General features: G+C 69.7%; 312 protein-coding genes and 13 pseudogenes. 147 read left to right on the forward strand and 178 right to left on the reverse strand.

Features of this window, described 5'->3' with window-relative positions; translation table 11 throughout:
* Positions 1–1,582: 1,582 nt before the first annotated feature.
* Both ACH4DZ_RS33930 and ACH4DZ_RS33935 read right to left on the reverse strand, forming a co-directional pair.
* On the reverse strand, positions 1,583–2,371 hold the full coding sequence (locus tag ACH4DZ_RS33930; protein ID WP_398291689.1) for an SDR family oxidoreductase: 789 nt from the start codon (positions 2,369–2,371) through the stop codon (positions 1,583–1,585).
* A gap of 36 nt (positions 2,372–2,407) precedes the next feature.
* A complete protein-coding gene (locus ACH4DZ_RS33935) occupies positions 2,408–2,770 on the reverse strand; it encodes a nuclear transport factor 2 family protein (protein WP_398291691.1) in 363 nt (120 codons plus the stop codon).
* A 78-nt stretch (positions 2,771–2,848) separates the two neighbouring features.
* Here ACH4DZ_RS33935 and ACH4DZ_RS33940 point away from each other — a divergent pair, with 78 nt between their 5' ends.
* Both ACH4DZ_RS33940 and ACH4DZ_RS33945 read left to right on the forward strand, forming a co-directional pair.
* Entirely contained in the window at positions 2,849–3,643 is a 795-nt protein-coding gene (locus ACH4DZ_RS33940) for a MerR family transcriptional regulator (protein ID WP_398291693.1), read from the forward strand.
* A 228-nt stretch (positions 3,644–3,871) separates the two neighbouring features.
* Entirely contained in the window at positions 3,872–5,614 is a 1,743-nt protein-coding gene (locus ACH4DZ_RS33945) for an endo-1,4-beta-xylanase (RefSeq protein ID WP_398291695.1), read from the forward strand.
* A gap of 291 nt (positions 5,615–5,905) precedes the next feature.
* Here the strand turns inward: ACH4DZ_RS33945 and ACH4DZ_RS33950 are convergent, their stop codons facing one another.
* Positions 5,906–6,064 carry a transposase gene (locus ACH4DZ_RS33950; protein ID WP_398291697.1) on the reverse strand — a complete coding sequence of 53 codons (159 nt, stop codon included), beginning with the start codon at positions 6,062–6,064 and terminating at the stop codon, positions 5,906–5,908.
* A 133-nt stretch (positions 6,065–6,197) separates the two neighbouring features.
* Here ACH4DZ_RS33950 and ACH4DZ_RS33955 point away from each other — a divergent pair.
* A pseudogene (locus tag ACH4DZ_RS33955) lies at positions 6,198–6,464 on the forward strand (methyltransferase type 11); the annotation flags it as partial.
* A 142-nt stretch (positions 6,465–6,606) separates the two neighbouring features.
* Here ACH4DZ_RS33955 and htpG read toward each other — a convergent pair.
* Positions 6,607–8,520 (reverse strand): molecular chaperone HtpG, encoded by a 1,914-nt coding sequence (htpG, locus tag ACH4DZ_RS33960; RefSeq protein ID WP_398291699.1) that lies wholly within the window; start codon positions 8,518–8,520, stop codon positions 6,607–6,609.
* 614 nt (positions 8,521–9,134) lie between these two features.
* Entirely contained in the window at positions 9,135–10,589 is a 1,455-nt protein-coding gene (locus ACH4DZ_RS33965) for an MFS transporter (protein WP_398291701.1), read from the reverse strand.
* Between the two features lie 212 nt (positions 10,590–10,801).
* Here ACH4DZ_RS33965 and ACH4DZ_RS33970 point away from each other — a divergent pair, with 212 nt between their 5' ends.
* Positions 10,802–11,464: a TetR/AcrR family transcriptional regulator gene (locus tag ACH4DZ_RS33970; protein ID WP_398291703.1), complete on the forward strand. Its 663-nt coding sequence runs from the start codon at positions 10,802–10,804 to the stop codon at positions 11,462–11,464.
* A 98-nt stretch (positions 11,465–11,562) separates the two neighbouring features.
* Here the strand turns inward: ACH4DZ_RS33970 and ACH4DZ_RS33975 are convergent.
* Positions 11,563–12,741, reverse strand: a pseudogene (locus ACH4DZ_RS33975) (SMI1/KNR4 family protein); the annotation flags it as partial.
* Between the two features lie 474 nt (positions 12,742–13,215).
* Between ACH4DZ_RS33975 and ACH4DZ_RS33980 the strand changes: the two are divergent.
* Positions 13,216–13,461: a hypothetical protein gene (locus ACH4DZ_RS33980; protein ID WP_398291705.1), complete on the forward strand. Its 246-nt coding sequence runs from the start codon at positions 13,216–13,218 to the stop codon at positions 13,459–13,461.
* 303 nt (positions 13,462–13,764) lie between these two features.
* Here the strand turns inward: ACH4DZ_RS33980 and ACH4DZ_RS33985 are convergent, their stop codons facing one another.
* Both ACH4DZ_RS33985 and ACH4DZ_RS33990 read right to left on the reverse strand, forming a co-directional pair.
* Positions 13,765–14,139, reverse strand: a complete 375-nt coding sequence (locus tag ACH4DZ_RS33985) for a DUF5980 family protein (protein ID WP_398291707.1) — start codon at positions 14,137–14,139, stop codon at positions 13,765–13,767.
* Between the two features lie 497 nt (positions 14,140–14,636).
* Positions 14,637–14,813 carry a hypothetical protein gene (locus ACH4DZ_RS33990; protein ID WP_398291709.1) on the reverse strand — a complete coding sequence of 59 codons (177 nt, stop codon included), beginning with the start codon at positions 14,811–14,813 and terminating at the stop codon, positions 14,637–14,639.
* A 59-nt stretch (positions 14,814–14,872) separates the two neighbouring features.
* Between ACH4DZ_RS33990 and ACH4DZ_RS33995 the strand changes: the two genes are divergently transcribed.
* Both ACH4DZ_RS33995 and ACH4DZ_RS34000 read left to right on the forward strand, forming a co-directional pair.
* Positions 14,873–15,304: a hypothetical protein gene (locus ACH4DZ_RS33995; protein WP_398291711.1), complete on the forward strand. Its 432-nt coding sequence runs from the start codon at positions 14,873–14,875 to the stop codon at positions 15,302–15,304.
* A 316-nt stretch (positions 15,305–15,620) separates the two neighbouring features.
* Positions 15,621–15,727, forward strand: a pseudogene (locus tag ACH4DZ_RS34000) (IS5/IS1182 family transposase); the annotation flags it as partial.
* Between the two features lie 13 nt (positions 15,728–15,740).
* On the opposite strand, the gene ACH4DZ_RS34005 reads toward ACH4DZ_RS34000, so the two are convergent.
* The gene (locus ACH4DZ_RS34005; protein WP_398291713.1) at positions 15,741–16,121 is read right to left on the reverse strand and encodes a helix-turn-helix domain-containing protein; all 381 of its coding nucleotides are present in this window, start codon (positions 16,119–16,121) and stop codon (positions 15,741–15,743) included.
* Between the two features lie 537 nt (positions 16,122–16,658).
* On the opposite strand from ACH4DZ_RS34005, the gene ACH4DZ_RS34010 reads away from it, so the two are divergent.
* On the forward strand, positions 16,659–16,955 hold the full coding sequence (locus ACH4DZ_RS34010) for a hypothetical protein (protein WP_398291715.1): 297 nt from the start codon (positions 16,659–16,661) through the stop codon (positions 16,953–16,955).
* A gap of 86 nt (positions 16,956–17,041) precedes the next feature.
* Positions 17,042–19,189, forward strand: coding sequence for an MMPL family transporter (locus ACH4DZ_RS34015; RefSeq protein ID WP_398291717.1), 2,148 nt, complete (start codon positions 17,042–17,044; stop codon positions 19,187–19,189).
* Between the two features lie 212 nt (positions 19,190–19,401).
* Here ACH4DZ_RS34015 and ACH4DZ_RS34020 read toward each other — a convergent pair whose 3' ends face one another.
* Positions 19,402–20,853 (reverse strand): ATP-binding protein, encoded by a 1,452-nt coding sequence (locus ACH4DZ_RS34020; protein ID WP_398291719.1) that lies wholly within the window; start codon positions 20,851–20,853, stop codon positions 19,402–19,404.
* Positions 20,850–21,533: a response regulator transcription factor gene (locus ACH4DZ_RS34025; protein ID WP_398291721.1), complete on the reverse strand. Its 684-nt coding sequence runs from the start codon at positions 21,531–21,533 to the stop codon at positions 20,850–20,852. Before ACH4DZ_RS34025 ends, ACH4DZ_RS34020 begins: the two co-directional genes overlap by 4 nt.
* Before the next feature lie 445 nt (positions 21,534–21,978).
* Between ACH4DZ_RS34025 and ACH4DZ_RS34030 the strand changes: the two are divergent.
* A pseudogene (locus ACH4DZ_RS34030) lies at positions 21,979–22,338 on the forward strand (transposase); the annotation flags it as partial.
* Positions 22,339–22,590: 252 nt separating this feature from the next.
* Positions 22,591–23,718 carry an amidohydrolase family protein gene (locus ACH4DZ_RS34035; RefSeq protein WP_398291723.1) on the forward strand — a complete coding sequence of 376 codons (1,128 nt, stop codon included), beginning with the start codon at positions 22,591–22,593 and terminating at the stop codon, positions 23,716–23,718.
* A gap of 276 nt (positions 23,719–23,994) precedes the next feature.
* On the opposite strand, the gene ACH4DZ_RS34040 is transcribed toward ACH4DZ_RS34035, so the two are convergent.
* Together ACH4DZ_RS34040 and ACH4DZ_RS34045 are read right to left on the reverse strand one after the other, a co-directional pair.
* Complete coding sequence (locus ACH4DZ_RS34040; RefSeq protein ID WP_398291725.1) at positions 23,995–24,360, reverse strand: hypothetical protein; 366 nt, start codon at positions 24,358–24,360, stop codon at positions 23,995–23,997.
* A gap of 37 nt (positions 24,361–24,397) precedes the next feature.
* Positions 24,398–25,093, reverse strand: coding sequence for a phosphotransferase (locus tag ACH4DZ_RS34045; RefSeq protein WP_398291726.1), 696 nt, complete (start codon positions 25,091–25,093; stop codon positions 24,398–24,400).
* 544 nt (positions 25,094–25,637) lie between these two features.
* Here ACH4DZ_RS34045 and ACH4DZ_RS34050 point away from each other — a divergent pair.
* On the forward strand, positions 25,638–26,015 hold the full coding sequence (locus ACH4DZ_RS34050) for a hypothetical protein (protein WP_398291728.1): 378 nt from the start codon (positions 25,638–25,640) through the stop codon (positions 26,013–26,015).
* A gap of 93 nt (positions 26,016–26,108) precedes the next feature.
* Here the strand turns inward: ACH4DZ_RS34050 and ACH4DZ_RS34055 are convergent, their stop codons facing one another.
* On the reverse strand, positions 26,109–26,768 hold the full coding sequence (locus ACH4DZ_RS34055) for a lysophospholipid acyltransferase family protein (RefSeq protein WP_398291730.1): 660 nt from the start codon (positions 26,766–26,768) through the stop codon (positions 26,109–26,111).
* 607 nt (positions 26,769–27,375) lie between these two features.
* Between ACH4DZ_RS34055 and ACH4DZ_RS34060 the strand changes: the two are divergent.
* Positions 27,376–27,906, forward strand: a pseudogene (locus ACH4DZ_RS34060) (hypothetical protein); the annotation flags it as partial.
* 81 nt (positions 27,907–27,987) lie between these two features.
* On the opposite strand, the gene ACH4DZ_RS34065 reads toward ACH4DZ_RS34060, so the two are convergent.
* The gene (locus ACH4DZ_RS34065; protein ID WP_398291732.1) at positions 27,988–28,860 is read right to left on the reverse strand and encodes an SDR family NAD(P)-dependent oxidoreductase; all 873 of its coding nucleotides are present in this window, start codon (positions 28,858–28,860) and stop codon (positions 27,988–27,990) included.
* A 58-nt stretch (positions 28,861–28,918) separates the two neighbouring features.
* On the opposite strand from ACH4DZ_RS34065, the gene ACH4DZ_RS34070 reads away from it, so the two are divergent.
* Positions 28,919–29,584 carry a TetR family transcriptional regulator gene (locus ACH4DZ_RS34070; protein WP_398291734.1) on the forward strand — a complete coding sequence of 222 codons (666 nt, stop codon included), beginning with the start codon at positions 28,919–28,921 and terminating at the stop codon, positions 29,582–29,584.
* A gap of 76 nt (positions 29,585–29,660) precedes the next feature.
* On the opposite strand, the gene ACH4DZ_RS34075 is transcribed toward ACH4DZ_RS34070, so the two are convergent.
* Complete coding sequence (locus ACH4DZ_RS34075) at positions 29,661–31,598, reverse strand: helix-turn-helix domain-containing protein (RefSeq protein ID WP_398291736.1); 1,938 nt, start codon at positions 31,596–31,598, stop codon at positions 29,661–29,663.
* A gap of 174 nt (positions 31,599–31,772) precedes the next feature.
* Between ACH4DZ_RS34075 and ACH4DZ_RS34080 the strand changes: the two genes are divergently transcribed.
* Genes ACH4DZ_RS34080 through ACH4DZ_RS34090 form a run of 3 tightly spaced genes read left to right on the forward strand, consistent with a single transcriptional unit; the run spans position 31,773 to position 36,297 of the window.
* Positions 31,773–33,119: an MFS transporter gene (locus ACH4DZ_RS34080; RefSeq protein WP_398291738.1), complete on the forward strand. Its 1,347-nt coding sequence runs from the start codon at positions 31,773–31,775 to the stop codon at positions 33,117–33,119.
* A complete protein-coding gene (locus ACH4DZ_RS34085) occupies positions 33,116–34,618 on the forward strand; it encodes an AMP-binding protein (protein ID WP_398291740.1) in 1,503 nt (500 codons plus the stop codon). The genes ACH4DZ_RS34080 and ACH4DZ_RS34085 overlap by 4 nt, the downstream gene beginning before the upstream one ends.
* A 2-nt stretch (positions 34,619–34,620) precedes the next feature.
* Positions 34,621–36,297 carry a tannase/feruloyl esterase family alpha/beta hydrolase gene (locus ACH4DZ_RS34090; protein ID WP_398291742.1) on the forward strand — a complete coding sequence of 559 codons (1,677 nt, stop codon included), beginning with the start codon at positions 34,621–34,623 and terminating at the stop codon, positions 36,295–36,297.
* A 16-nt stretch (positions 36,298–36,313) separates the two neighbouring features.
* On the opposite strand, the gene ACH4DZ_RS34095 is transcribed toward ACH4DZ_RS34090, so the two are convergent.
* Complete coding sequence (locus tag ACH4DZ_RS34095) at positions 36,314–36,931, reverse strand: TetR/AcrR family transcriptional regulator (protein ID WP_398291744.1); 618 nt, start codon at positions 36,929–36,931, stop codon at positions 36,314–36,316.
* Between the two features lie 104 nt (positions 36,932–37,035).
* Between ACH4DZ_RS34095 and ACH4DZ_RS34100 the strand changes: the two genes are divergently transcribed.
* From ACH4DZ_RS34100 to ACH4DZ_RS34120, 5 genes are all read left to right on the forward strand, one after another.
* Entirely contained in the window at positions 37,036–37,998 is a 963-nt protein-coding gene (locus tag ACH4DZ_RS34100; RefSeq protein ID WP_398291746.1) for an NADP-dependent oxidoreductase, read from the forward strand.
* A 240-nt stretch (positions 37,999–38,238) separates the two neighbouring features.
* On the forward strand, positions 38,239–39,432 hold the full coding sequence (locus tag ACH4DZ_RS34105) for a serine hydrolase domain-containing protein (RefSeq protein ID WP_398291748.1): 1,194 nt from the start codon (positions 38,239–38,241) through the stop codon (positions 39,430–39,432).
* Between the two features lie 84 nt (positions 39,433–39,516).
* Entirely contained in the window at positions 39,517–40,104 is a 588-nt protein-coding gene (locus ACH4DZ_RS34110) for a hypothetical protein (RefSeq protein WP_398291750.1), read from the forward strand.
* A gap of 598 nt (positions 40,105–40,702) precedes the next feature.
* Positions 40,703–41,167: a hypothetical protein gene (locus ACH4DZ_RS34115; protein ID WP_398291752.1), complete on the forward strand. Its 465-nt coding sequence runs from the start codon at positions 40,703–40,705 to the stop codon at positions 41,165–41,167.
* Between the two features lie 618 nt (positions 41,168–41,785).
* Positions 41,786–42,118 carry a hypothetical protein gene (locus ACH4DZ_RS34120; RefSeq protein ID WP_398291754.1) on the forward strand — a complete coding sequence of 111 codons (333 nt, stop codon included), beginning with the start codon at positions 41,786–41,788 and terminating at the stop codon, positions 42,116–42,118.
* A 381-nt stretch (positions 42,119–42,499) separates the two neighbouring features.
* Here ACH4DZ_RS34120 and ACH4DZ_RS34125 read toward each other — a convergent pair whose 3' ends face one another.
* Entirely contained in the window at positions 42,500–43,216 is a 717-nt protein-coding gene (locus ACH4DZ_RS34125) for an NADPH-dependent F420 reductase (protein ID WP_398291756.1), read from the reverse strand.
* Between the two features lie 222 nt (positions 43,217–43,438).
* Between ACH4DZ_RS34125 and ACH4DZ_RS34130 the strand changes: the two genes are divergently transcribed.
* Entirely contained in the window at positions 43,439–44,098 is a 660-nt protein-coding gene (locus ACH4DZ_RS34130) for a TetR family transcriptional regulator (protein ID WP_398291758.1), read from the forward strand.
* Positions 44,099–45,078: 980 nt separating this feature from the next.
* Here ACH4DZ_RS34130 and ACH4DZ_RS34135 read toward each other — a convergent pair.
* Complete coding sequence (locus ACH4DZ_RS34135) at positions 45,079–45,531, reverse strand: ATP-binding protein (RefSeq protein ID WP_398291759.1); 453 nt, start codon at positions 45,529–45,531, stop codon at positions 45,079–45,081.
* 149 nt (positions 45,532–45,680) lie between these two features.
* Between ACH4DZ_RS34135 and ACH4DZ_RS34140 the strand changes: the two genes are divergently transcribed.
* The gene (locus tag ACH4DZ_RS34140; RefSeq protein WP_398291761.1) at positions 45,681–46,055 is read left to right on the forward strand and encodes an STAS domain-containing protein; all 375 of its coding nucleotides are present in this window, start codon (positions 45,681–45,683) and stop codon (positions 46,053–46,055) included.
* A gap of 266 nt (positions 46,056–46,321) precedes the next feature.
* The gene (locus ACH4DZ_RS34145) at positions 46,322–46,789 is read left to right on the forward strand and encodes an SRPBCC family protein (protein ID WP_398291763.1); all 468 of its coding nucleotides are present in this window, start codon (positions 46,322–46,324) and stop codon (positions 46,787–46,789) included.
* Between the two features lie 398 nt (positions 46,790–47,187).
* Here ACH4DZ_RS34145 and ACH4DZ_RS34150 read toward each other — a convergent pair whose 3' ends face one another.
* From ACH4DZ_RS34150 to ACH4DZ_RS34165, 4 genes are all read right to left on the reverse strand, one after another.
* Entirely contained in the window at positions 47,188–47,337 is a 150-nt protein-coding gene (locus ACH4DZ_RS34150; protein ID WP_398291765.1) for a hypothetical protein, read from the reverse strand.
* A gap of 1,384 nt (positions 47,338–48,721) precedes the next feature.
* Positions 48,722–48,877, reverse strand: coding sequence for a hypothetical protein (locus ACH4DZ_RS34155; RefSeq protein WP_189594521.1), 156 nt, complete (start codon positions 48,875–48,877; stop codon positions 48,722–48,724).
* A gap of 487 nt (positions 48,878–49,364) precedes the next feature.
* Positions 49,365–49,958 carry a hypothetical protein gene (locus ACH4DZ_RS34160; RefSeq protein ID WP_398291767.1) on the reverse strand — a complete coding sequence of 198 codons (594 nt, stop codon included), beginning with the start codon at positions 49,956–49,958 and terminating at the stop codon, positions 49,365–49,367.
* Between the two features lie 189 nt (positions 49,959–50,147).
* Complete coding sequence (locus tag ACH4DZ_RS34165) at positions 50,148–51,107, reverse strand: NADP-dependent oxidoreductase (protein WP_398291769.1); 960 nt, start codon at positions 51,105–51,107, stop codon at positions 50,148–50,150.
* Positions 51,108–51,238: 131 nt separating this feature from the next.
* Between ACH4DZ_RS34165 and ACH4DZ_RS34170 the strand changes: the two genes are divergently transcribed.
* On the forward strand, positions 51,239–52,102 hold the full coding sequence (locus ACH4DZ_RS34170; RefSeq protein WP_398291771.1) for a helix-turn-helix transcriptional regulator: 864 nt from the start codon (positions 51,239–51,241) through the stop codon (positions 52,100–52,102).
* Positions 52,103–52,145: 43 nt separating this feature from the next.
* Here the strand turns inward: ACH4DZ_RS34170 and ACH4DZ_RS34175 are convergent, their stop codons facing one another.
* Together ACH4DZ_RS34175 and ACH4DZ_RS34180 are read right to left on the reverse strand one after the other, a co-directional pair.
* Positions 52,146–52,394, reverse strand: a complete 249-nt coding sequence (locus ACH4DZ_RS34175) for a hypothetical protein (protein ID WP_398291773.1) — start codon at positions 52,392–52,394, stop codon at positions 52,146–52,148.
* Between the two features lie 229 nt (positions 52,395–52,623).
* Positions 52,624–53,019: a hypothetical protein gene (locus tag ACH4DZ_RS34180; protein WP_398291775.1), complete on the reverse strand. Its 396-nt coding sequence runs from the start codon at positions 53,017–53,019 to the stop codon at positions 52,624–52,626.
* A 593-nt stretch (positions 53,020–53,612) separates the two neighbouring features.
* Here ACH4DZ_RS34180 and ACH4DZ_RS34185 point away from each other — a divergent pair.
* Positions 53,613–54,044, forward strand: a pseudogene (locus ACH4DZ_RS34185) (response regulator); the annotation flags it as partial.
* Positions 54,045–54,206: 162 nt separating this feature from the next.
* Here the strand turns inward: ACH4DZ_RS34185 and ACH4DZ_RS34190 are convergent.
* The 17 genes and pseudogenes from ACH4DZ_RS34190 to ACH4DZ_RS34270 form a co-directional block, all read right to left on the reverse strand.
* Positions 54,207–55,023, reverse strand: a pseudogene (locus tag ACH4DZ_RS34190) (ABC transporter ATP-binding protein).
* Positions 55,024–55,369: 346 nt separating this feature from the next.
* Positions 55,370–57,250, reverse strand: coding sequence for a hypothetical protein (locus tag ACH4DZ_RS34195; RefSeq protein WP_398291778.1), 1,881 nt, complete (start codon positions 57,248–57,250; stop codon positions 55,370–55,372).
* Between the two features lies 1 nt (position 57,251).
* Positions 57,252–58,532 carry a lactonase family protein gene (locus ACH4DZ_RS34200; protein ID WP_398291780.1) on the reverse strand — a complete coding sequence of 427 codons (1,281 nt, stop codon included), beginning with the start codon at positions 58,530–58,532 and terminating at the stop codon, positions 57,252–57,254.
* A gap of 60 nt (positions 58,533–58,592) precedes the next feature.
* On the reverse strand, positions 58,593–59,459 hold the full coding sequence (locus ACH4DZ_RS34205) for an ABC transporter permease (RefSeq protein WP_398291782.1): 867 nt from the start codon (positions 59,457–59,459) through the stop codon (positions 58,593–58,595).
* A 32-nt stretch (positions 59,460–59,491) separates the two neighbouring features.
* A complete protein-coding gene (locus ACH4DZ_RS34210; protein ID WP_398291784.1) occupies positions 59,492–60,547 on the reverse strand; it encodes an ABC transporter substrate-binding protein in 1,056 nt (351 codons plus the stop codon).
* A 14-nt stretch (positions 60,548–60,561) separates the two neighbouring features.
* The gene (locus tag ACH4DZ_RS34215) at positions 60,562–62,148 is read right to left on the reverse strand and encodes a carboxylesterase/lipase family protein (protein WP_398291786.1); all 1,587 of its coding nucleotides are present in this window, start codon (positions 62,146–62,148) and stop codon (positions 60,562–60,564) included.
* A gap of 35 nt (positions 62,149–62,183) precedes the next feature.
* Positions 62,184–62,867 carry a GntR family transcriptional regulator gene (locus ACH4DZ_RS34220; RefSeq protein WP_398291788.1) on the reverse strand — a complete coding sequence of 228 codons (684 nt, stop codon included), beginning with the start codon at positions 62,865–62,867 and terminating at the stop codon, positions 62,184–62,186.
* A 67-nt stretch (positions 62,868–62,934) separates the two neighbouring features.
* A complete protein-coding gene (locus ACH4DZ_RS34225) occupies positions 62,935–63,795 on the reverse strand; it encodes an amidohydrolase family protein (RefSeq protein WP_398291790.1) in 861 nt (286 codons plus the stop codon).
* A 43-nt stretch (positions 63,796–63,838) separates the two neighbouring features.
* Complete coding sequence (locus ACH4DZ_RS34230) at positions 63,839–64,822, reverse strand: ABC transporter substrate-binding protein (RefSeq protein ID WP_398291793.1); 984 nt, start codon at positions 64,820–64,822, stop codon at positions 63,839–63,841.
* 69 nt (positions 64,823–64,891) lie between these two features.
* The gene (locus ACH4DZ_RS34235) at positions 64,892–65,770 is read right to left on the reverse strand and encodes a hypothetical protein (RefSeq protein WP_398291795.1); all 879 of its coding nucleotides are present in this window, start codon (positions 65,768–65,770) and stop codon (positions 64,892–64,894) included.
* Positions 65,767–66,963 (reverse strand): DUF3500 domain-containing protein, encoded by a 1,197-nt coding sequence (locus tag ACH4DZ_RS34240; protein WP_398291797.1) that lies wholly within the window; start codon positions 66,961–66,963, stop codon positions 65,767–65,769. The genes ACH4DZ_RS34235 and ACH4DZ_RS34240 overlap by 4 nt, the downstream gene beginning before the upstream one ends.
* 69 nt (positions 66,964–67,032) lie before the next feature.
* On the reverse strand, positions 67,033–67,944 hold the full coding sequence (locus ACH4DZ_RS34245) for a hypothetical protein (RefSeq protein WP_398291799.1): 912 nt from the start codon (positions 67,942–67,944) through the stop codon (positions 67,033–67,035).
* A 5-nt stretch (positions 67,945–67,949) separates the two neighbouring features.
* Positions 67,950–69,602 carry a thiamine pyrophosphate-binding protein gene (locus tag ACH4DZ_RS34250; RefSeq protein ID WP_398291801.1) on the reverse strand — a complete coding sequence of 551 codons (1,653 nt, stop codon included), beginning with the start codon at positions 69,600–69,602 and terminating at the stop codon, positions 67,950–67,952.
* On the reverse strand, positions 69,599–70,669 hold the full coding sequence (locus tag ACH4DZ_RS34255; protein WP_398291803.1) for an amidohydrolase family protein: 1,071 nt from the start codon (positions 70,667–70,669) through the stop codon (positions 69,599–69,601). The genes ACH4DZ_RS34250 and ACH4DZ_RS34255 overlap by 4 nt, the downstream gene beginning before the upstream one ends.
* Positions 70,670–70,732: 63 nt before the next feature.
* Positions 70,733–71,593, reverse strand: coding sequence for an HpcH/HpaI aldolase/citrate lyase family protein (locus ACH4DZ_RS34260; RefSeq protein WP_398291805.1), 861 nt, complete (start codon positions 71,591–71,593; stop codon positions 70,733–70,735).
* Positions 71,590–72,309, reverse strand: coding sequence for an SRPBCC domain-containing protein (locus tag ACH4DZ_RS34265; RefSeq protein ID WP_398291807.1), 720 nt, complete (start codon positions 72,307–72,309; stop codon positions 71,590–71,592). Before ACH4DZ_RS34265 ends, ACH4DZ_RS34260 begins: the two co-directional genes overlap by 4 nt.
* Before the next feature lie 106 nt (positions 72,310–72,415).
* Positions 72,416–73,210 carry an ABC transporter ATP-binding protein gene (locus ACH4DZ_RS34270; protein WP_398291809.1) on the reverse strand — a complete coding sequence of 265 codons (795 nt, stop codon included), beginning with the start codon at positions 73,208–73,210 and terminating at the stop codon, positions 72,416–72,418.
* A gap of 828 nt (positions 73,211–74,038) precedes the next feature.
* Here ACH4DZ_RS34270 and ACH4DZ_RS34275 point away from each other — a divergent pair.
* A complete protein-coding gene (locus ACH4DZ_RS34275) occupies positions 74,039–75,406 on the forward strand; it encodes an alpha/beta hydrolase-fold protein (protein ID WP_398291811.1) in 1,368 nt (455 codons plus the stop codon).
* Between the two features lie 92 nt (positions 75,407–75,498).
* Complete coding sequence (locus ACH4DZ_RS34280) at positions 75,499–77,250, forward strand: carboxylesterase/lipase family protein (RefSeq protein ID WP_398291813.1); 1,752 nt, start codon at positions 75,499–75,501, stop codon at positions 77,248–77,250.
* A gap of 57 nt (positions 77,251–77,307) precedes the next feature.
* On the opposite strand, the gene ACH4DZ_RS34285 is transcribed toward ACH4DZ_RS34280, so the two are convergent.
* Positions 77,308–78,180: a helix-turn-helix domain-containing protein gene (locus ACH4DZ_RS34285; RefSeq protein WP_398291815.1), complete on the reverse strand. Its 873-nt coding sequence runs from the start codon at positions 78,178–78,180 to the stop codon at positions 77,308–77,310.
* Positions 78,181–78,356: 176 nt separating this feature from the next.
* On the opposite strand from ACH4DZ_RS34285, the gene ACH4DZ_RS34290 reads away from it, so the two are divergent.
* Positions 78,357–79,814: an aldehyde dehydrogenase family protein gene (locus tag ACH4DZ_RS34290; protein WP_398291817.1), complete on the forward strand. Its 1,458-nt coding sequence runs from the start codon at positions 78,357–78,359 to the stop codon at positions 79,812–79,814.
* 124 nt (positions 79,815–79,938) lie between these two features.
* Positions 79,939–80,847: an SDR family oxidoreductase gene (locus tag ACH4DZ_RS34295; RefSeq protein ID WP_398291818.1), complete on the forward strand. Its 909-nt coding sequence runs from the start codon at positions 79,939–79,941 to the stop codon at positions 80,845–80,847.
* Positions 80,848–80,989: 142 nt separating this feature from the next.
* Here ACH4DZ_RS34295 and ACH4DZ_RS34300 read toward each other — a convergent pair whose 3' ends face one another.
* Positions 80,990–81,670 carry a nitroreductase family protein gene (locus ACH4DZ_RS34300; protein ID WP_398291820.1) on the reverse strand — a complete coding sequence of 227 codons (681 nt, stop codon included), beginning with the start codon at positions 81,668–81,670 and terminating at the stop codon, positions 80,990–80,992.
* Positions 81,671–81,851: 181 nt separating this feature from the next.
* Here ACH4DZ_RS34300 and ACH4DZ_RS34305 point away from each other — a divergent pair, with 181 nt between their 5' ends.
* Entirely contained in the window at positions 81,852–83,162 is a 1,311-nt protein-coding gene (locus tag ACH4DZ_RS34305; RefSeq protein ID WP_398291822.1) for an MFS transporter, read from the forward strand.
* Positions 83,163–83,172: 10 nt separating this feature from the next.
* Positions 83,173–83,745, forward strand: a complete 573-nt coding sequence (locus tag ACH4DZ_RS34310; RefSeq protein WP_398291824.1) for a TetR/AcrR family transcriptional regulator — start codon at positions 83,173–83,175, stop codon at positions 83,743–83,745.
* A gap of 155 nt (positions 83,746–83,900) precedes the next feature.
* Here the strand turns inward: ACH4DZ_RS34310 and ACH4DZ_RS34315 are convergent, their stop codons facing one another.
* A complete protein-coding gene (locus tag ACH4DZ_RS34315; RefSeq protein ID WP_398291826.1) occupies positions 83,901–84,503 on the reverse strand; it encodes a TetR/AcrR family transcriptional regulator in 603 nt (200 codons plus the stop codon).
* 114 nt (positions 84,504–84,617) lie between these two features.
* Here ACH4DZ_RS34315 and ACH4DZ_RS34320 point away from each other — a divergent pair, with 114 nt between their 5' ends.
* Positions 84,618–85,472, forward strand: a complete 855-nt coding sequence (locus tag ACH4DZ_RS34320; RefSeq protein WP_398291828.1) for an alpha/beta fold hydrolase — start codon at positions 84,618–84,620, stop codon at positions 85,470–85,472.
* A gap of 201 nt (positions 85,473–85,673) precedes the next feature.
* A complete protein-coding gene (locus ACH4DZ_RS34325) occupies positions 85,674–86,858 on the forward strand; it encodes a M20 family metallopeptidase (protein WP_398291829.1) in 1,185 nt (394 codons plus the stop codon).
* Between the two features lie 153 nt (positions 86,859–87,011).
* Here the strand turns inward: ACH4DZ_RS34325 and ACH4DZ_RS34330 are convergent, their stop codons facing one another.
* Entirely contained in the window at positions 87,012–87,500 is a 489-nt protein-coding gene (locus ACH4DZ_RS34330; RefSeq protein WP_398291831.1) for a nuclear transport factor 2 family protein, read from the reverse strand.
* A 322-nt stretch (positions 87,501–87,822) separates the two neighbouring features.
* Between ACH4DZ_RS34330 and ACH4DZ_RS34335 the strand changes: the two genes are divergently transcribed.
* Complete coding sequence (locus ACH4DZ_RS34335) at positions 87,823–88,506, forward strand: TetR/AcrR family transcriptional regulator (RefSeq protein WP_398291833.1); 684 nt, start codon at positions 87,823–87,825, stop codon at positions 88,504–88,506.
* 102 nt (positions 88,507–88,608) lie between these two features.
* Here the strand turns inward: ACH4DZ_RS34335 and ACH4DZ_RS34340 are convergent, their stop codons facing one another.
* From ACH4DZ_RS34340 to ACH4DZ_RS34365, 6 genes are all read right to left on the reverse strand, one after another.
* Complete coding sequence (locus ACH4DZ_RS34340) at positions 88,609–89,931, reverse strand: cation:dicarboxylate symporter family transporter (RefSeq protein ID WP_398291835.1); 1,323 nt, start codon at positions 89,929–89,931, stop codon at positions 88,609–88,611.
* A 62-nt stretch (positions 89,932–89,993) separates the two neighbouring features.
* Complete coding sequence (locus ACH4DZ_RS34345; protein ID WP_398291837.1) at positions 89,994–90,890, reverse strand: hypothetical protein; 897 nt, start codon at positions 90,888–90,890, stop codon at positions 89,994–89,996.
* A complete protein-coding gene (locus tag ACH4DZ_RS34350; RefSeq protein WP_398291839.1) occupies positions 90,883–91,749 on the reverse strand; it encodes an amidohydrolase family protein in 867 nt (288 codons plus the stop codon). Before ACH4DZ_RS34350 ends, ACH4DZ_RS34345 begins: the two co-directional genes overlap by 8 nt.
* A 17-nt stretch (positions 91,750–91,766) precedes the next feature.
* Positions 91,767–91,985 (reverse strand): hypothetical protein, encoded by a 219-nt coding sequence (locus tag ACH4DZ_RS34355; RefSeq protein ID WP_398291842.1) that lies wholly within the window; start codon positions 91,983–91,985, stop codon positions 91,767–91,769.
* Between the two features lie 29 nt (positions 91,986–92,014).
* On the reverse strand, positions 92,015–93,040 hold the full coding sequence (locus ACH4DZ_RS34360; RefSeq protein WP_398291844.1) for an amidohydrolase family protein: 1,026 nt from the start codon (positions 93,038–93,040) through the stop codon (positions 92,015–92,017).
* A 63-nt stretch (positions 93,041–93,103) separates the two neighbouring features.
* A complete protein-coding gene (locus tag ACH4DZ_RS34365; RefSeq protein ID WP_398291846.1) occupies positions 93,104–93,292 on the reverse strand; it encodes a hypothetical protein in 189 nt (62 codons plus the stop codon).
* Between the two features lie 52 nt (positions 93,293–93,344).
* On the opposite strand from ACH4DZ_RS34365, the gene ACH4DZ_RS34370 reads away from it, so the two are divergent.
* Entirely contained in the window at positions 93,345–94,010 is a 666-nt protein-coding gene (locus ACH4DZ_RS34370) for a GntR family transcriptional regulator (protein ID WP_398292272.1), read from the forward strand.
* Between the two features lie 306 nt (positions 94,011–94,316).
* On the opposite strand, the gene ACH4DZ_RS34375 is transcribed toward ACH4DZ_RS34370, so the two are convergent.
* The 3 genes from ACH4DZ_RS34375 to ACH4DZ_RS34385 are packed head-to-tail and all read right to left on the reverse strand — an operon-like array spanning position 94,317 to position 95,739.
* The gene (locus ACH4DZ_RS34375) at positions 94,317–94,688 is read right to left on the reverse strand and encodes an antibiotic biosynthesis monooxygenase family protein (RefSeq protein ID WP_398291848.1); all 372 of its coding nucleotides are present in this window, start codon (positions 94,686–94,688) and stop codon (positions 94,317–94,319) included.
* A gap of 20 nt (positions 94,689–94,708) precedes the next feature.
* A complete protein-coding gene (locus tag ACH4DZ_RS34380; RefSeq protein WP_398291851.1) occupies positions 94,709–95,278 on the reverse strand; it encodes an NADPH-dependent FMN reductase in 570 nt (189 codons plus the stop codon).
* Entirely contained in the window at positions 95,275–95,739 is a 465-nt protein-coding gene (locus tag ACH4DZ_RS34385; RefSeq protein ID WP_398291854.1) for a VOC family protein, read from the reverse strand. The genes ACH4DZ_RS34380 and ACH4DZ_RS34385 overlap by 4 nt, the downstream gene beginning before the upstream one ends.
* 99 nt (positions 95,740–95,838) lie before the next feature.
* Between ACH4DZ_RS34385 and ACH4DZ_RS34390 the strand changes: the two genes are divergently transcribed.
* The 6 genes from ACH4DZ_RS34390 to ACH4DZ_RS34415 all read left to right on the forward strand — a co-directional run bounded on the left by ACH4DZ_RS34390 (position 95,839) and on the right by ACH4DZ_RS34415 (position 101,439).
* The gene (locus ACH4DZ_RS34390; protein ID WP_398291856.1) at positions 95,839–96,858 is read left to right on the forward strand and encodes an Lrp/AsnC family transcriptional regulator; all 1,020 of its coding nucleotides are present in this window, start codon (positions 95,839–95,841) and stop codon (positions 96,856–96,858) included.
* A gap of 283 nt (positions 96,859–97,141) precedes the next feature.
* On the forward strand, positions 97,142–97,339 hold the full coding sequence (locus ACH4DZ_RS34395; protein WP_398291858.1) for a hypothetical protein: 198 nt from the start codon (positions 97,142–97,144) through the stop codon (positions 97,337–97,339).
* A gap of 82 nt (positions 97,340–97,421) precedes the next feature.
* Positions 97,422–99,068, forward strand: a complete 1,647-nt coding sequence (locus ACH4DZ_RS34400) for a LuxR C-terminal-related transcriptional regulator (protein ID WP_398291860.1) — start codon at positions 97,422–97,424, stop codon at positions 99,066–99,068.
* Between the two features lie 78 nt (positions 99,069–99,146).
* Positions 99,147–99,359, forward strand: a complete 213-nt coding sequence (locus ACH4DZ_RS34405; RefSeq protein ID WP_398291862.1) for a tetratricopeptide repeat protein — start codon at positions 99,147–99,149, stop codon at positions 99,357–99,359.
* Positions 99,356–100,477 (forward strand): flavin-containing monooxygenase, encoded by a 1,122-nt coding sequence (locus ACH4DZ_RS34410; RefSeq protein WP_398291865.1) that lies wholly within the window; start codon positions 99,356–99,358, stop codon positions 100,475–100,477. Before ACH4DZ_RS34405 ends, ACH4DZ_RS34410 begins: the two co-directional genes overlap by 4 nt.
* A gap of 113 nt (positions 100,478–100,590) precedes the next feature.
* Positions 100,591–101,439: an alpha/beta fold hydrolase gene (locus ACH4DZ_RS34415; RefSeq protein WP_398291867.1), complete on the forward strand. Its 849-nt coding sequence runs from the start codon at positions 100,591–100,593 to the stop codon at positions 101,437–101,439.
* A gap of 119 nt (positions 101,440–101,558) precedes the next feature.
* On the opposite strand, the gene ACH4DZ_RS34420 is transcribed toward ACH4DZ_RS34415, so the two are convergent.
* From ACH4DZ_RS34420 to ACH4DZ_RS34450, 7 genes and pseudogenes are all read right to left on the reverse strand, one after another.
* Positions 101,559–101,936, reverse strand: a complete 378-nt coding sequence (locus ACH4DZ_RS34420; RefSeq protein ID WP_398291869.1) for a DUF4259 domain-containing protein — start codon at positions 101,934–101,936, stop codon at positions 101,559–101,561.
* A gap of 122 nt (positions 101,937–102,058) precedes the next feature.
* Positions 102,059–102,236, reverse strand: a pseudogene (locus tag ACH4DZ_RS34425) (dioxygenase); the annotation flags it as partial.
* A gap of 148 nt (positions 102,237–102,384) precedes the next feature.
* Positions 102,385–103,191 (reverse strand): antibiotic biosynthesis monooxygenase family protein, encoded by an 807-nt coding sequence (locus tag ACH4DZ_RS34430; RefSeq protein ID WP_398291871.1) that lies wholly within the window; start codon positions 103,189–103,191, stop codon positions 102,385–102,387.
* Between the two features lie 28 nt (positions 103,192–103,219).
* Positions 103,220–103,894, reverse strand: coding sequence for an MBL fold metallo-hydrolase (locus tag ACH4DZ_RS34435; protein WP_398291873.1), 675 nt, complete (start codon positions 103,892–103,894; stop codon positions 103,220–103,222).
* Between the two features lie 25 nt (positions 103,895–103,919).
* Positions 103,920–105,026: an alcohol dehydrogenase catalytic domain-containing protein gene (locus tag ACH4DZ_RS34440; RefSeq protein ID WP_398291875.1), complete on the reverse strand. Its 1,107-nt coding sequence runs from the start codon at positions 105,024–105,026 to the stop codon at positions 103,920–103,922.
* Positions 105,023–106,018, reverse strand: a complete 996-nt coding sequence (locus tag ACH4DZ_RS34445; RefSeq protein ID WP_398291877.1) for a hypothetical protein — start codon at positions 106,016–106,018, stop codon at positions 105,023–105,025. Before ACH4DZ_RS34445 ends, ACH4DZ_RS34440 begins: the two co-directional genes overlap by 4 nt.
* Positions 106,019–106,325: 307 nt before the next feature.
* On the reverse strand, positions 106,326–106,991 hold the full coding sequence (locus tag ACH4DZ_RS34450; RefSeq protein ID WP_398291879.1) for a class II aldolase/adducin family protein: 666 nt from the start codon (positions 106,989–106,991) through the stop codon (positions 106,326–106,328).
* Positions 106,992–107,273: 282 nt separating this feature from the next.
* Between ACH4DZ_RS34450 and ACH4DZ_RS34455 the strand changes: the two genes are divergently transcribed.
* Positions 107,274–108,515, forward strand: a complete 1,242-nt coding sequence (locus ACH4DZ_RS34455; RefSeq protein ID WP_398291881.1) for a M24 family metallopeptidase — start codon at positions 107,274–107,276, stop codon at positions 108,513–108,515.
* Between the two features lie 107 nt (positions 108,516–108,622).
* On the opposite strand, the gene ACH4DZ_RS34460 is transcribed toward ACH4DZ_RS34455, so the two are convergent.
* From ACH4DZ_RS34460 to ACH4DZ_RS34505, 10 genes are all read right to left on the reverse strand, one after another.
* Positions 108,623–109,093 carry a MarR family winged helix-turn-helix transcriptional regulator gene (locus tag ACH4DZ_RS34460; RefSeq protein WP_398291883.1) on the reverse strand — a complete coding sequence of 157 codons (471 nt, stop codon included), beginning with the start codon at positions 109,091–109,093 and terminating at the stop codon, positions 108,623–108,625.
* Between the two features lie 125 nt (positions 109,094–109,218).
* Positions 109,219–109,887 (reverse strand): response regulator, encoded by a 669-nt coding sequence (locus ACH4DZ_RS34465; RefSeq protein WP_398291885.1) that lies wholly within the window; start codon positions 109,885–109,887, stop codon positions 109,219–109,221.
* Complete coding sequence (locus tag ACH4DZ_RS34470; protein WP_398291887.1) at positions 109,884–111,242, reverse strand: sensor histidine kinase; 1,359 nt, start codon at positions 111,240–111,242, stop codon at positions 109,884–109,886. Before ACH4DZ_RS34470 ends, ACH4DZ_RS34465 begins: the two co-directional genes overlap by 4 nt.
* Positions 111,243–111,494: 252 nt before the next feature.
* A complete protein-coding gene (locus tag ACH4DZ_RS34475; RefSeq protein ID WP_398291889.1) occupies positions 111,495–112,322 on the reverse strand; it encodes an ABC transporter permease in 828 nt (275 codons plus the stop codon).
* The gene (locus ACH4DZ_RS34480; protein WP_398292274.1) at positions 112,319–113,248 is read right to left on the reverse strand and encodes an ABC transporter ATP-binding protein; all 930 of its coding nucleotides are present in this window, start codon (positions 113,246–113,248) and stop codon (positions 112,319–112,321) included. The genes ACH4DZ_RS34475 and ACH4DZ_RS34480 overlap by 4 nt, the downstream gene beginning before the upstream one ends.
* A 359-nt stretch (positions 113,249–113,607) precedes the next feature.
* On the reverse strand, positions 113,608–114,432 hold the full coding sequence (locus tag ACH4DZ_RS34485; protein WP_398291891.1) for a GNAT family N-acetyltransferase: 825 nt from the start codon (positions 114,430–114,432) through the stop codon (positions 113,608–113,610).
* Between the two features lie 337 nt (positions 114,433–114,769).
* Positions 114,770–115,042: a hypothetical protein gene (locus ACH4DZ_RS34490; protein ID WP_398291893.1), complete on the reverse strand. Its 273-nt coding sequence runs from the start codon at positions 115,040–115,042 to the stop codon at positions 114,770–114,772.
* 141 nt (positions 115,043–115,183) lie between these two features.
* Positions 115,184–115,984 carry a hypothetical protein gene (locus tag ACH4DZ_RS34495; protein ID WP_398291896.1) on the reverse strand — a complete coding sequence of 267 codons (801 nt, stop codon included), beginning with the start codon at positions 115,982–115,984 and terminating at the stop codon, positions 115,184–115,186.
* A gap of 1,117 nt (positions 115,985–117,101) precedes the next feature.
* Positions 117,102–117,461, reverse strand: a complete 360-nt coding sequence (locus ACH4DZ_RS34500; RefSeq protein WP_398291898.1) for a hypothetical protein — start codon at positions 117,459–117,461, stop codon at positions 117,102–117,104.
* A 125-nt stretch (positions 117,462–117,586) separates the two neighbouring features.
* Positions 117,587–117,994: a nuclear transport factor 2 family protein gene (locus ACH4DZ_RS34505; RefSeq protein ID WP_398291900.1), complete on the reverse strand. Its 408-nt coding sequence runs from the start codon at positions 117,992–117,994 to the stop codon at positions 117,587–117,589.
* Positions 117,995–118,079: 85 nt separating this feature from the next.
* Between ACH4DZ_RS34505 and ACH4DZ_RS34510 the strand changes: the two genes are divergently transcribed.
* Positions 118,080–118,625 carry a TetR/AcrR family transcriptional regulator gene (locus ACH4DZ_RS34510; RefSeq protein WP_398291902.1) on the forward strand — a complete coding sequence of 182 codons (546 nt, stop codon included), beginning with the start codon at positions 118,080–118,082 and terminating at the stop codon, positions 118,623–118,625.
* A 340-nt stretch (positions 118,626–118,965) separates the two neighbouring features.
* Here ACH4DZ_RS34510 and ACH4DZ_RS34515 read toward each other — a convergent pair whose 3' ends face one another.
* Positions 118,966–119,337 (reverse strand): fic family toxin-antitoxin system, toxin component, encoded by a 372-nt coding sequence (locus tag ACH4DZ_RS34515; RefSeq protein WP_398291903.1) that lies wholly within the window; start codon positions 119,335–119,337, stop codon positions 118,966–118,968.
* A complete protein-coding gene (locus ACH4DZ_RS34520; protein ID WP_398292276.1) occupies positions 119,334–119,603 on the reverse strand; it encodes a hypothetical protein in 270 nt (89 codons plus the stop codon). Before ACH4DZ_RS34520 ends, ACH4DZ_RS34515 begins: the two co-directional genes overlap by 4 nt.
* Positions 119,604–119,786: 183 nt before the next feature.
* Here ACH4DZ_RS34520 and ACH4DZ_RS34525 point away from each other — a divergent pair, with 183 nt between their 5' ends.
* Together ACH4DZ_RS34525 and ACH4DZ_RS34530 are read left to right on the forward strand one after the other, a co-directional pair.
* Positions 119,787–120,479, forward strand: coding sequence for a TetR/AcrR family transcriptional regulator (locus ACH4DZ_RS34525; protein ID WP_398291905.1), 693 nt, complete (start codon positions 119,787–119,789; stop codon positions 120,477–120,479).
* A gap of 55 nt (positions 120,480–120,534) precedes the next feature.
* The gene (locus tag ACH4DZ_RS34530; RefSeq protein ID WP_398291907.1) at positions 120,535–122,094 is read left to right on the forward strand and encodes an FAD-dependent monooxygenase; all 1,560 of its coding nucleotides are present in this window, start codon (positions 120,535–120,537) and stop codon (positions 122,092–122,094) included.
* Positions 122,095–122,283: 189 nt separating this feature from the next.
* On the opposite strand, the gene ACH4DZ_RS34535 is transcribed toward ACH4DZ_RS34530, so the two are convergent.
* From ACH4DZ_RS34535 to ACH4DZ_RS34565, 7 genes are all read right to left on the reverse strand, one after another.
* On the reverse strand, positions 122,284–123,558 hold the full coding sequence (locus ACH4DZ_RS34535; RefSeq protein ID WP_398292278.1) for a UDP-glucose dehydrogenase family protein: 1,275 nt from the start codon (positions 123,556–123,558) through the stop codon (positions 122,284–122,286).
* 144 nt (positions 123,559–123,702) lie between these two features.
* On the reverse strand, positions 123,703–124,656 hold the full coding sequence (gene rarD, locus ACH4DZ_RS34540) for an EamA family transporter RarD (RefSeq protein ID WP_398291909.1): 954 nt from the start codon (positions 124,654–124,656) through the stop codon (positions 123,703–123,705).
* The gene (locus ACH4DZ_RS34545) at positions 124,653–125,798 is read right to left on the reverse strand and encodes a pyridoxal phosphate-dependent aminotransferase (RefSeq protein WP_398291911.1); all 1,146 of its coding nucleotides are present in this window, start codon (positions 125,796–125,798) and stop codon (positions 124,653–124,655) included. The genes rarD and ACH4DZ_RS34545 overlap by 4 nt, the downstream gene beginning before the upstream one ends.
* An 80-nt stretch (positions 125,799–125,878) precedes the next feature.
* The gene (locus ACH4DZ_RS34550) at positions 125,879–126,868 is read right to left on the reverse strand and encodes a UDP-glucuronic acid decarboxylase family protein (RefSeq protein WP_398291913.1); all 990 of its coding nucleotides are present in this window, start codon (positions 126,866–126,868) and stop codon (positions 125,879–125,881) included.
* Positions 126,869–126,932: 64 nt separating this feature from the next.
* On the reverse strand, positions 126,933–127,670 hold the full coding sequence (locus ACH4DZ_RS34555; RefSeq protein WP_398291915.1) for an SDR family NAD(P)-dependent oxidoreductase: 738 nt from the start codon (positions 127,668–127,670) through the stop codon (positions 126,933–126,935).
* A 73-nt stretch (positions 127,671–127,743) separates the two neighbouring features.
* Complete coding sequence (locus ACH4DZ_RS34560; protein ID WP_398291917.1) at positions 127,744–129,168, reverse strand: FAD-dependent oxidoreductase; 1,425 nt, start codon at positions 129,166–129,168, stop codon at positions 127,744–127,746.
* Positions 129,165–130,433, reverse strand: a complete 1,269-nt coding sequence (locus ACH4DZ_RS34565) for an aminotransferase class I/II-fold pyridoxal phosphate-dependent enzyme (RefSeq protein ID WP_398291919.1) — start codon at positions 130,431–130,433, stop codon at positions 129,165–129,167. Before ACH4DZ_RS34565 ends, ACH4DZ_RS34560 begins: the two co-directional genes overlap by 4 nt.
* A 1,387-nt stretch (positions 130,434–131,820) precedes the next feature.
* Between ACH4DZ_RS34565 and ACH4DZ_RS34570 the strand changes: the two genes are divergently transcribed.
* The gene (locus ACH4DZ_RS34570) at positions 131,821–133,035 is read left to right on the forward strand and encodes a cytochrome P450 (RefSeq protein WP_398291921.1); all 1,215 of its coding nucleotides are present in this window, start codon (positions 131,821–131,823) and stop codon (positions 133,033–133,035) included.
* A gap of 19 nt (positions 133,036–133,054) precedes the next feature.
* Here ACH4DZ_RS34570 and ACH4DZ_RS34575 read toward each other — a convergent pair whose 3' ends face one another.
* The 3 genes from ACH4DZ_RS34575 to ACH4DZ_RS34585 form a co-directional block, all read right to left on the reverse strand.
* Complete coding sequence (locus ACH4DZ_RS34575) at positions 133,055–133,669, reverse strand: DUF305 domain-containing protein (protein WP_398291923.1); 615 nt, start codon at positions 133,667–133,669, stop codon at positions 133,055–133,057.
* Complete coding sequence (locus tag ACH4DZ_RS34580) at positions 133,645–134,979, reverse strand: DUF1996 domain-containing protein (protein WP_398291925.1); 1,335 nt, start codon at positions 134,977–134,979, stop codon at positions 133,645–133,647. The genes ACH4DZ_RS34575 and ACH4DZ_RS34580 overlap by 25 nt, the downstream gene beginning before the upstream one ends.
* A gap of 257 nt (positions 134,980–135,236) precedes the next feature.
* Entirely contained in the window at positions 135,237–136,952 is a 1,716-nt protein-coding gene (locus ACH4DZ_RS34585; RefSeq protein WP_398291926.1) for a discoidin domain-containing protein, read from the reverse strand.
* Positions 136,953–137,292: 340 nt separating this feature from the next.
* Here ACH4DZ_RS34585 and ACH4DZ_RS34590 point away from each other — a divergent pair, with 340 nt between their 5' ends.
* Positions 137,293–138,285 carry a LacI family DNA-binding transcriptional regulator gene (locus tag ACH4DZ_RS34590; protein WP_398291928.1) on the forward strand — a complete coding sequence of 331 codons (993 nt, stop codon included), beginning with the start codon at positions 137,293–137,295 and terminating at the stop codon, positions 138,283–138,285.
* 194 nt (positions 138,286–138,479) lie between these two features.
* Here ACH4DZ_RS34590 and ACH4DZ_RS34595 read toward each other — a convergent pair whose 3' ends face one another.
* Positions 138,480–138,833 (reverse strand): hypothetical protein, encoded by a 354-nt coding sequence (locus tag ACH4DZ_RS34595; protein ID WP_398291930.1) that lies wholly within the window; start codon positions 138,831–138,833, stop codon positions 138,480–138,482.
* 309 nt (positions 138,834–139,142) lie between these two features.
* Here ACH4DZ_RS34595 and ACH4DZ_RS34600 point away from each other — a divergent pair, with 309 nt between their 5' ends.
* The gene (locus ACH4DZ_RS34600; RefSeq protein WP_398291932.1) at positions 139,143–140,060 is read left to right on the forward strand and encodes an endo-beta-N-acetylglucosaminidase H; all 918 of its coding nucleotides are present in this window, start codon (positions 139,143–139,145) and stop codon (positions 140,058–140,060) included.
* A gap of 91 nt (positions 140,061–140,151) precedes the next feature.
* Here ACH4DZ_RS34600 and ACH4DZ_RS34605 read toward each other — a convergent pair whose 3' ends face one another.
* The 3 genes from ACH4DZ_RS34605 to ACH4DZ_RS34615 all read right to left on the reverse strand — a co-directional run bounded on the left by ACH4DZ_RS34605 (position 140,152) and on the right by ACH4DZ_RS34615 (position 142,725).
* Entirely contained in the window at positions 140,152–141,288 is a 1,137-nt protein-coding gene (locus tag ACH4DZ_RS34605; RefSeq protein ID WP_398291934.1) for a PQQ-dependent sugar dehydrogenase, read from the reverse strand.
* A 206-nt stretch (positions 141,289–141,494) separates the two neighbouring features.
* Entirely contained in the window at positions 141,495–141,710 is a 216-nt protein-coding gene (locus tag ACH4DZ_RS34610) for a hypothetical protein (RefSeq protein ID WP_398291936.1), read from the reverse strand.
* 556 nt (positions 141,711–142,266) lie between these two features.
* Positions 142,267–142,725 (reverse strand): peptidoglycan-binding protein, encoded by a 459-nt coding sequence (locus ACH4DZ_RS34615; protein WP_398291938.1) that lies wholly within the window; start codon positions 142,723–142,725, stop codon positions 142,267–142,269.
* A gap of 469 nt (positions 142,726–143,194) precedes the next feature.
* Here ACH4DZ_RS34615 and ACH4DZ_RS34620 point away from each other — a divergent pair, with 469 nt between their 5' ends.
* Entirely contained in the window at positions 143,195–143,992 is a 798-nt protein-coding gene (locus ACH4DZ_RS34620; protein ID WP_398291940.1) for a helix-turn-helix domain-containing protein, read from the forward strand.
* A 14-nt stretch (positions 143,993–144,006) separates the two neighbouring features.
* Positions 144,007–144,909 (forward strand): helix-turn-helix domain-containing protein, encoded by a 903-nt coding sequence (locus ACH4DZ_RS34625; RefSeq protein WP_398291942.1) that lies wholly within the window; start codon positions 144,007–144,009, stop codon positions 144,907–144,909.
* A gap of 85 nt (positions 144,910–144,994) precedes the next feature.
* On the opposite strand, the gene ACH4DZ_RS34630 is transcribed toward ACH4DZ_RS34625, so the two are convergent.
* A complete protein-coding gene (locus ACH4DZ_RS34630) occupies positions 144,995–146,845 on the reverse strand; it encodes an acyl-CoA dehydrogenase (RefSeq protein ID WP_398291944.1) in 1,851 nt (616 codons plus the stop codon).
* Positions 146,846–147,423: 578 nt separating this feature from the next.
* On the opposite strand from ACH4DZ_RS34630, the gene ACH4DZ_RS34635 reads away from it, so the two are divergent.
* Together ACH4DZ_RS34635 and ACH4DZ_RS34640 are read left to right on the forward strand one after the other, a co-directional pair.
* Positions 147,424–147,816 (forward strand): VOC family protein, encoded by a 393-nt coding sequence (locus ACH4DZ_RS34635; protein ID WP_398291946.1) that lies wholly within the window; start codon positions 147,424–147,426, stop codon positions 147,814–147,816.
* A gap of 735 nt (positions 147,817–148,551) precedes the next feature.
* On the forward strand, positions 148,552–149,277 hold the full coding sequence (locus ACH4DZ_RS34640; protein WP_398291948.1) for a GAF domain-containing protein: 726 nt from the start codon (positions 148,552–148,554) through the stop codon (positions 149,275–149,277).
* Positions 149,278–149,497: 220 nt separating this feature from the next.
* Here ACH4DZ_RS34640 and ACH4DZ_RS34645 read toward each other — a convergent pair whose 3' ends face one another.
* Together ACH4DZ_RS34645 and ACH4DZ_RS34650 are read right to left on the reverse strand one after the other, a co-directional pair.
* The gene (locus tag ACH4DZ_RS34645; RefSeq protein ID WP_398291950.1) at positions 149,498–150,199 is read right to left on the reverse strand and encodes a response regulator; all 702 of its coding nucleotides are present in this window, start codon (positions 150,197–150,199) and stop codon (positions 149,498–149,500) included.
* Positions 150,196–151,335, reverse strand: coding sequence for a sensor histidine kinase (locus ACH4DZ_RS34650; RefSeq protein ID WP_398292280.1), 1,140 nt, complete (start codon positions 151,333–151,335; stop codon positions 150,196–150,198). The genes ACH4DZ_RS34645 and ACH4DZ_RS34650 overlap by 4 nt, the downstream gene beginning before the upstream one ends.
* 240 nt (positions 151,336–151,575) lie before the next feature.
* Here ACH4DZ_RS34650 and ACH4DZ_RS34655 point away from each other — a divergent pair, with 240 nt between their 5' ends.
* Complete coding sequence (locus ACH4DZ_RS34655; RefSeq protein ID WP_398291952.1) at positions 151,576–153,087, forward strand: alpha/beta hydrolase; 1,512 nt, start codon at positions 151,576–151,578, stop codon at positions 153,085–153,087.
* Between the two features lie 14 nt (positions 153,088–153,101).
* Entirely contained in the window at positions 153,102–153,755 is a 654-nt protein-coding gene (locus ACH4DZ_RS34660) for a hypothetical protein (protein WP_398292282.1), read from the forward strand.
* 58 nt (positions 153,756–153,813) lie between these two features.
* On the opposite strand, the gene ACH4DZ_RS34665 is transcribed toward ACH4DZ_RS34660, so the two are convergent.
* The 5 genes from ACH4DZ_RS34665 to ACH4DZ_RS34685 form a co-directional block, all read right to left on the reverse strand.
* On the reverse strand, positions 153,814–154,506 hold the full coding sequence (locus ACH4DZ_RS34665) for a hypothetical protein (RefSeq protein ID WP_398292284.1): 693 nt from the start codon (positions 154,504–154,506) through the stop codon (positions 153,814–153,816).
* 313 nt (positions 154,507–154,819) lie between these two features.
* Complete coding sequence (locus ACH4DZ_RS34670; RefSeq protein ID WP_398291954.1) at positions 154,820–156,481, reverse strand: PucR family transcriptional regulator; 1,662 nt, start codon at positions 156,479–156,481, stop codon at positions 154,820–154,822.
* Positions 156,482–156,588: 107 nt separating this feature from the next.
* On the reverse strand, positions 156,589–157,929 hold the full coding sequence (locus ACH4DZ_RS34675) for an MFS transporter (RefSeq protein ID WP_398291956.1): 1,341 nt from the start codon (positions 157,927–157,929) through the stop codon (positions 156,589–156,591).
* 269 nt (positions 157,930–158,198) lie between these two features.
* Positions 158,199–159,059: an oxidoreductase gene (locus ACH4DZ_RS34680; protein WP_398291958.1), complete on the reverse strand. Its 861-nt coding sequence runs from the start codon at positions 159,057–159,059 to the stop codon at positions 158,199–158,201.
* Complete coding sequence (locus ACH4DZ_RS34685) at positions 159,056–159,277, reverse strand: Atu4866 domain-containing protein (protein WP_398292286.1); 222 nt, start codon at positions 159,275–159,277, stop codon at positions 159,056–159,058. Before ACH4DZ_RS34685 ends, ACH4DZ_RS34680 begins: the two co-directional genes overlap by 4 nt.
* 235 nt (positions 159,278–159,512) lie before the next feature.
* On the opposite strand from ACH4DZ_RS34685, the gene ACH4DZ_RS34690 reads away from it, so the two are divergent.
* On the forward strand, positions 159,513–160,355 hold the full coding sequence (locus ACH4DZ_RS34690; protein ID WP_398291960.1) for a helix-turn-helix transcriptional regulator: 843 nt from the start codon (positions 159,513–159,515) through the stop codon (positions 160,353–160,355).
* Positions 160,356–160,941: 586 nt separating this feature from the next.
* Here ACH4DZ_RS34690 and ACH4DZ_RS34695 read toward each other — a convergent pair.
* A complete protein-coding gene (locus tag ACH4DZ_RS34695) occupies positions 160,942–161,352 on the reverse strand; it encodes a RidA family protein (RefSeq protein WP_398291962.1) in 411 nt (136 codons plus the stop codon).
* Positions 161,353–161,429: 77 nt separating this feature from the next.
* Here ACH4DZ_RS34695 and ACH4DZ_RS34700 point away from each other — a divergent pair, with 77 nt between their 5' ends.
* Complete coding sequence (locus ACH4DZ_RS34700; RefSeq protein WP_398291964.1) at positions 161,430–161,837, forward strand: winged helix-turn-helix transcriptional regulator; 408 nt, start codon at positions 161,430–161,432, stop codon at positions 161,835–161,837.
* Between the two features lie 149 nt (positions 161,838–161,986).
* On the opposite strand, the gene ACH4DZ_RS34705 is transcribed toward ACH4DZ_RS34700, so the two are convergent.
* Positions 161,987–162,499, reverse strand: a complete 513-nt coding sequence (locus ACH4DZ_RS34705) for a hypothetical protein (protein ID WP_398291966.1) — start codon at positions 162,497–162,499, stop codon at positions 161,987–161,989.
* Here ACH4DZ_RS34705 and ACH4DZ_RS34710 point away from each other — a divergent pair.
* Positions 162,498–163,790: a serine hydrolase domain-containing protein gene (locus tag ACH4DZ_RS34710; RefSeq protein WP_398291968.1), complete on the forward strand. Its 1,293-nt coding sequence runs from the start codon at positions 162,498–162,500 to the stop codon at positions 163,788–163,790. The genes ACH4DZ_RS34705 and ACH4DZ_RS34710 overlap by 2 nt on opposite strands.
* A gap of 189 nt (positions 163,791–163,979) precedes the next feature.
* Positions 163,980–164,738, forward strand: coding sequence for an alpha/beta fold hydrolase (locus tag ACH4DZ_RS34715; protein WP_398291970.1), 759 nt, complete (start codon positions 163,980–163,982; stop codon positions 164,736–164,738).
* Between the two features lie 238 nt (positions 164,739–164,976).
* On the opposite strand, the gene ACH4DZ_RS34720 is transcribed toward ACH4DZ_RS34715, so the two are convergent.
* Positions 164,977–165,552 (reverse strand): hypothetical protein, encoded by a 576-nt coding sequence (locus ACH4DZ_RS34720; protein ID WP_398291972.1) that lies wholly within the window; start codon positions 165,550–165,552, stop codon positions 164,977–164,979.
* A gap of 191 nt (positions 165,553–165,743) precedes the next feature.
* On the opposite strand from ACH4DZ_RS34720, the gene ACH4DZ_RS34725 reads away from it, so the two are divergent.
* The 3 genes from ACH4DZ_RS34725 to ACH4DZ_RS34735 all read left to right on the forward strand — a co-directional run bounded on the left by ACH4DZ_RS34725 (position 165,744) and on the right by ACH4DZ_RS34735 (position 168,180).
* Complete coding sequence (locus ACH4DZ_RS34725; protein ID WP_398291974.1) at positions 165,744–166,784, forward strand: ArsR/SmtB family transcription factor; 1,041 nt, start codon at positions 165,744–165,746, stop codon at positions 166,782–166,784.
* A 113-nt stretch (positions 166,785–166,897) separates the two neighbouring features.
* Positions 166,898–167,809: a hypothetical protein gene (locus ACH4DZ_RS34730; RefSeq protein WP_398291977.1), complete on the forward strand. Its 912-nt coding sequence runs from the start codon at positions 166,898–166,900 to the stop codon at positions 167,807–167,809.
* 104 nt (positions 167,810–167,913) lie between these two features.
* The gene (locus ACH4DZ_RS34735) at positions 167,914–168,180 is read left to right on the forward strand and encodes a DNA gyrase subunit A (protein WP_398291980.1); all 267 of its coding nucleotides are present in this window, start codon (positions 167,914–167,916) and stop codon (positions 168,178–168,180) included.
* A 71-nt stretch (positions 168,181–168,251) separates the two neighbouring features.
* On the opposite strand, the gene ACH4DZ_RS34740 is transcribed toward ACH4DZ_RS34735, so the two are convergent.
* Entirely contained in the window at positions 168,252–168,695 is a 444-nt protein-coding gene (locus tag ACH4DZ_RS34740; RefSeq protein ID WP_398291982.1) for a hypothetical protein, read from the reverse strand.
* A 408-nt stretch (positions 168,696–169,103) separates the two neighbouring features.
* Between ACH4DZ_RS34740 and ACH4DZ_RS34745 the strand changes: the two genes are divergently transcribed.
* From ACH4DZ_RS34745 to ACH4DZ_RS34760, 4 genes and pseudogenes are all read left to right on the forward strand, one after another.
* Positions 169,104–170,324 (forward strand): metallophosphoesterase, encoded by a 1,221-nt coding sequence (locus tag ACH4DZ_RS34745; RefSeq protein ID WP_398291984.1) that lies wholly within the window; start codon positions 169,104–169,106, stop codon positions 170,322–170,324.
* A 587-nt stretch (positions 170,325–170,911) separates the two neighbouring features.
* Positions 170,912–171,397 (forward strand): annotated as a pseudogene (locus tag ACH4DZ_RS34750) (DUF4334 domain-containing protein); the annotation flags it as partial.
* An 83-nt stretch (positions 171,398–171,480) separates the two neighbouring features.
* On the forward strand, positions 171,481–172,572 hold the full coding sequence (locus ACH4DZ_RS34755; RefSeq protein ID WP_398291986.1) for an NAD(P)-dependent alcohol dehydrogenase: 1,092 nt from the start codon (positions 171,481–171,483) through the stop codon (positions 172,570–172,572).
* 249 nt (positions 172,573–172,821) lie between these two features.
* Positions 172,822–174,018 (forward strand): TetR/AcrR family transcriptional regulator, encoded by a 1,197-nt coding sequence (locus ACH4DZ_RS34760; RefSeq protein WP_398291988.1) that lies wholly within the window; start codon positions 172,822–172,824, stop codon positions 174,016–174,018.
* A gap of 13 nt (positions 174,019–174,031) precedes the next feature.
* On the opposite strand, the gene ACH4DZ_RS34765 is transcribed toward ACH4DZ_RS34760, so the two are convergent.
* A complete protein-coding gene (locus ACH4DZ_RS34765; RefSeq protein ID WP_398291990.1) occupies positions 174,032–175,231 on the reverse strand; it encodes an oxygenase MpaB family protein in 1,200 nt (399 codons plus the stop codon).
* Positions 175,232–175,650: 419 nt separating this feature from the next.
* On the opposite strand from ACH4DZ_RS34765, the gene ACH4DZ_RS34770 reads away from it, so the two are divergent.
* Positions 175,651–176,991 carry an FG-GAP repeat domain-containing protein gene (locus tag ACH4DZ_RS34770; protein WP_398291992.1) on the forward strand — a complete coding sequence of 447 codons (1,341 nt, stop codon included), beginning with the start codon at positions 175,651–175,653 and terminating at the stop codon, positions 176,989–176,991.
* 236 nt (positions 176,992–177,227) lie between these two features.
* Positions 177,228–177,494 (forward strand): hypothetical protein, encoded by a 267-nt coding sequence (locus tag ACH4DZ_RS34775; RefSeq protein ID WP_398291994.1) that lies wholly within the window; start codon positions 177,228–177,230, stop codon positions 177,492–177,494.
* Positions 177,495–177,907: 413 nt separating this feature from the next.
* Here ACH4DZ_RS34775 and ACH4DZ_RS34780 read toward each other — a convergent pair whose 3' ends face one another.
* Positions 177,908–178,159, reverse strand: a complete 252-nt coding sequence (locus ACH4DZ_RS34780) for a hypothetical protein (RefSeq protein ID WP_398291995.1) — start codon at positions 178,157–178,159, stop codon at positions 177,908–177,910.
* 281 nt (positions 178,160–178,440) lie between these two features.
* On the opposite strand from ACH4DZ_RS34780, the gene ACH4DZ_RS34785 reads away from it, so the two are divergent.
* Entirely contained in the window at positions 178,441–179,769 is a 1,329-nt protein-coding gene (locus ACH4DZ_RS34785; RefSeq protein WP_398291997.1) for an aspartate aminotransferase family protein, read from the forward strand.
* A 65-nt stretch (positions 179,770–179,834) separates the two neighbouring features.
* Here ACH4DZ_RS34785 and ACH4DZ_RS34790 read toward each other — a convergent pair whose 3' ends face one another.
* Both ACH4DZ_RS34790 and ACH4DZ_RS34795 read right to left on the reverse strand, forming a co-directional pair.
* On the reverse strand, positions 179,835–180,707 hold the full coding sequence (locus tag ACH4DZ_RS34790) for an ABC transporter permease (protein ID WP_398291999.1): 873 nt from the start codon (positions 180,705–180,707) through the stop codon (positions 179,835–179,837).
* A gap of 145 nt (positions 180,708–180,852) precedes the next feature.
* Positions 180,853–181,461 carry a TetR family transcriptional regulator gene (locus tag ACH4DZ_RS34795; protein WP_398292001.1) on the reverse strand — a complete coding sequence of 203 codons (609 nt, stop codon included), beginning with the start codon at positions 181,459–181,461 and terminating at the stop codon, positions 180,853–180,855.
* A gap of 107 nt (positions 181,462–181,568) precedes the next feature.
* Between ACH4DZ_RS34795 and ACH4DZ_RS34800 the strand changes: the two genes are divergently transcribed.
* From ACH4DZ_RS34800 to ACH4DZ_RS34815, 4 genes are all read left to right on the forward strand, one after another.
* Positions 181,569–182,576 carry an alcohol dehydrogenase catalytic domain-containing protein gene (locus ACH4DZ_RS34800; protein ID WP_398292003.1) on the forward strand — a complete coding sequence of 336 codons (1,008 nt, stop codon included), beginning with the start codon at positions 181,569–181,571 and terminating at the stop codon, positions 182,574–182,576.
* Positions 182,577–182,596: 20 nt separating this feature from the next.
* Positions 182,597–183,199 (forward strand): NADPH-dependent F420 reductase, encoded by a 603-nt coding sequence (locus tag ACH4DZ_RS34805; RefSeq protein WP_398292004.1) that lies wholly within the window; start codon positions 182,597–182,599, stop codon positions 183,197–183,199.
* 62 nt (positions 183,200–183,261) lie between these two features.
* Complete coding sequence (locus tag ACH4DZ_RS34810) at positions 183,262–184,347, forward strand: alkene reductase (protein ID WP_398292006.1); 1,086 nt, start codon at positions 183,262–183,264, stop codon at positions 184,345–184,347.
* A gap of 365 nt (positions 184,348–184,712) precedes the next feature.
* A complete protein-coding gene (locus ACH4DZ_RS34815) occupies positions 184,713–185,531 on the forward strand; it encodes an endo alpha-1,4 polygalactosaminidase (RefSeq protein ID WP_398292008.1) in 819 nt (272 codons plus the stop codon).
* An 84-nt stretch (positions 185,532–185,615) separates the two neighbouring features.
* Here ACH4DZ_RS34815 and ACH4DZ_RS34820 read toward each other — a convergent pair whose 3' ends face one another.
* The 6 genes from ACH4DZ_RS34820 to ACH4DZ_RS34845 all read right to left on the reverse strand — a co-directional run bounded on the left by ACH4DZ_RS34820 (position 185,616) and on the right by ACH4DZ_RS34845 (position 191,893).
* The gene (locus tag ACH4DZ_RS34820) at positions 185,616–186,821 is read right to left on the reverse strand and encodes an ROK family protein (protein WP_398292010.1); all 1,206 of its coding nucleotides are present in this window, start codon (positions 186,819–186,821) and stop codon (positions 185,616–185,618) included.
* A 13-nt stretch (positions 186,822–186,834) separates the two neighbouring features.
* Positions 186,835–188,115 (reverse strand): sugar ABC transporter permease, encoded by a 1,281-nt coding sequence (locus tag ACH4DZ_RS34825; RefSeq protein ID WP_398292012.1) that lies wholly within the window; start codon positions 188,113–188,115, stop codon positions 186,835–186,837.
* Positions 188,112–188,897, reverse strand: a complete 786-nt coding sequence (locus tag ACH4DZ_RS34830; RefSeq protein ID WP_398292014.1) for an ATP-binding cassette domain-containing protein — start codon at positions 188,895–188,897, stop codon at positions 188,112–188,114. The genes ACH4DZ_RS34825 and ACH4DZ_RS34830 overlap by 4 nt, the downstream gene beginning before the upstream one ends.
* Positions 188,898–189,041: 144 nt before the next feature.
* A complete protein-coding gene (locus ACH4DZ_RS34835) occupies positions 189,042–190,148 on the reverse strand; it encodes a sugar ABC transporter substrate-binding protein (protein WP_398292016.1) in 1,107 nt (368 codons plus the stop codon).
* Between the two features lie 878 nt (positions 190,149–191,026).
* The gene (locus ACH4DZ_RS34840; RefSeq protein WP_398292018.1) at positions 191,027–191,290 is read right to left on the reverse strand and encodes a hypothetical protein; all 264 of its coding nucleotides are present in this window, start codon (positions 191,288–191,290) and stop codon (positions 191,027–191,029) included.
* Between the two features lie 27 nt (positions 191,291–191,317).
* Positions 191,318–191,893, reverse strand: coding sequence for a hypothetical protein (locus tag ACH4DZ_RS34845; protein WP_398292020.1), 576 nt, complete (start codon positions 191,891–191,893; stop codon positions 191,318–191,320).
* Positions 191,894–192,200: 307 nt separating this feature from the next.
* On the opposite strand from ACH4DZ_RS34845, the gene ACH4DZ_RS34850 reads away from it, so the two are divergent.
* On the forward strand, positions 192,201–192,374 hold the full coding sequence (locus tag ACH4DZ_RS34850; RefSeq protein ID WP_398292023.1) for a hypothetical protein: 174 nt from the start codon (positions 192,201–192,203) through the stop codon (positions 192,372–192,374).
* On the opposite strand, the gene ACH4DZ_RS34855 is transcribed toward ACH4DZ_RS34850, so the two are convergent.
* A complete protein-coding gene (locus ACH4DZ_RS34855) occupies positions 192,365–193,522 on the reverse strand; it encodes a hypothetical protein (protein WP_398292025.1) in 1,158 nt (385 codons plus the stop codon). The two genes, ACH4DZ_RS34850 and ACH4DZ_RS34855, sit on opposite strands and share 10 nt — an antisense overlap.
* A gap of 753 nt (positions 193,523–194,275) precedes the next feature.
* On the opposite strand from ACH4DZ_RS34855, the gene ACH4DZ_RS34860 reads away from it, so the two are divergent.
* Together ACH4DZ_RS34860 and ACH4DZ_RS34865 are read left to right on the forward strand one after the other, a co-directional pair.
* Positions 194,276–194,419 carry a hypothetical protein gene (locus ACH4DZ_RS34860; protein WP_398292027.1) on the forward strand — a complete coding sequence of 48 codons (144 nt, stop codon included), beginning with the start codon at positions 194,276–194,278 and terminating at the stop codon, positions 194,417–194,419.
* A gap of 404 nt (positions 194,420–194,823) precedes the next feature.
* The gene (locus tag ACH4DZ_RS34865; RefSeq protein ID WP_398292029.1) at positions 194,824–195,006 is read left to right on the forward strand and encodes a hypothetical protein; all 183 of its coding nucleotides are present in this window, start codon (positions 194,824–194,826) and stop codon (positions 195,004–195,006) included.
* A 232-nt stretch (positions 195,007–195,238) separates the two neighbouring features.
* Here the strand turns inward: ACH4DZ_RS34865 and ACH4DZ_RS34870 are convergent, their stop codons facing one another.
* A complete protein-coding gene (locus tag ACH4DZ_RS34870; protein ID WP_398292288.1) occupies positions 195,239–195,559 on the reverse strand; it encodes a winged helix-turn-helix transcriptional regulator in 321 nt (106 codons plus the stop codon).
* Between the two features lie 333 nt (positions 195,560–195,892).
* On the opposite strand from ACH4DZ_RS34870, the gene ACH4DZ_RS34875 reads away from it, so the two are divergent.
* The 7 genes from ACH4DZ_RS34875 (at position 195,893) to ACH4DZ_RS34905 (ending at position 201,427) form a co-directional block, all read left to right on the forward strand.
* Positions 195,893–196,627: an alpha/beta fold hydrolase gene (locus ACH4DZ_RS34875; RefSeq protein ID WP_398292031.1), complete on the forward strand. Its 735-nt coding sequence runs from the start codon at positions 195,893–195,895 to the stop codon at positions 196,625–196,627.
* A 76-nt stretch (positions 196,628–196,703) separates the two neighbouring features.
* Positions 196,704–197,054 (forward strand): DoxX family protein, encoded by a 351-nt coding sequence (locus ACH4DZ_RS34880; RefSeq protein ID WP_398292033.1) that lies wholly within the window; start codon positions 196,704–196,706, stop codon positions 197,052–197,054.
* 192 nt (positions 197,055–197,246) lie between these two features.
* A complete protein-coding gene (locus ACH4DZ_RS34885) occupies positions 197,247–197,807 on the forward strand; it encodes an RNA polymerase sigma factor (protein WP_398292035.1) in 561 nt (186 codons plus the stop codon).
* Complete coding sequence (locus ACH4DZ_RS34890) at positions 197,804–198,631, forward strand: zf-HC2 domain-containing protein (protein ID WP_398292037.1); 828 nt, start codon at positions 197,804–197,806, stop codon at positions 198,629–198,631. The genes ACH4DZ_RS34885 and ACH4DZ_RS34890 overlap by 4 nt, the downstream gene beginning before the upstream one ends.
* Before the next feature lie 23 nt (positions 198,632–198,654).
* Positions 198,655–199,464 carry an ABC transporter ATP-binding protein gene (locus ACH4DZ_RS34895; protein WP_398292039.1) on the forward strand — a complete coding sequence of 270 codons (810 nt, stop codon included), beginning with the start codon at positions 198,655–198,657 and terminating at the stop codon, positions 199,462–199,464.
* Complete coding sequence (locus ACH4DZ_RS34900; protein WP_398292041.1) at positions 199,461–200,849, forward strand: hypothetical protein; 1,389 nt, start codon at positions 199,461–199,463, stop codon at positions 200,847–200,849. The genes ACH4DZ_RS34895 and ACH4DZ_RS34900 overlap by 4 nt, the downstream gene beginning before the upstream one ends.
* Positions 200,846–201,427 carry a hypothetical protein gene (locus tag ACH4DZ_RS34905; protein WP_398292043.1) on the forward strand — a complete coding sequence of 194 codons (582 nt, stop codon included), beginning with the start codon at positions 200,846–200,848 and terminating at the stop codon, positions 201,425–201,427. The genes ACH4DZ_RS34900 and ACH4DZ_RS34905 overlap by 4 nt, the downstream gene beginning before the upstream one ends.
* Before the next feature lie 265 nt (positions 201,428–201,692).
* Here ACH4DZ_RS34905 and ACH4DZ_RS34910 read toward each other — a convergent pair whose 3' ends face one another.
* Complete coding sequence (locus ACH4DZ_RS34910) at positions 201,693–202,958, reverse strand: cytochrome P450 (protein ID WP_398292045.1); 1,266 nt, start codon at positions 202,956–202,958, stop codon at positions 201,693–201,695.
* Positions 202,959–203,506: 548 nt separating this feature from the next.
* On the opposite strand from ACH4DZ_RS34910, the gene ACH4DZ_RS34915 reads away from it, so the two are divergent.
* The 3 genes from ACH4DZ_RS34915 to ACH4DZ_RS34925 all read left to right on the forward strand — a co-directional run bounded on the left by ACH4DZ_RS34915 (position 203,507) and on the right by ACH4DZ_RS34925 (position 205,795).
* Entirely contained in the window at positions 203,507–203,731 is a 225-nt protein-coding gene (locus ACH4DZ_RS34915) for a hypothetical protein (RefSeq protein ID WP_398292047.1), read from the forward strand.
* A gap of 123 nt (positions 203,732–203,854) precedes the next feature.
* Complete coding sequence (locus ACH4DZ_RS34920) at positions 203,855–204,151, forward strand: antibiotic biosynthesis monooxygenase (RefSeq protein WP_398292049.1); 297 nt, start codon at positions 203,855–203,857, stop codon at positions 204,149–204,151.
* A gap of 207 nt (positions 204,152–204,358) precedes the next feature.
* Complete coding sequence (locus ACH4DZ_RS34925) at positions 204,359–205,795, forward strand: FG-GAP and VCBS repeat-containing protein (protein WP_398292051.1); 1,437 nt, start codon at positions 204,359–204,361, stop codon at positions 205,793–205,795.
* Between the two features lie 346 nt (positions 205,796–206,141).
* Here the strand turns inward: ACH4DZ_RS34925 and ACH4DZ_RS34930 are convergent, their stop codons facing one another.
* On the reverse strand, positions 206,142–206,846 hold the full coding sequence (locus ACH4DZ_RS34930; protein ID WP_398292290.1) for a S1 family peptidase: 705 nt from the start codon (positions 206,844–206,846) through the stop codon (positions 206,142–206,144).
* Between the two features lie 447 nt (positions 206,847–207,293).
* Between ACH4DZ_RS34930 and ACH4DZ_RS34935 the strand changes: the two genes are divergently transcribed.
* Positions 207,294–207,941 carry a dihydrofolate reductase family protein gene (locus ACH4DZ_RS34935; protein ID WP_398292293.1) on the forward strand — a complete coding sequence of 216 codons (648 nt, stop codon included), beginning with the start codon at positions 207,294–207,296 and terminating at the stop codon, positions 207,939–207,941.
* Between the two features lie 172 nt (positions 207,942–208,113).
* Here the strand turns inward: ACH4DZ_RS34935 and ACH4DZ_RS34940 are convergent, their stop codons facing one another.
* Positions 208,114–208,407 carry a hypothetical protein gene (locus ACH4DZ_RS34940; protein ID WP_398292053.1) on the reverse strand — a complete coding sequence of 98 codons (294 nt, stop codon included), beginning with the start codon at positions 208,405–208,407 and terminating at the stop codon, positions 208,114–208,116.
* Between the two features lie 272 nt (positions 208,408–208,679).
* On the opposite strand from ACH4DZ_RS34940, the gene ACH4DZ_RS34945 reads away from it, so the two are divergent.
* Positions 208,680–209,642: a hypothetical protein gene (locus ACH4DZ_RS34945; protein ID WP_398292055.1), complete on the forward strand. Its 963-nt coding sequence runs from the start codon at positions 208,680–208,682 to the stop codon at positions 209,640–209,642.
* 189 nt (positions 209,643–209,831) lie between these two features.
* On the opposite strand, the gene ACH4DZ_RS34950 is transcribed toward ACH4DZ_RS34945, so the two are convergent.
* Positions 209,832–210,800, reverse strand: coding sequence for a hypothetical protein (locus ACH4DZ_RS34950; RefSeq protein ID WP_398292057.1), 969 nt, complete (start codon positions 210,798–210,800; stop codon positions 209,832–209,834).
* A gap of 154 nt (positions 210,801–210,954) precedes the next feature.
* Here ACH4DZ_RS34950 and ACH4DZ_RS34955 point away from each other — a divergent pair, with 154 nt between their 5' ends.
* From ACH4DZ_RS34955 to ACH4DZ_RS34965, 3 genes are read left to right on the forward strand one after another with little or no spacing between them, the layout of a single operon-like run.
* Positions 210,955–211,755 carry an alpha/beta fold hydrolase gene (locus ACH4DZ_RS34955; protein WP_398292059.1) on the forward strand — a complete coding sequence of 267 codons (801 nt, stop codon included), beginning with the start codon at positions 210,955–210,957 and terminating at the stop codon, positions 211,753–211,755.
* A gap of 2 nt (positions 211,756–211,757) precedes the next feature.
* Positions 211,758–213,044: a PP2C family protein-serine/threonine phosphatase gene (locus ACH4DZ_RS34960; RefSeq protein ID WP_398292295.1), complete on the forward strand. Its 1,287-nt coding sequence runs from the start codon at positions 211,758–211,760 to the stop codon at positions 213,042–213,044.
* Positions 213,041–213,394, forward strand: coding sequence for an STAS domain-containing protein (locus ACH4DZ_RS34965; protein WP_398292061.1), 354 nt, complete (start codon positions 213,041–213,043; stop codon positions 213,392–213,394). The genes ACH4DZ_RS34960 and ACH4DZ_RS34965 overlap by 4 nt, the downstream gene beginning before the upstream one ends.
* Before the next feature lie 118 nt (positions 213,395–213,512).
* Here the strand turns inward: ACH4DZ_RS34965 and ACH4DZ_RS34970 are convergent, their stop codons facing one another.
* From ACH4DZ_RS34970 to ACH4DZ_RS35005, 8 genes and pseudogenes are all read right to left on the reverse strand, one after another.
* Positions 213,513–214,289, reverse strand: coding sequence for a polysaccharide lyase family 7 protein (locus ACH4DZ_RS34970; protein WP_398292063.1), 777 nt, complete (start codon positions 214,287–214,289; stop codon positions 213,513–213,515).
* A 34-nt stretch (positions 214,290–214,323) separates the two neighbouring features.
* A pseudogene (locus ACH4DZ_RS34975) lies at positions 214,324–215,187 on the reverse strand (chitinase); the annotation flags it as partial.
* Between the two features lie 461 nt (positions 215,188–215,648).
* On the reverse strand, positions 215,649–216,881 hold the full coding sequence (locus ACH4DZ_RS34980; RefSeq protein ID WP_398292297.1) for a glycosyltransferase: 1,233 nt from the start codon (positions 216,879–216,881) through the stop codon (positions 215,649–215,651).
* A gap of 188 nt (positions 216,882–217,069) precedes the next feature.
* Entirely contained in the window at positions 217,070–217,831 is a 762-nt protein-coding gene (locus tag ACH4DZ_RS34985; RefSeq protein ID WP_398292065.1) for an isocitrate lyase/phosphoenolpyruvate mutase family protein, read from the reverse strand.
* Between the two features lie 217 nt (positions 217,832–218,048).
* Positions 218,049–219,377: a glycoside hydrolase family 125 protein gene (locus tag ACH4DZ_RS34990; RefSeq protein WP_398292067.1), complete on the reverse strand. Its 1,329-nt coding sequence runs from the start codon at positions 219,375–219,377 to the stop codon at positions 218,049–218,051.
* 76 nt (positions 219,378–219,453) lie between these two features.
* A complete protein-coding gene (locus tag ACH4DZ_RS34995; RefSeq protein WP_398292069.1) occupies positions 219,454–220,497 on the reverse strand; it encodes a LacI family DNA-binding transcriptional regulator in 1,044 nt (347 codons plus the stop codon).
* Positions 220,498–220,552: 55 nt separating this feature from the next.
* Positions 220,553–221,506, reverse strand: a complete 954-nt coding sequence (locus ACH4DZ_RS35000; protein WP_398292071.1) for an ROK family protein — start codon at positions 221,504–221,506, stop codon at positions 220,553–220,555.
* Entirely contained in the window at positions 221,503–223,224 is a 1,722-nt protein-coding gene (locus ACH4DZ_RS35005; RefSeq protein ID WP_398292073.1) for a class I mannose-6-phosphate isomerase, read from the reverse strand. Before ACH4DZ_RS35005 ends, ACH4DZ_RS35000 begins: the two co-directional genes overlap by 4 nt.
* A gap of 292 nt (positions 223,225–223,516) precedes the next feature.
* On the opposite strand from ACH4DZ_RS35005, the gene ACH4DZ_RS35010 reads away from it, so the two are divergent.
* The 5 genes from ACH4DZ_RS35010 to ACH4DZ_RS35030 all read left to right on the forward strand — a co-directional run bounded on the left by ACH4DZ_RS35010 (position 223,517) and on the right by ACH4DZ_RS35030 (position 231,167).
* Positions 223,517–224,830 carry an ABC transporter substrate-binding protein gene (locus ACH4DZ_RS35010; protein WP_398292075.1) on the forward strand — a complete coding sequence of 438 codons (1,314 nt, stop codon included), beginning with the start codon at positions 223,517–223,519 and terminating at the stop codon, positions 224,828–224,830.
* A gap of 128 nt (positions 224,831–224,958) precedes the next feature.
* Positions 224,959–225,783, forward strand: coding sequence for a carbohydrate ABC transporter permease (locus ACH4DZ_RS35015; RefSeq protein ID WP_398292299.1), 825 nt, complete (start codon positions 224,959–224,961; stop codon positions 225,781–225,783).
* On the forward strand, positions 225,780–226,601 hold the full coding sequence (locus tag ACH4DZ_RS35020) for a carbohydrate ABC transporter permease (RefSeq protein ID WP_398292077.1): 822 nt from the start codon (positions 225,780–225,782) through the stop codon (positions 226,599–226,601). The genes ACH4DZ_RS35015 and ACH4DZ_RS35020 overlap by 4 nt, the downstream gene beginning before the upstream one ends.
* A 44-nt stretch (positions 226,602–226,645) precedes the next feature.
* A complete protein-coding gene (locus tag ACH4DZ_RS35025; protein ID WP_398292080.1) occupies positions 226,646–227,884 on the forward strand; it encodes a glycoside hydrolase family 76 protein in 1,239 nt (412 codons plus the stop codon).
* 61 nt (positions 227,885–227,945) lie between these two features.
* Positions 227,946–231,167, forward strand: a complete 3,222-nt coding sequence (locus ACH4DZ_RS35030; protein ID WP_398292083.1) for a glycoside hydrolase family 38 C-terminal domain-containing protein — start codon at positions 227,946–227,948, stop codon at positions 231,165–231,167.
* A gap of 53 nt (positions 231,168–231,220) precedes the next feature.
* Here the strand turns inward: ACH4DZ_RS35030 and ACH4DZ_RS35035 are convergent, their stop codons facing one another.
* Positions 231,221–232,048, reverse strand: coding sequence for a siderophore-interacting protein (locus tag ACH4DZ_RS35035; RefSeq protein ID WP_398292086.1), 828 nt, complete (start codon positions 232,046–232,048; stop codon positions 231,221–231,223).
* Positions 232,049–232,156: 108 nt separating this feature from the next.
* On the opposite strand from ACH4DZ_RS35035, the gene denD reads away from it, so the two are divergent.
* Positions 232,157–233,191 (forward strand): D-erythronate dehydrogenase, encoded by a 1,035-nt coding sequence (gene denD, locus ACH4DZ_RS35040; protein WP_398292088.1) that lies wholly within the window; start codon positions 232,157–232,159, stop codon positions 233,189–233,191.
* A gap of 147 nt (positions 233,192–233,338) precedes the next feature.
* Here denD and ACH4DZ_RS35045 read toward each other — a convergent pair whose 3' ends face one another.
* Complete coding sequence (locus ACH4DZ_RS35045) at positions 233,339–233,815, reverse strand: hypothetical protein (protein ID WP_398292090.1); 477 nt, start codon at positions 233,813–233,815, stop codon at positions 233,339–233,341.
* A gap of 604 nt (positions 233,816–234,419) precedes the next feature.
* Entirely contained in the window at positions 234,420–235,244 is an 825-nt protein-coding gene (locus ACH4DZ_RS35050; RefSeq protein WP_398292091.1) for an SDR family oxidoreductase, read from the reverse strand.
* Positions 235,245–235,786: 542 nt separating this feature from the next.
* Between ACH4DZ_RS35050 and ACH4DZ_RS35055 the strand changes: the two genes are divergently transcribed.
* The 3 genes from ACH4DZ_RS35055 to ACH4DZ_RS35065 all read left to right on the forward strand — a co-directional run bounded on the left by ACH4DZ_RS35055 (position 235,787) and on the right by ACH4DZ_RS35065 (position 238,163).
* Positions 235,787–236,407, forward strand: coding sequence for a bacteriocin fulvocin C-related protein (locus ACH4DZ_RS35055; RefSeq protein WP_398292093.1), 621 nt, complete (start codon positions 235,787–235,789; stop codon positions 236,405–236,407).
* A 171-nt stretch (positions 236,408–236,578) separates the two neighbouring features.
* Positions 236,579–237,052 carry a hypothetical protein gene (locus ACH4DZ_RS35060; protein ID WP_398292095.1) on the forward strand — a complete coding sequence of 158 codons (474 nt, stop codon included), beginning with the start codon at positions 236,579–236,581 and terminating at the stop codon, positions 237,050–237,052.
* Positions 237,053–237,269: 217 nt separating this feature from the next.
* Entirely contained in the window at positions 237,270–238,163 is an 894-nt protein-coding gene (locus ACH4DZ_RS35065) for a family 1 glycosylhydrolase (RefSeq protein ID WP_398292097.1), read from the forward strand.
* 107 nt (positions 238,164–238,270) lie between these two features.
* Here the strand turns inward: ACH4DZ_RS35065 and ACH4DZ_RS35070 are convergent, their stop codons facing one another.
* Together ACH4DZ_RS35070 and ACH4DZ_RS35075 are read right to left on the reverse strand one after the other, a co-directional pair.
* A complete protein-coding gene (locus ACH4DZ_RS35070; protein WP_398292099.1) occupies positions 238,271–239,206 on the reverse strand; it encodes an SDR family oxidoreductase in 936 nt (311 codons plus the stop codon).
* Positions 239,207–239,258: 52 nt separating this feature from the next.
* Positions 239,259–239,891, reverse strand: coding sequence for an NADPH-dependent F420 reductase (locus tag ACH4DZ_RS35075; RefSeq protein ID WP_398292101.1), 633 nt, complete (start codon positions 239,889–239,891; stop codon positions 239,259–239,261).
* 292 nt (positions 239,892–240,183) lie between these two features.
* On the opposite strand from ACH4DZ_RS35075, the gene ACH4DZ_RS35080 reads away from it, so the two are divergent.
* From ACH4DZ_RS35080 to ACH4DZ_RS35100, 5 genes are all read left to right on the forward strand, one after another.
* Complete coding sequence (locus ACH4DZ_RS35080) at positions 240,184–241,095, forward strand: LysR family transcriptional regulator (RefSeq protein ID WP_398292103.1); 912 nt, start codon at positions 240,184–240,186, stop codon at positions 241,093–241,095.
* Between the two features lie 157 nt (positions 241,096–241,252).
* The gene (locus ACH4DZ_RS35085) at positions 241,253–241,399 is read left to right on the forward strand and encodes a hypothetical protein (protein WP_398292105.1); all 147 of its coding nucleotides are present in this window, start codon (positions 241,253–241,255) and stop codon (positions 241,397–241,399) included.
* A 385-nt stretch (positions 241,400–241,784) separates the two neighbouring features.
* Complete coding sequence (locus ACH4DZ_RS35090; protein ID WP_398292107.1) at positions 241,785–242,249, forward strand: hypothetical protein; 465 nt, start codon at positions 241,785–241,787, stop codon at positions 242,247–242,249.
* 4 nt (positions 242,250–242,253) lie between these two features.
* On the forward strand, positions 242,254–243,111 hold the full coding sequence (locus ACH4DZ_RS35095; protein WP_398292109.1) for a hypothetical protein: 858 nt from the start codon (positions 242,254–242,256) through the stop codon (positions 243,109–243,111).
* Positions 243,112–243,332: 221 nt separating this feature from the next.
* Entirely contained in the window at positions 243,333–243,890 is a 558-nt protein-coding gene (locus ACH4DZ_RS35100; RefSeq protein ID WP_398292111.1) for a hypothetical protein, read from the forward strand.
* A 380-nt stretch (positions 243,891–244,270) separates the two neighbouring features.
* Here the strand turns inward: ACH4DZ_RS35100 and ACH4DZ_RS35105 are convergent, their stop codons facing one another.
* From ACH4DZ_RS35105 to ACH4DZ_RS35130, 6 genes and pseudogenes are all read right to left on the reverse strand, one after another.
* Positions 244,271–244,576, reverse strand: a complete 306-nt coding sequence (locus tag ACH4DZ_RS35105; protein WP_398292113.1) for a hypothetical protein — start codon at positions 244,574–244,576, stop codon at positions 244,271–244,273.
* Between the two features lie 68 nt (positions 244,577–244,644).
* Entirely contained in the window at positions 244,645–245,019 is a 375-nt protein-coding gene (locus tag ACH4DZ_RS35110; protein ID WP_398292115.1) for a hypothetical protein, read from the reverse strand.
* A gap of 286 nt (positions 245,020–245,305) precedes the next feature.
* Positions 245,306–245,380, reverse strand: a pseudogene (locus tag ACH4DZ_RS35115) (XRE family transcriptional regulator); the annotation flags it as partial.
* Positions 245,381–245,665: 285 nt separating this feature from the next.
* Positions 245,666–245,878, reverse strand: a complete 213-nt coding sequence (locus ACH4DZ_RS35120) for a hypothetical protein (protein WP_398292117.1) — start codon at positions 245,876–245,878, stop codon at positions 245,666–245,668.
* Positions 245,879–245,937: 59 nt separating this feature from the next.
* Positions 245,938–247,152, reverse strand: coding sequence for a M20 family metallopeptidase (locus tag ACH4DZ_RS35125; protein ID WP_398292119.1), 1,215 nt, complete (start codon positions 247,150–247,152; stop codon positions 245,938–245,940).
* Positions 247,149–248,474: an MFS transporter gene (locus tag ACH4DZ_RS35130; RefSeq protein ID WP_398292121.1), complete on the reverse strand. Its 1,326-nt coding sequence runs from the start codon at positions 248,472–248,474 to the stop codon at positions 247,149–247,151. The genes ACH4DZ_RS35125 and ACH4DZ_RS35130 overlap by 4 nt, the downstream gene beginning before the upstream one ends.
* A 200-nt stretch (positions 248,475–248,674) precedes the next feature.
* Here ACH4DZ_RS35130 and ACH4DZ_RS35135 point away from each other — a divergent pair, with 200 nt between their 5' ends.
* Positions 248,675–249,631: a LysR substrate-binding domain-containing protein gene (locus tag ACH4DZ_RS35135; protein ID WP_398292123.1), complete on the forward strand. Its 957-nt coding sequence runs from the start codon at positions 248,675–248,677 to the stop codon at positions 249,629–249,631.
* Between the two features lie 151 nt (positions 249,632–249,782).
* A complete protein-coding gene (locus tag ACH4DZ_RS35140; RefSeq protein WP_398292125.1) occupies positions 249,783–249,923 on the forward strand; it encodes a hypothetical protein in 141 nt (46 codons plus the stop codon).
* Positions 249,924–249,956: 33 nt separating this feature from the next.
* Here the strand turns inward: ACH4DZ_RS35140 and ACH4DZ_RS35145 are convergent, their stop codons facing one another.
* A complete protein-coding gene (locus tag ACH4DZ_RS35145) occupies positions 249,957–250,304 on the reverse strand; it encodes a VOC family protein (protein ID WP_398292127.1) in 348 nt (115 codons plus the stop codon).
* Between the two features lie 465 nt (positions 250,305–250,769).
* Here ACH4DZ_RS35145 and ACH4DZ_RS35150 point away from each other — a divergent pair, with 465 nt between their 5' ends.
* Positions 250,770–251,699, forward strand: a complete 930-nt coding sequence (locus tag ACH4DZ_RS35150) for an alpha/beta hydrolase family protein (RefSeq protein ID WP_398292128.1) — start codon at positions 250,770–250,772, stop codon at positions 251,697–251,699.
* A gap of 184 nt (positions 251,700–251,883) precedes the next feature.
* Here the strand turns inward: ACH4DZ_RS35150 and ACH4DZ_RS35155 are convergent, their stop codons facing one another.
* The 3 genes from ACH4DZ_RS35155 to ACH4DZ_RS35165 form a co-directional block, all read right to left on the reverse strand.
* The gene (locus ACH4DZ_RS35155; RefSeq protein ID WP_398292130.1) at positions 251,884–252,045 is read right to left on the reverse strand and encodes a hypothetical protein; all 162 of its coding nucleotides are present in this window, start codon (positions 252,043–252,045) and stop codon (positions 251,884–251,886) included.
* A gap of 95 nt (positions 252,046–252,140) precedes the next feature.
* On the reverse strand, positions 252,141–252,857 hold the full coding sequence (locus ACH4DZ_RS35160; protein ID WP_398292132.1) for a hypothetical protein: 717 nt from the start codon (positions 252,855–252,857) through the stop codon (positions 252,141–252,143).
* Positions 252,858–253,370, reverse strand: a complete 513-nt coding sequence (locus tag ACH4DZ_RS35165) for a sigma-70 family RNA polymerase sigma factor (protein WP_398292134.1) — start codon at positions 253,368–253,370, stop codon at positions 252,858–252,860.
* 847 nt (positions 253,371–254,217) lie between these two features.
* Between ACH4DZ_RS35165 and ACH4DZ_RS35170 the strand changes: the two genes are divergently transcribed.
* The gene (locus ACH4DZ_RS35170; protein WP_398292136.1) at positions 254,218–255,492 is read left to right on the forward strand and encodes a PHB depolymerase family esterase; all 1,275 of its coding nucleotides are present in this window, start codon (positions 254,218–254,220) and stop codon (positions 255,490–255,492) included.
* Positions 255,493–255,785: 293 nt separating this feature from the next.
* Here ACH4DZ_RS35170 and ACH4DZ_RS35175 read toward each other — a convergent pair whose 3' ends face one another.
* Positions 255,786–256,565 carry an inositol monophosphatase family protein gene (locus ACH4DZ_RS35175; protein ID WP_398292138.1) on the reverse strand — a complete coding sequence of 260 codons (780 nt, stop codon included), beginning with the start codon at positions 256,563–256,565 and terminating at the stop codon, positions 255,786–255,788.
* A 55-nt stretch (positions 256,566–256,620) separates the two neighbouring features.
* Between ACH4DZ_RS35175 and ACH4DZ_RS35180 the strand changes: the two are divergent.
* Positions 256,621–256,746 (forward strand): annotated as a pseudogene (locus ACH4DZ_RS35180) (LysR family transcriptional regulator); the annotation flags it as partial.
* 225 nt (positions 256,747–256,971) lie between these two features.
* Here the strand turns inward: ACH4DZ_RS35180 and ACH4DZ_RS35185 are convergent.
* Positions 256,972–257,580: an NAD(P)-dependent oxidoreductase gene (locus ACH4DZ_RS35185; RefSeq protein ID WP_398292140.1), complete on the reverse strand. Its 609-nt coding sequence runs from the start codon at positions 257,578–257,580 to the stop codon at positions 256,972–256,974.
* A 196-nt stretch (positions 257,581–257,776) separates the two neighbouring features.
* Between ACH4DZ_RS35185 and ACH4DZ_RS35190 the strand changes: the two genes are divergently transcribed.
* A complete protein-coding gene (locus ACH4DZ_RS35190; RefSeq protein ID WP_398292142.1) occupies positions 257,777–258,805 on the forward strand; it encodes an RNA polymerase subunit sigma-70 in 1,029 nt (342 codons plus the stop codon).
* Positions 258,806–258,901: 96 nt separating this feature from the next.
* On the opposite strand, the gene ACH4DZ_RS35195 is transcribed toward ACH4DZ_RS35190, so the two are convergent.
* On the reverse strand, positions 258,902–259,204 hold the full coding sequence (locus tag ACH4DZ_RS35195) for an FAD-dependent oxidoreductase (RefSeq protein ID WP_398292301.1): 303 nt from the start codon (positions 259,202–259,204) through the stop codon (positions 258,902–258,904).
* 272 nt (positions 259,205–259,476) lie between these two features.
* Here ACH4DZ_RS35195 and ACH4DZ_RS35200 point away from each other — a divergent pair, with 272 nt between their 5' ends.
* Positions 259,477–260,223: a DUF3626 domain-containing protein gene (locus tag ACH4DZ_RS35200; RefSeq protein ID WP_398292303.1), complete on the forward strand. Its 747-nt coding sequence runs from the start codon at positions 259,477–259,479 to the stop codon at positions 260,221–260,223.
* Here the strand turns inward: ACH4DZ_RS35200 and ACH4DZ_RS35205 are convergent.
* The 3 genes from ACH4DZ_RS35205 to ACH4DZ_RS35215 all read right to left on the reverse strand — a co-directional run bounded on the left by ACH4DZ_RS35205 (position 260,163) and on the right by ACH4DZ_RS35215 (position 262,404).
* Positions 260,163–260,510 (reverse strand): GNAT family N-acetyltransferase, encoded by a 348-nt coding sequence (locus ACH4DZ_RS35205; RefSeq protein ID WP_398292144.1) that lies wholly within the window; start codon positions 260,508–260,510, stop codon positions 260,163–260,165. The two genes, ACH4DZ_RS35200 and ACH4DZ_RS35205, sit on opposite strands and share 61 nt — an antisense overlap.
* 290 nt (positions 260,511–260,800) lie before the next feature.
* A complete protein-coding gene (locus tag ACH4DZ_RS35210) occupies positions 260,801–261,529 on the reverse strand; it encodes an SDR family NAD(P)-dependent oxidoreductase (RefSeq protein ID WP_398292146.1) in 729 nt (242 codons plus the stop codon).
* 32 nt (positions 261,530–261,561) lie between these two features.
* Positions 261,562–262,404: an NmrA family NAD(P)-binding protein gene (locus tag ACH4DZ_RS35215; protein ID WP_398292148.1), complete on the reverse strand. Its 843-nt coding sequence runs from the start codon at positions 262,402–262,404 to the stop codon at positions 261,562–261,564.
* A 109-nt stretch (positions 262,405–262,513) separates the two neighbouring features.
* Between ACH4DZ_RS35215 and ACH4DZ_RS35220 the strand changes: the two genes are divergently transcribed.
* Positions 262,514–263,146: a TetR/AcrR family transcriptional regulator gene (locus tag ACH4DZ_RS35220; protein WP_398292150.1), complete on the forward strand. Its 633-nt coding sequence runs from the start codon at positions 262,514–262,516 to the stop codon at positions 263,144–263,146.
* A gap of 437 nt (positions 263,147–263,583) precedes the next feature.
* Positions 263,584–264,744, forward strand: a complete 1,161-nt coding sequence (locus ACH4DZ_RS35225) for a hypothetical protein (RefSeq protein WP_398292152.1) — start codon at positions 263,584–263,586, stop codon at positions 264,742–264,744.
* Between the two features lie 142 nt (positions 264,745–264,886).
* Here the strand turns inward: ACH4DZ_RS35225 and ACH4DZ_RS35230 are convergent, their stop codons facing one another.
* The 4 genes from ACH4DZ_RS35230 to ACH4DZ_RS35245 all read right to left on the reverse strand — a co-directional run bounded on the left by ACH4DZ_RS35230 (position 264,887) and on the right by ACH4DZ_RS35245 (position 270,585).
* Positions 264,887–266,362, reverse strand: coding sequence for an FG-GAP and VCBS repeat-containing protein (locus ACH4DZ_RS35230; protein WP_398292154.1), 1,476 nt, complete (start codon positions 266,360–266,362; stop codon positions 264,887–264,889).
* Positions 266,363–266,602: 240 nt separating this feature from the next.
* Positions 266,603–268,756: a DUF4157 domain-containing protein gene (locus tag ACH4DZ_RS35235; RefSeq protein ID WP_398292156.1), complete on the reverse strand. Its 2,154-nt coding sequence runs from the start codon at positions 268,754–268,756 to the stop codon at positions 266,603–266,605.
* 134 nt (positions 268,757–268,890) lie between these two features.
* The gene (locus ACH4DZ_RS35240) at positions 268,891–269,283 is read right to left on the reverse strand and encodes a signal peptidase I (protein WP_398292158.1); all 393 of its coding nucleotides are present in this window, start codon (positions 269,281–269,283) and stop codon (positions 268,891–268,893) included.
* A 96-nt stretch (positions 269,284–269,379) separates the two neighbouring features.
* Complete coding sequence (locus ACH4DZ_RS35245) at positions 269,380–270,585, reverse strand: glycosyltransferase (RefSeq protein ID WP_398292160.1); 1,206 nt, start codon at positions 270,583–270,585, stop codon at positions 269,380–269,382.
* A gap of 357 nt (positions 270,586–270,942) precedes the next feature.
* Here ACH4DZ_RS35245 and ACH4DZ_RS35250 point away from each other — a divergent pair, with 357 nt between their 5' ends.
* On the forward strand, positions 270,943–271,647 hold the full coding sequence (locus ACH4DZ_RS35250) for a hypothetical protein (protein ID WP_398292162.1): 705 nt from the start codon (positions 270,943–270,945) through the stop codon (positions 271,645–271,647).
* Between the two features lie 58 nt (positions 271,648–271,705).
* On the opposite strand, the gene ACH4DZ_RS35255 is transcribed toward ACH4DZ_RS35250, so the two are convergent.
* Together ACH4DZ_RS35255 and ACH4DZ_RS35260 are read right to left on the reverse strand one after the other, a co-directional pair.
* Positions 271,706–274,483 (reverse strand): glycosyl hydrolase, encoded by a 2,778-nt coding sequence (locus tag ACH4DZ_RS35255; RefSeq protein WP_398292163.1) that lies wholly within the window; start codon positions 274,481–274,483, stop codon positions 271,706–271,708.
* Between the two features lie 206 nt (positions 274,484–274,689).
* Entirely contained in the window at positions 274,690–275,574 is an 885-nt protein-coding gene (locus ACH4DZ_RS35260; protein WP_398292165.1) for an endonuclease/exonuclease/phosphatase family protein, read from the reverse strand.
* A gap of 367 nt (positions 275,575–275,941) precedes the next feature.
* Here ACH4DZ_RS35260 and ACH4DZ_RS35265 point away from each other — a divergent pair, with 367 nt between their 5' ends.
* The gene (locus ACH4DZ_RS35265; RefSeq protein WP_398292167.1) at positions 275,942–279,235 is read left to right on the forward strand and encodes a LamG-like jellyroll fold domain-containing protein; all 3,294 of its coding nucleotides are present in this window, start codon (positions 275,942–275,944) and stop codon (positions 279,233–279,235) included.
* A gap of 114 nt (positions 279,236–279,349) precedes the next feature.
* Here ACH4DZ_RS35265 and ACH4DZ_RS35270 read toward each other — a convergent pair whose 3' ends face one another.
* On the reverse strand, positions 279,350–279,778 hold the full coding sequence (locus ACH4DZ_RS35270; protein ID WP_398292169.1) for a hypothetical protein: 429 nt from the start codon (positions 279,776–279,778) through the stop codon (positions 279,350–279,352).
* 108 nt (positions 279,779–279,886) lie between these two features.
* Here ACH4DZ_RS35270 and ACH4DZ_RS35275 point away from each other — a divergent pair, with 108 nt between their 5' ends.
* Genes ACH4DZ_RS35275 through ACH4DZ_RS35290 form a run of 4 tightly spaced genes read left to right on the forward strand, consistent with a single transcriptional unit; the run spans position 279,887 to position 285,737 of the window.
* Positions 279,887–281,317, forward strand: coding sequence for a hypothetical protein (locus ACH4DZ_RS35275; protein ID WP_398292171.1), 1,431 nt, complete (start codon positions 279,887–279,889; stop codon positions 281,315–281,317).
* The gene (locus ACH4DZ_RS35280) at positions 281,317–282,642 is read left to right on the forward strand and encodes a hypothetical protein (protein ID WP_398292174.1); all 1,326 of its coding nucleotides are present in this window, start codon (positions 281,317–281,319) and stop codon (positions 282,640–282,642) included. The genes ACH4DZ_RS35275 and ACH4DZ_RS35280 overlap by 1 nt, the downstream gene beginning before the upstream one ends.
* A 3-nt stretch (positions 282,643–282,645) precedes the next feature.
* Complete coding sequence (locus ACH4DZ_RS35285) at positions 282,646–284,349, forward strand: hypothetical protein (protein WP_398292176.1); 1,704 nt, start codon at positions 282,646–282,648, stop codon at positions 284,347–284,349.
* A 56-nt stretch (positions 284,350–284,405) separates the two neighbouring features.
* Complete coding sequence (locus ACH4DZ_RS35290; RefSeq protein ID WP_398292178.1) at positions 284,406–285,737, forward strand: CHAT domain-containing protein; 1,332 nt, start codon at positions 284,406–284,408, stop codon at positions 285,735–285,737.
* Positions 285,738–285,758: 21 nt separating this feature from the next.
* Here the strand turns inward: ACH4DZ_RS35290 and ACH4DZ_RS35295 are convergent, their stop codons facing one another.
* Positions 285,759–286,634, reverse strand: a complete 876-nt coding sequence (locus ACH4DZ_RS35295) for a DUF3592 domain-containing protein (RefSeq protein ID WP_398292180.1) — start codon at positions 286,632–286,634, stop codon at positions 285,759–285,761.
* Positions 286,635–286,850: 216 nt separating this feature from the next.
* Here ACH4DZ_RS35295 and ACH4DZ_RS35300 point away from each other — a divergent pair, with 216 nt between their 5' ends.
* Genes ACH4DZ_RS35300 through ACH4DZ_RS35310 form a run of 3 tightly spaced genes read left to right on the forward strand, consistent with a single transcriptional unit; the run spans position 286,851 to position 289,358 of the window.
* Positions 286,851–287,129, forward strand: a complete 279-nt coding sequence (locus ACH4DZ_RS35300; RefSeq protein WP_398292182.1) for a polyprenyl synthetase — start codon at positions 286,851–286,853, stop codon at positions 287,127–287,129.
* Complete coding sequence (locus tag ACH4DZ_RS35305) at positions 287,119–288,174, forward strand: polyprenyl synthetase family protein (RefSeq protein ID WP_398292184.1); 1,056 nt, start codon at positions 287,119–287,121, stop codon at positions 288,172–288,174. The genes ACH4DZ_RS35300 and ACH4DZ_RS35305 overlap by 11 nt, the downstream gene beginning before the upstream one ends.
* Positions 288,175–288,194: 20 nt before the next feature.
* Positions 288,195–289,358, forward strand: coding sequence for an oxygenase MpaB family protein (locus ACH4DZ_RS35310; RefSeq protein ID WP_398292186.1), 1,164 nt, complete (start codon positions 288,195–288,197; stop codon positions 289,356–289,358).
* Here ACH4DZ_RS35310 and ACH4DZ_RS35315 read toward each other — a convergent pair.
* The 10 genes from ACH4DZ_RS35315 to ACH4DZ_RS35360 are packed head-to-tail and all read right to left on the reverse strand — an operon-like array spanning position 289,352 to position 299,307.
* Positions 289,352–290,197: an SDR family NAD(P)-dependent oxidoreductase gene (locus ACH4DZ_RS35315; RefSeq protein ID WP_398292188.1), complete on the reverse strand. Its 846-nt coding sequence runs from the start codon at positions 290,195–290,197 to the stop codon at positions 289,352–289,354. The genes ACH4DZ_RS35310 and ACH4DZ_RS35315 overlap by 7 nt on opposite strands.
* A gap of 4 nt (positions 290,198–290,201) precedes the next feature.
* Entirely contained in the window at positions 290,202–290,609 is a 408-nt protein-coding gene (locus ACH4DZ_RS35320; protein ID WP_398292190.1) for an aconitase X swivel domain-containing protein, read from the reverse strand.
* Positions 290,602–291,882: an aconitase X gene (locus ACH4DZ_RS35325; RefSeq protein ID WP_398292192.1), complete on the reverse strand. Its 1,281-nt coding sequence runs from the start codon at positions 291,880–291,882 to the stop codon at positions 290,602–290,604. Before ACH4DZ_RS35325 ends, ACH4DZ_RS35320 begins: the two co-directional genes overlap by 8 nt.
* 7 nt (positions 291,883–291,889) lie before the next feature.
* Positions 291,890–293,233 carry an FAD-dependent oxidoreductase gene (locus ACH4DZ_RS35330; protein WP_398292194.1) on the reverse strand — a complete coding sequence of 448 codons (1,344 nt, stop codon included), beginning with the start codon at positions 293,231–293,233 and terminating at the stop codon, positions 291,890–291,892.
* Entirely contained in the window at positions 293,230–294,066 is an 837-nt protein-coding gene (locus ACH4DZ_RS35335; protein ID WP_398292196.1) for an alpha/beta fold hydrolase, read from the reverse strand. The genes ACH4DZ_RS35330 and ACH4DZ_RS35335 overlap by 4 nt, the downstream gene beginning before the upstream one ends.
* A complete protein-coding gene (locus ACH4DZ_RS35340) occupies positions 294,063–294,851 on the reverse strand; it encodes an ABC transporter ATP-binding protein (RefSeq protein ID WP_398292305.1) in 789 nt (262 codons plus the stop codon). The genes ACH4DZ_RS35335 and ACH4DZ_RS35340 overlap by 4 nt, the downstream gene beginning before the upstream one ends.
* Before the next feature lie 53 nt (positions 294,852–294,904).
* Positions 294,905–295,690 carry an ABC transporter permease gene (locus ACH4DZ_RS35345; RefSeq protein ID WP_398292198.1) on the reverse strand — a complete coding sequence of 262 codons (786 nt, stop codon included), beginning with the start codon at positions 295,688–295,690 and terminating at the stop codon, positions 294,905–294,907.
* A complete protein-coding gene (locus tag ACH4DZ_RS35350) occupies positions 295,687–296,523 on the reverse strand; it encodes an ABC transporter permease (protein ID WP_398292200.1) in 837 nt (278 codons plus the stop codon). The genes ACH4DZ_RS35345 and ACH4DZ_RS35350 overlap by 4 nt, the downstream gene beginning before the upstream one ends.
* Positions 296,520–298,322: a dihydroxy-acid dehydratase gene (locus ACH4DZ_RS35355; protein WP_398292202.1), complete on the reverse strand. Its 1,803-nt coding sequence runs from the start codon at positions 298,320–298,322 to the stop codon at positions 296,520–296,522. Before ACH4DZ_RS35355 ends, ACH4DZ_RS35350 begins: the two co-directional genes overlap by 4 nt.
* 1 nt (position 298,323) lies before the next feature.
* Positions 298,324–299,307 (reverse strand): ABC transporter substrate-binding protein, encoded by a 984-nt coding sequence (locus ACH4DZ_RS35360; RefSeq protein WP_398292204.1) that lies wholly within the window; start codon positions 299,305–299,307, stop codon positions 298,324–298,326.
* 213 nt (positions 299,308–299,520) lie between these two features.
* Between ACH4DZ_RS35360 and ACH4DZ_RS35365 the strand changes: the two genes are divergently transcribed.
* The gene (locus tag ACH4DZ_RS35365) at positions 299,521–300,309 is read left to right on the forward strand and encodes an IclR family transcriptional regulator C-terminal domain-containing protein (RefSeq protein WP_398292206.1); all 789 of its coding nucleotides are present in this window, start codon (positions 299,521–299,523) and stop codon (positions 300,307–300,309) included.
* A gap of 78 nt (positions 300,310–300,387) precedes the next feature.
* Here the strand turns inward: ACH4DZ_RS35365 and ACH4DZ_RS35370 are convergent, their stop codons facing one another.
* Positions 300,388–303,372, reverse strand: coding sequence for an AfsR/SARP family transcriptional regulator (locus tag ACH4DZ_RS35370; protein WP_398292208.1), 2,985 nt, complete (start codon positions 303,370–303,372; stop codon positions 300,388–300,390).
* Between the two features lie 172 nt (positions 303,373–303,544).
* Between ACH4DZ_RS35370 and ACH4DZ_RS35375 the strand changes: the two genes are divergently transcribed.
* From ACH4DZ_RS35375 to ACH4DZ_RS35385, 3 genes are all read left to right on the forward strand, one after another.
* On the forward strand, positions 303,545–310,780 hold the full coding sequence (locus ACH4DZ_RS35375) for a SpvB/TcaC N-terminal domain-containing protein (protein WP_398292210.1): 7,236 nt from the start codon (positions 303,545–303,547) through the stop codon (positions 310,778–310,780).
* 71 nt (positions 310,781–310,851) lie between these two features.
* Positions 310,852–316,167: a hypothetical protein gene (locus ACH4DZ_RS35380; protein ID WP_398292212.1), complete on the forward strand. Its 5,316-nt coding sequence runs from the start codon at positions 310,852–310,854 to the stop codon at positions 316,165–316,167.
* 66 nt (positions 316,168–316,233) lie between these two features.
* Positions 316,234–316,587 carry a VOC family protein gene (locus ACH4DZ_RS35385; protein WP_398292214.1) on the forward strand — a complete coding sequence of 118 codons (354 nt, stop codon included), beginning with the start codon at positions 316,234–316,236 and terminating at the stop codon, positions 316,585–316,587.
* A 44-nt stretch (positions 316,588–316,631) separates the two neighbouring features.
* Here the strand turns inward: ACH4DZ_RS35385 and ACH4DZ_RS35390 are convergent, their stop codons facing one another.
* Entirely contained in the window at positions 316,632–317,513 is an 882-nt protein-coding gene (locus tag ACH4DZ_RS35390; RefSeq protein ID WP_398292216.1) for an SDR family oxidoreductase, read from the reverse strand.
* An 84-nt stretch (positions 317,514–317,597) separates the two neighbouring features.
* Between ACH4DZ_RS35390 and ACH4DZ_RS35395 the strand changes: the two genes are divergently transcribed.
* On the forward strand, positions 317,598–318,176 hold the full coding sequence (locus tag ACH4DZ_RS35395) for a TetR/AcrR family transcriptional regulator (protein WP_398292218.1): 579 nt from the start codon (positions 317,598–317,600) through the stop codon (positions 318,174–318,176).
* 146 nt (positions 318,177–318,322) lie between these two features.
* Here the strand turns inward: ACH4DZ_RS35395 and ACH4DZ_RS35400 are convergent, their stop codons facing one another.
* Positions 318,323–318,859, reverse strand: a complete 537-nt coding sequence (locus ACH4DZ_RS35400) for a TetR/AcrR family transcriptional regulator (protein WP_398292307.1) — start codon at positions 318,857–318,859, stop codon at positions 318,323–318,325.
* Positions 318,860–319,240: 381 nt separating this feature from the next.
* On the opposite strand from ACH4DZ_RS35400, the gene ACH4DZ_RS35405 reads away from it, so the two are divergent.
* The gene (locus ACH4DZ_RS35405; RefSeq protein WP_398292309.1) at positions 319,241–321,106 is read left to right on the forward strand and encodes an RICIN domain-containing protein; all 1,866 of its coding nucleotides are present in this window, start codon (positions 319,241–319,243) and stop codon (positions 321,104–321,106) included.
* Positions 321,107–321,235: 129 nt separating this feature from the next.
* A complete protein-coding gene (locus tag ACH4DZ_RS35410) occupies positions 321,236–321,577 on the forward strand; it encodes a hypothetical protein (RefSeq protein ID WP_398292220.1) in 342 nt (113 codons plus the stop codon).
* Between the two features lies 1 nt (position 321,578).
* Here ACH4DZ_RS35410 and ACH4DZ_RS35415 read toward each other — a convergent pair whose 3' ends face one another.
* A complete protein-coding gene (locus ACH4DZ_RS35415; protein WP_398292222.1) occupies positions 321,579–322,238 on the reverse strand; it encodes a lysophospholipid acyltransferase family protein in 660 nt (219 codons plus the stop codon).
* A gap of 276 nt (positions 322,239–322,514) precedes the next feature.
* On the opposite strand from ACH4DZ_RS35415, the gene ACH4DZ_RS35420 reads away from it, so the two are divergent.
* The 9 genes from ACH4DZ_RS35420 to ACH4DZ_RS35460 all read left to right on the forward strand — a co-directional run bounded on the left by ACH4DZ_RS35420 (position 322,515) and on the right by ACH4DZ_RS35460 (position 332,209).
* Positions 322,515–323,114, forward strand: coding sequence for a DUF4140 domain-containing protein (locus tag ACH4DZ_RS35420; protein WP_398292224.1), 600 nt, complete (start codon positions 322,515–322,517; stop codon positions 323,112–323,114).
* Positions 323,087–323,899, forward strand: a complete 813-nt coding sequence (locus tag ACH4DZ_RS35425) for a DUF4139 domain-containing protein (protein ID WP_398292226.1) — start codon at positions 323,087–323,089, stop codon at positions 323,897–323,899. The genes ACH4DZ_RS35420 and ACH4DZ_RS35425 overlap by 28 nt, the downstream gene beginning before the upstream one ends.
* Before the next feature lie 72 nt (positions 323,900–323,971).
* Positions 323,972–325,102 (forward strand): substrate-binding domain-containing protein, encoded by a 1,131-nt coding sequence (locus tag ACH4DZ_RS35430; protein ID WP_398292228.1) that lies wholly within the window; start codon positions 323,972–323,974, stop codon positions 325,100–325,102.
* Positions 325,103–325,244: 142 nt separating this feature from the next.
* Positions 325,245–326,576, forward strand: coding sequence for an ABC transporter substrate-binding protein (locus ACH4DZ_RS35435; RefSeq protein WP_398292230.1), 1,332 nt, complete (start codon positions 325,245–325,247; stop codon positions 326,574–326,576).
* A 26-nt stretch (positions 326,577–326,602) separates the two neighbouring features.
* Positions 326,603–327,589: a carbohydrate ABC transporter permease gene (locus ACH4DZ_RS35440; RefSeq protein WP_398292232.1), complete on the forward strand. Its 987-nt coding sequence runs from the start codon at positions 326,603–326,605 to the stop codon at positions 327,587–327,589.
* Positions 327,586–328,449 carry a carbohydrate ABC transporter permease gene (locus tag ACH4DZ_RS35445; RefSeq protein WP_398292234.1) on the forward strand — a complete coding sequence of 288 codons (864 nt, stop codon included), beginning with the start codon at positions 327,586–327,588 and terminating at the stop codon, positions 328,447–328,449. The genes ACH4DZ_RS35440 and ACH4DZ_RS35445 overlap by 4 nt, the downstream gene beginning before the upstream one ends.
* A gap of 62 nt (positions 328,450–328,511) precedes the next feature.
* The gene (locus ACH4DZ_RS35450; RefSeq protein ID WP_398292311.1) at positions 328,512–329,492 is read left to right on the forward strand and encodes a hydroxyacid dehydrogenase; all 981 of its coding nucleotides are present in this window, start codon (positions 328,512–328,514) and stop codon (positions 329,490–329,492) included.
* Positions 329,489–331,390: a DUF2264 domain-containing protein gene (locus tag ACH4DZ_RS35455; RefSeq protein WP_398292236.1), complete on the forward strand. Its 1,902-nt coding sequence runs from the start codon at positions 329,489–329,491 to the stop codon at positions 331,388–331,390. The genes ACH4DZ_RS35450 and ACH4DZ_RS35455 overlap by 4 nt, the downstream gene beginning before the upstream one ends.
* Before the next feature lie 138 nt (positions 331,391–331,528).
* The gene (locus tag ACH4DZ_RS35460; RefSeq protein ID WP_398292238.1) at positions 331,529–332,209 is read left to right on the forward strand and encodes a hypothetical protein; all 681 of its coding nucleotides are present in this window, start codon (positions 331,529–331,531) and stop codon (positions 332,207–332,209) included.
* Positions 332,210–332,367: 158 nt separating this feature from the next.
* Here ACH4DZ_RS35460 and ACH4DZ_RS35465 read toward each other — a convergent pair whose 3' ends face one another.
* Positions 332,368–333,264, reverse strand: a complete 897-nt coding sequence (locus ACH4DZ_RS35465; protein WP_398292240.1) for a LysR family transcriptional regulator — start codon at positions 333,262–333,264, stop codon at positions 332,368–332,370.
* A gap of 95 nt (positions 333,265–333,359) precedes the next feature.
* Here ACH4DZ_RS35465 and ACH4DZ_RS35470 point away from each other — a divergent pair, with 95 nt between their 5' ends.
* Complete coding sequence (locus tag ACH4DZ_RS35470) at positions 333,360–334,565, forward strand: nuclear transport factor 2 family protein (protein ID WP_398292242.1); 1,206 nt, start codon at positions 333,360–333,362, stop codon at positions 334,563–334,565.
* Positions 334,566–334,585: 20 nt separating this feature from the next.
* Here the strand turns inward: ACH4DZ_RS35470 and ACH4DZ_RS35475 are convergent, their stop codons facing one another.
* Positions 334,586–335,896: an alginate lyase family protein gene (locus tag ACH4DZ_RS35475; protein ID WP_398292244.1), complete on the reverse strand. Its 1,311-nt coding sequence runs from the start codon at positions 335,894–335,896 to the stop codon at positions 334,586–334,588.
* Between the two features lie 311 nt (positions 335,897–336,207).
* On the opposite strand from ACH4DZ_RS35475, the gene ACH4DZ_RS35480 reads away from it, so the two are divergent.
* The 3 genes from ACH4DZ_RS35480 (at position 336,208) to ACH4DZ_RS35490 (ending at position 340,280) form a co-directional block, all read left to right on the forward strand.
* Entirely contained in the window at positions 336,208–337,311 is a 1,104-nt protein-coding gene (locus tag ACH4DZ_RS35480) for a DUF1996 domain-containing protein (RefSeq protein WP_398292246.1), read from the forward strand.
* A 93-nt stretch (positions 337,312–337,404) separates the two neighbouring features.
* The gene (locus tag ACH4DZ_RS35485) at positions 337,405–339,153 is read left to right on the forward strand and encodes a discoidin domain-containing protein (RefSeq protein WP_398292248.1); all 1,749 of its coding nucleotides are present in this window, start codon (positions 337,405–337,407) and stop codon (positions 339,151–339,153) included.
* An 86-nt stretch (positions 339,154–339,239) separates the two neighbouring features.
* The gene (locus ACH4DZ_RS35490) at positions 339,240–340,280 is read left to right on the forward strand and encodes a LacI family DNA-binding transcriptional regulator (protein WP_398292250.1); all 1,041 of its coding nucleotides are present in this window, start codon (positions 339,240–339,242) and stop codon (positions 340,278–340,280) included.
* Positions 340,281–340,520: 240 nt separating this feature from the next.
* On the opposite strand, the gene ACH4DZ_RS35495 is transcribed toward ACH4DZ_RS35490, so the two are convergent.
* Both ACH4DZ_RS35495 and ACH4DZ_RS35500 read right to left on the reverse strand, forming a co-directional pair.
* Positions 340,521–341,591: a hypothetical protein gene (locus ACH4DZ_RS35495; RefSeq protein WP_398292313.1), complete on the reverse strand. Its 1,071-nt coding sequence runs from the start codon at positions 341,589–341,591 to the stop codon at positions 340,521–340,523.
* Positions 341,592–341,707: 116 nt separating this feature from the next.
* Positions 341,708–342,775: a hypothetical protein gene (locus ACH4DZ_RS35500; RefSeq protein ID WP_398292252.1), complete on the reverse strand. Its 1,068-nt coding sequence runs from the start codon at positions 342,773–342,775 to the stop codon at positions 341,708–341,710.
* A gap of 217 nt (positions 342,776–342,992) precedes the next feature.
* Here ACH4DZ_RS35500 and ACH4DZ_RS35505 point away from each other — a divergent pair, with 217 nt between their 5' ends.
* On the forward strand, positions 342,993–343,490 hold the full coding sequence (locus ACH4DZ_RS35505) for a peptidylprolyl isomerase (RefSeq protein ID WP_398292254.1): 498 nt from the start codon (positions 342,993–342,995) through the stop codon (positions 343,488–343,490).
* 230 nt (positions 343,491–343,720) lie between these two features.
* Here ACH4DZ_RS35505 and ACH4DZ_RS35510 read toward each other — a convergent pair whose 3' ends face one another.
* From ACH4DZ_RS35510 to ACH4DZ_RS35540, 7 genes and pseudogenes are all read right to left on the reverse strand, one after another.
* Entirely contained in the window at positions 343,721–343,954 is a 234-nt protein-coding gene (locus ACH4DZ_RS35510; protein ID WP_398292256.1) for a hypothetical protein, read from the reverse strand.
* A 1-nt stretch (position 343,955) separates the two neighbouring features.
* Complete coding sequence (locus ACH4DZ_RS35515; protein ID WP_398292258.1) at positions 343,956–344,540, reverse strand: hypothetical protein; 585 nt, start codon at positions 344,538–344,540, stop codon at positions 343,956–343,958.
* The gene (locus tag ACH4DZ_RS35520) at positions 344,537–345,208 is read right to left on the reverse strand and encodes an RNA polymerase sigma factor (RefSeq protein ID WP_398292260.1); all 672 of its coding nucleotides are present in this window, start codon (positions 345,206–345,208) and stop codon (positions 344,537–344,539) included. The genes ACH4DZ_RS35515 and ACH4DZ_RS35520 overlap by 4 nt, the downstream gene beginning before the upstream one ends.
* Before the next feature lie 242 nt (positions 345,209–345,450).
* Entirely contained in the window at positions 345,451–346,089 is a 639-nt protein-coding gene (locus ACH4DZ_RS35525; protein WP_398292262.1) for a dihydrofolate reductase family protein, read from the reverse strand.
* A gap of 183 nt (positions 346,090–346,272) precedes the next feature.
* A pseudogene (locus ACH4DZ_RS35530) lies at positions 346,273–346,839 on the reverse strand (dihydrofolate reductase family protein); the annotation flags it as partial.
* Positions 346,840–347,004: 165 nt separating this feature from the next.
* The gene (locus ACH4DZ_RS35535) at positions 347,005–348,453 is read right to left on the reverse strand and encodes a WGR domain-containing protein (RefSeq protein WP_398292264.1); all 1,449 of its coding nucleotides are present in this window, start codon (positions 348,451–348,453) and stop codon (positions 347,005–347,007) included.
* A gap of 147 nt (positions 348,454–348,600) precedes the next feature.
* The gene (locus tag ACH4DZ_RS35540) at positions 348,601–348,936 is read right to left on the reverse strand and encodes a hypothetical protein (protein ID WP_398292266.1); all 336 of its coding nucleotides are present in this window, start codon (positions 348,934–348,936) and stop codon (positions 348,601–348,603) included.
* A gap of 105 nt (positions 348,937–349,041) precedes the next feature.
* On the opposite strand from ACH4DZ_RS35540, the gene ACH4DZ_RS35545 reads away from it, so the two are divergent.
* Both ACH4DZ_RS35545 and ACH4DZ_RS35550 read left to right on the forward strand, forming a co-directional pair.
* Positions 349,042–349,371: an antibiotic biosynthesis monooxygenase family protein gene (locus ACH4DZ_RS35545; protein ID WP_398292268.1), complete on the forward strand. Its 330-nt coding sequence runs from the start codon at positions 349,042–349,044 to the stop codon at positions 349,369–349,371.
* A 250-nt stretch (positions 349,372–349,621) separates the two neighbouring features.
* Positions 349,622–351,694: an NAD-binding lipoprotein gene (locus ACH4DZ_RS35550; protein WP_398292270.1), complete on the forward strand. Its 2,073-nt coding sequence runs from the start codon at positions 349,622–349,624 to the stop codon at positions 351,692–351,694.
* Positions 351,695–351,875: the final 181 nt, after the last annotated feature.

Genomic DNA, 351,875 nt, shown 5'->3' on the forward strand with positions numbered 1-351,875 from the left:
CGGTCGCATCCGTACCGCAGGAGAACTTCGGTGCCATCGGCCCGATCTTCGCCATGGACCAACCCGCGTCCAGCGACCACACCCGCACCGCCCTCGGCTGGCGCCCCACCCGCCCGAGCCTCCTCGCCGACCTGGAGAACATCGCACCCTGACACCGTCGCCGGTCCGGCGTGGACAGGGCCGGTCAAACCGGCCGACCGACCGGTCCGGCGTGGGCGCGGACCGGTTCGGCCGTTGCTCTCGCGATCATCGGCGATCTGGCGCGTTCCGGTTGTCCTGCTCGGGGAACTTGCCCACCAAGGGCGCCGGCGGCCGGACCCTTGGCCTGCGCTTTCACGGGCGACGTGCAGGACGTGGCCGGGTACGCGGGCGGGGCTCACGGGGAGTCGCCCGCCCGGTAGGCCACACAATCACACGCCGCGGACGCCGAGTTGAACTCCACCGGCGCGGGCACGTACCAGTGCGGCAGCAGGGTCTCCTGGGGCTCGGTCGGCTTCGCACGCCCGAGCTACCAAGAGGCCCTGCCTTCATGCCCGCGGCCAGCAGCGATCACCGGACCGAGACTCCCGTTCGACGAACACTCCTCAAGCTCGGAACGACACCAGCCACTCAGATTGCCCGGAGGAGGTAACTGGTGCTGAGTCCGCTGGTGGAGCAGACGATGGTGCTGGAGGTTGCGGTGTAAGTGAAGCCCCGTGGGACGGTGCAGGCCCACAGGCCTGTCCTGGGCTGCACTACGTTGTAGAGCGGGGCAAAGCCGCTGGTGGAGCAGGTCGTGGTGTTCGTAACCGAGGTGTAGGTGTAGCCGGCCGGAACCGTACAGGACAAGTAGGCGGGGGACACGTCCGACGAAGGTGAAGCCGACACTTCAGCCGCCGTGGCCGGTGCCTGGGCGGTGCCCACGGCGCTGGCGCCCCCTGCCATACAGACCTGGAACACGAGCCCGCAGACCAGAGCGACAACCGCCACCATGGCCCCGCGCAGCCGGGTTATCTGTAACCTCATCTGTTCTCCCTCCCGATGGCCGTCTCCGTGGTGGACGGCTACCGGGAAGAGCCTCCTTCACAGCAGATACTCATGTCTTCGTCATTCCCAGTGAAAACCCCGTTCCACGGGCATGCCATTTCACCCGGATTGACAAGAGGAGTCAGATCGCGGGGCGTGGACGGAGATGCGCGAAGGCCCGCCGACGCGCGAGCCACCGGCACCCGATCCCATGAAGCGCGCCCGTACGCCGGGGCTGTAACGCGAGCGGCTCTTCCAAGACTTTCGTAGGTGTTGATCGGCTCTGTGAGCCGGGACCGATTGGGGCGTTGTGGGCGCGGCTGGTGCTGTGTCGTATTGAGCTGGCGGATCTTCTTCCTTACCTGGCCGGGGTACGGATCAAGAAGGTGGAGCTGGGCCGGAGCCTGGTCAGGATCACGGTGCGGACCTCTGATGGAGTGGCGGTGCGATGTCCAGGCTGTGGGCATGAGTCGGTTTGGGAACACAGTCGGTATGTCCGGTGCGTCGCCGACGAGGAAACCGGTGGTAGGCCGGTGGCGACTGTCGTGTCCCTGTGCCCTCGGAGCCGGTGCCTGGCTCAGACGGTCGGGACGGTGCCGCCGTCGATCACGAACTCGGCACCTACGATTGCCGAGGCGCGGTCCGAGACCAGGAACCCGACCAGGTCCGCGACTTCCTCGGTGTTCGCGAATCGTCCCAGGGGTACCCCTCCGAGGGAGTCATAGATGGTCTGCTTGGCTGATTCACGGGTGAGTCCGTTGCCCTCGGCGATCCGGTCCACGAATCTTTCGTAGGCTTCGGTCTCGATTCCGCCGGGGCTGATTGCGTTGACCCGTACGCCGCGCGGCGCGAGTTCATTGGCAAGTCCCTTGCTGTATGTGCGCAGCGCGGCCTTCGCTGCCGCGTAAGCCAAGGACGCGTCGTATTGGGGCAGCTCACGCTGGATCGAGGTGAAGTGCAGCACCACGCCCGACCCGGACCCGATCATTGCCGGGAGAAGGGCTCGGTCCAGCCGCACCGCTCCAAGAAGGTTGAGGTTCAGCTCGGTGAGCCATTGGTCATTGGTGATGACCGCGAATCCACCGGACGGCGTCGACGCCCCTCCGACGACGTGCACCAGGATGTCGAGTGTGCCGCCGGCCTCTGCGATGCGAGCGGCCACGGCGTTGGTGCCTTCTGTCGTCAATATGTCCGCTTCGATGAATCGGTCAGGTTGCTCGTATCCGTCGGGCATCGTTCGCGCCGTCACGTACACGTCGGCACCCATCTCTCGCAGTCTCTCTGCGACGGCCTTGCCGGAGCCCTTCGACCCGCCCGTGACCAGCGCCCGGCGACCGTCGAGACGATCGCGATCTGAACTAGACATTTCTCTCCACTGAAGATCGAGGTGACGCGGGTTCGGTCAGGCTGAGTGGTTGGCGATGACGAGTTCGGCGACGAGGTCACCCCGCAACGCGAACCGGTAGTCGAGCTCGGCGACGCCACCCGGGAAGGTGCCCTCAAGGCGCACGGTCACGACCCAGTGGGCGTCATCGACGCGGTGAGCGCCGATCTGCTCGGTTGTGTACTCGAACTCGGACCCGGCGTCCCGCAGGAACGCGTGGGCCTCCTCTCGGCCGCGGACGGTCTCACCCTGGTCGACGACCACCGCGTCATCGGCGAGGAACGACGAGGCCGTGTCGGCGTCGCGGACGACGTGGGCGGCCAGGAACTCGCGCACGGTGGTCGGGAGCAGATCGGACGGTGGATCGGTGTGCTGTGTCATGAGTCCACCGTGTGACCTCAGGGAGCGGGAGGGTCAAGCCGTGAACTCTCCCCCAGGGGGAGCGTTTAGCATGTGAACGTGCTGACCATCGGGGAGTTCTCGCGGCTGACCCACTTGAGCGTGCGGACCCTGCGTCGCTATCACGAGACGGCCTTGCTGGAACCCGCTGTGGTGGACGAGACCACCGGTTACCGCTACTACGGCGTCGACCAGATCCCGACCGCGCAGGTCATCCACCGGCTCCGCGAGCTCGACGTCCCCCTGAGCGATGTGCAGCGGATCCTGCGAACCCCCGACCCCGGTGTCCGGGCGGCCCTGGTCGCGGACCACCTGCAACGCCTTGAGGACGTGCTCGACCGCACCCGGGCTGCGGTCGTGTCGCTGCGCCGCCTGCTCCAGCCCGACCCCGCACCGATCGACGTCGAGCTGCGTGCGGAGCCCGCCCAAACGGTCGCGGCGGTGGAGGCCGTGGTCGAGCATCGCGATGTCGCGACCTGGTACGCAGGCGCGATGGCCGAATTGGAGGCGGTCATCGGCGCCGCCGTGACCGGACCGCCGGGCGGCAGCTACGACAACGCTCTCTTCGAGCAGGAGCGCGGTCACGCGGTCGTCTACCTGCCGACCGATGCGCCACCTCGCAGCGGACGCGTGCACCCCGCGACTCTGCCGGCCGCGGAACTGGTCGTCACCACCCACGTCGGCGAGCACGACGGCATCGAGGTCACGTACGGCAAACTCGGGACCTGGGTGATGGAGAACGCGATGTCGGTGGCCGGGCCGGTGCGGGAGGTCTACGTCGCCGGCCCTCGTGACACAAGCGATCCCGCTGCGTGGCGCACCGAGATCGGCTGGCCGGTCTTTCGTGTCACCTGAGGCGGTCTGTGCGGTGCTGTGTGTTGCAACGACGGGGCGCATGCCTTGCTGGCTCCAACAAGGCTGTTGATCAGACGACTGTTGGCTTGTCTGCTCGTTGGTGTGGTCGTGGGGAAACGTCAGGAACTGCGAATGATCGCTGACAAGGCCTCCGTACCTCATGTCCGATGAACTGTGGCCCGGTTTCGAGACGTTGATCTCGTCTCGAACAAGAGAGTGGGAGAGACCGTGGACCTTGGTGGGGGGACGTGGCGGCGACTGACCGCCGTGGTGCTCGTCATGGCGGTGGCGACCGGGTGTACGGGGCAGGGCGAAGGCGCGGGCGGCGGAAACGACGAAGACCTGTTGCGGAACCACGACTGGACGCAGATACCGGGCACCACCGCGCGGAACGACATCCTGCGGGTCAGCGCATTAGATCGGCACATCGTGGAGCAGGACTCCTCCGGCGGCCAGCCCAACGCTCCGCTGAATCTGACCGGCCCGCATCTCAGGTCCGGCGGCGACTTCACCGTCACCGCGCGCATGTCCGGTGTGGGTGACGATGCCGGTGCCTCATGGCTGCGGCTGTACGGACGGGTACCGGTCATCTACGACGAGTGGCGGCAGGAGCGGCCCTCACTCCGCGTCGGCGTGACCGCCGACGGACAAGTGAAGGTACAGATATGGGACGGCGAGGGCGATGAGCCGGCCACCTCCAAGGATTTCGACTGCGGCTGCTCCGGGACGGTGACGCTCTCCGTGTCGAGCATCGGTGACACCTTCCGCGTGGAAGCCGACGGGCGGCGGCTGGGAACCGTGCAGGACCCGGGGGTGTTCGCCGAGGGCACTGTCTGGTTCGGTCTGGAGGCGGACGCGGGCGAAGACGAGCGCCGTGAGGGATGGCGTCTGACGCAGCTGCTCGCGCGGGCAGAGAGCGGTGACTCGCTCCGCGTGATCAAGGCGCCGCAGCTACGCCAGGAGCAGTCCGACGACTCGCTGCGTGCGCGAGCCGCAGCCGTGGGGCGGCCGTTCGACGTCGGAGCCGCCCTGGCCGAGAACCCGCTGCTCACCGACTCACGCTACCGGGCGCTCGCGGGGAGCCAGTTCTCCGTGCTCACTCCGGAGAACGCGTTCAAGCCACAGTTCCTCCACCCACGCCGGGGCGTCTACGACTTCCGCGACGCGGACCTGCTCGTACGCTTCGCCCGCGCAAACGACATGAAGGTGCACGCGCACACCCTCGTCTGGCACGAGGCTCTGCCCAACTGGATGCGGGAGAACGACGACCCCGAAGAGGTGCGCCGGACCATGCTGCGGCACATCGCCATGGTCGCCGGGCACTTCGAGGGAAAGGTCGCGGAATGGGATGTGGTCAACGAGCCCATGTCCGACGACGAGAAGAGCTACACCAACGGAAATCTCGGTCTGCGCTCCGAGCAGAGCCCGTGGTTCGAGGCCATGGGTGAGGAGTACATCGACGAGGCGTTCAGGGCCGCCCACCGGGCCGATCCGAAGGCACGGCTGTTCCTCAACGAGTACGGGGTCGAGGAGGAAGGCGAGCGGTGGGACGCCCTTTACGATCTGGTCGAGCGGCTCAAGGAACGCGGCGTACCGATCGACGGCGTGGGTTTCCAGAACCATGAGTACGAACCCGGCGACCGCATCGACCCGGAGACCTTCCGCAGCCATGTGCGGGATCTGGCGGAGCTCGGGGTTCAGGCGCGGGTGTCGGAGATGGACGTCCCCATAGGTGAGGACGAGGAGGACGGGCGGCAGACCCAGGCTGATGAGATGGCGGGCAAGCTGCGGGTCTGCCTGGAGGAGCCGAACTGCACATCGTTCTCCACATGGGGATTCACCGACCGGTACGGTTCCACCGCCGACACCAGGATCTATCCTCCGCGCACGGCCGATTCCCTGCCGTGGGACGCGGCCCTGCGGCCGAAGCCGGCGTACGAGCGTTTGCTTGAGGCCTTTGACGAGGCATGAGGAATCAAGGTGCGATTTCTCGGTTCGGTGTCGGTGGTAGTAAGAGTGATGCTGTCTCAGGTTCGAGAGTTTCTGATGCAGCCCCGGTCGTGGTCATTGTCGAGCATCGGAGTATGCGCGGGAGCCGTCAGGTCTTGGGCGCGGCGACGGTGGGTCGGGCCAAGACCCGGATCTTGGCACGGCGGCGGTTCACGGCCCGCTGCCCCTCGGTAACCCTGGTCCGCTCACACGTGCCGAAGGCCCGGAAAGGCATCGGCAGCCTGGGAGAACAGCACTGCGGCGCCGTCGCGATCACTGATGCCCGCCGAGCTCACGCAGGCCCACCATGATGGTCCCGCGGGTATCGACGAGCAGGTGGCGCTTGATGCAGATGACCCTCTTGCCGCCGTCGTGCCCTTGCGGGCAACCGCGTTCGCCGACCCTCACGCCCTGACTGTCCACCATGGCCACGCTGGGAGTGGGATCCCGGCCGAACTGCACCCGCTAGCCTTCGCGCAGCACCGTCAACATCCCCTCCCTCACGCCTTCTTGCCGCCAACGCCGCCAGTAGTGATAGACCGTCTGCCACGGCGGCAAGTCATGCGACGCCGCAGCCGAGCGAGCCCTGCTCGCGGCTGTCGCCCCCGGCGGCGTGCTGCTGCTCGTGCATCATGCGGGGATGGACGCCCCGCAGGCGGACAACAGTGGGTTCGACCCGGCCGACTACGTCTGGCCCTCGATGGTCGCCGCCCTGTTCGACGATGACTGGAAGGTGGAGGTGGACGAACAGCGGCCACGGACGGCACCTGACGGTGGCGCCGGCGCTCACCACACCGACGACGTGGTGCTACGGGCGCGTCGCATGCGCTGACGGCCCCGTACGCGGGGACGATCCGGCCCGGCCCCGCCGGTGAGCAGGGGTAACAGCGTTGCGCGGCCCGGCACCCCACGCCGGGGTGCCGGGCCGACAGGCAGGAAGCGGCCGGCGGACTGCGCCCGGCCGTGTCCGTGGGCTACAGAGCGTGGGTCAGTCGGTCGTTCAGCAGGCGGGTGAAGCGGGCCGGATCGGGCAGGTCCCCGCCTTCGGCGAGCAGTGCGCTGCCGTAGATGACCTCGGCGATCTCCGCCAAGGCGGGATCGTCGGCGTTGGCCTCGTGCGCCGTACGCAGAGCGGTGATCAGCGCATGTGCGGGATTGAGTTCCAGGGTCCGCTTGACGGGAGGCAACTGCTGTCCCATCGCGCGGTACATCTTCTCCAGGGTCGGGGTCATGTCGTGCGCGTCCCCGACGATGCAGGCCGCCGAGGTGGTCAGACGCGACGACAGGCGCACCTGCTTGACGTACTCGGACAACGTGGTGGTCAGCCATGGCAGCAGGGCGGCGTACTCCTGCTCGCGCTGGGCCTGTTCGGCGGACCTGTCCCCTTCGGCCGGCTCGTCGAGGTCTACCTGGCCCTTGGCGATGGACTGGAGAGGGTGCCCGTCGAAGGCCGGAACCCGGTCGGCCCAGACCTCGTCGACGGGGTCGGTGAGGATCAGGACCTCGTAGCCCTTGGCTGCGAGAGCCTCCATGTGGGGGGAGTTCTCCACCGCCGCGCGGGTTTCGCCCGTCAGGTAGTAGATCGCCTCCTGGCCGTCCTTCATGCGCTCGACGTATTCACGCAGGGTGGTGGTCCTCTGCGGATCGTCCGTTGAGGCGGCCGATACCAGTTCCAGCAGCGCCTCGGTGTTGTCCGTGTCCTCGATCAGTCCTTCCTTCAGCACCCGTCCGAACTGCGCCCAGAGTTTCGTGTAGCGCTCGCCGTCGTTCGCCTGCATGCTTTTGATCGCGCCGAGGACCTTCTTGACCAGGCGTCGACGTACGCCGCGGATCTGGCGGTCCTGCTGCAGGATTTCGCGGGAGACGTTCAACGACAGGTCGTGGGCGTCCACGACGCCCTTGACGAAGCGCAGGTAGTTCGGCATCAGCGCTTCGCAGTCGTCCATGATGAACACACGTTTGACGTACAGCTGCACCCCGCGCTTGGTCTCCTGCGAGAACAGGTCGAACGGTGCCTGGGAGGGGAGGAACAGGAGCGCCTCGTACTCGAAGGTTCCTTCGGCGCGCATGTGGATGGTTTCGGCAGGGTCGAGCCAGTCCTGGCTGATCTGCTTGTAGAACTCGTTGTACTCCTCCTGGGTGACCTCGGCGCGCGGTCGTGCCCACAGGGCCTTCATCGAGTTGAGGGTGTCGCCACCGGGGGCGGCGGATCCGTCGGTGTCCGTGCGCTCGCCGGCCATCCGGATCGGCCAGCGGATGAAGTCCGAGTACCGCTTGACGATCTGGCGGATCTTCGCCTCGGACAGGTAGTCGGCCAGGTCGTCCTCGCTGTCGGCGGGCTTGAGGTGCACAGTGACGGCGGTGCCCACGGGAAGGCCGTCGACGCTCTGGATCGTGTAGGCGCCCTCGCCGTCGGACTCCCACCGGGTGCCGATGTCGGTGCCTGCCCGCCGGGTGAGCAGGGTGACCTTGTCGGCAACCATGAAGGCTGAGTAGAAGCCGACACCGAACTGCCCGATCAGGCTCTCGGCGGTGGCCGCGTCCTTGGACTGCTTGATCTTCTCCATCAGGCCGGCGGTGCCGGACTTGGCGATCGTGCCGATCAGCTCCACGAGATCGTCCCGGCTCATGCCGATCCCGTTGTCACGGACGGTGAGTGTGCGGGCCTCTTTGTCGGCCTCCAGCGAGATGTGCAGGTCGGCGGGGCCGGCCTCGGTGAGGCTGGAGTCGGTCAGCGATTCCAGCCGCAGCTTGTCCAGTGCGTCCGAGGCGTTCGAGATCAGCTCGCGCAGGAAGATGTCCTTGTTCGAGTAGATCGAATGAATGACCAGTCGGAGCAACTGGCGTGTCTCGGCCTGGAATTCCAGCGTCTCGACACTGCTGTCCATACGGGGACCTCTCCATGGGGATCAACAGGAACCTCATGAAAATACGGGACGATGCCGGGGTGGATCGCAGCGCCTCGGCGGCGTGGTTCGCAGCCGGCCCTGCTGCATCCATGCCCGTGGCTCTCGGTGATGGGGTCAGGCATCGTCCGTTACTGGCACTGTGAGCAGTTCGTCGAGGGTGTCCGGGACGTGACCGGGGCGGTGCGGCGGTCATCGAGGTAGCGGCGGAAGCCCGCGAGGTGCCGATGAGCTCGGCAGCGTCGTTGGCGTACAGGGCGGCGTGCAGGCGGTCCGGGCCGGGTGCGCTTCGGGCGCGAGTCGGGCGAGCGACCTGATCGCGGTCGGTGACGGCGCAATGCACCGCGATCGCGCCCGAGAGTTCCGCAGCCGACTCCTTGATCCTCTTTCCACGGTGGGCGGCCGGACGACCCGGACACCCGCGCGCGGTCGCCCGGGCTGTCGCAGCGCCGATGCCGGCTGAGGCTCCAGAGCAGGACCACCGCTCCGGCGATGTGCGTGGGCTCTCCTTCAGGCGGCGCACGTCGTCCGCGCGCCGCGTCCGCTGGTACGGGCTGTCTGGTTCTGCCGCTCTGAGAGGTTTCGCCGAGGGTTGCTCAGGCGGGCTCTTCGGCGGAGTGCGAGTCGGTGAGGGTTGCGGCGCCTCCCGCCGCGACCACGCCGACGATCACTGCCAGTACGGCGTAGGTGATCCGCTCGCCGTGGAAGAACGAGTGCACGAGGCTGCTGCTCCACACGCCTGCGGGCAGCCGGGTGGTGACCAGGGCGGCGATCATGGTGCCGACCACGGCCGTGCCGACGCTGGTTCCGACTTCCTGGGCGGTGTCGTTGAGCGCCGTGCCGATCGAGGTGCGGTTCTCCGGCATCGCCTCGACCAGGGCGATGGCGCAGATCGTCATGACGGTGCGCAGCCCGATGGTCATCACGACCATGCACACGGCGATGGCCGCGTACCCGTGGTCGACGCCCCAGGCGAGGCCGGCCAGCGCGCCGGCCAGACAGGCCGCGCCGACCAGGCAGGCCATGCGGTGACCGAACCTCTTCGCGAGCCATTCCGACAGAGGTGTCGAGACGATCATGGTCACGATGATCGGCAGGTTCGCCAGTCCTGCCCGAACGGGACTCCATCCGTAGGCGTACTGGAAGTGGAGGATGAGCCCGAACATCACGCCCGCCATCGCGATGGACGTGCCGATCTGCGCGATGGCCGCGCCGCGGACAGTTCCACTGGAAAAGATCTTGAGATCCAGCATGGGTGCTTTGCTGCGGCGCTCGTGCCGGACGAACGCGATACCCGCGGCGACGGCGCCGAGGCTCGACACGATCGTGGTGGCGGAGAGCCATCCGTGCTCGACGCCGCTGGTCAGCGTGTAACAGGCCAGGCCGATGGCGAGCACGCTCAGGACGGCGGCCGGCAGATCGAGCCGGTCCTTGGTCAGGTCGTCGGGCCTGTCGGCGGCGACGCCGAGTCGCACGCCGATGGCCGCGATCAGGGCGATCGGCGCGTTGACGAGCAGGAGCCACTGCCAGCCGGCGTGGGCGAGCGCGGTACCACCCAGCAGAGGTCCGAGGACGAACCCGGACATGCCGACGACGATCATCAAGGTCATCGCACGCATGCGCAGCGCCTGGTCGTCGAACAACCTGAAGACGAGCGAGTTGGTGATGGGCGCCATGGCCGCGGCGGCGATGCCGAGTCCGGCCCTCAGGGCGATGAGCTGCCCGGCGGAGTCGACGGCGACGACGCACAGGCTCAGCAGGCCGAACACGGCGAGGCCGATCAGCAGCACGCGTCGGCGTCCGAAGCGATCGGCTATGGATCCCGCCGTCAGCAGGAGGCCGCCGAACGTCAGCGAATAGGCGCCGGTGACCCATTGCAGGGCGGTGGTGCCACTGCCCAGATCACGGCCGATCGTGGGCAGCGCGATCGACAGCAGCGTGTTGTCGACCATTTCGACGAAGAAGGCCAGGCAGAGTGCGGCCAGCGGGATCCATGCCGCGCGGAGCGACGGATAGGTACGAGAGATAGCGGGCTCGGTGGTCGCGGTCATGACTGCCTCCTTGCAGAGCGTCGCCGCACATCGGGCGACGCCCGATGTGGCACGCGATTCGTCGAACGAACGTTGTTCGATGATGGAACGTTGTTCTACCGTAGAACGCCGTTCGATGTCACGCAAGCTGTGATTGGATGAGAGCCATGACACCCCCGCGAACACGTTCCGCCGAAGGACCTCCCCGAGGACGCAGGCGCGCTTCGCATTCGATGGAGGCCGTCCTCACCGCGGCCGTGGCCCTGCTCGACGAGGCAGGCGGATCGGCGTTGACGTTCCGCGCCCTCGCCACCCGGCTCGGCACGGGCGTCGGCACCATCTACTGGTACGTCTCGAACAAGGACGAACTCCTCGACCGCGCCACCGACCACGCGATCGGCGGGGTCCTGACGGCCGTCGAGGAGCAGCCCGACGGCGAGGATCCGATCGCTGACCTGCGCGCGATGGCCATCACCCTGTTCGACGCGATCGTGGATCGGCCGTGGCTGTCGGCCTACTTCATGCGCAACACCGACATCCAGGGCAACTCGTTGCGGTTGTACGAGAAGCTCGGTGAGCAGACCCTCCGCCTGGACCTCACACCCCGGCAGCGGTTCCACGCCGTCTCGGCGATCACGGGCGTCGTGGTCGGCACAGCAGCGGACCTGGGCGTGGAGGTGCCGCAGGAGCTGCTCGACGGTTCCGTGGACCGCGACGCGTTCCTCCACCGCTTCGCCGAGACATGGCGCTCACTCGACGCCACGAACTTCCCGTTCGTGCACCAGATCGCCGACGAGTTCGCGGAGCACGACGACCGAGACCAGTTCATCGCCGCTCTGGACCTGACCCTTGAAGGCCTCCGCCTTCAAGCCGGAAGCCGACCTCGAAACTGCTGACACCAGCGGCTTCAGTCATCCGCCGCACATCCCGAACCGCCGTTGGAAAGACGCGCGAACGAAGCATCGCACTGCGTGCTGCGCACCCAGGTTTCCCGGCCGCGTGGAATCGACAGCAGTTCGCGGCCCCGCTCCGGTGTCAGCAGCGGACGGAGGAGGGGATCGGCCACCCAACCCAGCGGCGCGAGATGATCCGGCCCCAGCGGCTCCCACAAGGGCAGCGCGTTCCGCAGCGTGTTCCACCCCTCATCGGTGTCCGCCCGTCGCGCCTGCTCCCGTGCCCGCTCGACCGCCTCCCCGAACGGCCCGGCCGCCGTGTACCGGTACGTACCGTCCCGCACCTGTTCCAGCGTCGCGTACGCCAGTGACACCAGATCGTCGTCGGCCCCCCGCAGGTGGAACATCAGCGTGGAGTCGTCCCGGTACGTGTGCTCCGCATGCTCGGCGACCAGCACCGGCAGCAACTCGGGCGCGTACTGCGGATCCGTCACCAAATCCTGGAAGTACACCGTGTAGGTCTGCCCGAGGAGTCGGCGTATCTGATCCCCCAGGCCGGTGGCACGGGGTCTGCCGTACGCCCTGGCCTCATCCAGTGCTTTCACGGCCCGTTCCCAGTCGCCGCTCAGCGCGTCGAGACGGGCCTGCTCCACGACGGCGTCCATCTCTCGCGTGGTGTCATTGGCGAACACCGGCGCCTCGTCAGTCGGCTTCGCGTGCAGGCTGTGGAACTCCCGGAACATGTCGCGCATGAACTCGTAGAAGCTCGTGTACCGTTCGGGCGCTTCCGCTCGCCAGCTCGCCCACGTGTACACAGCCCACTCAGCGTCCTCCCCCACTTCCTCGGGGTCCAGGAGGACGTACGTGATGTCGGATTCAACGTCGAGTTGCAGCCCCCGCCGCCAGATGTCGGCCTCCTGCCGTTCCTCGGGGCCGGCGTCCTCGTCCTGGTATTCCTCGAACATGTCGGCGAGGCCCGACTCGTTGTCGTGCCAGTGCGCGGCCGTCGTCCCCGCCAACAGGGACACGAAGCCGCCGGCATGCCGCCACCCGTCGCTCACCGTGAGGAACTCCCGGTACGAAGGGGGCATACGCCGTCCCAGACGCTCCTCCATGGCCACGATGAGCTCCTCGGACGCGGGCGGGAATCCCAGCCACCGTCCCTGCCGAGCGGCTTCGTCGCCCGCGCTCCGCGCCTTGCCGCTCGGCACGGAATCCGCCCACTCTCCGCTCCATCTGAGCAGAAAGGGACGCCAGTTGAACGTTATGGGGACCGTCATGCGTCTGATGCTGCCATCCGCCACTGACAGTGCCGTGTGACCCGCACCCGGGAGGACAACGCGCCACTGTGCAGCTCGCACTGGCACCTTCGACATGCGCGACCTGGCGAGTGTTCCTTGACGGGCTCGTCCCGAGCTGGGTTCACTGCGGAACCCACATTCCCATCCGGGCACGCGCCACGCGGATCGGCTCATCCCTCCGGACGGCCTCTGGGAACGCTGGATCGATGCGCTCGCGCACACTCGGCGGATCTGCCCCCGAGCGCACCCGCCGACGCGCAGCCCGCTCCCCCCTCTGAGGCGGACGGCTGCCGTACACGGCAACCAACTGCTCCCGGGTGGAGAGGTTAAAGACGGGCAGAGGCATGCCCCGTACGGATGACTTGCCACGGGTTCGACCTCGGTGATCATTCGGACGCCCCTATGGTGCGTCTCGCTCTCCCACACCCAGCCTCATCAAGGAGCCGATGCAGTATGGCGACACCGCCCGGTCAGCAGCCTGCCCAGCCGTACGGGCAGCCTCCGACGATCATCATCAACAACAGCAGTTCCGCCGTGGCCGCTTCAGCGTCCTTTATCGGCGGGACGGGCCTGCGGCGACGGCGCCAGTCGCTGTGGGTCCACTTCTGGCTGTTCATGTTCACTGCGGGCATCGGCAACGTCTTGTACGGGATGTACGTGAACCGCTGGAACCGGGATCGGGGCCTCTACCACCGATAGAAAGAGCTGGCTGTTCGGGCTCGGGACCATCTACCGCCACCTCGACCCGACCCGGCAGGGGCGCGCAGCGAGCTGCACATCGGCCTGTTTCCGCTGCTGACCGACGACATTTCACTGCGCTTGTGTACTCGGCGGCCAGCCACCCCTCAGCGGTGTGAACAACGCTACGGCTCAGTACACCCGGGCCGCGTCCGGCGTCATCCCGAACTCATCGATGGCTGCCCGGTCGGCACCGGATTCAGCCGCACCCACGGTGTGGCGCCCGGTCGTCGGTGCCGGCCGTCCGGGCGCCATGGCTGGTGTTCAGCATCCGTCGCGGAAGACGAGCAGCAGGGGGTCGGATTCGGTGTGCCGGCCGTCGGTGGCCCAGATCTCGGCGGTGTACTCGCCTGCCGGTGCCGGTGCGAACGACAGCCCGACGAAGCCGTTGATGACGAGGGAGCCGTCGGGGAGGTGGTGGTTGGTCCCGGGGTAGATGGCGCCGCCCGTGCTGGACGAGCCGGGGGGCAGGTTCCTGACCTCAAGGTGGATCACACTCGACCAGCTCCCGGTGACGGGGGCGAACGCGTAGGTGTTGGGCCACCCGTACTGCGGAGAGATGCATATCCGCTGGCCTTCGGCCTCCAACGTCCAGGCCGAGGTCGAGGCCGAGGCGGGGGACGTGCCGACGAGCGTCAAGGTGAGAGCCGATAGGAGACCAAGGAGCAACCCGGCCCCATGATGGTTTTTCTTCATCGATACCTCCTGGTTGGGGGCGCCTGAGGTAGTACGAAAGGGTCTGTCGGCCGACTCCGCCAACCGGCAGCCGCCCACGAGTGTTACCCGGGCAGCAGCTTGGAACAAGGTTGGTTTCACTCTCAAATACCCATGCTGCGGCGGGCCGTACCCACGGCGGTACTCAGACCGACCTGGAACTCCGCTCGGAGGTACGGCGCAGCAAAGGCGGCCAAGGCCTCGCCTTCTCAGCTGTGGGCGCGTTCGATGAGTGCGGTCGCCGCCGACCGCACGTGCCGCCCACCGGCGTTCATTCTGTCTGTGGGCCCGGCCGCGAAGCGTCGGTCACCCAAAGCGGTCCTGGCACCGCCGGCCGTTGGCCGATATCCGCCGATCGCTGAGGAACTCGCGGTCGTACGAGTCGGGCCCCTCCGCCGGATCCGGTTCCATACCCGCGACGATCACGAAGTTCCCAGTACGCCCCCGTCCGGTACACATGTGGTCACTGTGACGATGCCGTTGGCCGTCCGGTCCAGCCGGCCCAGCCACTGCCTGCCCACGTCGGCGGCGGCCGTGCCGGCCTTCGTTCCCCGGAAGTCGTCGATCTCCGCATCGGCCACCAGCTGGTCCGCATCCACCCGCAGTGCATCCCGTTGCGGTGTGGACGGCGGGCGGGTGAGCGGTCAGGGTTCACGAGGTGACATTCCAGGCCCCGCTCGCCGATCTGCTGGTTCGTCGCCAGGTGTTGCGCGGTTATCCCTGCGCGCGATGCTCAGGCGGCGACGGCCGCAGCGTGCAGGGCAGTGTCGGCCTTGGGCGACTGCGGGTTCTGTCCATCACGCCGGTTGCGGTCGGGCGTTCATGCTGGCCAACCGCCAGCGGCAGCAGCGGACCTGGCGAATTCGACGAAGGTCCGCGGCGGGCGGCCAAGGACACGCTGCACGCCGTCGGAGACGTATTCGTCCCTACCCTCCCTGAGTGGCTCGATGACGTCCGCGAAGGCTTCGGCGTCCGTGGGCGGCAATCCCTGCTGAACGAGTTCCGCGACGTAACCCTCGACGGACAGGGGCCGGATGAGTCCCGCCGTTGTGTCCCGCAAAGCATGAAGGCGAGACGAACAGATCCGTGAATACCTCAACCGGTCACCCCGACGTGCTCGCCGGGAAGTTCGGCAATGCACCCGTCGAAGCCCGCGATCAGAGTCTTGCAGTGGCCTCGTCGACGTGACAACAACTGTGAAGGCGTAGTGCGTGGCGCGTGGCGCGTGGTGAAGTCCACGTCCAAGCCCTCGATCAGTGCCGGAACTTTGACTCGCGCCTTGCCCACGGTGATGTCGGCCAGACATCAGGGTCCAGTTGGAGGCATGGCCGGCCCGGATCAGTTGGCCCTTTCGAGGTAGGAGGCCAGGTTGGCCGGTGTCTCGGGCTGAAACCCTGACTGGCTGACGCCGCCTCAGCCCCCGCTATGAGCACAACCCCCGCAACACCTGGCCTTCGTCGGCCTCGCCGCAAGCCTCTGCTGCTACAAACGCCTTCCTGAACTGACCATGTAGGACACGGTGTTGTTCACAGGGTCAGAAAGGGGGCCTTCGTGAGGGGCTTGCCGTTCAGGGCCAGACGCAGTTGGAGCACGGCGGCGAGTCGCTGATCCGGGTCGTCGATGCTGATCCCGCTCAGAGCGATCGCCTTACGGACCCGGTAGCGGAGGGTATTGGGGTGACCGTTGAGCGCTTCGGCTGTCCGTGTCACGTCTCCGAATCCGTCGAGGTGGCCGAGCAAGGACCTTGAGAGTTCGGATCCCTGCTCGGCATCGTGCGTGGCGAGCGCCTCAAGGCCCGCGTGACGAGCGTCGGGGCGCTCGTCGAGCAACCGCATCACGTCCCGCAGGAGCAGAGATTCATGGAGCTCCGTATAGCCGGCCACCGCATGCTCCGGATTGCGTGCCATCAGTTGCAGGGCCTGATAGCCGCGCCCCTTCACCGCGGGAACCACTTCGAGGTGCGGTGCCGTGCCGGCGAGAGCCGCTTGAACGGGCGTACCGGTCTGCCGCCGGAGGAGGGCGACGAGTTCGGTGGCCCAGCGGCCGAACGTGGTGTCGTCGGTCGGGCCGTCCTTGGCCGAGTATCACGTAGATCTGGCCGCAGGCCTGGGTGACCAGGGCGTCGCGGCGAAACGCGGAGGCGTGCAGCGAGTTGATGCCGGCGGCCTCCTCGCGCTGCGGGTCCCGAAGCCGTGGCAGCGTCCAGCCGAAGGACTGCTCGAACAAGCGGAAGGTGTGCTCCAGGTCGAACCTGCGCAAGTAGCACGACCGGACGAAGCCGATTCCGTCCGGGCAGGCGCCGGTGGCCGAGGACCACAGCGAGACCGGTGGGGCGTCCGCCGTCAGACCACGACCAGACGCTCGGCCACGCCCCGTAGCTGGCCTGTGGTGACGGCCTCGGCGTTGTCCGCCGGCTCGTCGACACCCTGTGCCCGGACAGGAAGTTGACGCTCGGGCGGCCCTACCCGGACGTCGTCACCGCGGTGACCCGGTCGGCGGACCTGCTGCGTGAGCGTCGTGGGCTCCTGGGTGACCTCGTCGACCGCGCGGAGGGCCGCGACTCCGCGGCCGCGTGGACCGCACAGGTCAACACCGTCACCGCCCGCACGGACCGGATGGATGGCGACGCGTTACTCATCCGGCCCGACGGCTGTGCCGCCCGGGCCTTGCCCACCGGGCAGGACCTCGACGCCACCACGCCGGTGTGTGCACCGGCCGCATGGTTCGGCCAACCGGCATGAGCACCGTATTAACAGTCGTCTCAGGTTCGCTCAGTAGGAAGTAGCCATCCAGATAAGCGATGCAACTCGTATGCAGGAGGCTATTGATGGCAGTCGACGCAGCGCCGTCCGGGAAAGCGCCGGCCGGTCGGTTGGCAGGCCGGTGGGTGCCCTGGTTGGTGATCGGCCTGTGGTTGGTGCTGGCGGCGGGCATGGTGCCGCTGAGCGGAAAGTTGAGCTCGGTCACCACCGACAGCGCAGTAGACACCCTGCCGGCCGGTGCCGAGTCCACCAAGGTGGCGGCGCTGGACGACAGTCTCCCCGGCGGTGAGGACAGCATGTTCGTCCTCGTGTACCACCGGGCCGACGGCATGACAGCCGCCGACCGCGCGACGGTCGAGCGCCACTACGACACCCTTGCCAAGCGGTACCCGCCGAAGACGACGGCGGCCGACGAGGACGACGAGGGCTCACCGACGAGCCTCTCCACCGACCGCAAGGCGATGACGTTCACCCTCCAGGTGAGCACTGCCTACGGCCCACCGGAGGACATCGTCGGCCCGTTGCGTGAAGCCGCGCAGGACCGCCCCTCCGGCCTGGAACTCGACGTGACCGGCCCCGGCGCGATCGACGGCGACATGGATGCCGTCTTCGACGGCATCGACGTGCAGGTCCTCCTCACCACCATCGTCGTCGTCACGCTCCTGCTCATCCTCACCTACCGCAGCCCGGTGTTGTGGATCATCCCGCTGGTGGCCGTCGGCGCGGCCGCACTGACCTCGATGGGGACCGTCTACCTGCTCGTCAAGGGCTTCGGCATCGTGGTCAACGACCAGAACTCGGCACTGCTGACGATCCTGGTGTTCGGCGTCGGCACGGACTACGCGCTGCTGCTCATCGCTCGATATCGGGAGGCACTGCACCACCATGAGAACGTCCGGGTCGCGATGGTCCACGCGCTACGCGGCGCGGCGCCGGCCATCGTCGCGTCCGCTGCCACCGTGGTCGCCGGCCTGCTCTGCCTGCTCGTCGCTGACCTGAACAGCACCAGCGGGTTGGGCCCGATCGGTGCGGCCGGCATCCTGTGCGCGCTGGTGGCCATGCTGACGCTGTTCCCGGCGGTGCTCGTGGTGCTCGGCAGGCGAATCTTCTGGCCGGCCATCCCGCGGTTCAGCACGGCCGTGGAGGCGAAGCCGGGGCTGTGGGGACGGCTCGGCACCGCCATCAGCCGCCGTCGATGGGTGGCGGCGCTCGGCTCGCTCGGAGTCCTCGGCGTGCTCGCCCTCGGGCTGGCAGGCAACACCGGCGCCCTGCGGGAGCAGGACCAGTTCCTGTCCGCGCCGGAGTCGGTCACCGGCTTCACCGTTCTTCGCGAGCACTTCCCGGAGCTCGGCGGCCAGCCGATGACGGTCTTCACGCGGCCGGCGCACCAGGAGCGGGTGCTCGACGCCGTCAAGGACACTCGCGGTGTGGCCCTGGCCATCCCGGAGCAGACCAGCGGTGGCTGGGCCAACATCTCGGTGTTCCCGAAGGACGCGCCGGACACCGTCGCGGAGTACGACACGATCAAGCGGGTACGCACCGCCGTGCACGCGGTGAGCGGGGCGGAGGCGATCGTCGGCGGGCCGAGTGCGGAGAACCTCGATACCGAGGTGACCACCAAGCGCGACGAGAAGCTGGTGATCCCGCTGGTGCTCGCCGTCGTCCTGATCGTTCTGGGGCTGCTGCTGCGCGCGATCCTGGCCCCGCTGGTCCTGATGGCCACCGTGATCGTCTCATTCGCCGCGGCCTTCGGCGGCAGCGTGTTCGTCTTCGACACGATCCTCGGGTTCAAGGGAATCGACTATTCGGTGCCACTGCTGGCATTCCTGTTCCTGGTGGCACTCGGCGTCGACTACAACATCTTTCTGGCCAGCCGGGCCCGGGAGGAGACCGTGCGTCTCGGCACCAAGGAGGGCATGCTCAAAGCCCTCTCCGCCACCGGTGGCGTCATCACCTCGGCAGGCCTGGTCCTGGCGGCCACGTTCGCGGTCCTCGCCACACTTCCGCTGGTGATGCTGATCGAGGTCGGGTTCCTGGTCGCCTTCGGCGTGCTGCTCGACGCCCTGCTGGTGCGGTCGGTCCTGGTGCCCGCCCTCACCTTGCTGATCGGCCGCCGGATCTGGTGGCCGAGCCGGCTGTCCCGTCCAGCGGCGGAGCTGCCGGACGGTCAACAGCCGCTCGCCTACGAGGAGGAGCCCGCGCTGCAACGGTGAGCGCGGCGGCACGGACGAGATCCGGGACGGGCCCCAGGCCCGTCCCGGATTTCTTTCATGGTCCCGACGGCCGCCCCCCTTGGTCCTGCGCCACACACCGCGGCCGGGGTCGGGGTCGGCGCGTCACGGTGTCCTGCCCCGACCATGAGGCACGCGGGGCCATGTCCGAGGGCCGCCGCCCTTTGTCCTGCGTCGCGCCGCCGCCGGGCGGGTCAGGGCACCGCACTGTCCTCCCCGGCGGCCCGGCGCCCGAACGGGGCGGGTGGGGCCGCGGCCGGAAGGTCGACCCGAAGCAGCGCGCCACCGCGTGCGGAGCGGGCGACGGTGGCCCGGCCGCCGTGGGCGTCGACGACCCGCTGCACGATCGACAGCCCCAGACCGGATCCCGGCAACGCCCGGGCGCTGTCGGCACGGTAGAACCGGTCGAACACCCGCGGTACGTCAACGGCGTCGATGCCCGGCCCGGCGTCGTCGACCTCGAGCACCGCCGACGCGCTCTCGGCACGGAGCCGGACCTGGACCGGCTGATCCGCGGGGGACCACTTACCGGCGTTGTCGATGAGGTTGAGCACCGCCCGCTCAAGCGCAGCGGGACGCCCGCTCACCCACACGGAGGTCACGTCGAGCACCACCTCGATGTCAGGCACGCGGGAACCCGCCCGGGTCGCGGCGGCCGCCACCACGTCGGCGAGGTCGAGCACCTCGGTGCTCTCGTCGCTGACGTCACCGCGCGCCAGGTCGGTCAGCTCGGCGACAAGGGTGCTCAACTCGGCCACCTGGGCGCCGAGATCATTGAGCAGCCGGGTCCGGCTCTCCGCCGGCAATGCGCTGTCCAGGGTGCCGCGCCGATCGAGCCGGATCAGCAGCTCGGCGTTGAGGCGCAGGCTGGTGAGCGGGGTCTTGAGCTCGTGGGCGGCGTCCTCGGCGAGCAGCCGCTGGGCCAGCCGGGAGTCCCGGAGCGCGGCGAGCATGTCGTTGATCGACTGGATCAGCCGCCGGATCTCCCCACCGCCCTCATCCGGGATGTCGGCGTCGAGATCCCGGGTGTTCGCGACATGTACCGCGGCGGCGGCCAGCCGGTCGATCGGGGCCAGCCCGGTCCGCGCCACGGTCCGCCCGACAAGGGCGCCGCCGACCACGCAGAGCAGCCCGATCAGCAGCATGCCGAACCCGAACTGGTTGATCGGGCTGTCGTCGACGACGCGGGCCACCTGGACCGCGCCGTCGCCCGCCCGCAGCGTGTAGATGACGTAGCCGTCCTCGTCGCTGCCGTTCGACTCCATCAGGTCAGCCGACGTGCCCTGCGCCACGCGCCCGGCGTCCTCGCTGACCGGGGGCAGCGCGGGTTGGCCGGCCGGCGTGCGGATCGAGCCGTCGGGCAGGATGACCCGCACCAGCCGACCGGATCCGGGATACGGCGGTAGCTGGACCTGCGCCGGACCGGCGCGCTCCGCGTCCGTCGCCAGGACGCGGGAGTCGGCGCGCAGCTGGTTCTCGGCGGTGTCCTGCAGCTCCCAGTCCAGTAGCTCGCTGGCCACCTGGAAGGCCATGAACACGCTGACCGCGATGGCCGTCGCCGCGATCACCGTCAGCCTGGCCCGCAGGGACCGCCGGCGCCACCATCGGGTCAGCCGGCGCGGTTCCCGGCCGGCGCGCCTGCTCACGGAGGAGTCTCCCGCAACGTGTATCCCAGGCCGCGCAGCGTGTAGATCAATCGCGGCTCACCCTCGGCCTCCATCTTGCGGCGCAGGTAACTCACGTACACCTGGAGGTTGTTGGCGGTGGAGCTCATGCCGAAGCCCCAGATGGCCTCGAACAGTGCGTCGCGGGTCACGATCCGGGTCGCGTTGCTCACGAGGACCTGCAGGAGGGAGAACTCGGTCCGGGTCAGGCGTAGCGGCCGCTCGCCCCGCCACGCCTCGAACCTGTCGGGATCGAGCCGGACGTCGGCGAACGACAGGATCTGCGACTCCTCGTCGGCCGGCGCGCGCCGGCGCAGCAGGGCCCGCACCCGGGCCAGTAACTCCTCGGTGGCGAACGGCTTGGGCAGGTAGTCGTCGGCGCCCGCGTCCAGCCCCGCGACCCGGTCGGAGACCTGGTCACGGGCGGTCAGCATCAGCACCGGCAGATCCCGGCCCGCGGCCCGCAACCGCCGGCAGGTCTCCAACCCGCCGAGGCGGGGCATCATCACGTCGAGGAGCAACAGATCCGGCGCGTCGCCACCGACCCCGTCGAGCACGGCGAAACCGTTGGCGACGGTGCTGGTGTCGTAACCCTCGACCTGGAGCACCCGCTCCAGCGACTCACGGATGGCCGCCTCGTCATCCGCGATCATGATCCGCACGCCGGCCCGCCCCCCTCCAGTCGATACTTTTTCCGCTCATTGTCCCCGATCAACCTGAGGCCAGGATTAGAGCGTCGCCGCCCGGGGACTGAGTCTGCCGTAATCGGACAGCCGTGACATCGTGCGCTCGATCGCCCACCTCCGACGCCCTCATCTACGTAGGTCGGCTCGGTCGTAGGCTTTGTCTGCGTGTAGGCGCTGGGGCTTGAAGTACCGGCCGCGGCAAGGGTCGTGTCTCCAGCCCAGTGGTGGCTTCAAACGATGGGCCGCCCGGCATCCCGCGACGACCCGGCCACTCATTGGGATGCGCTGCAAAGATCGTTTGGTGAGGACACGCCTGCGAGGTCGTCCTAGGACAGATACAGGAACGACTTCGAAGGCGGCCGTGCCCCAACTGTTGGCTGGTATGGATGCAGGCAGGCAAGGCCGAGCACCACTGCGTGGTGCATTGCTCAAACTGGTCAGCGAGGTACTGGAGTTGAGCGGCGGTCATCCGGTGACATGGGCGATCGACCTCAACGCCGGCGGAGCTGCCCTGGTGAGCACGCTGCTGACCGACCACGGGCAAGAGGTCCTCTACTCCCCCGGCCGCACCGTCCATCACGCCTCCGGATCCTACTGGGGCGATGGGAAGACGGACACGAAGGATGCCTTCGTGATTGCGGATCAGGCACGCGCGCGATGGACCCTTCAGTCGGTTCACCGCGGCGACGACATCGCGGTCGACCTGCCGTTTCTCACCTCGCGTCGCCGACACCCGGCTGCGGACTCCTGCTGGGCCTCGTCGACCGCGCGGAGGTCCGCGAGGCCGCGGCCGCGTGGACCGGACGTGTCGACTCCGTCATCGCCCGCATGGACCGGGTGGCCGTCGACGCCACCGCGCTGGTGCGTGCGCTGGGCACCTCGTTCGCCAACCGGCCTGAGTGGCCGCATTAACGTTCGTCTCAGGTTCGCTCGGTAGGAAGTATGCATCCGGATAGGCGCGGTAACCCGTCGTGTCTTGCAGACGGATGCCGCGGGGATACCGCACCACCCAAACACCTGAGGAGAAACCGACATGAAGTCCAACGCAAACCCTCTGAAGAACCTCACGGCTGGACGCCGCGGCTTCCTAGCCGGCACGGCAGCACTTGGCATTGGCGCAGGCTTGTCCACGCATGCCATTGCCTCCCACGTGGCAGCGGACGAGACTACGGATTTTTCACAGCGAGACAAGGACCTGCCCTTCATCGGCACGGAAGAGACCTTTTCCACCCATGAGTTGATGGTGCTGAACGACAGGCTGTTCCTCGAGGACACTGGTCTTGCCGAGCTCGGCCCGCGCCGCATCGGTGCAATGGATAAGGCAGGGCTCAACATTCAGATCCTCTCCGCACATACGCCAGGTGTGCAGAATGTCAGAGGTCAGAAGGGCATCGATTTCGCGTATCGCCTCAACAAGTTGCTCGTCGATGGACCGATGGCCACCTATCCGGGGCGGTTCAAGGCATTCGCAACCTTACCTCTGCAGAATCCGGAGGCCTCGGCGGACGAGCTGGAACGCACCGTTCGGGAAGATGGCTTCCTGGGATGCTTGACCAATGGAATCATCGGGAAGAAATTCCTCGACCATCCCGACTTCGAGCCCCTGCTGTCGCGCGCCGAAGCCCTTGACGTGCCGATATACATCCATCCGGGCCTGCCGCCTGACGAGGTCTTCGAAATCTACTACAGCAATATGCGGCCGGAGTATCAGAAGGAGTTCCAGGACCAGGTTCTCAGCATCTCCGCATATGGATGGCACCAGGAAGTCGTCACCCAGTGCCTCCGAATGATCACCTCAGGAGTATTCGACAGGCACCCCAAGCTCCAGATCATCATCGGCCATATGGGAGAGGGCCTTCCGTTCTTCTACGAACGCGTCTTGGAGAAGATGAGCGAAGTGACCAGGAAGAGCCTGGACAAGCCGTTCGAGCAGTATTTCCATGAAAATTTCTGGTTCACAACCAGCGCATTTCCTCAGACTGAACTGCTCGATCTCCTGCTGAAATACATAAATGTGGATCGAGTGATGTTTGCAACCGACTACCCGTTTGCAGACATGAAAACTCAAACTGACTGGTTCCGGGGAGTCGCTTTGTCACGCGAAGCCAAGGAAAAAATCGCGTTCCGAAACGCGGAGAAACTTTTCGGCATCAAAGTCTGACACGTCCCGACGGGCAGAATGATGCCCGTGAACTGACGCGCCTGTGTCGGCAGAAGTGCAGAATACTTTGGCTGTAAGGCGAGAGTGCAGCCAGAGTATGCGATGCGCGGCTGCCGCATCACGCGGTCTTTATACAACGTAGATCGCATGCTCTGCTAGAGAGATCACAGTGTCATGCCAGTTCGCCCAGCGGCGGGCTACGCAGAGGTTGTTGGCAGTGGTACTGCAGGTTGTATCCGGGCAGCAGTGCCAGCTCCGGCAGGGCATGCCCGAGTGCTACCAGTAGGTCAGGTCGAACACGTCCGAGCAATATGGGTCCACCGCGTCAGAGCGGTTGTATTTCAGCTGATCGTCGGTGATGAGGGAGGGCAGGGCGGCAGCCAGACCGGTGAGGCCCACTGCCACAGCTCCTTCTTCATCGCGAAGAGACACGTCGAGACCGACCACGCCCGACAACCCCTCACCTGCCACGTAGAGACGCGCACTGCGCTGGACAGGGAGAAGAAAACCGCACACGTCCAGCCTCCCGGCGGGTTCGGACTCTCCGAGTGGGACGATCCCTGCGACGGCTGCGTGAAGAGCGTCCGTGAGGTCGAGCTCCGGACCAGCCTCCAAGAGCCGCGCCACCTCCTGCGTACCCACGACGGGAATACCGTGCCCGTCGCGGTCGCCATCACAATCATGGTCGGGGTCCGCTGCCGTCCGCGGAACGTCGGGCTCCTGCCGCATCCGCACGGCTTGCCGCAGAGCAGCAGCCAGCACGGAGGCCGGCCGAGTCCGCACCGTAGGCGTCGCAGAGCAACCGCAGCCGTCGCGCCAACGGCGCGCCGACTGCGCCGTAGCCGACCCTGCGCTGACGGTCGGGAAGCCGCAAAGGCACGCTGTACCAGGCCAGTTGTGCGAGGTCGTCCAACGCATCGCCGGGAATGGCCAGGTCCCAGTCAATGACGCCCACTAGACGGTCGTCCGCCCAGACCGTGTTCCAGCTCGTGAGGTCGCCGTGACGCATGATCAACCCGGGACGCCAGCGGGCGCCCGGGTCGCACCAGACGGCCTGATCTGAGGGACGGAAGTCGCGTACGGCCTCGTGGTAATCGCGCAGCCACCGGCCGAGCGCAGTGATGCACTCGTCCGCGAGAAGCGCTGGTGGCCATGGAGACAGCCCGACTTCGCCACGCAGCAGCGACACCACCTCGTGGCCGTCCACGGGACCGTCACCAAGGGCGCGCGGCACGCCGGCGAATCCCACCTGCTCCAGGTGGGGCAGTAGTTCCCGTACCGCAGGGGTCCACACGCGCCACGGCCTAAGAATGGTCTCGCCCTCACGGCGCACCGTCGACAGACCGCCGCGCATCGATTCACCGTCCTGGATCATGGAGGGACCCTGGTGCGCGGCGGAATCCCGGGCTCCGGGGCGCGGTGCCCTTCCGGCAGTCTCGTGCGGGAGCCGGATCGGGCCGAGCTCCTCGGTACCTACCATCCGGAGCACCAGGGCTCACTGACGTGGTGCGGTGCCTTCCTCGGCTTCGTAGGTTCGTAGGCTTCGTAGCCCAGGTGTTCGTGGGTGAGCAGCTCGGGCGGGTGTCGACCGAGGATGGCTGATCGGCCATGGTGGCGATTCGAGTCGGCGACACCGTCGTGCTGGCCTTCGACCGACTCGCGGACTGGCCCAGCGTTCCGAGCCTGCTGCGCGTGTTTGTTGCCGGTGCGGACGAAACGTTCTCACCGGCTGTCGGATGGGCCATCCCGGTGCAGTCGAGGACGAGTTCCTTGGAGAGCTGCCGTCACCCGCCCCCTCCTCGCCCGTCGGCCCCGCCCACGCCACCGACGCCTCCGACGCCTCCGACTGAGTACACCGACCGAGTGGGCTGAGTAGGTCATCCGATGCCCTGCCGCACGGCGGCTGCTGGACTGCCGTCATGACCAAGGACATGCCGCCTGCCCGTCCCCTGCGCTCCGCCACCCGCACCGCCGCCACCACCGGTTCGGCGCTCGCAGTCGTGATCCTTCCCCTGGTGGTCGGCGCCCTCGCCTCGCGGGCCATCGGGGGTGACCCGATGGCGTCGGTCAACGCCATGATCACGGGTGGGGGAGAACGCGCCCGGCTTTCCCGCTGCCAACTCCGCGGCTATCGCGGCCGCGCGCTCACGACAGCGCGGCACGCATGGGACCGCTCTTCCCGGTTGACCGGTGGAAAGCCGCTCCGGGCCACTCTCACCGAGGCGGGCCACCGCATCGAGCGCCTGCGCACGGCTTCGCCGCGCCATGGGGCACCGGGCGCGGCGGACCGCTCGTAGCGAAGGTCGCGGACCGGTCGCGCCGAAGGTCGCGGACCGGTCGTAGTTGAGCTCGCGTCCGGTCGTAGCCAAGCTCGCCAGCCTGTCAGCCTGTCAGCGAGTGAACGCCGCCGGTTCGCGCAGCTGTCCGGCCGCGACGCGCCAGGCCGACACGACGGCCTGGCGCGTGGCCGCGCTCGCCGCCTCGACCCCCGCGGGCGGGCGGAGCGGTGCGCCCACATGGACGTGGAGGCGCGGACGACGGGCCGGTGCCGTCAGGAAACCCGCGAGCTGTTTGGCACGACTGCCGGACGCGACCCGGCGCGCTCCGGCCTGCCCGATCGGAACGACAGGGGCGCCGGAGGTCAGGGAGAGTCGCGCGGGGCCGCTGCGGAAGGATTCGGGCGCGGCTTCGGCGGCGTCCGTCCGGCGCGGAAGCCGCCCCTCGCCGTAGATGAGGACGTGGCGGCCCGCATCGAGCGCTGCCACGGCAGCGTCCAGGGAGTCGGCCGCTCGCGAGGTACGGCGGTGTACGGGGACATGGCCGTCGCGGTCCAGGAGGTACCGCAGGACGGGTACGCGCCACAGTCCGGCGGTGGCGAGGACGACCGGTTCGATGTCCATACGGCGCAGCGCGGCCAGCACAATGCCGGGGTCTGCCAGGGATGTGTGGTTGGCGACGAGGACGGCCGGCGCCGGGAGGGTGGTGACCTCCGCGGAGGTCGTCAGATGCCCGAGGGCGGGGACGACGGCGGCTGCTACGCGACTGAACACGCGACTCCTGCTTTCGGGCGAGTGGATCGATGGCGAAGCGACGAATTCATCATCGCCTCAGGACCGTCCGAAGCCCTGAGTCGACGTACTCATCCGGTCCATCGCTGCCGTACTCACCTGCGCACATGCTCACGTCCCGGGTCGGCCCGAGCGGGCCCGGCAGCACATGGACACGTACATCGCCGGCCGTCTCAAGGCGCGTTCATCGTCAGGCATACGCTGTCAGCCCGGCAGACACGGTCGGCCGTACGAACACAGCCGGGAACGCCAGTCAGGAACGTAGTCAGGAACGTAGTCAGGAATGCAGCCAGCAATACTGCCAGGGGAAGCACTTGAAGGCTGAGGCGACGCACGTCTGGGACTCGGCACTCGACTCTGTCGTGGTCTACGCCCAGGGCCCGGTCTGTCGACGAGTCGCGCGGGGCAGCGTGCCGCCGGACGGCAGGCTGCGGATCACCGGGCTGCCCCGGACGCCGGGGCCCGGCTCTCTGACGGCCCGCGTCGTCGGTACCTCCGGGGTGCGGGTGGTCGAGGCGCGGGTCGAGGTCGACTCCGTACCGAACGACCCTGCCACACCTCATGAGTTGGGGCGCGAGGTCGAGCGGCTGCGGCCGGCACCGAGTACGCCTGCTCGCCCGAACTCTCCCCCCTGGTCACCCAGGTGGTGCGGTTCGACAACCGGTCCGGGCACGCGCTGCTCGCGGGCCCCGTCGACCTGGTCCGCGGCAGCGGCTTCGTCGGCCGCGCGACGCTGGAGTTCGCGGCGCCCGGGGCACCCGTCGAGCTGGCCTTCGGCAGCCGTGACGACCACCGGGTGGTCCGGCACATTGAGGAGTCCCGTACCTCCGCCGGACTGTCCCAGCGCACGCTGGTCACCCGCACGGTGCGCCTGCACCTGTCCCGATTCGCCGCCCCTGGAGAGCACGAGGAGCGAGTCGTCGTCCTGCGGGAACGCGTGCCCGTCTCCGAGGTCTCGGGAGTGGAGATCCGCGTACGTACGGAAGGGTGCTCCCCCGTGCCCGACGCCGTCGACGCCGAGGGCATCGCCCGCCTGGACGTCACGGTCCCTCCGGGCGGCCGACGCATGGTGACCTTGGAGTACGAGATCTCGGCGAGCAGCAAGGTGACGGGGATCTGACCGGGCCCATCTCGCCGCGCTTCCGTACCGGCCCGCAGGGAGGTGGCACCGGGCAAGCGGCCGTCCTGTGCTGGTCGGCGCTCAGGCCGCCGCCCGGTCGGGCGGGAAGGGCACGGGGTAGGGCTCGGCGAAGTCCGCGGAACGGCTGACCTCGCGCCACCTCTGATCCTCCTGGAGAAGCTGCCTGTCGAGCCGGATGGAGCCTTCGGCCGCGTTCACACCGAGCGGCAGATGGTCGGGGATGTCCTGGCGCCTGGCCATCCGGACCAGGATCTCAGCGGCTCGGACCGGGTCGCCCGCCGGCCCTTCGGCGGTCTGGCGGACACGTGTGTTCATGGCTCCGACCGTCTCCGCGTACGCCTCGGGGACCGCGTGGACGGCCATCGAGGAACCAGCCCAGTCGGTCTTGAAGCCGCTCGGCTCGACGACCAGCACCCTGATCCCGAACGGGGCCGTCTCGGTGCGCAGCACACGGCTGAAGCCGTCGATCGCGAACTTCGCCGCCTGGTAGGAAGCGATCCCCGGACTGCCTCCCACCCGGCCGCCCATGGAGGAGATCTGGACGACCAGGCCTGCCTTCTGCTCGCGCAGGATCGGCAGGGCCGCCTTGGTGACGTTGTACACACCCCAGAAGTTCGTCTCGAACTGGGTACGGAAGTCGGTGTCCTCCGTGGTCTCGATGGGCGACACATTGGCGTAGCCGGCGTTGTTCACCAGTACGTCGATGTGGCCGAAGTGCTGCTTCGCCTCGGCGAGAGCCGTACGCGCGGCTTCGGGATCGGTCACGTCCAGTCGTATCGGCCGTATCCGGTCGCCGAACTCCGCGACGAGGTCGGCCAGTTGCTCGGTGTTGCGGGCGCTCGCGGCGACGAGGTCGCCGGCTTCGAGTGCCGCACGGACGAGGGCACGGCCGAGGCCGCGCGAGGAACCAGTGATGAACCAGGTCTGCTGCATGCACTTAGCAAAACACTGTTGCGCTAATAACGCAACCGCGTTCCGCTAGGATCGTGTGATGACCCCGTCGGAGTTCCAGCGCGCACGCTCACCCGAAGCCAAGCGGCTGCGTGAGGCCGCCATCCTCGATGCGGCCCGCGCTCTCGGGGCCGAGCACGGCATCAGGCAGGTGACCCTCACGGACATCGCCGCCAGGGCCGGGATGCACAAGTCGGCACTGCTTCGGTACTTCGAGACGCGCGAGGAGATCTTCCTGCGGCTCACCGCGGCAGGCTGGCAGGAATGGTCGCCCGCCCTGGCCGCGAGGCTCCGCGAGATCAAGGAACCCGGCCCGGCAACCGTGGCGCAGGCGTTCGCGGCAACACTGGCGGAGCGCGGGATGTTCTGCGACCTGCTCGCCCAAGCACCGCTCAATCTGGAACGCAACGTGTCGGTCGCCGCGGTACGCGACTTCAAGCTCGCCACACTCGCCGCCCGCGAGGACATCTTCACCGCCCTGGACGAGCAGTTCCCCCGGCTCGACCGCGACAGCGCCCTCGACGTGATCGCCACCGCCGTCGCACTCGCCGGCGCGTTCTGGCAGATCGCGACCCCGGGCCCGGAGATCGCCGAGCTCTACCGCAGTGATCCCCGCCTCGCCCACGCGGTGGTCGAGGTCGAACCCCGCCTCGCCCGCATCCTCACCGCGACCATCAGCGGCATGACACCGACACCCGCCGCATAAGGCTTCCGGCAGGGCTGTTGGCCGGCTCGCGCCGGTGCCTCGACCGGCCGCTTCGGCTCACCTCGTACGGCTCGGATCAACCGCCGGTGTCCGGCGCGCTCTCATCGACTGCGGCCCTCAACTCGTGCAGTCGCAGGGCCAGTTGGAGGCGCAACGCCGAGTCCGGCGAGCGCCAGTCCTCGCCGAGCAGGGAGCCGATACGGTCCAGGCGCTTCAGCAACGTGTTCAGGTGCACGTGCAGGGCGCGGGCCGTCCGGCTCAGGTTCCCGGAGTGGGCGAAGTAGGCGGACGCCGTGGCCACGAGGCCGGTGGACCGTCGTCGGTCGTACTCCAGCAGCATGCCGATGCTGTCGGCGAGGAACCGGTCGAGGTCGCCCGAGCGGTCGGGGTCGAAGGCGAGCGCGTACATCCCGTACCGCTGAGCGCTTGCCCCACGGTCGTTCTCCCCCAGGGAGCGGATCACCTTGACGCAGCGCTGTGTCAGCGTGAACGTGCGGGACCGCTCCCCCGCGATCCGGTCGGCGACCACGAGTACGGGCACACCGAGCGTGCGGCGCAGCCTGCGGTGCAGGGTGCGTGCGACATCCTCCACATCGTCGGCGTGCAGCAGCATCGTCGGCCGGCCCAGATATTCGCCCGCCAGTCCTGACCGCTCGGTCGACAGGGGTTTCAACTGCCGGACGACTTCGCCCGCGGTCCTCTCAGGGCAGTCGACCACGACGAGGACGTCGAGGTGGTCCACGTCGACGCCACGGGCGAGGGCCCGGTCGCGCTGAGCCGGATGCAGAGGCGAGCGGGACATGAGTTCCATGAGCAGCTCGCCCCGGACCCGCTCCTCCGCTTCGGCACGGGCATCGCGCATGAGGAACAGCAGGCCCATGATCTGAGCCGAGCGCTCCAGCATGCGGACATCCGCGGGCTCCGGCGCGGCGCGGCGCGCCAGGGACAGGAAGCCGAAATGGTTTCCGCCGGGCCGGACGGCCACCACGCTGCGGAAGTACCCGTCCGCACCTTGCGTCGAGACACACCGCCCGGTGTCGCGCGCCTCCTCGCACACGTCCCGGGGCACGTCCGAAGGCATGTCCCGCGCCGCGTCCCGAGACACGTCAGGAGGCACGTCGGGAGGCACGTCAGCAGGCGTACCAGGAGGCACGTTCTGGTCGGCGTCGCCGTCGCCGTCCCGTCCTCGGGGGAAGCGGATCGCGCGGACCTCGTCGTCCCGGCCCCGGACCGTCACCGTGCCCCGCAGATGCTCGACCAGAAGCTGCGCGATGTCTCCGGGCCCGCCACCGGTCAACACCGCGTGCGTCAGCGCCTCGTGGACGGCCGCCGCCCGTTCCATGGTGGTGACCTGGTCCTCGATCGTGCGGTACGCGTCCTCAAGGCGCCGCAGCGAGACGCGGCTCTCCTCGTAGAGCCGCGCGTTGTTCAGGGCGACCGCGGCATGGCCGGCGAAAGCGCTGAAGAGGGCCACTTCGTCCTTCTCGAAGGGACGTTCGGTGCGGTCGGCGGCGAAGAGGGCTCCGATGGCCCGCTCCCCCACCATGAGCGGGACGCCCAACAGCGCCATGAGTCCTTCGCGGGGCACGAGCAGGTCGAACACGGGGTCGTGCGGAAGTCCTTGGGCTTCCCGGTAGTTGCTGACCCAGAAGGGAGCTCCGGACTCGATGACACGACCACCCAGGCCCGTTCCGGGCGGCATCCGGCCCGACGAGAACTCCGACGAGATCGTCCCGGCGGACGCTCTCACGGTGAGGTAGCCCTCCGCGTCCAGAAGCGACAGGTACGCGAAGTCGCTGCCGATCAGCTCGTGGGCGTGCCGCACGATCGAATGCAGGACCTCGTCGACCTCGCCGAGCGCCGTCAGGGACCGGGCCGTCGTGTACAGGCTGTTGAGTTCGCGCTCGCGGCGCAGCCGGTAGGCGGCCAGTTCGCCTTCGGCGGTGACGTCGACCGCGTCGGAACCGGTCCGTGCCGTCGACGACTCCGCGGAGGACTGAGGTGGTGGATTCATACACCCCGGCTTCGTGATGAGTGGAGGAGCTTTCCATCATATGGCGGGCGCGCGTGGCTTTAACCTCGCCCCACGCCACATCGTTGTGACTCGAACTCCCGGCTTCTCCACCGCTCGACCGCTCGACCACGCAAGCGCCCACGTCCGGGCCCGATCCCCTGGGGAGTGACAAGGATGTCGATTCCTGCCGTCGGCGGTCTGTACACCGTCGCCGTCCGCAAGGCGATGCTGCGCCTGCTGCCCGTCCTGTGCCTCGCCTACTTCATGTCCTACGTCGACCGGACGAACATCGCTCTGGCGAAGACCCACCTGCGGGCGGACGTGGACATCAGCGCGGCCGCCTTCGGCCTCGGCGCGGGTCTGTTCTTCCTGACCTACGCGCTCTTCGAGGTCCCAAGCAACCTGGTCATGTACCGGATCGGGCCACGACGCTGGATCGCGCGGATCGCTCTGAGCTGGGGCGCCGTCACCTCGCTCATGATGTTCATCCAGGGCGATGTCACCTTCTACATCGGGCGGATGGCACTCGGTGCGGCCGAGGCCGGTCTCTATCCGGCGATGATGTACATGGTGACCCAGTGGTTCGGTCAGAAGGACCGTGCCACCGCGATCGGGTTCATCTACCTCGCGCCCACGCTCGGTCTGCTCCTGGGCGGTCCGCTCGGCGGCGCGCTGATGGAACTGGACGACCTGGGTGGACTCCACGGCTGGCAGTGGATGTTCCTGACCGAGGGACTGATCACCATGGTCATCGGATTGGCCGTCCTGGCCTACCTGCCAGAGGTGCCCGCCGACGCGACATGGCTGACCGCGGACGAGGCGGCGGCGCTGAGCGAGCAGGCCGGCCGGGGATCCGGTCCGGACCCCGGGCACGCCCTCAGAGGCAACATGGGGCAGGCGTTCGGGCGGCCGTTCATCCTCCTCATCGGGATCATCTACTTTCTCAACCAGGTCACGATGAACGGCGTGACGTTCAACGTGCCCTCGATCATCGAGTCGTTGGACGTCAGCGGATCGTTCCTGATCGGCCTGCTCAGCGGAGTGACAGGGATCGGAGGCACGATCGGCGTGCTGGTGATGCCGCTGGTCTTCCGCCGGATCCCGCGCGAGTCCCTCACCATCGGCGTCCTCGCCGCGGCGCCCGCTCTGGTCGCGGCGGTCTTCCTGGCGGTTTCCTCGCCCGGCGTGCGTATCGCCCTGATCGGTGTCATGTCCGCCTTCACGTTCGCCACCCTGCCGATCTTCTGGTCCGTGGCCATGGCCCGGATGTCGGGAATCGTGGCGGCGGCCGGGCTGGCCTTCATCAACACGGTCGGTCTGACCGGCGGGTTCGTGGGTCCGTACCTGTTCGGGCTGGCCGAGGCGGACTCCGGAGATCCGACCTCCGGCTTCCCCATCGTCATCGCCACGTCCCTCGTCGGCGGCGCACTCGCGGTGGCCCTGCGCTGGGCGCTGCGGAAAGAGGACAGGAAGACCGCCCGGACCACAACGGTCGAGCCCGACCTGGAGGTACTTCCGTGACTTTCCTGCCTCAGGACGGATTCCCCCTGTCCGAGATCCCCGGAGCGTACGCCGCCGAGATCGGGGACACCGTGGTGATACGCGCCGGCACCGAAACACTGACCTGGACAGGCTTGCACCGCGCGAGCAACAGGGTCGCGCGCGGGCTGCTGGCCGCCGGGGCCACCACCGGCCGGATCGTGTCCCTGCTGCTGCCCAACTCGACGGATCTCGTACTGGCCGTGTTCGCGTGCTACAAGGCCGGGGCCACCCCTCAGGTGCTGTCCACGCGGATGAGGCCCGCGGAACTCGACGCGGTCCTCGAACTCGGTGACCCCGCCGTGGTCGTGACGGAACCCGGCGGTACGCTCGCCGACCGCCCGAAGGTCGTGTCCCTGGACGACCTGAGGAGGCGACAGCCCGACGACGACCTGGAACCGGCGGTCGCCACGTCGTGGAAGGCCCCGACCTCCGGCGGATCGACCGGCCGCCCGAAGATCATCCTGTCCGGCAGACCGGCGGTGACGTCAAGCTTCGACACCGACATGTGGGGAATCGAGGCCGGGGCACAGGCGTTGATCACCGCACCGCTGCACCACAACGCCCCTTTCGTGACCGCTCTTTCGACGATCTTCCTCGGCGGATCGGTGACCCTGCTGACACGGTTCGACGCCGAGCGCACCCTGTCCGCGATCGACGATCACGGTGTGGACTGGGTGTATCTGGTTCCCACGATGATGCGCCGGATCGTGGCGCTCCCGGACGAGGTCCGGGGCCGGTACACGCTCGCCTCCCTGCGTTCGGTCTGGCACTGCGCCGAACCGTGCCCGGTCTGGCTGAAGCGGAAATGGATCGAGTGGCTGGGTCCCGAGCGGGTCCGGGAGTTGTACGGGGGCACGGAGGCCGAGGCGGGATGCACCCTCGGCGGCGACGAATGGCTTGAGCACGTCGGATCGGTGGGGCGGGTGACGTGGGGTGAGATGAAGCTGCTCGACCCTGACGGCGCCGAGATCACGGAGCCGGGTACCCCGGGTGAGATCTACATGCGGGTGACTCCGGGGACCGATGCCACGTACCACTACATCGGCGCCGAGCCGACCGTACGTGACGGCTGGTCGTCCCTCGGGGACATGGGGCGGTTCGACGCCGACGGCTACCTGTACCTCCTCGACCGGCGGTCGGACATGATCACCGTGGGCGGGGTCAACGTGTATCCGGCGGAGATCGAGGCCGCGCTGGTCGAACACGAGCAGGTGATGACCGCGGTCGTGATCGGCCTTCCCGATGGCGACACCGGAAATCGGCTGCACGCGATCGTCCATACGCCGGAAAGGGCCGACGTCACGGCGGACGACATCCGGGGCTTTCTCGACGGGCGGCTTTCCCGGTACAAACTGCCGAAGTCGATCGAACTGGTCCACGACTCGTTGCGCGACGCGGCGGGCAAGGTACGGCGTTCGGAATTGCGCGCCCAGAGACTGGCCGAGCCGACCCATGCCGGTCGACCAGGACGGGAATAGCCATGAACCCCAGGACCACCCGGAAAACGGGGGTGCGTGTGGCCGTCACGCTCGCCGCCGTCGCCGCGCTTGTCGGCACCACGCCGAACGCACGACCGGCCACGGCTGATTCCGCCGTCGACGCGGTGCGATGCGAGGCGCTGGCAGGGTTTCGTATCCCCGCCTCCGTAATCTCTCTGCCCACCGGAGGCGGCCGGGTGAACGCCGCGTCCGAGATGACGGAGACCATCGGCGGTACGAGCGTCACGTACTGCCGTGTCGACGCGGCACTCCTACCCGTCGACCCCACAGCACCCGATATCCACATGCGCGTCGCCCTGCCTCTGGAGTGGAACCGCAGATCCATGATGTTCGGCGGTGGCGGCTACAACGGCACCATTCCCGAAATTCGCGCGGACGCCCCCTTCGGGCTCGCGAACACCCCCACCCCACTGGCGCGCGGATATGCGACGTACGGAAGCGATTCCGGGCACCAGGCGGACCCCGCCAAGCATCCCATTTCGTCGCTGGACGGCTCTTTCGCCCTCAACGACGAAGCACTCAGGAATTTCTCCGCGGGCGACGCGCTCAAGAAGACCCACGACGCGGCCCAGTTCCTGATCCGACGGGGATACGGGGCGCAACCCGAGCACGTGTACTTCGCGGGCGGATCGACCGGCGGCCGCGAGGCGCTGGCCGTGGTGCAGCGCTGGCCCCGCGCCTTCGACGGCGTGATCTCGGCATTCCCGGCGTGGAACAACCTCGCCGAAATCCTCTACCTGGGACATGCGACGCAGTTGTCGGCGCGGCCCGGCGCCTTCCCCGGACCCGAAAAGCAGGCGCTCCTGTACGACAGCGTCATTCAGGCCTGCGACGCCCAGGACGGACTGGCCGACAGGATCGTGTCGAACCCGGATGCCTGCCGTTTCAGACCTGAGAAGCTGCGATGCCCCGACGGCGGCGACACCGGCTCGTCATGTCTCTCGGACCGCCAGATCACCTCGGTCACGGCCATCTCGTCCCCGTGGAAATGGCCGTACAAGGTGGCCAGTGGCGAAAAGGGCTACCCCGGTTTTCCTTTCCTCTCCGGTGCCGACATGCGCACACCGCTGCTGGGTTTCGGAACCACCGCACCCACACACCCGATGCCTCTCACCAGCGGATACGGAATGCAGTACTGGGACCAGTGGGTCAAGTACTTCCTGACACGCGACCCCGGCCACAGCCCCTTGGCCGTCGAACCGGGGAAGCCGGGAAAGTGGCTCTCCCGCATCAGCCGGTTGTCCGAGATCCAGGACCTCAACGACGCGGACCTTCGACCGTTCGCGCGGTCCGGCGGAAAGCTCCTGCTCCTCCATGGCGCTGCCGACGAACTCGTCTCGCACCGTTCGACGAACGACTACTACGAGCGGGTGACCGTTACCTTGGGGCCGGGTAAGACACGGGAATTCATGCGGTACTACCTCGTGCCGGGCGCCAATCACGCGAACTTCGGCAATCCCGCGTTCGCCCCCGGCTGGGACTCGGTCACCGCGATCGAGCAGTGGTCCGAACAGCAGCGTAAACCTGTTTCTCCGGTCGCGACCGACGCACGTGACGGCAGGACCCGGCCGCTGTGCGAATACCCCCGCTGGCCGAGGTACAAGGCAGGGAATCCCGAGAGCGCCGACAGTTTCGTGTGCGGCGGGGATGCGGCGTGAGGCGGCCTTGGGCGCGCTACGGCCGCACGGGTGGGGTCCGTACGGTGCCCGCGGGAAAGCGCTGGTCCGCGGGGAGTTGGTGGTCGGCGGTCAGACCGGTCAGGAGGAGGTCGACGAGGCGGTGGAGGCCTGCGGCGGGTCGGGTGGTGAGGCGGTAGGAGGCGATGGCCGCAAGGCAGATGCGTACGTCGTCCACGCCGATGTCGTCCCGGACGACGCTGGCGGCGCGGGCCCGGTCGACGAGGCGGCGCAGCGCCCGTGCCTGTTCGCGGCGGTCCGCGGCGAAGGCGGCGGCCGCCGGATGGGAGCCGAACAGGGCCTCGTTCAGCCCGCGGTCCCGTAGCCGGTGCTCGGCGAAGCGGCGGACGACACCGCTGAGCGCACGCCATGGGTCGGGATCGTCGAGGGCGGCCTTCATGTCCGCGCGGCAGGCCGCGACGTGCTCGGTGAGCGCCGCGGTGACCAGGTCGGCGCGTGAGGGGAAGTGCCGGTGGACGGTGGCGATACCCAGGCCGACGCGGCGGGCGATCTCCCGCATCGGCAGGTCGAGCCCTTCGGCAGCGAAGGAGGCGCGGGCCACCGAGAGGATGCGGCGACGGTTGTCCTCCGCGTCCGTGCGTGTTTTCCGAGTCACTGTGCTTGCCGCGCCTCTCACTTCGACCTGATCCGGATCAGCCGCTCCACCTCCATGTCTACCGTGTGCCGACGCCCGGACGGTCCGGGCAGGGAAGGTGCACCATGCGCGCAGTACGGTTCGAGCGGTTCGGTCCCCCTGAGGTACTCGGCGTCGGATCCGTGCCCGAGCCACACGCGGGTCCGGGCGAGGTACGAATCGCCGTCCGCACGGCGGGAGTGTCTCCGGTCGACCTGGCGCTGCGGGCCGGCGACTCGCCCTCGCGTGACGGTCTCGCCCTGCCGCACGTCCCCGGGGTGGACGCGGCCGGGGTGATCGACGAGGTCGGTCCGGGCGTCACGGGCTTCCGGGTCGGCGACGAGGTGTTCGGAGCGGTCGACGTCGCCCGGCTGGGCGGAGCGAGCGCGCAGTTCGCGGTGCTCGCGTTCTGGGCGGCGAAGCCGGACGCCTGGTCCTGGGAGGAGGCGGGCGCCGCGGCGACGGGTGTCGAGACGGCGACCCGCGCCCTTGACCTGCTCGGCCTCAACGGGGAACAGGACACGACACTTCTGATCGACGGGGCGTCGGGCGGTGTCGGAAGCATCGCCGTGCAGCTGGCGGTGGCGCGAGGAGCCCGCGTGCTTGCCACGGGCCGACCCGCCGGCCACGCCTTCCTGACCTCTCTCGGCGCGACGCCGGTCGCCTACGGTCCCGGCCTGGCCGAACGGGTCCACGCCCTCGGCATCGCGCGTATCGACCCTGTCGACCGTGCCCTCGACGTGGCTGGGAAAGGCTCACTGGACGAACTCGTCGCGCTCACCGGCAGCCCGGACTCCGTGGTCACCCTCGCCGACTTCACGGGTCCCGGCCGCGGGGTGCGCCTCTCGCTCGGCCGCTACGGAAGTCAGCCGGACGGGTGCCACGGGCTGGCGTCGGCCGCCGAGCAGGCGGTGCGGGGGCGGTTCCGTGTACCGGTCCAGGCGGTGTTCCCGGCCGACCGCGCGGCGGAGGCACACGCGGCGGTGGCGACGGGCCCTCGCCGCGGGAAGACCGTCCTCGACCTCACGACGCTCGCGTCCGGCACGTGATGCGGTCGGCCGGCTCCGGGCCGCGTGGCCTTGTCACTCGTTGAGGTGCAGTACGGCCGCGTCGCCTAGGTCTTCGGTCGGGGCTTTGTTTCTGTACATCCTGTTATGGGATGAGTCGGAAGGAGCCCTGGTGAGAAGCACGTGGACACTGCTCGAAGATCTCCAGGCCCAGCCGACCAGGTGTCCTGGCGGCAGTTGGTCGCTCTGACGTCCCGCCGCGCTCACCGTCAGGAGTTCCCCGTGCCAGTCCCCCGTTCCGTACCGGTGCCCCGCTCCGCGCAGCTCCGCCTCCCTCTGGTCGCTCTGCTGAGCGCTGCCTGTCTGACCGGTCTGGTACAGGCCGCCCCGACCCACGCCTCGGACGCTCCGGCGAACGACGACCGCGCCCTGCGGCGGCAGTTGCAGACACTGACGGACGCACCCGGCGGACCTCCCGGGGCGATCGCCGTCCTCAAGCGTGGGTCCCACACCCAGGTCTTCCGGGCCGGCGTCGCCAAGGTCGGCACCGATCGTCCGATCCAGGTCACCGACCACATGCGCATCGCCAGTACGGCCAAGGCGTTCAGCGGCGCGGTCGCTCTGCGCCTCGTCGACTCCGGGGACCTGCGGCTGAACGACACCCTCGGCAAGGTGCTCCCCCGGCTGCCACGCGCATGGCATCGGGTCACCCTCCGGCAGCTCCTGAACCACACCAGCGGACTGCCCGACTTCAGCGCCGCCCCCGAGTTCCTGGCCTTGGTGACCGAGAATCCGCGCCGCCACTTCGACTCGCGTCGGCTGCTGGAGTTCGTGGCCGATGAACCGCTGGCTTTCCGCCCCGGGTCCCGGTACGAGTACTCCAACTCCGACAACATCGCCGTGGCGCTGATGGCGGAGGCCGTGACGGACCGACGGTACGAGGACCTGCTCGACGAACTCGTCTACCGCCCGTTGGAACTGCGCAGCACCAGCCTCCCGCAGGGCTTCCGGATGCCCAGGCCGTACATGCACGGCTACGACGTCACCGGGCAGAACCCGCCCGAGGATGTCAGCGAAGTGCTGAGCGCGTCCGGCGTATGGGCATCGGGCGGGATCATCTCCACCCCGAAGGACATGACGGCCTTCATCCGTGGCTACGCCGGCGGCAAGCTGATCGCCGACCGGACACGTCACCAGCAGCGCAACTGGGTCGACGGCGCTTCCGAACCCGCGGGCCCCGGCAAGAACAAGGCCGGTCTCGCCATCTTCCGGTACGCCACCCGCTGCGGCGTTGTCCACGGCCACACGGGCAACTTCCCCGGCTACACACAACTCATCGCGGCCACCCCGGACGGCACGCGGTCCCTGACCGTCTCCCTCACCACTCAGGTCAACAAGACCAACAAGCCGGAACTCCTGAAGCGCCTGCGGACCGTCCAGGAGAACCTCGTCTGCGCACTGCTGCGCAAGCGGTGAGTGACAGACACCGAATGACAGCCCCTGACGACTGCGGAACCGTGCACATGGACAAGTCCGAGGCAGCTCTGTGATAGTTCAGAAATGTTCCCCCTGCGGTTGCTGATCGCGTTGTGCGCGGCTCCGCTGGTCATGGCCACGTTCACCGGTGTCGCTTATCTGGGTCTGCGCGGCAACCCGCTGTTCCTTCTGCTCGCTCTCGCCGGCATCATGCTGGCACTGGTGGTCGGCTGGGACATCCACAACCACTGCGAGGCCAAGAACGCCACCGTCCTGATGTTCGCAGGCGGCATCGTCCTGACGACCACGATCTTCGCCGCGTACGTGGCGACGATCAGCTCGGCCGCCCCACGGCACATGTGCACCGTGGTCGAGTCACGTACCTTGCACCGGCTCAGTCCAGGCGGGGAGGCTACCTACAACTACCGGCGGCTGGACTGCGAGGACGGGCGCACCGACCATCTCGGGAACGAGCTGGCGGCCGAGAAAGGGACCGACACCACCGATCGGTACAAGGGAACCCGGCTCCTGGTGGCCTACGACCCGAATGGATGGCTCCCCTCGATGGTGGTGGATGACCAGGTCTTGTGGAGTGTCGGCGCCGGTATCGGGATGACTGTCGTCCTCACGTTGCACACGGGAGTCGTCATCGCCGACCAGCGTCGACGGTGACCCTCGCCGCCTCATCACGAGGCGTCTCGCAAAACTGGACGTTGACCGAGAGGGCGCTGCTTCACTGCATGCACGTGCAGCTCAGCGAGGAAGGGGCGTACGTTTGCGGCCGTTTGCCTCGGAGTGGGTATGTGACCGGAGCTGACGACCGGCTGAGTGGTCACGAGGGCCGTGCCATTGCCCCAGACGCAGCGGGAACTGGGGATTCACCGGGGCCGGCGAGGCGATAGTCACCGAACGCGGCGGCATCTCGGCCGTGTACCGGGCCGGCGGCTTCTCCTCGCCCCGGGTGGCGATCCAGACCCCGATGGACACCGCGGCGGGTATCGCGACCCCGACCACTCCGCCGATCCTTCTGCGTCGCGCGCGACGACGCTCGTGTCTGTGCCTGACGGCCGCCCAGTCGATGGGTGGCAGCGACCCGTTCACCGGATCCCGCTGACGTACTCGCCGGCGGCGTTGCATCAGCGGGGCGCGGGTCGTTCGACATTCTTCGGAATCCCCTCGACTTGCAGCGGTGGGTGAGCGGGGCGTTCGCGGTGCCGAGCCGCTGCCCAGGGCAACAGGGGACCCTCGCCGCTCCGCAACACCCTGCCGTTTGCCCGGCGTTGCGGGCAAACGGCTGGGTGTGGTCTTGAGGGTCGGCCGGGCTTTCCGTCTGATCGTTACGGGTGTTCGTGGCGACCGCCAAGGCGACGGGCAAAATCCGCGGCAACTGGTTGTGGTTCCGCGCGCGGCCGGGTTGCCAAAGAACCGGGAGTGCCATCCCACGGCCAACGACCGCGGCTACGCCGTGACATCGAGCTTCACCAGCATGCCGCTGACATCCCTGCCCGCCCTCGGCGCACTCCGCACCAACGGCACCCAGGCACCCGCCGCAGCCGCCGAACACATCAAAGCGGAAGACCCGGACCCACCCATCAACACCCGGCCGGCCCACCACAGCGAACAACTGATCCACCTCACCAACAGCAGCACACTCAAAGAACCCGCCCAAGAATCCACACTAAAACCGCAGGAACCAACCAGAGGCGCAGGCTGCGGGCACCGTACAAACGGCTGAACCGGCTTCAGGACGCCGCGACGACCACGACCTAACAGGCACCCACCCTGTCATCAATGTCCGCCGCGCGACCTGGACCCCGCAGCACCCCTGAACGGCAGAACGACAACCGCGCACTGCACTCACCGGCGCAGCACGCCGACACCCGCGCCACCGGCACGGCCGACATACCGCCAGCCCCCACTCCGTGACGAAGAGCAGCGCGAGCGCCTGGCCCTGCTCAGGGTTAACCACGTGCCGCCGGCCGGCCGTGCCCGCCTGGCCGCGCGGGACCAACTGCCCTTACCCGCACGGTCCCCACCCTTCTACCGCATTCCACCGCACCCCCCGCTGCCCTCACCCACACGCGCGACATCACCGTGGCGGGGCCGCGCACAGGGATGCTCCGGCGTACGCGATGTACGGGCGTTTACGTCGGCGCGCCCGCTCCACTTTCATGACTCTGTGTGCATGCGCGAACTCGGAGGGTAATTGACATGTGTCGGCGTCAACTGCCGTCTGCGAGACGGGCGCCCCTCCTGCAGACGACGAGGACCGCTCCACGCACCCGGGAGTACGCGACCCCACACGCGACGCCGGCGCCACACCCAAGCGGAATCACACAGAAGGGACACTGGCATGGCCACGTACTGGGAGTTCGTCAGGCTGGAGTGCGTCAAGCCGTCCGAGCCCTACGGGGACGAGCTGTACATGCTGCAGAACGGCAAGAAGATCTGGAACACCACCGACGACAACGAGGGCCAGGCCGGGAAGGTCTGGGAACCCGGGACACTGTTCAGGCTGACCAGCGACGTCGACATCCAGCTCTGGGAGTACGACCCGGACACCGCCGACGACCTCCTCGGGCAGACGGTCATCATGCCGTCCGAAGTCGGACTGGGACACAAGACCCGTGAGTTCACCGGCGACGGCGGCTTCTACAAGTTCACCTACCAGGTGATCAGCCACTGACACACGGCCGCCCCGGCAGGCAAAGCCGCCGGGGCGGCCGGCATGCCGCCGCTGCCATGACGAGTGGCAAACACGCCCAGCAGTCCGGCACGGAGATCTGGCTTCCGGCCGGCCGCAGGACGACTCGAAGCAGGTGGTACTGCGCTCACGCCGCAGCAGCCAGATGGGGCATGCCTTGCCCGAAATCGCAGCCGAAGTCGCGGCCGAGGCGTGCAGCCGCCGGACGCCACCGCCCCGGACGGCGTCATGTGACCTGTACAGGTGCCTCAGGTGCACGGTGCCTCAGGCGACTTGGACGCCGCCTCAAACCTACGGCCCCCCGGAGTCAGGGCCGCATGGCGCATTGGCTTCGCCCTGGCGGACACGTGGTTTGTGGGGCTTTCAGAAGGTGCGCTCGGCCACCTTCGCCCGTTTGCTGGTTTGCAGTGTGGTGCGCAGTGCGGCGGCGGGCAGGGGTGTCGCGGGGGCTTGGAGCATGTTTTCCGCGGCTGTGTTGGGGTCGGAGAGGTAGATGCGGGTGTAGGCACCGGACTCGGGTTCGAAACGCCAGCTCTCGCTGAGGGTTCCGGCGTCGACAGTGTCGTAGCCGAGACGGTGGATCAGCTGTTCTGCCCGGGACTTGGCGGCAGGGTCGTCGCCGGCGACGGGAAGGGCCGTGCGGTCGGGAGCTCCGGCGGGCCGGGCGAGCTGGGGGATGTGGTGGGCGAGGATATTGTTGAAGGCTTTCACCAGCTGGGCGCCGGGCAGCCACCGCCGGGCGAGTTCACTGGTGGTCAGATCCTCGGAGTCGAGTTCGGCGATCCGGCCGTCGCGGTAGGGATAGTAATTGCCGGTGTCCACCACAATGCGGCCGCTCAGCAACCCGCCGGGCAAGTGGACGTAAGCGGTGAGCGGGATGCTTAGCAAGGTCACCTCTCCAGCCCGGGCAGCCTGTTCGACCGTGCCCGCCGAGGCGCGCGGTCCGAGTTCCTCGACGAGTTCAGTCAGGCTCCGCGGGCCGCGAGAATTGGCGAACACCACGTTGATGTCCGCGGCAACGGCCAGCCGTGCGACGGCGCTGCCGATGTTGCCGCTTCCGATGATTCCCAGCGTCGTCATTGCTGTTCCGCCTTCTTTCGTAAGAGGGGTGCCCCGGGGTGAGGCCGGGCGCGTTTGGTGGTCGGGGGTGGTTACCGACCGTGAAGCGGGTCAAGCCGTGGGGCAGTGGGGCCGGAGGCGACGGTGGACAGTTCGGCGAGGGAGCGCTTCACGGAGTCAATAAATGCAACGGTAACCCAAACTGGGACTCCGTTCCACTTTGGGCCTGTGTACACTCACCTCATGGCTGGCCCCGCGAAGACTTCCTCCACCCCCGCACCGCCCAAGCGCGCCTCACTGCGTGAGCGGACGCGTGCCGCGATGCGCACGGAGGTCAGCGACGTCGCCTTCCGGCTCTTCGCCGAGCAGGGATACGAGAACACGACCGTGGAGCAGATCGCCGCCGCGGCCGGCCTGTCGCGCACCACCTTCTTCCGATACTTCGGCACCAAGGAGGAGGTGGTCCTCGGCCGGGTCGGCGAGTACGGCCGCCAGGTAGCCGACGCCCTCGCCGCCCGCCCCGCCGAGGAAAGCCCCTGGTACGCGCTGCGCCGCGCCTTCGACGTGATCACCGAGGCCGGTCCCGGCAGGCCCGGATCACCCGGATCACCCGGATCACCCGCGGACATGATGCGACTCCTCAGTCAGGCGTGCGTGCTGATGACACGGCACTGGGAAAAGACCCAGGGCTGGCAGAGCATGATCGCCCCGGAGGTGGCCCGCCGACTCGGCGGCCCCGACCCGGTCACCGACATGCGGGCGAACGCACTCACCGCGGCGGCGATCGCCTGCCTGGACGCGGCCACAGACGCCTGGATCACCACCGGCGGGACCGCCTCCCTGCCCGATCTCGCGGACCAGGCGATGGGATGCCTGCACGAGACGGGTGACACGCCCGGATAGCCGCACCGGGCGACGGCGCCCGCCATCCGCTCCCATGTCCCCGGCACGGCCACCGGCCCGCTGACGGCTCCGCGCTCGCCGCTCGTCGAATACGAAACCGCCGGGCGTCTGCAGCACACGGCCGCACCACCCCCTCCCCCGCATGGCCACGCGCAGCATCGCCGGCCGGCTCGCCCCGGCAGCCCCCGGCCGACATCCGTGGACGGGCCGGTCATTCTCCGTAGGAAGGGGTGGAGCACCCGTGAGACGCTGGACGTCACCCTCGTCCGGCCCGAACTGATCGTGGAAGTCGCAGTCGACGTCGCCCGTGACACCTCCGGCCGATGGCGCCACCCCGCCGGCGGCACCGACCACGCCCCGGCCTCACACCCCCCGCCGACGTCCCGCGCGAGCGCATCGTACTGACCTGCCGTGGTCTGGTCTGCGACCACGGTACGCACCTCCGTGGTCGGGCCCGCAGGCGAGGGCGCAGCACCGAGGGCCGTTGCCCGGTGAGCAAGCCTCGTCCTTTCGGCTGTTCAGCGGCAAGCGAACAGCCGCTGCCGGGAGGGAAGTCCCGTACAGCGGCTGTCACGAAGAGCGTGGTTGTGGAGGGGCGGTCGCCTACGCGGCGAAAGGCTCCATGAGGCTTCAGCCGAACGATCGTCCTCATGGGCTATAGGTGAGGCCCGGGGACACTGTCCCCTCCATAACCACACCTGCTGTAACCAGCACCCTCCGGCAGATGTTCCCGGCCCGGACGTGCGTTGCGCCCGGGCCGGCCCGGGCAGGTTCGTTTCTCGGCGAGCCGTACACCGATTTGTTGCGCTGCACCCGCCGCCAGTACCGGCTGCAGCACGTCGTACCGCAGGAACGCAGTACCGCAGTACCGCAGTACCGCAGTACCGCAGTACCGCAGACAGGGAACCGTATCCCCGGGCAGCAGCCGGCACTGTGCTCAGCGCCGTAGAGGCTTCCTTGGCACCTCGCCGGGGTTCCGCTCACGCCAGCGGGTCGGGCAAGGTGATGCGAGCGGTGACGCGTTTGCCGACCGGCTCCTGCCGCACCGACAGGTGCTCGCTCACGGCCTCGACGATCTCCAGACCGTGCTGGCCGATACGGCCCGGATCAGCCGCCCGAACCACCGGCACCAGCGGCGCGCTGTCCCACACGGTGACCTCGACCCGCTCCACCGTGATGCCCAGCTCCATCAAAACGGGGCCCGGGGCGTACTTGAGGGCGTTGGTGACCAGCTCGCTGACAACGATCTGGGTAAGATCCCTCGCGCGCACCGACACCACCAGACAATGGTCGGTGACAGCCCGCTCAAGGAAAGCCAGAGCGTGGTGGCGGGCCCGGGAGATACACCCCTCTCTCCCGTCCAGGGCATAACCGGCCCGTATGAGCCGGGACCCGGGCCCCGTACGGCCGCCAGTGTCGCCCTGGAACTCCAACTACCTTCGTCCCCTCAAAACTTTGGGCCGACATCGGCTGGTACCCGCTTGCGGCCTGCCCACCCGCCTGCAGGGGTGCCCGTCACCCATTCGAATGTTCAGCCGCGAGTTAGGGCAGAATCGCCGTGCACCCCCCGCACTCTAAGATAGTGCAACAGTTTGAAGAGACGGTGACCACCATCCACAGCAATGGGCTCTCCATCGAAGACCACACCCAGGACGGCGTCCGTGTCCTGACGGTCCGGGGCGAGATCGACGACGACGTCTGCCCTCAACTCAGCGCAGCCCTGCACGTCGAGCCCGGCGCTCAGCGGCCGCGTATCGTCGTCGACCTCAGCGGCGTCACCTTCATGGACTCCAGCGGCATCAACACCTTCGTCATCGCCTACCACGCGGTGCACACGGCCGGAGGATGGCTGCGCATCGCCGCCCCCTCCCCCGCCGTCGACCGCGTCCTGAATCTGGTCGGACTCGACACCCTCATCGGCTGCCACCCCAACCTCGAACGAGCCCTCACAGCCTGACCACACCCCACCCGCCCCGCTCAACCAGCCGCTGGCGCGGACCGGCCGGCGCCCGCCCACCCCGGCCGACCGGCCCACCCAGATGACGCAGCGACCGCGGGGAAGGCCTGACAGGTCCTTCCCCAATTGTGGCGGGCGCTGTGCAACTGCCGGACGCCACCGCCCTGGACGGCGAACTCTCGTGTGGGACACCAGCGGGCGCGCTTGCATTCGACCAACTGATGAGGATGGGTTCAATGGAACCTCGTCGGTTCTAGAATCGGGCCATGGACAGGACCGACCGCGCCAGCCGGGTGATCGCCGCACCACCAGCGACTGTCTACGGTGCCCTTCTCGACCGGGAGTCCCTTGAGACCTGGATGCCGCCGGACGGCATGCGCGGGCGGATCGAGCGGTGGGATCCCCGGTCAGGTGGCGGGTTCCGGATGGTCCTCACCTACCTCGACCCCTCCGGCAGCCCTGGCAAGACTTCAGATGCGACGGATGTCGTCGATGTCGAATTCGCCGACCTGATGCCACTGGAACGTGTGGTGCAGCGGGCGGTGTTCGAGGCCGACGACCCGTCGTACGCGGGCACTATGACGCTGACCTGGCACTTCGGCGCCACCGGTGACGGGACCGAAGTGACCGTCACCGCCACGGACGTGCCACCCGGCATCGACCAAGCGGTCCACGAGGCCGGAATCGCCTCCTCGCTGGCCAACCTGGCGTCGTACGTCGAAGCGGCCGACTAACTCAGATCGACAGCACCCCGGGCCCGGCCGCCACCGCGCCCCCCATGTCGCTCCTACTCCTCAACTCCAGCCAAGACATAGGCAAAGCGGCCTCAATGGGGATGTCAGAACCCCGGCCACGCTCGTACACCCGTGGTGCCCCGCCGACCACCGCACCCGCCCACGCGCCACAGCGGTACTTGTACCCCTCGCCCGCCGTACGGCGGGCTGAGCATGCCTGATCCGGGTTATCCACAGGCCGGAATGTGATCGGCGATTCCTTCGTACGCTACTGCCCGAGTCGATCACATGGGGGTGTGCGGGATGCGGTACGGCGTGGGGATGGCGGACCTTGCGGAGGAGGTCATGGCGCAGCTGCCGGACGACCAGGCCCGGTGGGAGGCGATAGCGCTTGTAGATCAGCGGCGGCGGAGTTCGTCGGTCCAGTCCCGGAGATGGACTTCGAGGGTGAGGTTGTCGCCCGCACTCCAGTCCCAGTCATCCAGCTCCACCTGCAGGCCGGCATCAAGCAGCTGCCAGGCCACCCACTCCGCCCGCACGGTCCGCATCCGTATGACTGACGAACCACGGCCTGTCGGGCGATCTTGTGCCGCTCGTCGCTGTCCCCCGCGCCCCGCGTACCGCGCCCCGTCGTACGTTCTCGGAGCGGACAGCGTAGAGCTGACCGGCCCAAACCGTCCCCGCTTCAGGGACAGTCATCCAGCGGGCAACTGTGGCGGGGCCATAGTGCGTTCGGTATCTGTCCGGGCGCAGAGCCGGGTAGGTTGCGACTTGGGGCCGTGCCGTGTCAACGCAACCGGCCCGGCCCCACCAGATCCCGTTCGCCGGTGCCGGGTCGATGGACAGACCCACGTACTCCGTCCCCGCCGTGAGCGGCTTCGGCGGGCGTCGGGGGTGCGCGGTGCGGTGGCTGCCGTCCTGGTGGTGGCCGGTGTGGGCGCCCTCGGGGCCAGGCGCGAGGAGCGCTTCGGGCCCAGGGATGCGGGACCAGCGGCGGGCGACGTCGTGCGTGCGTGCTTTGAACCGCGGATGAGGGTCCGGGACATAGCCGCCCGAGGGCCGCTGCAGCGTCAACGGCTGCGACGGACGTGCCTCCCTAGCTCTGAATCAGGTATCCGTCGTAGCCGCCGCAGGGCGCGATGGCCGTCGACCACAACTCCCTGGCGGATAAGGGAATCCCTGTCTGGAAAGTCCAGATCGAATTCGCTAACCATCGATCTCTTGTTACGTTCTGTAGCGACCCTGACTACTTGAAACCCCGCTGGGGTGTTGGTTCTGGCCGCTGTCTCGGCTGCCGCGAACGTCTTGCGACTACTGCGCGAGCTCCTGATCCACCGCTGAGAAGGAGTACTCGTTCCCGTGGCCTGCCTACCACATTCTCCCCGCCCTGCGGCGGGGAGAAGGCGGGCAGATGTAATGTTCAGGGCTGCCGACTTGGACACTCAGTCACTTGAATCCGCGGTATCTGGGCTGCGCTCTCGTTCTTCTTCAAGGTGGCGTTCTCGAACGTCACCGGTCCCAAGCCAAGACAGCTCGCTCGTAGAGCAGCGGGACGCGCCGTATTTCCCACTCCCCCGCGTCCTGGCCCGGGGGTCGGGGGCCGGGGTGCAGCTGGCTCGCCGGATCATCCGGGAGTTGCCGGATCGGGTCGGGTGCGGGAGTGGGCGGGTGGTCCCGGACAGGGAGGTCTGACAGGTCCCACCAGGCGATATAGAGGCGGTAGCCGGACTGCAGGCCGCGTACGGTCTTGGTCTCACTGATGTCCAGGCAATGGGTGGAAATGGCGGCGGCCACGATCTTCTCGTCTAGGCCCGACTCACGGCTGCACCAGCTTCGCCGCCGCCACCTGGCCTCCTACGCCAGCCTCGCCCCCGGCCACGACGTCATCCGAGACGTCGAGCCACGGCGAACACGCCGCGAGGTGCCCTACCCCTAGAAGAAGTGCTTGCGGCCACCGACCGCGCGGCCGGTCGCACCCAGGATCCACAGGATGGCACCCACCAGAATGAGGATGCCGCCGATCGTTGTCAGCAGCCCCATGCCGACAAGCAAGCCGATGAGCAGCAGAATAAGCCCAAGAATGATCATTTCAAGCTCCTGTCGTCAGGTCCGACTCAGACGTGTGTACGTATGAGCTTCACAACGGCCTAAATTCCCGTCGACCGGTAGGCACCGGCTCCGAACTACACCAGAACCTCGGTGCGATAGCCCTAGTGCCCGGCGACACGGTATCCACGCACGTCCTCGAAAATTTGTTAGGCGCTGTTCTCGGATCTGCTGACGTGCCTACAGTGTGGGGCCAGGGTGGCAGCGCGGCGCAGGTGGCGCTCTCCCCTCTGAAGGCCGGCGTCGGGTTCCCGGCGAGGTGGGCGAGACGGTTGTGCAGAGCGCCCTGCCGCCCGACTGGGTGGGACACATCCGGAATAGCATGGACTTTGCCGGGACTAATACTCACCGACACAGTGCGCAGCCCCGCTCTGCCAGCGCGGTCGGCCGCGAAACCGAAGTGGGGCGGCCTCCGTGCTGCCCTGTCCGTCGAGGGCGACCAGGTGGCGCTGCGCTCGCGGCGCGGCACTCAGATGGGGTCCACGTTCCCGAAGGTCGTGGCCGGGGTCGCGCAGCTCCGGATTGCCAAGCGTGGTATCAGGGTGGCCCGTGCAGCGCTGGAGTGGCCAGCCCACTTCGTCGCGTTCGTTCTGCTCAGGCTGTCCGGGACGGACCCGACCGGGTGGACTTGCCGGCGGCACAGGGCCGCTTCCGCGGCCAGGCCGATGGGGCCAGGGTGGAAGTAGGTGTCGCCCAGGCGGTGGCGTTCGCTGGAGTCGTACTCACCCGAGTCGGTCTTGTCGGCGACGGTGAGGGAGGTGAGCCGGGAGAAGTCCGACCACGTCTCCGCCGTACGCGTGCCTTCCGGAGTCGAGGCGCCGGCGGTCTCGTTGCCGGCCTGGTCGTAGGACCAGTTCGCCGTGGAGCCGTTCTTCGACGTGAGCTGCTGGGCGTCGTTGTAGGTGTAGAGGGTGCCGCGGGGGCAGCCCTTGTCGACGCCCTGGGAGGTGAGGTTGCCCGCGAGGTCGTAGCAGTACTGCCAGGACGAGTTGAGGGTGGTGCCCTTCTTCTCCTTGACGTAGGAGAAATGGCCGGCCTTGGTCTGGCGTCGAACGTTTTCCACCGCTTGCGGCTCAGACCCGACCGGGCTTTGATCGATGTCGGTGCGATGCCCGTACTGCCGGTGCCGTCGGTCGACGTTGCCCGAAACCGACCGGCCGGCAGCGGTTGTCCCGCGTGGCAGACCGGTTCGTGACCGCCGCCCGTTACCGTGGCGTCGACCTGCGCACCGCACCCCGCTGACCGGGCTCCGTCAGAGGGAGCTGCGCGGCACTGTCACCACGTGCTTGCCCACGACGCCGCCGCGCTCGAACGCCTCGTGCGCGGCGGCGATGTCCGCAAGCGGGTACACGCTGTCGATCACCGGGCGCAGCGCACCCGACGTGACGTAGCCGGCCACGTCGCGCAGGAGGGGGGTTTCGGGGTTGGCACTGAAGGTGCGGATGCGGCGGGTGCCGTGCACGCTGGAGGCTGCGATCGCGGCCAGCGCCGACGGGGACAGTCCGACGGTGACCATCCGGCCCCCCTTGGCCAACCGCCCGCGGTAGCAGTGCAATTCCGCGCCGACGGTGTCGACGATGACGTCGAACGGCCCGATCTGCTCCGAGGCGGTGGAGCGGTAGTCCAGGACCTCGTCAGCGCCGAGGTCGGTCAGGAGGTCGGCGTGGCGCTCACGGGCCAGCGCGGTGACGTGACCGCCCATGGCGTGTGCCAACTGCACCGCGGCCGTGCCGACTCCGCCGGCCGCGCCCCGCACCAGGACCCGTTCCCCGTCCGCGAGGTGCACGCTGTCACGCAGCGCGATGAGCGCTGTGGAACCGGCGACCACCAGGGCTGCCGCCTCGACCGACGAGAGGTCCGCCGGGGCGTGCGCGACCCGTTCCGTGGAGACCACGACGTACTCGGCCGCCCCGGCGACGGAGTGCCGCCGGCGGGGATGCACCATGCCCCACACACGGTCCCCGACCCGGTAGCCCTCGACACCGGCGCCGGTCGCGGCGACGGTGCCCGCGAAGTCCAGTCCCACGCCGATCGGGAAGCGGCGTCCCGACACCATCTTCAGCTCTCCCGAGCGGACGATCACATCGTGCCCGTTCACGCTGGATGCCTCTACCGACACCAGCACCTCACCCGCACCGGGTGCGGGGTGCTCGACGTCGTTGACCCGCAGGACGTCCGCCCTGCCGAAACCCGTGATCTGAACGGCCTTCATGTCATTCTTCCTTCCGTGACCGGCTGTGGTGGATCCGATGTTGGACCCCACAAGCGACATCACGGTCGTTCTCCCTTTCCTGGGTCTGGCAGACCCACCCTCGCGGGCCGCGCCGACGGCATACTGGCGCCGTGACCGACTCCTCCCATTCCCTGAGTGACGATCCCCGGCGCGAGCTCGCCGATTTCCTGCGTACCCGCCGAACTCGGCTTCGGCCAGAGGACATTGGACTGGAGCCCGGCCCGCGACGGCGCGTCGCCGGACTGCGGCGGGAGGAACTGGCCCTGCTGGCGGGGGTGAGTTCGGACTACTACCAGCGCATGGAGCAGGGACGCGACGTCCGGCCCTCCGAGCAGGTTCTGGACGCCCTCGCGCGCGCTCTGAACTTCTCCGCCGAGGAGTCCCGGCACCTGCACAGCCTCGCTGCCGCCGCGCGTACACCCAGCCGCCTGCCTCGCTCGTACGAGCCGGAGGAAGTCCGGGACACCACACAGCGGTTGCTGCACACCATGACCTCGCCCGCTCTGGTCGTCGGCCGATTCCTGGACGTCCTGGCCTGGAACCCGCTCGGCGGCGCCCTACTGGGGGCGTTCACCCGACAGCCGCAGAGGGAGCGGAACATGCTGGCGCTGTTCCTGCGTCCCGAGGCCGACCGGGCATGCCCGAACCGGGCGGCCACCGCCGCTGAGCTTATCGGGATGCTGCGTACGCAGGTCGCCGTCGATCCCGGCCACCCGCGCGCGGTCGAGCTGGTGGGCGAACTCGCGGTCCGGAGCGACGAGTTCCCGGCGCTGTGGGCCCTCCACGATGTGGAGGAACCGACCCGCGGCCAGATGCGCCTCACCCATCCGCAGGTCGGCGAACTGAACCTGGACTGGGACGCCTACCCGATACCGGGCAACCCCGGCCCCGCACTCATGGTCTGCACCACCGCCGAAGGCAGCCCCGACGCGGAACGACTCCAACGGCTCGCCGACCTCCTGGGCGCCCCTTGACCCACCACAGCAATCCATCCTGCGGATCAGCGCAAGACCTTGGTCACGCGCTGGGATGTGCCGCAGCCGTGTCTTCGAGCAGGAGCTTGCCGCCGGTCGTGTCCTGCACGGTCGCGGCGGCGACAAGGACGGCCAGCACCAGACCGAGCGTGCCCGGGCCGCCGTGCCGGGGCCGGTGTGTCTCCCCCGCCGAGCGGTGAAGACCGGTTCGATCTCGGGGCGGATGGGTGGTGTAGCCGTCCCGGCCCGAGTGGCGGGGCCGCCGTACGTTCAAAATCAGCGTATGGGCCATATTTGCGAGATACCTTGCGAACGCTCCTCTGAGTGCGTCCTTCGGGGCGACAAGGCTGCCACTGGGTACTGCTATTGGGTGCACAGATTTCGCAGGTTGGTTCGTGGAGTCAGCATGCTCTTTACCCAAATGTTCGAGCAAACATACCAGGCAGAAAGCTCGTCACCAGGATTACCGTGACGAGCCTTCTGCGCTACCGCGAATCACCTACTGTCGTACGCCCCCTACCTCAGGGAAGGTTGACGCCCACGGTGTAATTGCCGGTGACATCGGCGCTGACGTGGACCACGTAGCCGCTGACCGGTCCCACGTATGAAAGCGTCTTGTCAGCTCCGCTGTCTGTCGCAGTGGCAACAGTTTCCGCGCCGCCCGGAACGAGGCGGAGAAGAGTCAGGCTGGAGTCGCTGTCGTCGGGGCCGTCTAGGCAAACTTCGATCGGGCCTTTTTCGAGAGAGATCAGGTACTGCCAGGGTACTGACGTCTGGCCTGCGGTCACACGGCTGGTTCGCGTGTATTCGTACGCTCCACAGTCCTGCGTGGACGCGGCGGCCGGTTGCGCAATGGCGGCCGATCCGGCGACCAATACAGCAGTGATGACCATGGTGGGGAAAGTTATTTTCTTCATTCCGGCCCTCCATTTAGTGGCGCTGGTTGCTTGAAACTTATAGCACCACTTTGCGATGGGCTTCAACACCGAGTCGCCACGATGCCGGGGATCGATAGGTTATTGACAGGAACCGTTGATGGGAGGCGGCGGGCACTCGTGCGATGGCCGGTGCTTTGACCTGCAGCTCGTTGGTTGTTTGGCGGATGTTTAGTCCTATGTCCCGCTTCGTCGATGTGTGGGCATATAGGTGTGACTAGGTGAGCTTTCCATAAGATGACTCGAAGGCATTCTGCGATTCTGGGTAGACGCACGATGGACCCCCTGCACGCGCATGCCAAGCTCATCGAGCGCCGCTCGGCGTTCCGGGGCAAAGCAGGCGCGGGCGGCCTTGGCGAGGTCCTGGTCGTCGAGGGCGGTGCGGGCCGCCCGCAGCCAGACGTCGTGGGGGGGCGATGAGTCGCTGCGAGTCCGGGCAGAGTGGCTCGGTTACCGCGTAGGCGATTGCCGCGTAGGCGGAATCGGCCGCCTCCGTGTCGTTCAGCGGCGTCGCGGCCAGCACGGTCGGCACGACCCAGTCGTCGCCGTTCTGCGCGTAACAGGCGGGGTATGACGCCGTCACCGTCACTGACGGCGTGCAGGCGCTGGCCGGGGCCGAGCGTGACTCCTTCGGCACGCTGGTGGTCGATGTGGCGATGCCTCATGTCGACGGCGTGGCCGTGTGCCGAGTGCTGCGCGCCTGCGGCGACCTCACACCGGTCCTCATGCTCACCGCCCGGTTCGGCCTCGCGGACCGGGTCACCAGGCTGGACGCCGGTGCCGACGACCAACTCGTCGAACTGGCCCTGGCCGGTGCCAGCGAGGAGGCCGAGGAACTGTCGCGGCGGGCGCGACAGCGTCGCCCTGCGGTCAGCCGTTCCCCGCCGGGCGCGCTCGCCGATCCGCTGGGCAGCCCCGATGTGCGGCGGGCCGCGGCTCCGCCGACGCCCTTCCTCCGTCACAGGGATCGGTCCCGCGTCGCCGACTTGCCGACTTGCCGACAGTGATCGCCCCGGGCCACCGGGGGCTTCTGGCAGCCGAACACGGTAGCGTGGAGGCCGCCATCGGCGTCACGCAACGGCGGGTGCACCGTTCCGCGCCTCAGCCGCACGTCCGATGTCCCGGCCGATCGGCGCGGCACGGCACGGCGAACGTGGTCCGGTGGTCGTTCAGCGGCTCTCTGCCCCCGCGGCCGACCCGTCATGGCCCGCGCCACGGCGGACGCGCGGTACGACGATCGGCGACGCGTCGCCGGGGCGCTGACCATGTCGGCGTCCACCTCGCACAGCTTTCTTCACGAGAGCTGCGTCGATCGTGTCGCGGGGCGTTCCGCGCGCGACGACGCGGCCGTCCTTCATGGCGACCACGATGTCGGCGTAACGCGCGGCGGCGGCCAGGTCGTGCTGGACCATGACGACGGTGTGGCCGGACGCGGCGACCACGCGGACCAGTTCGAGCACGTCGACGGCGTGGCCGAGGTCCAGCGCGCTGGTGGGTTCGTCGAGCAGTACGACCGGCGTCCCCTGGGTGAGCACCATCGCGAGCCAGCACCGCTGCCGCTGGCCGCCGGAGAGCCGGTCGAGTCGCTCGCCGGCCAGTTCGGCGGTGCCGGTCGCCTTTAACGCCTCGCGCACGGCGCGCTCGTCCTCGCGCGACCACTGGCGCAGCAGGCCCCGGTGCGGATGACGGCCGTAGCGGACGAGTCCGGCCACGGTCACCTCCTCGGGAGCGCGGCGACTGAGGGAGCAGGGCTGTTATCCGGTGGACGGTTTCGCGCCTGCCCAGGCCCCAGCCGTCGGCGCCGACGCCGACGGCGACGGCGACGGCGTGAACCGTACCGGCGTCGGGCCGGTGCAGCCGGGCGACGACACGCGACAGGGTCGACTTGCCGCAGCCGTTGGGTCCGACGACCGCGGCGACCTGCCCGACGGGCACTGTGAGCTGGACGTCCTTGACCACGGCGCGTCCGGGGTACCCGGCGTGCAGCCCGCGTACCTACAGACCGGGAGGGGTGGGCGACGCGGCGGTTGTCACAGGAACCGTCACGGCCGCGCCGGCACGACGGCCGCCGTGTCGGTCGTCGACCCGCGCAAGGGCACCGTGACGGAGTCCCTGGCCACGGGCGGCAGACCCCAACCACGTCGAGGTGGCGGACGGCACCGCCGACGTGGTCGACAAGTCCGGGTCCGGCGCAGGCGGCGAGGAGCAGGTCAACCGGATCGGCCTCGCCGCTGAGAGAGGGCCGACGGCCCTCCCCGGGCGACGGCAACCGCACAGACCGATGTGCCCGCGCACTGCAGCGTGCGGGCACATCGCCTCGTTCTCGCTCAGGTCACCCGGACAGGACATCCTGGGTGAGGAAGAGCGGCATCGAGTCCTCCCACTGGCTGTCGGTCAGCATCTTCTTGTCGGAACCGTCCGCCTTCATGCTGAAGATCTGGCCGTACGGCTGGAAGGTGTCGTCGTACAGCGCCGCTTCTTCCCGGAAGCCGTACATGCCGCTGCTGTACAGGATGCGGCCGTCGTGGTTCCAGACCGCGTGGGCGTCGTTGGCACCGCTGCTCGTCAGGACCTTGAGGCCGCTTCCGTCGGGCCTGATGGTGCATACGTCGAAGTTGGTAGGGCTCGTCCTCCGGGTGAACAGGATGAGCTTGCCGTCCCAGGACCAGTCGGGCAGGTTGTCGGACTCGGTGGTGAGGACAGTCGTCGCGCCGGTCCCGAGGTCGAGGATGCGCAGGCCCATCTCCTTGCCCCACACGCGGTAGACGATCCGCTTGCCGTCCTGCGCGTAGCTGGGGAAGCCGGCGTTGACCGTGCCGTCCGTGAGCACCTGGTGCGAGGAGCCGTCGCTGGGCACCCGCACGAGCACGGCACCACTGGTCGCACGGGTCTGGAACCAGCCGCCCACGCCGAACGCGATCCACTTGCCGTCGTGCGACCAGGCGGGCCGGAAGGCGCCGGCCAGCCCCTTCGCGACCATCGCCGGGTCGAGGCCCGAGGTGGCGCTGTCGAAGACGACCTTCTGGTCCGAACCGTCGACGCGCATGGTGACGATCGAGGAGGTGCCGACCTGCTTGTCGGTGATCGCGAGGCGCCCGTCCTTGGACAGCGCGGGGAACACATCACAGAAGCGGTAGTCCCAGTCCTGGTCCCAGCTGTACAGCGGCGCGTCGAGCGCGCGTGTCGTGTAGTCCGGCTTCTCGTAGATCACCGATGTCCCGTCCGGCGACCAGACCGGAGAGCGCAGCGCCCGCTTGACGGACGGCCGCGTGCCCGAGACGTAGGCCAGGCCTTCGTCGGGTCCGCCCTTGACGAGGTAACCGATCTCCGTCCCGCCCACGTACTGGGGCGCCACCTTCAGGCCGGGGCCCGAGGTGTGCTCGACACGCGCGCCCGTCGCCACGTCGACCGAGACGATCTGGGATTCCACGGTCCCGATGGCCTCCGGGCGGTGCGCGCCCCAGGTTCCTTCGACGGTGATCTCGTAGAAGACGATCCGGGAACCGTCGGGTGACCACTTCGGCGAGCCCAGGCAGTATCCGTCGCGGGTCGCGACCTGCCGGAAGCCGGTGCCGTTCGGCCGGACGACGTAGACGCTCAGCTCCTGCGTGTGCTCCCAGCCGGTGCCGTTGCCGTGCCCACGCCATGTGGTGTTGCGGTCGCTGGAGAAGGCGATCCACTGGCTGTCGGGCGACCAGGAGGGCCGGAAGTGACCGTCCGGGCTCGCGGGATCACCGGCGAGCGCGGCGGTGCCGGTCAGGTTGGTCCGCTTCCTCGTGGTGAGGTCCAGCAGCCAGATGTGGGTTCTGTGGTCCCCGCTCGTGGAGACGAAGGCCACCTTCGTGCCGTCGGGCGACGGCACGGCCCAGTCGTTCATCGCCGAGTCGGCCACCAGAGGCCGGACGTCCGATCCGTCGGCCCTGGCCCGGTAGAGACATGAGTTGCCGTCGCCCGTCCGCTCCGACGTGAAGAACACCGAAGCGCCGTCGGCTGAGAAGCCCGCATGGTATTCGAACGCGGCGTTCTCCAGCAGCACCCGCTCGTTGGCACCGTCGGCGTCGGAGACGTACAGGGTGGACGAGGACGGACCTATACGGTTCATCAGCATCACCCCCTTCTTGCCGGAGGCCGCCGCCGCCACGGCGAACGGGATGGGCAGCAGCGCGCCGCCGGCGACGCCCGCGCCGGCTGCGAGAAACGCTCGACGCTTCATGTCAGGTGACATCGCTGTCCGAGTCCTTTCGTTGTGCTTCCTGTCGTCCGCCGACCGAGCGGACACCGATGCAGTCGGGAGAGGGGACGGCCACGGAGGTACCGGCGTCCGTGAGGTGCCCGGATTTCGGGTCCACATGGAAGAGGTCGACCGTGCTGCTCGCCTCGTTCGCGACGAACAGCCATCGCCCACCGGGATGCAGGGAGAAGCTCCACGGTGTGACGCCGCCGCAGGGCAGGCGCTGCGACTCGGTGAGCAGGCCGGTGTCCGGGTCGGCCGAGAAGACGACCAGGGCGTTGTCACCGCGGTTGGAGACGTAGACGTGGCGGCCGTCCCGGCTGATCGCCAGTTCGGCGGCGCTCGTGGTGCCGGTGTGACCCGGCGCGTTGGTCGTCAGGAGCCGGCGGGGTGTCAGGACGCCCGCACCGGCGTCCCACCGCAGGACCTGGATGTCCGCGGTGAGCTCGTTCAGCAGGTACACCGTCCGCCCGTTCGGGTGGAAGGCCAGCCGTCGTGGGCCCGACCCGGGTGCCGTCGCGAAGGAGCCGGGGCCGTCGGGCGTTCGGGCGGACAGCCGGTGCGAGGCCCGGTCGTAGGCGTGGACGAACACCCGGTCGGCGCCGAAATCCGCGACCAGGGCGAACCTGCGGCTCGGGTCGACGACCACGTGGTGCGGATGCGGTCCGGCCTGTCGCGGACTGGGCCCCGACCCGGTGTCCTGCACTCTGGAGGCGACGGCACCGAGCCGCCCGTCGCGGCCGGCCGGAACGGTCACGGCGGTGCCGGTCGCGAAGTCGGCGACCAGCAGTGTGTCCGCGTCCGCGGTCAGCCCGATGTACGACAGGCCGCCGCTGCCGCCCGGGACGGTCTCGGTCGCGAGCTCCCCGGTCCGGTCGAGGGCTCCCGAGGCGTCGTCGATACGGAAGGTGCGGACGAACCCGCCCGGTTCGCCGCCGGCGACGTACAGGACGGGGCGGGTCGGATGCACCGTGACCCAGTTCGAACTGACCTGCGCCACGGGTCCGAGGGGGGTCATGGTGCCGTGGACGGGGTCGAACCGGACGGCGTGCACCTGGTTCCGGCCCCAGGTGCCGATGTAGAGCAGGTCGCCGTGTCTGTCCGGGGCGGCGGCGGCCGAGGTGGCGGAGAGCAGTGGTGCGGCGGTCGCGGCCGAAGCCGTGGCCGCTGCCAGCAGCACCGCTCTGCGGGAGGGCCACCGGGATGACGACGGTGGCCGCTCTCCCCCGGTGGCGGACGGTGAGGTGTGCGGGTGTTCTTTCATCGGTGGAGCTGTCCTTTCCCGTTGCTGGGGCGTGTGCGCTCTGCCGACGCGCTGTGCGGTTCAGCCCTTGGGCTGTGGCCTGCGGCGGGCCGCGAGACCGAGCCGTTTCAGGGCGTACGAGTCCAGGGCGGTCAGCACACCGTTGAGAGCGAGCGTCAGCGCCACGAGGACGATGAGGCCGGCGAACTCGGCGGCAGCGTCGAGATTCTGGGCCGCGGTGAACAGCTCATGGCCGACGCCCTCGGAGGAGGCGATGAACTCTCCGCCGATGACGCCGAGGATGGCCAGCGGCCCGCCGGTCTTGAGAGCGGCGAAGAACGGCGCGGCGAGCGTCGGGATCGTCACATAGCCCAGGACATGGTGCCTGCGCCCGCCCATCACCTGGACGACCTCGACGAGTTCACGTTCGCGCAGCCGCAGGCCGAGATAGATGTTGTAGAAGACCACGAAGGCGACACCGGTCATGGCGATGGTGATCTTCGACCAGGGCCCGATGCCGAAGAACAGCAGGAACAGCGGGGCGAGTGCGATCTTCGGGATGCCGTTGACGGCTGCGACGAGCGGTTCGAGCACGCGTCCCAGGAGCGGGAAGGAGCCCAGTACGAGGCCCATCACGGTCCCCGCGGCGACGCCGAGACCGAAGCCCGCCAGCACTTCGGTGGTGGTGACCTTGACGTCGGTCCAGCCCGAGGCAGAGCTGAACATGGTGATGAGCGCGTCGTACACGTCGGTGGGCTTGCTGACCGCGTACTCGGGTACGACGGGTCCGCTCATCACCTGCCACAGAACCAGGGCGGCCACGATCACCAGGATGCGCAGCGCGATGACGGAGCCCGTGCTCTGCCAGCCGGCGCGTGCGTTCCTGGCGGGCCGTCCCGCCGTGTCGGGCTCGGGCTCGGTCACGGCTTTGTCGGTGACGATTGCCATGGTCTTCTCCCTTCCGGTCGGGTTCGGCCGTGTCACGGCAGGTACGTGTTGGTCCAGTTGTCGGCGGACACGCTCGCGTCCGGCACGGCGCCTATGCCGTCCTTCACGAAGGCGACGGTCCTCTTCCATCCGGCGGCGTCCTGCTTGGCGGTCTCGGGCCAGTCCACCTGCGAGACGGCTTCGCTCAGCACGTCGTCGGGCACGCCCGGCAGGCTCGCGCGCGCCGCCGCCAGGACGACCTTGTCGTCGGCGGCGTGGGTGTCCAGGTAGGTGGTGGCCTGCTGTACGGCGGTGGCGAACCCCTCGACCGTGGCGGAGTTGCCCTTCGCGTAGGCCTCCTTCACGACCACGACCTGGCCGTATCCGGCCTGCCCGTAGGCCCACTCGGGAACCTTGTCCGGGTCGGCCACCACGATGCCGTCGCCCTCGTGCTGGACCTGCAGCGGGATCGGCTCCGAGGTGATGAACCAGTCGACCTCGCCCTTGGTGAGGGCGGCCTTGTCGGCGGCCGGGCTCGGCAGCGAGACCCACTTCAGCTTGTCGGGGTCGACACCGTGGGCCTTGAGGAAGATGCCCGCCTCGGCCTTGGTGTTGGCGGAACTGGCGCCGGCCGTCGAGTCGGCCAGGGCCTTGGCCACTTCGGCCGCCGGTGTCTTGGCGGTCAGGTTGTGCTTCTTCGCGAACGCGGTGCTGACGACGATGCCGAGCGGGTTGCCTCCCCCGTTGGTGGCGACCGAGAGCTCCGGCAGGCCCTTGGAGAGGCCGGCCAGGTAGCTGGTCGGGCTGGAGTTGAGGAACTGCACCGAGCCCGACTGCAGCGCCGAGGTGCCCGTCGCGGCGGTCAGCGTCACGTACTTGATCTTGATGTTCTGCTTGGCGAAGTAGCCGTTCTCCTCCGCGAGGCGGATGGACAGGTCGAAGACGTTACCGCTCACTCCCACCGAGACGGTGGTCTTGCCGTCCGCGCCGACCGACGACGAGCCGTCGTTGCCGCAGGCGGTCAGCAGTGCGGCGGAGAGCACCACGGAGGCGGACAGTGCGAAGAGTGGGCGGTTCCTGCGGTGCGTCGTGCGCTTCGTGTCTTTCATGGGAACTCCTTTGTTCACCAGGGCTGTTGGGTGGAGAAGAAACGGGTCCAGAAGTCGGTGTGCGCCGGATCGGCGAGGGGGACGGGCCCGAAGGCGGCGCCGATCTCCATGACGCTGCCGGTGTCCGCCGAGAAAGCGGGCCAGTGGGGCAGTCCGGCGCCGTTGGGGTCACCGGTGGCGACGAAGTTGGCCCAGTAGGAGGAGAGAGTGCGCGCGATCTCGTGGTCCGCCTCGGTCCATGTCCCGGTACCGCCCGCCGGGTTGCCGAAGACGTAGTCGATCTCGGAGCCGTGGGATGCCCGCCGGGGGCCGGTGTCCGCCGGCGTGCGGTGGGTCCAGAAGTAGGTGTGCAGTCTGCCGGTGGCCCGGCGGGTCCAGTCGGTGCCCCACAGCCAGGTGGAGATGCGGGAGTTGTCACGCGCCGCGCGGCTGCTCGCACGGGCCGCCTCGTCGTCCGTGCGGGCCGGGTAGAGCCGCAGGAATTCTTCGGCGAGGGGCCCGAACTTACGCCGCGCCGCCGCGACATGCTGGTCGAGCGTCACGTTCACGGGCGGCGATCCGGGCCGCACCGTTCGTCTCCCGGTTCGCAGGTTCGCGACCATGCTCCGCGGGACGGCCCCGCTCTCGTCGAGGTTGTTCCCGGTCAGGTAGTCGACATCGTTCTGCAGACCCTGGGTGTACGTCTCGTCGTAGCCTGCGGGGATCACCCACCCGTCGACGACGGGACGGAACAGCGGCGGTCCCGCCGCACCGCCCGTCTCGACGGCCGTGTCGAGAGGATGGTGCCCGTCGACCAGCTTCCGCCAGTGCAGGGACCGCAGCTCGTGGACGGTCCGCGCGCCGTGTTCCCGGGTGTACCGGTCCCCCGCGGTCTCGGCGTCGGCCCGCAGGCGGTAGGAGGTGGACAGGTAGCGGAGTTCGGGATCGCGTGCGTACCGGGCGTGGCTCTGTGCGATCGCACGGCGGAACAGGCCCTTCGCGAGCGGGGACAGCGCCAGGAAGTTGACCGCGCCCGCGCCCGCCGACTGGCCGGCGACGGTGACCCGGTCGGCGTCGCCGCCGAAGCGCGCGATGTTGTCGCGTACCCAGCGCAGGGCGGCGACGCAGTCGAGCAGCCCGTAGTTCCCCGACGAGCCGTGTTCCGACTCCTCACTCAGTTCCGGTGTGGCGAGGAAGCCGAAGGCGCCGAGACGGTAGTTGAAGGTGACGACGACGAGGCCCTTGTCCGCCAGGTTCTCGCCGTCGTAGCGGGGATGTGCCCCCGTTCCCTCGCGGAAGCCGCCGCCGTAGATCCACACCAGTACCGGGCGGAGCTCCGCGGAGGAGGGCGCGCCCGTCCAGATGTTCAGGCTCAGGCAGTCCTCGCTCATGGGCACGTCCACGCCGGTCGCCGCCGCGTCGGTCGGCGCCTGGGGGCACATGGGACCGAACCGGTCGGCCTTGCGCACCCCTTCCCAGCGAGGCGACGGCCGAGGGGGCCGCCAGCGCAGGTCGCCGAGCGGTGGCGCGGCGTAGGGGATGCCGCGGAAGACTGTGACGGAACGGTTCCGGCACGGTATGCCCTCGACGAGCCCTGCTTCGGTGTCCACGATGTGCCGCATGGGGTCCTTCCGGCCCCGGCGGCACGTCAGGTGACCTACTGCACGGGGGGCTTGTCCAACAGCAGCGCCCTGCGGGCGGAGCCGACGTGATGGCGCATCGCCGCGAGAGCCGCATCGGGGTTGCGGGTCACGATGGCGAGAAAGATGGCCTGGTGTTCTTCCAGCGACCCGGATCGCGGGTGCTGTGCGGAGAGATTGCGGTACTGGCGCATCACCAGGGGGTAGAGCAGCGTGTCGTAGGCGCGGGCCAGGGTCGTCTGGTGCGCGGCGTGCTTAATCTGCTGGTGGAAACGGCGGTTGCCGCGGGAGTAGGAGTCCTGGTCCCCACGGGACCGCGCCTCCTCCATCTCCTGGAGGGTTCGGCGCATGTCCTCGATCTCCTCGTCGGTGGCCCGCTCCGCCGCCTTGCCGGCGAGGGCCGACTCCAGGGTTTCGCGAGCCTCCAGGATGTCCGCCGCCTCCTCCGCGGAGAAGCTCCTCGTGCGCACCCCGCGATTGACCTCGCTGGTGACGTAGCCCTCCTGCGTCAGCCGCACCAGCGCGCTGCGCATGGTGCTCCGCGAGACGTTGAACATCCTGGTCAGGTCCGCCTCGGTCAACCGCGTGCCCGGTTCGATGCTGCCCGACACCAGCAGTGCGCGAAGTCCCTCGTACGCCTGGCTGTAGCGGCTGCCCGCCGCCTTCGCCCCGGACTCCGCGCCGATGCTGTCGCTGTCCACCTTGGCCGCCTTTGCCTTCTGTAGGGATGAGAACCGAGGCGGGAACCCTAACCGACGGCATGTCCCGTCAGCTCCCGTATCCGCCCAGGGACGGGTACAGGCGCCTGGCCGTACCCGCGAAGATCTCCTGCCGATCCGCCTCCGGCAGCCCTGCGAGGACTTCCCTGGCAAGGGTGAGCAGTTCCGGCAGGGCCTGCTCGGCCGCCGGGCAGTTGGACCCCCAGGCGATCCGTTCCGCTCCGAACGCCCCGACGACCGGACCGAGGAAGTCACCGGCATGCTCTCCGGCGTCCTGCAGCCGTTCGAGGTTGCGGTGGGTGAGCTTGAGATGCAGGCCGGGGTGGGCCGCGAGTTCCGCGACCTCGGCGCCGGCGCGGGCGGGCGAGGCGGCTATGTCGGGGTAGCCGATGTGGTCGAGGAGCACCTTCACGCCGGGGAACCGCTGCAGGAGTTCCACCAGCTGCTCGGTGGCCGGCCCGAGGCGCATCTGCAGGCAGACCGGCAGGTCCAGTTCCGCGGCCTGCTCCCAGAAGGGGAACGTCTCCGGGGCGACGAACCACTCCCCCTGCGTGGGCACGGTACTGCCGCTGGTGAACAGCCGTACGCCGGCCAGCCCGCCCTCGCCGACCGCGGCCTTGAGGTTCGCGGCGGCGTCCGGGCGCAGCGGGTCGACGGTGCCGACGGCGACGAAGCGCTCGGGCCGGCGCCGGGTGCTGTCGAGGACGTACGCGTTGTCGTAGCCGTAGTGCGTGGTGGCCTGGACCAGGACGGCCTGAGCGATGCCGGTCTCGTCCATGCGGCTGACCATGCCCTCGGCGGTCACGGGCCGGGTCGCGGCCCACTCCGACTGCTTGCCGCCGATCGGGGCCTTGGGGTAGCGGGTCAGGTCCTCGGAGATGATGTGGCAGTGTGCGTCGACGATGTCCACGTGGGGTGCTCCCTTGTGCTCGATGAGTTCTGTACGGGCCGGCTCAGGCGACCGGGTAGTCGCCCGCGGCGAACAGCGAGCGCGGGTCGGCGGGGAAGTCCGCGTCGAGCAGGCCCTGGTCCTTGGCGAACCGCACCATCGCGTTCAAGCTGGGCTCGTTGGCCTTGATGCCGTAGGGGACGGGGTCGCCGCCGATCGCGCGCCCTTGGCGGGCCAGCCGGGGCACCGCCGACCACTCGGGCCGGGCGGCGAGGTGCCGGCGCTTGCTCGCCACGAACGCGGCGTACAGCTTGGCCGGCAGGCCGGGGTCGCGGTCCACCAGCTCGGAGCGCACCGAGATCAGCGAGTGCAGCGGGTAGACGCCGGTCCGCAGGTAGTGGTCCACGGCGAGCGTGCCGGCCTCGGGGAAGAGCGGGTACGGGCCGTCGTCGCCGTCGGCCGCCGGTGCGGCCGCCGCCGTCCAGCCGGCCGTGGGCGCACCTGCCCGGCCCGTCCCGGCGTTGCCGGTCAGCGCGGCGTCGATCTCCCCGGCGCGCAGCAGCTCGCCCAGGGCCCGGCCGTCGGTGACGCGCTCGACGTTGGCCGGGGCGCGGCCCTCGATGTGGTCGTCGTCGTCGACCACCCAGGTGATCTTGTCGATGTCCACGCCGTACTCGTCGCGCAGCACGCCACGTACCCACACTCCCGTGCTCACCGAGTAGGCGCGCACCCCGACCCGGCGTCCCTCCAGGTCCCGCGGCACGCGGATGCCGGAGTCGGCGGCGCACTGCACGTCACCGTGGTGGAAACGCCGGTTGAGGAACACCGGGACCGCGGTGAGCGGGATCCCCTCCTGACGGGCCATCAGGTAGGAGACCGGCGCCAGTTCGCACACGTCGAACTCCAGGTCCCGGATCATCCGCCGATAGGCGCCGATGACCGGCCTGACCTCCACCGGATCGACCAGGTACCCGTCGATCTCGGCGTCGCCGTCCAGCAATGGCCGCGCGTGCGGGAAGTCTCCGAGAACCACCGTGAGCTTGTCCATGCTCTGTCCTTTGCTTTTCTGGTTCTGGTTCTGGTGCTGGTACTGGTCCGCCGGTCCGTGTCGCGGGTCTCAGCCGCCGAGGCGGGCCGGCGGTACGCCGAGCGCCGCGCACGACCGCTCGACCAGCTCGTCGTAGTCCACCGCGCGCGGGATCACGTCCTGCTCCAGCGCGTAGGCTGCGGCCTTGGTGAACGCCGCGCGCAGTCCTTCGAAGCCCACGGGATGCAGGGCGACCGGGCCGCCCTCCTCCTTGGCGGCGAGCACCGCCCGCATCGCGTCGTACGCGGCGAGAACGGCGGCGGGGTGCTCCGCGGCGGCGGCCTCGGACACGCCGACCACGTGATTGACCGGGATGAACCCCTGGTCCTTCGACCACTGTTCGGCGACCTCGTGGGCGTTGTCGACGGCGGTGCGGACGCGGTCGTCGGAGGGCAGTTCGTTGCCCATGATCCCGAAGTCGACCCGGCCCTCCAGGAAGTCCGCCGGCAGCTTGGTCCCCTGTGGCGCCCGCTTCACCCAGGACGGGTCCTCGGCGCCGTCGACGTGATGGCCCTCGTACGTCGTCCAGTCCGCCTTGCGCAGGTCCACGCCGTACTGCTCGGTGAGGAAACCGCGCATCCACACGCCGGTGGTCTGGCTCCAGGCGCGCACTCCGACGCTGTGCCCCTCCACGTCGGCGACCGACAGTTCGCCGAGGGTCACCAGGGTCTGGTGCTGGTGCCGTCCGAGGGTGGTGACAGGTAGCAGCAGCACCGGCTTGCCGTAGGCGAGGGCCTGCAGGACCGTCACGATCGCCAGCTCGCACAGGTCGACGTCCGACTCGTTGACGAAACCGCGGGAGGCCTTGTGCACCGGCTTGATGTCGACGCGCTCGGGCTCCGAACCCGCTTCGCGGGCCGCCGACAGCGCGGCTGCCGCGAGATCGTCGCGGCCGAGCACCAGCTTCATTTGTCTCTCCTCTTCGAACTGTTGTGGCTCTCGCGACTCATGTGCGGTCCGTGATGCCGCTCGTGGTGCTGACGCAGCAGGTCGACGCCGAAGTCGTTGCCGTTGGGGGTGCGGACGATGGTGTGGATGTGCCGCCGCGAGGGGTAGTCGTTGTCGAAGAGCACGCCCGCCATGTGCTCGAACTCGACGAGGATCACCGGGCTGTGGAAGCGGTAGTAGAAGGTGCCGTCGGGGTCCCCGGCCCAGCCGAAGCGGGTGTCGCCCTCGTGGGCCAGCACCTCCTCCATGCGCACCCGGGCGTGGTGGTCGCCGGCCCGGTTCACATACAGGCCGAGGAGTCGAAGCGCGGTGTCCCGCTGGCCCAGGGACATCTCGGCGAGCCGCAGCCCCTGGGGGTCGAGCTCCCAGTTGTCCCGGAAGGCGCCGACGAGCAGCTCCTGCGGCATGGTGTCCGCGACAACGGCCCGCTCCCGCTGTCGTCCGTCGAGCTGGGTGAACAGCTCGTGACCGAGTGCCTCCTCGCCCCGGAAGGCCACGGTCCCGGCGTACTTCCCTGACCCGGCGATCACGGGTTCGGCGCCGAGGAAGGAGGGGGTGAGGACCATCTGATCGCCGACGAAGACGCAGTTGATGTTGACGTGGTGTCCGTCGAGCTGCCAGCCCCACGGGCCGCCGTTCTCCGGCTCGCCGTAGAGGGAGAACCAGTACAACCACTCGTTCAGTCCGTGCGTGTTGTCGCTCAGCTCGCCGATGGTGAGGTTCAGGCGCATCAGGTCGACCGTCTGGCGGTATCCGTCCGCGCTGAGGCTTTCCCTGATGACGGCCAGGGCCCGCTCGCGCCCCGCGTCGTCGAACTCCTCCAGCAGCATGCCGTGGCGCAGGAAGTACCGGGCGCCGTTGTTCCAGTGGCGCCAGCTCACGTCGTCCATCGGGAACCGGCCCTCGGCGAGCTGTTTCTCCGTCAGACCGGCCAGGTAGGCTTCCGCCGCCAGGTACACCTTGCTGACGTCCGCGCCGGTGTCGCGCAGCGGAAACAGTCCCGGCCGGATGCCGTCCGACGTGGCCACTCCCCGGAAGGGCTCGTTCGCCGCCTTCACCCGCCAGGCGACCTTGTCGAGCAGGTCGGGTGTCCAGATCTCCGGCTCGCGCGTGGGCGGGTTGCCCCGTTTGCGCAGCCCTACCGGCTCTCGCATCGCTGGTCCTCCTCTCGCTGTTGATGCACGGGTGCGCCGCTGTGCGGCGCGCCCCTGTCGATCGCCTCCTCACGTGTCGAGGAAGGCGGTCTTCTTCTCGATCGCCACGACATCCACCGGCTGTTCGATGAGGCTCTGCTCCTGGGCGTACCGTCCGGCGATCTCCAGGCAGGCGGTCAGCGAATCGCTCCACCCGGCCGCGACCGCGCGCCCGGCGGGTGAGTCGTCCCGCTCGCCCGCGGTGTCCCCGATCGCCTTGTTCAGGGCGCGGTAGAAGGCGAGAACGGCGTCCGGGCGGGTGCGCATGACGTCGTCGCGCACCACCAGCAGGTGGTTCGCCGGGATCGTCCCGTGCCGCTCGGTCCACGCCAGGCCGGCGGTCTCGGCGTCCGCCACCAGCGGAACCAGTCCCGCGCCCTGCCCGCCGATCGCCTTCGGGCCGAGCACCGCCGCACAGACGTCGTTCGAGCGCAGCAGGTCCACGACCCGCTCGGCCTTCGACCGCTCCACGTACGACGGGTTGACGTACTGGGCGACGTGGACGTCCTCGGTGGTCACCCAGGTGACGTCGGAGGACTTGACCCCGTACTCCTCCCGCAGCCAGCCGCGCACCCACAGGCCGGTGGTCTGGCCGTACGCCCGGACGCCCACGCGCCGGCCGACGAGGTCCCCGGGACCGGTCTCCGGGTCCTCCGGCAGCCGGGTCAGGGAGCGGTGGTGGGTGCTTCCCACCAGCACCGCCGGCAACAGGGTCAACGGGATGCCGGCGTCGCGTGCCTGGAGGTAGGTGGCCATCGGCATCTCACAGATGTCGTAGGCCAGGTCGCGGACCATCCGGGCGAAGGCCGGGGGCAGCGGCGAGGACTCCAGGTAGCGACAGTCCACCCCGTCCACGGGGACGGTCCCGTCCTTCAGCGGCCGGGTGTGCGGGTAGTTGCCCAACAGCACGGACAGTGGTGCCGTCGCATGTGTCTCGCTCATGCCGCTCACACGTCCTCGCCGTACTGGATACGGCGGTACGGGGTGCTCAGCACCTCGCGGGTGATGCGGACGTCGATCACGGTGGGCCGGGGGGCCCTCACGTACTCCGCCAGCGCGTCGCGCAGCTCCTGTGCCGTGCGGACCGTGGCCCCGCCGCCTCCCAACGCCTGGGCGACCGCGCCCAGTTCGGGCGTGGAGATGGTCGCCAGGTCCGGGTCGAGCCCCTTCGCCTTCGCCTTGTGGTACTCGGCGCCGAGGCCCTGGTCGTTCATCACGACGACCAGCAGCGGGATGTCGTACCGGCACATCGTCTCGAACTCGGACAGGTGCATGAGGAAGCTGGCGTCGCCCTCCACCACGAATCCGGGCTTGTTGCCCAACGCGACCAGCTGGCCCATGGCGATCAGCGGGGCCTGGCCGATGGCGCCGAACATGCCGTAGTTGGAGAGCACGTCGCGGGAGCGCTGGAAGAGCATGGTGCCGAAGTCGGTCTGGTGGCCGCTGCCCAGTACCAGGCCCATCTCGCCCGGGAGTTCGTGGTCCAGGATCCAGATCGCCTCGCGCGGGTCGAGCCGTCCGGGCTCGTGCACGTACTCCGGTTGCCGGAGCCGGCCGGTCAGGTGCTGCCGGACCTGGTCGGTGTGGAACCCCTCCAGCCGGACTGACCGCTCCTCCAGCACCCTTGCCAGCTCGGTGAGAGCGGTGACCGCGTCGGCCTGCAGGTAGCAGTCCGCCACCCTGCCATTGCCCATCACCAGGTGCGGAGCCGTGTCGATCTGGATGTACTTGGCTTCCGGATAGAGGTAGCCGCTCTCGATGGTGTAGTGGTTGAGGCTGGCGCCCACCGCGATGACGCAGTCGGCCTCCTGGAGCAACTCCATCGACACCTTGTCACCGAACAGGCCCGACAGGCCGACGTGGAAGTCGGTGCGGTCGCACAGCCAGTTCTTCGCCTGCAGCGTGGTCGCCAGCAGGGCTCCGGTCCGTTCCTGGAGGGTGAGGATCTCCTCGCCGGAGTCCGCCCCGCGCGCACCCCGTCCCGCGATGATCACCACGTGTTCGGCGTCCTGGATCAGGTCGCAGGCGGCCTGCACCCTGGAGGGGTCCGGCAGCGGTCGCGGCTTCTCGATCAGGGCGGTGGACGGCACGTAGTTCTCGTCGTAGTCGTCCAGGTCGGCCATCTGGACGTCGAACGGAGCGCTGATCATGACCGGCTTGGACTCGGTCCGTGCCAGGTAGAAGGCGCTTCGCACGGCTTCCTGGGCGTTCTCGGGACGGGTTACGTGGATGAACTCGCACTCGATCGCGGCGGCGAAGCGCCGCTGGTCGAGGTACTGGGTGGCGCTCTCGTCGCCCAGGGCGGTCTCACCGCAGAAGGCGACCAGGGGGGTGCCCGCCCGGCTCGCCACGATCATCGAGGTGGCCAGCTGCGAGACGCCGGGGCCGCTGGTCGTGGTGACCACACCCGGTTGTCCCGCGCCGCGGGCCCAGCCGTCCGCCATACCGAGCCCGGAGCCCTCGTGCCGCACCTCGTACAACCGCACCCCGCGGTCGGCGAGCGCGGCCATCCAGTGCATGTTGGCGTCGCCCATCATGCCGAAGACGTCGCTGGTGCCTTCCTTGACGAACGCCTCGGCCAGTGCTTCGTAGACCTTCACTTCTGGGACTCCTTCACGTTCGCCGCGGCCGTCGCCCGCGCTTTCAGGACGCCGTCGAGCCGTGAGAAGACCCGGAGTGCGTTGCCTCCGTAGACCGCCTGCCGGTCGGTGTCGCTCAGGCTGTCGATGGAGTCGAGGGTGTATTTGGTGTCGTCGAACCGCCGGCCGGTCTCCGGGTCCACGCTGCGGACGGCGCCGATCATCTCCGAGGCGAACAGGACGTTCCGTGCGGGGATGATGTCGAGCAGCAGCTCCATGCCGCGCTTGTGGTACACACAGGTGTCGAAGTAGACGTTGCGCAGGATCGACTCCTCCAGCGGCGGCCGGCCGCGGTCCTGCATCATTCCGCGGTAGCGGCCCCAGTGGTACGGGACGGCGCCGCCGCCGTGCGGCAGGATCAGCTTCAGCGTCGGGAAGTCCTTGAACAGGTCCGACTCGCACAGCTGCATGAACGCCGCGGTGTCGCCGGCGAGGTAGTGGGCGCAGGTGCCCTGCATGGCAGGGTTCCTCGACATCGCGACGTGGACCATCGCGGGGACGTCGAGTTCGGCCATCTTCTCGTAGAGCGGGTAGTAGACCCGGTCCGTCAGCGGCGGCGCCTGGTAGTAGCCGTCCGACGGGTCCGGGTTGAGCAGACAGCCGACGAAGCCCAACTCTTCTACGCAGCGCTCCAGTTCAATGACGGAGTTGCGTACGGAGGCGGCCAGTGCGTCGCCCGGGGACTGCGGCAGCTGACACACGCCCACGAACCGCTCGGGGAAGTGAGCGCACACCCGGGCGATCAGGTCGTTGCTGACGCGCGACCAGTCGAGGCTGGTCCGCTCGTCGCCGTAGTGGTGGGCCATCTTGCCCGCGCCGGGCGAGAAGACCGTCAGGTCGGTGCCGCGCTCGATCTGCAGCTTCAGCTGCCCGTTCTCGATGGCGGTGCGGATCTCGTCGTCGCTGATGCGCAGCTCGTCGGGCGAGACCCGGGCGCCGGACTCCTCGAACTGACTGATCTGCTTCTCCCGCCACACCCCCAGCGCGGGGGGCGCCGTGGTGAAGTGGCCATGGCTGTCGATGATCATGAGGTACTCCGAAACTCGCGGTGCGGTGGTTTCGTGGTGCGCGGCCGGGGCCGGCGGGCCCCGTCAGCCACGGCCGGTCAGCTCCCGGGCCTTGTGCAGGCCGGGGTAGGTGCGCACCGGCGACGACATCAGGAACCGGTAGCCGTCGTCGAGCACCTGCTTGACGTTGTCGGCGGTGACGTGCGGATGGCCCACGGCGATCCCGCGTTCACCGCAGACGTCGAGGATCCGCCGCTTGCACTCCAGGACACGGGGGTGTTCGTACTGGCGGGGGAAGCCGAGTTCCTGGCTCATGTCGCCCTCGCCGATCAGGACCAACCCGATGCCGGGCACCTGGTCGAGGATGTCCGGCAGGTTCTTGATGCCGAGCTGGTCCTCGATCATGAGGCCGACCAGGATCTCCCCGTCCGGGGCGAGCGGCCACACGTCGGCCCTGGCGTAGTACTCGATGTTGGAGATGCCCCAGTAGCGTGTCGCCGCGTGCGGACCGTCCCCGCGCAGGCCGGCGGGCTCGTAGCGGGGAGCGTCGGGCAACCGCGGGTAGCGGCAGGCGGCGACGGCGTTACGGGCTTCCTCCACCGTGGAGATGTGCGGCCAGATGATGCCGAACGCACCGAGGTCGAGCGCCTGCTTGGCATGCCACTGCGCCTTCTCCGCACCATTGGCGGGGATGCGCACGATCGGGGTGACGTCCGGCGCCAGGCTGTCCGCCTCAAAGACCCTGCGCCTGCTCAGCAGGTACTGGAAACTGTCTTTGAGCGCGTTGATGTCCCAGGGCTTGTGCTCCATCTCGAACACCACGGCGTCGTAGTCCGAGTTGCTCAGCTCGATCGCCGACGTCGGATCGGCCGCCGAGAAGGTCGCGAAGACGTGCTGACCGGCGGCCAGGGCGCCGATCACTCTGTTGTGCCTGCCCGTTGTCATCGCCGACCTCCTTGGCCGAGTGCTTCACCGGATGTGTTCTCCGAAGGCCCCGTCGCCTGCGGCTGTGACTGCTGCCGCCCGGGACGCCGTGACCTCCGCCCCGCCCACCACGCCCGTAGGCGGGCGAACAGGCCGGACGGCCGGGGTGGGACCGGACGTGCGCCGACGTCAGGTGCCTCGACCCGCTCGACGGTGGCTGCCACGGCCGGGGCGGGGGAATCCGCCGTGAGTGACTCGGGGGACGCGTCCTCGCGAGGCTCGGCGGTCGGGGCGCACCTTTGGACCAGCTGGTCGGTGAACTCCTTCGTCATTCTGGAGACCACCATCCCCGCGCCCGACTCGATCAACTTGGCGAGCTTGCCGTTGAGTTTGATCTCGCCGTCGCAGAAGACCCGTGAGGTGCCCGGGGTGTCCCCCTCGACGACCCGGAAGGCGGCGCCGGCACTGAAGCGGGTGGCACCCTGCCCATCCGCGCCCCGGGCGGTGAGGCGGCCCTCGTGCGCGGCCTCGTCCAGGTCCAGGGAGACCCGGGCGGCGAACTTGACCCGGAGACCACCGAACCTGATGGCCAGGGTGCCGTCGAAGGACCCGTCGTCGTGGGACGGCCCGAGTTCGGCGCCGCCGATACAGGACACGACGGCCGACGGATCGGAGATGACCTCCCAGACACGTTCGGGAGGACTCGGTACGGGGATGTCTTCCGTGATCGATATCAAAGCTGTGAACCTCACTCGGCGGCGGGCGCGACGTCAGGAAAAAAGGGCATGACGACACAACCGGCTTGGCTACGTGGCGACTTGGTGACAGAGGGGCTGCGCCGAACTACACGGCGGCCTTCCGCTCGGCGGCGAAGAGACCCCAGAGGTCGTTGTAGAGCTCCGAGAACTCCGGTGACTCGACGAGCGAACCGATCTGACGCGGGCGCTCGAAGGGGACCTGGATGACTCGGCGGATCGTGCCGGGGCCCTTGGACATCACGATGACCTCGTCGGCCAGGTAGATGGCCTCGTTGAGGTCGTGCGTGACGAAGATCAGAGTCCCGTTCTGCTCCCGCCAGATGTTGAGCAGTTCCTGTTGGAGCTCAAGGCGGGTGATGGCGTCGAGCGGCCCGAACGGCTCGTCCATCAGCACGATGGACGGGTTGTAGATCAGCGCTCGCGCTATCGCGCAGCGCTTCTGCATACCGCCCGACAGCTCCCGGGGGAAGTGGTTCTCGAAGCCGGTCAGGCCGACGAGCTCGATCCAGTGCGCGACGCGCTCCTCGCGTTCCTCCTTGGGAACCTTGCGGAACTTCAGCGCCAGGCCGATGTTGGCCTGGACACTCAGCCAGGGCAACAGGTGGGACTGCTGCGTCACGTAGGCCGCATCGGAGTTCACGGCGGTGACCAGTTCGCCGGCGTAGTGGACCTGCCCCTGGGTGGGAGTGAGCAGTCCGGCGGCCAGATTGAGGATGGTGCTCTTCCCGCACCCGCTGGGTCCGATCACGGCTACGACTCTGCCGCGATCGACCTTGAACGACACGTCCTCGATCGCCGGTCGGTGAGTGCCGGGGAACTCCAGTGTGACGTGGTCGAGACGGAGAGCCTCCGGGTGGGAGTTGCGCTGTGTGGTCGACATATCTGTCTCCTCGACCCCTTCCTCGCAAGAGACGAATCGGGGGCCGTGCGCTCGCGCCTTTGGCGGCGTTCGTGGGTGACGGTTCCGTGACAGGTGGTGCGTCCGATGCACGCGAACAGGCATCTAGGTCGGGTGGACTCTCCTGCTGATGCAGTTGTCTGCGACACTGCGAGCCGCCAGGATTGTCCGACAACCAGTGATGGGAACGTAACACCGCCTCCAAGGGGGCACAAGAAGTGTGCAGGAAGAACCTGGCATTCACAGGAACCCCGAGTCGCCTCGACGAAGGACTGTCGGACAAAAGCGAGCGTTGACACGGCGCGACGCATCCTTCACCCGGGGTGGCGACACGAGGACCTGGGCGGGCCTCCGCCCCCGGGAAGAACTCCCGCCCAGCCGGCGCCGTCAGGTACGCAACCGACCAACGACCGGACCGGCACGGCGATCCCGGTCCCCGCCGAACCCGAGAGCAACCTCGTCGTCTGATCCCCCCACCAGCCGAACATTGTCCAATAATCCGGCCGAGTCGAAGTGTTGGGTTTCCGGGATCTCCATGTTCTTGCTGCACGCATCTTGCCGGTACGAGTCGCGGGGGTTACGTTCCCTGCAGCTCTTGTCCGACAATCTCAGCCCTGGGCCACACTCGGGCTGAGCCTGTCGGCAGAGGAGTCAGGCCCCGCGGGGGCGGGGCGTCGGCAGGTGAGGTGGCGGCGCTCGCCCTCGCCGCGGCGCTTCACCTTGCAGTCATGAGCCGACGACCCCGGCCGCCCCTCACGTTCGCTCCTTCTTGTCCCCCACTCCCGTCCACCCTTTGGGAGACCAGCCGCCATGCCCCACTCCTGCGTACGTCGCGGCACCACACTGGTCCTGCGCGTCGTCGCGGTCCTGACGGCCGCCTTTCTCCTCACCGCGGGCAGCGGTGCCGTACCCGCCGACAGGACGCCCGGAGGCACTTCCCGCCTCTCCCCGCAGGTCGTCCACACCGGCACCGGGCCCACCGGCTACCGGGTCACCTTCCGCTACAGGGACCCGGGCGCCGACCGCGTACAGATCAAGGGCGAGTGGTACTTCGCCGATCCGTACGAGCTGTCCGCGCTCACCACCGACGACGGCACCGCCCTGGAAAGCCCCGGCACGCCGCCCTCCCGCTGGCAGCCCGGTGACATCCCGCTCGCCCACCCCAACTCCCCCGCCGCCAACTGGCCGGTCGTCGACATGAAGAAGGGGCACGACGGCGTGTGGACGTACAGCACTCCGCTGCCGTCCGGAGTTTTCACGTACTCCTTCTACGTCGACTGCGCCGACGACACCCAGACCACCTGCGCCGCCGTCTCGGACCCGGCCAACCCGCCGTGGAACGAGAAGAACGGCAAGGTCTCCGGGACCACCGAGCGCACCAGCCAGGTGTACGTCCCCTCGGACCCGTCGTTCGGAACCGTCGGCCACACCGAGCAGGGCCCGAGTGCCACGGGCAGGCACGGCAAGCTGACCCACATCACCTACGCGGCCCCGACGTCCGTCACACCGCCCGGCGAGAACTACCTCTCCGTCTACACCCCGCCGGGCTACGACCCCGGCCGCACGAAGCCGTACCCCACCCTCTACCTCTTCAGCGGCGACGCCAACGAGATGGACTGGAGCACGCAGGGCGACGCGGGCCACATTCTCGACAACCTCATCGCCACCGGCCAGGTCCCCCCGATGGTCGTCGTCATGCCCAACACGGCCGGCTTCCCCGACTCCGCCGGCTACGCGTCCTTCGACCAGAACCTCACCGACACACTCGTCCCGTACGTGGAGTCCCGCTACCGGGTGTCCACCGCCGCCACCGACCGCGCCGCCGCCGGCCTCGGCTACGGGGCGTCCCTGACCAACTCGCTGCTCTTCGGGCACACCGCCGAGTTCGGCTCGTACGGCGTCTTCAGCCCGGGCCGGCGCGGCACCTACACGCTGCCCGACGCGTCGTCCCTCACCGGCACCCAGGTCGCCGCGCTCAGGAACGCGCGGATCCTTGTCGGCGGCGGATGGCAGGACCCGAGCCACGACTACCACGCCGACGAGGTCTCCCTGCTGACCGGCCTCGGTGTCCCGGTGACGCCCGGCTTCGTCAACGGCGGCCACAGCTGGTCCGTGTGGCGCCTCGACCTCGCGGACTTCCTCACGCGTACCGCTTTCTTCCCTCCCACGGCAGGGTGAACCGGCCCGACCCGGTTCACACGGCTCGCGCAACCCGGTGCGCGCGGCCGACCCCAGCCGTCATCCGCCCATCCAGTGATCGGGAGATCCGAATGACCGTGCCAGACAGCCACCGTCGCAGCTCCGCGGACCCGGCGCCGCACCGAAGGGACTTCCTCGGACGCGCCGCGGGCATCGCCGCGGGCGCCGTCCTGCTCAACGCCGTCGGCGCGCAGTCCTCGTGGGCCGCGGAGTCGTCCGGGAAGTCGCCCGCGGAGTCGCCCAGGGAATCGTTCGGGGACAAGCCGGTGCGGACCTCGTCCGGCCTCGTCTCCGGTGTACCCGCCGCAGCGTCCGGAGTCACCGTCTTCAAGGGGCTTCCCTACGCCTCCTCCACCGCCGGCAGGAACCGGTGGCGGCCGCCGCAGCCTGCGCCGTCCTGGACAGGCGTCCGCGTGGCCGACACGTTCGGCGACGCACCCCCGCAGGCGTCGAGCACCCTCTCGATGAGCGAGGACTGCCTCAACCTGAACATCTGGACCGGCGCCAGGAACAGCGTCGAGCGGCGCCCGGTGTACGTATGGCTCTACGGAGGCGGATTCTCCGCCGGAAGCGGCTCCGACCCCAGCTTCGACGGCTCGGTCCTGGCGAGCAAGGGCGTCGTCGTGGTGAACATCAACTACCGCCTCGGTGCCCTGGGTTTCCTCGCCACCCCCGAGCTGAGCGAGGAGTCCCGGCAGGGTGTGTCGGGCAACTACGGCCTGCTCGACCAGATCGCGGCCCTGAAGTGGGTCCGGCGCAACATCGCCGCGTTCGGCGGCGACCCGCGCCACGTCACCGTGGGCGGCCAGTCCGCCGGCGCCGGCTCCACGGACATGCTGTCCATGTCCCCGCTCGCCACCGGCCTCTTCCAGCGCTCCATAGCCGAGAGTCAGGTCCGTTCTCCGAGTGATCCCGAACTGCGCTACCTCGGCGTGTCGCTCCGCACCATGGACACCGCCCTCCAGCAGGGTCCCGCCTACGGCGCGACGAAGGGCGCGACCACCCTGAAGCAGTTGCGCGCCCTGCCGTGGCAGGACTTCACGGACGGCGCCGCACTCAAGGACGAGACGGTCGACACCAAGTCCGTCGCCAAGCCACCGCTCTTCAGGCCCGTCGTCGACGGCTGGGTGCTGCCCGCCGGCTACCGGGAGACCTACGACGCCCGTGCGCAGAACGACGTCTGGTACCTGGCGGGCAACAATCTCGACGAGAGCGGTGCCGTGCCGGAGACCGCCTTCGAGTACTGGCGCCGGACCGGCTACCCGGACCGCCCCGGCGCCCCTCCCGTCCACGTCACCCTCGACGACTACGAGAGCGCCGCGCGGCGGAAGTTCGGCACGATGGCCGACGAGTTCCTGCGGCTCTACCCGGCCGGTACGGACGACGAGGCGGCCCTGGCCGGCAACGACGCGGTGCGCGACAACTCCCGGGTCTCGACGTATCTGTGGGGCACCGAGTGGACCAAGGGCGCCGACCGGCCGGTGTACACCTACTTCTGGACGCACCGCCCGCCGGGCCCCGACCATGACATCCGGGGCGCCTACCACGGCTCCGAGATCGTCTACTTCTTCGGCAACCTCAACCCGGACACCCAGGGGTGGACCGACCAGGACCGCAGCATCGCCGACACCATGTCCTCCTACCTGGCGAACTACATCGCCACCGGAAACCCGAACGGTCCCGGTCTGCCCAGGTGGCCCGCCTACAGTCCCGGCTCACCGACCGTGATGGAGGTCGGCGAGCACTACGGGCCGATGCGGGTGGCCTCCCCCGAGAAGCTGGACTTCTGGAAGCGGTACTTCGCCACGCAGGACGCCTGGTAGTAGGGCTCCCGGGCCGGCGACGACATCTCCCGTCGCCGGTCCGATGCCCGCACCCTGCTACGGCACCGGCCGCCCCGTCTCGCGCAGCGGGGCGCGTGTGGCGGTGACTCTGAGGAAGTCGAGTTGTTCCGCGGAGGGTGTGCCGGCGGCCGCGGTGTAGGCGACGATCCTGAGGTCCGATCCGGGCACGGTGAGGATGTCGCAGTCGAGGGTGATGTCTCCGACGGAGGGGTGGGTGACGGTCTTGCGGTCGTGGCCGAGTGCGCCCGCGACGCCCTGCGACCAGAGCTGCGCGAAGCGGGGGCTGCGCGCGGTGCATTCCTGGATGAGTCCGCGCAGGCGGGGGTCGTCCGGGAAGGTGCCCTGTGCGGTACGCAGGTCGGCGACGAGAGCGGCTTCCAGGGCTTCCCGGCCGCGTTCGGACCGAGGCAGACGGCCGGAAACGAGCTCGGGCAGGAACGTCTCGCGCACCAGGTTGCGCTGGTCCGCGGGGGGCTGGGCGGGCTCTCCGAACAGTGCGGCCCACAGCCCGGTGCACGTGATGAGTGTCCAGTCCGCGGCGAAGACGCCCAGCGCCTGCTCGGTGAGGGCGGCGAGCAGGCGCTGCACGCTGGGCGGGATGTGGGTGGAGATGCGCCCGGATCCCGGCAGGGGAAGATGTGCGAGGCGGTAGAGGTGATCCCGTTCGGACACCTCCAGGTGCAGTGCGCGGGCCAGTGCCGCGGCGACCTGTTCGGAGGGGCGGCTGGCGCGTCCCTGTTCCAGGCGGACGAGGTAGTCCACGGAGAGTCCGGCGAGTGCGGCGAGCTCCTCGCGGCGCAGGCCCGCGGCCCGGCGTCTGCCCATGGCCGGCAGACCCACGTCGGCAGGTGCGAGCCGGTCGCGCCAACGACGCAGTGCTGTGCCCAGCTGGTTCTGTTCCTCGGTCACCGTTCCAGTATCACCGCCCGGCCCGAAGTGAGGGTGGTACTGCCATTCCTACCGTTGTCTGTTGCACTGGTTGCGGCCCTCGGGCCGGTCGACAGTACTCGTAGCAGGCCATACCGCTCGACCTCCTGGATACGAGCGAGCGGTTGCGTGCCGTCCGCTACGAGAGGTTGAGGTCAATGTCTGAACACACGCCCGCCCGGAACCTGATCGGTGGAGAGTGGAGCGAGTCCGGCTCCGTGCACGAGTCGGTCAACCCCTCCACCGGCGAGGTCGTCGGCACGTACGTCTCGGCGGGCCGCGCGGAGGCCGAGGCCGCGATCGCCGCGGCACGTACCGCCTTCGACACCACCGGCTGGTCCCGTGATCCGGCGCTGCGCTCCCGGGCCCTGTTCGAGCTGGCCGACCGGATCGCCGAACGCATCCCCGCCCTGAGCCGGACCCTGACCCGGGAGAACGGCAAGCGACTGGACGAAACGGCCTGGGAGGCCGCGATCTCCGTCGACTGGCTGCGCTACAGCGCCGCGTCCGCGCTCACCCAGGTGGCCGGCCGGGCCGCCGAGCCGACGCCGGGCCAGTACTTCTACTCGACACCCGAGGCGATGGGGGTCGCCGGCATCATCTCGCCGTGGAACTCCCCGCTGTGCCTGACGGTGCGTGCCCTCGGTCCGGCGGTCGGCGCGGGCTGCACGACGGTGGTGAAGCTGCCCGGACAGACCGCCCTGACCAACTCGCTGCTCGCCGAGGCCGTCGCCGCCACCGAATCCCTGCCCCCGGGTGTGGTCAACATCCTCACCGAGGCGGGCAACGAGGTGGCACCGTCGCTGGTCGAATCGGTGGACGTGGATGTGCTCAGTTACACCGGCAGCACCCACGTCGGCCGGCTCATCGCCGCCGCGGCCGCACCGACGCTCAAGCGGCTCAACCTCGAACTGGGCGGCAAGACCCCGCTGATCGTCTTCGAGGACGCCGACCTGGACGCCGTAGTCCCGCAGTTGGTGATGGCGTCCATCCTGATGAACGGGCAGTTCTGCTGTACCGGCTCGCGCGTGCTCGTGCAGCGTGGCATCGCCGATGAACTGCGCACGCGGCTGGCCGCGGCGCTGGAGGCGGTCAGGGTCGGGCCCGCCGAGGATCCCTCCACCCAGCTCGGTCCACTGATCGACGGGGCCGCCGTCACACGGGTCGACAGCATCGTCGAGGAAGCCACCTCCTATGCCAAGGTCATCGTCAGGGGCGGGCCGGTCACCGACCCCGCGCTGGCGGGCGGCGCGTTCTTCCGTCCGGCGCTGCTGGAGGTGGAGCGGCTCGATGTCCCCCTGGTGCAGCAGGAGGTCTTCGGTCCGGTCCAGACCTTCGAAATCTTCGAGGACGAGGCCGACGCGATCCAGCGGGCGAACGCCACCGACTTCGGCCTGGCCGCCGCGCTGTACACCCACGACGACTTCCGGGCCCGCCGGGTCGGACGCGAGCTCCGGTTCGGCGGGATGTGGGTCAACACATGGGGCTCGATGTCCGAGCACTTCGAGCAGGGCGGCTTCAAGCAGAGCGGAATCGGTGTGCTGTGCGGCCCCTCGGCCATCGGCGAGTTCCAGAACATCAAAACCTACGCCACCGCCGTGCCGCGACAGCACTGAGGACCGCGGCCGACGAGGCCGCCCCACATCCCGGCTCAGCGCGCCGGTCAGGACCGCGGCGCTCCCGCCGACGGTCCTGACCGGCCTGAGCCACCGTTCGTACCAGTTCTCCCAGGAGCACATCGTGTCCAAGAAATCACCGCAGACTCAGGAAATCGTCATCGTGACCGGGGCGTCGACCGGGATGGGCGCGGCCACCGCGCGGGAGATGGCCCGCCGCGGATTCCATGTCCTCGCCGGCGTGCGCCGCGACAGCGACGGCAAGGCCCTCCTCGCCGCCGGCGTCGAGCCGGTGATCCTCGACATCACGAACCAGGAGCACATCGCGGCACTGGTGGCACGCATCGACGGCGACCCGCACCACCGCGCCGTGCGGGCGCTGATCAACAACGCCGGCCTCCCCTGCGCCGGACCGGTCGAAGTGGTGCCGCTCGACGAATGGCGGCGCGTGTTCGAGGTGAATGTCTTCGGGACCGTCGCGCTCACCCAGGCTCTGCTTCCCGCACTGGTGCGCAGCAAAGGCCGCGTCGTCAACATCAGCTCGATGAACGGCAAAGTGTCCATGGCCGGCTACGGCGTGTACGCCAGCAGCAAGCACGCGGTGGAGGCGCTGAGCGATGCCCTGCGCAACGAACTGGCCCCGTACGGCGTGCAGGTGGTGATCGTGGAACCGGGCGGCGTCAAGACCGAGATGGCCCGCGTCGGACTTTCGGGCCTGAGCGACCTCACCTCGCGGATGACCCCGGAGCAGAACGAGCGCTACGGCGCCTTGACGCAGGCAATTCCCTCTCACGTCGCCGCGTTCACCGAGGCCGGTGCGACCTCCGACACCGCGGCCCGGAAGATCGCCAAGGCCGCAACCGACCGCAAGCCTCGCACTCGCTACACCATCGGCGCGATGACCGCCTTCCTCATCCGCGCCTCCAGCCTCCTGCCCGACCGGGTGTTCGACCGGATGACCATGTCCGATCTGCGCAAGCACTACCCGGACAAGGGCAAGTCCGGCCGGACCACCGCGGGGCGTCACGCGTAGCTGGTCGGGCCCGGTGTGTGTGCCAGGAGGCCCGATACCGGGCCGGCGGCGTCGGGGGAAACGCCCGGCGCCGAAGTCCAGCATCGAAAGCCTTCTGTCCGCCCGGTTCACCACAGCCAACGGTCGCACCGCTGGAGTGGCCCTACCAGCGGTTCCAGTGGGTGAAATTGCTGTCGTCGACCCGCGGAGCCTGCTTGAAGTCGGTGCCGATCGTGTGGGCGACGGGGGTCAGCGCCACCTGGACGGTGGTGTCGAACGGCAGGCCCAGCAGGTCGGCCATCTCCCGTTCATAGGCGAGGTGGCCGATGGTCCAGCACGTGCCGAGGCCGCGTTCCCGCGCGGCGAGCATGAAGCTCCAGGTCGCGGGGAGCACCGAGCCCCACGTGTTCGCCTGCCCGTGGACCGTGCCGAGTTCGGCGCGGGTGGCGACCCGCACCACCGGGATCATCAGCACCGGCACCTCGTGCAGATGCTCGATCAGGTGGCCGAGGCTCCCCCGGATCCGTGCCCACTCCGCCGAGGCGAAGCTTCCCCTGGTCGGGATCGGCAGGCCGTGGTGCTCGTAGGGGTTGCCGGCCGAGAGCCCGGCGCGCCAGAGGTCGGCCATTTCCTTCTTCGTCGCGGGATCGTCGACGAAGACGAAGTCCCATTGCTGCTGGTTGCGGCCGGTCGGAGCCTGGGTGGCGATCTTCACGGCTTCCTGGATCAGCTCCCGCGGAACGGGCCGGGTCAGGTCAAGGCGCCTGCGAACCGCGCGCGTGGTGGTGAGTACCTGGTCGGCGGTGAGACCCAGAGCCTGCTGCGCCGGATTGCTGTCGTTCACTGTGCTGCTCCCAGTCGGAATTGGCGGGCGGCGGCATTGGCCGGCGCGGCGACACGCGACGACCACCGACCTGGCGAGGACCAGGGTGGCCGGGCGCCTGCGCGCTGCCGGCGCGTTTCGCGTGGTGCCCCGCAGCGCGCAGCCCCCCGGGCGCCCGCCGTTCGCACCGTCGGCCGTCTTCATGCTGCTGCAGCAACCATACAGACCTGTCTGTCTGTATGGTTTGATCGCCGCTATGAAAACGGTTGAAGGCGGCGCGAGCGACGGGCAAGCGAAGCGCGGGCGCGTAGAGGCCGATGCCTGCGCGGTGCCATACGCACGACCGGACAGCCCTCGCAGACGGCTGGCCACCCTGGTTCTAGCCGGCTCGGTGGTCGTCGCGTTCCTCGCTGCGGCCAACGCCACCAGCCCCCTCTACCAGCGCTACGAGGCCGCCTGGCACGCGAGCCCACTGATCGGAACGATCGCGTTCGCGTCCTACGCGGTGGCCGTGCTTGTCGGGCTCCTGTGGCTCAGCCGACTGCCGACCGTGTTCGGACGGCGCCGGGTGTTGTTCACGGCGATCTGCGGTCAGATCATCGCCCTGTCGCTGTTCGCGATCGCCGGTTCGTTCTCGCTCATCGTGGTCGGGCGCATCGTGCAGGGGCTCGCTTCGGGCGCCGCGTTCGGCGCGCTGTCGGCGATGATGATCGAGGCCGACGCGGAGCGGGGGACGATCGCGAGCGCGGCTTCGCCAGGGGCGGGCAGCGGAGCGGGGGCGCTGCTGAGCGGGCTGGTCGTCCAGTTCCTGCCCGGCCCGACGCACACCGTCTACCTGATCCTCACCGCCGTCCTGGCCGCGCAGGCCTTGATCGTTCTGCGGATCGTCCCCGAGGACAGTCGGCGCCCGGCTTCGCCGAACGTGCCGCGCCCGCGGGTGGCGGCCCCCGCCCCCGCGCGCGCGGTGTTCTTCGCCGCCGCGCCCGTCGTCTTCGCGGTGTGGGGGCTTTCCGGGTTCTATGCCGCGCTGAGTCCGGCTGTGTACACGACCCTGTCGGGCAGTGGTGCCGTCTGGCCGACGGCATTGCCGCTGTTCATCCTCGTGGGGTCCGGCTCGCTCAGCACGGTCGTCCTGCGGCGCGTGGCGGGTCCCGCTCTCACGGTCACGGGCGCGGTGAGCACCCTCGTCGGCCTCGGTGTGACCGTCGCCGCGGTCGAACTGGGGAGCATCGGACTGTACCTGGCGGCCAGCGCGGTCGCCGGCGTCGGCTTCGGCACGGGGTTCCAGGGGCCGATCCGCAGCTTGGTGCCGCTCGCGACCGACGACGAGCGACCGGCCCTGTTGTCCGCGGTGTTCATTGTCGCGTACGGCGGCCTGGGGATCACCGCGGTCGTTGCGGGGGCTCTGGTGAGCGCGGGCGCCTCGCTGGCCGCGGTCACCGTGGAGCTGGCCATCGCGCTCGCCGTTCTCACCTCGATCGCCCTTTGCACGATGCTGCGGGCCGGGCGTTAGGGTGCGATACGTGACCACCGACGCCCCCGCGACCCCGTATGAACGGCTGTTGGCCGCCGCGACCGAGCTCTTCTACCGAGAGGGGGTGCACACGGTCGGGATCGATCGAGTCATCGCCCGGGCCGGGGTCGCCAAGGCGAGCCTCTACAGCAGCTTCGGCTCCAAGGAAGCGCTGATCGCCGCATATCTGGAGGTCCGCCATCGTGCGATGCGCGAACGCGTCGAGCGGGCGATCGACGGTCGGCGCTCTCCGCGCGACCGGTTGCTCGCGGTCTTCGACGTCCAGATCATGCTCGCCGGCGATTCCGAGTACCGGGGCTGTGCGTTCGCCAACGCGACCGCCGAGGCCCATGCCGTGAGCGCGGACGAGGTCTCCGACGCATACCGCGGTTGGCTGCGGGGGACCTTCACGGCACTCGCGTCGCAGGCCGGCGCCGTGGATGCGGAAACCCTCGGCCGCCAGTTGCATCTGCTCTGGGACGGCGCCGCACAGTCGGCGCGGATGGATCGCGACGGGCACGGCGCGTGGGCGGCGAGGGCCGCCGCCGCCGCGCTGCTCGACGCGGCGCAGCCGACAGACTGATCCGCGGGGATGGCGCTGCGGCGGCCACGGCCTCGGCCGGGCGGCCCATGCACGACCGCGGGCCGGGGCGCGGTAGGCCGTAGGCGGTAGGCGGTAGGCGCACCGATATGCGGTCTGTGATGCGCCGGCGGATCCTGCGGGAACGGTTGAACCGGTCACAGCTTGTCCAGCAGGCTCACCGCCATGGCGCGGGCGTGCCGCAGACGGCTGTCGTCGCCTTCCAGACCGGCACGTGTCATGGCTCCCTCCAAGAGGAAGGCCAGGTGCTCCGCCATGGTTCGAGCGGCGTCGGGACGGTCGGGCAGCAGTGCCGCGATGTGCCCGGCCATCAGGCGCTCGACTTCCTCTTTCTGCCGGCGCACCAGGGCGCGCCCCGCGTCCCCGGCTGGCATTTCCGCAGCGGCGTTGAGCAGTCCGCAGCCACGGAAGCCGTCCTCGTAGTCGGAGGCGGCACTGTCGATGTAGGTGTCGAAGACGGCCAGCACGCCGTCGCGAGAGCTTTCGGCCCGCCCGAGGCGCGAACGGTAGTGCGCCAGCCATTCCTCGTGCCGGGCTTCCAGGTAGGCGCGGACGAGGTCGGCCTTGGAGGAGAAGTTGTTGTAGAGGCTCATCTTCGCCACACCGGCCTCGGCGGTGATCGTGTCGATGCCCGTCGCTGTCACACCGTCGCTGTAGAAACGCCGTGCCGCGGCTGCCAGAACACGCTCACGGGCCGGCCGCCGTCTCCCGGCTGCCGGTATCCGCTCCAGCTCACTCATCGCAAACTCCCATGCACTAGGTAGACTAGTCTACCTAGTTAAGAGTCGAAGCGGATGGGCACCAAGTGTCGGCGCGTGCTGCCCGTCCGACGTCAGCAACCTGAGGAAGAGCCCATGACCCTCTTGACCGACAGCCTCATCGTCGACGGAGTGCGCCTGGCCTACCGGGACCGTGGGCAAGGCGAGCCCGTGATCTTCATCCATGGCACTCCTTCACACTCTTACGAGTGGCGCCAGGTCGTACCGCACATCGAGGCGACCGGCTTCCGGGCCGTCACCTACGACCTGCTGGGATACGGCCTCTCCGAGCGGCCGGTGGACCGTGACACCTCCGTCGCCGCGCAGACGAACCTCCTGGAACACCTCCTCGACGCGCTGGACATCGACCAGGCCAGCATCGTCGCTCACGACATCGGCGGCGCCATCGGGCAGCGCTTCGCTGTCGCCCACCCCGAGCGCGTGCGGCGTCTGATGATCGTCGACTCGGTCAGCTACGACTCCTGGCCGTCCTCGACCTGGCGGAAGATCATCGACGAGAACCTGGACGACTTCACGAGCATGTCGCAGGACGCCTTCAACACCCTGCTGACCCGGCAGCTCAAGATGACTGTCGCCGACGAGTCGCTCATGACCGGAGATGTCCTCCAGGCCTACCTGGCTCCCCACCAGTCGGCGCCCGGCCGCGTCTCCTTCTTCGAGCACCAAGTGCGCCACTACGACTCGAAGTACACCGAGGAGATCAGCGACCAGCTCGGGCGCCTGACCATGCCCGTGCGCATCCTGTGGGGTGAGGAGGACCGGTGGCAGCCCCTGCACTACGCGAAGAGGCTCAGCGGCGACATCCCGGACGCAGACCTCGTCGTCGTCCCCAAGGCCGGCCATTTCGTCATGGAGGACGCCCCCGAACGTGTCGTCCATGAGATCAACGACTTCCTCGGTACCCCGGCCCCGGTAACCGCACACGGGTGACCTACCAACCCACCCGCGGCAGCGGTGGGCCCCGTTCTGCTCAGCTGACGCGCCAGCCGAGTCGGGAGGCCGGAGGTGCGGTGTGCTCGCTCGGCAAAGCGTCCGACAGCGCGGGACGCGCCGCTCCAGCCAATGGGCAGGGGCCACCTGTGTCCGATTGGCCCTTTGGGGAGAGGTTGAACGTGGGCCACTGTCCGCCTCATGGACCACGTTCAACGCGGAACCGAGACATTCAGCTCGGCTGAGGCGGCCGAACTCGTCGCACTCACGCGGGCCTTGATCCGGATCGACACCGTCAACCCACCTGGCAACGAGAGCGCGGTGGCGCGGCTGCTCCTCGATCGCGCGCTCGACTGGGGCCTGGAGGGTGAGATCGTCGAGTTGTCCGAGACACGGGCGAACCTGCAACTGCGACTCCCCGGCGGCACCGGTCAGCCGGCGCTCATGTATTGCGGGCATTTCGACACCGTGCCGCTCGGCGGCGCCCCATGGACGCACGATGCTCACGGCTCCTATCTCAGCCCCGAAGGCGTTCTGTGGGGTCGTGGCGCGGTCGACATGAACGGCGGCGTCGCGGCGATGGTGTGCGGTATGGCGGCGCTCGCGCGCAGGTCAGCGCGATTTCCCGCCGAGATCCGGTTCCTGGGCACGGTCGGTGAGGAAGTCGACTGCGCAGGCGCCCGTGCCGCACTCGACCAGGGTGCGATGGACGGTGTCGGCCGACTCGTCATCGCCGAGCCGACCGACATGGAACTCGTCGTCGCTCACAAGGGTGCGCTGTTCCTGGAGTTGACGGCGCGAGGGCGTGCGGCGCACGCGGCGATGGCCGAGCAAGGAGTCAATGCCATCAGCCACATGATGCGTCTGCTCGAACGCGTCGAACGACTGGACTTCGGAGTCGGCGAGTACCCGCTGCTGGGCCGCCCGACCGTCACCGTCGGGACGATCACCGGCGGGTCGGTCGTCAACATCGTTCCTGACCGCTGTGTGGCGCAGGTCGACATCCGGACGACACCCGCCGTCGATCACGAGACGCTCCTCCAGACGCTCGCTCACCTTGTTGACGCTCATCGTGTGGACGGTGTCGAGCTGGAGTTGCGCGTGACCGGGGATTACCCGCCCGTCGGGACCGCACCCGATGACCCGCTGGTGACAGCCGCCGACCGCGTGTTGCGTACGCTCGGCGACGACGCGCCGCACAAGACGGCTGTCAGCTATTTCTCCGACGGCTCGATCCTCCAGCCGCCGACCGGCCTTCCAACGCTGCTGTGCGGTCCGGGCGACCCGAATCTCGCCCATCAGACCGACGAGCGGGTCGATGTCGCACAACTCATCCACGCCGCACGCTTCTTCTCCGAGCTTCCCTACGAGGTGTTCCGACAGTGAGGGCGCCGCCGCCTTACGCCGTCACGTATCGGTCCTCTGCACGACGAACAGGGGGCGTCGGCCGTCCGAGCACCCTTACCCGTCCGGCTTGGAGGAAATAACGCCCAAAACTCTGGCCACTCCCACGATCGACCGACTCCCGCACCACGCTGGTCAGTTGTTCTCGCCTCGGTCCAGCGTGCTGCCCAGTACTTTCGGATTGCCCTGCGTCCAGGTGCCATTGACCCTCCGCCGGGTGATCCGCCAGCCGTCGGGCGTGCGGGTGAGCCGGTCGGCGTACCTGCCTCCGATGAGGAACTGGTCGCCGCCCGCAGTGCCCGTACGGACGTGCTGGGCCAAGAAGTAGGCCGTCGCCTCGGCGGTATCGCCGTCGATGACGGTCTCGATGTTGGTGACCAGGTGCTGCGTGATGTCCAGCGGTGCCAGGAACGTCTGGTAGCCGACGAGCATGCTGTCCAGTCCGGCGGCCTGGCCGGTGGCGAAGTCGCCCACGGCTCCGGGAACGAAGCAGGTGGCCAGCAGGTCCCAGTTGCGGGTGTCCATCGCGCGGGCGAGCCGGTGCAGAACCTGGGCGATCCGTGCCTCGTCGCGAACCGGGTCGGCCGGCGCGTCAGCAAGGGTGTGGGTGTGAGAAGTCGACATGTGCGTAGTCCTGTCCGTGTCTTCTTGTTCGTCTGCTTCAGGTGTGGGGCGCGCAATGGGCCGCTGCGTGCGGCGGTGGAGCAGGGCGAGTGGCCGGTGATGATCCACTGGCTGTCACCGTCCGAGAAGCCCAGATCCGTCCGGGCCGCGGGGAGGACGATGTTTCGCCGCCGCGCCGGGCGTTTCACGTTGCAGAGCAGCAGCCTCCATGACCGCCACCATAAACGAAACTGAACAGTACCGGAACTACCAAGTACCGGAACTGTGCTGTTTCGGAACTGGCTGGTACGCTGCCCGAGTCGTCGGAGTGAGGGCGTTACGCATGTCAGGAGCAGCAGCCTCGGCCAGTGGCGCCGACGGGACCGCGTCGGAACGCCTTGCCCCGCGGCTCGGGCGCAAAAGGGACCACACCCGCGACGCGGAGATCCTCAAGGCCACGCTCGACGTCCTTGCCGAGACCGGATATGAAGCCATGACGATCGATATGGTCGCCACCCGTGCCAAGGCAGGGAAGGCCACCATCTACCGGCGGTGGGACACCAAAGGGCACTTGGTGCTCGACGCGGTCTCCTCAATGAGGGACACCGCGCTGTCCCTCGACCGGCTGCCGGACACGGGGTCGCTGCGCGGCGACATGATCGCGATGATCAACCCGCACTGGCTCGGAGAGAGCGAACAGCGCATCAAGATCCTGTCGAGCCTGATGTCCTTGCTGTACCGCACCCCCGAACTCGCCGCGGCCGTCGACGTCGCGCTCGTCGAACCATCCGCCGCCGCCTACCGGCAACTCATGGCGCGCGCCGCCGAACGCGGCGAAATCCCGGCGAGCACGGACATCGACACCCTCGCGCTGGTCATCCCGTCCATGAGCGCGTACCGCGTGATGTTCATGCGTGGATGCGCGGACCGGAGATTCCACGAAGCTCTGGTCGACGAAGTGGTGCTGCCCGCACTCGGCATCCGTACCTCGCAGGGCGCCACGGATCAGCGGTTCCGACACAGGTAGGACAAGCAGGGCATGACTTTGCGCAGGCCATGTCGGGCTGGACCAGGAGACCGTGGGGCGGCTCAGGTCGACTCGCGGGAGCCCGCGCACATGGCCTCCGCGCTACGCGGCCCGGTAGCCGGCGTCGAGCTGCGTGCGCAGTCGTTCCCAGTCGATCGCCTTCTCCCATTTGCCTATGACCAGGGTGGCCACGCAGTTTCCGGCGATGTTGGTGAAGACGAAGGCGGCCGAGAGGATGCTGTGCACACCGAGGACCAGAGCGATGCTGCTGACGGGGATCGTATGGGTCGCACTGAGCGTCAGGGCCAGCACTGCGATCGCGGAACCGGACACCCCGGCACCGCCCTTGGAGGTGAGCAGCAGCACCAGCAGGAGACCGAGCTGAGCCGTCCAGCTCAAATCCGTTCCGGTGGCCTGACCGAGGAAGACGGACACCGCGGCGAAGTACAGACACGTGCCGTCGTGGTTGAAGCTGTAGGCCGTGGGCAGCACGAGGCCCACCACGGGTTCGTCCACGCCGAGGTTCTTCAGCTTGGCCGTCAGCTGGGGGAACACGCTCTCCGACGAACTGGTGCCCAGCACCAGCACCAGTTCCGCACGGAAGTAGCGCATCAGCTTCAGCAGGCTCACCCCCGCGTACCGCGAGACCGGCCACAGGACCAGCACGAAGAACAGAACGACGATCAGGTAGAACACCGCCACCAGCCGCCCGAGGGAGAGCAGGGTTCCCAGACCGTACTCGGACACGGTGTAGCCGATGGCGCCGAACGCCGCCGCCGGAGCGATGCGCATCACCTTGCGGATGATCCAGAAGAGCGCCTGCTGCACCGTCGCCACCATGTCGAGCACCGGCTGTGCCTTCTCGCCGACGGAAGCGAGCCCACAGGCGAAGAGCACGGAGAAGACCAGTACTTGAAGGATGCTGCTCTCGGCGAAGGCCTGCACCGCGGAGGTCGGCACCAGACCTACGAGGAAGGCGTCGAAGCCCTCCGACTTCGCCGGCGCGGTGGCAGAGGCGTCGGCGTGCAGGGACGACGGATCGATGTGCATGCCGGAACCCGGCTTGAGCACGTTGACCACGACGAGGGCGATCACGAGGGCGATCGTGGTGATGACCTCGAAGTAGACCAGGGACCGGATCGCGATACGGCCGACCTTGCCCAGATCGCGCACGCCGGCGATGCCGTGCGTCACCGTACAGAAGATGATCAGGCCGACGACCATCTGGATCAGGTGGATGAAGATGTCACCGAGGAACTGCACATGCTGTCCGACCGAGGGCGCGAACGCGCCCACGAGCACGCCCAGCGCGACTCCGACGAGCACCTGGAAGGCCAGGTCGCGATAGAACGGCGGACGTTGTTTTCTGTTCTGCGGGGAAGGGCCCGTCTCGGCGGGGGCGCCCAGGGAAGTGGTGTCGCTCATCGTTTCCGGTTTCTCCGTTGAATGTCCGGTACCTGTCGGGGAGGAGTCAGGGGTCGCGCTCCTCAGTCCGCGTCGCTTCCGAGCACCTCCCTGGCCGGGCCGAAGACCTCTTCCGGGCTGAGTCGCCGGGGCAGCAGCCGCTGGGCGACGCAGGCGTCGATCACCGTCTCCAGGGGCCCTCGCAGGTTGTCGTATCCGAAGATCGTCGGATGCGGCACACCGTCGGGACGCTGCACGCAGGCATCCGCGCGTCGCAGCAGCGCGTAGCCCTCCCGGACGGCGGAGGCGTTCTCGCGGCACGTCGAGCGGGCCGCGACCACCATGTGGTTGATCGGCATGAAGCCGTGCTTCTGCCACCACTGCTCGTCGCGGGCCGCGGCGTCGGGGACGACGGGAACGAACTCGTCACCCTCGGGGAGGTCGTTGCCGAGGACGACCGCGTCGACGTGCCCCTCGCGCAGCATGTCGGGGAGCCCCGCGGTGCCCGGGTCGCGTGTGACGAACTCCGGGTCCGTGTACTCGGCAACGTGTGCGCCCTCGCGGGTCGTCCAGCGGATGTCCTGAGCGGCCAGACCGTAGTCCTCCGCGAGATGCGCGCGCACCCACATTCCGGTGGTCTGCGTGAACGACCGCACCCCGACGCGCTTCCCCTTAAGCTCCTCGGGCCGCACAGGACGCGAGGCGTGGGCGACAAGACGGTCGCGCTGGAAACGGGCGGCCACCACGGCGGGCAGCAACACCACGGGACGGCCGTACGCGATGGCTTGCAGCGCGGTCACGACGGCCAGTTCGCAGAGGTCGTAGGCCTCTTCCCGCACCATCGGCGCGAACGCCCGGTGAATGGGCGAGACGTCGAGGAGGTCCAGGCCCATCCGCGCACTGCCGACGTCGCCGTTCTTCAGCGGGGCCGTGTGCGGATAGTTGCCGAGGACTGTGCGGAGCACGGGGAGTTCAGCCACGGGATCCTCCCGCCATCGCGAAGGCGGGGTAGAACGAGGCAGCGGTTTTACCGAGGATCATCTCCCGGTCGGCCTCCGGCAGGCTCGAAACCGCCTCCCGTGCCTGTGCCAGGAGGCCGGCCGGAGTGCCCTCCGCCGCGGGGAAGTTGGAGCCCCACGCGATACGGTCCGCTCCGTACGCCGCGACCAGGTCCGCCAGGAACTCGGCGCGGACGGACGCGCCCTCCGCGGCCGCCGCCAGCGCCCGGTGCGTGAGCTTGAGATGGACTCCGGGGAAGGCCGCCATGTCGAACAGGTCCTGAGCGTGCCGATAGGGGCGGCCGTCGGACAGGTCGGGGCGGGCGCAGTGGTCCAGGAGTACACGCACCCCGGGGAATCGTTTCAGCAGTTCCCGGAGGGCGGGCAGTCCCTGGACCGTCATCTGCAGACAGACCGGTATGTCGTGTTCTTCCGCGTAGGCCCAGGCGGGGTGGGAGTCCTCGTGGCCCAGCCACTCCGCCTGGCCGGGCATCGTGGTGCCCGTGGTGAACAGCCGGAATCCGGAGAGCCCCTCGGCCTGCCAGTGCCTGATGCGCTCGACGGCGTCCGGCGCCAGGGCGTCGATCGAGTACACGCCGATGAACCGGTCGGGATGAGCCCGCACCGCCTCGACGACGTAGCGGTTGTCGTGGCCGTAGACCGTCGAGGCCTGGACCACCACCGCCTTGGCGATCCCGGCGTCGTCCAGCGCCTGGACGAGTCCGTCGATGTCCACCGGGTGAGCCTGCGACCAGGCGGACCGCCGTCCGCCGATCGGGTCGGGCGGATAGCGCTCGCTGTCGGTCGAGATGACGTGGGTGTGGCTGTCGATCACCAACATGAAGGTTCCGTGTTCTTTCAGTCGTCGTGACACAGGCCAGGGACCTGCAACTCGTGACGCATCAGGTGGATGTCCAGGCCGACCGAGCCGGCAGCCGGTCGCCGATGCCTGCTCTCTTCCGAGGATTCGCGCGGTTCGTCGGCCTCGGCGGTCCCGGCGGTACGAGCGGTACGGACGGTATGGGCGGCTTTCGCGGCTGGTGCGACGACCACGCCGTCGGCCTCGGCGAGCACCACATCCCGCCGGCGTATCGCAGGCCTACGGGTCAGAGGCCGGCCTTGCGCAGGCGCGCGTCGAGCCGGGGATAGACAATGCGGGCGTTGCCCTCCTCGATCGCCGCGAGGTCCGCGGAAGAGAGGCCCGCTTTCTCGACGTAACGGCGGGTGTCGTCGAAGTGGTGCCCGGTGGCCGGGTCGACACCGCGCACCGCCCCGATCATCTCCGAGCCGAAGAGCACGTTGGTGCGAGGTATCACCTCAAGCAGCAGGTCGATGCCGGGCTGGTGGTAGACGCACGTGTCGAAGAAGACGTTGTTCAGCAGATGCTCGGTCAGCTCCGGTTTGCCGAGTGCCTGCGCCAGGCCGCGGAAGCGTCCCCAGTGGTAGGGCACCGCGCCGCCACCGTGCGGGATGACGAGCCGCAGGGTGGGGAAGTCGGCGAACAGGTCCCCTTGGATCAACTGCATGACGGCGGTGGTGTCCGCGTTGAGGTAGTGCGCGCCGGTGGTGTGGAACGCGCGGTTCTCACTGGTGCTCACGTGCACCATCACCGGCACGTCGAGTTCGACGATCTTCTCGTAGAGCGGATACCAGGAGCGGTCGGTCAGCGGCGGTGCGGTCCAGTGGCCCCCGGAGGGATCGGGGTTGAGGTTGACCGCGACGGCGCCGAGTTCCTCGACCGCGCGGACCAGCTCGGGGATACAGGACGCCGGGTCGACGCCGGGCGACTGCGGCAGCATCGCGGCCGGGGCGAACCGCTCGGGAAACAACTCGCCGACCCGGGCGCACAAGTCGTTGCAGACCCGGGCCCAGGCGGCCGAGACGGCGAAGTCGCCGATGTGGTGCGCCATGAACGAGGCGCGCGGGGAGAAGACCGTCAGATCGATGCCTCGCTCGTCCATCTGGCGTAGCTGGTTGGACCCGATGGTTTCCCTGATCTCGTCGTCGCCGATGCCGGGGCCCGCGCTCTGCGGCGCTGTGTCGCCGCTGGTCAGGGCCCGAATCTGGCGATCGCGCCACTCCCCCAGCGCCGGTGGCGCGGTGGTGTAGTGGCCGTGGCAGTCGATGATCAACGCGGCTCCCTTCCGCTCGGCTGTCGTAGTCCGAACGACTCGGAGTACGCACGAAACGGGACGCTAACCCGGTGCCGCACCACGGTCAATCATTTTGTCAGCAATATTTTCAGCGATCCTACTGAAGATGTGGCCGGGGCGGGTGCCGAGGCTCTCCGGCGCTTCGCTCACAGGCCCATGGCGCACCAGGGTTGCAACATGTTCACTGAAAATATCGCTGGTGATATCGTCGAAAACTGTGTCGGCGATCAAGACAAGTGGGCAGCCGGCAGCGGGCAATCCACGAGAGAGGGAACAGCAGCGGGTGACCAGTACGCAGATCAGGGGGGCGGCCGCGCGGCTTCACGTCGCCACGCACATCCGGCAGGCCCTGGGGGTCGGCGACCTCCTGCCGGGACAGCGGCTAGTAGTGCAGGACCTGGCCGACCAACTGGGGGTGACCCGCAGCTCCGTGCGAGAAGCTCTGTTCGACCTCGCCTCGGACGACCTGGTGGAGCTGGTGCCCAACCGCGGCGCCAGCATCAGGGTGGTCTCGGTCGAGGAGGCCATCCAGATCACCGAGTGCCGCTCCGTGCTGGAGCGGTTGTGCGCGCGCAAAGCGGCCGCACATGCGAGTGAAGCGCAGCGTGCTGAGCTGACCGAGGTGGGCGCGCAGCTGCGTGCGGCGGTCGCCGAGGAGGACTTCCACGCCTACTCCGCACTCAACCGAAGGCTTCACGACCTTGTCATCGAGTTCAGCGGCCAGGTGATCGCAAAACGTCAGCTCGAACGACTCAACGTACAGATGGTGCGCTTCCAGTTCCGTCTCGCACTGCGGTCCGGACGCCCGCAGGAGTCACTGCCTCAGCTCCTGTCCATCATCGACGCCGTCACCGCCGGCGACCCCGACGCCGCCGATGCGGCCGCCGAGGCTCAGCTGGCCAGCGTGATCGATCAACTGCGCCTGACCGAGAGGCTGCCGTTGCCCTGAGCTCGGCTTCGGGGTCCGGTGAACTGGTCACGACGGCGCCGCCGACAGCGGGCTTGAAATTGTCACCGCACCTAGGGCCCGTCTGACAATTCCCGCCTGCCTCGCGGGCGACGACGGGAATTGCCAGACAGGCCCTGGCGCGGTCATGCTCGTGAGTCCCCGTCAGCACACTGCCGGGGACTCACGAGCATCGAGGCCAACCCGTGTCACAGCCGGGTTCAACGGCCTGCCGGCAGCATCGCCACGACACCGATGCGGCCGCCGGCAGGCCTGGTCTCTATCGCACCGCTATGGCGTGTCAACGCGTCAGGCGACGCACAGCCCTGGCACAGCCTGCTTGCGAAACAGGTGCGGGGTGGCGACGAGACTGGCCGGGTAGAGCTCGCGGGCGGCCGCGCGTGCGCCGTCGTCGAGTCGGGCCGCCCGATAGTGGTCCGTCGACTCCCAGACGGCGTGATTGAGGAACGCGCCGCTGCCGGCGATACCGCGGTACAGCTGGGTGGAGATGAAACCCGGTTGATTCTTCAGCGCAGCCGCGTCGGTCGACCACGCCAGCAGCAGTTGGTCGACGTCTTCGGGGTCGACGCACAAGATGTTGACGAGGGTGACAGGTCCGCCCCCCTCGTCAAGCTGGTCAGCGAGTGTGACGTGGGAGTCCAGCTCGGTGAATTTCGGCATGATGGTTCTCTTTCGCTTGGTCAGACCGTTCTCGGCTGCACGGCTCGGTGCAGAGCGTCGAGGGCCTTGGCGAGGCTGTGCTCGATCGGTTCGGTGGGGCGGAACAACCGCCGACCGTCGTGAAGGTGGAGGTGTTGGTCGATGAGCGGGATCGGGACGAACCCGACGACGCTGAGTTGGAGCGATATCAGCACCGGTCCAAGTGCGGCCGCGGCCCGGGCCCCGGCGGCCACGCCCCCGTAGCTGACCAATATGACCGGCTTGCCTCGCCATTCCCAGAACAGGTGGTCCAAGGCGTTCTTCAAGGCGGCGTTGTAACTGTGGTTGTACTCCGGCATCACGAAAACGTATGCCTCCGCGCGGTCTATGACCTCGCTGAACGCGCGCGTGGACGGCATCTGATAGTTGCGCTCACTCGGGTGCCCCGGTTCGGCGAGCATCGGCAGATCGATCTCGGCCAGATCGACAACCTCCACGTCGAAGGCACCACCCGCGGCGGCCTGTTCGGCGACCCACCGAGCGGTGGGTTCGCCCGCGCGGTTCGGCCGGGTGCTCGCGATCAGGACCTGAACGAGGGGACGGCCGGTCATCGGCTCTGTCCTGAGAGGTCCGGAAGCTTCCCGCTCGCCGCGACCTCTTCGATGAGCAGCGGGTTGACGTGCTCGGCGTCGAACCCGCCACTGCCGTAGGGGCGTGTGATGATCTCCAGCTCATGACCGCTGGGATCGTTGAAGTACACGCCGAGGCCGTCATCGAGGCGGTTGATGTTGCCCGCGTCCTGATGCTTGGGATCCGCCCAGTAATCCAGGGCGCGCTCGCGCACGCGGGCGATGATCACGTCGAACTCGGCCTCGCTGACCAGGAAGGCGTAGTGCTGAGCCATGATGTCGCGGTCGGTGGTCATGAAGTCGAAGGTGATGTCAGGGCTTACCTGCACCATCACGAAATGGCCCAGTTTCACCGGGGGCTCGAAGCCCAACATGTCGGCCAGGAAGCGGGCGGAGGTCTCAGCATCGCGGGACCAGACGATCTGGTGGTTCAAAACGCTCATGGGTCAAGTGTTCGCCGCGCAGCACCGAAAACTCCTGGGAAAGAGCAGTATCCGACAACAACTTCCATGGAGTCTGCCTGAAAGACCTAAACTGTGTCCATGAACGTTGTGGATCAACAAATCCTCCAATGCCTAATGCTCGACGGGCGGGCCTCGATGCGGCGGATCGCCGAGGTGGTGGGGGTATCGGAGCAGACCGCCACACGCCGCTACCACGCCATGCGCGAGGCAGGTGTGCTCCGAGTCCTGGTCAGTGAGGCAACCGCCGCTGCCAGGCGTGGGCTGTGGCTACTGCGGCTGCAGTGCCGTCCCGCTTCCGCCGCTCACCTGGGAGGTGTGCTCGCCGCGCGCGACGACGTGTCCTGGGTCGCGCTGCACTCCGGCGGCGCGGAGCTGATGTGCACCACGACCCTGCCCGCCGACGCGGCCTGCGGCACGGGAGTGCTGCCCCGGATCTCGCACACGTCCGCGGTGCTCTCGTTCACCACCCACCTGGTGCTGCACTCGTACTCCGGCGGCCCCGCCGAGTGGTCGGGTTTCGAGGAGCCGCTGAGCGAGGACGCGCAACGAGATCTCCTTGAGGGGCGCGATCCCTACCGGCGGAAGGAGGCGTACAGTCCCGTGCTTCCGGAGGATCGCGCACTATTGGCAGAACTGGGCCGTGACGGCAGAGCCACCGCGTCGGCACTGTCCCGCACCCTCGGCTGGCCGCTCTCCCGCGTCCGAGGTCGTCTCCAGGCACTCCTGGACAGTGGTGCGGTCACCGTGGACGTGGACGTGATGCTGGAAGCGTTCGGCTACCGCGTTTCGGCCACGTTGCTCCTCCAGGTCTCACCGAACCGCATCGTCACGGTCTGCGAGTCGCTCTCCTCGCATCGGCAGACCAGTTGGGTCGCCGCGGTCACCGGCTCCGCGAACGTCGTGGCCGCAGTAACCTGCCGCGACAGCGTCGAACTCTTCAGTTACGTCACTGAGCAGGTAGGCAATCTGCCCGGGGTGCTCCACGTGGAGATCGTCCCGCTGCTCACCAGACTCAAGCAGGCAGCCACTCGGGTGGCCGACGGCCGTCTTGTTCAGTCACGTCACATGACACACGGGGACAGTGACCGCCGAGCATGACCAGGGGCGGCCCTGTCGTAAGACTCTGGCCCAGAACTGGTCACGTGCTATGGCGATACCGCCGTTATGCACCGAACACGGACCATTGCGTATGCGTGGGCAGCGGGCGTCTCAGGCCACACCGTCGGCCCCGATCTTCGGCCCCGATCGTCGGCCCCGATCGGTTCCTACAAGCGTTCTGTATGGTTGCTCTCGCGCAGACCGACGAGGCGTGGCGACCGTGAACCACAGCGAGCGACGGGCGGAAGCCTTGGATGCCGACAGCCCCAAGTGTCGTTTATGCATGGCGCGCTCGGCGCAGTGGCGGGTCCTCGCCACAAGTCCGGTCGTGGCGCGTGGGACACCGGTCTCGGCGATCATGGCCACCGGCGACCACTGGCTGCTCGACACAGCAGGCGACGTGCGGGTCGTCGGCACCGGCCTCGGCCTTGTGTACCTTTTCCAGGTCCGCACACCAGGCTCGCCGCGGCGACGTCAGTGAGCGATGACTCGGTGTTCATGAAGGAACCGACACCGAGCCGGCGGAGCCGCTCGGCCTGTGGTGAAGAGCAAGGGAAGGTGCCGTGGACAGGGAAGCACAGATCATGCGGGGGCGAGGTGCCTTTCGCGTTCAGGCATGGACCGATGCTTTCGAAGCGCTCGCTGCGGCCGAGGCCGAACGGCCGTTGGACACCGCCGACCTGGAGTTGCTCGCCGAGGCCGCGGACATGCTGGGGCGGTCCGACGACGCAGTGGTACTGCTGCGGCGGGCGTACACCGCGCATGCCGAGGCGGGATCGGTCGGACGGGCACTGCGTTGCGCGTACTGGCTGTGCAAGTTGCTGGCGTGGGGCGGGGAGTTCGCGCACTCGGGGGCCTGGCTGGCCCGCGCGAAGCGGCTCGCACTGGCGGAGCCCGACTGTCCGGAATACGCCTACGTGGGCCTGCTGGAGGCTGAACTGCACTTCCGGGCAGGCGAGTTCGCGCAGATGCTCAAGGTCGCGCACCGCCTGCCCGACGGACGTGACGGCACCGATCCCGACCTCGTGGCCAGCACGACCATGACACGCGGCCTGGCCCTGGTGAACAACGGCGACATCACCGCCGGACTCGCCGAACTCGACGACGCGATGGTGGCCGTGGCCGAGGGCACGGTGTCCGCGCGCTGTACCGGAATGATCTACTGCGCCGTCATCGGCGCCTGCCAGGACCTGCAGGAACTGCGCCGAGCCAAGGAGTGGAGTGAGGCGCTGGCCAAGTGGTGCGCCGCCCAGCCCGACTTCACCGGTGTCTACCGTGGACTGTGCCGAGTGCACCGGGCCACCCTGCTGCAGCTCGGAGGCGCCTGGCCGGACGCGGTCCGCGAAGCGCGCCTGGCCTGCACGCAGTTGACCGCAGGCTACGGGGAGGGCGCGGCGGGCGGCGCCTTCTACGAGCTGGCCGAGCTGCACCGGCTGCGCGGCGAGTACGCCGACTCCGAACGGGCCTACCTCGACACGCTGAACCACGGCTGGGATGCTCAACCGGGCCTCGCGTTGCTCTGGCTGGCCCGCGGCCGTAAGGACAAGGCGACGGCCGCGATCCGGCGGGTGTTGGCGGAGACGACGGAACCGCTGCGCCGGGCACGGCTGCTGCCGGCGGCGGTGGAGATCATGTTGGCGAACGTCACGGACGGCCCGGGCGAGGCGGCGGCCGTCGCCGATGAACTGCAGGGCATCGCCGGTGACCACGGTGCCGCGGCTCTGCGTGCCATGGCCGGGCAGGCCGCCGGCGCCGTGCGGCTGGCCGAAGGGGCGGCCCAGGAAGCCCTTCCGCCGCTGCGGGAGGCCGGGCGGCTGTGGCGTGAACTGGAGGTGCCCTACGAGGCCGCGCGTGTCCGTGTGCTGGTCGGTCTTGCCTGCCGCGCGCTGGATGACGAAGGGTCGGCGGCACTCGAACTGGACGCGGCCCGGCAGCTGTTCGAGCAGCTCGGGGCCGGCCCCGACCTGGCCCGCGTTCAGCGCCTGACCGGCACGGCCCCCTCCCTGCTGTCCCCCCGTGAGTTGGAGGTCGTAGAGCTCATCTCCCTCGGCAGCAGCAACCACGCCATCGCCACGAAACTGTTCCTCAGCGAGAAGACCGTCGCCCGCCACGTCAGCAACATCTTCGGCAAGCTCGGTGTCACCTCCCGCACCGCCGCCGCGGCGTACGCCTTCGCGCACGGCATCGTCGAGCGGGACACGACTGCGTAGAAGTACCCATGCTCCCATCCGGACGGTTGGGCATTCTCGTCGATGTGCCCGCGAGCACCCCGGCGGGAGTATCGGCATGTGCCCGACGACGAGACCACGCAAAGCCTGCGCGACCTGGTCCGCACCGCGCGTCTGCGGCTTGCCGACAGCGCTGCCGACCTCGGCACGCTCCTGCGGCTGCTGGGCGAGCACGACCAGGCCGAACGACTGCTGCGGCAGGCGCTGGAGATCTACGAGGCCGACTGCCGGACACATGTCGATCAGAGCCGTACCACCGAGGAGTTGTCATGAGTACCGAGCGCATCGAGTCCGTCATCGTCGGCGGCGGCCAGGCAGGCCTTGCGACCGGATACCATCTGGCGCGCCAAGGCCGACCGTTCGTGATCCTGGACGCGGGCGAGCGTGTCGGCGACGCGTGGCGCGGGCGTTGGGACTCCCTGCGTCTGTTCAGTCCGGCGAAGTTCGACGGGCTGCCCGGGCGCCCGTATCCCGGCCCCGCCTGGTCCTTCCCCACCCGTGACGAGTTCGCCGACTACCTCCAGGACTACGCGGCCTGGGCGGAGCTGCCGGTGCGGACCGGGACCGCGGTACGGCGGGTGTCGTCCGAGGGCGGCCGGTACGTCGTCGAGACGGACGGGGACAAGACGTACGAGGCCGACAATGTAGTGATAGCGGCAGGCTACGACCGACTGCCGAAACTGCCCACCTACGCCGCCGAATTGGCTGCGTCCACGACGCAGATTCACGCGCACGACTACCGCAACCCCGGCCAGCTCCAGGACGGACCCGTCCTGGTGGTCGGCGCGGGCAACTCAGGCGCCGACATCGCCCTCGAACTCGCCGGCACCCACCAGGTGCTTCTCTCCGGCCGGGACCCCGGACAGGTTCCGTGGCGTGTCGAACGGCGCCCCGCCCATTTCTTCGTCCCCGCCATCTCCTTCCTCTTCCGCCACCTGCTGACCGTCCGCACCCCGATCGGCCGCAAGATCCGCCCGAATGTACTCGCGCACGGTTCTCCGCGGATCCGCGTGAAGTCTGCCGACCTGGCAGCGGCCGGGGTCCAGCGGGTGGCACGCACGACCGGCGTACGCGAAGGACAGCCGGTGCTCGCCGACGGCACCACACCGAAGGTCGCCAACGTCGTGTGGTGCACGGGTTTCCGGCCGGACACCTCCTGGATCGACCTCCCGGTGTTCGACACGGACGGTGAACCGGCCCAGTACCGCGGTGTGGTGGACTCGCAGCCGGGTCTGTACTTCATCGGCCGTCTCTTCCAGTACTCGATGGTCTCCTCGATGATCCAGGGCGTCGGCGACGAGGCGGAGTACGTCGTACGGCATCTCGCAGCGCGAACGCCCGCGCAACCGCGCCCCGTCACGCCGTCTGCGGTCAACAGCGCCGGGTCCTGACGTCGAAGGCGAACAGCCGACAGACCTTGAACCGCGCCACCCGAACGACGCATGCCGGACGGCGGGACATGCCGTCCGACCGCTGCTGAACGACATATCCCAAGGAGATGCACATGAATCCGAAGACTGTTCTCAAGCCCTCCCGCAGGAGTGCTTCCATGCTGGCCGCCCTTGCGGGCGTGGTGGCCCTCAGCGGGGTGAATACGACGTCGGCCCCCGCGGCCCAGGCCCAGTCCCGCGAGTCAGGGGTGCTGCCCACGGTCGTGCTGGTGCATGGAGCCTTCGGAGACGCCTCGATCTGGAACGCAGTGATCACACGTCTGCGACACGACGGGTATCCGGTCGTCGCTCCCGCCAACCCACTGCGCGGGCTGGCGAGCGACTCGGACTACATCGAGAGCTTCCTCAAGAGCGTCAAGGGGCCGGTCGTGCTCGTCGGCCACTCCTACGGCGGCACCGTGATCAGCGATGCCGCCGCCGGCAACCCCGAGGTCAAGGCCCTGGTCTACATCGCTTCGTTCGTGCCCGAGAAGGGCGAGAGCTTCACGGAGGTCGGCGCCGAATTCCCGGGGGCCACCCTCGCGTCCGCCGTCGACGCCGTGCCCTTCCCGCTGCCGGGCGGTGGCACCGGCACCGACCTCTACGTGCAGAAGGACAAGTTCCACGACGCCTTCGCCGCCGACGTACCCGAATCGGTCACCAACCTCATGGCCGCCACCCAGCGCCCCCTGGCCGCCTCGGCCCTCGCCGACAAGGCCACCGAAACCGCCTGGAAGACCATCCCCTCATGGGACTTGGTCACCACCGAGGACAAGGCCATCGCCCCGGACGAGCAGCGCTTCATGGCCGCACGCGCCCACTCCCACACGGTCGAGATCAAGTCCTCGCACGCGGTCCTCATCTCCCACCCCGACGCGGTCACCCACCTGATCCGACAGGCCGCCCGCAGCACCGCCCGGTAACACCCGGGCATTCGAGCCGAACCTGGTCCTCCGCCTCATTCCCAGGACCCGTACCGCACCGGGTTCCCTGAGCGCGGAGGCCAGGAGGAGCCGTAGCAGGGTGTCCTAGGCCACCGGCATCAGCCGGCGTCCTTCGTCCTCCTGAGCTCGGCCAGCTCGTCGAACGTACGGATCAGGACCGCGCGTCGCGCGTCCTTGTAACCCGAAGAAGGCTCCAACCCGTCTATGGAGCCCTCCCACACCTCCATGTACGTCCGTTTCCACCCCTCGACCACATCGGCCTCGGGCAGCGACGCCCCCACGTAGCCCTGCCGCGCCAGGAGGCTCAGCAGTTCCAGGTCGGCCGGCACCGCGACACCCCAGTACTCGTCGGGCTCGATCCCGACGGGGTCGCCCGCCATCGCCTCCGCCACCTCGGTGACGAGCCGGTCCGTGAGGTGTGACAGGTGGTCCGCGGCCGTGTCGTTCTCGAAGTTGCCTGTGCCCCAGTCGCCCATCGGTTCTCCTCCGCTCGTCGGTTCGGTACGCAGTAGCTGTATCAGCACGTACCGACAACCAGGCCCGGCCGGAGATACGACAGCCAGGGACCCCACTGTCCTACGAGCGCCATCACCGCTCTTCAACCGGAAGGGGTCCCGGTCATCAGGGCCGCGAGGTCGTCCGGGGCCAGGAAGGATGGCGGTGGCGGCGGCCACGAGTAGAGGCCCTGCGCACCCTCAGGATCCTGCGGTGCCCACACCTCCGTAGTGGCCCCCGAGCCCCCAAACATACCGTTCGGGATGATCCTCAAGCATGGCGTGGTCGGTGGTGCGGATGTACACCGCAAAGCGTCTGGCGGTGTACATCGGAGCGACGAGCGGCGGCTCCAGCGGCAGGGGGGCGAAGGAACTCACCGTCGTTCCGGAAGGCCCGCAGTCGACGGCGGACCGCGGGCGGTTGTGCTGCCTAGGCGACGCAGACGTTGGGCACGGCGGCGCGGCGGAGCACCTGCCGGAAGCAGCGCGTTCCGGCCGGGTAGTCGGCGGACACGGCCAGGAAGTCCGGGTCGAGGAGCACAGCCCGCAGGGCGCCCACGGACTCCCAGACAGCCAGGTCGACCAGAACGCTGCTGCCCCCGATACCCCGGTGGAGCTGGGCCTGGATGTACCCGTTGCGGCTCTTCATGTACGCGCCGGTCTTCTGGTACGCATGGATGGCTCGATCGACCTCACCGTCCGGAACGACGAAGATCTGCAGCAGGACGAAGGCGCCGCTGGTGGCCCGGAACTGCTCCGTGAGGGGAACGTCCGGGCACAGATCGACGTACTCGATCTCGGACCCGGACGCTGACCCGCCTTCAGCAGCCGACTCCCCCGCTGCCGGGGCGGACTCCCGGTCCCACGGTGCGCCCAGGCAGACACCGGGCACCTCCACCGGCCGCACCAGGTGCGGGTACGCCACCGATCCGTCCGGGTAGGACGGGAGCAGACCCTGGAACTCGGGACTCATGAAGGCGTTCTGCAGATCCTTCACCGACTCCCAGTGGGCGACGTTGGTGACCACGCGGCCGGCCGTTCCGCGATACAGCTGCTGGGAGATGTTCCCTGCCTTCGTCTTCATGACCCCCGAGTCCAGGCGCCATACCTCGACGACCTCCTCGTCCAGGCCGGGAGGCGCGACGAAGGTGTTCACAATCGTGACCGGTTCGCCTCCTGGCTCACCCAACTGGGCCATGAACGGTGCCCGGGCGTCGAAATCGTTCAGTGCGATCATCGGCGGTCTCTTCCGTTCTGTGAGCTGGTCACTGCGACGTCCCCACGTACTGGGGAACCCCGTGTTCGAGGACCGCGATCCCGGTCCCCTCCGGCGCCAGGTCGCGCAGCAGTCCGTAATGCATCTTCTGGTGTACGGGGGCGAGGCCGGCCTGGTGGATGGGCACGGCGAGCCGGGGCGCCATCGTCCGCAGGTAGTCGATCGCCTCGCCGATCTTCATCCATGGCCCACCGACGGGCAGCAGCAGGACGTCGACCGGTCCGGCCGCGGCATCCAGGGCGTCACCGGGGTGCAGCAGGCCACCGTCGACGATGTACCCGTTGTTCGGCACGGTCGGCAGCGAGGGGTGGATGCACGCGTGGTCCCCGCCGACGACCTCGACGCCGACTCCTCGAAGGACGAACGTGCCCCTGGGACCGACGACGCGCGTCCGGCCCGATGCGATGTCCCGGAGCCCCGAGAGGGCTGCCTGCGTGTGAGCGTTGAGTACGAGCTCGGCCTGCGGGTTGGCGGCCAGCAGTGTGCCGAGGCGTTCGGCGTCCACGTGGTCCGGGTGCGCGTGCGTGAGGAGGACGGCGTCGATCCCGACCAGGTGCTCGAAGTCCCGCGCATAGCCACCGGGGTCGAAGAGGAAGCGGATGACGCCGTCGTCGCCCGGGAGTTCCATCAGTACGCACGCATGTCCGTAGTGCGTCAGCTTCATGGTGTGATTCCCTGTCGGCGGTCCGCTACGGGTGGATGGTCGTCATCCACATGGGCTTCGTGCGCTGCTGCATCTCCTGGATCGCCGTGACGGTCTCGGCGAGCGGGAAGTGGTGCGTGATCAAGTCGTCTGCGGAGACGGCGCCGATCTCAAGCAGCTTCAGCACGTCCACCACGTCGTTACGGGTGTCGCCCTTGGTGCCGACGAATCGCCAGCAGTTGGCCATGATCGCGAGCGGTGGGATGGCCACCGGAACGGTGTTGCCGCCCATGTGCACCAGCACGCCGCCGGTGGCCAGTGCCGCCATGGAGTGGGTGGTGATCGGGCCGGCCGGCACATAGTCGAGGACCGCGTCGACGCCCTGTGGAACCAGACGCCGGATCGCGGCTGTGAGGCCACCGTTGGCCTCCCAGCCGTCGGGCAGGTTCTCGGTCGCGATGGAGTCGACGAGGATGCTGTCGGCCACCGCCAGCTTCTCGACGTCCTTGAGGCGCTCGTCGCTGCGGCCCACCAGGATCAGCCGGCCAATGCCGAACTGCTTGGCGAACTTGACACTCGCGGTGCCCATCGTGCCGGTCGCCGCGGTGATGACCACGGTCGCGGCCTGCGGCAGGTGGCACTCCTTCAGCGCGCGGACGGCGTTGCCCAGGTCGTGGACCTTCGCGCCGACGTCGAAGCTGACGTTGGCGGGCAACCTGTCGAGCAGCCAGAACGGGACGCGCACGTACTCGGCGAGCCCTCCGTCGTGGTAGCGCTCGTACAGCGGCAGCGGACCGTTGCTGAACGCCGCGTGCCCGATCATGGCGTTCTGGGCACACATGTTCTCGCGGTCGGATCGGCAGTACACACAGCGGCCACAGGTGAGCTGGGGGTGCACCCGGACACGCTCGCCACCGGTGAATCCCGGTACGCCGGGTCCGACCTCCGAAACGGTGCCTGCCATCTCGTGCCCGAGAATCGTCGGCAGGTGCTTGAAGGCTCCCATCTTGAGCAGCGACATCATCCCGGGGGCTAGGCCTGCGGACTCGACCTTGACTATCACTTCACCGGACGCCGGCTCGGGGACCGGGACCTCCTCGACGACAAGCGCGCTCTCAGCGTCATGGGCACGTGTTGCCAGCATGGTCTTCATGCCTGGCTCCTTTCGACGGCTTTCGCAAGCCGCTCGGTCGAGTAGGGATCCGCAGTGCGTGCGGCATCGACAACCTGCGGAAGTTCGAGGTGCGACAGGAGCGAGATGTGGGTCGACCGCTCGTGCGTGACGCCGGTGTGGGCCAGGCCGAGCGGAATCCGCACGAAGTCGCCCGGATGCAGTTCGACGATCCCCCGCTGGGTAACGAGGGTGCGGATTCCGGAGACCTGGTACTGGATCTCGTCGGCGTCGAGCGTCCGCCGGTAGCGCCGAGTTCCGTCATCGGCGGCCATGTTGACGTAACCGAGTCGGATCGTCGGTGTGGCGTAGATCCACGTGCTGGTGACACCGTCACCGATCGCGTGCACGCCCATCCGCTCGGGCTCGGCGTGCACGCGTTCAAGGAGCGACGTCTCGTCCGTGGGAAACACCACGATGTCGTGACCGACCGTTCCCATGCACTGGGTGACGGCCTCGTTGACCTGGCCGGGCACCCAGCCGGGGAACGGCGGCATCACCGGCTGTGACGTCCGGACCGGCTCGCCCAGTTCGGTGACCGGGGCAGGGAGGTAGAAGAGAAGGTGGCTCTCCTGGCGGCCGTAGTTGTCATGGCCGACCCCGCGCGGGATCCGGGAGAACTCGCCCGGCCGGTGCTCGATGACCCCGAGCTCGGTCATCAACGTCCGTTCACCATCGATCTGGTACGAGATCTCATCGACATCGCTGTTGCGGTGGTAGAACGGCTGACGGCCGTTCATGACCTGCCATTCGACCCGGAGTTGATCGTTCTCGTACACCCCGCGCGGGGGCGCGAACCTCTGCTCGACGTACTCCTGCGGGAAGTGGACCACGGGCAGGGGCTCGTGATCGTTCCACAGCTTGATCGGTATCTTGCTCGGGTGGGGAGACGAGAGGAGCAGATGCTCGTCGCGATCGATGCTGCGCAGTGGCCGATCGGATCCGATGACCATCACGTCTTCTACGACCCTCATGAAGGCCTCCTTCTCGGAAAGTTGGGTGGCGCCACGACGGGATCCTCAAGACGCCCGACGGCATCGAGCGCGCGCGTCGCGACCTCGCTGGACCCCGACCACGGCGTCCGCCACCGGGTGCTGTGCACGCCGTGGGCCCACACCCCTTTATATCAACCTCGTTGATATACGTCCACAAGTTCGGGTCGCCCGGCACCCGTTCGGGCACCTTGCGGTTCGGGCACCCTGCGGGCGGACGACGGCTCGCACCACCGGCGGGACTCGCTCGCCGATGATTCACCGTGAGCCACTCATGGCCCACACCTGGTCACTGGCCGTGCGCGCGGCGCACCAAGTACTCCCACCCGGCATTGATCTGGCCCGGATTCCAGATCTGCTCACGCTTGAACCGGGTCTCCGCCTCGTCCGATGCCGTGCATATGCCACCAGCAGCCTCGGCGAGGAGTTGGGTGCGGCAGGCGCGCTCAAGCAGCACGGCGTACATGACGGCCGTCCCGATGTCCGGACCGACCGTCACAGCGCCGTGGTGCGGCATCAGTATCGCGTGGGCGTCACCGAGTCCCCCGGCCAGTTCTCGTCCGAGGTCCCTGGTCGCGATCAGCGCTCCCGTGGCCATGAACCTCGGCAGTTGCGGATGGGTGAACGGCACGGCGTCATGAGAGATGGGCAGGAGATCGCGCCGCAGCGAGGAAAAGGCGTTCAGCGCGGGAGCGTGTGTGTGGACCACCGCTCCGACATCTGGACGGCGGGCGAGGATCTCGGTGTGGATGGGGAACTCCAGATGTCGGCTCCCGGCACCCCGCAACACCTTGCCGTCGGGCGAGACCAGGACGACCCGGTCCTCGCCGATCTCCTCGAAGCCGAATCCCGAGGCCTTCATCCAGGCGCCGCGCCCCTCGGGATCGCGGACCGAGGCGTGGCCCCACACCATGTCGGACAGGCCGACGGACGCGAGTACGCGGCTGCCGCTCACGACGTCGGCAAGGACATGACTTTCACGGGTACGGCGAGTCGAACCAGAACTCGTACAGGACCTTTCCGGCGACATCGAGACGTTTCCTCCCACAGCGACTGAGTGAATCGGCATGCGGCACGACGGGCCGCACCGAACGACTATCAACGCCCGCTCTCATGTGTCAACCTAGTTGATATACCGTCTCCGGTCGGCCCGACCGGCTCACCAGGAGACCGCGCTCCGTGACCTTGGAGCGGTGGACCGACCAGATCCGCAAGCAAGGAGAAAACAGTGCAGGCTATGCGTGGCGTCCAAGGGATCCTGGGTATCCCCGCGCCTGTCGACGAACCGATGTTCAGCACGGCGGAGCGGGATCGGCGCTGGGGTCGACTGCGGGCCCTGATGGACGAGCAGGGTGTGGAGTTGCTGATCGTGCTGCCCGCCTGGGTCACGTCGGACTCGCTCTACATCGCCGACACGATCGGCGTCACCATCTTCCCGCGAGAGGGCGACCCGATCCTGATCCTCGGCGGCGAACACAGCAACTACGCCGTCGAGCGTCCCCACTGGATCGACGACCGGATGAGCGCCTCACCGTTCGGCTCGACCGCTCCTGAGTACGGGACGGTCACCTCCGAGGTGCTTCGCCGGCGCGGCCTCGTGGGGCGACGTACGGCGATCGCCGGGCTTCGCGGCGACGAGTACTCGTCAGTGCGGCAACCCGAGGGCTACGCCCCGCACACCACGGTGTCGCGCATAGCGGAAGCCGTCGGTGCCGAGAATGTCGTCGACGGGACCGCGATCCTCGGACGCGCACGGTACGTCAAGGGCGTGGAGGAGATCGCGCGCCTGGCTGCCGGCGTCCGCGTGGGCGAGGCATCACTCGCGGCGATGGCGGCCTCGGCGCAGGAGGGTACGGCCCAGGCCGAGGTGTTCGGACAGATGCTGTTGGCACAGGTCAGGGCCGGCGCGGACGTGCTGCACGTCGCCTGGGCACCCGGCCCGTGGGGCTCGATGCGGCATCGCTATGTGACACCGCCGCCGGGAGTCCTTGAGCGGGGCATGTACGTCGCCACGGAACTGATGCCCGAGATCAGGGGCTACCAGGCCCAGGTGGCCCAGCCCATGGTGATCGGTCCCCCCTCGGCCCGGGCGCGAGAGATCTTCGAGCGCAACGCGGCGGCCTTCGACATCGCCCTGGAAACGATGCGGCCGGGCAAACGGTGGGGCGATGTCTTCGCAGCAGTGGAGTCCGTGGCGGGTACGGACGACGGACACATGCTGACCCTCCTGCACGGCCGGGGACTCGGCAACGACGGACCGCTGCTCATTCCCAACCGCGACCGGTCCCATGTGGCCGACATGCCGATCACGGCGAACACCACGTTCGTCCTCAAGCCGTTCCTGGAGGTGCCCGAGGCGCCCGTCCCGTCCCCACGCACCCACGACGTCACCTGGGGCGACACCGTCGTCGTGACCGAGAAGGGCGCCGAGCGGCTGGGGACCCGCCCGCGCGAACTGACCGTCATCGACACAACCTGACAGCGGGTCCCTGGTACGCGTGGGATGCACCGGCCTCCGGCAGGCAGGTGTCACGCACCACCCGCGCGTACCCGGCGCCCTACCTGAAGCCGTACCTGAAGCTTGGTCTACTTCGGCGCGTTCCGGCGCGGCCGAGCAGCCGGTCCTCCATTACCGACGTTACGTGCGTCGATCGCGTGGAGCAGCTTCTTCAACTCGTTCCGCTTGCCCGGCGCGAGATGGGTCATCAGTCGGTCGTCGGCGACGCGCACCGCCGCTTCGGCCCGCTCGAACAGGGCCTTGCCCTTGGGCGTCAGCTGGGCGGGCAGGCTCCTGCCCGTCGGCACCACGGCGGGCCGCTCGATCGCGCCCATCTCCTGGAGATCCTTCACGACCTTGTTCATCGCCTGCGGCGACACACCGGCATGGCGGGCCAGTTCGGCGTTGGACTGGGACGGGAACATGGACAGGTTGCGCATGCACACGAACTCCGGCAACCCGATGCCGAGGGGCTGAAGCTCCTCGGCCGCGAGGGGACGCAGTGCCGCCATCACCTGGTAAAGCAGGAAGCCCATCGGCTGATCTTCATACTCACGCATATCAGCGAGTTTGACATACCGCGGCCTGCCGATCGGCCTGGGTTCTGCCGCCTCGGGGTGCCCGCGCGCCCCAGCGGTGTGGCGCGGAAGCCGTGGTGGGCTCCGCCGACGCAGCCGTCCCTTCGCTACGGCTGGGACCGGACCAACCCCGCGTCGTACGCGATGATCACGGCCTGGATGCGGTCCCTGGCTCCGATCTTGGCGAGAACCCGGCCGACGTGCTTCTTCACGGTGGATTCGGTGAGGACGAGCCGATCGGCGATCTCGGTGTTGTTCCAGCCCCGGCCGATGGCGACGAGCACCTCCCGTTCACGGGTGCTGAGGGTGGCCAGCCGGGGGTCCTCGGTGGGCGGGGTGCCGGTGGGGGCGAGGACCTGGTGGGCGTAGGCGTCCAGCAGGCGCCGGGTCAGGCTGGGCGCCACGACGGCGTCACCGGTGGCGACCGCGTGGATGCCGGCCACCAGTTCCTCGGGGCGGGCGTCCTTGAGCAGGAAGCCGCTGGCTCCGGCACGCAGCCCGTCATGGGCGTACTCGTCGAGGTCGAAGGTGGTCACGATGAGGATCCGGGTCCGGCCACCGCCGGCCGTGATCCGGCGGGTTGCCTCCAGGCCGTCCATACCGGGCATGCGAATGTCCATCAGGACGACGTCGGGGCGCAGGTCGGCCGCCATGCGCACGGCCTCCGCGCCGTGCTCGGCCTCACCGGCACAGGTCAGGCCCGGGGTGCCCTCGATGAGCATGCGGAAGCCCATGCGCTGCAGGGGCTGGTCGTCCGCGATCAGCACGGTGGTCATGACGGCGATCCTTCTCCTGGTGCCGGTGGGGCGGGTTCGCCGGATGCGTGGAGCGCGACGTCGACGAGCCAGCCGCGCCGGTCGTCGCGCGGGCCGATGGTGGTGGTGCCGCCGTACAGGGCGGCCCGCTGGCGGATGCCGACCAGGCCGTGCCCGGGGTCGTCGGACCGCGGCCCCGGCCGGCGGACCGCCGCTTGGGCTCCGGTGTCGGCGATACGGACGCGGACCCCCCCGGTGTCCGCGGACACGGTGACCTCGGCGGTGGAATCGGCACCGGCGTGCTTGAGCGTGTTGGTGAGGGCTTCCTGGACGATACGGTAGGCGGTCAACTGCACGCTGCTGCCGAGTGCGTCGAGGTCGCCCACGGTGCGGTAGGTGACACACAGTCCCGCGGTGCGGACCCGGGCCAGGAGGGCGTCCAGATCACGGATGCCGGGCTGCGGGCTGAGCGGCCGTTCGCCGTGCTGTTCCGCGCGCAGGACACCCAGGACGCGCCGAAGTTCGCTCATGGCCTGGCGACCGGTGTCACCGAGGATGCGCAGGGCCTGTGCGGACTGCTCGCCTCTGTTGGCGGCGAGGGTGGCGGCGCCGTCGGCGACGCTGATCATGACGGAGAGGTTGTGGCCGACGATGTCGTGCATCTCGCGGGCCACACGGGAGCGTTCGGCGGCGGCGGTGAGCTGTTCACGCTGATCGCGTTCGATCTCCAGGCGTCGGGCCCGGTCCTCCAGCGCGGTCAGATACATCTGGCGGGTGCGCAGCGTCAGGCCGAGGGCGGCAGCCGCGGTGACCGTTGCCAGCTGGAAGAACAGGCTCTCCAGCCAGCCCTCGTCCGGCAGCAGGACGAGGACCGGCACCGTGATCTGAGCGATGGCGACGGCGGCGGCCCAGCCCAGCCGCCGCAGGGAGTCGTAGCGGGCCAGGGTGTACAGGGCGACGAGCGCGGCGATGCTGGCCGCCAGCTGCAGGCCCAGCACTCCCTGGACGAGAGTGACCAGGGCGATCACGAAGTACACGGGGGCCGGGGCGCGGCGGCGCCACCACAGCGGCACGATGAGCGCGGCGGACACCACGTACGGAACAGCGGCCGGCAGGCTGTCGCGGACTCCGGTCTCCTCGAAAGGGCCGTCGCTGACGCCGGAGAGCGCGTCGACCGCACCGATCGCCGCGAGGAACAGCACCACCGCGGCGTCGAGCAGCCAGGGGTGCCGCTGGTCCAGCCGCTTCAAGCTGCGCTGGCCACGCAGGAGCCCCACTTGCAGTGGATGGCCCCAGGCAGCCTCTGACCCGGGGTCGGGCGCCGAGGACATCCCCTGGACCTGGTTCGCGGCGATGGCCGCGCGGTGCCAACTCATGAGCCCGATTGTCCCCACTTTTCTGCCGGGTCCCGTTCTCTCCGGGTCCCGTTCTCTCCGGGTGCTGTTCTCTGCCGGGTGCTGTTCTCTGCCGGGTGCTGCTGTCACATTCCCGTCGTCCGTCCGTCCGTTCGCTGGGCGGGCCCGGGCGGCCTGCGGGTGGCCGGGGGCCTCTGGTGCGTGTTCTCGGTGTGCCGGGTGGAGGGCCTCGTACCGGCCCTCGCCCGGCGGACGGGAATGCGACGACAGCCCTCAGGCGTCGGCGCGCCGCAGCCGGATGGCCGCTGCGCTCAGGGCGAGGGCGACCCAGCCGGCGAAGACCGCGAGTCCGGCTGCCGGTGAGAGGGAACCCGTCTGCTGGTGCAGGGAGAACACGGCCTCTCCGGCGCTGCTGGGGAAATACGGCTGGAGCGAGTCGGACAGCAACGAGATCAGGTTGGGCAGGATCATCATGATGCCGACCAAGGCGGTGATACCCCCGGCAGGAGAGCGCACCAGCGCACCCAGGGCCACACCGAACACCGCTACGAGGGCCAGGTAGACGCCGGCGCCGAGCAGGCTGCGCAGCACACCGTCGTCTCCCAGCGACATGGCGATCCGCTCGCCGTCCAGGCTGCCCGAGCCCAGCAGGAACGCCAGCAGCGCGCCGACCGAGGCGAGCACCAGGACGAGCGGCCCCACCACGGCGCTCTTGGCGAACAGCACCGGCAGCCGTCGGGGAACGGCGGCGAGAGTGGAGCGGATCATGCCCGTGCTGTACTCACCCGCGAACATCAGCACCCCGAGCGAGCCCACGACCAGCGACGCGAACGTCGCGCCCATCAGGGCCAGGCTGACCGCGTCAGCGGCGCCTTCGGAGGCCCACGGGCCGTCGGTGCTCGCTCCCGGGGCCGAGGAGTACGTATAGGCGGCCATCACCCCGAAAATGACCAGTATGGCCACGGAGGCACTCAGGGTGATCCAACTGGAGCGCAGCGACCAGAACTTGGCCCATTCCGAACGTAGTACTCCTCGGTACGTCACTTTGCCGGCCGTCGTCGTGGCGCCCGGTGTCACGGCCAGTGCGGAGGTGGTCATCATGCGGCCTTTCGGTCGGTACCCGCGGGGGCGCTGTGGTACTCCACAGCCTCACGGGTGAGGTCCATGAAGGCCGTCTCCAGGGAAGGGGCCTGCGGAGTCAGCTCGTACAGCGGGACCCCGTGACTGGCCGCGATCATGCCGATCTCCCGGGCAGTGCGCCCAGTGACCACCAACTCGGCCGCGGAGTCGGAGGTGATCGCCACATCCGGGCCTTCCAGCAGCGGGCGCAACCGCGCAGCCTGGTCGGTGACGACCTTCACGCCGCCTCCGCCGGCCGACCGTATGAAGTCGTCCAGTGTGGTGTCCACGAGCACTCGTCCGCGGCCGACGATGATCAAGTGGTCGGCTATCAGGGCCATCTCACTCATCAGGTGCGAGGAGAGCATCACCGCGCGGCCCTCGTCGGCGAGTTCGCGCAGGAGGTTGCGCACCCACAGCACGCCTTCCGGGTCGAGGCCGTTGACCGGCTCGTCCAGCATGATGATGTCCGGATCGCCAAGAAGCGCTGCTGCGATGCCGAGCCGCTGCCCCATGCCGAGGGAGAAGGCGCCCACCCGCTTGCCGGCCACACTGGTCAGTCCGGCCAGCTCGATGACCTCGTCCACCCGGCGGGGCGCGATGCCGTGCGTGTGTGCCAGCGCCAGCAGGTGGTTGCGCGCGCTGCGCCCCGGGTGGACAGACTTCGCTTCCAACAGGCTGCCGACCTCGTGCAGCGGCGCCGCGTGCTTGGCATAGGCGTTCCCGTTGACGGTGACCGAGCCCCCGGTGGGGCTGTCCAGGCCGACGATCATGCGCATGGTCGTCGACTTGCCCGCGCCGTTGGGGCCCAGGAAGCCGGTCACCTCGCCCGGTTTGACGGAAAAACTCAAACGATCGACGACGGTCTTGTCGCCATACTTTTTGGTCAGCTCTTGCGCTTCGATCATCAAGATCACCCTTCTTCGCTTCGAAACCGGTCACGAACGGGCCGCGACCCATGTCGAAGCTACGGGCGGGAGAACCTGGATCGTTGGGACCGGGGGCGACTCTTCAGCGGGCCACTGGTACCGGGGTACCAACGGGCCGCCGCCAGTCGATGCCCGAGCGGAAGGAGCACGCGGCGCTCACCCGGGTCAGTTTCAGCAAGGAGCCTGCCGACGTGCCTGTCTACGTGCCTGCCGACCAGCAGGAGACCACCCGGCGGACGTGACAGGTGACGGTGCGCTCACAGGTGCCCTGCCGGCCGGCCAAGTTCCGGACCTGGCCGTTGTCGCCGGTGGGCTGCTGCCCCCGCTTCCGGCTGTCCCTACTCGAAGAAGTGGCGGCGGTAGCGCGGGTTCATATGGTCCAGCGACAGCAGCACGTAGAACGAGGCCACTCTGGCGTCCGGGTCGTACGCGGGCTCACCACACACCCAGCTGCCCAACCGTAGGTACCCGCGCAGCAACGGTGGCATGACCAGACCGTCCACATCGGCGGTGTCATCACTCAGAAGCGGCTCGTGGGCGGTGACTCGGTATTCGGCCGGGGCCATGTACTTCGCGCGTATCGCGTTCCAGGTGACAGCGGGTCGGCTTTCGCCACCCCGCAGGTGAACCCAGGCGCAGCCACCCAACCAGCGGTGCCCGCCCCGGCGCATGTACTGGCCGATGCCGCTCCAGATCAAGTTGATGACCGCGCCGTTTCGGTGGTCGGGGTGTACACACGAGCGTCCCGTTTCCACCAGATCCGCGGCGATGGGTCGCAGGGCACCGAGATCGAAGGTGCGGTCCCCGAACCGCTCCCCCACGAGGGCCGCGCAGCGCGGTGACATCATGCGATACGTTCCGACGATCTTCCGGCTGCTGTTCTCCCGCACGATCAGATGGTCGGCATGCGCATCGAACTCGTCGGCATCCAGGCCGCCGTCCAGAGTGGACATGTGAGGGCCGAACTCGGCTGCGAAGACATCGTGACGCAACTGCTGGGCTTCGCGCACTTCCTGCCGGTCGGCGATCGTCAGGGTGTAGCCCGGAGCGAAGGAGACCACTGCGGATTCGCTGTCTCCTGCGTCGACATCGGCATCGGCATCGGCATCGGGGGTGAGCCTGCTCAGGTCACCGCTGCGCGCAAAATGAAGATCGTGGTTCATACTTCGCGTTCCTTCCGCTTGCATGCCTGCGCAGTCGGGCGACGCAGGACGGCTGTCGTCGCGGCGACATGCTGAGGCGAGACGTAAACGGGCGGACTTGCATGATCGTCGCAACGTTCAGGTTCATGGTGCCAGAAGTGCCGCGCACACCTGACCGAGGGCCGTGACCGGCCCAGGCCCTCACTTCCGCCGTGCGAGCGCGAAGGCTCTGCCATGCGGTTTCTTCCTGGTGTTCTACGAGTGCGGCCCCCTGTGACGCCGGGACCGGCGGTGGGTCAGTGCGAGCGCCAGCCGCATGCTGATACGCACGGACGATGGTGGAGCCCACCGAGATGTCCTACCGGTGCAGAATGCGGCCGATCGGCTGCCGATGACGCAGGGTGCCGTAGTCAGAGGCCCGAGACCGAACCGGCGGGTCTTCTGTGGCAACGATGCTGTCGATGTCGAGGATCGTATGGGTCCCCTCTGTCCCCATGAACTCCTCATCCTCGTACAGGTCCTCCAGGCTGCGGTAGCTCGCACCGTCGCCGTACTCCTCCTGGAACACACTGGACTGCAAAGTCGCCAAAGCCGCCTCGACGTCCCCGTCGAACCGCCCCACTCGCAGCACTTCGTCACGGTGTATGAGACGGCTGCTACACGCGGCCGGCCCTGTGGGCGTCCCGTGCCGCTGCAGAGGGGTGCAGCCAGGCGAGAGAGCACGCCATTGGTTTCCGGGTTCCCTCCGGTGCGGGGACGTGGGAAGCGGGGGTCAGACGGTGCGCCGGTCTCCGTCGGCGTTGCAGGGGAGGTCGGAGGCGGGGTGGTTGGCCGTGAAGTCTCGTTCGGCCTGGCGCTCGGCTTCGGTGATCGCGGTGGGTGCGACGCTGATGATGCCGCCGAAAGGACGGTCGACGTCGCGGATGATGACCAGGGCCGTGGTCAGCAGGGCGGTGATCACGACGAGGGTGAGGATCTGGCCCCGGTTGTTCCTGCGGGGCAGGCAGATCCCCAGGGCCGTGACGGTGAGGACCAGGGTGGCGAGCAGGAACCAGAAGATGGTGCCCGGGATGCTGGAGGTCGCCTGGGTGAGGCGTTCCTCGCGTTCGTCGGAGCGCTTGTTGTCGGCGGCGACGAGCATCCCGAAGACCGGCTGGCCGGCCAGGGCTTTGAAGGACTGGCGGAAGTCGGTCGACCACACGCTGGGGGCGGGCGAGCCGTTGCCGTCGGCCATCGCGGGCCACTCCTGGACGCGGACGGCGCGCGCGTAGCAGACGGCGCCGGCCTGCACCCGGGCCCGCTCGGCGGCCGACGCGTACTCGGCGGTCTCGACGAGCTGGTCCAGGGCGCGGGCCTCGCCACGTGAGGCGACCTCGGCCTTCCCGTAGGAGCCGTTGGCGGTGACCAGAACGAAGGAGAGCAGCAGGACAGTCATAGTGAGCAGCGGGCCGACGAGATCCTTGACGGCCATCCCCTCGTCGTCCCCGATGTTCAGCAGGCGTGGTCGCAGCCAACGGTTGGCGGCGAGACCCGCAAGCAAGGCGAGTACGGCAACGATGATGACGAGGGCCACTGAAGCCACCTCCGGGAGGTCTGAGGAAAGTCCCCCAGGGCAGGCAGGGGGCTACGTGATCATCGTTGCGTTGGTGGGATGACCAGAAGGACGGAAACGTTCACTCACCCCCGCACGGGGGACCTTCCCTCGGCCAGGCGGACGAGACGCCCTCGGGCGTGCCGGCCGCCGCACACGTTCCGGGCGCATGTACGGCAGTTGCCGAAGGAGCCCTTCACCGCTCGCAGCGGCAGCAGGGGCACGTCGTGCTGCCGCGGGTGTGAGCCCGGCCGGCACTCGCCGAATGTCACCGGGGTGCGTCATGCTGGGAGACCTGCAACGGGTCTGCGGACTGGTTGGCAGGGACGGCCCGGGTCTTTGGCTTGACGGGGTGCACCCTTTTTCCGATGTTTCGGGGGAGTCGGCGGACATGACCGGAAGAAGACCGCGCAAGGGTGGACCAGGTCTCGGCTGGAGAAACAGCCCGCAGTTGCGCTATGTGGCTGCGGTCTGGGGATTTTCCCTGCTCTACGGGCTGTACGTACTAGTCTCCAACCTTGCGTTCGGCAAGCCGTGGGAATCTGTCTTGCCGATCGCCATAGGCATGACGCTCGTCATGCCCGCGTACTTTGTGTGGTTCACGAGAGCAAGCCGAGGCAGGGGCAAGGACGGCCCGGGGCCCGCGGTTCCGCCGAAGGCGCCGCTGCCTCCGCCGCCGCCTCCGCCACCATTGGTCAAGTAGCTCAGCGGTGGAAGTGGTTGCTGGACAGACCGGTGATCAGAAGGTGGCGCTGGTAGACGCTCGACGCGGCAACGTCCCCGCGCAGGTCCTGACCCCCAACTGTTCAGAGCTGCCCCGAGGCCGCGCGCCAACCACGGTTCGGCACGCAGAGGCACGCAGAGACCGTAGATTCAAAACCCCGCTTTTCCGTGAGAAGCTTCGTCTCCAAATGGAGCGGTCGGGGGCCTGAAGTGCGTGAGTGGGACGTCAAGTACCTGGTTTTTTACTGCCCTCCGGCGGCATTGACGTTGATGTGCGTCCTGCGCTTCAGAAGCGGGTGGTCCTGGGAGGCGGCAGCGGTCGGTGGAGTGTTCGTGCCTCTCGGACTGATTGCCGCCGCATGGGGAGCTCACCTTCTTATTGGTCGATCGAGCAACTGATCGCCGCCGAGCGGGAGTCGGACGTGCAGCAACAGCGACAACCGCGCTGCAGGCTTGCGGCATCGATCAGGCGGTAGGCCATCGTGCGCAGGTCGTCGTCGTGAGCGGAGGCCTCCGGCAGGTGGCGGATCTTCTCCCACCATGTCTCGCACCATGTGTCGCCGACGAACCGCAGGGAGAGGGTCAGGCCGCGCGCCACCTGGCCGCGCTGGTGCAGCTGGAGTTCGAGCTGCGCGATCAGATCGAGCAGGACCGCGTGGCCCACGGCACCGTCCGGGGCATGCTCGACGAAGGAGTGCCGCACGCTCGTGGACGCGGGCAGGGCGCGTGGAACCACGGGGCGAGGATCGATACCGCCGGCCCGGTCCGCGACCAGTAGTCCGGCTGCGTCACCCAGCAGAAGCTGCGCGGTACCCGGCACGAGGGGGTCTGACCATGCTCGGACTCATCCTGCTCCTGAGGTCAGGACAGCAGACCCACCAGGGCGGCGTGGTCGTGGTAGTCGCGCGACCACACGACCCGCCCGTCCCGGACGCAGAACACGGCGATGTTGTGCGTGGTCACCGTCGTGCCGTCCGTCGTCCGGGTGACTTCGTTGTCCCACTCCCCCACGACGACCTCCGGGTCGGCCGTTTCGTGAACCTCGATGTTCCGCGGCGACAGCGTGACCGGGGCCGTACCGAACGCGGCGAGGTGCTGCTCGATCTCGCTCCGGCCTGTCAGCACGACCTCGACCGGCTTGGCGAACGGCTGCCGCACCACCGCGTCCTCGGCGTACAGACCGGTCACCGTCGTGATGTCCCGGTCGGCGAGCGACTTCAACAGAAGCTCGAACACCTCACGGGGACCACTGACCGCGTTGTCGGGCATGATTGCCTCCAGAAGTTAGAATCGGAGTGACCACTCCGGAAGGAACGTTACGGAGTGACGACTCCGCTTGTCAAGGAAGGTTCCCGTGTCTCCCCGAGCCGACGCCGCACGCAACCGGTCCGCCGTACTCCAAGCCGCCGACGAGGTTTTCGTCGAACACGGGGTCACAGCATCGACAGAGGAGATCGCCCGGCGGGCCGGCCTCGGAATCGGCACCGTCTTCCGCCACTTCCCGACGAAGGAAGCTCTGCTCAAGGCGGTATACGAGCGGCGCCTGGAGCACCTGGCCGCCCGAGCGTCGACCGTCGGGACGGGCAATGCTCCGCCCACCTGGTTTCGTCAGTTCTTCACCGACATGGCCACCACGTCGGCCGAGAAGCTCATCCTCGCCGACGCCCTGAGTGACCTGCAGGTGGACGCCGACCCCGAGGTCACGGCCCGGCTGCGCTCGGCCGTCGGCGCCCTGCTCCAGCGCGCCCAAGCTGCCGGAACCGTCCGCAAAGACGTGTCGTTCGACGATCTGATCGCCCTGCTGATCGCGGCCGGCCGAGCCGCCCAGGCCACTGCGGACGCGCAGACCCGTACCCGCCTGATCGACGTCATCCTGGACGGCCTGGAGCCCCGCGGGTAGCCCCAACCACACACTCCTCCTCGGAACCGCACGCCGCCCAGATCCATGACCTGGGAACTCTGCGTCGACTGCGTGCCCGGTGAGGCGGTCGTCCCCTCGAACCGGTCGGCGTCGGCAAGACCCAGCCCGCCCGAACTTTCGGCCCACCTCGCCGTCCGTCAGGGCGCCCACGTCCGTTTCGCTAAAACCAGCCGCGCCCTACAACGTCGGGGCGGACCGGTTCGCGGATGCGCGTCTCCCCGGTGCGGTTCGCGTCGCTGTCGGCACCTTCGTCGCGCTGCTCCGCCCCGCGCCGACCCATCGGGCCGGCGTACGGGGTGCGAGTGCCGGCCGGCTTCCTTCAGGGTTTCCAGGTGCGGAGGAAGGAAGAAATCCGCTCGGCGGTGCAGCGTGGGTTGTTGAGTTCGTGGGCGAGTGCGGTGAGCTGTTCGCGGGTGGGGTTGACGGGGATGTTGCTGGCTTCGAGGTACATGACGGCAACAGCGCAGGCGACGGTGAGGTTGGAGCGCTCCAACCAGCGGCAGCGGCCCAGGGTGTGGACCAGGGCGGCAGCGCGGGCGTAGGGACCGTCGTAGACGGGGGTGTCGAGGAGTTCGCCACCATGGCGGGCAACAGCCGCGATGGGCACGCCGTAGTCGTCGGCGGCCGGGTCGCGGTGGCCGGCCCGTTCCGCGACTTCGAGGATCCAGGATTCGTCGACGTGCAGGATCACGCGGCGGCGCCCGGCCGCGGCTGAACGTACGGGGTGCCGAGCTGAGCATACGGGGCGTCGACCTGCTCCTCCAGGTCGTCGAGGAAGCTGCCGTGCTCATCGATGAGCCGCTGGGCCGCCGCCATTCCCGCCGCGCGGGCACCGGTGGTGTCCTCGACGATGAGCCGCTCCACGTACTTGTTGAAGTCGAGCCGTCGGGCGGCCGCGGCGGCCTTGCCCGCGGCCAGCACGTCCTCTTCCAGCCGGACCTGCGTCTGCTTCTTCATGGAAGTCACATCCACATGGTAGCAGGGTGGTAGCAAGCGCGTGAGCAGACAGTACGCCCTGGCGCCACCCCGCCAGGTCTCCTTCATCCCCGTCAAGAGCCCGAGAGTCCCCGAGGGCTGCTCCAGCCATTTGGAACGGTGCACTAATTTGGTGCGTCGCTCCAAATGTGTCAGGGTAGACGAATGCCATCGCCAAGCGGCCGCCCCGGGCGGCGCAACCAGGTCCTTTCCCGAGAGCTGATCATCGAGACCGCAGTGGAGCTGCTCGATGCGGGTGGTGAGGGCGCGCTGACGACTCGGGCGCTGACCGAGCGTCTGGCCACCGGGTCCGGGGCGATCTACTACCGCGTGGGCACCCGGGACGAGCTGCTGGCCGGCGCGACGGAGGCGGTCGTCATCGCCGCGCTGGCCGCCGTACCAGCCGGAGCCGCGGCCACGCCCTCGGAGGAGATCCGCTCCGTCGCGCTGGCTCTGTTCGATGCGATCGTCGACCACCCCTGGCTGGCCACGTGGCTGACCCTGCAGATCGTCCGCAACCCGGTCGGTCCTGTGACCGTGGAGATCTTCGAGCGGATCGGCCGGCAGGTGAGTGCGCTGGGGGTGCCCCAGGCCTCCTGGTTCGACGCGACCTCGACGCTCGTGCATTTCGTTCTCGGCGCGATCAGTCAGAACGCCCGCATCGAGGGGGACGCTAGCGGTGCCGAGCCCGACCGCGCGGTCTTCATCGATGCGACGGCGACGGCGTGGCAGGAGCTCGACCCCGTCGACTACCCGTTCATGCACGCCCTCGTCGGCCAGGTGAGCGAGCACGACGACCGCGAGCAGTTCCTCGCCGGGATCGCCATCGTCCTCGGCGGAATCACCCGTCTTCGCTGACCCGCCGACACCGGCCGGGTGGGCCCCCTGTGTTCGTTTCAGAAGGGCGTCTCTCATGTATGACGTAGTGATCGCGGGCGGCGGGCCGGTCGGCCTGTTCCTGGCCGGCGAGCTTGCCCTGAACGGCTGTTCCGTTCTGGTCCTGGAGCGCGATGACGAGCTCGGCTCGCCGTGGAAGGCGCTGCCCCTCGGCATGCGTGGTCTGAGCGCCGGATCCGCCGAGACGTTCTACCGGCGAGGACTGCTCGACGCGGTGATCAGCGCTTCGGGCGCCGATGTGACGAAGGTCGGCGCAGCCCCCGACGCGGTCGAGGCACCGGACCCCCGCGACGTGAGCCACTTTGCGGGCATGAGCCTCAGCGCGGCCGACATCGACGTCTGCGCCCTTCCGTTCCGGCTGCCCGGTCCGGCGATGGAAGGCTTCATGACCAGCCTCGAAGCAGTCAGCACGGTCCTGGCCGAGCGCGCCGGCGCCCTCGGCGTCGAGATCGTCCGGAGTGCTGCCGTCACGGCTGTGGCCCAGGATGACGAGAGCGTCGTCGCCACAGCGGGCGGCCAGGAGTACCGGGCGCACTGGTTGGTGGGATGCGACGGCGGCCGCAGCAGCGTGCGCTCGCTGGCCGGCTTCGACTTCGTCGGTACCGAGCCCCTGTTCACCGGCTACGTCGTGAGGGTCGCGTTCGCCGACCCTGAGCAGTTGGCGCTCGGGTTCAACCTGACGCCCCACGGCATGTACCTGCGCACGCCCTTCGAGGGGCACCTGGGCATGATGGACTTCGACGGCGGCACGTTCGACCGCTCAGAGCCGCTGACCCGCGAGCACCTCCAAGAGGTCCTGCGGCGTGTCTCCGGCACCGATGTGGTGCTGACCGAGGTTCATCAGGCCTCCAGCTTCACCGACCGCGCGATGCAGGTGACGTCGTACCGCAAGGGACGCGTACTGCTTGCGGGCGACGCCGCGCACATCCACTCCCCGCTGGGCGGCCAGGGCCTCAACCTGGGCATCGGCGATGCCATGAACCTCGGCTGGAAGCTCGCGGCCACCGTGCGGGGCACCGCCCCCGAGACACTGCTCGACACCTACCACAGTGAGCGTCACCCCGTCGGCGCCGCGATCCTCAACTGGTCGCGCGCCCAGGTGGCGACCATGAAGCCGGGCCCGAACGCCCCCGCGCTGCGCCGGCTGGTTCACGACCTGATGCGGACCACCGACGGAACGACCCACGTCTACCGCAGGACATCGGGACTGTTCCACCACTACGACCTGGGCAGCACGCACCCGCTCGTCGGCTGCACCGCACCCGACTTCCGCTTCGAGGCCGGCCCCCGTCTCGGTGAACTCCTGCGCCAGGGCCAGGGCGTAGTGCTCGACTTCAGCGGTGACCACGCTCTGCAGAGCGCGGCGATGGGCTGGCAGGGCCGCATCACCTACGCGGCCGGCCCGGCACGCAACGACCTCGGACTGGTCGCTCTGCTCATCCGCCCCGACGGTGTCGTGGCCTGGGCCAGTGGGCCCTCCCCCGACCTCGAAGCATTCGAGCAGGCCGCCACCTGCTGGTTCGCCGGCCCCGCACGGACGCTGCCGCACCAGGCCGCTCAACAGCCACATCAGTGAAGTCTGTTTGACCGGTCCACGCCTTTGCCGAGGACAAGCACGCCGGGCGGAGTCAGCTGCCGGGGCCGATCGGCGCGGACGATGTCAGGGCGGGGGCAGCGTTCCGGGGCTGGGCCGCCCTCGTCTGCTGGTCTGGTCAAGCCCGACCCACCATGCACACCGCCCCGGTCGCCCCCCCGCCCCCCGAAGTCACGGACGGCCGAGTGCCCGGTATTCCCAGCCGGCCGCGCGCCAGCGGGACGCGTCCAGGGTGTTCCGGCCGTCGATGATGCGTTGCCCGGCCACCGTGGCGCCCAGGGCGCCGGGGTCGATGTTCCCGAACTCCGGCCACTCGGTGAGGTGCAGCAGGAGGTCGGTTCCGACGGCCGCCTTGGTGACGGAGTCGGCGAAGGACAGCGACGGGAACACCTTGCGCGCGTTGTCCATCGCCATGGGGTCGTAGACGACCACCTCGGCGCCCTGCCGCTCGATGAGGTCGGCCACCGCGAGCGCCGGTGAGTCCCGTACGTCGTCGGAGCCGGGCTTGAAGGCCGCCCCCAGGACCGTGATCCGCCGCTCGCGCAAGTCACCGCCGCTCAACTCCCTCGCCAGGTCGACCACCGCGTCACGCCGGCGCAGGTTGACCTCGTCGACCTGGTGCAGAAACGCCACGGCCCGCCCGACGCCCAGCTCTTCGGCCCTGGCCGTGAAGGCGCGGATGTCCTTGGGCAGGCAGCCTCCCCCGAAACCGACCCCCGGGCGCAGGAAACGGCCGCCGATCCTGGGGTCGTGGGAGAGCGCCTGTGCCAGCGGCAGGACGTCGGCCCCCGCCGCCTCGCAGACCTCGGCCATGGCGTTGATGAAGGAGATCTTCATGGCCAGGAAGGAGTTCGCCGCGACCTTCACCAGTTCCGCGGTCGCCAGGTCGGCGACCACCAACGGCACCGGCTCACCCTCTTCCGCCGGTTCGAGCAGCGGTGCGTAGACCTCGCGCAGCAGCCGCTCCGCCCGGTCCGACGCGACACCGAAGACCAGCCGGTCGGGTCGCAGGGTGTCCTGCACCGCGAATCCCTCGCGCAGGAACTCCGGGTTCCACGCCACTTCCGCGCCCTGCCCCGCCGGTGCCAGCTGTGCCAGCCGCGTCCGCAGGCGGGCGGCCGTGCCGACCGGGACGGTGGACTTGCCCACCAGCAGGCAGGGGCGTGTCAGGTGCGGGCCGAGCGCCTCCACCGCGCCGTCCACGTACCGCAGGTCGGCCCCCGGCCCGTCGGTGCGCTGCGGGGTGCCCACGCACAGGAAGTGGACGTCGGCGAAGGCGGCGGCCTTCTCGTAGGACGTGGTGAACCTCAGTCGCCCCGTGGCGAGCTGGCTGCGCAGGAGGTCTTCGAGTCCGGGTTCGTGGAAAGGGAGCCGGCCGGCCGAGAGGGCGGCGATCTTCTCGGCGTCCACGTCCAGGCCCAGGGTCTGGAATCCGAGCGCGGCCATGCAGACCGCGTGGGTGGCTCCCAGGTATCCGGTGCCGATCACGGAGAGACGGCGGTCGCGGGGTGATGGGGGCGCGGCAGTGACTGTTTTGGTCTTGCTCTGCACGGAGGACTCCATGGTGTCGTCGGTTCGCCGGCGTGTCATTCACTCTTCGGGGACGCGCAGTTCCGCCCGGACGGGCTGCGCGGCAGGCGCGCTTTTCCTGCGCCTTGTGCTCTGCCGGTCCTGCTCGCGCAGCGCGTCGGTGCTCAGCAGGGCCAGTGCGATCCAGATCAGGACGAAGCCGCTCCACCGCGAGGCCGGCATCTGCTCGTGGAACAGCACGACGCCGATGAGCAGTTGCAGTACGGGCGTCAGGTATTGCAGAAGCCCGATCGTGGCCAGCGGCATCCGCCGGGCTGCCGCCGCGAACAGCAGGAGCGGAGCGACGACCGTCACGCCGCCTGCGGCGAGGAGCACGGCGTGCCAGGGGACGTCCTGGGTGAAGGTCCCGTGCCCGGTCACCGTGTAGAGGGCCAGTCCGGCCGCGGCCAGGGGGGCGAGGGTGAGGGCCTCGGTGGTAAGCCCGGGGAGTGCTTCGACGTCCTCGCCGACCTGCTTCTTGATCAGTCCGTAGAGGCCGAACGAGGTCGCGAGGATCAGCGCGATCCAGGGCGGCCGGCCGTAGTCGACGGTGACGACGAGCACGGACAGGACGCCGGTGGAGACCGCCGACCACTGCAGAGGACGCAGCCGTTCTCGTCGTACGAGCACGGCCAGCGCCACGGTGACCAGGGGGTTGATGAAGTAGCCCAGCGACGCCTCGATGACGCGGTCGGCGTTCACGGCGTAGACGTAGCAGCCCGAGTTCACCGCGAGCACGGCGGCCGCCCCCGCGAGCGCGGACACGCGCCGCCCCCGGCGCAGCAGCGCGCGCAGCCGGCCCGCGGCGCCGGTGGCCGCGACCACCAGCAGGCAGACCGGCAGCGTCCACAGGAGCCGCTGCAGCAGGATCTCCAGGGTGCTGGAGCTGTCCAGCAGCCGGAAGTACAGCGGGAACAGGCCCCACAGCGCGTAGGCGGCGACCCCGTACAAGCCTCCTCGGCGTGCGTCGTTCACCGGGTCCCCAGCCCGCCGGCGTCCGCGTTCACGAGGTCGCCACGGGGCCGGAAGCGCCGTATCCGCCGGCCTGCCTCCTCCACCACCGCGTCCTCCTTGGCGAAGCAGAATCTCAGCAGGTTCTCGCCGGTCGCCCCCTGGTAGAAGGCGCTGCCCGGGACCGAGGCCACACCGCCGTGCTCCAGCAACGCCATCGCCGCGCCCCGGGCGGTGCCGAAGCCCCACTCCGAGACGTCGGCCAGGACGTAGTAGGCGCCCTTCGGGACGATGGGCGACATGCCGGCCTCGGCCAGCGCGTCGCACAGCCGGTCGCGCTTGCGCTGGTAGTCCGAGCGCATCTCGGCGAAGTAGGAGGGCGGCAGGGCGAAGCCCGCGAGGACGCCGTGCTGGAGCGGATTGGGCGCGCAGACGTAGTAGAGGTCGTTGACGAGGGCGATCGCCCTGGCCAGCGGCTCGGGCGCGAGGGCGTAGCCGAGGCGCCATCCGGTGATGCTGAACGTCTTCGACAGGCCCGTGATGGTGACCGAGCGGGGCCACAGGCCCCCCACCGTGGCCGGCGAGAGGTGCGGGCAGTCGTCGTAGCGGATGTACTCGTAGATCTCGTCGCTGATGACGAGCAGGTCCCGGTCGTGCGCGACGCGCGCGACCGCCTCCAGCTCGGCCCGGCTGAACATTTTGCCGCTGGGGTTCGACGGCGTGCACACCACGATGGCGCGGGTGGTGGGCCGCACCGCGGCCCGCAGCGCCTCCTCGGTGAGGGTGAACTCCGGTGGCGCGAGGGTGAGGAACTGCGGTTCGAGCCCGGCGACGACCGCGGCGTTGACGTGGTAGCCGTAGTACGGCTCCATGATCAGGATGCCGTCGCCCGGGTCGAGCAACGCGTTGACCGCCGCGGTGTACGCGCCGGTGGCGCCCACGGTGACCACGATCTCCCCCTCGGGTGCGGCCGTCAGGCCGTTGTCCCGCGCCGCCTTCTCGGCGATCGCCCGGCGCAGCGCGAGGTGTCCCTCGGGGTAGGTGTAGATGCTCTCGTCGGCGTCTATCGCCGCCTTGGCCGCCTCGGCCACGACCGAGGGGGTCGGCAGGTCGCAGATCCCCTGTCCGAGGTTGATGGCTCCGAGCCGGTCGCTCTCGCGGCTCATGCGCCGTATGTCGGACTGGGCCAGGCCTCGCAGGCGGTTCGCGACCGGAAAAGAGGCCGGCCCGGCGTCTGCCCTCCCTCTCATCGGCCGGCCCCCTGCTGCACCGGTACGGGTTCGGCCCGCTGCCCGCCCGCCAGGGTCGTCCTGGCGGCGAAGTCGGCGATCGTCCGGCGCAGCCCGTCCTCCAGGTCGACCTTCGGCTCCCAGCCCGACAACATGGTGGCCCGGGAGATGTCGGGGCGGCGGCGGGTGGGGTCGTCCTCGGGCAGCGGCCGGAAGGCCAGCTCGGACCGGGAACCGGCCAGCCGCTTGATCTGACGGGCGATCTGCTCGACGGTCGTCTCCAGCGGGTTGCCCAGGTTCACCGGCCGGGCGTCGGTCTCGGTCGCCATCAGGCGGACGACGGCCTCGACCAAGTCGTCGACGTAGCAGAAGGACCGGGTCTGGCTGCCGTCGCCGTAGATGGTCAACGGCTCCTCGCGCAGCGCCTGCACCGTGAAGTTCGACACCACCCTGCCGTCGTTCTCGTGCATCCGCGGCCCATAGGTGTTGAAGATCCGGCCGAGCCGGACCTCGACTCCGTACTGCCGCGCGAAGCTCACCGCGAGTGCTTCCGCGCAGCGCTTGCCCTCGTCGTAGCAGGCCCTGACGCCGATGGGGTTGACGTGCCCCCAGTAGTCCTCCTGCTGCGGGTGGACCTGGGGGTCGCCGTACACCTCGGAGGTGGAGGCGATGAACAGCCGGGCGCCGGTCTCACGGGCCAGTTCGAGGGCGTTCAACGTGCCCTCCACACAGGTGCGGACGGTGCGCACCGGGTTGCGCTGATAGTGGACCGGGGAGGCCGGGCAGGCCAGGTGGTAGATCTGGTCGACCTCGACGTGGAAGGGCTCGGCCACGTCATGCCGCTCGAACTCGAAACGGGGACTACCGAGCAGGTGTGCGATGTTGCTTCGCCGCCCGGTGAAGAGGTTGTCCAGGCAGATGACCTCGTGGCCATCGTCGATCAGCCGCTCACACAGGTGTGATCCGATGAATCCGGCACCACCCGTGACAAGAACACGTGTACGCATACGGGTAAAACCTTCCGTGAACCGTGAACCGTGAGCCGTGAGGGGGCGCAGAGGGCGACGACGCCTACCGCATGGCGAGGCCGCCGTTGCAGTCGACCGTCTCCCCCGTGACGAAGGTGGCGCCGATCAGGTACTCGATGGTGCGGGCGACGTCCGCCACCCCTCCCGCACGCCGCAGCGGGGTGTTCTCGATGAACTGCCGCATCCTGTCCTTGGACGTCACGCGCTCGTGGAAGCGGGTGTCGATGATGCCGGGCGCCACCGCGTTGACCCGGATGTCCGGCGCGAGTTCGCCGGCGGCGCCTCGTGTGAAGGAGTCCATGGCGGCCTTGGACGCGCCGTACGCCGTCGCGGTCGGCGCTCCGTGGCGCATCGCGATCGAGGTCACGTTCACGACGCAGGGGTCGTTGCCACCCCGGCGCAGGAGCCCGGTGCACAAGCTGGTCAGCCGCATCGCGGAGAAGGTGTTCAGCGCGAACGTCGCGGCCAGGTGATCCCATGTCAGATCCCCGACGGACTGGCGCTCGATCATGCCGCCCGCGTTGTTGACCAGGACGTCCAGCGCGTCCAAGCGCCTGCTGATCTCCTCGGACAGCGCCTCGCAGCCCGCGTCCGTGGTCAGGTCGGCCTCGACCACGTCGACGCCGGCACAGACCGGCGCCAGCTCCTCCCGCAGGGCCAAGGCGCCCTCCTTCGCCGTGTGGTAGTGCAGGACGAGCCGGTTTCCCGGGGCCAGCCGCCGCGCCGTCTCGGCCCCGATGCCGCTGCCGGCACCCGTGATCACGATGTTCTTCCCAGACATGCATGCATCCCCTCCGGGCCGGATGTCACGGCCCACGCTCTTGGCAGGAACTCCTTGTGCCGCACCGGCCGTGTCAGTACGAGGCCTGCCGTATGCCCGGCCGGTCGACGGCGTCGCTGAACCGCAGGGCGAGGACCTCGGGCACGTTCATGTTGACCGCGTGCTTCTTCGCCCGGGCGGTCAGCAACTCCGGCTTGCCCGCCCAGTCGGGCGGCGTCTCCCAGCAGGCGCGGGTCGCCCCGGCGAGGATCTCCCGGGCCTCGTCCGCGCCCACGTTGCCGGCGGCCCGGGAGTGCTCCAATGCCAGAGCCAGCTCCTTGCGGCCGTTGACGGCGCACATCGTCCACTTGGGCAGCACGGTCATCGTGGCACCGGAGTCGACGCCGAAGACGCCGATGTTGCGCCGCATCCGGGAGTCCGAGACGGTGTTGATCGCGACCTTGAGGTACGTCCCGAGGATCTTGGACCGGCGCAGCTCCGGGTAGAAGTCACGCAGCCGCCTCACCGTCCGCTCGGCGCGCTCCTCCATCTCCGGGTGGCCTTCGGCGAGGTAGCGCGCGTACGGGGTGGCGCCGGTGGCCGGGTCCATCACCAGGTTCATCACGTGCCCGGCCGGCGGGTGGTACACCATCGCGACGTGCTTGTTGAGCGGACTGAGCATGCCCCCGTAGGAGTCCTCCAGCTTCAGGCAGGTGAAGTTCTTCTCCGTACCGTCGGGGAGGTCGACGTAGAGGATCTGCCGCAGTGCCATGAACAGCCGCGGGAACTCGATCCGCGGATTGAGCGACTTGGCCAGGCCGAACGCCGCTGTCGCCGCGCACAGGCTCACCTGGTCCGCGACCACGGTGTGCCGGGCACCACCGGCGTTCGTGTGGACGACGTCGTACCGGCCGTCGGCGCGGCGCTCCACCGCCTGCACACTGCTGCCTTCACGGAAGTCGACGCCGCACCGCCGCAGCTCCCAGTCGAGCACCGTGGACACGAGTGCGGGGTTCATCCCCCGCTGCGGAGTCAGGAACGCGGCAGCCACGTCGTGGACGCCGTCCACGGTGGGGACCTCGCGGCAGACCTGCGACGGGTCGCCGAAGACGGCGTTGGCCGGGTCCTCCTCGCACCGCCGGGCGTAGTGCGTGCGGATGACGTCCATGTTCGTGCGGCACTGGCCGACGATGTCGTGGCCGTCGTCCATCATGCTCCGGGAGGCGATGATGCGGCTGTTCGTCTTGCCGCCGTAGATCGTCTCGGGGAAGAAGCGCTCGTTCTCGATGCGGCCGTCCAGGCAGTCCCGCGCGCTCTGCGGGTCGAAGGGGTACTCGGCGCCGCTGTGGTTCTCGCTGACGATGTTGCTGGTCTGCGTGCACACGGGGTACGTGCCTTCGGAGCGCGCCTGCTGCCGCTCCAGGACGATGACGTCGTACCCCGCGCGGCTGCGGGTGATCGCGGCGAGGCAGCCGGCGATTCCCGCGCCGATCACCACGTGCAGTTCCTTGTGCTTCATTTCCCGCCCTCCCCGTTCCCGCAGGTCTCGTAGGTCGCGTAGGTCGCGTGGACGCGCTTGAGCGCGGCGGCGACACCCCGGATGTCGTCCTCGGTGTGGTTGGCCGCGATGCACAGCCGCAGCTGCGCGGACTTGCGGCGGACGATGGGGAAGAAGACCACCGACGCGTAGTAGCCCTCGTCCAGGAGTTCCTCGCCGGCCTTCAGGGCGTTCGTCTCGTCCCCGATCGCCACCATCCGGATGGGGCTGAACGGCAGTGACAGCCCCATCAGTTCGTCGAACAGCGCCACCCGTTCACGCAGGGTCCGCTGCAGGGGGGCGATCGCCCCCTCCTCGTGCAGCTCCACGACGGCGCGGCACGCGTAGACCGCCTGGAAGGTCTGCGCCGCCGAGAACGCGTAGACCTGTCCGTAGGAGCGGATCAGCTGCTCGCGCCACTCGCCCTGGACGAGGAGCCCGCCGCCGTAGGCGCCGAAGCCCTTGGACAGCGAGTAGGTGAGGATGACGCGCTCGGGGATGTCGCCCTCGATCTGGCTGAGGAGCTGGCCCTCACCGCGCTCGCCGAAGATGCCCAGGCCGTGGGCGTCGTCGATGTAGAGCCACAGGTCCAGCTCCTCGGCCAGGTCGAGCAATTCGCGGGCCGGGCACAGACCGCCCATCGAGTAGATGCCGTCGGCCACGTAGACCGGCACCTCACCGCGCGCCCGTGCGGCAGCGACCTGCTTGCGCAGGTCCTCGAAGGAGTTGTGCGGAACCGTCTCCACCGTGGCCTCGGCGGCGAGCACCGGCTTGAGATAGGCCATGGACGAGTGGGCGAACTGGTCGAAGATCAGGCACGTCTTGTGCGCCGTGCCCTCCTCGAAGAGCACCCCACTGGCGAGGAGCGGCATGAGCGAGATGTGCGCGGTGGTCGTCGAGGGAAAGGTGATGGCCCGCCCCCGGTACAGCGCCGACAGTTCCTCTTCGAGGAGTCGCTGCGGCTCGAAGGAGAAACGCGAACGGGCGCAGCAGAAGTTCATCCCCCACTCCTCGTCCACGGCCTTCGACGCCGCGATCACGCGGGGGTGCAGGTCGAGCCCGAGGTAGGAGCAGTTGACGAACTCGACCACCCCGCGGCCGTCCGGCAGGAACACCTGCTTCCCTTTTCGGCCGGTGATGCTTACCTGCATCAGGCTGCTGTCTACAGCACGCTCGTACTGAGCGGACGACTCCTTGATGACGAAAGGTGTATTCCTGAGCCGGACGGACGGAGAAGTTGACGCCATGTCGACCTCGATAATATAGGGGGTACCAACGACATTTCGAGAACGCTCATCACTCTGTTTCTGTTCGGGAACTCCCGGCCCGCAGTGGACCGGACAAGGGGAAATGATTTCTCGTTTTTCGGCATGCCGGATCGACAGGGGCGGACGATCATCGAATCCGGCCGGTCGGACGCGTAATGACACAGCGCTTTCACCGGCCGGTCGGCTGCACGAACATTCGGAGAACACCGCCGGGGCAGTGGACGAGCAGTGGGCGGCCGGGGCCGCCGGTTCACCGTGCGGCACCGCTCCCGCACGGTGCCGCAACGAAACGCAGTGAAGTTCTCGCGGGTCTCACCCGCCGTGCCCTTCCACAGGGCGAAGTCCGCAATGACGCTCCGAGGAGGACCGACATCGAGGTCCGACGTGAAACAAGCGACGCAGCACACGCTGATCGCCGCGCGGCCTCGAATGACCGGTCCACCGTGGACGACGAGCGCAGCCACGGGCTCGGGAAGGGCGGTGATGCCCGCCCAGCAGCAGTTGGGATGTCGTGGCGACGGCCCTGGTTCTCCGCCTCGCGCCGGATCCGGTCCCCGCAGAAGCACGGGTGGCCGACAGACCCTCTGCGGCCGGCGCGGTCCCGAAGACGACGGACGTGCCGGCGGTCACTGACTCGATCCGCATGAGCCTTGTGGCCTGCAACTCTTTCGACCGTCAGCACATAGGCCGCTGCCACGATCAAAAGCGCATGCCTGACCTTGCTCACCATCTCCCCCAACTGCAGATGGCAGCAGGCCAAAGCGAGGCCCTTACGGTGTCAGTCATTCGACCGGTCACCGTTTGCCATCCACCCCCCGTGGATGGAATTAATACAACAGTCCGATACCGGCCCCTGTCAACACCTGACGGCACCGTTTGACTTTCTCCCTCACTCGGAAGATGAAACGGAATACCGGCGACACCGCGATGATGTGCGGACATCATCGACGACGGAATCAAACTGACAGTGATCCCTTACAGGGTAAACAAAATGGAAAACGGGGTGCCAGGCATGGCGAAGACGCCCGGGCACGCGAATTGAGACCTACACCACACCTGCGGACGGGTCCATACCGGTACCGACCCGTCCGCCGCCCCGACCCACGACCTCCGACGAGCCGGCCGATGCTGCGCCCCCTGCGCGGCCGGCAACCCCTCAGCTCGTCCTACCGATCCGGCGCGGGCCCACGCCGGAAACCCGAACGCGAAGACCCCTCATACGGGCGGTTTACCGCCTTTTGCGGTCGCCCCGTAATGGGCCGGGTATCGCGTTGAGAGGCACTCAGTACGCGGACCTCGTGTACACGGACCTCGTGTACGCGGAACTCGTGTACACGAGCCTCGTGTTGGAGGGGGAGACGCAGCGATGACCACGGCGGATACAGAGACCGGGACGGCGTGTCCGTTCCGCCACGACACTGCGCTGGAACCCGACCCGTTCATGGCCAGGATGCGGACCGAGGCGCCCGTGACCCGGGTCCGGATGCCCTACGGGACGGGTACCTGCTGGCTGGTGACACGTTACGAGGACGTACGGACGGTGACCTCGGACCGGCGGTTCAGCAGGGCCGCACTGATCGGCCGGGACTACCCGCGGATCACCCCGGTGCCCATCGCGCAGCCCGAGGCGATCAACCTGATGGACCCGCCTGCGCTCAACCGGGTGCGCCGACTCGTCATCCACGCCTTCACCACTCCGCACGTCGAGGCGTTGCGCCCGTGGACGCAGCGGACCACGAACGCGCTGCTGGAGGCGATGGCCGAACGCGGTGCACCGGCGGACATCGCCGCGCACCTGGCCGACGAACTGCCGCTGATGACGATCAGCCAGCTGATGGACATACCGGAAGGGCACCGCCCGCAACTGCGCCGATGGGCGATGGCCATGATGTCGATGAGCGCTGACGACAGGTCCTCGGCAATCGAGGCGAAGTCGGCTCTGCGTGACTACTTCGCCGCACTGACCACAGCGCGGCGCCGCGTCCCGGGCGACGATCTGATCAGCGCGATGGCCACCGCCCGCATCGGGGACGAGATGCTGGAGGAAGGAGAGCTGGCCGTGCTGGCCATGCTCTTGGTGGTCACCGGACACGACACCACTACCTACGAGATCAGCAACATCGTGTACACCCTGCTGACCCACCCAACTCACCTGGCCCAACTGCGAACACGGCCCGAACTGCTGCCCCAGGCGCTGGAGGAACTGCTGCGCCACATCCCCTTCCGCCAGGGCGTCGGCATTCCCAGGGTGGCCCTGGAAGACGTGGAACTCGGCGACCAGATCATTCGAGCGGGCGACACTGTGCAGGTGTCGTACCTGACCGCCAATCGCGACGACCTGGTGTACGAGCGGCCCGACGAGCTGGACTTCGGGCGGCAGGCGCCCGCCGTGCACATGACCTTCGGATACGGCAGCCACCACTGCCTCGGCTCCCACCTGGCACGCATGGTCCTCCAAGTGGCCATCGGCACGCTCCTGACCCGGTTCCCCACCCTGCGACTGGCCGTGCCCGAGGACGAGCTGCGGTGGAACACCACGTCGATCTGGCGCTATCCACTCGCCCTTCCGGTGACCTGGTAGAGAGCGGAACGCACCCGGCTCACCTGGTGGCCCGGCCACCGGGCGTCGCAGGCCGCGCTGCTCGCAGTTTGTCGAGCCCAGCCATCTGATGGGACGTACTCCTCGCAATGGCCGCGGCCAGTCCCGTCGCCTCACCGGCCCGGCCTTGGTTCTGCTCGCCGGCACACAGCACCCGGGACTGGGTGAAATGGGCGCGCAGCGCGTCGGTGAGGATCCGGTCGAACGGCCGGCCCTTCATGGCGGCCGCCTGGTCGAGGGTGTCGAGGCTGACCATGCCCGGCATGTTGTGCCCCTCGTGGGGGCGCGTGTCCGGTGCACCTGACAGCCTCAGTGCGGCGCGCAGACGGCGCAGGTCCGTACGCAGTGTCGAGCCGGTCTTCGCCGCCAGCGTGGCCACGGCCGGGTCCGCCGAACGGGAGGGCGCCAGGTCGGTCAGCTGCCGGGCACGCTCGGCCATGGGGATCATCAGCAGGATCCAGGCGGTGTCGGTCGCGTTGAAGGCCGAGGTCCGCGACGCGGCGGCTCCCGGCGACGTACCGCTGGTCGCCGGCTGCACGGTGCAGCCGACAACCAGCAGCGCCACAGCCGCGGCGCACACCGACCACAGGGTCAGAACGTGCCGGCGGAGTTGCACTTGGCCTTCTGGGTGATGCAGTCCTTCACACGGTGTCCGAGAGCGGCGTTGTCCCAGGCGTTGAAGAAGTCTCCGTGGATGGAGGACGCCATGCCCGAGGCCAGCCGGAAGCCCGCGCTGCTGCCGCTGGTCGGGTAGCTGACGACGAAGGAGAGGTTGGGGATGGCGACGGGGTAGGCGCCACTGCACTTGCCGTCGTAGGTGAACGCCACGTGCGACTTGTGGTTGGGGCTGTCGAGGTTCTTGCCGTCCCAGCAGTCGGGGAAGACGAGCTGGTGGGTGAGGTGGGCCTTCGGGGCGCAGACCGGCCAGTTGCCGTCGGCGCTGCGGCCGGTCTCACCGCCCTCGCCTGAGCACCAGTACTGACCGGTCGATCCCGCCGGGGTGGGCGTCTGCGTCTTGGCGTCACCTGCGATCATGCGGAATCCCTCCGGGAAGGGCACGGTCGCCGAGGGGTCGGTGAGCCGGGAACCGTAGTAGACGATCATGCCCTCGGCTTCGACGGCCCTGTCACCTTCGTAGAGGCTGGGGATCCAGTACGCCGAGAGGTCGTCGGCAGGGGTGCAGCTGGTAGGCCTGTTGGCCAGCAGCGACTGGGGCGTGGAGAACGCGTCGGTGCTCTTGTTGCCGAAGAAGCTGTGCATGTGGGACGCACCGGGAAGGCCCGGCAGGACGATGGGGTCGTCCGGCTTGGAGTGACTGTAGGTGCAGGTGGCGTTGAACTCCGGAACCCTGACCACGCCGCCGGGCACCGCGGCCGGCGTCATCGCACGGAACTGACTCAGCTGGGCGTTCCACTTGGCCTGGTCGACGGGGACCCAGCCGGGCTCCGCGCCACCGCCCTCACCGACGAAGGAGAACCAGTTGATGTTCACGAAGTCGGCGGACCCCGTGCCGCGCAGTACGGCGAACACCGTCTGCGAACCGGTGGGGTGGCTGGAGACCTCGGTCTCCCGGGTCGCCCAGTTCTGCCAACCGCCGGTCGGGGAGACCGAGATGACCGCGAGCAGCGGTCCGGTGAGGCTGCCGGTACGCAGCTCGACCGTGCCCGAGCCGACGGCGGAAGCGATCCGGGCCGACACCGTCAGCCGCCCGGCCGTACCGAGGTCGACGTTGTCGAACCGCATCCAGTCGCTGTCGGCGAGGAACGCGGCGTTCTGCCCGCCTCCCATGTCCGCGGTCGCCTCCAGCGCGACGCCCGACTGGGCCGCGTAGGACTCGGCCTGAACGGTGACCGTCGCGGCCTGCGCCCGCTGGGTCGAGACGGTCAGGCTCAGGGCGGCGGCCAGTGCGACCACCAGGGCGTTCACCAAGAGTGTGTACAGAGGGACGCGATATCTGCGCATTCCACTTCCTCACGAACATCGGGGGTGAAGGGATGGGGCGAGGGGGTTGGGCGACGGGGCTGCTTCCTGCCGGAGAGCCGCTCCATCCCGAGGGGACGGGGCGGAGCGGCCCTGGAACTTCGCGAACGAACGCCGGGTGGCCGGGACTCGGCCTTCGGCTCGGTCTTCGGCTCGGTCTTCGTTTCGCGCTTGGTCTCGCCCTGCGGCTCGGGAACCGAGGGCTACTGATAGACCCGTACGAAGTCGACGAGCATCTTGGAGGGGAAGGGAGTGCCGGCGTCCGTCGGGCCCGGCCAGTCACCGCCGACCGCGAGGTTGAGGATCATGTAGTGCGGGTGGTCGAAGATCCACGGACCGCGTGTCTGCTCCACCTGGTCCTTGGCGAGGGTGAAGACGGTCCGGCCGTCCAGGCTGTAGGTGATGCCCTTGCTGTTCCAGTCGGCGGCCCAGGTGTGGAAGTCGTCGGAGAAGTCGGCGTTCCCGGGCAGGGTGTACGGCGAACCGATTCCGCCTCCGCCGTTGTAGGCGGGTGCGTGGACGGTCGAGTAGGCGGTCTTCACGTCCTTGCCGAGGACCTCCACGATGTCGATCTCGCCGTTGTACGGCCACGGCCGGCCCGTCAGGAAGTCGGCGCCCATCATCCAGAACGCGGGCCACAGGCCGTTGCCCTTGGGCACCTTGATGCGTGCTTCGACGCGCCCGTAGGTGAACTGGAACGTCGCGCCGGTGTTCATCCGCGCCGAGGTGTACTGGCAGGTGGTGCTGCCGCTCAACGGGTCACGTGGGCAGGACGATCCGGCGGTGACCTCCTTGCGGGCCTCCATCACCAGGTGTCCCGACCCGTCCAGTGAGGCGTTGCGGTCGGTGTAGTACTCCAGCTCGTTGTTCGGCCCGGTGCCCGGGTCGGCCCGCCACTTCGAGGCGTCGGGCCTGCCGCCCGCGGTGCCGTCGAAGTCGTCGCTCCACACCAGCCGCGGCGGGTTCGCGGGGTCGCTCGGCAGGGGCGGGGGCGTGATCGGGTCCCCACCGGTGCCGTACACCTGGAACTCCCACAGCGAGTAGCCGTAGGGGGTGGCGCGTTCCGTGCCGTACATGCGCACGTAGCGGCCGGAGCCGGAGACGGTCAGTGTCTGCTTGAAGCCCGTGCCGGACGTCGTCGAGTAGATCGGCGTCCAGTCGGTGCCGTTCGGTGAGACCTGGATCTGGAAGGACTTGGCGTAGGCGGGATCCCATTGCAGGACGACCTTGTCGATCTGTGCCGTCGCGCCGAGGTCGATGGAGATCCAGCCCGGATCGGTCCATCCGGTGGTGGAGTTGGTGGCCCAGCGGGAGGCGGGATCACGGTCGAACGCCCTGGCCGGTGTGCACTCCCAGCAGTTCCCGTCGCTCTGGGAGGAGGAGGCCGCGCCCGGCCTGCCGTAGGAGAGCAGTCTGCCGGGGTCGCCGCCGGAACCACCGGCGGTTCCGTACACCTGGAACTCCCACAGCGAGTAGCCGTAGGCGGTGGCACGTTGCGTTCCGTACATGCGGACATAGCGGCCGGTGCCGGAGACGGTCAGGTTCTGGGTGCCGCCCGTGCCCGTGGCCGTCTGGTGGACGGTGGTCCATCTCTGCGCGTCGCCCGACACCTCGATTCGGAACGCCGTGCCGTACGCGGCTTCCCAGTTGAGGACGACCCGGCTGATCCCGGCACTTGCCCCGAGGTCGATCTGGATCCACTGCGGATCGGCGAAGGCGCTGGACCATCGGGTCCCGGGGTCTCCGTCGACGGCGCTCCGAGCGTTGAAGTCCCCCTCGGTACTTGAGGCGGTGGCGGTCTTTCCCTGCGAGAGCAGGATCTCCGCGGCCTGTGCGGAAGGCGCGGGAAGAGCGATGAAAGTGAGTAATGAGGCCGCGAGTGTCAGAAATAGGGCGAAGCGACGCAGCAGCTTGTGCATGGGCGACTCCTCAAGTGGGGGCGAGGTGAGGGAGCGCTCCCTGAAGGGGAGAATGGAGGGGCGCGGGAAGGCTGTCAAGAGCTGTTTCACCTCGGAAAAACAACGGTGTAACGCAAACGACTTCTACAGGGAGCGGTCCCCCACGACCTCCGCGGCGCACTGTCGGCCGGAGGGCGACTCGGGGGGCGGCTCGGGGGGCGAAGAACTCCTGGGCATGCTCAGGACGCCCCGGCCTGCGGATACGCTGCTCACAACGTCATGACGCTGAGCCGGAGGTCGCCCTGATGAGAAAACCCGCCCCGCGCACGACCCCGGGCGGCGGCACAGGGGACGGACAGGTATGAAACGCCCCACTCTGGAAGTGGTCGCCGCCCGGGCGGGCGTGTCCAAATCGAGCGTCTCCCGCGTCATCAACGGCGAGACGACGGTCGCCCCGGAGATCCGGGACGTCGTCATGCGCGCGGTGCACGAACTGGGTTACGTGCCCAACGGGGCGGCCCGCAACCTCGTCACCCGCCGCACGGACACCCTCGCCGTGGTGGTCTCCGACCCGCCGCAGGGAGTCGTCTCCGACGACCCCCTCTTCTCCGCTGTGGTCCGCGCCGTCAGCAGGGAGCTGGAGAAGGCGGGCAAACGACTCGTGCTCATGCTCGCGGAATCGGACCAGAGCCGGACCCGAGTGGTGCAGTACATCGCCGGCGGGCACGTGGACGGCGTGCTCCTGGTCGCCCTGCACGGTACGGATTCCCTGCCGGCCGCGCTCGCCCGGCAGGGTTTGCCCGTCGTGTCCTTCAACCGCACCTCCGCACAGGACGTCCCGTACGTGGCGCTGGACAACGCCGGCGGGGCGGCACTGGCCGTACGTCACCTTCTGGAGCGCGGCCGACGCCGGATCGCCACCATCACCGGCCCGCTCGAACTCTACGAGGCGCGTGAGCGCCTTGCCGGCTACCGGCAGACGTTGCGAGACACCGGCCGACGCTCGATCGTGGCACTGGGCGACTTCACGAGAGTCTCCGGCGCCGAGGCCATGCGCCAGCTCCTGGAGGACGATCCCGGCCTCGACGCGGTGTTCGCGTCCAACGACCTGATGGCGATCGGAGCCCTGCGCACCCTCCAGAAGGCGGGCCGGCGCGTTCCCGAGGACGTGGCGGTGATCGGCTTCGACGACATCGAGGCCGCGTCCTACACGAGCCCCGCGCTCACCTCGGTACGCAGCCCGATGGCGGACCAGGCGACGGCGGCCGTCCACCTGCTCCTCAGCCTGATAGACGGTGGCCCCACAGACCCGGTGATCATGCCGAACGAACTCGTGGTACGCGAATCGACATGATCGCGCGACTGATGTCCCGTCAGCACGGCCACGAGGTCCTACGGACCTTGCCGGTCCCATTCCGCGAGGTCACTCCGCGAAGTAAGTCAAAGGGCATTGGCGCAGCGACGACCTCGTGACTGCGGTCGATCCGACCGAATGCCAGGCCATGTTTTCTACAGCACGGCCGACTTGAGCAGAACCCGGTCCGCCGGTCAGTAGCCGGGCGGAATCCGGTCCTGCGGCCCATCAGTCCCCTCTGATACGCGGTCCTCCAGCTGCGCGTGCTCGGCCACGGCCGCGTCGGTCGAGTCGGAGATCAGCTCCGCGAGGCGCAGGGTGCACTCCCACTCCGTCAGCTTGCCTTTGATCACCACCAGGTAGGTCTCCTGGTCGGCGAAGCGATACACGCGACGCCGCTTCTCGACGATACTTTTGCTCGGCAGATACGTGTGGAGAGCTGCACGCAGCGCTTCCAGTGCCTGGTCCTTCGTCTCCAGCCCACGACAGATGAATTCGGTCCTGTACACGTCGCTGTAGTACTGCGCGATCACGACCCAGTTACTCATGCTCGCCCTCCCTCTCGGCGCCGTTGCCGGTGAGCCACCAGCACTCTGTTGAATCCCACGCTTGAGCGTCGGCTCGATGGTGTGCCGCGCGGGCTCGCCTCCAGGTGGTGGCACCGAGCAGGTACGGGCACGCTCGATCAGGACGCGGACCAAGACAAAACCGTCAACCAGCCTACAGATCAAGTGAGTTGCAGTGTGACGTGAGTGGAAGTTGGGAAGCATTGGCGCACGGCTGTCGGGACTCGGAGGGACTGCTCGGCACGTTCGGGCAGGCCGGGCGCCGACCATGCGATGGGAGACCGGTCAACGATGCTCACACGTGTAAGAAGCAGGATGCAGGCGACCGTGGTCGCCCTCTCGACCGTCGCGGCTCTCGCTCTCGGCACGACGGTCACGACCCACGCCACAGCCGCCCCGACACTCGCGAAGGCGGGACCGACCTCGGTGGCGTATGTCGAGGTCAACAACAACAGTATGCTGAACGTCGGCAAATACACTCTCGCCAACAGCAGCGACACTGTCTTCGACGTTGCGGTGATTTTCGCGGCCAACATCAACTACAACACAGGCACGAAGACGGCACAGTTGTATTTCAACGAGAATGTGCAGCGCGTCCTCGACAACGCCGCCACACAGATCCGGCCGCTGCAACAAAAGGGCATCAAGGTCGTCCTGTCGGTGCTGGGAAATCACCAGGGGGCAGGCTTCGCCAACTTCCCGTCGCAGGAAACGGCGTCAGCGTTCGCCAAACAACTGTCGAACACCGTGACCAGATACGGTCTCGACGGCATCGACTTCGACGACGAATACGCCGAGTACGGCAACAACGGCACCGGGCAGCCCAACGCCGGCTCGTTCGTACATCTGGTGACCGCGCTCCGTGCGAACATGCCGGACAAGATCATCAGCCTCTACAACATCGGGCCGTCCGCATCCCGTCTGTCCTTCGGCGGCGTCAACATCTCGTCCAAGTTCGACTATGCCTGGAACCCGTATTACGGAACCTGGCAGGTCCCCGGCATCGGACTGCCCAAGTCGAAACTGTCGCCGGCAGCCGTCGAGATCGGCAGGACATCGCAGAGCACGGTCGCCGACCTCGCTCGCCGCACCGTGAGCGACGGATACGGAGTCTTCCTGACGTACAACCTCAACGGCACCGACCGCAGCGCGGACATCTCCGCGTTCACGAGGGAGCTGTACGGCACCGCCGCCGTCCACACGCCGTAGAACGCATGCGTGTGTCAGCCGACGCGTTCTGGCGGCGCGTGCTGGGGGGCGCGGGATCGAGGTGCCCCCGCGAGCCCCCATCCGGTGGCCGTTACGCGGGGTCGAGGCGGAAGACGCTGCCGCCGCTGGCGAGCACATACAGTTCGCGGTCGCCGCCCTGGACGAACGACACCACTTCACCGGCGTTGACTCCGAGGTCGCTCACGCCGGTGACCTCGCCGTTCTCCATCTGGAGCGTGCGGATGGTTCCGTCGCAGTAGTCACTGAAGACGTACTGACCCTTGAGGTCCGGGATCTCATTGCCTCGATAGACGTATCCGCCGGTCACCGAGCAGCCCAGGCCGTTGCGGTCGTACTCGTGGACCGGCGGCACGTGGTTCTCGGGCTCCGTGCCGCCCCGGAAGGGGTGGTTGCCCTCCATCTGGGACCATCCGTAGTTTTCGCCGCCCTCGCTGTCGGCCGGGGCCCAGTCGATCTCCTCCCAGGCGCTCTGACCGACGTCACCGATCAGCAGATCGCCCGTGCCCTCGTCGAAGGAGAACCGCCACGGGTTGCGCAAGCCGTAGGCCCAGATCTCGTCCTTCGCGTTCGGATCGTCCACGAAGGGGTTGTCCGGCGGAATCGCGTACGGCTCGCCACCGTTCGGGTCGATCCGCAGCAGCTTGCCGAGCAGCGTGTCGAGGTTCTGCCCGTTTCCGTGGGGGTCGCCGCCTGAGCCGCCGTCACCGAGCGCGATGTAGAGGTACCCGTCGGGGCCGAAGGTGATGTCGCCGCCGTTGTGGTTCGCATAGGGCTGCGTCTGGGTGAGGACCGTACGCCGGGTATCCGGCTGGATCCTGCCCTCCTGAAGAACGAACTCGTCCACCGTGCTGGTGCCTTCGAGGTTCGTGAACGAGATGTAGAAGTGCGCGAACTCCTTGTCGAAGGCGATGCCCAGCAAGCCGCGTTCGCCATCGGTCGTGGTCTCGTCGGACACGTCGAGGACGGGCTGGCCGAGACCCTGGTCGTCCAGGACCCGTACAGTGCCCGCACGTTCGGCTATCCAGACCGTGCCGTCGGGACCGGCAGCGCCGGCGGTCGGACTCTGGGCCGTGGCCAGTGCGGTGAGCACGACCGGCGCTGCCTGACCTGGAGATACGGATTCATCGGCGGACGCTGTGGTCAGTACGAGGGAAGCGAGGAGGCAGAGGGTGCCGATGACCGCCGAGCTTCTGGTGCGAACTTTCACCGTGATCCTCCTGGAGGCGGCGAATCGGTAGGTCACGCAGTTGCTGGGGCGGAGTGCGGTGGGTGTCACCCGCGCCGGCACGCAACCTTGGTGGGGGGATGGTGTCCTACTGTCCACTCATGAGGATACTGGGATTGCCGTGGCTGGTGGAGGCGAAAACTGCCTACCTTCGTCCTCGGCCTGTTCAGGGGCCAGTTGTGTCCGGGTCACGGACTGCCGGTGCGGGAAACGCCCTGTGCCAGCTGTTCCAGGGCGTCGAGGATGCCCTGGCCGAATGCCGTGGGGGCGACCAGGATGCCGAAGACGAGCACGATGACCACGGTCAGCTTCTCGTCGTTACGGCTGCGGGCCTGCGTACGCCGTCGCAGCCGCAGGACGATGATGAGCGCCAACAGCACCGCTACGTTGATCGTCAGTAGCATCGGGCAGCCCTCCCCGGTCAGGCGCGAGCTCCTTCAGGTGTAGTGCGAACCTGCCGGGTCTGTCGGCACACACGCGATGAAATGGCTCCAAAGCACCCCTCGACGACCGGATCCCATGCCACGTGCAAGTCCGCGGAGCACATGCTCGGGTGGCAGGCTGGCAGAGGCAGGTTCAGGTGGTCGGGCAGCGGTCCAGCGCCCGGATGGCACGCGTAGGGCACGGCCCGCGTCACGGGCGCGCCGAACAGCGCCGCATCGGGAGCAACCGGCCGAAGACAGCTCACCCTTGGGCGGACGCGCCCGGATCCTTGGCGGGACCGGTCGACGAGCTCTCCCCCGCCCTCGCCGTCCGCAACTCCGACGCCGCAGTGCCCTCGTAACCCTCGGAATCGGCCAAGAACTGTGCCCTGGGCGCCAGGCCCATCGATCAGCAGCTGGGTGAGACACGCGGGGTACGCACGCGGTGAGAACCCGGGGACCACCCGTTGTGCGGCCGCGTAAGGCCCGGTACCGAGAGATCGGTACCGGGCCCGATGCGCTGCGATGTTTCGGTCGCTCAGCAGAACGCCCTGCTGTCGGCCGCGAAGCGCTTGAACGCGGCCTGGGTCCCAGATCCGGCGATTCCGTCGATCGGGCCGGTGTAACCCTGGTGTGCCTTCAGGCTGCGTTGCAGCCCCGACACCGTGCCGCTTCCGACGATGCCGTCGATCGCGCCGGTATAGCCCCAGTGCGCCTTGAGGTTGCGCTGCATCGCCTTCCAGCTGTTGGTTCCGAGCTGTCCGTCGATGGCGCCGGTGTAGGACCAGAAGTCCTTGAGCCAGCACTGGACGTACCCGGCCTCCGTGGTGTTCAGGCCGAGGTTGACCACCGCCAGCGGGGCGGCCTCCTGGGAGATCGCCGCGGACTTCACGGTCGGAGCGGAAGCCGCGAAGCCGGCGCCCGCGGTGGCCAGGCCGCCTGCGGCGATTCCGAGAGCCGCGGTGACGCTGACAAGGGTCCTCGCCAAAACGCGCATGTGTTTCCCTTCTGATCGTGGGGCGACACCCGTCGGGGCTGACGTGCCACGTACCGGCCGCTGCCCCCTGACGCCTCGTCCTCTCCCCCGGGGAGGACGAGGCGCCGTCTGTGGGGCGTGCGGCGCTGTGGATCGTCGTGGCGGACCGCCGGTCCTGCTGTGGTGCCGCTCCGCTTCTCGGTGTGAGGTGGAGCGGCGCGGGGTGGACCGCGCCGCCCGTTGTGCACCACAGACATTGCGCGCCAACTCGCCTTCCGCACCAGTGCGGTTGGGCGACTTGGGCGCGCTTGGGATGTCCCGGCCGCCGGCCTGCGAGGACTCCGGAGGAGGCGCGGCTTCAGTGGGACGCCGGGACGGGCAGAAACGGCTGAAACGGTTCGGTCGCTCCGCCGGTCCCTGTCACGGGAGGGAACTGGAACGGGAAAGTACGACATCTTTCTGTGCGGGACTTCAAGACGTGGGGTGGAACATGTCTCGATGGAAGAAGCTGCCCGACTTACTCGACCCGCAAGTCCGGCAGTTCGTCGTACAACTGCGAAGACTCAAGGATCACAGCGGCCTAGGGCTGGCGACGCTGGCCGACAGAACGGCGTACAGCCGCTCCTCCTGGGATCGCTATCTCAACGGAAAGGCGCTGCCGCCGATCGAGGCGGTCGAGGCCCTGGCCCGGGTCTGCGACACCGACCCGGTACGGCTCGTCGCCCAGTGGGAGGTGGCCGCGGAGGCATGGGGCACGGCACCGGAGGCCGGGCTCCTGCCCGGACCGGGCCCTGAGCGGGAGTCAGGGCCGGACAAGGTCGTCGACGGTCACCGCGCCACGCGAGTGCCATGGCTGGCGGTGGTGCTGTCCAGCGCGACCACGGCCCTGGTGATTCTGGCTGTGCTCGCATTCGTGGCGCCGTGGGAGGGCGACGACGGGGAAAAGGGCGGGGGTGACAAGCCGTATACCGGCGAATCCCACCCGAAACTGGGGGAGTTCGTCTATCAGCCGGGCAAGGACTACCGCTGCAGGGTGAAGCGCGACGACGACGGCCTCCTTTACGCCGGCTACAGCCGTACGCGGACGGAGCTCATTCAGCAATCGTCCACCCGGTGGTCGGTGGTGGAGGCGCAGTGTCTCCTCACATACCACCGTCAGTCGCTCGGTGCGGCCGACGGAATCTTCGGCAACGCGACCGAACGCGCGGTGAAGCGTGCCCAGGAGAAGGGGAAGGTCGCGGTCGACGGAAAGATCGGGCCGGACACCTGGGGGGTGCTGCGGAAGTGAACCAGGAGAGGGAGGTGAGGGGAACGCGCCCGGACGGCGTGGGAGGGGCGGTGAGCCGGGTGGTGCGGCCGGCACAGTGCGAGCGGCTCGCCCGTACCTTGCGTGAGTTACGGTCCGCAACAGGGCTGAGCCTGGCCGCGCTGGCGGCAAAGACCCCGTACAGCAAGTCGTCCTGGGAGCGCTATCTCAACGGCAAGGCGCTGCCGCCCCGGCAAGCCGTCGAGCAGCTGTGCCGTCTCGCGGGCGAGCGCCAGGATCGGCCGCTCGCCCTGTGGGAGCTGGCCGAGTCCGCTTGGAGCGGGCGGGCCGGGACGGGGGCCGGGGTCGGGGCAGGGAGTGGGGCGGTCCTACGGAGCCCGGCAGTCGCGGCCGACGAAGCGCCGAATCACCCAGACCCCCAGACCCGGCGCCACCGCTCTGTGCGCCACGTCGCCGGAGCGCTCGTCTGTGGCGCGGCCGTTGCCGCCGGAGTGTTCATGGCGACGTGGGACTTCGGCAGCGGTAGCAGCGATGCGAGGGGCAGCGGTTCGCCGAGCGGTTCCGCACCCGGACCGAGCTGTTTCGGTGACGCGTGCACCGGCAGGAACGCGGAGTCGACCAGCTGCTCGAATGCCGCGCACCCACCGGGCACCCTGGCCGAGCGGCGCTTCGATGGCGGCACGGTGGTCAAAGTGCGCCACTCCGTGAGGTGCGGGACGGTATGGGCCCGTATCGACCGTGGCCGCGAGGGGGACCGTATCGAGATCACCGCGCCGGGGATCGAACCCCAACAGAGCGAGGTCCGGGACCATTTCGACGAGGAGGGCTCCCTTTCGACGCCGATGGCGGCGGCGAACTCCCGCGCCGTCCCCAAGGTCGAGGGCTGCCTCGTGCGCGGCGGCGAGCGCGACTGCTTCCTGGTGGCACCCGAGGACTGAGCCGACAGCGATCCAAAGGCACCTGTGTAGGGGTGACCGACGCTTCCCCGGCATCTCCGGCATCCGCCCCGCCCGTGCGGGCCGATCAGGAGTCGCGTCGGGACGAGTTCACTGACGTCTTCACTGTCGTCAGCATCGGCAGCGACGCCAGGTGTTCCTCCGGCACGTCGAACGCCTCCGTCAGGGTTGCCAGGTGCGGCGCGAGCCCGGCCGTCAGGTCGCGCAGTACGTCGGGAAGTGAACGGACCTGGTCGGCGGTGACGATGCCTTCGGCCAGCAGGAGTCCGCTGAGCGGGACCAGCCGGTCGAGCAGGAACAGCGCCCGCAGATCATCCAGAGCGGCGCGGGTACCCCGGTCGGTGACCTGGTCGCACACCGCGGCGAAGGCGTCGGCGGCCTGGCCCACCGTGTACGTCTCGACCAGGGCGAGGGCGGCGGCGGAGGCATGGTTCCAGCGCCCGAGCGCGTCGCGCCCGCCGCCGCGGACGTCCCGGCGCGCGGCCAGGTGCCAGTGGCGCTCGGCTGCGGCCAGGACGCGACGCAGAAAGGTGGGATCGGTCAGGGACTCCTGGTCGCTCGCCCCCGTCTCCGGCTCCGGGGCCGCCACCTGGCCGAAGATCATCTCGGCTCCGGCCTTGCACCAGACGGCCAGGTTGTCGCCCTCGGCGGTGATGGCTCCCTCGGCGTTGGCGGTGAACTCGGCGAGGCCGTTCACGGGGAACAGCGCGCGGGCGCCGCAGCGTTCGCGGCTCTCGATCGTGATGTCGCGGGCCTGCCAGGTGATCCAGCCCTTGGCCATCGCCACCAGCCGTTCCGTCTCGGTCCGGTCCTCGGGAGCGTGGGTGATCCAGCGTTCGGTGACGGTCCGGTGCAGGAATGTCATGGCGTACGCGGTGGCCGTGCACGCGAGCAGCCGGGCGTGGTGGCTGCGGTGCGCGGCCAGCGGGACGCGCTCCGCGGCCACCGGCCCCGAAATGTGCCGCAGATACGCGTATCGCACCGCGATCGCCAGCGCCGCGCGGCACCCTCCCAGGGTGCTCGCGCTCATGCACAGCTTGCCGACCGTCACCCGGCGGATCGCGTGCAGGAACCGTTTGCGCGCACTGCCCACGGCGCTGGTGAACGTACCGTCCGGCGTCAGCCGTCCGTGCTCGCCCTGGAGCAGCGCGGTGCGTGGCAGGCGTACGTGGTCGAAGCCGGTGACACAGTGGTCCACCGGGCTGCCGATCCGGTCCGGCAGCGTCGTCACCGTGACACCCGGCAGCGTTCCGCGCCGGTCGCGCAGCGGGGTGAGGAACAGGAAGACGCCCTCGTCCCGGTCGTCGACCAGCAGCCGGGCCGCGACCACCGCGGTTTTCGGCCCGCCCGCGGCGCTGGTGTTGGGCATGTATTTCTGCGCGCCGTCGTGCGGCGTGTGCAGCACGAACTCGTCCCGCTCGCGGTCATAGCGCGCGAGGGTCTCCAGCGCCGCGGCGTCGTTGCCGTGCTCGCGCTCGGTGCACAGGAAGGTCCCCGTAACGGCCAGCGCGGCACACTCGGTCAGGTCGCGCGCGGGTGACACGTCGTCATCGAGGAGGCTGCCGAGGAAGAGGTTGTAGTGAATGCCGGCCACGGTGGCCGTGCCGCCGTCCACCACCGATGTCCACTCGTGCAGGGCGGCCAGCGCGCGCGGGTCCCGGGCCAGGTCCCGCGCGCACAGCACTTCCTCGTTCAGCGCCCGCAGGCGATCGTACGACTGCTGCCGGCGCTCCTCGACCGACAGGTCGGTGCGGTGGCGGAACAGGTCCGTGGAAATCGACTTGCGCCAGGCGGCGTGGAGGTCGGGCCCCGCATCGCCGTCCCGGAAGACGATCCCGGTCAGCTCGTCCAGGCGCGGGGCGGGACGCGGGGTGAGACGCGGACCGTCAGAGACATGAGAAGTCGTATTGATCAACATGCTCCGACCAACGACACGGTCCGGGAACAGAAACCGTCACGACGTAAACGCCCAGTTAAAGATCATCTACGATAGCCGGCCGCCCAACCGCGGTCCGCGCTCGGCCATCTCCGTGCGGATCCCGACAATGCGTTGCCCGACGGTCCCCGACGGGAAGAACTGACGCGGGGCGCTTCTTGTGGCCGCCGGGCGCGTGGTCACGGCATCCGCCGGCCCGTCGGCGTCGGGATGACCGGTCGTGCTGGGCCCGTTCGCCCGCCCGCGCCGACCGCCCGAGACGACCGCCCGCGGTCGCGGGCTGTCCGGGGCGCACTGGCGGGCCTGCCCATGCCGACACTGTCGGCGAACGGCGAGTGATCGGGTCCGCTCGGTCCATGTCGTGGAACGGGGCTGGTCCGTGGAGAACCGTGGGCGCGGCATACGGAGTCTCCCTGGACGAGCCGCCCGGCATCGCGCGGCCCCGCGAGCCTCGCAGCACGGCGCACCGCAGTCCCACGACGGGCACGCATGGCTGCGCGTACAGCAGGGGCGACAGCGACGGTCGGCCTTTCGGAGGCGAAACAGGGCAGCAGCACTGCATGAAGTTCCCGCCGCGTTTCACGTTGACCGCGACCACTCTTGATGCCCCGAACGCCCACGAGCTGGCGCTGTTCTACCGCGACCTGCTCGGGTGGCCGATTCTGAAGGCAGAACCGGATTGGGTGGAGATCGCACCGCCCGACGGCGGTGCCGGGTTGTCGTTCCAGACAGAGCGACTCTTCACACCTCCGCGGTGGCCTTCCACACGGTCGGGACAGCAGATGATGATGCATCTGGACATCGAGGTGAATGATCTGGCATCAGCCGTCGAGCGTGCCCTTGCCCTCGGTGCGACGGTGGCAGACTTCCAGCCGCAGGACGACGTCCGGGTCCTGTGCGACCCGGCGGGCCACCCGTTCTGCCTCTTCGTACGCACCGACGCAAGTGCCTGAAAGGCTTGGTCAGGTACGTGTCTGTCAGAAGTGCGGTCGTCGACCCGGCCCAGACTCCCGCTCGCCGGCTTCGACGGTGGCCGCGGTGTCGACGCGGGGACACCAGCGGCCCCCATTCCGCAGGTGTCCCCGCGCCGGTCGGTCCTCCCTGCTGGGGCGCGCGGGAGTCGCCCCAGGTCGGCGGGGAGGACGAGGTGCCGGGGCCCCTTGTGTCCGCTGCGAGGATGAGAGGGCTCCGGCCGTCTTCGGGCTGTCCTGTTCCTGTGCAGCCCGGGGTCTGGGAGCCTGATGGGCGCGGTGACCGTGCGGGACATCAGCACAGGCATCGGCCTCTGCTCGAACAGTAGACAGGCATGGACCGCCAACGCCAGGGCACGGACCGGCTTGAGCGCAGCACAGCCAGCGCACTGAGGCACCCGACCGCACGAAAAGGCCTCCCACCCCGCGCACTGAGTCGCACCGGCCACACGGGCAGAAGCGCGGAGCACGGTCCTCAGATCCAGAGCTCGACACGCGCTCTCCCCTTGTCGAGAGTGAACCCGGTCGTCACAGAGCGGGACAAGGACGAAAAGCTGGAGCTGGAGCCGCGTCGTCGGTATCGCGGCTGCGAACCCCAAGGGCGCGGACACTCGCCGCGTCCCGGGGCAGGGGGCCCGTAGGAGGGGTCTACGCTTGTTGCACTGGTGAGCGCACGACCGGCCTGACCGCGCTCCAGGCGAGCATTGGGGCTGTGTCATGGACGTGCAGAGCGACACCGCAGCGTGGAAACGCGTCGTCGAGACCGCGAGTACCGTCGGCCGGCCTGTGGCGTTGCCGTCCGCTGTGGCGGCCTGTGTCGAGGACGTGGGTGCGGACGGTCTGGGGGTCAGCCTGATTACCTCGGGCCGGATCAGGACCGTGGCCTACGCCGCTGACGACCGCAGCTACCGGCTGGAGGACGCGCAGCTCGTAGCGGGGGAAGGCCCGTGCACCGAGGCCTACCGGCAACGCCAGATCGTGGAAACCGACGCGCACCCCGCCGACGGGCAGTGGCCCGTCTTTTCGCGGATGGCCGATGAACTCGGCATCCGCAGCGTGGTGGCCGTGCCGCTGCTGGTCGGCAACGATCTCCCGGTCGGCGCCATGGACCTGTACCACGCCACCAGCGTTCCCCTCAGCCCGGCGGACCGGGCCCGGCTCCGGGCCTACGCCCGGATCCTCGCCCTTCTGACCCTGGACGCCCACCCCATGTTGATCGGCTGGGAACAAGCGCCCCCGGAAACAGGCCCCGTGGGCTATCCACCCCTCGTGCACCAGGCAGCCGGCGCCGCCGCCGAGGCCGGCAACGTCCCCGTCTCCGAAGCCCTGGCCCGCATGCGCGCCCACGCCTTCAGCCACCAACAACTCCTCAGAGACGTCGCCCACGACATCCTCACCGGACAACTACGCCTCGAAAACGACGGCGACACCCCGCCCGGCTGACCGCGTGCGCCTCCAGGTGGAGCCGTGCCGCCGCCACAACGGGCCGGTGACGTACGCAATGTCGGACTTCTCGCAGGGGTCCCGAACCGTCCCGGGTTTCCGCTGGGGATGCGAAGGAGCGGGCCATTCCGAGGTCAGGTGTGCACGCGGACGCCGTCGTGGAGCCCGGTGTCGAAGAGGCGCGCAGACAGCAGAGCCCTCAGAGAAGAGAACTCCCCCGTCAGCCCTCCGCGTCGCGGATCAGGAGCGCGATCTGTACCCGGTTCTCGACCGCCAGCTTGGCGAACAGGCTGCCGGTGTGGGCCTTGACCGTCGCGACGGTGATGCCCAGCCGCTCGCCGATCTGCGCATTGCCGAGTCCGTCCGCGATCGCCCGGCCGGTCTCCCGTTCCCGTTCGGTCAGTGAGGACAGCCGTTCGCGCGCGGCGGCGCGGTAGTGGTCGCGGGTGTGCGCGGAGTCCGGGCCGGTGGCGGCGGCGATCACCCGCGCGGTGGCCGCCGGGGACAGCACCGGGTTGCCGTCCGCGACGGTCCGCACCGCGTCGAGGATGCGGGCGGGCGGGGTGTCCTTGAGGACGAAGCCGAGCGCTCCGGCGCGCAGCGCCCCGAGCACCAGGTCGTCGGAGTCGAAGGTGGTCAGCATCAGCACCCGGGGCGGCGCCGGCCGGGTGAGCAGTTCCCGGGTCGTGTCCAGACCGTCCCGGCCCGGCATCCGTACGTCCATCAGCACGACGTCGGGCCGCTGCTCGTCCACCACGGCGAGCGCGGCGTTCCCGTCGGCCGCCTCCGCCACGACGGTCAGGTCCGGTTCGCCGTCGATGACGAGCCGCAGGGCCATGCGGACCAGTTCCTCGTCATCGACGATGACGACCCGTACGGGATCGTGCCGGCTCTCCGTCGACGTGCTCTTGTCGTGGCTCATGCGCTCTTTTCGCGGCTGTGGGCGGGGCCGTCCGGCCAGGGCAGTCGTGCGGTGAGAACGTACCCGCCCTCGGGCGTGGGACCGTGGTCGAGTTCGCCGCCGGCGAGGGTGATCCGTTCGCCGAGGCCCAGCAGGCCGAAACCGGAAGCGGGCGGCCGTGTGGTGCGCAGGGGGGCCGGTCCGTTGCGGACGCCGATGTCGAGGGTGCCGCCCGCGGTGCCGTCGAGGGTGACCTGTACGACCGCGCCGGGGGCGTGCTTGGCGGCGTTGGTCAGCGCTTCCTGGACGATCCGGTAGCAGGTCCGTCCGACGCCGCCGGGCGGGCTCGCGGTCAGAGTGTCGGTCAGCCGGACGTCGAGTCCCGAGGCGCGGGCGTCGGCCACCAGGTCGGGGATCCGGTCGAGGGAGGGTTGCGGCGGTTCCGGGCGGCCGGGGTCGGCGCGGAGCACGCCGAGGACTTCACGCAGTTCTTCCAGTGCCTGGTGGGAGCCCTCGGCGATACCGCGGACCAGGACGCGGTTCTCGTCGGCCGAGAGGTCGCGGCGGTGGTCGAGTACTCCGGCCTGCATGGCGATCAGGGAGATGCGGTGCGCGAGGACGTCGTGCATCTCGCGGGCGATCCGGTTGCGCTCCAGGGCCCGTGCCTGCGCCGCCCGCGCGCTCTGCTCCCGCTCCGCGCTCTCCGCCCGCTCCCGCAGGGACCGTACCTCGACCCGCCGCGCCCCGACGGCCATTCCCGCGGCCACCGCTGTCCCCGCGGTCAGCGCCGGCACCACGACCTGGACCCACCACGGCACGTCGGCCGAGCCCTGCACCGGCAACATCTCGACGGCGAACTGCGACGCAATCACATAGGCCAGGACGACGGCCCCGATCTCCACCGGGCGACGGCGGGTGGCGACCGAGCACAGTGCGAGCAGGGCGGCGCCGGTGGCGAGCGCCGAGGCGGTCGAGGCGACCGCGACCGTCAGGGCCACCGTGAGGGGCCACCGCCGCCGCCACAGGAGCACCGTCAGGCAGCCCAGGGCCACCAGCGGATCGCCGAAAAGTATCCAGGTGTCCGGGCCGCCGGGCTGCTTTCGCGTCACTGCGAGGGTCGTCAGCCAGATCGGCAGGCTCACGACCGCGGCCACCATCAGCCGCCAGGCCTGCTGCCACACCCCGAGCCGCGGCACAACGTCCGTGTTCACCAGGCCATTGTCGCCACATCGGGCGACCGGCGGATCACACCCAGGACGGATGCGCCTTCGACCCAGGTCCAACCGGCTCCTCTCCCGCGGTCGGGGCCGGGTCGGTCCGCCGGACCGATGTGCCGGCCGTTCCTGATCAACAGACTCGTTCGCGTGCCGGTAAAGCCCCCCACAGGAGGACACCTCATGCGTAGAAGTCTGTCCCTCGCCCTCACCGCCGCGGCGGTGGCGGTGACCGCACTTCCGGCGTCCGTATCCACACCGTCAGCGTCCGCGGCGGCGGCCACGACGGCACCGGCGCCCGGCGCCCTGCGGTGGGGCCCGTGCCCCCAGGGAGCCTCCGCGCCCCGCCTGGAGTGCTCGACGCTCGAAGTCCCGCTGGACTACCGCGATCCGGGAGGCCGACGGATCGATGTCGCCGTCTCCCGGCTGGCGAGCGAGAAGCCGTCGCAGCGACGCGGCGTCCTGCTGACCAACCCGGGCGGTCCGGGCGGTTCCGGCCTGACATACCCGGCGGTCCTCGCCGCGTCGGGGCTGCCGCGGAAGGTGCTCGACTCCTACGACATCATCGGCTTCGACCCGCGCGGGGTGGGCCGCAGCACTCCCGTGACCTGCGACCTGACGAAGGAGCAGCAGTGGCGCGGCAACTTCCCGCCGTACGCGCACACCGCGGCCGACGTGACACGAGAGGCGGGGTACGCGCGGAAGATCGCCGGGCAGTGCGGGACCTCGCGGACGGCGTGGATGCTGCCGCACACCACCACCGCCAACACCGCACGCGACATGGACCGCCTCCGGACAGCACTGGGTGAGCCGAAGCTGTCGTACCTCGGCGCCTCCTACGGCAGTTACCTCGGCGCGGTCTACACGACGCTGTTCCCGCGGCGGGGCGACCGGATCGTACTCGACAGCAACCTGGGTCCCGGCGGCTACGACGTCACGGCCATGCGGTTGTTCGCCCGGGGGCTGCAGGACCGCTTCCCCGACTTCGCCGCGTTCGCCGCCGGGCACCCCGAGTACGGTCTGGGTTCCACGCCGAAGCAGATCACCGCCAAGTTCTACGAGCTCGTGGCGCGGCTGGACGCGAAGCCGGTCCAGAACGTCAACGGGACCGCGTTCCGGGCGTTCACCTTCGAGCAGTTGTACGCCGACAGCTCCATGCCCCGGCTCGCGGAGTTCTGGCAGGCGGTCGACACGGGCGGGGAACTGCCCCTCCCGGAGCTGCCCGCGGACTTGGAGAATCTCCTGGCCGCACGTTTCGCCGTGGTCTGCGGGGACTCGCGCTGGCCGGGAACGGTCCGCCGGTACCAGCGCAATGTCGCCGTCGACCGGCTGACGTACCCGATGCTGGGCGGCTCCACGGCAAGTATCAACCCCTGCGCGTTCTGGCCTCGGGAGCGGACCGAACCGCCGGTGCGCATCACCGGCCGGGGCCCCTCGAACGTGCTGATGATGCAGAACGAGCGCGACCCGGGCACGCCACTGGCCGGCGCCCGCGAGCTGCGGCGGGCCTTCGGCGGGCGGGCCACGATGGTGACGGTCGACCAGGGCGGCCACGGTGTCTACCCGTACGGCGGCAACACGTGCGCCACCGATGCCGCGACGACGTTCCTGACCACCGGGGAACGCCCCGCCCGGGACCTCGCCTGCGCAGCGGAAGCCGGTAACGCGGCGCAACCCGGCACAGTGGGCGAGTGAGGGAGGTACCGGAGATGTTCAAAGAGATGCGAAGCCGCCGGGCCGCCCGGCGGATCACCCCCGGGGACGGACGGCCACTGAAGCGGTTCCGCTGGTGGCAGCTGCCCTACCGCTCCCTCTTCTACCTGCCGCTGCCCGACGGTGACGGCGGGAAGGCGGTCTACGCCGTGGACGTCGGACGCGGTCAGGACCAGACGTCCGCGAAGGCGAAGGCCGACCTGTACCTCGACGGCAGGCACCACGCCCGATCGAGGCTGCCCGCCGCCTTCCCGGTCCCCGGCGGCACCGTCGAGGTGCGGCTGAGCAACTTCGGGCTGCGGCGCTGCCATTACGTGACGGCCGAGGGCACGGCACATCTGCTCGTCCCGGACCGCGACTCCGCCGAGGGACGCCGCGCCCACCTCGACCGCGCGCATCCGGCACTGAGCCGCTGGATCGGCGCCTTCTCGCTGACCGTACTCGTCATCGCCCTGGTCATGCTGGTCACGCAACTCGCCGAACACGTCGCCGGGGTACCCGCGGTGGCCGAACGCGTCGGAGCCTTCACCGCGCCGGTACATCCACCGGCCTGGTGCAACGTCGTCCTGACCCTGGTGACGCTGGCGGCCAGTACCGAGCGGGCACTGCGGCTGCGGTACAGCAGGCTGCTCGACGGAGCGGCGGGCTGAAACTTGCGGCTCGGAGCGCGGCGAGCGGGCCACTGATTCAACCGTGCACCCGCCGCACTCAGATGATGCGGGGAACGGTCTCGTCGCGCTGGGTGGACCAGTTGGTGACGATGGGCTTGTCCACGGTGGCCGTGTCGGGGAGTTCGAGTTCGGCGGGGTCGGGGTCGTCCTCGGTGACCGCGATGATGACGTTCTCGAACTGCGTGCCGGCGTCACCGTCGGTGGTCTTGGCATCGATGCCGGTGTACGCGACGGCGGAGCCGGTGAGCTTGATCGGGTCCTCGCCGCCCTGTCCCACAGGGGAGGCCACGCCGTCGGCGCCGGAGCCGAAGGACACGCTGGGAGTGTTGACGTCCAGGTAGCAGGTGATGCCGGACTTGGCTTTGGCCGTGACCAAGTAGTAGCCGTCGACCTCGGGATCGGACTTCCAGGCGACCGTGAGGTCCAGGTCGTTGGTGCCGCAGGACTGCCCGTAGCCGGTCTTGTCGCCGTCGCCCGAGTCGCCCGAGTCGCCCTCGTCGCTGGAGCCGCCGCTGCTGGAGCCGTCGGCAGGAGTGCTGTCCCCGGTCGACGGGCTGTCGCTGGAGGGAGTCGCGCTCCCAGCGGCGCCGGAGGAGGCGGAGGAAGGGGCCGCGGAGCTGCCGGTGTCCGTCGAGTCCTCGGATTCGCAGCCGGTCGTGGCGGCGAGGGCTGTCACGGCTGCGGCGGCCAGGACGAGGCGGGTGGAACGGGTGGCGAGACGCGAGCGCATCATGATCTCCAGCGGCTGTCGGCTGTCGGCTGTCGGCTGTCGGCTGTCGGCTGCAGTACTTCCTGCTGACACCACCGACACTAGGGCCGAGTCGATCTTCAGATGATCCCGAGAATGTCCAGGTCCGGTATCAACGCCTGTCCCACCGCCCTCGCGTCCCACCGCGATCAGGCGGTTGTCCCACCCGGCGTCGAGTCACCCTCGTGTTGCCCGCCGTCGACGACGGGCCTGTCACAGCGCCCCCTCTTCTGGACCGTCGCCCGCGACTTGTTGGCCTTCGCCCCGCCCCTCGTCGTCTTGAGTCCCGGCGCCGTCACGGGCCCGGGAAGGGGTCCTTCGCGATGGGCCCGCCGTTGAGGGCGAGGCGCAGTTGGAGCATGGCGACGAGCCGCTCATCGGGGTCGTCGATGCTGATCCCGCTCAGGGCGATCGCCTTGCGAACCCGGTAGCGGAGGGTGTTGGGGTGGACGTTGAGCGCCTCGGCGGTCCGCGCCACGTCTCCGAACCCGTCGAGGTAGGCGAGCAGGGAGCGGGCCAGTTCGGATCCCATCTCCGCGTCGTGGGCGGCGAGTGCCTCAAGACCTTCGTGGCGGGTGTCGGGATGCTCGTCGAGCAGTCGCAGCACGTCCCCCAGGAGCAGCGATGCCTGGAGCACCGTGTAGGTGGCTACCGCGCGTGCGGGTGTGCGTGCCATCAGTTGCAGGGCGTGATAGCCGCGCGTCTTCACCGTGGGGACGGCTTCGAGGTGCGGCGCGGTGCCGGCGAGGACCGCTTGGACAGGAGTACCGAACTGCCGTCGGAGTACGGCGACAAGCTCGGCGGCCCAGCGCTGGACCGCGGTGCCGTCGTCGGCCCCGTTCCTCCCTGGAAGCAGCACGTAGATCTGGCCGCAGGCCTGCGTGACGAGGGCGTCGCGGCGGAACGCCGAGGCATGCAGGGAGATGATGCCGGCGGATTCCTCGCGCCGTAGGTCCAGGGCCGCCGAGGCGCCGGGGTGCTCTGGTTCGCGCAGGTCGACTCCGATCACAGTGGCGCCCTGCGCGGGGTCGAGCCCCAGGTGACGGGCGAGAGCCTCGGCGTTGAAGCGCCCGGTCAGCAGACCGTGGGCGAGGTCGACCCGGGAGGCCAGCCGGGCGGACGGGTCCCCCTGGTAGTAGTGGTCCACGAGCTGGGGTGCGGCAAGCCGTGCGGCTCCCCGCATGGTCTCGGCGCTGCTCTCGCAGAGCGGACGCTTCCCTTCCTGGACCCAGATCGCGCCCAGGGGACGATGGCCGGCGTTGATACCGATGGCCAGTCGGCGCCGGTAGCCGAGGTCGGGCTGCTCCGCGGTCTCGATGACCTCTTCACCGGAGCGGAGCCGCCTCGACACGCCCGAGTCGCGCAGCAACTTGAGATACGGCTCGGGACAGGCGCGCCCCAGAATGGTGAGTCGCCGCAGCTCGTCGGCTTCCTCGCCGGACCTGGAGTACGCGAGCACATGTCCGGCGGAGTCCTCGATGCTGACCACTCCGTAGGTGACGGTGGCCAGGGTCTGGGCCAGCGAGGAGAGATCGCCCGATGTACCCGGGGCCGCGGCGGTCCAGGCCCCGAAGCGGGTCAGTCCCGCGCGCACCTCATGTGCCAGTTGGTCCCATCGTGCGTTCTCCGGCACCGCGAGCACCGTGATGTTGGCCTCGCGTGCGGCTTCCCGAAGCCGCGCGGGAAGTCCGTCGGCGTCGACCTTGACCATCGCGGCGGCGGCGCCGGAACGACCGGCCGCCATGACGACAGGAACCGCTGCCTCGCCGCGTGCGCCCACCGCGAGCACCAACGCCCCGGGCGAGGGCCCGAGATGCTCGCCCGGTTCGGCGAGGATCACGTCGGTGATCACCGCCTCGCCTCCCTCCACGACGAAGGGCACGGTGAGTGCGGCGAGGACCTGTTTCAGCTGTACGCCGTCGTCACCGCGCGCGATGACGCCAGAGGTGTGGTCCACCGGATCAGGGTAGGCGGAGTCACGAGTGATGCCCATGAGGTAGGTCTCAGCCTCCTTCCGCTGCCCGGCGTGTGCTCGCGGCAGTACGGGTGTCCGTCGTACGTGTCTCAGACGCTGTCGAGGTCGCGTTCCCTGGTCTCGGGGAGCGCGATGACGCAGACGAGGGAGAGCAGAGCCATCGCGCTCATGAACCATCCCCCCACCGAGGGACGGTAGTTCTCGGCCAGCGCGGTGACGATGAGCGGCGCGGCCGCACCGCCCAGGACACCGCCGAGGTTGTAGGAGAAGCCGGCACCGGAGTAACGCACGCGGGTGGCGAAGAGCTCGGGGAGGTATGCGCCGGCCGGGCCGTAGATGATGCCCATACAGAGCAGGGCGCCGCTCAACGCGACGGCGATCAGGACGTAGTTGCGGGTGTCGAGAAGCGGGAAGAGCACCGCTCCCCACACGACCCCGAACGCGGCGCCGGCGATGATCAGCTTGCGGCGGCCGACGCGGTCGGACCAGCGGGCGACGAAGAACGTCGAGACTCCGAGGACCGCCACGGCGACCAGGGTGAGAGCGAGCATGTCGTTCTTCGGGATGCCGAGCGTCTTGGTGGTGTACGTCATGCAGTACGTGGCGGCGGTATAGAACATCACGTACACGACGGTGATCATCCCCGCACCGAGCAGCATCTCCTTCGGGTGCTTGCGGAACGCCTCCGCGAGCGGGGCCTTGGCGGTCTCGCGGCGTTCGGTGACCTTCGCGAAGGCGGGGCTCTCCGCGATCTTCAGGCGGATGACCAGACCGACGGCGACCAGGACGAAGGAGAGCAGGAAGGGGATGCGCCATCCCCAGCTCTGGAACGCTCCGTCGTCGAGGACGGTGGACATGACCAGGAAGGTGACGGTGGCGGCGAAGTAGCCGACGGGCGAGCCCATCTGGGGCGCCGCCGCGTACAGGCCGCGCTTCTTGGCGGGCGCGTGCTCAACGGCGAGCAGGGCCGCTCCGCCCCACTCCCCGCCGAGGCCGAGTCCCTGGACGACGCGCAGCAGCACCAGCAGGATCGGGGCCCAGACACCGAGTGTGGCGTATCCGGGCAACAGGCCGATGAGACCGGTGGAGAGTCCCATCATCAGCAGCGAGACGACGAGGACGCCCTTGCGGCCCACCCGGTCACCGAAGTGACCGAAGACCGCGGCGCCCAGCGGGCGGGCGGCGAAGCCGATGGCGAACGTGGACAGAGTGGCGAGCGTGCCTGCCGTCTTGGAGAGTTCGGGGAAGAACGCCTCGTTGAGGACGAGGGCTGCGGCGGTTCCGTAGATGTAGTAGTCGTAGAACTCGATCGCCGTGCCGATGAAACTGGCCGTGGCGACCCGACGCATATTGCTCGGTTGTGGGGCTTCCGGCTGGGGAGTTGACGCGGTGGTCGCCGGTGGGGTGGACGCGGGTGGGGTGGTGCTCATGGCATGCTCCGGTGACTCTGGGCGGTGGGCGCAAGGCGGGCGGTCGTCGCAGAACGCGAACAGAAGGTGAACCTAAGGCCCGCCTGGTCTCCCATGTCTGTCCGATCGGACAGCGTTGCCCCGGGTGCCATGTCCGGTCGGACAACGTGTTCTCCTGCCCGTCTCCTCCCGTGGGCATCGTGGCCCGCGCTCCACAGACACCTCACGACCTGACCGGCGGACGCAAAGGGCCCCTGACGGGGCAGCTTTGGTCACGTAGGCCGCGCGGCCTACGGAGCGTCGTCGGCGGGGGTGTAGTCGGTGGACAGGGTGAGGTTCTTCCAGGTGTCGAGGTCGTGGTCGACTGCTTCACGTCCAGCTCGTACCAGGCGGAGAGCGTCGGATCCGAGGACGAGGTGGGCCGGCGGGTGAGGTGTGTCGAGAATGTGCAGGAGGGCGGCGGCGGCCTTGGCGGGGTTGCCGAGCTGGTTGCCGCTTGCGGTCTGCCGGGCGGCGTGGATGGGCTCGAACAGCTCGTCGTAGTCGGGGATGGAACGCGGTGCGCGGACCATGGAGCGGCCCGCCCAGTCGGTGCGGAAGGAGCCCGGCTCGACAGCGGTGACGTGGATACCGAAGCCGGCGACCTCTTTACCGACGGCTTCGAGGATGCCTTCGAGGGCGTACTTGCTGCCGCAGTAGGCGGAGACACCGGGGAAAGAGGCCAGGCCGCCCATGGAGGTGACGGCCAGGATGTGCCCGCGGCGCCGTTCGCGCATGAACGGGAGAACGGCCTGCACGGTGGCGGCGGCGCCGAAGACGTTGACGTCGAACTGGGCGCGCAGGTCGGCCAGGGGCGTCTCCTCGAAGGTGCCCTCCAGGCCGTATCCGGCATTCGCGATCAGCACGTCGACAGGACCCACAGACTGCTCCACCTCGCCGGCCAGGGCGAGGACGGCGGAGTCGTCGGTGACGTCGAGCAGGCGGCCATGGGCGCGCTTCGGGTGGAGAGCGGTGAAGGCGTCCACGTCGGCGTCCTTGCGGACGGTGCCGATGACCGTGTGGCCGGCGTCCAGGGCGGCCGTGGCGAAGGCGCGGCCGAGTCCGCTGCTGACGCCGGTGATGAGGAAGATCTTGGTGGTGGGTCGTGTCATGCCTGGTTCTCCTTGTACAGGACGAGATGTTCGTGGAAGAGCACGCCGTCGCGGATGTCGCCGGTGGCGGTGAAGCCGGTGTCGTCGACGTAGTCGAGGTGGTGACCGGTCACGGTGTACCGGCCGGTGTACGCGCTGCGGCGGCTCCCGCGCGCTTCGTCGTAGCGGCCGTCGGCGCGGAGCTCCTGGCGGATGTGCCCGTCCCTGGTCACATACATCCCGACCACATCCACGTTCACGTCCACATCCACGTTCACGTCCACGTCCACGTCTCCGGTCCTTCGCCCGGGACCTTGCTCCGGTCGGCTCGACTCGTTCCTCACCGTGCTGCTCCTTCTCGTGTCCGGGTGCTGGTCACCAGCCTGTGCGGACCCGGCGACGGGAACCAGGACGAGTCGTGTCCGGGTATGGCGCACCCAGGCACACGGGTGGGGTGCGGCTTAGCCTGAAGGGGTGACCAGCAACGATCTCGGAGACTTCCTGCGCGCCCACCGCGCCCGCCTGCGCCCGGACGACGTCGGGCTCGCCTCCTACGGCGCCCGCCGGGTGGCGGGGCTGCGGCGCGAAGAGGTGGCCGTCCTGGCCGGGATGAACAGCGACTACTACGCCCGCCTCGAACAGGGCCGCGAACGCAGTCCCTCCCCACAGATTCTGGAGTCCCTCAGCAGCGCACTGCGGATGGATGACCAGGCGCGCGAGCACCTGTTCCGGCTGGCCGGCACCGCACCGGAAGGTGAACGGCCCCAGCCTCGGGAATCGGTCAGCACGGCGCTGCGGCAACTGCTGGACGGATACCCGAACGCCGCGGCGTTCGTCCTGAACCCGGCCACCGACTTCCTGGCCGCGAACTCGTTGGCGGACGCGCTGTTCTCACCGTTCGGGCAGATGGACAACATGGCCCGCATGACCTTCCTCAACCCGGCGGCCCGGACCTTCTTCGCGCAGTGGGGGCGGGCAGCGGAGGCAGTCGTTGCCGGACTGCGTCATGCCACGGGTCTGGAGCCGCAATACCCGCGCCTGCACGACCTGGTCGCCTCGCTGACCGAGGAGAGCGAGGAGTTCGCCGCCCTGTGGTCCTCGCACGCCGTCCACGACAAGACCCGTGACGCCAAGGACCTCCTCCACCCCGATGTCGGGCCCATCGCCCTGACCTACCAGACCTTCGACGTCCGTGGAGCGCCGGGCCAGCAGCTGGTGATCTACCACGCCGAACCGTCAAGTCCCAGCGGTCAGGCGCTGTCCTTGCTCGGCAGCCTGCACGCCACCCACCGCCGGCAATCCGGCACCGAGCAGTAGCGGAGCGGGGGGGCGCGCTCGTTGTTCGGACCGGACCGGGCCGGACCTGACCGGGGCGTCGCCGGAGCGGTGGACGGCGGCTGTGGTGGGGGTTGGAGGTGCGCCTCTCATACGGCGGTGAAGGCGGTGGTGAGAGGGACGGCGGCGTTGGCCTGCGTGCGCTCCCGCCAAGCCGTGGCAACCAGAGCGGCCTGCTCTTCGACGTGCTCCTGGACGACGTCGACAGCGGCGGCGCCGGTCGCGCAGCGCAGGCCAGGTCCAGTGAGCCAGTCCGGTTAGCCAGTCCGATGAGCCAGTCCAGGAGGGCTCCAGGTGGACGGCAGGCGTGCGGGGCGGCGTGGACCAGACCCGGGACGCGCACGGCGTTCGACTCCGCTCCACACCATGGTCTGTTCGGCCCGGAGCGCGCCCGTGCCAGCCGGACGCCCGGCGTCCCCCCTCCCCCAGCAGAGCCCCGGTACAGGCACCATGCGGCGTGTGGAGAAGCGGTGCCTCAGCCTGCGTCCTCCAGCCGACAACGGCCCGGCCACCGCCATCTCTTCACACGGCCGCGTCAAGTCCTGGCTGAACGATCCCGCCTCGACGGTCACTCAAGAATCGCGGTTGCCTCGACCTCGACGAGAACATCCGGCTCGAAGAGGTGGTCGACACCGATGAGGGAGGCCGGCGGCAGGGGAAGCCGGAGCCCGATCTCGTCGGCGACAGCCTCCACACCGTCCATGAAATCGCCGATCTTGTCCGGGCTCCATTGGGTCACGTAGAACGTCAGGCGTAGCACGTCCGTGAACGACGCGCCCGCGCCCGCGAGACCGACGGAGGTATTGCGCAGCGCCTGGGCGACCTGCCCGGCCAGATCGCCGGGTGCGACCGGAGTCCCGTCGGCCTGGCGCGCGATCTGCCCGCTGACGTGGACATGCCTTGTCCCGGTACCCACGGCGACATGGTGATACGGGGTCGGCCGCAGCATGCCCTCCGGCGTGAAGTACTGAACAGTCATGATCTTCTCTCCTCCGAAGTAAGTATCTGTAAGCTACCTAGTAGAAGAAGGACACTTCAACGAGACCAGGTTTCGCCATGGATACCGACGACGAGTTCCTCATCGCGGCCCCGCACCGCGAACTGCTCGATCAGATCCTCGACAAGTGGTCGCTGAGCGTCCTCAACGAACTCTGCGAACGCCCGTGCCGCTTCAACGAACTGCGTCGAGCCATCCCCCAGGTCACGCAGAAATCGCTGACCGCGACGCTCCGGCGACTCGAACGAAACGGCGTGATCGAGCGCGAGGTCGTCTCCACCCGCCCCGTTGCGGTCATGTACCGGATCACGCCCCTCGGCAAGACCCTTCGGCATCCCATCGACGTGCTGCTGGCATGGGCCTCACAGAACATGCCCGCCATCGAACGCGCCCGCGGAGACTTCGACTGGCGGGAAGAAGAAGGTGCAGGAGCGAACGGGCAGGGGCCCACAAGGGCTAAGCCGTAGTCGCTCACCCTGAGTCGCCCACTCCTAGTCGCTCTCCCCCGTCGACATCCCGGCGCAGAGTGAGGGCGAAGTGCCGACCGCGTCAGGAACTCGGCCGGATGGTTCCGTAGCCCTCGACGAGGCCGAGACGGCGGCTCACCTGTGCTGCATCACAGGCGAACCGACATCGGCGTCTGCACCACCTCTTCGTCGTCGGTGAAGACACCGGACGCCGTCGCCCCGCCGAGGAGCACCGTGACGAGTGCCGCCGCGCCGACGAGTGCCCACCTCGTCCGCCCCGGCCTGGTGCGCGCCGATACGGCGACCACGGGTGCGATGTTCGAGGGCATGGCGTCCGCAGGCATGGCGGGTGCGGGTGCGGGTGCGGGTGCGGGTGCGGGTGCGGAACCGTACGCGATGTCGGTGCGGGCGTCCAGCCATGCCTCCGCCTCGTCGCCCCGGATTCCGCAGGCCGCTACGAACGCCGCGACGAGCTCCTCGCGGGGAAGCCGTTCCCTGCCGAGCATGGTCGCCGCCGTGGAGTACGGCAGACAGTGGCCCGCGTCGGCCGCTTGGCGTTCCAGTCGACGGTAGCTCAGGCCCGACCAGACCTTGAGCCGCCGCAGCGCCGCCACAAAGGCGGCCGCGTCGGTGTCCGGCGGTGTGGGCGGTGCGGTGGTCATGACGGTGGTCCCCCTGATGAGCTGGACGTACACGGGCTCGCACAAGCTCGAACACCCTGACAGCTTGAAGAACGGCAGCAGCGACCGTCAACCTCGGTGCGGATTCCCGATGTTGGAGGTCATAGGTCATATGGGTCTGTCCCACTGCCGTCGCACCCGCGCCACCGTCACCACTCTGGTGGCCCTGCTGATGCTGGGCTCGTGCTCCCAGGAGGGTGATGTCCGGCGGCCGGCCACCGGGTCCGCCTCGGCCGCCCCGAAGGCGCGCGGCGGAGAGTCGGTCGCCGACTTCCTCCACCGCGTCCTCCCTGCCGGGGCGGGCGGCACCGTGATCGCCGCACGCGGCGACGAACTCGCGTACTGCGGAGGGTTCGGGACAGCGGACCGCGCCTCCGGCACTCCCGCGAGTTGCCGCACCGTGTACGACGTCATGTCGATCACGAAGCAGTTCACCGCCGCCGCAATCCTGAAGCTGGAGGTGATGGGGCGGCTGCGGGTGAGCGACCGGATCAGCCGGTTCCTGGGGCCGGTCCCCGAGGGCAAGCGCGACATCACGATCGACCAGCTACTCACGCACACCTCGGGTCTCGTGGAGGCGCTCGGCGACGACTACCAACCCGTCTCGCGCGACGAACTGGTGCGGCAGGCCATGGCATCGAAACCGCAGTCGGCGCCGGGGAAGGAGTTCCACTACTCGAACACCGGATACAGCCTGCTCGCCGCGATCGTCGAGAAGGCGTCCGGGGAGGGGTACGAACCGTTCCTGGCCCGGCACCTGTTCGCCCCGGCCGGTATGGAACGCACGGGATACGTCCTGCCCCGGTGGCCGCGGGACCTGGTCGCGGTGGAGTACGACAGCGAGGGGCGCAGCCAGGGCAGGCCCGTCGACCACCCCTGGGCCGCCGACGGGCCGTACTGGCACCTGCGGGGCAACGGCGGCATGCTCTCGACCGCCCAGGACATGTTCCGCTGGCACCGGGCCCTTTCCGGCGACGATGTGCTGCCGGAGCAGGCCAGGCAGAAGCTGTTCGCGCCACGCGTACGGGTGCCCGGCCTGGACGGCTCGTACGGATACGGCTGGGCCGTCCGCGAGACCCCCGCCGGACGGACCGTCTGGCACAACGGCGGCAACGACTGGTCGCTGGCATACCTCACGAGGTCGCTGCGCGACGGCGTCCTGGTCTACTGGGTCAGCAACCACGCCTACCAGGACGGCAAGTGGAACCTGGAGGACCAGGCGGAGGAACTGACCCAGGGCATCGCCGACCGCGTCCGCGCCGAGGACGACTGAACCGGTGACCGTATACAAGCCGCGCTCGCTTGCGAGGCATGCCGTCAGGAACATGACGGTCTGTTGTAACCCTTCGGGTTCGACGCGTTTAGGGTTGCCTGGCAACGGCGCTGGCGAAGAGTCCGTCCCTCGGGCTGTTTCCTGAACCGGTGCCGATCCGTCGAAGCCGCATCGCGACCGAGAGTGACCATGACACCCGACACACAGCTGGCCCATGACCTCAAGGGCACGGGACCGCTACTTGTGGCAGTCCACGGCATCACCGAGAACCGAAGCTTCTGGGACCCTGTCAACCTGCAGGAACACTTCCGCGTGCTGCGCGTCGACCTGCGCGGCCACGGGGAGTCGCCTCGGACCACGCCGTTCGGCATCGACGAGTCGGTGGAGGACATCCACCGACTTATCGAGTCGCTGGGCGCGGAACTGCCCGGGGACCAGGCCCCGTTCATCGTCGGCCATTCCCTTGGCGGGGTCATTGCCACTGCCTACGCAGCTCGCTATCCGACCCGTGGTGTGGTGAACGTCGACCAGTCCCTGCGGATCGGCCCGCTGCCCGCGGAGATAGCCACCACAGTGCGGGGAGAGGGCTTCGCGGACTTCGTTCGTACGGTTTTCGCCTCGCTGTACGGTGAGCTGGACCCCGCGCTCGTGGCTGACATCGAGCAGCGCCGCACCCTCGACAGGGACGTGTTCAGCGGTTTCTGGACCCCGTTGCTCGATTGGGACGCCGACACCCTGGCAGCGTGGTCGCGGCGGACCACGAGTCTCCCGCCTGGTGTCCCCTACCTGTCTTTGCATGGCACGGACCCCGGTGACGACTATGCCGGCTGGCTCGCCGGCCGCATCCCCGGCGCCGTGGCCGAGCAGACACCGAAGCGCACTCACTATCCGCACCTGGCACAACCTGAATGGTTCGTCTCCCGCGTCCAGGAGTTCTTCGGCACCTGATGCCTGATTGACCAAGAGCCATGCCCGGAACCAGGCCTTGTCCTGGGACGCCCTCGGACCAACTGCGGACGTCTGACTCGGCGGGCTTGTCCAGGACCTCCGGTTCTCGGCACCCCTCATCTCGAAACGGTGTGCGCCCCGTGAGCACGTGAACGGCGACGCACCCTGAAAGAGGCTGTCGGCCACTTCGGGACCATGGCGTGCTGATCGCCACTGGACCCTCGCTGGACAGTCCCGTCTACGCGGAGCGGTGACCGTCACGATCCGTTGGGCACCCTCGGACGGCCGCCGTCAGCTCCTGAACTGTGTCGAGCACCCTGTCCACCACCTCGGCCAGCGGCCTGGACGCATCGATGACCGTGGCCCCACGGCTTACATAGATCGACTCCGTCAAGAGATTCCACTTCAGCGCCGCTGCCAGCTCTTCGGGATGCCTGCCGAAGGTGTTCGTGGTGCGCGTCGCGAGCCGGTGCCGGAGAGTCTTCTCGTCGATCACCAGGCACACAGTCATGTCGAAAAGATCGCCGACGTCTGCCTCGTTCTCCGCCGACCCGCACAAGAACGCGACCCGGGAACGAGACTCCTCGACGAGAACCTCAACGCGCTCACGAACGATCGCCCATCCGTACCGATCGAGCCAACCGCCGGGAACCGGATCCGGAGGATCCACCACGACCTCTCCCGTGGCCCGGTCGATCCAGCGACTGAAACCGTCCTCGTCGGCGTCGAAGGCGACGTAGCCACGCGCCCGCAACACCCCACCGACCGTGGACTTGCCGGCGCCTGAATTGCCCGTCACCCACACCAATGCCATGCCGCCAGCCTAGACACGACCGTCCCGGGCCGGCGCCCCCACCACAGAAAACAGCCACCGCAACCATGACCGTCTCGATCTCGCCCCATCCCGGTCGGAGCGGTGCTGGACCCGGGGGCTTCTGACGCGAATATGCCTCCCGCTATGTGCCCCCGGAGACCAAGCTGTCATTACGAGGATCGGGGGACCTCATGTTGCGTATTCACTTCACTTCTGACGATCTGCAACGCATACGCCTGGCACGGCAGCCGGAACCCATGTGGGAGGTTGTCTGCAGCCTCTGCCGACTGCAGAGCCATGAGGGTGAGGCCGTCTTCGGGAAGTGGCGCCGGCACTCGGTGACCAGGCTGTCGCGGCCGGACTCCGGCCTCCTGCGTACGGTACTCCGGCCCCTGGTACCGCTGGGGCCTTACATTCCGGACTTCCTCACCCCCGCCGAGCCCGAGGTCGATCCGGAGGGCGCGATCGATACGGTGCTGCGCACTTCCCCGCAGCGTTTGCGGCATGACCTCACGCTGCTCGGCAATGTCACGGCCCTGCCCTCCTGGACGTCGGAGCTGGCCGATGGGAAGAGGACACCTCTCCACCGGCTCGGGCGGGCGCTGCACGGCTACTTCGAAACCACGCTCGCCCCGGTCTGGCAGGACCTGCGCAGCCAGGTCGACGCCGATGTGCACCTTCGCGTACGCCAGTTGGTCGACGGTGGCAGCGAAGCGCTGCTCCGCGAGTTGCCGACGGCACGGTGGGAGCCCCCGGTCCTGCTCTTTCCCTATCCGGCCGACCGGGACCTGCACCTCGCCGGGCGAGGGCTGCGGCTGGTGCCGTCCTTCTTCTGCTGGCGAAGGGTGCTGACGCTCGTGGACCAGGCGCTCACCCCGACCCTTGTCTACCCCGTGCAACGCCAGGCCCCCGGACTGCTCGCCGCGTCTGCTGACGACCCCGACGATCCGGCTCTCTCGGCACTGCTCGGCCGGACCAGGGCTTCGATCCTGGAATCGCTCGCGGACGCCGTCGGCAAGTCGACGTCCGAACTGGCCTGGACTGTCGGGGTTTCCTTGCCGACGTCGAGTCAGCAGATCTCCATCCTGCGGGCCGCGGGCCTGATCGCCAGCCAGCGTGACGGAAAACGCGTCCTGCACAGCGCTACTCGGCTCGGCCGCGCACTCGTCGAAAGTGGCGAGCACCAGCACAAAGACGCCCTCTCGCTGCTTGCCCGGCCGAAAAGGCCGTGATCACCGCCCCCGCATCGCGGTGGTACCACGGAACGGGGAATCCCCGAGCGAACGATCAATCGAACACGATCAGAACTCTGATCAGCGGAGTTCCCGGCATCTCGGAGCAGTATTTGGCTGTCGTCGAAACGTGTTGCCGTGGTGGTGCGGTGTGGAAATCCTGGGCCGGCAGGAGGGAAATCGCCTGCGCGGTTCCTGGAGTTCCACACGAATTGAGGTGTTCGCTGATGTCCAGACGTTTAGCCGGCGTCCTGGTGGCGGTCGCGGCTCTGGCCGGAAGTATCTTTCCGGCTGCTGCGAGCGCACAGGACCGGACCGCATGCTCGCCATCGGACTACACGGATGGAACCTGCCTGGCTTTCGCGGTGACGGGCGGCGAGAAACCCGAAATCGGGGCGGTGCGTGCCGCCGTCGAGCGCGGTGACGCGGCGCAGGCGCGCGGCTATGTGAAACACCGCGCGGAGAACCACCGAGACAGCCTGCAGACGACACTCCAGGCGCTGGTGACGTCGCCGAAGACGTCCTCCGACGTCCACATTCTCAACGACCCCGAGAATGACGGAATCGGCACGATCACCAGCAGATGGTCCTGGCGCCTGGACCAGCCGATCATCTTCGGCTACTGCGATCCGCAGGGCTGCACGCAACGGGACACGCTGGACGCGCACTACGCCCTCAACATCTTCTTCACCGGAGAGACAACCCTGGACGGGGAACTGTCGACCCGGGCGGGCGCGAAGTTCAGCATCAACAACCACGACTGCACTCTGTACGCCGACCTGAACTGGCAGATCGACCCCAATCTCGCGGACTGGCCCAGGTGCGACACCGCCTCCCAGACCAGCCGGTACACGATCTTCCCGGGGAACGTCACCCAGATGCGCAAAAACGAGTGGAACTACTTGGCGATCGGTCTGCGTTTCACTCCGACCGGCAGCGATCAGGCATTCGCCTTCAACTGGGAGTCCCGGCGCTGGTACGTTGACGGCGGCGGCTCCCAAGAATTCCGGCAGTATTCGTCATGACGCACACGTGACAGAGTCACCGGTGGGCGCGACCCGCACTACGCGCCCACCGGTGCTTTGCTTTCTTGCCACCGCGCTTGATCAGATTTCGAGAAAGGGCCGAGATGAATGACTCCACTCGTTCTCTTCGGCAACGCCTGCATGTCCTCGACGGATTGCTCATGGCGATCGAACGCAGACACGAACTGGTCGACATCCTGTCAGGCTGTGAATCGACCGACCTGGCCCTGCAAGAGATCATCACGCGCCTCGGCGTCACCGAACCCGCCGCGCGAGTGCTCCTGGACATGCAGTTCCGACGGCTTCTGCCGCAAGAGGTGGACAAGTTGCAGCAGGAGGCGGCGCAGCTTCGCGCCACCCTCGATCCGTAGAAGGACCGGCCGTGCCGTCACAGTCGACGCCGCACCCTTACGGCCGACGCCGCAGCGCCAGGACATCCTGTTCAGCAGGTGCGAAGGCCCGGAATGGGTTCGTAGTTGCCGCCGCCGGACACCTTGGTGGCGGGGAACCAGCCCCAGCCGTTGTCAGAGTCGGCGACGTCACCCTGCGTCCAGAGCCACCAGTTGTTGCGGGCCTCACCGACCGGAGGGTTCTCCACCCCCTCCATCTTCATCTGGCAGGCGAACCAGTTCCGACCGGCGTAGAGATAGCCGCTGTACACGTAGACCGGATAGCCGGCCCGCACCAGATTGCCGCCCTCGTAGGCGTTGCAGTAGGTGGTCGTGTACGTGGTGCCCAAGAAATCCGTCACGGTGGGCCCTGCCCCGGAGCAGCCGGCTGCCGGGGCAGCCACCGCCGTGCCGCTCGCACCCAGACCGAGGCCCGCCGTCACCAGGACAGCCGCAGCGGCCGCCCGCCCGGCCCTTGCCGGGGCCGCACTCTCCATGCTGCCTTTCCTGTCTCTCCTGCCTTCCCGTATGCGCAACCGACGCATGGGTACCCCTCTTTCCTAGCCGACCTGAGAAACCGGCACCCCGGTAGACGACCGCGGTAGCCGTGACGCGTCCGATACACGTCCTTGCGACCCGCTTCGTCCAAACTGCCGCCGACGCCAGGACGTCGCCACACCTTTCCACCGTGGCCAAAAGGACCAAGCCGCATGGGCGCAAGGAGGCGACCCGCACGCGCCGGCACCCCGGTCCCGCCGTGGATGCCTGGTGGCGCTGTCCGGGCACCAAAGGTGCAGCCAAAAGGCGTGGCTGCGCTGCGTTCCTGACATGGCGACCACGTCCGGCCAGCCCGAGGACGACCGGATACAGTGCGCGGGACGGCAGTCTGGGCAAGGAGTGGAAGCGTGACCGACACCAACGACACCCGGCCCACCGGCGGTGAAGCACAAGCCGAGCGGCAGAGCCCGCTGAACCGCCTGATGCGCTACCTCCCCCTGATCGCCCCCGTCCTGCTGTGGGCCGTGCCCTGCGGGGTACTCCTGTACGGCGGACAGCGCTGGCCGTTGCCCGCCGCTCTTCTCGGCACCACTCTGTTCGCCTTCGGCCTCGTCGCCATGCCGCTCGCTATGGCGCGTGGTCACGGCCGGCGTCAGCAGGACTGGGCGGCGATCGTCGGTGACACCCTCCTGGGCGCCAGTTGGGTCCTGTTCACCTGGTCCGTTCTACTCGGTGTCCTGCTGCGGCTCGCCCTGAGCGTGCTGGGCGTCGGCGAGGGCCAGGACCGGGCCCGAATCGTCACGTGGGCCGTCCTCGGCGTGACCGCCGTACTGCTCGCCTGGGGCTACGCCGAAGCCCGCCGTGTACCACGTGTGCGCCGCCTCGACGTGCAACTGCCGCGCCTGGGCGCGGGGTTGGACGGTCTTCGCGTCGTTCTCATCACCGACACCCACTACGGCCCGCTCGATCGCGCCCGCTGGTCGGAACGGGTATGCGAGACGGTGAACTCCCTGGAGGCCGATCTGGTCTGCCACACCGGCGACATCGCGGACGGCACGGCCGAACGCCGTCGCGCCCAGGCCGCCCCGCTCGGCACCGTGGAGGCGACCCGGGCCCGGGTCTATGTCACCGGCAACCACGAGTACTACAGCGAGGCCCAGGGCTGGGTCGACCTGATGGACGAACTGGGCTGGGAGCCGCTGCGCAACCGCCACGTGCTGGTGGAACGCGGCGGCGACACCCTTGTGGTCGCCGGCGTGGATGACGTCACCGCCGAGTCCTCCGGCCTGGCCGGACACGGCGCCCACCTCGCCGGAGCCTTGAGCGACGCCGACCCCGACCTACCCGTCCTGCTCCTGGCGCATCAGCCCAAGTTCATCGACCGGGCGGCAGCCGAGGGCATCGACCTCCAGCTCTCGGGCCACACCCACGGCGGCCAGATCTGGCCCTTCCACCACCTCGTCCGCATCGACCAGCCCGCCCTCGCCGGCCTCAGCCACCACGGCCCCCGCACTCTCCTCTACACCAGCCGCGGCACCGGTTTCTGGGGCCCGCCGTTCCGCGTCTTCGCCCCCAGCGAGATCACCCTGCTCGTACTCCGCTCCCCTCAACAGCCCACCTCGGCGTAGCCGCGCTGGACGGGCCGACGCCCCGTGGCGAGGTTATGGAGGTCTTCATGCCCGGGCCGATCGCGATACCCGTGCTCGGCGTCACCCTCGGCGAGAACGGCGGACGTGCCGAACCGGTGGTGCTGGTCGACGGCCGTGAGTCCGCCCGGGTCACCGTCACCTGACGCTCCGCCATCGGAATCTGCGTCGCGGACCCGTGCAGGCGCGGCTCGTCGACACCGACCTCCTGCCCCGCGCGGCGCGACGCCTGCACCCACGTGCGGTACGCCCGACCGGAGACGGGACATGGGCGGGATCCGGGACATACTGAGCGTTCGCTAAAAGCTTCGGCATACGGGTGTGGTTGAGCAACTCCCCCTGCGATACTCGTTTTTGAGCGTCCAAGCTGGGGAAGTGACGTCGAAGAAGGCGCCAGAGGCCGGGCTTTACTGATCGATCGCTAAGCAGATCCGAGGAGGGCACGCCGCATTCACGGCCGTACGAGGCCGCCGATCGCCGCCCGTCCGGAAGAGAGCTGTTGAACACGTAGCCGAACCGAAGCCCTCCGCCACAGGGACCCGCTCCAGTACCGACGAGAGGCAAGCCACATGGACATGCTTGAGGCCCGCGCCCGGTTCCAGGAACTCCGGGAGAAGGACAGCCCCGTCGTGCCCCGCGAACTCGACGCGATCTGGGCGGCGTTGCCCACCGTCCGCCCCGAGGACATCCTCGGCGAGTGGAAGGGCGGCGAGTTCAATACGGGTCACCCCCTCAACGGCGCACTGGAGAAGGCCGGTTGGTACGGCAAGACGTTCACCTCCGTGCACGACGTCAAGCCGCTGATGTGCCGTGACGCGACGGGCCGGCTGTACTCCAACCGCGAACTCGGCAAAGGCGAGGCCAGCCTGTGGACCGTCGAGTTCCGGGGCGAGACGACGGCCACCATGGTCTACGACGGGCAGCCGGTCTTCGACCACTTCAAGCAGGTGGACGACACCACGCTGCTGGGGATCATGCACGCCAAGGGGGTCCCCGAGGAGGGCCCCTTCTACTACTTCTTCCTGGAGCGGGCCCCAAGTACCGCGGGCGCAGGCGTAGATGCCCGGCAGAAAGCCGCAGTGCCTCCGCAGGACGGCGCGAAGCCGCAACGCGGGGGTGCGCATACCGGAGAGAACGCGTGAGACGCGTCCGCGCCGCGGTCACCGGGGCGCCGGGCGCCCCGTTCACCGTCCGCGCCGCGGACATTGAGGACCCGCGGGCCCACGAGGTCCTGGTCAGGATGACCGCTGTCGGTGTCTGTCACACCGACCTGCGGATGCGGGACAGTTGGCGCCTCCACCTCACCCCGATGGTCTTCGGCCATGAGGGCACCGGCCGGATCGAGGCGGTGGGACCAGAGGTGACCGGCCTCGCGCCCGGGGACCGTGTCTGTCTCACCTTCGCCAGCTGCGGCACCTGCGACCAGTGCATGGCGGGCCACCCGGCCTACTGCCACGCCGCGCGGACCCACAACCTCTCCGGAGGACGCGCGGACGGCACCACCCCACTCTCCCTCGACGGCACACCACTGCGCGCCGGCTTCTTCGGCCAGTCCAGCTTCGCCACGTACGCCGTAGTCCACGAACGCGGTGTGATCAGGGTGCCGGCCGGGCTGCCGGACACGGTCGCCGCGCCGCTCGGCTGCAGCGGCCAGACCGGCGCGGGCACCGTCCTCAACCGGTTGCGCCCCGAACCCGGCTCGTCACTGGTCGTCCTGGGCGCGGGCGCGGTCGGCCTGAGCGCGCTGATGGCCGCGGTCGCCGTTGGCTGCGACCCGGTGGTGGCCGTCGATCCGGTCGCCGCCCGCCGCGACCTGGCCACCGCACTCGGCGCCGGGGCAGCCTTGCCACCCGGGGACGGACTCGTGGCGGCGCTGCGCGACCTCACCGGCGGGGGCGCGCAGCATGTCATCGAGACCTCCGGCCTTTCGCAGATGGCCCGCCAGGCCGTCGGCGCGCTCCGCCCGCGCGGCAACGTCGTCCTGCTCGGGCTCGGTGGGGAGGTGACGTTCGACGTGATGGGCCTGCTCGCCAAGGGGGTCCGTGTGCACGGAGTGATCGAGGGGGACTCCGACCCCGCGCGCTTCATTCCCGAACTGGTACGCCTCTACGAACGTGGCCTCTTCCCGCTCGACCGGCTGGTCACCACGTACCCCTTCGAGGCCATCGGCGCGGCCGTGGCCGCCATGGTTGGCGGCGATGTGGTCAAGCCGGTGCTCACTTTCGCCTGAAACGGACCGCTCCCGGCATGCCTCCGACCGGGAACGGCGCTGCTCCCGAAGCCGAAGGCCCGGGCCCCACCCCCGGGGGCCCTAGGGGGCGTATCCCTGGCGGAGCGGCGCGACACGGAAAGGGCGAGGCGCCGGGCCTGTGCGGCCTGTGCGGCCTGTGCGGGCTTTGCGAGCGACTCGGACGGCTGGGGCAGTGCGGGCGGCGCCGAGGGAGCCCGCCTCCTGACGGCGTGTGATTGACTGATTCGCATGGCCTCCGCCTCCCCGTCCGCCCGTTCGGCCGAGACCGCCGGCCGCACCGCGGCCGCTCGGCCCCGCAACCGCAGACAGCTCATCGTCGAGGCGGCCGGGCGGGTCTTCAGCGAGCGCGGCTACCACTCGGCGTCCATGGAACAGGTCGCTGCCGGTGTGGGCATCTCCGCGGCCGCCCTGTACCGGCACTTCCCGAACAAGTACGCGCTGTTCGCCGAGTGCGCCGACGTCATGGTGGACGGACTGGTCGCCGCGCTCGACGAAGTACCGCCCGGGGCGGCCCTGGCGGACGTGCTCACCGCCCTCACCCGGATCACCGTCGCTCATCGCGCGTCGGGCGGCGTGTACCGCTGGGAGGCCCGGTACCTCAGCCGCGAGGACCGCCACCGTCTCGCAGCGAAGTTCGGTCACCTCGTCGAGCGGGTCGATGACGCGGTACAACGCGAGCACCCGCTGGCCGACGAGCGACTGCGGGCCACGGCGGCCCTCGGCGCGATCGGATCCATCACGATGCACCACACGTCCATCGCCCAACGCCGGGCCGAGGAACTGCTGCTGGCGTCCGCGTCGAGCGTGGCGGCGAGCGATCCGACCTCGGGCCGGCCCGCAGCGCAGCGCATCGATCTGCCCGCCCGGCCGGTACCGCGCACGCGACGCGCGGAGATCCTCGCGGCCGCCATCCCGCTGTTCGCCCGGCACGGATTCCCCAGCGTCACGAACGGACAGATCGCCGAAGCGGTGGGACTGACCCCGTCCGCGCTCTACCGCCACTATCCCGGCAAGATCGACATCCTGGCAGCCGCGTGCCTTCAGGCCGCCGGACTGCTGGCCCAGGGTGTGGAACGCAACCTGCACGAGGTGGCGGGGTCCTACGAGGCCGTCGTCGCGCTGGCGGCGACCCATGTGGCCTACAGCTTCGAGTACACCGAACTGAACAGCGTCGCCGAGGCCGAACTCGCCGGCTTGCCTGCCGGACTGCGACAGCCCGTGGTCCTCGCGCAGCGGGACCACATAGCCGTCTGGGAACAGGAACTGCGGCTGGTCCGTCCCGAGTTGGACCCGCGCCAGGCCCGGGTGCTGGTACACGCCGGGTTCGGAGTGGTGGTCGAGGCGGGACGCAGACTGCGGTGGCGGGACAGCCCCGACCGTCGTGCGGCCGTAACCGCCCTGATGCTGGGCGCGCTGGGGCTCTGAACGGATCGACCGCTCAGCTCGCTCTGTTGCCGGTGGGGATCGTGATGGGGGTGGTCGTCCCGGAGGAGCCCTTGTTGAGAAACAGCATGGCCAGGGCGCGCACGAACTGGTCGAACACGTAGAAGGTGCCCAGCATGACGGGCGAGAGGCCCTCACGGAACAGGATGAACGCCGGCCAGGCAGTACGGACCAGGGCGGCCGACGCGTAATCGCGTTTCAGCCCCAGCCAGTCGCCCACCTCGTCGTTGAGGACGTAACGCACGAACTCGTTCAGGAATCCGCGGGTGACGCCCAGGTCGATCTGCGCGGTCAGGCCCAGCAGGTCCTCAGCCAGCGCGATGCCCTCGGTGGAGGGAGTGAGTATCGGGGTGAGCACCTGCGCCGCCTGCTTCTCGGCAGCCGCCCACGTCTGCGGAATGTGCTCGTCCGGTACGCCGAGCAGATGGATGGCGACCTGCCACGAGTGCAGGAACGCCTCCTGGTCCGCGGCCGGGAAAGGGATCTTCCAGTCGAGCAGCTTCCTGTACACGAAGGTACCCAGGCTGTGGAAGGTCACCAGGATGTCGGCGGCACTGATCGGAATCGTCTCGTCGGCGACCGCCTTCCAGTGGGGAGACTGCGGCAGCAGGTGACGTACCGCGGCGTGCACCACACGTGTCTTGTTGGCGGTGACGACGAACTGCCCCGTCGGCTCGAAGGCCCGCAGTTGGGACAGGTCGTAGCCGAAGGTGAACGTCTTGGCCGCGCGGTCCTGCATGTCGGCGCCGCCCGCGGACCAGTAGACGCTCTTGGCCTCGCGCGGGATCACGGTGCTCATGATTCCGCTGCCGAGGCCGTACAGCATGAACAGGTACGTGTCCCTGCGCCGGTTGAAGTCGGCGGCGCGTGCCAGCTTGGCGCGGTCCGCCCAGGCGGGCAACCGGTTGAACTGCCGCAGGTGCGCGGCGAACACGTCCGGGAGGCCGGCGGGCAGCGGGTCGTTGTTGTTCACCCATGACGCCCACGCGGTGTTGATCGTCGGCACGTGGCCGTTCTCCAGCATCGAAACCATCAGAGGATCCGTCGCGTCGTCCCAGATCCATGCCGGATCGGCCCCCGCGGCGGCCCCCGTCGCCGAGCCCGTCGACGCAAACGCCCCGGCGGGGTTCGCCACACCCACCAGGCCGAGCGCGGCGCCGAGGGACAACGCCCTTCTTCTGCTGAGATTCTGCATTGACTTACCCGCTTCCCATCGAGGGGGGCGACACCGGGTCAGGCTACGGCGAGCGCCATTTGCATGCTCCGAGCGTGCTGCGTCTTGTAGCAGATAGGTGATTCGCCATTAACATAGCGAGGTGCATTGCCGGCGGCAATGGTGATGAGCGAGGGGTTGCCGCCGATGCGGGAACGACAAGGTGACGCCGCGCGGCCCGGACCCCGAGGACGGATTTCACGACCTCACGACCTCGCCCTCGACGTCGAGGGCAAGCGTGGCCGCTCGGAGTCCGTGACGGTCGCAACCGCTCGTGGGGATGGGACGACCTGCCCGCTGCGCGGGACGCCGCCGATGAGGCGGGCCCGTCGTGCATCACCCCCGTAACAAAATGATCTGCTTCCTTGTGCGGGCCGTGTCCACGCCCTTGAAGTGGGCTGATGCACTTTCCGACAGCAGGCGGTCCGTTCTTCCGCCACCTGCGCATGTGGCACGCCGTGTCGGCCTCCCTCGTAGGGGTGGCGGTGGTGGTGGCCCTTGTCCTTCTCCCGTCCGACGGCGCACGCTCGGTGCCCAACAGCCCCTGCCGACCGGCCGATTCGGCGCGCGAGGACACCCCCGTGAGCCCCGACCTCGACGGGGACGGCTTCGTCGATCTGGTGCACGAGATCTCCCGGTCGCTCAAGGTCGACGTGGTCGTCGTGCCCGGCTCCGCGCACGGTCCGGACCACGACCGCACGACTGTCCTCTCCCAGGACGACCTCGGCGTGCCGGACGACATCCAGACGGGCGATGATCCGTGGCAGCCCACGATCGCCGACCTGGATGAGGACGGCCACGCCGACCTGGTCGTCAGCGGCGCCGCCCAGGTCCTGTGGGGAGGCCCCAAGGGCCCGCAGGCCGACGGACCGCACGGGCGTGTGCCCCTGCCGGGCAGCGGATACAGCACCGCGCCGATCGCCGGTGACTTCGACGCAGACGGCCACACCGACCTCGTGGTCTTCAGGTTCTCGAACGAGGATCAGGAGTTGGTCGTCCTCAAGGGACCGTTCAGGCGCTCCGGAGCCCCTGCCCGGACCGTGGAGATCCCCAGCCCGGTCCACGAGGGCGCGTCGCCCGTGCTGGTCGCGGGGGACGCGAACGACGACCGCGCCACCGATCTCGCGCTCTACGACTCGCCATGGGATCCGCCCCTGCTGTTCACCGGCGGCGCCCGTACCGCCGCCGGTCTGAGCAGAGAGCCCGAGCGTCTGCCGGAGGGCGAGAACGTCGTCTTCGGCGACTTCGACGGCGACGGGCGGCAGGACGTCGCCATCGGCCGGAGTTTCGTCGACGGCGACGACGAGATCGACACACCCCACCGGCGCGGCCAGGTCAGCGTCCGCTACGGGAAGGAGCCGGGGAAGTGGGTGACCATGGACGGCGGCGGCTTCAAGGAAGGCTTCGGCGCCAGGCTCGCCGCCGCGGACTTCGACGGCGACGGCTGCGACGACCTGGCCGTACAACTCACCAGGAAGAAGGAGACGGGGGACGCGCGGATCGAGGTACTGCGGGGTGGCTCCGAGTACGGGCTCGGGTCGAAGCCCTGGCGCGCCACCAAGCGCTCCGTGCCGGGAGACGACGGCCCCGTCGACGGCACGCTCTTCGCCGTCCAGGACTGGGACGGCGACGGCCGCGCCGAACTGGCTCTTCTCGGCGAGGACAGATGGTGGATCATCGACGGCACGAACCGCGACGAGGCATCCTTCCCTCTCACACCCAGCAAGGGCGAGGGCTCCTAGTCACATGTGCGTCGTCCGGTGACGGCGGGCCGGCCGTTGGGTGTCTGCAGGCGGTCCTTGTCGGCCGGTGGCCTGGCGGCACGGGTGATGACCGTACGGCTCTCCTCGTGGTCATGTCGTGGTCATGGTGACCGCGGCCTCAAGTCGCGGTGTTTCCACGGGAATCGGGGGCAATCGTAGGGTGGCCGATCCATGACGGGATCGGGTCCGAGTGCGATCACCCGAAGGAGAGACAGATGACCACGCAGTATGGCGACCGACCGACCGGGCAGCAACGCCAAAGTGCACCGCAGGGCACGGCAACGGGCAACGTGCTGAGCATCATCGCGATGGTGCTGGGCGTGATCTCGCTGCTCTTCTTCCCGATCGTCTTCGGTGTGATCGGCCTGATACTGGCCATCATCGCCAAGACCGTCCGGCACGAGCGACTCGCCGTACCCGCCCTCGTGGTCAGCGCTGTCGGCCTGATCGGCGGTCTGCTCCTCGGCGCCCTGCTGGCTTAGGACGTTTCGCATCCTCTGGATCGTGTCGGATCGCGCCCTGGTGTCCGGTGAGACGCATCGCAAGGTGGAGTACGACCCGTGCACGGATACGCTCGGGCCGTACGACAACGCCGCGAGGTGCCTTGCCGGGCACCACCAGCCTGGTACTGGCCGCTCTGTTCATGTCCACCTCGTTCAAGGAACGCAGCACTAGCGAGTCCTGAAGAAGCAGAGTGTCTGGCCGTTCTCGTCCGGTGTGGCGTCCGCGCACGCCGACTGCCATCCCTCGGGAAGCGACGGTGTCGGGCCTGACTCCTCCCTCCCGTGTCGCTGCGGTTCTGCCGGGTCCTGCCACCACAAGGTCAGGCCGCCCGCGGCTGCCACGAGGACCAGCCATACCGCCACGGCCCACCGCCATGCCCCACGTGGACCCGTCACCGCCACAGCTTCGTCTCCTGGACCAGCGCATCCAGTCCCACGCCGAGAGTCACCTGTTCGTCGGGGCCCTCGTAGGAGCCGTACAGGATGGCCGCTGCGGAGGGGAGTTGAGCGTGCGTCGCACCGTGGGTGAAGCCCTCCTGCTCAAAGCTGTGGCCGTGTGTCGGCAGGGGATACGCGCCGTGCCGACGAGCCGCGTCCCGCCGGGGCCGCTCTGCGGGGTGGAGGGTGTGCGTGCGTTCGGGCATGATCCCACGCTACGACCTCGGCCACGTCCATGGCGACAACTGCCGTGCGCTTGGCAGTTGTTGTGGTGTTGTACGCCGTTTTCGACGGCTGAGGTATTTGGCGGCCCCTCCCCCATGTCTGAGGGGCGGAAGCGTCGGATCGTGCCGCAGGGTCGTCGAGGGCCACGCGGACGGCGGCGCGGGTGGGAGCACCACGACGGACCACGACGGCGGTTTTCCGCACAGGAAAGCCGACGTCGTGTGATGGACGCGAGCCTCGCCCCGTCCCTACCGTCGACGTCATGGCAGACGACACGACCGGCACGGACCACGACGCACAGTTCTGGCACGACGCACGGCGCCATCTGCTGCGCTACGGCGTCGCCTTCACTCCCGAGATCATCGAGCGCGCGAGCGGCAGCTTCGTGCACACCGCCGACGGCCGCCGGATCCTCGACTTCACCTCCGGCCAGATGAGCGCGATCCTGGGGCACAGTCATCCACGCATCGTGGAGTGCGTCCAGCGACAGATCGCCGGCCTCGACCACCTCTACAGCGGCATGCTCAGCCGCCCCGTCGTGGACCTCGCGCGGCGGCTGGCCGGTACGCTGCCCGACCCGCTCGACAAGGTACTGCTGCTCACCACGGGCGCGGAGTCGAACGAGGCCGCGGTACGGATGGCGAAACTCGTCACCGGCGGCCACGAGATCGTGTCGTTCGCGCGGTCCTGGCACGGCATGACCCAGGCCGCCGCGTCGGCCACGTACAGCGCGGGACGCAAAGGGTACGGACCCGGCGCGCCGGGCAACTTCGCCATCCCCGTACCCCACTCCCACCACCCCGACATCACGCACCCCGACGGGACCCTCGACTGGCAGCGCCAGCTGGACCTCGCCTTCGACCTCATCGACGCCCAGTCCACCGGCAGCCTGGCCGCGTGCCTGGTCGAGCCGATCCTCAGCTCCGGTGGGATGATCGAGCCGCCCGCCGGCTACTTCGCCGCCCTGCGTCGCAAGTGCCTGGAGCGCGGGATGCTCCTGATCCTCGACGAGGCGCAGACCGGCCTCTGCCGCACGGGCACCTGGTACGCCTTCGAACGCGACGGGGTCGTCCCCGACCTCCTCACCCTGTCCAAGACACTCGGCGCGGGGCTCCCGCTCGCCGCGGTGATCACCAGCGCGGAGATCGAGGAACGGGCCCACGAACGCGGCTTCCTGTTCTTCACCACCCACGTCTCCGACCCGCTCGTCGCGGCGGTCGGCAACACGGTCCTCGACGTCCTCGAAACCGACCGCCTCGACGAACAGGCCCACAGCCGCGGGGAGTTCCTGCGCAAGGGCCTCGACGAACTCGCCGCCCGCCACCCGGTGATCGGCGACGTACGCGGCAGGGGCCTGCTCCTCGGCGTCGAGTTCGCCACGGGCGGCACCGGCACATCGGCCGGGGACGCCCTGGGTGCCCGTGTCACCGGCCGCTGCCTCGAACTGGGCCTGCACATGAACATCGTGCAGCTGCCGGGCATGGGTGGCACCCTGCGCATCGCCCCGCCCCTGACCGCCACCGAGGAGGAACTGACCCTCGGCCTGGAGATCCTGGACCAGGCCATCACGGAGGAGGCCCGCACGGCATGACCCGCCGCGGCGCCCCCGCCGGCTCCCCTGACCACGGAGTGCGGTTGGCGGAGAAGCGGCCCCGTTCACACGTCCCGGCGTCGTACCACGAGCACCGCGATGACCACCGCGGCGGTGGCCCACGCGCCGTACACGGTCCACGCCTCGCCGACCGTCAGTGGATACTTGCCCAGGTCGTATGCCTTCTCAGGGTTCGTCACCAGCCGCTCCCACGCGCTGAGCGGCATGGCGTTGCCGATCTCCTTGACCCAGCGGAAGCGCTCGCCCTGGAAGAGCACCGGTAGCAGCAACAGCAGGGCGATGACCGTGACGACGGAGCCCGCGGCGTGCCGGACGGCCGCCCCCACCGCCATACCGACCAGCGCGCACAGCGGTGCGAGCAGAGCGGCTGCGGCCACGGCGCGCAGTGCGCCCGGGTCGCCCAACGACAGGCCGCCATCATCACGCAGCAGCATCTGGGTGACGCCGAAGGAAGTGCCGGAGACCAGCACGCCGACCGCCGACACCACGGTCACCTTGGCGGCGATCACCGCCTGCCGGTCGGGGACGGCGGCGAAGGTCGTACGGATCAGCCCACTGGAGTACTCGCCGAAGACCGCGATCGCCCCCACCGTGGCAGCGATGATCATGAACAGTTGCCAGGCGGGATCGACGAACGCTGTGGTGAGCGGATCGAACAGGAACTCGGAGCGGTCCGGAAACTCCGGCCTCTCCGGCGGCCGCAGGGCCTGACGCGCCAGCCGGTCCGCGTTGGACACGGCGGAGTTCACATTGATGCCGATCACGGTCAGCGCACCGACACCGAGCACCCAGTAAGTGGACCGCAGCGCCCAGAGTTTGATCCACTCGGCGGCGAGGAGATGACGGAACCGGGCGGGTACCCGGACCTGGAGACGGGCGGGGGGACGGGCGGCGGTCTCGTCGAGTACGGGGGTCATCGGGCAGCTGCAGCGGTGAATTCGACGCTCTCTGCGGTGAGTTCCATGAACGATTCCTCCAAGGAGACCGAGTGCGGGCTGAGCTCGCGGCCCTCGGCATCGACCTCGAAATCGCCCAACGCGTCTGAGTCGCGTCTGAGTCGCGTCAGTCGAGGGCGCGGCTGCGGCCGGTCTGCAGGATCTCGTTGGAGAGCTCGGGCTCGACGTGGCGTACGGCCCGGGCGAGCATCATCGCGCCGACCATCTCGCTGAGCAGGCGCACGGCCTGACGGCGGGCCTCGCCCGGGTCGAGCTCGTGCCCCTTCTCCTCGGCTTCGCGCAGGAACTCGGCGGCGAAGCCGGTGAGATAACCCTCGACCCCTTCGGCGTACGCGCTCTGCACGGCTCCACTGTGCCGTCCGGCGTCGGTGACCAGGGAGGCGGAAGGGCAGCCGCCGTCCGGGGCGTCACGGTGCGCGGTGGACAGGTACCCGGCCACGACCCGCTCCAGCGGAGAACCGCCCTGGTCCGGCCCGTCCTCGACCGTCCGGGCCAGAGTCCCGAGCGAGGCGGCGAAGGAGGCCCCGCACACCTCCACGACCAGGTCGTTCTTGGAGGCGAAGTGGTTGTAGAAGCCGCCGTGGGTGAGTCCGGCTTCCTTCATCAGCTCGGCGATGCCGACCGCGTCGACGCCTTGCGAGCGAAACATGCGGCCCGCCGCTTCGAGGATGTTCTGCCGGTTGCGGGCCTTGTCCTCCTTGGTGATCCGCGGCATTGCCGTCCTCCCACGTCGCTCGCGACTTGACCTTTTCGATGATGCCTCTCATCATAGCAAGAGTTACGATGATGCCCATCATTATTAATCCATGCAACGGGAGTGTCATGCGCGCCATCACCCACGACCAGCACGGAGAAGCCAGGCAGGTCCTGCGCCTGAGCGAGCAGCCGCCTCCCACCGTGCCCGCAGCCGGCCAGGTGCAGGTGCGTGTTCTGTCCCGGCCCATGCACCCCGGCGACCTGGCGGGAGTGCGGGGCTTTCCGGGTGCGCCGCAAGGGCGGTTCGCCACGCCACGGATTCCCGGTTTGGAGGGAATGGGCGTCGTCGAGACCGTCGGCGAGGGCGTACAGGATCTGCGGCCAGGTCAACGGGTCGCGTTCTTCCCGGTGCCGGGCGCGTGGAGCGAACTCCTCACGGCGCCGGCCGATCTGGTGGTGCGGGTACCCGAGGGCCTCAGCGACGAGACCGCGGCACTGATGCTGGTCAACCCGCTCACCCTGCTCACTCTGCTGAGGGCGGTCGAGGACGCCCAGCACGGCCAGACAGGTCCGGTGGTGCAGACGGCCGCCGGTTCGTCGCTGGGAAAACTGGTCAGCGCCGCAGCGCTCAGGCACGACATCCCACTGGTCAACCTGGTACGCAGCGCCACGGGCGCACAGACCTTGCGGCAGCGCTTCCCCACACTGCCGACCATCTCGACGGCCGACGCGGACTGGCCCGCCCAGGTCCGGGACGCGACCGGCGGCCGGGGTGCCCAGGTCGTACTGGACGCGGTGGGCGGATCCCTGACCGGTGAGCTGGCCGGGCTGCTCGACGACGACGGCACGCTGATCACGTACGGACAGCTCGGTTCCGGCAGCACGCCGCTGGAGTCGCTCGGGCTGACACCGCGGGCCCTGACCGTGCGGGGCGTGTCCATCGGCCGGTGGATGACCCGCACGCCTGAGGAACGGGCCGAGGACGTCGCCTTCGCCGCCGGTCTGGCCGCGACCGCCCCGGAACTCTTCGAGGTCGCAGCCGGCTACGACCTCGCCGACTTCGCGAAGGCCGTCGACCATGTCCACCGCCCCGGCAGGAGCGGAACCGTCCTGCTCACCAGCCCCGCGTCCTGAACCCCGCGAAGGGTACTGCCATGCAGATCGGAACCCTCGGCTCCGGAACCGTCGCCCAGGCCATCGCCCGTCATGCCGTGGCCCACGGCCACCAGGTCGTCCTGAGCAACAGCCGCGGCCCCGCCTCCCTGGCCGGGCTCGCCGACGAACTCGGACCGCTCGCCCACGCCGGCACCCCGGAGGAAGCCGCCGCGGCGGAACTCGTACTCCTCGCGGTCGGCTGGCCGCAGATCCCGGACGCGACAGCCGGCCTGCCGCACTTCGGCGGACGCGTCGTCATCGACGCCACCAACCAGTTCGTCTCCCCGCCCCCGCACCCGAAGATCGCCGACCTGGGCGAGCTGACCGGCAGCGAGTACGTCGCCTCACTGTTGCCCGGAGCCCGTGTCGTCAAGGCGTTCAACACCCTCTACGGCCAGTACATCGCGGCCGATCCGCGCCATCGGGCCGGACGGCAGGTGCTGTTCCTCGCCGGTGACGACGCCGATGCCAAGACGACCGTCAAGGACCTCACCGCCGCCTTCGGGTTCGCCCCCGTCGATCTCGGCTCCTTGCGCGAGGGCGGACGCCTCATGCAACTCGGCGGCCCACTCTCCGCCCTGCACGCCCTCAAACAGGACTGAGCCGGACCCTCGCCCGGTCCTCACCCTCTCCTCATCCACCCCCCGGCACAAGGAAGTTGCTCATGACCCCCCAGCCCCTGCTGCAGCCCGTCCGCCTCGGCGCGTTGGAGCTCCGCAACAGCGTCGTCATGGCCCCCATGACCCGCGCCCGCGCTCACAACGCCGAGCTGGCCCCCACCGACCTGCACGCGACCTACTACGCGCAGCGCGCCGGCGCCGGACTGATCGTCACCGAGGGAACCTGGGTCAGCCCCGACGCGATCGGCTTCATCAACGTCCCCGGCATCTACACCGACACGCAGACCGCCGGCTGGGCGAAGGTCACCGGAGCCGTCCACGAGGCGGGCGGGCGGATCATCTCCCAGCTCGGCCACGCCGGAGCGGCCTCCCACCCCGACCACCTCGGCGGCCGCCTGCCCGCCGGGCCCTCGGCCGTCAACCCCGGCGAGAAGTCCTTCACCCCCTCCGGCCCGAAGGACACCCTCACCCCGCGCGCCTACACCGCCGCCGAGATCGCCGACACCATCGCCGACTACCGCCGTGCGGCCGAGAACGCCCGCCGCGCCGGTTTCGACGGCGTGGAACTCCACGCCCAGGTGTCCCACCTGATCCCGCAGTTCCTCAACCCCCGTCTCAACCAGCGCACCGACGCCTACGGAGGCAGCAGCGAGAAGCGGGCCCGGTTCCTCCTCGACATCCTCGACGCCGTCAGTGACGTGTGGGGCGGCGACCGTATCGGCGTGAAGATGTCCCCGGGCTGGACCAGCGGAACGGCGTTCACCGCGGACGAGGAGACACTCGCCGACTACGACCAGCTGCTCAAGAAGCTCAACGACAGCGACCTGGCCTATCTGCACCTCCTGGGCGCCCCCGGCACCATCGAGGAGCGCATCGCCCTCTTCTCCCGCTACCGCGCCCATTACCAGGGCAACATCGTCGCCAACCTCGGCTTCACCCAGACCCTCGGCAACGAGATCCTCGACCACGGCATCGTCGACGCGGTCTCCTTCGGCGCCCCCTTCATCGCCAACCCCGACCTGGTCGAGCGCTTCGCGCAGGACCGTCCGCTGGCCGACAGCGACCAGGACACCCACTACGCCGGCCACGCCGAGGGCTACACCGACTACCCGGCCCTCACCGCCGACTGAGCAAGTGATTTAATGCTGGGTTTTCACCAAGTCATCCGCTTTCACTGGCCAGTTGGCGCCTGAATCTTGGGCTTTCATGCTCCGCAGGCGCGCCGTCAAAGTGCCTCAACTGGTGGAGAAAGCGGACTACTTGGTGCCAAAGACGAGTTTGGTGTTGAACGTTCCGCAACCGGATCCGGCCGGTTGACATGACGTGAGCCGCTCGGTTTACTCCCTGCAGCGCCAACATCAAGACCCCTGGCGCCAGAGGTACGCCCAGCCGGTAGTGCGGTTCTCTCCACCGCAAGTCCGGACACAGTCGCCAGGACGGACGCATCGAAGCGCAGTCCGAGGCGGGGACGTACCCCCACCTTCTGGAGCTCCACATGCCCCACACCCATCGCGTGCGATCCCGCAAGCCCGCCGTCGTGGCAGCGTCCCTGACGTGTGCCGTCGTCGGCACACTGCTCGTCTCCGCAAGTGCGAACGCTGCCGCCCCGGCGGTGGAACTGCCGCCGGTCAACGAGCCCTTCGACTACCAGATCGGCCAGGCCTACACCCCGGCTGCCGACGTGAAGGTCGTCTCCCGCGACCACACCGCCTCCCCGGCCGCCGGCCTGTACAACATCTGTTACGTCAACGCCTTCCAGGCCCAGCCGGGAGCCGAGGAGGAGTGGGGCGACCTGCTGCTGACGGACGCCGACGGAGAGGTCGTCTACGACCCGGACTGGGACGAGGCCTTCCTCGACATCCGCACCGCCGCCAAGCGCCAGCGGGTCGCCGCGAAGGTCAACTCCTGGATCGACGCCTGCGCCGACAAGGGTTTCGACGCCGTCGAGCCCGACAACCTCGACTCCTTCACCCGAACCGACCTGATCAGCCAGGACAACGCCAAGGCGTTCGTCAGGCTGCTCGCGGACCACGCCCACGACAAGGGCCTGGCCATCGCACAGAAGAACACGCCTGAGCTCTCCACCGAGCGCTCCGAGACCGGCCTGGACTTCGCCGTGGCCGAGGAGTGCGGCGAGTGGAAGGAATGCGGCGACTACACCGAGGGCTTCAACGACCACGTCATCGTGATCGAGTACCAGCAGAAGTACTTCGACGAGACATGCGCCCAGTGGGGCGGCCGCCTCAGCGTCGTCCTGCGTGATGTGTTCGTCACCGCCCCCGGCGGCGGCGACTACGTCCGCAAGGCCTGCTGAGCCGCTGACACGACCGGACGGGCCGGCTCCATCCGTGAGCCGGCCCGTCCTCTGTCCGATTCGGCGCCACGCCCCGGTTCGGCACTACGCTCCGGCGCGAGCCAGCGTCTCCAGGGGGCCGACCAGGATCTCGGAGAAGGCGAGTTCGGCGGCTCCGATGAGCACCGCGTCGTCGCCGAGTTCCCCCACTCGCAGTCGCAGGTTCTCGCGGGAGGCTCTGAGGGCGATGCGGTTGATACGGCTGCGGATCTGGGCGGCCGAGCCGAGGAACACCTCGCGGAGCGTCCCGCCGAAGACGACCGTGCGCGGGTTGAGCACATTGACCAGGTTGGCGACACCGATGCCGAGCCAGTCGCCGACGTCGTGCAGGGCGGCGCGGGCCGTGATGTCGCCCCGGTCCGCCGCTTCGACGACAGCGTGTACGGCTTCCCGGCCGGTGGCCGACGGGTCGCGCTGTGCGGCCTCCAGCAGGGCACGCTCCCCCGCCTCGGCTTCGAGGCAGCCGCGCGCTCCGCAGCCGCACGGCCTGCCATTCCGGGGGTTGACGACCATGTGCCCGATCTCGCCGCCGTATCCCTGGTCGCCGGCCAGCAACTGGCCGCCGGTGATGACACCGCCGCCGATACCGATGTCGCCGTGCAGGTACACGAGGTCCTGGCAGCCGGTTCCGGCTCCGCGCAGGTGCTCCGCGAGCGCGCCGAGACTGGCCTCGTTGCCCACCGAGACGGGCAGGCCGAGGTCCAGCAGACGCATGAGGTCCTCGCCGAACTCCTCGTCCTCCCAGCCGAGGTGGGGGGCGGCTCGGACGAGGCCATCGGGTCGGCGGACCATCCCGCGGACGGCGGCGGCCACCCCGACGCAGTAGGTGCCGTGCCCGGCCGCGCCCAGCATGTCCAGCGCGGAGCCGGCGAGGACCTCGGCCACCTTGCCGGCGTGACGACGGCCGGGAAGCACCGAGATCTCCCTGCGGTCGAGGAAGACCCCGCCCAGGCCGATGCGGGCGGCGGCCAGCCGGTCCACCCCCACGTCGAAGGCGAGGACGTACACGCGGTCCGACTCGGGCCGTACCACCAGGGAGGGCCGGCCCGCCCTGCCGGTCTCCCGGGGCAGTTCCTCGCGGACCAGGCCGGCCGAGCCCAGTTCGCTCACCAGACCCAGGATGGTGCTGCGGTTGAGCCCCATGCGCTCGGCCAGGACGGCACGCGACATGGATCCGCCGATGTGCACATGACGGAGTAGGGTGCCGAGGTTGTGCCGGCGGATCTCCTCCTGCGAGGGACCGGCTTTCATGGCACCCCAGACATCATCGACGTACGGCCCGGCGACGGGACAGCGCATCCACGCCTGCGGCCACCAGCAGGACCGAACCCGTGACAGCGTACTTGACCCCTGAGCTGTACCCCATCAGGCCCATGCCGTTCTGGATGACCGCGACCACCATGCCGCCGAGCACGGCGTCGACGACCCTGCCCCGCCCGCCGAACAGGCTCGTCCCGCCGATCACGGCGGCGCCGACCGCCAGCAGCAGCACGTTGCTGCCACCGGTGTTGGGGTCCACCGAGTTGCCCCGGGACGCGGCGATGATGCCGCCGACCGCGGCCAGGGCGGAGCAGATGACGAAAGCGGAGATCCGGATGACCGCCACGTTGATGCCGGCCCGGCGGGCCGCCTCGGCGTTGCCGCCCACCGCGTAGATGTGCAGACCGAAGGAGGTGCGCTGGAGGAGGAACGTACCGGCGACGAGCAGGACGGCGATGACCGGCACCACGATCGGTACACCCTTGAGCGAGTCGACGATGACGTTGCGGCTGCGCTCCTGGTTGAGCAGGTGGACGGCGATCGCGCCGAGCACCGCCAGGCCGCCGATCCTGACCGCGAGCAGGGCGGGTGGAGCGGGGGCGAGCCCGCGCCGCCGGCGGTTGCGGCTCTGCCGGAACTGGATGGCCGCGTACGCCCCGACACTGACGGCGAGCAGGACCCAACCCAGCGCCGGGGAGAGGTTGTTGTTGGCGACGGCCAGGATCGTCTCGTCCCGGATCGAGATGTTGGTGCCTTCCTTCAGGAGCATCAGCACGATGCCCTGGAACCCCAGGAAGGCGGCCAGCGTGACCACGAACGAGGGGATGCCGACCTTCGCCACCAGCAGGCCGAGCAGCAGACCGATGGCCGTGCCGGTGAGGATCGCCGCGCCGGCCGCGCCGTACCAGGGCCATCCGTGGTCGGTGAGCAGGATGGCGAGGACGGCGGCGCAGACCCCGCTGGCGTACCCCGCGGACAGGTCGATCTCGCCGAGGAGGAGGACGAAGACCAGTCCCATGGCGATGGCGATGCTGCCCGCGCCCTGGGTGAGCAGGTTGGCGAAGTTCAGCTCGGACAGGAAGACCGGGCGCAGGGCGGCGAAGAACCCGCACAGGACGATCAGACCGAGGACGGCGGGCAGGGCGCCCAACTCGCCGCCCCGTACCCGGTCGACGTAGTTCCTGGCGACCGAGCGCAGACTCGCGGCTGTGGCCGCTCCGTTCTTCTTCGGCGCACCGGGGCCGCGCGGCAGTTCCGGCTTCTCGGGGGCGACTGCGGCGGTCATGCGGTGACTCCGTTGCTCTGGGCGAGGCCGAGGTCCCCGCTGCGGCCCGAGGTGATGAGTTCGACGACCTGGGAGTGCGTCACGTCCGAGGTGCTGACCTGGGCGGCCATCCGGCCCAGGTAGAGGGCGGCGATCCGGTCGGACACCGCGAAGACGTCGTTCATGTTGTGCGAGATCAGGACCACGGCGAGACCGTTGTCGGCCAGCCGCCGGACCAGTTCGAGGACCTGTGCCGTCTGGGCGACACCGAGCGCGGCGGTCGGCTCGTCCAGGACGACGACCTTGCTGTTCCACAGCACGGCCTTGGCGATGGCCACGGTCTGCCGCTGGCCGCCGGAGAGACTGGAGACCTGCTGGCGGATGGACCTGACGGTGCGCACCGACAGTGCTTCGAGGGTCTGGGCGGCCATCTCCTCCATCGTCGTGTCGTCCAGGACGAGCCCCCGGCGCTTCTCGCGGCCGAGGAACATGTTCTGCACGATGTCGAGGTTGTCGCAGAGCGCCAGGTCCTGGTACACGATCTCGACGCCCAGGGCCGCCGCCTCACGCGGGCTGTGCACCTGGACCTGCTCACCTTCGAACCAGTACTCGCCACCGTCCATCGGATGGATTCCGCCGATGCACTTGACCAGCGTGGACTTGCCCGCACCGTTGTCTCCGACGAGGGCGGTCACCTCCCCCGGAAGGACGTCGAGGGACACGTCGTGCAGTACCCGCACGGCGCCGAAGCTCTTGTCGATCCCGCACAGTCGAAGGATCGGGGTCGTCGGGGTCGCTGTCATGGAAGACGGCTCCTTGGGGTCGTCGTGAGGCCGCGGATCCCAGGGCGGTGGGAGCCCCCCGGGGCCCGGGACCCGGTCGGTCCGGTCGGCTTGGCCGGCCGAGCCGACCGGACCAGGGGTAACGGTCCGGTCGGCCCTTCTGGGCTACTTGATGCCGGCCTGGGCGCACCGGGCGGCGTACTTGCCCTTGCACAGCTCTTCCTCGGTGACGAAACCGTCGTCCACGACGTCCTTGACGTTGTCCTTGTAGATGGCTACCGGCGTCTCCAGCACGGACGGGACTTCGCGCTTGCCCTCGGGGTCCTCGACGGTCGCGTTCGTCTCGCCCTTCTTGCCCTTGGCGAGGGAGACGGCGAGAGCGGCCGTGGCGTCGGCCTCCTTCTTGACCGCCTTGTAGACGGTCATGCACTGGTCGCCCGCGAGGATGTTCTGCAGGCCCTGCACGGTGGCGTCCTGGCCCGTCACCGGGACCTCGCCGTTGCGGTTCTGCTTGCGCAGGACGGCGATGGCCGCGTTGCCGAGACCGTCGTTGGCGGCGAGCACACCGCCGATCTTGGGCTGGCTGGTGAGCATCTGCTCGAAGATGGTGCCGGCCTGGGCGTTGTCCCAGTCCGGGACGGACTGGTCCGGGCCCTTCACGTAGTCGCCCGACTTGTACTTCGGGCCGAGGACGCCGTTGTAGCCGTCGGCGAAGAGCGTGGCGTTGTTGTCCGTCGGGGAGCCGTTGAGGGTGGCGATGACGGGCTTCTCGGCCTTCTTGTCGCTCAGGCACTTGCTGAGGCCCTCGCCCTGCAGCTTGCCGACCGCGGTGTTGTCGAAGCTCACGTAGTACTGGGCGGAGCCGCCGAGGGTGAGCCGGTCGTAGTCGATCGTGGCGACGCCCTGCCCCTTGGCCTTGTCGAGCACCGCCTTGCCCGTGCCGCTGTCCAGGTTCACGATCACCAGGACGTTCACACCACTGGTGATCATCTGGTCCGCGATGGTCTGGAACTCCTGTTTGTCGCCCTGCGCGTTCTGGATGTCGAACTCGACGCCCGCCGCTTCGAACGCCTCGGAGAGGTACTTGCGGTCCGCGGTCTCCCAACGGGCCGAGGACTTGCTGTCCGGGAGGATCACCCCGATCTTCGGCTTGGAGCCGGAGCCGGAGCCCGAGCCGGAGTCACCGTCACTCGACGAGGAGTCGCCGCAGGCAGTGAGCGAGCCGGCCAGCGCCACCGAGGCGGTGGCGAGGAGGAGGAATCCCTTGCGCATGGGCAGGGTCCTTTCTGGTGTCACGACCGGACAACCGCACGACCGGACGTACGAGGGTGGTGAGGAGGAAGCCGAGAAGCGCGCTCTCGGGGGAATTGCCGGGTGTCGGATGATCCGCCCGAACTGAATGTTGTGAGCGGGAACTTACGACGGTCCGGACCCCGTGCCCAGAGCGTGGGAGGCGCTATTTGTCATCCGCCATAACAATTAGGTGACGCTGCCTCGACGCGGGGACGTGACGGCGTCGCCGTGGGCGTCGGTCTCAACCTGGAAGCGCACGCCGTAGTTCGCCTCGTGCTTCCCGGCACGACAGCGTCCTGCGGCGCCTGGCGCCACGCGCCTGCCGTCGCCTGATTGGCCGGATCGGCCCGAGTGGGCCGCCGATCGGTGCCCGTCATCCGTGTGATGACGTGTGGTTACGGTCCCGGGATGACGCGCGCTCGTGGGGACGTGGACTCCTGGCCGGTCTGTCGGGCCGGTTCTTCGGGCCATCACCCCGACACCCTCCGGGAGGCCCTGATGAGCGTGTACGTACGGCTCGGCCGGACGTTCTCCGCCTGGATGGCGACCGGCCACCCCCGCTTTTCCCCGAGGGCCAGGCCATCCGTCACGCGGACCATACGCGGGGGATCCACCGGCAGCCGGCAGTCCGCGACCCCGCCGCCGGCCTCGCTCGCAGCGGCTGAGTCACGACCCGGACGTCTGGACATGCCGGGCGGCGGTCCGCGACCCGCGCCTGCCGCTTCCCCGGCTCCTCGCGGACCTCGCCCTGCCCGAGCCGGCCTCCGGCGCGGGCGCCGACCCGGCACATCCGCTGGATCGGCAGGCCTCTTCAACTTGCCATCTGAATCCGGCAGACCTGCTCGTCACAGCAAGCATCAGTCGTCGAGCTCAAGGCCTGTCGTCTCGGCACGGGCAACGATCTCTCGAACCGCGCCGGCGCTTGAGGTCACGGGTTCAAGCGCGGCCTTGAGGTGCGTGAGGTCACTCAAGCTCCCGAGCGCACAGAACATGCCGCCCTCGCTGTCGAATTCGAGGCGCTCGGCAAGATCCGGCCGTGCGCAGGCCTCCCAGCCCGTCAACCTGCCTGGTGGGCGCCCCGCCCGGCGAACCCTTCCGGTGACAGCGGCGGACCTGCTCAAAGAGCAGATGGGAAGCGGGTGAAGGCATTAGTTCATTGGGTGTATGCGCAGTTCACCGAGGAAGGAGCGTACTTCTGTAGCGGTTTGCCTGGGGGTGGGTCTCGGGCCGGAGGTGACGACCGGCTGGGCGGTGACGAGGGCCGTGCCGTTGCCCCAGACGCAGCGGGAGCTGGTGGTGTCGGCGACCTCGTACTGCACGCAGAGCAGTTTGCCTTCGATGGGACCGGGATCGTAGGTCTTCGCCTCGCCTGAATCAACGGAGGTGCCGAGGATCACCGAGACGAAGTCGTCGCCCTCGCCCGGGTCCGACACGTCGGCGACCGGGTCGAGGTCCAGAGTGATGATGAAGGACTTCCTGTCGTCCGCGCGCACATAGGTGGCGTGTGCAGTCTCCGACGTCGGGTCGAGGTTCTCACCGACCCCCGTCTTGTCCCAGAGGGATTCACCGGGGCCTGCGAGCCGGTAGTCGCCGAACGCGGCCGGCATCTCGGCCGTGTACCGCACCGGCGGCTTCTCTTCGCCTCCGGTAGCGATCCAGACCCCGATGGACACCGTGGCGAGCAGAGCGACCCCGACAGCTCCCCCGATCCTTCTGCGCCGCACACGACGGTGTTCATTTCTTGCCCTGACAGCCGCCCAGTCGATGGCCGGCAATGGCCGTTCACCGGATCCTGTTGACGTGCTCGCCTGCGACATCCCCTCGGCGGGTGCCAGTTCGTTCGACATGGTGCGGCTTTCCCTCGGTGTGCAGCGGTGGTTGAGCGGGGCGTTCGGGGCGCTGTGCCTGTCGCTGCCAAGGCAACAGGAGACCGCCCTCACTCCGCAACGCTTCGCCGACTGTCCGGGGTCGCGAGCACATGCCTGGAGCGGACCTGCTCCGAATGCTGCATGCCTCGGCCTCGCGGGGGCGATGGCCAGCCGGACCGGCGCCCGCCCAGCCACCAGAACCCGCTGCCTGGCCTGTGTCGCCACGCCCAGGCTGCTCACCGCCAGCCTGCCGAAGCTCCCCAGCTGCGACGCCCGCACGAACGCCTGCGCCCACCGCCGCGCCGCCGTATGCGTCGCGGACTACACCTACGTGTAGCCGCCCCGGCGGGGCATGTAGTGCTCGTCCCGCAACTGGTCCTCCGTCGTGACGCGCAACCCCTTGCCCGCGTGCAACAGCTTCGACGACTCCGTGCCGGAGACGGTTGCGGTCTCCTCGTCGTCGAAGGCGGCGACATTGATGCCGTGTTTGTTGTGCTGGGCGTGGATCAGCTCGTGACCGTAGAGCAGGAAGAAGGGGGAGACGGCCTCACCCGGCTTGGCGCCCTCGCTGTCCTTGAAGTCGTGCGGCGCGGTCACCGTGGTGCTGGAACCGGCGCTCGGCCGGTCGACCGAGGCGGCGCGTGCGTCGGGCATCGAGTTGGAGTCCGCCTGCGCCGCGAGGTCGGTCTTCCCTATGGCGTCGACGACCTCGGGGTGGTAGGGAACGGCGCTCACCATCGGCGAGTGGGCGTTCGACGGTGAGGTCAGATCACTCACCAGGGCGCGGCCACGCTGCCGGGAGAGCAGCCGGGCGTGCGCGGACAGCATCTGGTTGCCGTACCCGGGCAGCGCGGCGGGATCCCGGTCGTCGCCCACCGGGCGGGGCTTGTCCGACGTAGCGATGCCCTGCCCGCGCACGACGCGTGACCAGGTCTGGGACAGCTCGCCCTGGGCCTCGGTGTCGTCGGCGTCGATGTCCATCCCGACGGGCCGCGTGCCGCTGTTGTTCCGCAGGATCTCGACGTAGGAGACGTGCCGCTTCTGGACTGCGTCGAGGAGTTCCTTCAAGCCGGTGTTCTTCGGGTTGTCGTCCTTGCCCCCGGGATCGTCGCGGAACTGCCGGTAGACCATGTGCTCGGCGCCGTCGAGCGTCTGGCCGATCCTGTCGAGGTGCGCCTGCCGGACCGCAGCCGACTTGAAGCGCCAGGCGAAGCCCTTGGCCTCGCCCATGAGTTTGTCGGCCGCGCCGATCATCTCCGTCACGAAGTCGTGGATGTGCTTCACCTCTTCGGCCGGCTCGGTGGTCGTGACCGTACGCTGCACCGGCGTGAGCGTCCGGGCGACGGCGTCGTTGCCCGCCGTCCGTTGCAGGGCGAGCACTCCCTGGGGGCTCCGGTCCCGCGGCGACAGGTGGTTCGCCTTCGGTACCGGCCGCTGCCCCGGGCCGGCCTTTGTGGCCTGCTCGGACTGCTTCTGCACACGCATGTCGCTCCCATCACGATGACGGATCTTCAAGCCGAGATTCGTAGATCATCATGGGGCGTCCGGTGGTCGGAAGGGCCACAGGGGCACACCCGGGGGCAACGGGCACTCGGTTCGCCCGCAGGCCGTCCGACCCCGTCGACGTGGTAGTGCCGGTGCGATCCGGCAGAAGAGGGCTGCCCATCCGAGGCTCGACCGCGCCCGACGCGAGGGAGGCGATCAGCGCGGTCCGCCGGGTCCGCGAGGCGCGCAGGGTACGCGAGATGCGCGGAATGCGTGGTCGGTCGCTGTGCATCGCGACCGTCTACAGCGCCACGATCACGGGCAGGTTCAGCAACTCGCCTTCGTTCGACCACCCGTTTGGCACCGCGAGGCATGCGATCACGGCCAGGGCAACACCACAACGCGGGCTCCTCCGTGGGTTCCGCACCGGTGTCGGTTCGCGCGGGCTGTTCCGCACGGTGATCGTCTCGAATGCCGGAGGCGCGTTGACGCCTTCCGGCCTCCGTGCCTGCATCGTCGCATGCCGCGCCAGTCGCTGACCTGCCGCCGCTGCGTCGAACTCGTACGGGTCGCAGCCGCGCTCTGTTGCGCCGCCACTCGCTGATCGCCGCTCACTCCGCGCACTGAGGCGTTCGCCTTGGGCATCGCTCGGGCTGTCGACGCTCGCCGTTTCGAAGGACCTTCCCCACCCAGGAACTCCTCCCGCAGGAACTTCGAGCCCTTCGGCGCGAGTTGCTGATCCTTGCTCCCCCGTTGGTGTTCGCCGGAGCCCTGCTCGGGCAGCAGGTGGGCCTGTTCGTGGGTTCCTGGTCGGCCTGGGCCCGCGACGATTCCCTGCCCGTCGAGCAAGGCGCGACACCGACCCGCTCGGCGGTTGTCGACACCGACTGCGTATGAGGGGCTGTGGTCGGGGTGAGTGTGGACGACGAGGCGAACGTCCCGCCACACTGGCGCTGATCCCGGCCACCTCCAAGCCCCCGCACATGACCACTCTCGGTAGGCGGGGGTTGCCGCGACCATTCCGGGACATCCGACAGAGAGATGTTCCGACAGGGAGATGTTCCGACAGGGAGATGTTCCGACAAGGAGATGTATCGACCGGGACGCGAGGACCTCATGCAACGATGCCATCGAGCCGCGCACGCGCACGTCACGCAGATGAACGCCTCCAGGAGTCGCGCCGCTACGGGCCCGTGCGCCGACGCCGTGCTCCACGCGGACATCGATGCGGGAGCGGAACAGTGAGCGGTGGCCTGCCGCCGCTGAGGAATCGACACCTTGCTGCGGGCTTCATCGTCGTCATGTATCTGCTGATCGGGGCCCTGTTGGCCGGCCTGCTGGGTACGGGGCTCTCGGGCAGCGCCGTATGGGCAGGTGCGGCGGCTGTCGCGGGCGGGGCCCTTGGAGCCGTCTTCGGCGTGTGGCGTCTGCGACGCACACCCGAGGATGAGCGTCTTGACGACGACAACTACTACGGCGCCTGACCAGCCCCAGGACCGTATCGGCGGCGGCGCCCCAACTGGCCGGAGTCCGCGATTCGTTCGCCGCGATCGGCGGGCAGGTGCCGGCCATGGCCATCGACGGCCACGCACTCGACGGCGGGCCGATGTCCAGTCCTTCCCTTGGCAGCGAGCACGCCGCGGTACGCGAACCGACCGACCTGTACGAAGTCTGCCTGCACCGACTTGCACGGCCGACTCGCCGGAGAAGTACGCGCTATGCGTCCTTCTCCCCAGCCCCCTCGTGGAAGGCGACGACCGCCTCACCGTTGGCCCTCGCCCATTCGGTGAGCCTTCTGATGGGCTCCTCCAGGGTGCGCCCGAGTTCGGTCAGGCCGTATTCCACACGTGGCGGCGCTTCGGCGTACGCGCGCCGCTCGATGAGCCCGTTGTCCTGCAGGCGGCGCAGCGTCTGCGTCAGTACTTTGCGCGAGACACCTCCGATGAGCTCGACCAGCTCGCCATGGCGCAGGGGGCCGTCGGTCAGAGCGAACAGCGTGACCACGGCCCATTTGCTGGAGATGATCTCGATGGCCATGCGGGCGGGACAGTCGGCGAGGAACACGGTTCCGGGACGGAGGCTCACATGTCGAAGGTTACCTTTTAGTACCTAACGGATGCCTAACGTCGAAGGCATGCAGCGCACCACTTCGCAGGGCACCGAGGCCGAACTCGACGTCTTCTCCCTCGCCGGCAGTCGCTACGTGGGCAGGAAGGCTCCGTCCCCCGTTGCAAGGCGCTGCCATCGGCCCCCACCTGGACAGTGCACTGCCGACGCGCCCGTGCCTGGCTGTCGGACGGGCACCGAACAGCGCCCGGCGGGCCGACCGTCTCCCGCACGCACACGCACACGCAACGCAAGGAAACAGCTATGACCAGCCCGATCACCTTCGTCCTCGTGCACGGCGCATGGCACGACGGACAGTCCTGGAACCGCGTCGCCCCCTTGCTCACCGCTCAGGGTCACCGTGTCTTCACGCCGTCCCTCACCGGCCACGGGGACAAGACACACCTGCTCAGCCCTGAGACCGGTCTTACTACTCACACCGACGACGTCGTCGGCCTCATCCTCGACCACGACCTGAACGGCATCGTCCTCGTCGGACACAGCTACGCGGGCATGGTCATCTCCAACGTGGCGAACCGGGTTCCCGAGCGCATCTCACGCCTGGTGTACATCGACGCCATGGTGCCGACGCACGGCGAGAACGCCATCGATGTCATGCCGCTCACACGCGTATTGATCGACAGAGCCGCCGACGGTGCCCAGCCCTGGCGCATTCCGCCTCTGCCCGAGGCTCCCGCGCCCCTCGGTCTTTTCGGAGTCACCGACCCCGACGACATCGCATGGCTCAAGACCACGCTGACAGATGAGTCGGTCCTCTGCTTCGAGCAGCCGGCCGACATGTCCAACCCCGCACAGGCAGTCATCCCCCGGGCTCACATCCTCTGCATCGGCAACGAGCCCAACGGCGTCACGCGCCGGCCCGTCCCGAAGCTCCAGCCCAACGGCACACCGTCTCGCGTCCACACGCTGAACACCGGCCACGACGCCATGCTCACCAGGCCCGCAGAACTCAGCGCCCTGTTGCTCGAAACCGCCTGACCACCCGCGAAGCACAGCACGGCCAGGTCAGCGAGTAACCAACCACTCCGCCCCGCCCAGCAGTTGAGGTCACATCATGTTCATCACCTATGCCATCGTCGCTGCAGTCATGTCGGCAGTGCTCCTGGCTTCGGCCGGCGCCAAATTCACGCGGCCGAAGCGGCTCGTCGACCAGATGTCCACCCTTGGCCTGCCCGATGGCGTGCTGCCGTTCCTGGGCGTCGCGCAGATAGCCGGCGCGGGCGGCCTTGTCATCGGACTCTGGTGGGGACCCCTCGGAATCGCTTCCGCCGTCGGTCTGGCGCTCTACTTCATCGGCGCGGTCGCCACCCACCTGCGTGTCGGCGACTACAAGGGAGCACCCCCGGCAGCCGTCCTCACGGCCGCCGCCGTCGCCCTCATCGCACTACGCTCCGCAAGCCTGTAACACGACGTCACCGTCCACGAAGCAGCATCGGCCCGGCCACGTGCGCCACGCTTCGAGCCTCGCTTCGAGCCATGGTTCGAGCCGCGCTTCGACCCGGCTGGGCACTCCTCCGGCGCTCCCGGGAGGCCCCCTCATGTGACGCGGATCACGACGATAGGAAAACCTGGCGCGCGGGCCGGGCGTCTAGCGGGTGTGAGATCAGTCAGGGCACCGCTGCACGAGGTGGACGAGGAACGTCTCGTCCGCCTGGTGGCGAAGGGCGACCGTGCCGCATTCGAGGAGTTGTACCGGCGTACGTCGCCGTGGCTGGCGGTGCGGTTGCGCCGCCGGTGCGTGGACGAGCAGATCGTCGTGGAGGTCATGCAGGAGACCTACTTGGCAGTGTGGCGGGCGGCGGGCGCGTTCGCCGGGGCCGCGGTCGGCGGGACGGCCACCGGCTGGCTGTGGACGATCGCGGCGCGGCGCCTGGTCGACGCGTTCCGGCGCAGGGCCCACCATGCGGAGCCGCCGCCGGCTGCCGCTGCGCCGGCCGCGGCGCCCGCCGCCGAGGAGGAGGCGCTCGCGGCGACCGTCGGTGGTGAGGTCGGTGACGCGCTGCGGTATCTCGCGCCGGAACTACGACAGGTACTGCAGGCCATGGTGCTCGACGGGCTGTCCGTCCGGGAGACCGCGGTCCTGCTCGGGCTGCCGGAGGGCACGGTCAAGACCCGGGCCCGCCGGGCCAGGACGGCGATGCGGAGGGCGCTGGCATGAACGGGGAACACGCGTCGGGGCGGATCATCGAGGGGTACGCGCGTGGCGGCCCACACCTCGCCGCCGACGAGGTGTGGGCCGTGGAGGCCCACTTGGAGGCGTGCCGGGTGTGTCGTGACCGGCTGTCCGCCGTGGTCGCCGCCGAGGTGCCCGCCGTGACGTCTCTGGTCGGCACCGTGTGGTCCGACCTGGAGCCCCGGCTGACGGTCACCGCCACGATGCGGCGAGGACGGTTCCGGCAGGCGTGGCTGTCGCGGTTGTCGCGGTGGATGACGCCCGTGATGGTGCCGTGGCTGGCCATGGTCGTGGGCGTGACGCTGGTGGCCCTGTTGCTCGACCTGGTCGGCGTCGGCACGGGCGAGGTGTCGATGGTGCTGCTGTTCGCGCCGGTCCTGCCCGTACTCGGTGTCGCGGCGTCGTGGGCCCGTGGGCTGGACCCGGCGTACGAGCTGACGGCCTCGGCGCCCAGGGCCGGGCTCCAACTGGTGCTGCGGCGCACCGCGTCCGTGCTCGGCGTGGTCGTTCCCGCGCTGCTGGTGTGCGGGTGGCTGACCGGGGTGATGGTGGCCCAGTGGCTGCTGCCCTGCCTGGCCTTCACCGCGGCGACGCTGGCGCTCGGCAGCATGGTCGGCGTGACCCGCGCCGCCGTCGGGCTGGCCGTCGTGTGGGCCGCCCTGGTCCTGGCACCGACCCTGGCCACCAGCCGGACGGCTTTCGCTCTGCGGACGGACGGTCTGCCCATGTGGGCGCTGCTCCTCGCCCTGGGCACCGGAGTCGTGATCGCCCGCAGAGGCGCGTACTCCGTGCTGAGAACACATCGATGATCCCCGGAGAGGAACAACACCACATGACATCCGCGGTCAACGCGGCCGACCTCGTGCCGACGGCCTACGCCTGGGAGGTCCAGGCCACCGGGCTGAAGGTCAGGGTGGGCAGGAGACGGATGGCCGTCGACGGCCTCGACCTGCGGCTCGGCACCGGCGTACACGGCCTGCTCGGTCCCAACGGGGCGGGCAAGACCACCCTCATCCGTACGCTGGCCACCGTGCTGCGTCCCACCGAGGGGACCCTGGTCATACTCGGCGAATCCGCGGGCGGCCTGGGCGAGCACCGTGCGCTGCGCCGCCGGATCGGCTACCTGCCCCAGGAGTTCGGCTACTACAAGCGCTTCACGGTGCGCGAGTTCGTCGAGTACATGGCGTGGCTGAAGGAGGTGCCGAAGGCGGACATCCCCGCCGCGGTGCAGCGCGCCGTGGAGCGGGTGGGACTGGCGGACCGCGCCGACGACAGGATGAAGGCCCTGTCGGGCGGCATGGTGCGGCGCGTCGGAATCGCCCAGGCCATCGTCAACGACCCGACCGTCCTGCTCCTGGACGAGCCGACGGTGGGGCTGGACCCGGCGCAGCGGCTGCGCTTTCGCGAACTGCTGCAGGAACTGGGCACGGACACCTGTGTGCTCGTCTCGACCCATCTGGTGGAGGACGTCGCCGCCGCCTGCACCGACGTGGTGCTCTTCGCCGAGGGGCGGCTGGTCTTCCAGGGCACCCCGGACGAACTGGCGGCGGCGGGCGGCCCCGAGCACGTGGGTGACAGTCCTCTGGAGCGCGGTTACTCGGCGCTGCTGCAGAACCCCGGCCAGGAAAGGGGCACTTGGTGAACCTCCGTGTCCTGCGCATCGAGCTGAGGCGTTCCGTCGCCCCGTGGGCCGGGGCGGTGGTCCTGGTTCCGGCGCTGGCGTTCCTGTATCTGGTGGACGCCGCGTGGTGGAGGGGCACCACGGCGTGGACGGCCCAGTGGACGTCCATGGCCATGTGGACCCGCTCCCTGCTGTTCTACCTGTGGCCGCTGGCCGTGGGGCTCGGGGCGTTGCAGGGGCTGCGCGACCACCGTTCGAAGATGTACGAGCTGCTGACCAGCACGCCGCGGCCCGCCCGGCACCGCGCTGCCGCGCTGGCGGGCGCGACGGCGTTCACGCTGGCCTCGGGCTTCGCGCTCCTCGTCCTCGTGGGCGGATTGCATGTACTCGGCAACACCCGGTACACGCACCTCGGCTGGCTGCCGATCTCACTGGTGGGGGCGCTCTTCCTCGTCGCGGGGGCCGTGCTGGGCATGGGGGCCGGTCGGGCTCTGCCGTCCGCGCTCACCCCGCCCGCGGTGGCCATGGCCGCCTTCGTGTTCACCGTGCTGATGCACTCCTCCCTGGGGCGGACGGAGACGGTCATTGCGGGCGGGGTCCCGGTCACGGAGCCGAACCGGGTCTCGCTGCTGTCACCGACGGTGGAGGAGGTGCGCGACACACTCGTCACGCTCTCCGCGTCCGTGCACCTCGGGCAGACGGTCTGGCTGCTCGGCATGGCCGCGACCGGCTTCGCACTGCTGATCGCGGCGACCCCGGCAGCCCGGCTGACCGCCCTTGCACCCCTTCTGGCGGGCGCGGTGATCGCCCTGCTCGTGCTGCCCTCCGACCCGGGCCGGATGTACGTCGTCGACAAGGCCGCCGCGGAGCTGGTGTGCGACGGCCCGGTGTGCGTGACGGCGACGCAGCGGGCACGGCTCGACGGCCTCGCGGGCCCCGGCAGGAAGGCGCTGCGGCTGTTGCACGCCGCACTGGGCGGCAAGGCGCCGATCTCGGTCCGGGAGAACGCCGCCGTTCTGCCGCAGGGCTCCACACCTCGGTGGTCCCGCGAGAGCGTGCTGTTCGACTTCGACGACGACATGATCACCGGGGTGGAGGGCGAGGAGCTGACCCGGACCCTGATCGCACAGGCCATGGTGCCGTCGTGCGTCCCTGTCGGCTGGAGCGGCACCACCGACGCCGCCTCGCAGATCATCGCGGTCGGCTGGGTCACCGGTGACCTCGCACCGCTCGACGGCACCGGGTACTCCGCGGCCGAGCAACTGGCCGAGGCGAGCCCCGTATGGAAGGAGTTCAGAGCGCTGCCGCCGGACGGCCAACTCTCCCGGATCAGCGCGATGCGTGACGCCGCGCTCTCCTGCGAGGGCGACCCGCTCGCCGCGCTGAAGGGCGGTGCGTCCCGGTGAGGTGGCTGACGCTGTACGCCCGCTCACGACAGGTCCCCGCATCGCTCGCCGCGGTGGTCGTCAGCGCGGTCACGCTGGCGGTACTCACCCGGGACGGGAGTAGAGGCGAAGGCCCCACCGAGCCGGGGCTGCCCGTGCTCGTCCTCGCCGCCGGGGCGATGGCGTTCTCGGTCGGGCTCAGCGGGCAGGACCCCGCGCTGGACCGGACGGCCGCGATCCGCTGGGTGCCCCGCAGAGCGGCGCACGTGCTGTTCGCCGGCGCGGTCGTCGCCGCGGTGCTGCTGACGGTGCAGATCGCGGGCGGGCCCATGGCCACCGCCGCGTTCGTCGTCCGCGACAGCGCGGGCCTGCTGGGACTGGTCGCGCTGGGCGCGGCGCTCATGGGCGGCCAGTACGCCTGGACGCTGCCGTTCGCCTGGCTCTCGTTCGCCTTCTTCGCCCCGCCGCCGACAAGCACACCGATGCGGGTGGCCACCTGGATGCTGCAGCCACCCGGCACCCCGTTGGCGACGTGGACGGCCGCGATCCTCACGACCGCGGGCATCACGGCCTACGCGCTGGCGGGCCCGAGACGGTGACCGGACCGGGGAATCGTGATCTGTCCGGACCGATGCCTCACGCCGGTCCCTGAGGTGAACGTGCCGGCGGGGAGGCCGGGTCGGCACGCGATGTCCCGAGGCAGCGTGCTGATCGATGCGGCGATCGGCCCCGGCGATCGTCGGAGGCCCTGGCGAAGTGCGCCGACTACGTGGTCGAGAAGCCGCAACCGTCCCCTTCCCTGCGACGAGGGCCGATGGTCGTCGCAGGGAAGGGGCACGGCCGCGCGGCGGGATCGCCGAAGCCTCAAGCGGATGCCGGTCGCAGGACGACGGGGAGGGCGACGAGGCCGTTTATCGCCGTGGAGATCACGGGCACCAGTTCCGACTCGGGCACGGCCAGCCTCATGGCGGGGAACCGGGTGAAGAGCTGGGAGAGCCCGATCGCGCTCTCCAGGCGGGCCAGGGGGGCACCGAGGCAGTAGTGCGGGCCCGCGCCGAAGGCTAGCTGGCGCGCGTAGTGGCGGGAGTCGCGGATGTCGAAGCGCGCCGGGACCGTTCCGCGCTGTTCGCGGTTGGCGGCGGCCAGCCCGACAACGATCGGCTCGCCGCGGCGCACGGTCACTCCGTGCAGGACGGTGTCCCGCAGCGCGTAGCGCATGAACAGGTTGCGCAGCGGGCTGTTCCAGTGCAGGCCCGCTTCCACGGCGGCCGGCCAGTCCAGTTCGCCGTCGAGGACCGCGGTGAGCTGGTCGGGATGCGTGAGCAGGGCATGGACGGTGCTGGTCATCGAGTTGACCGTGGTCTCGTGGCCGGCCAGCAGGATGATCTCCAGGGAGTCGATCAGTTCCTTCTCCGTCAGCCTTCCGTCCTCTTCGTCCAACGCCTCGATGAGCGCGCTGGTCAGATCGCCGAGCGGAGCCGCGCGCCGGTCGGCGACCAGACGTGCCAGCACCTCGCGCTGCCGGACCGCTGCCTCCTGCCGCTCGGCGCCACTCACCTCGACACTCAGCATCGTCCGGAAGTGACCGCGTAACCGGCGCTGCTGATCGGGGTCGGTGAGACCGAACAGCTCACAGATGATCAACAGCGGGAGCGGATAGGCGAAACCCTCCTTGAGATCGGTCACCGCCCCCGGACTCGACTCCGGCCCGGACTCCAGGCCGTCCAGCAACTCCCGGGTGATCTCACGGATCCGAGGCGCGAACGCGTCGATCCGCCGGGCGGTGAAGGCGTGACTCACCAGGCGGCGAAGCCTGCGGTGGTCGGCCCCGTCCGCGTTGAGCATCGACTCCCCGACGATCAGGTTGAGCAGCGGCCATCCGGCGGGTATCTCCCCGCGCGTGTACGCACCCCAGTGCCGCGGATCGCTGGAGAGGTCGGGGTGCGCGTCCAGTACCGTCTGGGCCGCCTCGGCCGACATGGCCGCCCAGGCACGGACATCGTCCGGCAGCGCCACGGGGACCACGGGGCCGTCCCGCAGCCACTCGGCTGCTTCCTCGTGGGTCCCGCGGTTCGGATCGAGTAAGGACACGGGCTGGTCGAGCGACAGCTTCGAACGGTCGATGCGCATGGACAGCTCCAACTGCACGGGGATACGTTGCCTTGCGTCCGCTTGCCGTGTGCGGCCGTACCGCGGAGGAAGCTGTACCGAGTCCGGGCCGGCCATCCGACAGGGCCGGAACCGTCGCCAGGCACGAATCCCGGGGCCGACCCCGCCACCGTCATCGTATCCACCCTTACCCGCGCATACGTACGAAGCGGACGAAGCCCCGGCCGAAGAGCTCAAGTCGTCTCATTCCACTGTCCCGCCGCCTGTCCGAACTGGCCGAGAAACGCCCACGCAGGCAGGGGCTTCGTCATCGTGGCCAGGTTGGTGGGCGAGTCGATTGCGCGCTCACGCCGGTTGAGCCGGCACAGGGTGACGCCGCAGGAGGGCCGTCCGTCCGGGCTCGGAGATCTGCTGCGGGCGCCGGAGGACGAGCTGCCCGCACCAAGCACTCTGTCGCGGCGCCCTTCGCCCGTCTTTCGATACGAAGAAACGCACACCATGATCGCTGAGCCCGGATCCGGGGAAGGTGAACAGCAGGGAACCGATGGAAACGGTGACGGAGGCGGCGAGTGGGCAAGCAGCACGGACGTGACTGGACGCGCATGACCCCGGACGACTTCGACGAGGATGCGCCACCGCGACCGGACGCGCCCGCTGGGCCGGCCGCCGTCCTGGCCGTACCCGACGAGTGCGGCACGGCCCCGCTGTTCGGCGACGAGAGTCCCGCCGCACACCCCGAGCGCGCGAAGAAGCGCCCTGGGGCCCCGCCCTTCGATCAGGCCGAGCTGTTCTGACCCCGGGCGCACCTGTGGGGCGTCCCAGAGATTGCTCATCCGGATGGTCTCGTGAGAGCAAGGTGGTGCGCTGGGGCGGAAAAAGGGGGACACCGCAGCTGCCCGTGTGCCACTCTGCTGGCCGTGATCATCAGAGTGAGCGAGGCACGCGTACGTCCTGAACGTTTCGAAGCGTTCCGCGACATGATCGTCTCCGCGGTGCGCGACTTTCCCGGCCGCTACCCAGGCCTGATCGAGCACGAGGTACTGCTCGCACCGCCCAACTCGCTGCTCTACGTCAGTCGTTGGCGCAGCGAGCAGGACCTGGCCGACTACGCCGGCGAGCACTGGCGGGACCAACCCGTGGTTCTGCCGGGTGAGGACGAGTACCTGCTTGAACCACTTCAGGTGCGACACTTCACGCTCGCATCTTTGGCCTGACTCCAGACCATGTGAAGTGGGTCTTACCGCGTCGGCGCAGGGACCACGCCCCGACGTTCTTTCGGTTCCCACCACGGGTCGAACTCGCTGTGCAACACGTCGCGTTCACCGGACGGACAGCTTCGCACAACCCTTCGTACGCCTCGCGAGTCACAGCCCCGGAAGCCCTTCCCCCTCGCTTCCCCTTCTGACTACGGGAGTTGCCCTGTGCGTGTACGTACCCTGGCCGCCACCGCCGCCGTAGCGGCACTCACCGCCACCGGTCTGACCCTGCCGCTCGCCGCGAGCGCCGCGGCCGCCACGACTCCGCGGTTCGACTTCAACGGCGACGGATACGCGGACATCGCCGTCGGCATGCCCAACGCCACCGTGGACGGCAAGGCCAAGGCCGGCTACGTCAGCGTGATCTATGGCGGCGCGCAGAGCCCGTACCAGTCCACCGGCGTCATCAGCCAGGCCGAGGCCGGCATACCCGGCACGCCCGAGACCGGCGACCGCTTCGGCTCCTCCGTGGCGCCCGTCGACGTGAACGGCGACGGCGTCTTCGAACTCGTCGTCGGCGCGAGCGGCGAGTCACTCACCTCCGACCAGCTCAAGGACGAGGGCACCATCACCGTCCTGGACGGCTCGCAGTGGCAGATCAAGGGCACCACCGTGGCCAGGGGCACGTCCGAGTACAGCAGCATCGGCCGCACCATCGCCACGGGTGACTACGACGGCGACGGCGACACCGACCTCGCGTTCGGCGAGAACGGCGAGGAGCACGGAGCGCTCCGGTTCCGCCCTGGCCCGCTCACCGCCGACCCGGTGGCCACGACCACCCTGCGCCGCTACAGCATGGGCGGCACCACCCGCGACCTGGCCACCGGCGACTTCGACGGTGACGGCCGCGACGACCTGGCCGCCACCTGGCAGGGCATAGAGGACTCCAGCACCTTCATCACGCGCTGGGACGACCGGGCCCAGCCGGCCCAGTGGTACGCGGACTCCGACCGCGGCAGTGCGCTCGCCACCGCCGACTTCGACCGGGACGGCACGGACGACCTCGCGGTCGGCCTCGTACAGCCCAACCCCGAGGTGGAGAGCACGCACTGCGAGGACCGGCTCGGCGGTGCGGTGCTCCTGCTCAAGGGCTCGAAGAGCGCGACCTTCGGCGCCGAGTACGAGTGCGTCACCCAGTCGAACCCGGAGGTCGGTGGTACCGCCGAGGAGGGCGACGACTTCGGCGCCTCGCTGTCCGCCGGAGACCTGAACGGCGACAGCCGCCCGGAACTGGTGGTGGGCGTGCCCGGCGAGGACGTGGGCACCGTGAAGGACGCGGGCGGATACGTCACGTTGAACGGCACGGAGCACGGCCTCTACGGAGGGCCGGCCCGCAGCCAGAGCACCCCGAACATGCCCGGCACCGCCGAGGCCGGCGACCGCTTCGGTGCACAGCTGGCCGTCGGCGACTACAACCTCGACGGACTGTGGGACACCGCGGTGAGCGCGCCCGGAGAGAACGCCGGTGAGCCCAGGTCCGGTGGCGTCTGGTTCGCGCCGAGCAGCACGGACGAGACCTACCCGCCGGGCAAGTCACTGACCCCCTACGGCTTCGCGCTGCCCTTCGGCGCGATCAATTACGGCGAGGTACTGGGGCTTTAGACATCCGCGGGCCCTCCAGGGCCCGCCCCTCGCGCCCCCGCCGTGCGCTGCTCCGTGCCGCCACGGTCCTCGCGTCGGCGGGGCGCTCCTGCGGCGGGCACGACATCTGCGGTGGCTTGCCCGATCGCCGCGCTCCGACCGGTGCCAACGACGCTCCGGTCGAACTGAGGCGGCCCCGCCCGGCGGGGAGGTGAAACGGGGCCGCCCGCGAGAGCGCCGTGAGCTCTCCGGCCGTGCGGCGCTCTGTGCGACCGCCTGAGGTCCGGCGACGCCCTCCATGGCGACTATCGCATCGACCCACATGCCCAAGGCATATTCCAGCCACATGACACTGCCGTCGGCAGCCTCAGTAGATGCTCAGGCCGAACGCTGACAGCCACTCGACCACGGGCTGGTAGTAAGTGACCCCCCCTGAGCTGCAGTTCCCACTGCCGCCGACGATGACACCGAGCGCCGTACCGCCCGAGAAGGCCGGACCTCCGGTGTCTCCCGGTTCGGAGCAGATGGTGGACCTGAACAGCCCGGACACCACTCCCCCGCCGTAATTGACCGTGACATTCACCGCTTGGACACTCCCACAGCGGTATCCGCCGACCCGCCCGACATGGCAGATCGACTGCCCTACCACGGGATTCGCCGCACCCGTGATGTCACGAGTACCAGCACCGGCACCCAGCGACACCTCACCCGGATAGGAAACCGCCGTGTTCGTGTACCGGACACTCGCATAGTCGTTGCCCGGGAAGCTCACCCCCGCGGTAACACCGACACCGACGGTCAGAGCGGCATCGGCGTACCAGGTGGTGGCGCCCTGAGCACACCGACCCGAAACGAACGCGTACATCGTGGAGCCTGAACGGGCGTTGAAGCCCACCGTGCAGCGGCCGACCGTGCTGTAGAGCGTGTCACCCCCACGCACCACGACAGCCGCCTGCCGCCCCGCCCGCGCATCGGCGTGAGCGGCCGATCCGGCAGCAGCGGACCAGCCGAAGCACAGCGCCAATACGACAACGACGCGGACAGCGACTCGCAGACGCCTCACAGAAAGCATGGCAATCACGACGACCCCCTACGACATGTACCTGCCAGCATGCGACCCCCCGGACCCCGATGACCAGGCCGAAAAACGCCAACAACACGACACCGGGGATGCGCGAGTACGCCGCCGAACATGCAGCTGGTCGCTGTTGCGGCGCGGCCCGCCGGCCAACGTCGCCTGCGCCGACGACAACCACCTCGAACGTATCCTTCGGGCGAGCTGATGAGCCCGGCGATGACGAACGCCTGGCGGGCCCGGTCCCGCAGCACGGCCGCCGAGGCCAGGTGGCCTGCCGCCGGCCCGGTCGGGGCTCGGGCCTCGTGGGGCAAGACACCGCCTTGGAAAAACTTGGGCGCCGCTGTCGATGCGTCCAGGGCCCGTTCGACGTACGGGTGTAGGACGCATCACCAGAGGACGCGACAGAACCTGATGAGGGAACACATGGAACACACGGATCACATGCAACAGCTGCTGCGCGTGCAGAACTTCACCATCTCAAGCGACGGCATCGCCGCCGGCGAGGACCAGAGCCTGGAGCGGCCCTTCGGCCACCACATCGATCCGGGGAAGCTCTTCGCCTGGGCCGGCGCCACGGCAAGCTGGCCCCACCGAACCGAGCCCGGGGGAAGCCGCGGCCTCGACGACTACTTCACCCGCGACTTCACCCACAACATCGGTGTCGAGATCATGGGCCGCAACAAGTTCGGACCCCAGCGCGGCCCGTGGACCGACCACCAGTGGCGCGGCTGGTGGGGCGACGAGCCGCCCTTCCACACCCCGGTGTTCGTCCTCACCCACCACACCCGACCGTCCTTCACGCTGTCCGACACCACGTTCCACTTCGTGGACAGCGACCCCGCCACCGTCCTCACGCAGGCGCGGGAGGCCGCGCAGGGCAAGGACATCCGGCTCGGCGGCGGCGTGAGCACCATCCGGGAGTTCCTCGATGCCGACCTCATCGACACCCTGCACGTGGTCGTCGCACCGGTGAAACTCGGATCCGGGCTACGCCTGTGGGACTCCCCCGATGAGCTGCTGGACCGCTACCACATGGAGGCCCTGCCCAGCACGAGCGGCGTCACCCACCACCTCTTCTGGCGCAAATAGCCAGAGAAGCAACGCGCGCGCCCCAGCACGGCCGCGGCGTGGCGTGGCGTGGCGTGGCGAAGAAGGTGTCGTCTGCGGCGTAGCGGTCGATCCGTAGACCGATGGCTGCGCCTGGAAGACTCCGCGCACGCCGGGCCGGCGGCGTCGGCAGCTCGTGGCCCGGCGGGATGTGTCACCGGATGAGGCTGCGCAGGACGGTGGTGCCGGCGCCGGCGGCGGTCAGCCCGGCGACGGCCGCGGTGGCCGGGTGAGCGCCGGACAGAACGGTGAGAGTGGCGATCACCAGGCCGATGACCACGGCTGCGAGCAGGACGACGGCGGTGTGCAGGGACACAAACGGCTCGGTCCCGGGGGCGGGCACGGGGCCGGACCGGGCGGGGGGTTCGGACGAGGCGGCGGCATCGGGCCGGGCGGCGGGGATCGGCTGGACGGCGGGGATCGGCTGGACGGGCTCAGGAGTGCTCATGGCAATACCGTCCCGCCCGGCGGGGCGACGGCGGGCGCGGGCCGAACGGATCCGATGACACTCGATCAACAGGCCAGTGACAGTGAACACTTTTCCTACCCGGTCGAACGCAGCGTTGCCCCTGTGTCACACCGGCGGGCTGTTCGGCCGAGTTCGGTGCTGTTCCACCGCAGCCCTTCTAGCCTGCTCAGCACAGCTGGACAGGGGGAAGGGCGACGGTGGGCGAGCACGACACGAAGGCCGAAGGCGCTGAGGGCACTGAGGGCACGAGCTTGTATGAACAGCACCTGGAACGTCAGGCGCAGGCACTGCGGCGGTTGAAGGTGGAGCGGGGTGATCCGCCGTTGCGCAGGATTCAGGCGCGGGCCAGAGAGCTGTTCGGTGAGGGGGTGCCGTTGCCGCCGGCTACCCAGCACGCCGCGTTCAACGGCCGTTACGTCAGCCTCGACAAGCTGATCGCCCTCGTACGCACCCTGATGTCCTGGGACGCCTACGGCCAACCCTGTCCCGCCCCGGACCGCGCCCATCCCGACCTTGCCCCCTGGCACGACCAGTGGCGCGCCATCGCCGAACTGCGCTCCCTCCGGCATCGCACCACCCCGGCCCGTACGCCGGCCCCCGCCCCCGCACCGGCGCCGGCCGGTCCGCAACCAGCCGATCCGGACGACTCGCAGGGCCGTCCCGTCGAGCCCGAGCCGGCGGCCGACCCGGAGCCGACGGCCGACCCCGAACCCGAACCCGCGGCCGTTCCGCCGGCCCCACCGCCCGCCCCCGAAATGCCTTCGCCGAGCATGAGCACACCGCATCCGCCGACAGGACCCCGCCACGTCGCAGCGCGAGCCCTCGCCAAGGCGGGCCGGACACTGGCAGCCATGAGCCTGGCGGGCCTGCTGATCCTCGCGCTGGACGCCAGCAGCCCCCACCTGTGCACGGCCGCACACACCGGCAGCACCACCCAGCACTCGCTCCCCGCCGAACGCCACCGACAGCCCCACCACCCGGCTCTCGCAGCAGGTATGCAGCAACGACCAGCCATAAGGCCGGGCATGTGCATCTACTACGCAGGCCGGACCAGCTGCCCCGCGGACTTCCCCCAACCCACACCCACCACTCCCTCACTGACCACTCCCCCACCCAGCCCAGATCCCTACCCCAGCCCGGATCCGAGCCCCAGCCCCAGCCCGACTCTCGCCCCGAAACCGGAACCCACCCGCAAGCAGAACGTCTGCGCATAAGCCCGCCACGGCGCTGCTCTCCAGGCCGGCGTGAACTGCCCGCTCGCTGCTGCCCGTTCAGGCGCTCCGGCACGAATCGGTCCTCGCGGTACCGGACGGCAGGCTGCGCGCCCAGCCAGTAGGCGGTGTCGTCCTGCCACACCAACCTCATGCTGCCCACGGTCCGAGCCCGGAGTTCGGCGAGCGCACCTATGGCGCGTCCGAGCGAAGAGCGCGCAGCGTGCGTTCGATGTGACCGTGGAAGTCCCCCTCGTTGTAGTCGGTGGCGGAGGCGGGAGCGGGGCCGGCGGCTGCGGCAGTGAGTTCGGCGACGGCACGGTCGAGCAGCGCGGGCCCGATGCCTGCTCGACCGGCACTGGCGATGCGGGCGAGCGCGGTGGCTGCCGCCCACCGCACCAGTCTGTCCTCGCTGTCCAGATGCGGGGCAAGCCCGGCAGCATGCTCGGGAGTGCCCACGAGGCCGACGGCGACCAGGGCAGTGGCCGCGACTACAGCATCGTGCTCACGCGCAGCGAGAGCGAGCAGACGCGGCACCGTGACGGGCGCGGCTTCGGGGAACCAGGCGCTCAGATAGGCGATCCGGGTACGCAGGCAGGGATCGACGTCGTCGAGCAGGGCCAGGAGACCGGGCAGTTCGGCGAGGACCGCGTCGTACGAGCACAGGGCCGTCCACCGCGCGTCGGGAGAGTTGCCGGCTGCCACCCAGCTCCGTATGTCCAGCAGTTGCCGGCGCTGCTGCTCGTCCGTCTCCACGCCCAGTTGCTCGTCGTACCAGGACAACATCTTCTCCGGGGAGCACTCGGACGCAGCCGCGCGCCAGGCCACCGTGTCGATCCCGGTGGTGAGCCGGTACTCGTCGTACCAGTCGACCGCGAGGCGGGTCAGCAGCCACATCGTGTCCGCACGGGCGGCCGGCGGGCCGGCCACCGCGATCCGGGCCAGGAACGGAATCGCGACCGGCGATGCCTGGCAACGGCTGCCCTGGTGGAAAATGTTGTTGAACAGGCTGCCGAACGCCCTCTCCCGTGCGGCCTCGTCATCCCCGCACAGCGCACGTAGCTGGCCGGGAACATCCTCGGCCGACCCGTACGCGTGCGACAGGCCCGCCCAGTCCACGTCGTCCAGGCCCGCCGGCGATGTCCCGTTCTCAATGATCATGGCGGCAGCATGCCAGGCGTCTGCGACAGCAGCACGTCGTCCCTACGCCGACAAGCGCCGGCGTGCGCCGACACCCATCAGCTGCACGACGCCCGCGCACCGGCGCGCCGGGCCTCTGCCGGGAGTGGAAGGAGGTGATGGGAAACTGGCGGGTATGGATATCGCTCGCAGGAACAACGTCACCGTCACCGGCCGTGCGGGCGGGCCGGTGCTTCTGCTGGCCCATGGATTCGGCTGCGACCAGAACATGTGGCGCCTGGTGGCTCCCGCGCTGGCCGAGCGCTACCAGGTGGTGCTCTTCGACTACGTCGGCTCGGGCCGGGCGGACCCGTCGGCCTGGGACGAGGGGCGTTACAGCTCGCTTGAGGGGTACGCGCTCGATGTGTTGGAAATCTGTGAGGAACTGGACCTGCGAGATGTGACGTTTGTCGGGCATTCGGTCAGCGCGATGGTGGGGGTTCTCGCGGCGGCGAAGGCACCGCGGCGCATCTCCCGTCTGGTGATGGTCGCGCCCTCGCCCCGCTACATCGACGACGACGGCTACCGGGGCGGGTTCAGTGCCGAGGACATCGACGAACTGCTGGAGTCCCTGGAGTCGAACTACCTGGGCTGGTCGGCGGCGATGGCCCCGGTCATCATGGGCAACGCGGACCGGCCGGAACTGGGCCAGGAACTGACCGCCTCGTTCTGCGCGACCGACCCGGACATGGCCCGCGTCTTCGCCCGCACGACGTTTCTGTCCGACAGCCGCAAGGATCTGAGGACGGTCACGGTGCCGACGCTGATCCTGGAGTGCAGGCAGGACATGATCGCTCCGCGGGAGGTCGGCGCCTACGTCCGTGACGTCATCCCGGGCAGCCGGCTGGTGACGCTGGAGGCGACGGGGCACTGCCCGCAGCTGAGCGCGCCGCAGGCCACCACGGGGGCGATCACCGACTTCATCGCGGCGGCCTGATGATGTGCCGCACCGACCGGTCGGTGCCCGAACCGGGTGAGGGGCAGGACGTGGACGCCGCGGACGCGGCGTTCACGTCACTGCTGGAGGACAGCGCCGAGGAACTGTACGAACAGGCCCCCTGCGGTTATCTGTCGACGTTGATGGACGGCACCATCGCGAAGATCAACACCACGCTGCTGGACTGGCTGGGCCTGGCCCGGTCCCAGGTGGTGGGGCGGATGCGGTTCGCCGATCTGCTCACGGTGGGTGGCAAGCTCTACCACGAGACGCACTTCGCACCGCTGCTGCAGATGAAGGGTGAGGTCAGCGGCATCGCCCTGGACATCAAGGCGTCCGCCGGTCTGCGGATGCCGGTGCTGGTCACCTCCAAGGTGAAGACCAGCGAGGACGGCGAGCCGCTGCTGATCCGCACCACCGTCTTCGACGCCCGCGACCGTCGCGCCTACGAGAAGGAACTGCTGCGCGGCCGTCGGACGGCCGAGGAAGCACGCCGGCGGTCCGAAGCCGACCGCGAGCGGCTCCAGGAGGCGCTCGCCGTCCTCCAGCAGAGCCTGCTGCCCGCCGAACTGCCCGAGGTCCCAGGCCTGGAAGCCAGTTCCTATTACCACACGGCCTCCCCCGATTTGCTGGGCGGAGACTTCTACGACCTGTTCCCCCTGGACGCCGGGCGATGGGCGTTCTTCCTCGGCGACGTGTGCGGCAAGGGCCCCCAGGCCGCAGCCGTCACCTCGCTGACCCGTTACACCCTGCGCGCCGCGGCCCTGCACGACGCCGACCCCGTCGCCGTCCTCACCACCTTGAACACCGTGTTGCACGAGCGATACCGAAGCGGCGAGGGCCGCTACTGCACCGCCATATTCGGCGTCCTCGAACCCGACGACGGCCACGCGGGCGTGCACCTGGCCTCCGGCGGACATCCCTCCGCCCTGATTCAGCGCGCGGACGGCAGCGCCGACTACCTCCCCACCCCCGGCGGGCTCCTCATCGGCGTCCTGCCCCGAGCCCCGTTCACCGCCGCCCGCGCCCGGCTCCTGCCCGGCGACACCCTGTTGCTCTACACCGACGGCCTGACCGAAGCCCGTACCGGTCCCGACCGCGCGCTCTACGGCGAGGACGCCCTGCTCGCCTTCACCGCCGCCCAGCCGCCGACAGGCCCTCAGGCGCTGATCACCGCCCTGAGCGGGCTGCTCGCGTCCTTCGGCGACGGCCTCGACGACGACACCGCACTGCTCGCCCTCGGCGTGCCCGCCCCGCTTCCCACCACCACGAGCGAAGACCTGACATGAGCGCACTGACGATCAGCACCCGAGACACCGCCACCGGTCCCGTACTGGAGATCACCGGCGACCTCGACTACGAGACGGCGCCCGAACTGCGCGGGGCTGTCAAGGACCTCACCCTTGCCGCGGGGCAACTGCTGGTCCTGGATCTGGCCGGTCTGGACTTCTGCGACTCCAGCGGGATCAGCGCTCTGCTGTCGGCCCGGAGCCTGGCCATCGGACAAGGTGGCCACATAGCCCTGGCCGCGGTCCCCGCCAACACCGCCCGCATCCTGGGCGTCGTCGGCCTGGACCAGGTCTTCACCATCCACCCCGACGCCGCCACGGTCACCGCGCGTAACTCCGCCGCCCGCTGAACCTGCGCTGCCCTGCTCCATGCCGGGCTCGAAGTACTCGACGCACCGGCCGTCACACCAGTACTGGAACAAGCTCGGCCCGGGGGTACGCACCCATGGCACGCACCCCCGGCCAGGGTCAGTTGTGGGAGACCGTCAGGCCGTAGAAGGCGACTCGGGCCCCCTTGGTGGTGCTGTCCGATGAGGACTGGTTGTAGGAACCGGCCTTGAAGTACTGCTTGTACGGGTCGAACGAGGTCGGGATCGTGTAGTGCGTGGTGCTTCCGTTGACGGTCAGGTCGATGGTCCGGCCGCCGGAGACGGCTATGGAGTACGTCCAGGTCTTGCCGAGGGATACGTGACCGACGGTGTGCGGTGTCTGGCCACCGGCGGGTGAGTTCTCGATACCGGCAACGATGTCGCCGTTCGCCCGGTAGTACAGCTCGACGAGCGGCTTGGTGGAGGACCCTCCGGAACCGAGGTGGATCTGGCCCACGCACACGTTGGAGGTCACCGACACCACGCGCAGGGTCGCGTTCATACGGTGACTGCCGCTGAGCGACCAGTCGGCGGCGCCGCCGTTGCGGTTCATCTCCCGCAGTTCGGAGCGGGCGTACTTGGAGTTGGGCGTGGTGACGCCCTTCTCGGGGGCCCAGAAGGTCATCGCTCCGTCCCGGGTGTCGGTGTAGAAGTACGAGTCCTGGAAGCCGTTCGCACCCTGGAGCCGGGACGAGGAGATGGTGGTCGGTGAGCCCGGAGAGCCGACGGGCTCCTGCAACTGCCATACGGAGAGGTCGAAGTTGCCGCCCGGGGCCTTGTTCGGGTCGGCCGCGGCGGCGCTGCCGGTGCTCAGGACGGCGATCGTACCGACGAGTCCCGCGACCGTGGCGGTGGCCAGTGCTTTGAAGCGCATCATGTGAGGTCCTTCGACGACGGGGAACAGTGGGGGGTCAGCCGGTGTACTGGGCGAAGACGCGGGTGTAGTCCCAGGCGGCCTGGGCGACGCCGGAGCAACTCTCGGAGTCGCCGCCGGTGCAGGGCCGGTCGCGGTTCGCGGACCAGAAGGTGAGCCGGGCCAGGTGATGCTGCTGGGCGTAGCCGAGGATGGTGCGGAAGTCGGCGACGGTGACCTTCTCGTTCTGGTCGGTGACGCCGTTCATGGAGGAGATGCCCATGGTCCGGTAGGCCTGGTCGTCGCTGTAGCCGTACGCCTGCTTCAGCGCGGTCTTCAGGCCTTCGGCGGCGCGCAGGGTCAGGGTGCCCATGTTCTGGCTTCCGCCGTCGAAGTCGAAGGGCATGATGGTCCAGCTGTCGGCCGACAGGCCCGATGCGGCGGCGCGCTTGATGAGGCTGGTGTCGGGGCCGCTCTGCCCGGTGCCGATGGTGATGTGGACCTTCAGGCCCGGATTGCGGGACTTGACGGTCTTCAGGGCGTCGACGGTGCGCTGCTGCACGGTGGGGCTGTCGTACGCGGCGGCCTCGATGTCGATGTCGATGACCTTGAGCGTGTAGGCGTCGACGACCTTCTGGTAGGCGGTGGCGAGTTCGCTCGCGCTGGAGCAGGAGCTCTCCAGCTTGTTGCCGCTGTATCCGCCGAACGACGGGATGGCGTCGCCGCCGCCGTTGCGGATCGTGGTGATGGTGCGCTGGTCGACGCCGCCGGTGAGCGGGCGGCTGCCGTCCCACTGCGGGTTGCAGTAGCCGTTGCTGAGGATGAAGGCGGGGGTGAACGACTTCACGCCGGTGGCCTGGGTGATCGTCGTCGGGCTGGGCGGGTTGCCCCAGCCGTTGTAGAGGTACGGGGCGACGGCGGTCGAGGTGGCCGCGGGGGCGGCGTCGGCGTGCGGGGCGGCGAGGAGACCCGCCGTCAGGGGCAGGGCCGCCAGGGCGAGTCCGCCGCGCAGGGTGTGGGAACGGACATGCTTTCGCACGGTCATGGGGGTGATCGCAGCCTTTCGTCAGAATCAGACGGTGGGGGAGGCTCGTTCACGTCAGTGAACGATGAGTTCACCTATGAACACGCGGTGTGCGGAAGAACGTAAAGGTCTGAACCAACGACGTCAAGAGGTTCGGAGCAGGACGACAACTGGGTCCCCGGTCTCACTCGTGGCACCCACGTCCGTCCACGCCGCGCCAAGCGCGGCGCCGCGCAGGGGCGTTACGGCCCAGGGGCACCGCGCACCAGGTGATGTCGACGGCGACACCGCCCTGGCCGGATGCATGGCTGCGCGCGCCGACGACTGCCCGGCCCGCCTGCCCCACTCGGTCGGTGGCTTCAGGCTCCGGCCAGCCGGTCCACGGCGGTGAGGACGGGCCGTACACCGTCCTCACCACCGAGCCGGCCCGACAGCTCCTTCGCGCGCTCCGCGTAGGCGGGTTCGGTCACGGCCCGTGCCACGGCGGCACCGAGAGCGTCGGAGGTGAGCCCGCGCAGTGGAACCGCCGCCGGGGCCACCCCGAGCGAGACGAGCCGGGCCGCCCAGAACGCCTCGTCGAACTGGATCGGCACCGGCACGGCCGGAACGCCGGCACGCAGCGTCGCCCCGGTCGTCCCGGCACCCGCGTGATGGACCACCGCGGCCATCCGCGGGAAGAGCGCCGCGTGCGGGACCTCGTCGACGGTGAACATGTCGTCGCCGGTGGCGGACAGCCCGGCCCAGCCCCGCTGCACGACACCCCGGACCCCGGCCGCGCGCAGGGCCCGCACGACCTCCCCACCCAGCCGCTCCGCATCCGGCACGGTGGCGCTCCCCAGCCCGAAGAAGACCGGCGGCGGCCCGGCATCGAGGAAGTCCCGCAGCGCGAACGGGAGTTGACAGTCCCGGTCGTACGGCCACCAGTACCCGGCGACGCCGAGCCCGGTTCGCCAGTCGCGGGGTCTGGGTACCACCAGCGGGCTGAACCCGTGCTGCACCTGCCAGTCGCGCCGCTCGCGGGCCCGGCGGGCGGCATACGAGCCGAGCGGCGGCAGATCGAGCCGGGTCCGCAACGCCCGCGTCGCACCGGCGAAGATCTGCTCCACGGCCATGTTGACGGCACGCCCCGCGAGCCGATTGCCCGCCGCCCCCAGGGACCGTGTGCCGGTCACCGGCGGTGCGAACTCCCTTGTCGGCGCCAGCGGTTGCAGGTAGACGCCCATGCTCGGCAGGCCGTGTCCCTCGGCGACGGCGTGACCGAGGGGCCCCAGCGAACTCGACAACAGCAGCACGTCGGCCGACCCCGCGGCGGCCACCAGGTCGTCCGTCATCTCCTCCACGAGCGACCGTGTCATCGCGACCATCCGCGCCAGTTTGCCGATCCCGGTGGCACTGCGGTGCAGAGCGCGCCCGCGTGGGGACTCCAGCTCGGCCCGCGGGTCCACCGGCAGGGGATGGAAGCCCAGCCCCGCGGACGCGACCATACCTTCGAAGCAGGCATGCGTCACCACCGTGACCTCGTGCCCGGCTTCCGCCAGCCCGCGCCCAAGTCCCGTGTACGGCGCGGCGTCGCCCCGCGAACCCGCCGTCATGATCGCTACTCGCACGCGGGCCAGTATGGCGCCGACGGCGGACAGACTCCTCCTGCCCCGCCGAGGCCGAGGTCCGAACACGACAGGTACGAGCCGGTCGACACCTGGGTGCCGACTGTCGCCGTACAGCCAACGCAGTTGCGCGTCGGGCGCCCTTCCTCAAGTGCGCCCGACGCTCGATCAACCCGTCAGGGCGCCCACGGCCCGAGCATGTCCTTCATCGTGTCCGTCAACGCGATCTGCAGCAGCGGACCGTAGGTGATCCGACCGACGCCGAGACGGCGGAAGCGCTCAAGGTCGTGCTTGACGGGATGGGCCGTGGAATTCACGGGAATGGCGACGGCGCCGGTCACCGCCGTGAGCAGGTCGTCGTTGTCCTGGATGGCCACCGGGTAGACGCTGTCGGCGCCGGCCTGCTCCATGGCCCGCAGTCGCTCGATCGCCTCGTCGAGGACACCGGAGGCATCCTTCGCGTGCAGGAAGAGGTCGGTACGCCCGTTGACCCAGACCGGGACGCCCGCGTCGTCAGCCGCCGCGCGCAGGCCGGCGATGTAACTCGCGTGCTCCTGCGTGCTGCGCACGCGTCCGCCGTCCGAGTGGACGGTGTCCTCGATGTTGAGACCGACGCCGCCGACCTCGATGAGTCCGGCGACGAGATCCGCGGGCTTCTGTCCGTACCCGGCCTCCAGGTCCACGGACACGGGGACGTCGACCGCCGCGATGATCGGCCCGACGGCGGCGAGTACTTCCTCGAAGGTCTGCCCCTCGTGGTCCTCGGCCCCCCGGGAGTCGGCGAGTGGATGGCTGCCGATCGTCAGCGCGGGAAATCCTGCGCCGGCTGCCGTCCGCGCCGACCAGGCGTCCCAGACGGTCGGAAGCACGAGCGGCTTGTACTCGGCATGCAGCTGCTTGAGGCGTTGAGCACGCTCAACTGTGGTGCGAAAGTCCATGTCGAGAACGCTACCCCCGGATCGCCGCGAACAACGAGCCTGCTGGGCGTAGCCCGGTGACGGGGAGGTGCGGCACGACTCCCTGCCGAGCCGGCGGCGCGTCGGCCACCCCGCCTCCAGCAGCCACGGTCGGCCGGGGGCCCGCGGGTGGTGTGCCGGGGCGCGCACCGGCCCGCCGCGGCCGTGCGAGGTCACGGCCCGCAGGACACCGAGCGGTTCACGCCGGAGGGGCGGGCGGATGTGGAGAGGCGCCGGACCACAAGGGGCGGGTCCCGAGGCCGGCCACGTCCAGGGCGAGTTCCGCGTACATCGCGTTGGCCCAGGAGAACCAGTGGCGGGTGAACCGGTGCGGGTCGTCCTTGTGGAAGGACTCGTGCATGGCGCCGGTGCCCGCGTCGGTGTCCGCCAGCGTGCGCAGCGCCGCGAGCCGCGCCTGGTCGTCGTCGCTGGTCAGCCCCTCCACCGCGAGGGCGATCGGCCAGATGTGGTCCTCGGGGGTGTGCGGGCTGCCCACTCCTTCGGCCGCGCTCCCCCGGTACCAGGTCGGGTTGGCCGGGGAGAGGACGAACTCGCGCGTGGCGCGGTACAGCGGGTCGGCGGTGGACACGTTCGCGACCAGCGGCAGGGAGAGGAGGCTCGGCATGTTGGCGTCGTCCATCAGGAGGGCGTTGCCGAGTCCGTCCACCTCGTAGGCGTAGATCGTGCCGTGGTCGGGGTGGTCGACCGTTCCGTGGCGGGCGACCCCTTCGCGCAGTTCGGCCGATAGTGCGGTGGCGTCCTCGGCCAGTGCCCTGTCCCCGACCTGGTGTGCCATCTCGGCCGTCCCGTCGAGGGCGGCGGCCGCGCACAGGTTCGCGGGCACGTTGTACCCGTACGTACAGGCGTCGTCGCTCGGTCTGAATCCGCTCCAGGTCATGCCGGTGCGGGCGACGGGCGTTCCCCGGCCCGCGTGGGGCAGCGTGTCGCTCGCCGGGCCTGACGACCGGGAGAAGCGGTAGGAGGACAGGTGCTCGTGGTCCTGCTCGGTGCGCCACACGGTGAGCACGGTGCGAGCGGTGCGCACCGCCCCGTCGAGGTGGTCGGTGCGGCCGGTGGCCCGCCAGAAGCGGTGGGCGAGCAGGAGCGGAAAGGCCAGGGAGTCGACCTCGTACTTCTCCTCCCACACCCAGGGGTCCTCGCACAGGTCGTCGCCGTCGTGCGCGCGTCCCGACGGTTCGGGGTTGAAGGCGTTCGCGTACGGGGCGCGCCGGATCTGGTCGAACTGCCGCTCCAGTACGGCCGCCACCAGATCCCGCAGGCCCTTGTCGTCCCGCAGGAGCGCGAGGTAGGGCATCAGCTGGGTCGACGAATCGCGCAGCCACATGGCGGGGATGTCGCCGGTCACGACGAACGCACTGCCGTCGGGCATCGTCCTGATGGTGCGCGCGAGGGTGTCGTCCAGACAGCGCACCAGCAGTTGTCCGTGGCGCGGGTCGCCGAGGGCGTCGAGGTGCCGCACCGCGCGCCGAACCAGCGGATGGTCCGCGACACTCGTGGGGAACTGCATGGTCGGCCCTTCTTTTTGACGTGACTTGTTGCGTGACCTGTTACGTGACTTGTCAGGTGACCCGTTACGTGACCTGTTACGTGTCGGTCCGCGGTGTGCCGAGTGCGCGGCCGTCGGCGTGGACGCCGTGGCGGACGACGCGCGTGGGGATCGTGACGCGGCGGGAAGGGGGCTGCTCCGCGTCCTTGTGGCCCAGTCGGTCGATGAGCAGGCGTGCGGCTTCCCGGCCGATCTCGTCGGCGTCGTAGGAGACGAGGGTCAGCGGCAGGCCGAGGACGTCGGACAGGTCGAAGTCGTCGAAGCCCGCCAGGGGCAGGGTGACACCCGACTTGTGCAGGGCCCGGATGGCGCCCTGGCTGATGCGGTTGTTGGTGCAGAACAGCGCCGTGGGGGCGTCGGGCCGGTCCAGCAGTGCGAGGGTCGCCGCCTCGGCTGTCGCCGCGTCGACGAGGCCCTGCCGGATGAGGGCGCTCTCGGGCTCGACGCCGGCCTCGTCGTGTGCCGCCCAGAACCCGCGCAGCCGTTCGGCCCCGGTGTAGAGCGAGGGCGGGTTGCCCAGAAACGCGATGCGGGTGTGCCCCTCGGCCAGCAGACAGGCGGTGGCCTCGCGGGCCCCGTGGAAGTCCTCGACCAGCACGCAGTCGGTGTCGAGTCCGGCGGGCGGCCGTGCGGCGAGCACGACGGGGACGTGGCGCATGGCGGCGGCCAGGTGCTGCTGCCGGCTGCCGGCGGGGACGACGATGAGTCCTTCGACCTGGTGGTCGATGAGTCCGTCGACGAGGCCGGGCTCCCGGTCGGCCTGCTCGGCGGAGTTGCTGAGCACCATCCGGAAGCCGTACTCGGTGGCGACTTCCTGGACGCCGAGCGCGAGACGCGAGTAGAAGGGGTTGGCGAGGTTGGTGACGACCAGGCCGATCATCCCGCTGCCGCCGAGGCGCAGGCTGCGCGCGGTCTCGTTGCGGCGGTAGCCGAGCCGGTCCACCGCGGCGAAGACGCGTTCCCTGGTCGCCTCGGACACACCGGGGTCGTTCTTCAGTACGCGGGAGACGGTCATGGCGCTGACCTGCGCGAGCTTCCCGACGTCATGCATGGTCGGCCCGCCGCCTCGACGAGCGGTCATGCCCGTTCCCCCTTCTTCGTCGGCCTGCCGCGGCGACCTCGCCCGGGACCGGTCCTCATGAAGTGCCCCCCGTGCGCCGGACCCAGTGCGCGGCCCCGATCAGCGGTGCCGACGCGGGCTGCCGGGCCTGCAGAACGCGTACGGGCGACCTGTCGGCCCGAGCCAGTCCCCGGGTGAACGCGGGATGGATCAAATCCCACGACTGCGCCATGGAACCGCCTACGACGACCGCGGTGGCCTCGAAACGGTCGATCCACGGGGCCAGGGCCCTGCCGAGGGCGTCGAAAGCGTAGCGGAAGGCCTCCGACGCGGCGGTGTCGCCCTGCTCGGCCGCCGCGGCGATCTCGTGGACGTCCGGCAGGGCGAGCTCCTGGCTCGGGTCCGGCTCCCGGTGCGGAGCCGCGAGCCGGGCGTGGTGGAGGCGGATGGCACGGCGCGAGACCGTCTCCTCCAGCGGGCGGCCGTCGATGTCCAGCCGGTGCACGTGGCCGCCGGGCGGCACGTCGGGGCCGTCGTGCACGGGCAGTCCGGTCCGCAGGAAGGAGGAGCCGATGCCGGTGCCCAGTGTCAGGCACACCACCCGGTCGTGTCCCTCGGCCGCCCCGGCCCGGTGCTCGCCGAGGGCGAAGGCGTCGGCGTCGTTGAGGAAGCACAGCCGCTCGGCCCGCTCCTGCAGCCGCCGGCGCAGTCCGGCGCCCACGTTCACGCCGGACAGGGACTCGAACTTGCCGATACCCGTGAAACGGCCGATCCCGGTGTCGTAGTCGAAGGGTCCGGGCATCGCCACGCCCCAGGACGGGCCGTGTCCGACCGGCAGTTGGAGCGCGGTACGGGCGATGTCGTCGAGGATGCCGTCGGCGGCCTCGTGCGAACCGAGCGGTCTGCGGATCACCGAGGACGCGACGGGTCGGCCGGTCGCGGGGTCGACGAGCGCGGCGGTGACGTGCGTACCGCCGACGTCGAGGACGGGAACCGGCACGGTCGGCCGGCCCGTGGGGGCCACGCTCACGGCTCGACCACCAGCGCCTTCACGATCCGCACCTCGTCGCCGCCCACGGAACGCACGCGGTAGGGGCCCACCGCGGCGGGGACCGTGAGGGTCTCCGCGAAGGCCAGGAAGTGGCTGCGTCCGTCGTGGGTCTCGACGACGGCGCCCTGGCCGGCGGCGACGTTGAGGATGTGGAAGCGGCCCGCGGTGTCGTCGGGGATGCCGGCCCCCGGGGCGACGACCAGACGGTGGACCGCGTAGAACATCTCGGGCAGCGCGCCGATGACCTCCTCGCGCCAGCCCTCGCCGGCGCGCAGCGTACGCGGCTGCTGGATCAGGTCCTTCACCACGTCCTCCCCCCGCCGTGCCGTGTCCAGGTTGGCGAAGGCGTGCTCGTAGGGCAACGGCCGGGACGCGCCGGCGGCGTCCTTGCGCAGCCAGTCGTACAGGCGCAGGGAGTACAGGTACGGGGTCGCGCTCACCTCAAGGACCAGGTTGCCGGCACCGGAGGCGTGCGGGGTGCCCGCGGGGATCATGAACAGCTGGCCCTGGACCGACGGGTGCGTCTGGATGTGGTCCTGGACGGGCAGCGGGGTGCCGTCGGCGATGGCCTCCTCCACCTGGCGGCGCATGGCCTCGGGGTCCGCGTCCTCGGTGAGTCCGAGCAGCACGCGGGCGCCGTCCTCGTTCGCCGTGACGTAGTACGTCTCGTGCTGGGTGTACGGCCAGCCGAACACCTCCCGCATGTACTGCTCGCGCGGATGGAGGTGCAGGGAGAGGTTGCCGCCGCCCATCGTGTCGAGGTAGTCGAAGCGGATCGGGAAGGAGGTGCCGAACCGGCGGTGCACCTCCTCGCCGAGCATGGCCTCGGGATGCTCGACGCACAGCAGCTGGAACGGGATCTCGACCTGCGCCGCGCCCTTCTCGCCGACGAGGACCCCCGCCTCGGGAGCGATCAGTTCGTAGCCGAGGGCGGTGTTGCCTGCCTGCGGGGTGAAGCCCAGTTCGCTCGCCGCCCACTGGCCGCCCCAGGGCGTGGAGTTGAAGTACGGGCGGGTGCGGACGGGCCCGTGGGCCAGGTGGCGCAGTGTGCCGCGCAGCGCGGTGCCGTCCAGGGAGGCGGGGGCCGCCGGGTCCTGCGTGTCGATCCACCGGTCGATCCGGCCGGCGATCGCGTCGCGGTGGCGGTCCGACACGGGCCAGTCGGTGTAGAAGAGCCGCACCAGGTCGCCCGGCTCGCCGGGCCGCCCGAGGTTGGCGCCGACCGGCAGCCCGCCCTTGCCGACAGCGGCTTCGGCGTACCGCTTCGGCAGGTCGGCGTACCAGAGCAGGTCCGGTTCGCAGAGCGCCGCGCCCGGCCCGAAGACCAGCAGCACTCCGTCGCCCACCGGCTTTTCCGGCCGGGGCACGGAGTCGAAGAGATCCGCGACACCCGCCTGCGAGAGCGGGGTGAAGAACGGATCGTCGGCGGGGTGCGGCGGGGCTGCGATCCGTTCGGCGGCGGAGGGCGCGTAGTGATCGCGTACGTCCCACGGCTGTGCCGGTCGACCCGCGAGGCGCACGGCCGCCGTGAGGCCGTCGGCCAGGGCGTCCCAGTCCAGCGCGGCAGGACCGTCCACGGCCAGGACGAGCGGACCGGGTGGCAGTGCGGCGACCGCGGCCGGCCACCCCTCGGTCACCCGCCCGTCGACCGGTTCGTAACTGGGGTGGGGGTCGTACGAACGAGACGCGGACTGCACATCTGCTCCTCAGTAGGTTCTGTCGGTGCGTTAACGATAACAATGCCTGTCCGAGAGAGTCCATCCTCGATCGGTGGTCATTTGAACGGACACACAACCTCGCAAGCTGGCACTTTCGCTGGTCGTGCATCCCTTTCCGCTTCTTCCGTCTTACAGACCCTTGCCACTGCGGAGATGTTGTCGTTAACTTCCACGCAACACCCACTCGGCAACCCCGGGCGTTCCGGGACACACCTGTGCCCTGTGGTTCACATCCGGCCATGCACATGGCTCGCTTCCGTGAAGGTGATCAATGTCAGCATCGGGCAGGACCCGAAGTGCGGCCGCGCCGCTCACCCGGCGACGCCTTCTCGCCGGGATGGCCGCGGGCGCGGCCACGCTCGCCGCGGGGGGCTGCGCCCGCGGAGACAGCACGTCGGCGCAGCCGGGGACCACGAGCATCTCCAACGACAACGCCACCTGGGACGACGGCTACCGGGCGGCCGGCCGTGAACTGGAGAAGATCACCGGCTACGCGCTGCGGCCGTTGTCGAACCCCTCGGTGACCTCGTACCAGCAGGTCGTACAAATGACGCTGCAGACCTCGAAGGCCACCGACCTGGTCAAGTGGGCCTCGGGTTACCAGCTCAAGCGGCTGGCCCGGGCCGGCGGACTCACGGACCTGTCGGGCGTCTGGGGCAAGTACCAGGCGAAGGGATGGGTGCGCGGCGCCTCGCGGGACGCGGTGTCGTACCGCGGGAAGGTGTACGGCATCCCGCTGTACGAGTCGTACTACGTGCTGTTCTACAGCAAGCCGGTGTTCAAGAGGCTCGGGCTGTCCGAGCCGCGGAGCTGGGACGAACTGCTGCACTGCGCCGAGGTCCTCAAGCGCAACAGGATCACGCCGTTCCTGGCCAGTCAGGTCGGCGGCTGGCCCGCGATCGAGTGGTTCCAGGAACTGGTCACCAAGGTCGATCCGCGGTTCTACCAGAAACTGGTCACCGGCGAGGCCTCGTACACCGACGACCCGGCCCGCGAGGCGATGGACATCTGGCACGACTTCATGCGCAAGGGCTGGATGACGTCGCCCGACTTCGACCAGGCGCGCGGCCCGGGTGCGCTCAAGGCCGGGACGGTCGGCATGTTCCTGCACGGCACCTGGCAGGCCCAGGGCATGACCGCGGCGGGCATGAAGCCGGGTGCGGACTACGGGGCGTTCATCCTGCCCACCGTGCGGTCCGCGACGCCGAAGAGCGTGATCGCCGAGTCGGGCGTCTTCACGGTGCCCGCCCGCGCCTCCTCGCACGACGCCGCCCTGGCGAACGTCGGGGCGTGGCTCGCCCCGCCCGTCCAGCGGGTGTGGAGCGACTTCCTGCAGGACAGTTCCGCCAACCCGACGGTCCGGTCGGACAACCCCGTCGTGGCCGAGCTGCAGCGCGACGTCGCCAAGGAACGCCGGATCCCGTTGATCCGCTACTGGGAGGCCAGCCCGCCGAGCCTCATCCAGGGCAACACCAACGACCTGGGCGGGTTCATGGCCGGGCAGACCTCACCGGAGACCACGCTGCGCCGGATGCAGGAGCGTGCACAAGACGAATGGGCAGCCTGGAGGCGCGACGAGGCATGAGCACTTCTACGACCGACCGACCCGCCACCGGCGGGAGCAGACAAACACCGCCCGTCGGCGGGGACCCGCGTCCCGCGGAGCGACACACCTGGATCAGCAGGCGCGAGAGCCTGACGGCCGGGGGGTTCATGGCGCCGGCCGTGCTCCTGGTCGCGGTGTTCCTGCTCGCCCCGTTCGTGTGGACCATCCACCGCAGCTTCTTCGCCGACACCCGGACCTCCCCGTTCAGCTGGTTCGACAACTACACCCGGTTCGCCTCCGATCCGGCCCTGACCCGCTCGATCCAGAACACGCTGCTGTGGGTGGTGGGCACGGTCGTGCTCCCCTTCGTGCTCGGGCTGGCCATCGCCTGCATGACCGACGCCACCCGCTTCTCGCGCCTCGCGCGGCTGTGTGTCGTCCTGCCCTACGCGCTGTCGGGCTCCGCGGTGGCGGTGGTCTGGAACTTCATGCTGACCACCGACGGTGCCGTCAACCAGGTGCTGACCACGGTGGGCCTGGACTCGTTCGCTCAAGGGTGGTTGCTGACCTGGCCGGGCAACACCCTCGTGATGATCCTCGCCAACGCCTGGCAGGCGACCGGTGTGGCCGTCATCCTCTTCCTGGTCGGACTGCAGTCCATCCCGCCCGAGACCCTGGAGGCCGGCTCCCTGGACGGCGCGGGCAGCTGGCAGCAGTTCCGCCACATCGTCCTGCCGCAGCTACGGCCCGTGTCGATCATCGTGATCGGCATGAGCCTGGTGAACGGCCTCAAGTCGTTCGACCTGATCTGGGTGCTCACCCAGGGCGGCCCGGGACGGGCCACGGAGACCCTCGCGGTGTCCATGTACAACGAGACCTTCCTGGAGCTGCGGCCCGGCGCGGGCGCGGCGATCGCCGTCGTCCTCACCGTCATCGTCCTGGCGGCCTCCTGGCTCTACCTGCGCCGTCAGCTCGACGTGAAAGGCGAATGACCATGTCCCTCGGCCGCGTCCTGCGCACCGGCACCGTCACGGTGCTCGCCCTGCTCTGGTTGGTCCCGACCTGGCTCCTGGTGGTCAACGCCCTGGTGCCGGCCGAAAGCTACTCGGGCAGCCCGCACTGGCTCCCGACGGACTTCGGGCTGTTCGACAACATGTCCCAGGCGTGGGACAAGGCCGACCTCGGCCCGGCGTTCGGCAACAGTCTGCTGTACTCCGTCGTCAGCGCGCTGGCCGCCGCCGTACTGGCCGCGGGTGCCGCCTTCGCCACGGTCATCATGCCCGTCAAGCACCGGGCGCTGTGGTTCTGGCTGATCTACTCCGGCACCCTGCTGCCCCTGCAGGTCTTCATCCGCCCGCTGTTCCTCTCGTACGCGGAATCGTCGCTGTACGACACCCAGTTCGGGCTCGTCCTGATCTACACGGCGATCGCGATCCCCTTCGCCTTCTTCGTCATGCGCAACTACGCCCTCACCCTGCCGAAGGAGGTCGTGGAGGCCGCGCGCCTGGACGGCGCGTCCTGGTGGCGGCTGTTCTGGCAGATCCACGTGCCGCTCACCAGGTCCGCCATCGTCGCCGTGTTCGTGTTCCAGTTCGTGGCCGTGTGGAACGACCTGATGTTCGGCATCACGCTGACCACGAGCCGCAACATCCGGCCGGTCATGGCCGCGCTCGCCGACCTCCAGGGCAACTACTCCAACGTCGGTCCCCCGGTCGTGCTGGCCGGCGCCCTCCTCGTCTCCCTGCCGACCCTGGTGCTGTTCTTCTCCGCCCAGCGCTTCTTCATCAGCAGCCTCAAGATCCACCGCTGACCTCTGTACGCCGCCTCCTCCCTCCTCTTCGCGAAGGGTGAACCATGCCGCGACCGCTGCTCCGCCGCGCCACCGTGACCGCCGTCTGCGCGGGCCTGCTCTGGACCGCCGTCCCCGCACGCGCCGCGTCCGACCACCCCGCCCGGCCCCGCCCCGTCCCGCAGTCCCTGTGGGCCGACCGCGCCACCGAGGCCTACTCGGCCCTGCAGACCCATCTGTACGAGGGCACGGACCAGCACGGTCTGTACCTGGAGCACACGCCACGGCAGGCGGCCGACCCTGCGCACTCCTACCTGTGGCCGTTCCGCGAGGCCGCGGCGGCGGCCGTCGACATGCAGGAACTCCCGGGGACCGGGGCGGAGTTCCGTCCGGACGCGGCGCAGCGCTTCGACACGGTCGAGCTGTACTTCGCCGACGGCGACCGGCCCGGCTACCAGTCGTACCTGCCCGCGCCCCTCGGTTCGGGCGGGGACGTGTACTACGACGACAACGCCGTGGTCGCACTGAGCCAGCTCGACCAGTACGAGTCCACCGGCGACCGCACGCTCCTGCGACGGGCCGAGCAGGTCATACCGGTCGTCACCCGCGCCTGGGACGGCGACACCGGCAAGGCTTGTCCGGGCGGCATGGACTGGGTCGACTCGCCCAACAACAACGTCCGGGCCACCAATGTCACCTCGCTCTCGGCGCAGCTCGCCGCACGGCTCTACGAGCACACCCACAAGCGCGCCTACCTCCAGAAGGCCGAGCAGTGGTACGGCTGGGTGTCCTCGTGCATGCGCAAGGCACCGGGCCTGTACGTCAACGACCGCAACGACGACGGCGGCACCAACGAGACGCTGTGGACGTACAACTCGGGCGCCATGATAGGCACGGCCACCGCGCTCTACCGCGGGACCGGCAGGACCGGCTGGCTGACCAAGGCCGTCACCGACGCCGACGCCTCGCTCGCGTACTGGACGCAGGGCACCCGCCTGCACGACCAGCCGGCCGTGTTCAACGCCTTCTACTTCAAGGACCTGCTCGACCTGGACGCCGTCCGCCCCGACCCCGCCTACCGGCAGGCCATGAGCGGCTACGCGGACAGCACGTACACGACCAACCGGGACACCGCCACCGGGCTGTTCCGCTTCCAGCCGTCGAACGGCGGTGACTACGACCCGCAGGCGCCGGCCGCGACCCTCAACCAGTCGGCCATGGTGCAGATCTTCGCCACCCTGGCCCGGGTCGACCGGCGCGGTCACGGCGGCGGGCCGGAGCAGGATCAGCGCCCGCGACGGTAGCGAGCCGCCACGGCCCCGTACCACCCACTCCCGACCCCGACTCGAAGGACGATCACGCACCATGCCCAAGCCACCGCTGACCCGGCCGTCCTGGTGGGACTCCGACATCGCGCGCGGCATCCTGCGCGACCGCGTGGTCACCGCCACCGTCGGACTGGGTGACCTGGAGGTACGCCTGTCGGGCGAACCCCTGTTGCGTCACCACGGTTCCGGCGGACTGCTGCAGTCCATCCGGGTACGGCTGCACCGTCCGGGCGCGGCGGCCGGCTCCGGGGCGCCGCGCGTCACGAGGGTCCGGGTCACCACCGGCGGTGGCACGCCCGTCCGCAGCGAACTCCTCTCCGGCCCCGGGACGGACCTCCGCGTCCTGGTGCCGGAGGTGGACGCGCCCACTCCCCTGCGGATCGAACTCCCCGACCTGGCGGCAGGCACCTGGCTCGACTTCGAGGCCCGCCCGCAGCGCCACTGGACGCTGCACCTGGTGCAGCACTCCCACCTCGACATCGGCTACACCGACCCGCAGGGCCGGGTCATGGCCGAGTCCCGCGCCTATCTCGACTCGCTGCTCGAACTGTGCCGGGACACCGACGACTGGCCGGAGCCCGCCCGGTTCCGCTGGGCCGTCGAAGGGTTCCACTCCTTCCAGGACTGGAGCGCCAACAGGCCCGCACGCCAGGTGGAGAACTTCCTGGACCGGGTGCGTGAGGGACGGGTCGAGCTGACGGCGATGCCGTTCAACCTCCACACGGAGACCTGTTCCACGGACGAACTGCACGAACTGCTGCGCCCCGTCACGGAGTTGCGTGACCGCCACGGCATCGACATCACCACGGCCATGCAGACCGACGTGCCCGGGCAGGTGGTCGGACTGCCCGACGTCCTGGCGGACAACGGCATCCGCTACCTGTCCGTGGCGCACAACTGGGCCGGGCGGGCCGTCCCGCACCTCGTCGGCGGGGAACACCTGCCGCGGCTGTTCCGCTGGCAGGCGCCGAGCGGCAACAGCGTCCTGGTATGGCGTACGGACACACCGCACGGTCTGGCGTACATGGAGGGCTCGATCCTCGGTTTCGACGAGTCCTACGACAGTGTCGACGACCTGCTGCCCGCCTACCTGGCCGCCCTGGCCCGGTTCCCCTATCCGCACGAGGGCCGCGGGATTCCCGGCTTCCCCATCCTCGACCGGACCTCCGCCGCCACCGCCGGCGTCGACACCTATCCGTGGGACATCCTGCACCTGCGCGTGCTGGGCAAGTTCGCGGACAACGGCCCGCCGCGCCGGATCATCTCCGACACGGTGCGCCGCTGGAACGAGCAGTGGGCCTACCCGCAGCTGCGGGCCTCCCGCAACGAGGACTTCTTCGCGGACGCCGAGCAGCGCGTCGGGGACCGCCTGGAGACCTACCGGGGCGACTGGAGCGACTGGTGGGTGGACGGGGTCGGCGCCGGCGCCGTCCCGCTCGCCGCCACGCGCCGCGGCCAGGCGGCCCTCGCCGAGGCCCAGACGGTGGCCGGGTACGCGCACCTGCTGGGCGTACCCGGCAGCACGGCGGTCACGGCGAAGGCGCCGGCCGTCTACCGGGCGGCCTCGCTGTTCAACGAGCACACCTGGGGCGCCGGAGATCCATGGACCCACGGAGATCACGGCCACGGGTCCGGGGAGCGGCAGTGGCACTGGAAGTACTCACAGGCCATGCGCGCCCACGACGACGCGGAGACGCTCCTGGACGCCGCGTCCGCACTGCTCGGGGAGGCCTTCGCCGCGCCCTCCGACGCGTTGGGCTCCTTCCACGTCGTCAACACCTGCAGCTGGCCGCGGACGGAGACGGCACGGCTCTTCCTGCCGGAGAGCACCGTCGCGCTGTCCGACGCGGTTCAGGTCCTGGACGCCCGCACCGGCGCCGCCCTGCCGTTCGTGGAGGAGGCCCAGAGCAACGACCGGCACCGGGCCGCCGGCCGGTTCCTGCACGTACCTGTCGCCGACGTGCCGGCCTGCGGCTCGCTGCGCCTGGACATCGTGCCCGGCACCGCTCCTGTCCCTGAACCTGCCACTGCTACTGCTCCTGCCCCTGCCTCGCGGGGCAACGATCGGGCGGAGACGTCCGCGGACCCGGCCGTCCTGGAGAACGACCATCTGCGGGTCACCGTCGACCTGCGCGGGGCCTGCATCGGCTCCGTCGTCGACAAGCACACCGGACGCGAACTGGTCCGGCAGGACGCCGTCACCGGCTTCAACGGCTACGTGTACGACGAGTACGCCACGGCCGGCGCGTTCAACCACCAGTCCAGCAAGACCGTCGCCGACGACTCGATGCATCTGCTCGCCTCGCGCAGCACGGCGCCGCCCGCGGCACTCGTCGACCGCACCTCGGATGCCACCGGCCAGACCCTCGTCTACGAGTGCGCCCCGGCCGGGACCCTCCGACTCCGGGTGAGGGTGCACCTCCCGCACGACGCGGCCCGCATCGACCTGGAGAACCGCATCGACAAGACGGCGACGCTCACCAAGGAGAGCGCCTTCTTCGCCTTCCCGTTCGCCCTGGACGACCCCACCGTGCGCACGGAGGCCACCGGCGGCGTCCTCGGCACCGACCGGGAGACCGTGCCGGGGTCCGCCACCCACATGCGCGCGATCCGCCGCTGGATCAGCCTGAGCGACGCCGCCCACCACGCCGCCCTGGCGACCGCCGACGCCCCGCTCGTACAACTCGGCGGGATCGCGATCCCGTACGCGCCCTATCCCCAGTCACTCCCGCAGGAAGAGCCGGGCACTGTCTTCTCCTGGGTGCACAACAACATCTGGGACACCAACTTCCCCTCCCAGCAGGCGTTCCACCACACGTTCCGCTACAGCGTCGCCTTCACCGAAGCCGACGGGAACGCCGCCGAAGGGCTCGGCGAACAACTGGCCGTGCGTACCGCGGCCGTCACCGGTCACCCGTTGGTGCCGGTCCGCGCCCGCGCCGGGGCCCACGTCGGATCCGAGGCGGAACCACCGGCGCAGACACGGTTGCTGACCCTGGACGACGCCCGGGTGCGGCTCGTCGGACTGACCGTCCCTGGCGAGGACCGGCTCATGATCCGCCTGCAGTCCCTGGCGGACGCACCGGTCACCTGCCGGGTCGGCACCCCACGCGCCGTCGGGCAGGCGTTCCGCACCAACTACCTCGGCCTGGCCCCGCGCGCCATCGACGTGGAGCCGGGGGGAACCGTCCCGGTCACCGTGCCGGCACTCGGAACGGCGGCGGTCGTCCTCCACTTGCGCCCGTCGCCGGACGAGTGACGTCTGCGGGAGGGGGCCGTGAGGCAGGGACGGCCCCTTGCACGCGGTGCCGGTCAGGCGGCGGCGGCTTTCTCCTGTGTCTCGCGCTTCCAGAAGCCGGAGAAGGTGATGCGCGACTTCGGCAGTCCCGAGCGGTGCAGGTGTCGTCGGCCCTCGGTGGCGAGTGTCGACTCCCCCACGACGAAGGCATAACCCGTCGGGCCGGCGGGCACGTGCCGGCGCAACTCCGCGAGTGCGGCGGCGCCGGGAACCGCGGACGGGTCGTCGCGCACCACCCAGGTGACGCTCACTCCGGCCGGGGCGTCCAGGTCGCGGCGGTCGTCCGCGGTCGGGATCTCCTGGATGACACGGCCCACCGCTTCCCGCGGGAGGGAGCGCAGGATGCCGGCCGTCGCGGGCAGACCGCTCTCATCCGCGACGAGTAGTACCTCGGAGGCGTCGTCGGGGCAGTCGAACAGCAACCCCTGGTCGAGGAGGGCGAGTTCCTCACCGGGGGCCACCCCGCAGGCCCAGATCGCCGCGGCGCCCTCCGGTTCGCCACCCGGACCGCAGTGCACGACGAAGTCGATGTCGAGTTCCGCCGCGCCGGGACGGAAGTCGGCCACGGTGTAGTTCGCGCAGTGCGCCCGCTCCTCCTCCGGTACGGCGAGGAACGGCTTCCACCAGGTCGGCCCGGAGATCTCCGGCAGGACGAACTCCTCCTGGTGCGGTTTCCGCAGGAACAACCGGAACCACTGGTCGTAGCCTTGCCACGGGAACGAGGAGAGGTCGGGTCCGGTCACCGTGACCCGCTGCATCGAGGACGTGTAACGCTCACTGCGCACGACGTGACAACGGAACAGCCGGGGCTGCCGGGGCATCAACTGCGGATTCTTCGACACGCGGTAAGGCTAGCCTTAGCTTACTTCGATGCCAACCCCGGTCTCGCACGACGGTGAGCGAGCGACCGGCCGGCCGGCCGAGCCGCCGAGCGGCACGAGGAGGACCGTATGAGGATCGTCATCACCGGTGGCTTCGGTTTCCTGGGACAGCGGGTCACCGACGTTCTGCTCGCACGGCGGACCCTGTGCGGTGCGCCCATCGACCGGTTGCTGCTCGCCGACCGGTACGTGCCGGCCGCGACGCCGGTGGCGGACCACCCGCTGGTGGACGTCGTCCAGGGCGACCTGGGCGAGCGCCTCGACGACGTCTTCAGGCAGCCCGTGGACGTGGTCGTCCACCTGGCGTCGGCCGTGTCGGCCGAGTGCGAGAGCGACTTCGACCTGGGCATGGCCGCCAACCTGGACACGACGCGTGCGCTGCTCGATGCCGCCCGCGCCCAGTCGGCCGCCGGCGGGCCGACGCCCCGGGTGGTGTTCTCCAGCAGCGTCGCGGTGTACGGCTCCGACCCCGCGGCGCCCCTGCCGCCCGTGGTCGACGAGTGGACGCTGCCGACGCCGCAGTCGAGCTACGGAATGGAGAAGCGCGTCTGTGAGCAGTTGATCGCCGAATACACGCGCCGGGGCTTCATCGACGGACGCGTGGCGCGCCTCATGACCGTGGTGGTACGGCCGGGCGCGCCGAACGCAGCCGCCTCCGGCTTTCTGTCCGGCATCATCCGCGAGCCCCTCTCCGGCCTCCCGGCCACCTGCCCGGTCGACCCCGGCCTGCGCGTCGCACTGGCCTCACCGCGGCGCACCGTCGAGGGCATCCTCCGCGTCACCGAGGCCGGACGCGGCAGCGGCCCCGGCTCAGTCGAGGGCAGGCTTCCGGTCAATCTGCCGGCGCTCACCGTCACGGTCGCCGACATGCTCGACGCGCTGCGGAGGGTGGCCGGCGACGCCGTCGCCGACCTGGTGACCGTCGCGCCCGACTCCGCCGTCGAGGCGATCGTCGGTTCGTGGCCCGCCTCGTTCGACAACGCACGCGCGACGGCACTCGGCCTGCGCCCCGACGACACCTTCGAGTCGGTCGTCAGGGCATACATCCAGGACCACCCCGAGGCCGTCACCATCGCGGTGGCCGGCGGGACGAACGGCCCCTGATGCAGGGGTGGTCGACAAGCGGCGTACGGGACGGGCCGGGGCGTGTTCGACAACGCCCCGGCCTTAGATCGACCGCCGGTCCTCCGCGGCCGGGTGCCGACGGCATCGGCACCTGGGCCCGGCCGTCCAAGAGCCCCGAAGGAGACCTCAGCAGGACTCCACATCGACGGGCGAGATGTAGATCGCGGACAGCACCCCGTCCTCGTGCACCTCGACCGGGACAGGGGCTGTCGTACCGGTCAACTCCAAGTCGTACGGGAGGGATTCCACGGGAATGTCATCGCCGAGATAGGCCACCGAGACCGTGCCCTGACAGCCGTTGCCTCCCGGCGGCGCGGTATCGGGAACTCTGCCGTCCTTCGGGCCCGCCTTGTAGGAGGAGGCGGCCTCGATGAGCGAGTACTGGTACTCATAGCGTGCGGGGGTGACAGCGGTCGCATCCCTCGTCTTCTCGACATCGACCCAGTAATGGGCGAGCTTCACCTTGACCGCCTCGCACGGCCGCTGGACCGCCTCCGGAGTGAAGTTCAAACCGGACGAGTCCAGGGTCAAGCCTTTGGACTGGTACGCGCCACCGCTGCTGCGCAACTCCCCCAGATAGTCGGTCAACTGCTTGTTGTTCATGCCCGCGGTCTTCACGCACTTCGCGGGTGCGGCCGTCGTCGGGCTCTCCGTCGGAGTGGCGGACCCGGGAGCGGCCGTGTAGCGAGCGAGCTCGGACGGCGAGGCAGAGGCCCGGGTAGCGGTCGGCTTGTCCTCCGAACACCCCGAAACTGTGAGCAGCGCTGCTGCAGCGGCGACCGGTATCAGCAACTTGCCTGCGCTTCGCATGAGTTACCCCGCCTACGTCGAGAGCGCTTCCCTGACCGAGCGAACTCACAGTACGAGACGGATGAACGGGCTCACTAGTAGATCGATGATCTCCGCCTGCCGACCTGGACACGGCGCGGCGGAGTCGGGGACGGCGGTCCTCCTGCGATGCGAGCTGCTGCGGTTTCGGTTCGGTCCTCCACAGGTCGGCGGGTACTTCTTCCCGCTCGGCCGTCATGGCCACGAGGCCGCAGTCGGGATCCAACGACAGAGTGCGGCACGGCTCCATCCGTCGACAGGACCCACGACGGGCGACCACTATGATGACGATATATCTATATATCGATACGCCGATGCTGTGCGTCACTGAGCCCCGGTCGACAGGCAACAGTTGTCGACCGGGGCTCGCAACGACGCCTCAGCCCTGGGCCAGCTCCGCCACCGGCTGCCACTTCTCCCACGTCGCCAGGCGCCCCTCGTAGTCGGCCCTGGCGATGCCCAGCGGTGCCGTACCGAAGAAGCAGCGCAGCGGCGGCTCGTCGGCGTCCACGATCTCCATCACGGCGGCAGCCGACGCGTTCGGGTCGCCGGGGGTGCCGACGCGCTTGCGGCGCTGCTCCTGTACCTGCTTGTGGAACTCCGCGTACGCCGGCAGCGGTTCGGACGTGCTCGACGAGGAGCCGGCCCAGTCGGTGGCGAAGCCGCCGGGCTCGATCAGGGTGACCTTGATCCCGAACGGCGCGACCTCCTGGGCGAGCGCCTGACTGATCCCCTCAAGCGCCCACTTCGACGCGTGATAGATGCCGACCAGCGGGAACGCGCTGATCCCGCCGATGGAGGAGATTTGCAGAATATGACCACTGCCCTGCTCACGCAGGAACGGCAGGGCCGCCTGGGTGACCCACAGTGCCCCGAACAGGTTGGTCTCCAGCTGTGCGCGGGCCTCCGACTCGGAGATCTCCTCCACCATGCCGAAGTGGCCGTAGCCGGCATTGTTGACCACCACGTCGAGCCTGCCGAACCTCTCGTGCGCCTGCCGTACGGCGGCGAAGTCGGCCTCGCGGTCCGTGACATCGAGTCGCAGGGGCAGGAACCGCTCCCCGTAGGTCTCGACCAGTTCATCCAACGTGGACAGGTCGCGTGCCGTCCCGGCCACGCAGTCGCCGCGTTCCAGCGCGGCGATCGCCCACTCACGCCCGAATCCGCGTGAGGCACCAGTGATGAACCAGTTCTTCTGTGTCATGGCATGCTCCTCAGGAAACTCGCCGCCCGAGCCCGCGCCGTCATGCCGTTGTACGTGGCGGAGCGGACCCTTTCACTCCAGCGAACACCTTCGAGTGCGCTCCAGGGCAAATCGACACCCGCTGACGAGGGGAACCGGTGAAGCGCTTCTCCTCGTCGGCGCCGCCGTCACACTCGACCGCGTCCTCGGCCTCGTCCAGCTCGGTGCACGCAGACTAAAGAGCTGTGCGCTCCTACGTAACGACGGGCCCGGATACAGGGTGCATCTTCTCCTGGAGAAGGAAAACCGCCCCCACAACGCACACCACTCCACCGCTCCGGGCCGGAAGAGTAGACCCGTCGACGAGAACGGATCGGTGCCACACCCGAGAAGGACCAGGACGACAGTGACGATCTGGAGCAGACGATGGCAGGGGAACTTTCACGCTGGACCGTGGCATTCGACGCGTCATGCGGAACATGTCGGGAACTCTCCGAGGCAGTCGAAGCCGCTTGCGACGGCAAACTGGAGATAGCGCCGCTGACCGACCCGCAAGTGCAGGGATGGCGTGTCCGCGCTCTGGGCCCCGAGCCCGCCTGGGCGCCGACCCTGCTGAGAGTGGCGGACGAAGAAGTGCGGGCCTGGACCGGGGCGGCCATGGGCGTCCCCTTGGCCCGCCGCCTGGGAGCACGATCCGGAGCGCGAGTGCTCATCGCCTTCGGAACGTTGCGCCGCAGGTCCAAGGCCCGTACCCCGGAGGCAGCGGAACGGGCCGGTATGGGACGGGCGCGTTTCCTGCGACTTGGCGCCGGCCTCGCAGTCGCCGGCGGCATCGTGGTGACCGGCCGTTCCCCCGCCTTCGCCGGCCAGGCCGCAGAACGGGCCCGGAGCTGGGCTCAGAAGCATCCGAACCAGCTCCCGCGCGCCTACGCGGAGTTCATTCGTTACCCAGCGGCCTTCCGGCATGCCGCCTACCAGCAACTGTCCCCGGCGGATCGCGCTGCCCTGTGGCGCGAGCAGTGGAAGCGCTACCGCGCGATACACGGGGACACTGCGAGTGCTCCACGGTCTCGGACTTCTGCTCTGTCCGCTGCGTCTATAAATCATGCGGTTGCCTGGAACCCATCGTCGGCTGCGGCTGGCTTCTCCTGTACAAGTGCAACGGCATGTGCAGCTGCCCTTGATGCCGGTGATCCGGTCGGCGAGTACCGCCTGTCGGCGCCGGCCCCGCGCACCGGCCTACGCGCGTCGAGCCGAGCCGCGCGGCCCAGCAGAGCGCCGCTCTGCCAAGAACGTGCACGAGTGCTCCCAACCCACCCGCTAACAGCGGATGTGACCAAGAAGGGGACCCATCCATGGAAAACCGTGTCTGGCACAGCCTGGCGGCATCCGCCGCTGCACTCTCACTCGGGTTCGGCCTGTCGATCGTCGGACCCACCAACTCAGCCCAGGCCACAGCCGCCGACTGCTCGGGCGGCGCCGCCGGGTTCGTCGACATCTCCGACGACCGGTCCGGAACCGTTGTCCGATCCCGCGACATGGGAGCCGGCCGTACCGTCACCCTCGAATACGGCACCGTCGCCGGAGCGCAGCGAGGGTGGGCCAAGATCAGCGGCACTACCGTCAACAACGACCTGGTATGGATGGACTGGACGACGGACGGCGGCTCGTCGTGGCTCCAGTGCGGACCTTTCGCCGTGAACCGCGGCCCGGGGACCTCGAAGACCAGCGCGGCGAAGACGACGATGAACGTGTCCGGCTACCAGTTCCGAGCGTGCGGCTACCTCAAGAACGCCGGGCAGACGAAGTGCACATCGCCTTGGTGGTGACTGCACCGCACGCCCAGCGAACCCGCACGACAGCCAGGCCCTCATCCCGCCGGTCCACGGCTTCCCGCGGCGGCTTGAGCGGTGGTTGGGGCAGGAGCCCGCCCGGGAGGAGACCGTGGCAGCGGCCGAAGAACGGCTCGGGGTGCGGTTCCTGCCCAGTCTCCGCGGGTTCTTGCTGGCCAGCGACGGGTGCTGCGGGTGAGCGGGCGGGTGAACCTTGTGTACCCGTGCGGGCGCATCGCGTGGATACAGAAGTTCACAAGCTTCTCCGCGCTGTTCCATCACGGGTACGAAGACATGGAGTAGCCGGACCGCCCCACAGGCCCGGGCTTGTGTCAGCAACGAGGCGAGGATCACGGCTGGCCGGCCGGGCTCGGGGCGTTCGCGGGAACGACACGGACCGACGGCTTCGGCGCCAGGCGCTCGGCAGGACTCCTCGCCGACCTGTCCGTCCCGGCTTCCCACACCGGCCTCTCGCCGACCTCCCAGCGGCACGAGTTGGCTGGTCAGAGGAACTGCACCGGCTCATGCGGGCAAGCCGGGTTCACCCGCGCCGCCGCGCCGCCCGCGAGGCGATCAAGGCGGCACACCTGTCCTCGGCTACTACCACTGGACCCTCATGGACAACTTCGAGTGGACCTCCGGCTACGGCGCCCGACTCGGACTCCACGAGGTGGACCGCGTCACCTTCCAGCGCCCGCCCAAGCCGAGCGCGAGGGCCTACGCTGCCCGCATGACGGATGAGAGCGAGCTGGCCGTGCAAGCGGCCGTTGCTGGGGAAATGCGGCTTCTTGATCCCGAGATGCGCGCCTTTCCCGCCCGTGTCCTGGAACTCCTGGATCCGGAGTTCATCGAGTTCGGGGCTTCCGGGTGCCGATGGGATGTGGAGTCAATCCTCTCAGTGACAAGTGGCGGCTCGGTGTCGACGGAGTCCCCGGTCGAGGTCAGTCACATGTCCGGAGTCGCTCTGGCCCCGGACGTCGTCCATCTGACGTACTTCTCCGACAACCAGGGCCGTCGGGCATGGCGGAGTTCTCTGTGGCGTCTGGCGGACACGGGCTGGAGGATGTACTTCCACCAGGCCACCCCGACCAACTCTCCGACCAACTGAGCGGGTGATGCCGGTGCCTGCGAAGGCAGCAGCGTGCCGGGCGCGTCCCTTCAGAAGAGCCGAACTCTTGTCGTGCGTCGGGCCCGTTGCGATTCGGGTCCCTGCCGTCAACTGGCGGGGAAGTAATGGCCGTTGTCCAGATCGGCGAACAGGCCGGGCTGAGCGGGTTCCCAGTCGAGGGTCCGGCGGGTGATGAGGTTGGACGCCGGGTAGCTCTGCGTGACTATGTTCGCGAGGAACCCAAAGTATCCGGGCACCATCAGTACGTCCGCGGGAACGCTCACGACGGGCAGGCCCAGACGGCTGCCGATGGCCTCGGCGATCTCGCGGAGCGGGATCGCCCCGTCCCCGACCGCGTGCCAGTATCTGCCGGCCGCCCCCTTCTCCAGCGCCAGGCGGAACAGGGAGGCGACATCGCGGGCGTGCACGGCGTTCCACACGTTCGCGCCGTCTCCGGGGTAGCCGACGAAACCCTTCTCCTTCGCGAGCGCGATCAGTTGCATGAGGAAGCCGGCGCGATCGGTCGTGCTGTGCGCGATGTTGGCAATCCGCACGACCGAAGACCGCACCCCTTGCTCGGCGAGCCCGATCACGGCGGTTTCCACGACGTTGCGAACCCGCAGGGTGCCCTTGTACTCGTCGCCACCGGGAAGGGCCGGGTCCTCCTCGGTGGCCGGCCGGCCCAGGTTCCCCGGCGAGCCTATGCTCCCCGCCGCGACCAGCGGCTTTCCCGTTCCCTCCAGTGCCTCGCCGTACGCGTGCATGATCCGGAGCTCTGCGGCGGCCACGGCGTCGAGCCCGCCGGAGGGAAGCAGGTCCTGCCTGTGCGCGACGTGGATGACGCCGTCGGAGTCCGCTGCCGCCTCCTTGAGGCCGTCGAGATCCCCGAGGTCACCGCGACGCACCTTCGCGCCGAGCGCGGACACGGCCGCCGCGGCCGTGTCCGACCGGGCCAGGCCGGTGACCTCATGTCCGGCGGTGATGAGCTCGGGAATGATGTACGAACCGGAATGGCCGGTCCCGCCAGTGACGAAAACGCGCACGTTAGTGCTCCTTGTGAATGATGTGGCGCGAGAAGTGGTGGTGCGGGCGCGCTCAGCCGAGAATGCTGACGCCGAGGGAGAAGTTGGCGTGCTTCACGGAGTGGGCGACGAGGCCCAGCTGCAACAGCGCGACGTTCTCCAGTGCCCGCGCCATTGCCAGCTGCCCGGTGTCCATCGGGCGCAGTCCGAGACTTTCGACGAACGCCGACACGCGTGCTTTTACCCGCACGTCGTCGCCGGCGATGAACACGTCCAAAGGGCGACCCTCGACCGGGCCGGCCGCCAGAACATGCGAGAACAAGGTGTTGAACGCCTTGACGACATGCGTGCTGGCGGGGACGGCCTTGGCGATCTCCTGCGCGCCGGAACTGCCGTCGGGGGTGACAAATCCCTGGAGATCGGGGGAGACGGGATTGGTGAGGTCGATGATGACCTTGCCCTGCAGCGCTTCTCCGTACGCATCCACCACTGCCACCGCGCTGCCGTACGGCACGGCGAGGACGACGATGTCCCCGGCCGGGACGGCGCGGGCCGTTCCGACAGTGGCGCCTGCGAGTACGGCAGCCAAGTCCTTGGCCTTGGCCAGGTCTCGGCCGATGATCTCGACGGAGTTGCCGCCGGCGAGCGCCCGGTCGGCCAGGGCGCCGGCCATGTTCCCCAGGCCGATGACGCTGATGCTGCTCATTGGTTTGCCTGCTTTCTGTAGCTGGACAGGACGCCATGCCACCCAGCCGTCGTTAACGGTTGTTCCGTCTACGCAATAGGCGCAGTCGAATGACTCGATGCAGGGCGCCCAATTCCCGATGTGCTCATTCCGGGTCTGGAACCTACTGTCAAGTTCCGCCGCTGAATACCTATGCTGAATTCACTTCGCCCCCCTTAGGTACCTATTCAGGTTGTCATTTGCCTGAGCAGGTGTCCAAGACTTCTTTTAGGCGTGGTGATACCCTGGAGGCATCACAGGGCCGGGAGGCGCCATGGATCTGGACCTGCGCAAACTGCGTTATTTCGTCGCCGTGGCCGACCGGTTGCACTTCGGCCGCGCTGCCGATGAGCTGCATATCGCGCAGCCGGTGCTCAGCCGGCAGATCCGCGCTCTGGAGCAGGATCTCGGCGCCCCGCTGTTCATCAGGGATCGCCACGGCGTAGCGCTGACCGAGGCGGGCCGACAACTGCTGGCCGACGCCGGTCCGCTGCTCGCCTCCGCGCACGCGGTCCGCCACCGGGTGTCCATGGCCGCCCGCGGCAGCCGGCGACTGACAGTCGGTTTCCGGGCCGGCATCCCGGTCATCCCGGCGGCGCAGGCGTTCGAGGCCCGGCATCCGGACGTGACCGTGGACGTACAGCGGATCGAATGGGACGACCAGGCCCCGATGCTGCTCGACGGTCGCATCGACGTCGGCTATGTGCGGCTGCCCATCGACGAGGTCGGCCTGCGCGTCACCCCGCTGTACACCGAGCCGCGGGTGGCGGTGCTGCCCACCGGCCACCGGTTGGCAGGCGAGGAGAAGGTCACCGAGGCCGACCTGGCCGGCGAACCGCTGGTCTGGCATGCCGACCCGAGCACGCAGCCCACCAGGCGCCCGCACCCCAACGCCGGGTACGTGGTGCGCGGAGTGGACGAGACGCTCGAACATGTCGCGGCCGGCCGGGGCATCTCGTTCCTTGCCCGTTCGACGACCGTGTTCTACTCACATCCGGAAGTCGTCTACGTGCCCATCCCGGATCTGGCGCCCGACCAGGTGTGCCTCGCGGTGGCGGCATCGCGCACCTCGCCGGTGGTCGATGACTTCATCACCGCGGCTCAGGCGACGGCCGAGATCACGGCAGAATGTGGGAACTATGAAATGTGGCGCCTTGTAAGCGACGCCGTTTCACAGCACGGTTGAGCAGGGCGACGACAACAAGGCCTGGGCCCGGCCGAGGTGGACACGGTGGTGGTGTCTCAACTTCACTGCGCGCACGTCGCCTGCGTCCCGTCCCTGATCCCGCACCGTCAGTTCGACGGCCATCCTGCACCGTCAGTTCGACGGCCGCGTCCGGCCGTTGACGATCGACGACCCGGCCATCCCCGCGGCCCTGGTTGCCGGCGCCCTGCACACCGAGCCCCGTGACATCGTCAAGTGGGCCGGAGGGACCTTCATCGCAGTCACTCTGCTCGTCCTCGAAATCCACCGAGCACTGCGCTCGTAGGACTGCGTCCTGGAGAGCGTGCACAGCAAAGCGGTGGAGCGTCGAGCCCGTGTTGGTTGATCATGGTCGAGTGGCGGGGAACTGAGCCCGTGCAGTGATCATCAGCAGTGACCCGATCACGGGCTCGATGTCCGCCGCGATCGGTGAACTCGACGCCGGGGTACATCCGTTGTGGCAGGCACACCACGAGGCCCGGCTCGTCCCCACGAGATCGTCCGAGCCGAGGGATCGCTTCCGCTCCCCCGGCTCAAAGGCGCGGCGCCGCCACAGACCGCCGACCGCCCCGCGACCGCTGGTGAGAAGTGACAGAATCCGGCGCCGTTCCGAGCGCCTGTTGCTGGTGAAGTCACGAAGACGAGGCCTGCCACCTTCGTGATGATGGTGCATGACCAAGGCGCTTCAGGCGCCCGGAGATCACGGAAGGCAAACGATGATCACGTCGACCATCGGCAAGTTAACCGGTGCGCTGCTCGCGGTAGGCGCCGCAGCCGGCGTACTGGTCCCCTCGTCCGCCACCGCGGCACCCACATCCGTCCAGGCGAATCAGGACGGCGTGTGCACCGGCGGCGAATACTGTTTCGCCAGCAACATCCTCGGCAACGGAAGTCTGTCCGACTTCTCTGTCGCCGACGCCAACCTCAACAACAACGTCTACACCACGCCCGGCCTCGGTCAGGGCACGCCACTGGGCAACACCGCGAAGTGGGGCTGGAACTACGACTCGACGCGCAGTGCAGTGATCTGCACGGGCACCAGCTACACGGGCAGTTGCGCGGGCGCGCCCCCGAACACGGGCGGCCAGTACAACGTGACCTACCGGGGCAATGTCGAATCCATTTACTGGACATAGTCCGTTGCGCGGGATCGTGGTGGCGCTCGCGCTGACGGCCGCCGCCCCGCTCACCGCGGGGTGCTCCGCAGGCCACCGGGATCAGCCCGAAGAGGCGCCCGTACTGCTGCGGAGCACCGGGCTCCGGCTCCCGCTGGACGCGTACCTGCTGTCCCCCGGTGAGACGACGAAGGTCACCGAGGCACATCGGGTGCTCGTACGGCGGTGCATGGTTCGGTTCGGGTTCGACTATCCGCCCGTCACCGAGGGGGGAGCGGGCGGCGGTCTGACGAGCTGGACGGAGCGGCGGTACGGGATCACCGACCCGGCCGGAGCGGCGGCCCGCGGATACCGGCTGCGCGCCCCGGCCGGGTCGGCCCCGCCCGCCGACCCGGGACCGCGGGAGCGCATCGCACTGACCGGTCAAGGAGGAAACCGGGTCAAGGGCGTCACGGTGCCGGAGGGAGGATGCGCCGGAGAGGCCGGCCGGCGGCTACGGGCGGGCAGCCCCAAGGACGTGAACCCGGGCCTGGCCCAGGCGCTGTCGGCGGAGAGCTACGAACGGTCACTCAAGGACAAGGGTGTCCGGACCGCGACGGAACAGTGGTCGCAATGCATGCGGGCGAGCGGGTACGACTATGCCGGTCCGCTCGACCCGCCGGAGGACCCGCGTTTCCGGGGCACAGCGCTGTCGGCAGCCGAGCGGAACACCGCGAAGACCGATGTCGACTGCAAGCGGCGGACGAACCTGGTCGGCGTGTGGTTCACGGCCGAAGCGGCCGTCCAACGGTCACTCATCGACCGGAACCACGAAGCGCTCGCCCGGGTGGCGGCGATGAATCGTACACAACTCGCCACTGCCCAGGCCCTACGGTCGAAGTGAGCTGCACCCATCGGCCAGGGGTGCAGCTCCACCGAGCGATGGCCGCCCCGGGAAACGTCAGTCGACCGCGTTGCGCCTGGTGCGATGAGTGTGGCCGATACGTCGCCTCCAGACCGTTACCTTACAGCTGGAAACTCACACTCGCTCCCCCTTGAATTGACCGGCTAACACTCGTAGCCTTACGAGCGTTAGCCGCATGGAGCGAGCAGATCGGAAGCAACATGAGCAGCATCACGAGCAGCGAACCAGTGGGCGTGGCCGCTCCCGGGGCGTTCGTCTCCTTCGTCCGGTTCGTGGTGTGCGGTGGGGGTGTCGGGGTTCTCTCCAGCGGTGCGGTGGCGCTGCTGGCCGGGTCGGTGCCGTGGGTGGTGGCGAACGCGGTGATCACGGTCGTGTCGACCGTCCTGTGCACCGAGCTGCACGCGCTGTTCACCTTCGGGACCGGGAAGCGGGCCGGGTGGCGCCGGCACTGGCAGTCCGCCGGGTCGGCCACGGCCGCCTACGCGGTGACCTCCCTCGCGGTGCTCGTCCTGCACCTGGTGCAGTCGTCGCCCGGCGTGCTCACCGAGCAGATCGTCTACCTCGGGGCATCCGGGCTCGCGGGGACGGGACGGTTCCTGGTGCTGCGGCTGTTCGTCTTCGCGGGTGATCGCGAGCGGACGATACTCGGCGAGGCTTCCCGGCCGCACCCCGCACGGGCCATGGCGCCGGTGGCCGTCGCGCGCGTGTCGCTCACGCAGATGTCCCGCTCTCGGCTGGTACTCGCTGCCGGCGCCTGATCGGCCCACTGCAGGCCGTGGTGGTTGAGGGATCAGCGCCCCCTCGTTCGGGGCCCCCGCGGCGGCCCCGACTCGGTTCGGCGAGACGCACTGCATCTGTCCGTCTCATCAAGTAATTCTCACCAAGTAATTCGGTCGATCCGGTTCGCCCGCGAACGATGTCGCTGGAGGTCGACTGGGTCGGCGTGGTCGCCCTGGGCGGATCGGCGAACGTGACCGCACCGAGCGACAGCGCCGCCCGGATCGTTCGTGCCGCACTGGTCCGGGGCCTCGCCGACGGGCTGCTGCCGCGGTGGCGGGCTGGTGCGGCCCGTCGGCCCGCACCAGCCCGGCGGTCGCGCGGTCGCGTTCCTCACGCTGGAAGTGAGCGGGCTTGGCCGTCATGGCGTCGGGAACACCAGCCGTACTCCGTAGGTCCGCTCCGCGTCGCGCAGCGCCGGAACGAGCGCGGCGCGCAGTTCGCGGACCTCCCGCGCGTGCGTGCCGAGGAACTGTCGGCGCAGGGACCGCCGGAGCGGTTCGCGGACGGCTTCGACCGAACGTGTCACCGGGGCGGGTGCCACGGCGGCGGGCGGCCCCGGTACGGGCCCGGTCGCGGCGGTCGGCTCCGCCGTGGCCGAACACGTGCCGAGCAGCAGCGCGGCCGTCGTCGCGAGGGCCGCGCGCACGAGAGTCGTACGGGGCACGTCAGTCCGTCCTTCCGCCGGGGCGGGGTGCCGCTGAGCAGGTGGCACCCCGTGGGTCTGCGCCGAGGTCAGTGGGAGATCGTGACGCTGTCGCCGCCTTCGAGGAGGCTGGCCACGCTGAACGGTGTGTTGTCGTTTACGTCGGTGCACAGCCAGTACGTTGAGTCGTTGATGCTGTTGAAGCCGCCCTCCACGTAGACGTAGCGCTTGGCGCAGGTGAACCAGGTGCCGTCGGAGCGGCGCAGGCGGCCCGCGTAGTAGTCGTAGAGCCGCGAGCTGCTGTTCAGGGAGTACGTCAGGTTGAGGTCGCCGCAGGTGCTGGTGGCGGACTTGTTGCGGACGGTGCCCTGGCTCTCGTACTCACTGTTGTGATGGGCGAGCCGGGACAGGCCGCCGGGGCGGCGGACGCCACATGTTGTGTGTCCCCTCTCCGGTCGGGGCACGGGCCGTGTTCCGACCGGCCCGTGCGGTGCCGCGGGAAACACTCGCAGCGCCCGCCTCGGCACCGCCACAACCTTCGAAGCTTCTCGAAAGTCCCTGGCCGGGCGGCAGAGTTCACTGCTCCGGCGGGACCGGCATGGCCGGTGGGCCGGCTGGGCTCTCCGGGGCTTCCGCGAGAGCTCGGGCGTGCGATCGGGTCTGACTCGAACGTGCCGTGTCCGGCCGCCGCATGACCGCGCCGAGCGGGTGACGGCGTGCAGGACGGTGTTCCGCACCCGTCGGCTGCGCGCGGTCGGTGGCACCGGTTTGCTGGGCGTCGAAGAGGCGGGCGGCGTAGACGGGCGGCAGGGCGACGGTGAGACCGGTGATGACGGCGTCGCGGTCGGAGTCGATGCCTGCGGCGAGGGTGTGGAAGCTGTGCCTCTGGGAGCGTTCGCTGGGGGGGACGACGACGGACATGCCGGGACGGACGGGGACCGTGGAGGGGGCCGTCACCACCGGGCTGCGCGACGGCCCGGCCGCGCCACGTCGTACGGGACGTTCCCCTTCACACCTGCCGTCACGTCTACGTCGCACCGGCCGCGACCAACTGGCTCCAACAAAGGTTGTCGGCCGTGTGGCTTCGAATTGTTGACCCGTCGGTCCGCATCACACGCCCCAACTGGGGCGGATCTCCCGAACGGCGAGGCCCCGCGTGTCCAGCACGGCGTTGCGGCGATGGCGCCGTGCATCGGGGAGTTGGGCTCTTGCGAGGGCGTGGCCGCACGCGTCCTCGTAGTGGGCGGCGTCGACGATGAAGATGTGCACGCCGACGCCTCCGCGGGAGGACCGGATGGGAATGGTGGCAGACCAGAAGGGCATGGTGCGTCTCCTCTCAGACAGTCCGGGCAGTCCGGGTGGGCTCCGGCCGGAGCTTCCGGTCACCCACATATGCGGGTGGTGGTCATGGCGTAGAGGCGGATCGCGTCGAGGTAGTCCTCCACGGATACCCGCTCGTCGGGCATGGTGTTGAACTTGCCGCCGGGGCCGCACACGATCCCGGGCATGTCGCCTACGTGTTGCAGCAGGGAGGCGTCGCTGCCGTAGTAGCAGTACGGCTGGATCGCGCCGGTGGGCTGGGTGCTTCCTCGCAGCTGCCCATAAGCGTCGTTGACGGCACGTACCACGAGGCTGTCCCGGTCGGCGCGGAACGGCTGGTCCAACGTGGGTCCGCCGTCTGTCAGTTGTTCCACCGTCCCGGCGATTCCGTTCACACAGACCTGCGATGTGACTTCGCGCAGCTCCGCGAGGACGGTCTCCGCGTTCTGTCCGGGGCCGAACCGGGCGCTGCCCTGCAACTCGGCGACGTCGGCCACCTGGGGTGGCCTGGTCTGCAGGAGGCCTCTGCCCAGGCCGGCTCGCAGGCTGCCGATGTGGGCCCGGTTGGTGCCGCGGGCATCGCGGTCGGCTGCGCCGGAGAAACTCATCCCGTTGATCAGCGGAAGGAGACGGCCGGCAGCCGCTAGTGCGTCGGCCGACTCCTCGCGCTTGGACATGTGGCGGGTCGATCCGACCAGTTGGACGCGGAACATGACGGCTCCGGCGTGTGTGGTCAGGGCGGTGAGGTCGGTCGGCTCGCAGTTGACGAAGTGGTCGGCCCGATGGCCCGCGTCGAGCACCGCTCGGGTTCCGATGCCGTTCTGCAGTTCGCCGACCACGAAGGTGAGGATCACGTCTCCGCTCGGTCGCCACCCGTCATCACGCAGCGCGCGGATCGCTTCGAGGTAGGCGGCGCAGCCCGCCTTCATGTTGGACACGCCGAGGCCGTAGATGTGCCCGTCGTCCACCTCGCCGCCCCAGGGATCGCGGGTCCAGCCCTCGGTGACCGGGTTGGTGTCGACGTGTCCGTTGAACATGAGCGACGGTCCGCCACCCGACCCGCGCCAGATTCCGACCGCGTTCAGCCGGTCTCCGGCCGCGGGCACCAGGTAGGTGTCGAGTTTCAGCTCGTCCAGCTGGTCGCGCACCCACAGCACCGCCGAGCTCTCCTGCGGGGTCTGTGTACGGGTGTCTTGGCGGACCATCGCGGACACCGTCGCCAGAGCGCGGTCGACGTCGATGTCGCGGCTCGCGGAACGACTTCCCAGGATGCTCACAGGGACTCACGCTCCAATTGGTCGAGCGGTACGGAGCGGGGGCGCCGGACGCACGGCGCGGTCTCCGGCAGGGTGAGAGCCATGATGAGGAAGGCGACCACCGCGATTGCCATGATGTAGATCGGCGGCGCGAGCTGACTGCCGGTGGCGCCCAGCAGGGCCGCACAGATGAGCGGCGCGGTACCGCCGAAGACTGCGTAGGCGAAGTTGTAGCCGATGGTCGGTGCGCTGTAGCGGAGTTGGGCCGGGAAGAGTTCGCTGCCGACCACCGCCGCGAGCGCGCTCGTCGGGGCAGCCACGAGGACAAACAGGAGCTGGCCCAGGTAGACGAACGCGAACGTGCCGAGGCCGGCGATGAAGAAGGTGGGCAGCGGCACCACAAGCAGGCCGACGGCGGCGAACAACAGGACCGGTTTGCGGCCGATCCGGTCGGACAACAGACCGTACAGAGGTTGGAGGAAGAGCATGGTGAGTGAGATGAGAGCGGATGCGCTGAGCGCGGTGACCCTGCTGACACCCGCGTTCTCCGACAGGTAGGTCGGCAGGTAGGCGTTGAGTACGTAGTAGGCAACCGAGTTGAGCATGATCAGTCCGAAGAAGCTGAACAGTCGTTTGCGCTGCTGGGTCACGGCTTCCCGGACCGGTCGCTCGGACACCGTGCCGCTCTTGGTCATCTCGATGAAGACCGCGCTCTCCTCCACGCGGCGGCGCAAGTACAGGCCGGTCAGTCCGAGCGGCAGCGAGATCAGGAACAGCACTCGCCATCCCCATTCGTTCACCTGGGTCTCACCGATCAGCTGCGTGAGCAGGGCAGCCAGGCCCAGCGCCGAGAGGGCAGAGACGTAGGAGGAGAGGTTGAACAGTCCGAAGACCATGCCCCGCTTGCGTTCTCCCACATGTTCGTAGAGCAGGGCCGCGGCGCCGAATTCCCCTCCTGCGGAGAAGCCCTGCACCATGCGCACCACCAACAACATCAGCGGGGCGGCCAGCCCCACTGCGGAGTAGGTCGGCAGCAGGCCGATGGCGGCGGTGGCACCCGACATCAGCAGGATGACGGTCAGGAGTGTCTTGCGGCGGCCGATCCGGTCTCCACGGCTGCCGAAGTACATGCTGCCCAGGGGACGGGCCAGGAACGACAGCGCGAAGACCCCGTAGGTGGCCAGCAGCCCGGCGGTGGGATCGACCTGCGGGAAGAAGTTGTGCGTGATCGCGGGGGCCATGACGCCGTAGATCGCGTAGTCGAACCACTCGACGGAGACCCCGATCGTGGTGGCCCAAAACACCCGTCTCTGAGCAGTGCGTGATGTGGTGGTGGCGGTCATCGCATTTCACTCCTGGTGCCTGGAAGGCGCTGGGACGGCCTTCTGACATGGGCGCCACCGGTGACGGGCGAACGGGCGTGAAGGCCCTTGGCAGGGAGTCCTGCCCGTCGGTCGAGGTGCTGTGGCTTGGCCAAAAGCATTCGCTCATCCGTCGTCGGAGTCCAATACCAATGCTGTCGGGGGTTGATACCGTCGGAGGTATGAGTGACCCGACGTTCCAGCAGTTGCGGGTCTTCCTCGTCGTCGCGGAGGAGCTGCATTTCGGCCGTGCTGCTGCTCGACTGCATTTGGCGCAGCCACCCGTAAGCCGTCACATCAAGGCGCTCGAATGCGTACTTGGCGTACCTCTGTTCGAGCGTGGTAGTCGAGGGGTGACTCTCACCCCGGCCGGGGTCCTGCTGTGCCGCGAGGCGCGTGCCCTGCTGCGGCGATGGGACAACGCGGCCACGATGGTCGCCGACCTCAGCAGGGGCGAGCACCGGCGGGTTGTCCTGGGTGTCATCGAGTCCATGGCCATCGACTCGCTGCCCGCCGTCGTGAAGACGATGCGGGCCCGTCATCCCGACATCGTCTGGGAACTCAGCGAAGGCCACACCGAGGGCCTGGTCGACGGATTCGGCACCGCGCGCTTCGACGCCGTGATCGTGCGCGGCACGATCACGGCGGCACCCGACTGCTCGGTCCTGATCCATGAGGACGAACTCGTCGTCGTCCTGCCCGCCGGGCATCGGCTCACGGGTGACGAGATCGAGCTTGCGGACCTGGCGGACGAGGATTTCATCGTCTACAGCAGGCAGCCGACCAGCGTCCTTCTCAACGTCACGCTTTCCGCGTGCCGGCACGCCGGCTTCGTACCGCGGATCCGGCACGAAGCGCTCGGGACGGAGCTGATCCTGGGGCTGGTCGCCGCTGGGGACGGGCTGGCGATGGTGTCGAAGGCCGTCGCACGATCCAGCCTCCCCGGCATCCGGTTCGCCCACCTGGCAGGTCGCCCAGCCGTCTCGCGGATCATGCTGGCATGGCATGGTCACGTCCCTGCCCAGGTCATGCACGAACTGGCCGAGTTGCTTCGCACGGCAAATACGGCAACAACTCCGTCAGGGGCGACGGCGACAACAGCGATCGGTCACAGGGAGGGGTCGGACAGCGGGATCTGAAATTCCCCAGCATGCCGGTACTGCGGCAGCATGCCGGTACTGCGGCGCACCGCCCTCGCGGAATCCGTCGAACCGGCGCAATCTTGGACAGTTGCTTCGGAGAAGACGTTACCGGGCCGTTGGCGGGCGGTGGATGGCCAGCCCGCAGTGAGTGCCCTATCGCGAGCGGCACGCGGTGGAGTGCGGCATCGACCGCCTCAAGAGGCACCGGGCAGTGGCCACGCGCTACGAGAATCTCGCCGTCCTCTACGAAGCAACCGTCCTCGTCGCGGCCATCAACGAGTGGCTGTGACCAGCACGTTCATTAGGCGTTTGGGTGCGGCCGTCAGTGGTGGCCCAGCACGTTGACCACCCGTCCGCTGGGGTCGCGGACGAAGAACCGGCGCACGCCCCACTCCTCGTCCTGCAAGGGGTGAATGATCTCCGCACCGCTCGCTTGCATGACGGCATAGGCCGCATCCACGCTGTCCACCTCGATGCTCATGTCGGGAGTGACAGGCGCGGTCTTGTCGCTGGTCATGACGCTGATCTGCGCTGCGGGGCTGGACGGGGAGGCGAGCGTCATGATCCAGCCGTGGTTCATGACCTCCTCGAAGCCCAGCAGGCCATAGAACTCCCGGCTCTCCTGCGCGGCCTCCGACTGGATGTTGGGCACGACACGGCGAACGGCCATCGACGACTCCAAGTGAGAGCAAACGTGTCTCTATGTCTCCCCAGAAGTACTACGGCGCGTCCGCCGCCGCACGCACTTCCGATACACGCCCTAGTGGTCCCGCCCGGCAGGCAGCAGCCTGGGCCTTCTCGCGCACCGGGGGCAACGTACGGATCTGACCGTTCCCCGCTGTCACCATCGGCCCACGGCCCACCGCCCACGGCTCTCGGCTCTCGGCTCTCGGCCACTCCGGCCTTTCCTTCGGCGGCGGTGTCCGTGCCGCACTTGGTGGCGGGCGTGTCCGCCAGCGGCGGGGTGGAGGGGTACGGCGGTCCCGCTCGTCCCTGGCCAGGCTCGGAAGCTCCCATCACGTCGGGATCGCAGGAAGAACCGTATGCAGCTGTGCATGCAGGGGCGCATCACGCGCGGCGGAAACGCTTCGTGCGGGCGCAGGCGCCGCCTCGCTCCGAGCAGGACACTGGCACGGTGGAAACTGCGGAGATACGAGATGTCGTTTTCGTCAATGGAGCGGTGAGGCTGGCCGGTTCCCTGGGATTGCCGGCGCCATCGCGATCGGCCCGTGCGGGCGTGGTACTGGTCGGGGGGTCCGGGCCGACCGACCGGGACAACGACACGTTCTTCCCGCCGCTGCGCCACCACTTGCTGAACGCCGGGATCGCCGTGCTCTCCTACGACAAACGAGGTGTCGGCGCGTCATCCGGCGACTGGCGCGCCGCGACCCTCACCGACTTGGCCACCGACGCATCCGCAGCACTGGACTTCCTGCGGTCCCAGCCCGAAGTACAAGCCCGCACCGCGGGGTTCTTCGGCCACAGCGAAGGCGGGTGGGTGGTTCTGCGTGCGGCGACCGCGCGGGACGACCTGCCCTGGGTCGTCACCAACAGCTGCCCCGGGGTGAGCCCGGCGGTACAAGAACGCTACGCGCTGGCCAATCACCTACGCGAGACGCATCCGGGCAGCCGGGCCGATACCGAAAGCACGCTGGCTCTCTACGACCGTCTCGTCGAAGCAGGCCGTCGCGATGCGGACTTCGCGACGGCCCTGCGCCTCGTGGACACCGCGGGCAGGCCGCCGGGACTGGCGTACTACTGGGCCGACTTGGACGACCGACTCTGGACGTTCCTCAAACGCAAACAGGACCACGATCCGACCACCGACCTGGTCGGGCTGCGCTGTCCGCACCTGGCATTCTTCGGCGGCCAGGACCGCGTGGTGCCGGTCGCCGACAGCCTCCACGTACTCGGCGCGGCCCTCTGCCACGCGAAGCGCCCTCGCCGAGCGACACTGACGGTGGAAGTCCTCCCAGAAGCGGATCACCGACTGCAGTCGCCCGGCACCACCGAGCCGGCGCCGGGCTACCTCGACAAGCTGACCCGCTGGCTTCTCCAGCACTGACTTTCTGGCCATCCCGCCGGAAGTCGCGCCATTAGCCAGTTGCTTGACTGGTCGTCAGACCATGCATCCGCAACAGGCTCGCGCACGACGTACGACCCGTCACCTCGGTAGTCGCCCAAGAAGCGCTCACGTCCGCGCCGTCAGTGCTGTCGTTCGGTTCCTCAGGGCAGTCGCGGCTGGAGGATCACAGGTACGACTGGAGCCAGTACAGGAGCAGTCCGGCCGCTCCGGTGCCCAGGCCGTAAGCCATGCCGCGCAGCAGAGCGAAGGTGGCAGCATCGCGCAGGCGGCGGCTCTTGCGGCGCGATCCCGTGCTGGCAATGACGTTTCGGGGCTTACGCTTCATGGTGTTGTACGTCCTTCTGGGGGCGTGACGGATGCCCGCCGGCGGTCGGTGGCCTAGGAACCGGGACCGCAGGCGGGCCTCTCGTCTGTTCGGGGTCAGAGGGAGCCGGTGCAGTCCTGCAGGCGCCGGGCGAGGCCCGCGTCAGGGCGGCACACGAGGCGGTCGTCGTCGTCCTGAGTCGCCAGGCGGCGCACTTCGGCGTCCAGGGCCGGGGTGACGGGGGCCGGCGGCCGATGGCGCCGGGTGTAGGCCGCGAACCTGCCGACCGTGGTGACGAACGTCGTCCTCACGGCGACGTCGTCGTCCAGGTCGACGACGAGGAGCAGCATCTCGCGCCAGTGCTCGGCTTCCGCAGTCTCGCCCCGGGACCTGTGCAGCAGCTGAAGGCACAGGGCGCTGGCGCCGTTGCCGGCGCCGGCGGTGAAACGCCACCAGAACTGGGCGCTCTCGGGGTGGCCGGCCAGGTACAGCATGCAGGCGAAGACGTGCGCGCCGTCCAGGTCGACTTCCTCGGTGTCCCGGTCACGCGTCAACAGACGGTAGGCGTCGCTCTCCCCGAGCGTCGCGGCGTACCGCTCGACGTGCGTGGTGGCGCCGGGCTGGTCCAGGCTCCAGCCGACGAACTCCTTCAGATGGCGCAGGGCACGGGAGACGGACGGGACGGTGTCCGGTACCGGGCTGTAGCCGGCGTCACGGGCCAGGCGGAGCAGTCCGGCAGCGACATCGAATGCGGGCTGTCGGGCGCGCAGACGCCGGCCTGCCGCGGCCAGCACCTGTTCGGCGTGCGAGACGGATCCCTTCTGGGCGCTCATTCAGTTGCTCCTTCGGATACGGGCGGGCATGGCCTGCTCAAGGCGCTGCTTGGCCTTGCGGCCGTGGTAGTCGACGGTGCTGGCCGACACGCCCAGGTACCAGGCGATGTCGGCGGTGGCACAGGCGCACAGGTAACGCAGGACCATGACGTCGAACTGCCGCGACGGCAGGGTGCACAGGGCACGCGCCACGTCGTTGTCCTCGGTCAGTTCAGCCAGGTTGCCCCGGTAGTTCGTCAGCTTCTCGGAGATGACGGTGCGCCGCAGGATCGCCCAGGTCTGCTGGTGGACGTTGCCGTCGGCCAGGAGGTCGGGCCAGTGCGCGAGGATCTCGAAGTAGGCGCGGTGGACGGCGTCCTCGGCGTCCTGCTGATCGTTGAGTATGGCTCGCGCGAACCGGTGGTAGTCCTCCTGGTTCTTCAGGTAGAGCGCCTCGAAATCCAGCGGGAAGGGCAGCACACCGGTGGCTATCACCGGGCTGCCGCCGGCCCCCGCACGGGCATCGTCAGTCATGGATCCTCTTCGTTGAGGCAAGATGCGAACGGCTCCGCGCTACGAGATGCGCACCTGCGGCGCCTTCTGACGTCGCCTATGAAACTCGGCTGAACGGGCGAACACGCATACGCGGCAGGGCGAACATGACACAGCGGTACTTGAACAATGCACAAAGCCGCCGCATACCAGTCGGTAACGCAGAGTGGCCAGCAGTTTCCCCGTAAGCGCCAGAAGGTGGTCTACGCCTCTCCCGACTCAACTGTGTTGCAGTTCACTCGCGGAACCAGTGAATCCACTCGAATCCACTCCCGCGGCTCCCTCGAACGGGTGAATATATGCGGTGTTTGCACACGACGCAGCCTGCATTCGATCCGTCAGGGCGCCGGACAGCACTGCCTGTTCGCGAACAATCCGGCGTCGACGGTGTGCGCGTCACGCGTCTCCTTCGCCCCGCCGCCACTTCCCTCGATGTGACGGTCCGTGGTGTATGCGTCGGTTCTTAAGGCGCGCCCTGAGACGCGCCCCGAGACGCGCCCCGAGGCGAGCCTTGAGGCGATGGCAGTCAGACCGATCATCGAGTGCGCTCGGCGGTCGCTGATCGGCATGGCGTGCGGGCCGGCCGTCGCCGTCAGCCGTCAGCCGTCAGCCGTCAGCCGTCAGCCGTCAGCCGTCAGGAGAAAAGCCGAAGCAGCACCTGTCCGCTACGCGGCGACGCCGGTAACGTGCCGACGGTGCTCGCTTCTGTGCTGCTCATGACACTGCCCGTCCTGATCCTGTACGGGCGGGCCGCCGTCAACTCCTCAGCGGCCTCGACGCCGGATTCGGCGAACAGGCCGCGATGAAGCCCCCCACTCAAGGAGTCCGCATGGCAACACCGCTCAGCCGTCGCACCCTTCTGGCCGCCGGCACGGGCGCCGCCGCCGGGCTGTCCCTGCCCGGCGGCGGCGCGTATGCCGACGGCCATGCGGCCACCAGCATGAGATTCACCCTGGACGCCCAGGTGCTGGACGGTGGCGAACAGGTCACCTCGGTCACCCTCGACGCCGCCCGGCTCGGCCGGATCGACCCCGCCAGCCTCACCACCGGCACCTTCACCGTGCACGCCAAAGCCACCAGCCCGATCCCCATCACCGACGGCGACGTCATCTTCAGCGAGTACGACCTCGACCGCACGGTGACCGCCGCCCGGCTCGACCGCCGCGGCAACATCGTGCTCGACCTGAGCCATGCCGAGGGCCGGACCGGCGGCAGCACTCTCGGATACATCGCCGGCCTGGGCCGCAACGTCATGCTCGACCTCGTCTACACCATCACCCAGCAGGCGCCGTTCGCCTTACGCGATCACCGATCGATCACCATCAAGAACTTCGTGCAGAGCCGTCGGCTGTCGGACCCCGAGGTCGACGCGTTCAGCTCCCACATCTCGGGCTCGGGAATGAAGTACCGGCTCTACTCCCCCACCGGCGCCCACTCCTCCCGACGGGGACGGCACCCACTGATCGTCTGGCTGCACGGCGGCGGCGAGGGCGCCTCGCTGCCCGACTACTACGACAACGAGACCACGCTGCGAGCCAACCGCGGCGCACTGGGCTTCGCCACCCCCGAAGCGCAGCGCATCTTCGACGGCGCCTATGTCCTGGCCCCGCAAAGCACCTCCGCCTGGATGCAGGACGGCCCCCGCTTCGCCCCCCTCATCCGCGAGATCATCGGCGACGTGACGCGCGGCAACCGCGTCGACCATGACCGGATCTACGTCGCCGGCTGCAGCAACGGCGGCTACATGAGCATGAAGATGACCACCGTCTATCCCACTCTGTTCGCCGCTTCCGTGCCGATCTGTGGCGTTGTCTCGTCCTTCCCGCCCGGCGGCCCGCCGCTGATCCCCGACAGTGAACTGGCGAAGATCAGCACCCCCAGCTGGCTCGTCGCCTCCCGCGACGACCTCACCGTGGACCCGCAGGCCAACACCGTCCACGCGCACGACCTCATCCCCGGCTCGCTCGTGACGCTCTACGACCATGTCGTCCGGAACGGTTACCAGTTCTCCGGTCACTGGTCGTGGATCTATGTCGCCCGCAACGACCCCAGCATCAACGGAACCCACATCTGGCAGTGGATGGCCGCCCAGCGTCGGCACTGACGGAAGTGATGTGTTCAGCGGTGTGCGGCGAGTAGTTCTCGGTTGTCGTCCCAGCAGGACACCGGTGCCGCACGACGGGGGCCCGCACGCAGCCGGGCCGGGCCGGGCGGACATCACCACGCCGTCGAATAGCAACGGACTACGCGCGCGGTGAGCAACGCCGGCTGGGCGCCACGTCCGCGCTTACCAGGGGGCATGCCCCCGTTGCTGGCAGAGCGGAGGGGGCGCAGCCGGACCTCCCCCACTCGGTCCCAGGCGATTCCCAGATGGACCTCATGGGTCCTCATGGGTCCTCAGTCGGTCAGGACTTCCAGCGCGGCGGCGTGCACACCCGGCGCGGCGGCGAGGTAGCTCCCATCGGTCAGGTCCCACGGCTTGCCGTCGAAGTCGGTCACGACGCCTCCGGCCTCCAGAACCAGCAGCACACCTGCCGCGTGGGACCGGACGTTGTCGAACTGCCAGTGCAGATCCATGCGGCCTGCGGCCACCTGGGCGAGCTGGTGGGTCACCGGTACGGACACCCGCACATACAGGGCGGCGTTCGTCATCGCGGCGAAGGCGGAGCCCATCCGCTTCGCCAGTTCGGGGTTGTGGCCCGGCTGGGCCTGGCCGGTCCCGGCGAGTGCCCCGTCCAGCGACGTCTTGGCCGAGACCCGCAGCCGTACGCCGTTGAGGAACGCCCCGCCGCCTTCGGTCGCGGTGAACATCTCGTCGAGGACGGGGAAGTAGACCACCGCCAGCACCGGGCGGCCGTCACGGACGAGGCTCACGCCGATGTTCCAGTCGGGCATGCCGTGCACGGCGTTGACGTTGCCACCGACCGGATCAATGAGCCACCACTCGCCCGTGGCCAGCGGCCCCGAGCCGTGCTCGTCGTTGAGCCAGCCCCCGCTCGGCAGAGCCTCGGTCAACGCCGGGCGCAGCAGGTCGACGACAGCCGCGTCATTGGCCTGCAGGTTCACGAGCAGTTCGGAGAGACCGGGCGGACGGGACTCGGTGGAGTAGCGCGTCATCATCCGGGCGCCGGCGGCGCGGACGGCGGCGACGGTGGCGGCAAGCAGTTCCTGGCTCATGGGACGCTCCTGTAGTTGATCGAAATGGATCTGTGTCTTATCAGGATTTACTGTCATGCAATTGGACTTGAATCTGCTGACTGTGTTGGACGCCCTGCCCGAAGCGGGCAGCGTGACGGGCGCGGCCGAGCGGGTGCACCTGTCCTCACCCGCGGTCAGCCGCACCCTCGGCAGGCTTCGCGCCGTCACGGGGGACGCGGCACAGCCACATGTGATGATCTACCGGCGTGGCCGCCTCACCGCGCCGATCGACGACATACTGGCCGCCGAAGGCCTGCACCGCCGGGTGGTCGAGGCGGTGGCGACGGTCAACTGCAACTGGCACCAGCGCTACGATTCCGACCCCGCCCACGCCTGGCTCCGCGAGCAGGTCCGGGCGTCGATCGAGGAGATCACCGCCGGCTGGCTACTCCGCCAACGGCAGGGCCACGGCACCTGGATGAACAGGCACCTCGGCCTCGTCGAGCATCGCCGCGGCCACGGTCTCCCGGCTCACCTTCGCACCGAGGTCGAAGGGTGGGCCGGCCTGCAGGCCGACGGTGCGCCGACGGGGGCTTTCCGGTCCGTCGGCGAGCATCCCCGCATGGAAGACGGTGCCGCCGGCCGCGAGAACGGTGTTGTCGGCTTCGACCTTGTCCGCGAGGCGGTCGCCCAGCACCTTGGCGAGCACGCCCGCCCCCTCCCCCGCCACTTCGGCCGACTCGCCCGTGCCGTAGGCACCGAGCCAGATCACGCGCCGTGGGCCCGCGGCGACGACGGCTCGGGCGCCGGCCAGGAGAGTTCCGGCCCGATCCGTACCGAGGCCGGAGAGGACCACGGAATCCCCGTCCACGACGGCGGCGATACTGGCCGCGTCATGCACATCGCCCGTTACTTTGCGCAGGTTCGGGGAGTCGGGCAGGGCGATCCGCTCGGGGTCACGCGCGATGGCGGTCACGGTGTGACCGCGTCGCAGCGCCTGTCGGGTGAGGGCGATTCCGGTCTGGCCGGAGGCCGCGAGGACGGTGAGGTTCATGCCGAGAACGTTAGGGAGGTCCTCACTTAACATCAAGTGCATGTATCTGAATCGAGGATTAACCCAGACGCAATCGCGCTTCGGATGTGAGGGGGTGGTGCAACGCTCAGGCATGCCGACGGGTCCCGGTGATGAGTTTTCGCGCCCGTACCCGTCTCACCTACGAGGGGACACGACGAGGCGGAAGGATGACGTGATGAGTGCGGACATGCGGCTGGAGAAACTGGGCGTGAGCGGGCCGGGCATGAGCGGGCTGGACATGAGCGGGCTGGGCGAGGTCGACGAGCCGGCGTTCTCGGGGCTGGCGGAGCGGCACCGGCGGGAGCTGCACGTGCACTGCTACCGGATGCTCGGGTCGTTCGAGGACGCCGAGGACACCGTGCAGGAGACGTTCCTCCGTGCCTGGCGGCGGCGGGAGACCTTCGAGGGGCGGTCGACGTTCCGGGCCTGGCTGTACCGGATCGCCACCAACGCCTGCCTGGACCAGCTCGCCAAGAGCCGCCCGGAGCCTGCGACCGGCGGTGAGGTGCTGTGGCTGCAGCCCTACCCGGACCGGCTGCTCGACGAGCTGCCCGCGGGCGACACGGGCGAGCCGGAGGCCGTCGCCGTCGCGCGGGAGACGATCGAGCTGGCGTACCTGGTCGCGATCCAGCACCTCGCGCCGCGCCCGCGGGCCGTGCTGATCCTGCGGGACGTGCTCGGCTGGCCGGCAAAGGATGTCGCGGAGCACCTCGGGGACTCCGTCAACTCCGTGAACAGCGCGCTGCAGCGGGCCCGCGCCGGCCTGCGGGAGCATCTGCCCGCCGAGCGGCAGGACTGGACCGGCGGCGAACAGGACGCCGGTACGCGCGAGTTGGTACGCCGCTACACCGACGCCAGCGTGGCCACGGACGTCAAAGGCCTCGCCGCGCTGCTACGGGACGACGTCCGCTGCTCCATGCCGCCCACGCCGGGCCTGCACATCGGCCGCGACGCGGTGGTGAACGACTGGGTCGCGAACGGCTTCGAGGGCATGCGGGGCCTGCGCGCCGTCCCCACCTCGGTGAACCGGCAGCCCGCCGTCGCCTTCTACCTCTGGCGGAAGCAGGAGGGCGCGTATCTGCCGCTGACGATCGACGTCCTGCGCGTCACCGGCGGAGCGATCGCCGAGATCATCACGTTCCACGACGACCAGTTCCCCCGACTCGGGCTGCCGCAGCGCCTGCCGGCGGACGGCACGGAGTAGTCCCGGCACGGCCCCGCACGCTCACACTCACGCTGCGAGGTGGTACGACGGGCTTCCTGCGGCGCCGTATATATCGCGCGAACTACACCACACCGGTTACGACGAATGCGAGCCCGACGCCGACAGCGAGGACAAGGAGCGTGTTCTCCCGAAAGGAGACGCCACCCAGGTATCCGGACAGTGCGGTGTAGCGCCGATGCCGATATGGTCGAACTCCCGCAACGCATTAACCCACAGGCCAACCCCCGCACCGAAGGCTCGAATACGCGGCGCCTGTTCCAGCACGATGACATCGTGGCCGATGAGTTTGAGGGAGGCGGCGGCTGTGAGCCCCACTAAACCGCCGCCGACAATCACCGTGGATTTCGTGGATAACTTATCGACTTCTCGGTGTGGCAGAGACGGGGTGCCGGGTCGGCACTACGAGCGATTTCCGCTTGCCTCAAATGCAGCTTGAGCAATGAGTCATTTACTCACACGCATTTGGATGCAGTTAGGTCGTCGACAGCAGCGGTGCCGGTCCGGCAGGGCGGAGCTCGACCGGCCGAAGGTGATCAGTGCACACTGCACGCATGCGTACTGGGACCTCCGTGTCACTCCAAGAGAAGGCTCTGCGGCATGTCGCCGCTTCCTGCGGAGGCGAGCCGGTCCCCCGCGACTTGCGGGTGACGATGCACTTCCACCCCGATCGCGCCGCGGTGGACCGTCCGGTCCTGTCCCGAATGGCAGAAGACGGTGTCTACCGCTCGCAGTTCGTGACCGGCACGAGCAACGGTGGTCTGACCGCTCATCCCGGCGGAGACCGCTGGCGCTGGGAGAGCCGTATCTTCGGCGGTGCGTACGACGACGCCCCGGCCGACCAGCGCCCCGTGTACGGTGCGTTGAACTATGACCGTAGTCCGATCGGTGGTGCACCGCGGTTCGGCTCCTCGCACCTCAGACTCAACTCCGAGACGCTGGCGCGCACGACGTTCTGCTACCCCGACAGTTCCGCCGAGCCCTCGGACTTCGGCGTGGCCGACCGCTGCTCGCTCATCGAGCTTGCCGCCGCTGCGCAGTTGGACACCCTGGATCGCCACGTCGAGGCGCAGGTCCACGGCCCGGTCAGATTCGACCGTGATGTCGAGGCGCTGGTGCTGGATCCGAGCTATCGCGGCACCGAGGTCGAATCCGCGGCTCGTCACCTCCCGTGTCCGGTCGAATGGCATCCAGGGTTTCGCCTCGGCGTGGGCGAGCTGCGACGGCACCCGGGCTACCGCGGACAGGAGTACGTCGACCTGGGGGCTGACATCGCTGTTGATGGGTGGCTCAGTCCGAAGGTCATCGGCGATGCTGCCCGCGGGGGCCGATATGACCTTCAGGACCTGAAGAAGGTCTGGCACTGTCTGGCCCGCTTCGGAAACCGCGCCATCCACTGACCCTCGACGCAACCTGCGGTCAGTGGCAAGGTCCGTGCGCCGTCGGGCTGTTGAAAGGCAACGGGCACGGAGAGACGGCTCCAGCCCAGCTCTGTGTGGAGCGTGACCAGGTCCGGGCGGCAGAGCAGAGTCATCGTCTCGGCGCCGGCCGCTCGTGCGTGTTCGACCGTCACGCTGATCGCCGTCCGGGCGAAGCCCTGGCTTCGATGGGCGGGGTGCACCAGCGCACCGCCCAGAACGGCGGCGCGGTGCGGCGATCCTAGGAGGCCATGTTCCGCAACAGCCATCCCGCGGAAGCGACCGGCCGACCTTCGCTTAGCGGACTGAAGTCAGGGTGTGCTGCGTTTCCGCCCACACCAGACGTGTGGAGTGCGGCTCTGTCATCCGGAGAACCCGGGCCCGGCGCATGCGCCGGCTGAAGGCCCGTACCACTGCCGTCCGTCACGTGTTAGCAGCGGCCACGCCAGGGGCGCATCGTAGGCCTCGGCGAACTCATCGATCGCGTCGGCGAGATCGTGAACGGACTCGGCACCGCCATCGGGCTCTCCCCATCGCCACGGTCGCGCGCAAGCGGTGGTCAGACCGCGACGCGGCCTCCATCGGTGTGCAGCACGGCTCCGTAGATGAAGCTGGCCTCGTCGGAGGCGAGGAAGCAGACGGCCGCGGCGATCTCGTCGGGATCCGCCCCTCGCCGGGCCGGCACGGTTGCGGTCAGGGCGTCGAACATCTCGCCCATCGCGGCGCTCGCCGGGGTGCGAGTCGGTCCCGGGGCCACGACGTTGACCCGTACGCCCTGCGAGCCGTACTCGGCGGTCCAGGACTTGGTCAGGGACTCGATCGCCGCTTTGGAGGCTCCGTAGGCGGCCAAGCCGCTCATGCCGATGGTCGCCGCCATTGTCGAGATGCTGATGATCGCGCCGCGGCCCCGGGCGGCCATCCGCGGCGCGATTGCCGCGGTCAGGTAGAACGGTGCCTTGACGTTGACGTCGAAGACGAGGTCGAAGTCCTCCTGCGTGGTCTGTTCGGTCGGGCCGCCCGGGAAGACGCCGGCGTTGTTCACGAGCACGTCGACATCCGCCGCGGCCTCGGCCAGGCGCCGCACGTCGTCGAAGTCCGCGAGGTCGGCGGCGATGAACCGGGCCTTGCCTCCCAGTGCGTCGATCTCTGCGATGACCTCGTCACCGCGTCGCTTGTCGCGACCGGTCACGATCACGTGCGCGCCGCGGCGCGCCAGCTTGACCGCCACGGCCCGGCCGATACCCGAGGTGCCGCCTGTCACGAGCGCGGTCTGTTCCTGAAGCGTCATGGTCCTGTTTCCTTCTTCTCTCACTGCGCCGTCTACGCGAACGAGGCGGCATGGTCGGCGGCGAACTGCTCGAACGAGCGCGCCGGGCGGCGCAGCAGGTTCGGCACGTCCTGGGTGACCCAGTCGGCGTCGCCCTCGGCGGTCAGACCGAACGCCTGGGCGTTCATGTGGGCGATCTGCTCGGGGACCCCGGCGCGGATCATCGCGTCCTTGTTCTCCTCGAAGCTCAGTTCCCGGTAGGTGATGGTCCGGCCCAGCAGCCTGGAGAGCACGGCGGCCACCTCGTTGTTGGAGATGGGCTGCGGGCCGGAGAGCCAGTAGGTCTTTCCGGCGTGCGCGGCGGGCGCGGCGGCGATCTCGGCGGCCACCGCCGCCACGTCCCGGGCGTCGACCATGCCTGTGCGCCCCTTGCCGGCCGCGGACCCGAAGCCGCTGGTCCTGGCGATCGCGGGTGCCAATGCGAGGACGTTCTGCATGTAGGCGTTCGAGCGCAGCAGGGTGTGGGGCATCCCGCTGGCGGCCAGCCCGGCCTCGATCTCGCTCTGCCCGCGCCGCCGGGCGATCGGCGAGTCGGGCGAGGCCTTGCTGGTGGCCTTGACGATGTGCCCGACCCCGGCCCGCGCGGCGCCGGCGACGACGTTCAGTTCCTGTGCGGGCACGGCGGGGCTGACCAGCACCACCGCGGTCACTCCCGCCATCGCCGCATCGATGGTGGCCGGCACCTGCAGGTCGCCGACGACGACATGCGCGCCCGCATCGGCCAGCGCCTTCGCCTTCGCCGGGTCCCGGACCAGTACCCGGACCGGCACCTGCTGCTGCGTGAGCAGGCGCACCGCTTCGGAGCCGACCTTCCCGGCCGTGGTGACAAGGATCATGAGGGGCCTCTTTCCACAGACCTGAAGTGGTTACAGAAGTGGGTTACATAACCCACTCTTCGGCATTCAGGCTGGGTTGTCAAACCCAGAAAGTGTTAGGGTCGCGCTCATGAGCACTGATGCGCGGGACCGGCCGAAGCTGACCGCCAAAGGGGCGCGCACGCGGGCCCGGATCGTGGAAGCTGCCGCCCGGCTGGTCCACGAGCGAGGCGTCGTGAGCACCACGCTCGATGATGTGCGGGCGGCGGCGGGGGTCAGCGGATCGCAGCTCTACCACTACTTCGCCGACAAGGACGAACTCGTCCAGGCGGTCATCGACCACCAGGCCGACACCATCCTGGGTAATCAGCGGCAGGCCGACCTCGGCAGTCTCGAAGGACTCACGGGCTGGCGGGACATGGTGATCACCCAGGCGATGAGCACCGAAGCGAAGGGAGGCTGCCCCCTCGGATCGCTCGGCGGCCAGCTCGCCGAGGCCGACCCCGCGGCCCGCGCCCTGATCGCCGCCGGATTCGACCAGTGGTCAGCCGCCATCGGCGACGGTCTGCGAACCCTTCACACCGCCGGGCACCTCGCGGGCGAGATCGACCCGGACGACCTCGCTGTCACCCTCCTCGCCGTGCTCCAGGGGGGCCTGCTCCTCGCGCAGGTCCACCGCGACCCCCGCGCCCTGGAAACCGCGCTCGACACCCTCATCGCCCTCGCCTCCGGCGGACCAGCCGCACCACAGCACCGGCCGTGAGCAAGGACCCGCACTTCGGAGAGCCAGGGGATCACCGCGCAATCCCGGAAGCACCCCGACGCCCCCGCCCGTCCCGGACAACCGGCCCGCCGAGAGTTCGAGTACGTCCGCCACGGCGCCGTATCGATCATCGCTGCACTGGAGTGGCCGACCAGCACCACGGCAGCCCCGTGATCACCCGATCCGGCACGGACGGTGTCCGGCCATCGGGCGGAACATCGCCGGGACGCCGGGACTCCAGGACGCCAGGACGCCAGGCCGAAACGGCGTCGGCGGCGTGTGCGTGTCACTCGTTGAGGTGCGGTATGGCCGCTGAGTAACGCACAAGAGGTCGGCGCCCTGTGGCCCCGTAGCCGCGGCGAGTCGGGGCGCAGCACCGCGTGAGCGGCGGCAGGGGCCATACTGGTAAGGGCATTGATCTTCCACAGAACGGTTCCATGGCTAAGAACAGCAGCTCAGCGACGACCGTCCCCGGCACCGTGTGGCTGGCACGCGGGCGTCATCTCGGGGCCGATCCCGAGCAGGACGTCCGACGCAATCTGATCGCCCTCAAGGCAGCCGGGGTCCTCGACGACTTCGTGGACCTCGATCCCGTGGAGGCGGCCCGCTCCACCGTCCTGTACCCGCGGGAGGCGTCCGCCGCGCCCGGCCCGTCGGCCCGTCGGCTCTTCGAGGCCCGCTGGCGCGTGGCGGACGGCGTCATGGTGCGCGCGCAGCTGACCACGTACGAGCATCGGGGTCGCCGCGCGGATGACGAGGCAGTCACCTGGATCCTGGCCGCCGAGGCGGAGCTGCCGTGGGACTTCCGGTGGCCCTCGCCGGCCACCATGTTCTGGCCCGACAGCGACCGGGTCGCCTGGGACCACGACGCGGTGCCCGGGGCGCGTCTGCGGACGGCGAACCACCTGCCGGCGGACGAGAGCGAGCTGCGCCGCCACCTGCGGGACTGCACCCGCAACACCTGGTACATCCATGTCGTGGTGCATGAGGCCATGACGCCCGACGCGAGCGGGCAGCGGCCGGTCTCCGCATTCCTGCCGCCGAGCCTGCGTCACCGGGTCGTCGAGCACCGGGCCACGCCGGCGCAGGCGGAGACCGCCGACTTCGCGATGAAACGGGAACTGGGCGTACGGATGCCACGCGGCGGCGCCGTCATCCTGCCCATCCACCCGCGAAGCCGGGACCACGACGCGGAGCACTTCAGCGTGCACACCGTCTTCCTGGACGGCTCCGAACCCACAGAACTCCTCGCCCTCATCGAGGAGTTCGCCAGTCTGCCGCGCCCCCTGCCCGACGGCGCCGAGCAGGCCCTGACACAACTGCGCCAGGGCTGGCACCTGCTGACCCCGGACGAGGAACTGGCCCACGCCCAGAGCATGGCCGTCAAGTACGCCGAAGCGCTCGACGCCATGACGAAGTCCTGTGACCTCTACCGGGAGGCGGCCGACGCGGCACAGGCCGCGCTGGCCGAGTTCACCAGCGGTGACGGTACGTTCCGGCCGCTCGGACCGGAGGCGCCCAGGGCGATCAGCTCGCCGTTCAACGCCCTCAGGAAGGGACTCGACCGCTTGCGGGACCCGAACAGACAAGACGTCTGACGGCCACCAAGACCGAGACTGCCCAGCCGACGGGTCGGGACGCCGGGGCACAGGGGATGTGGCCTCCCCTAACGGCCGGCAGCGTACTCGGGAGCACCAGCACCAGCACCAGCACTCGTGCTCGTGCTTGTGGAAGCGGTGGTCAGGGGATCTGTATGCCCGGACCGTTGTCGCCGCTGAGGTTCTCGCCGTACTCGGCCTGCGCTGACGGCCCCCCGAAGTCCACGGGGTTGTGCGCGGACGACTTCGAAGCCGTCAGGCCGGCTGCCGTGCCACGCAGCAGCCACACCGCGCCGCCGTTCCTGACCGTGCCGAGGTCCTCCCCCGGCGCGCCCGCCGTCAGGTCCGCCTTCCCGTCCCCGGTCACATCGAGCAGCCGTACCGAGCCGCCGAACACATCGTTCTTCTCCGCGACCCCCGGCACGCTCGCGGTGTCCTGGTGGAACGCCTGCGCGCCCGTGCCGGTGAGACCGCCCGCGCCGCCCTTGAGGAGCACCACGGAACCGGCCTTTGCCACCGAGCCGATCGCTTCGCCGGGGACCCCCACGGCCAGGTCGGGGTATCCGTCGCCGTTCACGTCGCCCGCGCTCAGGCGCGCGCCGAAGGCGTCGTTCTTCTCACTCACACCGGGCACGCCCGCGGTCTGCTGCGTGATGGTCCGCGTACGGGTCTGGCTGGGGCCCGCGGCCGAGCCGTAATAGATCTTGACGGTACCCGGGTCGTCGACCATCTCCGTGTCGCCGCCCGGGAAGACGCGGGTGGCGAGGTCGTCATAACCGTCCTGGTCGAAGTCGGCGACGGCGGTGGCACTGGCGGAGGACAGCCGCTGCGGGACGGTGGACAGGCCGTCCTTCGTTCCGAGCCACAGCTTGCCGCCCTCGGCGTGGTTCTCGTAGACGTAGAAGGTCGCGAGGTCCTCGATGCCGTCGCCGTTGAAGTCTCCGGCCGCGGTGGAGGAGATCGTGTTGTCCGTGCTGAACACCATCATCCGCTGCTCGCGGGCGGCGGCGCCGGTGCGGTCGAACGGGCCGTGGAGCACGTCGCGGTAGTCGTACTCGTCGCCGTTGCCCATGAACAGGTCCGTGTGACCGTCCGCGTCGAAGTCGCCCGCGGTGATGTCGCCGCCGACGTCGGCGTTCGCCGGTGCGCCGGCGATGCGGACGGCATCCTGGCCGGATATGCCTGTCTTTCGGCCCCACAGGACGATCACAGATCCGCTGATGTTGCCTTCCGGCTGGTACTCGCGGGTCGTCACGGCCAGGTCGGTCAGGCCGTCGCCGTCCAGGTCGCGGGGGACCAGCGCGTAGCCGAAGACCCCGTTGTCGCCGGAGACGCCCGGCACTCCCGGGGTGTCCTGGGTGATGACGGTGGTGCGGGCCGTGTCGAGGCCGTTCGCCGAGCCGTAGGTGATCGTGAGGTAGCCGGCCCAGGCGTGGCCGCCCACCGTGGCGGCAGGAGCGGCGACGGCGACGTCCTGGTAGCCGTCGCCGTCGAAGTCCTCTCGCACGGTGACGGCGCGGCCCGCGGCGGACGCGGTGCCTGCGACGGCCTGCACGCTGAAGGTGCCGATCAGGGCGGCGACCACTGCGGTCGATACGGCCGGTCCACGGATGCCCACAAGTCCTCCTAGCAGCCCGCGGCCTCGGAGGCCGCGCACGGGTGACAGTCGCCTGTGAGACACGCGGGAACGGCCGATGGTTGCGTCGCGAACATGACGTGAACAGATGAGACGGGCACGCCAGGGGACATGCCCCCAGGGGGACGTGGCAGTGGTCCACATGTCGGAGGGCAGGTGTGAGTGGGCCGTGCCTGCGGCAGGCGCTCGGCACCGCCCGCCGCACCGGCGACCCTCCGCCGGTCAGGAAGTGGACTTGCCCCGTTTGCCGATCAGGTCCCGGTACAGGGCCGCCCGTTCCTCGTGCGTCTCCGCTGCCTCCAGGCCGGCCTTCCAGTCCTTCTCCAGGTCCTTCAGCTTCTGCACCCAGTCGCCGAACTCCCGCAGGTCGACATGGCGTTGACTCGAACCGAGGGGGGCCTTGGCGCCGAGCTTGTCGTCCTTGTGGCCACCCACCTGGCTCACGGGGTTGCTGTTCTTCTCACTGCTCGTCAGGCCGTGCTGGTAGCCGTCGGGGGTCCTGCCTCCCGGCCCGGCGGTCTCGATGCCGACCTGCAACGCCCCGTCACGCTTGTCCGTCGGGGGTTTGTAGCCCATGAACGCGTGTCCGTACGACTCGTTCGGAAGAATGGTGTCGCCGTGGAAGTCCTTGTTCCCCATGCCCCTGAGGGCCAGGGGCAGACCGTAGAGATGGCTGTGGGGATCCAGCCAGTTCCGCACGGTGGCGCCGATCTCACCCTTCTCCACGAACGTGCCCCGCGTTCCGTCCTGCTGGTTCTCGCCGATCTCCATGTGATGTGTGCCGAACCCGCGCCGGTACACCGGCTTCTCGGGCGTCGATTTGGGCTCCCAGAACTTACGGTCCTCCTTGGTGATGTGGAGCCACTGGGGCAGCTCGTATCCGTGCTGGCCGTCGGCCAGTTGCGGAATGCGGATGTTGACGCGCCCGCCGTAGGCCAGTGCGTGGGCGACGTCGTCCTTGAAGTCCTCGTGGACGCCGGCCTCCGGGTTGAAGACCTTCAGCCCCTCCTTCAGGATCAGGAAGATCTTGGTCAGCAGTTCGGTGCCGCGCGCGACCCGCGCCTCGTGCTTGGCGGCGTCCGGGACCTTGTCGCTGATGCCGGGCGGGAGCATGGTGTCGACGAAGGTCTGGAAGATCTGCTCGTTGCGCTCCTCCGTGAGCCGGTCCTTCTCGGGCTGCGGGGTTTCGTCGGCGTGCATGGCCATGTGGCGGCCGAGCTGGTAGTCCGATCGGCTGGGTTCGACCGCCGGCTCCCCCTCGGCTCGGTTCTCGGACTCCTGCCGCCACCGCAGGGTGGCCACGAGCAGGCGTTTGCCCTCCGGCTGCTCCAGCCAGTCGTGGAACTTGCCCGCCTTGAGGTAGGCCTCGGCTTCGGAGCTGGTGCAGAGGCCGACGGTCTTCAGCCACTTGGGGTCCTCGGACTCCACTGCCTTGATCGTCTGAAGCTCTTCGTCCGTGAAACTCGGGCCGCTTCGCACCCGCTTGTGGATGACAGCCCGTACTTCCTTGTTCCTGACCTCCTGCTCGCCGCCGACGAGCAGCCGCGCCAGTCGGCCGATGGCCGGGAGCGTGGCCGTGCTCGACGGCTCGGCCGTGGTCGACGGCTCGGTAACGGCCGGAGTCTCGGCCGTGGTCGCGGGACCGGGGCGGTCCGCCCGCTGGACGGGGACGTCTGCGTCCACACTGCGCTGCGCCTCCCCGCCGGGTAGGGCGGGTAAGGCGGACAAGGCCGTCCCGGGCAGCGAGAGGTCGGGGGCCGAACCCTGGGCCAGTTTCCGGCCGTTGGAGCCCGCGCTCCGCTCGAACGCGTCGTCCGGACGAGAGACCTTCTCGCCCTTGCCGTTGGGGGTACCGGGGACGGACCCCAGTGCTTGCTGGCGCACGTGGTCGACCTCTTCGTACATCACCTCGTCGTTGACGCGGTTCCCGCCGAGCACGATGTGGGAGCCGGTGGTGTAGGCGAGGGCTCCGAGGTCCTCGGCCGAGCGCTGGGCGACCGGATCGTCGTGTACGCGTACATGGCCGAAGTCCATGTTGTAGGCCCGCTCGGCCCGCTGCAGGACGCGGGGCTCCAGGGGGCGGCCGGGGGAACCGACGGCGTCGCGCACCGATGGCCGCCGCTGGATCTGCGGGGTCCCTTCGGGCTCGCGCTCTGTGGTCCCGGTCTGCCGGCCGTCGGCGTCGCGCTCCGGGGGCACGCTCTGCTGCCCTTCGGGGCTCTGTTCGTTCCGTGCCCGCTGGATCGCGTGGGTCACCGCGGCGTTGCCGGCTGTCTGCTGGAGAGCGCTCAGCGGGTGCGGGGCTGTGGGTGGCCGGGACGCGGGACGCCTGCCGGCGCTGTCCGCGCCCTTGTTGTTCTCTTTCTGGATACGCATATTTTCCCCGTTGTTGGACGTGGGTTCTCCCCTCATATCCGGTCGGCGCTGTAGTTGGGACGTCCGCGGGGGCAGAACCGGGGGCAGCCTTGGGGGGCGCCCGTCACGTAGTCGGGAACACTCGGCAGAGTTTGCTAGCTCTGCGATCCCGTTCGCTCTTCCCCGTGCGGTACGGCGTATCCGGGCACAGAGGGCCACCGCACGGTCAGGACCACGGACTCGTCCTCCGCGACCCAGGAGTGGTCCACTCCCCGGCCCCACACGACATAGTCACCCTGCTCTTCCAGCAGCACGCTACGACCGGGGAACTCCATACGGAAGCGGCCCGTGATGAGCACCAGGAGAGCTGTCCGCACCTCGCCCTTCACCCACTGCGCCCGCTCCTCGCCACGGGGGTGTACGCCCCACTTGACCTCCAGGGCCTCGCTGTGGCGAGGATCGCCGTGCTCCTTGAAGTGTCCGAGCAGCCAGCCCCGGTCCAGGGCCGCGTCCTTGCCGGCGTTGCCCACGTACACGCTCTCTTCCATGCGCCAGAACGCTAGCAGCCGACATATGCCCAGCATGTGTCACGGCCTCGGACGGATCGGACTCGGCCGCATCGGACTCGGCCGGATCGGCTTCGCTCACGAGAGGGCGTCGACCAACAATCTCGCGGCCACCTCCGCCCCGTCGGTGTGGATCCTGGAGCCCAGAGCCGCTGCACGCGCCCGGGTCCCGGGTGCCAGGGCCGTCTTGAACGCGAGGGTGAGTGCGTCGTCGGTGAGCGTCGGGCCGTCGAGGGCCGCACCGATGTCCAGGGCCGCCACCCGGCTCGCCCAGTACGGGTTGTCCGCCAGCTGAAGAGGTACCACCACCTGCGGCACGCCCGCCCGGGCCGCCGTCAGCGTCGTACCGGCGCCACCGTGGTGCACCACCGCGGCCACCCTGGCGAACAGACTCTGGTGGCTGACCTCGCCGATGGTGAAGCAGTCGTCCCGGTCGTCGGCCACGTCCAGGTCCGCCCAGCCGCAAGAGACGAGTACGCGCTGACCCTGTGCACGAAGTTCCGCGACGGCCCTGCGAGCGATGTCCGGCGCCGGGCGCATGCTGCCGAAGCCGACGTAGACGGGCGGCGCGCCGGCGTCCAGGAACGTCGACAGCTCGGCGGGGAGCGGGCGTTCGTCGGGCAGGCCCCACGCGCCCGTCTGTATGACGTCGAGGCCAGGGGTCTCCGGCCACCGTCCCAGGACCGGATCCGCCGCCAGCCACGGCTGGTCGGAGCAGACGTGGTCGCGGACGTTGTCCACGGGTGGCAGACCGAGCGTCGCCCGGTGGCCGTTGAGCGTCTCGGCGAACTGCGCGTTCACATGGCGGGCGTCCAGCTCCCACCGGGTCCGGTTGTCGCCGGCCTCCGGCTCCGGCCAGCCCGGCCGGGGCGGCGGCGCATGGTGCGGCGACGGCAGGTTGACCGCCGCGTAGCTCGCGTACACGTAGCGGATGCCCGCGGCCTCGGCCACGGACCGCGCGGCGATCTGCGCCAGGCCGGCCACCACCAGCGCGTCGCATCCCTCGACCGCAGCGGGAAGGACGTCGAACTGTGCATCGACCAACTCGGTCCGATACCTGGCCAGTTCCGCCGCCGAGGGCAGAGTCGCCCCGCGCATCATGGCCCGTACCGGCGGCCCGACCGGAACCAGTCGCACGCCCACACCCGCCAGCCGCTGCGCGAACTCCTCGTCCGGCGGGGCGCACATCCGTACCTCCACGCCGAGCGCCTGCAACCGCACCGCGAGGGCCACCAGCGGTTCGACATCGCCGCGCGTCCCGTACGTGGACAACAACACCCGCATCGTGCGCCCTCTTCCGTTCCGGCCTGCCACGCGTTTCGGCCCATGCCTGCCCATGCGCGCTCGTGGCCACACGGGTTTCGAGCGGTACCGGTCGACGGTGGTGCGTCGGCCGACGGTAACGCTTCGGCCGAAGGCGGTGCCTCGGCCGGCGGCGAACGCGCGGCAGCCGTGCACGATGCGTGGTGACCGACGCGGACGGCCTCCTCGCTCCACGCCCTCTCGCGCGGGACCGGCCCGATGGCTACGGTGATCGCCGGCGTGCTTTTCAGGCCGACGGCGCGACGTCGGTCCCCGGCCGCCCGTACCCGCCGACGCGTGCAAGGTTCCCTGTCGTCAACACAACCTGAGAGCGGCTCAATGCATCGACCGTCCGCGCCCGTCCCCGATGTCTCGATCATCTTGCCCTGCGCCGGATTCGGCACCCGCTTCAAAGCCCCCTACTCGAAGGAACTGCACTGTCTGGCTCCCGGGGTCACCGTGCTGGACCGCAGCCTGGAGGCCGTTGTCGAACTGGCCAAGAGCGGACTCCACGTGCGCCTGGTCGTCGTGTTCGGCACGCACAAGCTGGACACGGTGAGCTATCTGACGCGCTACGCCGACACCCTGCAACTCGTCTTCGTCCACCAGGACCAGTCGTTCGAACCGGATCTCGACGGCGCGATCCGGTCCGCCCTGCCCATGACGCGGGGACCGGTGGCCCTCGTCCTCCCTGACATCGTTGTCTCCGGTCCGGGAAGTGTCGGCAGTCTTTACGCGGCGTTGCAGCAGGTGGAGGTGGCGGGCTGGAGCGTGGTGGCCGCGGAGGAACGGGATCCCGACACACTGCGGCAGATGGGCGCGCTGGCCCTGGTCGAAGCGGACGGCGTCGTGACGGTCGGGGCGGCCACCGACAAACCGGCGGATCCTGCGGCCTACAACGCGTTCTGGGGCACGGTGGCAGTCACCGAGGAAGAGGCCCACCGGTTGCCCGACGTGGTGAGAAAGGGGGCGGACAGCCCGCTGGTCGGTGCGGTCGCCCTCCTGGTGGAGGGGATCGTCAACTACAACACCGTCGAGGGCTGATCCGCCGGTGCGGCGGGCAAGGGCTCACGCCAGTGCCCGCCGCCGTCTTTCCGCCGGTTCAGCTGTAGGGGATGACCAGCACCGAGTTGTCCGTACCCGTCTGCAGTTTCGACGGGCCGTTGCCGATGGCGTTCCACACTTCGAGACGTACGGTGCCGCCGTCCAGGTCGCCCACCGCGCCCGTGGACGCCTTGAGACCGCGTGCCTGCGTGTACTGCTCCCAACCGGAGACCGGGTCGGTCGCGAAGTAGTTGTACGTCTCGGTGCGTTCGAAGTCTCCGTCGCCGGTGAAGTCGTAGCTGATCCGGGCCTGTTGGCCGAGTCCGACGCCGCTCTCCGCGTCCACCTGGAGCCGGAACGCGCTCTGGGCGCCGGGGGTGGGTGTGCCGTCGACGCCACGGACCTCGTAGACGAGAGGCTGGTACGGGGTGCCGTCGTGATTGGTGCCGCCGGCGGAGGCGATGGTGTCGCTGCCCGCCGTGCCCCCGGTCGCCGTCGTCAGTGCCCCGCCGGTACGCAGCTGGAAGGTGTTGCCGGTCGGCGGGTCCGGGTCGGGGTCGGGATCCCCCGACCCGGTACCGGTGCCGCTCGCGGTGGAACGGGCCGGCACGGAAAGGGTCTTGCCGTCGGAGAAGGTGACGGTCCGGGCCGACGAACCGTAGTTGTGGGCGGCGTACGTCCGGGTCGTGCCCTTGGTGAAGACGGCGGAGGTGGGGATGTCTCCGGTCACGGTGGCGTCCGGGGCGCCGATGGTGTCGAGGGTGTTTATCCAGTGGTAGGTGTGCGCCTTCGACTCCCCCTGTTCCGGGGTGTAGCCGGCGTTGCCCGCGTCCCACTTGGCCTTGGCCGCGCCCGGGTCGGCGAGGGACTGGAACTCCCAGAGGATGTCCCGCCATTCGACGGCCGGGCCGCCGTTCTCCCGTTCCATCTCGGCGATGTTGCGCCGGATCGCGGCCTTCTCACCGCCGAGGTGGAGCGAACCACCGGTCACGGGAAGGACGTTGATGCCGTGGATCTCCTCGGGGTTGGCGGTCCACCAGGTCGCGTAGGCGGCGCCGCTCCCCCAGACCATGCCCGCCGTGTCCTTGGTGAACGAGGACGGGAAGACCTGCTCGTCGGCGTCGAACCAGTACTGGGCGATCGACTCCGACTCGGTGGTCAGCAGGAAGGTACCGAGGTCACGCAGCGAGGTGTCGCCGGTCGCGGAGCCCCACAGGACGAGGGCCGCGCTGAGGTTGGTGGACTCGGAGGACGACTCCTGGTTGTTGCCGGCGGCGAAGCCCTGGTGTCCCGAGGCCCAGCTGTGGCCCGCGTAGACGTCGAAGCCGCGCAGGAAGGGGAAGGTGGTGTCGGTGCGGCTGGGGTTGGCGGCGTCCCGTACGAGGGCCTTGACCATGCCGCCCCAGGCGGAGTCGGCGGCCCATCCCTGGTCGTACTGGGCGACGATCGCCGCCGCGTAGACGTAGTAGCTGTAGTGGAAGTGGTGGTCGTTCAGCTCGGTGTCGCTGCCGTAGGAGGCGGGGTAGCCGGTGAGCGTCTTCCAGTCCTTGTCGTAGCTGAACTCGTTCGCGCCGCCGGCCGTGAACCAGTCCTGCAGCTTGCCCTTCATCAGCCCGAGGAGCTTGTCGCGGGTGCCGGTCTCGCCTATCTGGTCGGCCAGCGGGACGAGTTGGGCGAGGCGGCCGAGGGCCTTGCCGGTCCAGTAGGTGTCGGAGGCCCCGGAGAAGGGGTCGGCGGCGTTCACGACCTCGTCCAGGTAACCGCGCAGTCCGGCCGTGTCCACGCCGCTCGACTTGGGCAGCCCGGGCAGCACCGGCGACGCCTTCTGGCTCGTGCTGAAGGAGGCCGACTCACGGACCTTCATGGTCCCGCGCGGCGAGACATAGGTGTACGAGGTCAGGGCGTCCGTGGTGTTCAGCCACTGATGGCGGTAGAGGGCCTGGAGCGTGCCGCGCTCGGTGCCCTCCTTCGCCTCGGTGGTGAGCGTGTAGGTGGCTTTGACGGTGCCGCCGGTGTAGCTCCAGGTCGCCTTGGAGTCGGTGACGAAGCTGAAGGCGTACTTCTTGAAGGTCGCCAGCGCGTCGGTGGACGGCAGTACGGCGACGGAGAAGTAGTCCTTGGAGCCGAGACCCGCGGTGACGGTGGATCCGGCCACGTTCCAGTCGCCGCCGGTCGGCGCGAAGAGGGCGTAGTGGTGTCCGGCGACGGTGATGCCGAGGACGTTGCCCTGGTCGGCGAAGACGGTGGGCGGGCCGGCGGTGGTGATCTGGGCGTTACCGCCGGTGCCCTTGGCGTATACGAACGGGGAGCCGTGGCCGATCGTGGTGCGCAGGGTGCGGGTGCCGTCGGACCACTGGGGGGTGACCGTCCAGTCGGACCAGTCGTCGGCCTTGGTGTCGGGCGAGTTGAGGCCGGTGAGCCCGATGGTGAGGTCGCGCTTGTGGGCGTACTCGTACTGGCGGCCGTCGCCGACGATCGCGGGGTTCGTGGGGTAGCCGACGTCGAGCCCGCCGGACGCGGCCTGGTAGGTGAGGGGGTGTCCGTACATCGGGGTCGAGTACGGGTTGTCGCCGTAGCGCTGGAAGGCGAGGGAGGACCACCAGTCGTTGGTGGGGACGGGCCTGTCCTTTGCGGCGGCGGTCAGCTTGGGGGTGACCGGCGCTCCGGTGTTGGTGGTGGGGCCCGACGTACCGGCGGGCCGGGTGTCGGAGTAGCTGCCGGAGCCTACGGGCACGGTGGCGGCTGCCGCTGGTACGGCGGCCGGGCCCAGGCCCACGGCGACAAGGGCCGAGGCCAGGAACAACCCGGCTGCCGGCCTGATGTGGGGGGATGGCATGCGGCACCTCAAGTCTCAGGGACGGGTGCCTGAGAGCGCTCTCAGGTGAGCGCAACGTAAAGCCTTTGTAATGGACGTGTCAATACATTGAACACAACGCGTGGGTCGTGGCAGCAGAGGACGTGTTATGCGTTCGCGTCTTGACGGGGGCGGGCCGGCGACGGGCGGCGTTGGCCGTGCTGGAGTACATCGTGTTGCGGTCGATGTCAGCGGCCGTCCCGTGCCGTACTCATGTCCAGGTCGCTGTACAGCATGTGGTGGTCCGAGTACCGGGTCGGCTGCACACGGTGCCCGAGCGGGCTGATTCCTCGCAGGAAGATGTAGTCGAACTTGCTCTGCCAGTCGGTGGTCGGCTTGCAGTCTCCGTAGGTCGAGGAGGGCCGGCACCGAGGGTCGACGTCCGTGGCCAGCTTCCATATCGCGGTGAGTTCGGGGGCGTCGGCCACGGCGTTGAAGTCGCCGAGAACGATCGCGCGGTCGTAGCGTTCGATCTCCGCGGCGAGTACGCCGGTCTGGTCTGCGCGGACCGCCTCTTGACGTCGTTGCGCGAGGTGGGTGTTGAAGACCCGGACGGGCTGGCCGGCCACGGTCGTGGTGACCGCCATGTACCCGCGGTCCTCGGATCCGCCGTCCGGATACTCCCTGTGGACGAGGTCGGTCATGGGCGCCGCCGAGAGGACTGCCTGGCCGTAGGCTCCCGGGCGCCACGGCAGCCCCCCACAACGGCCCCACTTCCGCAGGACCGTCCCGTATTCGACGTGGTAGACCAGACCGTAACGACTCGCCAGATAGTCCTGGACCCGCTCGACGTCCCGCACGCACGCTTCCTGCATGCCGATGACCTGCGGGGCGTACGTGGCGATCTCCGCCGCCCGGTCGGCACTGTTCTCCCCGCAGGGGTTGCAGATGTTCCACGTCAAGACGCGGTTCGGTACGACGTCCGCGGCGGCCTCGCCCCGCAGCGAACTGGCGAAGGGACCGTCGATCGGTCCGCTGGAGCCGACGAGGACCAGGCAGGCCAGGATCAGGCCGCCCGCGAGCAGACGCATGCGCCTCGTGAACACGATCGCCTCCTCAACGTGTACGCCCATGAACGTGTATGGCCATGAACGTGTACGGCCGCGCCGTCCGACGCCTTCGAGGACGAGGGTAGGGGACGCGGCCGTCGGACCGGCGTGAGCCTCTGGAGCACCACAGCCGACGCGATCAGGATCGGAGCGGCGAACGCCCCCTTCCACAACCCGTTTCGCCCTGTCCGGCCACTTCGTGACGCCGTGTCGCCTTCTCGTCGTGACGCCGGGCAACAGAGTGCTGCACGAGGTCTGGACAGCGTCCTGAGAGCGTGTTGTCATACCGCAGGCAGAGGGTTTCCAACGTTGGAAAGGCCGCTACCCGAACACCCGTAACCCTGCCCCGGCAGTCGGACGCGGTCGCGGCCTCAATGCGAGGAAAGGTTCGATGACACGACACGGCACCCGCCCCAGAACCAGGAGCAGAGCCAGAGTCAGAGTGCTGGCGCTGTTCGCCATGGCGGCCCTCGTGCTGCCACCGAGCGGAATGCTGCCCGTCGCGGCGGCTTCGGAGTCGACGAGCGTGGTTTCGGCGGCACCCGCCGCCGACCAGGCCGCCGTGGTGACACACGGCCTCAAGGGCGAGTACTTCAGCATGTCGGCGCCCGGCGCCCGGGACTTCGCCGAACTCGGTGGTACGACGCTCGACCCGCAGATCAACTTCTCCGGTCTCACCGACACGTTCAAGGAGCTGACCGGCAAGACGGAGCACACCACCGCCCGTTGGACGGGCCAGATCGAGGCGCCGGCCACGGGTGACTACACCTTCTACGCCATCGGCGACAACGGCTTCCGCCTCTGGATCGACGACGAGCCCGTCATCGACCACTGGGTGGGCGACTGGGACCGGGAACAGACCAGCCAGGCGGTCAAGTTGACCGCGGGCGAGAAGCACTCGTTCCGGCTGGAGCTGTTCCAGGACACCGGCGGCGCCAACATGTATCTGCGCTGGTCGACGCCGACGCTGGCCAAGCAGGTCGTGCCGATGTCCGCGTTCACCCCGCCGGCCGACTTCGAGGTCTTCCCGGTGGAGTACACCGTCGCCGGGAACGGGACGCGGCTGCGCGCCCGGTTCGAGGGCAAGGTGGGCAGCCTCCAGGCGGTCAAGGACCATCTGAAGGTCGAGGCCGACACGACCGCCATGCCGATCAAGTCGGTCACGTCCGTCCCCGGGGACTCCTCCTCCCTCCACGTCAATCTGTCGGAGCCGATCCAGAAGGCCCAGCTGGTCCGGGTCTCCTACGACGGTGCGGGCGGTCTGACGGTCGGCGGCAAGGCCGTACCGAAGGTCATCCGGTACGCGGAGAACGCCTCCACCCACCGTCTCACCACCAAGTGGGGCGACAAGGTCGACAAGAAGCACCCGCTGCCCGAGTACCCGCGTCCGCAGCAGAAGCGGTCCAAGTGGGAGAACCTGAACGGGCCGTGGCAGTTCAGCGCCGCCAAGGCGGGTGAGCAGCCGGTCTTCGGCAAGAACCTCGGTGAGAAGATCACCGTGCCGTTCCCGGTCGAGTCGCAGCTGTCCGGCCTTGAGCGGCACGAGGACCACATGTTCTACCGGAGGCTCATCGATGTGCCCCGGAGCTGGCAGGTCGGCAAGGACAGCCGCTCGAACCGGCTCAAGCTCAACTTCGGCGCCGTCGACTACCAGTCCCGGATCTATGTCAACGGTACGAAGGTCGCCGAGCACACCGGTGGTTACACCGCCTTCGACGTCGACATCACCGACGCGCTGAAGGGGACCGGCAAGCAGGAGATCGTGGTCGCCGTCACCGACACCGGTGGCGCGGACCAGCCCATGGGCAAGCAGTCCACGAACCCGGGCGGCATCTTCTACACGCAGACCTCCGGTATCTGGCAGACCGTGTGGATGGAGCCCGTGGCTCCCGCGGCGATCGAGAACATCGTCACCACGCCCGACATCGACACCGGCACCCTCGCGGTGACGGTCGACTCCGAGGGCGCCTCCTCCGCCGCCCGCGTCCAGGCTGTCGCCCGTGACGTCCACGGCAAGGTCGTCGGCAGGGTCAGCGGGGCGGCCGGCAAGAAGCTCACCCTGCCCGTGGCGAAGCAGCATCTGTGGAGCCCCGACGACCCGTATCTCTACGACCTCGACGTGACGTTGACCGACGGCAGGACGAGCGACAAGGTCCGCAGCTACTTCGGCATGCGGAAGATCGCCGTGGAGAAGGTGGGCGGCTTCAACAAGCTGGTCCTCAACGACAAGCCGATCTTCTCCCTCGCCACCCTCGACCAGGGCTTCTGGCCCGACGGTCTCTACACCGCGCCCAGCGACGACGCCCTCGCCTTCGACCTGGAGGCGCACAAGAAGCTCGGCTTCAACGCGGTGCGCAAGCACATCAAGGTGGAACCGGCGCGGTGGTTCTACCACGCCGACAAGCTCGGCCTGCTCGTCTGGCAGGACTTCGTCTCCGGGAACCTCACCAACGAGACAGGTCAGAAGGCGTTCGTCGACCAGGGCCGCGAGGTGATGAACCAGCACCACAACTCGCCTGCCGTGATCGGCTGGATCGTCTTCAACGAGGGCTGGGGCGAGTGGAACCGCGAGGAGACGGGCCGTATCACCGAGGCCGTCCAGGCCGCCGACCCGTCGCGTGTCGTCAACGCCCACAGCGGTGTCAACTGCTGCAACTCCAAGGGTGATTCGGGCAAGGGCGACATCATCGACCACCACGACTACAACAACGACGACCCACCCTTCCCCGATGACAAACGGGCCGCCATGGACGGCGAGCACGGCGGCTTCACCCTCCGCTCCCCCGGCCACATGTGGCCCGGCGCCCCGACCGTGATCTACAGCGGTGTCACCACCAAGGCGGAGCTGACCCGCAAGTACGTCGAGAACACCGAGAAGTTCTACGTCGAGCAGGCGGGCGCCGAACTGTCCGGCTCGGTCTACACACAGATCACCGACCTGGAGAACGAGCTCAACGGCCTGTACACGTACGACCGGCGCGACATCAAGATGGACGCCGCCGAGGTGCGGAAGGTCAATCTCAAGGTGATCGCGGCCGGTGCCGCGGCCGGCACGAAGCAGAAGCTGAAGGGCGGGCACTGGACCCTCGACGAGGGCACCGGCACCACGGCCGAGGACACCGGACCCGGCAAGAGTCCCCTCACCTTGCGCGAGGGTGCTTCCTGGACCGACGGTGTCAACGGCAGCGCCCTGAAGTTCGACGGCCAGAAGCAGTACGCGGAAACCTCGGGGCCGGTGCTCGACACCAGTGGCAGCTACTCGGTGTCCGCCTGGGTCCGGCTCGACGGGATCCCCGGCAACTACGGCACGGCCGTCAGCCAGGACACGCGTGCCACGGCCAACTCGTTCTACCTGCAGTACGGACACGGCAACTTCGCCTTCAGCACCCCGGGTGAACGCCGCGCCCAGGCGGCCGTCGCCGCGGAGACGGGGCGCTGGTACCACCTCGTCGGTGTCCGGGACGCGGCCACCAACGAGATCCGGCTGTACCTCGACGGGAAGCTCGCGGCGACGACCACCGGCGGCACCGCCCTCGGGAGCACCGGCCCGCTCACCGTCGGCCGGGCCCACTGGGACGGCTCGAACGTCGACTTCTGGAACGGCGCGGTCGACGAGGTCCACGCCGTCGACCGGGCACTCACCGCCGAGGAGGTGAGCGCCCTCCACGGCGACGAGAAGCCGTAGCCGACAGCGCGCACAGCGGTGGTCCCGGTGAGGGGAGGCTTCCTCCTGTCACCGGGACCACTGCTGTGTGCGGTCGCACCGGGGGTACGGAGACGAGGTCGCGGCGTCACGGTGTCACGGCGTCACGCCGTCCCCGGCGTAGAGGTAGCCGCCCGGTCGGGCGGGGTCGGCGATCAGCAGCACCTGGTCGCCGGTGCGCGGTATACGCAGTTTGGAGACGACGGTCCGGAGCGCGAACTGGCCGGTGGCCGGGCCGGACGGCTGGACGACCAGGTCCACGACCGGGTCGAAGTTGACCAGCCTGCCGGTGTCACCGATCGACACCACGACCGCGGGGGTCGTCGGCACTCCCATGGCCAGCAACTGCTGCACGTTCACACCCGAGTTGTACGCACCGATCGACTGCTGCACCTTGGCGAAGTCCTCGCTGCCGAGGAACGCCCGCGTCGCACGGCCGTAGAAACCCTTGCCCTCGGCCACCTGCCCCGCGATCCCGGCGGCCCGCTCCTCGCGGCTCCTACGGCGCTTCCCGAAGATTCCCATGCTGTGTCTTCCCTTCTCGTCCTGGCCCTGACCTGGACAGTAGGGAGGAGGGATCTCCTACCGATCCCAGGTTCGACCGCTTGTTCCCCCACCACGTAATCTCGGGCCATGCCGTCCCCGAGCCAGTCGCCGCCGACCGACGAGCGCCGTCCGCGCGCCATGGTCATCGACAGCGCGTGGCGCGATCTCGGCGCGCGCCCCGGGCTGGAATCGCTGAGCGGCCCCGGCGGCGCGCCACTGACGCGAGCGGTCAAGCTGATCGTGCTGCCGCTGATCATCAGGCCCGCACTGCGGCCCGAGCTCGCCGCCGACTTCCTCGGCGCACGAGAGACCGCGCAACTCGACGCCCTGATAAGGGAATCGGGCGCGCTTCTGCGCGCTACGGCGCAGTGGTTCACGGTGCTCAAGAAGACGCGCCGAGCCCTGGGGATCAAGACGGGCAACCCTCAGGATCTCTACTTCCAGCGCTGCTTCGAGCTGGCCACCGAACACGGCACTCCCTCCACCTCCACCGGTGCGGACGCGGTGGCCCGGACCGTTGTCGAAGACATCGCGGACGCGGGCGGCGGGCGCACGGTGGAGGCGTTGAAGGAGTACCTGGACGACATCGACCGGCGTACGCGGCTCGACGCGGAGCTCGCCGGCGCATGGAACGCCCGCAGACCTGCCCCGGCCGCGGGCGCGACAGCGTTTCATCTTGCGGCCGAGGCGCTGGATGCCTGCGCCGCGCCCGGATCGGGCACTGATGCTGGCACTGATGCTGGCACTGATGCGGGTTCGTCCGCCTTCGCCGTCATGCTGGAAGCCGGACACGGGAGCCTGCTCGGGCAGGCCGTGTGGACGCGCACCGAGGGGGTCTGGGGCCGGGCCGGCCTGCCCGCGCACCTGGGGCTGAGCGCGCATCCCGTGCCGCCCCGGCCCGGGGTGGGTCGCGGTGCGTCGACCGCCACGCTCCCGGCGCCGTTCGACCGTACGCTCTTCGAGCGGCTCTTCACCGTGCTCCAGGCATCGGCGCACCGCGAGGAACTGCCGACGGTGCCCGAACTCGTCCGGCGCGAGGTGAGCCGCAGCTGCGCGCCGCTCGGCCTGTCCGACGAGAGCTTGCGGGTCGCCGTCGTCCTCGGGGGCCGGCTCGCGGTGGGCCTCGATCCGCTGGGTCTCGATCCGTCGAGCCAGGGGGCGGCCGGGCCCGGTCGGACGGCAGCGCACCGCATCGTCAACAGCCGTTGGCAGCGGGAGGCTTCGGTTCTGCGGGCCCGCAGGATGACCGTCTCCTCCCGTCCGGACCCCGACGGCGGGCAACTGAGCGCGCTCGCCCAGGACTTGCGTACCCCATGGGTCGCGTACATGCGGCGACTGTGGGTCCGGCTGCACGGGCGCGATGTCCGTGACGCCTCGCTGCCGGACGCGGCGTCGGCCTGGGCCGTGCTCGACGGGGTCGCCCGCTCGGTGATGATGGACCACCGCGCGAGGGTCCGGACGGCACTGCGCGCCCTGTCGACGAGTACCGCGCGGGCGACCGAGCCGAGGAGCGCGTGATGCCGGGGACGGGCGGCGGCACCGGAATGCGCGTCACACGGGCCGAGGACGGCACCGTACGGATCGCCGTTCCCGCGGTGGCGGGACCCGCCTTCACCCGAGCCGTGCTGGATGTCGCGGGCGCGGTCCTGACCTGGCCGGTTCTCGGCACAACAGCCGTTCCCTCTGCCGAGATCCACGACCCCGGCCGCGCCCAGCAATGGCTGTGGGCGGTCTACGGCGAACGCACCGCTGTCGCCGTACACGCGCTCGCGGCGGAGTCACCGGGAGCCTCGGCCGACATCAGGGCGCCGGAGTCGGAGACCGCGCTCGCGGGGCATGCCGCCCGGCTCGCCCTCGGGCACTGGGCGGCCCGGTGGTGGCCCTCGTCGTCCACGGACGGCATTCCCGCGCTCGAACCGGACCTGCTCGGGCTGGAGTTGGCCGCGCTCACCCATCGCTGCCAGCAGCTCTTCGACGATCCGGAGGACCAGTCCGACGGTGATCCGGCCGAACTGCTGGAGGCGCATCAGGCCGCGTTGGACCCGTTGGTCCGGTGGTGGCAGGCAGCGAGGGAGTCGGCGTCGGGCCCGGTGCGGCAACTCGACGACGTCCTACGGCTGATCGACGACGCGGCGGACTGCGCCGGGCTGGAGGGGGACGCGTCGCGCCGGCTCCGGTCGTCCCTGGAGGCGGGTACGCCACACGACCGGCGCGGGCCGCGGGAGCTCCGGACCCCGCCCGACCTCGGCAGCCTGTTCGCGGCCTCCGGAGGCCATGCCCTCGCGGCGGGGGAACGGCTTTTCGCGGGTGGGCGGGTGATCGCCCGCGGTTCGGGCACGAACGACTGGCGCCGCTACCCGCCAGGTTTCGTCGACTCGGCCGAGGGCGCGGTGTCCTGGACCGTCTCCGCGGTCGGCGCCGCGAGAATGATCGAGGTCGGGGTCGTCGCCGATGTCGCGGCACCGGGCAGCGGCGTGCGCCTCGCGGCGGAGGTCGATGTGGAAGGCGGACCGTCGACTCGTGTGCCGCTCGCCCGTCGCGGCGATGTGTGGGCGGGCCGTGCGGACCTAGACGTCCCGGCCTCGCTGCCGCCGCGTACGCGTATCGAGGTCGGTGTCCTGTTGCCCGGCTTCGACCCGGATCCCGACCCGAATCTCGATCCGGATCCCGGTCCGGGCTCCGGCGGCGACGGCCGCGCCGACCGTGACGGCGTTCGTACCCTCGCGCGACACCGGCTGGCAGCCGCGGCCCTGCCCGCGCCGCAGGACACGTACACGCAGCCGCCTCTCGCGCCGTTCCTCGCCGAGATCGTCGCCGCAGCCGACGCAGGGGAGGATTTCTGACCCGTGCAGAACGACGAACGGAACACCGAACCGGACACCGAAGCGGACACCGCACCGCGAGACGCTTCCGAGCCGCGGCTGCAGCAAACCCCGGCGCTGTACGGAGAGCCCTTCGACAGCGGCTTCGAACTCGCCGAACACCATCAGCTGACCCCGGATCTCCCCGCCGCACAGGCCGTCTACGCGGAACTGCTCACCGTCGCCGAGTCGTTCGAGGACTCCCCCGATGTGCGTCTGCTGCGCGGACATCTGCTGTCGAACATCGCGGCGGTGCGGTTGACGGCCACGGATCTGCCCGGGGCGGGCCTCTCCATCGAGCGGGCACTCGGTCTGGTGCGTGGTCTGGCGGCCGTTCCGATGGGCCCGCGAGGCCGCCAGCTGTGGCTGGAAGTCCTGCTCAAGACACTCAAGGCCGACGCCGAACTGTCCCGCAGGACAGGAGATCTGGACGCGGCATGGGCGACGGTGGACGAAGCAGCCGCCCTGCTGCCCGAGTTCGACGACCCCGAGGGGCTGCGCACAGCCGAGTTCGGCCTGGCCCGGGTGCATCTGCTGCTGGACCGCAGTGAGTGGGGCGCCGCCGAGGAACTGGCCTCGGCGCTACTGCCCAGCGCGCCCGCGATCGAGCCGCAGCTGCTGGACTGCCTGGGGATCATCTGCGCCTCGACCGGGCGGACCGAACCCGCCGAGGACCACTTCGCCCGCGCGGACGAGGCCTATCTGACTCTGGGTGACAACTCCGGGCGTCAGCAGCTGATCGCGCATCGGGCGTACGCCGCGCTGCGGGCCGGCGACCTCGACCGGGCGGAACAGCTGTACGCCGAGGCGTCCGCGATCTTCGAGCGGCAGGGCCGGTCCGAGGATCTGGCGGTCTGCGAACAGGCTCGTGCCTTCCTCGCCGAGCACCGCGGCGACGCCGACGCGGGCCAGGCCCTGACGGCATCGAGCCTGGCCCGTTTCGAACAGCTCGGCGCCATGATCGCCACCGCCGACACCATGCTGCTCGGTGCCCGGCAGGCCTACGAACGCGGTGACATCGACGCGATGAAGCGCCTCGCCCAGGGTGCCCGCGACATATACGAGGAGCGCGCCCTGTACGAGCGCTGTGCCCAGGTGGACCTCATGCTCGCGAAGACCCTTGAGGACAACCTGAACCGCACGGACCACGGAGACCACGAGCGGCGGTCCGTCGACAACGCGCTCTCCCTCGCCCTGCCCGCCGCACTTGCGCTGGAGGCCGCGCGCTACGACTTCGCCAGTGCCCACGCACGGAGCCAGTGGCTGCAACTCGCCGACGAGGCCATGGAGTTGGCGTTCCGGCTCGCCCTGCGCCGCCAGGACCAGGGCCTGATCTTCGAGCTGGTGGAACACCGCTGTGCGGGCGCGTCGCTGGTCCTGAGCCCTGCGGACCGTACGCCGTCGTCCGCCGCCCCCAGCCCCGGTCCTGACCCCGGCGGGACACCGGCGTTCCCCAACGCCGCCATGAAGACGTACGCGCCCGCCGACGACGCCCCGTTGGCCCTGGGCGGTGTGGCGGCCGAGGCCGCCGCCTCCGTCGGCCTGCGGGTCGCGCCGCCGCCGAGGGTGCGGATGGCGGCGGAGACGGGCCGTACAGCGCTGCAGGAGTACATCGCGGCGGCCGAGTTCCGCTATCACCGGCGGATCGTGAGTGAGGAAGAGGTGCCGTTCTGGTCGCCGACGAGCTGACGCAGCCGAACCGGCCGGTGGTCCAGGTCCGGCTGGCCGACGCCGGAGACCTCCATATGACATGGACGTGGGTCAGCGGGGTCCAGGGGTTCGGCACCGGATGCGGTCCCGCCGCCGACGTGGACGAGGCGATCCGCGCGCTGGCCGCCGCGCTGCCGGGCGCGCGTGCGGACAGGATCGAAGGCGAGGACGGGGGCGAGGGCGAGGGCGCTGAGGGTATGCGGCACGCGTTCGAGTCCGGGGCGCTGGCCTCGTACGAGTCGGAGCGCCGCCTCGCGCGCCTGCTGGCCGAGGCGTTGTGGCCGCCGGGCCTGACCGACCAGATCCGCCGGGTGTCGGCGCGCCTGGGCCGTCCGCTGATACGGCTCCAGCCGTCGCCCAGGGTCGCCCAGGTGCCGTGGGAACTCCTGGCCGTGGACGGCGGCGGCGAAAGCGATGTCCGGCTCGGAGGTGATGTGCGACTCGGAGGCGATGTGCGACTCATCGATCTCGCGGACATCGCCATCTCGGTGCCGGCCTCGCTACGACGGCCCGGCGCCGTGAGCCGCCGGCCCTCGGCTCCGGAGTCCGATGCGGCGCCGGACGCGGACTCGGACGCCCCTACGGCCTCGGACGCCGTCGTCCTTGTCCTCGACCCCCGCGTGCCCGGTTTCCGTGCCGACTCCCCGCTCGGATCGGTCCTGGGACGGCCCGGCTCGGACCCCGCGCTGCTGTCGCTCGTACAGCGCCGTCTCGACACGGGAGCGGTCGTGCCGCCGGTCGCCACGCCCGCCGAGGCGTTGCGCCGCACGGACCTGGACCGCGACTGGCTGAGCGAGGTTCTCCGCGAGGGCCCCCGACGGCTGCTGTACGTCGGTCACGTGAGCGGTGCACCGGTGGAGGGCGGCCGGAGCGAGGACGTCACCCTCCACCTCTGCTGCGGCCCGCGGACCACCGGACTGACCGAACCGGTCCGCACCCACCGGCCGTTGTCGGCCAAGGACCTCCTGCTGGGTACGCTCCCGCTGCGGGCGGACGGCGTACCGGGAGCGGAGTTGTGGCCCGCGCCGGAGCGCGTCGCGCTGATCGCCTGCGAGAGCGGCGGCGATCTCCGCTTCGCCGAGTCGTTCGGCCTGGCGTCCGCGATGATCCACAACGGGGCCCGGCTGGTAACCGCCACCCGCTGGGTGCTGCCGACCAGCTTCGCCTTCCACCGGCTGGCCGGCCTGCCGGAGTCGGTTCGTCCGCTCACGGACCTCGTCATCGCCGTCGACGCCGCCCATGAGCACCCCGATCCCGTGCGGCGCCTCGGAGTCTGGCAACGAGAGCAACTGGACCGCTGGCGCACCGGCGGCCGCATCGAGCACGCGCCCCTGTTGTGGGCTGCCGTCACCTGCATCGTCAGGTGACGGCCGGGAGGCCCCCCGTCGTCAGGTGATGGGCAGGAGGTCGTGGAGAAGCGCCACGCCCAGGGTGACCGACGCGATCCCGGCGAGCAGCAGGTAGACGATGAACCTGACCGCCGCGGCCCGCTCGCGGCGGTCGTGGTCGAGGTCGGGGGTGAGGACGGCCGGGTCGGCGGGCGCGTAGTGGATCGTGAGGTCGCGGCCGAGGGACAGACCGGGCCGCGCGATGCCCTCACGGCACAGCGCGGTGACATGGATTCCCTCACGGGTGGTGAAGGCGACGACGGGAGCGTGATTGACGATCTCGCCGCCCTCTCCGTCCGTGTGGACGTCCTTGGTCACGGCCACCACGTGGCCCGGAACGGCGACCGATCCGTCCAGCAGAGCGGCGCGGGCGCGCGCGTGCTGCCGGTCCCGGCTGAGCGCGCCGACGACGAGCAGCAGTCCTCCGAGACACATGAGCCCGTGCGGCCGGCCCCACACGACGAACGCGTGCACGACCAGTCCCACAAGCAGCAGGAGGAGCATGCAATTCGGGCCGCCCAGCCCCCGCTCCTCGCCCTTCGCGTCCAGCATGAGGTGGAACCGCTCCGGGCGACGGCGCGGATAGCGCACCGGGAACTCCTGGCCCACCCAGGCCGCTGCCACGACGTGTCCGTTGCTTCCCGCGTGCCGCATCCTGAACTCCCGTCCGGTGGACGGGTCGTGGAAGGCGACGGTCACCGGGATGCCGGGCCTCTTGGAGTCACCGTGGCCCGGCCGGTGCACCTCCACGACTCTCGCCGTCACCCACACCGCGCGCTGAGGCCGCGTCAGCCCGGCGAGCGAGCACACGTACCCGACCAGCGCCGCCCCCGCGGGGACCGTCCACCACAGTCCGAGCATCTCCTGCACATCCATCCGGCGACACTCCCAGCGCACAGGCTCCTACCGATCCCAGGTCTGGTCGAGGCGCGGCGTGCTCCGTTGCGGGCCGGGGTCGACCGTGATCCGTACGGTCGAGCGAGGTGATCACTCGATGGTGAGTTCCTTCCCTCCTGTGGCCGGTATGTCGTGATGCTGGGAGGAACGGCGTGCGACCGGCGCCGTCCGGATGTGCGGTGGGTGGGGAGTGGCGTGACGCGAGCGACGGGACGACGCGGAGGCCTGGACGAGCGGGCCGTCCTGCTGGTGGCCGGACTGGCCGAACTGACGGTGAGCACGGTGGGTTCGGCCCTGGGGACGATGCGGGGGCTGCTGCGCCGCTCGGACGCAGCGGAACTGGCGGCGGAGGCCGAGCACGATCTGCTGGCGCGCGGGCGCCTGGTGCTGGACCGGTACGCGGCCGTGCCCCCGGCCCACCTGGAGATCCTCGCCCGGCGTGCCCTGGCCCGACAGGCCGCCGATGGCGTCTGAGCGATCGGATCCGGCCGCGTTCAAGACCCGCGTCGACGAGGTGCTGCACGCGTTCGTCGCCCATGAGGCCGGGCAGTTGGCGGCGATCGATCCGGCGCTGGGGCCGGTGGCCACGCAGGTGGAGGCCGCGGTCGCGGACGGCAAACGGCTGCGGGCGGCCTTCTGTTACTGGGGCTGGCGCGCGGTGGGACAGCCGGACAGCGACGCGCTGGTGAGGGCGGCGGCGTCCATGGAGCTGGTGCACGCCGCCGCGGTCGTGCACGACGACCTCATCGACGACAGCGCGTTACGGCACGGGCGGCCCACCGCCCACATCGCTCTGCGCGGTGCCGTACGCCGTCGCCCGCGTGCCGTCGCCGCCGCCAGGTCGCTCGCGCTGCTGGTGGGGGATCTGCTGATGGGGCTGGCCGGGCAGCTGTTCGCCACCAGTGGGCTGCCCGCGGCCTATCTGGCGCGGGCCCGCCCGTTGTGGTCGGTGCTGGCCCGTGAACTGATCGCGGGCGAGTGCCTGGAGATTCTGCGTACCGGGGACGAGCCGGACATCACGGCTTCGCTGAAGGTGATCCGCTACAAGACCGCCAAGTACACCGTCGAGCACCCCCTGTTGATCGGCGGCGCCCTGGCCGGGGCGGGCGAGCGGCTGCGTGAGGGCTACTCCGCGTACGGGCTGCCGCTGGGCGAGGCGTTCCAGCTGCGGGACGACCTGCTGGGCCTGTTCGGGGACCCGGACCGGACCGGCAAGGCCAACGCCGACGACGTACGCGGCAGGCGCCCCACGGCCCTGCTGGCGGAGACCTGGCGCCTCGCCGGGGACGACGACCGGGAGCGGCTGCGCGCACTCCTGGGCCGACGCGACCCGGACGGGGACGGTCTGCACGCGGTACGGGAGGTGATGCGCCGGCTGAAGGCACCCGACCGCGTCGAGGACATGATCACCGCTCGCGTGGAGGAGGCCCTCGGCGCGCTGGCCGAGCTGGACGTACCCGCGCCTGCCGCCTCGGCCCTGACCTCGCTGGCACACTCGGCGGCCGCCCGCCTGTCCTGACCCTCGTAAGGAGCTTTGCCATGAACTGCACCGAGGCATCGATGGACGCCCTGCGGCAGTCCGGTGACGAACTCGCCGACGCCACCGTCGCCGCGCTCTTCGAACGCGGCGAGGTGGGCAGGTTCAACACCCTCATGCGGTACGTCTCCACCGTCGGCGCCCCTCTGCCGGACGGACTGCCCGAGGTCGCCCGGGAGTACCTCCGGGCCACGAGCACCCCGCCGGCCTGGGTCGACTGGGGGGAGATGGAGAAGGCCCGGCTGTTCTTCATCGACAACAACGTGCACATCTCCACCGCCCTCTCCTTCGCCTCCATGCCCGCCTGTTACGTCGTTCCGCACGTGGCGAAGCTCCTGTCGGCCGCCCACGGGCTCAAGTACCCGTCCAAACGGATGGCGGAGACCGGCCAGTTCACCGTCTACCTCATGCAGCCGGACGCCTTCGAGGCCGGCAGCCGCTTCATTCCCGCCGCCCAGAAGGTCCGCCTGCTGCACGCCTCCATCCGCCACCACCTCGAACGCGAGGACCACTGGGACACCGAAGGCCTTGGGACGCCGATCTGCCAGGAGGACATGATCGGCGGGCAGATGTTCTTCTCCCTGCTGGTGCTGGACTCCCTGCACCGCCTCGGCATCCACATGTCCACCGAGGGGGCCGAGGCCTACTTCTACGCCTGGCGGGTCGTCGGAGCGATGCTCGGTGTCGATCAGGACGCCGTCCCCAAGTCCCTCGACGAGGCCCGCGGGTTCCTCGACCTGTACATGGTCCGGCACATGGGTCCTTCCGAGGAGGGCGCGCACCTGACCCGGCAGCTCATCGACCTCTACGAAGAGGTCGTGCCCGGCACCTTCTTCGACCCGATCGTCTCCGCGCTGATCCGCCATCTCGTCGGCGACACCTGCGGCGACTGGCTCCAGGTGCCCCGCACCCCGTGGGACACGGTCGTCAAGGCCGTGCCCCACCTTCTCGGTGTGCTGGAGAGCATCGAGGACCGCTCACCTCTCGGTGCGTGGGCGCTGGACCGCCTCGGCCACCTCACCACGGTCCTAGAACTGTCGTCCCTCACGCGCGGGCGCGTCATGCACTACGCCATCCCCGAACAGCTGAAGAGGGACTACGGAGTCTCCGACTCGGTCCGTCGCACCCACCGGTGGACTCCGCCCGCCGCCACGGTCCCCTACTGACCCGCCGCCGCCGGGCTGCCTGCGTCAGGGGCCGGCAGTTCGGCGCTGGGGATCTGGGTCAGGGCCGACGCGCCGCCGTCCACGACGTGGACGCCTCCGGTCATCCAGGACGAGTCGTCGGAGGCCAGGAGGAGGGCCGGCCCCGTGATGTCGTCGGGGCTGCCCCAGCGCCGCATCGGGATCGAGTCCTCCCACGCGGCGACGGCGGCTTCGGGCCGGGGGCCGGGGCCGCCGATGTTGGTGACCACCGGTCCAGGGGCGAGAGCGTTCACGCGGACGCCGAAGCGGGCGAGTTCCAGTGACGCCTGGCGGACCAGGCCGACCACCGCGGCCTTGGACGCGACGTACGGGTAGCTGACGCGTGGTTCCGCGCGCAGGCCCGCCGTGGAGGCGGTGACGACGATGCTCCCGGACCGCTGCCGCTTCATGACCCTGGCGCAGTGCTGGAGGCAGTGGAACAGGCCGTCCAGGTTGACGTCCATGACCCGCCGCCACGCCTCGAAGGGCAGCTCGTCGATCGCGCCGCCGGGCTGGAGGAGGGAGGGCACGCCGTTGATGCCCGCGTTCAGGAAAGCGACGTCGAGACGGCCCGACGCGGCGACCACGTCGTCCACGAGGGTGCGGACCGCGTCCGGGTCCGTCACGTCGCACACATGTGACGTAACGGACCCGCTGCCTGCGGCCGTCAGTTTCCCGGCCGCTTCGTGGACCGTGTCCGCCACGTCCGCGAGGTGCACCGTGGCGCCCTCGTCCGCGCAGGCGCGGGCGATCGCGTGACCGATCCCGCTCGCCGCGCCGGTGACCAGCACCACTCGTCGGTCGATGCGCAGGGTGTCCATCAGGTCAGCCTTTCCTTCGTACCAGTAGCGTGCCCGCTGTTCCGTCGACCTCCACGAGGTCCCCGGTGCGGATCGTCCCGGTGGTGTCCAGGCCCGTCACCGCCGGGACGTGGAGGACGACGAGGCCGAGTGCGAGTTTGCTGTTCATCCGCGTGAACACGATGGCGCACGGCGCTGTGCCCTGCAGCTTGGCGAGGTGGAACTGCCCGGACCAGCCGGAGGACCCCTTGGCCCCGGGCAGCACCAGTACGGTGCCGGCGACGCTGCTCCCGTGCTGGGGGTGGCGGCTCTCCACGATGGTGCCGGTCCGCGGGTCGATGCCGCCCCAGCCCGACACCGGGGCCGTACACACCAGCGCAGGTCCGCTCGCCCGTCCGGCGACGACCCCTGTGCCGTGCAGCAACTCAGGCATCGGGCCACCGTCCTTCCAGGGCGGCGGTGACACAGGTGCGTACGCCGCCGAACCAGCCCTGTACGCCGGTGATGGCCGGCAGATAGTGCGCCTGCTTCGCCGAGTCGGTGGCGAACACCCGCGTACCCGGCGGCAGGAACTGTCCGATCGCCGGGCAGGTGTCGGACAGCACACGCCCGCCGGCCTTCTCGATGGCGGCGACGTAGCCGTGGCGCTCGGCCACCTCGCGCAGGGCCCGCGGCGTGAACACCCACAGGGCCGTGGAGTCCGCGAGTCGCCGGCCCTCCAGCAGCCCGGCGACCTCGCGCACCTGTTCCAGCGAGGCGTGCGGGCAGCCGATCATCACGAAGTCCACCTCGCGGTCGGTGGCCGTCCGGCACAGCGATGCCACGGTCTCGGCGCGCGCGTCCGCGTCGAAGACCGAGACCGCGGCGGGTTCCCGTCCGGCCAGGGCCTGTTCCACCGTCCGGGCCTCCGGGGTGACACCGGGCAGGTGGTACATCTCGACGTCCCCGGAGGAGGCGGCTGCCGCACCGAACTGCTTGAGCTGTACCGGCGTCGGCGCACTCCCCGCGAGCCCGGGGCCGGTGAGGACCGGGACGGCGTCCTGGACCCGCTCCCCCACCCAGTAGCCGAGGACGTTCCAGTCCTCGGTGGTCACCACCGGGTGCCGTACCTCGATCAGGTGGGTGGCCCGGCGGTGCGCGTCCAGGTGGTAGCCGCAGTAGGGGGTGCGCCCGGTGAGCATGGAAGCGGCGGAGGACTCGCGGCCCTCGGTGTTGGTGCGGGCCCCGAGCACGGAGTTGATGTAGACGACCGCGGAGGACTCCATCCACGCGCAGTGCTCGCCGAACCGGGGCACGTTGCCCACCTGGTAGGGCGTGCAGGTCGAGAGCAGGTCGACGCCCTTGTCGGCGAGGTAGCGCTCGCTGTCGTCCATCGCGGCGGCGTCGGTGGGCGCGATGCCCTGCAGATCCCACTGGTCGCGATCGCGGGGGCCGATGAGCTGGCAACTGTGGGCGCGGAACGGCGGTACGTCGACCGTCTCGTCGAGGTCCAGGGAGAACCGCGAGAACAGGGCGGCCGGGTCGGTGGTGCCCAGGACCCGTGCGTGACGCGGTCCGAAGAGGTTGGCGCCGCACACGTTGTCGGTGTCGATGAGGCGTTCGGCGCCCATCAACTCGCCGTAGCGGACGAGGAGTTCGAGGGCGGAGCGGACCGCGGGACCTTCCTCGCCGGCCAGCATGCGTTCGTCGGCGGGGCTCAGCAGCATGATGTCCTCACAGTGAGAGGCACGCGCCCTCTCCTTCCAGTTCGGTGCGCAGTCGTGCGACGTCGACCTCGGCGGCCGTGACCTGGTCCTTGAGTGCCAGGTGGGCGGCCGTACCGGCGGCCTGGCCCATGGCGAAGCAGGGTCCCGCGACGCGTGCGGCGGACTGGCCGCCGTGGGTCATCGACGCGCAGCGTCCGGCGACGAGCAGGTTGCCGGGGCCCTCGGCGGGGACGAGCATGCGGTACGGCAGCTGGTTGTAGCCCACGGGGTTGTCGCCGTAGGGCCAGCGGATGTCGAGGTCCCCGTCGACATGGGCCTCCACGGGCCAGCCGTTGAGGCCGATGGAGTCCTCGAAGCGGGCGCAGGAGCGGACGTCGTCCTCGGTGAGCATGTACCGGCCGAGCAGGCGGCGGGTCTCGCGGATTCCGATCTCGGGGCCGATGTCGACGATGTAGGACTTCTCGAAGCCGGGGAGGTTCTCGCGGATGAAGCCGAACACCTCCTGGGCCTGCGCCCGGCCCTGCACCTCGCCGTGGGTGAGCTGCCAGACGTCGGTGCCGTCGACCGCGCTGCCGTCGGGGTTGCGCAGCTGGGTGGCGTTGGCCCGCCACTCCACGGCGTCGCGCTGGGGCCGTACGATCGCGCCGCGCCGCGGGAAGCGGGGGCGGCCGGCGGCCACGGCCTCGTCCATCAGGCGGGGCAGGATCTTCCAGGCGGGCCCGGCGCGCTCGTCGTCCACGGCGTTGATGCGGAACATGGTGGACGGGTAGAGCATGTCGCCGTACGGGTCGGCCTTCTCGTGGCTCGTGCCGGTCCAGGCGAGCAGGTCGCCGTCGCCGGAGCAGTCGATGAACACCTGGCCGCGCAGGATGCCGCGGCCGGACTTCGATTCCACGATGACCGCCTCGACACCCGACGGGCCGGCGATCGCGCCCACCGCGAAGGCGTGGTAGAGGAGTTGAGCTCCGGCGGACAGTACGTGGTCGTCGGCGGCGCTGCGGTAGGCCGGGATGTCGTAGGCCTGTGCCTGGATACGGTCGGCGAAGGACAGGTGGGGAGCGCGCAGGCCGCCGAGGCGGTCGATGCGTTCCAGGAGTTCGGTGGCGTGTCCCCTGACGGTGAGGACGTGTTCACCGTGGACGTTGGAGTACATGCCGCAGAAGGTGGACAGACCGCCGCCGGTGCCGGCGCCGCCCAGGTATCCGCTCTTCTCCACCAGCAGGGTGCTGCGTCCGGCGCGGGCGGCGGCGGTCGCCGCGGCGAGTCCGGAGGGGCCGCCGCCGAGGACGACGACCTCCCACTCGCCGAACACCGGTGTCTCACGGGTGGGTTCGGTGACGTGGCTGTTCACGGGGTGACCTCTCTGTCGGCTGCGGGGGTGGCACCTGCGGTGACGGTGGCGGTGGTGGTGGTGGCGGTCCAGTGCTCCGTCAGCAGGGTGTGGAGTCGGTCGGGGATCTCCTGGCTGAGCAGGTGTCCCGCGTCGGGGAGCGCGACCTGCCGGGCGCCGGGCACGCCGGTCGCGATCGCCCGCGCGTGGTGGGCCGGGACGACGGCGTCGGCGAGGCCGTTCACCGCGAGCACGGGGCATCGGATGCCGGCCAGCCGGTCACGCAGGTCGGTGCCCGCGATGGCCTCGCAGCAGGCCGCGTACCCCTCGGGATCGAGTTGTCCGACGCCGTCGACGGTGTCCTGGACCAGCGCCGTCGGGGCATGGGCCAGGGCGGGGGCGTACCAGCGGTCGATGAGACCGGAGGTGGCCGCCGTCATGCCCTGTTCCCTGATCGCCGTGGCGCGTCGCCGCCAGAAGTCCGGGTCGTCCGCGAAGGCGGGCGCGTTGACGGTGACGAGACTGCGTACCCGGTCGGGGTGGTCCGCGGCCAGGGCGAGCCCGACGGTGCCGCCGAGGCTGATCCCCACGACGTCGACGGACTCGATCCCCAGTGAGTCGAGCAGGGTGACCACGTCGTGGACCAGGTGAGCGAGGTCGTACGGTCCCGGGGGCGTCGGGGAGGCGCCGTGTCCGCGGTGGTCGTACGCGATTACCCGGCGGTCGGTACGCAGACGTGCGCGCTGCGGTGCCCACATCGCGGCGGTGGTGCCGAGGGAGGCGGAGAGCAGGACCGGGGCGCCGGAACCCTCGTCCGTGTACGCGGTCCTGCGGCCGTCGGTGTGCGCGGTCATGCGGCGGCTGCCGCTCGGCGGCCGGCCTTGGCCTCCTGGATGCCGCGGTGCACGCGGGTGCGCAGTTCGGCGAACTCCGGCGTCGAGCGGCTGGTGACCTGGTCGCGTTCGGCGGGCAGTGCGATGGGCACGTCGTCGAGGACGTGGGTGGGCGAGGCGGACAGGACCAGGACGCGTTCGCCGAGGTAGACGGCCTCGTCGATGTCATGGGTGACGAAGAGGGTGGTGATGCCGAGGGAGCGCCACAGTGAACGGACGAGGTCTTCGAGGTCCGCGCGGGTCTGCGCGTCGACGGCGGCGAAAGGTTCGTCCATGAGGAGGACCTGCGGCTCGTAGGCGACGGCCCGGGCGATGGCGACACGCTGCTGCATACCGCCGGAGAGCTGCCAGGGGTACGCGTCGCCCGAGTCGGCGAGTCCGACGGCGGCGAGGGAGTCGGCGACGAGGCGGTCGCGTTCGGCGCGGGGCAGGCCCTTCTGCCGCAGCGGGAGGTCGATGTTCTGCCGCACGGTCTTCCAGGGGAAGAGGCTGCGGCCGTACTCCTGGAACACCACGGCCATGCCGGGCGGGGGTCCGGTCACGGGGGCGCCGTCGAGCAGGACCTCGCCGGCCGTGGGGGTGAGCAGTCCGGCCAGGCATTTGAGGAGGGTCGTCTTCCCCGCGCCGGAGGGGCCGACGATGCAGGCGAACTCGCCCCGGGCGACGGAGAAGGTGATGTCGCCGATCGCCTCCACCCGGTGGCCGGAGGACTCGTACACCTTGTTGAGGCCCCTGACGGTGACCATGTCTGTCATCAGCCGTTCTTTCCTCAGCTGTTCTTTCTCCAGCCGTTCTTCCATCAGCTGTTCTTCCTTTGGGACTCGCGCAGGCCCAGGTACCAGCCCAGGACCCGCTTCTCGACGACGGTGAACAGCACGGACAGCGCGAACCCGATGAGGCCGAGCAGGATGATGCCGCTCCACATCTGGGGGATCGCGAAGGTGCGCTGGAACTGCACGATGCTGAAGCCGAGTCCGTTGGTGGCGGCAAACATCTCGCCGATGACCATGAGGATCAGCCCGATGGACAGGGACTGGCGGAGTCCGGCCATGATCTGCGGGCTCGCCGCGGGCAGCACCATGTGGCGCAGCCGCGCGCCACGGGTGATGCCGTAGGTCCGGCAGGTGTCGACCATGACCTCGTCGGCGGCGCGGACGCCCTCGACGGTGTTCAGCAGGACCGGCCAGACGCAGCCGGAGACGATGACCAGCACCTTCGAGCCGTCTCCGATGCCGGCGACGATCGCGATGACCGGCACCAGCACGGTCGGCGGGAGGGCGCGCAGGAACTCGAGGACCGGTTCGGCGCCGCGGCGCAGCGTGTCGGTCAGGCCGAGGGCGACGCCGAGGGCCACACCGATGACGCTGGAGAGCACGAAGCCGGTGAGCAGTCGGAGCAGGCTGGGTACGACGTCCTCGGCGAACCGGGACGACAGCCACAGTTCTCCGAACCGGTCGAGGATGTCGGACAGGGGCGGGTAGTAGTAGCTGCTGCTGTCGGCGCTGGTGATCCACCACAGTGCGACGAGGCCGGCGGGCAGGCCGAGGGCGTACAGGGTGCGGCGCAGGATGTTCGTGACGTTCATCGCGTGCCCGCCGATCGCCGGACGGAGGGGTGCCAGCCGAGTGCGGCGCGCTCCGCGTACCGGAAGCCGACGTTGACCAGGACGCCCAGGACGCCGGTGAGCAGGACGAGCGCGAACATCTCGGTCGTCGCTCCGCTGCTCTGCGCGACGGAGATGAGCTGGCCGATGCCAGGGGTGCCGATGACCAGTTCGCCGGTGATGGCGAGGACCAGGGCGACGGAGGCGGCGAGCCGGATGCCGGTGAACACGAACGGCAGGGCGGTGGGCCAGATGACGTGCCGGATGCGGGCCCACAGGCCGAAGCGGTAGGAGCGGGCGGTGTCGTGGGCGACCGGGTCGATGTCCTGGACGCCGTAGAGGACCTGCACCAGCACCTGCCAGAAGCCGGCGTAGACGATGAGGACCACCCCGGACTCGTAGCCGGTGCCGAAGACGAGGATGACCGCCGGGATGAGGGCCACCGAGGGGATCGGGCGCAGGAACTCGACCGTGGAGGCGGTGATCGCGCGCAGTACCGGTACGAGTCCGATGGCGACGCCGGCGATCACGCCCGCGGCGACGGCGGCCACCAGTCCGACGGCCCAGGTGCGGACCGTGTCGCCGAGTGCCTCCCACAGCGCGCCGTCGCCCGCTTCCCGGCCGAGCTGGGCCAGGACGGAGCTGAGGGGCGGCAGCGCGCCGTCCGCGATCAGGCCGGTGCGCGGGACGAGTTCGGCGATCAGCGCGGCGACCGCGATGCCGACCAGCGGGGCGATACGGGGCCGGGGCCTGCGGGTCCGCGGAGGCGGGGCGGGCGGAGCCTCGGTGGGCCGGGTGGCGTCGAGCACTTTCATCGGACTGCTCCCAAGGATTTCCCGCACGCGCTCGCGCAGTCCGGGCGGGCCAGGACGGAGCCGCAGGCGGGGCTGGTGACGGTGCGGTCGTACACGGACAGCCAGCCGGGCGTACGGACGGTCTCGGCGGGGGCGGACTCGCGCCCGGCCAGGGTGTCCGGGTCGACCTCCAGGTCGACCGTGCGGGCGGTGAGGTCGATGCTGATGACGTCGCCGTCGTGGATCCGGCCGAGCGGGCCGCCGATGGCGGCCTCCGGGGAGACCTCGCCGACGACGATGCCCTTGTTGACCAGTCCGGAGAGCTGGCCGTCGGTGACCACGGCGACCTTCTCGCCGAGTCCGGCGCCGTCGAGGGCGAACACGAACGCCGAGGCCATCGCCATGCCGGGGCCGCCGTGCAGCCCCATGCCGCGCAGCACGACCACGTCTCCCGCCTGTACCTCCCCCGCCGCGAGCCCTGCGATGGCGGTCTCGCGGGAGGGGTAGCAGCGGGCGGGGCCGCGGAAGGAGGTGGGCCGTTCCTCGTCGGCGGGCAGCTTGACGATCGCGCCCTCGGCCGCCAGGGACCCGCGCAGGACGACGATCGACGGCGTACGGGAGAAGGGGTCGTCCGGTGGCCGGATGAACTCCGGGTCGAACGGCGGTGTCCCGGCGACGAGTTCGCCGAGCGGGCGGCCGGTGGCACCGACCGTGGTGAGGTCGAGCAGCGGAGCCAGCGCGGCGAGGACGCCCCGGGTGCCGCCGGCGTCGTCGAGTTGTTCGATGAGGTGGGGGCCGTTGGGGCGTACCGCGGTGATGACGGGGACCCGGTCGGCCAGTTCCTCGTAGGTCCGCCACACGTCGACGTCCAGTCCGGCCTCGACGGCGACGGCTTGGAGGTGCTTGACGGAGTTGATCGAGCCGCCTACCGCGAGCATCACGGTGACCGCGTTGCGGATCGCGGCCGGGGTGAGCACCGAGCGTGCCGTGCGCCCCGCGTGGACCATGTCCACGATGTGCCGGCCGGCCGAGCGGACCGCGTCCCACATGACCGGCCCGTTGGCGCGGGTCGGGGTGGTGCCGGGCAGGGCCATGCCGAGCGCCTCGGCGGCCATGTGCATGGTGTTGGCGGTGCCCATGCCCGCGCACACGCCGGGTCCGCGGATGGCGTCCTCGGACATGGTGAGCAGGTCCTCGGCGGAGGTACGGCCGAGGGCGGTGTGGCCGGCGTGCAGGAAGACGTCCTCGATGTCGGCGCCGCCGTCCTCGTGCAGGGCGCTGCGCTGGTAGCCGCAGGCGACGAGCAGGGTGGGCACGTCGAGCCTGCCGCCCGCCATCATGTGGGCGGGCGCGGTCTTGTCGCAGGAGCTGAGGCACACCATGCCGTCGAGCAGGGCGCCCTCCACCACGACCTCGATGTCGTTGACGATGAGGTCGCGGGTGGGCAGTACGTACCGGCCGCCGGCCCCGGCACTGGTGATGAAGTCGGAGGGGGCCGCGGTACGGATCTCGAAGGGCAGGCCGCCCGCCTCGCGTATCGCCTCCTTCAGCACCGGGACGATGTCGTCGAGGTGCGCGAAGCAGGCGGCCAGGTCGGAGGAGGAGTTGACGATGGCGATCTTGGGCCGGGCCATCTCCTCGTCGGTGATGCCGAGCGAGCGCCACTGGGCCCGCCGGACGGCCCAGCGGGAGCTGCCTGCGGGCAGGTCGCTGCGGAGGGGGGTGGCGCCGCCGAGGGGGGTGTCGCCGTGGCCGGGGGTGTCGCCGTGGCCGGGGGTGTCGCCGTGGCCTGGGACGTCGCTGTGGAGAGGGGTGGTCATGTCAGCCGGCCGTTCCCGACCACACCAGGTCGTCGTAGGAGATGTCCTTGTCGATCAGTCCGTGTGCGCGGGCGGTCTTGACGAACGTCTCCACGGAGGTCTGCTCGATCGCGGGCGCGAAGGTCGGCAGGGTCACCTTCTGTGCCACCCCGGCGTCGATCTTCATGAAGGAGGACAGCTGCGCCCGGGTCTCCCGGGGGTGTGCCTCCGCATAGGCCAGTGACTCGTCGATGGCGGCCTTCAGCGCGGTGAACAGCTTGGGGTTCTTCTTCAGCTGCGCCTCGGAGGTGAAGTACACCGAGGTCGTCAGGCTGCTCTTCGCCATGTCGAGATAGGGCGAGGCGATGACCCGGGTGTCCTTGTCCGCGGCGATGGTGTCGAACGGCTCGGCGGTGACCATGGCGTCGATGTCGCCCTTGCCGAGCGCGGTGACCGCGTCGGGGAAGGGCAGTTCGACGAACTCGACCTTGTCCGGGTCCCCCTTGTCCGCGTCCACCGCGACCTCGCCCAGCATCTGGAGCAGGTTGTTGAGCGTGTTGACGCTGACCTTCTTGCCTTCGAGGTCGGCCGCCGACCTGATCGGGCTGTTCTTCGGGACGCGGATCATCGTCACGTCCTTGCCCTCGGTGCCCGTGGAATTGGATCCGGAGGCGATGACCTTCAGGGGCAGGCCCTGACCGCGGGCCGAGAGCACCGAGACGATGTTGCTGAACGCGAACTGGTACTGGCCGCTGACCACCGGCGGAACCAGGGCCGCGCCGCCCTGGGCGGTCTTGATGTCGAGCTTGATGCCGCGCTCGGAGAAGAAGCCCTGCTTCTCCCCCAGGTAGAGCGCGGCCACGTCGATGACCGGGATGAAGCCGGCCTGCACGGTGACCGGCGTCTTCGAGGAGGGGGCCTGTCCTCCCGACGATTCGCCGCCGCCGCAGGCGGTGAGCGACAGAGCCAGTCCGGCCGCGGCCGCCAGCGCCGTTCTTCTGCGCATGATCGGGAACTCCATCGTTCCTCCACGAGACAAGGGTCCGGAGAACCGGACCAGAGGGTGCGTGGAAGGGACCATACATTTCTGAACACGTGTGCGCTAGACGCACGCACAATCGTTCGCTGTGCGTACACTGCTGGTCGTGTCCGGCGGCAGAACCCGTCCGCCGGATGTGGGAAGGTGGTCGCCGCCACCGCCGGGACTGGGAGAGACCACATGGAACTGCTCGAAGACGGGCCTGGGGACGCGGACTTCGTCCAGTCACTGGCGCGCGGACTCGAAGTGATCAGGGCCTTCGACGCGGAGCATCCGTTCCGCTCGCTCAGCGACGTCGCCAAGGCGACGGGTCTCTCCCGCGCCTCGGCACGGCGCTCCCTGCTGACCCTGCACAAACTCGGTTACGTACGCAGCGAGGGCACGCTCTTCGGACTCACCCCCAAGACCCTGGAGCTGGGGCACGCCTATCTGCGGGCCCTGTCCACCCCCCAGATCGCCGAACCGCACCTGACGAACCTGATGCGCGACGTACGCGAGACGACGGCGCTGTCCGTGCTCGACGGCGATCACGTCGTACACGTGGCCCGCGTCCCGGCCGGCGGGGTGATCAGCGTGTCCATCAACGTGGGGTCCCGGTTTCCCGCCTACGCCACGGCCATGGGCCGGGTGCTGCTCGTCGGTCTGGCCGAGGACGCCTTCCAGGCCTACCTGGACCGGATCGACCTCCAGCCGCTGACCGACCGCACGGTCCGCAGCGCCGACGAGCTGCGGGCGGTCATAGAGACCGCTCGGGCCGACGGGTTCTGCCTCGCCGACCAGGAACTCAACCAGGGACTGCGGGCCGTGGCCGTCCCCGTGCACGACCGGTCGGGTGCCGTCATCGCGGCGGCCAACATCGCCGCGAGCGCGGGCATGCGAAGCCTCGACGAACTCCGCGCCATGGTGCCGCGGTTGCGGGAGTGCGCCACCGCCATCGAGACGGATCTGCACCGGGTCGCGGGCCCCTGACCGTCCGCGGCGCGGAACCCGCAAGACAACGGCCGCCGCGGTCCGTGTCGCCGCCGCACGGGCCGCCGTCTCGCACGGCTACCAGGCGGACGTCTCCGGCAGCACCCTCACGGGCACGGTCCGGACCGTCGACTGCGGTGGCTGTTCCGGCGGTTGGGGCTGTTCGAAGGCCGGTCCGGGACGGCCGTCGAGGCGGGTGCGGAGTTCGGTGCGGAGCGGATCCGTGTCCGGGAGCGCCAACTCGTCGGTGATGGTCAGGGCCCGTGTCCAGGCCGTGCGAGCGGCGTCGGGGCGGGTCGTGACGCGATGGACGTCGCCGAGACACAGCAGGCCGGCGGCCTCGCTCTGCCGGTCGCCGGTCCGGTGGAACAGGTCGACGGCCCGCCGGTAGCAGTCGACGGCCTGGGAGTGTCCGCCCAGGTGATGCTGGATGTAGCCGATGCTGTCCCAGGTGTGGGCCTGCCCGTTGAGGTCTCCGGTCTCCTGGGCCAGGTCGAGGGCTTGCCGGCAGTGGACGAGCGCCGCGTGGTGCTCGCCGAGCTGGGCGTTGAGCCAGCCGATGTGGTTGAGGGCGGCGGACTGCCCGGCCCGGTCGGCGGCGGCCCGGTAGTGCCTGAGACTGTGTCCCGCGTGGTCGAGCGCCTGCTGAGGGCTGCCCAGCACGGCGGACATCCGTGCGAGGTGCTGATGGGTACGCGCCTGTCCCGCGTCGCTGCCGAGTCCGGCGAACAGGTCGAGGGCGAGCAGGTAGTGGCCGCGGGCGTCCTCGCCACGGTCCAGCCGGTCCAGGGCGAGCCCGAGTCCTCGGTGGGCGCCGGCCCGGCCCGCGCGGTCGCCCTGCCGCCGTGCCGCCTCCAGGGCGCGCGTCTGCAGAGCGGCGAGCACCCGCCAGTGCCCGTGCCGGTCCAGGAAGGTGGTGAGGGCCGCCGCGAGCTGCCAGCCGTGCCGGTCGAAGCCGGTCGCGCAGGCCTGCTCCACCGCGGCCACGAGCACGGTGTGCTCCGCGGCGAACCAGGCCTGCGCCTGCTCGTGGTCCGCGAGCGCCTCTGGGGCGGCGCCCGGCCCGGCGGGTGGCAGCGGGACCGGGTTGGGCTGCGGGGTGAGCAGTACGTCGGCGGTGTGGGCGGTGTGCAGACAGTGGTCGAGCAGCCGGTGCAGCGCGGTGTGCCGGTCCAGGTCGCTGTCGATCGTGGCGACCAGTTCGGCGGCGTACACGCGCAGCAGGTCGTGGAAGGTGTAGCGGCCGGGAGCGTGTTCGGTGAGGAGGTGGCCGCCCACGAGTTCGGCCAGCAGGGCGACCGCGCGGTTCACCGGTATGCCGCCGAGCGCCGCGATGGCCGGCAGGGCCGCGTCGGGTCCGGGATGCAGGCCCAGCAGCCGGAAGAGCCTTGCCGCCTCGGGGCTCAGCGCCTCGTAGGACGAGGAGAACACGGCCCGCACCTGGCTGGTCGCCTCCCCGCCGTCCAGGGCGTCGAGCCGGTTGTCGGCCCGGCGCAGCTCCTCGGCGAGTGCGGCGAGCGGGAACCGGGGGCGCGCCGCCGCGCGGGCGCCCACGATCGCGAGGGCCAGCGGCAGTCCCGCGCACCGTCGGACGATCTTCCCGACCGCGGCGCGTTCCGCGTTCACCCGGCTCGCGCCCAGTCGGCCGGTCAGCAGTTCCCGGGCCTGGCCGGACGTGAGCAGGTCGACGGTCAGCAGATGGGCGCCCTCGGCCACGGCGAGGCCGGTCAGCAGGCGCCGGCTGGTCACCAGCGCCAGGCAGCCGGGCGCTCCGGGCAGCAGCGGGCGGACCTGCTCGGTGTCGCGGGCGTTGTCCAGCACCACCAGCACCCGCCGCCCGGCCAGCACGCTCCGATACAGGCCGGCCTGTGCCTCCAGGCCCACCGGGACACGGGCCGGCGGCACCCCGAACGCGTCCAGGAACCCCCGTACCGCCTCCGCCGGGCTCATCACCGATCCGTCGGAGCCGAAGCCGCGGAGATTCACATACAACTGTCCGTCGGGAAAGGCCGGTTGTGCCCGGCGCGCCCAGTGCACGGCCAGCGCGGTCTTGCCCACGCCTGCGGTGCCGGACAGCGCCGAGATCACCACGGCCGACGGCTGGACGGCCGCCGACGCGAGGACCAGGTCGAGTTGCGCCAGCTCGTCGCCGCGGCCCGTGAAACCCCTTACGCCCATGGGCAGTTGGGCGGGGATCGCACCCGGCCATCGTGCCGTCGACGGCAAGCGTTCCGGCGAGGGCCGTGCCGGGAGGGACGCGTGGGGGGCGGGCTCGGAGGTCTGCCGGTGCGCCGTCCGGCCGACCGGTGCGGGCGGGTTTCCGCGCAGGATCGTGCGGTGTGCCTCGCGCAGTCCGGGACCGGGGTCGGCGCCCAGTTCCTCGGCCAGCCGGCGTCTGACGGTGGCGAAGCGGTCCAGCGCCTCCGCGCCGCGGCCGGCCGAGTGCAGGGCCCGCATCAGGGCCTCGGCCAGGGGCTCCACCAGCGGGAACTCGTCGAACAGATCGGTGAGCGGACCGATCACGGTGCCGGGATCGCCGACCCGCGACTCGACGGCGGCCCATCCGACGGTGAGGTCCACGTACTGGCGCCGCCACGCCTCCCGTACCCGCTCCGCCCACTGTCCGCCCACGTCGGCCAGGGGTTCTCCGTGCCACAGGCGCAGCGCCTCGCGCGACAGGGCCGCCCGGTCGTCGTCGGCCCGTCCCGTCTCCCGGGCGCGGTCGGCCAGCCGACGGAAGCGAAGCACGTCCACCTGGTCCGGGGCCGCCTGCAGAAGGTAGCCGCCCGAACGTCGTACCAGGCATAACTGGACGTCACCGCCGTCGTTCGCGGTCTGCTCGCACAGGCGGCGGAGCCGGGCGATGTGCGCGTGCAGGGCCCGCCTGGCCCCGTCCGGAGGCCGCACTCCCCAGACCCGCTGGATGAGCACGCCGGCCGGGACGGGCCGGCCGGCGTCCACCGCCAGCGCGGCCAGCACGGCCCTGCGCTGCGGCGGCCCGATCTCCACGGCCCGCTCCCCCGCCACCAGCTCCACCGGACCCAGCAGTCTCAGTTGAATCACGAGTCCGCACCCCCGCACAGATCTGACCCACACACCCCACGCATGGCTCTCGCTGGGCGACAACCTATCGACAACGTTCCCACCCACACACGCAGCCCACGCTGACGCATCAGTTCGGTGTCCCGTCGATGAGCGACGGCGGTCGCCGAGGCTCGATCCAGGGGGAGGCACCATGACTTCTGCGGACACCGCGGACGCGACGGCGGCGGGTTCGGCGATCGCCTTGCCGCAAGGGGGCGGCGCCGTCGGCGGGTTGGGGGAGAAGTTCGCGCCGGACCTGTTCACGGGGACGGGCAACATGTCCGTGCCCCTGGCGGTGCCCGCGGGGCGGCAGGGGGCGACACCGTCGCTCGCTCTCGGCTACAGCACCGGCAACGGGAACGGGCCGTTCGGGCTCGGCTGGCAGTTGGGACTGCCCGGTATCTCGCGCAAGACGTCGCACGGCGTTCCGAGATACCTCGATGCCGCCGGGCCGGGGGACGCGGACGCGGCCGATGTGTTCCTGCTGTCGGGTGCCGAGGATCTGGTGCCGGTCCTCGGCACGTATCCCGGCCGGGTGCGCTACCGGCCCCGTACGGAGGGGTTGTTCGCCCGGATCGAGCACGTCAAGGACGCGACGGGTGACTACTGGGAGGTCCGGGGCAAGGACGGCTCGCTGAGCAGATACGGGACACGGCGTCCCGCGGGAGCCGCGGACACCTGGCGGGACCCGGCGGTGACCGCCGATCCGCATGACGCGGGCCGCGTCTTCGGCTGGCAGCTCACCGAGACCGTCGATCCGCTCGGCAACCTGGTCCGATACGTCCACCTCGCCGACGCGGGCACCGAGCAGGGCAGGTCGTGGTCCCGGCCGCTTCTGGCGGGCATCTCCTACGCCGACTACGGCGACCGGGCCGACCCCCGGTTCCTGGTCTCCGTCGACTTCGTGTACTCGTCGCGCCCCGACCCGTTCTCCGACCACCGGGCGGGCTTCGAGGTGCGGACGTCCTTGCGCTGCGACGTGATCCGGGTGACGACCCGTGCCGCGGACGGGGTGGCACGGGTGGCACGCGAGTACCGACTCGCCTATCGGCAGGCGGAGTTCAACGGGGTGTCGCTGCTCGCGAGCGTGAGCGAGGTGGGGATCGACGCGGCGGGGGCACCGGCACCGGAACCCGCCCCGGACCCGGCCACGGCATCGGGAGTGGTGCCGGAGGAACTCATGCCTCCCCTGATCTTCGGGTACTCGGGCTTCGACCCGGGCGGACGCGGGTTCTCCCCCGTGACGGGCCCCGGTTTCCCGGCCGCCGCGCTGAACAGTCCCACGCTCGCCCTGGTGGACCTGCACGGCGCGGGCCTGCCCGACGTCGTGGAACTCGGGGCGGCGGCACGGGTGTGGCGCAACGCGGGCGGCGGCCGGTTCGACGCGCCCCGCTCGATGGCCGAGGCACCCGCGCTCTCGCTCGGACAGCCCGGGGTGCGGTTCCTGGACGCCGACGGCGACGGCCGGCCCGATCTGTTCGCGCCCGCCGCAGGCACACCGGACCGGGACGGCGGCCCCGCCGCGGGCTACTTCCCGATGGCCTTCGCGGGGGGCTGGAGCCGCCGCGGCTTCACCCGCTACCGCCGGTCCCCCGGTGTGAGCGTCGCCGACCCGCAGGTGAGACTGGTCGACCTCGACGGCGACGGGCTGACGGACCTGGTGCGGTCGGGCACCCGCCTCCAGGCGTGGTTCAACGACCGCGATCCGCGCGAGGCCTGGCGGCGCACCGCGGTCGGCCTCGACGGCCCGCGCGTCGACCTCGCCGATCCGAGGGTGCGGCTGGCCGACATGACCGGCGACGGCCTTCAGGACCTCGTACTGCTGCGCAACGGGAACGTGGCGTACTGGCCCAACCTCGGGCACAACAGATGGGGCGCGCGGATCCAGATGCGCGACGCGCCCCGCCTGCCCGACGGTTACGACCCGCGCCGGGTGCTCCTCGGCGACGTCGACGGCGACGGGGCCGCCGACCTGCTGTACGTCGACAGCGGGCGGGTGCTGCTGTGGGGCAACCGGTCGGGCAACGGCTGGAGCGAGACCCCGGTGATCGTCCGCGGCACCCCGCGGGTGTCCGGCACCGACGTGCTCGAACTGTCCGACCTGTTCGGCACCGGGATGGCCGGGCTGCTGCTGAGCCGGTCGGCGGGTGTCTCCGGCGGGCCGCACGCGCGTTTCCTGGACTTCACCGGCGGGGTGAAACCGCATCTGCTCACCTCGACGGACAACAGCCTCGGCGCGCTCACGCGGGTGACGTACGCGCCGTCGACCCGGGAGTACCTGCGCGACTTCGCCGACCCGGCCACCCGCTGGCGCACCCCGCTGCCCTTCCCGGTGCACGTGGTGACGAGGACCGAGGTCGCGGACCGGATCTCGGGCGGCACGCTGGCCACCGAGTACCGCTACCGGCACGGCTACTGGGACGGCGTCGAGCGGGAGTTCCGCGGTTTCGCGCTGGTCGAGCATCTGGACACGGAGACGTTCGGCGGGGCGACGGGAGCGGGTGTGCCGCAGGGCCACCACGCGCCGCCCGTGCTCACCAGGAGCTGGTTCCACTGCGGGCCGGTCGCCGCCGACGAGGCCGGCGACTGGACCGAACTCGACCTGAGCCACGAGTACTGGCAGGGCGACACACCCATGCTGTCCAGACCGCCGGAACAGCTCGCGTTCCTGGCGGGACTGCCACGGGCGGCCCGCCGTTCGGCGTTGCGCGCCCTGCGGGGGCAGGTGATGCGCACCGAGGTGTTCGCACGGGACGGCGGCCCGCTGTCCGACCGGCCCTACACCGTGACGGAGACCCTGTCGGGCGTACGGGAGGAGGAGGCGGGCGGGCTGCCGGACCGGGAGCGGATCTTCTTCCCGTTCTCGCTCGGCACGCGCACCACGAGATGGGAACGCGGCCCGGAGCCGATGACGCAGTTCGCGTTCCCGACCGGGTACGACGCGTACGGGTTCGCGACCGGGCAGCTCTCGGTCCCGGTGCCGCGCGGCCGTGACCCGCTGACGGTCGCGGGGCCGGGCGAGACGCCCGAGCCGTACCCGGCCACGTACGCGACGACGGAGTACGCGCGCCGGGACGACGCCGAGCACTACGTCGTGGACCGCGTGGCGAGGACGTCGAGCCACGAGGTCGTCAACGACGGCCTGCTGCCGGTGCCGTCGCTGCGGGACGCCGTGGCCGGCGGGGCACTGCCGTCCGGGGTCTCGCTGCGGGTGATCGGCCACACCCGTACCTACTACGACGGCGCGGAGTTCACCGGGCTGCCGCTCGGCACGCTGGGCGCGTACGGACTGCCGGTGCGCTGCGAGTCGTTGGCGTTCCAGGACGGCTTTCTCGACCTGCTGTATCCCGCCGACGACCCCCGGGCGGCCGGGCCGCGTCCGCCCTACCTGGCGCCCGGTGACCGGATCGACTGGCCGGCCGAGTATCCGGCCGCCTTCCGCGGCTCGCTGCCCGCGCTCGCCGGATACACGCACTACGCGGACACCGACGTGCCCGGCTCCCCCGGCGGCTACTACGTGACCACGCAACGGCACCGCTACGACACCCAGGAACCGGGGTCGACCCCGCGCGGCCTGCGGACGGCCTCGCTCGACCCGCTCGGCGCGCGCAGCCAGGTCGCCTACGACCGGCACGCCCTGTTCCCCGTCCTCGACACGGACCCCGTCGGGCTCACCACCGCCGCGGAGTACGACCACCGCCTGCTGCGCCCGCACACGGTGACCGATCCGAACGGCAACGCCACGTCGGTGACGTTCTCCCCCGCCGGACTCGTCACCGCGACCTGGACCCGGGGCAAGAACGGCGAGGGCGACCGGGCGGCGCCGGGGACGACGATGAAGTACAACCTGCATGCCTTCCTCGGGAGCGGACAGCCGGCGTCCGTCACCACGGTCAGACGGGTGCACCACGACACGGAGACCGGGGTGCCCGCCGAACGCCTCGACGACGTGCTCGTGTCGGTGGCGTACTCCGACGGTTTCGGCAGGCCGCTGCAGACCAGGACGCAGGCCGAGGACACGCTCTTCGGCGATCCGTCCTTCGGCGGGAACGTCATCCCGGGCGGCGACCGCACGCCGACGGGCGACTCGACGGGCCGCACGAGGGCGCCGGCCAGCCCGGACAACGTGGTGGTGTCCGGCTGGCAGGTGTACGACAACAAGGGCCGGGTGGTGCACAAGTACGAGCCGTTCTTCTCCACCGGCTACGACTACGCGCCACCCCTGGACGCCCAACTCGGCCGCAGGAGCGTCATGTTCCACGACGCGAGCGGGCGGGTCGAGCGCACGGTGCACCCGGACGGCAGCGAGCAGCGGGTCGTCTTCGGCGTCCCGTCCGACCTGGCGGATCCCGACCGCGCCCTGCCGACGCCGTGGGAGACGTACACCTACGACGCGAACGACAACGCCGGCCGCACCCACGGCGACGCGGCCTCGGCGTACCGGACGCACTGGGACACGCCGTCGAGCACCGAGGTCGACGCGCTCGGCCGGGTCGTGCGCGCCGTCGCCCGGCGCGGTCCCACCGCCGCCGAGTGGCTCACCACGACGTCGGCGTACGACGTCCAGGGAAATCTGCTCGGCATCACCGACCAGCTCGGGCGGGCCGCCTTCGCCTACCGTTTCGACCTGGCTCACCGACGCTGGCGGGCGGACAGCCTCGACGCGGGCCGGCACGACAGCGTCCCCGATGCCCTGGGGCAGGTGGTCGAGGCCCGGGACAGCAGGGGTGCGCTCGTCCTGGGCATGTTCGACCCGCTGCACCGGCCGAGCCAGGTCTGGGCCAGGGACGACCACGTCGGGAGCGTCTCCGTGCGCCAGCGCGTCTCGTACGGTGACGCCGGGAGCGCAGCTCAGCGGCCCGTGGAACGCGCCGGCGCCCGTGGCCGCAACCTGCTCGGCCGGGCCGTCCACCACTGGGACGAGGCCGGGCACGCCGGTGTCGAGTCCGTCGACTTCAAGGGCAACGTGCTCCAGAGCAGTCGCCGGGTGATCGCCGACGCGGCTCTCCTGTCCGTCTACGACCGGGCGGCCTCCGACGGCTGGCAGGTGCGGCCGTTCCAGCTCGACTGGACGCCCTGGCCCGGCCAGAGCCAGGCCCAGCGCGACGCACAGCTCCTCGAACCGGCCGAACACGTCACCTCCAGCGAGTACGACGCCCTGAACCGCCTCAAGCGGCGCTTCCTGCCCGCCGACGCGGAGGGAAAGCGGCACGTGCTCTACCACTCGTACAACCGGGCGGGGGCGCTGGAACAGGTGCAGCTCGACAGCACGGTGCACGTCCGGCGCATCGCCTACGACGCCAAGGGACAGCGGTCGCTGATCGCCTACGGCAACGGCGTACTGTCCCGCCACGCCTACGACCCGGACACGTTCCTGCCGACGCGGCTGCGCACCGAGCGCTACAGCCTGGTCGATCCCATGACCTTCCGGCCGGCCGGGCCCGCGCTCCAGGACGTCGGCTACGCGTACGACCTGGTCGGCAACCTCACCGAGGTGCGCGACCGCACCCCCGGCAGCGGTGTTCCCGGCAACCCCGAGGCCGCCGCCGTCGCCGACCCGGTGCTGCGCGCCCTGCTGGCCGGCGGCGACGCGCTCGACCGGCGTTTCACCCACGATCCCCTGTACCGGCTGCTGTCGGCGAGCGGGCGCGAGTACGCGGCCCCGCCGCAGGGTGAGCCCTGGCCGGCCACGCCGCGCGGCACCGACGTGACCCGGGCACAGACGTACCGGGAGACGTACGACTACGACGGGGCGGGGAATCTGCTCACCCTCACCCACGCCGGCACGGGCGGTTTCAAGCGCACGTTCACGGCGGCGGACGGCGGCAACCGGCTGCGGCGCATGACGACCGGCACGAGCGCACCGAGCGGGACGACACCGTACGACTACACGTACGACGCGGGCGGCAACCTGCTGTCCGAGACCACGTCCCGGCACTTCTCCTGGAACCACGCCGGCCGCATGACCGCGTTCGCGACGCAGACCGCCGGGGCCGAGCCGTCGGTGCACGCCCAGTACTTGTACGACTCGGCCGGTGCGCGGGTGAAGAAACTGGTCCGCAGACAGGGCGGCGCGGTCGAGGTCACGCATTACATCGACGGGACGTTCGAGCTGCATCGCTGGGGTGGAGCGCAGAGCGGTCAGAACAATCACGTCCACGTCATGGACGACCACCGGCGTGTCGCCCTGGTGCGGTTCGGCAGCGCACGTCCCGACGAGGGCGGGCCCGCTGTCGCCTACCACCTGCCGGACCACCTCGGGAGCAGCACCGCTGTCCTGGACCAGACCGGAACCCTCACCAACCGTGAGGAGTACACCCCCTACGGGGAGACCAGCTTCGGCAGTCACACCCGCAAGCGCTACCGCTTCACCGGTGCGGAACGCGACGAGGAGAGCGGTCTCGCCTGCCACGGCGACCGGTACTACCTGTCGTGGCTGGCCCGCTGGTCGGCGCCCGACCCGGCGGGGCCCGGTGGCGCGATCAACCTCTACCAGTACTGCGCGGGCGCGCCGCTCCGGCTCGTCGACGGGTCGGGCCGTGACTTCACCGTGGTCACGGACTGGGAACGCAGAACCATGGTCCTCGGCATGGTGATCGTGGTCACCACCCCCCTTGAGGAGCAGCAAGTGCTCAAGGCGAAGAAGGCGTTCGACACGGCGGCGCCTTTCACGGACCAGAACGGGATGGCGGTCACCTTCGATGTGCGGGTGCGGCTCCAGGTCCTCAACAAACCGGCGTCCTCCGAACCCGGCACAGTGAACTACCGGGGCAACAGATACCTCTCGCAGGACAGAGCGGGATACCACCCCAAGGCCGTCGGGGACGACCGGGGGCGCCCCGGCGACACGTACATCGGCGGGGTGACCAGGTTCGGCGGCGGGGGCGGGGCTGTCTGGATGAACAGGCACCGCCGCTACGGCGAACTGGGGAACGCACCTGATCTGGTCAAGCACGAGATCGGTCACCTCTACGGCCTCGACGACAACAACGCGGGCGCGACCGGCCGTTACTTCGTCGAGGGCGGGGTGATGGACCCCAAGGAGCTGTCCGCCGTCCACGGAAACAGTGACCCGACGGACAAGGACCTCTTCTCCATCAGGAGGGAGGAGGTCTCCGCGATCGTCACCTTCCTCCACGACTACCGGCCCGCGATGCACGACAAGAACAGCCCCGGCTTCGTGGACGTCACGCCGCAGATCAGGTTCGTCAACAGCTTCGGGGCGACGACCTCCCACGGCAGCCTGGGCGAGGCCAGGGCCGCCTTCGAGAACGACCGGAGGACCGCCGAGGACCTGCTGCGCGATGCGCAAGGGGCACAGGACCGTGCGAGGCAGATGATCGAAGGTCACTTCAACTCGTCGAAACAGCCCGCGCCGCAACCCTGACCGCCGGAGAGACGCCGGCGAGGCGTCGTCCCCGGCCATTGCCGTTCCTCGACGAGAAGGAGAGAGCAGAAGTGACCGTTACCGTACAGATCTCAGGGCCGGCCGCGAACGCGGTGGTGCGACGCACGGTCGTGGTGACCGCGCAGGTGAACGGGCTCGTCCCGCAGGGCGGTGACCACGACCCGTACGACATCCTCAACTCGGTCATGGTGACCGTCGCCGGGCTGCCCGCGGTCCAGGCGACCGCTTCGGGCGGGGGCTGGACGGCCCAGGTGCCGTTGCCTGCGTCCGTCGCTCCGGGCACGCAGCTCCCGGTCAAGGTGACCGCCAACTACCGTGCGATCGGCTGGTACGTCCCGTACCCCGAGCAGTGGCCCGACGTGTGGTCCGCCACGTCCACCCCGGTCAGCGTCTCCCAGACCGTCCAGGTGCAGGCGGCGTCACCACCGGCCTTCACCTGGTCGGCCCCCGCCGCGGGCAGCACGGTCGACCTGTTCGAGGGAAGCGGGCAGATCACCGCGCACTTCGATGTCACCCGCGCCCAGATCGCGCCGCTCACCATCACCGTCACGCGGGACAACTCGACCCTGCCCGTGGCGTCGGGCGGTGTCGCCTCGTACCGGATACCGGTCAGTCTGCTGCCCATGCCGCTCGGGGCGCGGACCGTGACGATCACCTGCACCGACCCCGACGGCCTGACCGCGACACAGACCCGCGCGTTCACCGGCCGTGACGCCTCGCCGCCGAACCTTCAGGTCTCCCCCGTCACCGTGTTCGGTGACAGCAGGGGCGCCGCCACCGCGCCTCTGCAGGGGACGGCTCCCGACGCGCAGAGCGGCATGACGGGCGGCAGCGCCAAGGTGGAGTGGGCGCTGTCCCCCACCGGCACCAGGACCCTGGCGAAGCCGGGTGCGGGCGGTGACTTCAGGAACTGGACCGCGGACGTACCGCTGACGGGGTTCGGCGCGCACACCGTCCACCTGTGGGCGACCGACAACGCGGGCAACGTGACCGCCAAGGACGTACAGGCCACGGTGATCAGTTCGTACGTGCCCGAGACCCTGGAGCAGCGGCTGGACGAGCGCGAGTATCTCGCCGCGCTGCTGTCCTTCGCGCACGAGCAGGTCAACGTGCCAGGACCGCCCGCCGCGCCGCTGGACACCGCCATCCTGGTGGCGGCGCTCGGGCAGCCGCTCGACCGGCTCAGCCAGCCCCTGTCGGCCGAGGCCGACCTGGGCGGCCACGAGGTCAACCAGCTGCGGATACCCGTCGAGCTCCTGCGGGCCCGCGTCGCGGCCACGAACACGCCCATCACGCCCGGTTCCGCCCTGGAACAGCAGTACCGCGGCACGGCGTACGCGTCCCTGCTCGCCTCCGCCGGGACCTCGTACGCGGAACTGCGGCTGGTCAGGGGCGCCGACGCCACGACCCGCCGGGCGCTCGCCGAGCGGCTCGGCATCCGGCTCAGGACGACGGCACCCGACGAACTCGACCAACTGCTGATCGACGGCCCCGCGCTCACCGAGGCCGGCCTGGAGGCACTGTTCGGCCTGCCCTCGACGACCGCGTCCGATCCACTGCGTGTCCCCGGTGTGCCGCTGCTGCTCGGCTGGCGGCTGTCCGCCCAGTCGCTCGCCTGGGCCGGACAGGACCAGCACCCCGATGCGCCGAGGGCCTTCGAAGTGCTCGCCGATCCCGATGTGATCGCAGCGGGCGACGTCGTCGACGGGCCGGCCGGCGACCCCGTCCGCAAGCTGCTGACCGACCGGGCGCAGGCCCTCTCCGCGTACCGTGCCACGCTGTCCGCGCTCAGGACGGGCAGGACGCCGGCCGCCGCCCTCACCGCGATGCTCACGACCGCGCAGCCCGGCCTCGACCTGGCCGCCCTGGCCGCTCAGGACGCGCGGGGTGCCGACATCGGCGGTGCCCTCTCCGCTCGGGGTCTGACCCGGGACGGCTTCCTGTACCTCAGGCGGCTGAGCGCGCTGGCCGGCGCCGGAACGGTCACCACGGCCGAGTGGGACGACGGTCTGGACGTCCTCACCGGTGCCCACAAGCGTCAACAGCTGTACCCGGCCTGGCGGGCGGCGGAGTCGGGCTTCGTGCTCTCGCCGGACTTCTTCGTCGCCGGCGGTGCCGGGCCCGCGCCCGGCCCGTACCGTGCCGAGGGCGGGGCCCGTGCCGCCTGGCAGTCCGTGCTGCGCGCCAGGATCGCCCAGCGGGAGGCCCTGCGCGAGGCCGACGCGCAGGCCGTGGCCGACGCCGAGCAGACCGCGCTGCCGATCCTGCGCGACGCGCTGCTCGCCGACCTGGCCGCCACGACCACGGCGGTGGGCGAGGTGGGCGAGTCGATGTCGGCACGGTTCCTCGTCGACATGCTCGCCGGCGGGACCCTGCGCACGACCCGTATCGGCCAGGCGGTCGAGAGCGTGCAGTCACTGCTGTCGGCGAAGCGGTCGGGCGAGCTGGCCACGGACCACCCGGCGGCCGGCTGGACGTTCAAGAACGGACCCGAGACGTTCGCCGCCGCCTGGGCCTGGCTGGGTGCACAGGGCACCTGGCAGGCGGCCACCACGGCCTTCCTGTTCCCCGAGCGGCACCTCGACCCGGCCCTGCTCGTACCGAGCACCAGGACGATGACACCAGGCACCCCGACGCTGCCGCTGGACATCCTCTTCTCGCAGGTCAGCGGGCCGGGAGCCACGTTCACCGCCGGCACCGCCGTCAAGCTGGCGGCCGACTACCTCACGGCGAAGCGGATCACGCTCCCCGGCTCGTTCACCTATCTCGATCCACAGCGCAGGGCCGCACATCAGACCGCTCTCGCGAACGTGTCGAGCGGGATCGAGGCCGTGCAGAACACCGGGCACGCCGACAACCGGGAGATCTTCTGGGCCGTGCCGATGCTCCTCGCGCAGCGACTTCAGGCGGCCGGGGACTACCGGGCGGCGCTCGACTGGTACTGGATCGTCCTCCCGTACGACCTGACCTCGCCGACCTCGATCTACAGCCGCATCAACAGCGAGACGCTGTCCGGCCCCGATCTGACGTTCCCGGCCAACTGGACCGCGAACCTCGACCCGTTCGCGCTGGCGGACTCGGCGTCCGCGAAGCGTCCCAAGCCCCACACCCGGTACACCCTGCTGTCGATCATCAGATGTCATCTCGACCACGCCGACGCGGAGTTCACCCGGGAGACCGACGAATCCGTCGCCCATGCCCGTACCCTCTACGTCGCCGCCCGCCGACTGCTCGGCTCCGCCGCCCTGGTGCCGCAGACACCGACGAACCTCGGTGAGCCGGCGCTGCCGATCCCGGAGGTCCGCACCCTGCGCACCAGGGTGGACATGCAGCTGGCCAAGCTCCGCCAGGGCCGCAACATCGCGGGCATGCCGCGCACCCAGGGCCTCGCGGCCGCGACGGTGAACCGGCCGACCCCGTACCGTTTCAAGGTGCTGCTGGAGCGGGCCGGGCAACTCGCCGCCCAGGCCGCGCAGATGGAGGCCGGCTACCTCTCCGCCCTGGAGAAGTACGACGACCGCACTCTGCGTGTCTACGACGCCCTCAAGGCGGTCGATCTCAGCGCGGCGCAGGCCAGGGTCGCGCTGAGCAGGGTCGAGGAGGCCAACGACGCCGTCACCGCCGCCACGGCGCAGCTGACGAAGGCCGAGACCATGTCCGGCTCCTTGGCCGCGGCTCTCGACGCACCCATGAACAAGTACGAGCAGGACCTGCTCGACGACTACGGCGAGATGCGTGACATCAGGGACGCGATCACCGTGGCGGACACGGCCCTCGCCATCGCGCAGGCGGCGTCGTCCGGGGCCAGCCTGATGGACGCGATCTTCAGCGGTGGCGCCCGGCAGGCCCTCGCCATCTCGATGAGTGCGACCGCGGCCGTCAAGGGAGGCTTCCAGCTCCAGCAGAACCATCTGGAGGCGCAGTTGCAGGCCGACCAGCTGCGAGCAGGTATCGAGCAGCGCAAGGACGAGTGGCGGCGGCAACAGGTGGCCGCCCTGCAGGACATGCAGATCGCCGCCGCGCATATCACCGTGGCGAACGACCAGGTCACGATAGCCGAGCGGGAACAGGATGTCGCGACGCTCCAGCACGACCAGGCGACGGCCACCCTGACCTTCCTCAACGGCCAGTTCACCAACGCCGACCTGTACCTCTGGATGAGCGACACCCTGGGCGGGGTGTACCGGTACTTCCTGCAGCAGGCCACCGCGACGGCCCGGCAGGCCCAGGCCCAGCTCGCCTTCGAGCGGGCGGAACCCGCCCGGGTGCTGATCCGCCAGGACTACGGCCAGTCGCCGGCCGAGATGACGTCGAACGCCGGCCCCGACCGGCGGGGCCTCACGGGTGCGGAACAGCTCGCCCAGGACCTGACCCGGCTCGACGAGTACGCCTTCAGCTCCGCGCGCCGGCGCCTGAACCTCTCGCAGACGTTCTCGCTGGCCCGGCTGATGCCGGTGGAGTTCCTGGAGTTCCGCCGTACGGGCACGCTCGCCTTCACCACTCCCACGGCCCTGTTCGACGGCGACTTCCCCGGCCACTACCTCCGGCTGGTCCGTCAGGTGCGCACGAGCCTCGTCGCGCTGGTTCCGCCGGACCGTGGAATCCGCGCCACGCTCCACTCCAACGGCATCTCACGGGTCACCACCGGCCGGGACGGCACGTTCCAGGAGGTCGTGGTGCGCAGTGATCCGGGGGTCGTCGCCCTGACGTCGCCGGTGAACGCCAGCGGGGTGTTCGAGCTCGATGCCCAGTCGGACATGCTGCTGCCGTTCGAGGGCAGCGGTGTGGACACCAGCTGGGAGTTCCGCCTGCCGCCCGCCGCCAACCCGATCGACTACTCCACCATCGTCGACCTGCTGGTCACGGTGGACTACACCGCCGCGTACGACGACACCTACCGCGAGCAGGTGGTCACCCGGCTCAACGCCGACCGGGACCGCGGCGCCGACTGCGTGTTCAGCCTGGCGAGGGACTTCCCCGACCAGTGGTACGACCTTAACAACCCGGCCGCCCCCGCCGCGAGGTCGGTCACGCTCCCGCTGCGCGACGTCGACTTCCCGGGCGGCATCGAAGGGCTCACCGCCGCGGCGGTCGCCGTTCGGCTGTCGAGCGACGCCCCGGTTCCGGACACCGCGATCTCCCTGACCCGCGGCGCGACCGGCGGCACGGCGACGGCGACCAATGGCGTCGCCGGCACCCGCCGGGGCAATGCCGCGGCCTGGAACGGGCTGCTGGGGACCGGCCCGGCGGGCGACTGGCGGCTGGGCTTCGACGCGGGCGCCAGGGCGTTGTTCGAGTCGGGCGCGCTCGACGACATCCTGCTCGTCGTGAGCTGGACGGGAGAGGCCCCCGCCTGGGCGCTCTGAGCGGCCCGCTCCCGCACCGACCGCGTCGACCCGGGTCCTGCGCCGCCGTCCTGTCAGGATGGCGGCATGGAACGTGTGCTTGGAATCGGTGGATATTTCCTGCGGACCGCCGACCCGGCGGCCCTGAGCGCCTGGTACCGCGACTGCCTCGGCCTGGACGCCGACGACAACGGCTTGTGGCGTCAGGAGGCCGGGCCGACGGTGTTCGCGGCGTTCGAGTCGGACACCGACCACTTCGGGTCCCGCACCCAGCAGAGCATGCTCAACTTCCGGGTCCGCGATCTGGACGCGATGCTCGCGCAGTTGCGCGCCAAGGGCGCGGACGTGGCCCAGGAGACACAGGACATGCAGGGCGTCGGCCGGTTCGGCTGGGTGACCGACCCGGCGGGCAACCGGGTCGAACTGTGGCAGCCCGCCTGACGGCGCCCTCCCGGTTACGACGGCGCATCCCTTGCCGGCCCTTGTCAGGGCTGGATGTTCTCCAGGTCCTGGAGGAGGTCCGGGTGCTTGGGTTCCCAGCCGAGTGTCTGCCGGGTACGGGCGCTGGAGGAGGGCTGGTCGGTGGCGAAGATCGGGCCGAGCGGTCCGTACGTCTCCTGCGGCACCGGTTCCACCGGCAGGTCGAGCCGCCGCCCGATGACCGCGGCGATGTCGCGCACCCGGTCGCCCTCGTCGGCCACGGCGTGCCAGGCGGACCCGGCCGTGCCCCGCTCCAGAGCCAGCCGGAAGAGGGTTGCCGCGTCGAGTGCGTGCACCGCCGGCCACCGCTGGGTGCCGTCGCCGGGATAGCCGGACACTCCGGTCCGCCGCGCGGTCTCGGTCAGCAGCCCGGCGAACCCGCCCGCGCCCTGATGGTGCACCGTACGGGGCAGGCGTACGGCCGTGCTGCGGACCCCTCGTGCGGCCAGACCCAGGATCTCCGTGACCGTGCGACCGCGGCCACCCACCGGACCGTCGGTCGGCAGCGGGTCGGCCTCGGTGGAGGCACGGCCCGGCACCCATGGCGTACCGGAGACGGTGACGAGGGGGCGGTCGCTTCCGGCGAGTTCCTCGCCGAGGGTGGTCAGGGCGGTGGTCTCCTCGGCGATCGCCGCGGCGAGGGCTTCGGGACTGCTGAAGTCGTTGCGGAACGCCAGGTGGATCACTCCGTCGGTCCGGGCGACAGCGGTCCGCAGGACGTCGAGGTCGGCGAGACCTCCCCGGAACGGCTCGGCGCCGGCCGCCTCGGCGGCCCGCGCCGACGCGTCGGAGCGGGCGAGGGCGAGGACGGTGTGGCCGTTGCCGAGCAGTTCGGCGACGACTGCGGTACCTATCAGGCCGGTGCCGCCGGTGACGAAAACGCGCATGGAACTCTCCCGCAAGTGATGGGACTCTTGTCCCATCACTGTACAGGGTGATGGGACAAGAGTCCCATCACGTATGATCGGCCCATGGGTCGATGGGAACCGGGCGCACGCGAACGCCTCGTCATGGCGGCTGTCGATCTCTTCATCGAGCAGGGGTACGACGCCACGACGGTCATGCAGATCGCCGAGCGCGCCGGAGTCACCAAGAGCACGTTCTTCCGGCACTTCCCCGACAAGCGCGAGCTGCTGGTCGCCGGGCAGGAGACGCTGAGCCGACTGCTGACCGAGGGCATCGCCGAGGCCCCCGGCACGGCCAGCCCTCTGGAGGCGGTCGCCGCCGGTCTCGAACGGGCCTCGGGCGCGATGGGGCCCATGAACCGCGAGCTGGCCCCACGACTGAAGGCGGCCGTCGCAGCCAGCACCGAACTGCAGGAACGCGACGTCCTCAAGAGCGTCAGCCTCGCGGCCGCGATGGCGGCGGCCCTCACCGCCCGCGGCGTCCCGGGCCCGACAGCGGCCCTCGCGGGCGAGCTGGGCATGCTGGCCTTCAAGCGGGGGTTCGCAGAATGGTCCGAGGGCGACCGTGACGCCGAGGACGAACTGGCGGGACACACCCTGGCCGCGCTCGACGAACTGCGGGCGGCGAGCGCGACGCTGGGCTGAACCGGGCGACCACGACACCGGGGTTCCGTAACCGGAGTTCAACACCCGGGTTCGGCACCGGACTCCGTCACTCGGTGCGCGCCCGCCGCCTCGGCCTCGATCTCGGCAGCCTCGGGACCTCGACCCCAGTTCCGTGCCCTGGACGGTTACGGCGTCAGCTGGGCCAGGACCGCGTCGATGACCAATTCCGTCGAAGCCGCCATGTCGACCGCCGCCGGGTCGAGGAGCCATTGGATCTGCAGGCCGTCCATGACGGCGATGATCGCGTTGGCCGCGATCAGCGCGCGCTCCGCGTCCGCCTCGTCGTCGCCCAGTCGGCACGTCTCGGTGACGGCGTCGGCGACGAAGCCGCGCAGACCGGCGTAGCGGCTGCGGAAGTACTCCTGGGCCGGATGGTCGTCGGTGACGGACTCCGCGGAGAGCACGGCGTAGAGCCGGACGATGCCCTCGCGTTCGGCGTTGCGCCGGGCGGTCTCGACGAGGTGGTGCAGGAATCGCAGTCCTTGCGGACGCTCGGTGCCGAGTTGCTCGATGTCCGTGTCGTCGCGCAGTTCGAGCACGCTGGTCAGCAGCAGTGACTTGGAGCGGAAGTAGTGCAGGACGCCGGCCTGGGTGAGGCCCGCCCGCTCCGCGATCTCCGCAAGAGAGGCGTTGTTGTAGCCGCGCGCCGCGAACGTGTCCATCGCGATGTACAGGATGTCCTGCTGGCGCTGTCGGGCTTCGGGGCTGCGGGGGACGCGGGGCCTGTCACGGGCACCCCGAGTGGCTCGGCCTACCGACTGGTCAGTCACCCGCTCACCATACGCTCCGCCGCCGGGCTCACGAATGATCTCGCCACCGCTCCACACAGGGTGATGCAGACCACTTACTAAGTGTTTAGTAGGTGTGCTTTCATGGCGCCGTCGTACCGCCTCGCCACGCCGGCCCGGCGGCACGCGTGCACTACCCCTTCGAACCCTGGCCGCCCCGCCGCCTCCCTGACATCGCGGCGGGACGGCCCGGGTCCCCCACGCGTCATCGACCGAAGGAGAGCCGCACCCGTGTCACATCTCCGTCTTCGAAGAATCCGTTCATCACGGCCAGGGGTCGCCGCCGCCCTGACCCTGACCCTCGCCGCCGCCGGGCTCGGGCTCACCGGCGGCGGCACCGCACACGCCGCCGACCCGGTCGCCCAGGTCTGGGTGACCACCGGGGACGGGGCCCGCAAGCTCAGCTCCGACGGCACCCTCACCTTCAACGGCTCGGCGCAGGGCACCGACGTGCGCATCGACGCCAACCAGCGGAGCCAGCGCTACAGCGGCGCCGGCGCATCGGTCACCGGGGCGTCCGCGCACCTCATACAAGGGCTCGCCACGGACCGCCGCACCGAGCTGATGCGCTCGCTGTTCTCCACCTCGGGCGACGGAATCGGCCTGTCCTACCTGCGCCAGCCGCTCGCCAGCACCGACTTCGACGCCTCCAACAGCCCGTACTCCTACGAGGACACCCGCGGGCAGTTCTCCATCGACCGGGACAAGGCGGAGATCATCCCCGTCGTCAAGCAGGCCCTCGGCGTCAACCCGTCCATCCGGTTGATGGGCACGCCGTGGTCGCCGCCCGCCTGGATGAAGACGAACAACTCGCTCAACGGTGGCAGTCTTCGGACCGAGAACTACGGCGACTTCGCGGACTACCTGGTCAAGGCGGTCAAGGCGTACGGCCAGGAGGGCATCACCCTCACCGATCTCACCGTGCAGAACGAGCCCGAGAACCCGACGAGTTACCCCTCGATGTCGATGAGCTCGGCACAGCAGGCCGACTTCATCCGCGTCCTGGACCAGCGGCTGACCGCGGCCGGGCTGCCGACGAACCTCCTCGCCTTCGACCACAACTGGGACCACCCCGACTACCCGCTCGACGTGTTCTCCCGTACGAACGGGATCAGCCGGGTCATCGGGGCCGCCTTCCACTGCTACGCCGGCAATCCCACCGCCCAGCAGCAGGTCCACAGCACCGGCAAGCGCGTCTTCTTCACCGAGTGCTCCGGCACCGACAGCGACAACACCGCCAACACCTTCGCCGACAGCCTGCGCTGGCAGGCCGAGAACCTCGTCGTGCAGAACATGCGCAACGGCGGCGAGACCGTGGTGACCTGGAACCTCGCCCTCAACCAGAGCGGCGGCCCGCACCAGGGCCTGTGCGGCACCCGGTGCAACGGCGTGGTGGAGATCGCGAACGGCAACGTCACCCGGGGCGCGGAGTACTACTCGCTCGGCCACATCAGCAAGTTCGTCAAGGTCGGCGCCACCCGGATCGGCTCCACCAGCCCCGGGGGCGGCATCCAGAACGTCGCCTTCCAGAATCCGGACGGCACCCGCGTCGCGTACGTCGTGAACACCGGCGGCACGCAGCGTTTCTCCCTCACCGACAACGGCCGCTCGCTGGCCTACACCCTGCCCGGCGGCGCGGTCGCGACCTTCGTGTGGAACCCGTCCGGCGGCGAACCGACCGGTCCGATCGACACCAGTGCCTGGTACCGGGTGGCGAACACCAACAGCGGGGCCTGCCTGGACGCCACCGACTGGGGCACGGCCAACGGCACGTTGCTCCAGCAGTGGTCGTGCGGTGACGGCGCCAACGAGAAGTGGCAGTTCCGCTCCACCGACAGCGGCTACTACCAGGTCGTCAACCAGCACAACTCCAAGTCCTGGGACGTGGACGGCGGCACCGGCGCGACGGCGGACGGCATCAAGGTGCATCTGTGGGACTACACGGGCGGCACCAACCAGCAGTGGCGTGCCGAGTCGGTGGCGTCCGGGACGTACCGCTTCGTGGCCCGGCACAGCAACAAGTGCCTCGCCGTCGACGGATCGTCCACCGCCAACGGCGCGAAACTCTCCCAGCAGACCTGCTCCGGCTCGGCGGCCCAGTCCTTCCGGCTGACCTCCTGATCCGCCGCACGCCGCACGCCGGGCAAAAACCCGCGCGCTCCCCCAGCTTCTTCGACTGAGTACGCCGACCCGAGTCGGCTGAGTAGGTCGTCCGATGCCTCGCCGAGCGGCGACTGCTGAACTGTCGTCATGACCAAGGACATGCCGCCTGCCCGTCCCCTGCGCTCCGCCACCCGCACCGCGGCCACCACCGGTTCGGCGCTCGCGGTGGTGATCCTCCCCCTGGTGGTGGGGGCCCTCGCCGCACGGGCGATCGGAGGTGACCCGATGGCGTCGGTCAACGCCATGATGACGGGCGGGGGAGAGCGCGCCCGGCTCTCCCGCGGTCAACTGCGCACCTACCGCGTCCGGACGCTCACGACAGCGCGGAACGCATGGGACAGGTCGTCCCGGCTGACCGCTGGAAAGGTGCGCAGAGGCGCTCTCGCCGAGACCGGCGGGTCGCTCAACAAGGTCGGCGCAGTCAGCTAGGTCAGCGAGTAAGAGCCGCCGGTTCGCGCAGTTGTCCGGCCGCGACGCGCCAGGCCGACACGACGGCCTGGTGCGTGGCCGCGTTCGCCGCCTCCATGCCGGCGGGCAGGTGGAGAGGCGCGCCCACGTGGACGTGGAGTCGCGGGCGGCGGGCCGGCGCCGTCACGAAGCCAGCGATGTGCTTGGCACGGCTGCCGGACGCGACTCGGCGCGCTCCGGCCTGACCGATCGGAACGACAGGGGCGCCGGAGGCCAGGGAGAGACGCGCGGGGCCGCTGCGGAAGGATTCGGGCGCGGCTTCGGCGGCGTCCGTCCGGCGCGGAAGCCGCCCCTCCCCGTAGATGAGGACGTGGCGGCCCGCATCGAGCGCTGCCACGGCAGCGTCCAGGGAGTCGGCCGCTCGCGAGGTACGGCGGTGCACGGGGACATGGCCGTCGCGGTCCAGGAGGTACCGCAGGACCGGTACGCGCCACAGTCCGGCGGTGGCGAGGACGACCGGTTCGATGTCCATACGGCGCAGCGCGGCCAGCACGACGGCGGGGTCCGCAGGCGAGGTGTGGTTGGCGACGAGGACGGCCGGCGCCGCAAGGGTGGTGACGTCCGTGGAGGTCGTCAGACGCCCGAAGGCGGGGACGACGGCGGCTGCTACGCGACTGAACACGCGACTCCTGCGTTCGGGCGGCGGATCGATGGTGGCGCCACTCGACGGTGGAGCGACGGAATTCATCATCACCTCGGGACCGCCCGAAGCCCTGAGTCGACGTACTCATCCGGTACGCCGTCACCGTACTCACCCGCGCGCATGCGTACGCGCCGACCTGCCCACCGGCCGTCTCAAGACGCGTCCCTCGTCGGCGTACGCTGTCAGCCCTACGGACACGGCCGCCCGTACGGATACAGCCAGGAACGCAGCCAGGAACACTGCCGGGGGAAGCACTTGCCGGCTGAGGCGACGCAGATCTGGGATTCGGCACTCGACTCGGTCGTGGTCCACGCGCAGGGCGCGGTCTGTCGGCGCGTCGCGCGGGGCAGTGTGCCGCCGGACGGCAGGGTGCGGATCACCGGGCTGCCCCGGGCGTTGGGCCCCGGCTCCCTGGCGGCCCGCGTCGCCGGTACCTCCGGGGTGCGGGTGGTCGAGGCTCGGGTCGAGGTCGACTCCGTACCGAACGACCCTGCCACACCTCATGCGTTGGGGCGCGAGGCGCAGCGGCGGCACGAGGAGTGTGCGGCGGCGCGGGCGCGCCGGGACCGGCAACTGGGCCTCGTCGAGGAGGTCCGGGGACTCCGTCCGATACCGCCCGACCCCGACCCCGAGCGCGACGACCCGCCCCGGCCCACTCCGGTCGACGCGTGGCTGGAACTGTCCGACTTCGTGGACACGCGGCTGGCCGGTCTGCATGCCCGGCTCGACGCGTCGGAGGAAGCACTGCTCCATGCCGAGCACGACCTGAGCGTCGCGGTGGACGCCCTCGCCCGCTCCGCTCCTCCACCGACGCCCCCTCGGCGCATGTGTCGACCACGGTCTCGGCACTGGTGACCCTCGGCCGCACACCAGAAGGACAGGCCGCGGAGCAGGACCCCGAGGTGGAACCGGAGCTGGAGTACGAGGTGCCCGGCGCCGTCTGGATCCCGGCCTACCGGCTGGACCACCGCCAGGGCGACGGCAGCGGCCGGCTGGTGCTGCGCGCTTCGGTGGCCCAGCGGACCGGCGAGGACTGGAACGCCGTACGCCTCTCGCTGGCCACCGCGGACCTGCACCGCCGCACCGATCTGCCCAGGCTCCGTTCGATCCGGATCGGCCGCCGTCAGCCCGCCCCCGCGCCGTCCGGCTGGCGTGAGCCGCCCGCGGGACTGTCCGACCTGTTCACCGGGTACGACGTCGCGGCGCCTCGCACCCCGGCCCCACGCACCGCGTCCGGTGGCACCCGTCCGGTTGCCGCGCGGAAGGTCGCCGTGACGCCGCCCGTGGCCGCCGGGGCCGTCCCGGCGTACGACACCGGAGCACACGCCTCAACCGTTCCCGCGCCACCGCCACCGCCACTTCCGCCGGGATCGGCACCGCGGGGATACGGTCCTCCGAGTCCGGTGCCTGCATCGGCGCCGGCACCGGCGGCCTACTTTCCCGCGCCGCCCATGCCTCAGGCGGCCTACGGCGCCCCGCCTCCCCCGGCTCCCGGCGGCTCCGGCACACCGGTCCCGGAGATCGCCGAGCTCTACCGCAGCGATCCCCGCCTGGCTCACGCCGTTCTGGAGGTCGAACCCCGCCTCACCCGCATCCTCACCGCGACCATCAGCGGCATGACGGCGGCACCCGCCACCTAGAGGTTCCGGCAGGGGCAGGTCGATCGTTATGCTGAACTGAATCGCTCAAACGAACATTCGGGGTGGAGCACTGTGCGAGAGCCGGTCGATCGCAGGCGTCAGCGCATTCTCGCGGCGGTCCAGGCCCGCGGGGCCGCGCGGGTCCGGGACCTCGCCGACGAGTTGCAGGTCTCCGTGGTGACGGTGCGCCGGGACGTGGAGGAGCTGACGCGCGAGGGCAGACTGCGCCGCGGACACGGCGTCGTCCGTTCGACGCTGCCCGCGCAGGAGATCCCCTCGAACGACCTGGCCCACGGCGACCGGGTGGCCGTCGTGGTGCCGGAACGGCACTCGTACCTGACCGAGACGCTGCACGGCGCGCGCACGGCGCTGGAAGAGGCCGGGATGCGCATGGCCCTGCACATCGCCCCCCAGGTGGCCGGTGCCGAACGCCCGCTGGTGGAGCGGGCGTTGGCCGACGGCGCCCGTGGTCTGCTGCTCGCGCCCCGATGGCACACCCTGGCGGCGGAGCGGGCCGACCACGGCTGGCTGGCCGGTCTTGAGGTGCCCACGGTGCTGATGGAGCGCCGGCCGCGGCAGGGCAGCCTGGCGCACACCCTGGACTCGGTGTGCTCGGACCACTGGTACGGCGCGCACCTCGCCGTGGAGCACCTGGTGGGACTCGGCCATCGGCGGATCGTGTTCGCGACCCGGGAGGACAGTCCGACGGCCCGTACGCTGCGAGCCGCCTTCACCGGCATCGCCGGGGCCCATCCGCTGCTTGAGGAGTGGGCCTGGGCGCTGATCTCGAAGCAGGCGGGGCGCGAAGGGCCGTACACCGCGGACGAGACGGCGGATCTGCCGCGGCTGCTGCGCCGGACGCGGGCGACCGCGGTGGTGCTGCACAGCGACGTGGACGCGCTGATGGTCGTGCAGAGGCTGGCGGACGACGGGGTGCGGGTGCCCGAGGACTGCTCGGTCGTGGCGTACGACGACGTGGTGGCCGCGCTGGCCACGTCTCCCCTGACAGCGGTGTCCCCGCCCAAGGCGCAGGTCGGCCGGGCCGCCGCCGAACTGTTGACGCAACGCCTCCGGGAGGGCGGTCGACAGCCCGCGCGTCGCGTCGAGTTGCTGCCGCGGCTGATGGTGCGCGGCTCGACACGGCGGGCCGACGGCACGGACGGCACGGACGGCACGGACGGGGTCGGCACCTCGAACGAGTGAGTGCCGGACGAGTGAGCGTTTGAGCGTTTGTTTTTCTTCTGATCGATCTCTTGACCGTTTGGGTCGAGAGCATCGAGGATTCCCGTGTCCCGAACAGTCGTGTCCGCAGGGACGTGGACACGCAGGAGCCGCGGGAGGCGCCATGCCCGGACGACCCGATCGTCGGTCCGTGCTCGCCGCGATGGCCGCCGTACCGCTGACAGGAGCCGTGGGCGCCTGCAGCGGAGGGAACGGAGCCTCGTCGGCCGGCACGGGCCGCACCACACGCATCACCTTCTGGTCCGCCCTGCGCGGCAGCCAGGAGGTGGTCGACGCCTTCAACCGCACGCACACGAGCGTGCAGGTCGACTTCCAGCAGATCCCCTCCGGCGGGCAGGGCGGCTACGCCAAGCTCAGCAACGCCGCCCGGGCGGGCAACGCGCCCGACGTCGCGACCATCGAGTATCCGCAGGTGCCGGGGTTCGCCATCGACGGGGTCGCCCGGGACATCACCGATCTCGTCAGTGACTCCCTGCGCCGCAAACTGCTGCCGCAGGCGCTCGCCCAGACCACCTTCGAGAAGCGGGTGTTCAGCGTCCCGCTGGACGTCGAACCCATGGTCATGCACTACCGCACCGACCTGTTCGACCGGTACGGCCTCCAAGTGGCGCGCACCTGGGACGAGTTCGCCGAGCAGGCACGCGCCGTGCGCCGCAGGGCGGCCGACCGGCGGCTCGTGCTGTTCCCGACGGACGGGATGACTCAGTTCGCGGCCTACGCCTGGCAGGCCGGCGCCCAGTGGTTCGACACCTCCGAGGGAGCCTGGAACGTCTCCCTGGCCGACGCGCCCTCCCGGCGCGTCGCGGAGTACTGGCAGCGGCTCGTCGACCGGGACGACGTGTTCGTGAACGCCGTCGAGAGCAGGCAGTCCGACGCGCAGATCGGCAACGGGCTGGTCCTCACCCGGCTCAGCGGCGCCTGGGACGCCGGCGCGCAGATGAACGCGCGGCCCGGGCAGAAGGGCCAGTGGCGCATCGCCCCGCTCCCCCAGTGGGACACCGGCAGCCCCTCCGTCGGCACGCACGGCGGGTCGACGTTCGCCATCACCAAGGACAGCCGCAGACCCGAGGCCGCGATGGCGTTCATCGAGTGGCAGGTCTCCCACCCCGACGCCCTGCGCGCCCGCCTCTCCAGCGGCACCAGCAGTCAGTACCCGGCCGCCCCCGGCCTGGTCGCCGTGGGCCGCAAGGCCTTCGACCGGTCGTACTACGGCGGGCAGGACATCTACCGCCTGTACGAACAGGAGGCGGAGAAGATCGGCGAGGGCTGGCTGTGGGGACCGCGGATGAGCGCCACCCAGCGGGTCATGCAGGACTCCTTCGCCCGCGTCGGCGGCGGCCAAGGATCGCTCACCGAGTCCCTGCGCACCGCGCAGGAAGGCACCATGCCCGACCTCAAGGCCCTGGGCCTGTCCACCACCCAGCGCTCCACCTGAGCCGACGAGAAGGCAGGTGACACCGCATGACCACCACCGCTCAGCCCCGGGTGCCGACCGACGCGTCCCGCGCCGGCGACCCGGCCCTCTCCGCCGCGGGCCGGCGCGCCCGCCGGAGCGCCGGACGCCGCCGGTTCGGCGCGGTCGCCGTCCTCATGGGGCCCTTCTTCGTCCTGCTGACGACCGTCTTCCTGATCCCCGTCGGCACGGCCGTCTACCTCAGCTTCTACAGCGACGACCAGCCGGGGCTCGGCTTCGGCCCTGAGAACACCGTCTTCGTCGGACTGCGCAGTTACGCGGCCGTCCTGACCGACCCCACCTTCCTCGGCGGGCTCGGCACGGTCGCGCTCTACTGCCTGATCTACATCCCGCTCATGGTCGTGGGGGCGCTGGCCCTGGCCCTGTTGCTGGACTCCGGGGTGGTCCGGCTGCGCGCCTTCGCGCAACTGGGCCTGTTCCTCCCGCACGCCGTGCCCGGCATCATCGCCGCACTGATCTGGCTGTACCTGTACACCCCGGGCATCAGCCCGATCATCGACCTCTTCGCGCGCGCGGACATCACGATCGACTTCCTCGGCATCCACGCCGTTGTCCCGTCCATCGTGAACATCGCGCTGTGGAGCAACCTCGGCTACAACATGGTGGTCTTCTACGCCGCCCTGCAGGCCGTACCCCGCGAGGTGATCGAGGCCTCCGTGGTCGACGGCGCGGGACCCGTGCGCACGGCGCTCCAGGTCAAGACACCGCTGGTACGCGCCTCGATCGTCATGGTGGCGATCTTCACCCTGATCTGGGCGCTCCAGCTCTTCACCGAGCCGATGCTGCTCAGCCAGTCCTCCCCGATGATCAGCTCCCGCTTCTCGCCGAGCATGTACATCTACGACGCGGCCTTCACCCGCAACAACTACAGCCTGGCGGCGGCCGCCTCGGTGGTCCTCCTGGTGTGCACGATCGCGCTGTCCTACGGCGTCACCCGCTTCACCAGCCGTGCCGACGCCGAGGAGGCCCGATGAGCACCACCGACAGTTCCTTCCAGCGCCCCCGTCTGCTGGGGCGGGCGACGGTCAACGTGGTCGTGGCGGTCTCCGTCCTCTACACCCTGCTGCCCGTCCTGTGGCTGGTGCTGGCCGCCACCAAGGACCGGGACGCCCTGTTCAGCAGCGACCTGCTCTCCGTGAGCGGCTTCTCCCCCGTACGCAATCTCCAGGACCTGTTCGCGATGGACGGCGGGCTGTACGGTCGCTGGTACCTCAACAGCCTGCTGTACGCCGTCCTCGGCGCCGCGGTCGGCGCGCTGCTGAGCGTGGCCTGCGGGTACGCCTTCGACAAGTACCGCTTCCAGCACAAGGAGAAGCTGTTCGGCCTGGTCCTCGCGGCGGTCATGGTGCCGCAGACGGTCCTCGCGCTGCCGCTGTACCTGATGGCGTCCGAGGCCGGTCTGGTCAACACCTTCTGGGCCGTGTTCATCCCGGTGCTGTTCAATCCGTTCGGCGTCTATCTCGGCCGTATCTTCAGCCGGGGATACGTGCCCGACGAGGTGCTGGAGGCCGCGCGGGTGGACGGGGCGGGCGAACTGACCACGTACGTCCGGGTGAGTCTGCGGATGCTCGGCCCGGGGCTGATCACCGTCTTCCTCTTCCAGCTGACCGCGATCTGGAACAACTTCTTCCTGCCCATGGTGATGCTGTCCGACCAGGACCTGTATCCCGTCAGCCTCGGCCTGTACCAGTGGAACAGCTCGGCGTCCGTGTCGCCCGAGTACTACCCCGTGGTGATCATGGGATCGTTGCTCGCCGTGCTGCCCCTCATCCTCGCCTTCGTCCTGCTCCAGCGGTTCTGGCGCAGCGGGCTGACCGCCGGAGCCGTCAAGTGACCTCGCACGCCCCCTCGACGAGTGGCCCCGGCCCCGGTTTCCGGCCCCGTGCCGCCCTGGCCATGTCCCAGGAGGCCGCCGCGGCCGTCCTCGACAGCGCGTCGCTCGACGCCTTCGGCCAGGTCTGCGACCTCGCCCCTCCCCCGGTGCTGGACGACCTGTGGACGCCACGGGCGAGGTCGCTCCTGGCCGACGTCGACCTGCTGGTCACCGGCTGGGGCTGTCCGGTCCTGGACGAGGAGGTGCTGCGTGCGGCCCCGCGGCTGCGCGCCGTGGTGCACACCGCGGGCAGCGTGCGCGGGCATGTCACGGACGCGTGCTGGGAGCGCGGGATCGAGGTGTCCTCCGCCGCCGCGGCCAACGCCCTGCCGGTCGCCGAGTACACCCTCGCCATGGTCCTCCTCGCGGGCAAGCAGGTCCTGGAGCGTGCCCGCGGCTTCGCGGAGTCGCGGAGGAGGGACGACTGGCTGCGCACCCCGGGCACCGTCGGCAACTACCGCAGCACCGTCGGCATCCTCTCCGCGTCGCTGATCGGCCGCCGGGTCGTCGAGCTGCTGCGTCCGCACGACATCGAGGTCCTGCTCCACGACCCGTACGTGAGTGACGCGGACGCCGCCGAACTCGGCGTGCAGCGCGTGGGGTTGGCGGAGCTGTTCGCCCGCTGCAACACCGTCAGCGTGCACACTCCGCTACTGCCCACCACCAGGGGTCTGGTCGGCCGCGCCCTGATCGACTCGATGCCGGCCGGCGCCATGCTCATCAACACCTCCCGGGGAGCCGTCGTCGACCAGGACGCCCTCACCGACGCCGTCCTGGCGGGCCGGATCCGGGCCGTACTGGACGTCACCGACCCCGAGGTGCTGCCCGCGGACCACCCGCTGTGGAACTGCGAGAACGCGCTGATCACCCCGCACCTGGCAGGTTCCCAGGGCAACGAGTGGCGGCGACTGGCCGACCTCGCGCTCGCCGAGACCGCCCGCTGGGCGTCCGGCACCGGCTTCCTCCATCCCGTACGACGCGAAAGGCTGGCGTTCCTGGCATGAGCATCCGCATCCCCTTCGAACTCCCCCCTGAGGACCGTGCGTCGAGCCCGTACACCGGGTACACCCGCGCCCACTGGGAGGCTGTCGCGGACGGTCTGCTGACAGCCGCGTGGCGCTGGAGCACGCCCGGCCGGGCCCTGCTCGACCTGCCGGGACGGCCCTCGCGTTCGGGGGTGCGCTCCGACGGCCTGGAGGGCTTCGCCCGGACGTTCCTCGCGGCCGGATTCCGGGTCGCGGGCGCCGGTGGCGAGGACCCGCACGGCTGGCTGGAGCGCTACGCCGAGGGCCTGGCCTCGGGCACCCGTTCCCCGGGGCGCGACGACACCGAGTCCTGGCCGCTGATCCTCGACCACGACGTCCAGGGCCAGCCCATGGTCGAGTCGGCATCGGTCGCCCTCGGTCTGCGGCTGACGGCGCCCTGGCTCTGGAAGCATCTCGACGCCGGTGTCCAGGACCGGGTCGAGGAGTGGCTGCGCGGATCGCTGCGGCACGTGCCCGCACCGAACAACTGGTACCTCTTCCCGTACACGGTCGCCGGTTTCCTGGAGTCGGTGGGACGCGGCGACACCGAGACGGCCGCCGTACGGCAGCGGGCGCTGGAGCTGATGGAGGGCTGGTACCGGGGTGAGGGCTGGTACGCCGACGGGGACGGGCGCGCCTTCGACCACTACAACGGCTGGGCGCTGCACCTGTACCCGGTGCTCGACGCCCACCTCGGCGGCGACGCGGCGCTCCTCGCCCGGTACGGCGGCCGGCTGCGCGAGCACCTGGACGGCTTCGGGCTGATGTTCGGCGCGGACGGGGCGCCGATGCACTTCGGCCGGTCGCTCGCCTACCGCTTCGCCGCGTCCGCCGCCGTCGGCCTGGGTTCCCTGACCGGCCACACGCCGCTGACGCCCGGTGCCTCGCGCCGCCTGGTCAGCGGAAGCCTGCGCCACTTCCTCGACCGCGGGGCGCTGACCGACGACGGTCTGCTGGGTCTTGGCTGGTACGGCCCGCACGAGCCCACCCTGCAGTCGTACTCCGGCCCGGCCTCGCCCTACTGGGCGTCGAAGGCGTTCGTCTCCCTTCTCGCGCCCGCCGGCCATCCGCTGTGGACCGCGACGGAGGAGCCCGCACCGGTGGAGGAGGCCGACCGGGTGCTGGCCCTGGCCGCGCCAGGACTGCTCGTACAGGCGACGCGCGAGGACGGGATCGTACGGCTGCACAATCACGGCAGTGACCATGTGCGGCCGCATGAGGCGGAGTCGGCCGACGGGGACGACCCGCACTACGGCCGGCAGGCCTACTCGACCCGGACCGGGCCGACCGCGTCCGGGAACATCGCGGACAACCACCTGGCGGTCGAGGTCGGCGGCCGGCGCAGTGTGCGGCGCCGTATCCACCCGCTCGGCGCGGGAGACGGTGACGGCTGGGGCTGGGCGGCTTCGTGGCACCGGCCCGTCTTCGTCGGCGGCCCTCCGATGGTTCCGGGGCTGCGGGTGGAGAGCGTGACGGTGGCGCGGGGCCCGTACGAACTGCGGGTGCATCGCGTGGTGGGCGCGCCTGCCGGGGCGCGTCTCACGCACACCGGGTGGGCGACCGGTCCGCTTGAGCCCCTGGTCTCGGCGCTGCACGGTCTGCACGGCTGGGGTCCCGAGCCGGAGACGGTCCGCGCCCCGCAGGGCACCGCGTATGTGCAGTGGGCGCGGCTGCCGCGACTGGTCGGCGAGGCGGACGGCACCTCCGTCCATGTGTGCCTGGCCGCCCTCACCGGCGAACCGGGACCCGGCCCGCTCGCGGAGGCCGTCACGAGCGTGGTGGCCGACTGCGCCGGTGTCGAGGTGGTGTGGGCGGACGGCGGGGCACGTACCCGGGTGTCGTTCGACCCTGTCCGGGTGACGCACGGGAGGGGTTAGGCCGCCGTGTGCACCGTCCGGTGCTCCCGTGCGCCGGGGTACCTGGCCGGATTCCCTCCGCCCTCGGGGGCATGAGGCCGCACGCTGGGTATTGCTCTCCCCAAGGATGGCTACTGCGGCGTTGGGGGGACTGGCACTGTGGCACGCCTGTCGTGGACGTCCGGCCCGCCCCGATCATCCTTCTCCAGCAGGCGGCACACCGTGCGGCGGCTGCGGGACCAGGGCCTGTACGGGCCCAGGTTCCGTGACGTCCTGCCCGGTCTCGCCGGTGCGGTCCTGGTCGTGTGCGCGGTGGTCGCCGGTCTGGCGGTGGGGTATCGCGTGGCCGGGCCCGTCGTGCCGGTCGCCGGCCTCGGCCTCCTGTCCCTCGTCGTCGCCGTGGAGATCCGGCGCCGACGCCCCGGCGCACGCCGTCGGCGCGGGCGCTACACCGCGGACGAGTTGCGCGAACTGGACGTGCAGGGGCTGGCGTTGGCCGTCGCGCGGATGTTACGGAGGGACGGCTGGCGGGTCCGGCTGCTGCCGGCGCCGGACCGGCCGCGGCTGTACGCGCGGGACCCGGCGGGCAGGCAACTCGACGTGGCGTTCCGGCCGGTGGCGGAGCCGCTGCCGGACGAGGCGCTGCCCGATCCCCACTCCCGCCGGGGCGCGGCGGTGCCGCGTCTTCAACTGGTGGTGCACCGGGGCGCTTTCAGGGAGCGGGACATCCGATGGGCCCAGCGCCAGGGGGACACCCGGCTCCTCGACGGCTCCGCGCTCGCACGCTGGGCGGCGGGGGCCGGCCTGAACGAGCTGTTCGATCCGGGCCTGTGGGACTGAGCGCCCGGCCGTGACCGCTCTCCGTCCGTCTGCGACGGACTGAGGTTCCGCTACCGCCCACCGACTGACCGCCGACACGCTTCCTCGCCGGCCACGCGGCGGGCTGCCGCGCGGTTCGGCGCGTGGGGTTCTCCGCGTGGGGTTCGGCTCGGGGGGGTTCAGCTCGTGCGGAGTGTTCCGAAGGCCGCGGCGAGTCGGTCGTGGAGGAGTGCCGCGGAGGGGTGGGGGTCGTGTCGTGGTGCGACCGTGTAGATGCCGCGGGTCGGAGGATCCACCAGGGACACGGTGGTGACGTCGGTCCGCAGCGCGCGTGTCAGCACCCCGGGGATCAGCGCGATGGCGTGGCCGGTCGCGACCAGGGCCAGTTTCCCGGGCAGGTCGGCCGCGTTGAGGTCGATACGGGCGGCGACTCCGGCACGGGCGGCGTGCCGGCGCAACAGCGCCGCCGAGCCGTCGTTGTCCTCGACCCAGGTCTGGTCGGCCAGGTCCTGTATGCGCACCGGACCGGATCCGTCCCGCGCATGGCCGACGGGCAGGACGACGACCATGTCGTCGAGGCCGAGGAAGCGACGGTCGACCTGGGGGTCATGGGGCAGGCCGGGCGGGGCGTCGGTGACGACGGCGATGTCGAGATCGCCGGTGACCACGCGGTGATGCAGCTGTGCGCTCAGGCCGGGCCGCAGGCTCCACCGCCCGGGTCCGGTCAGCTCCAGCAGGTTCCGGATGGCCTCGGGGACGAGCCCCGCGGCCAGGGACGGTGTCGCGCCGATCGCCAGCAGCCTGTCGGCGGCTCCGTCGGGCACGTCTCGTACGGCGCGAACGGCACGGTCCGCCTCGTTGAGCGTGGCCAGGGCGTGGCCCCGGAACACCTCGCCGGCGGCCGTCGGGCGCACGCCGCGCGCGTGACGCTCGATCAGGGGCACTCCGAGCTGCCGCTCAAGGCCGGCGATCTGCCGGGAGACGGCCGACTGCGTGTGATGGAGCTCGGCGGCAGCCGCCGACAGCGACCCGAGCCGACACACCGTCACAAAGGTCCGCCACACCGTCAGATCCATGGGACCAGTATGACCAGGTGGTATGCGGCTGCCGCAGGGCAGCCCTGCTGGATCTGCGCTTGTCGCAGATCGCGGGGTGCGCCACGGTGACAGGCATGACCGCACAGCACACGATCGCCGTCCTCGGCCTCGGACGCATGGGTGAAGCCATCGCGACACGACTCGCCGCACAGGGCAGGCCTGTCCTCGGCTGGACACGCTCGGGGCGCACTTCAGGCTCCTTCGACACGACCGGCGATCCGGGCGAGGCCGTGGCGAAGGCCGACCTCGTACTCCTCGCACTGTTCGACGGCCCGGCCTGTCTGCAGGTCCTCGACACTGTCCAGGACTCCCTGCGGGCCGACACCGTGGTGGTGAACCTCAGCACCATCGCCCCGGCCGAGGCCGCCGAGCTGGCCCGACGCTTCGGCGCCTGCTACCTCCACGCGCCCGTACTCGGCTCCGTGCCCGCGGTCACCGCGGGTGCGCTGCGGATCCTCGCCGCCGCCGACCCGGGCACGCTCGATCGAGCCCTGCCGGTCCTGGAGGCGCTGGGCACCGTACGACGTGTCGACGACGCCTCCACCGCCGCCGCGCTCAAGCTGATCGCCAACAGCGGTCTCGCCGGATCCGTCCTCGCGCTGCGCGACTCACTGCAGCAGGCGGACGCCCTCGGCCTGTCCCGCACCCAGGCCCTGGACATCCTCGAACTCGGCCACCTCGGCGGGCTCGTGGCCCGCAAGCGCCCCTTCCTCGACAGCGAGCCCGCAACCGCCCCGGCCACGGGTTCGGCCGCGGGTCCGGCCGCGGCCCCGCCTGTCGGCACGGCCGACTTCACGATCGAAGCGCTGGCCAAGGACATGAACCTGCTGGCCGCCGCCTCGGACACCCCGCTGCGCTGCCTTTCCGGCCTGGCCGACACGCCCGGCGGCCCGGAGACCGACATCGCCGTGGCCGCCACGGTCCCGGCGGTGGCGGACGCCGTGCTCGCCCCGCTCCGCGCCTACATCCGTGGACACGCCACCGGCGCCCCCGGCCACTTCCACTCCGCGTTCTTCCCCACCGCCCATATCGAGGGCGTACGGGACGGTGTGTTCGTCTCGTGGCCCCTGGACGAGTACTGCGCGCTCTTCCACGGCCGGCCGGCGCCGGACGAACCGGCCCGTTCCCGCCGCATCGACACCGTCGACGTCCACGGCACCGTCGCGACCGCGACGATGACGCTCCGGCACGGGGCGGACACCTTCACCGACGTCTTCCTGCTGGTCCGCGTCGACGACCGGTGGCGCATCGCCAACAAGGCTTACCACCGGCACCCCTGAAGGGCCGCAAGCGCTGTGCCTCAGCCCGTTATCGAGTCCAGTTGCTCGGCCGCGGGACGTAGCGCCCACAGGTCTCCGCCCGACGGCTCCTCCAGCAGAGGCACGGCTCGCCGTGCCGCGCGGTCACCGGCGTCCGCCGCCGCGTGGACGACGTCGCTCGCCGCGAACCGATGGAATTCGAGTTCGGGGTGTGGCCATGCGGCGCCTCCCGTGGCCGCCGGAAGCAGATAGCGCACGGCCTTGAACAGGCTCTGGCCGTCCGGTCCCCGGTGGCGCCACAGGTCCACACCGATGTGCCGCCCGATCGCGGCGAGTCTGGTGTACGCGACGAGGTCGAAGGTCGAGTAGTGCCAGCTCCTGGTACGGGTGAGTTCCTGCGGCTGGCTTCCGTCCGCCGCGATCTGGGGATCGACGCGTTCGACGGCCGCATCGCGTACGGTCCGGCGGGCCAGGTCCCTCTCGCCGGTGGCGGACGCGATGCCTGCCACCAACAGGTCGTAGAACGTGCCGTGGTTGTTCGCCGCCGCCGCTTCCTGCCGGCCGAAGTCGCTGGTCGTCAGCCAGTCGAGGAAGTCGGTGTTCCACTGCTTCATGCCGACGCGATCCGCCCCGGTCCAGGCGGGGGCGCCGGACTCAAGGATCGCGACGGCGTCGAGGACCGCGGTGTAGGACTGCGAGAAGTCGATGATGCCGATGGCCCGGCCGTCGTACTTGCAGGGGATGAACTGGGCATGGTCGAGATGCGGGTTCATCCGTGTGGCGGACGCCAGGAACCAGGTCCGCAGGACCTGTGCGGCCTTCTCGGCGTACTGCCGCTTTCCCGTGTAGTGCCAGGCCAGCGCGAGGTCGTACGACGCGTCGAAGACCTTCTCCAGATCCAGCCGGTCGGTGCCCGAGTCGACCTCGGGATTGCGTTCACCGTCGCGCTGTACGTACGGGCAGCCCCACGGGTTGTCGGCGTTCGGCGGTTGGCTGGGCCACCAGTAGGGGGCCTGGCTCAGGTAGTCATGGACGTCTCCGCCGGGCGCGGGCCTCGGCTTGTCGACGACTGTCCAGGGACCCTGCTCCAGCCACTTGTCGGCCCGGCCGGTGAGATGCGCGACGGCTTCGCGGAGTCGCGGGTCGCCGTGCCGGAGGCGGACCTTGGTCTGCCGGAGGCGTTCACCGTCGAGGACGACAGTCCTGGGCCGCGCGGTATTTGAGTGATCGGCCCCCGCGTGAACAGACCTGGTGTGAGCACTCCCCGGATGAGCGGAGGCACCTGGGGTCAGCGGGCCGACGAACAGGGCCACGGACGTCAGAACCGCGATGCGGCGAAGTCGTTTACCCATCGATCCTCGTTCGTGTAGGCGAATGAAGTTCATGGATGGAGACGATGTGAGGTTAGGGGCGATGCCCGGAGTTGGCAATGGGGCTGCACGACGGGACAGTTGCGGACCCTGCGGCCCCGCGAGCACGCGACCGTCCCGGCAGGCCACCACCGACCGCGCCTTCCGCCGGATCCCTTGACACCCCGCGCTCCCGCCCCAACACTCCGTCACGAGAGAGTGGGAGAGCGCTCTCCCGACATTCTCCCGGTCGTGCGACCCATCCCAGGGGTCGCCCCGCACAGTTCCCCCATCGACGTCCTCAGGAGGTCTCCATGCCACGGAGATCGCAGCTCGTCTCAGGAAGCCTGATCGCCGGCGCCTTACTGCTGACCTCGCTCGGTCTGGGCGGTGTCGCCGCCACCGCCGGCACTCCCCCGCCGCCGGGCGACGCGACAGCGGCGTCCACCCCGCGCCAAGCCGGCCATACGGGCCACACCATGGCGGCGTCGACCGCCGCCTCCCCGGAGGACCCCGACGGCGACGGCTACATCCCCGCGAACCCGCCGGTGACCGGCGTCCAGCCGTCCACGAAGGAGCCGCCCCACCGCTACTTCCACGAGTTCCAGGCCAACTGCTCGGTGAGCCACACCAAGCCGGACGACCCGATCGTCTACCCGCAGCAGCCGGGCAAGTCCCACGACCACACCTTCATGGGCAACCGGTCGACGAACGCGAACAGCACGACGGACTCGCTCGGCGGGGCCACCACCACCTGCAACGCGCCCGGCGACCGGTCGGGCTACTGGATGCCCACCCTCTTCAAGGGCGACCAGCCCGTGCTCCCCGTCGGCCCGCAGGTCATCTACTACAAGGCGGGCGTCACCGACTACACGAGCGTGCGCCCCTTCCCCAAGGGTCTGCGGTTCCTCGTGGGCAGCCCGACCCAGAGCCGGGAGGAGTTCCGCGGGCACCGCGGCTTCGTCGAGGGCTGGGAGTGCGGTGACAGCTTCTTCAACACCGACTTCCCGACGAACTGTCCCAGTCGCCCGGACGTCAAGCTGAACATCCGTTTCCAGGCGCCCAGTTGCTGGGACGGCCGGTACCTGGACACACCGGACCACAAGAGCCACATGGCCTATCCCGTGGTCAACCCCGGCACGAACAACAACATCTGCCCCGCGAGCCACCCGGTCGCCCTGCCGATGATCGAGTTCAAGATGGCCTTCCCCGTCAACGGCGATCTCTCGCAGGTGAGGCTGGCCAGCGGACCGAGCTGGTCGTTCCACTACGACTTCTTCAACGCCTGGGACGCGCCCACCCTCGACGCGCTGGTCGGCCACTGTGTCGTCGGCGGCCTGCAGTGCGACGCGCGCGGCTACGACCAGACACACCCCGAAGCCGGTGCGGCACTCGACGAGAACTACGAACTCCCCTGAGGGAACCGCGCCCCGTCTCGTACCGGGCGGCCGGTCCGGAACAACCCCGCCACGGCCCGGCCGCCCCCTCCACCCCCACACCGGAGATGCCGTATGAGCCCCTCTCCCACCCGCACGCGCCGTATCGCGGCGTCTCTCACCGCAGGACTGCTGGCCGCCGGCGCCCTCTCCCTGCCCGCGCAGCAGGCGCACGCCGCCGGCAGCGTCGTCAGGGTGACCGGCTCCCAGGGCGACTGGCGGCTGACCGTGGACGGCAGCCCGTACCAGGTCAAGGGCCTGACCTGGGGCCCGGCCGTGGCCGACGCCGGCCGGTACATGCCCGACGTCAGATCCATGGGAGTCAACACCATCCGCACCTGGGGCACCGACGCCTCCAGCAGGGCCCTGTTCGACTCCGCGGCCGCCAACGGCATCAAGGTCGTCGCCGGGTTCTGGCTGCAGCCCGGCGGCGGTCCGGGCAGCGGCGGCTGCGTGAACTACCTGACGGACACCGCGTACAAGAACCAGGTGCTCGCCGAGTTCCCGAAGTGGGTCCAGGAGTACAAGGACCATCCGGGTGTACTGATGTGGAACGTCGGCAACGAGTCGGTCCTCGGCCTGCAGAACTGCTACAGCGGTGACGAGCTCGAACGGCAGCGCAACGCCTACACCACCTTCGTCAACGACGTCACGAAGAAGATCCACGGGATCGACCCGAACCACCCGGTCACCTCGACCGACGCGTGGGTCGGCGCCTGGCCCTACTACAAGCGGAACGCGCCCGACCTCGACCTGTACGCCGTCAACGCCTACAACGCCGTCTGTGACATCAAGTCGGCCTGGGAGCAGGGCGGTTACACCAAGCCGTACATCGTCACCGAGAGCGGCCCGCCGGGCGAGTGGGAGGTGCCCGACGACAGCAACGGGGCCCCCCAGGAGCCCACCGACCAGGCCAAGGCAGCCGGATACACCAGGGCGTGGGACTGCGTCACCGGGCACCGGGGGGTCGCCCTCGGCGCCACGATGTTCCACTACGGCACCGAGTACGACTTCGGCGGGATCTGGTTCAACCTGCTGCCCGCCGGACAGAAGCGGCTGTCGTACTACGCGGTGAAGCGGGCGTACGGCGCCGACACCTCGCGGGACAACACTCCCCCGGTCGTCTCCGGTCTGTCCGTGGAGGGCGGCGCGGGCGCGGTGCAGGCCGGGCGTGATCTGACCCTGGCGGTCGGCGCGAGCGATCCGGACGGGGACGCGATCTCGTACGAGGTCCTGGACAACAGCATGTACGTCGACCGGAGCGGCCAGCTCACCCCGCGCCCGCACACCGATCTCGGCGGGGGCCGGCTCAGGGTCACCGCGCCCGACCGGCCGGGTGTCTGGAAGATCTACGTCAAGGCCACGGACGGCAGGGGCAACGTCGGCGTCGAGACGCGCTCGATCCGCGTGGTGCCGCCGGCCGTCGACGGCACCGACCTCGCCCTGAACAAGCCGGCGACCGCCTCCTCGTACCAGACCGGCGGCGGCGACTGCCCCTGCACCGCCGCGGGCGCCGTGGACGGGAGGAACGACACCCGCTGGGCCAGTGACTGGAGCGACCCGCAGTGGCTGCGGGTCGATCTCGGCACGCGCAGCGCCTTCAGGCATGTGCAGCTGGTCTGGGAGGCCTCGTACGCCGAGGCGTACACGATCCAGACGTCCGACGACGGTCAGAGCTGGCGGACCGTGCGCGAGGTGACCGACGGCAACGGCGGGGTCGACGACTTCGACGTCCAGGGCACCGGCCGGTACGTCCGCGTCAACGGCACGGTACGCGGCACGGGTTGGGGCTACTCCCTCTATGAGTTCGGCGTCTACAACTGATCGGCGGGCGACCGGCGCGCACAGTCGGAACGTACGCCGGGAGAGCGCTCTATGCCGTGCGTGACCGGTGCCGTTAGGGTGCGGGCATGAGCAGACAGGCACCGACCCTGGAGGACGTGGCGCGGGAGGCGGGCGTCTCCCGCGCCACCGTCTCGCGCGTCGTCAACGGTGTCCGAAACGTCGACCCCGCCATCCAGGAATCGGTCCGTCAGGCCATCAGCAGAACGGGTTACGCGCCCAACCAGGCGGCCAGGTCGCTGGTGACCCGGCGGACCGAGACCGTGGCGCTCGTGGTGTCCGGCGCCGGTGACGTCTCGGACGAGGAGCAGAACGCCTTCGCCGCGCGGGTGTTGGCGGATCCCTTCTTCGGCCGGGTGGTGAGCGGGGTCGTCGGCCAGCTGCGTCCGCGGTCGATGCATCCGGTGCTCATGTTCGCCGAGACCGACGAGGCACGCCAGGAGGTCGTGACGTATCTGCGGCAGGGCAGCGCGGACGGGGCCCTCGTGGTCTCGACGCACGCGGACGATCCGCTGCCCGCGCTGCTGGCCGGAGCGGGACTGCCGGCCGTGCTGTTCGCCCGGCCCTCCCGGCCGGTCGCCCTCAGCTATGTCGACCTCGCCCACCGGGACGGCGGACGGCTGGCCGCCGAGCATCTGCTGGGCCGCGGCTGCCGACGGATCGTCACCGTGTCCGGACCACTGGCCGTGTCCGCGAGCCAGGAGCGGCTGGCCGGGTTCCGCGACACGATGGCCCGCCACGGTCACGCGTACGTTCCGCTCGTCCAGGGCGGTTTCACCGTCGACAGCGGCATGGCGGCGATGACGGAACTGCTCGCCGAACACCCGGATGCGGACGGGGTGTTCGCGGCCAACGACCTGATGGCCCAGGGCATCTGCCAGGTGCTGCGGGAGCGGGGGCGGCGAGTGCCGCACGATGTCGCGGTCGTCGGATTCGACGATTCGAGCGTGGCGGTCGCCTGCCGGCCACCGCTGACCACCGTCCGCCAGCCGGTCGAGGACATGGCGGCGGCGATGGCCCGTCTGCTCGCCGAGCACATCGGGGGCGTACGCGCCGAGCCGACGTCGATCATCTTCGATCCCGAGCTGGTGGTCCGGGAGTCGGCGTAGGGCTGGTCGGGGGCTGGTCGGGCTGTGTCGCCGGCCGGGGTCACCGGCGAGGATGTTCTTCCGGCTGCCGTCAGTTGGCAGTTGGCGTTCGGCAGTTGGCATCCGCTCTCGTCCTTCCACCATCCCTGCGGGGGCAGCAGCGCGCGGATCGACAGCACGTGGGTGGCGGCGTACGCGTACGGGTGGAGGTGCCCCGTGGGTCCGCGCCGTGGGTGGCGACGTGCCCAGGGTGTTCCGCGCTCAGTCGAACCGCAGGATGCGCGGGGCGAAGGTGCCCTCGGGGCCGTCGGCGCGGCCTACCGACCACACCGTCTCCGTGCCGGGCACGGTCGCCAGCCGGAGCGCCCAGGATTCGCCCTCCCCGGCCACCGCCGGTTCGCTGTGCCCGGTGAACGACCCGCCGTCCCAGGCAAGGAAGTCCGGCCCGGGGACGAGCGGCGGGCTGCTGCCCGGAGGGCCCCACCTCTGCGAGCGGGCCACCGAGACCCAGCCCAGCGCGCCGGAGGTGGTGGGCGCCAGTGAGTCGACGGAGCCGAAGTCGGTGGGCACGGACACCTGTTTCCATGCCTGTCCGTCGAAGCGGACGAGCAGCGGCGGGATCGGCCGTCCCGGCGGACCGCCGACGAACCCGGCCGTGCCGCCCGCCCACACCTCCGTGGGTGAGACCGCGAGCACACTGCCCACGGCCGACCGGGGAAAGCCGTCCACGACCGTCTGCCGCCACGCCTGTCCGTCCCAGTGCGACACGGCCGCACCCGAGACGGTGGCGCCCGCGGCCCAGACGTCGTCCGCCGCCAGGATGTGCAGGCCGTACACGGATCCGGGCGGTACCGGCACGTCCTGCCAGCCACCCCCGTCCCAGCGCAGCAGTGCCTGCGCGCCGCCCCGCGAACCGATCAGCCAGGTCTCACCGCCGCCGGCGACGGCCTTGGTCGGCACGACCCCGCTCGGCGGTGGGCTCTCGTTCCAGGCCTTGCCCTCGTACCGGAGCAGACGGGCACCGCCCGCCGAGTCGCGGCCGACCGCCCATACCGCGGTCGGTGAGGTGGCGGCGATGGACAGCAGCTCTCCCTGCCAGCGGATCCCGGGCAGGTTCTGGCGCTGCCAGGCGGTTCCGTCCCAGCGCAGCATCAGCGGAAAGCCCGGCGCTTCACGGCCGACCGCGTCGGCACCCACGGCCCACGCCCGGTCCGGTCCGAACGCCACGGCCTCGTTCAGTCCGGCCTGCGGGCGGACCTGTGCCGGGACCTGAACGTGGTGCCAGGACCGCGCGTCCGCCGCGGCCGACGCCGTGCCGGCCACGACGGTCATGATGGCGACGGCGAGGACCGCGACGAGAAGTCTGTGCGCCGGGGGACGTCTGCGTGCCAGGGGAAGTCTGTGGGTCACGGGAAGTCTGTGGGTCACGGGAAATCCGCGGGTCACGGTCAGCCTCCCAGGCGCTCGCTCATCAGGTTCGGTTTCGATCCGTAGATCTCGGCGGTCCCGAAGGACAGCAGTGCGGATCCGGTCCTCGCCAGTGCACGCGGTTCGACGTCGATCGCGTTCGTACGCTCCGGTCCGTAGGAGAAGGTGGTGCGGCGGCCGTCCACCCGTGCGTACTTCGACCGGAACGCGCGGTCGCTGCGCACCGGCAGCCACAGCGCGCCGTCCGCGCCGCGCACCATGGCCTCGGTGTAGGTGTCGCCCAGCGGTGGGTGGAGGGTGCGCCAGGCGTTCCCGTCGCCGTCCCAGGTCATGAGGTAGGTGCGGGCCACGCCGTCGGTGTACCGGCTGCCGCCGATCGTGACCCGGCCGGACGGTTCGAGCAGGATCGTGTGCACGTTGCTGTCCGGCGGCAGCGGCACCTGCGCGTCCCGCCACGCCGTGCCGTCCCGGCGCAGGACGGTGGCACCGGTGTCCGTGTCCGCCCAGGCCCAGGCGTCGTCGGCGGTACGGGCGGTGATTCCCATCAGGTACAGCACACCGTCCGGGACGGACTGCGCGGTCCAGCCCGAACCGTCGTGGTGCAGCACCTTCAGCCCGGTGTCGTCCTCACCGACCACCCACGCGGCACCCGGGACCGCCGTGAAGTCCTGATAGGTCCACAGGGTCTGCGGCAGCGGCACCACACTCCACGCTCCCGCCGACCGGCGCAGGATCTCTCCCGCTCCCTCGCGGTTGTGGAAGATCCACACTTCCCTGCCGACGAACTGCACCTTGCCCAGCCAGCCCGCCTCCCCGGCGCCGGGGAAGGTCGTGTCCCGGCTCCACGCCGTGCCGTCCCACCGGTACAGCATCGGCCGCAGTCCGTCGGCGTCCTGCTCGTACCCGGTCGCCCACGCCTCGCCCGGCCCTCGGGCGGCGAGATCGGTCACGGTCACCGGCGGGGCCGCCGCCGGTACCGGCAGCACCGACCAACTCGGCGTCACCGCCACCGCCACCTCCACCGTCGGCGACGTCAGCGCGGCACACGCGAGCACAAGGCAGACAACGGCCGCACGAAGACTGTTCACGAGCCCCCCAGAGTCACAAGTGCCCCAGAACGTGAAGACCGGACAGCCTAGGGGTGTTCCCGCGCCGGTGAACAGGTGGCAACCGGCCGATCAGGTCGATCGCGGAAGGGCGTATATGCGGAAGGACATGTAGGGGGAACCGCTGGAAACTGGTCTTCTCGGGCGGCGGACCAGGGCGGCTCCCCGGCAGTGCGCGGGGACGTGAAAGGATCCCCCTATGTCTACCAACGTCTTCTTCGACATCACCATTGACGGCGACGCCGCCGGCCGCATCGTCTTCAACCTGTACGACGACGTCGTCCCCAGGACGGCGCAGAACTTCCGTGAGCTGGCCACCGGCCAGCACGGCTACGGATACGAGGGCTCGGGCTTCCACCGTGTCATCCCGGACTTCATGCTCCAGGGTGGCGACTTCACCCGCGGCGACGGCACCGGCGGCAAGAGCATCTACGGCGCCAAGTTCGACGACGAGAACTTCAAGCTCAAGCACGACAAGCCGTTCCTGCTGTCCATGGCGAACTCCGGCCCGAACAGCAACGGCTCGCAGTTCTTCATCACCACGGTGGTCACCTCGTGGCTGGACGGCAAGCACGTGGTCTTCGGCGAAGTGGTCGAGGGCCAGGACCTGGTGAGGAAGATCGAGTCCCTGGGCTCGGGCTCCGGTGCCACCCGCGCGAAGATCGCGGTCGCTTCCTCGGGCATCGTGGAGAAGTAGCGTCCGCGCCCCGGGCGGCGGGGCCGACGGCTCGACGCAGAGCGTCCGGGTCGCGCACTCTCCCGCTCGACCCGGGGCCTGCACGGCCCAGCACCCCGCCCCCGCCCCCGCCCCCAGGGCTCGTACACGAACCCCGGGAGCGACGGCGAGACGCGCGCCGATCGCGAAGCGCATCCGACGCGCAGGCACCTAACACGCCGGTCGGCCTCCGGACGACGGCGCCCTGGGAGCTAGGCGCAACCCGGCGGTTCCTTCTCGGACGGTACGTACTGCATCGTGTGCATCCCGGCGGCGTCGAAGTCGGCGGTGTCCGGGCCGATCAGCGTCACGTACCCGGGCAGCACCTGGCTGTCGTGCGAGGGCGGTTCGCCCTTGACCTGCTCGGCCCCGCCGGGCAGCACGGAGTCAAGAACCCACCAACGGCCGCCGAAACGCAGCCACTTGCCCCCTGTCGGCCCCCGCACATCAGGGCAACAGCGTGGCCCCCTCGAAGGGCACCTCCTGGCAGGGTTTCATCGGCCCTTCGAACATCAGGACCCGACCGACCGCGTACACACCCGGCTTCACCGGCGGCTGCGGGTCCTCCACCGCCACGGAGTCCCCGGGGTGCAACGTGACCTTGAACTCCCCCGCGCTGTCGTCGCCGTCCACGGAACCCTTCATCGTCTCCGGGAGCAGGTTCCTGCCGCGTGGCTCCGCGCAGACGTAACCGGCCCTGGGCGTGTCGATACTCACGTGGATGCCCTCGGCGCGCAGGCGCTCGGCCAGCTCCTTCTGCTGGTCCTCCTCGAACAGCCCGACCTGATCCAGCATGTTCAGGACGATGCTGCCGTCCGGTTGCCGCTCGATGGCGTAGGCGGAGGATCCGCCCGTTGCCGAGGGAAGGGCGATCAGCGCGCCGGCCACGGCCGTGGAGGCGGCGAGAGCGATCACGGCCCGCCGGGGAGCGACCCTGCGACGGGGCGCGGGTGCCGGCAGCTCGTCGGCCCGGAGTGTGATCTCCCGCTTGAGTTCGTCGAGGAGACGGTCCTCGAAGGTCTTCGTGCTCATGCTTCTCCCCCTGCGTAGGTGAGGCCTGTCCGATCCGCTGCCGACACTTCCGATGCCCTGCGGCTGCCGGGCGCGTCCGCCGGGTGCGACGAGGCTGGTCCCTGGCCGGCTGCCTCCGCTCCGGTGGCCGCGGAGCGCAGCCCCCTGCGCGCCCGGTGCAGCCGCACCCGGGCGGTGACCCGGCGTATGCCGAGCGCCTCGGCGGCCTCGGTGACGGTGAGTTGGTCCACGGCGACGAGTTCGATCACCGCGCGCTCACCGGTGGGTAGGCCGTCCAGGGCGGCCAGTGCTCTGCGCCCCGCCTCCTCCGCGTCGAGCTTCTCCTCCAGTCGGCCGATGTCGTCGCCGTCCAGCAGACGACGGCCTGCGATGCGGCCTCCGAGCGCGTTCTGGCGAGCACTGCGCCGTGCCTCCGCCGCCACCACGTTGCGGGCGATACCGAAGAGCCAGGCCACTTCGGTGCCCAGGTCGGGGCGGTACGCACGCGCGGAGTCGATCACCGAGAGAAAGGTCTCGGCGGTCAGGTCGGCGACGGTGTGCGGATCGGTGACGCGTCGGGCCATGAAACGGGTGACGGCGTCGACATGGCGGCGGTAGAAGATCTCGAACGCCGCCGGATCGTACTTCTGTCCCGGTGGACCGCCCCGGCTCAGCTTGTCCGGTGCCAAGGTGCTTACCTCTCGTCGTCGGGCGTGCTGTCACTCCTACTTGGTCCGGAGCGGGAAAAGCGTTACAGCGCCGCCCGGTGCTCGAAGGCGTCGCACGCACGCGCACGCGTCGAGGAGGTCGAGGACACGGAGGACTGGAGGACATGGGCGACACGGAGGACTGGAGGACGTGGAGGACGTGGGGGACGTGGAGACCCGCAAGCTCCTGGAGCGCCGCAAGAACAACCCTGGGTTCTCGCGCGTCAGCGGCGGACCAGCACCGCGTGTGTGACCGCCGGCGAGGCGACCAGTTCGGACACCCGGTAGCCGTTGATCCCGTCGCCCAGATTGTCGAGCAGCCGTGCCCCGCGCCCGATGAGTATCGGCGCGATCACCAGGTGGAGTTCGTCGATCAGCCCGGCGCGCAGGTACTGCTGGATGACTGCCGGACCGCCACCGATCCGGACGTCCTTGCCGCCCGCGGCGTCGAAGGCGTGCTGGAGCACCGTCTCCAGCGGGTCGTCCGTGAAGTGGAAGGTCGTTCCTCCGGCCATCTCCAGCGCCGGACGCAGATGGTGGGTGTGCACGAAGACGTCGTGATGGTAGGGCGGGTTGTCGCCCCACCAGCCCTTCCAGGACTCGTCCGCCCACGGCCCGCGCTGGGGCCCGAACATGTTCCGCCCCATGATCGTGGCGCCGATGTTCTGCTCGCCGCGGGCGAGGTAGTCGGCGTCGGTTCCGGTCTTGTCGGCGGCGGAGTCCTCCGTCGCCGAGACGAACCAGCTGTGCAGTTCGTCGCCCCAGCCGACGCCGTCGCCGAACGGGGCGTCCAGGCGCTGGTTCTCACCGGCCGCGAAGCCGTCGAGGGAGATCGTCACATTGTGCACGCGGACCTTTGACACGGCTATCGCCTCTCGTGTTGATGTCGGTCTCTCACTCCTGCGTCGTACGGAGCCTGCTTGGATCGACATCCCCACACACGTTTTCTACGGCGGAGCGAGCCCCGCTGTCCTTGGCGATGGTCCGCTCGTTGTCCTCCGGGGGCGCCGGCCTCCGGAGGGGATGTTCAAGGCGGGTGGCTGGATTCAGGTGTGCAGGGTGGGCCGGTAGATGAGTACCTGGGTGCGGCCGTCGAGCGTCCGGCTTTCGATCAGTTCGAGGTCGAAGTCGGCCGCGCCCTGGAAGATCGGGTCGAGGCCGGTCCGACCGGTGATCACGGGAAAGAGCGTCACCTGGACGCGGTCGACCAGACCGGCGGCCATCAGCGCCCGGTTCATCGACAGGCTGCCGTGCGAGCGCAGCGGCACCCTGGACTCCTCCTTGAGCCGAGCGACGACGTCGACCGCGTCGCCGTTCACGACGTCCGCGGCCGGCCAGTCGAGCGGGCCTTGCAGCGTGGTCGACACCACCGTCGTCGGCAGGTTCCTCATGCGTGTGACCCACGGGTCGCGCACGTCGGACTCCTCGGTGCTTGAGGCCAGCATCCGTGCGAACGCCCGATACGTGTTGGCCCCGAAGACCATGCGCTGCTCCTCGCCGTACAGGGCGAGGCGGTGGTCGAGCAGCTCGGGACCCTGCTTGCCCCAGTAGCCGGTCCAGTCTCCGCCGGCGGCGCCGAAGCCGTCGAGACTGCAGAAGACGTCGAAGGTGTAGGGAGTCGAAGGTGTAGGGAGTCGAAGGTGTAGGGAACGGTCATGATGCTCTCCTCGGGGCCGGTCACTCGCTCGTCATGGATACAGACCGGCGAAAACGACAGGACTAATCGGTCCCGGCCCCTGGAATCCGTCCGTCCGCCCAGGGTGTGGGCCGGCCGACGTTCACAGCAGGCGGCGGATGTCGCCGCGGACCCGGTAGAAGCCGCCTGCCGCCGGGTGCAGGGCGTCCACGACGTAACGGGCTCCGGGCTCTCGTATCGTGCGCGGGAACTGGACGTTCCAGGAGTGGTCGTAGCCCTCGGAGACCACGTGGACGCGCATGCGACCGGTCGTCTGGACGCACTCGACGACGATCGCTCCGGCGGGAGCCTGGGAGACACTCGCCAGCGAGGCCGCTGCCGTGGCCGGTGCGTAGGTCGGCAGCGCCTCGGCCAGCTTGACGTCCCGGGCGACCGGCACCGTGCCCTGCTGGGCCGCCGCGATGGCCGCCTCGCTCGCGTCCACGCACACCAGTGAGCCGTCCGTGGTCACCAGGTACAGCCGCTCGTCGCGGTACTGCATCGACAGCGCCGAGCCACCGCCGGTGCCCAGCTTCCACAGACGCGTGCCGTCCCGGTCGAAGCAGTACACCGACGAGGACGCGTCCCCGGCGAAGACGAACCGGCCCCCGGGTGAGGTGGCACATGAGTAGACCGCGCTGTCGCAGGCATAGGTGGCCTCGACCGTGCCGGTCGCCTTCGACAGCCGCTGGACCACCCGGTGCGCGGTCCCCGCGAACACGGCGTCCTGCTCCTGCCAGCCGAACAGGACCCCGCCGCGGGTCGGCGTGTGCCACAGCTCGCCACTGCCGTCCGGCGCGTAGGCGCTCACCCCGCGCTGGTGCCCGTGGTAGACGGCACGATCATCGGCGCGGACCATCCAGGCGTGCTCGCCGGGACTGCGGCGGGACCACTGGTGCTCGTCCTCGTGGTCGATGACGGTCAGCCGGCCCTCCCGGTCCGACACGTTCAGGACGCCCTCGTGAATGTCCAGCCAGAAGATGTCGACGTCCGCCGCCACGTCGTACGCCGCGAACGGCAGCTTCGAGGACAGGTCGTAGACGCGGCCGTCGTCGCAGCCCGCGTATATCCAGAAGTCGTCGGCGACCAGGCACTTCACACCGTCCGGCAGGCTGAAGCGGGCCAGGACGCCACCGTCGTGGTCGAGGGTGAAGACATCACCCGCCTGATTGCCGACCCAGCAACGGTCGTCGTCGACGTGGATACCGAACGCCGACGACCCGGTACGAAAACGCCACAGCACGGGGGCCACGGCCCGCGCGGTGGAGGGAGCCGAGGCCACCTGACGCCGGGTCACCGCACGGGACGCACGCTGTCCGGCGATCGCCGGGGCGTATCCCTTACGGACCTTCTCCCCCACCTTCTTCGCCGCGGCGGCGCGAGCCTTGTCCGCCGTGGGGAACGTCGTCGTCTGTGTCTGTCCGGCAGCGCCGATCCGTCCGTAGCGCACCGTCACCACCAGCCCGTCCACGCCCACTTCATAGAACTTGTGCGCAGCACCGTCCTCCTGCGACAGCTCCAGATACGTCGTCGACGCGGACCCACTAGACATGACAGACCCCTCCCCAGCACAGGCCCCGCGGTCTCTCCACCGGGTCCCACTGCTCACACCGTAGAGGCAGGCACTGACACTCGACCGATCAGGCCGGTACGTCCGCCGGGGCACCAGCGCGCCCGTCCTCGGGAGGAAGGTCAGGAGTCAGCTGTCCTTCTGGTCCGGCGCGTCCGCGTCGAGTTTCGCGAGGTGGTCCTCCCAGCGTCGGCGGCGCTGGTCCGGGGACTGTTCCCACCAGGGTGTGCCACGTTCCCCCAAGGCGACCTTCGCGTGCTGCACGCGTGCCCGCGCCAGCCGCTCGGCCGACGCGTCGTCGGCGGTGGTCGCCGCACGCACCGCGCGGCGGGCCGCCATGAGGTGGCGTCGCAGACGGGCTGCGACGTCCTCGGGCAGGGAGGGGTCGGTGGCCCGCCATTTCCGCCCGTTGATGACGACGTGGTGTCCGTCGGGAGTCTTCTCCGGTTCGTCGTGCGCGTTCACAAGAGCAATTCTGTCCGTTGGTCGGCCGGGCGGCGCGGCGAGGCCGTCGGCCGCCGCGCGCACCCCGTCGTCCGCCGCCGAGCGCCGTCACGGCAGGATGGGCTCATGAGCGTAGTCAAGATCAACGTCCTGACCGTCCCCGCCGAGCAGCGCGAACTTCTGGAGAAGCGGTTCGCGTCCCGCGCGGGCACCGTCGAGAACTCCGACGGCTTCGAGTGGTTCGAGCTTCTCCGCCCGATCGAGGGCACCGACAGCTATCTCGTCTACACGCGGTGGCGTGACGAGGAGTCCTTCACCGCGTGGATGGAGGGGAGCATGAAGGCGGCCCACCAGGGCGGCGGCGCGGAGGGCGGCGAGCGACCCAAGCCGGCGGCGAGCGGTTCCACGCTGTGGTCCTTCGAGGTGGTGCAGCAGACCGCACCGCCCAGCGCGTAGTTCCGCACCCCGCCCGCCGTCGGGCCATTGCTGTCCGCCGACAGCCGCCGACGACCGTTGACAGCCGTTGACAGCCGCCGCGCGAACGTGACGTGTCCCGAAAGGATGAACGTCATCGTGTCCGGGCGTGTCTTCGCCGTCGGACCAGCACTCTTGCAGACCAGGGCACTGCCGTTACGCGTGCGGACGGTGGTGCCCCTGGTGTGTCGGCGGCGCCGTCCCTGGCGGGCGGGGGAAGCAGGGGTGCGCAGTGGAGCGGCAACGGCCGACCTCTTTACGGGACCGGGCACGCTACCGGTTCGACACCACGCTGGCCCGCAGCACGGGGATGCTGGTGAGCTGGCTGGTGTTGTCCTGTCTGGCGGTGGTGGTGCCCGTCAGTGCGCTGGTGGTGTGGACCGACCCCGGCTCTCCGCGTTCGCTGTCGGGCCGCCTGGCGGCGGTGTGGCGGACCAGCGCGGAGACGCTGCGGCTCGGCGCGCCGACCGGAGCGCCGATGCGGATGGCGCTGTCGGTGCTGCTGGGGATCGTCGCGCTGCTGTGCGTATCGACTCTGGTGGGGGTGATCACCACCGGATTGGGTGAACGGCTGACCGAGTTGCGGCGGGGCCGCTCGATGGTGCTTGAGCAGGAGCACGCGGTTGTCCTGGGCTGGTCGGACCAGGTGTTCACGGTGGTGGGTGAACTGGTCGCGGCCCGGGCCGGCGGCCGGTGTGTGATCGCCGTTCTGGCCGACCGGGACGTCGCCGAGATGGAGGAGGCACTCACCGCGTCGCTGGGGCGCGGCTCCGCTGTCCGGCTGGTCTGCCGGAGCGGCTCACTGACCGCGGTCGACACCTTGGCCCTGGTCACTCCCCGGGCCGCCAGTTCCGTACTGGTGCTGCCCTCGGAGGCGCCGGACGCGGACAGCGAGGTCGTACGCGTGCTGTTGGCCCTGCGGGCGGTCCTCGGTGACGAGGCCGGTCCGCCCGTCGTCGCGGCCGTGCGCGACCGCCGGCAGCTGCCCGCAGCCCGGCTCGCCGCGGGCGGACGCGGCACGATCGTGGAGACGGACGCGACGGCGGCGAGACTGCTGGTGCAGTCGGCGCGGCGCACCGGGGTGGGCGAGGTTCTGCGTGACCTCCTCGATTTCTCCGGCGCGGAGTTCCATCTCGTGGAGGTGCCGCCAGCCCTCCGGCGGGGGCCCGCCGACCCCCGCTTCGGGGACCTGCTGCTGTGCTTCGAACAGTGCAGCGTGGTGGGGCTGTTGAGTCCGGACGGGCGACTGCGGCTCAGCCCCGCTCCGGACACCGTCGTCGGCCCGGGAGACCGGCTCATCGTGATCGCGCACGACGGCATGCCAAAGGCGCCGGTCGACTGCCGTGGGTACGTCGACCGGACCGCGTTCGCAACGCCGCGGCCCGAGCGCGTGGGGCCGGTGCGGGTGCTGCTGCTCGGCTGGAACCGCCGCGCACCCCTGCTGGTGGAGGCACTGGGCGACAGCGCCGCTCCGGGATCGGTGCTCGATGTCGTCGTCGATGAGGCACAGGCGACGCCCGTCCAGGACCAGGCCGGTCCCCCACGGACCGTGGCACGGCTGGCCGTCTCCTGCCGAAGCGGTGAACTGCTGCACCCGGAGAGCCTCAAGGACCTGGATCTCTTCGGATACGACACGGTGATCGTGCTCGGGGCGGACGCCGTGGACGGGCCGGGGCATCCCGACGACAGGGTGCTGGTCACCCTGCTGATACTGCGGGAGCTGGAACTCAAGGCGGGCCGGATCCTGCCGGTGGTCGCGGAACTCGGCGACCACCGCAACCGGGCCCTCGCGCCGCTGGGCCCGGCATCCGATGTCGTCGTCCGGGGCGAACTGACCAGCCTGCTGATGGCCCAGATCGCCCACAACCCGCAGCTGTCCGCCGTGTTCGGGGAACTGTTCGCGGCACACGGCGCGTCGGTTCATCTGCGCCCGGCCCACCACTACACGCCGCCCGGGTGCGAGGCGTCGTTCGCGACCGTCGTGGCGGCCGCCCGGGACCGGGGCGAGTGTGCCGTCGGCTACCGCCGCACCGACCCGGAGGCAGGCACCGGCCACCGTCATGAACTGCGGCTCAGTCCCGGCAAGAGCGAACGACGCGTGTGGAACGCGGGGGACGAGGTGGTCGTCGTGGCTAACGACTCCGTGGGGCCCGGCCGGCCGCACGGCACCCTCGACGCGGTACCCGGCATGCGCCACGACTCCGGAGACGACACCTCGCTGTCCGGCGGGGCGCCCGGGAGGCAGCCGTCGCACGACCGCCCGGAACAGGACCGGACGCGAGGAGAGAACGGCACGACGGGGTGACACAACCGCACCCCTGAACATGGTTCGGCGCACTCAAGTACCCGAGCACCCGCGTACGCAGGGGTGTTGCCCGGCCGGATGCGGCGGGGGGGGGGGGGCGCCCGGCGGGGGGGGGGGGGGGGCGCGGGGGGGGGGGGGGGGGGGGGGGGGGGGGGGGGGGGGGGGGGGCGCGGCCGGGGGG

The organism is Streptomyces sp. NPDC017991 (assembly GCF_044328075.1).
In the GTDB taxonomy this organism is placed as follows: domain Bacteria; phylum Actinomycetota; class Actinomycetes; order Streptomycetales; family Streptomycetaceae; genus Streptomyces.

Coding starts and splice junctions, on each gene's coding strand:
- ACH4DZ_RS34715 (WP_398291970.1), top strand. CDS start 163,980: ATGACACCCGACACACAGCTGGCCCATGACCTCAAGGGCACGGGACCG.
- ACH4DZ_RS34675 (WP_398291956.1), bottom strand. CDS start 157,929: ATGAGCACCACCCCACCCGCGTCCACCCCACCGGCGACCACCGCGTCA.
- ACH4DZ_RS34735 (WP_398291980.1), top strand. CDS start 167,914: ATGAATGACTCCACTCGTTCTCTTCGGCAACGCCTGCATGTCCTCGAC.
- denD (WP_398292088.1), top strand. CDS start 232,157: ATGAGGATCGTCATCACCGGTGGCTTCGGTTTCCTGGGACAGCGGGTC.
- ACH4DZ_RS34525 (WP_398291905.1), top strand. CDS start 119,787: ATGCCATCGCCAAGCGGCCGCCCCGGGCGGCGCAACCAGGTCCTTTCC.
- ACH4DZ_RS34255 (WP_398291803.1), bottom strand. CDS start 70,669: ATGATCATCGACAGCCATGGCCACTTCACCACGGCGCCCCCCGCGCTG.
- ACH4DZ_RS35255 (WP_398292163.1), bottom strand. CDS start 274,483: ATGCCATCCCCCCACATCAGGCCGGCAGCCGGGTTGTTCCTGGCCTCG.
- ACH4DZ_RS35135 (WP_398292123.1), top strand. CDS start 248,675: ATGAGTGACCCGACGTTCCAGCAGTTGCGGGTCTTCCTCGTCGTCGCG.
- ACH4DZ_RS35145 (WP_398292127.1), bottom strand. CDS start 250,304: ATGGCCGTTCGCCGTGTCGTGCCCAACATCCAGTCGGAGGCCGCGCAG.
- ACH4DZ_RS35315 (WP_398292188.1), bottom strand. CDS start 290,197: ATGGACACCCTGCGCATCGACCGACGAGTGGTGCTGGTCACCGGCGCG.
- ACH4DZ_RS34825 (WP_398292012.1), bottom strand. CDS start 188,115: ATGACCGCCGCAGTCGCCCCCGAGAAGCCGGAACTGCCGCGCGGCCCC.
- ACH4DZ_RS35545 (WP_398292268.1), top strand. CDS start 349,042: ATGAGCGTAGTCAAGATCAACGTCCTGACCGTCCCCGCCGAGCAGCGC.
- ACH4DZ_RS34530 (WP_398291907.1), top strand. CDS start 120,535: ATGTATGACGTAGTGATCGCGGGCGGCGGGCCGGTCGGCCTGTTCCTG.
- ACH4DZ_RS34780 (WP_398291995.1), bottom strand. CDS start 178,159: ATGCCCGAACGCACGCACACCCTCCACCCCGCAGAGCGGCCCCGGCGG.
- ACH4DZ_RS34615 (WP_398291938.1), bottom strand. CDS start 142,725: ATGCGCGTTTTGGCGAGGACCCTTGTCAGCGTCACCGCGGCTCTCGGA.
- ACH4DZ_RS35290 (WP_398292178.1), top strand. CDS start 284,406: ATGACATGGACGTGGGTCAGCGGGGTCCAGGGGTTCGGCACCGGATGC.
- ACH4DZ_RS34415 (WP_398291867.1), top strand. CDS start 100,591: ATGAATCCGAAGACTGTTCTCAAGCCCTCCCGCAGGAGTGCTTCCATG.
- ACH4DZ_RS34830 (WP_398292014.1), bottom strand. CDS start 188,897: ATGACAGCGACCCCGACGACCCCGATCCTTCGACTGTGCGGGATCGAC.
- ACH4DZ_RS35025 (WP_398292080.1), top strand. CDS start 226,646: ATGCCGCGACCGCTGCTCCGCCGCGCCACCGTGACCGCCGTCTGCGCG.
- ACH4DZ_RS35270 (WP_398292169.1), bottom strand. CDS start 279,778: ATGGGAATCTTCGGGAAGCGCCGTAGGAGCCGCGAGGAGCGGGCCGCC.
- ACH4DZ_RS34970 (WP_398292063.1), bottom strand. CDS start 214,289: ATGATGCGCTTCAAAGCACTGGCCACCGCCACGGTCGCGGGACTCGTC.
- ACH4DZ_RS35245 (WP_398292160.1), bottom strand. CDS start 270,585: ATGCGGGTGTTGTTGTCCACGTACGGGACGCGCGGCGATGTCGAACCG.
- ACH4DZ_RS34865 (WP_398292029.1), top strand. CDS start 194,824: ATGTATCTGCTGATCGGGGCCCTGTTGGCCGGCCTGCTGGGTACGGGG.
- ACH4DZ_RS35395 (WP_398292218.1), top strand. CDS start 317,598: ATGGGTCGATGGGAACCGGGCGCACGCGAACGCCTCGTCATGGCGGCT.
- ACH4DZ_RS35020 (WP_398292077.1), top strand. CDS start 225,780: ATGACCATGTCCCTCGGCCGCGTCCTGCGCACCGGCACCGTCACGGTG.
- ACH4DZ_RS34210 (WP_398291784.1), bottom strand. CDS start 60,547: ATGAAAGACACGAAGCGCACGACGCACCGCAGGAACCGCCCACTCTTC.
- ACH4DZ_RS34765 (WP_398291990.1), bottom strand. CDS start 175,231: ATGCAGAATCTCAGCAGAAGAAGGGCGTTGTCCCTCGGCGCCGCGCTC.
- ACH4DZ_RS34005 (WP_398291713.1), bottom strand. CDS start 16,121: ATGGCACGCAATCCGGAGCATGCGGTGGCCGGCTATACGGAGCTCCAT.
- ACH4DZ_RS34215 (WP_398291786.1), bottom strand. CDS start 62,148: ATGCGGCACATCGTGGACACCGAAGCAGGGCTCGTCGAGGGCATACCG.
- ACH4DZ_RS34940 (WP_398292053.1), bottom strand. CDS start 208,407: ATGAGCACTCCTGAGCCCGTCCAGCCGATCCCCGCCGTCCAGCCGATC.
- ACH4DZ_RS33930 (WP_398291689.1), bottom strand. CDS start 2,371: ATGTCTAGTTCAGATCGCGATCGTCTCGACGGTCGCCGGGCGCTGGTC.
- ACH4DZ_RS34760 (WP_398291988.1), top strand. CDS start 172,822: ATGGCCTCCGCCTCCCCGTCCGCCCGTTCGGCCGAGACCGCCGGCCGC.
- ACH4DZ_RS34315 (WP_398291826.1), bottom strand. CDS start 84,503: ATGAGTGAGCTGGAGCGGATACCGGCAGCCGGGAGACGGCGGCCGGCC.
- ACH4DZ_RS35470 (WP_398292242.1), top strand. CDS start 333,360: ATGACCGCACAGCACACGATCGCCGTCCTCGGCCTCGGACGCATGGGT.
- ACH4DZ_RS34455 (WP_398291881.1), top strand. CDS start 107,274: ATGCGTGGCGTCCAAGGGATCCTGGGTATCCCCGCGCCTGTCGACGAA.
- ACH4DZ_RS34600 (WP_398291932.1), top strand. CDS start 139,143: ATGCTCACACGTGTAAGAAGCAGGATGCAGGCGACCGTGGTCGCCCTC.
- ACH4DZ_RS33965 (WP_398291701.1), bottom strand. CDS start 10,589: ATGACCGCGACCACCGAGCCCGCTATCTCTCGTACCTATCCGTCGCTC.
- ACH4DZ_RS34590 (WP_398291928.1), top strand. CDS start 137,293: ATGAAACGCCCCACTCTGGAAGTGGTCGCCGCCCGGGCGGGCGTGTCC.
- ACH4DZ_RS34785 (WP_398291997.1), top strand. CDS start 178,441: ATGGCAGACGACACGACCGGCACGGACCACGACGCACAGTTCTGGCAC.
- ACH4DZ_RS34985 (WP_398292065.1), bottom strand. CDS start 217,831: ATGGACTTTCGCACCACAGTTGAGCGTGCTCAACGCCTCAAGCAGCTG.
- ACH4DZ_RS34165 (WP_398291769.1), bottom strand. CDS start 51,107: ATGAAGGCCGTTCAGATCACGGGTTTCGGCAGGGCGGACGTCCTGCGG.
- ACH4DZ_RS34740 (WP_398291982.1), bottom strand. CDS start 168,695: ATGGAGAGTGCGGCCCCGGCAAGGGCCGGGCGGGCGGCCGCTGCGGCT.
- ACH4DZ_RS34395 (WP_398291858.1), top strand. CDS start 97,142: ATGGCGCGCTCGGCGCAGTGGCGGGTCCTCGCCACAAGTCCGGTCGTG.
- ACH4DZ_RS35340 (WP_398292305.1), bottom strand. CDS start 294,851: ATGGTCACCGTCAGGGGCCTCAACAAGGTGTACGAGTCCTCCGGCCAC.
- ACH4DZ_RS34850 (WP_398292023.1), top strand. CDS start 192,201: ATGGCCAGCCGGACCGGCGCCCGCCCAGCCACCAGAACCCGCTGCCTG.
- ACH4DZ_RS34445 (WP_398291877.1), bottom strand. CDS start 106,018: ATGAGGGTCGTAGAAGACGTGATGGTCATCGGATCCGATCGGCCACTG.
- ACH4DZ_RS35490 (WP_398292250.1), top strand. CDS start 339,240: ATGAGCAGACAGGCACCGACCCTGGAGGACGTGGCGCGGGAGGCGGGC.
- ACH4DZ_RS35310 (WP_398292186.1), top strand. CDS start 288,195: ATGAACTGCACCGAGGCATCGATGGACGCCCTGCGGCAGTCCGGTGAC.
- ACH4DZ_RS34290 (WP_398291817.1), top strand. CDS start 78,357: ATGTCTGAACACACGCCCGCCCGGAACCTGATCGGTGGAGAGTGGAGC.
- ACH4DZ_RS34150 (WP_398291765.1), bottom strand. CDS start 47,337: ATGCGGACCGTGCGGGCGGAGTGGGTGGCCTGGCAGCTGCTTGATGCC.
- ACH4DZ_RS35450 (WP_398292311.1), top strand. CDS start 328,512: ATGTCCCAGGAGGCCGCCGCGGCCGTCCTCGACAGCGCGTCGCTCGAC.
- ACH4DZ_RS34810 (WP_398292006.1), top strand. CDS start 183,262: ATGACCCCCCAGCCCCTGCTGCAGCCCGTCCGCCTCGGCGCGTTGGAG.
- ACH4DZ_RS34350 (WP_398291839.1), bottom strand. CDS start 91,749: ATGTTGGTGATCGACAGCCACACCCACGTCATCTCGACCGACAGCGAG.
- ACH4DZ_RS35305 (WP_398292184.1), top strand. CDS start 287,119: ATGGCGTCTGAGCGATCGGATCCGGCCGCGTTCAAGACCCGCGTCGAC.
- ACH4DZ_RS35045 (WP_398292090.1), bottom strand. CDS start 233,815: ATGAACAACAAGCAGTTGACCGACTATCTGGGGGAGTTGCGCAGCAGC.
- ACH4DZ_RS35400 (WP_398292307.1), bottom strand. CDS start 318,859: ATGGACACGTTCGCGGCGCGCGGCTACAACAACGCCTCTCTTGCGGAG.
- ACH4DZ_RS35075 (WP_398292101.1), bottom strand. CDS start 239,891: ATGAGCAGCATCAGCGTCATCGGCCTGGGGAACATGGCCGGCGCCCTG.
- ACH4DZ_RS35385 (WP_398292214.1), top strand. CDS start 316,234: ATGGAACGTGTGCTTGGAATCGGTGGATATTTCCTGCGGACCGCCGAC.
- ACH4DZ_RS34645 (WP_398291950.1), bottom strand. CDS start 150,199: ATGAGCCACGACAAGAGCACGTCGACGGAGAGCCGGCACGATCCCGTA.
- ACH4DZ_RS35210 (WP_398292146.1), bottom strand. CDS start 261,529: ATGACGCTTCAGGAACAGACCGCGCTCGTGACAGGCGGCACCTCGGGT.
- ACH4DZ_RS35320 (WP_398292190.1), bottom strand. CDS start 290,609: ATGCCTGAGTTGCTGCACGGCACAGGGGTCGTCGCCGGACGGGCGAGC.
- ACH4DZ_RS35455 (WP_398292236.1), top strand. CDS start 329,489: ATGAGCATCCGCATCCCCTTCGAACTCCCCCCTGAGGACCGTGCGTCG.
- ACH4DZ_RS34815 (WP_398292008.1), top strand. CDS start 184,713: ATGCCCCACACCCATCGCGTGCGATCCCGCAAGCCCGCCGTCGTGGCA.
- ACH4DZ_RS34770 (WP_398291992.1), top strand. CDS start 175,651: ATGCACTTTCCGACAGCAGGCGGTCCGTTCTTCCGCCACCTGCGCATG.
- ACH4DZ_RS35050 (WP_398292091.1), bottom strand. CDS start 235,244: ATGACACAGAAGAACTGGTTCATCACTGGTGCCTCACGCGGATTCGGG.
- ACH4DZ_RS35190 (WP_398292142.1), top strand. CDS start 257,777: ATGAGTGCGGACATGCGGCTGGAGAAACTGGGCGTGAGCGGGCCGGGC.
- ACH4DZ_RS34155 (WP_189594521.1), bottom strand. CDS start 48,877: ATGATCATTCTTGGGCTTATTCTGCTGCTCATCGGCTTGCTTGTCGGC.
- ACH4DZ_RS34585 (WP_398291926.1), bottom strand. CDS start 136,952: ATGCACAAGCTGCTGCGTCGCTTCGCCCTATTTCTGACACTCGCGGCC.
- ACH4DZ_RS34960 (WP_398292295.1), top strand. CDS start 211,758: ATGTGCCGCACCGACCGGTCGGTGCCCGAACCGGGTGAGGGGCAGGAC.
- ACH4DZ_RS34655 (WP_398291952.1), top strand. CDS start 151,576: ATGCGTAGAAGTCTGTCCCTCGCCCTCACCGCCGCGGCGGTGGCGGTG.
- ACH4DZ_RS35155 (WP_398292130.1), bottom strand. CDS start 252,045: ATGAAGCGTAAGCCCCGAAACGTCATTGCCAGCACGGGATCGCGCCGC.
- ACH4DZ_RS34955 (WP_398292059.1), top strand. CDS start 210,955: ATGGATATCGCTCGCAGGAACAACGTCACCGTCACCGGCCGTGCGGGC.
- ACH4DZ_RS34305 (WP_398291822.1), top strand. CDS start 81,852: ATGCTGCTGCAGCAACCATACAGACCTGTCTGTCTGTATGGTTTGATC.
- ACH4DZ_RS34965 (WP_398292061.1), top strand. CDS start 213,041: ATGAGCGCACTGACGATCAGCACCCGAGACACCGCCACCGGTCCCGTA.
- ACH4DZ_RS33980 (WP_398291705.1), top strand. CDS start 13,216: ATGGCGACACCGCCCGGTCAGCAGCCTGCCCAGCCGTACGGGCAGCCT.
- ACH4DZ_RS34535 (WP_398292278.1), bottom strand. CDS start 123,558: ATGGCCGCGCTCGGATTCCAGACCCTGGGCCTGGACGTGGACGCCGAG.
- ACH4DZ_RS34520 (WP_398292276.1), bottom strand. CDS start 119,603: ATGAAGAAGCAGACGCAGGTCCGGCTGGAAGAGGACGTGCTGGCCGCG.
- ACH4DZ_RS34330 (WP_398291831.1), bottom strand. CDS start 87,500: ATGTCGACTTCTCACACCCACACCCTTGCTGACGCGCCGGCCGACCCG.
- ACH4DZ_RS34710 (WP_398291968.1), top strand. CDS start 162,498: ATGACGGTGGTCCCCCTGATGAGCTGGACGTACACGGGCTCGCACAAG.
- ACH4DZ_RS34090 (WP_398291742.1), top strand. CDS start 34,621: ATGAACCCCAGGACCACCCGGAAAACGGGGGTGCGTGTGGCCGTCACG.
- ACH4DZ_RS34800 (WP_398292003.1), top strand. CDS start 181,569: ATGCGCGCCATCACCCACGACCAGCACGGAGAAGCCAGGCAGGTCCTG.
- ACH4DZ_RS34125 (WP_398291756.1), bottom strand. CDS start 43,216: ATGACGACGCTGGGAATCATCGGAAGCGGCAACATCGGCAGCGCCGTC.
- ACH4DZ_RS34570 (WP_398291921.1), top strand. CDS start 131,821: ATGACCACGGCGGATACAGAGACCGGGACGGCGTGTCCGTTCCGCCAC.
- ACH4DZ_RS35325 (WP_398292192.1), bottom strand. CDS start 291,882: ATGCTGCTGAGCCCCGCCGACGAACGCATGCTGGCCGGCGAGGAAGGT.
- ACH4DZ_RS34340 (WP_398291835.1), bottom strand. CDS start 89,931: ATGAGCGACACCACTTCCCTGGGCGCCCCCGCCGAGACGGGCCCTTCC.
- ACH4DZ_RS34855 (WP_398292025.1), bottom strand. CDS start 193,522: ATGCGTGTGCAGAAGCAGTCCGAGCAGGCCACAAAGGCCGGCCCGGGG.
- ACH4DZ_RS35445 (WP_398292234.1), top strand. CDS start 327,586: ATGAGCACCACCGACAGTTCCTTCCAGCGCCCCCGTCTGCTGGGGCGG.
- ACH4DZ_RS34430 (WP_398291871.1), bottom strand. CDS start 103,191: ATGATCGCACTGAACGATTTCGACGCCCGGGCACCGTTCATGGCCCAG.
- ACH4DZ_RS35480 (WP_398292246.1), top strand. CDS start 336,208: ATGCCACGGAGATCGCAGCTCGTCTCAGGAAGCCTGATCGCCGGCGCC.
- ACH4DZ_RS34420 (WP_398291869.1), bottom strand. CDS start 101,936: ATGGGCGACTGGGGCACAGGCAACTTCGAGAACGACACGGCCGCGGAC.
- ACH4DZ_RS34935 (WP_398292293.1), top strand. CDS start 207,294: ATGCAACAGCTGCTGCGCGTGCAGAACTTCACCATCTCAAGCGACGGC.
- ACH4DZ_RS35130 (WP_398292121.1), bottom strand. CDS start 248,474: ATGACCGCCACCACCACATCACGCACTGCTCAGAGACGGGTGTTTTGG.
- ACH4DZ_RS34180 (WP_398291775.1), bottom strand. CDS start 53,019: ATGAAGAAAATAACTTTCCCCACCATGGTCATCACTGCTGTATTGGTC.
- ACH4DZ_RS35375 (WP_398292210.1), top strand. CDS start 303,545: ATGACTTCTGCGGACACCGCGGACGCGACGGCGGCGGGTTCGGCGATC.
- htpG (WP_398291699.1), bottom strand. CDS start 8,520: ATGGACAGCAGTGTCGAGACGCTGGAATTCCAGGCCGAGACACGCCAG.
- ACH4DZ_RS35335 (WP_398292196.1), bottom strand. CDS start 294,066: ATGACCGCGCACACCGACGGCCGCAGGACCGCGTACACGGACGAGGGT.
- ACH4DZ_RS33970 (WP_398291703.1), top strand. CDS start 10,802: ATGGAGGCCGTCCTCACCGCGGCCGTGGCCCTGCTCGACGAGGCAGGC.
- ACH4DZ_RS34320 (WP_398291828.1), top strand. CDS start 84,618: ATGACCCTCTTGACCGACAGCCTCATCGTCGACGGAGTGCGCCTGGCC.
- ACH4DZ_RS34335 (WP_398291833.1), top strand. CDS start 87,823: ATGTCAGGAGCAGCAGCCTCGGCCAGTGGCGCCGACGGGACCGCGTCG.
- ACH4DZ_RS34380 (WP_398291851.1), bottom strand. CDS start 95,278: ATGACCGGCCGTCCCCTCGTTCAGGTCCTGATCGCGAGCACCCGGCCG.
- ACH4DZ_RS34870 (WP_398292288.1), bottom strand. CDS start 195,559: ATGGCCATCGAGATCATCTCCAGCAAATGGGCCGTGGTCACGCTGTTC.
- ACH4DZ_RS35365 (WP_398292206.1), top strand. CDS start 299,521: ATGGAACTGCTCGAAGACGGGCCTGGGGACGCGGACTTCGTCCAGTCA.
- ACH4DZ_RS35515 (WP_398292258.1), bottom strand. CDS start 344,540: ATGAGCACGAAGACCTTCGAGGACCGTCTCCTCGACGAACTCAAGCGG.
- ACH4DZ_RS34695 (WP_398291962.1), bottom strand. CDS start 161,352: ATGACTGTTCAGTACTTCACGCCGGAGGGCATGCTGCGGCCGACCCCG.
- ACH4DZ_RS35355 (WP_398292202.1), bottom strand. CDS start 298,322: ATGACCACCCCTCTCCACAGCGACGTCCCAGGCCACGGCGACACCCCC.
- ACH4DZ_RS34620 (WP_398291940.1), top strand. CDS start 143,195: ATGTCTCGATGGAAGAAGCTGCCCGACTTACTCGACCCGCAAGTCCGG.
- ACH4DZ_RS35185 (WP_398292140.1), bottom strand. CDS start 257,580: ATGAACCTCACCGTCCTCGCGGCCTCCGGCCAGACCGGAATCGCCCTC.
- ACH4DZ_RS34790 (WP_398291999.1), bottom strand. CDS start 180,707: ATGACCCCCGTACTCGACGAGACCGCCGCCCGTCCCCCCGCCCGTCTC.
- ACH4DZ_RS34175 (WP_398291773.1), bottom strand. CDS start 52,394: ATGGCCCATACGCTGATTTTGAACGTACGGCGGCCCCGCCACTCGGGC.
- ACH4DZ_RS34880 (WP_398292033.1), top strand. CDS start 196,704: ATGTTCATCACCTATGCCATCGTCGCTGCAGTCATGTCGGCAGTGCTC.
- ACH4DZ_RS34045 (WP_398291726.1), bottom strand. CDS start 25,093: ATGATCCAGGACGGTGAATCGATGCGCGGCGGTCTGTCGACGGTGCGC.
- ACH4DZ_RS34470 (WP_398291887.1), bottom strand. CDS start 111,242: ATGAGTTGGCACCGCGCGGCCATCGCCGCGAACCAGGTCCAGGGGATG.
- ACH4DZ_RS35475 (WP_398292244.1), bottom strand. CDS start 335,896: ATGGGTAAACGACTTCGCCGCATCGCGGTTCTGACGTCCGTGGCCCTG.
- ACH4DZ_RS34075 (WP_398291736.1), bottom strand. CDS start 31,598: ATGAATCCACCACCTCAGTCCTCCGCGGAGTCGTCGACGGCACGGACC.
- ACH4DZ_RS35440 (WP_398292232.1), top strand. CDS start 326,603: ATGACCACCACCGCTCAGCCCCGGGTGCCGACCGACGCGTCCCGCGCC.
- ACH4DZ_RS34050 (WP_398291728.1), top strand. CDS start 25,638: ATGACCAAGGACATGCCGCCTGCCCGTCCCCTGCGCTCCGCCACCCGC.
- ACH4DZ_RS35090 (WP_398292107.1), top strand. CDS start 241,785: ATGACCAAGGCGCTTCAGGCGCCCGGAGATCACGGAAGGCAAACGATG.
- ACH4DZ_RS35080 (WP_398292103.1), top strand. CDS start 240,184: ATGGATCTGGACCTGCGCAAACTGCGTTATTTCGTCGCCGTGGCCGAC.
- ACH4DZ_RS35100 (WP_398292111.1), top strand. CDS start 243,333: ATGAGCAGCATCACGAGCAGCGAACCAGTGGGCGTGGCCGCTCCCGGG.
- ACH4DZ_RS34875 (WP_398292031.1), top strand. CDS start 195,893: ATGACCAGCCCGATCACCTTCGTCCTCGTGCACGGCGCATGGCACGAC.
- ACH4DZ_RS34720 (WP_398291972.1), bottom strand. CDS start 165,552: ATGGCATTGGTGTGGGTGACGGGCAATTCAGGCGCCGGCAAGTCCACG.
- ACH4DZ_RS34390 (WP_398291856.1), top strand. CDS start 95,839: ATGAACGTTGTGGATCAACAAATCCTCCAATGCCTAATGCTCGACGGG.
- ACH4DZ_RS35345 (WP_398292198.1), bottom strand. CDS start 295,690: ATGAACGTCACGAACATCCTGCGCCGCACCCTGTACGCCCTCGGCCTG.
- ACH4DZ_RS34680 (WP_398291958.1), bottom strand. CDS start 159,059: ATGACACGACCCACCACCAAGATCTTCCTCATCACCGGCGTCAGCAGC.
- ACH4DZ_RS35280 (WP_398292174.1), top strand. CDS start 281,317: ATGCCGGGGACGGGCGGCGGCACCGGAATGCGCGTCACACGGGCCGAG.
- ACH4DZ_RS34910 (WP_398292045.1), bottom strand. CDS start 202,958: ATGCGCATCGACCGTTCGAAGCTGTCGCTCGACCAGCCCGTGTCCTTA.
- ACH4DZ_RS34550 (WP_398291913.1), bottom strand. CDS start 126,868: ATGCGTACACGTGTTCTTGTCACGGGTGGTGCCGGATTCATCGGATCA.
- ACH4DZ_RS34485 (WP_398291891.1), bottom strand. CDS start 114,432: ATGAACCACGATCTTCATTTTGCGCGCAGCGGTGACCTGAGCAGGCTC.
- ACH4DZ_RS34795 (WP_398292001.1), bottom strand. CDS start 181,461: ATGCCGCGGATCACCAAGGAGGACAAGGCCCGCAACCGGCAGAACATC.
- ACH4DZ_RS34325 (WP_398291829.1), top strand. CDS start 85,674: ATGGACCACGTTCAACGCGGAACCGAGACATTCAGCTCGGCTGAGGCG.
- ACH4DZ_RS34270 (WP_398291809.1), bottom strand. CDS start 73,210: ATGTCGACCACACAGCGCAACTCCCACCCGGAGGCTCTCCGTCTCGAC.
- ACH4DZ_RS34635 (WP_398291946.1), top strand. CDS start 147,424: ATGAAGTTCCCGCCGCGTTTCACGTTGACCGCGACCACTCTTGATGCC.
- ACH4DZ_RS34565 (WP_398291919.1), bottom strand. CDS start 130,433: ATGGCGTCAACTTCTCCGTCCGTCCGGCTCAGGAATACACCTTTCGTC.
- ACH4DZ_RS34805 (WP_398292004.1), top strand. CDS start 182,597: ATGCAGATCGGAACCCTCGGCTCCGGAACCGTCGCCCAGGCCATCGCC.
- ACH4DZ_RS34555 (WP_398291915.1), bottom strand. CDS start 127,670: ATGTCTGGGAAGAACATCGTGATCACGGGTGCCGGCAGCGGCATCGGG.
- ACH4DZ_RS35260 (WP_398292165.1), bottom strand. CDS start 275,574: ATGGGCGTACACGTTGAGGAGGCGATCGTGTTCACGAGGCGCATGCGT.
- ACH4DZ_RS34895 (WP_398292039.1), top strand. CDS start 198,655: ATGACATCCGCGGTCAACGCGGCCGACCTCGTGCCGACGGCCTACGCC.
- ACH4DZ_RS35495 (WP_398292313.1), bottom strand. CDS start 341,591: ATGACCGTCGTGGCCGGCACGGCGTCGGCCGCGGCGGACGCGCGGTCC.
- ACH4DZ_RS34640 (WP_398291948.1), top strand. CDS start 148,552: ATGGACGTGCAGAGCGACACCGCAGCGTGGAAACGCGTCGTCGAGACC.
- ACH4DZ_RS34820 (WP_398292010.1), bottom strand. CDS start 186,821: ATGAAAGCCGGTCCCTCGCAGGAGGAGATCCGCCGGCACAACCTCGGC.
- ACH4DZ_RS35015 (WP_398292299.1), top strand. CDS start 224,959: ATGGCGCCGGCCGTGCTCCTGGTCGCGGTGTTCCTGCTCGCCCCGTTC.
- ACH4DZ_RS34775 (WP_398291994.1), top strand. CDS start 177,228: ATGACCACGCAGTATGGCGACCGACCGACCGGGCAGCAACGCCAAAGT.
- ACH4DZ_RS35165 (WP_398292134.1), bottom strand. CDS start 253,370: ATGACTGACGATGCCCGTGCGGGGGCCGGCGGCAGCCCGGTGATAGCC.
- ACH4DZ_RS34480 (WP_398292274.1), bottom strand. CDS start 113,248: ATGATCGAAGCGCAAGAGCTGACCAAAAAGTATGGCGACAAGACCGTC.
- ACH4DZ_RS35120 (WP_398292117.1), bottom strand. CDS start 245,878: ATGCCCTTCTGGTCTGCCACCATTCCCATCCGGTCCTCCCGCGGAGGC.
- ACH4DZ_RS34890 (WP_398292037.1), top strand. CDS start 197,804: ATGAACGGGGAACACGCGTCGGGGCGGATCATCGAGGGGTACGCGCGT.
- ACH4DZ_RS34685 (WP_398292286.1), bottom strand. CDS start 159,277: ATGTATGTGACCAGGGACGGGCACATCCGCCAGGAGCTCCGCGCCGAC.
- ACH4DZ_RS34130 (WP_398291758.1), top strand. CDS start 43,439: ATGGCTGGCCCCGCGAAGACTTCCTCCACCCCCGCACCGCCCAAGCGC.
- ACH4DZ_RS35265 (WP_398292167.1), top strand. CDS start 275,942: ATGACACGACACGGCACCCGCCCCAGAACCAGGAGCAGAGCCAGAGTC.
- ACH4DZ_RS35435 (WP_398292230.1), top strand. CDS start 325,245: ATGCCCGGACGACCCGATCGTCGGTCCGTGCTCGCCGCGATGGCCGCC.
- ACH4DZ_RS34505 (WP_398291900.1), bottom strand. CDS start 117,994: ATGCCCGACAACGCGGTCAGTGGTCCCCGTGAGGTGTTCGAGCTTCTG.
- ACH4DZ_RS34275 (WP_398291811.1), top strand. CDS start 74,039: ATGCCCCACTCCTGCGTACGTCGCGGCACCACACTGGTCCTGCGCGTC.
- ACH4DZ_RS34240 (WP_398291797.1), bottom strand. CDS start 66,963: ATGCGAGAGCCGGTAGGGCTGCGCAAACGGGGCAACCCGCCCACGCGC.
- ACH4DZ_RS34990 (WP_398292067.1), bottom strand. CDS start 219,377: ATGCAGTTCCCCACGAGTGTCGCGGACCATCCGCTGGTTCGGCGCGCG.
- ACH4DZ_RS35295 (WP_398292180.1), bottom strand. CDS start 286,634: ATGGATGTGCAGGAGATGCTCGGACTGTGGTGGACGGTCCCCGCGGGG.
- ACH4DZ_RS35200 (WP_398292303.1), top strand. CDS start 259,477: ATGCACTTCCACCCCGATCGCGCCGCGGTGGACCGTCCGGTCCTGTCC.
- ACH4DZ_RS35060 (WP_398292095.1), top strand. CDS start 236,579: ATGGAAAACCGTGTCTGGCACAGCCTGGCGGCATCCGCCGCTGCACTC.
- ACH4DZ_RS34230 (WP_398291793.1), bottom strand. CDS start 64,822: ATGGACAAGCTCACGGTGGTTCTCGGAGACTTCCCGCACGCGCGGCCA.
- ACH4DZ_RS34665 (WP_398292284.1), bottom strand. CDS start 154,506: ATGCGCTCGCGTCTCGCCACCCGTTCCACCCGCCTCGTCCTGGCCGCC.
- ACH4DZ_RS34475 (WP_398291889.1), bottom strand. CDS start 112,322: ATGATGACCACCTCCGCACTGGCCGTGACACCGGGCGCCACGACGACG.
- ACH4DZ_RS34980 (WP_398292297.1), bottom strand. CDS start 216,881: ATGACGGCGGGTTCGCGGGGCGACGCCGCGCCGTACACGGGACTTGGG.
- ACH4DZ_RS34205 (WP_398291782.1), bottom strand. CDS start 59,459: ATGGCAATCGTCACCGACAAAGCCGTGACCGAGCCCGAGCCCGACACG.
- ACH4DZ_RS34440 (WP_398291875.1), bottom strand. CDS start 105,026: ATGAAGACCATGCTGGCAACACGTGCCCATGACGCTGAGAGCGCGCTT.
- ACH4DZ_RS34545 (WP_398291911.1), bottom strand. CDS start 125,798: ATGAGCCGCGAGAGCGACCGGCTCGGAGCCATCAACCTCGGACAGGGG.
- ACH4DZ_RS34065 (WP_398291732.1), bottom strand. CDS start 28,860: ATGCAGCAGACCTGGTTCATCACTGGTTCCTCGCGCGGCCTCGGCCGT.
- ACH4DZ_RS34465 (WP_398291885.1), bottom strand. CDS start 109,887: ATGACCACCGTGCTGATCGCGGACGACCAGCCCCTGCAGCGCATGGGC.
- ACH4DZ_RS35010 (WP_398292075.1), top strand. CDS start 223,517: ATGTCAGCATCGGGCAGGACCCGAAGTGCGGCCGCGCCGCTCACCCGG.
- ACH4DZ_RS34080 (WP_398291738.1), top strand. CDS start 31,773: ATGTCGATTCCTGCCGTCGGCGGTCTGTACACCGTCGCCGTCCGCAAG.
- ACH4DZ_RS35055 (WP_398292093.1), top strand. CDS start 235,787: ATGGCGTGTCCGCGCTCTGGGCCCCGAGCCCGCCTGGGCGCCGACCCT.
- ACH4DZ_RS35215 (WP_398292148.1), bottom strand. CDS start 262,404: ATGATCCTTGTCACCACGGCCGGGAAGGTCGGCTCCGAAGCGGTGCGC.
- ACH4DZ_RS35235 (WP_398292156.1), bottom strand. CDS start 268,756: ATGCGTATCCAGAAAGAGAACAACAAGGGCGCGGACAGCGCCGGCAGG.
- ACH4DZ_RS34375 (WP_398291848.1), bottom strand. CDS start 94,688: ATGCCGAAATTCACCGAGCTGGACTCCCACGTCACACTCGCTGACCAG.
- ACH4DZ_RS35030 (WP_398292083.1), top strand. CDS start 227,946: ATGCCCAAGCCACCGCTGACCCGGCCGTCCTGGTGGGACTCCGACATC.
- ACH4DZ_RS35170 (WP_398292136.1), top strand. CDS start 254,218: ATGGCAACACCGCTCAGCCGTCGCACCCTTCTGGCCGCCGGCACGGGC.
- ACH4DZ_RS34435 (WP_398291873.1), bottom strand. CDS start 103,894: ATGAAGCTGACGCACTACGGACATGCGTGCGTACTGATGGAACTCCCG.
- ACH4DZ_RS34235 (WP_398291795.1), bottom strand. CDS start 65,770: ATGAAGCTGGTGCTCGGCCGCGACGATCTCGCGGCAGCCGCGCTGTCG.
- ACH4DZ_RS35505 (WP_398292254.1), top strand. CDS start 342,993: ATGTCTACCAACGTCTTCTTCGACATCACCATTGACGGCGACGCCGCC.
- ACH4DZ_RS34705 (WP_398291966.1), bottom strand. CDS start 162,499: ATGACCACCGCACCGCCCACACCGCCGGACACCGACGCGGCCGCCTTT.
- ACH4DZ_RS34280 (WP_398291813.1), top strand. CDS start 75,499: ATGACCGTGCCAGACAGCCACCGTCGCAGCTCCGCGGACCCGGCGCCG.
- ACH4DZ_RS34070 (WP_398291734.1), top strand. CDS start 28,919: ATGACCCCGTCGGAGTTCCAGCGCGCACGCTCACCCGAAGCCAAGCGG.
- ACH4DZ_RS34245 (WP_398291799.1), bottom strand. CDS start 67,944: ATGAGCGAGACACATGCGACGGCACCACTGTCCGTGCTGTTGGGCAAC.
- ACH4DZ_RS33935 (WP_398291691.1), bottom strand. CDS start 2,770: ATGACACAGCACACCGATCCACCGTCCGATCTGCTCCCGACCACCGTG.
- ACH4DZ_RS34410 (WP_398291865.1), top strand. CDS start 99,356: ATGAGTACCGAGCGCATCGAGTCCGTCATCGTCGGCGGCGGCCAGGCA.
- ACH4DZ_RS34700 (WP_398291964.1), top strand. CDS start 161,430: ATGGATACCGACGACGAGTTCCTCATCGCGGCCCCGCACCGCGAACTG.
- ACH4DZ_RS35465 (WP_398292240.1), bottom strand. CDS start 333,264: ATGGATCTGACGGTGTGGCGGACCTTTGTGACGGTGTGTCGGCTCGGG.
- ACH4DZ_RS35225 (WP_398292152.1), top strand. CDS start 263,584: ATGGCTAAGAACAGCAGCTCAGCGACGACCGTCCCCGGCACCGTGTGG.
- ACH4DZ_RS35535 (WP_398292264.1), bottom strand. CDS start 348,453: ATGTCTAGTGGGTCCGCGTCGACGACGTATCTGGAGCTGTCGCAGGAG.
- ACH4DZ_RS34835 (WP_398292016.1), bottom strand. CDS start 190,148: ATGCGCAAGGGATTCCTCCTCCTCGCCACCGCCTCGGTGGCGCTGGCC.
- ACH4DZ_RS34200 (WP_398291780.1), bottom strand. CDS start 58,532: ATGAAAGAACACCCGCACACCTCACCGTCCGCCACCGGGGGAGAGCGG.
- ACH4DZ_RS35350 (WP_398292200.1), bottom strand. CDS start 296,523: ATGAAAGTGCTCGACGCCACCCGGCCCACCGAGGCTCCGCCCGCCCCG.
- ACH4DZ_RS35275 (WP_398292171.1), top strand. CDS start 279,887: ATGCCGTCCCCGAGCCAGTCGCCGCCGACCGACGAGCGCCGTCCGCGC.
- ACH4DZ_RS35485 (WP_398292248.1), top strand. CDS start 337,405: ATGAGCCCCTCTCCCACCCGCACGCGCCGTATCGCGGCGTCTCTCACC.
- ACH4DZ_RS34610 (WP_398291936.1), bottom strand. CDS start 141,710: ATGCTACTGACGATCAACGTAGCGGTGCTGTTGGCGCTCATCATCGTC.
- ACH4DZ_RS34035 (WP_398291723.1), top strand. CDS start 22,591: ATGAAGTCCAACGCAAACCCTCTGAAGAACCTCACGGCTGGACGCCGC.
- ACH4DZ_RS35220 (WP_398292150.1), top strand. CDS start 262,514: ATGAGCACTGATGCGCGGGACCGGCCGAAGCTGACCGCCAAAGGGGCG.
- ACH4DZ_RS34145 (WP_398291763.1), top strand. CDS start 46,322: ATGGACAGGACCGACCGCGCCAGCCGGGTGATCGCCGCACCACCAGCG.
- ACH4DZ_RS34595 (WP_398291930.1), bottom strand. CDS start 138,833: ATGAGTAACTGGGTCGTGATCGCGCAGTACTACAGCGACGTGTACAGG.
- ACH4DZ_RS35205 (WP_398292144.1), bottom strand. CDS start 260,510: ATGGCTGTTGCGGAACATGGCCTCCTAGGATCGCCGCACCGCGCCGCC.
- ACH4DZ_RS34460 (WP_398291883.1), bottom strand. CDS start 109,093: ATGCGTGAGTATGAAGATCAGCCGATGGGCTTCCTGCTTTACCAGGTG.
- ACH4DZ_RS35360 (WP_398292204.1), bottom strand. CDS start 299,307: ATGCGCAGAAGAACGGCGCTGGCGGCCGCGGCCGGACTGGCTCTGTCG.
- ACH4DZ_RS34195 (WP_398291778.1), bottom strand. CDS start 57,250: ATGAAGCGTCGAGCGTTTCTCGCAGCCGGCGCGGGCGTCGCCGGCGGC.
- ACH4DZ_RS34260 (WP_398291805.1), bottom strand. CDS start 71,593: ATGACAACGGGCAGGCACAACAGAGTGATCGGCGCCCTGGCCGCCGGT.
- ACH4DZ_RS34660 (WP_398292282.1), top strand. CDS start 153,102: ATGTTCAAAGAGATGCGAAGCCGCCGGGCCGCCCGGCGGATCACCCCC.
- ACH4DZ_RS34100 (WP_398291746.1), top strand. CDS start 37,036: ATGCGCGCAGTACGGTTCGAGCGGTTCGGTCCCCCTGAGGTACTCGGC.
- ACH4DZ_RS34930 (WP_398292290.1), bottom strand. CDS start 206,846: ATGCTTTCTGTGAGGCGTCTGCGAGTCGCTGTCCGCGTCGTTGTCGTA.
- ACH4DZ_RS34950 (WP_398292057.1), bottom strand. CDS start 210,800: ATGATCATTGAGAACGGGACATCGCCGGCGGGCCTGGACGACGTGGAC.
- ACH4DZ_RS34725 (WP_398291974.1), top strand. CDS start 165,744: ATGTTGCGTATTCACTTCACTTCTGACGATCTGCAACGCATACGCCTG.
- ACH4DZ_RS35250 (WP_398292162.1), top strand. CDS start 270,943: ATGCATCGACCGTCCGCGCCCGTCCCCGATGTCTCGATCATCTTGCCC.
- ACH4DZ_RS34560 (WP_398291917.1), bottom strand. CDS start 129,168: ATGAAGCACAAGGAACTGCACGTGGTGATCGGCGCGGGAATCGCCGGC.
- ACH4DZ_RS34120 (WP_398291754.1), top strand. CDS start 41,786: ATGGCCACGTACTGGGAGTTCGTCAGGCTGGAGTGCGTCAAGCCGTCC.
- ACH4DZ_RS35160 (WP_398292132.1), bottom strand. CDS start 252,857: ATGAGCGCCCAGAAGGGATCCGTCTCGCACGCCGAACAGGTGCTGGCC.
- ACH4DZ_RS35240 (WP_398292158.1), bottom strand. CDS start 269,283: ATGGAAGAGAGCGTGTACGTGGGCAACGCCGGCAAGGACGCGGCCCTG.
- ACH4DZ_RS34650 (WP_398292280.1), bottom strand. CDS start 151,335: ATGGTGGCCGCGGTCGTGAGCCTGCCGATCTGGCTGACGACCCTCGCA.
- ACH4DZ_RS34385 (WP_398291854.1), bottom strand. CDS start 95,739: ATGAGCGTTTTGAACCACCAGATCGTCTGGTCCCGCGATGCTGAGACC.
- ACH4DZ_RS35175 (WP_398292138.1), bottom strand. CDS start 256,565: ATGAGCCAGGAACTGCTTGCCGCCACCGTCGCCGCCGTCCGCGCCGCC.
- ACH4DZ_RS34630 (WP_398291944.1), bottom strand. CDS start 146,845: ATGTTGATCAATACGACTTCTCATGTCTCTGACGGTCCGCGTCTCACC.
- ACH4DZ_RS34015 (WP_398291717.1), top strand. CDS start 17,042: ATGGCAGTCGACGCAGCGCCGTCCGGGAAAGCGCCGGCCGGTCGGTTG.
- ACH4DZ_RS34995 (WP_398292069.1), bottom strand. CDS start 220,497: ATGACCGCTCGTCGAGGCGGCGGGCCGACCATGCATGACGTCGGGAAG.
- ACH4DZ_RS35390 (WP_398292216.1), bottom strand. CDS start 317,513: ATGCGCGTTTTCGTCACCGGCGGCACCGGCCTGATAGGTACCGCAGTC.
- ACH4DZ_RS35410 (WP_398292220.1), top strand. CDS start 321,236: ATGACCAAGGACATGCCGCCTGCCCGTCCCCTGCGCTCCGCCACCCGC.
- ACH4DZ_RS34110 (WP_398291750.1), top strand. CDS start 39,517: ATGTTCCCCCTGCGGTTGCTGATCGCGTTGTGCGCGGCTCCGCTGGTC.